The organism is Leptospira neocaledonica, assembly GCF_002812205.1.
GTDB classification, from domain to species: domain Bacteria; phylum Spirochaetota; class Leptospiria; order Leptospirales; family Leptospiraceae; genus Leptospira_B; species Leptospira_B neocaledonica.
Genome location: NZ_NPEA01000005.1, coordinates 1 through 452,736 on the forward strand (window position 1 = coordinate 1; position 452,736 = coordinate 452,736).

Below are 452,736 nucleotides of genomic sequence, written 5' to 3' on the forward strand. Positions count from 1 at the left end.
TTATAACGTTTGTAGAAGATATTCTACACTTAAAGCCGAAGAGAAATCTTCGGCTTTTTTATTTGCTGGGGAAGGAGGGGACTAATTTATATTAATAGAGAGCGCTCAAGACGATCTTTTCTATATCTCCAATCAGGGAGGAGGTCATCCAACATTTTATAAAATCTAAAATCATGTTTGGGAAACTTCAAATGACAAAATTCATGTACGATCACATAATCAATGCAGCTAAGAGGAGTTTTAATTAGTTCGGTATTTAATAGGATAATTCCATCTGAACTACAACTTCCCCAGCGTTTTTGCATTTTTCGAAATTTTAACAATGGAGTTTTAACTTTATACTTTTTTAGCAAGGCTGAAAGAAGTTCGAATCTTTGGGTCATAAGAATTTTTCCCTGCTGATTATACCAGGTATTAAGTATCTTTTCTACTAACTCAGGTTTTTCTGGAAATTTACTGGTCACCACGAATTGGTTTCGCGTTAACTTCACGTTTGATTCTGGTCCTTGTTGCAATTTTAGAATATGTTGCTTTCCTAGATAGAAATGAGTTTCTCCTCCGATATATCGACGAGCAGGTTGTCTTGGTAGGAAATTTTCGAAATAATGAATCTGTCTTTGGATCCATATTTTTCGTTTAGATAGTTTCTTTTCAACTTCTGATATTTGAGTCCCTTCCGGGAAACGAGCCACTATATTTAAGTCGGGGTAGACTGTTAGAATCATTTCATTGAGGGAATCGAATTGTACTCTGATTTTAAATGAATCAGATCCATAGGAAAGATTATAAACCAATTAAGCTCTCCTTGTTTTTGCTATATCGATAATCTCATTCATAATTTCATCGAGATCTGCAAACGTTAGATTCAAATGCCAGTTCTTCTTAAATTCGAAAAGAATATCTTCCATTTCGCCGATCATTCTCTTCTGGATATCTGGATCGTTTTTCCAGTTTACGACACGGTTTTTTTCAATTACAGATTCAACTTTTAAAGCCAAGGAAGCAATTTCAAAATCCTCGACATTCTGTGTGTCAGAAAGGGATGAGAGAGATCCCTTAATGGTTCCATAGTATGCTTTTGTGATTTCATTATTTCGAATCTGTTCGGGAATATCGTCTCCTGTGCGATTGAGAACATTTTCCTGGATCTTCGTGACCTTCTTTAAATATTCAATAGCGTCTAATCGTTTTTGTCTGTAAGCATCAATGGCGTCTTGAAGCATCTTCGAGAATTTTTTATAAAAAGCGGGATCCTCTCCCATTTTTTCCCGAATGGTTCTTGCTGTTCTATGCGCGATTGTATCTGCCTTGGCCGCGTCCGAATCTAGGAGATCTAATTCCTGTTGAAACGCTTTGGTATTGAATATATTTACAAGAGGTGTAATTTTTTCAACTTCGCCAGCACCTACATGCGTATCCAATAGTTTTTGTATCCTAGGTTCGTATTCGGAAAAATCGACAATCTCGGCATATCTTCTCCGAACTGAAATTCTTAGTTTTGCGAAGAAACGTAGATTTTCTCGATAGAGATTTAGTTTTTCCTTATTGGTTTCCTCTAAAAACCTCTCATTTGAAAGTGCAATACTTAAAGTTCGTGCATAAGCAGAAAGACGTTCAAAAAAAGTATTTCTAAGTTTTTCATCCCGAAGGAGATCTTCGAATTCTTCCTCGTCTTTTTTATTCTTAATTCCTTTAAACGTTTCCCATAGAGTCGAATGAATTTGAGGGAGATATTTTATTTCTTCCTGCATATCGGTAAGAATATGTTTTAAATCCTCACTATCAAAATCCGGAAGTTTTGAATAAAGATCCAAGGCATGATTCAAATTTTCCAATATGCCACGATAATCGATGATAATTCCGAAATCTTTTCCCTCATTTAGACGATTCACCCTTGCGATTGCTTGTAATAGGGTGTGCTCTTGTAATCTTCGCGTTAAATATAATACGGTATTTCTGGGAGCATCGAAGCCGGTAAGAAGTTTATCGACAACAATGATAATTTCAGGCTCGTCGGATTCTTTGAATGCATTGATTATAATGCGATTGTATTCCTTTTCCGAACCGTATTTTTGCATCATTCTTTTCCAAAAATTTTGAACTGTAGGATGATCTTCTTCAGATTCAATATCTCCTTCTTTCTCTTCTGGAGAAGAAATTAGAACTTCGGAGGAAACCATCCCAAACTCGTCTAAATATTTTTTGTAAAGTAATGCGGTTGCTTTGTCTTGCGCGACGAGCTGTCCCTTGGGGCCAGCTTCTTTATTTTGGAAATTTTTTTGAAAATGTTCGCTAATATCCCAAGCGATTGCTTTTACTTTTTGAGTTGCTTTGTTTAATTGTTCAGTGGTAGAAAATTTTTGTTTTAGGTCCCTGGCTTGGTCTTCGGATAAATTACTAGTAATTCGTTCGAACCAGGCATCGATTCCTTCGGAATCGACTTTTTGTTCCACATGTCTACCTTCATAAAGAAGAGGCACTACCGCTTTGTCGATTACCGCTTGATCAATCGTGTAGGTATCGATTAAACCTCCAAACTTGAGAATCGTATTTTTTTCCTTACGCATTACCGGAGTTCCGGTAAATGCAAGAAAGCAAGCATTTGGCAAAGTTTTTTTCATTTTTGCATGCCTGCTTCCATACTGTCCTCGATGCCCTTCGTCGACTAATACAAAAATATCACGATCATTATTCTGGAAATTATTGGAAAATGAAGCATCAAATTTATCAATAATAGTGGAGATGACTCGTTGGCGACTTTCTGTAACGAGCTCGCCCAAATGTTTTCCTGTCTTTGCCTTCTCCACGTCTTTTCCGCAGGCATGGAATGTCTTTGCGATTTGGTCGTCTAAGTCAATTCTATCTGTGACAATAATGATCTTATAATCTTTAATTTCTTTTAGAAGAGAAATCGCCTTTGCCAGTAATACCATAGTTAAAGACTTCCCGCTTCCTTGTGTATGCCAAACAACTCCTCCGTTTCGAATTCCATCTGAATCGAATGTTTGAATTCGTTTCGAAATCTTTTTCACACAAAAATACTGCTGGTATCGCGCGATTTTTTTCTCTCCTTTATCGAAAAGAATGAATTGGTAGATAAGTTCCAATAATCGTCCCGGCCTGCAGAGAGAATAAAGCGTTCTATCTTGAACCGTCACCTTTCTGGAAACCGTTCCACCCGAATTGGAAGATTTAGCTTTTAGAATTCCTTTATTGGAGGATTGAATTTGTGTTAACTCTTTATCCGAGATCGGAATTTTGACTAGTCTTTCCAGTTCAAATTCAATTTTTGGATCGGTCTCTTTCCAAACGGCCCAGAATTTTCGTTCTGTTCCGACTGTTGCGTATTGCGCCTCGTTTTTGGAAAGAGCAAGTAGAAGTTGGGAATAATAGTAGAGTTTAGGGATCTCATCCTCTTGCTGGTAAAGTCGTTGTTGTACGATCGCTTCTTTGATCGGGTCCTTAATATTAGGAGATTTGCATTCGATTACTACAAAAGGAATACCATTTACGAATAGAACAATATCCGGTCGCCTCGTATCGTGCGAACTTGTTTTTTCAATTGAGAATTCTTCGGAAACATGAAAGATATTTTTTTCAGGATATTCCCAGTCGATATAACGAAAGGAATGGCTTTTGGTATCTCCATCAATTGCTTGTGTGAGACTTTTGCCTAAGCAAAGTAGGTCATAGATCTTCTCATTCGTACGAATCAAGCCGTCAAATAGAACATCTTTAAGAGCTGCTACTGCACTTAGTATATTACCCTCAGAAAATGGTATACTTAGCCCTTGGTTCTGGATTTGATTATTTTCCCTTAGCCAAGGAATCAGAACACCTTCCAACAAAACTTGGGAGCGTTTTCCTCCACGTAGTTGATTGGCTTCCTCTGGGGGAAGATAGGTCCAACCCATGGCTTCCAACAGTTGAAGGGCAGGAGCTTGCGAAAGGGAATCTTCGTCAAAGTTGGGAGTTTGCTGTTCTTCGCTCATTTCTTTTTTGCCTTCGGTTTAGGAGAGTCGACTTGGACACGGATCTGACCAGTGAGTAGTTTTTGGAGAAGCCCCTTCTTTTGGGTTTGGAGGAGAGAGAGTTTTTCTATTAAAATTGAGATTTCTAAATTTAGTGTATCTAGGACACTAACGATTTTCGTTTGCTCATTAATATTCGTTGGGATAGCAACAATAGTTTTTAGAAACCATCGAAGATTAAATGTCATTTTTTCAATCGTGACACCATAGCTGGAAATCAAAGCTGCGTGATAGATATATTTGGTCTTTGAAAGATAATCAAAATAATGTATATTAAATTTGTTTTGATCTTTTGTATTCAGCACAATATATGATCCGGAAATATACATCGATTCAAATTTTTTTGTGACCATTCCTAATGCTCCATGCACAACTTGCATTTTTGAGATTAAAAAATCATTTTCCTGTAATGTATATAGGTCTTTGACTAATATTTTGGACCCTAATAAGGTTTCTCTATGAATTAAACCATTAGAATTCCTTTTAACGCTAACCAGCGGATAAAACTTTCGATTATCGAATTCAATAGGTCTTTCAATTTTAATAAGAAGATCTTTTAATTTAGTAAATTTCCAACCATCGGGTAACTCTCCTTTCTTTGCAATTTTCCCAAACTCCGGAAATCTCATTTCTCCCGCCAGAAGCTTTTGCATTAGGCCTTTTTTTAGTTTTTTCTTTGCTTCGATGAGGCTTTTCGTTTGTTCGATGGCTTTGTCCCAGGCAGAAAGGATTTCTGCGATTTTCTTTTGCTCAGGGAGTGGAGGGAGGGGGACTGGGATAGAGGCAAAATCTTTATAGTACAGCCTTAATCTATCACTAGTAATTCCATAAGAATAGGAGGTGATTAAGTATTGATAATGAGAACTTTTAAATAGATGAAAATAATAATTTGAGAATGCTTCCTTTGTTGGTTTTAATACAACGTATGCGGGGCTTACCATTCCCTTTTCAATCGCTAAAGCGATTGCCCCTTGCCAGGCTCTCATCATATTATACGCGATGTCACCTAGTTCTACCTTAAGGTTTTTATCATATGGTAGATCAGGTTGCATTTTTCGATCCAAGTCATCTCTTCGGACAAAGCCATCTCGCATTGTTAAAGAAAGCATTGAAAGATTCGGAGAGCCTTTAATTCGGGAATTTTTAAATATGGATCCAGCTTTTTCGATTTTCCAATCTTTGGGAATCAGGCCAATTGAGGTACGTATGTATTTTACTCTTTTGTTCATTTTTTTAAATATCACTTGCAGTGTTATTTGAACTAACAGCTTTTTCTAAACGTTCCAATGCCAGTTCAATCCCATCTGTCTTTAACTCTTTTAGTAGGAATTTACGAATTGGCTTTGTTTCCTGTGCGATTTCCTTTTCTAAGAGTGAGTTTAATTCTTTCAAAAAGGAATGTTCTTTAATCAATGCATTGCAATATGGGTTCTCATATCTCCATTTAAAGGCTAAATCCAAATCGGCGAGATTGGCATTTTCCAGTTGTAATATTGTTTTCAAAAACGCTTCAGGGTTGATTGCCGAAAAAATGGGGCTCAGGTAAAATCCATTGTCCGAATCGTATCTACTGACTTTACGATTGAACTCTTTGATATTTATAAGCATTAGCTTCAGAAGCTCTTCTCCCGATTTCGGGTAAGATCGTTCGATTGCAATGTTCACCTTCTCTCGGAAATACGAAAAAACTTCCTCAAATTCAGAAATTGTTGTCGAGTATCCAAAACCATCATAACCGTCTCGTGATAAGGAAGGGAGAAGGGAACTTGAGAGCGCTCCTAAATCAAGTAGATAATCAATATATGCCTTTGATTGAGTAACAATTTCCATTTTGGATAAGAGCGGGAGCAGCTCAAACTCTATGAGTATTAAAAGTAAGCTGGAATAGTGAAGAACAACTCCCGGTTCCTTCTCAGATTTATCGTTCCAGACCTTAAGCACTATTTCTTTTTGCTGTGCATATTCCTCGTCTGATAAATTCCTGAAATGCATTAGTTTTTTCCACGAAGGGGTATTCTGATCGTAAAAGTATGGAGTTTCTAAGAGATCGGCATTAATTTCAGCTATGTTTAACGTTCCTTTCTCAAACCATTGGAGCCACTTTTCGAATTCTAAGATAAGTGAGTATGGAGTTATTTTGGGATATTTCTTCAAAATATCATAAGGGCTATTTGAAACTTTTTGGTTGTTTTCTTTTTGTCCATTCCCTCGTTCTTTTTGTGAATGGCTCCAATATTCACGCTTCCAATCATTTAATTGGTTAATGGAAATTGATCCTGCCAAAATCTCAAATGAGAAAGTAAAGAAAATCGTAAGTAGATCTTTTAATAGTTCGTTTGATTTCTTTACATCCATATTTAGGTTTAACCAAAATAAATGCCAATCCATCAACGTATGTTTAACAATCCTCAGATTTTCTTTATTAGAAATTCTATAGATTTTAATGATACTGTTTCGATTCTCTCTTATGAACTCCAAAGGAAAATCATTTCGTCCGCTATGGATTTCTTGAATTATTGGATCAAAAGCAGATTCGATATCATCTTGGATGGAAAATGACTTTCCAATTACTTTTTCCTTAATGAGAAGATATTTTGATTTATAATGAACCTGATCCTTTTCCGCGTTTTGTATTTCTGCCTTAGCGGATTGGTCTATTTCTTTTTCATTGGCAATGCACAGGACTTTCAATTTTTCGTGTTCGACAAATCTATTTAAATATCCGAGCAACTCCTCCGGAGAGATTGTGCATCTTTCCAAGTCATCAAAAACTAGAATTTTAGAACCTATCTTTTTGAAGAATGACTTTAAGCTAAGTGCAGAAGAGTCAATGCCACCTTCTACAGATCCTTTATCTCCTGCATCCCATTTTATTCCATATTTCAATCCCGCAAGGACGGTTCCTTCCAATATCTTTACTCCTTTGGATGATAGAGCCGGATGTAAGAGGGCAAATATCCTATCGTCAATGGCATTTGTAGAGCCGATTCCATTTAAGCTAATGTATAAAAAGGGATTCTTTTTTCCTAGATTAAACTCCTTAGCAATTCTCTCTTTATGATCTGCTATATACTTTTTAATAAAATAAGTCTTTCCACTCCCCCAAGCGCCATCCAAAAGAATCGCAAAGCCTGGTTCCTGGAGAGAAAGGTAATACTTTAGATAATCCACTATATGTTGGTTAGGTGACATCTTTTCCTACCTCCCACTTTTCCAACCACTTTTCCAAATCGGACATTCTCTCCAATTTGGGGGCATGCCCATTTGTCCGATTGGAATTGTTGGAAAGGAATTTAATAATTCTTTAAACCGATTTGGCCAATTGCTCTGCGGAGCAATGATGTTGATACAATATTTAATAACTGTAAGTATTCCAAAAATCTTATCATTTCTGATTTGAATTGGTATTTTCCAGCGTAGATCTTTTTTGGGAATTTGAGGTTTGTCTCCGAATTGCCGATTCCAAGCCCTTCCATGGTGGGCACAAATATTTCGGACTCCATTGAGAGACCGGATCCAGGAAATCAAAATGGATGGATCCAGGGACAAATCATCTGCAATCGGTTTGCGTATAGAGGGATGAATGCCACGCAAGAAGGTAAGTATATTTCCAAAGCTGAATAGTTCGGCCACCATCCACAAAGGAGGGAGGTTGTGAGAACTTCCGTATTTCTTGTTAAAGTGATCTATAAACTTCTCGCTGCTCCGATCGACCTCTTTTTGAATCTTCGCGAGTAGGGTACTGTGTTCATTATTATTAGAAAATCCAGGGAAATTTTTTGCATCTATATATCCGAATGGACCGTGATGTTTGGTGAATTCGTAGACTAAACGAGAACGTAAGAATACTTCTATCCTCTCGATTCCATCTAATAGATGGAATCTCAATCTACGATCGAAAGCATAGCGAGTCCAAATCTCGGAAAATTGAGTATCCGGTTTGAATTCATCCTGCGGATAATTGCGGTAGGGAAACCAATAACCGCTGAGGCGATAGTATGAGACTTGAGTTAGTTTTTGGATAAGTTCCGAGCGATCTGCGATTAATCCTCTTTTTAGAAGTTGGTCCGCTTGTTGCTCATAGGTGAGATGAGGCTTGGCGTATTTCACCGTAGCCCCCGAAAAAAGGAAAACCCGCCACAAGTGTGCATGCTGAGCAGAGGCATGGCGGGTCTGCCACTTATAGCATCGGCTCGTAGGAGATTCAAGTCAAGGGAAATTCTCTCCGGCTTTATGCGTTTTTGATTAAATTCGCAAAAAACAGAACGCTCGTTCCGCTTTTTAAAGAGGCTTTTATGGGAAAAAGTCTGTAGAGAGATATTTCTTGCCATCTCTTCACCCCAGCCGTAGCTCCTTTAAATAGCCATCTAATTCCTTTTGGGTCTTAGCAAGTTCAGCCTCTAAGGATTTAATTTCTTTTTGCACCGCTGGAATATTAATTTCTTCTTCTTCTTCAAAGGTATCCACATAGCGAGGGATATTTAGATTAAACTCCGCTTCTTGGATTTCGCTGAGTGTGGCTCGGTGGGAATACTTCTCGATCTCATCAAAGGATTTAAATGTCTTTACGATCTTTTGGATATCTTGATCTCTGAGTCGATTTTGTTTTTTACCATCTTCGAATTCTCGGCTTGCATCTATAAATAAGATATGTTTATCTCGAGTCGTCCTGGCCTCTCTCCAGTGTTTTCGTGCTTTATTAAATATTAATATAGCAGCGGGTATTCCAGTTCCAAAAAAAAGTTGAGATGGTAATCCAATAACGGCTTCTAAGATATTCTCTTCTATAAATTTAGTTCGGATGGTTCCTTCCGATCCGCCTCTAAATAGAACTCCATGAGGAACAATGACTCCTACCTTTCCTTCTCCAACTAAAGCCGTTTCTACCATATGACTGATAAATGCATAATCACCTCTGCTTTTCGGGGGAATCCCTCTCCAGAATCTTCGATGTTTATCTTTTTCCGCATTTTCATGTCCCCATTTTTCTAAACTGAAAGGTGGGTTTGCAACTACGATATTAAAATGCATGAGGTTATCTTTTTCGATTAATCTTGGATTGTCGATAGTGTCGCCCCATTCAATTCGAGCACCGTCCATTCCGTGTAAGAACATATTCATTCGCCCAAGGGACCAAGTGGATCCGTTTGATTCTTGCCCGAATAGAGCGTAATCTTCTGATCCTACTTCATGAGCTACCTTGATGAGGAGAGAGCCTGATCCGCATGCGGGGTCGCAAATTTTATCACCTGGTTTGGGTTGGACTAGCTTTGCAAGTAGTGTAGAAACTTCCGGTGGACTATAAAATTCCCCGGCTTTCTTTCCGGCATCGGAGGCAAATTTACCGATCAAGTACTCATACACGTCTCCGATCACATCTCTGTTTCCGATCCGAGAGGGACGCATGTCTAGTTTTTCGTTACTGAAATCTTTTAAGAGATTTTGTAGTCTTTTATTGCGATCTTTTGTTTGTCCAAGAGCTGCTTCGCTGTTGAAGTCTATATTCCGAAAAACATTCTCTAATTTTTGCTTATTGGCTTCTTCGATATTATGTAAAGCTTGATTAATGAGCTCGCCGATATTTGATGCATCTCTCTGTCCATATAGAAAATCAAAATCGGATTCTGGAGGAACGATAAAGCGTTCCCGGGAGAGTGCTCTTTCGACTCTTTCTTTGTCATTTGAATATTTCTTTGCATGTGCTTCTTTTTTATCTTTCCAAAGATCAGTCAGATATTTGATAAAAAGCATTGTAAGAATATAATTTTTGTATTCGGATGGATCGATTGCACCTCGAAAGGAATCACAGGCCTTCCAGACTATATCATTGATTTCTTTTTGCGAAACGGTAGATTTCATATTTTGTTTATTTACCTTTGGCAGCCTTAATGCAGCTTTCCTCTACAAGTTTTCTTTTTAATTTGCTAATCCGTTCGATTAGATTCATTTCCATTGTATATAAGTTTTGTATCTTCGCTATTTGGGATTGAATCGAAGAATCTGGAATTGGAATTTTCAACTCGGATAGGGCAGCGACAGAGACAAAGGGGATCGTAGATCCAGAAGTATTTTTCTTAAAATATTCTTGTGATAATTCAGAGTTAAGATACCAATTCAAATATTTTCCTAATATCCTATGTGGAGTTAAGATATAGAAAGAATTTCCTGCTATTGTATTCTTCTCCACGGAGTGAATTAGGTACGATCTATTATATTGTCCCTTTGCTACGAAGAGTATATTGCCTTCGCTGATAACATATTTATCTGGCTTTTCGTTCTCTGATGGCGTGAAGCGCAATTGTGGATCCTGGATTAAAAAGCCATCTTTATCAAAATCGCGGACTTGCGCTAAACGATATGAACCTCCGGGGTCTTCCGAAATTCTTGTGCGAATCTGATACCCTACCTGGATTTTTGCTACATCAGATATTTTTTCGATCGAAACGGGATTTTTCACAGTAGGTTAATTATAGTAATAAAAATATGCTTGTCAATTAAAATTTTTTGGGTTATTTTTCCTACTGTATTGAAAGTTTGGGGTTAATAGTTGCCTTGCGATTTGCTTGAATATTAAGAAACGTACGAGTATGTAAAGTGCGTGCCCTTTAGCAAGCTTCCGGCGTAGTTGGATCTAACTTAAGGACTCCAATTCCAAAGGCTTTGCTAAGTCTGGCTAATTCATCCATCAGGTCTGGATCTTCTTCAAAATTTACTGCTACTAAATAACCTTCGTTCGCCCAAGAAGAATTGGAGACGGCTTGAAAATACGCCTCTCTTAAATTTCCGAAATGCAGGTTTACTTTCATTTCAAAAGAATATAGTGTGCAATCGGACGCACCCATTAGTTTCTGCAATATTAATGTTTCAGGCTCATATTCCTCGAAAGCGAATCGAACACCAACTATGTCGGGGTGCAACCATCGGTTCGCGCCTCTTTTTGCTTTCAATGAAACTTCGTGATAGATCGTTTTGACATATGCTTTAAAATGAGAATTAGAATATATGAATCGAGCCAAGTTCGGGTGTAATTCTCTTTCTTTCTGTGGTGTGTTATCATCTTCTAAATAAATGGATTGCAGTTTGAATGATTGATCAACGAACACTTCTCCCCATTCCGTTAGTGCAAATCTGGCCGGTCTTTTACTCACTTGTTTGAGAATAGTTTTAGGATTATTCTTAATATCCACGTAGATTGAAGAAGATAAGGAATTTAATGGGGTCTTTCCGAGAGAGTTAGTTTTTAATTTTTTCTTTTTGGCAAAGTCCCAAATTTCAGTTACCGTCATTGGTTCTCTGGTTTCGCTAAGCGCTTTTTCGGCAAGTTCCAGGAAGGATAATGAATCCGACATATTCTAAAATTTTCTGTATATACAAAAATTGTAAAGTATTTCTGTCCCTGCGTTAGGGATACGCAGGACGCGTAGCGGACCCCGAGCCGAAGGCGGTTCATTTGGTGTGCCCTTGATCACGCCTCCGGCTATCTCGGGCTCGCTTACTCCCTATGGGTCGTTCGCGAAGTCCAAAGTCCGTAGTAGCCCGACCACACCAGATCAGAAAAAGTTTTTTAGAAATATGGAAAGTGTGTGGGAACGCCCTGAGTATCGCCTTCGAGGGAATTAAGTTACAAACCGAACATAGTACAGTCGAATCGAATAGTTTTCTACCTTATAAACTGCCTTGCTTTTATTTGCAGATCGATCAGAACTTGATCGCAAAGGTGCTATGATGGAAGCTATACAAAAAGATTCAAAGTTAGAATTAAAAAAATCTTCCCTTTGGGGGGAATTAAGAAAAGCGCTTACGGGAACGGAAGCGGATTATACACAAATTTCGCTCGGTAAGGCTGTTTTTTTACTTTCTGTTCCGATGGTTTTAGAATTGGTCATGGAGTCTGCATTTGCAGTCGTTGACATTTATTTTGTGGGATCTTTAGGTCCTTCTGCCGTTGCAGCTGTCGGACTTACGGAAACATATTTGTTTCTTCTTTATTCTCTCGCGATTGGAATGTCTACTGCAGTGACCGCGATCATTGCTAGAAGGATAGGAGAAGGGGATAAGGAACAAGCCGGGATTGCCGCAGTTCAATCCGTTTTTCTTTCCATTCTAGTTTCGTTACCTTTTGCCATCTTCGGAGTTTGGTTTGCGAAAGATCTTCTTTTGCTCATGGGAGGAGATCCTTGGGTTGTCGAGCATGGATCTCGTTACACTCAATGGATCTTTGGCGGAAATATCGTAATCATGCTTTTGTTCGGACTCAATGCGGTTTTTAGAGGCGCAGGAGACGCAGCGATTGCGATGAGAGTATTATGGATTTCTAATGGTCTTAATATGATCCTGGATCCGATCTTTATTTTCGGTTTTGGTCCAGTCCCGGCTATGGGTATTGAAGGTGCCGCCATTGCTACAAATATCGGAAGAGGAATAGGCGTTGTTTTTCAAATTTATTTACTTCTAAAAGGTGGAAATCATATTCGAGTGCTTCGTTCCCAAATTAGCGTACACTGGAAAATTATCTCGGACATAGTTCGTACTTCCATTGGTGGAATCGGGCAAACTATTATTGGGATGACTTCTTGGATCTTTCTTGTAAGGATTATTTCCGAATTTGGAAGTGAGGCTGTAGCTGGAGCAACGATCGCCCTTCGGATCATGATGTTTACTCTGATGCCTTCTTGGGGTATGTCGAATGCTGTAGCGACTTTAGTTGGTCAAAATTTAGGAGCGGGGAGACCTGATCGTGCGGAACAGTCCGTTTGGATTGTTGGAGTATGGAATATGATCTTTCTCGTCGGGGTTTCCATCTGCTATTTTATTTTCAGAGAATCTCTTATGTCGATCTTTACTGATGACGCCAAAGTTATCTCTATCGGTTCTGAATGGTTGGGAATTGTATCGTATTCTTACTTTGTTTATGCCTGGTGGATGGTCAGTGTTCAGGCCTTTAACGGTGCAGGTGATACTACCACTCCTACTTTAATCAATCTGGTCTTTTTTTGGGTATTTCAAATTCCTTTTGCTTATGTTTTGGCGAAGGTTCTTTTCTACGGATACTCCGGAGTATTTTGGGCAAGTATGATCACAGAAACTTCTGTCGGATTGTTTACTCTTTGGTTATTCAGAAAAGGTGGATGGAAGACTTCGAAGGTTTGAATTCAAAACACTTCTACATTCTTTAGTGCAGTGAGGCGGTAGCGGAAGAATTGGCTGCCGATACCGTCTGAGCTGTAGAAACAGTCACATTTACAACTCCAACGATCTGTCCGGCATAAAGCCCGGGGAAATTGGAGAACATATTATTAGATGCAAGTTTAGCGATTACCCGTCCTTTTCCTGCAACCGTTCCTGTAACATTTATAGTTGAAGAAATAAATCCTTCTGCATCCTCTCCACATCCGTCCCCGCCAAACTCTGTAGCACCCAAGCTTAAAAGGACTCCGTCGGAGTTTAGTAATACGCTTAAATTTGAGCCTAAAGAGCCACAACCTAAAGGATTCGCCATTCTGACCGTAAAACTATCACCACCCCCTCGGGAGAATGTTAAACTAGCAACCGGGAACTCTATCCAACTGACAGATTCAATATTTAATGGGGGTAGGTCACCTGATCCTAATAATGCGAGCATAGGAGATAGATCTGTCTCGTCGCCTTTTGCCTTTTTTTCGTATGAATCGAAAAGCAAGTAAGTCCCACATTGGACTTGTAAGAATATAAGTAAAATATAGAAGAAGATAGATGCACGTTTCACTTTTATTTTCCAGAATAGGCCATAGCTTAACATTTTCGACTATTTGGTGCAAGGTGGATTTTTAAATTCAATAAAACTTATGTATAATTTTGAAAACGAGGTAGTTCTATTTCTGCAAGAAATTTCCTATGTTTGGGCCGCTTTATTGTTCTTGATTGAAAATCTTCTGATCTTCGCTTGTTCGGTATATATTGGAAATCTCCTGGCTATACGTTACGCTCATCGCCGTATTGTTCCGGTCCCTCCCAAAGTCGAATCCAAGGAGATCTTATTAGCGATCTCTACTATACTTCTTAATACTATTGTTACATTGATCGGACTTTGGCTTTGGAGAACAGGTTCTATTCGTTTCAGGAGCGACATCGGGATTTTAGCGTTATTCGATATTTTGATTCTTCTTTTGGTCATGGATATGGGCATGTACGCATTGCATAGGATCGCTCATATTCGGTTTATATATCGGTTTGCTCATAGAACTCATCATCGGTATGATAAACCTCGACCTTTGACTCTCTTTGTTTTAAATCCTATTGAAGCTCTTGGTTTCGGGGCACTTTGGCTATTGGTGATCTGTATTTACGATTTCTCTTGGGTGGGGATGAGTATTTACCTCGGATTGAACGTTGTATTCGGTGCAATCGGTCATCTAGGCGTAGAGCCTTTATCTGAGAGATGGCTTCGTTCTAATTTGTTTAATACTCTAACTACTAACACTTTCCATGCAATACATCACCAGAATGAGGATTATAATTTCGGATTTTATACTTCGATTTGGGATCGAATGTTTGGCACTCTTTATCCGGGGAACTCGCGTAACCAGGAGTAGACTGGTACGCGAGATCTAAGTTAGATTTTCATTATATGAGTTCCAATAAGGGGGAACTCCTCAAGACATTCTTAATATCCATGAGCTGTCATAACTTTCTCAAATTTTTCTAAAAGTTTGTGATCGTCTTGGTCGTTCGGATGGAAGCCTGGAATATAATATTCTAATATATAAAAAATCACCGCCCAAGCAAATCCAGGAATACCGAAGAAGAAGCGAAGATCTCTTACGATTTGGCTCGGATTTGGAATCCCGAAATAGAATAACGCTCTGATCGTGCCAACTATCGCTAAAAGACCGAGCAGTTGGACAGAAATTGTCATCCCAAGAATCCGAGTGAAATATCCACCACCGGAAGCTTTATACACGTCATACGCTACTGCCTTATGCTCTAATTCTTCCAATGCATGCCATTCGATCACCTTCCAACTTGTAGGATCGATCCAAGCAACACGTTGTTCGGGTAGAGAAAGTAAAAATCTTCCGAGAGTAGCGGTAAAATGTTCTGCAGCTGCAGTGATTGCAAGAGCGAGTCTTTTGCCCCAAATAGGAAAAAGTTTTAAGATGTTTTTTTCTAATATATCGAAGAACAGCCAGCAAAACATTTTTTCGTGGTTTCGAAAATCTAAGCCGATCTCTACGAATCTTTCGTTCATTTTATCATGAACATTTCCGTGGACCGCTTCTTGTCCTGCGAACGCTATGATCTCTTTTTTTAAAGCTGGATCAACGTCTTCACTGAATGCTTTTACGGAGCGAATGAAGAAACGTTCTCCTTCAGGAAATAGCACACTTAAGCTGGAAAGGAATGCCGTAAAGAATGGGATCTTTTTTCCGAAACCTCTTTCTTTGGCTATGTCTTCCAAAGGAAATTTCGGTTTACGTATCTTCGGCTGGACTCTTGTAGATGTCGCTTGGCCCATAATATTCTCCTAATATAAAATCGGTCTGGATTTTCGATTTTTCTTTCTCCATCCTTTGGATTTTCACCGCTCATTAGAGAATATAAAAAAGATATTATATATTGATTCGGACTTTCTATCCATTCCTTGAGTTTTGTCCGCTCTCATGGGAATAGTTATCTTTTAGATCAGTGTAACGATTGCTACAAAATCCGGTCAATCCCAATCCTGGAAAAATAGGCGGGTAAAATTGAATTTAGGCCGCGAAATATGACAAACGCTGCTCGGGACCTGCACCCCTTAAGATCTGATAGAAGCCGCTTCTATTTTTACTTTTCCGATTTTTTCTAACCATTGGGGAAAATTCAGAAGGCCAGGATATTCCTTTCGTAAAGAATCTAAATCCACTTTAGGATAACCTTCTCGATTGATCCACTCTGTCAAAAGACCTAAAATTTTATTATGAGAATAAACTGTTTCGAGAGGGATACGCATATATTCTATTCTTCTATCCAAAAACATAGAAAGTATATCTACTATTTGTAATGGAGTTAGGCTATCTCCTACGAGATCAATAGTTCTTCCCGAATATTTTTCCGGATTCTCGAAAGCTAAACCAGCAAAAACTCCTATATCTTCCACGGAGATCATATGGATTCTACTATCCGGGGAGACCGTCTCATACAAAAGTCCTCCCGGTATACCGGAACGGGAATGGATCAAGTTTTCCATAAAACCTGTTGGCCTTAGGATTGTGAAAGGTATGCCTAAGCTATGTATATATTTTTCGATCTCCCATTTATGGGTCCGAAAGTCGGATTGTCTTTCGGATCCAATTACGGAAGAATATACTAAATGAGAAACCTTTCCTTTTTTAGCTGAATCGGCGACTAACTTACCAATTTTGACTTCGTTTGCGTCTGTAAATTCATTCGGTTCCCATTCCGGTGGTTGAACACTGAATACTCCGTATACGTCCTGCATTGCAGAGTCTAAAGAAGAAGGATCTTCCATATTACCTTGGAAAATTTCAGCTCCAAGCTTCTGTAACTTTAAGGCATTATCGGAAGAAGGGTTTCTGGTGATGGCTCTCACCTTCCAACGGTTTTTGAGCAGGTATTTTGCAGTTTCCCCACCTTGTTGTCCGGTTGCCCCTAACACCAATATGATTTTATCTTTCGGGTTCATTTATGTATTCTCCAATATAGAACGGCACGGTATCGTTCCATTAATCCGGAATTGATTTTTCTGTGTCAAATTATTTATAAATAAGGCTTTTGGTTAGTTTCGCAGAAGATTTCTTGACCCGACAGAATGAAATAAGATCTTAAGGCCGATCTGGATAGAAAATAGTCGGAAAGGAATATGGCCAAGAAGGTCCGGCAAATCAGAACGGGACGCCCTCCCAAGGAAGTGTCAGCTAGTATATCCGATAGGATATTGGATACTGCATTGGGACTTTTTACAACTCAAGGATTTACCGCCACTTCTATGGAACAGGTGGCCTTGGCTTGTGGTTCAGGCAAACATACAATCTATAGACGATTCGAATCCAAATCGGATCTGTTCTTTGCAGTGATGGAATTCCAAAGGAGAAAATTTTTCGATTTACTCGTTCGGATCGATTGTAAGAAGGAAAGTCCTTTGGAATCTTTAAAAGAATCTTGTAGAAGATTATTAGAGTTAATTGTTTCGGATGAGATTTCGGATTTTTATAGGATGACCATTTCGGAAGTAGAACATATACCTGGAATAGCATCTAACTTACAATGCGAAAAAAGTCCTTCTTTTCTGAAGGTTCTTGATCTTGTAGTTCTGGCACAAAGATCCAAAGAGTTGGATCCGGTCGATCCGAAATTTTTGACTGCTCAACTACTTCATATCATGACAGGATATCCTTTAAACGAAGTTCTTTTAGGAAGTAAAGAGTTCGGCTCCCAATCTAAACGTTCTAAATATTTCGGGAAGGCCTGGATCCTATTTATCAAGGGAGCAGGTGGACCTAAAAGGAAGAAGGTCCGCAAAAAAGGAAATTAGACTTTCAGTTACTATTTTTGCCTGAAACGAATGAGATACAATTCACTGATTCAAATCTAAAAAAATTTCACTTTTTTTAAACTTCGTTTTAAATATGACAAGTTTTGTCATATTTAATCTGTAATATTAGTTCTATACGGATCAAAAATTTTTCCCTTACTTTTAAGATCCAAAAAGGAGTTATTCATGAGCCTTAAAAAATATTCCGGAAGTTGTCATTGTGGTGCAGTCCGTTACGAAGCGGATATCGATTTGAGTGCCGGCACTGGTAGATGTAATTGTTCTTTTTGCAGAAAAGTTCGAAACTGGTCCATTATCGTTAAGCCTGAATCTTTTCGCTTATTGAGCGGAGAAGATAATCTTAGTTTTTACGAATTTAATACGAAAAGTAGCAAGCATCATTTTTGTAAGAACTGTGGGGTAAGAACCTTCTCGAAGGGATATATCGAAGAAATCGGTGGCTCCTTCGTAAGCATTTCTATTTCGACGTTAGATACTGCCGATCTAAATGATTTAATAGAAGCGCCTGTATGGTATGCGGATGGTTTGAATAATAATTGGCATAATCAACCTGCCGAAATCAGACATTTGTAATTTTCGTCAAAGGCGGCCCCACCCCTTCGGAGTGACCCATAGGGAACGAGAAGACGACCGCTTTTGCGAGTCGGTGACGAAAGTCAAACGAGTCGGAATCTAAATTGATACGATAGACTTGCTCGAACGAAAATTTGAAAAGGCGGCCCCACCCCTTCGGAGTGACCCATAGGGAACGAGAAGACGACTGCTTTTGCGAGTCGGTGACGAAAGTCAAACGAGTCGGAATCTAAATTGATACGATAGACTTGCTCGAACGAAAATTTGAAAAGGCGGCCCCACCCCTTCGGAGTGACCCATAGGGAACGAGAAGACGACTGCTTTTGCGAGTCGGTGACGAAAGTCAAACGAGTCGGAATCTAAATTGATACGATAGACTTGCTCGAACGAAAATTTGAAAAGGCGGCCCCACCCTTATTTTTGGGTGGTGGAGGTGGGTTGGTGGGAGAGCTCGGACATCTATATCACAGAAATCTAATTCTTTCAACTGGAATTCTCGATATGTTTTGTAGGAATTCCAACATGATTATCCACTTAGAAATTGCTTGCATTCGATACAATCTTCTAACGGTCCCTTTCTAGTTTGCGATCTGCAGCCACAACGACTCTTCACGGTCGTTAACTCGCTACCTATAGGTCGCTTGCGTTAGGGATACGTAAGGCGCGAAGCGGACCTCGCAGAGGTCCGAAGCGGGACGCGAAGCCTGGAGTAGCCCGACCCGCGAGTTTCCTAAATGGGGCCCGTTGCTGGAGTTACTACTCGCGGGGAACGCCCTGAATGCCTATATATGTTGGAATTCCTACAGTCAATTTTAGATGAAATCTTGGACCCTTGGAAAACTTTGGCTTATATAGAGCGCACTTAAAAATGATCAAAATTTCTAATCTTCATAAATCTTATACTTCCAACTTATTATTCGATGATCTAAATCTGAGTTTGAATCGGGGTGAAAAACTGGGTCTTGTCGGAAGGAACGGTCACGGTAAGTCCACTTTGTTTCAGATGATTTTGGGAAATGTTGAGCCTGATTCCGGTTCGATCACCGTGCCAAAGGGTTATAAAATCGGGCATTTGCAGCAGCATCTGAAATTTACTAAACCGACTGTGTTGGAAGAATGTGCGCTCGGTCTTCCTGAGGGTGAAGAATACGAGACTTGGCAGGTCGAAAAAGTTTTGTCCGGTCTGGGTTTTTCGGAAGCGGATTTGGAAAGAAGTCCTGAGGAATTTTCCGGAGGTTACCAGATTCGAATGAATCTGGCGAAACTTCTTGTATCTGGTCCCGACTTACTCATGTTAGATGAGCCGAACAACTATTTAGATATCGTTACAATTCGTTGGTTAGAAGAATTTTTGCGAGAGTGGGAAGGCGAGATCATTTTGGTCACTCACGATAGAAGTTTTATGGATAGTGTGGTGACTCATACTGCTGCGATCCATCGTACGAAAGCGATCAAAGTCCAAGGTGATACGGATAAACTTTATAATCAGATCAATCAGGCTGAAGAAATTTACGAAAGGACTCGTTTGAACGAAGCGAAAAAAAGAAAACAAGAAGAGATCTTTATCGCTCGTTTTAAGGCGAAGGCGAGTTTTGCGAGTCGTGCTCAATCCAGGGTGAAAAAACTGGAAAAGCAAGGTGAGATGAAGGCGTTAGAAGAAATCGAAAGTCTGGAATTATATTTTAACGCTGCACCTTTCGCTGCGAGTCAAATGTTATCTGCGGAAAATATTTCGTTCTCTTATTCTGGGCAGGAGCCTTATTTGATTTCCGATTTTTCTTTGAGTGTAGGAAAGAGAGATCGGATTTGTATTATCGGTAAAAATGGTAAGGGTAAGTCCACTCTTCTAAAACTTCTTGCCGGAGAACTCCAACCAAGTTCCGGAAGGATACAAAAACATCCTGCATTGAAGGAAGGTTATTTCGGTCAGACGAATAAATTGAATCTGAACGAGAACGCAACTGTCACTGAAGAAATTATGAGTGCGGATAAATCATGCACCGAATGGCTCGCGAGAACTATTGCCGGCGGATTGATGTTCTCCGACGATATGTCTTTGAAAAAAATCAAGGTCCTTTCGGGTGGTGAAAAGAGTAGAGTGATGCTTGGAAAAATTCTCGTAACTCCTTGCCATCTTCTGTTTCTGGATGAGCCGACCAACCACTTGGATATGCAATCTTGCGACGCATTGATCGAGGCTATTGACGAGTTCGAAGGTTCCGTCATCATGGTTACTCACAACGAAATGCACCTTAGGGCTGTTGCCACTAAGCTGATTGTTTTTGATAATGATACTATTAGAATTTTCGACGGCTCTTATGAAGACTTCCTCAAAGACGTTGGTTGGTCTGACGAAGATTATTAAAGAAAAGTAATTTTCCTTTTCATAATTTATTTGGGCGGTCCTCCCGCTTCGCGGGAGTCGTGCTGCTACGGTTTCGCGCATTCGCGCTCATCCGGGCGATGCCCGGACTAAAGACCTTCGCATCACTACCGCGGCATTTCTGGATGTGAATCCCGAGTAAAATCGGTGTTTTGTTGGAGGTCCTACATGGGCAAGAAGGCGGCCCCCTCCCTGGTTCGGGTGGTGGAGGAGGGCCCGTGGGAGAACCGATTGCCTTTTATCACGGTTCCGCATTTCTCTCAATTACTATTTTCTTGAATATTTTGTTGGAATTCCTACAAAATATTGGATGAATATTCATTTACGAATCAGATCTTTCTAGCTCTCGCCAATCTATTCTATATAAGTCACCCTTTTCTGACCAGCCAGGCGCTTAAAATTAATAAGACTAAGCCAACTACCTTTTGGGCCGAAATCGGTTTTTCAGGAAATCCTAATGCACCCCATTTTTCTAATAAGATGGAAGTAACTACTTGGCCGAGCAAGAACAAGGCGATCCAACTTGTGGCTCCTAACTTAGGCGCAAATACTAAAGAAGAAGTGACTACTATGGCACCCAAGAATCCGCCTATCCAAATCCACCATGGTTGTTCTTTAATTGTTTCCAGTAAGAATGAAGTGGATTTCATTTCTCCTAAGGCAAAAGTTATGATTCCCAATGCGACCGTCCCCACAAAAAAAGAAATTGTGGAAGCGAGCCATGGACTTTCTATATTTTTTCCTAATATAGAATTGATGCCAGGTTGTATAGACATAGCAAGCCCGGAAAGAAGTGCAAAGATTACAGGCAAAAATAGATTCATACGTTCATCTTGGATCGCCCGCATTTTTTTACGAGTCGTTTGGGAATCTAAAACGAAAGAATTTTGAAATATGAAGGGTATCTAACGAAACGAAGTTAACGTTTCTATTTTTTCAACGTCTTAGGACGAGAAACTTTGAATTCTGCTTTTGCTTTTGTTTCTCCGTTCACGAGGATTTCCAATTTATGGATTCCGGGAGAATGTGTCCTGGTAGTCATCTGCTGAAATGATTGTTTTCTTTCATAAACTTTCGTTTCTTTGGGAGAAAATTTCCTTTCTTCTATCTGAAATACTTTTATAGAAAATTTTCCGGAAGGTTTTAGATAATGGATCTTAGATTCTAATCTGAATAGCGTAGGCTCTTTTGCTTCAGATTTCATTTCGAATCGATAGATTAGATGTTTTCCGATCTCTATAATTTTAGGTTGGAGTTCCAACTTTGAAATTTGAACAGATTCACTTTTAGAAAATCCAAAGATTGAAAGAATATCCGAGTTACCTTGTTTTAATAGACCCCTAAGCGCATGTTTTAATAAAAGATCCGTATTTTCAGATTTACCCATCCATTTTTTTGCAATCGAAATCACTAGGTCCGGGTGGTCTTTTGAAATGTCATTTAGATGATTTGCCACACTTCTACGGACCACTTCGTCAGGATCGTTTTTCAAGTTTTCTAATATGGGGAGGGATTTTTCGGGATCTTTTTTTAATCCGGTGATTCCCTTTCCCCAAGGTAATCTTGGCCGGGAACCTTCACTTGCTAATCTTCTGGTCCCTGGATGCGAATGTTTGGACCATTCTAACATTTTTTTCCAAGTGATATCGGGATATCGAATCAGAAACTCTCGGATAGAAAATTCACAAGAGATAATTTGAGTGATCCTTTCCATACAATATAAAGATTCTCCCGGATAATCGATTCCCGAGATCTCAACAGTTTCTCCCAAAAAGATAATATAAAACCTCTGGGTGCCTGAGAATTTTTTCTCCAGGGCTTTCGAAATTTTTAATAAAGAAGGGACTGCTTTCGGAAACGGTTTTGGGAGAGAATTGGAAAGAACTTCTGCAATTCTTTTGATTCTTTGTTTGAGTTCCAATTTTTTCCAATCTTTACGTTTTATCTCTTGGACCCAATCTTCCGGTCGTTTATGAGATAATATTGTGGAGAATTGGGACCCTATCTCAAAGAGAGCCTTGTCGTCATAAAAATTCTTAAGCGCTTCCGCCATAAACTTAGTTATGATTCGTTTTAAGATTCAGGTAGTATTTTTCGATATTTGGTTTAGAAAAGTCTTGATGATTGCAAAAATATTTCGTAAGGATACTTGCGTCGGTTTCTTTTATGAAATGGCAAAATGATTTCCAGGAATCTATATTTTATAAATTTGTTACACGTACGTGAATATCGCATTAACTAGACTGAAACATCTTCATATTTCGGATTCTCAATTTTCATCTCCGGAAAAGGTGATAGAAACTTTAGGTGCTATCCAAGGTCAGGACTATTCCGCCTCTAAATGGGCGATTGGGCTCAGGGCTCCCGGTTTAAAGGAAAAAGATATCGAGTCCGCATTTTTGGAGAAAAAGATCATTAGGTCTTGGCCCTTGAGAGGAACATTACATGTGGTTTCCGCCAAAGATATTTATTGGTTATTGGACTTATTGGGTCCTCCTACCGTTTCGAAATACGCAGCTCATTATAAAAAAATAGAATTAGATCCTAAAGTATTAAAAAAATGTTATTCAATTCTTTCTAAAAATCTTTCGAACCAAAATTTTCTTACTAGGAAAGAAATATCTTCTGTCTTAGAAAAATCCGGAATCATTACAAATACTACCAGATTATCTCATATTCTACAAAGAGCTGGTTTGGAAGGTTTACTCTGCTTTGGTCCAAGGCGGGATAAGAATTTCACATATGCCTTGATCGAAGAATGGATCCCTAATATCAAAAGAGTAAAAAAACCAAGGGAAGAAGCTCTCAATAAGATCGCCGAAATGTATTTTGATACTCGGGCTCCGGCTACTCTGGCCGATTTTGTTTGGTGGTCCGGTTTGAATATGAAGGACGCAAAGGTTGCTATCGAAAGTCTCGAACATAAATTAACAAACTTCCAAAAGAATGATCAGATCTATTATATTCCTAAAAAAATGGAATTAGTGGACAAGGACTCCGATATATTATTTCTTCTTCCAGCATTTGATGAGTTTTTGCTGGCCTATACGGATCGTAAAGATTGTATGGATCCTCCTCCTAAAAGACTTTTGACACCTGCGGACGATTTATTTCGGCCAACGTTGGTTATAAACGGTTGGGTTAGCGGAATTTGGCAGAGAGAATTGAAAAAGGAAGATGTTATCCTCAAGGTGAACCCTTATAAAACTCTGAATACAAATTATAAAAAGAAACTTAAAAAAGCGGCAGAAGAGTATGCTATATTTCTCGGGAAAAATCTGATTTTGGAAGTTTAATTTATTCTGAAAACTCTATTAGTAATTTATGAATTAGATCGTAATTTTTCCAAGGCAAAAAATGTCCTTCCTTCGGAAGAAGAAAAGTTTTTGTTTCTGTAGAAAAATTTTCCCGGATGAATTTCGGATTATCTGGATCAACTAACCCATCCTCTTCGCCTTGTACTATAATTGTTTTGGCTTTGATCTTTTTCCATTCCGGAATTAAACTTTTCAGCTGTTCTCTTAATGGCAACATTTCGGAATTACTGTGGGTCCATTCTTCCGGTAAAATCCAATATCCGATCCAAGTGTCCGCAATTTTGTTATACCATTTTATTTCTTCCTTCTCCGGATCCATAGCGGCGGCTAATAGAAACAGATATTGGAATTTCTCAGGGGACAAGGAGGCCATTCTGGCAGCGACCGGACCTCCATAAGAATGTCCTAATATAGAGATTGGCCTTTTCCGTTTTTGTACTTCGGGGAGTTTTGATAGAGTTCTTAAAATTTTTTCCGCTTGAGCGTTTACATCTGAAATTGCTCGCGGAGATTTTCCAAAACCTGGGCGGTCTATCCCAAGCATACAATAGATTTTTAATAATTCGGGATCTTTTAAATACCGGAGGTAATTTTGCCAACTGCCTGGGGAGCCGTGGATGAAGATAAGAATTTTATCCTTTTCGGGCCTGCATCCTGTGCTGATCCAATGTACAGCACCTTCTTCTTTTTCATTTTGGATAAAATACTCCTGATAGAATATGTCGGATTCTTTGAGTTTCTGGAACGCTTTATTTTCTTCCATATTCATTTCTTCATAACTACTGCAGTAGGAAGAAAGTAAGAATATAAGAAGTAGTTTCGACTTTTTCATAATCAGATTCGAGAGGTATTAAACGATAATTCGCCCGATCTCTAAATTGTTACGATAAATCGTATCACTATACGAAAATTTTAATGAGCAGAAAAATCCCGAAATTTGTTCCGAACACTATGTAAAAAAATAACGGAGGGGAAGGTTCCATTTGTTTGTCTATCGCCTTGTTCAGGCTGGTCTTAATAATTTCTTCTAGGACGGAAATATCTTGGGTTCCCTTTTGTTCATAAACCGCGGCTACTTCTTCCGCAAATTCCGCGATTCGGATTTTCTTTAAGAAGGTTTGTAGAATAAAACGAAGGACCTTGGGCCAGTTTTCCTTCTCCTGTAAAAACGTTGGCAGATCTTTAAGTTTAGAAGAGATGAACTTGCCCCAGTTATCTATCTTTTCGGATCCGACCTTCTTTTTGATCATTTCAGAAAGTGTTTTAGAGATATTATCCGTGAACCAGGCCTTGTTTTCCGAAACCAGACTACCTAATTCTCTTCCTAAAAGATGTTTTTTGATCCCGAGAAAATAAAGAAAGGGGAAGATAAAAGCAAATGTTATGACCAGAAGAACGATCGGCCATAATTCGAGAACTATTACGATTAATGCAAGTATTGCTCCTATTCCCCCGGCTCTTGCGATAGGCAATGGCCCCAGGTTGGATGCAACACTTTTCATTTCAGGAAAACAAAATGCTAATAGAAAAAGGTTAAAAATAAACCCGAGAAAAAGTGCTATTGAAGAAAGCAGAAATATTTTTGCGGAACTTTTGACTGCTGTTTTTACGAATGTTCCAATCTCTTCTTTCATTAATATTTCTCCGAGTAAACGTATTTCTTATTAATAACGGATCATGTCCGTTCTTTTTGAACGTATTCGGAATAGAATCAAGAAAAAAAGAAGAAGGTTCTAAGTTTCCGGAATAAATCCTCTTCTCATCGTATTTTCAGTGATGCTAATCGGCTCTAAAAATTGTTTTAGATAATCCGGGCCGCCAGCTTTTGCTCCGACTCCTGAGAGTTTATACCCTCCGAAAGGTTGTCTATCCACTACGGCTCCAGTGATTCCTCTGTTAATGTATAGATTCCCGACTTCGAATTTTTCTTTTGCATATTGTATGTTCTTAGGATTTCTGGAGAAAATTCCGCCGGTGAGAGCATAGTCCACGTTATTCGCTATTTTAATGGCCTCTTCAAAATTTTTGGCTTTGAATAAGGTAACATAAGGACCAAAAAATTCCGTTTGTCCTAGAGGAGAGGTCGAATCCTCACTTTCGAAAATAATAGGCTCTACGAAATGACCCGTATACTTTTGGCCTTCTTCTATTTTGAGTTTACTTATAATTTTAGAAGAGAACTGAGAAGCTATATTATCCAATCTCGTTTTGGACTCGGAATCTATTACTGGTCCAACTTTTACGGAAGGGTCTTCAGGGAGTCCTGGTTTTAAGGACTGTAATGAGTCTATAAATCTGCTTTTAAACGTATCGTACTTTGATTCCAAAAGTATAATTCGTGAAAGTGCACTACATTTTTGTCCTTGGAATCCGAATGCAGATTGTATGGATGCGATCACCGCCTCGTCCAAGTCTGCATCCTCATCCACGATCATCGCATTTTTACCTCCCATTTCGGCGACTACCTTTTTTACAAATTTCAAATCCTGGGAGGCAGCTTCTCGGATCATTCCTAAACCTACAGCTCTAGAACCGGTAAAATTGATCGTATGTATTTCAGAATGTTTAACTAAGTAGGCTCCGATTTCTTCTCCTTTTCCGGGTAAAAAGTGAAGAACAGAAGAAGGAATACCTGCCTCTATTAATATATTAAAAAGTTTGAATGCAATCGTGGAAGATTGTTCTGCAGGTTTCATGATCACCGGATTTCCGGCAACCAATGGAGCCACTGTCATTCCGCATAGGATCGCCAACGGGAAATTCCAGGGTGCGACTACTAAGGTGACACCTCTTGGTATGTATGTGTAAACATTTTCCTCACCTAAAAGATCTCTTTTTCTGGGTTGGAAAATATCCTCCGCTTCTTTTGCATAAAATTCGCAGAAATCGATTGCTTCTGCAATTTCGGCATCTATATCTTTGATCCCTTTTCCCACTTCTAAAGAAATTAATGCAGTGAGTTCCGCTTTTTGTGATCTTAGAATGTCGGCCGCTTTTTTCAAGAAACCGATTCGTATTTCGGGCTTTGTGTTTTTCCACGTTTCAAAAGATTTGATGGAAGTTTTGGCAGCTTCTTCCGCATCTGCAATAGAAGCGTAATGTATATCCGCAATCTTTTCATTGATGTTCGCCGGGTTTAAAGCTGGAACTATTAAAGAGGTCTTTTTTGATTTTCCGGAGATGATTGGAAATACTTGTATCGGAAATTCTTTTCGGATAGAGATGAATCCTTTATTTAAGATGAATCTTTCTTCTTCTTTAGAAAAATCTCTTAGGGTTTCATTTTGAAAATTGGAATTATGGTGAAAGTTCATTTTTATTTCGTATTCTCCAAATACAATAATCGTTCCCTATCTTTGCTGTTTGCATTGATGTTTTTCAGAAAGCCCTCGTTAGTAGAATTTTCCAATAATCTTCTTACCAAATAAGCCATACCGGGGATTACTTCTCCAATGGGAGAGTATTCCCTTACTGAAATTCCTAAACTGCGTATTGCCTGCTTGTAGGAATTCCCCATTCCGTATAACATCTGCACTTCGAAAAATTTTTCCGGGACGGAATATTCTGCCGCTCTAACGAATGCAGAGGAAAGGCTTCTTATATTATGAGAACCGAATGCAGGTCGAATATGAGGATAGGACCTTAATAAGAGTGCCGAGCATTCTTCGTAATTTTTGTCCGTATCTGATTTTTTGAGAAAGACCGGAGGTTCCCAACCTTTTTGAGCGGATTGGGTCATCTCATATTCCCAGTAGGCGCCTTTTACTAAGCGTACAGTTAGAGGGTATTTTCGTTTTTTAGAATATTCTATGACTTTGGATAGATCTGCTTGAGAGGCTTTCAGATAAGCTTGGATAACGATCCCAAAATGAGGATAGTTTTCGAATTCAGGCTCTCGAAAGATCCGAAAGGCAGTGTCCATTATGATATCCTTGGTCTCATACTGTTCCATATCCAAATTGATGAAAATATTTTTGGAAACTGCGGAACTAAGGATCGGCCTTAACTTATCCATTAAATGAGTTACAGAAGATTCATGTGCAAGCGGATCTAATTGTGAATAAAGGGAGGAACATTTTACGGAAACGTTTCCAGTCGGCTCGTTCGGGAATTGGGAGCTTCGTATTTCGGAAAGTTCTTTGTCCTTAGAAACTTCTTCTAATAAAAGTAAATACTCCGAGATATATCGTTCTGCTTCTTTTTCTGAAAGTACAGCTTCTCCCAATATATCTATTGTGGAGCAGATGCCATTTTTGTATCTATCTATGATCTTTTTGCGGTCGGAACCGTATGTCCTTCCTAAGATAAAAAATTTTGCAGTGAGCTTGATTCCGATCTTAGCGCCTAATGCAACGAATACTGAGCTAAGTCTATTGGACAGAAGTAAGGAAAGAAATAATAAAATCCATTTTGGGATTTCAGTAGGAGTTTCAATAAAATAGATCCGGATATAACGAGAGATAGATGAAAGTGAACTAAGGCTTGGAAAAAGATCTGCGAATCTAAACGCTTGCAGTTTTAAAAGAGGGCGATTTTCCAAAAATAAAAGGCTTTTGGAAAATAGTCTGTATGTACTAAAAAATCCGTCCTCAAAGGAATCACTTAAACGAAATAATTCCTTTCCTTTTTCCAGAATCCTATTCTGAAGATCCAAGGGAGAGAGAATTGTTTTGGGTCCGCTTTCTTCTGTCGCCTTCATTCCGTTTTGTTCTTACCCTAAAAGTCGGCATTGAACCTTCTTCTTTGGATTTTTGCCATGCGAACCTTTTTAAAAAGCTTTTGCATCCATTATTCCCAAATCAAATATTACGAGTTGGAAAAAAGGATGGCCTTTTGAGACGAAAATCAGTCAAAGTTCGGTAGGCCCACCCGATGAATAATCTATCACATTTTACCACAAACTTTTATAAAGAGCTTCCGGAGATTTCCCAATTTTCAGAAGTTACGGACAGTAAACATTATAGGAAAGTTCCGGATGATTGGATCGTAATCGTCACCGATATCGTAAAATCCACGGAAGCTATTTTAGAAGGTAGATATAAAGATGTAAATATGGCCGGGGGACTGACCTTGATGGGGATCACGAATCTTCTCAAGGACATGGAGTTCCCATTCTTCTTTGGAGGAGATGGTGTGACCATCTTGCTTCCGGGTTCCCGCACAAATGAGATCCGTGATATTCTTGCGGATACAAGAGAATTTATAAGAGATTATTTTAAAATGGACCTTCGTGTCGGATTCGTGCCCGTTTCCGATATTTATGAAGCAGGTTATAGTTTGACTATGGCCAAACTTAGGATTTCTAAACATTATACTCAGGCGGTTTTGGGCGGGACCGGTGTGGCTTATGCGGAGATTAAGATTAAGGAACCGCATTCCAAGTATTTAACAGATAATTCTTATATTCCGAACATTCGTGCAGATTTTTCAGGTTTTACCTGCAGATGGAAAGATATCCAAAGTCCGAAAGGAGAGATGGTCGCGCTCATCGTTAAGATCAATTCGGATTCAGATTCGGAAGCTGCAAGAACCCTTTCCGGTCTATTATCTTTGATCGACTCTTTATACGGCTCTGAAAGAGAATATCATCCTTTGAGAGAAGAAAATCTGATTATAGAACATTCTTCTTCCGTTTTGAATAAGGAAGCGATCGCTTCTTCCAAAGGAAATAGTATATTAAAAAAACTATATCTTTGGAAAATTAAATTCGAAACTTACGGGGCAGAGCTTGCGATCCGCTGGAATCTTCCTTTAAGAGCATTTCATTATAAACTGAATAAATTGAAGAACTACCAGATTATCTCTTCCGATTTTAGAAAATTCGACGGAACTTTCAAAATGGTATTTGCAACGGACACTGCGGATAGAAAAAAATTAGAGTCGAGTTTATCAGAAGCGGAGAAGTCCGGTAAATTACATTTCGGAATTCATATCTCAGATAGAGCCTTGATGACTTGTTTATTACATGCGGGAACGGAAAGAGAAGTTCATTTTATAGACGGGGCAGGCGGAGGTTATGCGTTGGCCGCCACAGTACTAAAGAAAAAATTGCAGACAGTCGGAGTATAATTTAAGGACAGCTATAACCGGAAGATTGGGTTGCAGTATTGGAAGAAGTTTTTATTAATCCGACCATACTGACTAATGTAGATGAAAGATTCAAAGAATACGTTCCGAATGCATCGGCGCTATTGTCCCAATCTCTACCTATTGTTATAGAATAAGGGCCTGCGCTTGGAATGGAAACCGCAACAGTATCTCCTATATTGTAGGCGTTACATTCTCTATCCGTTGTGAGTCCATTTATTAGATTGGTCCCATTTAAGGTGGATCCGGAATATACCGCAAGGCGTAAAGCGGAGTCACCCGTAACAGAGCTTACTGAGATAGTCACCGTATCCGCCTGGTTGAAATTCAAACTGTATACATTTTGGCAGTCGACTGAAAGTGCACAGTGCCAAGAGCCAGATTCGGTTTCGTCGGACTTTGGAGTAGAAAGATCAATATATGTAGAAAAGCTAAGATCTAGGGCCGCACCCGAAATTGTCTTAGATGCGTCCAATGAGATCGGGGTTGCCTTATCACAGGAAGTGATTATGAAAAATATGACAAAAGAAATATAAATCCGAGAGACCATCGCTTTTCTCCGTAACCTACATTAACAAGTAAGTTAGAAATAAATTTCTATTAAATCAAAAAAATCGAACTCGGTAAATAGTTTTTCTTATCAGGAATGATTCTAAATCATCCGGCTGCGGTTGCTAAACCAAACCGGATGCTAATGAGTTTATTCTCTTTCTAACCAATAGTAGAATGCAGGTAGTAGGACAAGGGTAAGAATTGTGGAAGAAAAAATTCCGCCGATCACTACTGTCGCGAGAGGTTTTTGGACTTCCGCTCCTAGGCCTGTCCCAAATGCCATGGGAATAAATCCAAAAGAAGCGACTAATGCAGTCATGACAACAGGACGTATACGACTGACTGCACCTTCTAATACTGCTTCTCTAACGCTGAGTTTACTTTCTGCTCGAATCCTATCAATTGTGAATAATTTTACGAGTCCATTCAAAACTGCAATTCCGGAAAGTGCGATACATCCTACGAATGCGGATACACTGAGATCCATTCCCCTTAAGAATAGGAACCAGATCCCTCCCGTTAAAGCGAACGGAACACAGAAGAATACCAGCAGAGCTTGTTTGATTGATCTAAGTCCTAAATAGAGAACGGTAAAGATCATGAATAATGTTGCCGGCACTATTACGGAAAGTTTTTCTTTTGCTTGGGAAAGATTTTCTATCTGGCCTCCCCAGAAAATGGAATATCCATTAGGGATTTGTAATTTAGAAACCTGGGAGATTGCCTCTTTATAGAACCCTTCTAAGTCCCTTCCTCTTAGGTTTACCGAAACCGCTACGAATCGTCTGGATTTGTTTCTGGAGATGGTCATGACCTTCTCTCTTTTTTGGATGGATGCTAAAAGACGGATTGGCACAGTACCTCCGTCTTCCGTTCCTACGTTTATATCTCCTATTTCAGATTCTCTATTTCGAAATTCTTCGGAGAGTCGGATCTTGATAGGGAATCTGACTTCTTCTTCATAAAACCCTCCTAATTCAAATCCGCTCATTGAACTTTCAAGAACAGAATTAAATAAAGGCAGGGAGATATTATAATACTTAAGTTTTGTACTATCTGGGATCACATCGATTACATTCGATTTTCTTAATGCCATGATCGGATCTAATTCTACTTCTGCTGCACCTGGGATCTTTTCTAATGTGTTTTTTAATTCTTCCTGAAGTTGGAGTAATATATTCAGATCTTTTCCTAAGATCCTTACGCTTATATCGGCTCTACTCCCTTCCAATAATTCGTTAAATCTGGCTTCTAAAGGTTGGCTTAAGGTTAGTTCTGATTCCGGGAATTTTTCTTTTACGGATGTTTCTATCTTATCCAAAAATTTTTCCCAGGTTTTCTTTTCCAAAAGATCCGGAAGGATATCCTTTTTTAGAATGATGAATGTATCCGCATTGAATGGTCCCATTGGATCGTTTGCAACCGAACTTGTTCCGATCCTCGAAAATACACTTTCTACTTCCGGCATTTGTCCTAAGAAGATTTCCAATTCTTTCTGTTCCTTCAAACTTTCTTCCAAGCCTGTGTTCCCATTTCGGACAATGACCAACATTAGATCTCCCTCGGTTAACTTGGGAAGAAATACTGTCCCCATTCTAAAGTAGATGAGTAAAGTTACGGAAAAGAATATTAAAGAATATAGGATGATCTTACGAGGTTGATCTAAGATCTTAGGTAATTTTTCAGCATACCAATTTACGATCTTACTATCTTTTTTCTTGTTATGTGTTCCTAAGGTTTTGGGAGATAGGAAAAAGTATAAAAGGGGAGGGAGAAGGAAAACTGCTAAGAATAAACTAAACCCTAACGCGAGGAGCACAGTCTCTGCCATAGGTCGGAACATCCGTCCCGGGATTCCATCTAACGTTAGAATCGGAACATATACTAGCATGATTACTAAGATCCCGAAGGAAACCGGCTTAAGTACTTCCAAAGAAGAATCCAAGATGACTTTTCGTTTTTCCTCGTTGTTCTTAAATTTTCCAGTCTCGAATTTAGAGAGAACGTTTTCCGTAATTACTATGGAAGCATCTACTAATAATCCGAAGTCGATCGCACCCAAACTCATTAAGTTGGCAGAAATCCCGAAAAATCTCATACAAACTGAGGCAAGTAACATGGACCCGGGAATGATCAATGCTACGATCAGAGAGGCTCTAAGATTGAATAATATTAGAAAAAGTGTAAGTATGACTAATATTGCGCCTTCCCCTAGGTTTTTTAGGACCGTTTTGATAGTGGACTGTATTAAGAAAGATCTTTCTAATAAGATTCTAACTCTTACATTATCCGGCAGACTCAGATTCGAAACCGCTTTATGGAGATCTTCGTTTACTTTATAACTGTTTTCTCCCTTTAACATTAATGCAGTGCCAAGTACGATCTCTTTTCCGTTAGAGCTAGCACCGCCTAGTCTTGGAGTTCCATGTTCGTTTACATCTGCTATATCCGAAACTTTTACCGATGCCCCTGTGAGAGTTCTTCGAACGGAAATAGCGGAGATCTCGTTTAGATTTCTTTTAAGCCCATAAGCTCGTACGATTGAAATTTTTCCGGAGTTCTCTATAAATCCTCCACCGAAACTTTCTCCAATGGTGGAGATATCTCGAATGATCTGATCTATAGATAGTCCCCAGCGTTTCATTCGATTTGGATCCACGTCTATATGGATTTCTTTCTCATAACCTCCATTGGAATCCACTTCCACGATCCCGGGGACCATTGCTTTAATCTGAGGCCGAACTACGTAATCTTGAACTGTTCTTAAAAACAGAAGTTTCTTTTCTTCTGGAAGTTTGTCCAATTCGGAATCCGGAACGGCTTCTACGGAATAGAAAAAAATTTCTCCAAGACCTGTGGTATTCGGAACGATTGTAGGAGCTGCACCTGGAGGAAGTTTTTCCTTAGCACTGGAAATCCTCTCTGCTACCATAGCTCTCGCCTGATAGATGTCCGTGGTTTCCTTAAATATCAGAGATATATTAGATAAACCGAATTTAGAAACGGAGCGAACGTCTATAAGATTCGGTAATCCTAAAAGTTCTGTTTCTAAAGGAAAAGTTATCACCTTCTCCACTTGTTCCGGATCGAGTGAACCGGTATCCGTCGTGACGATTACCTGCACATTTGTGATATCCGGAACAGCATCTATCGGTACTTCGTTTAAAGTGTAAAATGAGAATATTAATAAAAACGAAACCAATCCTACGGATAAGAATGGGTTATTTAGGCTGGTATTCAAAAGTCTGGCTAGCATTGCCCATTACTCCTAAAATGTCTTTTTCGTTAGTGATATAAAGTAGATTCAGAAGACTTTCCAAATGTGAAATTTGGGCGTCTAAGACCGCGTGATGTGTTTCATGAAGCTGGTTTTCCAATTCCAGATAACTGATAAGTTGTATTCTTCCTCGCTTGAACTCCATATCTGCAAAGTTCAGATCCCTATCGATCCGATCCAATTGAGTTAAATCGTAAAGTTTAAGATTGACCTTGGATTGTTCGTATTCCAAAAAAGATTGGTTAAAAGAAGTTTGTATTAAATTTTCTTGATACACTAACCTGTCTTGCTTGGATCTCATATTGGTTTCAGCAGAGGCGACTTTATTTTGGAATTGGTCCCAAACCGGGATCCTGAATTTTAATCCAAAATCGTAAAATCTGTTGGCAACCCCCGACTTATCCTCTCCGATTTGGCTAGTGATGGAATAATCGGGATATTTTTCTAAGTTTGCTAATCTAAGTTCCGTTCTGGCCTTGTCCAATTCTCCTTTGGCCGCGAGTATTGAGGGGTTTTGTGATACTGCTTTTTTTTCAAGATCCTTACGATCGAATTTCACCCCGGATCGGAAATAGGGGATTTTTAGATTCGGGATGAATTCTTGTCGGAGATACAAGTTTAAAGATTCGTAATCTTTTGCGGCTCCCAGCTCTAAATCATTAAAATGTTTTCTCAGAGCTAAAATTTTGGTTTCTATGATGAATAAATCCGTTTTCGCCTGAGGAGTAAAGAATGGCCTGGCCTTTATATAACTTTCTATCAAGGAAAGTCTTTTAAGTCTTTCTTTTACGTGATTCTTTTTGTCCGCCGCAACTAAGTAACGATACGCAAATTTGATCGAACTGAGCCGAATGGAATTATAAGCTTCAATTTGTTGGACTTCCTTGATCTTGGAATCATTATCCACTAAAAGTTGTTTGAGTTCCTTTCTTCCCGGAAAATAGACTGGCTGCTCTATCTGAACTGCATATTCAGCTCCCGATTCATCGGCTGCCTTTCTTTGACCGTAATCAATGTAAACGGAAGGGTTTTGAGTCCTACCTTCCTGCCTTCTTTTATAAAAAAGGCTTTCCAAGTCGGAATGGATTGCGGTGAGCAAAGGCGAATTTTTCTCCGCAATTGCCATGATTGAATTTAAGTCTAATTCCTTTCCGGTATCATTCTCCGATGCCTGGGCAGGAAGAAATAATATCCAATAAAAAGATAAAAATACGAATATATATGAAAAACGCACAATAACCTCACATTATAAAAACAGAAAATTATAATGTGAGATCTAAATTAGAATTCTGATAAAAGAAAGATGAGTAAGTGTTTCCGAGCCGGAAAGTTTTTGGAATTCGATTTGGAAAGGGGAGAAGGAGTTGATCCGAACTAGGTCCTCTATACCTATTCTGAAATGTTCGAAAACTTGTACAGGAACGGAAAGAGTGGAGCGGGAATCATCTATTTCCTTTTTGATAGAAACAAGATCCCAATCGCATACGGGCCCACTATCTCGGTTTTGATCCTGATGGCAGGGAGAAGATTCGGAGCTTCCCGCTTCAATTTCGCAAAAAGGTCCGCAATTAAATGCAGGCACGAGAATAGAAAGTAATGCGCAGGCCACCAGAACTTTCAAGGATCTCGATTTCATTCTTCCAGAGTAACAGTTGGCCTGGGAATGTAAATTGAAAAATATAAGAGCAGACTCCGGCCTGCCCCTTTGATTTTTCTCAAGGAACGGCGGTTTTAGCGAGAACGAACCTTCTTCTTCTTAGCTGCCACTTTACGTTTAGTTGTTGTTTTCTTAACAAGTCGTCTAACCGATTTTTTGCGGGCCGCCTTTTTCTTAGCAACTGCCTTCTTGGAAGAAGATGTTTTAGATTTTGTGACCTTCTTCCTTGCGATAGTTTTCTTTTTGGGGATGGTCTTTTTCTTTAAAGAAGAAGCCTTATTTGCTTCTGCCAAAGATTTTCTAAACCAGAATACAAGGTCTTCGTCGTCTTCTAAAACTTCTTCCGGAACTTCCCAATAGGAAACTCGGACTATTTTTCCGTCTTTGCCGGCGTAAGTGAAAGGGCCCATTCCCGAGGATTCATACTCCGCCTGGTTGGATTGTCCCACTCGAAAATACAATCGGTCCTTGATGATCATTGCAAAAATTTGAGATCCGGAATAAACCCCGAAACCTCCGAACATATTTTTGTAAGATAGGGGGCCGCAGACTTTTAATCTATCTTGGACATGTGTAAGAAAAGAACTCATAGGCAGGGGATTGTCTCTCAATACAATAAATTGACAAGAACAAATCCTATTATAGAAGGTTTAGGATAGAAAATCAGATAATATTTATAATACTGCTTTTAGCCTATCTAATACTTGCTCGTTCTTTTCTAATTTTCCGAAAGAAAGGACTTGGGTAGGGCAATTTACCACGCAAGCTGAACATCTGACACATTGGACGCTGTCCATGGGTCTGCCCTTGTTGGCATAGTTCATCACATCGATTCCTTGGTGGCAAACAGAAGTGCAAATATTACAAGAGATACATCTTTTTTTCTCCGAGAAGATTCGGAACTTGCTGAACTTAGCGTAGATATGCATAAGTGCAGAGAGTGGGCAGAACATTCTGCACCAGATCCTACCGGAGAACATGAAATAAGCCCCGACACCTACAACTCCGCCAAGACCCAAGTCTACAATCAAATCATAATATAGTTTAACTGAATCTGCGCCGAATTCTAAGGGCCAGAAGAATTGTCCGGAACTTCCGATGAGTTTTGCGATTGTAAGAATTGCAGCTATGAGCAAAATCCATTGACCTGAATGCTCCAGCTTATAAGCCAATTTTCCATGAGGCATTCTGTTTCTGTATTCATCGCCCAAGGTTTCCGCCAAACCTCCGCAAGAACAGATCCATCCGCAATAAGCTCCTTTTCCGAATTTATAAACTAGATACGGAATAAGGCCGAAGCTCATTAGAAATCCGTAAATGAGCCAGAATGTGGTAATCCCTCCGTCGTAGAGAACTCCCATATTTAACGGCCATGCCAGAATAAATCCGTATGCTTTCCAATAGGCTCCGTCTGGAAAAACCTGTGTGAGTAAAAACCCATTAGAAGGCCCTAATAATCCTTGGTCTCCCAAGAAAGGAAGAATGATTTCCGGCAATAGAAAGAGTGGGAATATCTGAATTAAGATCAGTGTGATTGTTTGTAATTTTATATATTGTGTCGGCCTGATCTGTATTCTTCTGATCCCGAAAAATAAAATGGTCGTAGAATATAGAACAGTATAATGGAAGCTGGGATATTTTCCGAATAGATAAAATCCCAGATACTTGGCACTTAGATACACAGCTGAAAAGTAAAGTGCCGCCGAAAGTAAATAAAGATTTTTGAATGTTCTCCACCTCCAAGCGGAAAATATTTCTTTGGAGAATAAAAATCTGATAGAAGAAAGTGCAAATATGATCCCCGAGCCTAAGGCTACCCATGAATACCAATAGGAGGCATAAAAAGACGCTTTTCCGAAATATAAAAATAATGCGAAGGAGAATAGTGAAACAAAACCGAGGAGTTCTTTGGAATTGAACGAGTTTCTGATCTTGATTCCTAATTTTTTCAAAAAAGAGATCGGAGCTTCTGAGCCAATCAACACCAAAGATGAATCTATTTTTTCAGTTCTTGATTTAGATCCTTGTTTCAGGCGAACTTGTTTGGATTCGAATTTTTCTAGAGTAGAATTCGGTAAAAATTGGATCTTATTTTCTTGGACTGCTTTTTGAAATTTGACTTTATTCTCTTCTTTCGGCCTGGAAATTTCGGATTCTCTATATGATAGAGTAACGGAAGAAGAAATATCCACTAATGATAGTGCCGCTTCGACCGCGCTATCTCCACCGCCCACCACCAATATGTTTTGTCCTTGGAATTCTTGTGGATCAATTAATCTATGGAATACGTTTTCTTGCTCTTCCCCTGTAATTCCTAAACGTCTACTATCTCCGGATTTTCCGATAGCAAGTAGAACATAAGATGAATTGAATTTTTTGCCGGACTCTGTATGGACCTCGAATCCAAGATCGGATCCTTTTGAAGGAAGAATAGATTCTACCTTTTCCCCGTTTAAGATAGGAAGTTTATTTTTTTTTAATACTTTTTCCAAGGATCCCAGAAGATCTTCCTTGGTTGTATCTTTGATCTGGATAGGAGAATCAACTTCCAGTTCCGAAGGTTCTGCAAAGATAGGTTTTCCTTTTGGATAACTTGTGATTGTATGAAAGGGTTGGTTTGCTTCTAAGATAAGAAAGTCCAGGTCATTCTTCTTGGCTTCGATCCCTGCTGCGATTCCCGAAGGCCCGGCACCTATGATTAAAACGTCTAGATTGTTTTTTAATTTCTTTTTAGGTTTATGAAGAATATTACGGATCGCAGAAACACCGCTCTGCACCGAATATTTTAAAAGAGGAATTCCTGTTAGATCTCCCGAAATATAGATGCCGGGTATCGAACTTTCGAATTCAGAATTTGTTTCCGGATATTTTTCGGCCTCACCTTGAGGAGCGTTATTGTTCAACCAATCGAAATATTTAGGGACAATGGATAATAGGCCTTTCATAACTCTTACAGATGTTTAGAAATCGGCTTGCCTCTTCCGATCTAAAAAGAAAACTCCTTTCGGGTGGATTTTTTGCAAAAATTCGATACAAAAAACCGGCTTTTCTTTTTTATCACTGCAGCTTTCGGCTTTATCGGGTTTTGTATCTCTTTAGGTAGAGTTGCAGTCGATCCAAAGCTTGCTGATTTCTTTTATAACTCTGATTCTCTTTTCTTTTCTATAATTTACCAGGAACTTTTTCTAAAACCCGGAGCAAACTTATTAAATTCTCTGAATGGTTTCGGTTGGACTCCTGCCTTATATTTTTTCCCCGATTTGGTGCAGTATTTTGCACTTAGAACCATTTTTTTAGCAACGGAGAACGGTGGCTGGGAACTGACCCATTTATCTTATTCCGCAGTCCAATGGATCTTTCTTTTGTTCGGGATCTTATTCCTTTTACGGAAGTTAGAGAAAGAAAAAATTTCTTATGAAAAATCGAGCTTGGTCTTAACTTTCGGCTTTTTGATCGGAATTATATTAATTTTATTTAAACAAGACCTATTCGTATTTTTGCCAGGATTCCATGGTGGGAATCTTGCAATTCTATGTTGGGCTTGGGGATTTTTTTACCAATGGGAAGGCTCGAATTCTAAAAAGAATTTTATTCTGGTTTTGGGAACAGTATTCCTATTTTCTTTAAGCGATCTACTTTTTATTCCTTATTTTTTATTTCCAGCCTTGGGTTTGCATTTTTACGATTGGTTGATTCGAGAAAGATCCATCCATAAGATCAGGAAGATCGTATATATCTATTTCCCTGTATTTTTAGGGATTGTATTTTCGAGGGTCGTTTTTCAAGTTTTACGCAAGAGCAGTTTTGTATTTTTTCCCGGGACCGCAGCGCCTAAAAAGATAGGAGAAACAATCTCTACATGGAAATGGGAAAGTTTCTTTTATTCTTTTGCTTATTTGTGCAAAGAGAATTGGATTTATATTCTTCTGATCATTTCGCTCTTTTGTATCGTTCAATTTTTATCTAAAAAAGGAGATGGAGTAAATTTAAATAAGCAAGTCTATCTATTCCTAATTCTCGGGATTTTGGTTCCTTTCATTTTTCTAATATATGGATTTGTTTTTGGGTTAACGGGAAAGGTAGGTATTCAGGGAATTGATCGATATTTCGGAGAAATTCTTTTGGGATTTTTAGGAATTGGAGCAGTTTGTATTTTAAGAATTTCAGATATTCCGATTGTGAAATTCGGGCTTGGGATTGTATTTTTTCTCGGGATACTTTTCGGGATCTATTCTTCTTATTCTAAGGGTTTAGGGCTGACCTATTATCCGGAAAAGGTTGCCTGCTTGGATGAGCTTGCGGAGAAGAACCACTGGAAAAGAGGGGTTGCCAGTTTTTGGTATGTGAGACCTATGAGAGTTTTTTCTAAAAAAGGTTTGGAGCCCGATGATTATCTTTACGATCTGATGTTATTCTATTGGCAGAATAATTTAAATTGGTTCGAAAGAGAAAATCCACCTTATACTTTTGCAATTATAGACGGTGTCGATGAAAAGATTGTAAGAAAAAAAATGGGAGAACCACTTTCGATTTCTTATTGCGATAAGATACCTATCTATACATTTGCAAGTCCGGAAAAGAGTCTGGAATTCGTGAAAGAAAATCGAGGCAAGATCGATTTGTGGAAATTCTCCACTTCCAGATATTAAAATTTTTGGATATCGTCTATCCTTGTCCAGTTGTAGAGATCAAAACGGCAAAAGGATATTTGCCGATGATCTCGTGAATTATATCAAGATTTTCTAATTTAAAATGTTCCGGCGTATACATTATTTACCGGGATCTATCCTAAGGATCTGTCCTGCTCCAAAGTCCGCAATATAAACGGAACCTCTTGCGTCTTTTCCGAAGCTGGAAATTAGAACTGGCCATTTTCCGAGAGAGTAGGCTTCTTTTACTGAGCTTCCGTCTTTAGGAAGGTCGATCGCCCAAATCCTTCCGGATACAAAGTCTCCGAAAACATATTTGCCTTGCAGGTCTGAAATGCGGTCGTTGGTAACCACATAACCTCCAGTGATGGAACTTCCGTCTTCTCTTCCATATTCGTAGACCGGATCGGTTAACCCTTTTTTATCGCAGTCCGCTTTAGGCTCGAAACAATGAGTAGCTTCCATCTTGTTCCAGCCGTAATTTTTTCCTGCTTCTACTATATCAACTTCTTCGAATAGATCTTGCCCCACGTCAGCAATGATCAGTCTACCGGAAGGATCGAATGAATATCTCCATGGGTTTCTAAAACCGTAAGCAAATGTTTCAGGCTTGAAGGAAGGATCCTTTAAGAAAGGATTATCCTTCGGAACGGAATATTCTTTGCCCGGATCTTTCGAATTTACATCTATCCTAAGAACGGAGCCTAAAAATGTAGAAGGATTTTGCCCGTTACCTTTAGGATCTCCCATCCATCCACCGTCTCCCCACGCGATATATAATTTACCGTCTTTTCCGAACGCTAATTGTCCTGCGTTATGATTTCCATAAGGTTGTTTGACTTCCATCAAGATTCTTTCTTTGGAAAGTTTTGCTTTTTTAGGGTCCTTAGGAAGATCTATGGCCCATTCAGAAACTCTGCTGGTCTCTCCATTTTTTTTCGCAACATAGTTCAGATAAAGAAGCGGTTTTTCAGGAAACTCGGGATGGAGCACCACGCCCAGGAGTCCTTGTTCTGAATCTGTGGAAATTCCATCAAGTTTTAATAATATACCTGAACTTCCGTCTTTCGGATCCAGCCATTTTAAGGCTCCGGTTTTTTCTGCCACCAAGAAGATATCGGGGCCTGGGATCATAAGTAAGTCCACAGGCTGTTCAAAACCTTTTCCGATCGTGGTAAGACTGATCTTGATCTTCTTTCTTTTTTCGTCGTTTTGATTGAAGACTGCGGCCAAGCCTGATTCTTTTCCTTCCGCTTTATATTTTGCCATATCATCCACATTAGCCACCAACAGACGTCGTATATCGTCGCAGGAGATAGAACAGAATATTAGGGAAATTGTTAGAATTAGAAAGGATCTATAGGAGAAGAGTTTCATGATCCGAATTCTCGTCTCGAATCAGTTTAGATCCAGCTTTTTTCAGGAGGTAAAAGTAAGAAGATTGGAGCGTATCGGGATCGAACCGATGACCTTCTGAATGCAAATCAGATGCTCTCCCAGCTGAGCTAACGCCCCTTTTATCAGGGATGAGTGGAATGAAACCGGTTTGGAAGTTTGCCGGAAGTCCGACAATCCACTCTTTCTAAACCGTTTTTACCTGGGCCTGATAAGACTTGAACTTATGACCCCGCGCTTATCAAGCGCGTGCTCTAACCAACTGAGCTACAGGCCCGGTAAGAGACATGATTTTTATTCGAGATTCTCTGGCAAGGGATTTTTAGAATAACCGACAGGTTTTGCATTTACGGATTTCAAGATTCACCTAGGTTTGTCGCGTGAGATTCGGAAAAATAACCTTCTTCGCCCTCCTAATCTCTTCCTTTTTTTCTTACTGTGATCTTGTTGGATCGGGCTCGGAACATTCTTCTGCGAAGAATGGAACTTTAGACTTAAGCAAACATTCTTTCGAAGATGGCAAGATCGTTCCGTTGGACGGAGAATGGGAATTTTATTGGGAAGAGTGGATCTCTCCGAATGACTTCTCAGATCCAAAATTCAAATCTAAAAAAAAGTTCGTAACTGTTCCCTCCGTTTGGAAGGAAAGTTTTTCTAAAGATCCTGAGGCTGTAGGGCACGGCTATGCTACTTATAGACTTAAGGTAAAGTTGGGAAAAAGAAAACAGGCTTTAGCTCTTAAGATCCCGGACCAGGGAACTGCTTATATACTTTATGCAAACGGGAAGAAGATCGCAAGTGTAGGCTCTCTCGGAAAATCCGAATCGGAATCAAAAGCAAAATACGAGTTAAAAATTTCCTTAGTTCCGGATTCTGAAAATCTGGAGTTGGTATTTTATGTTTCCAATTTCCAAAATAGATGGGGAGGGGTCTGGAATTCCATTCAGTTGGGAGAATTGGAAAGTGTTTTGAAAGATGTCCGTAAACGAAGGGACTTAGAATGGGCCTTGGTCTTGATCGCGGCCACGATGTCTTTTTATAACGTATTTTTTTATTTCTTTAGAAGGAATGAATCCGCTCACTTATTATTTGCATTTCATGCTTTTCTAATAATGGTCCGCTCATTGACAATCGGTGATTCCAGGCTTGCTTACGAGTTATTGCAGGGAATTTCCTGGGAGCTTCCGAACCGCTTGGAATATATTAGTGTATATATTTCTGGTCCTACCTTGTATGCATTCTTGTATAGATATTGTAAGACTGATTTTTGGAGAAGGTTCGGCCGATACTTCGTTATTCCTTATTATTTGGCCAGCTTTATCGTATTATTTTTCCCGAATGCTTATTATACTCTTACACTTCTGCCAGTAGCTTTATATTTACCTTTGGTTACAATGCCTGTTTGGCTGGTCTTGCTTGCAGTCGGATTAAAAAGGGGAATAGAAGGTGGGCTTAGTCTATTCTCGGGCTATGTAGTGATTAGCTTATGTACTTTGAATGATATTGGTCTATTTTTGGGACTGTGGAATGGTATCTATCTCATTCAATATGGAGAAGTTGCACTGATACTCGGTTATTCCATTTTGATCTCCAAAATTTTCTCTGAAGCATTCCGACGTTCCGATACCTTGGGGACTAAAATGAAGTCATTGGTACTCTCCACAAGAGAAATCATGCAATCATATTCTTATGATAAAGCAGCAGATACTGCCTTAAAGATGTTACATGAAAACGGAAAAGAGCAAACAATCATTTCGAATAATGGAAGAACAATCGCTGTAGAACAAACAGTCTATGTATATTTAGAAGAACCGAATTCTTCTATATGGAAAAGATACTGTATATCTTCCTTAGGAGATTTGGAAACTGTTGAAGTATATAAGTATGATGTGCAGGATCTAATAGGTCTGGATCCTTCTTCCCTTACTGGTCCAATTATCAAAAATGATAGGCTGGTCGTTTCCGTTCAAGATGAGCAACTCTATAAATTAATCTTTGACCTTCCTTCTGAAGGATATTCCGACGATTCTCAGATGGATTGGGTAAGAGGGGTTGCGGATGCACTTGCATTTTCCGTTCGTAATATCGCAAGACAGGATAGAGAGAAACTTGCAATCATTGGAGAACTTTCTGCAGAAATCGTTCATGACCTAGGGCATCCGATAGCTATGATTCGTCAGAATCTAAAAAATTTGAGATCCAAAAAAGGTACATCCAAAACAAATCTTCTTTTTCAAGCGGAGAAGGAAGTGGATGCACTCACCAACCTGACCTTAGATATATTAGATTTTTCTAAAAATAGAATCATCTTGGACCTCCAGACTTTGGAAATAAAAGCCTACTTTAAGGAAATTTTCGAGGACCTGGAAACCTTCTTCCAATCCACTAAGATGAAATTAGCCTTTAAGATAAATGCGAAGGGAAGTATTCGTCTGGATCCGCTTCGTATTCGTAGATTGATCTTTAATCTTGCAAAAAACGCTGCAGAAGCCACTGATGAGAAGGGAATTTTTTCTATTCGGATCGAAAGAGAAGAGGATATTGTTTATCTGATCTTTGAAGACAATGGGCAAGGTTTTAGTAAGGATATGGAAAGATACATTTTCGATTCAGGATTCGGAAGTAAAAAACCTTACGGAACGGGCCTTGGGCTTTCTATCATTCGTAAAATTGTATTCGCTCATGGAGGAGAAATACTTGTTTCTTCCGAAGAGGGTAAGGGAACCAGGTTTACTATTTTGCTTCGTTCTTAATTTGGATCCAAGGATTTAAGCTGGACTAAAATTCTGGTTAATTCTACCATATTATCCACTTCTAACTTTTTGAAGATGGATGCTCTATGAGCTTCGACTGTTCTTACGCTCAGTTTTAATTCTTCAGCGATTTCCCTGTTTAATTTTCCTTTGGATAAGAAGTTTAGGATCTGGCTTTCTCTTTTGGTAAGTTTTTTTACTATTTCAGCCACCTCCCTAATATGTTTTTCATCATAGCTAAAGTTTGCGATTTCCCCGGGGAATACTTTCCCTCTATTTAATACTTTTTTAATGGAAGCCATGATGGATTCCATAGAATCACTTTTTAAAATATAACCGTCGGCGCCTGCGGAGATTGCATCTTGTAGATAAGACCAATCTCTATGCATTGTTAGAAATACGATCTTCATTTCCGGAAATTTTTTACGGATAGAATCCAGCTCTTTGATCCCGTTTTCGTCCTGGAGAGAAACATCACAGATAAGTAGATCGGGCCCGGCGAAGCCCATCATTTTGGTACCTTCTTTTATGGAAGAAGCGGAGCCGCAATATTCATAATCCCCTGAAGCCTTGATCTCGGATTCCAATCCGGAACGAACAATAGGATGATCGTCTATTAAAAATATTTTAGGACGGGTTCGGACGGACATTTTCTCGGATTTTATAGAATATGGCGCCAATGGCAATCCTTAAAATTTTCTGAACCCGCGGAAATATTATAAAAGCTTGAAGAACTTCTTTTCAGTTGTCCTCGAATATTGCATCTGCTTCATTATAGGATCCGTTTCCAGGAACCGTACAGGTGAATTCAGCATAACTAGTAGTGAACCCGGGGCCTCCTCCCGGAGGTGAGATATAATAATTTCTAGTAGTTATTCCGTCGTCTGAAGGATAAGTGCATCTTCCCGTGCGTGTCATACTCGCTGAATTTAAACCATTACAGTCTTGAGTAGGTCCTACATAGGTAATCCCACCACCCAGTTTTTCATAACATAAAGCGGAGCTGGTCCAGTTTAAAACGGAAGTTGCCTGGATCTGACCGTTTGCGATATTCGGTCTATAGATTGCAGGTATTGTGCCGCCGGTATATCGAACTTCTATAATATACGTTCCACTAGCGAGATTTGTTTTTTTGAACTGTGCTCCTAATTTTTCATTTTCCACTATCGTAGTTTTGGAGCCTGTGGGGTTGCTATAATAGTATAAATTCAAATTTGCTCCTAAATATCCGAATATATTAAAAAGAACATCACCGGTGCTTCCTAATGTGATTTTTAGATAACTATTTTGGTCGGAAGCGCTCACAAGTCTGCCGTAACTGTTAGGTGCTCCTAAGGTGATATCAATAATCGGTCTGTATCTTACCGTTTTTGCAAGAAATGGATTTCCATTTTTGGTGATCACCATTGGAAGAGTAGTGTTCTCGGTGATCCCTGAGACAGTGGGCATAATAAATTCTAAACTTCCATCTCCTGGAAGATTAAGCCCGGTGGCAGATTCTCCGCCGATCGTAACAGTATAATCTCCGGCTACTCCGATAAAATTAGTAGCAGTAACGGCATTGTCCGAGCCTGGAAAACCTTTTTCAAATACGATGTCTGCGACCGGAAGGCTATTGAGTACGACCAAATACATTAATGGGTCAGTACTGCTATTGTCTTTTTTGCAACCTGCGAATCCTACTGTGTAGAATAAAAGAATATAGATCCAAGCTTTTCGATTACGGTACATGAGTTCCTGACTTTTTTTAGGAAAATTATGACCCGTAAGTAAATAGATTTCTATTCGTGGGAATACTAGGTTGGATTTGTTTTTTAAGTAGAAGCCGAAGGGGAGAAGGCACGGAATCGGTTTTCTTCAATAGAATTTTGAAGCTTATCGAATATGATTGTCTTTCCGGATTCTCCTTGAAAAGTAAAATTCGGATGAAACATCTTATCATTGTCGCTGGGCCAAACGGTTCGGGAAAAACAACGTTCGCGTTGGAACATCAAGAAGTGTATGGTTATACTTTTTTAAATGCTGATGAATTGGAAAAAGGTTTAGAAAATCGAGGAACTACAAGCGGTCATCTGGAAGCGGGTAGGTTATTTTTTAAAGCCATCGAGAGAGAATTAAAATTGGGAAATAGTCTAATTATCGAATCTACTCTTTCTGGTAATTATTTAAAGGGGACTATTCGAAAATTTTCAAGGAGTAAAAGGAATTTCTGGGGTATGTATCGTTCTCTGACAGATACATGGGCGGCGTATTTCAATGCAGAAGAGAACTCGGAATGTTTTGCGCTTGGCGGAAAACATAGTTATGATATACTTAACTCAGAATTACTTTCTATCTTTCTCCAGGATATTGATGAAGATGAGTAAATTAAAAAAGAAAGCCTACCAAGAAGAAGCCGAAGAGTTTACTCGGATTTTTGAAAGTGCTATACAAAAGGCACAGGCAGAAAATCGTAAATTTGGTCTTCCTGACGTTTTCTCCAAGAATGGTGAAGTTTACTTTCGCTTACCTGACGGAAAAATTGTATATGAAAGGCCGAAACCTGCAAATTCAATGCGTCTGGCGGTTGAGAGAATACTTCATCTCTTAAAATAAAATCAAAAAGCCTAATATAACTTAAGCTTCTCCTTCCTATTACCCTTACTTATTCCGCTTAAAACTGATTCCCTTATTTCCAAGTACAGTTAACCAGAAGTCCGAATCTCTGATGATAAAATGGTATACTAGAAAAGTGACAGCGTATACTGCAAATATATGAATAGAAAACTTGATCCAGATGGAAAGACCAGTGCTCACCACTAAAAAACCGATTCCAAGAGAAATTGGATGGTGGATGAGATATACGGGCAAACTGGATTCTCTTAAATATGAATTGAGCTTTCCTGTTTTGTTAAAGAATAACTGAAAAAGTCGAATAAAGAATGCGATCCAGATCCAACCGCCTAAACATTTTAGAAAAATATGAAGTATTCTCATTCCAAATCCGGTATATCCGAAATAAGACCAATATGGATCTATCGTGCTGACCCAGTAGAATAATCCAAAAAATGCAAAGGATAAAAATCCAAGTAAAAGTATCTCGAATTGATTCGTTTTTCCTTTTAAGATTGTACTTTCTCTTCCGATCAAAAAACTACCGAATAAGAAAAAACTGAAATCATATATAAACTGCACCGGCTCAATATTCAGGTATTTTTCATCCTTTAGGAAAAAGTAATTAATCGCGCAGGTCCAGATCGTGCACCAAATTCCCGCGATCAGTAATGTTTCCCATTTTACGCTCGGTCTTTTTTCTGGTTCTTCTTCTCCGTATCTGGAAGTAGGAAGTATAAAAGTCCCGATTCTATGAATTACAGGACGTATTCCTAAATATAAAAATGTGTATAATGCTAAATATAATATGAACCAAAGGTGAGAAGGCGCCGGATTCTTAAGCAGGAATTCTTCCCATAAAAACCGGAAATAATTTCCTTGGTAACCTTCTTGCAATGCGTTTACATAATACTGCATTGGCGCGAACAATATGATTCCTGGAATCAACGGAAGAATGATCCGTAGGGCTCTTAACTTTAAAAATTCCTTTAATGTTTTGGAAAGATAGATCCTTTCCGTAAAATATCCGGAGAGTACAAAAAACATAGGCATTCTAAAAAGATGCACCCATTCTCCGAATACATCGAATGCAATAGACCTATCATTATTTCTTAATGGATATATGATGATTGCGGCATATACGATCGCCACATGAAATGCTAGTCCTAATAATAGCGCAAAGGATCTGAGATTGTCTAAATAATCCAGCCTGCTTTGTTTGGCTGGAGAGCTTTGTTCAGCCAAGAATCACTGGTCCAATGTATATTTAAAAAACGTTTCCCGTATCATTATATGGCTGGGATCGTTTTTAGGTTGTTCGATCAACTTGTCTTTTACCAAAAGATTGATCGCGGATACTAGATCCGTATGTTCCAATCCGACTCTTAAAATGGCCCATTTCATAAATGCGGTTAAATGCACCTTGTATTGTCCGTCTTCTTGTTCTCCCCTCGTTTGCGCGAAAGTGATCAATGCAGAAGTTACAATATTCTTTCTATCTCCTTTTAAAAGGCTAGCTATGGTTTGGTTGGTCTCTCTCAATCTGGAAGAAAGCATTTTTACCATTTTTAATGAGAAAGAAGGGTTGGTCTGAATTAGGTTATAGAACACGCTCTCGGTGATTGCGAATAATAATACGTCGGTTTTTGCGATGGCTCTTGCACTTCTTGGTTTGCGATCCACCAGTGCCATCTCACCGAACATATCCCCTTCTTTCAGTTCTATAAGAAGTTTGAATGCTTCTTTTACTTTTTTATGAATCCCTACTTTTCCGGAAAGGATTAGATACATTTGATCGGCAGGTTCGTTCTCATCGAAAATAACGGCGGATTCCTTAAAGCGGAGGCCGTGTTTATTTACCATATCTTCAGAGATCTTCATGCCAAAACGGACTGGAAAAGTTTTAGTCCTCATGTACGATATCGGCGATTGGTTGGGAGCCGCAATCAATTATTCTGGTAAGAAGGCGGGAACCTCAGAATTTTACGTTGACTGCCCGACCTTCGTAAGTAGCGTCTCATTCGTTTTCCCTAAGGAGGGAATCGTGAACACGAAAAAAATCCTCCTGCTCTCTGCAGCGTTTATTATCATTTTCATAATAGGTTTTGCACTCAAACCTTCTCCTATCCAACCCATCGCCTACCAACCTCCTATCGATACCGGTTTGATTGGTGGCTTCCAAGAAAACAAAGCTTTGGAATCCGCAGAACTAATCGCACTCGGAAAGATACACGGTCCCGAAGATATAGAACCGGACGACGAAGGTAATATCTACTCCGCGAGTGAAGACGGTAAAGTGTATCTTATCTCCAAAGACGGAGAAATAAAGGCGCACGCATTCACAGGAGGACGACCTCTTGGAATGAAATTATTAGGAGACGGTTCCATTATAGTCGCGGATGCAATCAAAGGTTTATTAAAGATCGGCAAAGATGGAAAAGTAGAAGTGTTGAGTACAGAATCGGAAGGTGTTCCTTTTAAATTCACTGACGATTTGGATGTTGCTAAAGACGGAACGATTTATTTTTCGGATGCGAGCGATAAATACGGTTCCGCAGAATATCTGTATGATCTAATGGAGTCTGTTCCTCATGGTCGTTTGTTAAAATACGATCCTCATACTAAAAAGACCACAACCTTAATGAAGGATCTTTTCTTCCCGAATGGAGTGGCTCTTTCTAAAAACGAGGATTTTCTAGTATTAAACGAAACTTATAAATATAGGATCCATAGATATTGGATCAAAGGGCCTAAAGCCGGAACAAGCGAGATTTGGGCAGAGAACCTTCCTGGTTTTCCGGACAATATTTCATCGGATAGAAAAGGTCACTTCTATCTAGCGTTATTCACCGTTCGTAATAATATGGTGGATAAAATTTTACATCCTCGGCCGTGGACAAAATCTCTTGTGGCAAAACTCCCTAAATTCCTTTGGCCTAAGCCTCAACCGTACGGATTTGCAGTCATTCTGGACGAGAACGGAGTGGTAGAAGCAAGTTTCCAGGAACCGAAAGGAAAACACTTAAAAGAGATCACCTCTGTAAAAAGAAAAGGGGAGTATATCTATTTGGGAAGTCTTCATAACGACAGGATCGGCAAATTCAAACTGCCTCCTGAATTAATAAAAGAATAAATAAGGAAAATTGAATATATCATGGATTTATCCATACCAAAGGAAGTCGAAGAAATCAGGGCGAAAGCCAAGGCATTCGTAGAAGAAGTTGCCATTCCCGCCGAAGATCATTACGATTATGATCATGGTAGAATGCCCGAACCTATCGTTCAAAAATTAAGAGAAGAAGCTAAAAAAAGGGGATTATGGACCGCTCATCTTCCTAAATCGGAAGGGGGTTTGGGCCTAGATCTGGTTGGCACCGCACTTGTATTTAGTGAATTAGGACGTTCTCCTGTTGCTCCTTATCTTTGTAATTGCGACGCTCCAGACGAGGGAAATATGCACCTTCTTCACTTAGCTGCTAACGCAGAACAAAAGAAGAAGTTCTATCATCCCCTAGTGGAAGGAAAGATCCGCTCCGGATTCGCAATGACCGAACCTCCACCGGGTGCGGGCTCCGATCCTACCACTCTTTCGACTAACGCGGAGAAGGATGGAGATCATTACATTCTGAACGGTCATAAATGGTACTGCACCGGAGCGAATGGAGCTTCTTTCCTGATCGTGATGTCCAAGGTAAACGATAGTTTTCGACGCACTTCAATGTTTCTAGTGCCGACTGATTCTCCCGGATACACGATGGTACAGGAAATAGGAGTTTTAGGTTCACATGGTCCGGGAGGACATTGTGAGTTAAAATTTGAAAATGTAAAAGTGCATGAGTCCCAAGTATTAGGAAAAATTGGAGAAGGTTTTAGACTTTCCCAAGAAAGATTGGGACCTGCAAGGCTCACACATTGTATGAGATGGATCGGTCTTGCCAGAAGATCCATGGAGATCGCAAGAGAATACGCGATCAAAAGAGAATTGTTTGGTGGAAAATTATCCGATCACCAAGGGATTCAATGGATGTTCGCAGAATCCGCTTTGGAAATAGAATCAGGTTTTTTACTTACATTAAAGGCAGCAGACATTCTTCGCAAAAAAGGGGACGCAAGGCAAGCCGTGTCTTTGGCAAAATGGCAAGTGAGTGAGACATTGAACAAATGTATAGACAGGGCTATACAAATTTGCGGATCTCACGGTTTTAGTCGTTATCTTAAATTAGAATTATTTTATAGAGATGCGAGAGCCGCGAGGATCGCTGACGGTCCTACCGAAACCCATAAGATGGTGATCGGTAGGAATCTAATATCCGGAAAGGAGAACTTTTGATCGTGAAAGATTCCGAATTGAAGGAAAGGCTGGAATCATATTTAGGAAAAAGGCTTCAAGGAACAGTAGAAATCGCTAATATGGTTTCTCTTTCGGGAGGAGCCTGCCAAGAAAATTTTTCCGCAGACATCAAGGTGAATGGTGGGCCTGAATCGGGCCAATACCAAACAGTTTATCGAACAGACAAGGGGGCTGCTTTACTTGCTTCCTTGTCTAGGATAGATGAATTCAAGGTTTGTAGAATGGCATTTGAAGCAGGTGTCAAAACTCCTGAACCGTTTTGGTTGGAGTCCGATCAATCCGTCACAGGCAATCCATTCTATTTTATGAAAAGGATCCAGGGTAAGGCTACGGGAAGGTTCGTAGTAAAAGATCCAAGTTTAAATAAGGTCCGTAAGCAGATCACCCAAGAGCTTGCAGAAAATCTTGCGAGAATCCATTCAGTAACTCCTGAAAAATGTAAGGACGAAAAACTAAAAGAGGTTTTGAATCTTGGACAATATGTGAGCGGCAAAACAGTAGCCCAAGGTTCTGTCCAAGCTTTACGTTCTCAATTGGAATCCATGGATGGTGCTTATCCGGCTATGGAAATCATATTAAATTGGTTAGAGAAAAAAGCTCCAGAAAGTGATGCGGTCGTTCTGATCCACGGAGATTTTAGAACAGGGAACTTCATGGTGAATTCGGAAGGTCTGCAAGGAATTGTAGATTGGGAATTTGCACATTGGGGAGATCGACACGAAGATCTGACTTGGTTATGTATGAGAGATTGGAGATTCGGAAAACTGAATAAAGAAGCAGGCGGCTTTGCAGATCGTTCCGAATTTTACGAAATTTATGAGAAGGCAGCAGGCGTAAAACTAGATCCTACCAAGATCAGATACTGGGAAGTGATGGGGAATCTTCGTTGGGCAATCGGTTGTATCGGCCAAGCGGAGCGCCATCTTTCCGGAAAAGATAAAGGAATAGAGCTTGCGTCTATAGGAAGAAGGGCTTGTGAAATGGAATACGAGGCCATGAGACTCATTGAAGAGTCTATAAAATAAGGAAATCATTATGCAAGATAAACCAAGCGCCACGGAATTATTGGAAGCAATCCAGGATTTTCTAATGAAGGAAGTCCTGCCCGAGTTTAGGGATAAGGACCTTCTCGCATATAAAACATTAGTAAGTTGGAATATGCTTGGAGTGATCTCCAGAGAGATCCGTTCGGGAGAAGAATCCCTAGATAAGGAACTCACCAGACTGTCGTCTTTATTAGGTAAAAAATCCGAGTTCCCTAAGACCTGGAATGAAAAGAAAAATTTAACTTCTTCTTGGAATGAAGAACTAAGGGATATTATCCGAAAGGAAAAAAAGTCTTTGGAAGATACGGAATACTGGAAACATATAAAAGAATCCGTAATCGAAAAAGTTGAGATCGTAAATCCAAGATTCACCACGGAATCCTAAATATGTCCGTAATATATCTGATTCGCCACGGACAGGCGAACTCTACCGGAGAAGATTACGATCTATTGACCGAAAGAGGGAAAGAACAAGCCTTTGCCCTCGGTAAATATATGGCTTCTAATGGGGATTTTCCGGATAAGATCGTCTCCGGGACAATGAGAAGGCATATGGAAACCGCCGAATTTTTTATGAAAGGGATCTATTCTGTTCGTTCCGAACTAGAAACCGGATCCGATTTCCATTCTTTCGATCCAAATTGGAATGAGTTTCCTTCCGAATTATGGAAAAAATATGCAGAACATCTTTCGGGGACTAGGCCCGAATTCCAAAGATCCCTATTACAATTTTCTAAAGTTAGGTTGAAAGGTGGAGTTCGATCCGCTGCCTTATTTTTTAAACTCACAGAGGAGATTTTATCCGTTTGGAGAAAGGGTGATTTTACTCCGGAGGGAATTGAAACTTTTGCAAACTTTCAGTCTAGAGTGGATTTGGCCTGTGATACGTATTTCCAACCAAGCGATGCGGAAAGACGTTTTATTTTCACTTCAGGCACTCCTATTTCTTTAACTTTAAAAAAAATGCTCAGACAGGATGAAGACGTTTTTACTTGGATGCCTTGGATCTGGAATAGTTCTGTAAGTATATTCCGTTGGGTGAGAGGTAGATACATTCCTGTGAGTTTGAATTTCCTTCCTCATATCCCGGATAAAAGTTCTAGAACATTGTATTGAATAGAAGCTTGTTCTAATACCGAGAGCCTAGTTGTAACTTGCTTGTAAGAAGTCCAACAGCGGTGATAACATAAGCTCGGTGACTTTTGGAAATAAAAAAGTGTGGACTTCGATCTTCTAAGGTGTAGGATTCTGCCCCGCTGATCCGCATGAGTTCCTTGGTTTCCACACTAGAAATTCGTTCCTCAAAGGATAGAAATCTTGGATTTCTATCCATAACTTTAGGATCTGTATTCGTTCTAATACTATTTGTTCTCATATATTTCACGGATGAAACGGAATTATTACGGATTTACGATAATATACATTGGACTTCGTCTATCGCGATCGCTACGATCACTGCTTGGTTCGGTTATAAATCTTCGGAAGGAGAAACTAAAAGATTTAGGTTCTGGTTTTTTTTGGGACTTTTATCTTATTTTTTGGGCCAGGTGGTTTGGGATATCCAAGCTATCTCCAAGTTTTATAGTTTTCCGGCGCCTAGCGATCTATTCTATCCCTGGTTAGGACCATTTTTTGCCCTAGGGTTTGCTCGATTCTTAAAAGATAGAGTTCCGCCTAATAGAATGAAGGTGGCTGTAATGGACGCCTTAGGACTTGCGATCGCAGTCCTTGCAGTCACCCTAGTATTATATCTTTCTAAAAAAGAAGATAGGCCTTGGTTCCAGTTATTGACCTTATCCGTCTATCCGGTATTCACACTTTCCGCAGCATGCATCGGTATCTTGATGAAACCTTCCTTACGTTTAAAGGCAGATTTTTCTTTTTTATGTTTGATAATCGGGCTCGCTGGGATGGGGATTAGTTGGTTACAATGGAATTCTATTTTTCTTCTTGTTGTTCCGAAAGATGGAACATTAACGAATGCAGGATTTTCCGCAAGTCTCTTACTTTTAGGATATGGAACTTTGACATGGGCTCCAAGTTCTACGGGAGAAATTGAAAGAGAATCTGCAACAGAAAGTGGACTCCTAAGAATTCTTCCTTTATTAGAAGTGATTGTTTGTTCTGCAGCGATTGTTCTTTCCTTAACACTTCCCGGTTTGCCTGAAATTATTCGATTAGTGATTTGGTTTTCTGCCGGAGTCATGGTGGTGATTGCAAGCCTTCGACAAAGTTTGCTCGTGGCGGATTTGGCAACCGCAGAGCTTGTGATCCGAAACGCAAATAAGGAATTAGAGGTCACGGTAGCCGAGAGAACAGAAGAATTAAGATCCACTAATACATATTTAGTGACTGCAAATGATAAACTTAGAACTGCTATGGATGAACTCAAAAAAACCCAAGAGAATCTTGTTCGTTCCGAAAAGATGGCGGTCTTAGGAAGATTGATGGCAGGAATCGCCCATGAGTTAAATACTCCGTTAGGTGCAATCCGTTCTTCCACCGAAGGTATCCGTTCTATCTTAAGCGAACCTTGGGAAAAACTTTTAAAAGATTATTCCAGTTTTAATAGGGAAGAAAGAGAATTTTGGGGAATCCTATTCAAAAAAGGAGGTGCAGTCAATTCAGACTTCGATTCCAAGGAAGAAAGATCTAAAAGGAAAAGATCCGAAGTCATTCTGAAAGATTTAGGAATAGAAAATTCTTTAGTGATGGCGGATGCCTTGACCGATCTCGGAATATCTCCCGATCAGATCTCAGAACTTGCGGAGAAGATACCAAAAGGGGAAAGGGGATGGATGATTGTAAGCAATGCATCTGCTCTTTCCAGCATTTCAAGGTCCAGTCAACTGATCTTGGATGCTTCTATCAAAGCCTCTAGAGTGATCCAAGCATTAAAAAGTTATGCGTCTGGAGAAGGGGATTGGAAGCCTCACTTAGAGTCAGTTTCTCCTAAGGAACAGATTGAGAACATTATCACATTATATTATTCTAAAATGAAAAACAAGGTGCTTGTGGATATCAATATACCTGAATCCGCAAGGGTATTAGGAGATCCGGAAAGGTTGTATTTGATCTGGACTAATTTGATCACAAATGCATTACATGCTATGAATTATTCCGGCAGGATCTTCGTAGATGCGGAACGAAAGGATGATTTTTGGGAAATTTCCGTCCAGGATACCGGAAGCGGAGTCCCCGCAGAGATTAAAGACAGGATTTTCGATCCTTTCTTCACTACTAAATCTCCTGGAGAAGGGACCGGACTTGGTCTAGATATTTGCAAAAATGTGGCAGAAGAACACGGGGGAGCCATCCGATTTGTTAGTTCGGAGGAAGGTACAACATTCTACGTTACTCTCCCTGCTGCGCCATAATTATTAGGTTGATATGAAAAATCGGCCGTACAGAGTTGTGCGAGCTTTCGAAATTTTTTCCAGATCGCTTTATGAACGGACCGAAGAGCGAAAACGTATATCGAGACCTATTCGAACAATCTCCTATCGGACTCATGATCTTTGATAGGCAGGGTAAAATTATAGAAGCAAACGATTCTTCTTTGCGTTTCTTAAGAGCAGGCAAAGATAAGATCATTGGACTTTCTTATTCCAATCTAAAAGATGCAACTGTCTCTGCATTGATCGGCAAAGGTTTTCAAGGAGAAGCTTCCGATTACGAAGGACCTTATAATACTACGATCAGTGAAATACAGTTACAGGTCCGAATCAGAGTGAATCCACTTTTTGATGACTCGGGTGTTTTCGGTGTTTCTTTGATCTTCGAAGATCTGACGGAGAGAAAAAAGACAGAAGAGAAATTGGCCGTAACACTTTCTGATATTCGCGCCACTCAAGAAGCATTAGAAGAACACGAAGTCAAATTTAAGACACTATTCGAATCTGCGGGAGAAGCGATCTTTCTCATGGACGATCGGGTCTTCTTGGAATGTAATCCAAAAACGGAGGAGATGTTCGGTTGTAAGAGAGAAGATATTATTGGAGCTTCTCCTGTAGATTTTTCTCCTGAGACACAACCGGATGGTCTTCCTTCTTCTCAAAAAGCGTTTCAGAAAATTCAATCTGCTTTAATGGGTAAACCCCAAACTTTTGATTGGTTGCATTGTAGAAAAGATAGAACCAATTTTGATGCAGAGGTGACTTTAACTTCCGTTACTCTGAACGGAAAAGCCTTATTACAAGCCATTGTAAGGGATATTTCGGAAAGAAAAAAATCCGAAGAAGAAATCCGAAAACTGAACGAAGATTTGGAACAAAAAGTAGTTCTTAGAACGGAAGAGTTAAAGGCAACAAATACTTATTTAGAAAATACGAATAGAGATTTGCTTTTAGCATTAGAGGAGTTGAAATCAACTCAGGCACAACTAGTCCAATCCGAAAAGATGGCGGTGCTTGGACAATTGATCGCAGGGATCGCTCACGAGGTGAATACTCCTCTAGGCGCGATCATTTCTTCCAATGAAGGAATCCAAAGTGTGTTTCGCCAAAATTGGGAGAGATTGCTTTGCGAATTTGCCGAATTGGACACCCATGAAAGAGAGTCCTGGAAGAAAATTTTCACAAAAGGAAGTATTTTCCCGGACTTCTATGATTCTTCCGAAGAAAGAAAAAACAGAAAAATCATCCGAGAAACATTACAAAATCTTGGATTTCCTTCTTCCGATTTTTTGTCAGAGAACCTTGCCGAATTAGGAATAAGAGTAGAAGATATTCCGGATCTAGTCCAAAATATTCACAAAGAAAAATTTCCTATATTAGTCGCAAATGCATATAATCTCTCCGGAATTTTAAGATATAGTAATGTTGTCAGAGAGGCCGCTTCTAAGGCCGCCAGAGTGATACGTGCCTTAAAAACCTATGTATACCAGGATCACACAGGAATCAGTCTGATCGATATTCGAGAACAGATGGATCTGGTATTAACTCTATATTATAATAAGGTAAAACAAGGTGTGGAGATCCGTAGAAATTTCGCGGAGAATTCGCTCGTAAAAGGACAAGCGGATCAATTGACCCAGGTTTGGGCAAATCTGATCAATAATGCATTCCAGGCTATTTCCTATCAGGGCAGATTAGATTTGAAATCTTATATCGAAGAGGATTTTCTGATCGTTTCCGTCACGGACGATGGTCCCGGGATCCCGAAAGAAATCCAGGATAGGATTTTCGAGCCGTTTTTTACAACAAAAGAGAAGGGAGAAGGAAGCGGTTTAGGATTGGATATCTGCAAAAAAATTGTGGAAAGGCACCAAGGAAAAATAGATTTCGATTCCGTTCCGGGAAGGACCACATTCAGGGTTCATCTACCTTTGGCCGAAAAAGTTCTAATTTAGACGGATTCCTAATCCGAAACTTTTTATTTCTATCCGCTCAAAGATTGATTTACTCCCGAAAGAAAACATATATAGGTTCCGGAATGAAAAATATTTTGGTTCGAGTATTTAGTTTCGGTTTTTTGGTTTGGTTGGTTCCTTTCGTAGTCGCGATGGGCTTCTTCTCCCCGGAAAGAAAACTTCTGGTGGATATGTTTACCTTCAAGACCGTGATGCTTCTCGTCGGAACTGCAACAGGTTCTTATCTGCTATTTCTTCTTTCTAAAAGAGTTCCAAGGCCAGCGTTTAAAACTTTCCTATCTATAGGTGCAATTTGGCTCGTCGAGAACTGGATTTTGGATTTTGTGATCCTTCTTCCTTTAAGCGGAATGAGTCTGAGTGATTATTTCTTACAGATAGGTCTTCGTTACGTGCAGATCTTATTCGTATCTGCTGCGATCGGTGCTTCTGTAGACAAACACGCTTGAATATTAAAAAAGCCGCTCTCTATGGAGATGCGGCTTTTACTACTTTAAGATTTTTTGGGGACTTCACTTCCTTTGATGAATGCTGGCCTTGCTCCCAGTTTTTCTTCCCAAGCTTTGAGTTTTGGATAATCGTCCAAGGATAGATCGATATAAGTTCTTCCTTTTACCCAAGGCCAGGTAGCGATGTCTGCAATACTCAATTCATTACCTGCAAGGTATTCCGATTCTTTCAAACGTCTTTCTAAAACGGAATATAAACGTTTTGTTTCATCCACATATCGATTCATTGCGTATGGAATTTTTTCAGGAGCAAATTTCACGAAATGGTTTGCCTGGCCTTGCATAGGACCGACTCCACCCATTTGGAACATGAGCCATTGGATCGCGATTGATCTTTCTTTTGGATCTTTAGACAAAAATTTTCCATATTTTTCTGCGAGATAGATCAGAATGGCTCCCGATTCGAAAACAGGAAAGTCGCCGTTATCCTTGTCTACGATAGCAGGGATTCTGCCGTTCGGATTGATTTTTAGATACCATTCTTCTTTTTGTTCTAATTTGCTAAAGTCGATTGGATGTACTGTATAAGGGATTCCTAATTCTTCCAGCATAATAGAAGCTTTTTTCCCGTTAGGCGTCCCTGCGGTATATAATTCGATCAAATGATTCTCCTTTGATTCGGCCGGAAAAATCCGGATATGACTTGGATTATAGTCGTTAGGCTTCTGAGAGCCGCATTGTCGACTATGGTTTTTAGACTCTCAGTGGAATACTTTTGGAACAAATCCTTTTTATTTTTGCAAAGAACTCCGGTGATTATGCGAAAAATACGGAATGTATGATATGTCCGGACAGAAGGAGTTTGCTCAAAATTCCCAGATCGTATGCGATATTTCTCCAAGGTTGTTTATGAAGAAAATAAAAAATCGCATGCAGAATGCGGGAAACTATAAATATTCCTGAATATATAATAGTTCCCTCATGCCAACTATAAGTATGGATGTATCCGATCAGTAAGAATAAGAAAATCGGAATGTTCTCCAAATCGTTCCGGAAAACTCCGTTTGCAGTGGCGACTATCGTATGATCATCCGTTGCCGGAAATGAATTGGTGAAAAATTCAGCGTCTTCTTTCCAACGAAATGTTTTGGTTTTGATCCGGACCAAACCCTGAACGATGGAAGTGGAAAGTAATTTTAAGAACAGAAGTACTGAAACGATCGCAAAGACCTGCCAAGAAGATTCCATTCTACACTCCTGAGTGCAAAGATTGACGGAGCATAGGATCGTACTTGAATCAGATTAATGCGAGCAAAAAATAATCTTACTCGGATTTCAGTTTCTCTTTTTTGAGTCGTTTCCTGATTTCTTTTCCTCGTTTTTGGTTCTCTTCTAAAACTTTCAGAATTGTATCCACAGGAAATGCGGTGCCTTGAAACATTCTGGAAAAGACTCGGTCAGGCATATCGTACCAGCGAGCTTTTGAGGAAAGTAGAAGTTCGCCTGTCTTTTTTAGGTGTACCGTTCCTTTCGTGTACAATCTTCTGCGTCTGACCATAGTGACCCAACAACGGACTTCTATTTCTTCTCCCAAGGGACAGGCCTTATAATAACGCATATACAACTGATCGGTCATCACAAAATGACCTAAATGAAAACATAAAACTCCTTGTGCCTCATCCAATAGAGTGGCAAGGGCTCCTCCATGAGCATAACCTGGAGCGCCTTCAAAATCTTTTTCTATAGTCCAATCGAAACGGACTTCTCCGCTTGGTTCATGAAAAGGAAAGCTGGCATGTAAGCCTCTTTTATTTTCCGGTCCGCAACCGAAACAATTCTTATGATGCCAATCTTGTCCATTCTGGCTGGCTTTGATATGTTTATAAATGTCTTCCGCAGTCATCTGTATGTATTATCTTTTATCTACCATGGAAAAATCTTAAAGCACCCGAACAAGGACGAAATTCGAGATCGGACTATAACGAACAGCGTATTTGTTTTGCTCCCGAACGGATAAATAAGAAGGCCTAAATTCTTCTTCAAATCCCTTGACCGATTCTTGCCCATTTATAATCTCACTTACGTCGAGGAGAACACGATGAAGGCCGCAGTATTAGAATCCGGAAAAAGAAATTTGATCATCAAAGAGGTTCCTATCCCGGATATCGGTCCAGGCCAAGTGAAGGTAAGGATCAAAGCTTGTGGCATTTGCGGTTCGGATCTACATTTAGTATTACATGGAACCTTAAAGTGTAAACATTATCCTCAGATTCCCGGACATGAAGCGTCCGGATTAGTGGAAGAAGTGGGAGAAAATGTCACTCGTATCAAAAAAGGAGATCGAGTAGTCATCGCTGCGGGAACAAGCTGCGGTATATGTTCTCATTGTCTCGCAGGAAGAGAAAATCTTTGCAAAGAGATCGGGGTATTCGGTTTCGATAGAGAAGGTAGTTTCGCGGAATATAATATAGTAGAAGAGCGTTATCTATACCCTTTACCTGATTCTGTTCCTTTCGAGCAAGGTGCAATCTTAGCTGACGCAGTTTCCACACCTTATAATGCGATCAAGTTCCGAGGTAAAATACAAGACGGGGACACTGTCGCAGTCTTTGGATGTGGCGGACTCGGTATTCATGGAGTGGTGATCGCGAGAGCATTAACCAAAGGTAAAGTGATCGCTTTGGATGTGGACAGGGGAGCTCTTGAAAACGCCGCCGCTTATGGCGCAGACGAAATCGTAAATTTGAGAGAAGTAAAAAATCCGGGTAAAACCTTAAAGGAAATTTCCAAAGGAGGGGTGGACCTTCTCGCGGATTTTTCCGGAAGAATGACAAATATCGAAGAGTCTCTTCGCGCCATGAATCCTGGAGGAAGAATGGTGCTTGTAGGGATAGGAAGAGATCCTTTAAAGTTTTCCATCCCATTCTCCATTATTGAAAAACAGATCACGGTTGCGGGTTCTTATGGTTCGGACAGAAGGGCCATTCCTGAATTGATAGATCTTTATGTGCAGGGAAAATTGAATCTTAGTAGATCGATTACTGACGTGAGAAAATTAGAGGATATCAACGAAAGTCTTCAAGATCTGGAGGACAGAAAAGGAAATCCGATCCGATTTGTGATCTCTCCTTAATGATTCCAAAGACGAACTTTGCTTGCTATCGTATCCGCTTCTTAAATCCTAACAGATAGATAGCTGATGTTCAAAGAATATTTACAATACGTACTTTCCAGAGGACAGATCCGATTCATAGTACTCGTTAGATCCGTTTTATTTTTATTAGTTTTTAGTGCAATTCCTGCAATGCAAGCCGGGGGTGCGGTTGCGTTGGGTGGAGTCTTGATTATCCTGGGCTTACTTGGAACGTACGTAGTGAACGGATTTGTGATTCGATCCGGAATGGACCCGGAAAAGCCTGTGGAATTTTCCAAATACTTTATATTCTTACTTACATTAGCTTTGTTCTTGATCCTTTTCTTTTTGATCGTAGCTCGATTTATAGAACCTTTTTTAGGAACACAATTACAAGAATTCTTAAAAAAGCAAAGCACTGACCCGAGCACTCCGCTGCCTTCTGAATTCGTTCGATTTTATCTGATATTTGCATTTGTATTAGGGTTGATTCTACATTTGGTCCTGCCTGTACTTTTTGCCAGACTTAGTTTGATCCAAGGATTGAAGGAATTACCCAACAGTATCAAACGTTCCGACTATATCGTAGCTGCTTGGACACCGTTCGTGATCATGTTTGTTCCGGATCTTTTGATTTCTCTTATTTCCAATTCGGAAGAAATGATGGTTTCCGTTTTTGGACAAGTTTTGTTGATCGTGATCTTCTTCTTTATGCTTACCTCGGATATTTTTTTACAATATCCGACTTATTATTTGGTTCGCACAGAGAAGAAGCCTGCCGAAGGTGCGGAGAACGTTTAAGCTTTTAAGAAGCTCATAGTATCTCTTAAACTTTTTGCGATATTCAAAAGTCCCGTTGCACTACCTGCGATCTCTTCCGAGTTCGCAGCACTATTCTGAACAGTAACGGAGATATTCGAAACAGCGTTTGCAGTCTCCGAAATCGCCACCTTTTGTTCTTTGACTGAGGTTCGGATCTCTTCCGATTTAGAGTCCACTTCGTTTACAGCCGTGATGATCGTTGCCTTCTTCTCCTGTTGGACTTTCATTGTGGATACTATATTGTCCGAAGAAAATTTTATAAACGAGAGACCTTCCAGAAGTTCTGCATAAACTTTCACACAACTATCCACAAAGTTTTTGCCTGATTCAATTTCCTGGTTGCTAGTGCGGATCAGGCTTTCGATCGTTTTGGTGCTTTGGTCCGTTTGTTCCGCTAATCTTGTGATCTCTGTTGCGACTACCGCGAATCCTTTTCCGTGTTCTCCTGCTCTTGCCGCCTCTATGGCTGCGTTTAATGCGAGAAGGTTTACTTTTTCGGAAATCTCTTGGATGATCGCCGTGATTGATCTCATTTCGCCAGAACTAGATTCAATTTTTATCATACTTTCGGAAAGGCTACCCATCGTCTTTTTGCCTGCTTCCGTTTTAGTATACATATCCGAAATTTTTCCTAAAGAGTCGGAAACCGAATCTCCAACCTTAGTGATTAATGTGTCTAACTCTTTCATTTCTCCGGAAAAAGAAAGAATAAGTTTGTACTGACCTTCTGCATTCGTAGTAACTTGTTCCATACCTGCGGAGATCTCTTCTACGGAAGCAGAGATCTCTTCCACAGAAGCTGATTCGCTTTGTGCATTTTCAGAAAGATATTCACTGGATTTAGAAAGTTGTTCCGCAGCGACCAAGATGGATTCCGAAAAAGTAAGGATAGAAGAAAGCATCTCCTTTACTTTACTCTGAAAATTCCGAAACACTAAGGATAGAAGGTAAAGTTCGTCTAGATTTAAACTGTCTTCTTCCACTTCTATAGGGCTACTAAAATCTGCATCCCGAATAGAAACTCTGACCCGATTCAGACCTTTTACGAGTCGAATAGAGAAATTTATGGAAGCATAAAGAATATAAGCGAGAGTAAGTGCGGAAAGTGAGAGAAAAATCGTAAGGCTAAATGTGTACTCAGTTTCCGCTCTTTGGTAGATTCTTTCGGAGATAAGAAGCTGGACCGAGATTAACTTTTCTATATTTCCCGCTACAGGATCAATTTTGGAATACATCGTATGGTCGGCAAAATTTCCTAATCCGTCTTTATCTTTTGCAACCATCAAGGCTCTTGCTTCTTCTACACTTTTGTCCGCATCTTCAAAGAGAGGTTTTAGTTTATCAATAAGAACAGTTTCTTCGTCTACCAAATGGGTCGCAAGATACGAATTCCATTCCGACTTGATCTCCTTCATGGCCCGGTCTAGGTTTTCGATCCCTTCTTCGTAAGTGAATGCTCCGCTTCTCACTTTGTGGACACAATCCACGATGGAAATCGCATAATGATCCGAGATCGTTTTTAATTGTTTTAATGGAATTAATCTATCGTTACGGATGGTTTCTATATCGTTGATCCTAGAAGCTGAATTAATGAGAGAAAGAGCCAGAATAATTAAAAAAGGAATTAATACAGAAGAGAACAGGATCGCAAGTTTAGATTTTAAGCTTAGTCGTAAATACCATTTCATGAAAACACTCCGGGCGGGGAGTATATCACAGAATAGAACATTAATCGAGCAAATTAGAACGCTTCTTACAATTAAATGAGAAGACTGAATTTCAGACGGAAGAATTTATTTCCTAGGGGATAGTCCCTTTTTCTTTCTCTAGACAAAATCGATTTGAGTATACGAAATAGAATTTACTGTTGTGAAACAACTGTTAGTTATCTGATTTACCCGGACTTGAATCGTTGTAGCGATTGCTATAGACTTGACAGTATCTGATTAATGGCTAATGTCGGAGATCGAGCCCCTGGCTTTATATAATACAAACGTTATAAAAAGGGAGAGGCGGTAATGAGCCTTTTGAGACAAAGAATAGAAAGAGAAAAAAAATCCGGGAAACTACTACTCCATTCACTGATCCTTATATTTGCGATCAGCGGATCCGTACTATCCTTATCCGCAGCGTTTTCCTTAAAACAAATACCTGACTCTATCGGTCCGGATGGAAGAAATATCTCCAGACAGTTCTTCCAATTTTTGAAAACCGCAATCATCAAGAACAAATACGACGGAAGAGCGGAAGGTTTTCATAAATATTTAGATCGTTCCTTGGAAAGATTCGAATTAAAAAATCTGTTTAATTCTGAATACATGAACAAGGATGAAAATGGACAACATTATGTTACCTATCGTGGAAGATTTGCGAACGATGGATATAAGGTAAGTCTAGAAACTATACGAATGAAGGATGTTCCTATTCCTAGTTTCGGGGATTTTACTGCTGAGTTTGCATTAAAACATAATCCGAATCCTACTTATGGTGGGAATTCCTACTCCGGGAATTTGGACGTTCTCACTCATCTTGGACCATTCACTCATAAACATGGATTGAGTGCGATGGATTCAGGATTACATTTTTTAGATGCAAATAATCTGAAATCTATCAATGCACCTGAGACTACTTCTTTCAAAAAAATTAAGGACCCGGATGCAAGAAAGGCAATCAACGATTTTACGGAATCGTTCCCCGCACTTGCAAAGTTCATGGGTTATTATTTCGGTTTGGATTCTTTGTTGAAGGTCCAACAAGACGGCAAACTTCCAGGAGTGACCGCTTTCACGTTTGAAGGAAATATAGAACAAACCCTGATGAGAGATTATCCGGATCTAGGCGATTATCTGGACGATATTAAATATTTGGGTTTTATTAAATTAAGAATTACGAATGTTTCCGGAAGATCCCTGGCGGAATTTGCGATCGAATCCAAAACTAGAGAAATCCGTTTTAAGTTTTTTACTCTGAACGGCAAGGTGATCCCTTACGATACAAAAGGGAATTTTTATCCTCAGGAAGCGTTCACACTTAGTTCTCTTTCTGAATTTCCTTTCGTAGTAAAAGCAAGTTTAGAAGCAAACCTTTACGGTTTGGTTCTCGAGAACAACGACGTTCAATTGCTTGGTAGATTCTCTAATACCGCAACTTCCGGGATTTTGAACTTAAAAATTACTAAGATAGAAGAATTCGATGTAAGTGGTGCTTTCGGATATTTTGCTCCTTCTTGGGCCATCAATATATTCATTCCGGGAAATCTTCAGTCCATTATTTATGAGTTCACTGAAACTTTAGTAAAGGCGAATAACGGAAAAGGGACCAGCATCGTATTGAGATGGGACAGAGATTCTGCCAGAACCACGATGAAGACTCATATCGAAACGGAGTTTTTAGATAATTTTTTCATCAGATTCGGGTTGAAAATTTGGAATCATAAGGTCCTTCCGGATGAAGACGCCAAGGATGATATAAGAGCGGTACTTTCTAAAACGATTGACCTATTGTTGAAAGGGATTTAACACTTTCGGGTCGGACCTCGATCCGAAAGGGAGAATCATGCAAACAAATCAAGCCATGTCGATCGGTACTCGTGTCGTCCAAGTCTGTCTGTTTTTAGCCTCCGCCATTGCAATTTTTGGCGGAAGTTTACAGATGTATTTAGGAGAACCTACAGTCAGCGCTAGGTTGGATAATATACATAGGTTCATGGCGGGGATCTATTTATCTATGGGATTGATTTGTTTTTGGGCCGCTTATACTATTCGTATCCAAAGAAACTTGGTCTATTTGATCGCTTTGGGAATTTTTATAGCAGCGCTCGGAAGGGTGTATTCCATTTCAATTGTTGGATTGCCTGAACCTCCCGAACTTTGGATAGGCTATCTAACCCCGGAGATATTACTTCCTATTATTCTTGTGATTGCTCAATCTAAACGAAAGGAAATCCAATAAAACTAAACTTTCTTAAATGCTCGCGTGTATCTTCATGCGAGCTTGATCTTCTTGCCCTAATGTAATTTCCAAACATTCTCTTTAGCCGTGTGACCCTTAAGTCCATCAGCCATATCTTTACTCATAAGATTATCTATGGTAAAAGTATTTTTATAATGTAAATTTACTTCTTCCTTTGAGATAGAGAAAGGAGGGCCGGCGAGTTTTGTTTGATCATATTCGTATGTGATTAGAAGTTGCGGCGCATTATTCGTGATCCGAACTAAATGTGCCGAATAGAGAAGTCTAGTTTCTTGGGGAAGTGCGACTAAGGCTGCTCTATCATAAACCCCATCCACAGGACCTAGAATATCTTTAGATAAATCGAATATATCTCCCACAAAAATATCTATACTTTCTGCACTATATCGATTGAGTTTTCCAATAGGAGAAATTTTAGGCTCAACTCCTAATTCTTGAAATAATTGTTGGATTGCCAGCTCTGCAAGTTCTGCACCGGCGATTTTATATCCATTAGAAAGAAGCCAAGCTATGTCCAAAGTTTTTCCACATAATGGAATAAAGATGCGGCTATCTTTTGCCAAAGAAAGTTCTTTGAAATATTCGAGTAGGAGAGGGTTTGTTTCTCGTTCGTGGAAGGCTATATTATTATCTTTCCATTTACTTAACCAAAAGTCTTTTTCCATAACCGATCCCTCTAATCCGAACTCTGTAAATTTGTAGGAGCTCCAACTCACTGTATTAGTTTTGAAACGTTTGGCAACACTTTAGAAGAGAGAGTTGGATTGGTGAAACGATTGCCGGTGGGCGGATGCAGTGGTTGTCAAGTGAGATAGAGTTACTGCGCGGCGCGGGCGGATGGGCGAATTAACGCATAAGCCTGACAATTTGGGTGGATGTGCGAGTTTGCGCCCATGCGCGTGGATGCTGCCGCCTCTCCGAACTTTCGCCCATGCACTCAAATCCAAATGCATCTCCGAACTTTCGCAAAACCGCCGTAACATTCAAACAAATCAAAACTATCTATAACAACTTCTAATATCTCATGCCGCCCGTACTCACATTCATTTCTCTTTCCATAACAACTTCTTCCCTTCTCCTTTTATAAAATAACCATTATTTTATTCTAAACTTCCCTTGGATTTTATTCTTTTTTCCGCCAAACAATGGCTATAGGTCCTTCTCATTATTAAACGAATTATAAAAATAAAATGGAATTTTCCTTGCAAGGGATCTATTTTTGGGTCATTTAAATTGCGATGGAAATTTTTGTTTGGAAAGGTGATATTACATCCATTCAGGCCGATGTGGTAGTAAATGCTGCCAATTCTTCCCTATCGGGAGGAGGCGGAGTGGATGGAGCCATTCATAGAGTGGGTGGACCGAAGATCATGGAAGAATGTAGGATATTGAAGATCAAAAAATATCCGAACGGCCTTCCTACTGGTCAATGTGTTCTTACTTCTGGAGGGCAACTCCCTGCCAAGTATGTGATCCATGCGGTGGGCCCAGTTTGGAAAGGCGGAGATTATCAGGAGGCTTCTTTATTAGAAGCTTGTTATAGGAATATTCTGAAATTGTCTTCGGACCGTGCATTCGAGTCGATTGCTCTTCCAAGTATTAGCACAGGGATCTATGCGTATCCAAAAGAATTGGCAGCTCCAATAGCGATCAGAACTATCTTGGATCATAAGGACCAATTTCCCAGAAAGTTGATCTTTGTTTGTTTTGATCAGGAAACTAAAGATCTATATGAGGAAATTCTAAATCAATCCGGGGTTAATTTTAAAGAAGGGATTTCTTCCCTCTAATATTTTACAGGCCTATGCCTGCTGCTCCTCCGCAGGTAGTATACATGTCTTGCTTTGGACTTGTGGAGTAGGATTCGTCGGAGGTTGCCTTTCCAAAATTTTCATTAATCGTGCTATCGAATAGATTCGTATTCACACAGGATCCGGAAGAATCATTACATTGGACGTTTGCTGGAGGACTTGCTCCATTTGCTAAAGTGTTTAACCAAGTGGAAAATTTGACTCCACCACTTTTTAAAGAATACATGTCATTATATGTGGTGATAGTATGAATATCTCCCGGACCTATATAGTATCTATAATTGGTCATGGAACTTGCATCCTTCATTTTAGAAACTGCCTGCTGGGACCAATCACAAGTTGTATAATCTTTAGAACTGGAAGAATTTCCGTCGGGCACTGAACTTCCGTCGCTATCTCCATAAATGATAGAATATGATTTTCCCGCTTGGTACGGATCCGGAGTGGTTGCAGTTGAATAGGCAATAGAAGAATTATTAATCTTATTGATCTGCCCCATCACATGGTAAAAAAATCTTTGGTTTCCATCGAATAATGCCGTGTATTGTCCTAGCACATCCAATGGATATTCAGCGGCGACCTTTTTGAAAAAGTCGTTAATAGAAGGAGAACCGGTAGTCGTATAATTTGCGGTGATCCCATTTACCCAAATAGGAAGATTGGAATTAGAAAAACTAGTCCCGCTTCCGATCCCATTTGTTTCTACTCCCCAAGAACTTTCGAGCAATGGGAAAAAGGCAGGGCCAATTGTATAAGTTCCAGTCGGTACCACCGCATTGGAAGCGTCGGATAACATTCTTACTTTTGCACCTGAATCTATTGTGGTTACAGTTTCTCGAATAATCGGATAATTTAATATAGCTCCGTATCCGCCCGCACTTTGGCCAGTCACAAAAACTCTGTCCAGTTGAGAGTAAGAATTTTGGACAAATTTAAGAACGGAAATTACATTATCATAACCGTGGTGTTTGATCGTTCCGCTCGCATACGTTTTGTCCTTACTTCCTACGTGTAGATCTCCCGAACAATATGGTACAAATATAATATCATAATCTTTGAATGGATTCTCGGCTACAGTCTGGTCTATAACTCCTTTGAATAAAAGATCTAATGCAAAATCCGGCACCGTATTCAACTGGTTAAAATAAGTGACTGTATTACTTCCAAAACAGTTTGCATTATCCCAACAAGCTCCTCCTCCCATAAAATTGATCAGAAGTTTTTTATTATTCGCAGCCACTGTCTTTCTGAAAAAATAGAAGTTCACATTTCCTTCCGTACCGCTACATTTCGGATCAAATATTGCAGTATATGTGTAAGGTGTGCCTCCGTGATCCACCTGGGTGGTGAATGTCCCAGGCTCCGGAGTGATCCTGGTAAATGGGCTTGTGACCAAATCTACAATGAGTGTGGTAGTAAGAAGTTCCTGACTATCGTCTTTATCTTTGGTGCAGTATATTTGAGAAAATATTAGGAAGATCGTTAACAGTCGGATTGTCATAAAAGCCTAATACCGCCCCGTCAGACGGGCGATATCGACAATACTTTATCCCTAGTTTGTAGAATGTCAAGGACCGAAGCAGGTCTCATACAGATCTTTATCAGCGTCGAATGAGTCCTGGGAAGTGGCTCTTCCTAGGCTATCGTTCAATGAATTTGACCCGAAATTTTTATCCGTGCAAGGATGATCGCTCGTCCCGTCAGAACAATTCACCTTTGTTGGAGTTCCTACATTCGATACGATGGATTTTAGCCAGGTATTAAAGTTCACTCCGTTACTAACAAGTCCATACATTGTATCGCTTGTAGTGATTGTATGAATATCTCCTGGAGCTCTATAATAATAATAGTTAGGACCTGTTGTACCGATCATGGAATTATTTGCGTTGATCGCCCAGTTACAATTGGAAGGAGTATTAAGACCATTCTTCGGAAGATCCGCTACATCTCGAGCATCTCCCGGCCCGAAATAAGAACTGGAATCCGAATAAGAAGGATTGTTTGATTTTATAATCCCCATCACATTAAAGAACCATCTTTGGGTAGAATCGAATGCAGCAGTGTACTGTCCAACCACATCGTCTGGATATGCGGCGGTGATTTTACTCAGATAATCTTTGATAGACGGAGTTCCATTCAGATAATCGGAACCTACTACCCAGTCTGGAATATTCGGAGAGCTTCCCCATTGGGTGCCTAATATATCCGAGAAAAATCCGTCGATTACCGCACCGTTGGAAGCGTCCGCCACCAAACTCATTTTGTTAATGTTTGGAAATCTTGCACTTTCGGAGAATACTTGGCGAATATGAGGATAATTTAATATTGCTCCATATCCCCCGGCGCTTTGTCCTGCAACCACAACATCCGTAACCTGAGTATAGTTTGTTTGGACGTATTTCAAAACTGAAAGAACATTATCATGTCCTCTATGGCTATAGACGGAAGGATCCGAGGACACATAAGGATCGTCATAGGCCACATCATTCGAGCCTATATGAAGATCTCCAGTACAATACGGAATAAAAAGAACATCATAATCTTTTAATGGATTGGAGGAATTTCCCGCATCCAAAATTCCTTGGAAAGCCACCTTGATGAAAAGATCCGGTACATCATTTAAGAAATTGAAGAATGTCGTGGTATTTTTTCCGAAGCAGTTATAATTACTCCAACAAGCTCCTCCTCCCATAAAGTTGATCAGCAATTTTTTATTATTAGCCGAGGTCGTTTTTCGGAAGAAATAAAATTTAGTGTTTCCGGAATTTCCGAAACATTTCGGGGAATACGACCTACCGGATCCTGTTTGGTAGCTGGCATTTGTGTTCGGGATTAGGATGGTATCGGCATCGGGTGGGGTGATCCTTTCGTAAGGATTGTAAAGAACTTCGCCTAAGACTGCTCCTGTGAGAGCTTTCGTATTGTCCGGTTCGTCTTTTTTACATCCGAAAAAAAGTATTGGAATCAAAAAAAGAAGAGATAGGTTCTTAGCCTGCATTCGTATTATCCCCGTTCTAACAAAACAGTCGAAATGTTTATATATTTCCCATTTAGACTGACGCATATCCCCAAACATTCAAGTTCTTTTCATTGTCGAAGAAAAAGAAAGATTTGAGTACTAGGAGCGAACCCAGAAACTGGAATCGGTCCGATTATTTTTAAAACCGAAGGTGAAACGTGGATCTTTTTGATGATATGGGTGATGTTGAAGGAAGTATCGTACCGGTAGATTCCATTCTTCCTCCCGAATTATTTCTGGTGCCGATCAAGACCAGGCCTGTATTTCCCGGGATCATCACTCCTCTGATCGTTCCGGGGGGCAAATTTGCAAAGGCCGTGGACGAGGCTTTAAAAGGTAATTCTTTCATCGGACTTGTTCTTCTTAAGGATGAGGAGAATGAAAAGAAAACGGAAGAGAATATTTACGATTTCGGTGTGGTGGCCAAAATATTGAAGAAGGTGAATCTTCCTGATGGTGCCGTAAATATTCTGATCAATACTGTCCGCAGATTTAAGGTGGAATCATTTTCTTCCGTAGAACCTTTGATGATCGCAAAAGTGAGCTATCCGGAAGAAGAACCCGGTGCTTCTAAAAATACGATCAAAGCAATGATGAGAACTCTTCTTATTATGACCAGGGAACTTGCTCAGAATAATCCTCTCTTTACGGAAGAGATGAAGCTTACCATGCTGAATGTGAACGAGCCAGGTAAGATGGCGGACTTTGTATGCAGTATTTTGAATATTGAAAAAGAAGATTATCAATCCGTAATAGAATCTGTGAATCTAAAGGATAGGATTGAAAAAGTTCTACTCTACCTGAAAAAGGAAATCGATCTTGTTAGTCTCCAAAGAGAAATTCAGGAGAATATCCAGGATAAAATTGATAAACAACAAAGACAGTTTTTCTTAAGAGAACAGTTGAAAGCCATTCAGGCTGAACTCGGCCAGAAAGAAGGAAAGTACGAGAAGAAGTACGAAAAATTCTTAGAAAGACTGAAAGGTATTCCTGCCGATCCGGAAGTGATAGAAGAAGTAGAAAGAGAGATGGATAAGTTTTTCTATACGGATCAGAATACTGCGGATTATAATGTAGTCCGAAACTATTTGGATATTATGGAAAGTCTTCCTTGGGAAGCCGCTCCTTCAAGGGAAATTGATTTAGATAAAGCTAGAAAGACCTTAGATAAAGATCATTATAAACTGGATGATGTGAAAGAAAGGATTCTGGAATTTTTGGCAGTGAAGAAGTTGAAGCCGACAGAAAAAGGTTCTATTCTTCTTTTGGTAGGACCCCCTGGAGTTGGAAAAACTTCTATCGCAAAGTCTATCGCAGAAGCCATGGGCAGAAAATTTTTTAGATTTTCCGTGGGTGGGATGAGAGACGAAGCGGAGATCAAAGGACATCGCAGGACTTATATCGGTGCAATGCCTGGTAAGATCATCACTGCATTAAGAATTACTAAAGAAAAAGATTCTGTGATTCTATTGGATGAAATAGACAAGCTTGGACTCGGAATGCAGGGAGACCCTGCAGCCGCTCTTCTAGAAGTTTTGGATCCGGAGCAGAATAAAACATTCAGAGATCATTATCTGGATCTTCCATTTGATCTTTCTTCCGTATTCTTTATTGCGACAGCGAACACATTAGATTCTATTAGTAGGATCCTTTTGGATCGTATGGAAGTGATCAATCTTTCGGGTTATATCACGGATGAGAAGGTTCAGATCTTTAATAAACATCTCTGGAAAAAGGTCCTGGAGAAAAACGGGATAGAACCTTACGGAATACAAATAGATAAAAAAGCGGTCGTTACTCTTATCGACCATTATTCCAGAGAATCCGGCGTAAGAGGTTTGGAGAAACAATCGGATAAATTGGCTAGGAAGCTTGCGCTTCAAATCGTAAAGGGTGAATCTTATCCAAAACATATCCAACCAAAGGATGTGGAAAAATTTTTAGGAGTTCCTAAATACACGGATGATAGGATGACTAAGCCTACAGTTCCAGGAACCGCTTTGGGACTTGCTTGGACTTCTGTAGGAGGAGCAACATTACTTATAGAGGCGGTATTTGTAAAAGGAAAAGGAGGAATACTTCTTACCGGAATGATCGGAAAATCCATGGAAGAATCCTCCAGTATAGCTCTTAGTTATATTAAAAATTTCTTAGGTAGTGAGGAATTGTTCACCGAAAAAACGATCCATCTTCATGTTCCGGATGGTGCTACTCCAAAAGACGGACCAAGTGCAGGGATTACGATGGCAACCGCTATTCTTTCCTTGGTATTGGATAAAAGGATCAAACTTGGATTCGGTATGACTGGAGAATTAACTCTGACCGGAGAAGTATTAGCTATCGGCGGTTTAAGAGAAAAGATTGTAGCTGCCAAAAGAATTGGCGTTTATAAGATCATTTTTCCTTCGGACAATAGGCCTCAGTTAGACGAAATACCTGACTATGTAAAGAAAGGAATGGAATTCTTTCCTGTTTCTAAATTCGAAGAAGTTGCTAAAATACTATTCGAGCCAAAGGTAATAGACGGAGTTTTAAAATCTAAAACAGAACAGGTTGCAATTGCGAAGAAGACTAAACCTTCTCCAAAAAAGAAGGTAGCACCTCGCAAGAAGAAGTAAATCTTCAATATTTCGCCCCGAGATAGCGGTCCTTAAGCAGATCAAAATAATTTGCTTTTTAGGACCCGTTTCCGACCCTGTTCGGAGGAGACCATAATGGGCGTACCTTTCATAGATATTAAAAGATTCGAGCCGGGATTACTAGATGCTTGGGAAGATAAAGTAAAAACTCTCAGCAAGAACGCCTCCTTTATCGGAGGAGAAGAAGTCGCATTATTAGAAAAAAATCTGGCAACAACTGCTGGGACCAAATATTCAATCGCATGCGCGAACGGAACAGACGCACTTCAGTTAGCACTAAGAGCCTTAGGAGTCGGGAAAGGAGATAAGGTATTAGTTCCTGATTCTACCTTCTGGGCAACGTTTGAATCAGTAGTGAACGTAGGAGCTGATCCTGCAACGGTAGATACAAATCCAGATGATTTACAAATGGATTTCGAAGAATTCAAAAAAGCACTCGAAGAAGTAAAACCAAAGGCTGCGATCATAGTTCACCTTTACGGTTGGGGAAGCTCTAAGTTAGAAGAATACCGTAAACTTTGTAAAGAAAAGGGAGTTTTCTTATTAGAAGACGGAGCCCAATCCTTCGGAGTTTTGTATAAGGGCAAGCCGATCTACCAAGACGCATTGATCACCACTACTTCTTTTTATCCAGCAAAAGTTTTAGGCGGGGCAGGAGATGGTGGGGCAGTCTTCACAAACGACGAAGAGCTTGCAAATAAAGTCAGAATGCTTGGAAATCACGGAAGGACTTCTCATTACGGTTATGGAGATGTGGGTTGGAATTCCAGAATGGATACCTTACAAGCTGCATTCTTAAATTTGAATATTCCTTATTTAGATGCAAGGATTGCTTCTCGCAGAAAAGCAGCTGAAAAATATTACCAAGTTCTTCCAGGTTTAGGAGTGAATGTAATCCATCCTCCAAAAGACTTTCAAGAAAATGGATATTGTAATGTAACTCTTTTTGATCCTGCAGAAAGACCAAAAATCCAAGAAGTTTTAAAAACAAAAGGGATCGGTTCTGCGGTTATTTATCCTGGAGCTATGAGTGATCAACCGGGAGCAAAACCGTATATCGTAGGTAAATTCGGAAAAGAACATAGAACCGGAAAGATCTGTGATTCTATATTAAATTTTCCTTTATTTCCGTACATGACTGATTCCGAACTGGAAGAAGTTTTTGCCGCGATTAAAGAATATAAAAAATAAAATTTTTAAAAAAGTCTGAAAATTATAAGAGCCGCTGATTCAGCGGCTTTTTTATTTCTCGCCAAAATCCGTAAAAAATCAGTATTATTCCGAAAGAAATTAGATTGCCACTGTCTAAGATTTAAGTTTAGAATGATTCTAAAATGAGTAAACTAAAAAGGAGATAAGTATGAAACCAAATATAGGAATCCCGGAGAAGGATAGGGAAGCCATTAATCAAGGCCTGCAAAAACTTCTAGCAGATACGTACTTTTTATATTTAAAAACTCATAACTACCATTGGAACGTTACCGGACCTTTATTTAATACATTACATTTGATGTTCATGACCCAATACACTGAACTTTGGAATGCTTTGGATTTGGTGGCAGAAAGAATTCGTTCTCTCGGTTATCCGGCGCCCGGAACCTACAAAGCATTTTCTTCTTTAACTTCTTTGAAAGAAGAAGATGGAGTTCCTAAAGCAGAAGATATGCTTAAAAATCTTGTGGATGGACATGAAGCAGTGATCCGAACTGCAAGAGCGATCCTTCCTTCTGCAGACTCGGGAGGGGACGAGGTGACAACGGACCTTCTTACCCAAAGATTGGAGATCCACGAAAAAACTGCTTGGATGCTTAGAAGTATGCTGGAGTAGAATCTTAGTATATTCTGAAAATAGAATATTTCGGGGAATATTCCCCGAAATAAAAACCCGGAGAGATCGATCTGGTATTCGATCTTTCTCCCCGGGTCGTAGAGAGTTTAGAGAGTGAGGATATACTCCACTAGATCATCTACCTCAGCTGCAGAGGCAGAACACCATGGGTGAGGAGCTGCAGGCATTCCGATAGGTTGGGAAGTTCCCAACTCTTGAACACCGTATTCTCTTCTCATCTTCTGGTAATCCCAATAGTACCAATCCGGATCCCAAGGAACTGTTACGAAATATTTATGTCTTTCGATGAATCTGTTTCTTTTTGTTCCGGCATCATTATTAGGAGATTTGAATGCTCTAAACACATCTGACTTTCTGTTTTGAGGAGGATAAGGTTCCGGATGATCCGGTCCGCCTAAGGCAGGAGACACAGGTGCATGTAAAGTGTAATACTGGTTATATAGAGCGGATCCTTCCGTGCATCGAGCAGGATTGACCAGATCTTCTAAGTTACGAACGTGACCGTCGCTCAATAAACCTCTATGTTGTACCCAATACATATCTCTTAAGAAAGTAGCGCGAACAGATTGTATTGCCTTTTGATAAATGGTTGGCGCGAAAAATCTTCCCACTTCGTTTATCTTAAACATCTTCTCGTTAGAGTTTAAGCCCACTTTATCATTATGACAAGATCCACAATCTCTTTGGAAGGTTGCCTTTCCTCTTGCGACTGCAGCAGTAATACCAGGTTGGTTTTCCCATCCAGCTTGGACGAAAGCACCTTCTCCGGAATCTGCGCCTGCTTGAGCGATTAGTTTACCTTTGGATTTTAGCCAACGATATATTCCCACTTGTCTGAGAGCTTTATCGTTTCCGTCCAACTTAGTCATATAAGCGGTAAGAGCTTGTAGTTCTTTCGCATACATTGCACCGGTAGCACCATCAGGTTCTTCCGAATGGATATAAGAACCTTCGAATCCAACATAGGATTCTGTATGAGAAAGAGATCTTCTGACTCCCATATAGTTGGTAACGTTTGGAATTGCGATTGGAGAGAACTCATAATCGTTATCTGTTTCGCTACCTTCTCCTTTGATGCGGATCAAAGAATGTTCTCCAGCTCCTTGAGGCATAACGTAGATCAACATTGTTTTATCTACGTCTTTGGAAGAAGAATCGAAACTTGGTCCCGGTTCATTCTCCTTAATTCCTTTAAAATCTCCTAATAGAGACCATTTCATAGACCACTTAGGGTTAGGAAGTCCAGGGATTACTTTAGTCACAGTGTTGCCTGGAGAAGCTTCATAAGTGATTTTGTATCCATGGCAAGAAGCGCAGTTGAATCCAATCCATTCTCCTTTTCCGGTATATGGATGAGAAGCTTCCGCATATCTATAACCTGCCCAACCGCTGCTCTTAGTATTTCCTTTGAACAATTGGTCTCCACCTAAGTATCCAGGAATTGGAGTAGGTTGAGGATAACGATCGAAGTATACATTATCGATCGCCACAGAAGGAACTTGGCCTGATACTGTTTGGTAAGCTCCGAACAGGAGAAGTGGATCCGCAGTGTACCCAGTAACAGGATCTTTTGCTTGGTATGCGAAAATTTTCTTCCAATCTAAATTTCTGATCGCGTGAGCTACACCGATATTGAAATCATAAGACCAGAAAATTTTCTCACCAAGTGCGATGATGGAAGAGAATCCAGGGTTGTTCACATTTACTTGTAAAGGTGTAGTACCTTTCGCATCGCTTAAGATAGAAACAACATCGCATTTATGTTTGAAGTCTTCGTCAGTAACTCTTCGAGTTTGCGCATCAATCACGTTATGTGGCTGTCCCGGATGAAGTAGAGAATCGTTATATCCGACCCTTTTTTGGATCTGAATGATTAGAGGCCCTGAGGTTGTGTGTTCTGGAACCTTGAACTGGATCTGAGTATCCGTCCAAGCAAGAATATACTTGCTCCAGCTATCCAAAGGTTCGTCCACTTCGAAGTTTACCTGTTTGGTGATGTCCAGTCTCTGCTCGAACATTCTTAGATCGGTTTCCAAAATTCTGGTATTACCGATCATAATTTTAGAAAAGTCGATTTCTGGTCCGGCTCCGAAACCTGTTCCTTTAAGTGTGATGGTTTGGCCAGGGCTGAAAGTAGGAGTAGGGTACGCCGGCCCATCCGTTACTGTTTGCCATACAAGATTTCCATTCACCAACACTGATTGTAATACCGGCTCCGGGAAAGAAGATGCGGACACTGCGCGAATTCCTTCTCGGATCGGATCAAATTTACATACTTCTTCCTGGTTGGGGAATTCCGTAAAAATTCCTACGGGGCAACCCGCAGCTAACACAGCCATCCCTAACAAGGCGTACCGCAAATAACGTTTTGCGGCACGTATTCTTTGCATTTCCATTTTTCCGCTCCTTAGTCCGGAATTGTTCAATACCGGATCAAGTTCTGGCGGAGAAGAATACTCCATAATAAAAATCGGGTCGTCCGAGCCACGGAATTCGAACGTTCGAGTTTCATTATTCGAACAGTTGTGCAAAAATCAAAACTTATAAAATAAGTAAAATATAAGAATAGAGTGAATTAGATTTCTGAAAAAGACGGAGAATGTAAGTGTTCGAAATAAAAATTTTTCACTTATTTTATTGGATCTCAAATCGTTCTGAGATTTGTTTCGAATGAGAACACTTGACAAGCCTTGGTATTTTCTTAATATACCGCCTATGTTAAATCCCGAAGTGGTAACTCCTCTATTCTACTTCGGAAGTGGCCTTTCCTTTTTATTGGTGGTCCAAAAGTTAATTCCGCCTATAAAACGCAGAGAAGATAGGATTGGAGCCCTTCTGTTTCTTTCGTTGGGGATCATACTATTCACAGTTGCGAATGTGGTCTTGGAAATTGATAGGACTTATCCGCATGCAATCTTCTTATTACTCACTTCTTTTTCGGCTATCGGGCCCTTATCTTTGCTATATACACATTCTTTGATATACCCGAATCAAACTTTGTACCGAGACATTCGTCTTCATTTTCTTGTGCCTGGTCTTTTTTTATTAGGAGAGATATTTTTTTTCGGAAGGCCTTGGGACTCCATCATTTCCGATCTGGGAGACTTTAGAAATATCAGATATAAACATTATCTTTCCTGGGGATTTTTCATAACAACCGCACTTACGACTGCCTATTTCGGATTTAGATACAGAATGTTATTAACCGTGATCTCTATTCCGGAGTTGAAGTCTCAGATAAGATTCATCTTTATTCTGGCGACCATTACGGTTTTTGCAATGTATTCCTTGGTTTTCGGATTTATGTTCGGCCTGGATGTTTTGTTCAGGGTCGGCGGACTTCTTGTGACTGGGATTGTGACTCTTCTATTCTTGGCGCCCTCTAGGTATCCGGACTTTTTTGCTCCTTTGACTAGAGAAGTAAGAAAAAAGAAGTATGAAAAATCGCTTCTGATCGGTTTGGATCTGAATTTGTTGGAGCTCAGGATCCAAGAATTGATGAGAGAAGATAAATTGTATCGGGATCCGGAGCTGACCCTTCATTCTCTGTCGGAAGATCTGGGAATTAAACCGTATCAGTTGACAGAATTTTTGAATGAACATCTGCAAACCGGATTTCATAATTATATCAACGGTTTTAGAATAGAAGAAGCGGTCAAACTTCTGGAAGAAAAACTGGATCAGGACATTCTTTCTATCTGTTATTTTGTAGGATTTAATTCTAAATCTTCTTTTAACGATGCATTTCGAAAGGTAACAGGAAAAACTCCTACACAACTTCGTCAGAAGAAGTCAGATGTTCCTGAAAAACAAAAAATGCATACTGCCCGTACAGGGGTTCCTCCTTTAGGAAAAGGACTGGGTGGTATGGTGGAACTTGGTGATTCAGATCGAATATCTGTAAAAAATCGCCCGATCAAGGCTGAAAATCGGTAAAGAGAAGTATCCATTCTTCTCCATTTCTATCGTACCAATCTTTTTCCGGATAATAGGTCCCGCCTAAGGTCTCTATTATTTTTTTCATATATGGTTCGCCTGGATCGAAGTCCTGGGCATCCAAAAAGATGGATCCTCCCCATTTTTTCTTAGCCTGAGTATGGGAGAATACACCTTTCAAGGATTCTATCCTTTCATTATTCAAAGGAATTTGGTATTTTTGGCAAAGCTCATAAACAAGTTTAGAAACCGCGGTGATCTGAGCAGGATTTGCAAGTAACATCTCTGTATCCTTACCGACGATCTCAATTTGGAAACAATTCCGATTTGTACCTGTGGCGGCCGCAGCCATATGCAGGGGAGAATCCAGCAGTTGATAAATTTTTCCGTCTTTATCTGCAAGGAACGTGGCCGCTAAATTCCGTTTTTCTAATACTCTTAGAGTTCCTTCGTAATCGTTGATTGCGGTAAAATGTAATACGACACAATCTGCAGTGATTGCACCTCTGTAATTGTATTTGAGTCTTTTTTCTTCCGGAAGAAGTCCTTCTGCCGTTTTTTCGATATTCTCCAGGTCTGCTTTGGGAGTAGGAGTTACACCTCTTCCTTTATCGTAACTAGGTTCTTTGATCTCTCCATTTTGTCCTACAAACGGTTTTTCTTTCCGGAGCACCCATTCCCCATATCTATCTTTCCATTCCATTTCGGAAAAATAGGAACCTTTGAGTTCTTCCAAAAGCGCCTTTAGAACATTTTCATTTCCGCAATCACTTCCGTTTAAGAAGCCGCCGAATTTCTTTTTGGCCTGACTATGTGTGAATATTCCGGAGCGCGAGCCCACATCGAAGTTTGTAACCGGTATCCCGAATTCTTGAGAGGTTTTGGCGATCGTATAGAGCAAAGATTTTTTCTGAGCAGGACGTTTGAGTATATCTTCCTTATCTCCTTCCCAAGAGATATGGATCATACTTGTATCTGTCTTTGGCGCAGCCTTGAGGAGAGAAGTCCCGGGATCTTCTACCCCGTAAATTTTGCCTTTTTTATCTACGATATAATGTACTAACCATCCAGAATTTGCACTTTTTGTAATATAGTCTTCTGTGGAAAGTCCTTTGGTATGATGGAGTAATATTCCGCTCACTTTTGTTTTTTTGCGAAGAACAGAAAGGGAAGCTGTACTTTTATCCTTAGGTAATAATTGAGAGAGCGGATGGATAGGAGATGCGAACTCGGTGATAGAAAAGTTTGTTTCCGGAAGGGAAGTACAAGTAGATATGATGCAGGCAATAGGTATTAGAAGAACGGTTTTCAACATCCTCTCTCCGTTAGTTTTTCTTTTAATAGAGAAAGGTCCGATCTGACTCTTTCTAAAATGGATTTTGCCCTAGTATGTTTGTTTAGAAGATCCTTATATTCTGGAACCGCTCTGTTTTTTTCGTCTCCAAAGTCCGGTTCTAAAGGAAGTGTTTCCAGATCTCTGAGTGCAGCTTCCGCATCCGTTCTGATCTTGGTCCAATTTGAGGTAAAAGAAGAATAGATTTCTTTAGGAAGTTTATCCTTGGAGACCTTGATACGTTCTTCCATTTGCGGAAGATCTATCTTTAGGAATTCGCTTAACGCCTGGGAGTCTTGGACCAGTTCTTCTAAAATTCCGCTTAAATGTTTTTCTAGAGCCTGTCTTTGGGTATGTATTGCCTTTTTGGCCCTTCTGAAAATCCGAAGCATTGCTAAGGCAGAAAGTATCAGAACCGATAGAAAAACCCAAAAGGAGAATTTGGAAATGACCCATCGGAATCCAGGAGAATCGAACCATTCCTGTAAATAAAAGGCGGAAAAGCCTAAGGCCAATAGGATCAAAAAAAATACGAGAGCAAGAATTCGCCTCATCTCTTTCTCATTTAGGAAAAGGTTTTCTTTCTGTCAAGGTCAAGATGGACCTTCGTGGAGCCGAAACTAAATAGTGATGGATGCTTCTGCGAATCGTTTCCCTTCTCCTTCCCGCAAATCCGACCCCCCTAAAGTCGTGAACCTTGGTTTTTATCGGATCAAAAAAACTCTTAGGGAAGAAGGTTTTGAAGTAGTGGAAAAAGCAGACGGTAAGATCACTCTTGTGCTGAGAGTGAAGGATTAAGGCGCAGATTCTTCTAACGTAGGTAATTCATCCGAAAACTCTTTTGGCTCCGGCTTTTTAGGGAACAACGTATCTCCGCAGCTTTTTCTAAGCAGAGAATCTATTTTGGTTTTTTCTGGCGAGTGGGGAAGGATTCGAAGATAGATCCTGTAATTGCGGACTGCTCCAGGACAATAACCATTCTTTAAATACAAACTTCCCAATAATCTTCTGGCACCTGGATGAGCTGGTTCATGCTCTATGATCTTTGTAGCGAGCCTCATAGACTTATCAGGATTTGTTTTTGCATTCTTCTTGGATTCGTCCCAGGTTTTGATCAGTTCTTCTTCGTATAAATAATAGAGTTGGTTGTTTCCCATTTCTAATACTCTGAACACGATTGCATCTTGAGTTCCACTCTTGCACGCTCCGAACCAGATATCTTCTCCACTATCCGTCATTTTGTTTCCGCGGACTTTGACGAGATCGCTTCCATCCAAACATCCCGCCATCTCATATATATCTCTCATAGCAGCCGGTGAAACTGCGAGTAATACTCTGAGTTGATTTGCATAAGAAGCGATATCATCTTCCGGCATTGCGTCTTCCGGATTGATCACATTGGGGGAATCGTTGAATATTCGTAGCTTGATGGAAGATTCTAGGACCCAATCGGGTAGATCTAAACTTTTTATAAATGCATCTTTAGGTTTCCAAAAAGATCGGATGGTCTCACAGGAAGAAAGGGCGAAAACCTGGACTCCCAACAGGATCAGGAATATGCAGAATTTGGATTTAGAAGCTTCTTTTCCGGTTGCCACTCAGGGTAACTTGTGTTTTCTCGATATAAGAAGCAACCAGGAAACAGATGCCTCAAGAATTGAAAGCCAAGCTGGACGGAAAGGGACAAAAACATTGTATCGTTGTCTCCCGTTTTAACGAATTCATAGTCGAAAGCCTTTTGAAAGGTTCTATAGACGGACTCCATGCAACTGGAGTAGAAGATAAAGATATCACCGTGGTCCGGATCCCGGGAGCTTACGAACTTCCGATCGTGGTTTCCAAAGCCGCTCAAAGTAAAAAATACGATTCTATCATTTGTCTCGGAGCAGTGATCCGAGGCGCTACCGCTCATTTTGATTTTGTCGCCGGAGAATCTGCAAAAGTAGGATCTATCGGAGTGCAACATTCCGTGCCTGTGATTTTCGGAGTTTTGACTACTGATACAATCGAGCAAGCCATCGAAAGAGCCGGTACCAAGGCAGGTAATAAGGGCTACGAGGCGGCTCTGACTGCGGTGGAAATGACAAATCTACTGAAACTTCTCTAATCTATGTCTTCTTCCAGAAGGAAGTCCAGAGAGATCGCATTAATGGCATTATACCAGTTAGAACTGGTGGATCCCGCCTTATCGGAGGTCCTAAAGTTCCGTTGGTATGACAAAAAGATAGAAACGGAAGAAAGGGATTTTGCCGTTTCTATCATAAATGGTGTTGTGAAAAACGCGGAATCAATCGATACTCTCATCAAGAAATACTCGAGGAATTGGGATTTTGCTAGAATTTCCCCGGTGAACAAATGTATTCTACGTTTGTCCATTTATGGGATATTGCATTCCAAGGAAATTCCGCCAAGGGTCACCATCGACGAAGCCGTCGAGTTGACTAAGGAATTTGAAAGCGAGAATTCGGTCCCTTTTATAAACGGGATCTTGGATTCCATCCTTCAGTACGAGACGAACCGACATGGAAAACCCGATCCGCAAGAACCGAATCTTCCTGGAGACGGAAGAACCTAAACCTTCCTACTATTACGGGGACGAGCCGGAAGAGTTTCGTCCTAAGCGTCATTATAATCCGACTGCATTTGCTTGGGGAGCCTTAGCTGCCTCCCTTCTTCTTTTGATTGCTCTTGCGATTTGGTATTCCTTTTTCAGAGAAGGTAAACCTGGTTTTGGTACAAATACGGTCGCTGACGGCAAATCACCGATTATGCCGAAAGGAAGTCTGGCAAAAGAATTACAAAGGCCTTATCTTCCTGATGGTACGAGTAATCCTCTACTGACCAAATGTATAAACTTATACAAACAGAATCATGCTAAACCAGCATTCGATTATTGTACTGAATTTTTAACAGGCCCGGTGACAGACCAGGAGAAGTCCCTGGCTTTAACTGTTCTCGGAGTGATTTATGACGAAGACGGAAGATATCCACAGGCGATTGATTCCTTGCAAAAGGCGATCGCTGCTGACGGAAGAAATGTATACGCTTATTATAATCTAACTTTAGCATATGCTCATAGCGGTCAACATTCCGCCGCTAGAAATACTGCTTTAAAAGCAAGAGAGATTGCGCCTAACGATCCGAGGATCGCTCTCATGGCGGGAAATCTTTTTAATGAGATTAATGATCCTGATGCAGCGATAGATGCGTATAAACAGGGACTTTCTTCTTCTCCGGATGATCCTTATCTAACATATAACCTTGCATTAAGTTATTTTAAAAAAGGAGAAATCCCACAAGCAGAAGAACATTTCAAACTTGTGGTGATGAGGGCACGTGGCGGAAAACTCGCCGCTCTTTCCAGTTCTTATTTGGGAAATATTTCCTATAATAGGGGAGATTATGTTTCGGCAGAACATTATTTTAGAGAAGCGGCAACTCTTACCCCGAATGATGCAAAGGCATTGTATAATCTTTCTATCGTTTTGAAGAAGAACGGTAAATTAGAAGAATCCGTAAAATATCTGGAACTTGCCAATCAAGCAGGTTCAAACGATCCTGAATTATTCCGTTCCATCGCAGAAGGTTTCGAACAATTGAACCAGGGAGAGCAATCCATCAATGCTCTCCAAAAAGGCCTAAAGTATAATCCGAATAATTTGGATCTATTATTCCAACTAGCGGAAACATATTATAATAGAGGTGACCTTCTCGCCGCGGAAGAAACTTACAGAAGGATCGTGGACTCCACTCCAGGCGATAGTTTTACCGAAACTGCATTATTAAATTTAGGCGTAGTCTTGGATCAAATGGAAAGATATGGAGAAGCGATAACCTATCTAAATCGGGTCCTGGATCTAAATCCTAAAAATGCAAAAGCTTACTATAATTTAGGTCTTGTTTATAAACACACAGGTAACGGCACCCAAGCAATCGAAAATTTCCGTAAGTCATCTTATTTAGATCCGGATGATATCAAGCCTAAGGAAGCCTTAGGGGATTATTATTTGGAAAACAAATTTTATAGAGAAGCTATAGAAGAATACTCAATACTCTTCAAACAGAAAGAAGACTACTATAAGGTCGCCTTAAAACTTGCAGAAGCATATATGGGCACAGGAGAATCTTCCAGCGCTGAAAAAATCCTACTACAAGTGTTGAATAGATCCAGAAATTCAAACGAGATCAAACAAGCTCATAAAAAATTGGCACTTCTTTATAATAAATCAAAAGACCCGGATATGAAAAATAGAGCAAAGGACGAAGCTTATCGTTCCGCTCATATGGATCCGGAAGATTATGAAGGTCGCTTAGTCCTTTCTAAAATTTTACTGGATTCCAATTCTGTTTTGGATCGAGAAAAAGCGATAGAGGAATTAACAGCTATCGTAAAGTCGGAAATAAAACCAAAGACGGCATCCACTGCTTATAATTATCTGGGCGTCGCATTTTATAAGAACGGAGAATATAAAAAGGCAGTCCGTTCCTTCCAAAATGCAATAGACTTAGATCCGTCCAATACGGAAGCTTACGATAATAAGCGGGCCGCGACGGCCGCATTGGAGGATTCCTCCAAGAGGGACGGTCTTTTCTGAAAAGAATTCCATTCTTTTGTCTGGTTCTATTCTTCACTGTATATTTCGGCGGAAATATTTTTGCCGAAGAACAAAAGGATCCATTTAAGGAATCCGTTCTTTCCAAAGGAAGATCTCAAGCCAGAGCAATTTCCGAAATCAAGTCCAAGAATCGTTTGGATCTGCTTAAAGAACTTCCCAAAATTATTTCAGAACCTGATGCGAGAGAAGATAGCATTTTCGCCTCCTTGGCGCTTTTTTCCGAGTTAGAGGACTTGGATTCTCTTGCTCCAACGTGGGCAAATGAACTCGACACTGTTTTTAAAACTACTCGAAGCACGGATATCCAGACCAGGATCCTAGAACTTGCAGACCGAAAAAAAGAAAAACGACTTATCTATGCAGTGATCGCAGGTCTTATTCATACGGATTTTGAAGTAAGACAATCTTCTTATAGATATGTGCAAGGGATCAAAGATGACCGTGCAATGCCTCATGTTTTGGATCTTGCGGTTTCTAATAATCCTGTATATAGAGAATATTTTTTAGAGTCGGCAATATGGATCAAAGACGAAAGGGTTCAAAATTTAATTAACAAATTCGCGACAGACGATATTCCTGCACTTCGTAGGAGATTTTTTACAGTATTAAATAAGAATAATATACCTGATAATCGCGGAAATATTCCGCGTATGGCTGCTTCTGACCCGGATGAGGATGTTCGCCTTCATGGTTTAGAGATCCTGAAAAACAGGAAAAGCAGGCAGTATATTTCTCTTTTTTATAAGGGGATTACTGAACCGAATCCGGATCTGAGAAAGATCTGCACCGAGGCATTGTTTTATCTGAGCGATAAACAAGGTGCTAAATCGGTTTCAGAACAACTTGCAAAAGAAACTGTTCCCGGACTTAAGGCCAGATTGATCGATCTACTTTTGGATCTTGGAGCCCACGGAGGTGGACAGGGATTATTAACCGTTTTGGACATGGATAAGGATCCGGGGCTTCGATCTCGCGCTGCGGAAGTGATGGGGAAACTAGGATTTAATCCTGGAACTAACGAACTCAAACGTATCTTTGAAAAAGAAAAAGTAAACGAAGTCAAACTATCTCTCTTGAAAGCTTTGGGAGAGTTGAAGGACAAAACTTCAGTTCCGGCATTGATTTCATTTGCCTCCAATAATAAAAAAGAATATCTTCCTCTTCGCTTACAAGCCGTCGACACTGTTCGGATCATTGGGGACCCTGAATGTTTGCCTGCTTTATTTGATGCTTATGTAATAGAAAAAACTCCTGAAGTAAAATCCGAAATGGAAAAAGCGGTCAGAGAGATCATTTCTATTAAGGTCTCTAAATAAGAGTCACGAAGATTAATTGAGACATAGAATTTTATCACACAGAGGCACAAAGCCGCGGAGTCTTTAAAAAATGCGAGCTGCACTTTTTTTCTTTCTTATTTTATTCACAGCCTCCTGTAAAACCACTTTAGAGCGTAAATATTTGCCTGAGAGTTCCTGGGATAAGAAAGAGGGAAGAGCAGAACATCCGGAACGAGAGAGAGTTGCTTACGATGTTCGCGCTTGGGAAGTTCGGGGTGAAATTTTAAAAAAAATATTAGAAGACCCTAATAATAATACCACCGCATCTAAATCTAAAGAGAGTATTTTGGAACCGGATCTTGGTTGGGATCCGAAAGGGAAACGTGTGTTTTTGGTAGATATACGTTCCAATACAATATATCGTCCTGTAGACATTTTGGGAGAGATTGGGATCCGTTTAGGAGAGTGTGAAGGAAAGGATAAGATAGAATTTCCTTATACATATTATTTTTTCCCGGTAGAAAAGGGTGGAGGAAGGGACGGCAAAAATCAGATCACAAAATACAAATTCGAAAATTCGAAACCTTCTTCATCCGCTACAAAATTGAAATCTAAAAATTCATATGAAGAAGAAACCAAAAAGGTTTTGGCAGCGTTTCCGGAATCTTGTTTTCAAAAAGGTCCGAATCCGTTAGAGGTCCAGATCTTGGGATATGAACTTTTCACTTTTAGATTTTTGTTTGAATATTAAAGTCGGATGTTGGAATTCCAACGTATGATGGAGTTCGCCCCCACCCTGCATTGGGATCGGGGGGAGTGGCCCGTGGGAGAGCACATTCCGCACTACCATATTTTCCTAAAACTTACAATAAAATTTCCTACCAGTAATCCTTGTTGGAATTCCAACATTGCCGGCCAAATCAAATATACTGTTTCAGATATTCTTTTCCTTTTAAATGGCTCGGATATAAAATAGGAAATTCTACACCCGTACGTTTGCGCTTTCTTCGATAAGCCTTGCTAGAATCAGTGTAAACTTCGTATTCCGATTCAACTCTAAATAGAAGTTTTTCCCAAAATAGAAAATGATTATCTATGAATTCTTGTCTTACATCTTTCGCTCTGGAAGTTAGAGGACATTTGGTTTGGAATTCTTGCATGAATACTAATCCCACCAAAACTCCTCTTGTGTCCAAATAAGGTTCTAATGGAAAAGTCCTGCAACTAATGGAGCGGTTTTCTCTTTCGCAATGAGCCACTCCCTTGCATTCACAAAATGTAATTTTCCTATGATCGTATACTGCGAAATCTTTTTTTTCTTCCCGAGTCATCGGAACATATGCTTTCCATAGATCCGTTCTTTTAGATAACATTTCATATTCCGCTTTATATAAAGCCGGCAATGCATTGTCCGCTTGGCAGCACACAGGGATTCCTCCGTTGGAAGGAGCGCACAAACTTCCACAGTTGTATTCTGTGACTTCTTCTTGAAGAAGTGTATAATAATATTGTATTTCGTCTTCCGTTAAGGCTTTAGGGTCCGAGGTCCGAGACTTCTTCATTCTGCTCTACTTCTCTTTTTTTCTCTCTTAGTGTGATTACTCTTTCCAGATAGAATATTCGGAATAGCGTGTATGCCGTCCCCATAAACGTGCAGGAAAATAAGAGTCCCCATCTACGATAGAAAAGGTCGGCGCTTGTAGAGAGCCAGCCGTTTTTCTGAAATACTACAAAAACGAGAGAAGAAAGTACCAATGTAGAAAAACAGCCCAGTATAAAATATACCGTAGCTCTGAAGATCCAGAGTTTATCTTCCCTTTCGTATTTTAACATTAGGAATTGTTTGTATAACCTCTCGTATTCCTTAGGAGTGGAAATTTTTTGGAGCTCGAAATATCTTTCGAATTCCTCCGGAACTCCTTCGGGGTCGGGAAGTACCAATTCATAATCTAAGGACGAATCGTAACGTTTTCGTCTGGCAGGATCTGATAGATGATAATAAGCCTCTGCGCCTTCTCTTAATTCTATATCCTTCCAAGGGACCCAGGAATGTTCTTTTAGATCTTGTACATATCGATGAAAGGCCTCTTCCACTGCTTGTGGAGAAGCGTCCCTGGAAATGCCGAATAATACATAATAGTCTGCTTTACGGCTGAGTCCTGTTCCCGATCGGTTCATTTGATTCGTCTTAAGAGAATTCAGATTATGATCCGATCCCGGCAGGAAAGGAAACTTTTTTTTAAGGTTTCGAGCGGGTTGACAGGCTCTTTACTTTTCCAAAACTGGACCTATGAGCGTTCTAGAAGTAGAAAAAAAGGCCGGTAAGGTTTATATAGAGACCTATGGCTGCCAGATGAACGAATACGATTCGGGTATCGTGTCCAGTTTGATGCAGGGCGCTCAGTTCGAGACGGTTTCGGACCCGGAACTTTCTGACGTTATCTTCTTAAATACATGTGCGATCCGTGAAAATGCACATGCAAAAATTTACGGTAGGCTCCAAAGTCTTGGATATCTAAAAAAAAGAAATCCTGACCTGGTTATTGGAGTCCTTGGTTGTATGGCCCAAAACTTGGGGGACGATCTATTTCACCAGGAATTACCTTTGGACTTAGTGGTTGGTCCTGATAATTATAGAACCCTTCCTGAACTGATTCAAACCATTCGCTCGGATAAACAGCCTGTTTCTTTAACCCGTCTTTCTAAGATTGAAACTTACGATGAGATCGAGCCTAGAGTTGTAAACGGTATCCAAGCATTCGTCACCATCATGAGAGGTTGCAATAATTTTTGCACATTCTGCGTGGTTCCTTATACAAGAGGAAGGGAGAGGAGTAGAGATCCTCATTCTATCGTAAGAGAAACTCGAGATCTTGTTGCCCAAGGTGTAAAACAACTCACTTTGCTCGGGCAGAATGTAAATTCTTATAAGGCAGAAGGTTTCGATTTTGCAGGACTTGTTCGCCTTCTATTAGAAGAAACTGATATAGAAAGAATTCGTTTTACTTCTCCTCACCCTAAGGATTTTCCGATGCATCTTTTGGAACTTATGGCGGAGAATCCAAGATTCTGTCCGAATATTCATCTTCCACTGCAGTCCGGGAATACGGATGTATTGGAGAATATGAAAAGAACTTATTCCAAAGAGGAATTTTTGGAAGTAGTGGGTCAGATTAAAACAGTCGTCCCGAATGTTGGACTTACAACGGATATTATTGTAGGTTTTCCCGGAGAAACAGAAGAACAATTCGAAGATACATTGGACATGGTCCGCAAAGTTGGCTTCGATATGGCATTCATGTTTAAGTATTCCGAGAGAGAAGGTACCATCGCTCAAAAAAGATATCCGGATGATGTACCTGAAGAAGTAAAAGGAGAGCGTCTCACTAAGTTAGTGGATCTTCAAACTTCGATTTCTCTCGAGCAGAATAAATTGAGGATCGGAAAAACTTTCCCGATCTTAGTAGAAGGCGCTTCTAAAAAATCTTCTAAAGAAGCTTGTGGTCGTACTCCTTGCGGAAGAATGACTGTTTTCAAATTACCGGAGAATGTTCATGTCGATTCGTTGATCGGAAAAACTGTCTCGGTAAAGATTAATTTTGCTACTAGTGCCACTCTTAAAGGAGAGGTGATAGAGTGAAAAAGATCTCCCGTGCTTCGGGAGGCGATTCCTCTCCTAAGAAAAAAAAGTCCGCCGTACATCGGACTGATACTACAGGATTCGGAACGGAAGCTGCCGGAAAAGTAGCCGAGGGAAAAGATCTACGTTCCGTAAGGGTTCATAGTGTTGCGGACCTTCCCCCCGGTTTTTTTGTTCATACGGATCGAGAGAAGTTCTGGAGATGGCTTCCTATCTTGGACCGCTATATTCTTTCTGAAATTTTTCCTTCTTTCCTAGTAGCACTTTTATTTTTCACAAGCATTTATATGGCCATCGCACTCAAAAGTATGATCGGGCTTTTTGTGGGGAAGGGTGTGGATCCTTTCCGCCTTCTAGATTATTTCGGTTATCTATTGGGGAATATTCTTCCTACAACTGCACCTCTTGCTTGTTTGATGAGTGGTGTTATGGCAGCAGGAAGGCTTTCAGGTGATTCAGAGATTACTGCAATACGTTCTGCAGGAATAGGATTCTCTCGGATCTATGTGGTGTTTGTAGGGTTCGGTATATTCCTCGCTGCTCTCGTTGCGTACTTGTGCTTTTATCTTTCTCCAATCAATACCCGAAAAATGACAGAGTTCAATAAATGGGTTTTGGCTTATAACCCTCTTCTTGCATTAACCCCTGGACAGTTTGCCGGAGATCAGGTGCAGAATGCAGGCTCCGAAAAAGCGATCGCAATGTATACGGAAGGTGTGAACGCAAAAACGGGAGAACTTTCCGGAGTTCAGATCCGTGAATGGACTGTATTTATTCCACAAAACCAGGATCCGTTTCTTCTGGCTGTGGGTGCCGCTAATCGTCCAGTTCAATTAGGCGAATCTTATATTACACAAATCATATCTGCTAAAAAAGGAACCTTGGTAGAAAAAAAAGGACCTGACGGCGAGTTTGAAAAATCAATCCGATTGAAAGATGCTTGGATCTTAGAATGGGATAAAGCTAAACAGCAGTTCTCAGTCGGAGATCTTCGAAAAGGGGAAATGGATTATAATATTCCAAAAACCGAAGAGAAAAAAAGTTTAGTCATCAATGTGGATCCTGGTTCCTTCACTCTTTGGACCTTGATCGATATCAGAAATAATATTAAAGCAGGAAGATTAGAGAGGATCCCTGGGCTTGAAATTTTACAAGAGATGGGAATTCCTTCAGACGGAACCGAGAATTTAAAAGATAGAGTGTTGCGGCTACAAATTGAATTGCCGAATATCATGAGTGATCCTAAACTCTCGGATGCTCAAAAGTCTCAGAGTGTTACAATTGTTCTCCAATTGACTACTTTATTAAAAGAGGCTAAAAAAAGAGTCTCTCAGTTTGATGTTGAGATCCAGAGAAGATTTGCGATACCTGTTTCCTGCATTATTTTTTCCTTAGTATCCTTACCTTTAGGTCTCGTAGTAAAACGTTCCGGAAAGGGGATGAGTTTTACAATGGCGGTGGTTTTGATCATTGTATATTGGGCTCTTTTCACATTCGGATCGAATATTTCCGAAAATTCTAAGTTCCCGGTTTGGTTAGGACCATGGAGTGGAAATATAGCAATTGCGATCATCGGTTCGGTCGTTATGTTAAAACGAACCGATATGCGTTTTCCGCCCGCTGTAGTAAATTTCTTTCAAATCCTAGCTAAGTTCTTTTCCCCCGTTGCCCGCGTTTTTGCCCGGATAGAAGGACCCCTTTCTTTCCTAAAAACAAAATTGACAGAGGGACTCAAAAAATTATCCTTATGGAGAAATCGAGAAAATCGATACTGATTTCCGTTTTTTAGAAGGACGGGATCGGCTTTCGACGTCTTATTTATGGCGTCGAGTAAGGGGGAGAGTCGGCTTTGAAAACCGCGAATATTTGGCACATAACTTCCGGAGCTGAATTCCCCATACATATATGGAAACATCCGAGAATCAATATCGAACTGCGTAAGGTCCAGTTAAAGGACTACAGATCGATTGAATTGGATGCCCAGGATATTAACGTATTCTATGTGAATACTAATCTGAAAGAATGGACAGAAATTAAGGAAGATTTCCTAAAACGTTTTGAACTTCATCCATTTGTTGCACTTACTATTATCTCCTCCCCCGAAGCAGAAGAAATTTACAATAAACTTTCTCCTAAAGGTAAAACCGAGGTTTTAGAAAATCCGGTTCAGCCCAGATCCTTAAGGATCATCTTGGACAGAGTAATCCAAACGGAATTTTTCAAGATGGTGGCTAACGAGATCGGGAATAGTTGTCTAGCAAATGTAGGATTTTTCGAAGGAGTTTTCGAACTCGCTAACAAAGAATACAAAGATGCACATAAGGCGAATGCCGCTCTTCATGCGATCCTTGAGTTCGAAGCAAAAATCAAGAAGAACAACGAAGACATTAATAAAGCGATCGAAAGAGTGAACGAACTTAAGAACCAAGAGCTTCTTACGCTTCACGAAAGATTGAAAGTTTCCGAAATCATAGATAATCTCAAGACTATGGAATTAAAACACGCTCTCGAGCTGAAAAAAGCCACCGAAAGAGCCTTGGAATATTCTAGCATAGAAGAGATCGAAATGAAAAATATCCTCGAGGCTCATACCAAATTGTTCGAATATACTGAGCAAGAAATCAAGGAGCTGGTTGAGGAAAACAAACGCCTTAGAAAAGAATTAGGGCTTCCTGAAAATAATTAGAACAGAGTGTTGGAACTCCTACGTGGGTTAGAGTCCGCCCCCACCCTGCATTGGGAGGGGGGAGTGGCCCGTGGGAAAGCAAATCTGTCCCTACCACATTTTCCCAAAACTTACAACCGAATTTTCTTTCACTAACTCTTGTTGGAGTTCCAACAAATATATGTGTACGGGAATTCCGACGTACACGGACCTTCTTACATCAAACTGAGAACTTTCACTAAAGGTGACGCGGCTTCTATTCTGTTATTCTCTCGCAAACAATTCTAAAACTTTTTTGAATTCGTAAGAGCTCCTACCATATGCTTTTTCCGCATATAAGATTCCGTGTTTCTTTCTTCGGTCTTTATAATAATCCATACCTTCAGGATGGCCGGACTTCTTCGCAGAAAGATAAAGCCGTTCATAACAGTGAGAAAGAATACGATGGGGTTCGGCCTCGTCGTTAAACTTAGGATCCAAGGAGATATACTTTTCTAAAAACTCCGCTGATTGGTTGAAGTTTTTCAAAGCGTATTGATGTTTAATAAATTCCCGATAAACTCCAGCTTGTAGTTCTAAAAAAGATTCAGATTTTCTAATATTTGGATTTGCGATCTTGTCCAGATTTTTCATTGCGAGAGAAAGATTTTTAATCGAGTCCAATCTTGCCCTTGTCAGTTCTCTATTCCAAACTCTTTCCGCGTTTTCTAACCTGGTTTTTCTTTGCCAAGGGAATCTTTCCGAATCTAGAACCTTGCCTTCTTCTTTTTCTCTTTTGGATTTGATACTATCTGAAACTTTTCTGAAGCCGTCCATTGCGGCCGAGAAATACTCTTCCGTTTTTTCTAAGGCTTGTTTTGAATTACCTTCTGAGAAATCTCCTAAGAAGTCTATATCCTTAAATTCGTTAGGATCATCACTCCAGGGACCTTCTTTTGCAGATTCAGGGATTAAGATCTCCAATTTTTTAGGGCGATCATGTGGATCTTCTTGGGAAAATAAATGGGAAGAAGTGGCAATCAGGGTAAATAAGAACAAAGATCTTAAGCGTGAAAGCTTACCGAGTTTCATTTAAAACTAAGATCGGGAAACTGCTGCGGGAGATAAACCATAAAAATGGTTTCATTCGGAAAGCCTTCCGATGAATTTGATTTAGGAGCAGAATATGCAAAGCCCCGAAGTCCCGAAAACGAAACGTATCGTGCTTATTGCACACGATAATAAGAAAGAAGATTTAGTGGAATGGGTGCAGCTTCATAAAGAGATACTTTCCAAACATCATCTGTATGCAACTGGGACTACTGGAAAAATCGTCCATGAAAGAACGGATTTACCGGTTCATAGATTTTTATCCGGACCACTTGGTGGGGATCAGCAGATCGGTGCAAAGATCGTGGACGGAGAGATAGATGTAGTGATCTTCTTCTGGGATCCATTGACAGCTCAACCTCATGATCCGGATGTTAAGGCTCTTTTAAGGATTGCAGTACTTTATAATATTCCAATTGCGAATAATAGAAGGTCCGCTGATTATTTAATCTCCTCTGATCTTCTCGCCAGCTCTTATAAAAAAACCACAATTGATTATAGCACTGGGCTTCCGATTTATTGAGTTTATTTCCCTTCTTCCGTAAACGCTGCCCTATACGCCTCCGGAGGGCAGGTCAGATAACTACAGGAATAGGAATTAGAAGAAGTTTGAGTCCAAGTGCCTAATTCCACCAATTCATCACAAGAAATCTTATAAGAATTCGATTTTCCTTTACCGGTAGGAATGCCTGCACAAGAAAAAACTGGAATCTGTTTATAACAGGAACAATTCCCTTCAAAAGCCCTTGTGTCGGAACAATATACACAATCGGATCTCTGATTTCTGTTCAAGGCTGCAGAAATCAAAGATTGATTTTGATAATCTTCCTTCTCTTTTTCTGTCTGTGGATCGGAGGAGCAAGAAACAAGTAGCAATATTGCAAAAACATAAAGTATGAAGCATTTAAAATTCATAAAAATTCCTCATTCGGAAATTAAAGTAAATGGGATTGTCGTTTTGAAAGTGATATTGGTGCCGGGATTCAAGGCGTATTCTTTATAACGACTTAGGTGATTCACGTATTCTTTATCAAAAATGTTAAGAATAGCTATATCGAAGGTTGCCGATTCGGTTCCGTTCGTTAAAGCGGGAATTTCTCCGCCGAAACCAAGGTCGTATAAATTATAACCTTGGGTTGGAGTTTCCAATTTATCTACCTTATACTGGGACTGAACAAAAGTGCCGTTCACTGAAAAATAAGGTTTAGAAATTCCAAAAAGTTTATCTGTAGTAAATCTAAGACCTAAACGAGCACGGTTAGGAGTCATCCTCGGAAGATACTTATTTCTAATATCAGAATATACTGAATTAGGATCAGTGCTTCCAGGGTTCAGAAGAATTTCCGGAGGAATGTTCTTTTGGATAGTGGCACTTAGAATATCTATACCACCTGTGAATACCAACCAAGAAGTTGCCTGAGCTTGGAAGCTGAATTCTCCACCTTCTAACTTCGCCGCATCTTGTCTGTATCTATAGACAGGCAAGCCCGAGTCGGAATCGATAGCCCCCGCGCTTACGGAATAAATATAATTATCTATTTTATTTCTAAAAACACTAAGCTCTGCTTGAAACTTATCATTAGCAAAACGAACGGACGCATCGTAGTTTAAAGAAGTTTCCGGCCTTAAACTATCTTTACCGATCTCAAATCTACCGCTTCCTTCATGGACTCCGTTGGCAAATAGCTCGAAAGGAGTCGGTGCTCTAAAACCTCTGCCCGCATTTAGAGCCAAAGAAAAATCTTTCGCAAATCTCCAAACAGTTCCTAAAGTTCCAGTGCTTGCGGAAAAGTTTCGCGTCTGTTCCAAATTTCCCAGGTCTGCATTTGCCCTGATATCCATACTTCTTTTATCAGTTCGAGCTCCTGCAGAAAAACTGAAGTTTCCCAATTTCCATTCTTCAAATAGGAAAATTCCGATATTGCTTAAACCATAGCCTGGGATCAAAGGTTCAGTTCCGATAGTGTTACTTCGTTGTTGCATGCCGGAAATACCAACAGTTCCTTTCAAGCCTTTCCATTCTTTGTGATGCATTTTTGCATCAGCTGTAGTAGTATCTAAGGAAAGATTTAAGCCCTGCTTATAATCATATTTATTCACTTGGTAAACAGAAGTGGCCTTAGTGAAAGAATCGACTGAAGGATCTAACAAGGTATCCTTGATGGGCATGTATTTATTTTTATCTTCAATTTCTCGACGATTGTTTCTCTGGTACGCCGCATCTAATTCCACATTCACAAAAGGAAGAATGAAGAACGCATGCATGTGGGTCTTCTGGTGAAGTACTGTTTGGTATGCAGTTGCACCTGGGGACTCATTCGGGTTATCGTACAGGTCCTGTTCTTGGTATCTCTGGAAGGAATCGACATAAAAATTTCCCCAAGAACCATCCGTTCCTAAAGAAGCATTTACGTTTCTTTCATGAAAACCTGTATTAGGAAGAGTCCCATTCGGAGTGGTGATCCTGCCTGCCTTTCTGGTATCTGTTTGCACTCTATAGCCGAAATTGGTTTCTTTATGATAACCAAATAACGAAATCGCGCCGGCATCCTGTTTATTATTAGAAAAACTATTTGTAGAAATCGTTCCACCCAAAAGAGGAGCGCCATCCTTTGCGGTAGGAGCCTTCGACCGAATCACGTTAATCACACCGCCTAAAGCATCCGAACCATAAAGAACCGATCCAGGACCTCTCACAATTTCCATCTTATCAACGTTAAACGCATCTAGATCGACTGTATGATCATCTCCGAACTGCTGTTCTTCTTGTCTTACTCCATCTGTCATAACCAAAACTCTTTGGCCGGTTAAGCCTCGGATCACCGGTTTAGAAGTACCTGCACCGGTAGTTAAGGTGGCAGTTCCTGGAGTATTTTCCAGAGCGGACATGACGTTCTGCCCTCTCAGTCTTTGTAATTGTCGGCCTTCCAGAACTGTAGTAGGCTGTGGAGTGGATAAAAAATCGGAAGCGACAGTCTTAGCAGTGACATTGATTGCCACACCTTCTAAAAGTGAAGGTTTTAGAACAATATCCAAAACCTTGTCTAAATCTTTTACCTCGAATCTTTCCGTTTTTAATTCATAGTTCGGAGATGAAATAACTAATGTGTAATTCCCCGGAGAAATATGCTGAAACTCGAAGCCGCCATCTTTCCCGGATCTAGAAACGAACTTGTTCTCCGTAAGAAATAGTTTAGCGCCTGAAATAGGACGCCCTTCTGAATCTTTAACAGTCCCCCTTACGTTTACATCTAGGGAAAAAACATCCGAGAATGGCAAAAATAGGCCAATAAAAACGGGTAATAATTTAAATTTATATAAAATACTTTTCATTCTTCCTAAACTCCAGACCTCTTTAGGTCGGGTTCTTCATATACAAAATAAAAGCCAAAGCGGTCCGAGAAGAAGGATCGCCTAAAACAGTAAATGTAGGTAGATTAGGAGAACTGAGGAGGGGCTCGTCCTCTCAAGGTTCCGGGTCGCGAACCTTGGAAAGGAATAAAATCAAAAATTATAAATTCATTATGTTCTAAAACAGGTCGCTCAAGTCTTATACCTTGAACGAAGTTTGCACCCGAATTAATTTGAGTGTGGATACAAACAAAACATGATTCCGAAGAAATTTTTACAGAATGTTTAGAGAATATTCCCTTTTCGGATATATCAATATGAGAGTGGGCGCTAGTCAGTAAAAGTCCGCCGCAAAACGCGACCAAAGTAAAGAAGGACCTAAGCCCGCTTTTACGCCTTTTTACGAACAAACCCATTATTTCAATAATGATAAATCGTTATTAATAAGCAAGCGATTTTTGCCGCCTCCTTGCAAAGCAAGGACCGGGCTGCTGCGGGCTCGTGCATTCGCCCTCGTCCCTCGCGAACGATCCAGAGAAAGTGAGCAAAGGTCTAAATTTAATTCGCGCGGGACTAACGCCCTTCGCATCCCTGGCGGATTCTAAATGAAGGGTTTCACGATTGTACAAGGCCTTTGTTGAGGTAGGGGAGTCCCCGCCCTCTTTGGGTGGGGGCCGGTGCGGTGGTACCCCGCTACGTAGAGACGAGATACGCAATATCACAGATAATACTAAATACAAGAATTATTATTCGATGACTTTGTAGGAGCTCCTACATGTTTTTCTAATATAACTTTACTTGAAGGAAATCGTGTTTTCATATATTACGGATTTAGCTTTCCCACAAGCCCACCCCCCACCCAAACTCAGGGTGGGGGCCCTTTTACTCTCCCACAGATTACAGTCCTGTAATTACAGCCGATCTGCCTTGCTGTAATTTTATGCCTAGCTTGAAATTCGTTTTTCATGATATTTTCAAGGAGGAATTCAAACAAAAAATGGTTCGCATACCAAGGAGGAATACAAGTAATCCTGTCTTCTAAAATCGAAGATTGTGTGCCGGCTGAGATAAAAACATGTTCATGTTTAAATTTCGAAAACGGCCCAGATTCTTGGATATCAACAAAACGTTTTCCTGGATCTAATTCAGTATGCAGGGCAACCCAATGGAAAGAAATTCCTGGAAAAATAGTTACTTTTACGACTGCTTTTGAGCCGGGTTCCAAGGATGAGGGCGGGGAAATAATATTCGCTTTTTTGGAAGAACCTACCAAAGAGGAAAAACCGTCTGGCCCGGCATGAAATTCGAATAATTCGGAAGCCTTGCAATCGAATTCGGAACGGCAAATAAATATCAAGAAGGTCCCTATAATATTAAAAAATTGAAATATACTTAGTTAGAAGGGGGATTATCCGTCTTTTTCCAGTAAGCTTTATTTCCTACTGCAATATTTCTTAAGACAGCATCTTGGTTTTTGGGAACTACTTTCGCTGTATAAAGATCCGCTTCTGTTACTGTACCTTCTCCAAGTAGAGTCGCCGAGTTAAAGAAGTAAACAGTTGTCCCTTTTTTGAGCCCATCTATAATCCCTGCATTTACTATAAGTGAATCTTCTTTTACTCTATGAACCCTTCCACTCGCAGGAATTAAGGCCAAGATCTTATCTCTTGCTCTTAGAGTGGCTTCTGCAAGAGCATCTCTACCTTTAGCATAGATCCTAAATTTACCTAAAATTTTCTCTTCCTTATGGTCTCTAAGACTCCACTCAATGCGTAAATTGTCGTCTTGGAAGGAAATTTTTCCGCTAACTACGAAACGAACATTTTCTCCCTTGGAGTTCTTGATAGAAGAATAATTTTTTTCCGTTTTATGTACGGCTCCGGAATAAGGTTCCGATTCTATACTTTCGGATTTTCTGATATTGTCTAGATCAATATTACGGATTCGTGGATCGGAATTTAAGAAATGGCGAAGAACTTTTCCTGCTAAAGCGGGAAGGTCCGTATGTTTCGCGAAAAAGTCTTCTCCGTCCGGATCGAATACTAAGACCTCAGGAGGTGTTCGGCCGTAATCTTCTTGGATTCCAAACTCTCCGATCTTAACTAGACCTTCTCGATAACTTAAAGAAGTTTTAAAACCTTCTAAGTTATTCTCCACAGAATAACCGTATTTTTTATTGTCTGGGAACTTATCTCTTAAAAGTAGAAGCAGATTGAAGTAGCTCGGGAAAAGTCCTCTTCTTTTATATTCTTCTAATGTTAATACTAAGATTTCAGGGCGGTTTGGAAGAAGTTCCTTCGCTCGGATCAGGTGATACCAGGCTAAATCATATAAGAATGCATTTTTATTAGCCCGGTATCTTTGGAGTCTATATTCCCCTAAGGTTCTTCTTAATGAATTTCCTTCCGGTAGGTTTTCTAATGCATACAATTCCGAGCGGTTTCTTGCGATCGGATCTAAATCATCCAGGGAGATCAATTTTTCTAAATCGGTTTTGGCTTCTTTGGAAGCGGGATCTTTTTTTAGTCTCGAATAAGAACGTAAATATAGATACTCTGTGGAATTCGGAAATAAAGCTAATAACCGATTTAGATATTCTTCAGCTTCTTGGTATCTTCCGAAATAGATCCTGGTTTTTGCTAAAAGTTTGAGTGCTTCTTCTTCGTTAGGATGTAGGGAAACGGATCTTTCGAATTTTTCAGCGGCTTCTGCGATTTTAGAATCACGTTTACCTCCTTGGGATTTTTCTGCCCAGATTAATAAAAATTTTCCGGATTCTAAGAAGACGGTCGGGTCGTCGGAGGCTTCTGCCTCTAATTGGTTCCTAAGAGATGCAGCTTTTGTAAAGTTACCATCGAATGCTTCTACCTTCGCCTCTAAGGTTTTTACTTCTTTATTCTTAGGAATTCTAGAGTAAGCGGAGTGAAATTCAAAACTTGCTTTTTGAGTTTTGCCGGAAGCAAGCTGTACTTCGATATAGATTGGAAATAGTTCTGAGTCGTATTTATCTTCTTCCAAAAACGGTTTTAAGATCAAAAATGCTTCTTCATAACGCCCAAATTTTGCGAGTGTAATCGCTTTTTCACGGACTGCCTTTTTGTTTTTGGGTTCTAACTCGAGGACTTTATCTAGGGATTGTAATGCTTCCTTTTCTTTATGAAGTTTTAATGCTGCATCTGCTAGCCCCAATCTGGAGCGAACGGAAAGCGGATTTAAATTTACAGCTTCTCGAAAGGAATCATAAGCTGCAGGGTAATTTCTGGAGGCTAACGCACCTTCTCCTTCTTTGATCCAATCTATAGTTTGTTTGGATGAAAGAGAGGCGGATAGAGAGAAAATAAAAAGAAATGCAAAATTCCTGAAAAGAAATTTTAAGTTCAGAGCTGTTTTTGAAACTTTAGATCCGAATATCATGGTGTAAAAAATCCGGTCTCCGCTTTTCCATTAGAATTTCTGAAAATAGCCTCTACGACCACGGGGACATAGACATCCATTCCATCTGGATTAATTCTGCTTTTGAAAGATAGAAGATACCTTCTATCTTTTTTGGAATCTATCCAGCTTCTTAGATTCTTCTCCGTTCCTCCGGAAGGGATAGTTAAAAACTTTCCCCCCGTTTTTTCCGCGATTTCTTTATATACGGAAACCGATTCTCCGTTTTCTCCTAAGCATAAGAAGTAGATCGGAATATCGTGAGATACGGCGAAACGGATGATTTTTGTCGGAGAAAATTGAGTGAATGCTGCTTTGGAATCTTTTCCAGAAACGATCGCGATAATTGCCCTTGGACCTAAGCTATCCAACAAATCTGTAATCCCTTTTTGAAGAGACTTTCCAATTTGGGATTCTTCTTCCGGGGAAAAGGAGCGTAACGCTTTTAAGATATCATACATACTCTTTCCGAAAGGGTAGGCGGTTTGAGTATCTCTTCCGGAACGTAAAAGTTGGATCTTATCTTCTGTTCTAATCTCAGATAGAAACGGACGAATTGCCTTTTCGATAGTCGCGTATGAATCCGATACGATCTGGGAATTTTCGGCAATAATGGAAACGCTTACTCTATTATTATATTTTTTCATATCGGTCAATCCGATCAAAGGAGAAAGATTGTCCATCTCATAGATACGAAAAGAATCGCGAGGGATTGCTTTAACGGGAACCCCATGCCTATCCTTTGCATGAAGAACTAAGGAAATATCCGGATAATCTGAACTGATAGTCCTTTCTACGATCAGATCCAAATTAGAAGAAAGTTGCCCTTTAGGAGAAAAGGATTCGATTCTATGTCTGTTAAAATCTGCAACAAACATGGAGCCGGTATAATCGAAAGCTACTGAGAATGCTTGGTCGAAATTTCGAACCGTATTTTTTGAATCTTTAAAATTGTCGAAACCTGACCATGTTTTAGAAATAGAATCGTAAATAAAAAGACCGGCGGTTTCGTCTGCGACTACTACTTTGTTATCTTTGATCGAAAGATTTCTAGGTCTTTTGAAAGAAGGATTATTTATCTCTTTCAAAAAGTTTCCCTCGTGATCAAAAACAACGAGCCTCTTGTTTCCTCGATCTGCTACGAAAATTTCGCCACGATTGTTTACTTTAATCCCTGCAGGTTGTTTTAGGATTCCGACTCCGATTTCTTGGAGAGGTTCTCCAGTTCTAGAAAGTTTTTGGACTCTATTATTTCCCATATCCGAAACATAAAGGAATCCTTCTTTCGTAAAATAAAGCCCTGCCGGCCCGTGAAAATTGCCGGGATCTTTTCCGGTAGAGCCGAAACGATTTACGTAAGTGCCTCTGGTATCGAACTCGTAAATTTTATCTCCTGCATAATCTGCAACGAAGATAGATTTGCCTCGAATGCTTATACCAACCGGTCCTTCCAAGTTTCTTCCAAATGAGCCTTTGAAATTTTCGATTGGGAAACCATTGGCGTCGAATTTAACCACATTGGCTGTATCGAAACTTACTACGTAAAGATATCCTTCTTCGTCGACTGCTAGGTCGGCCGGATTTCTGAAGCGAAACCTTCTCAGATCATCTCCGAAAATAGATTTATAATATTCTAAATTATCTTTTCTATTCCCACCGCCTAGTCTGTATCTTAATGCGTCTAAACGATTCTTACTGATCAGGTCGAGTTTATTAGAAGATTCTAATTGTTCCAATTCGGAAAGACTTTCCTGCCAGTCTCCGCTAAGATAATATGCTTCCGAAAGAAAGAATTTAGGATGAACAAAATCTGGTTTGATGGAAAGCGCTCGAATGAAATTCTCTCTGGCCGCAGCGAATTCTCCCTTATTATAATAGGCGAGACCTCGCTTAAAGAATGTCTTGGCTTCTTTTTCTTTTAGCCCGAAATTAGGAAGGGGTTCGGACCATCCGGATTGCGTGAGAATTCCTAAGAGTAGAACTAAAATGAAAAGTTTTGTCTGCGTACGTCTCCCCATTCTAATCCTCTCAGTCGATAGAACAGCTTAAGAGACATAATTTCAACCTATTTTTCGGCAGTTCAATATGGGTTTTATCGTTCTAGCAAGCGATTTAAGGCAATGGTTTTGTTGGAGCTCCTACAGGTTTGATGGAAATAAATCAGTTTGTCAAAACCTGGGTTTTGTGAAAATGTCCGTTTTTCTCCACCGCTTCGCTCCGGCCCCCACCCAAATCGGGCGGGGCCCGATTTGGACGTATGTAGGAGTTCCCACATATCGAGACCCCTAGGGAATGAAATACCCGAAGGGTAGTCGAGCTTCGCGAGGAGCCGTCCTGAAAATTAACCGAGTCTTCTTTTGACTGAAAATCTTTCTTTTAGATTGGAAGAGGGGGAGTTACCAGTGGGAGAGAGCCAGGCGTTTTTCCAATTGGAATGCCATTCGGACCATTCGTTTCGGACGGATTGGTTTTGTTGGAGTTCCTCTTCCACCTCTCTCATCAGGCGGTCCAGTAGGATCACGTAGTTTCTGAATCGCAGGGCCAGGTCGGTATTTGAGGAAAGTTCCTGCATGGTTTTCATATCGGCCCAAGTGAGTGCGAAGTAGCATTTTTTTGTCGGAAATTTTGATCGGAAATAAAAAGAAATATAGGTCGTTAACCGGCAAGGACGGCGATATGTGCTTCCACACTTTCGGCCAAGGCATCCAGGTCATACCCTCCTTCTAAGAAGGAAACGGTTTTGGCACCGATCTGTTTTGTTGCGGACAATACTAATCTTGTGAATTCTGCGAATGCGTTTGTGCTTAGATTCATACCTGCTAATGGATCTCTTTTATGTCCGTCGAAACCGGCGGAGATCAATACATACTCTGGTTGAAATTCCAAGATGGAAGGGGCCACTACTTCCTGGAAATAATGCAGATATTCTTTATCTCCTGAGCCCATAGCTAACGGGATGTTTAATGTATAGTTTTGTCCTTTTCCTTCTCCTCTTTCATGGACTGAGCCTGTTCCAGGATAATAAGGATATTGGTGAAGCGAGGTGAAGAATACTTTGTCCGAATCGTAAAATATTTCCTGTGTTCCGTTTCCGTGATGCACATCCCAATCCAGTATATAAACTTTTTCTACTCCTTGTGTAAGTAAATAACCTGCAGTGATCGCTATATTATTCAATAAACAAAACCCCATGGATCTTCCCGTTTCCGCGTGATGTCCTGGTGGTCTGACAAGTGCGATTCCTGATTCTATTTCATTAGATCTGATCTTATTCACCAGGTCTACTCCGCTTCCTGCTGCCAAGAGTGCCGCATCAAAACTGGATTCGGAATATGGTGTGTCTCCATCGAAACTTCCTTTTTTACCTTGGATGACTGAAAATCTTTCTCTATGTCTGTGATTATGTACGGATTCGATTAGTTCTAAAGGTAGCTTGTTCGGTTTGATCCAATTCAAGTCCTTAAAATAAGAAGTCTTATGAAGTCGATTGAGTATGGATTCCAATCTTTGAGGGGACTCTGGGTGGAATGTCCCGGTGTCATGCAATAAGAATGTATCGTCATAGGCGTAGCCGAGTTTCATTTTCTTCTCCCGTTTTTTGTTGGAAGTCCTACAAAGAGGACAAGTACCGAGGTCTCCGGTTCGATACTATAATATAGATCCGGAGTAAATTTGTGCGCAAACCGTTTTCACTTTTTCCAATCTTAGTTCTTACCGCTTTTCCGGTCTGTGCAGAGTTCACTATCCCTTATCCTGATAATTCGAAAAGGAAAGAAACTCCTGTTTTAGAATCCACTACGGATATTAAAACCAAACCCCAATCTATTTCCAAAGAAAAGGAGAAGAAAGGTGAGATACGACTTTCTTCCAGAAACACTCCGGTGGAAAGCGAAAAGGAAGCTCCGAAAGAGAAACTTAAAAAGTTTTTTGCAAGATCTACGAACAAGGGTGCTTATGCGGATCGCCCTAAATTCTATCGTGGACTTTATGTGAATAATTCTTTGGTTTCGGATAAGTCCCGCAAGAATGAATGGGAGTCCTTATTAAAGGATGCATCCGACTATGGAGTAAATGTTTTAGTGATTGATCTTCAACCTAAAACTCCTTCTCCGGAAGAGATCTCTCGTATTAAAGAATTGGGTTTTTATCCGGTGGGAAGGCTCGTAAATTTCGACGGTGGACTTAAGACTAAATATCCTAGTCCGGAAAGGCTGAATTCTATTTTGGGATACGTGAGAAAGGCCTGCCTTTCAGGATTTCCGGAAGTACAATTAGATTATATACGTTATGCGGATGTTACCGATATCGATCTTTCTTTGAAGGAAAAATATAATAATATCAACGAGATTGTAAATCGCATACGAGGAGAAGCCAACCAATGTGAGAAACTTCCATATTTGGGTGCGGATATTTTTGGTAGGATTCCTTTTAACCGCGACGATCAGATCGGGCAGAAGGTAGAAAACTTCGCTCAACTTGTGGACGTAATCTATCCTATGTTATATCCTTCTCATTTTTACGGCCAACCTGCTCGTATTGCGAATCCCTACCAAACCGTTTATGATGGTTTGAAGAATACTAGAAAAAGATCCTTATCTACTACAAAAGTAGTCGGATGGATCCAGGGTTTTGGAATGAGTCTTGGTCCTTCCGGCAAGTCTTTGAAGGATTATATTAAAGCCCAAATCGAAGCAAGCGTGGACAGCGATAGTGACGGTTTTGTGGTCTGGAATATTGTTGGAAAATACGGAGATACTTTCCGAGCGATTGAGGAAAGTATCCAGAATGGAAAGTTGAAGATAGAGGATTAAGATTTGAATCTCGATGTTGGAATTCCAACACGAATTTTGCGTAAAAAATCGGTTGTAATAATTAGGAATTTATGATATAGCGAGGTAGTGCTCCCACGGGCCACTCCCCCCGACCCAAAAATTAGGGTGGGGGAGTCTTCTGCCATGTTGGAGTTCCAACATCACGCTTTAAGAGCAGAAACTCGGTCCTAAAGTCCAAGATCTTTTTCTAATATTAGAAGATCCTTATCTCCTGGGACAGTCTTAGGCCTATGTAGTTTATATGCCTGAATAGACTCGATGGCTTTCGTTCTCAGAAAATTCGCTTCTTCGCTGATCGTTGTGGACTTTGCTCCACCGGAAAGTTCCATATATCTCTTTCCGTATAAGAGAGAAGTCAATCTATGAAGTCTGTAGTCAGTAATGTTATCCAGGCTTGCTTCTTTTAAAAGTTTTTGAGCGATTTCCCAGGATTTTTCTTGGCGATTTCTGAGCTTAGGCTCTTCTTCCGGTGTGACACTTCCTTTTGGTCTTTTTCCGGACGAGTAAGAAATATATAATTTATAATAAGTTTCCGCACTTCGGATTAAAAGTTCATAATCCGTTTTTGAAAGTCGAAATCCTTCTCTCGCAACTTCTTGCGCTCTTTCTAATTCCTCCGGAACGGAACTATTTTTTGGAAAGCTGGGAGCCTGGTCCGCTTTGCAGTTTAAAAAAGAAACGTATTCTCTTGAAAATCGGATCAGGTCTTGGTCGGAATCGAATCTAGATCTTTTTTTCCAAGCCGAAGAAAACTCCGCTCCTGCACTCATTGGAAGAATGCCGGAACATACCGGTTCTTTAGAATCCATTCCGGCTTCGCTCAAATATAACATTCCTAATCTGTAATGTGGTACGGGGGACATCGGATCTAAACGAATTGCCTTTCGGAAGGATTGGATTGCTTCCGGGATTTCATCTCTTGTAAAATGATAATCCCCGGTTTTACGTTCTACTAATGCAGGTCCGCTGAGTTCGGAGGAGACCGGATAGGCTACGGTTAGGACCTTCTCCTTTGCCATTCCTAAATATCCGACACCTCTTAATTGTTTTCCGGTAAATGCGGTCTGAAAGATGGATTTAACTTCTATTTGCCCCACGATACTTCCGTCTTTAAACGTTACATGGTCGAAATCTTTTTCGATTAAATAGAGTATCTGTCCAGGACGGATGCCCGGATCATAATGCACTTTTACTGTGACTATATCCGGTCTGGTATCATATCCTAATTCGAAACTTTTGTATTTCCCTTCATATTCGATCGGTTTAACTTTATCGAACATAATGGTCTCCCCGACTAAGACCATTTTTTCTTTTCTAGGCATTCCGTCTTTTCCAGAGTTTTTAGGCATTCCAACATCTCGGAATGCGTATACGAATTCTTTGGAGGAGATCGAAGAAGAAAAAGCGCAGAGCAATAGTACGATTATAGGTCGGGTTAGGGCCATAGTTTTATTTTCGGCCGGATTGGAGTATGGCAATAGAAATTTTAAGCTCTGGGGCGACTCCTCGCGAGGCTCGGACCGCGCTGCTACGACTTCGCGCATTCGCGCTCATCCCGGCAAAGCCAGGACTAAAGGTCTCCGCATCGCTGTCGCGGTTCGTTAGGCCAAGATCTTGCTAAAGTCCTGGATTACCTGATAACTGTGTTCCGCCTGAGGGTGGTTTCCTGGACGAGAAAGTAAAATGGGTCGAACTCCCGCTTCGGATGCCGCATCCGCTTCTTCTTTTATATCCGTGAAGAATACGATGGACCTCGGGGACAAAGAAAGTTTTTCAGCTATCTTCGTATAACTTGAGGATTCTTTTTTCCCACCTATTGCAGTATCGAAATAACCTTCGAAATATACAGTTAGGTCTCCTGCCTCGCAATATTTATAGATCAGTACCTGCGCTTCTACACTTCCTGAAGAATATACTGCGGCACGTTTGCCCGATTTTCTGATTCTTTCTAAAAAAGGAGGGACGTCTGAGAATATCGTACTTTTCAATTCTCCGGATTCGTATCCTTTCTTCCAGATCCTACCTTGGATCTCTTTCAAAATTCCTAATTTACGATCTTTGGATACTAGGTATTTGCAAAATTTAGTAAGTGATTCAGGGGAATCGGAAACTTCTTCCGTATATTCGCTTTCGTTTTTGGATGCGAGGATGAGCTCCTCGGCGAAACTTTTTTCCGCCGAGGTTTCAGAGAAGAATGGTTTAAAGTTTTGGACCGAGTAAGGGAATAAAACCTTATGCACGAATTCTATCGGCGTAGTTGTCCCTTCTATATCAAATAAATATAACTCGGCGTTTTGTTCTTCCAATTAAGCTGTCCTTTTAATCCTGTTAGCTTCGGCAGCCAGTTCTTCATGCATCTTTTGTTCATCTTGTTTGAAATTTTTCAGGATATAAAGCCAAGCCAGTCCGCAAGGTATCCAGAAAAGGATCGCGATCGTGAATGCTTGTGTCCTGTCCGGCAATATTGTGAGAATCAATGCTGCCATTGCAGGCCCCAATCCGTTTCCAAGATTATCCGTCAGATTGTATAATGCGAACATAGAAGATCTGCTTTTGGGAGGATTGACGTTCATGATCAATGCTCTTACGTTCGGTCCTGTTACAGAAATAATAATACCTGTAAGTATATTAATAAAAATGAATGCAGAACTTCCTGCCACACTCCCTGCATGCAATAAATAAACGGTAGGAAGGATTCCGATCAAGATCATACTTCCGCAAAAAATAGGTAATAATGTCTTGTTCGTATCGTATATTTTTTGGCCGACAATCCCGCCGAAAAAGGTTCCGATAAAGATCCCAACTGCAGCAAAGATTACCATGGCTGAGGCTGAATCTTTCGGCATTCCATATTGGAATTCGTAATAATCGTTCAAGAATACGAAAAATACCCCCCAAGGCACGCACCCCGGGATCCCTTGAAGGAAAATACCAATATTACTCTTGGTTGCGAAAATCGTGCGAATATCTTTCCATGTTAAACGAACGGACTCTGAATTAACATCCGTGGAGATATTTGTCAGTTCCTTTTCCTTTCCACCTCTAACCGGTTCCTTACAGAATAATCCATAAACAAGCATGAATAGGAAAGAAGGGGCGGCCATATAGATAAAACTCTCTCTCCAGCCGTTGATCGGGTCTGCAGTGCCTAAAGTACCTCCGACCATTTGTCCGAGTCCAACTCCGAGTCCCATAGAAAGAGAAAGATAACCTGCTGCGGTAGATCTAGACTTGTCCGAGAAATAGTCTCCAACGAGTGAGAATAGAAGTGGGAAACTTCCCCCCAAACCGAAACCGGTCAGAGTTCTAAGAATTAGGAATTCGTCGTAGGTTCTCGCGAATCCGGAAAGAAGGCAAGGGATCTCCCCCAATAATACTGTTCCGATGACCAAAGGTTTTCTAGGAAATCTTTGCGTAAGATATCCCATATAAACCGAAACCAATCCTCCTAGAACGAAAAAACAAATCGGGATCAATCCTCCCAATTTCCAATCGATCTCTCTTTGGTCGGTGATCCCGAAAGAGCCTGCTATATTTCTGAGGTTCGGAGCGATCAGGTTTTGGTCCGCGAATAGAAAGAAAGCCATTCCCATGATCATCCAAAAGGCGAGGATCGCGTTTCCTCCATGGCTAGCGAGTTCGCCTAATCCGAAATATCGAAGCAGGCTTTTTTCCGAGGTCGGTTGAGACATCCAATTCTCTCCACTGTGTTTATGTTTCAAATGCATGTCGGCTTCTACAAGAAGCACGTAAAGCGACAGATTGGTGAGGGGAAAAGGAATCGGCAACGAAAATGTGAAAGTCTTCGAGCTTTGAAGGAAAGAAGGGTCCGATTTTCGTCCTAGAACATCCTCTTTCTTCCGTTTTGGAATAATTACTTGACCCGACGTTTACTTGTCTATAGCTTCGGTCCGACTACGAGGGATGCCGCCCCTAACCTAGATGGAGCCAAACAGCATGGCCTACCAACATAAAGAATTCTTCTTTCAATCTTCCAGAGACAATACCAAATTATACGCCCAGGCATGGACCAAATCCGGAGCTAATCGTGTAATCGTTTTTTGTCATGGATTCGGAGAACATAGCGGTAGGTATTCTAACCTCATCCAATATTTTAAAGAAAGTGACGTCAGCTTTTACGGTCTGGATCTAAGAGGTCACGGTAAATCGGAAGGCAAAAGAGGTCATGCTTCCGGTTTCGAATCCTTTGTGGATGATCTGGCGGATTTTGTTCAAGAGGTTCGTAAAAGAGAACAGAAGGATAAAATCCTACTTTTAGGTCATTCTATGGGAGGAGTAGTAGTCATCCGCTACGCCTTAGAAGGGATTAACCAGGATTATATCTATGGAGTTGTGGCCTGTTCTTCTGCATTAAAAATTCCTACTACTGCATTCCAAAGATTCCAGATCTCCGTAGCCGGTTTCTTACGTAAGATATCACCTTCCACTACTTTGGACGCAAACCTAGATACAAGTTTGGTTAGCCGGGATCTGGAAGTAGTCCAGGCATATATCGATGATCCTTTGGTTCACGGTAAAATTTCATTCTCCATGGGGTACGAATTATTCCAACAAGGGGGGATTGCGAATAGAAAGGCAGGGATTTTAAGAACTCCTATTTTGATCCTGCACGGTCTGGCGGATGGGATCGCTGATCCGGCGGGAAGTTTGGAGTTTTATAATCATTTGGTTTATAAGAATAAAAGAATGAAGACCTATAAGGGCTTTTACCACGAACTTATGAACGAACCGGCTGGAGAAAGAGATAAGGTGTTAAAGGATATCAAAGAATTTATGGATTCGTTGGTTCCAGAAAGGGCAAAATCCTCTGCCAAAAAGCCGAGCGTTAAGAGAGCCGCAAAATCTAAACCTTCTCCTAAAAAGAAAGTAGCAGCAAAGAAGAAGTAAGTCGTTACTGAAATCTTAAGATAGTAAAATTGATCGGATAAATCGGATGTTGGAGTTCCAACATCCGGTATACAAATCGATTGAAAGGTTTGGCGGAAAAGCCCGGGCCCTTCTTCTATTCTTTCCTAAGTCTGTAAGTGATCGTAAAAGAAAGGAAGAATAAGAAAGAAAGTATTCCAATCACCCCGTAGATCGTTTTTTCGGTAGAAACGAATATGCTCCCATTATTGATCTCTCGTTCCTGGTTCGCGGTTTCGTTGATTGGTTCTCCTCCGATTACGGATAAAGTGATCTCATACTGAGGTCCCGCATAACTGACTATATTCGAATTCACATCCGGGGGAGCGTCTACAGAAACAGGGCGTGTTCCCTTCTGCCCAATAAAGGAAACCTGCATGTCTTTAGGTTTGGAGAAGATCACTTTCTCTCCTTCTTGGTTCTCGAATAATAATCGATCCTTGAATTGGGTCGGAGATAGATTGGTAGAAGGAATCACATAACTCACAAATAACTGAGAAGTCCCCGGAAGGATCGCTCTATCAATCACCCATCCGTTTTTTCCCTTAGTCAACTGGATCGGGATGGCCATCTTATTCGTACTCTGGGTCAATTGAGCACTAATATCTAACGCTTCTTCAGGAACATAAACTTCTAATGGATCGTTCGGGTTCTGGAAACTTTTAGGGGGAATGGTATTATTGGTAAGAATAGATACTTTAGAAATAACTAATGCATCTTTTTCTCTCACTACTTGGAGGAGAGATTTGGTTTTGACTACGGACCGATCCAGAGTTTTATCATAAACTGTTACCTCTTGTGGTCGGGACCTCATCATAGGTACCGGAGGAATCATCTTATTATAATTTACTCCATTATAAGTCACCTGCAGCAGAATAGGAAGTCCATCCGGCGCATTGATCTTAGGAAGTTTAAAACTTCCTCTTACTGGACCCTGGTCAGGAAGAGGTAAGGGCATCATCTGTCTTTCCAAGGCGAATAGACGAATACCTTCCGCGGAGCCCGGTCCGCCTGTGCTTCCGTTTTTGAGGACTATCTGTAGCTCTAGTTCCTCCCCAAACAAGGGAGATAGGCTAAAACATATAAAAAGAGAAAAGAATAGGATTAGAAATTTATTCTGCATGGGACCGATTCCAATGTTTCTTATCCCCTGAAAAAGGGAAAGTCTTTCCGTTCTGATTCTTGTATCCGAAAACTCTAAAATTGTGGACGAATGTGGGGAATTTCGTTAGAAAGGATGCCCAAGAATAGATATAAATAGAAAGAGGCCATCTTGAAATTATTCAAAAGAATCCTTCTGGTTTTACTAAGTGTTTTTGCTTTATTACTTCTGTTAATTTATTTTTCAACATTCCATCCATCCGACTTGGAATCGGTACAAGTAAAATGTGAAGAAGGTGCTCCAAGCCTAGAATCATCAGGACCGATCAAGGTATTGTCTTGGAACATACAGTATTTCGCGGGAAGGAACAGAGTATTTTGGTATGATGTTCCGGATGAAACAGGGCCCGACACCGGACCTTCCAGAGAAGAGATAGAATCCACTCTCAAAAAAGTAGCGAGTGTGATCTTAGAAAGAAATCCTGATTTTGTTCTATTCCAAGAAGTAGACGACGGAGCCAAAAAAACATACTCTGAAAATCAATCGGAAAGAATTCTACCTTTGCTCTCAGATCGATATCCTTGCCAAACAGAAGCGTTTTATTGGAAGGCTGGTTTTGTCCCTCATCCAAAGGTAATGGGTTCTGTCGGAATGAAGCTAACTATATTCAGTAAATATAAAATTCTTTCCGCTTCTCGTCATCAACTTCCTACTCCTCCTGCGGATCCTATCACCAGACAATTACAACTAAAACGTGCGATTTTAGAAGCTTCCGTAGAAGTAAAAGATAAAAAACCTTTGGTACTTTTAAATACACATTTGGATGCCTTCTCTATGGGAACGGATACGATGCAAAGGCAAGTGGCTTTTATCGAGAATGTATTGGATCAATTGGATTCTGAAAAATCGGAATGGGTCTTAGCTGGAGATTTTAATCTTCTTCCGCCTGGTTTCTCCAGAAAACAATTACATCCTAACGGAGCTTATTATTATAGCGACGATGAGGAAATTTTTCCCTTATTCAAAAAATGGAATTCGACTGCGACTTTAGAGGAATTGAACGGGCCCAATCGTGAAAAATTTTACACTCATGTTCCTAACGATCCTCAGATCGCCAAACCTGATCGGACTATTGATTATATGTTCTATTCAAAGGGCTTAACTAAGAAAGAATATATAGTATTAAAACAAGGTGAGGCCCTAGAATCCAGCGATCATCTTCCTTTAGAGGGAACCTTCTCCATGGAATCTCGTTAATCTAACCTGACAAATCCTTGCTCTTTTCTTAAAGGGCAAGAATTTGGAAAAAACGAAAGATAGGGCATTATGAGACCGTTTAAAATTCTGGGAGTACAGCAGATCGCAGTCGGCGGAGAAAGTAAGGAGAAGCTCAAAAAGTTTTGGGTGGACACTCTCGGATTGCAAAACATCGGTTCTTTTAGAAGTGAAAAAGAGAACGTAGATGAGGATATCCTACAGATGGGCAAAGGACCTTACGCTGTAGAAGTGGATATCATGGAACCTGTGGATCCAAATAAGAGTCCGCGAGTGAATGATCCTAAATTGAATCATATCGGACTTTGGGTAGATGATATTCATAAGGCAGTGGAATGGTTGACTGCACAAGGAGTTCGTTTTACGCCAGGCGGCATCCGCAAAGGAGCGGGAGGTCATGAAGTGACTTTTATCCATCCTAAAGGAAATGAAGAGTTTCCACTTTCTGCAGAAGGAGTGCTTGTGGAATTAGTCCAGGCTCCTAAAGAAGTGATCGAAGCCTTAGGTTAACGATCAAAAAAAGGATCTCTTCGGAGATCCTTTTTACTATATTAGAATTATTTAACGCCTTGTAAGAAGTAAGTGTGCATCGGGCCTTTTCCTTTTACCTCGATCACATTCCTATCTTCGAAATTATATTTATCTTTTAGAGCAAGGTATACGGACTCGGAAACATGGATTCTTCCTGTGGCCCCATGGGATTCCATCCTCGAAGCGGTGTTGACCGAATCGCCCCAGAGATCATACACGAATTTGTTTTTTCCGATCACTCCAGCTACCACTTCTCCGGTATGAAGACCGATACGAACATTAAATTCGAATTCAAGTTCAGGTTTTAATTCATCCAGGCGATGTAACATATCCAGAGCAGCTTGGGCCGCCTTATGTGCGTGGTCTTCCGTAGGAACCGGAATACCACCCGCGAGCATATAACAATCGCCTATTGTTTTAATTTTTTCTAATTTATATTTGTCGGCGATCACATCAAATTCGGTAAAAATACGATTTAGGATCTCTACAAGTCTTGTAGGAGTTTGGATCTTAGTAGTGAGTTTGGAAAATCCGACTATATCAGCAAAAAGTACGGTAGAAGAAGGGAAATAATCTGCGATAACACCTTCTCCTCCTTTTAAACGATCCGCAATACTTCTGGGTAGAATATTTAAAAGTAAGTTTTCGGATTTCTGTCTTTCTTCTTCTATACTCTTGTTTAGAACTTCGATCTTTTCCAAAGAATCTTTTAATTCTTTGTTTCTTTTGGAAAGAGTCCTGTATGCGTCTGCGTTATCCACGCCGATTGCTACATAGTTTGCCAAAGTCCTGAGAATATTCAGCTGGTTCGGTTGGAATGCATTTTTAGAATAACTGTGAACGGTAAGTATTCCGATCAGACGCTCTTCTACCTTAAGCGGGAAGTATAATGCGGATTGAGAGTTCTCTCCGAAATGTTTTCTGATATCCGATAGATAATTCGGAAAATCTTTTTCGATATCCAGAGTGATTAGTTCTTTTTGTTGTTTTACGCAATAGGAAGAAGGGTTGTCCTCTTCAAGGGAATCTACCGAAGGTGCCGGCACATATCTTCCGTCTATTACGCAAAACTTATATTTAATCTCTTTTTTTTCTTCGTCATAAATACCGAAAGCGAGAACATCCATGGGGACGATGGATTTAGTATTCTCATAAACGGATTGTATGATAATTTTAGGCTCGAGGGAAGAAGTGATGATCCTTCCGATTTCCGTTACAAGTTTGAGGTCCATATAAGCGGCCTCTAACATTATATTAGAATCGGTTAATGCTTCCTGGGTTTTGAGAAGTCTATGCTGAGTGGAATCCCCGATCTTCATGATCTTGGAAGATTGTTTGAGAAGGGACTCGTAGGATCCAACAATCGTTTTTAATTTTTGTTTAGGATCCTCTTTGGTATTTGAATCTTCTAAAAAAGACTGAGCGTCCGAGAGAAGTTTAAATTCCTGCTCGAAAAAAGTATTCTGCTCTTTTGAATTCGAAGTTTCGTTCTTTTCCACTTACACTTAATTCCGCACGAATGAGATCTTATTTATAAGATTTCATTTTGAAAGGCAGGGACAAATCGGAAGAGAATTCCTCTCCTGTTTCCTGCATGTCTTCGTCGTCTTCTTTATAAAGCCACTCGACTTCTACCTTTCCGCCTTTGTCATGATATTTCTGGAGATTGTCCAAAATATCCATGATCACTTTGGAAGAGCTGGTATTAAAATAATCCATTTGAAAACGGAACTGGATTTGTTTGCTTGCAGTCTGGATTGCAGCTAACCAATCGAAGACCGGTTTGTAAAACGCCATTGCGTTTTCCGGATAAGATTCTCCGATGATTTCCGCGAGCCCCTTGTCCGATTCTAAGATGATTTCCGGTGAAGTTTTAGTCTGTTGTATATGTAAGGATTCCATGATTAGTTTTCCTTCGTAAAGAATGCGGAGATTGTAAAAAAGGATAGTTTGCCATCCAATTTATCGAAACGAAACACCAGAGGTCCGTCTGACTTCCTGGCAATATCGATTAATCCCACACCTGCTCCTTTGCTATCTTCCGGCCTCTCCGATCTAAGTTGCTGTTGGTAGAAGGACTTTAATTCGTCCTTACTCATGGAGTTGATTTTTTGGATCCTTTCGGTCAAAAATTCGATCTTCTCGTTTAGTACCAAATTTCCCGAAGCAACATGGTAGCCAACCGAATTTTCCCTAACTATGAGGATCCCTACGCCTGCATCTTTCTGCTCTTCGTTAATTTTTCGCTCGGCAGAGTAGTGCAGCATATTTTGCGCTAGTTCAATAAATACCGCGAAAATTTTCTTAATTTTAGATTCCGTACTCAAAGAGGTCCGGATCATAGATCCCAATTCGGTCAGAACTTCTTGGGATAGTCTGCCCTTAAAGGATACAAGCAGATTGTATTCGCTGGTTTCCTGATAAGTCTTAAATAGATTTACGACTTCATTTTCCATCATCAGCATCTTCCTTTTTCAGAAACATCTCCTTATCTTCCCCCCAATATTACACCGACTAGTGTTATGTCGTCCCGTTGAGCCTCTCCAGCTTGGTGGGCTAACAGGAAGGATTCTAAACGCTCTTTTTGTTCTTCGCAGGAAAGATGTTCTATCCCGCTTAGGAAGTTTAGTAACCCTTTGGTACCAATTTTTTGTCGGTCCGGATTTGGCTGGTCCATAAAGCCGTCCGTGGTTAAGTAAACACTCGTACGTATTCCTTTTTCCAAGGGAATGGAGTGTGTAGTAAATTTTCGCGTTTCTTCTTTTTGCCTTCCGCCGATCGAGAATCTATCACCTTTAATTTCGGTCAAGACTCCGCCTTTTCCAATAAAAATAGGCCTTTTTGCTCCCGCAAAGTATAAATTGTTTCCTTCAATCTTTAATAGACAAAGATCCATTCCGTCTCTGGAATTCGTTTGGTCCATATCCTGTTTGAGTGCCTGCCTGACTTTTTTATGCAAATGTTCTAAAATAGAACCTGGATCGGTAATACCAATTTCGTTTACGATCTGATTGAGCAAAGTATTTCCAATCATGGACATAAGTGCTCCCGGAACTCCGTGACCGGTACAATCGACGGATGCGATATATATTGTATCTTCCTGTTTTGAAAACCAGTAAAAATCACCGGATACTATATCTTTCGGACGGAATACCACAAAATAATCGGAAAGCGCATTTCCTAATACTTCGGAAGAAGGTAAAATCGCCTGCTGGATATTCAAAGAATATGTAATACTATCCGTAATATGCTGATTCTTTAATGCCAGATCGTCGTTGGCCTGAGCTAATTCTTTGGTTCTTTCTGCGACTTTGCTTTCCAAATTCGCGTAAAGTAATGCGTTATCGATGGAAATAGCAGCCTGGGAAGATAGAATTGAAATAGTTTGTAACCTGTCCGATGTGAATGCCGCCTCGGAAAGATTATTCTCTAAATATAATATACCGATCAATTCCCCCTGTTTAATGATTGGAGAACATAGAACGGATTTTGTTTTCCTTTCTCTAATATACGGATCCTTATTGAACTTCTCATCTGCGAAGGCGTTCCTGAGCACCAGATCTTCTTTGGTTCTCTCCACATAGTAGATAACGCTGATCGGTATATTTTTACTTTCTTGGATCGGAATTCCCTGGAGCACTCGGATCTCGTCGTCGGTCGTACTGCCTTCCGCTTCTACGAAAAGTTTTCCGTCCCTTCTTAGGATCATAACACCTTTTTCTGCACCTACGTTCTCAATGGAGATTTGCATTAAAGTATCCAATAAGGACTCTAGTTTGATTTCTCCTGAGATTGCGGTGGAACTTTTTAGAATGGACTGGAAGTCCAGGGTTTGACCTGAATATACTTCCGTTGCGGAAGCAGTCCTTGTGCTTAAGGTTCCGATCGTGCGGGTAGTGCGGAAAGTATCCCTTCCTTTTTCTCGAATGAATTCCGGGAATTTGGCTTTGAGAAGTTCCTGCTTTTTAATCGCTCCCCATCTTCCGTATTTTTGATAAGCTTCTGCGATATACTGGGATCCGATCTTAGCGCTTCCTTTGGAGAACCAGAATTTGGATGCGAGTTCCGCTGCTAAGGCCTCGTCGTTATAATATTCGTTTTTGCCTGCAAGTTGTACGGCTTGCTCATATGTTTTGGCCGCTTTCCAGTTTTTATATTCTAGTCTTGCAAGTTCGGCTTCTACCAGAAGATATTTATGTTCAAAATTTTCCGGAGCATTTTCGGAAAGAAGTTTAAGTTTTTCTTGGTTCTTCTTGATTCTCTCTAAGAATTTTGCTTTTTGTTCTTGGGTAGAAAGTTTGTAATTTGCAGCCATCGCGAGAGAATATAGATATCCATGTTCTTCGACAGCTATTTGGCCGGAAATGAATCCGAGCATACTTTCGGATTCTTCTAATTCTTTTAATGCACTTTCCGCTTCTCCATAGCTGAGAAGTGTTCTTGCCTTCATAATTTTGAACAGACAAACGGGAAAAGGACTTTGGTGAGAATTACATAACTCGATGTAATCATTCTCACTCATATCTTCGATGGAGAATTCCAGATGAGAAGAAGTTTTTCCTCTTAGGTTAGAAACTACCAGCGCTGAAGCGAGAACAGTATCGATTGCTAAATTGTTTTTTACCTTACGAGTGAATTTGAGAAGACCATCTATTTTAGGTTTTACTAATTCTAAATTTTTAGATTGAAGGACCACATTCACTGCGTCGTTCATTGCGCAGTAACCGCCATGTAGGAATTCCCCTGATTCTAAACTGGCCTGGATTCCTCTATGATTGATCTCTTCCGAATATTTTAAATGCCTTACGAAAGGAGTGGTATAGTTTGCGAGAATATTCGCAGCCTTAGTGATCCCGCTCGGATTTTTGTATTTTTCACTCACCTTAATTGCAAGTTCTGCGAATTCGTAACCTCTTCTATATTGTTGGAATCCTGAAGTGAGAAGGATTGCATACATAGAATATCCATACGGATCGGAAAGGTTTCCATACTTCAAGAATAGGTTTACCATCTTCAAGGAAACGATCGGGAATAAGGACAATGCAAAATTGTAAACGGTTGGAATGGCGCTGATCAAAAGATTTACCGCCATGATTTGTTCCTGCTTTTGGATCAGTGGGAGGTCCAACAAGGAGTCTACAGTTTTTTCTTCGAGGGCCTTGTTTACGATCTCTATCTCTTCTCCGGTTACTTTTTCATGATCTTTTTCAGGAATATCCACACCCAAAGGTTGTAACGCCTTAATGATCATAGGAAGAGCGAGGTCGAATTTTCCAAGAGCGGAATATTGAATGATAAGCAGATTACAAGCATCTGCTTTTTCAATCGGAGATCTTGCATATTTTAAAAGTGTATCTATTGTCTTCTGAGAATCCTCAAAGTTTCCGGTAAGATACTGTGTTTCGCCTAACTCTCTAAAGATAGAATAACAAAGTTCGTATTTTGCGTTCCAAAGAGCATCATCTCCTTGGGAAGCCTCCGGAAGAAGAAAGAGTAATTCTCTAGCCTTTGCGATATAAGAGAGTGCGGGTTTGTATGCTGTGGAATTTTTGGCCTTCTTCCCTGCGATCAGATCTAGTTGAGCTAGTTTTAGTTTTTCTGCAGATTCCGTGATGAGACCGGAGCCGATGTTCATATGATTTGCAATATCGAAAATATTGTCTTCGATTTGCTTGGAATCCGCTCCTTCTATCAGGAATCTTCCCAGTTGTAAACGGATCTTCTTTTTTTTCTCTTCTTCTATGATTTCGTAAGCAGCCTGTTGGACTCTATCGTGCTGGAATCGGAAGGTTACTGTTTTTGCAGTCTGGTAATTTTTTTCCTTATTCGCTTCCGTCTCTTCGAAAGATTCTGCAAGTCGATAGTTTTCTCCGATTGGAACAATCAATTCTTCTGCGATGGTCTCCTGCAAAGAGCCGAGTGCTGTTTTGTAATCGGTTTCTAAGATACGGGTCAAAAGTGCTAAATCGAAACTACTTCCGATACATGCAGCCAATTCCATGGTTTCTTGGATCTTAGGAGAAAGTTTTCGGATCCTATTTACTAAAAGTTCAACTACGTTATCCGAAATCTTAGTGTTTCGGATTTTAGCGATATCCCATTTCCAGATACCTTCTCCCGGTTTTCCGGAGCCCTGATCAAAATAGACGGAGTCCTCTTTCGCGAGTTGTTTTAGAAGTTCCCCTATAAAGAATGGGTTTCCGCCGGTTTTGGAATGAATGATCTCCGCCAGTTCTACGGTTTTCTCATCCGAAATATAAAGGCTGTCGGATAATAATTGTCTTACGTCTTTTAATGCCAGGGGTTGGAGAACGATCTTATAAGGATCCAGTCCTTCTTTTTCCAATGTATCCAATAATACTTGGAATGGGTGGGAAGAATCTACTTCGTTGTCTCTGTAAGCCAATATGATGAAAAGGTAATTTACGGTTACGTCTTCCATCAGGTTTTTGAGAAGTTCTAAGGACGCAGTATCGGCCCATTGCATATCATCCAGGAAGATCGCAAGGGGATGTTCAGGGCTCGCAAAAACCTTGATGAAGTTTTGGAATACTATATAAAAACGGTTTGCATTCTCTTGTGGGCCGAGTTCCGGAACAAGATCCTGTTTGCCTATAATGATCTCTAATTCAGGGATCACGTCTGTGACCACTTTTCCGTTGGCACCAACAGCCTTTTTGATCTTACTCTTCCAAGCCTCGATTCTTTCCGGAGATTCGGTTAGGATCAATTCCACCAAACTGGAAAATACTTGGATAATAGCGGAGAAGGGTAGGTTTCGATTGTATTGGTCGAACTTTCCTGAGATAAAATAACCTTTAGATTCGGTAAGAGGTTTATTGATCTCCTTCACAAGTGAGGATTTTCCCACACCGGAATAACCTCCGATCAAAACCATTCTGGATCTTCCGTTTGTAGCTACGGATTTGAATTCTTCCAAAAGTGTTTTGATATACTCGTCCCTTCCGTAAAGTTTTTGAGGGATTTTGAATTCTGTGGAAAAATCCGTTTGGGCCAGAGGGAAAGAAGGGAAGTCCGTCTTTTCTTTCCAGAGGGCGTATGCCTTTTCTAAGTCTCCTTGAAGTCCTCTTGCTGTCTGGTATCTGTCCTCTGCGTTTTTTGCCAGAAGTTTCATTATGATTTCTGAAAGAACTGTAGGAATCTCCGATCTTGCTTCTTTCGGAGAAGTGGGGATCTTAGCTAAATGAGCATGTACTAATTGTAAAAGGTCGTCCCCATCGAACGGAAGTTTTCCTAAAAGCATCTCATAGTAAGTGATTCCAAGAGAATAAAAATCACTTCTGTAATCCACGGAACGATTCATTCTTCCGGTTTGCTCAGGAGAAACGTAATGGATGGAACCTTCTAAAATATTCGGTGCTGACCAGGAAGTTTCTTCTTTATTCAATTTGGTGGAAATCCCGAAGTCTATGATTCGGATCTGTTTTTCGTCCTTATTGAATATAATGTTTTCTGGTTTTAAGTCTTTGTGTATGATTTTTTTAGAATGTATTTCGCTTAGTCTTTCTGCGAGCTGGATGGAGATCGGAAAAAAGTCCGAGAGTGTCATCGGCTTTTTGGAGATAAAATCCTTTAAAGAACCTCCAGGAACGAAATCCATAAAAAGTGCGAACCCATCTTGGAGTTTTTCGAACTTAATAGGTTTAACAAAATAACCGGAGGAAAGTAAATTTAAGATCTCGAATTCGTTCCTAAGATTGACTACCGAAGGATGTAATTCGTCCAAGACCGGAAGAAATTTGATGATAACGGACTTACTGTCCTCTTTACGAACAGCTTTATAAACTTCGGACGCAGATTCGGCATTTAGTCTTTCTTTTAGTTCGAACCCTGTTACGATCATCCTTCTACTTCACCTTTATTTTTATAGTCCGTTCCGAAAACCAAGGCCATCGATAAAAATCTGGTCTCGGGCTTCAAGAGCCCGAACCTTTCGGGACAGACTCTTCTGTTATATTCTAAATATCGAATTTTCAGAGGCGATACAAAAGTCCGCCCCAATAAAATCCGGCTCCTACCGCAGGAGAAAGGATTAAATCGCCTTTTTTGACGATTCCTTTATAATAATATTCGGATAATGCGATTGGTATGGATGCTGCAGAAGTGTTTCCTACCCTTTCGAAATTCAAAAGTATTTTTTCCTTAGGGAATTTTGTCCTTTTGAGAACATCCTGCACCACTACGTCTGTTCCTGGATGAGGGATTACCCAATCTATGTCTTCTAACGCTACATCATTCTTTTTTAATAGATCATCCATAGAAGAAAGTGTGAGATCCGCGGCGTTGGTCACAAGTTCGGGATAACTTTTTACGTAAAAATTCGGCCCGGGTCCGGTCTCGATGATATTGGAAAGATCTCCATTATCCTTTAAGAAGGAATCTATAATACCGACTTCTTTGTTTCCGGTGTATTCTAAGAGAACTCCCGCTGCTGCATCGCCTGCAGTAAATTCTCCATAGCCGCTCATTCTTGTTCTGACAGAAAATCTTTCGCTACCGATTACAAGTGCGCTCTTAAATTTACCGCTGCTTAAGAAAGCGGATGCCATCTGCACTCCGTGAACAAAACCGGTACAAGCAGTACAAATATCGAATGCTAATGAGTTGGAAGTTCCCGCAAGTTTGGAAGCTTGGGGGGCTAAATCCGGGAGATAAAGTCTGTCCGTCCAATTTGCCAGGATGAATAAGTCTACATCCTCCGCCTTTTTTCCTGCGTCTTTCAGGATCATTCTGGAGGTTTCAGCAGCCATGAACTGAGCGGTTTCTTTTTCGTTTGCCCTTCTTCTTTCCGTTACACCTATATTGCCGATGACTGCTTTTTCGGCAGGATGCATTTCAGGATATTTTAATCTAGGCCGAATTTCATCGTTCGTGACGATTCTTTCGGGGAGATAATGCCCAATCCCGGTTATCGCCACCCCGTTTGAAACGAGATTTTTAGAATTCGCCATGGATCAATACTCCTTTGGTCCATAATAAATTTCCAGTCATAATTCCAATCTTTTGCTTCATCTTTATCATACTTAAGGCAAACGGGTATACACCATAAACTGTTCCGTATAAATTCTTTCCGGATCTAGTTCTCTAAGAACAGTCAATTCATCGGAATTGATTGCCGGTTCTTGTTTAATGGGAAGGTCTTCGTCAGGAGGAAGCCAAAGTGTGTATCTTAGAACAGCTTCTTCCGGTTCCATCTCGTCGTCGGATGCGGGAGCAAGCCAAGAACTCAATTCGAATGGATGGTCCGAAAAAGAAGCCCTTTGGAATCTACCAAATTGGCATACAGTTTCTACCACTCTTTCTCCAGGAGAAGTGATATGTTTTACTTTTCTCACGAGACGAAAACGGTTTGCCTTTGCTACTACGATCGTATCAGCGGTGGAGACTATATCGTTTGCTCCTCCAGATCCGACTAAGAAGTTTCCTTTTCCATCCAAGACCGAATTAATATTTCCGAACCAATCTACTTCTGCGGCGCCGATCACCCCTAAACAGTCGTCAGGTACTATTGTCCCTAATATACTTACTATATCCGACAACATAGAACAATGCTGAGTGTGAAGTTGGCTAAAAAGAAAAACATCACCTACAAACGGTTTCATTCCGTAAAACCCGAGTTCGGCAACGATATTGATATGAATACCTTCTTTTTCTAGGAGTTTGGCCGCTGTCCAGGCGGCCATATGTGCGGCTCCGATTCCTGCGAGAATCGTCTTATATCCCTTTGTCTTGACCTTCTCTATGATAGCTCTTGCGGCAAGAATAATCATCTGCTCCGAATCATTTACCGTCTTCGGATTTTCGGGAGAAGAAAGAGAATGTTCCGGAGGAGTCATTTTTAAACGTCTTAGTCTGACTTCTCCAATCATTTCCAGATATTCTTCATGACCTCCGGATAACATTACATTTTCTTTATACCATCTTTCGGCCTTAGCGGGAATGCCTGCCGCCTTATTCGCCTCCATTTGGAATTCGTAATCATCCAGATAAGATTCTACACCTTCGAATGCGGGAATTTCAGGAAAACCTTGTACTCTTAAGGATTGAGGATGGGCTCCGAATCTTGCAGGAGCGATCCCCAAAACTTTGGTGCTCGGTATAAGTACTAGTTCAGGAGGAACTGTTCCTCTTGGTACGATCTTCTCTACGGTAGCGATTACACCTTTAGTTGCTGCAAGTGCACCCCAGGCTCCTTCTCCACCCGGTTGAGAAAGTACTATGTTTCCATCTTCGTCGGCGACTACTCCATGGACCAATGTGATCTCAGGACATAGTGGAAGAAGTACCACTATATCTTTTTCTTTTGTTCCTCTGATTTCGGAAGCTAAATGAGGGCTTGCCGCTTCTCCATAAGGATTTCCTTCGGTAGGCTTATGATATAAGAATGCTGTCTTTCCTAATTTGTCCGTAATCAGGTCAGATCCTACCAAAGAATTTGAAACAAAACCCGGGAGTTTCATAGCTCCCGCCATCAGTCTTTGTACCAGGGTGAGGAGGGACCAAAGTTCCAACTCGAAAGGTTTTCCTCTCATTAGGTCCTTATACAAACTGTTGGGACTTGGTTTAGGATAATTATCTCCGGCAAAACCTGTGATCATCTTTTTTACGATGCCGGAAAGAGCGAGACAATGAGCGCTAGAGTGAATACCGGCAACACTTATAGTGAATTCCGGATTTGTTCCTTCGAAAACTCTGGAGAGAGAATAGATAAGTGCATTCGGCCTAGACATGGTAGTGGCCAAATGTAAGTACATGCCAGGCTTAACAAATTCCCGTACGAGAGAGTCGGGATCAGAAAGAATCTTAGTAGTCTTATGTTTCGATTCTTGTGGCATTCGTTTATTTTGTAAAAAAGCCCGGACAAAAAGCTTGTTCACCAAAGATTAAATTTTTGACGGAAAAAAGGCCGAATTCATACGAAATCCATATGAAAATACTGCCAAATCGTAAGCTTAAATCGAATGATATTTCGTAAAGAAAGACTAACATCGTTTAATGCGAGTGTTTACTAAGTAGGAGGGATTAGGCCTCTCTTTTTTGCCAGACTCAAGTATAAAAAATTTCAGATCTTCCTAGCATTCTATCTGGTACGAGGGATCCGGGCTTTAAGATCGGATTTCCAGGCTCCGATACTAAGATGGAACCCTTCGAGAAAGAGAAGCTGAAATGTCGGAAGCCCCAAAAGAGTCTTTTATCTTTAAGACAGAACTTATTGTTCGCAGATCCGATACCAGGAGTGCCACTGTTGTAGGTGGACTTTTCGTTTCTCACCTAACATACGAAACTTTTATTCCTTTAGTGAACGAAGTATTCGATACATTCTTAGAATCTTACTCTTGGTCTAAGGCAAACATTGCTGGGGCCAATATCATCATCCCCAAAATGGAAGTGGAATATAAGTCCGAAGCAAAAGCAGGGGACGTTTTGGAATTTTCCGCCGGAGTTTTTAATTTAGGGAAGAAGTCCTGCGAATTGTATATCTCCGCTTCCCAAAAAGTTTCCAAAGAAGAAGTGGGAATTGCGAAAATTTCCCTAGTCTTTTACGATTATGTTTCTAAAAAAACCTTGGAGATCCCGTCCGCATTCCGGGAAAAATTCGAAGTATGAATTCCAAGGTCCAAACTTCTCAGGTAGAAGCCGAGTTTCCCTCGGAATATTATTTTTCGACGGAAATACCGATTCGTAAGATCGATCTAAGTTTGGATATACATGTTTCTTTTGCAAGTGTCCTCGACCTTGTGATGGAGGCTCATCTTCAATTTTTCCAATACCTAGGCTATTCAGTCACTGATATACATGGAAACAGTATCATATTTGCAAATGCTTCCATACAATACCAGGGCGAATTATTATATAAAGATAAAGTGATTATTGATGTTTCCTTGGATAATTTCGGGGAAAAATCTTTCGATCTCTACTTCAGACTTTCTAAAAGAAATCGGGCGGAGAAGATATCCGTAGTAAAGATCAGAGTTTTATTCTTTGATTATAAACTTAGAAAAGTTGTCCCGGTTCCTTCCGAATTCAAAAAGAAATTCGATACCGGAAAGTATATTAAGATGCAAAGTCCCGAGATCGGAAAGGAGATCTCAAGTGCAGTGGGGCCGGATGGATTCGTATTTGGATTTCGCAAACTGGAAGTTTGGAATCTTGCACATGTGTTCCTTCTTCATTTATACGAACTTTGTGAGACTTGGAAAGGTAAGGTAGAGCCGAGCCTTTTAGAACATATCAGATCTATTTCTTCCTTATTGCCTGTACGAATTGCAGGAGCCTGGGGAACTAGAATCCGTGCAGAAAAAGTAAAAAATATCTTAAGAGCGAAAGTACATTTAGAAGAGCTGAGATATCTTCTGATCTTAGTCGCTGATCTAGGAAAAGTAGATCCTTCCCAAGAGTTGGAAGACCTTCAGACAATCAATTCTCATCTCAAAAAATATCTGAACAAAGTTAGAACCGGAGAAACTAGAAAGATCCGATGAAAGATAAGGTCGCATTAGTCACAGGCGGAAACGCTGGGATCGGAAAAGCAATCGTTTTGGAATTCGTTTCCAGAGGTGCAAAGGTTTTATTCTGCGGAAGAAGAGAAGAAGAAGGAAAAAAAACAGAAGAAGAAATTTCCAAACTGGGTGGAAAGGTGAAATTTTTTCGATGTGACGTGTCCGATGATTCTCAAGTAAAAGAATTGGTACAAAAAGCGGAGTCCGAATTCGGAAGCCTAGATTATGCAGTGAATAACGCTGCTGTAGGCGGACTCGCGACCGATCTGCACCAATATCCTGAAAAAGTTTGGGATAAAGTAATTGCAGTGGATCTAAAAGGTACCTGGCTTTGTATGAAACACGAAATAGAACTCCTATTAAAAAAAGGAGGAGGTTCTATCGTAAACGTATCTTCTATCGCGGGACTCGTTGGCGCCGATTGGAAAGTGGCTCCTTATTCGGCGGCAAAACATGGAGTAGTTGGGCTCACAAAATCAGCAGCATTAGAATATGCGGAAAAAAAGATCAGAGTGAACGCAGTTTGTCCCGGATTTATCAGAACAGAAATGTTAGAAGGCCTTTTTCATTCTTCTTCCGATCCAAAAGAAGCAGAGAGAAAAATTACCAGATTACATCCGGTCAATCGACTTTCTGAGCCGAGCGAAGTAGCTAAGGCGGTAGTTTGGTTATGTTCCGACGAAGCTTCTTTTATTACCGGCGTGGCGCTTCCGGTGGATGGTGGCTATACTGCTAAATAAAAACGTAATATTTTTTCTTGTAGGAAAGTTTGGATGAGTCAAAATTGCGTAATTCCGTTTCGAAAATGGTAAGCGGTTTTTTCCGGTCAAAAAAATATGAAACTCCGGTATTATGCAATCACGGACAAGGGAAACTTTCGTTCACATAACGAGGATTCTTTTTTTGCAGTAGATAGTTTGGTATGCGGCCAAACTCACGGGGAATCTGAAACAGTCCGTACGTTAGACACCGAGGAATCTTCCGGATTATTCGCCTTAGCAGACGGTCTTGGCGGACATGAGGCAGGGGAGATTGCAAGTAGAGTAGCATTAGAAAAACTTGCGTGGATGGAAAAAGCAATCCGTCCTATCGAAGAATTGCCCTCTTCCGGTTGGAAAAACCTGATCCGAAAAATTAATAACGAAGTAAATGCCTACGGAGAATCCATAGGGAAACCCAAGATGGGCACCACTTTAGTCGGTTGTCTTTTAGGAAAAAGAAAGTCCTGGATCTTTAATGTTGGAGATAGCCGCCTTTACCATTTTACAAAGAATGGGCTTAGTAAAGTAACGGTAGATCATAATATTGGAGAAGAATTAGGTTCCAGTTACGGCAGAAATCTTTTAACCAGTTGTATTGGCGGCGGAACTAAAAGTATAGAAGTGGATACCTTCGATTATTCCGGCAAATTATCACCTGGAGATTTTATACTAATTTGCACGGACGGTCTCACTGAAGTTTTAAACATAGACCAAATAGAAAAGATCCTAAGAGAACATGAAGACCTGAGAGAAACCTGCAGGATCCTTTCCGAAGAAGCTAATCTAAGACTAACCAGGGACAATCATACGATTGTAATCATCAGGATCGACGCAGTTTAAAGCCCTGAAGAATAAGCTCCTTCTAGCAGAAATCGGGCGGTCAATCGGAAGAATAAATCCCCGTTGTCCGCCTCCTCTAATTGGTATACCAAGGGCATATCCGATTTTCTTGCGATTTCAAAAAATCCTAAACCTGCACCCTTACTTTTTTCAGGCCTGTCGGAACGGATCTGTTCGTTATACTTTTGTTTCAGTTCTTCTTGGGAGAGTTTTTTAACTTCTTCTATTTTACCTTTTAAGTATGTAGCTTGCTCTTGAGTGATTGCATTTCCGCAATTGAGTTCCCAGTTATGAGCCTTTCTTCTTAAAACTAAAATACCAATCCCACTTTTTTCGTCTCTTTCGATGGAATAATGTGCAACGTTCTGCGCCATTTCCACGAACACAGTGAGGATCCGATTTTTCTTCTTTTCTTCTTCTAACTTTTCTTTTAGAAGATCATTTAAAGAAGAAATGGTAGTCTCTGAAAAAGGCCCTTTATAAAGAAGAGCCACTCCGGTCCTTTTAAGAACATTATATTGTTTTGATAATTGCATATACCCCTCAAAACTCCGGAGCCGCCAAACTTACGAATGAAGATTGGCTTCCGATCGCAAACGCCATGGAAATTGCATATCTGATTTTCGCTTTTCTCGCTCCTTCTGCAACATGATCATGATCGCATTCAGGATCCGGGTTTTCCAGATTGATGGTAGGACATAGAGTCTGGTTTTTTAACATAAGAGAAGTTGCTGCAACATTGATAATTCCCGCTGCTCCGAATGTATGACCAAATATAGGTTTGATCGAACCTACAGGTGCCCAATGGAATTTGGGACGACCCTCATATAAATGACCGATCGCACGACTCTCGGCCAAATCGTTATTATGCGTTGCAGTTCCATGTCCACAGAAATAATCGATATCTCCTAAACGGAGTCCGCTGATCTTCATTAAATGTCTAAGACCGGTAGTGGCTTTTTTTCCAGTTAAGTCCATTCTCATTGCATGATCTGCTTCATTATAACTATAAGTTCCTAAAACTTCCGAATAGATCTTAGCGCCTCTTTGAATTGCCCTGTCTAATCTTTCCATTACAAGAACGACCGCACCTTCTCCTAATAAAAATCCGTCTCTGTTCTTATCATATGGACGGATCCCTTTTTTGGGATTATCTTTTTCTAAAGACATGACCCGACTCATCGGATCGGAATACATCATCATCAAAGGTTGTAGAAGAGGAAATTCATGGCCACCGGCATACATCACTTCGGCTCTACCCTTACGGATAGCTTGGTAACATAAACTGATTGCGTGATGGCCGCCGACACAAGCAGCAGATACAGTGGTTACAAAACCTTGGATATTCGCGTTAATCGCAGTTAAGTTTGTCGGATTAGAAGCCATAGAAGTGAGAACGGAATACCGGTCAAACACGTTAGCGTCCTTTTCTTCTAGATATTTTCTCCAAGCAAAATCCCACCAAGCCATAGATGCTCTGGAAGAAGAATCTATAAAGCCGACTTTACTAGGATGCAGATCTCCTTTGGTGATACCTGCATCCTTATTGGCTTCTTCCATTGCCGCCATTAATGCGAGAGTTTCCGTATTATAATTTTTGGAATATTTATCGCTCAGATCAGGTAGATGTTTTTTCCAATCGAAAGTATTCATCTCTCCGGCGACCTTGATCGGGAAGTCCTCTGTAGGAAAACGAGTGATAAAATCCAATTGGGATCTTCCTTCCGAAAGATTTGTCCAAAAGTCCTGTACAGAAAAAGTGTTCGGAAGAATGACTCCGATGCCGGTGATGACTACCCGGGAGTTTTTTCCATTTTTAGATTTATCCATAGAATAGCGGGTTTAGAAATTACCTAGGTGGATTAGATTTGGAAATAAAAAAATCATTCCGAAACGTATAGGACGCAAAAAAGGGAGAAAATTCTCATAAAACCGTCAATACATTCACGATATTACGGAAATACGGCTAATAAGGTCCTAATCTGCCGGTTGTGAAGAATATTTTCGAAATTCGTAAAATAATGGAAAAAGGATTTTCGAACAAAGCCAGGTAACTAATTTGTTGGAAATTTATTTTGGGGTACCCAATGAAACTGATTAGAGTTTTAATATTATTTCTTTCCGGAATTGTCCTTATGATTTCTTGTTCGAAATCTCCTGAAGACAAAATTATGGAATTAGCTCCTCGATTCCAGAAAGCTCTTTGTTCTAAAATGATTGAATGTAGTAAGGACGATATTGCAAAGATACCGCCCCAGTATAGAGCTACTCTTCCTGCCTTTATGCAATCAGAGGAAGGATGTGTTACTTATTTTAAGGAAAACTTCGATAAGGCGAGAGAGCAAAGAAAATCCCAAAAACGAGAATTGACTGCAGAAACCGTCGCTTCTTTCGAAGCTTGTATAGCTGGATTGGAGACTACTACTTGCGAACCTTTTAAAGCACGAGGCGGCCAGAAATTGGGAGTGCCAGGTTGCGAAAATCTGGAAAAGATTTCAAAACCGGAATCCCCGTAAAATTTTCTAGTTTTTATTCTTCGGCCGATTGTTGAATCAGTATCGGGACAAAAGTCCCGAGCAGGTCAGATACATGAACTCCGAAGAATTAAAAAAAATCCAAACTCCTTTAAAGGACAAATACCGCGAAGCTCCAGACTCCGCGGTTTATACATTAAAAGCAAAAGGTAAATTAGGCGAAGGGATCTCTTGTAAGGTAGAGACAGGTAGAGCATTGGCAGATGCGGGACTTCATCCTGCAACTGGAGGAAACGGAATGTTTGCTTGTTCCGGGGATCTTCTTTTAGAAGCATTAGTTGCATGCGCAGGTGTTACGTTAGGTGCGGTTGCGGCTTCTATCGGAATAAATATCAAAGAAGGTTTTGTAAGAGCAGAAGGGGATTTGGATTTTAGAGGAACTTTAGGAGTTTCTAAAGAGACTCCAGTAGGGTTCAAAGATATCCGATTATTTTTTGATTTGAATTCGGATGCAGATGAGGAAAAAATCCAGACCTTGTTAAAACTTACGGAAAGATATTGTGTAGTTTACCAAACGATTGTTTCCGGTACTAAGATCGATACAAAGATCGTAAACAGTTCAGTTCTTGGCTGATGTCTTATTTCGCTTTTTCTTTTTCAGTAAAAGACCAATACACATAAAGTATAGCTGTCAAGATCCCGAGTGCGACCATCTGCCCAAGATGAACGGTGGTTGCATATACTAAACCTTCTGAACTTTCTCTTCCTAATAATACGAATCCGGATGTGATAGACGCATGATAAACTCCTGCTCCTGATGGGGCAGAAGGTACCATCACTCCTACGGCTCCGCAGAACATGATAAATACGGTTTCTAAAGGACTTAAATGGATCCCTACTAAATATTGTAGAAGAGTGTAATGGATTGCGTATCCTAAAAGCCAGGTGGCGGCTGTTAAAATTCCGTAACTAGAAACATTACGAAAAGTTAAAAAACTTCCCAGTTCTGAGATTTGTGGGGCAAGTTTTTCCGAAAAGAATTCCTTCTTTCCAATTTTGGAAAATAAAAATTCTCCGAATGAGATGAGTTGCGCATGAAATAAACGAACGACTATAAGTGCAGAGAAGATCCCAAAAATTCCCAAGAGCGGAAATAGTATTTTGGTTTCAGATCCGCTAACTCCTAAAATAAAAAGAGCTCCGAGCCCTGCGCAAAATATAAAGGAGAAGTCCAAAACTTTTTCCAAGAATATCCCGCTGACCAAACTTCCATAACCGATGTTTTCTCCTTTTTTGCAGAGATAGAGCCGGAAAATATCTCCTCCTCTTGCCGGAAGGAACTGATTGGCTCCCACTCCAATGTAAGCGGAAAGAAGTGCAGTTCTAAACGGAACTTTTTTACCGAGCAGTAAATACCATCTCCAGGAGAATAGATATAATCCCCAAAGAATAGCTAGGAAGAATGGAACTAAGAAAATAGGTTTCCATCTTTCTAAAATAGAAGTAAAACCGGAAAGGTCCAGGTTCCAAAATAGAAAGCCAAGAGATAAGACGCTGATCCCGAATCCGAGTAATAATTTTTTCAAAATAGATCCTCGTTACAGATCAGCCCGGAGGCCATTTCATTTGTCTTCCGCCAAGTATATGGAAATGAAGATGAAATACTGTTTGGCCGCCGAGTACGCCCATATTATTCACAATTCTGAACCCGTCTTTATTGAGTCCGAGAGATCTTGCGATCTCAGTAGCTCTGTATAAAATTTCTCCGAGAAGTGCCTTGTCCTCTGCTCCGGTTTTGTCTATATCTACTATATGTTTTTTAGGAATGACCAGGAAATGAGTCGGTGCCTGAGGGGAAATATCATGAAAAGCTAATAGATTCTCATCTTCGAAAATGATCTTGGATGGGATCTCTTTATTAATAATTTTACAAAATATGCATGAATCTGTCATGTTTTATTATCCAAACATAAACTTGCCGCTCCCAGTGCACCGGTGACCGATTTTCCAGGAAGGATCTTTACGTATTCTTTGAATATGGGAAATATGATTTCTCTCACCCTGTTTTCAAGTCGTTTTCCGAAAAAGGAATAGGACTTAGCTATCCCTCCGGATAATACGATATGCTCAGGATTGAGAAGATGGATCAGATTACGAATGAGTTGCGCTAAACTTTCTATTCCTTCTTCCAGGATCTCGTTTGCTTCCTTATGATGTTTAGAAGCCAAATCGAAAAGAGTTTCTATATCCGAAAGTTTGGAGCCTGTCTTTTCTAAAAATCTGGAAGAGAATCCGCTCGCGCTGAAATAAGCTTCCGCGCAACCTCTTTGTCCGCAACCGCAAAGTGCTCCCCCCGGATGGATCGTGGTATGTCCCACTTCCATTGAATTTCCAAGATATCCATCGAATAATTTACCTTGGAAAACCCATCCTCCACCTAGTCCTGTTCCTAGGGTAAGGACGATCAGATTGGAAGAAGTTTTACCTTCTCCGAACCAATACTCTCCGAGGGCTGCGCAGTTCGCATCGTTATCGTAATAGACGGGAACGTTAAACTTCTGCTTTAAGAAATCGACTAATGGAACATTTTTTAATAAGGGAAGATTTGCAGAAGAGATCAATATTCCATTTTCTTTATCTATCGGTCCGGGACTTCCAAGTCCGATACCATTTACCGGATCTTTGGAACCTGAGACAAGTTCAGAGATCTGTTCTTCTAAAGAAGATAAAAAAAGTTTAGAATCCATTTCCGGTCCGGTCTTTCGATCGGATTGAGAAATGATTTCGCCGAAGCGATTTGTAAGACAGGCTTTGATACTTTGGGCGCCGATATCCACGCCTATAATAGAACTCATTTAACGACTCTAGTAAAACTTCCTTCTCTCATTTCATAGATCGTCTTAGCATCGAATGCCAGATTCATATCGTGGGTCACGAGTAAGATGGTGAGTCCTCTTGAATTAAAATCGGAGAGAAGTTTACGTACTAATTCACTATTTTCTGGATCCAAGTCGCCGGATGGTTCGTCCGCGAGAAGTATTTCTGGTTCATTGATGAGTGCTCTTGCGATCGCAGTCATCTGGATCTGACCACCGGAAAGACTACTTGGAAGTTGGTTGCGTATCGTATGAAGGTGCAAACTGGAAATGAGAAATTCACATTTTTCTCTGTATTCCTGTTCCTCAAATTTGCCTACCAGTAAAGCAGGCAAAAGAATATTCTCTTCTACACTTAGATGAGAAACCAATTCAGAAAATTGGAAGATTAGTCCTATGTTTTTCGCCCTGAATCTAGCAAGTTCCCCTTTGGTTATAGAGGAAAGTTTTAACGTGTCAAAGTAGATCTCTCCGGAGCTACTGGACAACATGCCGGTGATCATAGACAAAAGTGTGGTTTTTCCGGAGCCGGATGGTCCAACGATCGCGACATAGTCGGATTGGTTGATATCAAATGAGATTCCGTTCACTGCCTTAGTGGAACCATAGTGTCTGGAGAGATTATTAATCCTAAGGATCATTTTCCCCTCCTGATTGATCTGTAAGGATCAACTAAGGTGTACAAATAAGCGGCCAGAGCACTAATTCCTCCGATTAGGATACCTTCTGAGCCCAAACTTGCGATATAGTCGAGAGGAGAGACCAATTCGGACTTTCCGATAGGGATAAAAATGCTTAAAATTAAAGAGATTAAGAACCCGATTCCGTGGATAATCCAGAGTTCCACGGTTTGTAGGAGCACGACCCCCTGTCGGTTTCCGCCTACAGCCATCATAATTCCGTTATCCCCGGAACGAGTCATGACTCGAACAATGCTCATAAAAATTAAAGCAAGGCTACAAAGAGATAAAACCAGGTACGGAGAATTCAGAAATAGATCGATACTAGAAATGTCCGTGGGTCTTTTTTCCGTACGAAGGGAGAAAAATCCGAATAAAAATCCGTAGGCAAAAAACGTCGAGAATACGACGTGCAATACACTGGTGATCCAGTCCCGGAGGAAGAGGGAAAATGCAAACCTCAGGTAAGTGATTCTTCCCATCGGGAGCAGGATATTGAAAACGTTTGATTTTATCCAACATTTATTTAGTTAATAGCAGAAATTCCGAAAAATGATCTTTGTAATTCTCGTAGCAGCTGGAATCATCCTGATCGTCGCGGCAGGTTCGTTTCTCATTCAATCCAAAAAGGATTCGTTTGAGAAAGCACTGGCTTTAGCGGCTATGGGAAATTACGTCGACTCTCGGATTCTCATTCGAGACATTCTAGATTCAAATCCATCTAATACCAGGGCTCATTTTATCATGGCGAAAATTTACGCTATGGAAGGCGACTATACGAATGAGGCAAAACATCTAGACAAAATCAAAAAGATCGGGAACTTCGATAAGGAAATTTCGGAAGTAGCGGTTTCCAATCGGATCGCTGATATATATTACCAACAAGATCTTTATGAAGAAGCTGTGTTTCACTATTCGGATACTCTCTCCGTAGACCCGGATAATCTAGAGGCTTGTATTCGGATTGGTTTTATGGCGATCGGCCAAAAAGAATTCGGCATCGCGGATAAGTTTCTATCGCGGATACCGGATGAAAAAATTAAAATGCCTGCCTTACTATTAGGAAAAGGTGTAGTCGCAGGGATCCTAAGAAAGGGAGATCCCAGAACGTATTTCCAAAAAGCATTCGAAGAAGATCCGACTTCTTCCGTAGGCGGATTTTTATATGCGGTCTCTCTATCGAGAGCCGGGGAACATGACGAAGCAATTCGTGTAGCTAATTCTGTGGTAGATGTTGTCACAGATGAGTATGTTCGTTACACATTATTCCAATTTATCATGCTGGAATTCATACTGAAAGAGAATTGGAACGAAGCATTAAAACACGCCAGACTTTGTATGGAGATCGCAAGAAATAACGGATGGAAACAGGAAATGATAGATTCTGATTTCCATTTCTCTTTGATCGCCGTCAAGATGGGAAGATTAGAAGACGCTAGCGAATATCTGATCGAAGCAGAATCCGAAAGAGTAGATGACGACCGGATTATAGAACTCGCAAATTATAAATACCAAGTAGAAACCAAAAGATTGGAACTCGGAAAAGTTTCTAAAAGTGGGTTTAGTCCCGACCAAGAACTTGGAAAATTATTCACGGAGCTATTTCCGGTAGAACGTTATTATGAAATTTCAGGTTTAAAATCTTCCAAGTCTTTCCATATCAAAGGGATCATAGACGAAGAAGGAAATAAGATCGTAATCGACGTAAATAAGATCGGGATCAGCGCCATGGATCATTATAGATCCTTAAAGGGCGTGGATTTTAAAAACCTTTGTGTGAAAGTAGTTCTTGCGTTAAATTATACGGTGAGTAGAGAGATCCCGAATAAAGAAGGGGACGGGGTTAATTTCCAAGGTCTGAATAAAACGGATAAGGAAACTAGGGCGCTTTTCAAATTCAGAAAATGGAAGGACGCCAAAATTTCGGATATATTCTTAAGAGACACATTGGGCCAGGTAAAGGATCTGGGACTGGACAAGGCATTTATCGTGGGAGATGCGGATTTTACAGAAGGTGCTCGCAGATTTTTGGCGGATAATCCGTCCAGACTCTCCGTACTTTACGGAAGAGATTTAGAAGAACTTTTAAAAAAGGCGCTGAAATCCCAAGGCTAAAAGGGAACCTTCAGTTTTATTAGGGGTCCCAATCATGTTCCATTTATCTTTCTACGGATCCGTTTTGTTCAGAGGACTATTACTTCTACTATTATTACAAATTTCTTGCGTTACGAGAGGAGAATCTTCTCTTTCTGCTAAGCGAAGTCCTGAAACCCCTCCTACTGTTACTCAAGGAAAAGTTTTTTTAGCGGGACATACCGGAGAACATTCCAAGGATACAGAAGAGATCCTGAAATTAGTACAACGTCTCGTTTCAGGAACGATCGCAAGAGATCTGAATTTTTTACCTGAGTTAGTATCCAAGAAAGACGGGATCTATCTGGACATAAAAGGGAATTGGACCAGAGAACAACTCATCCAAGAGCTTTCTTCCGCAGATAATTATTTTCGCATATACTTCTTCGATCGAGAGTTATTAGAAAAACAGAAAAACTCGAAAGAAGTGAGAACAGTCCGGGATTTGTTACTTTCTTCCGGAGGGATCGAGGTCGATTTTTATTACGAGAGCAAGAGCGCTTGCGAGTTAAAACTCAAATTTAAAGAGAACCAGAAACTAGAAAGGGAACTGATCAATCCGTATTTCATAAAGCAAGACGGAAAATGGTACTTATTTCGGCTTTTCTAAAATGAAACCTTCTAAAAAGGCAAACGGACTTGCGGTACCAGGGCTTGATATTGAAATAGTCATAAGGAAAGAGGATGCAAGACTTCCAATCGGGACACGAACAAGATCTACTCGATAAAACTTCCTATAATAAAAATAGAAGTTGGATCCTTCTTTCTATTTTTGCAGCTTCCGCATTCTTATTCCCTTTCGGGACACTTGTTTTTCCGGAGACGATTCCTTTCGAAACTACTACTGAAGATAAAAAAGGAAATACGGTAAACAAGACCAATCAAAATACCACTCCCGTAACTAGTGCTTCTTCGAGTGTTAGTCCTATATCCGGCAAGGTAATCGACTGGGATGTGGATCGTTTGACCGAATATGCGGTCTCTAATAACCCACTGTATTTATCTGAAAAACAAAATATGGGGATCGAAAGAGGACGGGTAATCACCGCTTCCTTATATCGAAATCCAGTCATTCAATTCCAACAACAGTTCATCGGAGGAACTCCGAATTCCCAAGGGGGAAGTCCGGAAACCGCACCCGGAATGTTCCAAGAAGTGGACGTGTATGGAGTTGTACCTCTTAGAACTAGGGTAGCAAAAAAATCATTCGAAGCTGCCATCCAAGATTTTCGGAATTTCGATCGTATCTTCCGGATGAGACTTCGCCAAAATTATTGGGCATTCGTATTTCTCACACTTCTTGTAGATACCAATAAAGAATTCTACGAAAACTATAGCGATCTTTTGGAACTCACTAAGTTTAGAGTGCAGAAGGGGGACATTTCTCCTTTGGAATTCGAACGTCTGGAGTTGGAAAGGATACAGGTAGAAAAGTTCTACCGTGACGCGATCGTACGCAGACAATCCATCGAAAAAGATCTGCGTATTCTCACAGGTTTATCTGAAGAAGAAGGTGTATTCGCATTCAATGTGGACTCCATGAAATTCAGACCCTTGGAAGAAATGGGACTTCACCTAAAAGAGGATTTTCCTTCTATAGAACGCCCTGACGTTACTGCCTTGGAACAAAGGCTCCAAGAGAAGAAGATGAACATAGAACTGCAAAGAAGGGAGTCCTTCGGCTGGTTGCAGTTAGGTGGAGAATGGAGGGTCAAAGGTGGAGAAAATTATGGAGGCGTATTCGCTACCATCCCAATTCCTTTGAACGATAGAGGCCAAGGAAAAGTATATTCTGCAAAAGAAGAATATAGAAAATTTGAATTGGCTCTGGATGCAAAAAAAAGAGAAGTAATCGCCGAGATAGAAGCCGCTAAAAAAGAACTATTAGCAAGAGAAGAACTCTTAACCAAATACGAAAGGATCAACCTTCTCCAAAAGAATAAACAATTGGAAGAGAAGTCCAGAATTGCATACGTCCGCGGCGCCTCCGATCAAGTTACCTTCCTCCAAGCAGAAAAAAACTACCTCACCATCCTCCGAGAATATTACGATTTACTATATTTATATTTTAACGCGGTAGAAAACTATAAGGCCGCAACCGGAAAAATTGCGGAAATTTCTTCTGCAAACAAGGCGAAGGGAGAATGACAATGAAACTATTATTCCAAAAATATAAAGTTCTGATCGTTTTAGCCTTGGGAATCACGATCGTATTTTTCGGGTTCAAATACTTCTCCAAAAAGAAGCCCGAAAAAAAGATCAATGAAGAGAATAAAAACGTATTCACAGTTCCGGAAGACGTATTAAGAAGACACCCTCTCACTTACGTCGGTTTAAAAGAAGTCTCTCAATTCGAAGAACTTGCATTGCCTGGTAGGATCACCTACGATCCGGAAAGTATGGCAAAGGTAGGTTCTCAAGTAGAAGCCAGGATCAAAAAAGTTTTGGTCAAGGAAGGAGATCGAGTTAGCCAAGGGTCTCCATTGGCCATTCTTTCATCCATCCAATTGGGAGAAGTAGAAGCAGCTTATGTCAAAGCAAGAGCTTCCCTGGATGCATTGAAAATGCAAGCGGATCGTGCTAAGGAACTTTTCGAGATGAAAGTTACTTCTGCCAAAGAATACGAGTTCGCTACCATGCAATACAAAACTGCTAGAACGGAAGTAGAAACCACTCGTATCAAGTTGGACAATTATGGTCTGACTCCTTCCGAAATAGAAGGAATTGAAAGAGGGATCTATGTTTCTTCTAACCTGATCCTCAGGAGCCCTATCAACGGAGAAGTCACTGAAAGAAAAGCGATTCTTGGGCAACAGGTGACTCGTAACGAAGAACTATTCACGATCGCTAACTTAAGCCATCTTTGGGTCCTACTTGATGTATATGAAAAAGATTTGGGCGGAGTGAGAGAAGGTGCGCAGGCTACCATCTTTCCTTTAGGTGATGAACGTAGTGATATTCAGATCCAAGGAAAAGTGGGTTATGTAGGAACGGTTTTGGATAACGTGAAACGTACTGCAAAACTTAGGATCATGGTTTCCAACAAGGGAAACAGATTAAAGCCGGGTCAAACTGTTACAGCAAAAGTTGCCGGTCTAGTTGTGAGTACTGGAGGAGGAAAACGTAAGATGATCCCTCTAGAAGCAGTCCACGAGATAGAAGGAAAATCCTTCGTATTTGTTCCTCATGGAGAAGGTAGTTTTGAAGCGGTAAGCGTGGTAGTAGGGGACACGATAGAAGATGATATCATCATTTTAGGCGGACTTCCCGACGGCTCAGAAGTTGTGTCCAAAGGTTCTTTCGTTTTAAAAAGTGAATTCCTTAAGTTTTAATATTTTCTAATATTCTAACCGGATATTTTTTCAGGATCTCATCTGAAGTAGCAAATTCCCAACCGTTTATCATCGCATGGGAAAGAAGTAATCGATCAAAAGGATCTCTGTGTATATTTGGCAGTCTAGTTAAGAAAAAGATTGCCTCGTCTTGTAAAATCGATTTTTCCAAACCGGATTGAATACATGCATTCACTAAAAAATATCCGGGCATTTCAGGTAGAGGTAATTTACCTAAATCGTATTTAATCTGGATTTCCCATAGGGAAACTTGGTGGAATAGAAATCTGATGTCTTCTTCCTTGCAGAGTTCTTTAATGATCGGGGGAAGTTTTGGATCTTCTAACAAAAACCAGAGAATGATCTGAGTATCTAATAGGATGGTTCGCAAGTTTTATTCCCCGTAAAAATCGGATTCGAATTCTACAAGAGGGGAATTAAAATCATCCGGGACGGTGAATTTACCGGCCAAGAGCCCAGGTTTGAGTTTTTTTGCCTTGGGCATAGAGATGGGTACGAGTTCCACCATAGGACGGTTCCGTTCGGATATAACGACTCTTTCGCCAGAACTAGCGGCTTTTAAATAACGCCCCAAATGGGCCTTTGCCTCACTAAGATTGATCTTTTTCATAAAATAGTCTATATTTAGACTACTATTAGTCTTTAAATGGTTCAATTGTTTTTCAGTCATTTAATCCTCCAATGTAGATGTTTTATTTAAAAATCATAGCACCAAAAAAGTACTTGCGCAACATTTATTCACTAATAACTTGTTAAGCATGAAAGATCTAACGGAAAAGCAACTCGCAGTTCTACATTTTATTACCAATGTGATCAAAGAAAGAGGCTTTCCTCCGACGATCCGAGAGATTGGAGATGAGTTCGGTATTACGGCAAAGGGTGCTTACGATCACCTAAAAGCCATAGAGAAAAAAGGATACCTCAAGACCTCCAAAAACCAATCCAGAGCCATAGAGCTTACCCGCCAAAGCCCATTCGAAAGTTTACCAGTTCCCACCCCAAGCATTCCTCTCTTAGGTAGAGTGGCCGCTGGATTACCCATCCTAGCCGAAGAAAATATAGAAGCGTATATCCCAGTTCCGGAAGAAATGGCCTCAAAAGGAATTACCTTCGCTCTAAAAGTGCAGGGAGATTCCATGATAGAAGCTGGGATCAACGATGGAGACGTAGCGATTATCCAAAAAAAGGATATAGCTCGAAATGGAGAGATCGTTGTTGCATTGATCGAAGACGAAGCCACTTTAAAAGTCTATTTTAAAGAAGCGGATCATATTCGTCTGGAAGCTAGAAATCCAAAATACAAACCGATCCGTAGTAAAAAAGTAACCATTGTAGGAAAGCTGATCGGTCTTTACCGTACCTATTGATCAACGTCTCGGATTTCGGAGTTGACACTAACCCTTGAGAGAGGAAAGATTTTGAAAGAGTGAACTATCTTTCCTTTTTCCGCTTAATTGCAGCCTTATTCCTTTTACTTCTATTATTCGATTGTGCCTCTCGCAAAAAAGAGATCGGAGACAGGGACTTAAAACTTGTCCTTGAGTATCTGACCGAGGCCCGCCTTGCGGAAAGATTGAATTACGCTTCCGAACAAACTATTCGAAAGGATTCCGAAATTTTGGAAGCAGCCTGCGAAAGATACCAACTAGATAAGGATTCCGTAATGGAACAAATTCGAATCAAATACCCGAAGACCTACTTCGCATTGGTCGGCAAAAATGAAGAATAAAGAAAGATTCGCCTGGGCCGGTTTGGTTCTAATCCTATTTACTACACTCGTATTTCGTCCAGTCCACGCAAAAGCTGTTTCAGAAACTGCCGAAAAATACCTGCAATTATTCCATGAAGTTTTCGGGCTCATGCAAAACGGTTATGTAGAAACCGTAGACGAAGAAAAAGTATTCTTAGGTGCGATCAAAGGAATGTTGGGGTCTTTAGGAGATCCTCATTCTTCTTTCTTGGAAGAAGAAGAATACAGACAAATGCGGGAAGAAACTCGCGGATCCTTTGGCGGAGTCGGAATGGAAGTGGCTTATACCGACGGGGCTATAGTAGTTGTTTCTCCTATCGAAGATACTCCTGCGATGAAAGCAGGTATCTTACCTCAAGATAGGATCATAGAGATAGACGGAAAAAGTACCGCAAATTTGGGCTATGTAGAAGGGATCAAATTAATGCGTGGAAAGCCTGGAAGTTCCGTAAGCATTAAGGTAGAAAGAAAAAATATCAAGGAACCTCTGCAATTCACTTTAGTCCGGGAAAACATCAAGATACGTTATGTTCGTTCCTTCTTCTTTGAAAAAGAAAAGGTAGGTTATCTCCGTTTGAATCAGTTCATGGGAGAAAACACATTAGAAGAATTTAAAAAACATCTGAAATTACTCGCGGATAAAAAATCAGAAGGACTAATCGTCGATTTGAGGATGAATCCAGGCGGCTTATTACCTTTATCAGTTGCATTATCAGATATTTTTCTTCCGGAAGGATTGGATATAGTTTCCGTTAGAGGAAGAGGTGGAGAACTCGCGGATGTTTCCAAATCCACAGGCAAGGGAGATAAATATACCACAATACCTTTGGTTGTTTTGATCAATGAAGGTTCCGCTTCCGCTTCCGAAATTTTTGCAGGAGCCATCCAGGATCACAAACGAGGAAAGATCTTAGGAGTCACTTCTTTTGGGAAGGGTTCCGTGCAGATTGTTTATCCACTTTCTTTCGGAATGGCTGTAAAACTTACGGTTCAAAAATATTATACTCCTTCCGGTAAATCACTTCATGGAAAAGGAATCCAGCCAGACGTGATAGTGAAAGGAATAGAGCCGAACGAAGATGATCGTTTTTATCTCAGAAAGATGAGTGAGAAAAAACTATTAGATCAACTTGCTTCCAAATATCCTGAATATAATGAACAGAATTTTTTAAATTTCGAAAAAGCACTTAAAGAACAAGGGATCAAACTTAGTTCGGATGTCGCCAGAGCAGTTTATAAAAATAAAACTCAGGCGGAAAAAGACAGAACTATGACCGATTTGGAATTGGATCCTCAATTGAAAAAAGCAGTGGATCTACTTTCTTCCAAATCTTAAAATTATGATAGGTCTTGGAATAGAGACTAGCTGTGACGAAACCAGCCTAGGAATTGTAAAAGATGGGAAAGAATTACTTTCCCTCAAAATTTTTAGCCAGATAGACCTGCACAAACCTTTTAGGGGGATTGTTCCCGAGATTGCTTCCCGTGCTCATCTGGAAAAGATCAATCCCTTACTTTCGGAAGTTTTAGAAGAATCTAAAATCGGACTTTCCGATCTTGACTATGTGGCTGTGACCAGATCTCCAGGTTTAACAGGTTCTCTTATGATTGGCGCACAATTAGCCAGGTCCATCCATGCGGTGTATGGAACACCTATCGTTCCGCTTTGTCATTTGCAGGCACATTTTGCCGTATTACATTTAGAAGATGTGGAACCTGTATTTCCTGTATTGGGTTTACTTCTTTCCGGTGGAAACTCCGCAATTTATAAGATTCCTCATTTTGGTACAATGGAAGTGGTGGGAGATACGATGGACGATGCCTTAGGAGAGGCATTCGATAAGGTGGCCGGTTTACTATCGTTGCCTTATCCCGGCGGACCTCCTATTGAAAAAGAAGCTTCCAAGTATACTCCAGGGCCAAAGGAAAAAGATCTTTTGCCTCCTTTGCTTAGGAACTTGGAGCAGGACCGCGTTGCATTTTCTTTTTCGGGTTTAAAAACTGCAGTTTCTCATTTGGTCGCAAAACAACCGGGACTTTCTACTCAGGCGGTATGTTATCATTTCCAAAAGACCGCATTCGAGCTTGTGGAAAGAAATCTAAAACGTGCGGTTTCTATTACAGGGATCAAAAGGGTCGTTGCAGGAGGAGGGGTCTTGGCGAATTCTACACTTCGTAACAGATTATCCCAATTCGCGGAAAAAAATTCCCTGGAATTTTTTTCTCCCCAAAAAAAGATCTACTGCACGGATAACGGCGCGATGGTCGCCGCCCTCGGTTATTATCTATTTAAACAGGGATATTCTAAGAGTTTGGACTTTACCGTAAGTCCGGTAAGGCAGGAGACCTATATATGAATCGCAGGCTACATTGGATTCCAAATATGATCACTCTCGGAAACTTGAGTATGGGATTCGTTTCCATATTGATCGCTTCCGAGGCAACGGGTAACGGACCTCAATCCTATATACTCTCCGGATTTTTTATCTTACTCGCAGCAATCTGCGACGGACTGGATGGAATGGTGGCAAGAGCCCTGGATGCAACTAGCGAACTCGGTGCTGACCTGGACAGTCTTGCGGATCTTACTGCATTCGGTATCGCACCTGGATTCCTTTTTTATAATATGGTTTTGAGCGAATACAAGATAGACGTATTCGGAAAAGAGGATCTTTTTCCGATCGGAATGTTGATCGCTGCGATCTTCCCTGCTTGCGCGGCATATAGGTTAGCAAGATTTAATGTGGCTCATGATCCTTCTTCTTTTACAGGGTTACCTTCTCCTATCGCAGGGATTACCATCGGCTTTCTTCCTATCTTTTTAGGAAAGGATCATACTCTTCCGCATTGGTTGGGAATTCCTCTCTTTGTTTTGATCGCTTTTTTAATGGTTTCTAATATTCGTTATGGAAAACCTCAGGTGGCGATTCGTTCCAAGCTAAGTCCGTTACGTGCCGGTTTGATGCTTAGCGCCGCTTTGATCGCTTTGTTCTTCGTAGGATTTGCTCGTTGGCCTTGGCTTGTTTATGGACTGATCTGTCTTTATATCTTCTCCGGGATTTTGACTTTCCTCATCCATATTCTACAAGAGCTGAGAGTTAAACTGGACTGAAAGGAACATTTCTATTTTTTGGCTTAGCCTAAATGGAATCACTTTTCATAACTGATGCTCACTTCTCTTTTAAAAAAGATTGGACGATACTAAAAAAATCCAAGAGAATAAATGAAGTATGGATCAGGAAAAGCTAATTAAAAGGATCACCTTCGATCCTAAAATTTTAGGTGGAAAGCCAATTGTTCGAGGTCGTAGATTAGCCGTTGAACATATCCTTGGAATGCTTGCAGCCGGGGATACACCTGAACAGATTCTACAAGGTTATCCTTGGCTAGAATTGGACGATATACAGGCTTGCCTTGTTTACGCGCATCGAATAGTTTCCCATGAGAGAATAGAAAATATTCCTACTGACTCAAGTCAAGTGGCGTGAAAGTCTTATTGGACACCTGCGTATGGGGAGGAGTATTAAAAGAATTACTCTCGTCTGGAATCGATGTGATTTGGATCGGCGAGTTCCATTCCGATCCAGGTGATGAAGAAATCCTCAAGTTTGCATTTGAACAGAAAAGAATCTTAATAACCTTAGATAAAGACTTCGGAGAATTGGCGGTTGTCCGAAAAATCCCACATCATGGAATTGTTCGTTTGGTGAATCTTTCGACAAGCGAGCAAGTGAGAATTACCAAATACATATTAGGTTTGCATGAAAAAGAATTATTTTCTGGTGCTATCATTACTGCATCGGCAAACAAGCTAAGATTACGATTGCCGGACTTTTCATAAAGATAGCTTCCGACAATCTATACAGTCTTTCAATCGAAGACCGGAATATATACCTGAAATCTCATACTCAAACCGTCTCCTTTACCTTCTTTCTCTCTTGTATGGCGAATATGAATTGAAAAATAAGGATGAAAGATACGTAAGAAAGAATAAAAAGATTTATCAGTTACTACTAAACCTGTTTCTTCCGGAGTGATTGATTCTTCTGCGAATGCTGGATATAAATTTTTTTCTTCCGCATAGATAAGACTCGAGTAAATCTTCCAATTTTTACCTAAGGAGATTTGTAGACCTGCTTCTGTGAGTTTATCTCCGTTCTTTCTCCACTCCTGCCCGAGCTCCCACCTCCAAAATTTTTTCTGATAAGCTATGTATAAACCTTTTCCAAAAACCCAAGAAGAATGATCCGAAAAATGATAGGCTCTGGCTTGAGCTAAAATTGCAAACCATGGAAATTCTAAAATTTCCATCCTGCCCAAAACGGACTCCGCAGAGTAGATTTCTTTTCCATCGTAAGAATATCGACTAGATTCTGCGAATTGTAACCTTCTATAAGGCCCTGGTTCCCAAACAAATCTGAATAATTCCGCTTTTTCTTCCAGATCTGTTCTTTCCGAAAGCTGGAATAATTGTCCTGCTCTTCCTCTAAACCCCGAGGCAAAAATTCTTTTGTCCTTCTCTTTATCCGACCAAGAAGCGGATACAATTCCCTGAGCATCCGCCTTAGTCCCGAAAATTTCAGTCCTAAACCAGTATGGCCTTTTTTCGGATTTTCTTTCTTCGGAGGAGGGAAATTCAAAAAGTACAAATCCTTCTTTCGTTTGGGGAGAATACGCAAGTTCCAGATAATTTTTGTAGGGTTTGAAGAAGAATCCAGGTCGTTTATCCGCAGAGTTCTCTGCATAATAAGTTCCTAATATACTTTCTCCGAATTTTAGCCCTAAAAATCCGGTCCTAACGGTTGGCTGTTCCAAAAACCAGAAGGAGGAAAAATCGAATTTTTCTCTTAAAAAGAAAAAATGATTTAAGGGTCTAAATCGATTTCCATAAGAAAGATAAATATTCTTATTCTCGAATAGATAAGAACCTAAATAGATATCTCCTCTTTTTTCCAAAAATACTTTATGTTTAGCGCATTCTCCTTCCGGAAAGACCAAAACTAAATTTTTTAGACAAACTTCTCCGCGGAGCCATACAGTCTCTTGTCTCTTTGTATAATACCTGGAATCATATCCTGAAAAAGAAACTCCTGTAGAAAAAGGAGAAGGAATATTTTCCGCAGAAAGAATATTCGAAAAAAGGAATAGTATCAGAAGAGATTTTTTCATTTAAAAATCCCTTTTGGTGGAGATCAGTTTTTTAATTTTTCTTCTTTTAGGTTCCGGCAGCGAATCTAAATAGGTTTCAAATTTTTTGGCAGGACCTTTGGAAAGAGACGATATGGAAATAGATTCCTGTAAGGAAAATCCAAGTCTCAAAATCTCTTCCGTTTCGAGAGAAGGAAATATATTGGTTCTTTCGACGGGTATCTGGACCGGAGCTGTGGATTTGTGACCTTCTTCTTTTTTTAAAAATGGAGAATATCCAAGATCGATGAGTCCGATCGGATCGTTTTCCGATTCGAATCCTTCTATCTGTCCTAAAAATCCATCCCAGTTCCAATAGGCTCCGACGGAAATCCTATCTTCAAAATCTAAAGTGTTGTTTTTAATCCTCTCGAAACCTAAACCGATCCTGAATTCAGAATCGTTAGAAGAGTTAAGTAAGATCCCTAAAGAATTTTCTTCCTGGCTCTTTCTTCCGAAAAGATCCCAGCTAAGCTTGGAACCGTAGATCCCAAGAGAAGTAAAATAAGAAGAAGGTTCCGAACCTTCTCTCCCGAATCTAAATCGAAAACCTAAATTGTGACTTAGTTCTATTTGATAACCTAAGGTAATTGTTTCGAAAAATTTTCCTTCTTTGTTCCGACCGGTGCGAACATAGGAGAGTCTGTACTCTTCTTTCGAACCGAATGAGTATGGGAGCTGGAGAGAAATTCCGGAGAGTGGAACTTCTCCTTTTTCATATATTCCAAAAAAGGATATTTCTCCTCCGTTCCACCAAGGACGAAACCAGACCTCTGCGGGTATGTTTTGATCGGATCCAAAAACAAAAGCGCTGGGGAGAAGAAGGATTACTAAATGTAGGAACCTCATTCCCGAGACGGGTCCAACTTTAGAAGGGTTGAGTGCGATTTTTAAGGGTTTGGGCTAATTTTTTCTAAAATGAAACCCAGTTGAACTCAGGATTTGTCCGGGCCAGGGGTAGAATGGATCTTGTGAGTGAGAAAGTGTCGGGCAGATATCCGGAAATTTCTCTAAAAAAATACGGTAAACGCTTGACGGTAGCTATAAATACGTTTAGTATATTAATAACCGTTTAGTAGATTATTGGTGTAAAAATTTCAATTTATGTCGTCTAACTAGGCGAGGGAGAGAAAGTTATGATGATTCGATCTCTACAAGATTCAGGTGCTTACGAGAGAAACCGTAAAGGTCTCGCTGGAGCGGGGTTCGATTGGAGGGAAAAAGTTCGTTCTTCTGAACCGAACTCTAAGACCTTCGCGGATTATTTGGAAGAATCTTTCCAAGGGGACTTGGTCCAGGATGGAAATTGGTTCTCTGAAACACTTTCCGAGCTAAGCAAGAAGAACCTGAGAAAAATTTAAACTTGGCTGAGCGTTGGGGCTCGGGCCTGGATCCTAGATCCCGTATCTTTCACGATGCGGAAGGTCTAGAAGACTGGGAACTGATTGCCGTTCTTTTGGGTAAAGGGAGCAGGGGACTTCCTATCGAAGATCTCAGCCGAGATATCCTAAAAAATTCCAGAGGTTTGGGAGGACTTCTCTCATCCAATATTCCTAGAAATTTTCGTATTAACGGTTTGGGTAGGGCAAAGATCTCTACCTTACTAGCTGCTTTAGAGCTTGCCAAAAGACTTAAATACAAATCGATCCGAATGAGGGGCTATAACCCGACTACACTTTCTTCTTATCTACAGGGTTTATTCTCCCCATTAAAAAGAGAATGTTTTGTCCTAGCGACTATCTCTCCCGCGGGAGATCTTTTAAGAGTGGAGATCGTTTCCAAAGGAAGTTTGGAAGAAGTAGGAGTCCTTCCCAGGGATTTGGTCCGGATTGTACTGAATGACGAGGCTTCTCAAGCGATCCTAGCTCATAATCATCCTGGCATGATCTGTTATCCCAGCCAAGAAGATTGGGAGGTCTATTTCCACTTAAAGGATCTACTGGGCAATTTGGACGTAGAGCTCTTGGACCATTGGATTTTTGGAATTGACGGGATCTTTTCCTGCAAACAATCTACTCGACTAGAAGAGAACTGATCTATTTCTCCTCTTAAATTCCAATCTTAGGTTATAGAGTGACCTCTTTCGTTTTTTTGCGTAATCTCAGAATTTTATCCGTTCTTGTCAGACGGGATTATGCATTGCAGTACGCAGGTTCCGCATTGGGCCTGACGTGGATGTTTCTACAAAACGTAAGTCTTATCCTTATCTATACCGTCGTATTCTATTTTATAGGTATTAGATCCCAGGGTGAAAATTCCATAGAATATTTTTCTAATGTACTCAGCGGACTTTTGTTTTGGATACCTCTCCAGGAATATCTGATCAGAGGAACCGGAATTCTAACGGACAATAGGCAATTGATTAAAAGATCTCCTCTTGGCCCTGAAATTTTCCTTTGGATTCCTTTTGTGCAGTTTTTATTGCATTGGGCAGTGACTTCTATCCCGATCTTTATCTTTTTGGGTTGGGCAGGCAAGCTTGGGATCTGGAGTTTACCTCTATCTTTTCTGTCCATGTTTTGCACCGGATTATTTTTAGCCTGCCTTCAAAGTTATCTAGCAAGAGTGAATATTATTCTAAGAGATATTTCTCCTTTGGTAAGGCTATTGACCCAATTTTTATTTTGGGGATTACCAATTCTTTATGAGTCCAAAGGTATTTTAGGAAAATTGAATGTGTTTAATCCGTTCTTCTTCCCTTTGGAAATTTTTAGATCCGCATTGCTTGCTGGATATGAATCGAAGGCTGGGATTTTGGACTTTCTTCCTTTTATAGGAATTTTTCTCGGGATTTTTCTATTAAGCCGTACTAAACTAAATCAAATAGTGTTGGATCACCTTTGATCAGGATAGAGAATATTTCCAAGACCTACCAAGGTTATAGTAAACCTTGGAATAGACTCTTAAGCGCTGCGACCTTCGGTTATTTCGGCTTGGATGTAAAATACAAGGCATTAGATGGGATTTCTTTTTCCGCGGAGAAGGGAGAAGTGATCGGTATCATCGGTCGCAATGGCGCGGGAAAATCCACGTTACTCAAATTATTGACCGGAGTTTCCAAAGTGGATTCCGGAAAATTAGAGAAGAAGGGGACTATTCGTTCTATCTTAGAATTGGGTGTCGGTTTTAATCCTGAACTTTCCGGAGAGGAAAACTTATATTATAACGGTTTGGTTTGGGGATTGGATCCTGAGGAACTTATCCGATCCTCCGAAGAAATTTTTCGTTTTTCCGGTTTGTCTGAATTTCGCAAAAGCCCTTTAAAAAATTATTCTTCCGGAATGACTATGAGATTGGGATTTGCACTCGCGACTGCAAAACGCCCGGATATCTTGATTGTTGACGAGGCTTTGGCTGTAGGTGACGCAAGCTTTCAGCAAAAAAGTTTAAATAGATTCCGCAAGTTTTCGGAAGAAGGAACTCTAACTTTGATCGTTAGCCATGATCTTGAACTTTTAAAATCTGTCTGCACTCGACTTCTTGTTTTAGAAAAAGGGAAATTGGTATTCGACGGAGATCCGATAGACGGTTTTAGAGAATATATGCAGATCATTGCATCTTCTTCTTTGGAAGGAAACACAAAGATCCTAGATAAGGATTCTCTGGTCGAGTCTTTGGATGTGGAGATCCAATACGCAGGTAAATCTAATCCTTCTATTCTGCCTGTGGGCGCCGAGATATTATTGAGAGTGGTCGCGTCATTTCGCTCTTCTCTGGAAGATCTTACCGTCGGTTTTCATATTGATGATCATCGAGGGATCCGTGTTTTCGGAACGAATACATTTCATATAGGCGGGCGCCAAAAAGATCTAAAGCAGAAGGAACCCGTTCGGATTGATTTTCGTTTTCCGATGAATCTTTCTCCGGGCAAATACTCATTGGGGATCGCATTACATTCAGGTGAAAGTCATGCGGAAGGTTCCTATCTTTGGAAGGATGGGGTTCTGCAATTCGAGTTGGAAAGATTAGATGTTCCAAAGTTTGAAGGGGCGGCTTGGATCCCGGTCAAAGTAGAGGCGAAAAAAGGGGATTTCTCGGGATAAATTCCTTCCCAGCCTTCCCTTTGAAAGGATTCTGGTTTCCGTATGAAAGTTTGCGTAATTGGAAGCGGCTATGTGGGCCTTGTGGCCGGAGCTTGCTTTGCGGAATATGGAAATCATGTGATCTGCGTGGATAAGGACTCTAAAAAAATAGAGGACTTGAAAAAAGGAATCATACCTATTTACGAACCTGGTTTGTCAGAATTGGTTTTGAATAACCATAAAGAGAACCGACTGGGTTTCAGTACTTCTATCCAAGAAGGAGTAGAAGGCTCAGAAATCATTTTTATCGCGGTTGGAACTCCAACATCCGAAGACGGATCCGCGGATTTGAGTGCAGTATTCGCGGTGGCGGAACAAATCGGAAAATCCATCAACGGTTATAAGGTAATCGTGGATAAATCCACCGTTCCTGTAGGAACTGCGGCTAAAGTAAGGGAAATTATTTCCAAAAACACCAAACATGAATTCGACGTGGTCTCCAATCCTGAGTTCTTAAAGGAAGGCGCTGCAATCGATGACTTCATGAGGCCTGAAAGAGTTGTGATCGGTGCTGATAGCGAAAGAGCCGGAGAGCTTGTTGCACAACTTTACGCCCCATTCGTATTGAATGGAAATCCTATTATCAAAATGGGAACCGTTTCTGCAGAGCTAACTAAATACGCATGTAACGCATTCTTAGCAACCAAGATCTCCTTTGCAAACGAGATCGCAAACTTATGCGAAACTGTGGGTGCAGATTACGAAGACGTAAGAAAAGGAATGGGAACCGATTCCAGGATCGGACGCCAATTTTTATATGCCGGAATCGGTTACGGTGGTTCTTGTTTTCCTAAAGACGTTCGTGCATTGATCCGCACTTCTGAAAATTTTTCCTCTTCTTTGAGAATTATAAGAGAAGTGGAAAGAGTGAATGAGGATCAGAAGGTCCGTTTATTCACAAAGATAGAGGACTTCTTCGGGAAAGGTCAGATCAAAGGAAAAACTTTTGCAGTTTGGGGACTTGCATTCAAGCCGGGCACAGACGATATGAGAGAAGCTCCCTCCATTCCTTTATTATTAAAATTGCATGAAGAAGGCGCTAAGATCAAGGCATTCGATCCTGTTGCAAAAGAAACTTCAGAATACTATTTTAAAGATAAGATAGATTATGCGAAAGACGCGTATGACGCGTTGGAAGGTGCGGATGCACTCCTTCTTCTTACAGAATGGAGAGAATTCAGAGAACCTGATTTTTCCAGAATTAAAAAATTAATGAAAGGTCATGTGATCTTTGACGGTAGAAATCAATATCGTCCGGACCATATGAAAAAAGAAGGATTCAAATACTTCTCGATAGGTAAAAAAGCAGTTTAAAGTCCGTTTAATAAGTCCTGGATCTCTTTCTTTTCCTCCGGATCGGAGCTGAGTTCCAGGGCTTTTTTTAGATCTTCTTTCGCTTCCGTTTTTTTTCCGAGAGAAGAATACGCTCCCCCTCTATAATACAACACAGCTTTGGAATGTCCCGTAGGGAATTTATCCAAATACAGAGAAAACGTTTTGATCGCTTTTTCCCAGTTTTTCAATTCCGAAAAGCTGAGCCCTAAATTGAACAGGGCCTTATGTTTGTTCTCGGGCATTCTGGGATCTTCGGATGCAAAGGATTTATAAAAATAGTCTGCTGCCTTTTTGTATTCTTTGGCTTCGAAATAATATTCTCCCGCTTTTAATAGGAGGAGATTGTTTTCAGGATCTTTTTCCAATTCGGCAAGAAGGTTAACTTCTTTGTCTCGTTTTGAATAAGCCGACCTTAAAGTTTTGATCACCATTTTATGATCAGGCATTCCTGCGATCTTTTCAGTAAGGCTTCCGTTCTTGTCCAAAAACAAAAGTGTGGGATAGCCTGTAACTCCGTACTTTTTCTTTAAGTTCGGAAATTTGTCCCCATCCAGAGAAAGAAGTACGAACTTGGACATTTCTTTTCGAACTTCTTTTTTAGGATAAATTTCCTTTTTGAGGGTTTTACAATAACCGCACCAGTCCGCGTATACATCTATAAAGATGGGCCGTCCTTCCGTCTTTGCCTTATTAAAAGCGGTCTCGACGGAAGTCTCCCAAACCTCGGCGGTCATCTCCGAGGCGAATACCAGGGTGATCAATAGTAGGATGGAACGGATTTTTGAAAAAGGGAGCATTGGTCTCATCTCTTCGACCTTTTTTTCTCCGTTTCGTTTTTAAGGAAACGCAGAAATACGGAATTTTTTGTTTACCGTCAAGAACAGGTCCGGATATTCGAAGTATCTCCGGTGGTAACGATGGACTTCCTGCTTCAGTTAGAGCAAATCCTTAAAAAAAGAAAAGAAGAACTTCCCGAAAAATCCTACACTGCGGACCTCTTCCGAGGTGGCGTGGACCGTATCCTTAAAAAAGTAGGGGAAGAAGCTGGAGAAGTGATTATCGCAGCAAAAAACGCGGACAAAAAAGAACTCACTCATGAATCCGCGGATTTACTCTTTCATTTACAGGTTCTTCTTGTGGAAAGAGGGCTTTCTCTTTCCGACATAGTGGAAGAACTTAAAAAAAGACATTCTTAATCGATCTTTAAACCTGTAGTTTTGTCCCGCATTCAGGACAGAATTTCGCTCCGAAAATTTCTATTTTAAATCCACAGTTATGACAGAACTTTCCGCCAAGTTGAGGTTTGGCGGAGTTTTCCGTTTTGGTAGATACGAGCGTGGCAGCTCCCTGGCTGATCCTTTTGTCCTGCTCTTCTAATTCTTTTACTAGGCCCGAGGAGATGGATTTGAATTCAATCTCGGTCAATTTTCCGGTATCGAATTCTATTTTGAGGTCTTTCAGGTTATCCAGAAGAACGTCCCTTCTATCAAATAACTCGGAACTTTTAGGATCTGTTTCGTACGGGATATGTTTTGCGAACATACTCACGTAAACGAACGGAGCCGCGACTATCGCGACTAAAACTATATAAAAGAAAATTAATAAGAAATCCATTATTTCTGTTTCTCCTTTATTTCGGAGATGTATTTATCGAATGAGGAATGATTTTCCGATTCTGTTGCGATCGCCGCCTTAGGAGCTGTTCTTCTTTTTAGATACAAATAGATCAGAAGTATTCCGAATGCAGCAGCGGCTGCGATACTAAAATCGATCCAAGAGGAATCGGGTTTTGCCAGGATATCCGGACCAAAACCCATGATGACTCCTTGTGCCATTCCCTGGTTTCCGGTTTCGATAAACTTTGCAATGATCGGATCAGAAACCACATCTTGGCCGAAACCATGGATCATTTTATCCACGATCACATCTGCGGATTCTCCTGCTCTGATCCTATTTTCTATGAACAGTTTCAGTTTTGCGGAAACTGTACAATTATTAAAGGAACAACTTTTAATCGCGATAGAAGGGATACAAATACATCGGATTCTTTCCGTCACATTATGGAATGTGCGTATCTGTTCTTGATCTGTCAGATTCGTAAAAGTAGAATCAGCATGCGAAGCGCCGTTCCAAAGCAGAAATCCGAAGAGTAAAATTAGAATTTTCTTATATGATTCAAAAGTGATCAAACGTTTCATTTTTTATCTTCTCCTATCGGCAATAGGATCAATAATCCGGATAAGAAGAACATCAAGGATCCTGCCCAAATAAATTTTACCATAGGATTGATCCAGACTTCTAAATTTGCTACGATCTGGTTCGGGAATTTCAGATATTTTGCAGCCTTAATCGCAGGGTCTCTTGTAAAGAAGAAGTCCAAGAACATCCCGGGCAGATCCGGATTTTCATCCGAAAGATCCGCATGTTCTATCGCTCCTAATTGGATATAAAGATCCTCTTTAGGGGTAGAAGAGATAGAAGGTTCACTGGTGGGAATATGTGTCTCGAAGTCGCCGCTTAAATGGGAGATTTGCGGATAGTATCTTCTCTCGGTCACCATGGTATCAAAATCTTTCAGCTGTCTTTTGACTTCGAATGTTGCCTCATGAGAAACGATTACGTTCCTATGATTGACTCCGGCTTCCGGATCTCCGTTTATAATCGGTTTGATTTTAAGAGTGGTCGCACCAATCGTATAATCCCCTAAGATTGCAGTATCATCGCTTGTATAGATGAGTTCATTCGTAGGAGAAAATCTCAGGAAATAGAAAAACTTAACGGAAGTGTTTTGTTTGAATGCGTTTCCGGCAAGGCCTATAAATAATATCACCATAGACAAGTGGACCAGATAGCCGCCGTATCTTCTTTTATTCTTAAGAAGCATTCTGAATCCGGCCTGGATATAATTTTCTCCTTGGATAGCGGCCCTTCTCGCCTTGATACCATTATGATATTCTTGTGCGATTCCGGCTATCGTGAATATTCCGAGTCCTACCGTAACGACGCTGTAAACCTCTCCCAGAACATCACCTAAGCTATAATCACTGATAGAAAAATTGCTTCTATAATATAGGATATAGATTCCCGCCCCAACGAAGCCTGCGATCAGAGGTTTTAATAATGTAGTAAAAAATATTTGGTCAGCACCTTTTCTCCATGCGAGTAATGGTGCGGCTCCCATGAGTAGGATCAGAAGGATTCCCGCTGGAACTCCCCAGGAGTTAAACCAAGGCGCCTTATATTCCACTCCGGATAATAAAGGAGAGAATACTCCGAGCAGAATGGATAGTGTCGCGATCACCAAAAGGAAATTATTGAGTAAGAAACTTCCTTCTTTGGAAGTGATTGCTTCTAAATTTCTTTCCGGTTTCAGTTTGTCTTTTCTATATATTAAAATTCCAAGATAGAATAGAAAGCTTACACCGATAAATACTATAAATGGAGTTCCGATACTGGATTTGGAGAAAGAGTGAGGTCCTTCTAAAACTCCGCTTCGAGTGATCCAAGTTCCGAGTAGGCAAAAATGGAATGCTAGGATGATCAGAAGCATATTCCAAAATTTTAACATTCCTCTTCTTTCTTGGATGATCATGGAATGCAGGAACGCAGTTGATAAGAGCCAAGGCATCAAACTTGCGTTTTCAACAGGGTCCCAGGCCCAATAACCACCCCAGCCTAATTCTTCGTAAGCCCATTTAGAACCTAAGAGTATTCCTGTTCCTAAGAAAAACCAGGAGAAGATACTCCATCTTCTTACAAACCTAAACCAATTCTCAGATAATTGTCCTGTGATCAGTGCGGAAGAAGCGATTGCGAATGGAATCGCGAAGCTTACATAACCTATATATAAGATTGGAGGATGGATGATCATCGCCCAATGTTGTAATAGAGGATTTAATCCTCTACCTGCAACTGCAGCTGGTTGGAATTCACGGAATGGTTGTGCATCCGGAAAGAAGATCGCCAAAAAGGAAAAAAAACATGTGATCACCGCTAAGGATAAATGCATTACCGGGATTCTTTCGTTTAAAAGATCTTTTGTTTGCCAAAGAACTATGAATGTGAATCCGGAGAGCAACAAATTCCAGAAGAGAAGTGAACCGGAAGATCCGGACCAAACGGAAGTGATCTTATAAAATAAAGGAAGATGTTCGCTGGAATGCATCGCAACATAATAGTTGGATAGATCCGTTCTCATGAGTTGGACAACCAACACAATAAAGGCCAGAAGAATGACGGCAAAATTGGCCATCAAAGTATAACGGCCTAATTCTAATGCTCTGGAATCGTTTTTAAAAATTCCGTAACTGGTTTGGATGATGGAAAATAATAGGATGGAGAAGGAGGATATGAGACAAACTGCGCCTAAATCGTTCATTGTTCTACTTTCTTAAAAATTTGGGACATTGGACTAAACTTGGAAACGAAATAGATCGATGATCTTTTCGTTATGAAAATATAATATTAATATTCTTTATCTTCTCCTTCTCCCTTATAACCTGCTTCGTATTTGGAAGCACATTTTGCTTCTACCTTATCGGCGACTATGACTCCGTTTTTCCAAACCCCGTCCACTCTGGCTCTTGTGCCTTCTTTAAATGCGTCCGGTAATAATGTAGCTCCTGTAAAAAAAACAGGCACTTCTTTTTCGTTTAGTTGGAGAACAAACTTGGCAGTTTTTCCTTCTCTGACTACCGAACCTAATTTTACGAATCCTCTTACTCTTAAAAGATCGTCCGGTTCGTATTTAGTAGGATTTGCCGCTAAATCGGATGCATCCAATAGAGTATAAGAAGTTTCTTTAGAAGAGAAGAATGCGATTGTTCCTAAGGAAATTGCGATAATACTCGCAAGCACGGTAAATTTCACGTTCATATATATGTTTAATTCCAGTCCTTAGACCAAGGATATCGGATACGGAGGGGAAGAAAAGTGGAAATACTCTCTCTAAACCCGTAAACGAATAGCCCGATCCTCTCTTTCCAAGCAATACTTGTGTTCTCCAAACTTTGGGAAGAAGGTATAAAATCGTCTATGGTCAATATTTTGACCCTGGACCTATAGTCAGTTGGCCAAGGATGGATCTTGATACCGGTGTTTGCAAATACCAGCAAGGATCTTTCCATATGAAATGCAGAAGTGATCAGGATTGCGGACTTCCATTTGTTTTTACGAAAAAGTTCTGCCGTTTTCTCCGCATTCTCCTTGGTGTTTCTACTTTCATTCTCCAAAAAAACAGCCTTTCCCGGAATGCCTAAGGATTGGAAAAATTGGAGAGCGAAGTCGGATTCTTTCCGAGTTTGAAAAAATAAATTCCCGGAACCTCCGGTGAAAACGATACGAGGAGCTTTCCTTTTTTGGAATAATAATACAGCGTCGGTCATCCGTTCCGCGGCGGAAGTCAACTGCACCTGTTGTTCGTATAAGGCGAGATTATCGACAGCTCCGCCTAAAACTAAAATTGCATCCGAGTTCTCCAAAGTTTCTAAACGAACGGGGGGATGTTTTTCTTCCAGGCCTCTGACCAACCATTGGGAAAAACTATCTGTGGAAGCCACCCAGATAATGAATGTAGGAACTAAAACCCAAACCTTCTGTTTGAATTTCGGAAGCCTAAACGCGAAAAATACCAACAGAAGTAGGGACGCAGGTAAGGGAAATAAGAAGGCCCCCGCAAGTTTGGAGGCCGCAAAAAAGATCGTATCCATTTTTATTCTAGGAGCTTTCCGCCTACAGCCCAATTTTCTCTGGAGACTTCGTCGATCACGATATACGTGGATTCAGGAGGTCTTGCTGCTACTTTTGCAAGTGTTTCGGAGAATTCTTTCGATATCTGCTGTTTTTGCTCTTTAGTGAGAGGCCCTGCGACTTTTAGATTGATATAAGGCATAAATCCCTGGTTTAAAATGGTTTTAAGGTGGCTCAATGGTTTATTTCGAACGGGTATTACGCAACGGATTTTTTTCTAAAAATGGCAGGTTCGTTCAAGCCGTAACCCGGGTTTTGGGTATATACTGGATCTGAAATTGTGAGGAGTTTTATCCATGAAATTCGCTAAGGAAATGGCCTTCTATTCAGCGTACCACCAAGAAAAAAGAAACGTGTGGATCCACGTGTTAGGAGTTCCTACCATCACCTTCACCTTATTTTTGGTGCTTAATAGATTAGAGTTAATTAATGTTTTTGGTTATACAGTAACCGCTGCTACAGTATTCGGGATCGTAGTGCTTGCTTACTACTTTACTTTAGATTTCATTTTCGCTGCAGCAACCACTGTAGTTTTCGGCTCCCTGATGTTTTTAGCTCAATACATTACACTATCGTTAACCGCTACCACTGCATGGAGCATCTTCGCAGTTGCTCAATTAGTAGGTTGGGGAGCTCAATTCTACGGACATTTTATTTTTGAAAAAAGCCGTCCCGCATTGTTCGATAACCTATTCCAAGCTGTAGTATCTGCTCCAATCTTCGTAATTGCAGATGTGTTCTTCGAATTAGGACTTAGAAAAGATGTGCAAGAGGCAGTTCGTAAGGAATTGGCTGCACAAGGCAAACTCAAAGACTTCAGCACTGCTCATTAACATTCTCTCTTGCTCCGGCAAACGCCCGCGATCTAGCGGGCGCTTTTCTTTTTTAAATATTCCTTAACTTAAACACAAAAATGAACTACAACATTCGTGTTGGCGCCTAAAAATTTAGAAGGTTGCACACCGAACATTCTTTTAAAAGTCCGACTCAAATGTGCTTGGTCCGCAAAACCTGCTGCATGGGAAGCTTCGGTAAGATTCCCGCCTTCTTTCAAAAGTTTTGCCGCTTCATGTAATCTCAACCAAAGTTGGTATTGTCTTACAGGTAAACCCATCTGCAATTTGAAAACATGCATAAATCTAGTTTCTGAAAATCCCGCTTCTTTTGCGAGCTCCGGAACGGAGATAGAACCGGGAAGCGCGGATTTCATTCTAAGAGTAGCGGATAAAACTCTTGGATCCAAAGAAACTCTGGAAGGTTTTTCGGTTCCTACACAGGCAAGAATATCTTCGAAAAGTTCTTTAGCAGTTTGGCAATTTACCTTTTCATGAAATAGATTTTTACATCTGGAAAGAACAGGCTCTAGATTTTCAAAAGGGATCTCGGAAATTCCCTTTCTTCCGAACCTGGCAGCAACGGAAGCATAGTCGATACCATAAGGATCAATTTGTAAAACGATCATATCCGAATTTTCCGCGGAAAGAGTATGATACGTATTGGGAGCCAATACAACTGCTTGGAACTCTAAAACGTTACCCGATTCCTCGATCACTTTGAACTTAGAAGTTAAAGAGATTAGAATGGAAACTGCATAGTGAGAGTGAGGATCTGTGGTCAGTCCTTTCTGGGCCAGGAATACTCTGGCTCCGAAATAAAATAAGGTTCCGATCTGAGAGTCTTCCATTTCCCCAATACCGGATTATAATTTTTGAATGATTCTTTCCAGGGTTTTTTCAGGACGTTCAAACGGAAAAAAATGGGAAATATCATCCCATAACTCTAAGCTCGAGTTCGGATTTCCAGCTATAATCCTTTTGGCAGCAGAAGGAGAGCATACTTCGTATTTTCTAGGGATGGTGATATGAGTTTCTGTCTTGATCCCTCGATATTGTAATAGGCTTATAAAACTGACTGAGTTGAAAATTTTGGCTTCTAATTCAGGAGGACAACATAAGGCCCATTTTTCTCCTTCTTTTTTAAAACAAGAATTCAAATAATCTTCGAAAACTTCATCAGACCAATTCAAAAATGTAGGAGTTTTTCTGAATGCTTTTTTGACGAGAGTTAGGTCTTTAAATTCTCTTCTTCTTTTTATCGCACCTTTTGCTAGGGGAGTATCGAATGCCAATGCAAGAAGAAGATACACAATATTTAAGATCACAGGATCCATCGCGAAAATTTTTCGAAACAGATCAGGTCTTTGATAAGAAGAAAGAAGAAGACTTGCTCCTCCTAGAGAATGCCCTATTCCCACAACATTCTTCAAACCTTCCGTTTCGATCAGAGTTAAAATTTGGTCACGAAAGAAAAACCAGTCTTTCCAATCCATATTCGCTTCTGATTCACCGTGACCACAAAAATCCAAAGCAAGGACTCTATGAGTTTCAGAAAGTTTTTTGATGAAGAAGGAATAACAACCTGCGGAAAATCCATTAGCATGAGCGATTAATATCGGATCCAAGGATTTGTTACCGGAATCTATATAAGAAAGTTTGATTCCACGGAAGTTAAATGTTTTTCTATCCATTCAAGATTTGCCCTTGCTATTTCTTTCCCTTTACTTTCGATGGACAGGAATTCGGAGTTTCGACCGATTCCCAAAAGAGGGATAATACACTCTTCCTAAGGGGAGATTACAAGAAAACAATAATCGAATTCTTGAGAGAGATAGATGAAATTAACGGTGATAATCATTTTCGTAGTCGCATTATTCTTCAATGCCTTCGCAAACATTTTGATCAAGGCAAGTTCTTTAGGAGATAAAACAAGTACGGCTTCCGGAATAGAAGGATTGATCAAATCATTTCTACACCCTGTGTTCTTTGCGGGACTTGTTTCTTTTGGGATCGCGTTATTAGGTTATAGATGGGTATTAGGCAACGGATTAAAATTATCCTTAGCTTATCCTCTATTCACATCTGCAGGATTTATCATAGTGCTCGTAGCTTCCGCGATATTTTTTAAGGAAGAACTGAACTGGACCCAATGGACTGGCATAGGTTTGATACTCGCCGGCGTATGGCTGACCTCTGCGGAAATGTTTGTCTAAGTCATAAAGTTATTAAATACTAATCCGAAGAGAGTAGTGATCTTAAGCTTCAATTACAACCGAGATCATTACTCCTGGAGTCTAATTACAGGAGGATAGTCGCTTCGCTCCTAAAGCCCGGGAGCCGGACTATAAGCTAAAAATTCAAACCGATCCAAGCTTAAAGTTTTTTAACTTTATAGGATGGTATGAGTTTTATGAAGACCGCCTTATCCATATCTCTACTACTTCTAATTTGTTGTTCTAGTTTCGAAACCTCTACATATACCCAGCAGACAGGCCATACAAACGGCCCGATCGGATACTATGAAGGAGATCCGCTTCCACCTAAAACCGCCTTCTTAACATTTGACGACGGACCTTCCGACTGGACTTCCGATGTATTGGACGTACTTAAAAAGGAAAATGTAAAAGCCACATTTTTTGTATGCGGTGCTTGGTTGCCTAAGGCTAACAGAATAGGAAATAGTTTCCGAAAATACAAAACAGTCTTAATCCGAATGAAAGAAGAAGGTCATACGATCGGAAATCACACACTCGGCCACCAAAACTTCGCTAGTATGTCTCCGAAAAGAATAGAAAGCCAATTGGACGAAAATCAAAAATTATACCAGAATGAATTGGGAGAATATTCTGGAAAACTAATATGGATCCGTCCTCCTTTCGGCTCTCCTTATATCAGGACTAAAAATGAATTGATAAAGAAAAGAGTTAGTTCTGCGCTCCAAGGAAAAGGTCTCGTATTCATGTGGACCAAAGAATTTGATTCCACAGATTCTAAAGAATGGGTCAAAGGAGAATGGTATGAGAAAGGGCCAAGGATAGATATTGATAACGAGAAGTTTAGAAAGAAAATGGATCGGATCTATAACTCCTTGGTATCCAAAACGGAAGGACAAGGAATAGTGATCTTATTTCATGATACACATCCTACGACCAAGGAAGTTTTACCTTTCGTCATTGAAAAATTAAAAGCGGAAGGATATACTTTCGCCACAGCGGAAGATTATACCAGATGGCGTTGGGGGAAAACCAGCGAAGAGCTAAGTGAAGAAGACTCAGATTGAACGGCGTTTTTTAAAAACAAAAAACACTTTTCTTCCCACATTCTGGATCTAAACAGGTCCAAAGTTTTTAGTCCGCCGCGGGCTTCAGAAGCGTAGCGACTATATTCAAGGAATTATAAAAATGAACAAAGGTCCACTTTCGGGAGTTAAGGTAGTAGATTTAAGTCTATTGCTACCGGGCCCTTTATGCTCTATGTATTTGGGTGATATGGGTGCCGAGATCGTCAAAATAGAAAATCCGAGAGCAATGGATGCAACGAGGGTAATGTTCAAAAAAGAAAACGGTGCACCTTCCTTATATTTAATGTTGAATAGAAATAAAAAAGCGATCACGCTCAATCTTAAGAGAGAAAAATCCAAAGAGATCCTATTCAAACTATTAGAAGATGCTGATATATTGCTGGAAGGATTTCGTCCTGATGGGCTTTCCAAAATGGGACTCGGTTACGAGGACCTAAAAGAAAAATTTCCAAGGTTGATCTATTGTGGGATCTACGGTTACGGAGATTCCGGGGCTTACAAAGATTTTGCAGGACATGATTTGAATTATCTTTCTCTTTCCGGCGTATTGGACCAGACGGGAAAAAATCCGCAGGCTCCGGGTTTTCAATTGGCAGATATAGGCGGGGGAACGTTAACCGCTCTATCATCCATATTGGCAGCATTATACTATAGAGAAAAAACAGGTCGAGGACAAAAGATCGCAATCTCCATGATGGAAGCCTCTCTCCAGTTTATTTCCTTGTATGGAGGGATCTATTCTGCAACAGGGAAAAATCCTGAGGGCGGAAACGAATTATTATCCGGTAAACTTCCTAACTATTCCACTTATAAAACCAAAGAGGGGAGGTGGGTGGCATTAGGTGCTCTCGAGGAAATGTTTTTTAAAACGTTCTTAAGGCAATCCGGGCTGGATATACATCTGGAAAAAGTTCCAATTGCTGAGACACATTTTGCAGAATGGAAAAAGATCCTGACTGAATACTTCTCCTCTAAGACCCTGACAGACTTAGAGCCTATATTCCAAAATCCTGATTCTTGCCTTACTCCTGTAAAAACCCTAGATGAGGTTTCCAAAGATCCGGTAATGAGGGAGAAGGGAATGATTTTGGATCGCACTCACAAACAATACGGAGATTATATTCAATTTGGTTCTCCTTTTCCATTTTCGGAAAGTAAGGTGACTTATCGTACAGACCCTCCTGATCATGGAGAACATAACCAAGAAATCTTAAAGTCTTTGGGTTATACCGAAACCGAAATAGAAGAATTAAAAAAAGATAAAGTAATTTAATTAAAAGACACCAGAATTCTGAAAATTATTTTAAATGTATAAGGGCTATCTCTCATGAAAATCCAACGAATTATTTTTTCATTTATCTCTATCGGGATCCTAAGCGCTTGTGCGGTTACTTCCAACCGCTCCAGTTTGGTGAATAAAGGAATTCCAGTGGCTATCCAAGATATAAATTCTTCTGACAAAGGGCCTATCAATCTTAAAAAAATTGTCGCTGCGGATTGGGTAGCAGAACGCGGGGGATTAATCAATTTAAAGGATCCAAAGGCAGTTGCCGCGAGTTTACAATCCGGGCAGGAGCCGATCCAAATTTATTTTTATGTATTAGATCATCCTAAGTTCGGCAGATATGTAATAGATACCGGACTTGGCGATATATTTCGCAAAGATAAAAAAGAATGGCCCGTTTCAGGCATAGTTGCTTCTCAAATGAATCTAGGTGAGTTAAAAATTCATATTACGATTAAGGAATGGTTACAAAAAGAACCCAATAAGGTAGAAGGTATCTTTCTTACTCATTTACATCTAGATCATATTTTGGGGACTCAAGATTTTCCACTTGGAACTTCGGTGTATACCGGACAGAACGAACCGGGAGATTCTCGTTTTCTGCACCTTTTTGTGCAAGGAAGTACGGATACGTTACTCGGACGTGAGACTAATCTTTCCGAATTAAACTTTTCCGGAAAAGAAAGTGCTCCAATTAGATTTTTAGATTTTTTCGGCGATCAATCTTTTTATATAATTTCCGTTCCTGGACATACAGAGGGTAGTATTGCATTTTTAATAAAATCCACGAGCGGGGCCCAACTAATTACAGGGGATACTTGTCATACTAGCTGGGGTTGGCTTAATAACGTGACTCCAGGAGATTTTACTAAGGATTTGGAAAGGAACAAACAAAGTCTAAATTTGTTGCAGGCTATAGCGGCTAAGTTTCCGAAAATTCAGATTCATCCGGGACACCAAAGTATTTCTAGTCCTGCTAAATAGATTTTTTACTTACTATATTTGAGGCGAGTTGGAAACACATTGAGGCAAAACAAATTTTGCTTCTAAGTAACCTAACGCCACCAGATAAATCCCTTCAAGCAATAATACAACGGTTCCGATATGTGTGGCTTCTTCTTTTAATCTCCAAGCTTGGGCTAAACACTGTAAACCCCAAAGAGAATTTGCCATAATTAATATGAAAACAAATACACGATGAAGATTTTCCTTTCTGAAGAGTAATAAAAGAATTCCAGAATAGGAACCGTATATCAAATTCACAAAACCTTCGATGCAAGTAAAACTTTCCTGCCAGCCGGTCAAGTTTGAAATAATGGAAGAGAAAAGAAGGATGAATGCTCCTGCGATTAACGCTCCAGCCGAATCGAGCGTAAGAATAAATCGAGCTTCTTTCATTTATAAAATAGTAATAGAACAAACATTAAAACTTGGATTGTAATTAGAGAAGATATAGATTCAAAAATCCATAATTTGAGATGTTTGCCTTTCCAGATCACATCAATCGAGCTGGATGTGAATATAAATCCGAACCATAAAATAAAAGCAATGGATTGGCCATGAGCTTTATTTTGTAAGCTCATATATTGTAGAATTAAGGAAAGAGAAAAAGCGGTCGCCAGGAAAACGCAGAAGTTCAGAAAGATCCGGATCCCAAGGTTTTTTTTCTCTTCTTGCGTAGGTAAATTCAGAAATTTTGAAAGGCCGAAATAAAGAGGGCCGCTAAAAAGAAATGCGCAAATAAATCCGGCGATTCCTGAAACAATAGGGGCTATAATACTTTCAGTCATAAAGTTTCTCCTGACAAACCATCTGAGGCGAATATTCATTCACTTTGGCTTTCTAAAGTAAACAAATTTCTGAATCTAATTTCCGTTGTAGGAATTCCTACAAAGAGTTAGAGGAATTTTTTTCTCGCCTGGTGGAGGAAAATGTGCTAAGGCGAACTACGCGTGTACCACCGCACCGGCCCCCCTTCACAGCGACAATAGGAGCGAGAAGACGACCGTGTTTAACGAGTCGATGACCGAAAGAATTGAGGTCAAACGAGACTAAAATGAAGATGAACGCGATGCGATTAAATCGAAAGCCTCGTTGTGTACCACCGCACCGGCCCCCACCCTAAGTAGGGTGGGGCACACTTTTCCAACACGCCTACTAATTATGTATCAACTATAAAAATGTAGTAACTATAACTTTATGCTTGATACAAATCCTATATCCCGAGAAATTGACACTGACTTCAATTATAGGAGTGATCCAAATGGGATTACGTGAAGTAAAGAAGGCCAAAACTCGAAAGCTCATCTCGGATATTGCTCGGGATCTCTTTATTGAAAAAGGATACGATACTGTTACAATCGTTGAAATAGCCGAAAAAGCAGAAGTCGCCGTTACTACACTTTTCAATTATTTTCCAACTAAAGAGTCTCTCATTTTTGACCTTGAGGATGAAATCGATTCCGATATTTTAACGGCGATCCGTGATCGAAAGAAAGGGCAATCCATTCTAGATGCTCTTCATCAGTATTTTTTCTCGAGCAAACTATTTAATCCCCCCGATAAAAAGACATTCTCTGGATTTGGAAAGCTTATCAGATCTTCGCCTGAACTTACTTCTTATTTGCGCGGGCTATGGGCGCGTTACGAAAATACCTTGGCTAAAGAAATTCAGAATGATTCCGGTTCGAATAAAATCGAAGCGGAATGTGTCTCGAAATTGATCTTAGAAGGAGTAAGTTTCGCGTGTAACTCGCCTTCCCCCAAGGAAGCCTTAAATCTCACGTTTAAAGTTTTGAAGAACGGGTGGAATAAATGAAAGAAGCAACTTATGATGTTATCATTTCAGGTGCGGGCCCGGTCGGACTTTTCCTTGCCTGTGAATTGGCTCTGGCTAAATGCCGAGTTCTAATATTAGAAAAAACAGATAATCCTTACTCACCGTTAAAACAACTTCCTTTCGGAATACGAGGCCTCTCTGCTCCTACAATCGAAGCTCTTTATCGCCGTGGATTGTTAAGTGAACTGGAGATTCATAAACGTCTAAAAAATCCGCACACAACTGCAGTGCAACAAGGCCCACGTCGCCAGGTCGGACATTTTGCGGGTATTCCATTTCATGAAGGTGATATTGACATTTCGCAGTGGAAACATCGTTTACCAAGTTCCACCGAAACCAACTTGATAACCGAAATGGAAGAGATCGAAACTGTTCTGACTCGTCGCGCAGAAGTTTTGGGTGTAGAAATTAAGCGCGGGCTTGCGTTGACCTCCCTTCATCAAACTGAAGATGGAGTCACTGTTCAATCGGATGAACAATCTTTTCATAGCCTATGGTTAGTTGGTTGTGATGGAGCTCGTAGTATTGTCCGTAAGGCAGGAGGTTTTGAATTCGCAGGTACTGAACCAGAATTTACTGGCTATTCTACAAAGGTTGATATCGTTGATCCGGAGAAACTTAAACCAGGGCGTAACCTGACAAAAGAAGGTATGTATTTACAATCTCAGCCTGGCTTCATCGTGATTCAGGATTTTGATGGAGGGGCATTTCATAATTCGGAAAAGCCGATTACTTTGGAACATGTGCAAGAAGTTCTTCGTCGTATCTCGGATGCGGAGGTTACAATCAGTGCTCTTCATTTTGCAACTACTTGGACGGATCGAGCAAGACAAGCAACGAGTTATCGAAATGGAAGGATACTTTTGGCCGGAGATGCAGCGCATATTCATTCTCCATTGGGAGGCCAGGGACTGAATCTCGGATTGGGTGATGCAATGAACTTGGGTTGGAAACTTGCCGCAACTATCCATGGCAAAGCTCCAAACGGTTTGTTGGACAGTTACCATACGGAGAGATATCCGATTGGTGCCCAGGTTTTGGATTGGTCGCGTGCTCAGGTAATGATCATGAAACCAAACCCAGAATCTCGCGCATTGAACTCGATTATTCGCGATTTAATGGATACTCAAGATACTGCCACCTACATGGCAGGAAGGGTATGGGGTATTTTCACACATTATGATCTAGGCGGAACAAATCCTTTAGTCGGTTATAGTGTTCCGAATTTTGAGTTTGAAGATGGTAGAAAAATTGGTGAGTTTATGATAGATGGCCAAGGGATACTTCTTGATTTTGATACGAATCCTTCCCTTAAAACTTTGGCAAATGAGTACGGAAATCGAATAAAATACGTTTCTGGCCGGGCGAAAGAACAATTAGGCTTGAGAAGTGCATTGATTAGGCCTGATGGAATTATTGCTTGGGCTTCCGAGGGTGAACCTGATTTACAATCTGCCAGACAAGAGGCTTCTCTATGGTTTACTCAATTAATTTCCTGAAATTATATGAGAAAATTATTAACAGAACGAACGTTCTGTTTTTTATATGCTTTCCGATCGCCAAAATCTAGGAAAATATCGAGAATTCCAGGAATTCTGTCCCATTAGGGCTAAAATGAACGTTTAATCAGCCATGTTTTTCTTGATTGAATCGACCCTGGCGAAAAATTAGGACTAGAAACTCTCGCAAGAAGGGAAAAGATGTATCAGGAACTGACTGAGCAACAAATCGAGATTAGGGACACGATCCGCAGCTTCGTTAAGAAGGAGATCACCCATGAAGTTGCAATCCACTGGGACGAAGAAAACAAACATCCAGAAGAACTTATCAATAGAATGAGAACTGAGTTAGGAGTCAATGGACTCACTATCCCCGAAGAATACGGTGGGTGGGGACTTGGTTCCGTAGAGCAGTGTTTAGTAACTGAAGAGCTTTCCAGAGGATGCCTCGGAATCAGTCTTTGTTTCGGTTATACTGGTTTGGGAATCCTTCCAATCATGAAAGGTGCAAGCCACGAACAAAAGAAAAAATGGCTCCAACCGGTTATCGACGGAGAATACGGAGTTTCTTTCTGTCTTTCCGAGCCTGGTGCAGGTTCCGACGTTCCAGGAATGAGCACTACTGCAGTTAAAAAAGGCGACAAATGGGTCATCAACGGAACCAAACAATGGATCACCGGTGGTGGAAGCGCTGGAGCGTATACCGTTTTTGCTTATACAGATAAAGGCCGCGGAACTCGTGGAGTTTCCTGCTTCTACGTAAAACGTGATACCCCAGGTTTGATCGTTGGTAAAAAAGAAGATAAACTAGGAATTCGCGCATCCGATACTCGTCAGATCATCTTCGAAGATTGTGCAGTTGAAGAAGCTACCATGATCGGAAAAGAAAATCTTGGATTCATCTACGCTTTACAAACTCTGAATGCTTCTCGTCCATACGTTGCAGCAATGGGAGTGGGTGTTGCTCAAGCAGCTTTAGATCACGCTTCTAAATATGCTCGTCAAAGAGAGCAGTTCGGATCGAAAATTTCCAGCTTCCAAGCTGTTCAGCACATGCTTGCTGATATGTCTATCGGTGTAGAAACTGCACGTCAGATCTGCTATCTTTCTGCTCGTATGTCCGATGCTGAGGATCCTCGCCTTCCGAAATACTCCGCAATCGCGAAAGCTTATTGCTCCGAGACTGCGATGAAAGCGGCTACTGACGCGGTTCAAATCTTCGGTGGATACGGATACACTAAAGAATATCCGGTAGAAAAACTGATGAGAGATGCAAAAATCCTTTGTATCTTCGAAGGAACTACTCAGATCCAAAAGAACGAGATCGCAGCTTATGTGATCCGTGAAGCAGCTTCTGCTAAATAATTAGAATTTTCTAAATTAGAAAATTTTTCTAAAGGCGTCGGTTTCCCCGGCGCCTTTTTTATTTTTTAAACCTGAAAGTTATGATCTAGGAGTTCCTACAAAATTCGGGCGGCTCCTTCGGACCGGGCTGCTGCAGGTTCGCGCATTCGCGCTCATCCGGGTAAGCCCGGACTTCGCCTTTCGCATCCCTGCCGCGGGGATGAGTGAATCTTTTGGGGAACGATCTCGGAATACAAATTTATTTTGTAGGAATTCCAACAAAGAGGATCGCACAAAATGGTTTGTCAAAAGGGAGATTTTGAGGTAAGCGAGTGTGTGCTCTCCCACGAGCCACTCCCCCCAATCCCAATGCAGGGTGGGGGCGAGTTTCCACGGATGTAGGAACTCCTACATCCCAAATCTCTAATCTTTTTTTCTCTTCGCTCTGATCCTGCTTAAGGAGACGGGTGTGATCCCTAAATAAGAAGCGATATGGTATTGAGGGATAAGGTCTTCTATATCCGGTCTGGATTCTAAAAGTAGATCGTATCTTTCTTCTGCGTTTAACGCCAAGAGTTCATATTCTCTTCTCGCTTTTTTTAAGAATAAATTTTCTGCGAAAATTCGACCCAATCTTTCCCAGGCGATATCCTGAGAGAAAAGTTTTCGGAACTCTGAAAACTTTGCGACTGCGAGTTCACAATCTGTGATTGCTCTGATATTACAGGTAGAAGGTTGTTCGGTGAGTAGATCAAAATAAGATCCGGTAAAGTCTCCCGGGAAATTAAAACTTTTGATGTATTCGTTTCCTTGGTCAGTGAGATAATATTCTCTCAAGACTCCGGAGAATACGAAGGCAAATTCCGTGGGCCTGGCCCCCTGTTTGATCAGAAAATCTCCGTATTCTAATTTGCGAATCGTATACAGTTGTTCGGACTTTTTCCAAACTTCTTTTGGGATAGAAGAAACCCGGTTCACGGCTTGGTAAATTTTTTCCCAATCGAGATTTTTTTGATCCATACAATTCCCGTTAACGGATTTCTTTTAAGAAAGTCCGCAAACGGAAATTTTACAAATCAATTATTGAGGAAATTCAAAAACAGTTATATGGAATCCAAAAAGGGAAGGGCGACTTTTAGGAATTCCTTAGGGTTTTCAGCAAAAGGCACATGCCCTGTTTTTAAATATGCGAGTTTAGAACCTTTTACTTTTTCATGAAGTCTTAGGGCAAGTTTTGGATCTATGACCGGATCATATTCTCCCCATACGATTAATGTAGGAGCTTGGATCTGGGAAACTTTTTCTCTTAGATCATGTCTTTCGTCTAAAAAACTTTTCCATATGGAGGCGTTCACTTCTTGAGCACCTTCTACGTTTTCTCTTTCTTTGATCCTGCTAAGGATGGATTCGGTGTATTTATTTCTGATCTTTATATAATGATTTGGGAAGAAGTTCCATACGAGCCCGGTAAACCATACCTTGGATTTTAATCCCGCAAAACTTTTAGTGATCCAGTCTGGATCGTTTAATCCTCCAGAGTCTACGATCACTAACCCTTTTACCAGTTCGGGCTTCTTCAAGGCAAGGTTCATGGAAGCAAATCCTCCTAAAGAGTTGCCTATAAAGATCCCGCCTTCCGGAGCCAATTGTTGGACCAAGTCTGGTAATATTTCGGCATATTCAACTGCAGAAGCAGAAGTTGCCGGTTGTGGATTCTCAGATAATCCGTGCCCCGGCCAATCCAGGGAGATCACTTTATATTTTTCTGATAAACTCGGTAGAATGGATTCGAAATCGTTATGGTCATGTCCCGCCGAATGGAGTAAAAAAATCGCCTTTCCCTTTCCTTCTATCCAATAGGCAATCCTTCCTAATTTAGAAGTATAATATCCGCTGGGTAATTTTTGGGGTGCGGTTTTATTTTCTAAAACTGTTTCCATCTTTTCTCCTCCACTACATTGAATGAATAACAAACCGAATAATAGGCTTGTCGTTAATATTCGTTTCATACTAGGATCTTCTCCTAAAGAAGAACTCAAGTCAAGAAAGGAGAAACGGATCTACAGATAAACGGATTATCCTATGTTAATCGATTTTCACCGTACTATGGCCCATTTAACTAATTTGGCCACCGGGTTTAACCATTTGGCGACCTTCTTGCGATACGTATGAGGGAATAATAGAAAGTTTTCCAAAGGATAGATCAGGCCTTCTTCGATAAGCTTTTGTTTGTTCTGCATTGATTTTAATTTATCCGGATTGAGGACCGAATAAATTTTAGAGATCCCGTCTTCGTCTATGAGGAAACTTTGCAAATAAGCCGGTTCGTCTTTGTAATAGCCGATCAATGTTTCCGATCCGTTTACGATTCCAAAATAAAAATCCAGAGTGTATTTGAGCTTATTATTCCCTGTCCGGATAAAGAAATGAGAAGCCCTTTCTTTTCCAATGATCGGAATCCTCGCAGCGTTTACTTTTCCTCCTCCATCAGACCAAAGAACGATCTCTTCTTTCAAAAAAGGAACCAGCAGTTCTGGTTTTCCTTTGGAGGAAGCGAGTAAAAAATCACGGAAGATCTTTTTTCTTTTTTCAGAAGGAGCATCATACTTTTTGCGATCCGATTTGAGAGATTCTTTAGCCCGTTTTAGGATCTGCCTACAATTCTCCTGGTTTTTCCCGACAATTTTGGAAATGGAATCGTAATCCATCTCGAAACTTTCTCTGAGTAAGAATACCGCTCTTTCGATTGGATTCAGTTTTTCTAATAAATGCAAGAACGCGAGATCCAATGTTTCTGGATCCGGTTCTTCTTCCATAGGCTCCGGAGCCAGTGGCTCCGGTAACCAAGGACCGATATAGGTCTCTCTTTTTCTTTTTGCTTTTCTTAAAGAATCCAGGGAGAGTCTGGCAGCAACAGTGGATAAGAATGCTTTGGGGGATCTGATCTTTTCTTCCTTGGATTTTTCCCATCTTAGAAAAGTTTCCTGTACTATATCCTCTGCCTCTACCACACTCCCTGTCATCTTATAGGCGATCCCGAAGACCAAACCTTTGTTTTCTATAAATTGATCTAGTCTTTCTTGGGTGCTCATTTTTCTGCCGTTGCTAATCTTTCGTTTTGTTTAACTAAAGTTTTTTCTTTAGGCTGAGGGATCGCATAAAAATCGAAATATTTTTCGGCCTTAAAGGAGAAGACTGTAAATTTACAAATCAGCTCTTTCACGAAGGCTCCCAATCTCCCGGTCCAAATTTTTTCCTTAGGACTATCATCGTAGTTTAGGAGTTGGAATAGTCCTTCTTTTCTACCTAAGCTCACACAACGTCCTACGTACGCTAATCGGAAAGGTTTTTGCCCTATTTCCGATTTTTTTCCTAGTAGGCTGGAGATTCTTTCTCCTAAATAAATTCCCATAGGAAGAGCTGTAGCACAGGCCATTCTCAAATAGGTATATTCTTCTCCTGGAATTTTTACACCATCTCCTGCGCCCAAAATATTAGAATATTCAGGAACTTGCATATGTTCGTTCAAGTATACCTGGCCGATCTTATTGGATTCTAATCCCGAATTTTTCCCCAAATCGGATGCTATGAGCCCCGCGGAGATTACACAATAATCGTGAGGGACTTGGATTCCATTAGAAGTTTTGATCTTATCTTCCAGTAAATATTCTCCTCTTTCTCCTTCAATCAGATCAACTTTTAGATTTTTCAGGACTTCTTTCATATAGAGAACAGCGTTTGAAGAGAAATTTTTGCCTATCTTATCCGAATCCAAAAGTGTTATTTTTGCGAATGGATAATTTTCTGCGAGCTCTGTTGCTACTTCTATCCCGGAAAGTCCTCCACCTAATACTGTGATTTTTGCATCAGGATGGTTGGCTAATTCCTTTCGCAAACGTTCTGAATCCTGGAAACTTGCCACAGAGAAATAATTGACCCCTTTTGTACTTGGATCACCTGCTCTCATTCCTGCTGTATATCCCAAGTAATCGTATCCGAAATAAGTTCCGTCATTTAAGAGCACTTTGTTTTCGTTCGGAAATATTTTTTCGACTCTTTGGATAATAAGATTAACCTTAGGATTTAATAAATTTCGGATCTGGAAATCTTTTCCTTTAGTCCCTGCGATGACTTGGTGATTTCTGATTTTTTCCCTAAAGATTGGTTCAGCAGTGATCAGAGTTATTTCTGCCTCTGAATTTTTGCGGGACAATCTGTTTGCCGCTGCTATCCCTGCGTAACCTCCGCCTACGATCAATACCTTCTTCTTTGACATACTTGCCTCCGGTTCTACAAGCAAGACGAGTTTGGATCATTTCTTGTGACAGTGTTTTGGATTTTCTTTGAGAAGAGGTCTCAGGTGACTTTTGGAACTGTTTCGATTAGGAGATTGACAGAGGTATTCTTGTCCACATCCTGGATAAGGAATTATGAAGCGTATTTTTTTCCTGATCCTTTCCTTGGTTTCGATCTTAGGATTGATTACGTGTAAGGAAAAAAAGCCCATCCCTGAACTGGAAGGATTTGTTGTTAAAAGTGTAATCCATCCGAGTAACAACCCGTTCAACCAAGAAAAGGTGGAGCTGGGTAAAACTTTATATTTTGATTCCAGACTTTCTTTCAACCAAGACGTAAGTTGTGCGAGCTGTCATAATACTGCCTCTCCGTCCGAAGGTTTTCCTCGTACTAAGATCCATAATCCTGCTCCTTCTCTTACGAATGTGGCATTGTATAAAGATGTGTTTAAGGATCCGGAAGCAAAAGAGTTAGAAGATCTCGTAAAAGAAAAAGTACATTCTAAGTTATTATTCCAAAATGAAACAAAGTTAGTGCAAAGGATCTCTTCTATCCAAGGATATAAGGAACTTTTCGAAAAGGCTTATGGAGATCCTGAAATTTCAGGAGAAAGGATTGTTTTAGCACTTTCTACCTTCCAAAGAACGATTGTGAGTAAAAATTCTAATTTCGATAAATTTGTGATGGGAGAGGAAACTGCCTTAACTCCTGCCCAGATCAGAGGTTGGGATGTTTTCCAGAACAAGGCAAAATGTATCCAATGTCACCAAGGTCCTAATTTCTCCGATTCTGAATTGCATACTACAGGTCTTGCAGGGATCAAAAATAAAGTTAGAACTCCTACATTAAGAGACGTTACCAAAAAGAAAACGTTCATGCATAATGGGATTTTCGGATCGATCGAAGATACTGTGAACCATTTTGCAGAAGGTGGGCATTCCAAAGCGGTACACGATCCAATGTTAAGACCTGCGGAACTGTCTGATCAGGACAAAAAGGATTTGATCGAATTCTTGAAAGCATTAGAAGGAGAACCCATCCAATGGGAAATCCCTTCTATTCCAAAAGCTTAATAGATTCTAATTAATTATTGGAAGGAGTAGCTTGTCGCGCTCGTTCTACTTCGTTTTTGATGATCGTGTCTACGATCTCATCCACATTTACTCCGAACTTTTCGAAAACTGAGTTTCTTGCCAGTTCGTAACGGATGATGTCCACGTTAAAGTTAATCCTTGCTTGGGCAACTTGTAGCTCTGCCTGGATCAAACCATCCAGAGCGGATTTCACTAGTACTGCGGTAAATCTTCCCTGATTGAAACGCGCTTGGACCCCTTTGTAGAACTTCTCAGCTTCTTCTTTTCGAGTGTTTGCGGTTTCCAGAAGTTCCTGTCCTGCAACGATTGCATAATATCTATTGTCTAATTCTTCTTTAATCAGAGTTCTTAATTCGGTTTCTTGTTTTGCCAAGATATCCAATTTGAGTTTTGCGTCTCTAATATCCGTTTGGATCCCTGTGTCGAATAAAGGATAAGAAAGCGCGAAATTTAAAGTTTTCTCAGGATATTTAAAAGACATCATCCCAGTATCAGGATTCACATAGTTCGTCTGAGGATTTAAGAAAGTCTGGCCTCTTGTGGAATAACTTCCTGTAATCTTTAAAGAAGGCATATCTTCCGCGTTTTTAATCTTCAGTTCTAATTCTGCGATCTGTCTTTGGCGGATCAAATTTTTCAGATCGATTCTATGATCCAATGCGTATTGATAATCTTTAGCAGGATTGATATCGTTCGGAACTTTTTCTTGAAGATCAGTAATCCCGGAAATTTTAGAACTTGGATCCACATTTAAAACTCGGATCAAATTTCTTTCCGCTTCGGATCTAGCAAGTCTTGCTCTTTCTAAACTATTCTCAGTTTGAGTGAGAGCACTATTCCATTGATTCACTTCGAATCCTTCGGAAAGTCCAAGATTCCGTTTTCTAACAGTAAGATCCCTGATATTCTTGGTATTCTTTTCCAATCTATCAAAAGTTTCTACCTGAGAATCGTAAACACTCAAGCTCCAATAATCTACCAGGGTTTTTACTACGAGCTGTGCGAGAATATTGACTAGCTCGTCCCTACGAATGACTGCGTTTTGTTGTAAGACCTTCTGTTTTTCTTTCTCAGTTTGGCCGAAAGAATACTTTAAAAGTTCCTGACCAAGAGTTACAGTCAAAGCATCCGTGTATTGAGGAGGGGCAGCTAAATAAGAACCTACCGCACCTAATCTGGCCGCGGCCGCCTGAGTCTCGAATGCGTCCGCGTCGAATCTCGTATGGCTGAGTTCTAAACTAAAATAGGTCAGAGTTTGGAAGTTTTTTTGGATCCCTACGTTTATCCGATCGTTTGAGATCTTTGTTCCTGAGAGAACGTTATTATTATTCAGAGGAAGATTAGTTTTTGTTTTCGAAAAACCGCCGACCAGCGTCCATGCATATTGAGATAGATTTTTTAACTCGGCAGTATCCGCTTTTACGAATTCCATCCCAGCGTTTCTTACTGTGATATTATTCGCTAGGACATAATTGACCGCTTCTTTCAAACTAAGTTTAAGAATTCTAGGCTTATTTTGAAGGGATGGGTCTAACTCTTGAGCGAATAGGGAAGCCGGAAAACCGAAAGCTCCGACAAGCAAGAGTCGCAGATAAAATTTCCTTAACGAAGGAATCTTTGCAGGCCTAAGCATATGTCGTTGGTCTTCCTACGGAGCATGGTTTTTGGTTCGGAAGAATTTGCCAAATCGAAAAATCTAAAGTAAAAGTCTAGACAGCTTAAAATCGATGAAAACCCCAGATAAAAAATTGAACCGACTCGCGTCTGAAAAAAGTCCTTATCTACTCCAACATTCTACCAATCCGGTGGATTGGTTTCCTTGGACGGAAGAAGCCTTTGCAAAGGCAAAATCCGAGAATAAACTGATCTTCTTATCCATAGGTTATGCTACCTGTCATTGGTGCCATGTAATGGAGAAGGAATCGTTTGAGAACGAAACGACCGCTGGCGTTTTAAATGCAGATTACGTTTCCATTAAGGTGGATCGGGAAGAAAGACCTGACGTGGATCGGATCTATATGGACGCGTTACATGCCATGGGACAGCAGGGTGGTTGGCCATTGAATATGTTTCTAACACCTGAAGGTAAGCCGATTACAGGTGGGACTTATTTTCCTCCGATTCCTAAATACGGTAGAAAAAGTTTCACAGAAGTTTTGGGAATTTTAACCGGCCTATGGAAGGAGAAAAAAGAAGAATTACTCGAGGCTTCCGAAGATCTGACCAAACACTTAAAAGAATCCGAAGAGGCGAGAGCGCTTTCGGGCGTTTCCGAAATTTCTTCTCCGGGACCGGAAGTGTTCGAGAACGGATTTTTATTATACGATCGATTTTACGATCCCGATTATGCAGGTTTTAAATCCAATTCCGTAAATAAATTTCCGCCAAGCATGGGACTCAGTTTTCTATTACGTTATCATAAATCTACCGGCGAACCCAAAGCTCTTGAAATGGTAGAAGAGACCCTAACCGCAATGAAGAAGGGCGGGATCTATGATCAAATTGGTGGAGGACTTTGCAGATATTCCACGGACCATCATTGGTTGGTTCCCCATTTCGAGAAGATGTTGTACGATAATTCTCTTTTTCTGGAGGCATTGGTAGAATGTTACCAAGCGGTTGGAGAAGATAAATACAAGGATTATGCATACGACGTGATCGAATATCTTCATCGCGATATGAGATTGCCCGGTGGTGGGATCGCAAGCGCAGAAGACGCGGATTCAGAAGGAGAAGAAGGACTCTTTTACATTTGGACAAAAGAAGAAGTAAGAGAAGTCTGCGGACAAGATTCTTCTCTAATAGATGAATTTTGGAATATTACTGAAAAAGGAAATTTCGAAGAGAAAAATATTCTTCACGAATCTTTTCGAATGAATTTTTCCAGACTACATGGTTTGGAACCTTCCGAGTTAGATGAGATCGTTTTACGGAACAGAAAAAAACTTTTAGAAAGACGTTCCCAAAGGATCAGGCCGCTCCGAGATGATAAGATCTTATTTTCTTGGAATTGTCTGTATATCAAGGCATTGACAAAGGCTGCAATTGCATTTGGGGACGGGGATCTATTAAGAGAAGCAGAAGAAACCTATAAATTCCTGGAAAAAAACCTGATCCGAGAAGATGGAAGATTGCTCAGAAGGTTTAGAGAAGGGGAGGCCAGGTTCCTAGCATATAGCACGGATTATGCGGAATTCGTACTTGCTTCTTTATATCTATTCCAAGCCGGAAAAGGATTTAGATATCTTGAGAATGCGATCCGATATACAGAAGAAGCGATCCGACTTTTCAGAAGTCCTTCCGGTGCATTTTTTGATTCTGGAATAGACGGCGAAACATTGCTTAGAAGGACGGTGGACGGATATGACGGAGTGGAACCTTCTGCCAATAGTTCCTTTGCGACAGCATTTGTTTTACTTTCAAAGTTAGGAGTGGACTCGGAAAAATATCTGCAATATGCAGATTCTATCTTCTCTTATTTCAAACCTGAATTGGAAACATATCCGATGAATTATCCATACATGCTTTCCGCATTGTGGCTCAGAAAATCACCTGGAAGAGAACTTGCAGTAGTCTATTCCTCCCAAGAAGAATTATTACCCATTTGGAAAGGTGTAGGTTCCTTATTCTTGCCGGAAACAGTACTTGTATGGGCTAATGATAAGGAAGCGGAAGAAAATGGAGAAAAATTCCTGCTTCTAAAAAACAGGAATTCTGGAGGAGGGGTGAAAGCTTATGTCTGCGTAGGTTTTCACTGCGAACTTCCTGTATCAGACTGGACTAACTTAAGGGCAAAATTGGTAGAAGATTAAGAGAGTTCTATTCTCTCTGCATCTCTCCAGAGTCTGTCTAGATTATAATATTCTCTTTTTTCGGGGGTCATGATATGGACTATGAATTCGCCGTAGTCCAACAAGGTCCATCCGGAAGAAGCAGATGTGCCTGTTTTATCAGTTTCCTTATGAGGTAATTTAAAACTTTTTAATGCTTTTTTGATCTCTCTTGCGACTGCATTTGCTTGCACAGCGGAGTTCACAGTACAAATCAAAAAGAAGCTTAGATATGAATGTACAGATTCCAGATTTAGAATCGCGATCTCTTCGCATTTTTTATCCTGCATGATCTTATGGATAGTTTTCAGGATTTCCATCGTGTGTTCCGGGTTATTTTTGGGAGAAGGACTCATATTTATTTTTTAGGCTCTATATCGGATCCAAGAAGAACTGTAGAATCCAGTCCTAGATCCTTTCTTAATACATGATACACTTTTGTTTTTTCCAATATGGAGGAAATTTTATCGGCGACTGCTGTATTCCCGGAACGATCCAAGATAATCGTTTTTTTAATATCTTTGGTCCAGGCATTATCCACGGAAAGAACTTTGATCCTTTTATCAGCTAAAGTAGTTCTTACATCTTTTGCAAGGCCGGGAACATCTGTCCCGTTCAACACTTCCGTTCTAGCATATTCGCCATCAGTGAAAATTTCGGCAGATACATCTTTATGAAATTTTCGGACGGCAACCGTGGCTCTCGCAAGATCTGCGGTCAAGAATAGACGTTTTGTTTTAGGGTCTAAAGCTGGTTCTCCGGGAAGTTCAGTGATCCCGAATGCAAGTCTATGTGATGTCGCAAATTTTAAGAGAGTATAAAAATCTTCTTTGGAAAAATCAGAATCTATCAGACTGAAAACCATCTCAGACCAAAATGAATTCAGTAATTCTTTGTTTTCGTATAAAGTTTCATATAAGGATAGAACCGCACTTTCCTGCCTGCTGATCCGATCCAAATAGTCCAAGGTTTCCTTCTTATCCATATAAGAAACGTAATCATACGCATCTTCCCCTGAATAAGAATACATACCCGGCTCTCTAATATAAGAAGGAGAAAGTCTATTGGTTCTGTTATCAGTGTATAAATTCACTCCACCTAAGATATCCACGATCTTAATAAAGGAAGAAGCGTTTATCTTTACTGTATAGTTCGGCTTTGCTCCTAAAATATCTTGGACAGCATCTTTTACAACCGAGGGTGCTTTGGCTTTAATCTGTTCTAAACTATCTTCGGGATCCTCGAATGTAGTGATCGGATGAAAGAAGAATAAGCCTACTCTTTCTTGGGAAGGAAAGATGGTGGCTAAAAATCCGAACTCATATATATCGTCATTTCCTACTGCATGGAAAAGAATATGAATCGGTTTGCCTGAACTGATCTTTTCGTCCAAGCCTGTCCTTCTAAAATTACGAAAGAGAAAAAATAATAATGCCAAAAACAGAAAGCCTGCGGCAATCCATAATGGGAAAAGATTAAAAGGTCGAATCGGTTTGTTAGGACTCAAATCAAAGCCTCGGATTCCATTCAGAAAGAAAAAATAACCCTGTCAATTGGTTAATTTTCCCAAGGCGAAATGATACATAGAGATTGTTCTTTTATGGATTTCTCTTTTATGATCCAAAAGGTCCTGCATCGTATGGATTGCCTTATTCAAGACGGCAAAGTATAAATTTTCCTTTGCCTTGTTTCTCCATTCCGAATAATCCTTTTGCCTTTCTGCAAACTCGGAGCCTAAAAAGTCGGCTGCGTATAATATGCAGTCCAAAAGACTTAAGTCCTCTCCGCCTAATGTATGGTGTTTTACTGCATCTAAGACCGATCTTGTTCTTAAACCGTATTCCGTTTCTAAATAATATGCTGCAGATCTGGAATGCCAGGCGGCTTCCGGAAGTTTAGGAGACTCTGAATCTTTCAGTTTTGCAAAAAGTTCCAAATGGAATTCTTTGGTTTTTTGTTTGGTGATATCATGAACCACACCGGCTAAATACGCTTCTTTTGTTTCGTTGGGAGAATGAATGCCTGCTAGTTCTTCTGCAATCTCGGCCACCCGAATGCTATGCTCCCAACGAGTTTGAGTGATTTCCTTTGGAACAATATCAGTAAAATATTTTATCTGTTCTGAAGTAGTATTTGGGATCATTGTATATAAATAAGAGTCAGTCTTCAAAAGAATAAGATCTATTTTTAAGTATGATATCCCATACTTTATCAGACAAGGCAATCGGTTTCCTATTTTCCAAAATACGTTTGGGAAGTTCCTCTCTTAGATTTATGGAAGCCGCTTCTACGATCCGATTTTGTAAAAATACGATCTTATCTTTAAATTTCTGCAAGTTTTGATTTTGTGGAGTGGATTCTGAGAATCTTCGAAACACCAAGAGAGAATGGACCTTATCCAAAATATTCTCCCAGTTTTTCCATTTATGGAATTCGGAATAATTGTCCTCTCCGATCAAAAGGGAAAGTTTTGCTCCCGGGGTTACTTTCAGAAGTTCTAAAATAGTTTCTTCGGTATAACTTGGGGTTTCTCTTTTGATTTCCCAGTCCCAAACTTTTGTATTTGGAAAATTTTGGAATTGAGCCTGAACAAGATCTAAGATTAGTTCAGGAGAAGTTTTTTTATTCTGTTTCCAGGGAGACGTATGGTTTGGAATGATCAGAAGTTCTTTTGCATTCGGAAAATTTTCCCAAAAACTGGCAGCTACTTCCGCATGGCCTAGGTGAGGAGGGTCGAAACTCCCGCCAAAAACTCCGACCAAATTGGAAGAGTTCATAGGGATAGAAGGTCCCTTATCCTCGGACCTGTCCTTCTCCTTCCGCATACGTAGTAGTTGTTGTAAGATGTACAAGACCCATCGGACCTCTTACATGCAATTTACCTGTTGAAATTCCAACTTCTGCACCTAATCCGAATTCTCCTCCATCATGAAAACGAGTGGAGATATTCACAAAAATTGCAGCGGAATCCAAGGACCGACTAAAAAAATTCGCAGCACTTACATCCTCTGTTACGATTGCTTCCGTATGACCTGAGCTAGTTGCCTCTATAAATTCGATCGCCTCTTCTATCTTATCCACAGTTTTGACGGAAAATCTTAGATCTAAAAATTCTTCTAAGTAATCTTCTTCTTTAACAGGTTGGCCTTGAGGAAAAATTGCAAGAGATCTTGGATCCAAAAGAAGTTGTACACCTTTTGATGCAAGTCCTTCTAATAATTCTTTAATATAAGGATATTCGGAATGTATAATTAAGTTTTCTGCAGCATTACAAACTCCAGGTCTTTGCACCTTGGAATTTATTGCGATCGGTAAAACTTTTTTAGGATCTGCTGATTTATCTATATAAAGATTCACCACTCCCTTATCATGTTTCACTACAGGGATAAGAGAATTTTCAGAAACAAAACGGATCAAACCTTCTCCGCCTCTAGGAACTACTATATCAATATAAGAAGTTTGTTTTAGGAAAGGGATCATATATTCTCTTTCCGTTTTATCTACGAAGGTGACAGCATTTGGAGGCAGACCTTCTTCCTTTAAACAATCTTGGAAAATTTTTGCGAGGATCGTGTTTGAGTGGATTGCTTCAGAACCACCTCTCAAGATACATGCATTCCCGGATTTGAAAGATAGAGCGCCCACATCAATAGTAACATTTGGTCTGGATTCGTATATCACCATGACCACACCCAAAGGAACTCTTTTTGTATTGAGTCTGATTCCATTCGGAAGGGTAGTTCCTCTTACGGTTTCTCCCACAGGATCGGGAAGTGCCTTAATTTCTAAAACTGCGTTAGACAAACTTCGGATCCTTTTTTCATCCAGAGTCAATCTGTCCAAAAGTGCGGAAGATAAACCTTTCGATTTTCCCGCCTCTAAATCCTTTGCATTCTCTTTTAAAATTTCGGATTTTCTGGATATCAAAGCAGAGGCAAGCTTCTCCAGAACCTTATTCTTTTGGGACGTATGGATGGATCTAATTTGTCTATAAGCATCTTTTGCGGATTTACAAAGTTCGTCCACGTAGATGGATTCTGCGGATCTTTGGATCATTCCTGACCTCCGTTACGTTTGGCTCGGAGAATGGATTTAATTTCCTCCTCCGTAAAGTTTTTCTTCTTGCCGCTCGAGACAACCAATGTCCCGAGTGTATTCGTTTCTATAAACTCACGCACGCAATTTTTACGATTTCCGTCTATGATCCCACAAGGAATTCCCGCCTCGCTGGAAATAGAAGCTGCCTTAAGTTTGGTATACATTCCACCGGTGCCCGGGCCGCTTGGGCCTCCCGCTTGGGAAAGTTCCGATTTTCCTACTTCTTCCAAGAAAGGCAGAAGTTTTCCATCTTTTAAAAAACCTTCCACACCTGTGAGTATGATTAGAAGATCTGCTTCTACGATTAGACTTACGATAGCGGAAAGTACGTCGTTATCTCCGAATTTTACTTCTTCCGTGGCGACCGAATCGTTCTCGTTTACGATCGGTAGAATACCCCAATCCAAAAGTTGTCCGAAAGTATTTTTGAGATTTTTAAATCCTTCCGGATTCTCCATGTCCAGAACACCGAAAAGTATCTGGGCGATCGGAAGATTTACCTTAGAAAAAAAACTATCGTATAAGTTCACCAGGCGGTTTTGGCCCATGGCTGCCAGAGCTTGCTTTTCCGGAAGAGATTCTCCGGCTTGTGCCGGGTTCGAAAGTGAGGATAAAAGTTTTCTTCCTCTTGCGATTGCTCCGGAGGAAACCAGGATTACTTGTTTTCCAAGATCCCTTAGATGTCGTATGTCCGAAACCAAGCTGAAAAGGAAATCATTCACTTCTTCTTCCGAGCCTGAAAGTCTTGCGGAACCTATCTTAATTACTATTTTATTGGATGTTTTAATTCTCTCGTTCAGATCATTTCGATTCATCTGAATTTTCCCGGTGTTCTTCTTCGTTAAAATGTAATTCTTCCAATTCTTTTTGGAAGAAAGTGGAATCCATTACGGAAAGTAATTCTTCTAAATTGATTTCTTCTTGTGCGGAGATCGGGATCACCCTTCCTAAAGAAGAAACAGACTTGAGTAATTCTTCCGTAAAACTCTGGTCTTCCCAGATATCTATTTTATTTAAAACGATCAAATGCGGTCGGTTTAGAAGTTCCGGGTTATAAGATCTTAATTCTGACTGAAGCATCCTGAAATCCTCTTGGATGTCCAATGCAGCTGCATCAAAAACGTATAATATACCTTTTACTCTTTCTATATGCCTTAAGAAGGAAAGCCCTAGGCCTATTCCTTTACTTGCACCTTCTACAATCCCTGGAATATCCGCTAAAGTATAACGGTAGATATCTCCTTTTCTTTTAACCACACCTAGGTTAGGAGAAAGGGTAGTGAACGCATATCCTGCGATTTTAGGGTGAGCTTCTGTAATTTTAGAAAGTAGAGTAGACTTACCTGCATTAGGAAGTCCTACAATTCCAACATCCGCCAAAAGTTTTAGACTAAAGCGTAGATGTTTATATTCTCCATCTTCCCCAGGTTGAGAAAATTTAGGAGTTTGGTGAGTTGAAGATTTGAAATGGGTATTCCCTTTTCCTCCTCGCCCCCCTTTGACAACTTGGAATTCCCCGTCGTCCTTTACGAAATCGTAAAGTAGTTCTCCACTTTCCTCGTCAAAGACTTGGGTTCCGAGTGGAACAAAAAGGATTAGATCTTCTCCTTTTTTTCCGGATCTTTCGTTACCTTCTCCAGGAAATCCGTCTTGGGCTCTAAATCTTCTTTTAGTAAGATAACGATCTAAGGTAACCATGGAAAGGTTAGCGCGTATAATTATATTACCGCCAATTCCTCCGTCACCACCATCAGGTCCTCCGAATTCCACATACTTTTCTCTTCTGAAATGCATGGATCCGGCTCCACCATGTCCGGCGGTAACTTCGATCAGTACTTCATCTAAAAACTTTTCCATGTGAACCTAAGGCCTAAAAATAAAAAAAGAAAGGCTCGAGGAAAAAATCCCCGGAAGGCCTTTCTTTTTCCACGCACTAAATCTGAGATCTAATGCTTATTTCGGGTAAACGGAAACTTGAACTTTAGTTTTGGAAACTTGTTCAAATTTAACGTGACCTTCGACAAGAGAGTAAAGTGTATGATCTTTACCTACACCTACGTTTTTTCCGGCGTTTAGTCTGGTTCCTCTTTGACGAACAAGAATATTGCCCGCTAAAACCAACTCTCCACCAAAACGTTTTACACCAAGACGTTTGGATTGGGAATCGCGTCCGTTTTTGGATGAACCGCCACCTTTCTTATGTGCCATGTTTATTCTCCTATGAGTTCAATTTCTGAAGGATATTGTTCCTTCAAGTTGACTAGTCCACTTGCGACAAGATTGAAACTCGTATGAACAATTGGATCAGTCTTTTTTCCGGAGACGATCTTGAAGTCCAAGAGTCCGTCTCCTATTACCGCTTCTTCTGCCAAACCTTCCTTGCTTAAATGCAGGTAAAGAGTTTGGATAAGTACTCCGACAGCGGCGCAGAGAAGATTTTGTCCTTTGGATCCGTGCATCTTGGAAGCATGCCCGGAAGATTCCAAACCTAGGATTTCTTCTCCTTTTCGGAGTATCTTAATCCGGATCAAACTGCCGAAAGAGAAACTACCTTAACTTTTTGCAGTTGTTGTCTATGTCCCCAGGTTCTCTGAGAGTTTTTACGTTTTTTGTAAACGTAACCTCTTACTTTTTCTCCCTTTACGTCTTCCAATACTTTCAGGGAGACTTTAGCGGATTTAAGTTCCGGAGATCCGATATGAACTTTATTATTTTCAGCAAATAGTAGAACCTTAGCGTCGAAGGTATCACCAGCATTTTTACCGGTTTTTTCAGTCAGGAATTCAAGATCCTGAGTGACTTTGAATTGTCGGTTGCCGACAGAGATGATCGCGAACATGATTACTGGCCTAGTTTTCTCGAGTTTTGACCAGTTTTGACTGGTCCGAGCCGGTGTCAAGGGTTTTGGGGAGCTATTCTGCGGATCTTTCCGTCAAGAGGCCTTTCCAGAAAAGTGATTCCATTCTACTTTTTTGCACGCAGTTTTTCTGATCCAGACACGTGAATTTTAGGAGGTTGTCCTTGACCAACCGATATGCTTACTCCTATACTCGGAACATGTTCGCTCATACTCTGGAAGATACTCCACGTTATCATAAATTACGAGTGGACCTTGAATCCTATAAGAACCTCCAAGACGACGGTTTTCGTTATGATATGGTAGAAGGTGTTCTTTACGTGGCGCCTTCTCCTTTCTATAAACACAATTCCGTCCAAGGAGATTTTATCTTCTCTCTTCGGACCTTTCTTCAAAACGATCCATTAGTCAAAATTATCTCCGATGTGGATGTTTTTTTCCCGACGGAGGAGATGTTTTGCGACCGGATATTTCCCTTCTTCTTCCGGATAATTCTGCAGACACTCGGAAATGGATCGAAGGTACCCCGGATCTGATCGCCGAAGTTTTATCTTTTTCCACAAAAGCCGCCTATCTAGGTCGAAAAGCAGACCGTTATTTGAAATTGGGCGTAAAGGAATACTGGATAATAGACCCTGATTCTCTTAAGGTGGAAATTTGGGAAAACAAAGTAGATAAATGGATATTGTATTCTGACGGGAAAAGCAGATTATTCCCTGGGTTCCAGTTTAGGCTCGGTTCCTAAATTTTAAAACCGATAGCCCTATCCTTTGGACAGGCTCTTATAATTTTTACATATTAGTTTTCTAAAATATCCCAAGAAGAAGCTCGAAGTATTTTTAACCTGAATAAATTAGAATTCGGGTTTTAAATCTTGCTTAGATTGCTGGGAATCCGATCTAATAGTCTATACTATTATGAGATATCTTATCGCTAAGAAAAAAGATTTGGGAGACGGTTTTTTTGTAAGAAGGGTACTTCCACAAATCGAAGCCAGATCTGTTGGGCCTTTTGTTTTTTTGGACCATATGGGTCCTCTTCCCATCAAGACTGGGGCTGAAATTGTAGTCCGTCCTCATCCTCATATAGGTCTTGCAACTGTCACTTACCTGTATGACGGAGTGATCACCCATCGAGATAGTATCGGAAAGGTAGAAGATATCCGTCCTTTCGAAGTGAACTGGATGACTGCAGGTTCCGGAATCGTACATAGTGAAAGATCCAAACTAGATCCTGAATATAATATTTTAGAAGGAATCCAAACCTGGGTGGCACTTCCCAAAGAATTCGAAGAGACTTCTCCCGAGTTCTTCCATCATGAAAGAGAAGAATTGCCAACAGTCAGCGGCGGAGGTTGGGAACTCAGACTGATCGCTGGTTCCTTCATGGGAGAAGTTTCTCCGGTCAAAGTATATTCTCCTTTATTCTATGCGGACCTGGAGGTAGAGGCTGGAGCAGAAGTAGAACTACAAGTCTCACCGGAACAAGAAGCGGGTATCTATGTCGCTAGAGGTAAAGCTGACGCAGAAGGAAAGATCATTACTATAGGGGACATGGCAATCTATCCGAAAGGTGGGGCAGTAAAATTCAGAGCAGAAGAAACTTCCAGGATCGTACTCTTAGGCGGGACCCCACTTTCTACTCCAAGGCATATGTATTGGAACTTTGTATCCAGTTCTTTAGAAAGAATCGAACAAGCAAAAGTAGACTGGAAAGAAGATCGATTTGCTCATGTGCCCGGCGAGACGGAAAGGATTCCATTGCCTGAGCATTAGATCGTCAGGATCGTTTAAAACTGGCTATTAATAGCGATCTAATAGGTTCTTTTTCATCTCTTTGAAAAGAATTTCCTAAAATTCCACCTTGTCACCCTGGCCACTGCGTAAATTTTGGTCATAGCATGGAAATCCGCAATATCGCCATTATCGCACACGTTGACCACGGTAAAACAACCCTTCTAGACGGCATTTTACGCCAAACCGGCGCAGTTACTGCCAAGGAAGATGGGGAAAGAATCATGGATAGTAATGATCTCGAAAAAGAAAAAGGGATCACTATTAAAGCCAAAAATACTGCAGTTATTTATAAAGGAACTCGCATCAACGTAGTGGATACTCCAGGTCACGCGGATTTCGGAGGAGAGGTGGAGAGGGTTCTTTCCACAGCGGATTCCTGCCTTCTTCTTGTAGACGCGTTCGACGGACCCATGCCTCAAACTAGATTCGTATTAGGTAAGTCCTTACAATTAGGACATAGACCTATCCTAGTCATCAATAAGATTGATAGAGATGGAGCTCGTCCTGATGCAGTCGTAGACATGGTTTTCGATTTGTTCAGCGATTTAGGTGCAACCAATGAACAATTGGATTTTCCGATTGTATACGCATCTGCAAAACAAGGTTGGGCAGTCAGTAAATTGGAAGATGCTCCAAGCACTAATTTAGATGCACTATTAGATACAGTGCTTTCACATGTTCCTCCAGTAAAAGCGAATATAGACGCTGCGTTACAATTCCAAGTTACTTCCCTGGATTATAACGATTACGTGGGCCGTATTGCGATCGGTAAGATCTATAACGGAAGACTACAAAGAGGGATGAACGTAGTCCAACTTTCTCCCAAAACAAACGGAAGAGACGAGACCCAAATTTTAAAAGTCACTAAATTATATAACTTTGAAGGTCTGAAACGTAACGAGATAGAAGAGGCGGAAGCCGGAGACATCGTTGCGATTGCGGGACTACCGGATGTATTCATCGGAGACACTGTTTGTGAACCTGGAAAGCCTGCAGCAATGCCCGCTATCGAGGTAGAAGAACCTACTGTATCCATGTATTTTATGGTAAACAATTCTCCTTTTGCGAGCAAGGAGGGGAAATTCGTAACTACCAGAAATATCCGTGAACGTTTGGACAGAGAATTAGAAACAAACGTAGCAATGCGTTTGGAAGAAACCGAAGACAAAGACCGCTTCAAGGTTTTAGGCCGAGGAGAATTACATCTTTCGGTACTCATTGAAACCATGAGAAGAGAAGGTTTTGAACTACAAGTTTCCCGTCCTGAAGTAATCATCAAAAAGGGAGAAAACGGAGAAAAACTGGAGCCTTACGAGTATCTCGTAATGGATCTACCTGACCAATTCACAGGAAGTATTATCTCCGAGTTGAACCGTAGAAAGGGAGAGCTCCAATTGATGGACGCTCATCCGTCCGGAATGACAAGAGTAGAATTCGTAATTCCTACCAGAGGTATCATCGGTTTCAGAGGGTATTTTGTAACGGAAACCAAAGGAGAAGGAGTGGCATCCAGCCGTTTCCTTAGATTCGATCTTTATAAGGGAGAAATCCCAGGTAGAAAGAACGGAGCATTGATCTCTATGGACTCCGGAGAAACTACAGGTTACGCTCTTTGGAAAATCCAGGAAAGAGGGGAACTTCTTATCGATCCTCAAACCCCAGTGTATCCAGGAATGATTATTGGGATCCACTCCAGAGATAATGATCTGGAAGTGAACCCGGTAAAAGAGAAAAAACTGACGAACGTAAGATCCTCCGGAGCAGATGAAGCGATCCGTTTAATTCCACCTCGCAAATTCAGCTTAGAGCAGAATATCGAATTCTTGGACGACGATGAACTTTTGGAAGTAACTCCTCAAAGTCTACGTCTTCGTAAAAAACACTTAGATGCAAACATGAGAAAACGTGCTGCCAAATAATCAGTTTCTGAAAAGTTATTTAAAGAAGAAGGCTCGCTTAGGCGGGCCTTTTTTTGTCCTTCCTACTGTATCGATCGTTACAATAAATTAGCTACACCAAATGTAGTAAAACATATTATAATTTCAGAATATTCCCTTTCTTTATTTTTAATTGAACGATCGGTTTAAGATCATTTTTTCTTTTACACTTATAATTCTCTTATTTTCTCAATTGACAATTTAACACTGTTCTATAATTCCCTTTGTGGGCCGGAGACACAGAAGAGGTGGACAAAGGTTCAAATAGCAAACGTTCGAAATTAAAAAACTAAATCGATTGTTTGTTATATATAAAGAACTCCTTCCTAAAGAGGCAAAGCCCAGGGAAGTGAGATCCGTAGAGAGAATAGTTTAAAAGAAGAGGGTTAAGGAGAATGTTAAAAAGAGCAAAGTTAATGGTAGCTGGGGTTCTATTCCTAGCAGCGGGAGCAGTGAGCGCGTCTGGTGGAGGTTCTTCAAGTAAACCTTTAGCAGGAGCTTATCCGATCGTAATGACTCATGGAATTTTCGGTTGGGGTAAATCTACTGGTATTGTTGATTATTGGGGCGGAAACGCAGCTTATCTTCAATCTCAAGGGGCCACTGTTCTCACTCCTACTGTGACCGCTACAAACTCTTCTGCAGCAAGAGCTGCTCAGTTGAAAACAGCGATCCAAACTGCAATGGCAGCTAATAATTATACCGGAAAAGTCCATATCCTCGGACATTCCCAAGGTGGATTGGACGCTCGTTATCTTGTATCAAATCTTAGTTTTGCAAGTAAAGTCGCAACTCTTACCACAATCAACACTCCTCACAAAGGAAGTCCGGTTGCAAGCGTGATAGAAGCTGTGATCCCTAGTTGGGCTCTCCCTTACGTAGGAACTGTGGTAAATACTTTGGTAGGCGTTGTTTACGGCCAATCTAGCCAAAACGCTGTTGCCGCATTAAAACTTCTAACTGTGAGCGGAGCTACTTCTTTTAACGCAAGTGTTCCGAATGCTTCCGGAGTTAAGTATTTCTCTTACGGATCATACATGATCGGGAATGATCTTATCCAACACCCTGCAATGGGACTTCTTGCACCTATTTGTTCCATCGGAGCACCTTTCTACGGAATGAGTGTATGGAATGACGGTGTGGTTCCTGATGATTCTCAAAGATGGGGAACCTGGAAAGGTGGTCCTTCTTACGGAATTCTTACTACAGGTGTAGACCACTTAGAAGCAACCAACGCATTATACCTTGGACAGGCTTGGTATGATACTAACGGTTATTTCTTAAAAATGGCTTCTAACGCAAAAAGTAATCAATAAGAAGCCAGTTTCGATCTCGTAAAATAGGATGCGCCTCCGTTCGGAGGCGTTTTTTTTTATCCTCAAATAGTAAGTATACTTATTAAATTACTTGCATGATATGTGCGCTTAGTATATAGATGTCCATATAGTAAGCACACTTACTATATGGAGGAATACAATGTGGAAGTACGAGTATAATACAACAGTAAAAGGAATAGATGCAGAATCCCTTTGGAAAGCGAGGGCCGATGTTGCGAACTGGCCTACATGGGATTCGGACATTGAATGGACTAAGATAGAAGGAGAAGTTTCAGTAGGTAAGGAATTTGTCCTAAAACCTAAGGGAGGATTTGTCTGTAAGGTTCTGATCACTGAATCTGAAAAACCCTTTGTATTTGGAGACGTGACCTATCTGACTGGGGCAAAAATGAAATTTTTACATTCTTTTAAACCGAGCCAAGAAGGAACGGAGATAAAAGTGGAGCTTAGTATTTCGGGTCCTCTAGGCTTTCTTTGGAAAAAAATCATTGGCGAAGAACAGGCTAAGGGGATGGAAAAAGAAATCAGCAGGTTTGCCGAATTAGTCAGGGAAGAAGTAAGATGAGTAGATACTGGATAGTAGTCGCTTCCAAGGAACATTCTATCATCGGAATGTCCGAAGGAATTGTCCAAGCCTGTCACGGTAAAAAAGCTCCTTTGGCTAAAATGAAAAAAGGGGATTGGGTCTTAGTGTATTCTTCTAAAGAAAACTTTGGGGCCAAAACTCCTTATCGAAAATTCACTTCGATCGGGCGCATTGAAGATGATTCGGTCTATTCTTTCCAAATGAGCCCGGATTTTTGTCCGTTTCGCAGAAACGTTACATACTATCAGGCAGAAGAAACTGATATTTTACCCTTGGTGCCATCTTTGGATTTTATCCGAAATAAAAAGTCCTGGGGTTTTCCGTTTCGTTTCGGATTTTTGGAAATCGGGCCGAAAGATTTCGAACTGATTTCGGAAAGGATGGGTATAAGTGTCGAAGGAAAAAATATTCAGATACGATAAGTCCGACGATAGTCCTGGATTTTTGTTATGGCAAGTCACGAATCTTTGGCAAAGGGAGATCCGGAAGGTTTTGGAACCTTTGGATCTTACCCATGCTCAGTTCGTTCTTCTGGCGGTGACTCATTGGTTGGAACTCCATGAAGAAGAGACTACACAAATCAAAATTGCAGATAGGGCAAAAACGGATCCGATGACCACTTCTACCGTGCTTAGAACTTTAGAATCCAAAAAGTTAGTCAAACGTATCTCTCATGAGACTGATACCCGGGCAAAATTAGTAAAGAGTACTCAAGAAGGCCAAAAGATATTAAAGCAAGCAGTCAAAGTGGTGGAAGATTTTGATGAGAACTTCTTCTCCATTTTGGGAGGGAAAAGAAAGGATATGGTCTCCGGTTTGCAGATACTTTCCCGAAAATGATCCGGAAAAGTATCTTAAGAGCCTATCCGAAAAGGGCTCTTGAAGAAGGTTTGTTAGACTTATTCTTTTGTCTTAAGTTTTTCAAGCTCCCGGATCAGCTCCTCTTTGGAAACGTTTGGGTCCTGTTTTAGTCTTCGGATCAGTTCGTCCGTACTCTCTTTTTGAGAGATTGTTTTGCTATCTACAACCCCATCTAAAATTAGAGAGGAGAAGTTTTGGATCTCTGGAGGCGCAATTCCGGGTTTGGTCTTGTTTAATTCTACAACCGCAACGTGTTCGAAAACTTCCTGAACCTGACCTGGAAATTCAGCGATCTTGATAGGAGTTCCTACAGATAAAGGATCTGTGGTTGAAAATAATGCGAAGAAGTTTTGCCTCCCTTCGGTTTGGGGAAATGCTTCGGCATCCAAAGGAAATAATATTACTCCAGCTACCTCGTTATCTATGGTCTTTTTGAATTTTCCTAGATTGATGGAGACTCTTCCCAAGAGAGGATTACCTATTCTTCTGTAAACATCTCCGTTTGAAAATACGATGGCGTTTTTATCCTGAGAAAGTTCAGCGGATCTTCCGGTTCCTTCTCCTAATAATTTCGCGAATTCTCTTACCTTTACAAATGGACCGAAAGAACGAACCTCCCAGCTTTTAGGATCGTCGGAATTTTTGCCGTGGTATTTGCGATGGAATTCTCTGCCGATGGTTTCGAAAAATAAAAGTTCTCTATCACTGGTTTGTACTTTTCCGGATTTAACTTTTAATTCTTCCCTGTTTTCACTAATGCTAAATTGGAGTCTGGTTAAGATTTCGTTGGAGAATTCCATTTCTCCTTTTGCGGTACGTCGGATCCAAAGAGTTTGTATTTTGATTTTTCCGTTTTTGAACCATTCTTTCGATTTTTCGTTCACATAAAATCCTGCCAGTTCCGGCATTGCCTGTGTGGGCTTACCTCTTAAACTATCTCCGCAGTTCCCGATAATAGCGAACATGGTTAAAAGAAATACATTTATTTTGAAACGGTTTCGAAACATTTGAATTACGTTAGTTTTCTATCGAAAAGGGTAAAGAAAAAAAAGAAATCCATATTATCTTGACAAAGTCGTCGTTTTAATAGATCACTGAGCGAGAAAAACAATGGACTCTGAGCCGACAGCTTTTCGCCTTCAATATTTATTTTCCGTAATTTTCTGTATCTTCTTAGTTTCTTGCTCGTCCGCAGATATGCCAACAGCCCAAAAAGGGATCTTGGATTTAACCCGTTGGGATTACAGGTCCAACCCTACCATCAATCTGCAGGGAGATTGGTCTTTTTTTCCGAATACATTCGATCCGGATCTTAATTCCGAAAAGTCTACTGAATTCCGTAAGATCCCGGGAGTTTGGCCTGGTACAGGTTATGCACTTCTCAAGTTAAAAATACTTCTCCCGGAAAAGCATGGGCGTTTAGCAATCTATTCCAAACATCAAGCGACCGCTTTCGAAATTTTGGTAAACGGTGTGTCTGCCGGTAGTTCAGGAAAACCGGGAACTTCTTTCGAAACCAGTAATCCGGATAATCGGCCTGTTTATTATGAATGGGACGAGTCCACTAAGGAAGTGGATATTAGTTTCAAAATTTCTAATTTTCATCATAGGTTGACTGGACTTTGGTTTGATATCCGTTTTGGAGATGCTACGTCTCTTTATAAAGAAACTTTAATACTTAGAGATTGGGATCTTTTTTTATCCGGTCTTTTTTTCATGTCCACTATCTACCATCTTGGTATTTTCTTTCTTAGGAGACAGGACCGTACTCCTCTTGTATTTGCTTTATTCTGCTTTTGTTTATTCCTTCGTTTGTTTGTGACTGAGGAAAAATTGATCCAATTCTATTTTCCTTGGGTGGGATACACTCTTTCCATGAATTTGGAATATCTTACCATGTATGCCGCCTTACCTTTAGGACTTCATTTTCTAAGGCATTCCTTTCCGGCTTATTTCCCCCAAAGATGGATGTTATTATTTTATCTGATCGCCTTTACATTTTCCTTAAGTACACTTTTTCCTTTTCCAATGGCTTCCAGACCTGTTCCTTATTATCAGATGGTCTTTTTGGGAGGCGTAGCATTTGCGATTATAGTACTTTTTAGAGCGATCATCCATGGAGAGCAATATTCTATTCCGATCGGATTTGCTATCTGTGCATTGATATTGGCCGGGATTTTCGATATGCTCGCCGCGAGACAGATCATATTCGCAAGATTTATTATTCCTATTGGATTGTTTGTCGCCATTCTTACCCAGACATTCATTCTTTCTTCCAGATATAGAGATCTGTATAGAGAAAAGGAAAAATTATCGGATCGCCTGCAACGTTTGAACGAGACTTACAGTAGATTTGTGCCTATCAGCTTTTTAGAATTTTTGGGAAAAGGGAAGCTGGAGGATATGAGACCGGGGGATCAGATCAAAAAGGAAATGACCATCCTATTTGCGGATATCAGGTCCTTTACCGAGATTTCGGAAAGTCTGGATTCTAAGGAAAGTTTTGAATTATTAAATTCTTATATTTCAGAGATGGAACCCCTCATTCAATCCAATCATGGTTTCGTAGATAAATATTTCGGGGACGCGATTATGGCCCTTTTCCCTGAAAGTTCTGATGATGCTGTAAATGCTGCCATCTCCATGCAAAATCGTATTTTAGATTATAACCAAAGAAGAATGGACCAAGGAAATCGTGCGATCGGAGTTGGGATCGGGATCCATACAGGTTCTTTGATGATGGGTTTGGTGGGTTCGGGAGATCGTATGGAAAGTACAGTGATCTCCGATGCGGTTCATCTGGCTTCTAAATTGGAAACTTTGAATAAATATTACGGTTCTAATATATTGATCAGTGAAGATACTTATTCTAAATTAAAATCTTCGGACAAGTTCTTACTTCGTAAATTGGATAAACTCAAATTTAGAGGGAAGGAAGATCATAGAGCAATCTATGAACTGGGAGATCATTTGAGCAAAACCGAAAAAGAAGCATTCCTGCTGTCGAAAAGTAATTTTGAAAGGGGAGTGGAACTTTTCCATTTCGGAAAATATTTGGACTCAGGAGAATCTTTCAGAGAAGCTCTTAGGATCTATTCCGGAGACAGGGCTGCGAACTTATATTTAAAACGTTGTATGGAACAAATTTATTCTTCCACTGTAAAAGTGCAGCCCGGTCCGGACCTAGCTTAATATTAGATTATTCTCCATTTAAGAATAGAGTTTCTTCGATATCTTCCCCAGAATCTTCGGAAGCCGAATCTAAGGACTTGCGAACCTTGGCACCTAGTTTGCGAATATTCTCCGCTCTTCCTAGTAGATTTCCTCGTCCTGACTTTAATTTTCCTAGAACTGCATCATAATTTTCTCTAGATTTGTCTATGGATCTTCCAAGGGTTTCAAGAGCATTAACTATCTCTACGATCTTGTCGTACATCTTCCCGGATTCTTCTGCAATCTGTTCCGAGTTTTTGTTTTGTTTTTCCTTTCTCCAAAGATTGGCCACCATCTTTAAGGAAACCATTAGAGTAGAAGGAGTGACTATCAGTATATTCTTTGCATAAGCATCTTCTAAAAATTTAGGATCTGTTCGAACAGCCTCGTAATAAGAAGGTTCCACAGGAAGGAACATCAGCACAAAATCCAGAGATTCTATTCCATACAGAGACTGATAATTTTTCTTATATAATCCCGAGACATGTTCGTACAAACTTTTGAGATGTCTTTGGAGTGCAGCCTTTTTTATATCTTCCGTTTCTGCAGAAGCGTATTCCACATAAGCTGTTAAGGAAACCTTAGAGTCTATAACGATCGATTTTCCGGAAGGAAGTTTGACAACTATGTCCGGCCTTAATCTTCCGTCTTCAGTTTGTACGGATTCTTGCGCTGTGTATTCTCTTCCTTTGACTAGGCCGCTATTTTGAAGGATATTTTCGAGTATTCCTTCTCCCCAATCTCCTTGTGTCTTAGAATTTCCTTTCAGAGCGGAGGCCAGATTTTTGGCGTCTTCTGAAAGTGTTTTATTCATTTCTAATAGATTATTGATTTGAGCCTTTAAGTTTGCTGTATCATCCTTATGCTCTTTATGAGAAAGTTCTACTTTGACTCCGAACTTTTCTATTTCTTCCTTAAAAGGACGAAGTAGGTCAGTCATCTTTTCATGGGTTTGCTGGTTGAACTTTTGGGAATTGTCCAGTAGAGCTTGGTTAGCTGCATGTTTGAACTTTTCGTCCAACTTGGACATGAGTTCTTCGAATTCTCTCTTTTGGTTCTCTAATCTTTCTTTCAAAAGATCAGATTCCTTTTTCATGGCTTGGTAATAGCCGATCGCTTTTTCCGTTTTTTCGGAATTCTCTTTGAACTCTTTTTCTAACTGAAGGATCCTTTCTTTGGATCTTTGTTCAGAGGTGAGAAGTCCCGCTCTTTCTAATTTTAACTTTTCGTGTTCATTCGGATTGATCCCAGACTCTTTGGAATAGAGTGCTTTTGCCAAGAAGAATGCCAAGCCAAAGCCGATGAGAAGACCGGTGAGTAATACGATTGCAAATTCCATTTTGACTCCTTTTTGGAATTCGGTACAATTCAGGATACCTTATTTCCAGGATAGAATTTCCATTTTATGGGGACCCCGGACAAATCCGGAGCCCTTTGTGAAAATTTAAGAAATTAACGGTTTGCTTTTTTGCGAGAAGGGCCGCCGGAGCCTGAGCTTTTTCTTCCACCACCGCCTCCGCCACGATGTTGATTTGAGTTTCGGTTTTTATCCTTATGATCCCGTTTTCCTTTCTGTTTGGATTTTCCACCAAAACGTCTGTCGTTACGGTCATTGCGAGAAGAACCTTCTTTTTCTCGGAAACCTCTTTGGTCTTGGTCGAAGCGGGCTCCTGAGTCAAATTTTTCTGACTTCTCAGCAAGAGCTAATTTGAATAGAGCTGCTGCTAAACGTTCCGCAGGAATTCCTTCTGAAGTGAGTTTTTTGACAAGTTTGGAATATTCGGAAACATCTCCTTCTTCCGCAACTTCTTTAACTATGTGAGAATATTCTAAAAATTTCTTTTCAGTGAGTTCTGTTATATCAGGGATTTTTCCGAGTTCCATTTCGAATTCGTGGTCTTCTCTGATCTTGCGTAAGGTTCTGAAGTCTTTATTGGAAACAAAACTGAGCGCAAGGCCTTTTCTTCCAGCTCTTCCAGTTCTACCGATACGGTGCACATAGTCTTCGGAATCTCTCGGGATATCGTAATTGACTACAGCTTCTACATCACTTACGTCAATTCCTCTTCCAGCTACATCTGTTGCCACTAGAACTGTAACAAGCCCAGAACGAAATCCGGACATCACCTTGTTCCTTTGATTTTGGGAAAGGTCTCCGTGTAACCCTTCTGAGAAAACTCCCTTGGATTTTAAGAATTCCACAGTTTCGTCCACTCTGACTTTAGTATTACAAAATACTAATGAAGCTTTTGGGGTATGAAATTCCAATAGACGAATTAATGCCTCATGTTTGAGGCCTTCTCTCATTTCAAAATAGATCTGGTGGATCTTAGGTCTGTCCGCTTTTCCTCCGGTTACGTCCACGATCTTAGGGGAATTTTGGAACTTTTTAGTGATTCCCATTACCTTTGCGGAAAGAGTTGCCGAGAATAAAATGGTCTGTCTTTCTTCCGGAACCTTTGCGAGGATGATTTCCATATCCTCTAAAAATCCCATATCTAACATTTCGTCTGCTTCGTCCAGGATCACCATTTTGATTCCGCTTAGGATCAAGGTCTTTCTGTCCATATGATCCATGGTTCTTCCTGGAGTCCCAACGATCACTTGTGGTTTTCTTTTTAATGCCTTGAATTGTTTGGTGATATCATCTCCACCATAGATTGCAGCTACTTCGAAATCTTCTTTATATTTTCCTAATTTTCTATATTCTTCTGCAACTTGGACCACCAATTCTCTGGTAGGACAGAGTACTAATACTTGTGGAGACTGTTCTCCTTCTTCCAATATTTCTAAACTTGGAATTGCGAATGCAGCAGTTTTACCTGTTCCAGTGCGGGAATGACCGATTACGTCTCTTCCTGAAAGAATGAGCGGAATAGCTTCGGATTGAATGGGAGAAGGTTCGGTAAATCCTAGATCGGATACTGCGTTTAAGACGTCCTCGGATAGTCCGAGTTCATGGAATGTTTTTTTGGGTTTCAAAGATTGGCTCCTGGGATATTCGCATAAATTTTTACGGTATCCCTACGATTATGCCTGTCTGGCTAAGAGCTTGGATCTTTATAGAATGGTCCTATTTAAACATAAAGGAAAGATTTAGGCTCAGGTATCGTTTCTTCCATGAATTCAAACACGACTCTCCGGTATAGCATTAAAGGTCTTTTATTCCTTTCCCGCTTTCATATATTTCAGTCTTAACTTCTCTGGGAACTTTTCGATCGCATATCTAAGCATGGTCCTGGGCATCTTATGCGCATGTTTATCCAGAAAGTCGGTCTCAGTTTTGAGGTCTCTATTTCCAACTTCTCTTAGCATCCAGCCGACTGCTTTATGAATGAGATCCTCTTTATCAGTTAATAGGTTTTCAGAGATCTTTAAGGTATCTTTAAAATCTCTTTTGCGGATAAAAGCATAAGTGGAGATGATCGCGACCCTTCTTTCCCATAAATTATTCGACTTAACAAGTTTATATAGAATGTCTCTTTTCTTATCTAAAAGATAATCTCCGATCATTTCTCTGGAACTTAAATCTACGATGTCCCAATTGTTTACGTATTTTAAGTTTTTTAGATAGAATAGATGCAGCTGTTCTCTTTCCTCTTCAGGAGTTTTTTGGAACTTCTCGCATAGTATAAAAAATCCGAGGAGCCTTTCTTCATGATAGTTTGATTTTACTATCTTTTGTAGTTCTGGTAACGGAAGTCCCTTGAATGATTTGGAAATTTTTCGTAAAGATGGGACTTTAACTCCTAAGAATAGATCACCTTCTCCATATTCCCCCTTCCCCGTTTTGAAAAATCGGGAAAGTATCTCTACAGATTTCGGGTCGGCGATACTTCGGACCTCGCGGATCACATCTTCTGCTTTGGAATTTTCTCCCCCTAATAATTTCTTTTTTGTGGGCGTTTTAGATTTGGGCATGGGACAAAATTTTCTTTTAATAGAAGGGTAGGGCAAGCATTATAGAAGGATAAATGTCATGTTCCAAAATCAGGTTTTTGGGCTTGCCAGTTAGAAGGTCCAACAAATCCTAATTTATAGGAAACATCCGCTCTCGTATGAAACATAAGCCTCTTCATAATATTTACAGTAAGGATATTCTCAGAAAGAAGTTAGAAGCAGAAGAATTCCAACGTACTACTATTTCCTTTTATAAGTATGTGATTTTAAATGATCCGAACCTTCTCCGCAACGAACTATATAGAGAATGGGAATCTTTGGGAGTGCTCGGAAGAATCTATATCGCAAGAGAAGGGATTAACGCCCAATTATCGGTGCCCGAATTTAATTTTCAAAAATTTAGAGACTGTATAGACGCAAGAAAAGAATTCAAAAATGTCCCTTTCAAGGTGGCTGTGGAACAAAAGTCTTATTCATTCTTAAAATTGGATATACGAGTTCGCAATAAGATCGTAGCAGACGGTCTGGCAGATGATACTTTCGACGTAACTAATGTGGGGACACATTTAACTGCGGAAGAATTTAATAAGAAGTTAGAATCTTCCGAGACTATCGTAGTGGATGTTCGTAATCATTACGAATCCGAAATAGGGCATTTCGAGGGGGCGTTACTTCCGCAAGCAGATACGTTTAGAGAAGAATTACCTATGATCATAGATCTTCTCCAAGATAAAAAGAATAAGGAAATTGTAATGTATTGCACTGGAGGTATCCGATGTGAAAAGGCTTCCGCTTATCTAAAACATCATGGATTCCAAAATGTGTATCAGTTGCACGGAGGAATTATCTCTTACGCTTCCGAAATTAAGGAGAAGGGACTGGACTCCAAGTTTAAGGGAAAAAATTTCGTGTTCGACGCAAGACTCCAGGAAACCGTGGGAGAGGAAATTTTAAGTGAATGCCATCAATGCGATCAGAAATCCGCTAGGCATATCAATTGTGAAAATCCTGCTTGTCATATTCTTTTCATCCAATGTGAATCTTGCGCAGAAAAATTTGATAATTGTTGCTCGGTAGAATGCCAAAAGATTGCCGCTTTGCCTGTGGAAGAACAGAAAAAATTAAGAAAAGGTAAAGCAGCTTCCAACCAACATTTTTCTAAGTCCAAGATCAGGCCTAAGGTTTTCGAACTTTACAAAGGAAAATAATCCGGATTTTATTTTCAATTCTCAGTAAAAAATGAATTTTCTTGTAATTATATTTATTACAAGTAGTCTAAAAGAAAAGTAGGAATTATGCAGAAGTTACCGGTATTTTTCGTAGGCCATGGAAGTCCAATGAACGCTCTCGGACCGAACCCGTTAGCCGATACATGGGCGGAATCCACGAAAAATTTTCCGGAACCTAAAGCGATCCTTAGTATTTCGGCCCATTGGTTTACTCGAGGAACCTATGTAACCGCAAACCAATTGCCTCCTACCATTCATGATTTTTATGGATTCCCTCAGGAATTATTCGATGTGCAATATCCCGCGCCTGGAGATCCAAAACTTGCGGAAGAACTTTCCAAATCTAAAAATGCACAAGTGATCCAAGACGATTCCTGGGGATTAGATCATGGTACCTGGAGTGTTCTTAGGAATATGTATCCGAAGGCAAATATTCCTGTAGTTCAATTAAGTTTAGATGCTACCAAGCCGGGAGAATGGCATTACGAATTCGCAAAGTCTTTATCTAAGCTAAGAGAAAACGGCGTGCTGGTCTTAGGAAGTGGAGACATGGTGCATAATTTACGTCTTTATGATTGGAAAAACCAAGACAATGCACATGACTGGGCATTGGATGCAAATGAAACGTTCAAGGACCTGATCCAAAAGAGAGATTGGAAGAGCCTTGCAAATTACCAGAAATTAGGAACCGCAGTGCAGATGGCTATTCCAACTCCGGAACATTATTTTCCTATGCTATATGCTTTGGCGCTGGCCGAGGAAAAGGAAGAGATTCGTTTTTATAATGATATCATCCAGAGTTCGGTTTCTCTGACTAGTATGAAGATCAGTTAGGTAGTTTTTTCTCTTCCCCAGATAGAGGCTAGGAAAAGCCCGCTAATCAAATGCCATACCCCCCACCAAGCAGCGATAAGCGCCATGGATCCTATCCCTTGGAAGAATGTAAAAATTAAGATGAGACCAAGACCTGAGTTTTGGAGTCCTGTTTCTAAGGAGATCGTTTTTCTTTCCTTGTGAGCAAGACCTGCGATCCAAGAAACAAGATATCCTACTACTAATGCGGAACCATTATGGATTAGCACAAGCCAAAACAAAACGGCTCCGAACTCCACAAAGGATCTCCAGTTTCCTACAAACGCGATCAGTATAAAAACACCTAGTAAAACTGTAGATCCAATTCTCATCGGCTTTTTTAAAGAGGAAGCAACCTTAGGCAGGAAACGATTTGTAAGAGCTCCTAAGATCAAAGGTAAAACTAATATTAGAAAAATAGAAAGAAATACATCTACCGGATTTAAGCTGATCTCTTTTAATCTGTCAGCCGCAGGAGTATATAATTTTCCCCAGAAAAAAAAGTTAAATGGGGTGAAGAACCAGGCTAAAACAGTGGTAGTCGCCGTGAGAGAAATGGAAAGAGGAACATTTCCTTTGGCGAGAAGGCTGATAAAATTGGACATATTCCCGCCTGGACAAGCGGCTACTAAGATCATTCCAAGAGCTAGACCTGGATGAGGTTTTAAAATATAAAGTAATCCAACTGTTAGCGCTGGCAATAATACCAATTGGGAAAATAGACCTACAATCGCCGCCTTAGGTTGTTTTCTTAAGTTCGTAAAATCAGCAATGGTCAACTCCAAAGAGACCCCATACATGATGAGTCCCAAACATATATTCAGGACGAAAAGTCCCCCCGGACTGAAATTCAATCTGACTAAATCGTAATCTTGCATGTATTTCCCTAAAGCGGGACGAACACCCGCTGCCGTTTAATATTTTAGGATTTTTTAAATTATATTTTAGTCCGTCCAGGTGACTAAAATTTCCCTTGGGCCGGAGAATGGTAATCTTCCGTGGGAAACCGAATAATTGTCTATCAAAAGTACATCTCCTTTTTGCCAGGAGAATATAGATAGATGTTTCCAGAAGGTCTGGCTGACCTTACCGATCTCTGAAACGCTGATCTCGGAATCGTCTCCGAAGATCACATTCGTATCCTGGTCCTTTGGTTCCACGAGCTTCTTCTTTAAGAATGTGAGAACGTACAGAACTCCTGCAAGGATTAGGCTTCGGAAAGATCCTTGCTGTTTTAGAATTTTTGCATATTCTAATCTGGCTGCATCTTGGTGGAATACCTGGCTATGGTTATGCCAAGCCTTTGTTTTAGCGACAGGATGTTTTCTGACAGCAACCTGCTTGTTTGTGAGTTTTAATCCGTCTTCAGGCAACCATTCTACTTGGAATCTTTGTTGGGCTGCGATCTTTTCTACCTGTTTTTTTTCTTTGGTAGAGAACATCTCGTCCCAACGTTTTGTTTTCCAAAGATTATAACGGGAAGCGTTTGGACCGTCGTACTTACGGATGTATTTAACTCCCTTCGTTTCAAACTTTTTTAATAGATCAGGATCCAGGTCCTCGTATATTTTCCTAAGGTCTGCGATCGGGGTTTCTCCATGTTCTTTGGGAGCTACTGCGCAGAAAAACATCAGTTTACGGGGAGGTTTATCCAAAAAGCTCATCTCCGCATGTTGCATAATAGGATAATGAGGAGGAAGTTCACTTGCAGTATGAACAAACTGAGTAACTTTGTTTCTGGGAGAAGTTCCCAGATAGTCGGTCTTGAGATTTTTATCCAAGCTAAGAGCAACGTCTTCAAATTCTTGAGCGGAAGAAATTTGAAAACCTCTGAATAAGATGGCTCCGTATTCCAATAGATCCGCCTCGACAGATTTTTTATTTTTAGAAACCCATGCCGGTAAAAATCCCTGCTCCAAAGCATTCGTATCTCCCGGACCATAAATTCTGGGAAGTTCCTTTCCAGGGAAAAAAGACCTTTCTACCCGGCCTATACCTTTCGGCTTAGTTTTGTTAGCGGAAACTTTCTTAATTGGGGATTTGCCAGATCGGGAAATTGTATTTGTTTTCATGTAAGCTCTCCCGTTAGAGAATGAAAACTTTTATAAAACTACAGAATGGAATGGCAAGCCTTTTCATTTCCGTCTTGATTCGGTGGCTTCTTCTAAAATACGTATACCATGATTATTGAGCCGGAGAAAGAAGATAAATATAAAGAAGGTCCGGGTTTTTCCAGGCTGGTATACGGATGTTGGCGATTACATATGGACCAAAAGGGGGTGAATACTGATCGTATTTTAGAAAAGATAGAAGTTTGCCTGGAATCCGGAATAGATACATTCGATCATGCGGATCTTTACGGAGAATATGGAAACGAAGAAAAATTTGGTACAGTATTAAAGATCAGGCCGGATCTAAAGGAAAAGATCAAAATTATAACGAAGGCCGGGATACAATATCCAGGTCCAAATCGTCCGGGAATTTCTGTAAAACATTACGATACTTCCGCAAAATATCTGACCAGTTCGGCTGAAAATTCATTAAAAAAATTGAATATAGAAAGGATAAACCTGCTTCTTATTCATAGACCTGATCCTCTTATGGATGCAGATGAAATAGCAAAATCATTTTGTTCCTTGAAAGAAAGTGGTAAAGTTTTACATTTCGGAGTTTCTAATTTTACTCCTTCCCAATTTTCCCTTTTGCAATCCAGATTGGATTTTCCTTTAGTGACGAACCAAGTGGAGTTCCATCCATTTCATACAGATCCTCTTATGAATGGAGTATTCGATCAGGCCCAGGAATTGAGAATTAAGCCGATGATCTGGTCTCCAACTGCGGGTGGTCGTGTTTTCCAACCTAAAACGGAACAAGAAATTGTTTTATATAAAACATTAGAAGGCCTCGCAAAGAAGATGGATACAACTCTGGATGCAGTATTATTCTCTTGGTATCTCTTCCATCCTGCACAATTGGTCCCAGTTTTGGGGACGAATGAACCGAATCGAATTAAATCCGCTACAAAAGCATTTCAAATCCGGTTAGAAAGAGAAGAGTGGTTTCAGATTTTAGAAGCAGGAACGGGTAAAAGAGTCCCATAATATAAAAAAATGACCATATAAGAAATTTCTAATTAGAATATAATACTTATATTTATACTGCTCGTTCGATATCAAAAAACGGAGAACCCAAAATGAAAATCGAACAAAGCAAAAAGGGAATCCCCCTTTTGATAGGAATCTTATGGTTCCTATTCAATTGCAACGGGGAGAAGGTCATAAACACGGAAAGTTTCCTGGGATTGATCCAGAAAACGGACCGGACGAAAATTGACACAAATTATTCGGACCTTGCAGTTATCGATACTGTAAACGGAACCGGAACATTTTCCTTACTCACTTATAATGTGGCCGGACTACTGGAACCATTTTCTAGTTCGAATCCAAGTGAAAATACACCCTACATGGGGCCATTAATGACCCCATTCGATCTGATCCAAGTCCAGGAAGATTTTAATTACCATGCAAGTTTGTATGCGAATGATGTGCATCCTTATAGATCCGCTACAAGTGGAGGAATGGGAATAGGTGACGGTCTAAATACATTATCCTATTTTCCATTTTCAGATTTCCAGAGGGTGGATTGGGATGCCTGCAACGGAACGGATTGTTTAACTCCAAAAGGATTTACTCTAGCAAGGCATAAGGTGGCACCCGGAGTATTTTTGGACGTATATAATTTACATACGAACGCAAGCACGGAAGAAGCGGATTTGGCTGCAAGAAGATCCAATATATTGCAAATATTGAATTTTATAGAATCTAATTCTGCCGGGAATGCAGTGATCGTGATGGGAGATACGAATACAAGATATACTAGATCTGGGGATAATATCCGAGAATTTATAAATCACGGATTTACGGACGTTTGGATCCAATTGATTCGAGGAGGATCTTATCCTACGCAGGGTGCAGATGCTTTGATGGATTGTGAGGGGCATAGAACAAGCACAGGTTGCGAGGTAGTGGATAAAATATTCTATCGCGGAAATTCGTATATTTCTTTATCACCTAGTTCTTATCTGATAGAAGATGCAAGATTTGTTCATCCTGTGACGGGAGTTCCTCTCTCTGATCATTATGCAGTTTCTTCTACATTCAATTATTCTCTTTTGCAGAATTTATTGTATAGCGATGCATTCGGCGGGCCTCATGGGACTGCGTTCAACGATGTAAATTCTCTAACTTCTTCTCCATCTGCTTCTAAAATTAGTTTAAGATCCGGATCCAGAGTGGATGCAGTTTCTTTACAATTAACGAATGGAACTGTCTTAAGTCATGGAGGGACAGGTGGAAGTTTACAAACTTTGAGCCTGGGAACGGGGGAATATTTAGACCAAGTAAAACTTTGTAGTGGCGTAAAAAGTGGTCATACTCGGATTTTTTATGCACAATTTCGCACAAGCCTAGCGAGATTCCTTACAGGAGGATCTACAACTTCCAGTTGTGTCACATATTCCGCACCTAATGGTTGGGGGATTATAGGATTTCATGGAAGAAGCGGGGATGAAATAGACAAATTAGGTGTGATCTTTGCTCCGGTTCCCTAAATGATCCGAAAAGTATTTCAACCAAACAGTCGATAAAAACGAAAGAATAAAAAGTGATTCATTTGTTTCTAATAGAAAGTTTCCTAAATATGTCCGAGGTTCGATGCGGGACGTATAGGATTTTTAGGAGAAATGAATGTTTCGCTTTCTAACTTCAATCTTAATCGTATCTTTTCTTTTCGTCTGCAAGGCCGAAAATTCCCAAAAACAATCCGAAGATCTTTCAGACTTACGTTCTAGATCCGCGTCGGCTCCAATGCCTTCTGCAGACGAACAACCGATGCAAGAGGCTGAGAAAAAATTGGCCGGCAAGGCGGGTGAAAGGGAAGAAGCAACACCGGAAGATCAGATCAAAACCTTTGCAACTCCTAAGATCGGAAACCTAAAGATAGGTAGGCTTTTAGAATATAAGGTAGATCTAAATTTTCAGACCAAAGATTTTATCGCGGCTCGAAAATTCTTATTAGAACTTTCCGGTAAGTATGGATTCGTGCAGAGTGAAAGTCTTCAGAACTGGGGAGGAGATACCGAACCGAGTATGACTGCCATCATCCACGTAAAATCTTCCGATCTATATCAGGTTTTGATGGAACTGGAGAAGATAGGCACACTCACTTCTGAAAATATCCAAGTAGAAGATCATACTGAAAATTATACATTAGAACAGATCCATTCCAGAAGGGAGAAGATCCGGGTCGCAAGAAGAACAGAACTTGGTGCAAGATCCACTCCTAAAAATGCGGCAGAAATTGAAGAATTATTAGGACAATCCGAAGATTCCGCAGACTCCGCAGAATTCGAAAAATGGAAAATTCTAGATAGAGTGACCTGGGCAAAGATCAGCATCCATATGTACGGTCCTAAAAAGCCGAAAGCAGTAGAAGTTCCTAGTTTCGGAGATGCCTTTATCGATCTGGCAAGTCTTGGTCTAAAACTAATACTTTCTTTGATCTATATTATTCCTCTAGCTTTGATTGCTGCGGGAATTTTCTACCTGATTAAATATGTGAAGAATCGTCTAAAATAAGAGAAGGGGCCTTGGGCCCCATCCAAATTATTTTGTTTCCGGGGGAGCCGTGGTTTTTAGCCTAGAAGAAAACAGCTTGGGGAAAAGGATGCCTACTCTGGAAGAAGCTCAAAAAGAAATTATCGCCGAGTTCTCGGAGGCGGCAGACTGGGAAGAAAGATACCAGATGCTGATCGAGATCGGGGACGAGCTTCCTGTTTTGGCTCCCGAATTAAAAACGGAAGATAGATTGGTCCCAGGTTGCCAGTCTAGGGTTTGGGTTGTTCCGGAAGAAAAAGAAGGCAAACTATTCATTCAGGCAGACAGTGATTCCGCGATCACAAAAGGAATGATCGCTTTATTATTACGGGTTTTTTCAGGAAGAACAAAAGAAGAGATCAAGTTAGCATCCCTGGAGTTCTTAAAAGAGATCGGTTTAGATAAACATCTTTCCATGAGCCGCAGAAATGGTCTCTACTCCATGGTAAATAAAATTAGAAGTTTCTAATATTTCTAACTTATATAAGGTTCGTTTGATATTTCGTTCGGATTTTTCTTTCCAGCAGGGAAGTATTTACTCAATTCTTCAGTTAGCTCTCTAATTCCCGTGAGTATTGCTTCCTTAGGAACATTTGATCTAAAACCTTCTCCTATTTTTGAAGAAATCAAATTTAAGTTTTCCTGTCCTATCTTTTTGTAGATTCCACGATCTGCCAGCGTTACAATCTTCTTTTCGGAAAGAAGAATATAGATCAGTATTCCGGTATTTTCTTCTGTATCCCAAACTTTTAAGAAAGAAAACATTTCTAAGGCTCTATCTCTCGCGGTTTTTCCTGAGAATATTTGAAAGAGTGGAATTTTTGTTTCGATCGCTACCTTTAATTCTCCTCTATGCGTTTTTTCAGAATCTGCGACCGCAGATGTGATTTCTCTTAGGTCTTTCGAACTAAAATATTTTCTTAATAAAGTAAAACCTGATAAAGGTCCGTTTCCTATCCTAAATAGGTCCAGGAAACCGGCAAAAATATTGCGTATTAGTCTTTCGGTTACAGAAGGATTTTTGCTCATAAGAATCACCAATCCGAAGAGGATCCTCCTCCGCTGAAATCTCCACCACCGCCGCTGAAAGAGTCACTGGAAGAAGATGAGGAACTCCAACCGGAATCGCTGGAACTATAGGAACTCCAAGAACTCCCGGACCATCCTCCTCCGCCTGAGTTTGGATTTTTGGCCGCAATGTATATGATACAAAGTAGTATGAAGAAGATCACCAAAAGTGGAAGCATTACTTCTAAAGAAAAACCTAATAATCCTCCCACCCAGTATCCTGCATATGTAGCAACTCCCGCCTGGAGTAAACTGAATAATTTTTTAAATATGAATCCTACTGCGATCCCTATAGCGACTAATGCACCTATATAAAGTCCGAAATTATCGTCTTCTGTTTCGGAACTTGACTCGTAACTTGTGGAGCTTGGTTCCGGTAGAGGTTCTCCATCTATTAACCCTAGAATTTTATCGATCCCTTGGTCAATCCCCTCGTAATATTTACCTTCTTTGAATAATGGTCTTACGTATTCCAATTGTATTCTTTTGCTCGTTATATCGGGGATGGCGCCTTCTAATCCTCTACCTATCTCGAAACGCATCTTGCGATCGTCTTTTGCGACTAAGAAAATGACACCGTCAGCTATGGTCTTTCTTCCTATTTTCCAATCTTCCGCTAAACGGATGGAATATTGTTCTATGGTCTCTTCTCCCGTTGTTGGGATAATGACCAAGACCACCTGGCTTCCTTTACGTTTTTCGAAGTCTTTTAGTTTATTTTCCAAATTGGAAACTTCTTCTTCGTTTAATGTGGAAGTTAGATCCGTGACCCTATGCGCCAATTTGGGAATAGGAATTTGGTCCGCGAAAATCCCGGAACAGAGAAATAAAATAGGAAGAAAGAGCAGTCTTCTCATCTGAGATCCAGTTCTTAGAATTGAACTTGTGGAGGTTTAGAAATTTCTTTTTCGTTCTCTACGCTGAAATTCGGTTTTACGTCGTAGCCGAAAATTTTAGCGGTGATTACATTTGGAAATGTCCTGACTGTGATATTATACTCTTGGACTGAGGTGATATAGCGGTTTCTTGCAACAGCAATTCTGTTCTCGGTACCTTCTAACTGAGCTTGTAATCCTATAAAACTTTTGTCTGATTTTAGATCGGGATATTTTTCTACCACCACCATCAATCTAGAAAGTGCAGAGGTCATTTGTCCTTGTGCTTGATTGAATTTGGCAAATAGTTCAGGATTATTTAATATTTCAGGTGTGGCCTGAACGGAACCTACGCTGGCCCTTGCCCTCGTTACTTCGATCAGAACTTCTTTTTCTTGAGCAGCATAACCTTTCACTGTATTAACCAGATTGGGGATCAGGTCCGCTCTTCTTTGGTACATATTGATTACTTCTGACCAGGCAGCTTTTACCTGTTCGTCTTGGACTTGGATCGTATTATAGCCGCATGAATTTGTAAAAAATAGAGTCAGACCGGTAAAACCGATCAGAAAACTTTTACGGATCCGAAAAAAATCGCCTTGGGACATTCGCACCTCCGACCTGCGGAATTCTGTAAGGAAAACGTCCCTTGGCAATCGGTTTTTTCTGACAACATTCTGTTTTATGCCGCCTCTTTTGGGAAATTTTCGTGTTTTTCCAGGGCTCTTTTACGGATTTCCTCAATGAGTTTGTCTGCGAGCATTTCAGCTAGTGCAGATATTTTTTCTTGGTTGATCGAGTTCCTATGTTCGGTTTTCATTGGCGCCTCCTTGTGGTCCGAATATAAAGATACACGGACCCCCGGACAAATTGGGTGGGCAGAAAATAAAAAAACCGGGAAAATTCCCCGACTGCCTCAACCGATAAATAGAAAAATGGCAAGGGCCGCCTGGTACGAATGGAATTGGATTATAAGACCCGACTCGAGGAAATCGAGAAGGTAGACGGTTATTTTCGTAGGTCCCCCGAAGGGATCTGGTCCTACGAGTTGGATTCTCCTTTAGACACCACTCTTCCCATTGAGGAACAGTGCAGGTTGATCTATGAGAATGCAAGACTCACTCATTGCAACGATACCATGGCAAGAATCTATGGATATCATAACGCGGATGAGATCAAAGGTGTTCTTTTAAAGGACATTGTCAGACTAACGAATAAGATGAATATGTTCGGTGTCGCCGAATTTGTACGTTCCGGTTATAAGACCCACGATACCGAATCCGAAGAGCTGGATCGAAAAGGAAAACGTAAATATTTTCTAAACACTGCTTTAGGCGTGGTGGAGAAGGGATTTTTACTTCGAGCCTGGGGAGTGTTGAAGGACGTAACTTCAATTCGTGCCGCCGAATCCAGGCTCAAAAGAACGATCGCATTAGAGAGTTTACTCACTCAACTCTCTAGATATTTTTTAAGTGTAGAACCTGGAAACACAACAGATGCAGTAAACCATGCTTTGGGTGAACTTGGAAAATTCTGCGGAGCGGACAGGGCATTTTTATTTTTATACACTCATGCTGGTCTGACAATTTCTAACACGAATGAATGGTGCGCAGATGGAATCGAGCATAGGATCCACCTACTACAAAATCTTCCTATAGAAACTTTTCCTAAATCAGATTACGATACAATTAGTAATAAGGGTCATATCGTTTATGATTCTTTGGATAATGTTCCTTCTACCCATGTTTCCTTAAGAAATCTTTTAGAAAGAAGAGGGACTCGTTCTTTAGTTGTGGTAGGCCTTTCCTCTCGTGACGAAGAGCTTGGCTTTATCGGATTCGATTCTGTTAAAGGTCAAAAACTTTGGACGGAAGAAGATATTTATATTCTGAGACTAGTGGGTGATCTAATCGTTCTGGCATTCGATAGACAAAAAAGAGAATCCGATCTGAACGATTTTTATGAAAGAATGAATCACGATTTGGAATTGGCGCGTCTCACCCAAAGGTCTTTGGTCTCCAGGGAATTTCCTAGTTCACCTTTTTATAAAATGGATAGTTATTTCCGTCCTTTCGAAAAAGTGGGAGGAGATATCATAACGTATATCCAACATGAGAATGGTGTATTGGATATTTTGTTCGGAGATGTTTCCGGTCATGGGATTTCCTCCGCAATGGTTTCAGGAATGGCAGTACTTTCTTTTAGGCATCATGCAAAGGCTGGCCTTTCTCCTGCGGAAGGTATCCAGCAATTTGTGAAAGATCTAAAACCTATGGTGGTGGAGCATCATATCGCTGCAGTCTGGGCCAGATTTTTTCCTTTGGAGAAAAAGTTGGTCTACTCTTATGCGGGCCATCCTCCTATCGTATTGTTTAGGGGAGAGGAGAAGATGGAATTGAAGGGGATGAATCTTCCTCTTCTGATATTTGATTCTATAGAATATTTTAATGAATCCATTAAATTGCAAAAAGATGATAGAATCGTATTCTACTCCGATGGGATGTACGAAGTATTTAATGCGGAAGGTAGAATATTAGATCTTCCAGGTTTTCAGGATATTCTGCTCCAACACAGAGATCTTGGAAATTTAGATGAATATTTAGACCAGGTTGTCTCAGAAGTATTCCAATTTTCGGAAGGTGTCTTCGGAGACGATATGGCAATGCTTGTGATCGATATTAAAGGATAAACTTTAATATGTTGGAACTCCTACGTGGGTTGAAGTGCGCCCCCGCCCTGTTCTTGGGTGGGGGGAGTGGCTCGTGGGAGAGAAGCGACTTTCCCTATATCAGAAAATCCTAAAATTGGCCAGTAGATTTTTTTGATCCGGCTCTGTGGGAACTGCCATAATTCACAGGATCTTTACAGGTCAAAATCAGATGGACTCCTCTGGCTTTTGTGATTTTGCAGCTTCGTTTGAATCTTCTCGAACTATTCTAAAACCTTTTTCTTTCTTCCTAACAAAAATACTCCGGAAAGAACGATAACGGTCCCGACTAGGTTTTCCCATGTGATGATCTCTCCTAAAAGGATTGCCGCTAAAAATAAAGTAAATACTGGACCCACACTTCCTGCGATCGATGCTTTATTGGATCCTATTCTTTGTATTCCTGCGGTAGTTAAGAATGCCGGCAACACCGTTGTCAAAAATCCTAAAGCAAATCCATAGCCATAAACCTGCCAAGGTTGATGCATTAGGATTTCATAATTTTTTGTGGAAAAAAAATGAATGAGTACGAAAACACCAGACCAGATCATCAAAAGTGCTGTGAATTTTCGAGAGCCCAATTTCGGGATCATCTGGCCGCTTCCTATCAGATAGACCGCATAGGCTAAGGCAGATAAAAATACTAGAGTTCCTCCGATCCATGCGGATTTTCCTTGGGCTTCTGCATCAGGCAAAAATGCCAGTAAGATGCCTGAGTATGTGAGGGCTACGGAGTAGATCTCGATTTTGTGAACCTTCTTCTTTAAAAAAACAAAACCCAAAAGAAGAACAAGTGCCGGGAATGTGAACAGAACCAGTCTTTCCATAGAGGCGGATAAGTATTCTAATCCCCAAAAATCAAAAAAACTGGCCATATAATAGCCGATAAAAGCGAGTAAAACCACGATTTCATAATCTTTTCTAGAGATCGGGTTCCCTGATTTTTCAGAAGTTTCTTGGTAAAGAACGAATGCGAAGAATGGAATGGCAAAAATCATCCTGAGCGCTAAAACGGTGACCGAGTCTATTCCAAATTTATAAACTAATTTTACGATCACTCCTTTGGAAGAGAATAATATTGTTCCTGCTAGAGCGTATAGATAACCCAATGTCTCTTCACTGAATCTTAAAGATGAATGTTCTCTAGGTTTCTCGGAAGTTTGGCTCATTCTTCCAGGTTTTTATATGCCCGATTTGATTAAAGTAGGAATTCCTAAACTCGGAAAACAAACCTAACGTCCCAAAAAGAAATAATTCAATTCCCTTCTGGAAGTGATAAACCCTCCTCCAGAATACGTCGCTGGGAAAAAAGAATCTCCTGCAATTTCGGACGTTGTCTTTAGATCTCGGATCTGACCGTAACATTCCGAAAGATAGAATGCATGTCCACACCCTAATAAATGATATCCTTCGTGAACTATAGTATTGGAGGCCCCGCCCACGAGTAAATGTCCAAGAGAAGCAGTATGAGCTAAAACAAATCCTCTGGTTCCTGTAGGACTGTCCACTGCTCCTAAAACTTCAAAAGTGGGGATGAAGAATAAAGCTAAAATATAAGAAGCGAATTCATATGCGATGTCGGAAAGTCTAACTCCTGCCAAAGCCAAAATCCGATCACAACCGTCGGGCAATTCCGCTTTATAAAGTTCTTCCATGATCGCTTTGCCTGTCCAGCCAGGCCTTTTCCAATCTTTTACTTGGGAAACTTTCGCTTGGAGATTGTATAGAATCAATTCTTCATTCCAAGAATTGAATAGATAGTCCATTCTTTCCGTTGAAACGTTTTCGTCCTTCCATACGCATACTCTGATCGTTTTCATTTTTCCGTATTCGTAGGTCTCCCGCACAGAGGATCTGTGAAATCCCACAGTGGTGCAGGAGGTTAATAAGATAAGAAGAAGGAAACGAATATGTCGCATGTTTGCAATTCTTTAGAACCTTAAAAAAACTCCTTGGAAAAGCAAGGACTTTCGTTCGATACTAATAGAGGAAGCTTGTGTCCACGCAGTCAAAGTTTTAAGCCATGAATTCTATAAAACCAAAGACTAAAAAACAATTGAAGAAGGCCCCTTCTAATAATAGATCCTCTTCTCCTTTGTTCCTACTTTTGGTGGGAATTCCATTTTGCTTCTTTTTGATAAGCGCAATGCTTGGGAGCGTGTTAAAGATAGATCGGGTTAGCTCGGAGTCAGCATTTGAGAATAGATTAAATCCGATCGAAAAGGCTTGGAGAGGCCTGAAATTGAAAGTATATGCGTATGAATACGGCTCTAATTATCGGAATAAGATCCCAGAGAACGAGGGCCGTGCCTTAGGTTTAATACGTGAATCCATTCTAGAATCCACTCTTCCTAGATATCTTTTTCTATTCCTGGCAATCGCCGTACCATTTTACTTTTTCGTAAGGTTGTTTAAGGACAAACCCCAGAAGAAGGCTTTATGGCCCGTGGCTATAACTGCGGATCCGAAGATTAGAAAAACTTCTACACTTTCCCCAAAAAAAATCATAAAGAATTAAAATAGATTTGATTACGTTATTATAGCATTTTGAACATGTCGTATGCTTCCAAGTAGACGATATTCGAATTTTTGCAAAATGATTACCCTAATTGGTGTAATCGTATTACTTCTCCAAAACTGTACTTTAGATAAAAGGATAGAATTCACAGGAGAAGATAAACTAGGCCTAGAATCAGGAAGTAAACCTTGCGAAGAACTAGTACATTATAATCGTTGGTTCGCTTTTTACGGTCTCTGGCGTATCCCTGGTTCGAGGGATATTGAGATAGAAAAGAAAGAAGGCAAGGTCTACTTCGCAGAGCATTCAGTGAATGGTTGGCAAGCGACGCTGAACGTGCTTACGGGTTTTTTCACTACTGTAGTATTTTATAAAGTTACGGTTACCGAATGCGATCTTGGTACAAGATTCGTTCATAGAGACCAATACGAAAAATTCTTTGAGGAAGAGAGGACAAAGGCTCATACTGAGTTCTTCTCCAAAACCGAAAGAGAATTGGAAGATGCTCTACGTAAGTATTTAGATAAGACAAGTCCGGCGGAACATGCAGGTAAAAATTATAGCATGATCATCCTGAGAACCGGTAAAACAACCGAAGCCAGAGTAGTGGGCCAAGATGTAGATTCCCTCAAACTGGAAACCGAGGATTCGAATGGCCAAAAGCACGAGTTTACTCTTTTGAAAAAGGAAGTGTATAAGGTAATTTTTGCCACTAAGATTATCAAGGTAAAGGACGCTCCTTCAACTAAAGAACCTGGAAAAGAGACAGGAAAAGAAAAACACTAATCTTCATGCGCATCCCTCCTTTGGGGGATGCGACTTCTGATTTTCAGTCAATAAATTTACTTATTATAAAAATCCTACTTGTGTATAGGTAGGATTTTCGCTTATCATACGGATGAAGGGAATTTTCCGATGTCACCTTATCGTTTTTTAGCCAATTCTGTATTTTATAAATTTGTAATATTTATCTTTGCGATTTCGGTTTTGGATTGTGGTTTGGCCTTAGGTTATCAATCTGAAGAGGCGGCCAAGGCGTCCCAGGAGAATAATAACGATCCTATTTTGGCTGCGTTAGGACTTAGTTTTGGAGGCAGCGGTTTAATAAATTTTTCTATCGGCAGCAGCCAGATCATTTCTACTTCTGGTAGCGTTAACTATACTATTACCGTTCCTAAATGGCCTACTTCGGATTCCGGCCAAATTGATTTAATTATCGAATGGGTTTCTGAAGATGTGGCTTGTTTAGATCCGTCTCCGGGTACATTTAGTTTTGTAAGTGATCAGCAGTATCCTAGAGTTTCTTCCACTATTACATTCTCCTGCGGAAAAACCGGAAGTGGGAAAATTTTACATACGGTAACTTCTGCCCCGGAATCTGCGACTTCTTTGGTCGGGACATCACTTGGCGATATATCTGTGACTATTACACCTTAACCAAGTCTGAAAAAATTCCAAAGAGAATTTGACTTAGGATTTACTTAACCACTCCGAAACAAACTGCCATCATATCTCCCTGGTCGAACTTTTTAACCGCCCAGTCTGCTACCTTTTTGGAAGTTTTATAAAAGATCCCAGATCCTTTTTTAGCCGTGAGCCCACTTCCATAGGAGATATGTCCCAATGGTATATAACCTAATTCATTTCCTAAAGAAATAATACCAGACAAACTATAATAATAAAGATGTTCCGGAACGTTTAGATATCTCCATTTAGGTCCCAGGTATTTTGCAAGAACTCCATATCTGCAAGTAGAAAGGATCATTCTTCCACCCGGTTTTAAATGTTTTAGGATTTTCTGAAGTGTTTCTTTTGGATGATGCAGATGTTCTATACTCGCCCAAAGAGTAACAAGATCGAATTTTTCTGTTCCTTCTAAATCCCAAGTTAGAAAATCTTTTTGCTCCACATCTAAACCTAGGCTTTCTTTTGCAAAACGTACAGGTCCGCTTGCTATATCCAATCCTTTGGTCTTCCAATTTCTACTCTTTAGATAATCTAAAAAATAACCTGCTGCACAACCCACATCTAAAGCGGACTTTTCCGAACCTAATAATCTTTCCCAATCGAAGAAACCTAAATCTTTCAGATTCAGATTGAATACTCTTGCGATTTCTTTTTTGGTTTCTTCGGAATAATAATTATCGTAACCTCTGTCAGTCCTTTGAGTGAAGTAGGAATCTTCATAATACTTGGAAACTTCTTCTAGGCTCGGTTGAGGGTTGACCTGAACTAATTTACAATTATCGCATTCTACTATTTGGAAGATCTCTCCTTTGGGACTTGCCTTGGAGAAGAGTGGGGTGAATTTGGAATTAGAACATGTATTGCAAGGAATAGATTGCATACTATAAGGATCGGCGATATAAAGAGTTTTCCGACATAAAATGGAGACTTTAGTTCAATTTTAAAGCTTGCTTTTTCGATTAATTCGTTGTTAAACGTATGAATGCGAACTTCTCTTTGCCTAAGAAATAAATTAATAACGAGCATTATCTTTCTTATGCTCATTGTCCATAACGTAAGTTGTGGGCTTGTGCTTACAGGAACGGATGTAGGTAAAGAATTCTTGGGTCTTTCGGAGGAAGATAAAAAAGATCCGGAAAAACAAGCTGCGGCTTTGCTTTCCTTAGTAGGCGGAGGCAATTCATTACTCGTTTTTACTCCGATCGCATTGACAGTAACAGCGGGGGCAACTGCAACATACCAGGTAAGTCTTAGATCGGTTCCTTCTGATTGGACGAGTAATGATGTGACAGTAGGCTTTGATATAGACGTATCTTCCTGTCCTTCTGGTACTTTTCCAAATTTTTGGCCTTTTACTTTTAGTCCTCCGTATAGTCCGGTAAACAATTTGAATTTTAGCACCACCAATTCCGGATCTTGTATTGTACGTTATTCAGTGAGCGGCGAAGTGACTTCGCAGGCTTCCGGTCTAACTGTAGGTGCTGATGCAGGATTTCTCCCATTATTGATCCAGATAAATAATGTCGTTGTAGGTAACTAAGGGACTTTATCTTAGAAAAACCGCTTTGCCAGGGATAGGGTTTCTAAAATCCTTCCCCTATGTATAGAATACTTGCATTGTCCTTTCTTTTGGGACTCTCTCTTTTATTTTCCCAATGTCAGCCGATTGATTCCGTAGAACCGGAAACTTTGAAGATCAAAGCGGTCGGAGATTTGGTCATGGGAACCAATTATCCGGAGAATAAACTTCCTGCTGATCCTAAGAACACTTTGTTCTCTCAGGTGGAACCGAGTTTGAGAGGAGCAGATATACTATTCGCAAATTTTGAAAGCACTCTAACTGATTATCCGCATTGTGCTAAGAATATAAATCGCCCTCTTATCTTTGCTTTCAGGACTCCTCCATCATATGCAAAAATCCTAAAGGATGTTGGATTCGATATAGTTTCTATCGCCAATAACCATAGTTTGGATTTTCACCAGCAAGGTTTCGAAGACACCGCTAAAAATCTTTCCGAAGCAGGAGTTAGATTTACCGGAAAAAAAGGCGCGATTACTTATATGAATGTAAAAGGAATTTCCGTGGCTTGGATCGGATTCAGTCATATGGAAAGTGCACATAACTATGTAAATCAGATCGAAGAAGGTGTAGCTCTCGTAAAAGAGGCCAAGAAAAAAGCACAATTGGTTTTTATCTCCGTTCATGGAGGAGCAGAAGGTGGACCTGCGTTGCACGTAAAAAATGAGCAGGAAAGGTTTTACGGAGAATATAGAGGAAACCTGGTCGCACTTTCTCATGCATTGATTGATGCGGGCGCAGACTTATTTATAGGTCATGGTCCTCATTTGCCTAGGGCATTCGAATTATATAAAGGAAAACTGATCGCTTATTCTTTAGGGAACTTTTTAGGATATAGAGTTTTTTCCACGAAAGGATACGGAGGTTACTCTTTGGTGTTGGAAGCTGATTTGGACAAACAAGGGAATTTTATCAAGGGTAAGATCCATCCATTGCAGTTAAGCCAGAATGGAATTCCTGCTCCGGATCCGGATGCAAAAACTACGGAGCTGATCCAATCTTTGACTAAATCGGATTTCCCGAGCAAAGGACCTAAGTTCCAGTCTGATGGAAGTTTTCATCCTTAATCTTAAGCCTCTTCTGTAGGACCTCCAACAAATTCACCCCATATTTTTATTGTAAAATTTACGATTTTATGATATAGGGGAGTGACTTCTCCCACTAACCCACCTCCTCCACCCAAGATCGGGGTGGGGGCCGGTTTCGAATCTACGTAGGAGCTCCAACATAGATTCAAGAAGACATTCTTAAAATAAAACAGGCCGATGTAGGAAATCCCACACCGGCCTGTTGCTTAATAAAACCTTAATGTGAATTACTGGGTCTTACCAGCCGGTTCTAATGCTCCAGCAGGGGCTTTGAAGTTAATCTCATAAATATCATAATGAGAATCTCTCCAGCCTGTTACATAAGCCACAGAAACTCCCAAGAAATATCTAAGTCCGAATTTGAGAGTGTTTGTAGCGAAGGTTGCGATTTCTTCGTCGGTCACAGAGAAAGAATGAACTTTATTTCTGGTTTCATCCAGATACAATCCTTCCCAGGTTCCCACCATGGTTCCCTTATATTCTAAACTTAGAATACGGCCGGTAACGGAAAAATTTCTTTTTCCTCCTGTTTTCGTTTTGCTTACGATTTTATCAGGAAGGCCTTTCGGAAGCGACCTCTCTTGTAGTTGAGCTCCAACGACTTCGTAATCGGAAGACAATGCTACAGGTTCGAATCTGTGGATTCTATATTGGACTAAAATTTCTTGGTTTAAATTTTTGCTTAAGAAGTTCACAACATCCGCGTTTTCAGGACGAACGCTGAATTCTATCTTTTGTTTAGTAGGAGTATAACATTCGTCCTTCAGCTCATCGCAGGTTTCGGAATCGGTTATAGTATAAACTTCTAAAAGACCTTCATAGGATTCGAAAATGACCCCTCTGCTTTCAAATTGGATCAATTTTGCAACCGTCCAACCTTCGGAATACGTTCCGGCCGCGGATAAGGATGAGGTAGTTAAAAGAAAGATTCCTAATAAAAGAAATCTTAAGGATGGAATTCGTTTCATTCGAGTTCGGTGCTCCCTGTTATGTAGGTAGACCCGAAGGGATTTCCCTTTGGGTCACGAATTCGTGAATCCTTTCCGGTTTTTATCTTACATCAAGAAAATATTTCTTTCTATTCTTGAAAAATCCTCCTGTAGGAACTCCTACAGGACGGGTCTTCGTTACTCTGCGTCTTTGCGCCTCTGCGTGAAAAAAATCTAAGGGAAGAGGCGATATGTCAACGCGAGTCTTTCACTTACAAAATCCGCCAGGGATGTGAAGGGCGCGAAGCGTCGTAAGCGTAAGCGAAGGACGAGGACGAATGTCCGAGCCCGGAGCAGCCCGGTCTTGCGTAAGCAAGAGGCGGCCAAACCTTTTTCAGATTGCCCCTCCGACTTGGGTTGGGAACCTGGTCTTGCAAGTAGATCTGAAAAGGGAATCCGGTGAAAATCCGGAGCTGTACCCGCAGCTGTAAACGCCAAAATGGTCTGACAAAACCACTGTCGAAAGACGGGAAGGGTCCGAACCGGGCGTGAGTCAGAAAACCTATCAGAGCTGCTTTCAATACTTTGGCTTTCGGGAGTTAAGGCCTCATGAACAAAAGACCCAAACGATTCGGTAAGATCCTTCATCTAGGGCTCTTTTTAGTTTCCGTCCAAATATTTTCCCAAGAGAACCAAAAGACGGAAACTTCCGCTGTAAAAGTGGTGGGAAAGACCAGCTCAAACTCGCAACCTGAAAATTTCAGAAAGAACCCAACTGGTTTCCAGACTTCCATCGATCTGGACCAATACAATGCACGTTATACGAACCTTCCGGACGTTTTAGAAAGAGAAGCTGGTGTCAGGATCAGAAGATACGGAGGATTAGGTTCTTATTCTACTCTTTCACTTCGAGGAACGAATCCGAATCAAACCAGGATCTTTATAGACGGAGTTCCTTTTAATAATGCCCAAGGAGGAGAAGTAAACCTCGCGGATCTTCCCTTCGACAATCTACAAAGTATAGAAGTTTATAGAAGTGGTGCACCTGTAGGATTTTCTGGATCCGCAATCGGAGGAAGTGTAAATTTAGTTACTAGAACCGGAGGAGGCCCCCCTAAAACTCGTGTTAATATAGGCGCGGGAAGTTTTAATACCGGGAAGAGTAGCGTAACGCATACCGGGACTTATGGCGGGATCGGGACGAGCGTATTCTTATTGGGAGAAAAATCGGACCAAAATTTTTCCTATTTAAATAATCATGGGACCTTACTCGTCAATCCATTGGATGATACGATTGATAGAAGAAGGAATGCTCAGTACGAAAGAACTTCCGGCATGATTGGACTCAGCGGAGACATTGGTGCTACCAAAATCAAATTTTGGAATGATCTAAATTATAGATTTCATGGAATTCCTGGACCTGCAAGTAACCAAACCCAACAAGTTCATCGCAGATATCTCAGAAATACTTCTTCTCTAGGAACGGATACAAAAGGTTTGTTCGACGGGTTATTGAGGTTGGAAACTAGGGCTTTCACTTCGTTTACAAATGACGATCTATTCGATCCTAAATCGGAATTCTCCAAGGGGACACCTAATTCTACGGCTTTTATGGGACAGTCAGGATTCCAGATCACTCCTACACTCTATTTATTAGAATATTATCAAATTTTAAAATTTCATGCGGGGATAGAAAGGGAAACATTCGAAAGATCCAGAAGTACACCTCAAAATATAGATCTAAAATACGAGCCTGGAAAGACTAGGACTTACACTACTTTTCAGGTGGAGGACGAGTTCCGATTTTTTGATGGTAAATTAGTTTTGACTCCGGGAGTTTCTTGGGATTCTTACAGAGATAAATTCCAATCTGACGAGCCTTGGTACAGAAAACAGGATCCATTTGCTTCTGCCACTAAAACTACTGAATTTTCGAATCCTAAGACGGGACTTCTCTGGAGGTTTTGGGAAAAAGAAAATTATTCTTTAGAATTCAAATCTAATATCGCTAGACAATATAGGATTCCTAGTTTTTTGGAACTTTTCGGCGAAGTCGGAACAATCATCGCGAACGATTCTCTCAAGCCTGAAAGAAGTGAAAACGCGGATGCTGGTATTACCGGAAAATATAAAAACGGAGAATTTAAATCGAATATTACGATTTCTTACTTTAGGAAAAGGATCAAGGATATGATTCTTTTTATTCCGAATTCACAGTTCACCTTGAGACCGGAGAATGTGGACTCTGCGAGGATTGATGGAGCCGAAGTCTCTCATAAGACCGAATACAAGGGTTGGAAATTTTTATTAGACTATACATACCAAGAAGCGATCAATACTTCTCCTGCACCTTATCTGAACGGAAAATATCTTCCTCTTAGACCGAAACATGAAATTTCAGGAACCGTCGCTTACAGAGGGAAATTCTGGGAGCTTGGTTTCGAAGGTGTATATGTAGGGGCGGTCTTCAAAGACAGGACAAATGAGTATGTGAATTACCAGCCTGCTCGACAGATTTGGAATGCATATCTCACACTCGTACTGTATTCTTCTCCGGAAGAAGAAGATCCTGCAAAAAAAGGGGAAAAAACTCCCAAAGAACTGCTCTTAAGTATAGATCTTAGGAATATGGGAGATAAAAGAGTGGAGGATATTGTAGGCTATCCTCTTCCGGGAAGAAATTGGTTTATCACCTTAAGCGGGAGGTTTTAGTGAGATATAGATTTCCCTCTATTCTTCCGGCTTTGTTTATCTTCTTTTACTTCTGCGGAGATATAGAAAGGCCTCCTTTATATACTTTATTCTTAACTCCTAATCTTCCGAATAATATCGGAGTTGTTACTACAGACTTTGCAAGTGGGGGAAGGTTTAAGGTATTAAATCCGGAACTTCTACTTTCCTATCCTGGGCTGACGCCTATCCATTCGGATGCAGTGGCCAGATTCGGGAACGATAAAGTATATATTCTAAATCGTTTAAATAGGGATAGTATCCAAGTTTTAGATCCGAATTTCGGGTTCCAAACGGTGGCCGAATGGTCCATGGGCTCCGGGACCAATCCGGCGGATATTGCGATTGTCGGGCAGAACAAAGCCTATGTATCACTTTATGGTTCTAGAATATTAAGGATTATTCATCCTTTAACGGGAGCAAACCTAGGCCAGATCGATTTGGGCGGTTATTCCGAGCCGAGTGCGATTCCGGACAATCTTCCCGAAATGTCCGGAATGCAGATGGTGGGCACGAGTCTTTTTGTAGTATTACAAAGATTGGATCGAAATGACCCGAGCGGATATTTTCCTCCTGGTCCTTGGGGTTCGCTACTTCTAGAAATAGATACTGTAACGGATTCTATTATTTCCACTTATACATTTCCTGTTCCGAATCCGGTGGGCAAGCCCCAGATGCTGGATCTCTTCGGAGAAACACATATTGTCTTTGCCGCCGCGAATAGAATGGGTTTTTTGAGCCAGATTGACGGTGGAGTCGTGGCATTTCGACTTTCTACTCGGACTTTCCGGTCTGGCTTTTTATTTCCGGAAACTGCGGCCGGCGGAGATATACTCGGAGTGCAGATCAAAAACGAACAATTGGGTTATGCAAGCGTTCTGGATGCTTCCTTTAATAAAACATTACAAGTATTTAATCCAAGCACGGGGAAGAAATTGGCGAGTTTACTTTTTATTCCTTCTTCTTATGATGCGAGCCTGACCACAATCTTGCTTGGGGATGACGAGATTCTTTACGTTTCTAATACCCAATTCACTCAACCGGGCGTGAGTATGTTTGACACAAGAGATAATCGGCTTCTCACTCCGGCTCCGATCTCCGTGGACCTCCAACCTTTCGATTTAATTCAACTCAAAGAATAATTCCATTAGAATTCTTGACCAGCGGTCGAAACCGGATTGACAAAGTACTAAAAGAATGGATGATCCTTCGTTGTTTTTCGGAGGCATATTCCTTGAGTTCCGATATGTTCCAAATGATCGCCGCCGGTCATAAAGCCCAAGTTATCTATTCTCTGAGAGAAAATCCGGACCTAGCCTCCAAACAAAATCCGGAAGGGATCACTCCTGTACTATTTGCCCTCTATTACGGAAAAGAAGAGATCGTAAATTCTTACCTTACCTTAGGAATTCCACTCAATCTATTCGAAGCGGCGGCTTTAGGAGACGAAGAACGTGTCAAAGAACTTGTAAATTCCAATTCGAGTCTCGTTCATTCTTATAGTCCGGACGGCTGGACACCTTTACATTTGGCATCTCATTTCGGTAGGCTTTCTATCATTCAGTATTTATTGGAGAAGGGTGCGGACATCCAAGCTAAATCCAAAAGTAAATTATCGATCGGCAATACTGCATTACATTCTGCGGTCGCTTCATGGAGAGCAGATGCTGTTGCATTACTTTTAGAATATGGTGCTGATCCTAATTTTACGCAAGATGGGGGATTTTCTCCACTTCATATCGCCGCTTCCAGACAAGGAAACGAGCAGATCGTTTCATTACTTTTGAAGAAGGGAGCAAATCCCGATCTCAAAACCGAAGACGGGAAAACCGCCAGAGAGATTGCAGCGGAGAGAGGAGTCGCTTTTAGCGCATAGATTTTTTTTGCTGTTTGTGGTATTCTGCAACTCATAACTCTTGTGATTTTTTAAATATTATAATTTTCTAATTTTCTGAAGTACCAAGAATAAAATTGTGATTTGTATGCCTAAAAATAGATAGATCCAGGTCCAGCGGTTCTCTTTGGTGTGTTCTTTCCTTTCTGTTTCCAATTCGGTTTTTAGTTTTTCAATTTCTAAGCGGAGAAGGTCGACACTAAGGATTAAGTTTTCCATACTTTTATTGGAAACATTTGAATCGAAAAAAGAACCTTTATATTGTATTGGTGATTTTTTATGTAGGATTGGAGAATTTTCCAATTCTGTAAGTTCCGTTCGAATACTTTCATTCAAAGGCCATTTTTTATAAGCTTTTTCTAAATATTCTTTTGCCTTTTGGAAATTTCCTTTTTTTCTTTCTTCTTTGCCCATTCCGATCCAGGCCTGAGTTAGCAAAAATTCGGCCTTTGAGTTGGAAGGATCCGATCCCAAAATAGAATTCGCTAAAGATTCAGCTTCTTCGAATTGTTTAGATTCTAATAATATGTTTCCTTCCTGGATCCATTTGTTTTCCGTTAGATCCTCTTCTGAATATAAGAACAAAGGAACGATGAATAGAATACAAAGAACGAATATTCTAAAAATTGAAGGTCTCCACAACACGGTTCTCATCTATCGATCCGAATGGCTTTATGCGCGTATCTTCTTCTTGGCATAGGTAATGTATGGGTTGTCCATGCAGAACCCAATGGATTTCCCGAATCCAAGGAATACACAGTATCTTCCGGAATATTAATAGAAGAAGCCCCGCCGAAGGAAAAAATTTTACGAGTTTCGTAAGAAAGCTGAACTGCAGGAAAATAAAGAGAGACAGGAAGACTTGGACCTAAAGAAAAGGAAGATGAGCCCAATTGGTAAAACTCAGTTCGATTTGTAGGAATAATGAAAGTCGCAGGTTGAAATACATTTCCTGAACCGGTCGAACCTCCTATCACGGCAAAATATACACCATCCGCAGGAAAAGGATCTTGGGAAGAAGGTAAAATACAAACTCCTCCAGCACCATGTTTGGATTCTCCTAAGCTAGGCTCGCTAAAAGAAGTAGTAGTATTGGCAGAAGCAGCAAAACCATCCGTGCTAGAGTTTGCACTTCCTGTATTATAAGTCCTGCCACCCGTATAAAAAATAACTCCATTGATCGCGCAACCGGACATATCCACTCTATTGAATATCGTAGAGGCAGATGAAAAAGAGACCCATTGTCCGTTTACCCCAAGTTCCGGATAGAACTTTAGAATTGTATTAAATACGGGGCCGTTTGTCATATCCGTCGAATTAGAACCGGATAAAATATAGATCTCGTCTCCTATAGAACCTGCTACTGCACCAATAGAACCGGAAGGCAAAGAAACCTTTGTCTCCCATAGATCCGCATAGGGATCATATACTTCTACCTTAGAGGAGGAAATATAAGTTCCGGAAATATTCTCCATACCGCCGATCACATATATTTTGTTTTTATGATGTACTATGGATGCGAAGATCCTAGGACTCGGAACAATAGTAATGGAAGAATACCATATATCCGTGACGGGATCGAATAGATCCACTTCTTTCGTCGGAAGTCCGTCATTGCCGATACCACCTAAGATCCAAATTCCTCTTGTCTTAGGCGGATCGTTCGAGACCCACGTTGTAAATTCTACAATACTACCTTCTTCTATCTTTTGAGAGCCACAGGTTAAAATCACTTTATATGAAGTATTGGGAATCAGATGTTTCCATTCTGAAAAATGAGTTTTAGAGGGAAGGGCACTCGGGATTATACCATCGCTTGTGAACATGGTTCCTTTAGAAATTTTCGAACAATTCCATGAAAGTATTGCGGAATTCGGACCTAATTTTGCTACAAATGCAAATTCTGCTCTTGCGGATTCTTCTCCTAAAATTTCAGACAAGCCGGAGCCTGTGCAAAAACAAAAAGGAAGGTATAGAAAAAGAATTATAAAAATGGAATACATTCTTTTCATATGGCAAATCCCCATGAGAACCGGAAGCCGGATCTGCAAAAGCTGGAACCTTCTTCTATACTACATTGAGAACGAATTCCTATCCGTATAGAAGATCTGGATTCCGTCTGCCAATTCCAGCCGAATTCAAAGATAAGGTCCGGATTGATCGTTGAAATTTTCTCTTCATCTCCGGAACGAGTTAAATTGCTGAACCCGGTTCCCAGCAACCAATACGGAGAGGAATTCCCATAATATTTTCCAAGATAAACGGACTGACTCCATACGTTTAGATTTCCGTTTTTTCCTTTCCCAGCAGATATTTCCGAAGTAACCCCATAGAACCAAAATTTGGAGCTTGCATCTCTTTCTACAAAGGCACCTCCACCGTATGTGATAGGGAATGCCTGTCCCCATGTACCCCAGGAATAATAGCCGGAGCCGAAAAATCCTATTCTCCATTCTTTTAGTTTAGAAGTTTCTAATAAATATTGTTCTGGGATGATAGGCGGTTCCGAAGGTAATTCATCGAAATTCTGAGAGAGAATTTTACTTTTATCCAGCTCGGCAAAGCCCAGTTCCGTTTTCAGGATGAGTTTGTTTTCTTTTTTTTCTACCAAGATACCTTTTAGTTGAGTTCCATCAGTTAGTTTGAATTCAGAATAACGATAGGAAGAATCCGGTCCCTTCTTCCTGGGATCGATTCGTTGGAGTTCCGATCTCGGGATCTTGTATTTTTTCTCCTTCCAGGCAAGAAGAATGTATTCTGGTTCCTCCGAAACTTCCTCCGCAATGAATGCATCCCCATTCTTGAACAAAATTTCGAAAGCAAAAAGATAAGAAGGCAGGAAGAAAATTCCGCAAAGGACAAGAGTTAATTTTTTAGACATAAAATACATTTCAGATGAAGGCTTCTAAAAAAAGATCGTCCTTATTTGGATGGGATGTGACTTCTTCGAGTAAAAAGAAAGAAAATTATTTTGAATTCCCATAAAATATCCCAATTTAGTATATTTTAAATATTGTATGTTCCTTTAGTAATCACTTCTTTTTGTCCTGAATTCAAGAATTCGTGCGGAATATTGATTCCAAATTCAGAAATGAACAATTTACATGAATCCCAATTCAGGATATTTGAAAAAAGGATGTGGATATTGTGTTTTTAATATCCTAAATTGGGATATTTGTGTTTGACATTGAAAATTTTAAACGCGTTAGTGCTCTCAGATATAAAAATCACCTGTAGGTGAACCGCTCACAGCTCGGCTAATTCCGATCCGGAACAAAACTCCGGAAATATAAAAAAGGATTTGGCAAGCTTAATGTTTAGGACCGGAAGATATTATGTAATTCTTATACTCTGTAGTGCGACTCTACTCTTGGCCTGGAATCCCTTGCGCCCGATCTATTCTTTCTTTTCCACATTCTTTGGATTAGAGACTGAGATACCTCTTCCATTTCCAGAGGTTAGTATAAACTCTTATGGTAAACCGGGCTTTTCGCTTTCTATCCAGGTTCCTCCGGGAGCTGGAGATGTGATTCCTGCGATCAGCCTCCAATATTCTGGCGCCGGCTCTGGGATTTTAGGAAAGGGGTGGTCTTTGATTGGGTTCCCTCAGATTTCTAAAAATCCAAATTTGGGTGTTCACTACACTTCCTCCGACGGGTATACTTCTTCGCAATTCGGTGAGATGATTTCCGATTCCAACGGTGGCTTTAGATTTAAATTCGAAAGTTTTTCTAAAACAGAGTTCGATGGCTCGTCATGGAAAATTCGAGATAAAAGCGGGATCATCAGTGAATATGGCAAAAACTTTCCTAGCGGAGCCAATTCTAGATTGGATTCAGATGGAACGCCTATCGTTTTCTATTTGGATAAGGTCAGAGATCGGTTTGGGAACGGTTACGATATACTATACGATTCTGAAAATTTGCAATCTGCAGATGTTTTGCCTAAAGAGATCGTATATGCCAGAGGAAATGCTCGGATACTTTTTATCTACGAAGATCGTTCCGAAAGATTCGGAGAGAAAATTTTCTCACTGACTAAATCTCTTTCTCGGAAGAAAAGATTAGAAAAAATCGAAGTATATGCAAAGGATTCGTCAGGTTCGGAGAACATAAGTGAAATTTACGAGTTCGATTATGATATCGTAGAAGGGGAGACATTTCTTTCTTCTTTTCATCGCCAAAATTATAAACCGATCGTATTTTCTTATTCCAGCAGATCGAATCAGGCTGATTACGTAAAATCCTCCGGAAAAACATTCCAAAATTCTTATAGAGCCTCCGATCCGAGCGTAAAAACGGCTTGTGATTCCACTGCTGCACTTTGTGCCTGTACTGCAGATTGGGGTTGTATTGTGGCTAGTAACTATACTGCACCTTCTCTTTGCCAAATCGGAATACAGAATTATCAGGATATTTGTACCAACGGTGTGGAAATGTCTTTTGCAGTCCCTGCGGATCTAGATGGGGATGGAAGTCCGGAAATGGTTCGCGTTTTGGGGACTATGGACAGCCAAAGATTTTCAGTTTCTAAACTGAATTCTTGGGATACGGAAAACTTAGATCCTATTTCAGTGAGTGGAGAATCCAAAGGAAATCCAATCGGAGTCACCACAGAAGGAAGAATATTTCCAGGTGATTTTAATGGAGATGGAAAGACCGATTTTCTGGTCCTAAAGTCGAACGGTGCCAAAGGGATTGTATATTATGGTCCAGATCTGGACTCTGTAGAATATTCTGAACTGATTGCAGAAAACTTACAACAAACTAAACCGTTTCATTTTTTAGCGGATGTAAATGGCGACGGTAAGACCGATATTTTACAGGCTAAAACCTCCACCAAAATCCAAATCTATCTTTCTACAGGTTCAGGTTTCCAAAAATCACAATTATTGAATATTACGGATCCTGGAAATTCTTTTCAGTTATTTGCAGACATGGATAGAAATGGGATCCCTGATTTACTTAGGATCAGCGGAACTTCCGATCCAAAGTTGATCTTAACATTTTACGATTTTAAGAATGGGAACCTGATCGAATTAGAAGAAACTGAAATTTCTAGAACTTCGTTCGGTAACGATGGCGACCAATTCATTTCGGATCTGAATGGAGATGGATATCCGGATTTTGCATTTTTTTCCGGAGCTACAAGCCAAGGGACCATTCACTATTATCCGTTCGATGGAAGAAAGTTTAGAACGAACGGAGGTAGTGCTTACCAAACGGTAGACGTGAATGGTGCGTATGCGTCTAAACAAAAACAGAGTTCTTCTACTTCTAACCAACCGTATGTGGAAATTGATCTTACGGGAGATGGGATCAAAGATCGAGTTACTTATAATTATTCCGATCTTACAAATCCGTATTTTACGGTAGAGGTTTACGATACTTCTAAGTCCGATTATCTTCCCGGTTTTCCTTTGTATTGGAATCAAGATTTGGCCCAAGATTTAAACGGAGACGGGGTTCCGGATATTCTCCGAGCAAACGTTAGTAGTACTGAAGAGCCTGATAACGAAGATGCAGATTCTTTGCCCCAAGCTATAATTGTTCGGAATTTTTCGGTTAATATTACCAATATCACATATTATGAAATTTCTATAGATTTAAAAAATTATCTTCCTGCTGCAAATCCGTCCGGAAGTTCTTCGGATAATGCTTATTTCAATTGGAGAAATAGAAAAGAGTTCATCGATCTAAATGGAGATGGGAGAGCAGACTTTCTAAGGTATGATTCTTCCGAATCCAAATTGATCGTTTCTTATTCCAAAACTGGCTCGGATGGGAATCTGTTTTATTCTGCAGATGGAGACGAGTCTTGGGTGACGGGAGGTTACCTTCTTCCCTTGGATATTAACGGAGATGGTAAACCTGAACTTTTAGGACTGAATGGAGATAAAAAACCTCTTCAGTATTCTGTGGCTTCTAGCATTCCATTTGTGAATACAATAGGTTATCGCCAGTTCCCTTATGAATCCAATTTAGAATTACATCTTTTGAGATTTCGTCCCGAGGTTCCTGCTGGACTTTTGACTAAAATAGAAAATGGCTCTTATGTTTCCGAAGGGAATATTGCTATTCAACTGGAATACTCCCTTTCTAAAAATCATCCAACAGTAAACGGACTGGGGTTATATGATCCGAGTCATCCTGAAATTCTTCCCTTAGTAATTCCTGATTTTCTCACCGTTAAACTTTCTCAAAAGGTTGGGGCTACGGTCTTAGCAGAAAATTCATACAAGTATTTTTTCTCCAGATTTTATAGAGATGGGTTTAGAAATTCAGGATATATAGGGTTTCAGAAGGTTGAAGAGAAGAATACGGTTTCGAACTCCATTACGGAAACAAAATACGATGTTCCATTTTTAGAAGCCGTTGGAATTCCTACAAGTCAGACAAAATTTAGGAATGAGATTAAAATTTCTGAATCTTATAAAAACTTCCAAAAATCTTTATCCTCTAACGGAGGGATACAGGTTCAGGAAACAAATAGTCTGGAGAATGTGTATCGTTCGGGTCAGTTATTCCAATCTTCTACAGTAACGAAAACTTATGATACTTACGGCAATATCGCAAGTAAGGATACTAGCATTAATGGGACCACTGCCAGCGAAAAAGTTTCTTATCTGAATGATTGGAACGAAGGTGTTTTAGGGAAACCGATTGATATCCAAGTTCTAAAGAATGGAGAGATTATCTCTCACAGAAAAATAGAATATTCTAATTTTCAAGTCTCTGCAGTAAAAGAGGAGATGAGTCCAGGCGTTTGGAAGACTGAGGCCATCCAAGCTTACGACTCTTATGGAAATCCAAATCTAGTAAAAGAGTCTAACGGCAATTTGATCGCCGTGGAATACGATTCTATCGTGAATAAATTCCCTCTCAAAATGACCAATGGATTGGGGGCGGTTACTTTAAAAACCTATAATTTTGCAACTGGTTTGGAATTATCCAGCACAGACGAAAACGGGGGAATTTCCAGAACGGAATACGATTCTCAAGGGAGAGCGATAAAAAGTTATCTGCCCGGGGAGAGTGATTGGTCCGAAAAAATTGAATATGAAAACTCCGGAGATCTAGAGAATCAGCTTGTCCGAAAAATCTTTCGCCGAAGTAATGGTGAGACTTGGCAGGAAGATTTGAGTAATAATATTACCAAGATCTCGAAAAGAAGAAGTAGCCTCGTAAACGGTTATGTTCTGGTTGAGGAGACTCGCAGGAACCTGGAGGGGCAAATCATCAGGAAGATTGATCCGTATCTGGAAGGGTCGAATCCTTTCTCCTGGACTGATTTTACTTATGACTCCGAAGGGAATCAGACAAAAAGCGAAAGAAATGATGGAACCGTAATTGAATCTGAAACTGAGGGTTTGGTCTCCAAAACCAGGGAACTTCTTAATGGAAATCTAATTAAAGAAACCGTTGAGGAGAAGAATGCCCTGGGCCAGGTGATTTCTTCCACCCAGCAAGGGAAGACAACGCGGTATTCTTATGACGCTGCAGGAAGAATTTCGGAAATTATAGATCCGGAAAACGGGACTACGTTCATCGAGACTGACTTTGCGGGACGAAAGACCAAGGTTGCACATCCGGATTCAGGTAGGATAGAATATGAATACGATCCTATCTCTGGAAAATTATCCAAACAAAAATACCAAAACGGTTCCAGCATCCAATATTCCTACGATAGCTTGGGCAGAATTTCTCAAGTCATAGGAAATTCTCCGGGAACTGGGGCAGTAAATTACACATACGAATATGATGATCCTGAAAAAGAAAATGGGATCGGAAGATTAACCAAGGTTACGGATTCACTTGGGACGACCGAATTCGGATACGATCTAAGAGGGAACCAGAACTTAATCATTAAAAAACTCGCAGAAGAAGACTTAGAATTTGTAATTCGCAAAAAATACAATCTTCAAAATCAAATAGAGGAGACTATCTATCCGGATGGAAGTATCGCAAAAAACTTATATTCCGAAGCGGGCTTTCTTTCCGGGATAACTTTAACTCCGGGAGATGGAAGCGGCTCTGATTTCCCTATCGTTCAATATAAAGGACCGATCCTAGAGGAAGGAGAATTTAAGATCCAAAGACAGCTGGGAAATGGCGTACGAACCGATATATATTATGATTTATTAAATCGTAGGCCTAAAAGATTTGTCACTGTTAAAGACGCCGAAATTTACCAAAGTGTAGAATACAATTACGATCAGTTCGGAAATTATCTTTCTATATTGGATAAAAAGAACCCAGTAAGATCTCAAAACTTTCAATACGATTCGGTCAATAGATTAGTATCAGCTTCCGGAGTTTATGGAACGGAAGAATATAGATATTCCGACTCTGGAAAATTGCTCCAAAAAGGGAGCTTATTCTACTCCTATGAAAACCCTTCGCATAAGAATGCAGTGACCAAGGTAACGGGGCAAAATCAATCTTACCAATATTCTTATGATAGTTCCGGAAATATCATTTCTAAGAATCGAGAAGGTTTTCGTTACGATCCATTTCAAAAATTAAAGGAAATCGACACCGAAGACCAAGATAGTATTCGATTTGATTATGATTTTTCAGGAACAAGAATACGAAAAACAAAATCCAGTGATTCCAGTAAGACAATCAGCCTGGGTGGATTATACGAAGTTTCCATTTCTCCAGGAAAATCTCCGCAGCATACATTATACTTCCGAGGAAATTCGGGAGATTTGGTCGCTCAATGGACCAGAACGGATGCAGTACTTGCAAGTTATCAGATCGATAGCATTTCTTCTCGAATATCCGGAATAGAAACTGCTTGGAACACTTTCGCTTGGACAGCAAAAGATAATTCGATCCGTGGGATTAAATATTTATTCTTAGTGCCTGGAACTAATTTAGGATTTTTATATATAACAATCTTACTAGGTTTAGGATTCGGACTCATTTCCCTTAGAGAAGGAATTTGGAGATCTGTCTTAAAATTTACTTCTCCAATACTGATTATTTCTTTTTCCAACTGTTCCGTTTTGATGCCGAACGGTAATGGAAATCCACCTTGGTTGGTTCCCCCTCAATTCGATTCAAATACTCCGAATGTGGATAGTCCTTACGAACCTGGAGGGCCAGGTTCCGGTGTTGGACTTCCGGTAGGGGGGTTTTTATTTCTTCATCCGGATCATTTGGGTTCCATCACTATGGCCACAGATGGTAATGGAAATAGGATTGCAGGTGGTGACCAAGGTGGAGCATCACATATTTCTTATAAACCGTATGGGGAAATCCAAAGAAACGATTCCTCTGGGCCTGATGTGTTCCGCTATAAATACAACGGACAAGAAGAAGATAAGGAAACAGGTCTCTATTATTTCAAAGCTAGATATTATGATCCGGTCATCGGAAGATTTTTGCAGGCAGACTCGGTCATGGATATCTCTCGGCCGATGGGAATGGATCTGTACATGTATACGGAAGGAAATCCGGTCAAATATACTGACCCGACCGGAAACAGCATTTTGAGTAGTTTCCTAGAAAGGAACGGGCTCGGATTTTTGAACTTTAATCTTTCGTTAAGTACCTTCTTTCAGAATGCATTTTATGTGAGTTCTCAAAGATGGAATGATGCCGGATGGGGAATTGCTATGGCAATTAATCCTGTTGCCGTGATCGGAACCGCCTTAGGAATAGGAGCAGTTGCTTCCGTGGTGGCAACTGCGGTAGTTTTCACAGGGATAGGACTTGCGATCGGAGCAGGGATACTCGCACTCGGAGCGGTGACCGTAGCTGCTGCAACTGCAGTTACATTGGCCGCTACAGTCGCGGTTGTAGCGGCGGCTGTCGGCCTTGCGGTCGGTGCTCTCGCTGTTGGATTGGCAGCATCTGCGGCCGGAGCCGCACTTCTTATTACTTTGGGTGCATTAGCAATTGTATCAACGTTAGTAATTGCGGCCGTTGCTGTGGCAGTTGGAACCGCTCTACTTGTAAGTGCCCTCATACCGATTCTCGTTTATACCGGGTTAGGAGTTGGATTAGCACTTGTAGGCGCTACGTTATCTCCCATTACTCTTCAGGCTTATATAGCGGGTGGGCTTTCCAAATCAAGTTTCAATAATATACATTGGGATGAGAGGAATGCGAGGACAGCAGCTTGTTATGCTGCAATAGGTCAAGCTGGCGCTATGGTAGGAGGATTTGTGTTAACACAGATGCCTTGGTTGGCCCCAGGAGTGACTGGGGTAGGTGCGTCAGCAGGAGTTCAAACTTATATCGTATCGGCGATAGAATATTTTGGCTATATTGGGATTGCTCATAGTATTGCAGTCGGCGATTGGGCTAGCACGGGAGCGAGTTTACTAGGTTTAAGTTTCGTTCCGGGAGCTGGACTTGCTTATAGTGCTGGAAATTATATGCATTCATCTTGCGGGGGAACATTATAGATGAATTTAACCCGATTCCTTCTTTTTTCATTAATTTCTCTTTCGGTGGTTTGTTCTTGTGCCGGTAGTATTCCCGGTCGTGGAATTTATTATTGGCAGCGAACTATAAATAATTTTCAGAACACATATATTAAATTTGAATTTTCGAATTTGAGGAATGAAAAGAGATCGAAGGGGGGAGATATAGAAATATATTCCTTTTTCGCATTCTTCGATGATGTAAGCCCTTTTTTCTTAACCCCCGGAAGTATTCATCCAGAATCAGATTATTGGGAAGGATACTATAGTGGTATAGAAAGTTTGCCATTTGATCTTAAGAGAAACATTCGTTTTGTTTTTGTGGAAGGATGTGAATATAGAATGCCTACAACTTCAGGCAGGGTAAAATATCTATTTTCATTCAATACATCAGGGTATGCCGGAAAGTTACGAACCGAAATAGATCTTCCTCCGAATCATTCTATTCGTTTAAGTTTTAAGGAAAAAGGAATTCCTTATCCGGACGCAACAACAATAGGCGAAAGGCTGGCAAATGATAGAAGCCGTTATGATTGGTATGAAATTATCTCAACAATAGAACCTACTCCGAATTTAGACCCGATTAAGCCCTGTGAAATCAAAAAAGGATGATCTAAAATCAGGGAAAGCCGTATGGGTACGTGCGTAAGAATTTTATGAATCGGTTTCTCACAATTTTGAGTTTTTGCATTCTCTCAGGATGTATTAATTTGGCCGGGTTAGGTGAATATAGAAAAGGCTGGGTTCCGAAAGAATTTCATCAAAATTATCTAAAGTTCGAAATCAGAAATTTTAAAGATAGAAAGAATTATGAACCAGATCGTTTTTTCTACAAGGTGAATCAATATAGATTCATTTTGAAATGGTTGGATCCGGATGTTTACTTTCCGTATACCGAAAAGGATCGAATTCCTCGCACTATCAATCCTCCTGAAAATTATTATATACATAAGAAGGATCTTCTTAAGCGAAATTGGGTTCGGCAAATAATGGAAGGAGACCGCAGGGATTACTTCGCCTACGATTGTGAGTATTGGATGCCACTTTTGCCGGGTAAAAAACAATATAGATTTTTTATAAATGACGAAATGGATCGCAGAAGAGAAGGCTTAGAACCTGAATTTGATCTTCCAGAAGGTTATTCGGTTCGAATGAAAGTGGTCCCCGCAATGCGAACTTTGGCGTCAGATCCGACACGGATACCGATCGGAGAACCTTCCAAAGATGCAGAACTTATTAGAAAAGGTTTCGAAATTGAATTCACAATAGAGAAAAACCGTCCTGGCGAACAAGAGCCAGTATGCAATCTTGGGATTGAATCTTAGTTTTATAAAAACAAAAAACTTAAATTAACAAAGGCAAATGAAAACAATGAAACAGATCTACATTACGTTATTGATTGCACTTTCTATTACGAATTGTGTTGCGATCGATACATTAGGGTTAACTGATACTTACAAAGGAGACGAGGCCAAGAAAAAATTATTAGATGCGGCAAAAATAGGAGATTATTTAACTGCGAATTCTTACTTTACTGATCAAGGTTATACAGGATCTCAATTGAGTTCTTTAGTAGCTACGCAGGTTTTAACTGCATCCTTTATTGATGAGGCGGTTTTTAATCTAGATGAATCCAAATATTATAAAAAGAAGGATGTAGATAATTGTGCACAAGTGATCCAGTTCTCAGGAGTCGCTTTGGATTACGATTCTTTTACAGTATATTTAACCAATAGAACTTGTCGTTTGATTCCGAATGATCCTCTTCTTGATAAGAATATAGGTAAGAGTTCTAATAGCGGTCACTGAAATAAGAGCGTTATCCCCCGAGTAACTCCCTATCTTCTTGGATAACCTTTGACACATTGGTTATCCCTCCTTGAAAAAGAAGGCCTAAATAATCGGATAATTTTCTAAGATTATAACCATCTTCTTTTGCGAGTAGGACCATCGCTTCGAAGCCGGCTGCCACCATCATTACGGAAGTGATTCTGATTGGATGAGCGGGAAAACCTCCTAGCCCTACCATTCTTTCCAAGTCACTGTCCAATTCTTCCAAGATATAGGTCATCGAACCTCCTTGAAATAAATACCCCCGTATAATGTCCCTGTTTCTGGTCAATAGATCCAAATGAATTCTATCTTGCATCATCACTTGGAAAACCGCAAAGTATGCGTCGCTTAAAAAAGCCAGAGGAGTTTCCGCTTTTGCTCTTGCCTCTCTGATCCCTTTTCGGATCCCTTCAGCTAATTCGTCTGCAATGTCCTGCATTACGGATTCTTTATCTTTATAATAATTGTAGAATGTGCCTTGTGCCAGACCACTTTCTCGGATAATTTCCCTGGTGGAACATGCTTCGAATCCGATTGTAGCGAAAACTCTGCGAGCCGCGTTTAAGATCGCATTCCTATTTTTTGTTTTATTGTCCTGTCTTCTGGACCCGGATGGTGCTAGTTTCATTTGTGATAACGAATAGATTTTAGTTTATGAATTTTTTTTAATACTGTTTTGGCTGCATAGTATCCGCACATTCCGTGAACTCCTCCTCCTGGAGGTGTGGATCCGGAACAAATGTAAATATGAGGATCGGGTGTGGTATATGGATTTAGTTTTGCGATCGGTCTGAAAAATGCCTGAGGAAGGTCTGCTGCTCCTCCAGTGATCGCTCCTCCTATATAGTTTAAATTATAGGAGTAAAAGTCTTTTGTATTCATCGAATGTCTGGCTAATATTCTGTCTTTGAATCCGGGTGCGAATCTTTCGATCTGGTTTTCTAAAATTTCAGCCATATCCTTTGTGGAGCCCGAAGGTACATGGCAATATGCATAACCTGTATGTTTTCCTTTAGGAGCTCGGGTCGAATCGAATTGGCTTTGTTGGACTACTAACATATAGGGGCGGTCTGGATGTTTTCCTGACCATACTTCCGATTCTGCCTTTGCGATTTCGGAAAGTTTTCCGCCTACATGAACGGTGGAAGCTTGCAAACAACTTGGATCTTTCCAGGGTATGGGTCCGTCCAATGCCCAGTCCATCTTGAAAACTCCGGGTCCGTAATTATAGGAAGAGATCCTTCGTATATAAGAAGAAGATAATGTATTTCCTGCAACCGATCCAAGTTGATCGGGACTCGTATCAAAAAGGATGGCCTTCGTTTTTGGAAGTTGCGAAAGATTTGTTATCTTATAGTTGGTTTGGATTTTGACTCCGAGACCCTTAAGATAAGATTCCAGAGATTTTGCGATCATCGCGGATCCACCTTCTACGACCGGCCAAGACCGAACATGTCCCGTAAGGGAGAATAAAAGACCGAGTGCCCCGCTTAAAAGTTTTTCCAACGGAAAAATAGAATGCCCTGCGCAGCCTGCGAATAATGCCTTAGCCCTTTCTTCTTTAAACCAAGAATTTGCGATCGATTTTGCAGATCGTAGACCTAATAATCCGAATCTTGCTAATAAGAATGGATGTTTTGGAATCCCAAGGGGAGCTAACGCGTCAGACAAAAGTCCTTCCGGATTTTTTAGAAAAGGAGAGATGAGTTTTATATAAGACTTTTTATCTGCACCCAAATTCTCCGCGGTTTCCTCCAAAGACAATTTTAGAAGTACCGCAGATTCTCCATCCAAAGGATGTGCCACAGAAGCTTCCGGTTCTATCCATTTGAGTCCGTGTTTTTCCAAAGGAAGTGTTTTGAGATAGGGAGATAAAATGCCCATAGGATGGGCGGCGGAACAAACATCATGGTGAAAACCCGGTAAGGTTAATTCTTTTGTTCTTAATCCGCCGCCGATTGTATCCGAAGCTTCCAATATTAAAACGGAAAGTCCGGAACCAGCCAGGACGGAGGCTGCTGCCAATCCGTTCGGGCCGGATCCTATGATACAAATATCATATTCTTCGGAGCTGAAATCCATTATTTAGTCGGCCAAGGTTGGAGTTCCTTCAAATCGGCAACTTCTATCTTTCCATCTTCTATTAATCCTTTTTCCGCGTCGTGGATCCTGTAATTAATAGTAGATTTTCCTAATGGTTGTCCTTCTATAAAGATACAGCGTAATTCTTCGTCCTTGAATCCACACTGTGCTTGTACGGATCTAAGTAGTTGTTCGCTATGCAAGTGACCTTCTCCGAAGTTCCAGCCTACTACCATTCCTGCGATCAGTTCACCTTCTACCCATTCGTACTTTTCAAAATTTTTAACGGCTTTTGGTACTAACTTTTGGAATGCCTTTCCGTGTAAGTGCATGAGTCTAAAGGCCATTACCTTACTCACTAAACCTACGGATACTTTTCTTTCGTAGAACATATCTAATTGGTCGTACAACCATCCAGAAGTTTTGGTGAGCTTCTCTAATTTTTTATAACTATCTTCTTTGAACATCCATACGCTTACCGCCCAGTTTCCTGCGTAATATCTCATTGCGAGTAAGAAGGAAATCCAATCAGGTCTGATATTTCCGATCAATGGAAGAGCCAAAGAGAAAACGAATAAGAAAGCCGCAACAGGTGCAGAATCTAATTGAAAAGGAGTGATGGTTGGATTCGCTCCGAATAAGAAGAAGGCTGAGTAAACCACTAAGAAGTTCCATTCTATCGGAACTCCCATTGGGAAGTTACTGGTGATATAACTATGTAGGAATACCATCATCCCGAGTCCTAAGTATAGGACCGTCTGAGAACCAGTCATGATTGCTGTAAATAAAACGATCGGAGTTCCCATTTCCAGAACGATTCCCATATTCGCTTTTGCAATTGCGGTGGAAGAAGGACGAAGATCATCCGGATAATTTTTATACATCGCCTTTCTAAACCATGCGAACGGTGTGAAAGGACTATTGCTTGCCATCACACAAACTACACTTGGAAAGTGAGAATTAAGTTTGGAGAATCCTGCAAATAACCAGATGGAAAGTTGGACTATCATTGCGCCTGCAATCCAGTTCTGCGCGAATGCAAATACTACGATGGTGACCCAATAATGTTCCGCTCTTGCAGCGAGAAAAACAGTTTTATCTAATATACCTGCAATGACTAAACCAATGATGATTGGTAAAAATTGTTCGAATCCTGGAGCAGGGTGGATCAAACATAAAACGGAATAAACTAGAACCGAAGCGTAAGCTACGATTTCTAAAATTCCTCTGGTTCTTCCCCCGATGATTGGAGCTCCTTCGAATAAAGGCATTTTTGTAGTCTTAGGTCTTAAAAAATATAAGAACCCGCCTACAGGAGGGAAGTATCTTCCGGTTAAGGGACCGCTTCCGCAACCGAGGCCCAATACTTCGAAGAGTAAACTCCATACGATCGCTTTTTGAAAAGCTACCGGAACAAACCACCAAGAGATGGTATCCCAGGCCCCGAGTCCAGGACTGAAAGAGCAGAAATATATCCAACCTGCAATATACAATGCGATCTTTAAAACGTATACGATATAAGCTCCGAGGGGGGAGCCGTAACCTTGGACTGCCCAGGCCTGGCAGGACAAACGGGCCCTGTCTGCGAACGACATTTTTGCCCAGGCCAAGGCATCATAGGGGGGAGCTTTAGGAAGGAACATCTTTCTCTCCGTATTCTATATTTAGAGGGAGTGATATACAGGAGTCGAAAGAAATGTCAAGAAAAAATGACTAATTGGTCACATTTAGAATGTGTTTTATCGTGAATTCTTCTTGGATCCCGCAGTTTTCTAAAAACGACTCATCATGCGAAACGATCACAACCCCCGCCTTGAATTCGCTGATCAGTGATTCCAGAAATTCTATATTCCCCAAATCCAGGTTATTTGTGGGTTCATCCAAAAGTAGAAGTTCCGCTTTTTCCGTGCTTAATAGTCCTCTTGCCAATGCCGCTCTCAAACGTTCTCCACCGCTAAGCGTATGTACTTTTTGGAAAACATTGTCCTTGAAAAATAAAAATTTAGCCAGTCCATTCCTGATCTCGCTTTCATCTAAGTTGGAAACGTCTCTTATATTTTCAAAGACACTCTTAGAATCCTCCAATTGGTTACATCTTTGGTCTATATATAAGGTATTCAATTTCCCTAATGTAATAGATCCTCTTGTTTCAAAATTGGACCCTAATAGAGCTTGTAATAAGGTGGATTTTCCGGATCCATTTGGACCTTTAATTACTATCCTAACATTTCCTTTCCAAGAGAAGTTTAAATTTTCCTGATAGATCCATTCCTGAAAACGCACATTAAAATCTTTTGCCTCTGCGATTAGTTTTTGAGAAGGTATTTCTTTTCCGGAAAGATCCGCATACATGACAGGATCAATTTTTAATCGATCCATTACATTATAAACTTCTTGGATCTTGTCATTTGCTTTTTCTAAGCTGGAATAGTTTAATTTTCCAGAAGTGGTTTGTGCATTTCTTTTACGAGCTCCTAATAAAATTTTAGGTGTACCACCTTTGGACGCTGATTTTGTACCTTTGCGATTTTTTCTTTCTTGTCTATCGATCTGTTCTATTCTTTCCGCCTGGGCAATATCTCTTTCTCTTCTTGCTTTTTCCAAGGCAGCCTCAGAATTTTTTCGTTCTCTTTCCTTTGTCTCTTCATACGAATTCCATCCACCTCCGTACTTGTTCAAACCAAGATTGGATAATTCTAAGATTGTTTCGCAGAGTTTTAGACATTCTCGATCATGAGATATAAGTAGAAGCCCATACTTGTAATCTTGTAGAAATCGGATCAAAACTTTTTTTGCTTCCCCGTCCAGATCGTTTGTAGGTTCATCCAGTATTAAAAATTGGTCTTCCAGTTTTTCTGCGAGCCGGACCCTCATCCATTGCCCTCCGCTCAATTGATTGCAAAAATGTTTTCGATCAATTCCTGCTAAAAGTTTTTCACCAAGGAGTGACCAGGAATAGTTTTGTAAATATTCCTCCACAGTGATTTGTTCCGGTTTTTCTCTTTGAGGTAGATGGGATACTGTAGAATTTCTGGAAATTTTTCCTTTGCTAGTTTCGATCTCTCCTGAGATCAATTTGGCAAGGTAAGACTTTCCGATTCCGTTTGGACCCACAAGAGCGATACGTTCTTGCCCTAAAGAAAAATTAAAATTTTGAAATAGAATACGTCCGTCCGAAAATTCGAAAGAGACGTCCTTTGCGACGATACTTGATTGCATAACAAACCCTTTGCGCAGCTTAAGGCGCAGATTATAGAAAATTGATTGGGGTGGGTTTGTTTAAGATGCCATAAGACTCCGGTTGCCCAGAGAATTATTAGACTAATTGAAATGTTTCAAAATTGCAAGGGAAATTATAATTCTGCTTATCGAGTTTCTGACTATATGATTTCCCGACCTTTGCGCGGTATTAATTGAACGAACGACGAAATTCCACTGGAGTAAGTTTTGTCTTACTTTTGAATAGTTTACTGAAGGATTGAGAATGTTCGAAACCGAGCTCATAAGCAATTGCGGTTATCGGCAAATCGGTAGTAGACAATCTTTCTTTTGCCTGTTCAATCAATTTATCGTGTATATGCTGCTGAGTACTTTGACCGGTTAATACGTTTAGTAGTCCGCTTAGATATTTCGGAGAAACATTCAATAGATCCGCTACATATTGGACCGAAGGTAAACCTTTTTGTCTCAAGTCTCCTTCTCTAAAATATTCGACCAAAATTTCTTCTAAACGATCCAAGAGTTTATGATTCGTGATCTTTCTTGTGATAAACTGACGATGATAAAATCTCTCCGCATAATTGAGTAGAGTGGTAATATGAGAAATAATGATATCCTGGCTAAATTTGTCGATATTGGAATGATATTCTTGCCGAATATTACTTACAATATCGTTCAATACGATCTCCTCTTTTTCCGACAAGAATAAGGCCTCGTTCACCGAGTAATCAAAATATTCGTATTTCCGAATATTCTTCGCCAATGTTGAATTCCAGATGAAGTCCGGATGGACTAGTAAGATCCATCCGGAATGTTCCGGTTTTCTGTCGTTACCGATCTCGATCCTAAAAACTTGACCGGGAGCCATAAAGAATAAGATTCCATCGTCAAAATCATATTCCTGCTGCCCGTATTTCATTTTTACAGCAGAGTTCCTTTTCAGAGAAATGGAATAAAAATCGAGAGTCCAACTTGTAAGATTAAAATCCGAAGAATGTATAATAGATCCATAATCAACTACGCTAATCAGAGGATGTTCGGGTTTTGGTAAACCTCTCAACTGATGAAATTCACTAATGGTCTTAATTCTATACGGTTTTTGAATGTCTTTCACGTTGAGCCTACTTCATTTGCTCATAAGCCGAAGCAAAATTTTTAGCAAAGTCTTTTAATTTGGTCTTTTCCAATATTGGCCGATTTCGGAAATAGTCCTCATATAATACTCCTCCTCTTCTGGAAGCATTCATTTCCATAAAACCTTTTGCTGTTTTTGGATTCATCCCGGCTGCAATCATTCCATTCAATGCTTCTTCATCGGAGATTACCAACCATTTCAGATCCGGCTTTCCAATCGTTTCTCCCAAAATTTTTGCGATTTCGTTAGGCGAAACTTCATCACTTGCGATATATCGAATACTTCTTCCTTCGAACGGTTTTTCGATTTCTTCTGCAATTACATCCGCAATATCCGAAGGAGAAACCCAGGGTTCTATTTCATCTCCTCCATAATTGGATATGATCGCTCCTCTCGTCTTTATCGTTTGAATAAATGCAAACATATTATAATAAAATCCCACTGGCCGCATAAACTTAATCGAAACATTGCTTGGTAATTTTTGTAGAATATTTTCCGCTTCATGATGAAAGGCGAGTATCCCGTTATTCGAATTTGTATGTGCTCCTATGCTACTCAAATGAATCACTCGTTTAATTCCAGATTGTTCGATAGCTACTTTATAACTATTTGCAATCCGACGAATTGTTTCCATTATATCCAGGTTATGATCGAAAAAGCTCTCGTAACCGATTGCTTCCATGGCATAGACTATATCCGCGCCTTGAAAGGTTTGCGATAAAAATTCTTTATCTTCCATTTTGCCGATGGAAGGAATAGCGCCTATCGCTTCAATTTCCTTTATCCGCTCCGGATTACTACTGATGACAGTAACTGAGTGGCCTTTTTGAATCAATTTTTTGGTAAGCGGTTTACTTATATGTCCGAGTGAACCGGTAATAATAATCTTCATAGGTATTCTCCTGAATTAGAGATGCTTGTATAAGCGGTATTTCCTATTCAGATCGATTTAAGATATGAGAAGTTCTTTTCTTAGAGATTATTCGTGTAGCCGAACTTCAGGCGAATGTAGCCGTTTTGCATGTTACAAATGTCTTGACATTGCTAAAAATATATATTCTAGTATATATATGAATCGAGCCAAAATATTCAAAAATGGAGACAGCCAGGCTGTTCGTCTTCCGAAAGAATATAGATTTAAAGGTAAAGAAGTCTATATCCATAAGGAAGGAGAAATCGTAATATTGACTCCTATACAGGATGCTGTAGACAGATTTTGGAATACTCTAAATGAATTTTCCAGCGACTTCAAAATAGAAAGGGATCAGCCTAAGGATTATGATAGGCGTGATCCAATATGAATAAGTATCTTTTAGATACAAACATTTGTATTTATATCATAAATCAAAGACCCGATTCAGTTTATAAGAAATTTAAGAAGGTAGCTTTAGAGAATATCTATATCTCTTCTATTACGGAATTTGAATTATATTTTGGCGTTGAAAAAAGTCTTCATAAAGAAAAGAATAGGAGAGCATTGGCTGATTTTATTGGATATTTGAATATATTACCATTCGATAGCAATTCATCAGCAATCGCTGCTAAAATGCGTTTCAGCTTAGAGAAATCAGGGAAGCCGATAGGGCCTTTTGATCTATTAATAGCATCTCAAGCTATTTCTAACGATCACATCCTTGTGACTAATAATGAAAAAGAATTCAAAAGGATTAAAGAGTTAAAACTAGACAATTGGTTATAAAGTGCACCTACCGCAGCGACCCATAGGGAGCGAGGTAACGACCCGAAGGAGTCTGTGATCGAGTATAACGAGATCAAACGAGTGGGACGACTGACTTATAAGATAAACTTTAATCGAACGAAAAGTTTTATATCAAGAGTGTAAAGACCGGGACTCGCCGTTACGCAGTTGTCCATCCTGGCCAACTAAGCTCCACGGCGTCTTTTGCACTCGCATCGCCATCCTTGGCTCGCGGCGCATTTGCGACGCTCTCTACGGATCGCTGCAAATTGCTTTCGTGCAAAAGCTTCGAGTCCTTGCACCTACCGGGACTCGAACCCGGACCCCAGGCTCCGGAGGCCTGTACTCTATCCGTTGAGCTATAGGTGCGTATGTTGGTGAGTTTTTGTGACTTGCCCAAGCAGTCAATCTGATTCCTTTACTTAAGATTTTACACAAATGTCAGGAACGTTTCGGAGGTTTTTAGCTTACATTTTACCGCTCTTGTTCAACTTGCCTATAGACGGTTGCGCATGTTTTCCCTTCGCCATTTTTTTCTAGTCTGTATCTTAATCCCTGTTTCGATTTTTTCAGAAGGGGAGAAGGTTGCAATCGACCTGAACGAATCCAAACGTCTTTCCAAACAAGAGTTGGAAGAAAAGAGAAACGGTTGGTATGCAACTGGTCTTCCTGTTTTTTCGGAAGATCCTGTGAGAGGACAGGGTTACGGAGCCAGAGGATTTTTATATCAGAACGGAAATCGTAAGGACCCTTATTTCGAATTTCAACCTTACAAATATAGATTTGGTGCGCAAGCGTACAAAACTACTAAAGGTGCAGACTACTACGAATTTACTTTTGATAGTCCTTTTCTTTTCGATACTGCGTATAGATTAAAGACTAGCATTTCTTATAGTACGAATAAGAATTCTCAGTATTTCGGGATCGGCACTGACACATTACGCGAAATTCAATATAGGGACAGGAACCAGCCTACTGGTGAACTGAAAAATGGAGGAAGTTTTTCCGATCTTGAGGATGCACTTTCCTATCGCAGACCTTCTTCTCCCGGATCCGTTTATCCGTACGAAAGTAATGTTTTATATAATACGTATGAATTTCGTTCTTCTACTGCTACATTCTCCGTAGATAAAACTTTTTGGGGAGCTTTTCGTTGGATTATCGCTCCTGAGTTTTCTCAGAATGTGATCCGCACTTACGATTATCCTAACGGAAGAATTGCAACCAATGGAGATTATTATTCAGTTGCAAGAGATCCGGCTACCGGCTGGGGTTCTACTTATCCGAACGGAACTTCTAAACTTACCCAAGACTACCAAGCTGGTTTGATTAATGGATATCATGGTGGAAATGTAAATTATATCCATGTTGGTCTTGCTTATGATACTAGAGACTTTGAACCGGATCCTGATTCAGGCGTTCTATTAGAAATGAATTATTCTTCTTCTGCGAAACGTGCCGGTTCTGATTTCGAATTTGAGAAATTTTTTACACAAGGGAAATTTTTCTATATGCCTTTCCCGAAATTATTCGAAGAACTTGTGGTCGCAGGAAGAGCAGGGCTTCATTATTCGAAAGGAGAAGTTCCTTTTTCAGAGTATCGTTATATGTGGTCCATTGATGGTCCGATCAACGGATTGGGTGGTCTTCAAACTCTTAGAGGTTATCGACAAGAAAGGTTTATTGCGCCTATGATCGGTTTCGGAAATTTAGAAATCCGTTGGAGATTTGGTACATTCAAATTTTGGGACCAGTTAGTTACATTGAGCCTAGTTCCATTTTATGATTTCGGAAGAGTGTGGAATGGATATCATGATATTAGCACCCAAGGTTATAAATTTTCTTACGGAACCGGTTTAAGAATTATCTGGAACCAGGCAACGGTCATACTCATCGATTATGCCAAGTCCAGAGAAGATTCCCAACTTTTTATAGATATAGGCCAAATCTTTTAGAGCCAAATTCAAAAATACTTCAAGCAATCGTTTCATATGATTTTTAGAGATGGGGTCTAAGAATTTGAGAATATAGAATTTTGCTGTTCAGGATTGGTATCTTCGAAACACTTGAGTTCGGTCGGACCAAAAATACAAATCGGCCTTAGAACAATCAAATAGAGTAAAAGATGAAGATCAAATCACTTGTCGGACTAATTTCAATTCTGTCCCTGTTCCCATTTGCACTTTCTTCCTTCTCCGCAGAAGAAGAAACAAGACTGATCGAAAAGGCATTGGTAGAGAGTTTATCCACCCAAGAACAAAAAGAGGCGTTCAAAAAATACCTGGCCAATCTTTCTAAGAAGAAAAGAGATGAAGCGACCCATTTGAGAGAACTTGCTTCTTCCGAACCGAAACATCATTCTTCCGGGGCTCGCAAGAAGAAGTTGGTAGAACTCGCTGCTCAATTGGACAGAGAAGCTTCTATCCATGAAGAAACCTTAAAAACTCTACAACAATCTTTGGTTCAATAAGGGATTTTTTCGGTTATCAGTTTTACTAATTCTTCCGTAGAAAGTTTCGCATCCAGACGGACGGTATTTTCCGGAAGAATTTCTTCATACGCTTTTTTGATCTTAGTCAAAGCGCTGATTGTTTCGAATCTATCTTTTGTAGTATCTCTTCCTTTTAATCTCGCCAAAGCCTCTTCCGGTTCAATTTCCAGATAAAAAACTTTTTCGGGTTCGGGAAATCCTCTGTCTAAATTTTTTTTCAGGATCTCTTTCGCAGAAAAAAATTCCCCAGACTGATACGCAGCCGTGGAATACATATACCGATCTAATAACACGATTTTTTTTTGGGAGAGGGAAGGTAGAATATTCCTTTGAAGTGAAACTTCTCTATCTTCTAAAAATGCTTCGATTTGTTTTTCAGGAGAAAGTTCTATTTCTCCGCTTAAAAATTTTCTAAGATAGAGCCCGGATTCGTATCTTGTTGGTTCCGCAAAACAAATTGCTGGAACATGTTTGGAGTTTAGAAGGTCTAAGACCCGGACGGAGAGGGTACTTTTGCCACTTCCGTCTAAACCTTCAAAAACGTAAAATCCTGGTATTTGTGCCATGCCTTTTGAATCGGAAAGCCACTTGACATGAGTGGTTTTGCTTCGAATGCTGAAAGCTCATCTACCGGAATCCCATTCCCGAGGGCAGGAATCCATGAAAAAAAACGACAGATTCAAAAATTTCCTGGTGATAGGCATATCCGTAATGGCCGGAGTGATCCTTTCTCCGATCTTATATTGCGGAACAGGAAATGATAGCGCTTTATTTTTAAACGCAAAATCAGACAGAGAACCAAGCGCATCTGCGAAAGCAGCAGTCTCTATCCAAAAAGCATTCGAAGAAGTATACGAAAATGTTTCTCCAAGCGTAGTGTTGATCGCCACCGAAGGAACCGTCAACGTTCCTCAATACAACGATCCGTTTCAGGAATTTTTTTACGGGCCGCAAGGTAGAGTAAGAAATCAAAAAAGGAAAGTGAGCGGATTAGGTTCCGGTTTTATCCTGAACAAAGAAGGATATATTCTCACTAATGATCACGTAGTTCGTAATTTCGATAAATTTAAAGTAGTTTTCAAAAATGTAAAAGAACCTGTTTCCGCTAAGTTGATCGGAACGGATCCGATGATAGACGTTGCGCTTTTAAAGGTAGAAGCAAACCAAGATCTACAACCGATCGAGATCGGAGATTCTTCAGCAGTAAAAGTAGGAGACTGGGCGATTGCGATCGGCGCTCCATTCGGATTGGAACAATCCATGACAGTGGGAGTGATCTCCAAAGTAGGAAGAGGCGGTATCGATAATTCAGGAGTTCATTATATCCAGACGGATGCTGCGATCAACCAAGGAAATTCAGGAGGACCACTTCTGGATATTAACGGAAGAGTGGTGGGCATTAACCGTATGATCGTTTCCCCAAGTGGTGGTTCTATCGGTTTAGGTTTTGCCATCCCGATCAACGAAGCTAAGTCGATCGTAGAAGAATTAAAATCAGGTGGAAAAGTCAAACGTGCTCGATTGGGAGTCGCGTTAGACGATCTTACTGAAGAGACTGCAAAAGAACTTAAACTTTCGGGACCGGAAGGCGCATTCGTTCGCCAAGTGCAAAATGGAAGTGCCGCCGCAGAAGCTGGCATCGATGTTGAAGACGTGATTCTGGAGATCGACGGAGCCAAAATCAAAAACGCGAATGATGTGGTTTCTAAGATCAGGGCTTCTAAAGTCGGCCAACGTGTTTCAGTAGTCGTATTCAGAAAAGGCCAGATCCTGAAAATTTCAGTTAAGCTGGCGGAGTGAATAAAACTTTTGGCAGGACATACCTTAAATCCGGAGGATAAATTTGACGATGAGATATCTCTTCGTCCCTCCCTATTCTCCGAGTTTATAGGACAAAAAGAGATCCTGTCCAATCTAGGCGTTTTCGTAGAAGCCGCCAAAAAAAGAGGGCAGGCCCTGGATCATGTACTTCTATCCGGGCCCCCTGGTCTAGGTAAGACCACACTTGCAGGCATCATTTCCCAAGAACTTGGTACAAGGATCGTAGTTACATCTGCTCCCGTTTTGACAAGAGGAGCAGATCTTGCAAAATTACTCACGGATCTAGAAGAGAGAGATATATTATTTATAGATGAAATCCATTCTTTAGGTCGTAAGGTAGAAGAAATTTTATATCCTGCGATGGAAAATTTCATGATCGATCTTCTTGTGGGCGAAGGGATCACTGCTCAGACCATCCAGATCAAATTAAAACCTTTCACTTTGATCGGTGCTACTACTCGAAGCGGACTTATCTCGGATCCTCTTAAAAGTAGATTCGGTATCCATTTCCGTTTGGAATATTATGACGATGCCGAAATGAAAGATATTGTTCTCCGATCCTCTAAGATCCTAGGTTACGAGATAGAAGAGAGCGCAGCCTTTGAGATAGGAAGAAGGTCCCGAAAAACTCCTAGGATTGCAAACCATCTTCTCAAAAGAGTGAGAGACTTTGCCGAGGTAAAAGGCGAAAGAAAGATCCGTATCCCTGCCTGCGAAGAGGCATTTTCCCGTCTGGGAATAGACGAGTTGGGCTTAGATAGAATGGATCGCCAGATCCTGGAATGTATGATCGATCGATACAAGGGTGGTCCTGTCGGCTTGAAGCCAATCGCCGCAGTAATCGGAGAGGAAGAAAGGACTCTGGAAGACCATTATGAATCCTATATGGTAAGAGTTGGCTTGATCAATAGAACCTCTTCCGGCAGAGTAGCCACAGAGAAGGCTTATAAGTTGATGGACAGAGTTCCTCCGGCTTTCGGCAAAAGAATAGAAGAAGATGCGGCTCCCGGCCTTTTTTAAAAGTGAAATAGACAAGACTGGAGATTTAGAAGAAGACGATCGTCGCCTTCTATTCGCCGCGTTTTTCGTATTTGCATTCGCGTCTTTTTTAGTAGCTCATTTATTCACACGCAATATTCTATTTAAGATCTTGGGAGAAGACCCTCTTGTTCAGGTAAAAGAAAGAGCGGAGAGGGAAAAACTTTACGAAGTACTCTTAGAGCAGGAGTTCGTAGACAAAAGGATCAAGGACGAATACAAAGCATTATCCAATGTGGAGTCCGCAGGTTCGGGTGGGATCACTAAAAAAGAAGGATTTCATACGATGTCTCCCTTTCGCGAATTCGTGATGGGAAATATTTTCCGAAATCCTTCCAAGGCAAGTCCTCAAAATTCCCAAAAGAAAACGGAAGAGGAAAAAGTATACGAGGTCGCTATCTTAAAACAAGACCCTGTTGAATTTACTAACCCCAACGAACAAACCCCGGAGCAAACACCGGCTACGGGAAGAATGACCAAAATCCCATTCAATTACCGTTTCCAACAAGATATGCTTTTTCGTTGGGACGGAAGTTCTTCCATGAGCGTTCCTACTAAGAAGTTGGTAGGTTACGAATATTTCAAAAGGATGCTTCGCCAAATCGAACAAAGTTTTTCTCCTCCCGGCGGAGGAAACTACGGTTATCGTGACGGAGCGGGAAGAGTAATCCGACAGGCGATAGAACCGGGAGAAGTAAAGGTCCAATTTATGCTAAATGATGCTGGCCAAGTCATTGATACTAAGCTTATTTCTTCGCAAGGACAAGCTCTTGTGGATCAATCCTGTGTGGATGCATTACGAGGACAAAACTTCGGAAAAGTCCCTGAAGAGGTAAAAGCACAAGGGATGATCTACGGAATTACGTTTATTTTCCCTCGTTTTTATTAATAATAAATTTATAATATTTCACACGAATCGAAAAGATCAAACTGCACTCAGTTTCAGATTTAATTCCATTCTTAAAATTTCAAATTTTTCATTCGGAAGAATTCCCTTGGAATCAACAGACAATTCGGGACGTATGGAACTTACAAAGTACATATCCACTTCTCCCTTTCCTTTTGCCTGGATTTTACCTCTATGCTCGCATACAAAAAAATCTTTTACCACTTCGTAGGTGGAGCCTGAGATATTTAAATGTCCGGGTTTTCCTGAAGATTCCATTCTACTTGCAAGATTGACTGCGTCTCCCCAAACATCATAGGCGAATTTATTGGAACCGATCACTCCTGATGTCACAGGGCCTGTATGAACTCCCACTCTTAATTCCCAGAACGGGAGTCCCATTTGTGATTTTGCATTTGCGATTTTATGCATAAATCTTAGAAATTCCAAACCTGCCAAACAATTGTCTACCGCATGCGTAAAATTAATATTTGGAATTCCTCCGGCACACATATAAGAATCGCCGATAGTCTTCAGTTTTTCTAAACCTAAACGAGAAACGACCGAATCGAATTCTGAAAAACAATTGTGCAAATCTTCTACTAGATCTTTGGGCAACATATCTTCTGCAATTTTAGTAAATCCAACAAAGTCTGTGAATAGAATACTTGCAGATTCGTAATATACGGGGGTGACTGATCCTTTGGATTTTAATTCTTCCGCAACAGGTTTAGGAAGAATATTCAATAATAATAAATCTGTGCGGTCTCTTTCTTCCGCGAGTTCTTTTGTTCTTTCTACTACCTTTTTCTCCAAATTGACGGATAATTCTTCGCTGGTATTGAAAGCAGTTGCTATCCTTCTGCCCAATAAAGCTGCATCTGCAAACGTCAATAAGAATAGGCCCGCAGGGGTTAGATATCCGGGTCCAATATGGAATTGGTAAAAAATAAAATCATTCAGAACGGCTGCATAGAATATTCCTAACCCCAATAACATCAGTTTTGCGCCCTGTAAGCCTTTGAATATAGCTATGGCAACCATGATCATACCATATATTCCTCCGAATACGATCAATGCTTGGTAATAAGGGAGAGTATAACTGAAAAGCGCAGGAGGAAGTACTATAATGGAAAGGCATGGTGGAACGGATAACGTTAAAATGACAATCATGGATGTCTTTCTGAACTGGGCAGGATATAAAGTCCTCATGAACATAGCCATGAAGGGAACTCCTAAATAAAAGGAGAGATATTCTACTCTGATAAAAATATTCCAAGGAACATTTCTGAACACTTCTCCTATAAATCTTTCTCCACTGGTAAGTACTCTGGAGGTGATAGCAAGACAGGTAAGAGAGAACCAAAAAATCTCCATTTCTTTTTTGCGAAATAGGAACAGGCCCATATGATACAAGCCCATGATGAGTAGGGCTCCTGCCAAAAATGCGCTAGTCATCCTGTTCCTGTCTCTAGCGGCAAAAATTTTGGAAGACTCGCCAAGTAAGATCGGCATTTGGAAACCGCCATTCCGATGATAGTGATTTGAAATATACATCACTAGATCCACTTGTTTGGCATGAGGAACGGAACTGGTTTGTGCAAGATACTCTGGACTTTCTTCTTCAGGAGAAGGTCCGGGATGCCCATTATAAGCGACTAACTTGCCATTCCAATATAAGGAATATGCGGATCCTTGGCCATCATCGATTCGTATCGCAAGGTCAGGAGCGGTTTCAGGAAGATATACTCTTAGATGATAGGTAATATACCCTATGGCAGGTAACGGCTCTCCGTTTAAAATATGGCCGTTCCATACTCCCGGAATAGGAATGAATCCGCTCGGATCAGAAACAAGATCGTCTTGGAAATTTTTGGGTGGAATGAGTTCCTTCCAGTAATATCGCCAGTCTCCATTTAATTCTACTGTTCCATCATTTGTAAAATCCCAGGTACTAAGATCTAAGGTTCCATTTTCTGCCTTAGGCCTTTCTTTCCCTTTTGCTTGGACACAAGAGAAGAAGAATAGAAAACAAATAAGAATCCCTAAAATGAAAAAACGAGTTGGACGGCCTGAATCACTCATATGCGTAGATCAATAAGGGAGAAAAAAGCAGTTCCAGCGAGCATTTTTTGCGATTCGGTCGGTCCTTCTGGAATTATTTGATAGGGAAATACTTATATCGCTCATTCGAGTAGGTTGGAAAATTTTGGGCATACATTCTTCCAAAATTTAAGCGGAATGCGGATTCTCCCTGAGTTTTCATAAAAAACTGGACATTAGTGACTGGTCATATTATGATTCGAGAGTATGCAACTTTCCGCAGCAGAATTCAAAACCAAATGCCTTAGCTTAATGGACAGAGTCCAAGAAACCCAGGAAGAAGTGATCATCACCAAACATGGAAAACCAGTGGCCAAGTTAGTGACCATTAAAGATAGCACTGCCGCGCGTCTATTCGGCTATCTAAAAGGACGGATCCAGGAGAATGAAGATATTGTTCATAGTTTGGGATTACGTTGGGACGCGGATCTGAAATAGATGATCGTTCTGGATACTCACGCTTGGATTTGGCTCATGGAAGGAGATCCAAGAATGGAAAAAGAACCCATTCTTAAAAAATTATATAAGCATATCCCTCATCGAGGAATATTCGTCTCCGAAATATCCGGTTGGGAAGTCGGGATGCTCGTTGCTAAAAAAAGAATCCAAATCTCAGGAACCTTGAATCGATGGCTACAAGACGCATATAATGCTCCAGGGATCCAACCGCATCGTTTAACTCCGGAAGTAATTGTAGAAAGTGTAAATTTGCCCGACACCTTTCACGGAGATCCGGCGGATAGAATGATCGTAGCGACTGCAAGAGTTTTGAATGCAGATCTTGTTACTAAAGATAAGGAGATCATTAAATACGGTAAAAAGGGGAACCTAAAGGTAATCTCTTTATAGTCTACCGCATGGGCTTCAGGAGCGAAGCGACTATAGTCCTCTTCAAAATTTAAATATTCAAAAAGTATCGATTTAGGGCTTCAGGAGCGAAGCGACTATAGCCCGCTTCAAAACAGATCTTTGATTGCCTTCCAGAGTTTTACGTATTCTTTTTTTCTTTCGTCTTTATCTTTCAATTTTAACAAAGTTTTTTGGAACCCGTTGGTGCCTGTGATCTTAACTCTGTTCTCATTCAGGACTTCTACTTCATAAAAGACTTCGTCCACTTTATAGGAAAAATTCAAGGTGCTTGTGGACTTCATCGGATATTCTTTCTCTTCTAAGATCGCCTTAGAATTTCTAAAATCCAAATATACACACTGTGTATTTTTGAGCATAGGCTCGCAAAATTTTCCCGCAGGAGGAGGCACAGGTTTTACCCCACATCCTAAAAAAGCTAAAAGTATAAGTGAGAAGAAATATTTCATTTTTTAATCCTCTACGGGTAGTTTCGTTTTCAAGGTTTGGTTTTTGGACAGTATCTCTTTTGCAAGAAGTAGAACTTCTTCCTTTCTGTCCCCCGAATTCGGATAATATTCTTCTAATAATACGATCGCTTTTGGTGAAAGGTTTTGGTAATAAAATATCCTTGCTTCTAAAATTTTAGAACTTCCTGTCAGAAAGTCTTCGTTTATGTTTTTTACTCTTCTTAAATAATTTAAGGAAGATACATATTGCCCTGCTCTGAATTCGGACAATGCAATTAGAAAATCGGATTCTCTTGCGGAAAGTAAAAGTGAGCCCGAGATATCTTGCTGAGAAAGTATCTTTTTCAAGAACTCCGTGTTTCCGGAAAGTGCACTTCCTACCAAACAGGTCCAAGCGTAACCTGATTTTAATTCAGGACTTAATTTTTCGGGTTCTATAGAGATCAGAAGTTTGTTCAATGCGGAGCGGCTAAGCTTTTGCCGGATAGATTCTCCGAATGCGATCAGATAACGATTGTCCGTTGATTCTAAAAATTCAGGATCGATTGCCTGTGCCCTAAGCGCCTGTCTATATGAATCTTCTACAAGAGGAAGATAAGAACTATCCTGTTCTAAAAATTCCTGGAAACCGGTGTAAGCAATTTTGGAAAGAGTGACTGAGTCGAATCTAAAACCTAATAGTAAGAATTCGTAATATCCCGAAAGGGCCGAATAATGGTAGGAGATTCCTTCTTTTGGATTAGATATTACAAAATCTTTTGCAGTAGATTTGAATTCTTTAATCTCTCCTTCTTTAGGCTCACCTTTTACGATCCCTTCTTGGAGTAGTTTTCTCTCTTTCTCGAGAAGTAAACGTCTATCTCCTGCGAACAGGTTTTTGATATCTTGTCTGAAAAAAAACGCGATCCCCGCCAAACCTAGGAGGATCAAAAAGAACACTAAAGGTTTGTAATTCGCTTTTTTTCTGTAACTTCTGTGGTTGGCTTGGTAGAGCATGTATAAAGTCAGGTTCTAAAAAAAGCCCGGACCTTTCACTTATTTTTTGGGGTTGGAATTCCTACTCTAGCTTGACTCTCGGACCCCTCCTGGATTCCGTGTAAATATGCCTTATAATTATGATTTTGACGAGGATTACGAAACAGACGGCGACGAGGACTACCTCGATGAGGACGCCGTAACTTTTGTATGTGAGGATTGTGATCATCGTTGGGAAGATGATGCAGACGGATCTTTTGACGGCCCAGAAAATCATATCTGCTCCATGTGCGGCTCTTCAAACGTAATCGAACTCTAATCTTTTTGCGGTCCGGCTTTTTCCAAAAAGTAACGTTTCGGACCGCTTCCATCATTCTTATCGTAATCTTTTTATTATCAAATTCAATCCACTCGGTGGATTTCGACCAGGTCTATGAATATTATAAAAAAGGAAATTACGACACCTTAGTAAAGGTCTCCAGATCAGGTCTTAGATCCGGAGAATTGGATTATAAGATCCTTTTATTATACGTTGCTTCCGAATCCAGCTTGGAAGAGATAGATAAAACACTTTTAAGTATTTATTCCAGATCCAAGGAACAACCTTCTATCTTTTATAATTCCGTTTTTTTATTTTTAGAACGTGCATTGGTTTTAGAATCCTATGAATCGGGGGCTCGCTGGGGTAAAATTTTCCTAAATAAGGGAGAGTCTTCCGTTCGGTACTCCGAAGGTGTTTACACATATGCATGTATATTGTATTCTTCACAGGAATACGAGGCGGCGAATACCGTTTTGGCAAAACTTAAATCTGTACCTACCGATTCTAAATTAGGGAAACGGATCCGGATTTTAGAAATGAATCTGGAAAAGAGAAAAGAGGAAAAATGAAACCGGGAAAAAAATCAAAAGGTCTTCGGATCCAAACCGGGGAATTGAAGGGGAAATTGATCCCTTCTCCAGTTAGCCCTGAGGGTAAGAGTAATTTTACTCCTGCGATCATTAAAAAATCATTATTTGATATTATCGAATCCTTACAGCTGCAAGGCCGTTTGAATATGGAGGATTCTGCATTTGTGGATTTATTTGCCGGTTCGGGACAGATGGGGATCGAATCCTTGAGTAGAGGTTTTGCAAGAGCGGTGTTTTTGGAACTTGCATGGGACAGATTCGAAAGCCTAAAAGGTGTTTTAGATAAATTAGGAAAACCTCATTTAGTTATGCGCAAAGACGCCTTTAGATTCTATTCAGGTTTCGATATTCCTGAAAAAACAAAAGTGTATTTTATGGATCCTCCTTACTCTTTCTGGGAGAAAAAAACGGAAAAATTGAAAAACGTAGTAGAGGAGATTGCTCAAAACGAACCTGGTGTGGCTGCCATTATCGTCCAGTCTCCACTTCCTTTGGATTGGGAAAATTTTACTCCTCGTTCCTTCGGCAGGAATACTTTAAATGTCCGAGTTCTGGTCTAAATTTAAAAATTTTATCCGATCCGAATTTAACTCCGGGAACCCTTGGATCCATTCAGGGGTTTTCGTATTTGTTCTGACTCTTCTATGTCTTCTCACGAATACTTCTCTTCATGTAATGGGAGTAGATATCAGCGAATTTATTTCTCTTTTTTATGGGCTTATCCCTTTGTTACTGAGAGACTTAAGCGGAGTATTCGCTTCCTCTTATGCGTTTTTTGTAGGAGTTGCGATCTTATTTTTAGGTCCAGATTTTTCGAGATGGAAGACTGGGGAGAAGATTGAGATATATAAAATTTATCTAATTTTAGTCTCCGTTTTATTTCTTCTATTTTGTGGATCCGTTTCCGAATATCCACAGGTATACGGAGAATTTTTCTATTATAGGCATTCTTGGGCACTAGGATTCCTATATTTTATTACGGATCATTTTTCGCCCTTCTTCTTTAAATCAGCTTTATTTTTGTTTTTAGCTATCCAAGTTATTCGAAATGGATTGTATTTCTGGCAATCCGAGTCTTATGAATCTTTACTTAGATATGCGGTTTTTATAATATTATTTTATTCTTTTCATATTTTAGGGTCTGCTTGGGGTATTTTGAGTGCTTCCGCTTTTTATTCCTTTGATATTCTAATTTCTCGCTCTAAAAAAGATCTTATCTTTGTTGCAATTGTGATCTTAGGTTTTGGATTTTCTTTTTTTACCAGACCTCAGAGGGAAAACGTTATATCTAAAGAAGCCTTGGAACATTCTTCTAACACGAATGTACTTATCATTTCTGCGGATAGTATTCGTCAGGATCAATTAGGTTTTGTAAAAGGGGAGAAGAATATAACCCCGAATATAGACCGTCTTTCTTCCGAATCTCTTGTGTTTTTAGATCATCATTCTACGATTCCCAGGACATTTCCTTCTTGGGCGGATTTTCTAAGCGGTAAATATTCTTTCGAACATGGAATCCAAGACATGTTCCCGGATAAAGAAGATCGTTCCAAATTAGGAAATACAGTCGCTACACTTCCAGGTATTTTAAGAAAATCTCATAGAACATATGTGGTCTCTTCTTTTGCGGGGGATATTTTTCCTAGGGCAAACTGGGGATTCCAAAATGTGTATGCTCCGAATTTTAGCGCGGAGACATTAACCCAGCAGAGAACGATAGAGTCTCAGGTTTTCTTTCTTCCTGTTTTGACAGGGACATTTTTTGGAGGGGGGGAATATCTCTCTTCTATCCGATCTCTTCCGAGTCTGGGGGATGATTCTCGGATCTTGCCTGATTTATTCTCGGTGTTTGATAAAAAGGATCGCCCATTTTTTGCGCTGTACTTTTCTTCCGTAACTCATTTTCCTTATAGTCCGCCGTATCCATTTTATAAGAATACGGATCCCCACTATTACGGGCCTTCTAAATATTTTCGTTTTGTAGATCCGAGTAATTCTGAAAAGCCTGATAAAAAAGAACAAGAACAGATTCGTTCTATCTATTCTGCTTCCTTGACTGCTTTTGATTTTTCCGTCGGGAAAATTTTAGAAGAGTTAAAAAGAAGAAGTTTATACGACGATACACTTATCATTCTTACCTCAGATCACGGTGAATCCTTGTTTGAAGAGGATCATAGTCACGGTCATGGGGAACATTTGAGAGGAGAAGGTGTCACTAAGATTCCGCTCATTATCAAATTACCAAAATCTTTCGAACGAAAGGAAATCCGGAGTTTTAAAGGGATCACAAGCTCCTTGGATGTATTTCCTACAATTCTTTCCGTTTTAGGAGCTTCTTCCGAAAAGTTTTCTTTGCACGGAAAGGATCTGACCAGGCTTCCGAAGGAAGACAATTGGAGAGAGGATCGTTCTGTGTATTCCGAGACAGGGATTTGGTTTTCGGATCGGGGAGATCATTTCTTCCAAAAGGATAGGATTCGTTATCCGAATATTTTGGAGTTACATACGATCGATCCGAATGACGGGAATAGTGTGACTGTTTCCGATTCGTATGCAAAAGAGACGGTTCTTTTTTCCAAACATAGAATGCTCCAAACCAGGACCAAAAAGCTGATCTATATTCCGAGTCCAAATGGTGTTTTGTATACCTGCTATGACAGGATTTCCGACCCATGGAATACGAAACCTCTCCCAGCTTCTCTTTGCGGAGATTTACAGCGTAAGTTGGATCTCCTACTGGTCGGTTCCGGAAAATGGAGAAAGGCGGGAGACTATTTCCTCCCAAAATCTGAACTTTGATCGGAATGCTTTTTTCTTTCTGTCTCGGAAAGACTTGAAGTACAGGCCAGAATAAAAATCCTGGAAATAATATGCCCAAAAGGGAAGATCTCCGCTCCGTTCTGATCCTGGGATCCGGGCCGATCGTTATCGGCCAAGCTTGTGAATTCGACTATTCAGGCACCCAGGCCGCCAAAGCCCTCCGAGAAAAAGGAATCCGGGTAATCCTTCTAAATTCCAATCCTGCCACTATCATGACTGATCCTGATCTGGCGGATGCCACGTATGTGGAACCTCTGACTGTTGCAGTCGTCCAAAAAATTTTGGAAAAGGAAAAGCCGGATGCGATCCTACCTACTGTAGGAGGTCAAACAGCATTAAACCTTGCATTGGCCTGCCATAATGCGGGAATATTAGAAAAATATAATGTAGAGCTTATCGGCGCCAAAATAGACGCGATCAAAAAGGCGGAAGATAGAGAACTTTTTAAAAAAGCAATGGAGAAGATCGGGGTTAAAGTTCCTCGCTCCGGGCTCGTAACGAATCTGAAAGAAGCGGCAGAGGTCAAGGCTCAGATCGGACTTCCTCTCATTGTAAGACCTGCATTCACTCTGGGGGGAACCGGAGGAGGGATCGCTTACGACGAAGAAACTTTCGACGAAGTTGTAGGCAAAGGTCTCAAGGCTTCTCCAATTAGCCAGGTATTATTAGAACAATCCGTTTTAGGTTGGAAAGAATTCGAGTTAGAGGTCATGAGAGACCTCGCGGATAACGTGGTAATCATTTGTTCCATCGAGAATATAGATCCTATGGGAGTTCATACTGGGGATTCCATCACAGTTGCTCCCCAACAGACACTTTCCGATAAGGAATACCAAAACTTAAGAGATATGTCCATCAGTATCATCCGAGAGATCGGGGTCGAAACCGGTGGATCCAATATCCAATTCGCAGTAAATCCGGCAGACGGGGACGTGATTGTTATCGAAATGAATCCTCGCGTTTCCAGATCTTCGGCGCTTGCTTCCAAGGCGACCGGATTCCCGATCGCAAAGATTGCTGCGTTACTCTCCATTGGATATTCTCTGGACGAGATCAAAAACGATATTACAAGAGTTACACCTGCTTCTTTCGAACCATCTATAGACTATGTGGTGACCAAGATCCCAAGGTTTGCTTTCGAAAAGTTCCCAGGGACCGATGATACACTCGGAGTCCAGATGAAAGCCGTGGGAGAAGCCATGGCAATTGGAAGAACTTTTAAGGAAAGTTTCCAAAAGGCGATGCGTTCCTTAGAGATCGATCGTTTCGGTTTCGGTTCCGATGGAAATTTTGCTGAGTTAGTCGAATTTCATACACTATCTATTCCTCAGAGAAAAGAGAGGATAGATTCATTCTTACGCAGACCGAATGATAAGCGTATCTTCTATGTTAAAAAAGCATTGGAAGAAGGTTATAGTGTAGAACAGATCCACAACCTTTCTAAGATAGATCCTTGGTTCTTATACCAATTCGAAGATCTACAAAATTTAGAAAAAGAATTCGTACAAAAAGGGAATTCTGTTTTAGGAAAACTAAAAAAAGCAGGATTTGCTAATAGGCAGTTAGCCTTCCTTGCTAAAAAAGCGGAGATAGAAAAGGTACTCTCTTCTTCTCAGACTCCTGATAAAAAAAAGGCGGAAATAGGTTCTATTCTCAAAAAAGAAGAAAAGAACCTGGAAGCAATATTAGAATCTTCTAAAATAGAACCTATCTATAAGAGGATCGATACCTGCGCCGGAGAATTCGAAGCTTATACGCCGTATTTTTATTCTTCTTATGACGAAGAGGATGAGACAAACGTAACCTCTAAGAAATCCGTAATCATTCTAGGTGGCGGACCGAACCGAATCGGACAAGGAATAGAGTTCGATTATTGTTGCTGTCACGCGTCCTTCGCTCTACAAGATCTGGGAGTGGAATCCATCATGGTGAATTCCAACCCGGAAACTGTTTCTACGGACTACGACACTTCCGACAGATTATATTTTGAACCTCTTACCTTAGAGGATGTAATACAGATTTATAAAAAGGAAAAACCGGATGGAGTGATTATCCAATTCGGTGGACAAACCCCTCTCAAACTTGCAAAAGATCTGGAAAGTAGGGGAGTTCCAATTTTAGGAACAAGCCCGGATTCCATAGACAGAGCGGAAGATAGAAAACGTTTCGCAGAAGTATTAGAAAAACTGAAATTGATCTCTCCTAAGAACGGAATAGCTACTTCTATGGAAGAGGCTAGGAAAATCGCAAATAATATCACTTATCCTGTGCTTGTTCGCCCTAGTTACGTATTGGGCGGAAGAGCTATGCTTATCATCAGCGAAGAAAAAGAGCTGGATAAGTATATGGAGAAGGCAGAGGAAATTTCAGAAGACAGACCGCTTCTTATAGATTCCTTCTTAGAAGATGCGGTAGAAGTGGATGTGGATGCACTTTGCGACGGCAAAGATGTGTTTATCGCTGGGATCATGGAGCATATTGAAGAAGCAGGGATCCATTCCGGAGATTCTGCCTGTATTCTTCCTCCTCAATCCTTGTCCAAAAAAGTATTAGATGATATCAGAAATGCTACAAGAGCACTTGCATTGGAATTGCAGGTCAAGGGACTTATCAATATCCAATATGCAGTTAAGGAAGAAGTTGTATATGTGATCGAGGTAAACCCTCGTGCTTCCAGAACGGTTCCTTTTGTGTCCAAGGCTCTTGGCCACCCTATTGTAAAATACGCTACCCGTATCATGATGGGTGAGACCTTAAAACAATTACCACTTCCAAAAGAAATGGTGTTCCCTACCGTAAACGTGAAGGAAGCAGTATTACCTTTTAATAAATTTCCCGGAGTGGATACAATCCTCGGGCCGGAAATGAGATCCACAGGCGAGGTAATGGGAATTGCAGACACTGCCGGAGAGGCATTCTTAAAATCTCAATACATGGCCGGAGAAGAACTTCCTTCTAAGGGTACGGTATTCGTTTCTGTAAATGATAAGGACAAAAAAGATCTACTGAAGTATATCAAGGATCTTTCTGATCTAGGATTCATTTTGATCGCCACCGAAGGAACCCATAAGTTCTTATCCGAAAATGGAATACTTTCCTCCAAGATCAATAAGGTATACGATAACCAGTTCCCGACTGCATTAGATTATATCCGAGAGAACAAGATCCATCTTATACTGAACACGCCACTTAGTAGAGTGACTAGAGACGATAGTTTTGCAATCCGCCAAGCAGCGATCCGTTACAAGATCCCATGTTTGACTACTGCGAGTGCTGCTAAGGCTTTAATCAAAGGAATGATGGAGATGACTGATAAAGGTTTCACCATCCGTTCTTTGCAAGAGATCCATAGTTCCAAGTAAGATACGAGTTTTGGCGACTTCTCGCTTGGCGAGAACCGCGCTCTCCGCTCAATCAGCGAAGCACCATAATGATTCTTTAATATAGTGCCTTATACTTTTACGATGGTGCATCGCCGGATTTCCGCTATGATCGCTGTCGCTTGTAGTCAGAATGTCTTCTGATGGATTCGTATTCTTATTCTGCTATTTTTCATATACAGTCATTTTTATCAATAATGAGTCTCAAAATCAATTTGACAATTTTCTAAAGAAAAAGAACCTGATGGGAAAGAGGACATCTATGGAAGAATACTGCCGCCCGATTCGGATTTCAGAAAGGAATTACTTTATCGTGGATTTATGCGCAAATTGCGGACATGTACACCTACATTTTGAGAATGGCTCCTTAAAAATGGATCTTCATAAGTTGGAAGATTTGTACAAAACCGTCCAGGACGCTCACGCTTGGATCCTAGAAGAACTCGCCGGCTATAATTGAGAAATCATTCCAGCCGAGATCTCGACTTATCTAAATTTTCCTAAAACTCTACTTCTTCCCCTAAGTCCGGGCTTCTAAAAGGCCGGACTTTTTATGTTTTTCTGAAGTTCAATTCCTTCCATTTCAAAAAAATAAGAATTTCTGTCATTTTGACCATTTGTTTAGAATAATTCTAATTTTTTTCGGTTTCCAATTATTTTGAATTGATCTAGATTTAGAATAATTCTAAATCTAGATCCGAGGTAGAAATATGAAAACAAAGATTATCTACGGACTTTTGTTCCTAGGAGTTATCTTCTCTCATTCCTTGTCAGCTGAAACTCTGACCCGAGAGAATGGGGCACCGGTAGGTGATAACCAGAACTCTCAAACTGCTGGAGAAACGGGACCGGTGCTTCTTCAAGATTCTCATTTGATCGAGAAATTGGCTCGTTTTGATCGGGAAAGAATTCCGGAAAGAGTGGTGCATGCCAGAGGAACCGGCGCTTACGGAACTTTTATTAGTTATGGAGACCAGAGCGAACTGACCAAAGCAGCGTTATTTTCCAAAAAAGGAAAACAGACTAAGGTATTTGTACGTTTTTCTTCAGTGGTTCATCCTAGCGGATCGCCGGAAACATTAAGAGATCCTAGAGGATTTGCGACCAAGTTTTATACGGACCAAGGTAACTGGGATCTAGTAGGGAATAATCTTCCTGTGTTCTTCATTCGGGACGCCATGAAATTTCCGGACATGGTACATTCTCTCAAACCTTCTCCAGTAACGAATTTACAGGATCCGAATCGGTTCTTCGACTTTTTCGCTCATGTTCCAGAAAGTACGAATATGCTGACTTATTTATATTCCGATTTGGGAACTCCTGCCACGTATCGAGAGATGGACGGAAACGGAGTACACGCTTTCAAATTCGTAAATTCTTCAGGTAAAGTTTCGTACGTTAAATTCCATTGGAAAAGCCAACAAGGGATCAAGACCTTAAATTCGGAAGAATCTGCCAAGATACAGTCTCAAGACTTCAATCATATGACAAAAGACTTATATGATTCCATCACAAAAGGAAACAACCCTTCTTGGGAATTGGAAGCTCAGATTTTGGAGCCGGAGATATTAAACGATTTTGAATTTAATCCTTTGGATGCTACCAAAGAATGGATCCGAATTCCGAATCTGAAAACGGTAATATTAGGAAAAATGACCTTGAATCAAGTTCCGGAGAATTTTTTCGAACACACGGAACAATCAGGATTTGCTCCTTCGAATTTGGTTCCTGGGATCGAACCTTCGGAAGATAGACTTTTGCAAGGAAGATTATTTTCTTATGCGGATACCCAGAGATATAGATTAGGTGTGAATGGTATCCAACTTCCGGTCAATCGACCTATTAATATAGTTTCTTCTCATGGTCAAGACGGAGCCTTAAAATATTCGGAAGGTAAGGGAAATATCAACTACCAGCCGAATTCTTATCAGGGTGGTCAATCTAGATCGGGAGGAAAGTATTCGGAAGATCAGGATTATAAATTCTCCAATTTTAAGCTGAGTGGCACGACCCAGCAGACGATGGTCCGAAAAACTTTAAACTTCAAACAAGCAGGAGAACTGTATAGAAGTTATAGCGAGAAAGAAAAGTCGGCGCTGATCCGTAACTTTGCAGGCGATCTAAAATCCGTCCAAAATCCCAAAATTAAAACTAAGATAGTCGCTCATACGTATGCTGCGGACCCGGAATATGGTGAAAGACTGGCGAAAGAAGTGGGAGTCGAGTTGAAAGAAGTCAAAAAGATCTCAAGCGAACTATAATAATATTTTTCGAATAGAAGATGCGGCCCCTAAAAAGGCCGCAAGGAAGAGTGGATCATGAAGTTATTTTCTTTTTTTATAATATACTTCGTATGCGGTTTCTGTTATTTTTTATTGGCGGAGGAAGAAGGTTATAAGCCAGTCCGAGACGGAAATTCTGCTTTTTACGATTCTGCAAAAATCGGGGATATTGTAGGCCTTGGAAAATTTTTGGATTCAGGGATCGATATTGAATCCAAGGACTCCAAGGGATATACTGCTCTAATCTATGCTGCATACTACGGTCAGGAAGAAGCAGTGGAGTTCCTACTTTCAAAAGGAGCGGATCCATGCTCCAAGGACAATCGTGGAAATACGGCTTTAATGGGTGCCGTTTTTAAGGGCCATCTCGGTATCGTAAAAAAACTCTTCCAATCAAAATGTGTCGTGGACCAAAAGAATTTTTCTGGCCAGACCGCTTTAATGTATGCGGCTCTTTTTGGAAGAACGGAAATTTTTAAGGCATTATTGCAATATGGTGCTGATCCGGATCTAAAGGATGATCTTGGATACGATTCCTTCTACCTAGCGGAAACTCAGGGAAATACCGAAATTTTGGACCTTCTTATGGTAGGAACACCTGCACCAAAAGCACAATAAACTAAGGGAGAACGGATAAGGCTGGAATAAAGCGACATAATCCAATAAAGGAAGAAGATAATCTTATAATTATATCAAGGAATCCACAGATATTTCGATCCTTATACTGCAAGGGGCAAACTATGCAGATCAGAACGGAAGGACCAGGCAGAGAAGAAGGATATTCGCTTTCGGCGGAGCCAAAGGTATCTAATGTTTCTGAAAAAGCTTCCGCCCCTTCGGTGAGTTTTATGGACCTGATGAAGTCTATCCAACTCCGCTCTCAAAAGGTTTTGGAAGAAGGACAAAAGTCCGAAATCAAAGAAGAAAAACCTTCCGAAATGGAAGAATCTAAAGAGCCTGAATTATTCGTAAGATCCGAAGAGGATGAAGTAGAAGAGACCGATTCGGAAGAAGAAGACAATGAAAAATTAGTTCGTCTTTCTGAGAAGAAGGTCCAGAAAGCAGAGTTAGAAGAAACCGATTCCGAGTTAGAAGCGGAGACCGACTCTGAATTCTTGGCCGAAGAATTAGATTCTCCTTTTATCACACAGATGAGTGTGTTCTTGGCAGGACTTGAAGCCAAAAAAGAAAAAGAAGTCTCTGCGGCTGCAAACCAGGAAGAATCCGTATCATTCAAAAAGATCCAAAAACATGTAAAAGAAGAAGCTCCTAAGGCTGAACAAAAAGAAGAAGCAGGAAATGTTTCCGTTCTGAAATTGAGTCAGTCGGAAGAAAAACGTTCTATTAAAGAATCCAAAAAAACTCCTGAAAAAGAAAGTCTGGATGAAGGTTTAAAAAGTTTGGAAGAAGCTCGTAAATTTTCCAAACCAGCCAATGAAGAAAAAATACTTACAGTATTAAAAGATTCTCATAAAGAAAATTTTATTCCCGAATCCGAGAACTGGAAGATCACCAGAGAGAAAAAACAAGAAACTCTTTCTATGGTTTCCAAAAACCAGGCGGCGAAAGCCGCTCAGGTGGAAGAAGCTTCCAAATCGGATACTTCCGGTAAAGGATCTCAAAATCAGGACTTCTCCCAAAGAAACGGGAATGAGACCACATTCACTTTATTAAAAGCGGGTCTCGGGATCGCAGAAAAGAACCCAGAAGTTTCCGGACAAAATTCTAAACCTTCTAAAACAAATCCTGGATCTTCAATGGATCGTGCTCAAATGAAGGAAAATTTTCAGAGGTTAGTTCAATCAGCAAAATTGAATATAGTTGAGAATGGAAAATCGGAAGCCACTCTTAGATTGAATCCGAGAGAATTAGGAAGAGTTTCCTTACGTATTACTGTGGAAGATGATAAAGTCCAAGGTAAAATTTTAGTAGAATCGGATCAGGTTCGAAAATTATTCGCCGGAGATTTGGAGCAACTTCGCAAAGATTTTAAAGAACAAGGATTAGATCTACAATCCTTAATAGTGGAATCCGAGGATTCTTTACGCATGAGTTGGGATGGACAGGACTCTTCTCGATTCTTCGACCAAGAAGGTTTTGGTTTCGAAACTTCAGATTTTTCGAATTCTTCCGATTTGGAAGAAGTTTCGGAAATGGACTCTATAGAAAATTCGGAATTCGCCGAAAAGAATACTGATAAACGCTTAAACATCTTGGTTTAAGGAGAGGATCATGCCTGAAGCAAACGCGGTTTCTAACGAAGCTACACGTAGCCGTTATCTCGAAGGAGACAGAAGTTACGATTTAAGGAAGCATTTTGATAAATTGGAGAAGGAAGAAAAAAGCGGTCTCCAAGGGATCGAGATCCGTTCTACCGCGAAAGCATTAGGAAAAGATGATTTTCTAAAACTGTTGATCACTCAGCTTTCTTCTCAAGATCCTACGAACCCGGTTAAAGACCAAGACTTTATCGCACAAATGGCTCAGTTCTCTTCCTTAGAGCAGATGAATAATATCTCCCAAGGGATCGGCAAGATGACTAATCGCCAAAGTTTCTCCCTTGTAGGAAAGATCGTTTCCGGTCCTGATTTTGTGACCGGAGAGAATGTGGTGGGAACCGCAGGAGCATTGTTCTTCGACGGAGAAGGAAAATCCTTTGTTAGAGTAAACGGTAGAACAGTAGAGATTGATGCGATTACTTTAATCACTGATCCTGCGATCATCAACCAGCAAGAAGGGCAAACTGGAACACCTGCTCCGAAATCTGCAGGGCCTAATGGTGGCTTAGGATCTTCCTCTAATGCAGCTGTTGGACCTTCTACAGCTCAACCGCAACAATTTCCAGATACATTACAAAATCAGAATGATTCTAGTTTTGAAGAAACAAGTTCCGGAGCTCCAGGTTGGAGTTTTCCAGGAAAACCGAACGACAGTAATTATTAATTAAATAGAAAATTTCGAGGTATAAGCGCCATGATGAGATCCCTTTATTCAGGAGTTTCCGGTTTAAAAAACCACCAAGTGCGGATGGACGTGATCGGTAACAATATTTCCAACGTGAACACCCACGGTTTTAAAACGGAACGTGTTACTTTCCAGGACATGATCTCCCAGGAGTTGAGAGGAGCTTCCGAGCCTAAGGAAAACATTGGTGGGGTGAACCCTCAACAAGTTGGTCTCGGAGCATTGATCGCTGCAATCGATAAGATCATGACCCAAGGTGCTTTACAAACAACCGGTAAGAATACGGACGTTGCGATTTCCGGAGAAGGTTTCTTTATCGTGAAAGATGGGGACAAACAATTCTATACCAGAGCCGGTGCCTTTAACTTAGACAAGAATGGCTATTATGTAAACCCTGCAAACGGTTTGAAAGTCCAAGGTTGGAATTCTCGCTTAGATGAGAAAGGGAATAAATATATAAACTCTTCCGCTTCGATCGAAGATATTATCATTCCGGTATATTCTAAAGAACCTGCAAGAGCTACTTCCAAAGTGGATTTCAGATCCAACTTGAATTCTTCCGTGCAAGCAGTTCCGCCTGACGCTACTCCAGAAGAGATCACCGCTATGATCAACGATCCGGACCCTAAGGCAAGAAGGGGACATGTAACTACTATCAAAGTTTTTGATGACCAAGGTGCTGAAAGAGAATTTAAAATGGAATTCTATAAAGTTCGCGAAAACACTTGGAAGGCCAGAACGTCTTTAACTGACGCCACTCAACTTTCGGTGGATGTTGCTGCTACAGGTGGACAGAACACTCAAATGCCTGGACTTACCGAGCTTGAGTTCGGATTCACTCCTGACGGTAAGATCGTTTATGTTTCCGACGGAACAGATGTGATGAACACCGGAAAATTGAATGCAAAAGTTTCCTTTAAACTTCCTGGCAATCCTCAGACCCAAAGTTTTGATTTATCTTTAGGTGAAGCTGGAATGGTAGACGGAATCACTCAGTTCTCTTCCGACTTTACTACTAAAGCTGTAAAACAAGACGGATATACCATGGGATATTTGGAGTCCTTCTCCATTGATAATTCCGGAACAGTAACAGGTGTTTATTCCAACGGGATCAAACAACCATTAGCAAGAATTGCAACAGCAGTTTTCAATAACCCTGCCGGTTTGGATAAAGCTGGAGATACAATGTTCGCATTCTCCAATAACTCAGGAGAACCATTGATCGGCGAGGCCGGTATCGCAGGTAGAGGAAAGATCAACGCTGGTCTATTAGAAATGTCGAATGTGGATCTTTCCGATCAGTTTACTGATATGATCGTAACTCAGAGAGGTTTCCAGGCAAACTCCAGAACGATCACGACCACAGACCAAATGTTACAGGAAGTCCTGGGTCTCAAACGTTAATCGTTAACTTAGATCTCCTATTCATTTTGTTTGCGCCCTTAGGATTTTTTCCTTTGGGCGTTTTTCTTTTGTGAGCCGTATAAGAGTATATTTCCGATTGCAGTATCTATTTCTTCTACTTAGTTTGTTTTTTTAGCTTATACCAGAGAATAACGCAGTGAGAGAAAAAAAGAAAAAAGTCGGAACAAAAAACAAATCCGAAGCAAAGAATAATAGGTTTGGATCTATATTTTCATCTAACCAGGAATTGTTCCGGGATTGGGATCCGGTAGAAACTTCTTCTTTTACAGGACTTTTCGAATATAAATCTATAAGCTCTGGCACAGTTTTAATTGCCTCAGAAAAATCTTCTGCTTGGTTTTATTTTCTTTTAGAAGGCAAATGTGAGGAATTTACTAAGGCTTCCTCCGGAGAAGAGCTAATGGTCCGAAGCCTGGGGCCTGGTTCTCATTTTGGAGAAGCAGGATTTTTCCATTGGAAAGAAGGTAAGTTTGGAGTAAGAACTGAAACTGACTCCAAACTTTTAAGGATTAGTACTAAGAACTGGCATAAATGGGAAATTGAACATCCAGAAACTTCTAAACGTTGGAAGGAAAGATTAGAGACCAAAAGATTTTTTAGGATGGCTTCTTATGAACCAAGTCATAAGGAACTTCTCGGATTTATTTCTAATCTAGAATTATTATTTCATATAGATCGAAGAAAAATAGGGGAACTGACTCCTTATTTGAGATGGTTGTATGTTCCAGGCGGAGAAAGATTGATGCTCCAGGGAGAACCTGGAAATTCACTTTTTATAATATTGTCCGGAAGATTTAGATACAGTGTTTCTGATGACCAAGGAAATATTACTGGCGAAGGAGAATTTGCAAAGGGAGATATCATTGGTGAGATGTCTTTGCTCACAGGTGAGCCTCGTTCTGCTTCAGTGTATGCAGTACGTTCCTCTCAGGTAATACAAATTTCTAGAAATGGATTCCGGAAATTTATCTCTGAATCGCCAGAGGCTTTATTTCATGTGACAGAAACAATCGCCAGAAGATTGGGACAAAAAAACAAAGAATCTTCTCGCTTTGGTCGAAAAGTTCATACGATTGCATTAGTTCCTGTCACAGAAGGTTTTCCTCTTAAACATTTTTCAAGTGAACTTTCCAAATCCTTAAAATCGTTCGGTTCTGCACTCCCGGTAAACGAGGAAAAACTTTCTAAGTTTTTAAAAGACAGAAAGACACTTCAAAAAAACGGAATGCGATTTGGAATTCCAGATATTCTATCTTGGTTTGCTGGACTGGAGAAGGAATACGATAACGTTGTATTCGAAGTGGGACCTTCTGGAGATCCACTTTGGACGGAAGCGAGTCTTAGGCAGGCAGATCGTATCCTTCTTCTCGCCGAAACTGGAAGACCAATATTAAAAAATTCTTATTCTTGGAATTTGATCCAAGGAGAAAGTTTGGGAGAAACCACGAAAGAATCTGTAATTTATTTGGAAGATTCTTATAGTCGTTGGGAAGAATTGGAAAATACTCTTCATGAATTGCCAGGCCAAAAACTTATCTTGAGAAAGAATAGAGCCGGAGAATTTGATCGCATCGCAAGAAGATTAGAAAGTAGATCCGTTGGAGTTGCTCTTTCAGGCGGAGGAGCAAAAGGTTTTGCACATTTAGGGTTACTCAGATCTTTAACAGAAGCGGGAATACCAATTGATCTGATCGGAGGAACTAGCTCAGGCTCTATCATGGCCGGATTATTTGCGATGGGATATGGATTTGACGAATCTCTCCGATTGATCAAAGAAGTTTGGATAGAAGCAAAACTTACGAGGGATTATACTCTTCCGTTCGTTTCTATTTTGAGAGGAGCAAGATATTCCAGAGCTATCAAAGAATTTTTCGGGAATAGAAAAATAGAAACTCTATTGATCCCCTTTTTAGCTGTGGCATGCGATCTTACAAATTCAAAACCGAAAGTATTCGAAGAAGGAGAAGTTTGGAAAGCAATCAGAGCCAGTACTTCTATCCCTGGGATTTTTCCTCCGTTTTATACTGACGGCTCCTTGTATGTGGATGGAGGACTTTGGGATAATCTTCCTGGTACTTTGGTGAGAAGAAAGGGAGCTGATGTTTTAGTCTCCGTTGATTTAGGAGCAGGGTCTCAGCCAAATAAGGATCAGACTTACGGATTACTCGTTGAGTCAAGATTCCCTGGAGAAGGGCCTTCTGCCTTAAAACTTTTGGGAAATCAGTTTATGAAAAAGGAAGATAGATATTCCTTCCCTCATATAGGTGAGTTATTTATGAGATCCATGCTATTATCCAGTCGAAATAATCTTCTTAAAACAAAAGAAAATTCTGATATATTCGTCGAATTACCAGTGAGAGATTTTTCTACATTCGATTGGGATGAATACAAAAGATTATATGAAATAGGATACGAGCATTCTCAAAAATTCGTAAAGGATTGGTCCAAGATCATTAAAGATAAAGTATATTCCGAAAGAAAGACGAATTAAGCCAAACGGCCGTTTTTCGAAGGATGTCCAAGGCGAAAACTTGAAAAAAACTCCTTTTCACGATTTTAAAAGATGCTTAGGATGGGATAATCAGGATGGAATCCAAGTTTAAGCAATATATCGTAACGGATTCCGCAACTCTTGCCGGAAGACTTTCGATCCTCCGCACCAAGATCCAGGCAGAATTGATCGATCTAAACGATTTTTTCGAGTCTGCAGAGATCAGGGATACTCCACAATTTGTTAATACTCTCTTTTATATTTCCTCCAAAGCATTAGAATCAGAGCATATTAAGATCAGAGAACAGCTAAAGAATAATCCCCTGATCTTGGCCAGGTTCATCTTGAATGCGGACCTAGGTTATGAAGGTTATAAAAATACCGAAATCGAAGACGATCTGATTTTTGGAATATTGCCCGAGATCACAACTGATCTTCATCTTTCTAAAACGTTCGCAAACGGTTTTTTACATCTGCATATGATTACGGATCAGTTTGATCTTTTACATAAGATTAATACTGCAAAATACGAGATCAATCGTTTGACTAGGATCGGTATCAGTTTAGCGAACGAAAAAGATTTTGATAAACTTTTAAGAGAAATTTTATATAGTGCGAGAGAGATCTGTAATGCGGACTCCGGTTCTTTGTATCTGGTGGAACAAGACGATATCGGATTTGTTCGAAATTTACGTTTTAAAATTTCAGCATTGAGTATAGATACAGAAGAGTTTATTCTTCCTATTAATAAGTCCAGTATCGCAGGTTATGTTGCAGAAACCGGTAAAGTCCTAAATATTCAGGACGTATATGATCTGCCGGAGAACGCAGAATTTTCCTTCAATCGTAACTTCGATATATTATCAAATTACCATACAAAGTCTATGCTCGTTGTTCCTATGAAAGGTCATAGGGGGGATGTGGTGGGCGTTCTTCAGCTCATCAATCGCAAACGAAATTTTAATCAAAAATTAACTGTGGAACAAATGAAAGGGGAAGAGATCCAACCTTTCGACGATTATTCCGCTCAATTGGTGTTAGGAGTTGCAGGACAAGCTGCAGTCGCTATCCAAAACAATTATTTATTAAGAGAGATCGAAACATTATTCGAAGGCTTTGTGACTGCGTCAGTAAATGCGATTGAAGCGAGGGACCCAACCACAAGCGGTCACTCTTTTCGAGTCGCGCTATTGACTGTAGGACTTGCAGAAACCTTAGATCGGGCGGATTCCGGAAAATATAAAGACACAAAATTTTCTAAAGAACAGATTAAAGAAATCAGATATGCTTCCTTACTTCACGATTTCGGAAAAGTTGGAGTAAGAGAAAAGGTTTTGGTCAAGGCCAAAAAATTAGAAGATCTGGAGATCGGTCTGATCGATTGGAGATTTCGATATTTAAAGAAAGATTTCGAATCCAAATTGAACTTAAGAAAAGTAGAATATTTGAAGAAACATGGACCTACAGGATATTCCGATTTCGAAAAAGCGATAGAGTTTGAGTTTAATGAAGAATGTAAAAGACTCACCTCCATGTTCCAGATCATCAGCCAGAGTAATGAACCTTCTATCTTGGAAGAAGCAAATTCTCAGTTTTTAGAAGAGATTGCTAAAATGCAATACATCACTACAGAAGGAGAGAATCTGGATCTGATCTCTGCTTACGAGTTTGGGTTTTTAACCATCAAAAAAGGTTCTTTGGATTTCGAAGAAAGAAAGGAAATCGAATCCCATGTGGAGCATACATTCCAATTTTTGAGTAAGATCCCTTGGACAAATGATCTAAAAATGGTGCCAACCATAGCCCATGCTCACCACGAAAAATTAAATGGAACAGGATATCCAAGAGGACTTTCCGGTGAAGATATCCCGGTCCAATCTAGGATCATGACCATCTCAGATATATTCGATGCGCTGACCGACCAGGATCGACCATATAAAAAAGCGGTTCCTGTAGATAGAGCCTTGGACATTTTAGAAATGGAAGCCAAAGAAAATCATTTGGATGGGGATCTATTAAAAGTATTCGTGGAATCCAAGGTTTGGGAGAAACTAAACCACCAAGGACATATTAAATAAATCTAAGGTTCCTCTCTGGTCCAATCGGAGACAAGTTTCAAGAAATGTTCTCCTCTTTCCTCAAAGTTCTTATATAGATCAAAACTTGCACAAGCAGGCGAAAACACTACCGACGTAACTCTTGCTATTCCGGAGCGCACTGCGTTTTTGATCTGCGCAAAACCTTCTTCCAAATTATCTGCTAAGATTAAATGAGAGCCCAAGATAGGGGATATTACCGGGGCCCAGGTTTCCCTTGCTTCTCCGATCAATAAAACCCAACCGATACCAGAAGCCAAAAATTCTTTTAAAGGTTCCAAAGGTTCCGCTTTGGGTCTTCCTCCTAAAATCAAGAAGGTGGCTTTTTTGTCCTTCCAAGTGCTTAAACCAGCAAGCATACTATGAAGGTTCGTAGATTTTGAATCGTTGATAAAAGAAATACCCGCCGCTTTACCTGCATACTGGAAACGATGAGGGAGACCTTTAAAAGTCCCGATCAGTCCTTGAATATTTTCCGGTTTCGCACCGATCGCTTCTGCGGCTAAGATAGAAGCAGCCAGGTTATCTAAATTATGGCCTCCAGGAAGAGGAAAATTTTTGGCATCGTAAATGGCTTTTGCAGTTTTGATCGTTCTCTCTTCTTCCGAGATGATTGCGTCGTTTCCCGCTTCTCTACCGAAGATTGAAATTTTGCAAGACCATCCTAATTTTTGGATCCTTTCTTTAAAAAGTTTGGAGCTAGTCACTAGAGTATGGCGTGGATTAGAATGGTCCACAATCCTAGTCTTGGCTTCGAAATAATTGTCCAAACTTTTATGTCTTTCCAGGTGATCTGAGGCAAGATTTAATATTATAGATACATTAAGTTCTAATGGACCGGAATCTTCCAATTGATAGCTAGAAAGTTCCAGGACGGAAAGTGGAACCGGTTTTAGGCAAAAATCGCTGAACGCTAAACCGATATTACCTCCTGCAGTAGCTCCTGGAAAATCGGAAGAAACCAAATGAGTAGTGAGGGAAGTGGTGGTGGACTTTCCATCCGTACCGGTCACTCCGATCAATTTTCCGGAATAGAATGCTCTTGCCAATTCCACCTCGGAAACAACTGGGATTGCGAGAGAGTGTGCCTGTAAAATTACTGGATGGGTAGGAGAAATTCCCGGACTTTTTACGATGAGAGCGATTGGAAGAAGGTCCGCTAAAATTACATCTTCGCCTACGAATGTTACATTCAAATCTGGAAGAGCTTCCGAATTACAAAGAACAGCATTCGCTTGTCTCTCTTTCAAAAGTCGGAGAGCCGCCATTCCGGAAACTCCCCCGCCGAGAACCAGGACTCTTTGACCTAATAGGGAGGTAGGAAAATTCTTCATCGTGGGGAACTTGGTTGACAGGCTATTTTTCGCACCGAGAATTGTCTCTAATTTATCGCTAGGGTAGGTTCCTTTGCTCGATCACAAGGTACAGGATGGAGTTCTTATAGTTTACCTCAAGGGACGTTTGGACGTTTCTATCGCAAACGAGGTGGAAGAAAATCTGAACGATCTAATCGATAACCAAGGACATACCAGGGTTATTTTGAACATGCAAGATGTGGACTATATGTCTTCGTCCGGATTTAGAGCATGTATTTCCACACTCAGAAAATTGAACGCAAAAGAAGGCGGTCTCAAAATCTGCGGGATCAAACCAGCGGTGAAAAGAATTTTCGATGTGATCGAACTTACCTCTCTATTTGATATCCGAGAAACGGAAGACGAGGCACTTCGAACTTTTCGCGCATAACCGATGATGGCATTACATCGGGTTCTCCAAGAAATCGTAGAAAATAAAAAAAGGGAAATTGAAACGATTCCCGAATATAGTCCTTCCCCATATGCGGGGACCGGATTATGGCAATCTCTACGTTCTCGCAAATTTTCAATCATTTCGGAATGTAAAAAAATGAGCCCTTCTTCCGGAATCATCCGGCAAGAATACGATGCAGTCTCCATTGCAAAAACCTATTCTGAATGCGGAGCAACTGCGATCTCCGTACTCACAGACAAAAAATATTTTGGCGGATCCCTTGAAGATCTAAAGAATGTTTCTTCTCAGGTGAATATACCTATATTAAGAAAAGATTTTATACTAGATGCAAAGCAGGTGGCAGAAGCAAGGGAATTTGGAGCAGCTGCAATTCTACTTATAGTTCGTATACTTACACCTGAAAAACTTGCTGAACTCATCAAAGAAGCAAAAAAATATAATATGGATGTTCTCACAGAGATCCATACGGAAGAAGAAGCGACTATTGCTGCCAAGGCAGGTGCAAATATAGTCGGTATCAATACTCGAGACTTGGATGATTTTTCAATCCATCAGGAACTGGTTCCTAAGGTAGCATCCAAACTTTCTCCCAATATTGTGAAAGTAGGAGAGTCTGGGGTGAAGAGTAAGGCTGACCTGGATGAGTTCCGTTCCCATGTAGATGCGGCGCTGATCGGTACTTACTTCATGGAAAAGTCTGATATCCGCAAAGCCTGGCTGGAATTATTCTAGAATCTTTGAAGTTATTGAGTCCATTCTAAAAATTCCAAACGACTTCCCAATTAGATAGGATCTAATCCAAGAATTTCGAAAGTAATGCTGGAACTCCAACGTGTGATAAAGGGCGCCCCCACCCTGGTTTGGGTGGGGAGGCGGGCCTTGTGGGAGAACGAGATTTTCCTCTATCAGAAGATTCTAAAATAAGCAATGAGAAATCTTCGGCGGCAGTTTGTGGGAACTGGAGTAATTCACGGGATCTTTACACCTTGGATTAGAATTGACCTTTCGATTTTTTAGGCCTTTCGCAGGATCTAAAACGGCTTCTAAAAAATTTGTGGACTAAGCGATTTAATGCTCATTTTGTAAAACGTACGTTTTGTGAAGGAACCAACGGACTTTTAGGTTGGAAAAAAGATATTGCCTACCGAATTGTGTGGAATGTAAAATGCCCTTTCGTCTTTTTTAAGGCCAGTTGGGAGGTTTTTTCATGGCGTTTGAAGATTCAGGGGAAAGTTCGAGCATATTCGGATCCATCGGTGATTCGTTCAAAGGAATGTTGGCAGGGGTAGTACTCTTTCCACTTTCATTATATTTGATATTTCAAGTAGAAACTTGCGAGCAAGCAAGTGCCGCTCTCAAAGGTGCGTTACCTGCTGCCCAAGCAAAACCGGGAATTGCTTCATATATTACCGGTAAATTGAGCGCTGATACACTTGGAGGAGAATTCGTAAAACCTGGAAAATATATTTCCTATTCTCAATCTTCCGAAGTATATGCTTGGGAAGAAACCAGCAAAGAAGACTCTAAAACCAAAAAGACGGTCTACGATTGTGAATTGGATTGGATCTCTTCTCCCAAAAATCCTAGAAATTTCAAAGATCCTGCATGTAAGTCCAAACCTTTCTACCAGGCGACTGTGGATGATAAGAGTTCTGTTGCTTCTGACGCGAAAGTGAAAGCCGAAGATGGTAAAACATATAGCGTGAATTTGACCAAAGTAGACCTAACTTCTGCAGTACCTTCTGTAAGTCCTGGATCAGGAGAATTGTCGAAAGGAATTGCCGAAGGAGATTATATCTATTTATCGCAAAAATGCGCGAGCGACCAAACCGAAGGTTGTGAAAGAATCAGCGTATCTTTAGTCCCGGTTCCGGAAGAAAATATGACTTTCGTAGGGGCTGTGAGCGGAGGCTCCATCGGAGAGTTTACTAGCGAAGAAGGTAATAAATTTCTGAATGCCTCCGTAGGCGATTTCCAAACCACTATGAAGGACATCCAAAGTGATGATAATACGGCAAAATGGCTGATGAGACTTGGTTGTTTCATTGCAATGTGGGTGAGTTTTAACCTTCTTGCGGGACCATTACTTTCTCTCTTAAGTTTTGTTCCTTTTGTGGGAGAATTGGGGAAGGCAGCTCTTTCCATAGTGTTTGGAGTCGTGGCTTTCGTGATTACTGCTGTTACCATTCTTCTTGTGAAGTTCTGGTATATCTGGCTGATATTAGGATTGGCAGCAATTGGTTACGCTATCTACAAAAGGAAAGCGGCAACAGCTTAGTTCCATATCCAAAATGTAATAAAGAAAAGGCCGAGAGTTTTCTCGGCCTTTTTTATTTTTAGCGGCTTCTGAAATTACCTTCTGTCAATAAAAACTTTCCAAAAAGTAAACGTGCGTTTATTCGAAACCTTGATTAAATCATGCTTTAGAACATGATTTTAAGTGAAATTAGGAGAAAATAAGAGACGTATAAGACAGTTAAAAATAACGTACGTTATCCTAAAAACTACCAATTATAGTGAAAAAAGTCCTTGTCTATACCGTTATAGTATGTACAAGTATAGCGATCGATACACGATTAGAACAGTTGATATAAAAAAAGATTGAAGATTTTTTAGACTTACGGTATAAATAGAAGCCGTTCTGGTTCCGAAAAATAACAACTGTTCAAAAAAGCGAACACGGACCCAGAGAGGTTTAAGGGATGAAAATGCGGCCAATAGGGGAATTTACAGGGGCGAATATTAGCCTCCTGGATTTTAAGAAAAATATAATTTTCATTTCTCTTATATTGTTATTATCCGGTGCCTGCTCTCATGCCGGAACTGATAAGAACGGAATTTCCCAATTTTCAGACAACACCGACGATTACAAAGGTGTTTCTTTATTCAGTTTTTTGAATCCTTATCCCGTGGTGAAGAGCTTTTTCACCAATATGGACCCAGTTGGCTTTAATGAAGCCTTAGGGGATGCACTCTCCCAAGCTCCAAGAACGGATAATTTAGGCACAATTCGCGCCTTAGAATCCGCTATGTTGCAGAGTCGGACTGCCGTTCAAACTCTTTCTTTGGGTCTTGCAGACATGATCGAAAAGATGCAAACTTCGAATCCTGCGGCATATTCTTCTATCCAGCCCGTTTTTGAAAAGATCCGTCATTATAAAAAACCTGTAGTTCGTAATTTGATGCCGCTTGGCGCGAACCAACTTCTGATCGAGTACAATACTAAAACTGCAAATCAAGTCGCTACTTCTATTCACGATACTGCAGATCTTTTGGTAGATCCGGATACTGTAGATACTCTTCATGATATAGAAGATTTTCTTTATAAAGGATTACGTAAAAATACTACGTTCCGCACAGGAGTCGAGAGTCTGTTGGGTGGCTTTTTTGCTCCTTCTCTGCTTACAGATCGCACCTTAAAAGAAGGTTTTATCTCTCTTATTTACGATTTCGGCGAGATGATGTATAAGGCTGCCGGGTTTGAGGACCAAATGACTCCTCAAACCTCATTTAAGAATTTTATAATAAACTCAGAAAACTTTTTCACTGCAAATACTACATCTCCTGTAGAGCTCAGCGCCAACGAATATTCTACGAATGCTGCTTACAATTCTCCGGGTGGTATTTTGAAACCTGCTGAATTGAGAACAATGCTGCGTGACCTTTTCGTAACGATTAAGGGGTTAATTTTTGCTCAGGGGGATGTAACTGTAAACGTTCTGAAAGAGACCGCTAAAAATGCTTACTTGCTGGATTTTATGCGGAATTCTTCCGGTTCCAGCCAAACATTTAAGGATCTTCTGCAATTAGATGGTGATGGAAGAAATCGCCAAACGGATGTGGAAAGCCGTCCTCTTTCTTCTTTGGAAACCCTCTTCATAGTTCTGACTCTTGCTGATAATTATGGTTATAGATGGAATCCGGCTCAAACCACTCATAATGCTTTAACCGACGCGGCTCCCTTCACGACTGGAGGTGAGCTAACCCTAGGTGATGCAATGTTCAGTATGGGATCCGTGATCGGTTCCGGTGATTCATTCAATTTTAAGAATATTACCGAATTAAGTCGCACTAGTTCCAAGGTATTTAGGGATGGTTCGGTATATAAAATAGGTTTTAATACTAGAGTTCTTTCCATTTTAGAGGCTGTTTCTCGTGGAGAAACTCAACAAATTACGGATCCTGCTGCCGAAGCTACATTTGATAAATTATACAATAAGACTGTTCCATGGATGCTGGATTGGATTGTTAAGGTTACCTTAGAAGGTTACGGTCCTTATTATAGCCAAACAGATAGTGGGGGACAGCCGATTGCTCCTAACGGCGATCCGTTACAATATCAACCTAGTTGGAATACTTCCAAATACTATGTTCAAATCGATCCAGGTACAGGTGGAGAAAGACGTATTTATCTTGGAGGAGTGGATCAAACTGCTGCTTCTGCCGTATTAACCAATAAAGGATTCTATTCAATTACTGAAACTGCTCCGGCGCCCATTCCTGTGGCAAGTGCAGAAGAAGCATTTTACAAAAATCTACAATGGCTTCTATACGAAAAAAGATTCGTAGCAGTTCTTCCTGTGAGAGCTAAGTTAGCCGCAACAGTTACTTACCAAGAGGCATTATTCATCACCGCGATCGGAAACGGGATCATGGGAATGATGAACCTGAGCCCTAATTGTGGTCCTTTAAAAGATGATTGTACAAACTTTAATGGGTTTTGGCAGAAAAAAGGAACCCCTATCAAGTCCTTTGACTCTGGAACCCAAGCCGGACCTTGGGTAGTTCAGGATACGAATTTTCAAGATCTATCTAATGAACCAGGAGATTCGGTTTTCTTAGTAGAAGGTTGGGGATATGGTTTAGCAGGGAATGAAGGTTTCCAAGTGACTGCGGTATATTCCGCATTATTCCCTCTTTTGATTCCGGATCCAACCACTGTATATGGTATGATCCCTCCTGTAGTATCTCAAAATGCAGGTGTGATCAAACAACTTGGTTTCTTAGGAACTACGGATACTCCTGCTTCTCAAGTAAACACGAACTGGAATAAAAGAAATCGTCTGACTCCCTTTATCGTGGCGTTGGCGAAAGCTTTAGGTGACGATGCAAAAAGCGACGCGAATCCGTTACATCCAAGAAACCCATACAAATTATTTACCGGTCTCGCTGAAATTTTCTCCCGTCCGTACGTTTATTATGGTCCGGACCAAACTTATGGACCTAACGGTGTATACGACTCCAATGTAAGTCCAATCCAAGGAACTGGAATTTCTTCTCCGGGACCTTCTTTTATTCAAATTAGAACTGTAGGAATTGCCTCAGGTTTGCGAAATCCGAAAGCTACTCCTGTAGAATACAAAGCTTCTAAGAATTACAGAACTTTATTAAGCGTTTTGATAGAAGGAACTTCTACACCTACAAGCACAGACCGAAATCGTATGACGGATGGTCCTCTAGATCTATTAAGTAAAACTGATATTCTTTCCGGATTGATCAAGTTTACTACGAATCTAGGAGATCCTGCGAAATCGGATGCAAGAGACAAAGTGATGGATGGTCTATCCGGGATTTTGAATCAAACAAAACTTTGGTCAGATTGTGGTGGAGAAGCGAATTTCCAAACAAATTGTCCGAACCAGTTTGCAATCGACGAAGGAATTGATTGGTTAGTCTTCCGAATCGCGGATAAATACGACGATCGCCCACGTAATGATCTGTATGATCCTGCTTGGGTGAAAATAGATGATCTGGTAAGAAGAATTCGGGATTACGTTTCCAGATCTTCCGGTTGGTCTTTAGTGAAGTCCTTGGATTTCTTATTGGATCTCTTGTTGGATATCCAACTCACTGCAGGTGAGATTTCGAATACTTTGGATCTTATTTCTTCTCTCTTCTATGTGGGGGATGACATTGATCCGAATAATACTGCTCTAGACACAAGGACTTATACTCTTTCCGATATTTTGACAACAAGTCTTCCTCCTGTTCTGGATTCTATGGCTCCATATGGAAGGAACCTGTATGCTACAGGTTACCAATTAGGTAAACCTGGAAGTTTCTTCAGTTTCTTGGAGAAGAATGCAAGCATGTCTTCTACTTACAGTGTAGAAGAACTATTCGAAAATACTAAAGTACTTCTGAGATCCGATATGATCCAAACTTCTCTTATGGATAACAGGGCGTTTCTGTATTCCGCAGGAACTCTGATTGGATTATTCGGAGATATTTATGAAAGAGGTCGTCGTTTCTCCGGGGCCGATGCCTTCTTCTATGATAATTGGAATGATGGACAGCCCACTTCGACATACTGGGACGATCTGAATGCGATATTCTCACTTAGATGAAAAATAGATATATAACGGGACTACCGACACAAATGAAGATGCAAACATTCAAGGGATTTTTACTTATCGGTTTCGCTCTATTCTTCGTATCCGTTGGATGCGGACAAGAAAAGCAAGGAAGCCTATCCGATTCTATCTTTGCAAGTCTCGGGATCGCTTCCGATTCAGGAGGAAGTCTTCCTCCGAGTGCGGCCTTAACTCCTTACAAGGATACTGATGAGCCGGCAACTCTTCCTGTGGATTTTGGGACTGCGGGACCCCAGGCATTATTAAATCTTTCTTCTACCGACCAAGTAGACCGTTATAAAAGTTTGGAGATCGTTTTCTCTGAGCCTATGACACAATCTACTGTGAATGGTGATTTTGTTCTAAAGGAAAAAACTGGGACATTACTGCCTGGTCCTGCTGCGGAAAAGGGCGGGTCCTTTTATTGGAAATCTGGTGGTAGATTGATTTTTGACCCATACAAAGAACTAAAGCCGAATACTACTTATCAATTGAATCTGACCGGCGCATCCAAAGGTTTAGAAGGTGGAAACCTCCAGGCTTATACTGTAGAATTTACTACCGAGCCTGATTATCTAATCAGTGCTACGTTAAACGGAACAGCAGTTGGTCCTGCGAATTCTTCCAAGGACCTGACTTATACGGACGCTGCTCCCGGAACGATTGCGATGAATTTGAACGCGAGTTTTACTTCTCCGATTAGTGGTGCGAATTCTATCCAGTCCATCAAATTGAAACATTTAAGTTCTACTGCGGAGCATGTGATCTGTGCCGCTCCTCCTTGCGATATGACTGCCGCTCTTGCTTCTTCTTTGAATTTGAATACTTTTTCAGGAGCTAAAGCTGGATTAAAACCTTTCCAAGGTGGAAATGCGTATATCTTCGAGATTACTACTACAAGCGGTAAGGTCTTTCGAAGATCTTTCGGATTCAATTATGGAAAGGTAAATACCACTCCGTATGCTTTGATCACAAATGGCGCTGCTGTGATTGTAGACGAGACTCAGGCATTAAAACTGTTCGGCCAAATTTTAGAAAGATTTGCTAAAAACGATTATAAGATTACTAATAAATCTTTTTCAGATTTTTCGAATAATCCTAAGAGTACTGCGAAAAGAACGAGCTATTGTATAGATTATCATTCGGAGATTAACTTTATCCGTAGCTTCGGGGATTCAACCGATCCCGACAACGGAGACGGATATTGTGGAGCATCTGGCGCAAATCCTGGAGCGTTCGTAGGTAACGGATGTTTCTTGGGTTGTTCCGACTTCGATATGGACGTTTACATCACAGGAGTCAATATCCCTGCTATGACGGGAACTGATCCTACGATCACAGCTGGTTTAAGTGTTCCTGCAAATAATAACCTGAAAGTGAACATTAACGGTCGTAAGGCGATCATCAATCTTGCCATCATTGCAAGGAACCGTAGTTCGATCGGTTTAGGACTTGTTGGTTCCGGTAGTAAATTCTATTTCACCACGATAGCGGAAGTGAATTTGAATGAAACTGCAAACCCTCGTGCCGCAGTTGCAAACACGAATACTATAGTGGACACGAATGGAGAATTCAATATAGCAATTAAAACTCCTTTGACTATAGCTGCTCTTCCTGCAAACACCACCTCTGACAATTTTTATACAAAAGAATGGTCCGATCATTTAAGAGTTAAAAATAATGCTGGGACTTTAGACTCGGTCGACTATGTGGATTCCACTTCCTGGGCAGCGGACCTTCTATCCTCCGTAACTGCATCTATCGCGAACGATATGGTTCCTGCTTTAAAACCTGCTATCACCCAATCCATGTTAAAAGACGTGATCCAGAAGGTTGCGCCTAACGCGTTAAATGCAGTTGTAACTTCTTTGGCAAATCCTGGTTTGGATGTAGTATTGCCTGATTATCTTCCTACTCCTCTCCAAAGTTTCCCTCTTTCTTTAAAGTTGAAATTCCAAACGGATGTGGTTCCTACCGTATCCGGAGCAAATAAGGGACTTGTGGGTTCTGCTTCCGTTGCTTTGGTAGCCAAAACTCCATTAATTAATACGGATCCAAATTATCACGGACACCAATTGGCTTCCGGTTTTGTGAGCACTCGCCCTGTTCCTAATGCGGATGCTCTCACTAAAACTTTCCCATTTTCAAAAAGTTCTACGAATCCTGGGCTTCTTCTGACGCTGACCGCAGACACTGTTACCCAGGCCGCATATAGTCTCTGGCAAAACGGTGCCTTAAATTTAAGAATCAATAAACCTTTTATAGATTCCATCACTGCATATGCAGGTTCCGATCCTCTTTTTCAGCTAACCCAAGAATTAGTGAAGGTGGGGACTCTTCTGAATATTTTGGCACCGGGTAGATCTACTTTAGTAGGTTTGAATCCGAGTGATTCTACTAAACTTATTCAAAACGTAAAATCTACTGACGACGTGGATATCGATGTGTATGCGATTCATGCTCCTAATGGGGAATTTAAGTTTGGCGGCGCGAATTCTATACCGGCACTCGTAGTAAACTTTACTGATTTGGAATTAAGGATTTATGGAAGAAGGCCGAATGGGACCCAAATAGGATATCCAACCTTGAGTTCGATTACTTGTTCTTCTGCGGCAGCGGACAATGCTGCAAATAGTTGTCGTTATCTTCTAAACACCGTACGCGTAAGTATCAAAGGGGATGGGTCTTTCAATTTTATTCCTTTTGATAACCCGGATCCAACTGGAAAACCTCAGTATAATAATTTGAACGCTATGAGTCTTGTGATCAAAAAGGATGAGACTAGCATGGCTTATACTCTGGATATTCTGGAAGGAAATTCAGTGAATCCATTTGGATTGGATCCTAAAGGAATTTTCCAAGTGGTGGATCCACTGATCCGTTCCTTGATCATTCCTTTGGTGAATAACGTATTACGCCAAGTGCCTTTGCCTAAGTCACTGAACGTTTCCGCGATTACGAATTTTTCTTCGGGCGCGGTATGTAATCTTCAGTCTACCACGGACAAATTGAAACTGATCACGATTCCGATCCCGAATACCGAACCTTATCCGTATCTATTCGGTGGTCTTCAGTTCCAAGGAGCTGCAGCTACGAATCCTGGATCGGTAGTGAATTGTCCTTAAGAAAGTATGAATAGGAATAAAAGAGGATAAATATAAAAAGATAATATTATAAAAATAGAATAAATCCTGAACCAAGAGTTTTCTCCAAAATTGAAAATAAACTCTTAAGGGCGGTCGGTTTTTCGAAAGAAGAAGGTCCGCTCGAGGTTGGATAGGCACTGACGAGTGCCGATTCCTGCCGAACGTGAATGAAATCATGCGATTGAAGACTGGAGAAAAAAGATGGTTACCGGATTGGGTGAAAGAGAAAGAATTTTTATTAAACGGACGGTTGTTATAACTTGTCTGGCGGTCCTTCCTATGCTCTCGGGTTGTAAGGAATCCGAAAAGAGTGGGGGAGTACTCGATTCATTCTTTAGTTCTATAGGAATCCCCGTAGATGGAGGCGGCTCCGTTCCTAGGACCGTCAATAATATCAATTATACTGAGACAGATACCCCAGCTACATTGCCTGTGGATTTTGGTACTACAGGTCCCCAGGCTGCATTAAACCTTGCCTCATTTGATCAAGTGGATCGATACAAAAGTTTGGAGATTGTTTTTTCCGAACCGATGGATCGAAACACTGTATTTACCAGTTTCACCTTAAGAGAAAAAACGGGGCCTTCCAGTTTTGCTCCTTTACCAGGCCCGAGCTCTCCAGCTGCTGAAAGTAAAGGAGGAGTCTTTTATTGGAAATCAGGAGGAAGGCTGATTTTCGATCCGTATCGAGAACTCAAATCCAATACCACATATCAATTGTCTTTAACCTCCGATGCTAAGGGAATAGAAGGCGGAACATTAACCGCTTATACCGCAGAGTTCACTACAGAACCCGATTATTACGTAACTATGAGTCTAAACGGAAAATCCGTGGGACCTGGAAATTCCGTTAACGACCTCACGTTTGCAGATGCACTTCCTGGAACTTTATCGATGAACTTGACTGCAAGTTTTACGAATCCGGTTGCAGGTACGAATTATATTAAATCCATCAAACTGAAACATATGGGTTCTTCGGTTACTTATGATATTTGTAATTCTCCGAGTGTTCCTTGTGATATGACGAATGCTCTTGCTTCTTCTTTGAATCTGAACGGTCTTGTAGATGGATTAAAACCTTTTCAAGGTGGAAACTCCTACGTATTCGAGATCACTAATTCTGCAGGTAAGGTATTCCAAAGAAGTTTCGGTTTTAATTACGGAAAGGTAAATTCGAATCCTTATAATATTCTCACTAAAGGTGCAGCAGCGGTTTTGGACGAGGCCCAAACATTAAGATTATTCGGTGGAGTGTTGGAGCGTTTTGCGAGAGGAGATTTTAGGATCAAGGACCCTTCAGACAATGTAATCAAAACTTTCGCAAACTTTTCGAATGCGCCTACTTCCGGTACAAAACGATCCGGATATTGTATGAATTACGACTCTTTCAATTTTATTAGAAGTTATGGAGATGCGAGCGATTATACTTCTGCCACTTTCCAAGACGGATATTGCGGACCGAATGGAACGGGAAATAATCAAGGAGCCTTTACCGGATACGGATGTCCTCCTTTGAGCGATTGTATGAATTTCGATGTGGATGTATATATCACAAGCGTGAATATTCCTACAACCGTTAGTGCAAGTACTACTAAAGACTGTAATAATTTAGATATTACGAATGCGACTGAGAACATAAAAGCATGTTTGAAAGTAAACGGAAATGGAGATCTGGGAGTAACCTTGAGAGGGAAGGCGGCAACAATTGGGCTTATCGTAGTCGCTCGGAACCAAGGAGATATCGGAGGTTTTCTTTGCGGACTCGCCGGTTCTTGTGCGGGAACATTATTTTCTTTTAGTATGACTTCAGATCTAAACTATAATATAACCGTAAAACCGGTTCGTACTGCAAAAGCACGCACAAATTCCAGTGTGGATAGTAACGGTAATTTTGTGATCCAGATCAAAACTCCGTTCTCTCCTACGGATCCAGACACAGGAAATTTTTACGTTTCAGAATGGGCTGTGAATCTTACGACTCATGATATAGTGCAGAGAAGTTCAGGCTCTTGGTTGGCGAACCTGATTACTTCTATCGGCACTGATCTAGCTAATAGTATGGTTGCTGCTCTTGCCCCTAAGATCACTCAAGCTATGTTAGGCGATGTGATTCAAGGTGTGGCTCCTAAGGCATTGAACTCCGTGGTTCAATCTTTAAAAACTCCAGGTTTGGATATCACTCTTCCAAATTATTTACCTGCTCCTCTTGCAAATTTTCCTTTAAGTCTTCAATTACAAGTGGAACCGGACGCTGTTGTTAGAATGAGCGGGTCCAATAAAGCAGTAGTCGCTTCTGCGGATCTAGGCTTAGTCACTCCTGCCGGAAGTAGGCTTGCCAATACGAGTCCGAATTACCATGGCCAAGGTGGAGCTATAGGTTTCGTGAGTACTCGTCCTGTACCTGCAACCCAGGCTTTAACAGGAGAGTATGCTTTTAATAATAGTGCTGCAAACCCAGGGTTACTTCTCACCTTAACCGCCGATACAGTTACACAAGCAGCTTTCAGTCTTTGGCAGAATGGCGCCTTAAATTTAAGGATCAATCGTCAATTCATAGATACGATTGTTGCTTATGCGGGAGATGATCCTTTATTCCAATTGACCCAAGAGTTGGTGAAAGTAGGAACCTTGATGAATGTACTTTCTCCGGGAAGACCGCTGAATGGACTGAACCCAAGTGATCCTACGAAGCTCATTCGAAGTGTAAATTCTACGGATGACGTGGATATAGATGTCTATTCAATCCATGCTCCGAACGGTGAATTCAAATGGGTGGGGACTGCCGCTCAGAAACCTACATTGGTAGTTAACTTTACGGATTTGGAATTAAGAATTTTCGGAAGAAGACCGAACGGGACTAATATTGGGACGGATGCGTCTCCAGTAATTTGTAGCAGTGCGGTTGCGGATACTGCTGCAAACAGTTGTCGTTACCTTTTAAATAAGGCACGAGTCAGTATCAAGGCGGATGGTGTCTTCGACTTCGTTCCTTTTGTGAATCCTACCGGAAACACTACTTACGATAAATTGAATGCATTAAAACTAGTATTAAACAAAGACGTGGGTAAAATGTCTTATACTCTGGACATTTTAGAAGGTAATACTTTCAATCCATTCGGTTTGGATCCGAAGGGGATTTTCCAAGTGGTGGATCCATTGATCCGTTCTTTGATTGTTCCTTTGGTGAATAATGTGTTAAGACAAGTGCCTTTGCCAAGGACATTGACGATCAGCTCGTTATACCATCCTACGAATAATACAACCTGTAATATAAAGGCGGACACTGATAATCTCATGTTGAAAACTTTTAATGTGACCCCGGGTTCTGAACCTTATCCGTATCTATTCGGTGCATTGCAGTTTCAGGGAGCTGCTGCTTCGAATCCAGCTTCTACGGTAGTTTGTCCTTAGGATAAAAAAAGAGGCTCGGATCTCCGAGCCTCTTATACATTCCAAAATTTTGAAATAGGATTTACATTTTTCCTCCGCCGTATGTCTCATCGCTTGGAACGGAATCTTCCGGAGTCCAACCTTGAGGTGTATGGCAGGATAAACAGTTTTTTAAGGAAATATTCTTTTTCATCAGATCTTTGAAAGGGGGAAGAGATTTAAATTTTACGATAATCCCTTCGTAAGAACTTCTTTTTGGTTCTGCTCCATCCCCAGGATAATAACCGCCGTTTCCTTTTTCCTGCATGGTTCCGTCTTTAGGATCACCTGTCCCGTTCATCAAAACTTTACCTTCGCAAGTACAGAAAGAAGAATCCTTGGACTTATGATCATGGAAAGCGGAGAATGCAGTTCCTCTCACGCCCGCCGTTGTAGTAGGAGTGGTGACTTCGAATTTTTTACCTTTTAGGTTTACAAGTTGGAACCAGGCAAATCCGCTTTGCACTTCCAGTTTGCCGTCCTTGGATTCGTTGTATAGACTGGAAATTTTCAGTTTTGTATTCGGCAGGACTTTAAACTCAGAACCCTTATAGAGTAGAGTGGTTTTAGAAGCATTCCCCGTGGAAACTATATCTCCTTCAGAGACCAAGTCTCCTTGTTTTAAAATGTTCCAACTTCCCTTGCCGCCTTTTTGCAACTGTACTTTTCCGATCAGGAAAGAAACTCTCGCGTCCTTCTCCTTGTTTTCTTGGCTCACTAAAACCAAGGAACCGATGGAAAGCACGAGGCTTAAGATCATCCAAACTCTCAGTTTCATAAACTTCTCCTTAAAATTCGATAGTAGTCCAAAGAGTTAACTCCTTGGTCAGGCGGCCGTAAGATACGATCCCATTATTTGCACCGCCTTGGAATTGTTGTAAATACTCCGCTTTGGTCCTTTCATTTCCGGACCCGTCCACATAGGATTGTTCTCTATCTCCGTCCTTGTCTCTGTTTCTGGATTCGGTATATCCTATAGAAACACGTAAGGAATCCGTAATATTCCATTCTGCGAATACGGAACCTCTTCTGAACGAAGAACGAACAGAATAACCGGAAGAATTTACCAAAGGTCCTACGGTATTGGTTTGTAAATTCCAATAATCCGATTCGGGACTTCCTGGCATGACCTGGTTAATCTGAGTTCGGTTTGCGGAAAGTACTCCATCTCTACCGCTTCCTCCTTCTAATCTACCCACGATCCTAAAATCTCCCCATCCTAAAGACAACCAGGCGTAAGCAGCAGTACCAGTGGAATCCAAACCTGGAGTCACAGCTCCGAAAGGTTTGGAAATGTCCCGGACTTCTCCGCCTTTTTGTTTTCTGAACACATATCCAAGTCCGAAGTTAAGAATTTTTTTACGATCAAAATTAGCTTCTACAGCATAAGAGTCACTTTCTAAGGAACGAACATCTTTTCTGAGGGTGGTAGAAGGATTATTATCCGACGCAAGACATGCTGTTCCTTCTCTACAATCGGAAGTGGCAGCTCCGGTTAAATTAGCCGATCTATAAAAGAAATGCAGGCCGATCCGATTCTCATCTCCAATTTTAGGTTCGTAAGAAACTCTGGAAGAAAGATCAAAACCTGAGGAGTCGGTATTTTGAGTTTGTCTGTAACCTTCTCCATTAGAAAGAATAACCTGAGCGGATAGAGTATCCCATTTTCCAGTTCCACCTAACCCGATATCGGCGGGAGCAGGCGCAAATCCTAAACTTTCTAGAGGTCCTTTGTCCACATATCTCCATCTCCAATAATTTTTCCATTGGGTGTATGTATGTGGAAGTTCCTGCATTCCGAAGGTAAGTGAATACTCTCCTAGTCCTGTTTCCCAGGTTTTGCGGATAAGAGCCCTTCTGATTCCTAAAATATACGGATTAGATTTTACTCCTCCGTCCATTCTTGTGTCGGCGCTTACTTGAGCAGAACGTAATAATTCTCCCCATAGTTCCAAGCTGACCCCAGTTTCCTTAAATTCTTTATTAATAGTTAAAAGAGTCCAAGGGGTGGAGAAGCCAGGTTCTTCGTTAGGATATGTATTAGTAAGTCCGGATCCTCCATCTCTCATTCTTTGGTTATAAGAAGGGGAGAGGATACCGCCTATCTTCAAACCGTAAAAACCGTCCGGTTCGTCCTTCTTAGTGGTAACGATTTCCTCTGCGGATAAATGTACGGATCCCATAATAAAGCAGGCAGCGGTGATTAGTTTTCGAATAGATGTCCGTTTCAAAGAGGTCCCCCTCGATTACTTGCCGACAAAAGTCGTAAAGAAAAAATTTCGTTTAGATAATCCTATCCTTACTCTCTTGTCTACCAGACTTTCTATTTAACCATCGGGTCGATCCGATTTCTGTAGTTTTCATTCGATTGGAATAAACGATACTTTCCCTGGAATAAGATTGTAAAAAGGGAATCGACGGGTTAAAAGAATACAGGATCAGTGGAGTCGGAAACGGAAAAAAGTTTTCGACCATCTATTCTATGCGCACTTTTAAGATATTATTCTGGCTAACCATCAACACCGTGATCGGCACGATGAATTCGCTGTTAGTCGCACATAATTCCAAGGCTCCTTTTTGGAAGGTATTCTTGGCCACCCAAGTAACTACACATTGTGTATGTTCCATTGTGGAGTTTTCGGTAGAATTTCTAAACCGAATGAACAAAGGAGCATTTTTTACGGGTGCTTTTTTGGTAGTCGCTTCGGCAATCGCTTCCGTTTTGGGAGTCGCGTCAGGCGGAATCATCCATGTATTATTATTAGCAGGAGAAGGTGTGGAAAGACCTCATGGAGGATCTTATAATATTCTTCTCAGCAGTTTAATTTTGGCGTTATTCATCTCCTTTTTGGAAAAATCCATGCAGATCCTGATCGAAAGAAGGAAGAAGATGGAAAGCGAATTGAAAGATATCCAGTACAGGACCTTTCAGAACAGGATGGACCCGCATTATCTATTTAATACACTGAATACCATCCATTCCTTACTCGTTACAGATCCACAAAAAGCAGATAACGCTCTTATTCTTCTTTCTGAAACCTATAGATTTTTATCCGATCGGATCTTCGAAAAAACCATACCTTTTTCGGAAGAATGGGATTTCACGGTAAACTATCTGGAACTGCAAAGGATACGTTTTTCGGATTCCTTGACGATCAAGATCAAAAAAGTGGGAGACTTTTCTAGACTTAGGATACCTCCTCTCACCTTACAACCATTAGTCGAAAATAGTTTTAAACACGGATTAGAAAATCGTTCCGAGGCGGGGAGATTGGAGATTAGCGCCACAGAAAGTTTTGGAAGAATAAAAATAGAGATCAAAAATAACGGGGACGATAAACAAGAACACCATTTATTGCCGGAATACAAAAAATCAGAATTTTCTCGCACCTTAAATAATATAAAATCCAGGTTAGAGTATAATTTCGGAGAAGCGGAACTTAAATTAGAAAAAGATAAATTTGGAATCACCACATTAAAATTGGAATTCGCATCAAGATGAATAGCGTGCTATATAAGGTTTTAGTGATAGAGGATGAGGTTCCGGCCAGGGACCTTCTCCGTAAATTTTTGGAAAGTTGGCCTCAATTCGAAGTGGGTGGGATCGCGAGAACGGGCTCTCAGGCAATCGATCTTCTCAAAAAAGAAAAATTTGATCTGGTTTTTCTGGACATTAATCTCCCCGAAAAAACGGGATTACAGGTTTTAGAAGAGATAGGGGAAAATCTTCCCGTATTGGTATTCACTACTGCTTATAGAGAACATACCCTTAAAGCATTCGAGGTGGGGGCCTGCGATTATCTTTTAAAACCCTATACAAAGGAAAGATTTTCAGCATGTATGGAAAGGGCACTTCATCATTTGCAGTTAAAGTCCATTTCCAGCTCCAGAGCAAATGGAGAGCCGGATCCAGTATTCGTTTTTCGTGATGGAGGTTTGATTCACAGAGTTTTGTATGCAGATCTCTACTATCTCACAGCTAATGGAAAACGTTCCGTTCTTCATACGAAGGACGGAGATTATGAAACCGCTAAACTACTCGGCGATCTAGAAAAAGAATTACCTAAGACAGATTTTTTGCGTATCCATAGAAAACATATGGTGAATCGTAATCTTGTCTCTGCAGCGAAATCCCAAGCGGGTGGTGCATATACAATTTATCTGAAAGACGAAGACGAGACAAATCTTCCGGTCGGAAGAGAATTTGTGGATGGAGTGAAGAACCTCTTCGGGAAATAAGAGGGCGGCTCCTCGCGAACGACCCATAGGGAGCGAGCGAGTCCTCGATAACCGGAGGCGTTTATCGAGGACACACCAAGTAGTCGGCTTCGCTCGGACCGGGCTACTGCGGGCTCGGGCATTCGCCCTCGTCACTTCGTGACAAGCCCTGCGTATCCCTGCCGCGGGAAAAAATTTCTGAGTTCTTCCAGCGCCTCGTTGTAAGCCAAAAAAATCGGAACGCCCGCTGAAAAACGGATTCACTTTCGCGTGAGAAAGGTTGGAACTCCTACACTGATTTTAAGATCGCCCCCACCCGAACTCGGGAGGGGGGAGTGGCCCGTGGGAGAGCGCTTTCACGCAATATCACAAAATCCTTCCTTCGTCAACGAAATCCTCGTATTCAAATCCAGGTTGGAATTCCAACAAATCTATCTCAGTGCTTCACCAAGGAATTTCTTTTTTATCTCTCAGGAAAATTCCAGAAGGACCGTTTTTGTCCAACTGAGCTGCCCAAACAATCGTCTCTGCACCATGTTCAACGGAACGAGTCGCTGCCTTGCCTCCCATATCTGTTCTCACCCAACCAGGGCAAACGGAATTTGTTTTGATATCCTTGCCGGAAGATTCGGAATGAAGAATTCGAGTGAGAGCATTCAGAGCAGTTTTAGAAATACGATAGGCGGAATAGCCGGAACTCATATCATAAAGTTGGCCCATTCCTGAGCTTACGTTTACGATCCTTCCGTAACCGTTCTTTTTCATTAGCCTTAAGATCTTTTGGGAAAGAAGAAAAGGTCCGATTAAATTCGTATCTAAGGTTCCTTGCAACATGTCTAGAGTGGTGCTCTCGATAGAACCGCTATCCAGATACACTCCTGCATTATTCACAAGAATATCGATCTTAGGATATTTAGAGAGAATTTCTTCTAGGAACATATCGATGGAATCTGGATCGGAAACATCCAGAGCAAAGGCCTCTGCAGAACCGCCTTCTTTTTGAATATAAGATACAGTTTTTTCGGAGTCTTCTTTTTTACGGGAAGCGCAGATGATGTGGATCCCTGATTTAGAAAGTTGTTTGGAAACTTCTTCGCCTATACCTCGACTCGCGCCGGTGACGATTGCAATTTTTTTGTCCATAAGACTTGGACTATTCTTTAAACCAATTTTTATATTTAAAATACAAAATCATACTACCTGGGATGGTAAGCATGGTAGCTAAAGAGGCGCTCAGGACTAGTTTGCTCTCGTAGGGAAGTTCGGTAAAATTCATCCCGAAAAAACCGGTCAAGAAGGTGAGCGGCATAAAGATCATAGAAACCAGAGTGAGTCGTTTGATAATATCGTTCGTCTTCTGGGAAAGAATGGAAAAGTAGGCATCCATGGAGTTTCCGATCAGATCCCTGTCCATATCTATGGTTTCTACAAGCCTACTCAAATGATCATACACGTCCCTAAAATAGAAACGAACCCTTTCCGAAAGGAATTTGTCTTCATGTCTCATGATCAGGTTCAGAACTTCTCTTTGGGGAGAAAGAACCCTTCTCATTCGGACCAGATTCCTTTTTACATATAAAATATTCGTTATAAAGTCTGGCTCTATCTCGCTTGTAAGTATCTGGTTTTCTATGTCAGTGATCTGTTCAGAGATCTGGTCTAAGATCGGAAAATTGGAATCTACCAAAAGATCGAATAACAGATACAGAACATGATCCGTTCCCTTAGAAGCAAAATTCTGTTCCGTAAGAGTTCGGTTCCAAAGGGAATCTATCAAAGGTTCCTTATGTTCATGAACTGAAACGATAAACTTACGATTAAAAAATACATGTGTTTCCGTAGCGGAAAAAGACTGTTCTCCTTCCGATCTAAAACTATGAAGAACGATAAAAGCATGGTCCTCATAATCTTCGAACTTAGGCCTTTGGTTCCTGTTCACACAATCTTCTATTGCTAGATCGTGGAAACCGCAGTTTTTAGATAAAAAGATCAGATCTTCCGGACTCGGATTTTCTACATCGATCCAGACCTTTTCTTTGTTTAGGGTTTTTTTAAGGGAGAAGTTCCTAAAAAAAGAAGCATCCGTTTTATGAAGGATCGCTTTAGGAGAGGGATTTTTTTGTTTGGGAGTGGGGAAGGAAAGAAATCGTATCATCTTGTAACTCTAATACGATTCTTTCCAAACCTTTGGAGTTTAGGTATTCTCCAGCGCGTATACAATATATGCACGGAAGTCTTCCAAAGTGAATTCTCTTTTATTGGTCAAATGATTGATCATATAGCCAATGATGGCCGAGGTAAGATTTTTCACTTCGAATTCTGTATAATTCGGCTTTAAAGCCAGGATGATCTTTTTTGAATTTTCGTAAAAGATCAGGTTCACCAAATGAATATTGCGTTTTTTTAATCTATGGATCTTTGGTTGGAGCATAAGACTCCAATACAGACGAAGATATTCTTCATTCTCCTTTACCAATTTGATAATTTGACCGCCTAAAAATTGGATCAGCTCTGCTCTATTTTCCGTAGAATTCAATTTTTCAGGAAGATATTTTTTTAAGATCGTATCGTGAGACTCGATAATCCCTTCTAAGATGGATTCTTTAGATTCGAAATAACGATAGGCAAGACCCAAAGACAGACCGGCTCTCTGGGCAATTTGCCTCATAGTGGAGCCGTGATACCCTTGTTCTGAAAATAATTTGAGGGAAGTTCTTAGGATTAGGTCTCTTGTATCTTTGGCCATTGTTTACCGAATGGAATAGAGAACCTTTCTGGATCCGATCCTTTCCCGATTGGTTTCCATTCTATTCTTATAACCGTAAGCCTTCTCAGGTTTTAAAAGAGAAAATAAATCGTACAATTCGATCTCGAATTGGAGCATAACTTCTGCTACTTCTTCCGGAAATTTTTCCAAAGATTTCATTGCATCTACACAAACATGTCTGGAGTTAATCTTGTCCGGACGGATTTCTTCAGCAATCTTTCTGAAATTTTGTTTTGTGATCGTTCCACCCACAGAAGTTTTTTTGCCTCTGTCTTTGGAAATAGCAATGATGGTGCGTGTGACTTTCATCACTTCTTTATCATCTGGGATCATGCCCATAGACGCGGAAAGATCCGATCTTGCAGCAGTCACTTGATCTAAGTCATCGAATGCGCTCGAGTCTGCGATCTCTAATAAATTTTTATAACCTGTGATCGTCTCCAGGTTGATCGCCTTAGTGACCTTGGAAAAAGTCACGGGGCTTAGCATACTTTTAAGAGTAGAAATAAAATTTTTGAGAGCGTAAGAAGATTCTATCATCGGGGCGGAAATTCCTTCGATTTCTTCTTTTACAAGCATACGGATATCGGTCCTTGCTTCTGGTCCGCCGATCTTAACAGTGACCGGAACTAAATCTTTGGCCACGATATGAAGCGCTCGGATTTCATCAGAATCCATATCTTCCGTTTCCGTGCCCCCTTTCAATCCTACGATAGGATAGCTCTGTTTCAGGGAAATCAGGTGGCGGCGAAGTTCGATAATTTTGCGGTCTATCTGCTCTTTCACATTCCTAGTATCGTCTGTTTCTAAAAAAGAGTAAGGATTTTTGAAAATTTTAACCTTTTGGAGGGGTCTTTTAGATACCGTTTTCTGTAATAAGAAATTTTTATGAGATATAAATTATTACTATTATTTGGGATTTGTTCCGTTTTTTCCCATTGTTCCAAAGTGGTTATTGAAAAGATCCAGGGCGAAAAAAAGGAAAAAGATAATCCTGTAGTAAGTTACTTCTTTTGTGTTGCCCAAACCAATGCTTGTATTGAGTCGGATGGAGAAGATTGTTTTGTTGTCAGAGATAATCCTCACTATTTCGACGCGGGTGGAGGCGGAGTGGAGAAATTCTGTCTAGATAAGATAGCAGAAATCATTCTCGTTACTGAAACTGGTGGTATGTAACAATTTTCCTCCATGGACCCTGTATTCTCCCATACGAATCTGAAGGGGAAATGGGTTTTCAGTCTTCCGAATTGACGGGAAATACCGATCCTGTATCAATAGGCCTATGAGCCAGCCGAAGGGCAGTACCTTTTTGAAAAAACTTCCTACTTGGATCCAGGAAATATTTGGAGAAGAATCCGTAGATTCCACTCTCTCCTTCTTTTTTATCGTTTTATTAGTTTTAGCTTTTAAATCCTCGGTATTGGATGCGAACAATATTCCCTCGGGATCCATGCTCCCAACTCTTAAGATAGGGGATTTTCTGTTCGTAAATAAGATGAGATATTCTCTTCGACTTCCCTTTACGGACATCGAGCTCAAAAGATACGATGATCCTAAAAGAGGAGATATCGTAACCTTCATCCCTCCTGATGGAGCCGTTTCACCTGAGGAGAAGGAAGGCTGGTTTCCCAAAAGATTCGTAAAAAGAGTGATCGGTCTTCCAGGAGACAGGATCCGAATCGTAAAGGTCCTACATGAGAGAGATGGATTTCCTACAGTCTATGGCAAAATAGAATACATGGAAAAAGGAAGTACCAACTTCTCCGCTTACGATTTTAAGGATGAAGAAAAGAGAAATTTATTCGATGACCTGGATGACGATGCAGCAGTCCAATATTATCTATTTAAAGAACAGAAACCCGGCTTCGAACATTATGTGATCGAAGGGAATACTCGTCCTTATACGCACGAGTTCAAAGATGCGGAATGTTTCCAAGTCACAGGTTGTGTAATTCCGGATGATCATTATATGATGATGGGAGACAATCGCACAAATTCTTCCGACTCCAGATTCTGGGGATTTGTTCCTCGGGACAATATACTCGGAAAAGCGGCGCTCATCTACTTCTCCATCAACTGGAAGGATCATGTGTGCGCATACAAAAGTGCAGAAGATCTTGGAATGAATGGCGACTCTGCACAAAAATACGATCCGGAAGAATTTAGATCCAAATGTGGAGATATCGGTTCTAATATGAACTGGTTCAAGAGCACTATATTCTATAGAATTCCTAGAATGCAGGTCCGTTGGTATCGTATCGGAACCGTATTAGAATAAATATGAGCGAACCGGATCAAAAACCTCCCGAAAAGAAGGATACTTCCCCTTGGCAGCTTGCAAGTGTCGGGACAGAGTTCGCTTTTATTATCATAGCTTCCGTTTTTATAGGAAGGTATCTGGATGGACGTTTCGGTTGGTCTCCTTTTGGGATCTTATTCGGGGCAATATTCGGATTCGGCTACGGGATTTATTATCTTCTCATGAGAGTTTCCCAATTCGACAAAAAGGACTAAACTCGGTCTTTTGGGAATGAAGGACTCTGATGGTTTATTACAACCTAAAAAGTATTATTTAGGTTTTGTTCTACTTCTTATAATCTTCGGATTATGGTACAGGTTCTACGAGGTTCCCGACCCGGGCTTTTGGAAGGGAATTGTAATATCTCTTTTAGTATCGTTGCTTCTTTATAATTTTAGATTTTATCTACTTTGGAAACATTCCAAAGAAGGTTTTTCGATCCAATTTGGAACGACTGTTCTGTCTTTTTTTATTCATTTAGCCGTTTTAGTACTGTTTATCTGGAGAGGCGAACGTGAAGGTTTTGTGATCGGTTTTTTTATTGCCCATTTCGCCAACCTTTTAATATTGGTATTCGCAAGGTGACCCCTTAAAACGCCTTAAAGAACGTTTTAAAGGTACTTTGCGGGAAATAGAACCCTGGGATGGTGCTCCCAAAACTCTTCCTTCCTGTCGTATACGAGAGGATCCTTTACAAGTATGTTGAAACAAATCTTAGCAACCGCATTATTATTGTTCTCACTTCCATTATTTGCCTCCGAGGGCGAAGCTTCCAAACCTTTCGATCTGAACGAGGTGCTGGTTCACCACTTGATGGATCATGCTGAGTTTCCTTTCAATGTTGGCGGAACCAAAGTTTACGAAGGCCATGAAGGTTTTGATCCTCATGCAGAAAACATTTTTGTAGATCATTCTACCGGACATAGATTCCATTTTGTGGGAGGAATTGATCTACATATCACTCGTCGTGTTACGATGATGTGGATTGTCTCCCTACTTCTTCTCATCGTATTTATTCCTGCCGCTCGGCTGATCGCAAAAAATCCTTTAAAGATACAAAGTAGATTCGCGAACGCTGTAGAGGCTTTCATAAGCTTCCTAAAAAAGGATGTGGTGGACGCAAATACGGACGGTCACGGACATTCTTATTATCATTATATTTTTACATTATTCTTCTTCATCCTATTCTGTAACTTGATGGGACTTATTCCTCCTGTAGGAGAGGTGATCCAACTCGGGATAGAATCTGTTAACGCAGGAGAAGAAGTTCCGGCATCCGCGCATGCGGACTCAGGTCATCATGAACCTATCTGGATCGCAAAAGTTTGGAACGGTATTACCGTAACGGGTGATGTTTCGGTTACTGTTACTCTCGCACTCATCACTTTACTTTTGATCTACGGAACTGGATTTATTTACCAAGGACCGAAGTTCATTATCCATTCGGTTCCGAATGGAGTTCCTGCACCTCTATATCTACTGATGTGGCCGTTGGAGTTCATTATTTCTCCACTTGCTAAAGCATTCGCACTCACTGTGCGTCTTTTAGCGAACATGACAGCAGGACACGTAATCATCTTAGCGTTACTCGGATTTATTTTCCAATTCCAATCTTGGGGAGTGGCGCCGATCTCGGTTTTCGGAGCGACTGCGATCTATTTCTTAGAATTGTTCGTGGCCTTCTTACAGGCTTACGTTTTCGCTCTTCTAACCTCGCTCTTCGTGGGCTCGAGTATGCATAGGCACTAATTTTAATTATAAGCGTTTTGATTTCAAATAGGAGAATATAGTACAATGGAATTCGGACTAGGATACATCGGAGTAGGAATCGCAGCTGGACTCGCTATTTTAGGCGCAGGACTCGGAATCGGAAGAATCGGTGGCTCTGCTGCTGAAGGAATCAGCCGTCAACCTGATGCAGCTGGAAAAATCCAAACTGCGATGATCATCTCTGCAGCCCTTATCGAAGGTGCGGCTCTGTTCGCAATCGTTATTGCGTTCCTCGCAGGTGGAACTTTGAATACAGCAGTTACCAAAGCATCTGCTGCTAAAACTGAAGTTTCTGCACCGGCTGAAGGTAAATAATCTTGTTTCTCTTGGCAGCTGACAGGGGATTAGGCGCACTATTAGACGTTAATCCGGGTCTGATCATTTGGACCCTGATTACCTTCACGATAGTCGTCATTATCCTTAAAGTTTTCGCTTGGGATGTGATCCTCAAAGCTCTGGATGAAAGAGCTGAGACCATCCAAAACGATATTCGTAAGGCTGCTGACGTACGTTCCGAGGCGGAAGCTCTGCTGAAAGATTATGAAACAAGAATCGCACAAGCAAAAGACCAAGCTAACGGAATCGTAGCGGAAGCCAAATCGGACGCTACTAACCTGAAAAACAAACTATTGGATGATGCTTCGAAAGAAGTGAAGGCTCTTAAAGATACTGCACTGAAAGATATCGAACTCGCAAAATCCAAAGCATTGGCAGAACTCCAAGGACAGATCGTAGACATGACCGTTCAAGTCGCAGGATTGGTTCTGGAGAAACAGTTAAAAGCGGACGACTATAAGTCCTTTATCGAGAACGAGTTAGGCAAGATCAAGAAACTGAGCGCGTAACAAATGAGCTATTCTGCGATCCCAAAAACATACGCGGCCGCATTTGCGGACGCTAGTTCTTCTCCGGAAGAAGCCGAACAGGAATTGGATTCTATCGTAAGTATTTTTCAGATAGAGCCACAGTTCCGCGATTTTTTCGATACCCCTTCCGTTAAAAAGGAAGATAAGGAAGCTGTTCTATTAAAGACCTTCCAGGGCAAAATTTCGGAAATCACTCTGAATTTTTTACAGGTGCTTCTTCGTAGGGGAAGATTTTCATTTCTTTCCGAGATTCACGAAGCCTTAAAAGAAGAACTGGATCGTAAAGCAGGAAGAGTTCGCGCGAAAGTCAGAAGTTATCCGTTATTGGATGAGGCTTCTCTCGCCAAATTACGTGAAGTATTAAAAGAAAAATTCAAATCGGAATTCATCTTGGAATCAAGTGAAGATCCGAGCCTTCTCGGAGGTTTCGTGGTCAGATTCCAAGACTTGGCGATCGATTCTTCCATGAAAAGCCAACTTAAGAAAGTAAGGCAAACCTTGCTGGACAGCAAATTACCGGTCGGAGTGGTGTATGAAAATTAAAACAGACGAAATTACGTCGGTCCTCAAACAGGAAATTTTAAATTATAAAAAAGATCTGGGTGTCGAAGAAGTCGGAACTGTTCTGGAAGTAGGGGACGGTATCGCTCGAGTTTTTGGCCTTAGAAACGTGATGGCCGGAGAACTTGTAGAATTCCAAAACGGAGTTCGCGGTCAGGCATTCAACTTAGAAGACAATTCTGTGGGTGTGATCATCTACGGAGATTATAAGAACATCAAAGAAGGTTTCTCCGTTAAGAGAACCAGCAAAATTTTGGAAGTTCCAGTTGGTCCTGAATTGCTTGGACGTGTGGTGAACCCACTCGGAGAGCCTGTTGACGGTAAAGGCCCAATCAATGCAAAACATACCCGCGCGGTAGAGAGTCCTGCTCCTGGTATTTCTAAAAGACAACCGGTGGAAGAGCCTCTTCAGACCGGTATCAAAAGTATCGACGCAATGATCCCGATAGGCCGTGGACAAAGGGAGTTGATCATCGGAGACCGTGGAACTGGTAAAACTTCCATCGCTCTGGATACGATCATCAACCAAAAAGGTTCCGGAGTTATCTGCGTTTACGTAGCGATCGGACAAAAAGCTTCCACTGTAGCGACTATCGTGGAAAAACTAAAAGCGGTTGGAGCTCTCGATTACACTATCGTGGTTTCCGCAACTGCTGCTGATCCTGCTCCTCTGCAATATATCGCTCCTTATTCTGGATGTTCTTTCGCGGAATACTTCATGTATAACGAGAAAAAAGCTACCTTAGTTGTTTATGATGACTTATCAAAACAAGCGGTTGCTTATCGCCAAATGTGTCTTCTTCTTCGTAGACCTCCGGGCCGCGAAGCTTATCCTGGAGACGTATTCTATCTTCACTCTCGCTTATTAGAAAGAGCCGCCAAATTGGACGAAAAATACGGAGCAGGTTCCTTAACTGCGCTTCCTATCATCGAAACCCAAGAAGGTGAGGTTTCCGCTTATATTCCGACTAACGTGATTTCCATCACTGACGGTCAGATTTACTTGCAATCCAACTTATTCGCATCTGGGGTTCGTCCTGCAGTGGATGTGGGTATCTCCGTATCTCGTGTAGGATCTGCCGCTCAGATCAAAGCGATGAAACAAGTTGCAGGAAAAATGAAACTGGAATTAGCTCAGTTCAGAGAGTTAGAAGCATTCGCTCAGCTCGGAACCGACTTAGATCCGGTAACTCAAGCTCAGTTGGACAGAGGATATCGTATCGTTGAGATGTTGAAACAACCTGTTTCCAGCCCTTATCCTGTAGAAGAGCAAGTAGTCGAAATTTTCGCGGTAACCAGAGGACATATGGACAAGGTTCCAGTTCCTAAGGTTAGAGAGTTCGGAGCACATCTATTGAATGTTCTTCGCACCCAACAACCTGAAGTGTTGAACGCAATCCGCACTGAAAAGAAAATTTCGGACGAAGGAAAACTGGGAGAGGTAATCGCCTCTATCGCAGCCGACTTTGTTAGGAACCTGAAGTAAGCGGAGAAAAATCTTGGCTACACCCAGGGAAATAAAGAAACGGATCAGCTCCGTTAAGAACACTCGGAAGATCACTCGAACTATGGAAATGGTCGCTACGGCTAAATCCAAAAAGTTGAGTGATCGGGTGAATGCGTCTCATCCATTCTCTAATAAAATTAAGGAATTGGTAGGGGCGCTCGCATCCCTGGCTTCCGTAGTAAAAAGTCCTTATTTAAGAAAACCGAATACGATCCGTTCGATCGCTCTTCTTGTGATCACTGCGAACAGAGGTCTTTGCGGAGGATATAACTCCAAGACGATCCGTTTGGCGAAAACTCGCATCCAAGAGCTGAAAGATCAGGGCGTAAACGTTCGACTTTTTGTCGTAGGTAAGAAGGGAATTTCCTATTTCCAATTCGCAAAAGAGAAAATAGAAAAATCCTATACTCATATCGACGACAAGTCCGGTTACAAGGAAGCGGAAGAGTTTGCAGACTTCTTCTTGGATCTATTTGCAAGAGAAGAAGTGGATGCAGTGGAAATTATCTCCACAGTTTATCATTCTTCTGCAAACCAAGAGCCTGATATTACTAAGGTTCTTCCGTTCGAAGCGCAAGGAGAAGCTAATATTGGTTCCAATGTTCTATACGAGCCGAGCCCGGCAGATATTCTGGAATCACTTCTTCCTTTAGTTGTAAAAACTGCATTTTTAAAAGCGATCTTGGAAGCGAATTGTTCCGAGCAGATCGCAAAGCGCGTGGCCATGAAATCCGCAACGGACGCGGCCTCCGAGATGATCAAACTTCTGACCCGCGGTTACAACCGTATCCGTCAGGCGAAGATCACTCAGGAGATCTCGGAGATCGTAGCGGGTGCGGACTCGCTAAACTAGTTCTGGTATTGGAGTACTTGGATGAGCAAAGGTAAAGTAAAACAAATCATCGGATCCGTTTTGGATATCGAATTCGAGTCCGGACATCTGCCCGAAATTTTTAACGCGCTTGAAATCGACGCGATTGTAGAAGGCAAAAAGGAAAAAATTATCGCCGAAGTGCAACAGCATATCGGTGGTAGCGCAGTAAGAGCGATCGCTCTTTCTTCCACTGACGGACTTGTTAGAGGACAGGAAGTTTCCGATACCGGGGCTCCTATCTCCGTTCCGGTTGGGGACGTGACCCTCGGAAGAATTTTTAACGTTCTCGGAGAGCCGGTTGATGAAGGCGCTCCGATCCAAGTGAAAGAACGTAAGCCTATTCATAGAGCCGCTCCTGGTTACGAGGATCTTTCTCCTAAAACGGAAGTATTCGAAACAGGAATCAAGGTTATCGACCTTCTCGCTCCTTATATCAAAGGTGGAAAGACCGGACTCTTCGGAGGAGCCGGAGTAGGTAAGACAGTTCTTATCCAAGAGTTGATCAATAATATCGCGAAACAACACGGTGGATTTTCCGTATTCGCGGGTGTTGGTGAAAGAACCAGAGAAGGAAACGACCTCTGGAGAGAGATGAAAGAATCCGGAGTTATCAACAAGACTGTACTTTGTTATGGTCAGATGAACGAGCCTCCTGGTGCTCGTCTTCGTGTTGCTCTTTCTGCTCTTACAATGGCGGAACATTTCCGCGATTCTATTGGAACAGACGTATTACTCTTCGTAGACAACATCTTCCGTTTCTCCCAAGCGGGATCGGAAGTGTCCGCTCTACTTGGACGTATGCCTTCTGCGGTAGGATATCAGCCGACTCTTTCTACAGAAATGGGTGCTCTTCAAGAGCGTATTACTTCCACTCGTAAAGGATCTATTACTTCTGTTCAGGCGATTTACGTTCCTGCGGACGACTTGACTGACCCTGCTCCTGCAAACGCGTTTGCTCACTTGGATGCAACTACGGTTCTTTCTCGTGCGATCTCTGATAAAGGGATTTATCCTGCGGTTGACCCACTTGACTCTACTTCCCGCGTAATGAACGCAGAAGTTCTGGGGGCGGAACACTACGGTGTTGCTCGTGAGGTGCAAAGGATTCTTCAGCGTTATAAAGATCTTCAAGATATTATCGCGATCCTTGGTATGGACGAACTTTCCGAAGACGATAAGGTTCTAGTAGCACGTGCAAGAAAGATCGAGAAATTCCTTTCTCAGCCTTTCCACGTAGCGGAAGTATTCACAGGATCTCCTGGAAAATACGTAAAACTTTCCGACACAGTTCGTTCTTTCAAAGAACTGATTGCCGGAAATTGTGACCACCTTCCAGAACAAGCCTTCTACATGGTAGGAACCATAGAAGACGCGATCGAGAAGTCCAAAAACCTGAGAGCATAATCGATGGCAGCCAAGCTAGACGTATCGGTAATCTCTCCAGAAAAACTACTCTTCCACGGCGATGCGGACAGCATCGTCGTACCTGGAAGCGAAGGGTTTTTCGGAGTGTATCCGGGCCATACCGCTCTTGTCTCCCTGCTCGGGATCGGCGTGTTGGAAGTCCGACAAGGATCTAAAACCAAAATCGCCGCAATCGAAGGCGGGTTTTTCGAAGTAAGAGACAATAAAGTTACAATTTTGACGGACCACGGTAGCTTGAAAGAAGATATCGACCTGGCCGCCGCCCAAAAAGCCCTAGAAGAAGCGGAAGCTCTTCCTGCCTCCACCGAGAAAAATACTCTCGTCTTAAAAGCAAAAACCCGAATTTTAGCGGCTTCCCGCTAATATTTAGGGGTTCCAAATTCCGAAAATTATTAAGGGACACTTCTATCGGTTACGGCCGAAGAAGTTCCCAGTGTAAGAGAAAAGGTCTTCTAATATAAGGGGATTGTCTCGGAATATTTTCGGATTGTATTTCCTACAAGTTAGGAGATCCTCCGAATTAGAGAGACGGATTTTTAGCATACTGTAGGAAGCATGGCGGACGATTTTACGATAGACGAGGGAGAGGGGTTTCCAGCCGGAAATGGAGAGGATTTTGATCCGAGTGAAATGAGCTTGGACGAAATAGATTCTCTCTTGGCGAGTGACGGCGACTCCTCCGATTTTAATTTCGATTCCGTTCCGGGAGATTCTCCTGATAGTGAAGGCTTCGAGGAATTACTCGCTTCTTCCGGAGATGATTATCCGGACGATATTCCTAGTTTCGAACCGGAAGAAACGGATTTTGGTTCCGACCTAAGCCAACTAGACGAGTCCGTACATCTGGACGAAGACTTCGATTTCGAACTCACTGATCCTATGATCGATGCTGAGATCGATAGACTTCTGGATATCGACGATGATTTGAATTCTCCCCCGACATCATCTTCTGCCGCCCCTTCTTGGAGAGATTCTGCTCCTTCCGTTTCTTCTCCTGCTCCCGAAAATCATGAGGAAGCATTCGGAGACTTAGGCTCCTTGGATTTGGGAGATTTCTCTCAGCCTGGAGATATTCCTTCTTCCGCATTCCATTCAGACGACCAGCCATTCGATTGGGGGGGAGAATCTTCCGACCAAGACGAGGTAGTGGGACTCTCCGATGGGGACCTGGATGATGAGACACCGATCTCACTTTCAGACGACGAATTACATAATATTGATATAGGTTCCAATCTTGCTGACTTCACCATGGACGAGGAAGAAGTTTCCGCACCGGAAGATTCGGGTTCTAAAACATACGATGACGAATTGATCTCAGATGACGAAGGTCCGATTTCTCTCTCCGAACATGAGTTAGACGATATCATGGCCGAGGATTTCAGTCCGAACCTGGAAGAAGAAGGATTCGGAGATCTAGGCGGGGACGATATTTCTACTCCTTCTTCAGAATTAACCGAAGATATTAATTTCGAGGGTGAAGAAGAGAAGGACATCGCACTTTCGACGGATGAATTGGATCATCTTTTAGAAGGTGATGATGCTTCTTTTGAAAATAAAAGTTCATTCGAAGAATTGGGAGATTTTGGAGATCTGGATCTGGGCTCCGTTTCCGAAGAACATACTTCTTCTGGAGTAGATATCGAGGAAGAAGCTAACGAACCGATCGCACTCTCGGACGATGAGTTAGGTAATTTATTATCCTCGGGAGACGAGGACGAAATCGAAAGTATCCAACTGGACGATCTGGATTCTGTAGGAGCTCCTACAGCAGAATCTGAGTTTGGAATGGAAGAAGCGGATTCTTCTTCCGAATTGGATCTAAGCGATTTTAATTTTGATTCCGAACCGGAAGAAACCAAGGACGAATTCGGAGGAGAAGATGAATCCATTTCTCTTCCTGTGTCCGATTTTGATAATTTCGGAATGAGCGAAGAAGAAAATCCTCTGGATACCGGACTGGATCTGGGAGATTTCGAAGACAGCACTAAGTCGGAAGAAAAAACATTCGAAGAATCTTTAGGAGACTTCACTTCCGCAAGCGACGAAGATATTTTAGGAACTTCGGATTCGAATGCGCTTGATTTTTCAACTGAAGAAACTTCTGAAGAAGATTTCTTCTCCGAACCAGTAGACGCAGATGAACCGATTGCACTTTCAGACGACGAACTAGGAAATTTATTATCTTCCGGAACGGAAGAGGAAGAAGAGCATACTGGAGCTTCCTTAGATCTTTCCGCCGACTTGGACGATAACGAACCGATTGCACTTTCAGATGATGAACTTGGGAACTTACTCTCTGGCGAAGAAGAAACAGTTTCCACATTGGATTCGGAAGAAAACGAACCGATTGCACTTTCAGACGACGAACTGGGAGACCTATTATCTTCAGGAGAAGAAGAAACTTCCGACGCGGATATATTTGCAGGAGCTCCACCTGAAGAACATGACGACGCGGCCCCAATAGAATTCGGAGATTTCAGCTTAGATACGGAAGCCGATGAACCGATCGCGCTTTCCGAAGATGAACTGGGACATTTATTGGAAGAAGATCCCGAAGTTGAAGCTGTTTCTTCCGATCTGATGGAAGATTCAGACGAGCCGATCGCACTTCCGATTAATGAGTTAGACGATATAGGAACTCCTGATGTATCTTCCGATTATGATATAGATTGGGACGGACCCGTTGCCGATCTGAACGATCTTGGAACCGCGGATGAGAATGCAGTGGCTGCACCTTCCGATTGGGATCTGGGAGAAGAAGCCGACGAGCCGATCACTTTATCCAACGACGAATTAGGAAACTTGCTCTCGGATGAAACTCCGCAAGAAGTAGATTCCGAAGACTTAGATTCATTATTATCTTCTCCACCTGAAGCGAATGACTTAAACGCGTTAGGTTCCTTTGATGACGATATCCAAATTTCAGGTTTGGATTTTGCGGGAAATATAGGCGGAGAAATTGTTCCGACTATAGAAAGACTAGCTCCTGAACCGGAACTAAACTTTATTTTAGACGAGTATGCGGATGAGAATGAACTTTCTCCTCTGGAAGAAATTCGCCAAGCAGGAGCTGCGACGGACGAGCCTGAGTCCGGTGAAACTACTCCTACTCAAGACGAGATGAAACGTATCCTTCTCTATCTGGATGAATTATTAGGAAATCTTCCGGATGAAATGATCCGTGACTTCTCTCGTTCCGATTATTTCGAACTTTATAAGAAATTAATGAAACAAATCGGCGTTTGACGATGGGTTTGCTGGACAAGGTCACTCGTCTTATCCGTTCCGGAAATTTGGAATCCGGAGCCAAAACTTCTTCGGTTACAGTTTCCGGGGAAGAAAGACCTTCTCTATTAAAAAAGTCTATGGCTTTACGTGCGAAAGGGCTTTTGGAAAAAGCGATGGATTTTGGCGGTAGAAAAGAGAAAGCTACTTCTGCTTACGAAGATCCGACCAGCTTTGAACCGGCAACCGTTTCCACTTCTTCCGAAGATGATTTTAGTTTTGATTCTCCTTCTGCGGATTTTGGAGATATAGATTTTGGCGCGGACTCTTCGAGCGAACTTTTCGCAGGAGACAATTCGGATGCGGAAGTTTCTTTTCCAGATTCTGCTTTCGGCGAAGAAAGTTTTGGAGGAGAAGAAGCCAATAGTGATTTCGATCTATCCTCCATGGATTTCGGTTCTTCTGAGGAAGAGGGGACAGATTTTGAAGTAGATCCTGATCTCGGATTAGGATTGGAAGATTCTGATTTGGGTGCAGATTTCGGAGAACTTCCGGAGGAAACTCCAAGCAAAGGGTTATTGTCCAAAGCGGAAGAAGCAAAAGAAGAAGAGAAATTTCCACCGGGACTTTCAAAGCCAGATGCTATTAAAGACCCATTCGATGATTGGGTTAAGGATGCAGAGAATCAAGCGAGCCAAGAAGCTGGGCGTCCTTTCAATAAAGAACAGAGTGATACTGAAAATGCTCAGTTCTTATTCGATGACGATTCCGACTATTCAACGTTACCAATCGATTTGCAGATTGCTTCCCGTAAAAAATTAGAGAACTATTTATCCGCATTCGAAATTTCTAAAGAGATTTCCGCTTCCAAAGACTTTACCAACTTTTTCGAGAATTTAAGCTTTTCCATCCAAGGGCAGATCGGAGCCGAATCTATCGTAGTATTTTCTTCCACAAATGGGGAATACGATGTGTTGAGAGTTGTTGAGGCTCAGGGGATCGGAGCCGACCCTGATTGGGTATTAGAAGTGGGTGATGAATGTTATCAGGCTGCATTAAAAACTCCTTCCGTGGTTTATGCAAAAGAAGTTTTGAAACATTCTCCTCCAAAAAAAGAAAAAGAAATTCTGGAAAAAACTGAAGCCGAGATGCTTGTTCCGATTCGTAGTTACGATGAATTTTATGGAATTATAATATTAAGCAAAACCATAGAAGGTGAAGATTATACAATCGAAGACCTCGAGTTTCTTAAGATTGTAGGAGAAATGGCTGGATCCGTTTTGAGAAGGATCATGGACCTGGAAGCCCTCCACCAAGAGAACGATCGTCTGAACCAAGTGGTCAAAAGTAATGAAAGAATACTCGCAACTGCAAGAGACCTGGCCGGAGTCCGTGATATGGACGAGGCTTATGACTATCTTGTAGAAGTATTAAAAAAAGAACTTGGACTTAGACGTTGGAGTTTCTTGCTCTTAGACAGAACCACTAGAAAAGAATATAAAGTATTTGGAACAAACCTCCTGACTCCTGACACTTCCGGAAAATTTAGATTAGGATTAGATTCTAATTTGGTTGGGATTGTGGCTAACGTCCCGGGCGTATTTCGAATCGCAAATTTTAGAAAGAATCCTGAACTTCTATCACAATTGTCAAATGACGAGATCGGACTCATGCGCGATTTCGACATTCTTCCATTTTTAAACCTGAACTGGCTTGTGGGAATGTTATTCATTCACGAAACAGAAAGGCCTTGGACGGACACAGATAGAGAGACTGCAGTTGGAATTTCTGAAATTGCCTCCCCCGTACTTTCCAATTTATTAATGTTGGAAGAAAGAGATGCAGTATTCCGGGATCCGTTCAGTCCTGTAGAATCTAGGATAGATGAGGCAATCTCAAGAGCTTCCAAGATAGGGACTCCTTTTAGTCTTACGGTTTTCAAAGTTCAAAACGCCACCAGAATGGTCCGCATGAAGGGCGCAGGATTCTTTGCGCATTACTGCGAAGAGCTTAGGGCATCCATCCAAGAAAATTTGGGAGAAACGGACTACTGCTACAGAGTTGGCCAAGGGAAATACGTCGTCGTTCTGGATGGAAAAGACAGAGAAGAAACCCAGATCGTAGTTCGTAAGATCCGCAATAGAATTGTAGAATTAGATAGAAAGAATAAAGACTTCCAGACTTCTACAGCCAACCAAACTCTTTGTTATCCTGCAGATACCAGAGAGAAAGAAAGAATGTTGGAACTGATCGAAGAGTCCTGATTCAAGTTTTGAAATCTCTACTGTAGGAATTCCTACATTGGTTTGGGGATCGCCCCCACCCAGCTTCGGGAGGGGGGAGTGGCCCGTGGGAGAGCGCTTACACGCCTATCACAAATTCGCCGATCCGTCAATAAACTCCTTTTCCTTCCACTTTTGTTGGAATTCCTACATCGACAATTTTTTCAAAATTGCCGTCGTTAATCCCATATTCGCACTTTCTTTGAATTTCTATTTCCTCGTAAATTTCATCTTAAAGAGTGAGAAACCTATTTTCAAAATCCATTATTTAAACATTGACTTAATTAAATAATAATTTAAATAATGGATTCATGAATGCTTTTGCTGCCCTTGCAGATGATACTAGAATGGAAATCGTGAGATTGGTGGCCAAAAACGGCGAACTTACCTCAACCGAAATAGGACAGAATTTTAAGATAAGCCCTCCGGCTATCTCGCATCACCTAAAAGTATTAAAGAGCTCCAAAGTTCTTAATATGAAGAAGGAAGCCCAAAAGCGTATCTATAGTCTTAACGGAACAAGCATCAATGAAATGCAAGATTGGTTATTGGATATAGTCGATCTATGGAATAAACATCTGGATAAATTGGACAGATACGTATCAAAGATCAAAAAGGAGAGAGCTCGTGATAAAAAATAACGTGGAAACAACTATTGAAGGTAACAAAGTTCTTTATAAAAGATACTTTGATGTATCGAGAGAACTTCTTTTTGAAGTATGGTCTATGCCGGAACATCTTGCCGAATGGTGGGGACCAGACGGATTTACGTTAACTACTAAGCGTATGGATTTTACGAACGGCGGATTTTGGGAGTTTATCATGCATGGGCCGGATGGGCATGATTATAAAAACAAGATCCAATTCACCAATATCAAAGAACCTCATTATATTTATTATAAACATTTAGGTGATGGAGAAGGTGACTCGGACGTTCATTTCGAATCAAAAATTATATTCGAAGAATCGGGCGAAGGTACAAGCCTAATAATGGAACAAATCTTCCCAAGCAAGGAAGAACTCGAGAGAGTGAATGAAAAATATGGAGCGATAGAAGGCGCCAAACAACATATCGGCAACCTCGGTAAGTATTTGGAAAAATTCAAATAGCCGTCGTCCACGATGCTCTTTATGAAAGGAGGCTTATCATGAAACAAAAATACATCATACAACTAACATTCTTAATAAGTTTCGCGCTCATACTTGGATGTGCGACTTCAAATTCGAGTAACGGTTCGTTCAATGGCGAAACTTCCGGGCAAGACACTTTTATTATCAGTCGTTCCTTTGACACGAATGCAAAAACAATGTTTGAAATGTGGGTTAACCCAGATCAATTTTCGAAATGGTTGGGCCCTGCCGGCGCTTCCATGACCTTCATTAATGTTGGAGTAAAAGAAGGTGGAACTTCTCAATGGTCGATGACCACTTCCGATGGAGTTACAAAATATGGAAAATTACATTATAAAAAGATAAATCCTCATAACCTTTTGATCTATACTCAGAATTTTTGTGACAAGGATGGAAACTTGTCCAAGCCGCCTTTTGCTTCTACTTATCCCGATATACTTTTGACTACTGTAAATTTCGTGGAAGAAGGTAGAAAGAAAACAAAAGTAACAGTGAAATGGGAAGTATTCGGGGAGGCATCTGAAACGGAACGCCAAACCTTTAGAGGATTAAAATCCGTCATGACAGTGGGCTGGACTGGCTCTTTTGATAAATTAGATTCTTTGCTAAATTTGAAAAAGTAAAGCGAGTTGAAGGTAAACCTTGTAGGAGTTCCTACATTGGCTTGAGGATCGCCCCCACCCAGCTTCGGGAGGGGGGAGTGGCTCGTGGGAGAGCGCTTACACTCCTATCACAAATTCCTTCCTTAGTCAATGAAATCCACGACCAAAATTCATGTAGGAGTTCCCACATACGAAGAACTTCTTCGCTTAAAAATTACTTCTTCTTAGTCGAATCCACTAAATCATAGAACTTCTGAAACAAATACCTGCTATCGTTCGGACCAGGGGAACTTTCCGGATGGTATTGAACCGATAGAAGAGGGTAACCTGATTTCAAAATACCTTCTACAGTATCATCATTTAGATTAATAAAAGAGATTGGTTCTTTCTCGGAAGATTCTGCCACAACAGCAAAGCCGTGATTCTGGGAAGTGATCTCCACTTTGCCGGTTTCCAAACTTTTGACAGGTTGGTTTCCGCCTCTATGGCCGAATTTCATTTTTTCGGTTTTCTTACCTAAGGTTAGACCGATGATCTGATGCCCTAAGCAGATTCCGAAAAGAGGATAATTATTTTCTAATATAGCTTTTGTGGAATCGATTGCATAAGTGCAAGCTGCCGGATCTCCTGGGCCGTTGGAAAGGAAAAAAGCATCTACACCATCTTTCATAATTTCAGAAGCAGGAGTTTGGGCAGGGTAAACGGAAACTGCAAAGCCAGCCGCGTCCAAGAGTCGAAGAATATTTGTCTTCACGCCATAATCATAAACAGCGAGTTTATATTTTTTCCCGACGCCTGATCCAAATTCGTATTTTTTATCTGTGGTAACAACCTTCGCGAGGTCTGCATCTGCGATCCCCGGAAACTTCTTCACTTGCGCTAAAAAAGAATCGGAGTATTCGTTTGCTACGAAAATTCCGCCGTTCGGTGCCCCATTCGTGCGAATGAAACGAGTTAACTTTCTCGTATCGAGTCCTTGGATTCCAGGAATTTTATAATCTTTTAAAAATTGAGATAATGTCTTTTGGGCTTTGAAGTTGGAAGGACGATCCACATATTCTTTTACGATCATTCCTGCAGCTTGGATCTTTCCGGATTCCATGTTTTCCGGATGGATCCCATAGTTCCCGATCATCGGATAAGTGAGAGTTACGATTTGGTTGGCGTAGGAAGGATCGGTGAGGATTTCCTGGTAACCCGCCATGGAAGTATTAAAGACGATTTCCCCGACGGACTGGGTTTCGTAGCCGAAGGATTCGCCTTCGTATACGTCCCCGTTTTCTAAAACCAAGAACGCTTTCATTAAGGACAGGCTTTCGCACCGAAGGCAAGGGTCAAGTGGAATCACCTTGAATTTTGTAGGAACTCCAACAAGTCTGGAAGGGGAAAAATTTGGGCGGCTCCTCGCTTTGCTCGGACCAGGCTGCTACGGGCTACGCGTTCGCTTCGGTCCTTCGGACTTCCCCTTCGCATCCTTTCCGCGGTGAACCAGAACCTCTGTGTTCTCCGTGAGAACCAAAAAGAAGAGGTTTCACGAAAAGCCACAAAGATAAGAAGTTATTAGATATCGAACTGGGGAATCTTCTCGCCTTCGCGACTTCGCGTGAGAAAAAAGCGGCAGCGATGCGCGAAATCGAAGCAGCGCGACCCGAGCGAAGCGAGTGGGGCCTCCCCGCAAAATTCGATTACCAAAAAATTTTTAAATGTAGGAGCTCCTACATTGGTTTGGGGATCGCCCCCACCCAGCTTCGGGAGGGGGGAGTGGCCCGTGGGAGAGCGCTTACACGCCTACCACAAAATCCCCACTTCGTCAACGAAATCCCTCATGTAGGAGTTCCTACAGTATCTGTCTTATATCTTTACCCAAAATGAATATCTTTTTTCCTAAGATATTCATTTTGAACACGCTTGCGAAAAAAACCGCGTATCGACGGAATGGAAGCAGGGGTAGCTGTGTCAGTTCAAAATCAATCAGTCAAATTTATCTTACCGGATGGAAGCTCCAAAGAAGCATCCGCCGGCTCCTCATATAAGGATTTTATAGAATCCCAACTTCCGTTCTTAAAGAACAAGGCGTTAGCAGTCCGTTTGAATGGGACAGACGTTTTGGATCTGAGCAGGACTATTGATTCCACAACTACCCCAAACACCACACCTAAGTTGGAAGTTTTGACCTTCCAAGACAAAGAAGGCTGGGAAACCTTCCAACATTCTGCGGCTCACTTGCTCGGAATGGCGGTCCAGAATTTATACAAAGATGCAAAATTAACCGTAGGTCCTGTCATCGAAAACGGACCGGGATTTTTCTATTACGATATCGATTTCACTGAAACAGTGATCACTCCGGAAGATTTTCCGAAAATTGAAGCGGAGATGAAAAAGATCGTGGATTCAGACTTCGAAGTTTTTCGCAAGGTCTGGGACAAAAAAGAAGCAATCTCCGTTTTTGAAAAAATGGGAGAGAACTACAAGATTGAGATCGTGGGTCAGATCTCGGACGAAAAGGTTTCCATCTATGGAATGGGAGAATGGTTCGACCTTTGTAGAGGACCTCATATTCCTCGCTCCGGATTTTTGAAAGCGTTCAAACTCACTGCACTTTCCGGTGCTTATTGGAAAGCGGACAAAAACAATCGTATGCTAACCCGAATTTACGGGATTGCATTTCCGAGTAAGAAGGAATTGGACGAGTATGTTTTCCAATTGGAAGAGGCCAAAAAAAGGGACCACAGAAAGATCGGAAAAGAAATGGATCTATTCTCCTTCCAACCGGAAGCACCTGGATTTCCATTTTGGCATCCGAAGGGAACCACTCTATGGAACGCGTTAGCTGATTATATTCGTAAAGAATGTGCCCGACGCGGATACCAAGAGATCAAAACTCCCGCTGTACTTTCCTCGGAGTTATGGAGAAGGAGCGGTCATTGGGAAAACTTCAACGAGAACATGTATTTTGTCGCGATCGACGAAGAAGAATTCGCGATAAAACCGATGAACTGTCCTGGCTGTAGTTTGATTTACAAACACCATCTTCATTCTTATAAGGAACTTCCTCTTAGATTCGCCGAATTAGGAAGTGTACATCGTCATGAATTGCATGGAGTTCTTCACGGACTATTCCGAGTCAGAGCCTTCACCCAAGATGATGCACATATCTATGCTCCTTTAGATTATCTGGAAACAGAAGTATTGGATATCATAGACTTCACTTTTAATGTGTATAAGAAGTTCGGATTCCAAGAATTTAAAACGTATATCGCCACTCGTCCGGAAAAATCCCAAGGTAAGGACGAAGATTGGGAATTCGCAACCAACGCTCTTCAGCAAGCATTGGAAAAGAGAAATATTCCATTCTCCATCAAAGAAGGAGAAGGTGCATTCTACGGACCTAAGATAGAATTTAATATCAAGGATTCTATCGGCAGGATGTGGCAATGTGGAACCGTGCAGATAGACTTCTCCATGCCGGATCGTTTCGAGTTGGATTATACAGATTCGGACGGAGCCAAAAAAAGACCGGTCATGATCCACAGAGCCATCTACGGTTCTTTGGAAAGATTTATCGGGATCCTAATAGAACATTTTGAAGGAAAGTTCCCACTTTGGATCTCTCCGAACCAAATACGTGTTTTAACCGTAACCGAAAATGTGCAGGATTACGGATCCGAGATCCTGAAAAATCTAATCGATTTAGGTTTTAGAGCAGAAGCTGATTTCCGTAACGAGAAGATCGGTGCCAAGATTCGTGATTCTATCCTAAAAAAGGCAAATTATCTTCTGGTATTGGGCCAAAAGGAGAAGGATTCTGGAACGGTTGCAGTGCGTAAGCGTGGAAGCGAAGAAACGATTTCTATGTCGTATTCCGAATTCTATTCTTTACTCGAAAAGGAAGTCTCGGAAGGACTTTGAACTAAATTCTACTTGATGTACTTGGCCGTCTGCGGAGAAAATCGCTTGAAACCCAGCCTATTGGCCAAAAAATTGGAAAAAACCGGAGATTGAATGCAGAAGAGGCCTCAACCGAAAAACACCGATAAGATATTTAATCATAGAATTAATGAAAAAATTACCGGGGTATCCCAGGTAAGATTGGTGACGGACGACGGTGTAGTGATCGTTTCTTTTGACGAGGCTCTGCGGCGTGCAAAGGAAGAAAACTTGGACCTGGTAGAAGTATCTGGAGACCAAGAAATCCATGTATGCAAGATCATCGACTACGGTAAGTACAAGTTCGAATTACTTAAAAAAAGTAAGGAAGCGAAGAAAAAACAACACGTAATCAACGTGAAAGAAGTGAAGATCCGTCCACGGATCGAGCAACATGATTACGAGATTAAAAAACGCCACGCGGTGGAGTTCCTTCAAAAAGGGGACAAAGTAAAGGTCAGTCTTCGCTTTCGCGGTCGTGAGATGATGCATTCCGAGCTTGGAATGAACGTTGTCAACAGAATGGTAGAAGATCTGAAATCCGTAGGTACTCCGGAAAGAGAACCAGTGTTAGACGGACGTCAGATCGTTGTAGTTATTTCGCCTCTTTCCGCGAAGTAAGAGAAAGAGTTAGAGTCAGGAGTTATCGAGGTAAGGAAATGCCTAAGCTTAAAACAAATAGAGCCGCAGCAAAACGGTTCAAGTTTTCCAAAAATAATAAAATAAAACGGAAGAGTATGAACACCCGTCACATTCTTACCAAAAAAGGACCTAAAAGACGTCGTCGTCTTAGAGGAATGACCTTGGTAGTGGATGCGGATTGGAAAGCAATCGTTAGACTCATGCCTTACGGAGTTCGATAATGCCACGCGCAACAAACGGAACCATACACAAGAATCGTCGTAAAAAAATCCTAAAAACCGCAAAAGGTTTTAGAGGAGCGAGATCCAAACTTTACAGAACCGCAAAATCCGCGGTAATGAAAGCGGGTCAGTGGGCGTATAGAGACAGAAGAGCAAAAAAACGTGATTTCCGCAAACTTTGGATTATCCGTATTAATGCTGCTGCTCGCGAAGCTGGACTTTCTTATTCTCAATTCATGTATGGATTGAAAAAAGCCAATATTTCTTTGGATAGAAAAGCCCTGGCAGAACTTGCATTTAACGACAAAGAAACTTTCAACGCTCTGGTTGAAAAAATCAAGGTAGCGGCGTAATCAATATTCGCCCTTAGGAAGGTCCGGTTTTTCGGATCTTCCCGCCTGAAAAAGCCCGTAATTCTACGGGCTTTCTTTGTTTTTAGAAAAAAAGGTTTTTCTCTTTTTGAGAATGATGAAAAATGGGATGGATTTTGCCAATAGGGCAGGTCGAAAATATTTAGGCGGAATTTCGCTCTAAGTGTAATTTTACAAAATAAACCACTCCAATAGAGGAGAATGAGGTTCGCACTATGTTAACTATGGAGACAATTGAGGAGCTCGAGAGCAAAGTCCTAAAAGCACTCGAACTCATTAGCGACCTTCGGGCGGAAAACGGTCGCCTGGAAACAGAAAACGAATCTCTTCGCGCGGAAAACGACCAGATGAAACTGGCGATGGAAGAGAAAGAAAAAGAACTTTCTTCTCTCCGCGAACAACTCCAAAAAGCAAACGCAGAACTGGAAGGAATTAAAGAAAGAGAACGTGCGCTCGAAGCTAAGATCAATCAGCTTCTGGGACGTTTGGATGGTTTGCCTGCATCCGGTAGCGGATCTTCTTCCTCTTCTTCACCTAAGCCTAGTTCTACTAGCTCATTTGCAACTGGTGCAGTTGCTGGAGCGGCGGCGGCTTCTGCAGCTCCTTCCGTAGTTAGAGATTCTTCCGACGAGGACTTTAACGAAGACGATGAGATCATTCTTTTGGATGATGAGGACGATGATATTTCCGTTCTGACCGAATCTTCCGATTCTTCCGGAGGAGATGATGAGATCATCATCACTGACGAACCTATCGACGACTTCAGTCCTGTTTCTGCTGACGATGACGATATCATTATCGAAGACGATGATGATGCGATCAGTGTATTCGATGCGGACGAGGACGACGACTTCCTAGTCATCGAAGACGATCCTAAGTAATTTTTATGAGTGAGAGAGTCAAAGCTCGTATACAGGGCGACGACTATACCATAGTAGGCGATACCGATCCGGAGTATATCCATAGGCTCGCCGAACTGGTAGACCGAAAGATCCGAGAGTTACAATTGGGAATGCCTAACGCACCTAAATTGAAACTCGCTGTACTCGCTGCTTTAAATTTTGCAGACGAATTGGAACAATCTAAAAACCAGACAGGCGAATCAGGACCTTCTTCTCCCGAGGCGGAAGAAAAGACGAAAAAATTGATCACTCTTTTGGAAGAAGGTTTGATCGGAGATCTTTGATTTGGTTTCTAAATCGGAAGCCAGAAAAAAAATAAAATCTCTTCTCTTAGGAGTTTCTTCTAGGAAAGAAAAAGAAGAAAGTATCCGCGCTAATCTTCTGGAATTTCTGAGACATAGCTCAAGCTCTTCCAATTTAAAAATCATTTCCTACGTTGCGGATGATTATGAAATTTCTCCTTTTCTACCGTTAGGCCCTTCTTTGCAGATAGGAAGTTTCGTTTTAGACATATTTTTTCCAAAAGTAACAAATTCAGGACTGGAATTTAAGTCAGGTTCCGGATTTTCCAAAGGTGCTTTCGGTATTTTGGAACCGAACGGAGAAGGATTGCTTAAACCGGAAGATGCGGATTGGATCTTAGTTCCTGCTTTGGGTTGGAATGGGGAGGGGGCGAGGCTCGGAAGGGGGAAGGGTTTTTACGATCGTTCTCTAAAGGATATAGTTTCCGAAAAAATGATTGGCCTTTCTTTTGAGGACCTATACCCTTGCGATTTTTCCGCGGAACCCCATGATCTAAAAGCAGGTACCGTGATTACGGAGAAAAAAAACCATTGCTTTCCCGGGAAAATGGGAGAAAAATCAGTCGGATAATTTGATGAGGAGTTTCTTTTTCAGGGGGCTCCGTGTCGACAATGTACTAAGCCGGAAACTTGGGCCCAAGGTTTCCGTTTTGAAAGAGTAAGTGGCGGAGAACCGGTGAAAACCATAGATAAAAATAACCACGCGGAACAAAACCAAGAAGAGAAAGAATTGGAATCTCTCCAGGAATTTCTTACATTCGAAGTGGATAAGGAAATTTTCGGGATCGATATTCTTTATATCCACGAGATCCTAAAGCCGGTACCTATCACAAGAATTCCTAACGTGGAAGGTTTTATACTGGGAGTGATCAACTTAAGAGGTGAGATCATTCCGATCATGGATCTAAAGGAACTTTTTGGATTAGGTTTTTGTGATATTCTTCCTTCTACTCGGATCATAGTGGTTGTTACCGGAGAAAAACGGGCAGGGCTTCTCGTCGACTCAGTGAAACAAGTGGTTAAGATCCGCAAAGATAAGGTCAGTCAAGCAGACGAAGACCTGAGCGTAAATTATAGTGAACTCATAGAATCTGTCAGCCAGTTCGAAGAATCTCTAATCCTGAACTTGAATCTTTCCAAGGTCATGGATTATGCGGCGGAGGAAGCGTAAATGGCAGGAGTACTTGGCGAATACACAGAACTCTTTTTGGAAGAATCCGAAGATCAGATAGAAGAATTAAATGCAAATCTTCTAAAACTGGAAAAGGACCAATCTGATCCTCAGACCATCAACGATATTTTTCGGGCGGCTCACTCTTTAAAAAGTTCCGCTGCTTTCGTTGGACTGTATAATCTTTCCGATCTTGCTCACAAAATGGAGAATCTTCTCCAGAGTATCCGGGATGGAAAACTTGCAGTCAATCTCTCCCTGGTAAATCTACTCTTCCAATGTTTTGATCTTATCAAGAACGTGATCGTGAATGTTTCTGCCGGTAAAAAGGTAGATACTCCTTATACGGACATGATCCAAAGACTCGAAGCTTACGAAAAAAATCCGGATGTTGCTGCAGCTTCAAGTGTTTCCGGAAAATCTGTTTCGGGGTCTGCTACTCCAGTTGCTAAACATGAAGAACTTCCTGGGAATGGGATTGATCTGGATGCAGACGATCAAAAAGAAATAGAAGAAATCCTTCGAAACGGTTCCGGAAAACCTTGGCTCTTAAAAGTGGGACTCAAAAAAGATTCTCCGATGAAGGGTTTACGTTATACTCTTATTGTCCAAAATCTAAAAAACTTGGGCCATGTATTTCGTACCAAACCAAGCGGAGAAGAATTGGAGAATGGAACAGAGGCTCCATATCTTTCTATCCTGATCGTAAGTTCCGAATCCCAAGAAGAACTTACCAAGGCTGCTAACGTAGACATGGTGGAAAACCTGATGATCCAAGAATTTAAACTCAGCGGTTATTCGGATTCAGGAGCTTCTTCTTCCTATCAACTCGATGAAGAAGAGAGAAGTAGCGAAGCAAAAATTACTTTAAAAAGTATTAAAGTATCTTCCGACAAATTGGATCAACTCATGAATAATGTGGGCGAGCTTGTGATCACAAACTCAGGCTTCCAGAAAATTTATGACGATCTTCTCCGCACATTCGGGGACGATCAGTTGTTCAATGAACTTAAAGGTCGTATCGATCTTATCAATCGTATCTCCAAAGAACTCCAATCCGGTATCATGAATATCCGGATGGTTCCCATTTCCACAGTCTTCCGTCGTTTCTCTCGTTTAGTTAGAGATCTTTCTTTAGAAACCGGAAAATCGGTGGATCTGGTCTTGAACGGAGAGTCCACCGAGTTGGACAAAAAAGTGATCGATGCTTTAGGGGAGCCGCTTTTACACCTGATCCGAAACTCTGTGGATCACGGGATTGAATCTCCTGAAGATAGAAAAAGGTTAGGCAAACCGGAAACTGGAACCGTCGAGTTGAACGCTTACCAAGGCGGTAGCAATATTATGGTAGAGATCCGTGACGATGGTCGCGGATTGGATCTAGAAAAGATCCGCAAAAAAGCAATAGAGAAGGGACTCGTTTCCGAAACAGACGCAGCTGCTTTAGAAGAAAGTGATATTTATCAATTCATCTTTGCTCCTGGTTTCTCCACTGCAGATAAGATCACCGATATCTCCGGTCGCGGTGTTGGAATGAATGTGGTAAACAGCCTCATCCAAGAATTCAAAGGTAAGATCCTCATCCAATCTCAGAAAGGATCCGGAACTTCTTTTGTTCTATCCTTCCCTCAAGCACTCGCGATCATTCCTTCTATCCTCATCGTAATGGAAGAAGAAGTATACGCTTTCCCACTTTCAGAAGTGAACGAAACTATCAAGGTAAACAACGAACAGATCACTACTCTGGAAGGAAATGAGATCATCAATTTGAGAGGAGAGGTTCTTCCTATCTACAGATTGAATCGTATCTTGGGTCTTCAGGACAAAACTGACAGAGAAGAATTCCCAGTTGTTATCGTTCAATATAAAGGCCGCAAATTAGGCTTCATGGTGGACGAACTAGTTGGAAAACACGAAACAGTTATCAAATCCTTAGAGAAAAATTTCAAAAATATCAAAGGACTTACTGGGGCTTCCATCATGGGAGATGGAACTATTATTATGGTTCTAGATATTCCTGGACTTGTGGAATTTGCCGCCGAGTTGGAAGAGAATGCAAGATATGTGAATTATCATCTGGAAACGATGAAACGTATCAGCACCATCCGCACAATCGAAACGGAAGAAGAGAAATATATCCAAAAAACTTCTAACCCAACTAATGTTTATAATCATAAACTTCATGAGATCACTACTCGGGAAAGAGAACGTCGTAAGAAGAGCGAACGTAAAAAAGCGGACGAGTCCAAAAAGGTAATCGTAGCAAAAGAAGAACTCGAAAGAGAAGTTTCTTCTACTCCGATTAAGACCACTATGGAGATCCGACCTTCCGAAGACAAATTGATCACTTCTACCGATAGTCCTTCTGAACTTTCTTCCAATACCGCGGTTCTGGAAAGACCTGCCGCCAAAAAAGAAGGAATGGAAGAAGCCTACAGATCTCATATCAATGAATTGATCTCCGATTCTCCAGTTTCCGACGAAGAAAGAAAAAGAGCGGATCATATTATAGAAGGTTTCTTAGAGCAGAAAAAACAGAGAATGATGTCTGTTTCTCACTCTAAAGAATTCACAGGAAACTTGAGCAAGGAACAGATCAAGAAGATTGAATCTGTGGTTAATACTGGTATGATGAATGCCGGTATGGTGCTTTCTCAGATCCTGAATAGGAACGTGGATCTGTTTATTCCTGAAATTATCATGAATGACAAGGAAGGTCTGGCTTCTGAGATCCGTTTCTCTGACGATAAATTCTACGGAATGAAAGTCAGAATGACTGGCGATTTGAACGGGAACATGCTTATGATGTTCTCCAGAGAGAATGCCAAAAATTTAGCTAGAGAACTTTTGGATACTACTGCAAGCGGAGATACTTTGGACGATGATACTAAAAGTGTTCTGTCCGAGATCGCAAACATAGTTTGTGCCTCCGTTTTGAACTCCATTTCCAATAAGGCGAAAGTGGGTGTGATGCCGGATGTCCCTGAACTTGTGGAAGGAACCTTCCTGGAAGTTCTGGATGTTGTTAAACCGGAAAGAACTAAGTTCTTAAGTATGCTCACTGAATTTAATCATGAGGGAAACAACCTGTTAGGAGTACTTTTATTCCTTCCGGACTTCGACGAACTCATGAGTTTGCTTCCGAAATTTTAAACACTAGGATTTTGTCGTGGTAGGAACTCCCGCGGACGGGTCGATTCGGGTCGTGATCATAGACGACTCTCTTTTGGTGCGAAATATTATTTCGGATCAGATTAAAAAAGAGAGTAGGATCCAAGTTATAGCCACCGGTAAAACCGGAGTGGATTGTATCGAACTCGCAACAAAACTTAGACCGGATATCGTCATTTTAGATGTAGAGATGCCTGTAATGGACGGGCTCTCCGCATTACAAGAACTTCAGAAACGAAAATTGGGTATTCCGGTAATGATGCTCTCCGTTTTAACTCAACATGGAGCAGAAGCAACTTTCAAGGCTTTAGAATATGGAGCCATTGATTTCGTTCCGAAACCTTCTTCTAGTAATCAATTCAATCCGGAAGAAATCGGTACAGTCCTTAGAAATAGAATACTCGCTTATTTTGAAAGTTTGAGACCAAGTCATGCGGGCCTTGATCCGAAAAAACTCGTAGATGCGGTCAAAAGTAAAATTTTCAAAGATGAAAAAAAAACAGTCGAGGCTGTTTGTATCGGGACATCTACCGGCGGTCCAAAAGCATTACAGACCGTTTTTTCTGATTTTCCGGAGAATTTTCATCTACCAATTTTCGTCGTACAACATATGCCTGTGGGTTTTACGAAAGCCTTTGCTTCTCGTTTAAACGATCACTCCAAAATCAATGTAAAGGAAGCCGAAGACGGAGAAGAAGTTCGTCCCGGAACAGGTTACGTGGCTCCGGGTGATGCACATTTGAAGATCGAATCTAAGGCCGGACGTAAATGGATTGCCTTAGGTAGGGAAGCACTGGTAAATGGACACAGGCCCTCAGTCGAAGTTTTATTCGACAGCGCAATCCGGGAATACGGGAGCGCCTTAGTCGGTGTGATTATGACCGGCATGGGAAAAGATGGAGCGGCGGCGACTCTCAGAATGAGAGAGACTGGAGCTTCTACTGTTGCCCAAGACGAGGACAGCTCCGTGATCTTCGGAATGAATCGCCAAGCCATCGAAATGGGTGGGGTTCAATTCGTAGAACCTGTAAGCGCAATAACATCAAGGATACTTTCCATTCTTAAAGAAAGGGGAAACTAATTATGGCCAGAATTCTCGTAGTAGACGATGCAAAATTCATGAGGACCATGGTGAAGGACGCACTCGTCGCCGGAGGGCATGAGATCGTCGGCGAGGCCGAAAACGGAAACATCGCTGTTGATCAGTACAAAGCGATCAAGCCGGACCTAGTCACCATGGATATCACCATGAGAGAAAAAGACGGGATCGAAGCAGCCCAGGAAATTTTCAAATTGGATCCGAAAGCGCGTATCATCATGGTAACCGCTCTTGGTCAGGAAGAACTTCTTGCGAAAGCAATCAAGATGGGAGTGAAGGATTTTGTAGTAAAACCTTTCTCACCAGAAAGATTGCAACAGGCGGCAGAAAAAGCACTGAATTCCTAAAAAGATGGAAAGAGAAAACGCCACACAATCCTTCGTAGTTCAATGGAATAATTCCGAAGGTGGTATTACGGAGGGACCTTTAAGTCTTCTCTGGTCTCTTATAGAAAGTTATAAGGTGGATATATTTGAAGTATCCCTTTCTCAAATCACCCAAGACTTTCTAAACTTCATTAAGATTTCTGCAAGTATTCATATAGACATGGGAGCGGAATACGCTCTTATGGCCGCTAATTTAGTTTATCTCAAATCCAAAGCTTTATTACCCGATCCAGGTTTCGAGGAAGAAGATTATGATCCTCCTCTTCCCCCTGAGCTCGTCGAAAAACTTTTAGAACATAAAAAATTCCAATTAACCGCCCAGAAAATGGGGGATGTGGACAAGGTCCAGGCTGGAGTATTCTCCAGAGAAACCAATCAGGTTATAGACGAGTCCGAATCCTGGCTGGATCTAAGCCTTTTAGACCTAATTTCCGCATTTAATGAGATCTTGGAAAAACGGGAAGACGAAGCTGAGATTCCCGCTTTACTTACCGCGCCCCACCGGTATTCTGTCGAAGAAAAGATGGGTACCATTTCCGAACTGCTCGTCGAACGTTCGGATATCTCCTTTGAAGAATTGTTTTCTACGGTTAGACCTGAGAAAGCCGAGATAGTAGCCGTCTTTCTGGCAATGTTGGAGCTCTGCAAACAGAGAATTGTATCCATCCGCCAGCATAAAACTTTCGGCGAAATCCGTATATTCTTGGTGGGAGAACCGTGGAACGCGACAAAGCCGGCTTAAAAGGACTGATAGAAGCGCTGCTTTTCCTTTCCGGGGAGCCGCTTAAACTAGCCAGTATCGCAAAATCCATAGACTGTGAAAAACAGGAAGCTCGTGATATTTTGGATGAGCTGATTTTGGATTACCAAGAGAAGGACGGAGGTTTCGTTCTTAGAGAGATTGCTGGCTCTTATCAATTTTCTACGAACGAAAAATATTCTGAAATTTTAGCAAGGCTCTTCAAAGAGAAGAAGAGAGAACAATTATCCCGTTCCAGTTTGGATACTTTGGCGATTATCGCATATAAACAACCGATCACATTATCCGAAATTGATGATATACGTGGAGTATCTTCTAGAGCGATGGTGACTTCTCTTATTTCTAAAAAACTGGTAAAACCTGTAGGTAATAAAGAAGTCCCCGGACGACCGGCGTTGTATGGAACCACTAAGGAATTTTTGATACATTTCGGATTAAATAAACTGACCGATTTACCTGCTCCTGTGGAAGTGAAGGAATTAAAATTCGAAAACCTGGATGATTTAATAGAGAATGGCCAAGAATGACGACAAACTGAGAGAGTTCAGGAACAAGATCGATTCCCTGGACAAAGAAATCGTAAAGGCTATCCAGGCCAGGGCGGAGATTGCCTCCGAGATCGGCGAGATCAAACGAGAGAATAACGAACCTATCTATCGCCCTGATAGAGAGAAGGACGTTTACGAAAAAATCCTTGGACTGAATGGTGGACCACTTCCGGACAAGGTATTGATCGCAATTTATAGAGAGATCATGTCCGGCTCCTTCTCAGTGGAGAAAGGTTTAAAAATCGGTTATCTAGGACCGGAAGGATCTTTTTCTCACCAAGCAGTTCGTGCTAGATTCGGAACTTCTGTCGAAGCCACAGAGTTTCCTTCTATTCCGGAAGTATTCCGTGCTGTAGAAACCGACAAGGCGGATTACGGAGTGGTTCCTGTGGAAAATTCTTCCGAAGGACTTGTGAACTCTACTCTGGATCAGTTTTTAGTTTCAGATCTAAATATTTATTCGGAAATTTATCTTAAGATCCATTTGAATCTTTTAGGATTCGAACATGATCTTTCTAAGATCAAAACTTTATACGGCATCAAGATCGCAAATTCACAATGTAGAAATTGGATCGCTGCAAATCTTCCTCATGTAGAAGTTTCGGAAACTCCTTCTACATCTAGAGCCGCAAGTATTGTTGCGGAGAAGAAGGAGGCCTGCGCTGCAGTGGCTTCTTCCATCGCTGCTGAAATTTACGGCCTAGATCTGGTCCGAGAATCCATCGAAGATATGTCGGACAATACCACCAGATTTTTGATCATAGGTAAAAACCAATGTCCTCCCACTGGGAGTGATAAAACTTCCGTTGTGTTTTCCATCCCGGATAAACCCGGATCTTTGTACAATGTGCTAAAACCGATCTTTGATAAAGGGATCAATATGACCAAGGTGGAGTCCAGGCCTACTCGTAGGACTTCTTGGGAGTATAACTTCTTCATAGATTTTTTAGGTCATAAAACGGATCCTAAGATCGAAGAGGTCTTAAACGTATTAAAAGAAAATACAATCTATCTCAGGATTTTGGGGTCTTATCCGATCTCTCCACCTAACCCGTGAAAACCGAATTTTCTAGAATCCTGATTTACGGCCTGGGAATGATGGGTGCCTCCCTCTCTTTGGCCTTACGTAAAAAGAACTCTTCCGCAGAGATTGTGGGAGTGGTAGGATCTACTTCCAGTAAGGAGAAGGGGATCCGTCTTAAATCAGCTGATCAAATTTTCACATCCGAAGAATTTTCAAAATTTCCCAACTGGGAATCCTATGATCTGATCGTTTTCGGAGTTCCTGTCAATACGACGGTTGAAGTGATCTCTAAACTTCCTTCGGGATTTAAAGGTCTTTTGACTGATATGGGTTCCACTAAACAAGAGATCGTTCATGCAGTGGAGTCAGTTCTTACTGGAGAACATAGATATATTTCTTCTCATCCAATGTGCGGTTCTGAAGAATCAGGTTTAGAATTCGGGAATGCGGATCTTTATGAAAATCGACTTTGTATTTTGACGAGACCTAAAGGTGCAACTGACGAAGCATATTCGGAGATAGAAAAATTTTGGAAATTTTTAGGAATGTCTACTACTGAAATTCCTGCAAAAGACCACGATAAAATTTTGTCTTATGTATCTCATGTTCCTCATTTGATTGCTTCTCTTATGACGAATTGGGTCTGGGAAAACGGGTGTGTGAGAGAATTTACCCAAAATTCTCCTTTGCCTTTGACAGGCGGAGGATTTAGGGATATGACAAGAATTGCGGGTTCTAATCCTAAAATGTGGTCACCGATTTTTTCTTCCAACCAAGAAGAGATCTATAAGGCGCTTTCGGACTATAAGGATCGATTGGATAAACTTCTTTCGGAGTTAAATCCAGAAAAGCCGCTCGACCTAAAACATTGGGAGTCCTTCATGGAAAAATCTCATATCGATAGGGATGCAATTTTAAAGAAACAAAATGATTCCAAGAATCCTTAGTTCAACCGGAAGAGAAATTACAGTTCCGGGAGACAAATCTCTTTCTCATAGAAGCGTATTATTCTCCGTATTATCCAAAGGGACATCTCATGTTTCCGGGTTTTTGGAAGCGGAAGATCCTTTGAACACGATGAAAGCTTTCACTCAGCTTGGATTGAAAGTGGAGAAAATTTCCAAGGGAGAATATGTTTTTACAAGCCCTGGCAAAAACTCTCTCCAATCTCCTAAATCCGTTTTGGATTTTGGGAACGCAGGAACCGGAATCAGATTATCCGCAGGTTTACTCTGTGGGATCTCAGGTGTTAAGGCCACTTTAACTGGAGATCATTCTCTCCAAAAAAGGCCGATGTCGCGTATTATAAAACCTTTAAATTCCATGGGAGCATCCATTTCTGGAAAGGAAGATAAGGCTCCTCTGGAGATCCTAGGAAAAAAATTAGCGGATTTTCATTATAAAAGTCCGATTGCTTCCGCCCAGGTAAAATCCTGTCTGATGTTGGCTGCAATGGCTTCCGAAACTTCTTTGGAATATGAAGAGGATATTCTTTCTAGGGACCATACTGAAAATATGTTCCGGTTTTTGGGAAATAAATTGACTTATCTTTCTCCCACTCATTTTAAAATGGAACCTCCTTATACTTTCGAGGCAAAGGAGTTCAAGGTGCCTGGAGATATTTCTTCCGCAGCATTCTTTTTGGTACTCGGAGTTTTATTAAAAGAAGGTTCCGTTCTCGTGAAAAATGTGGGATTAAATCCTTCTCGTATCGGGATTCTTCACGCGCTCGAAGCGATGGGTGCAAAAATTCTAGTCCATAATCAAAGGATAGAATGTGGAGAACCTGTGGGAGATCTGGAAGCCGTATCTTCTAATTTACGTTTTTCTGAAATTAAGGAAGAATGGATTCCTTCTCTTATTGATGAGATTCCGATTTTGACGATAGCGGGTCTTTTTGCAAAAGGTGGATTTATTATCCGTCATGCGGAAGAACTTCGTGCAAAAGAATCGGATCGAATTTCCGCAATGGTAGAAAATCTCAGGAACTTGGGGATTACAGTGCACGAATATCCGGACGGATATGAGATCCCTGAAATTGGTTCGAGTGTATATTCTTCGGAACTTTCTTCTTGGCTATCCGGGAACGCGGTGAATATTTTTACTAAGATGGATCATAGGATCGCAATGAGTTTTATGATCGTCCAAGCGGTAAGCGGTTTGAAAGTCCATCTGGATGAAACTTCTTGGATAGAAACTTCTTTTCCCGGATTCGAATCTTTGTTGGAAGGTTTTGTGCAATGACGGAAAACGTGATCGCATTAGATGGCCCTGCGGGAACAGGCAAGAGCACGGTAGCTCGAGAACTTTCTAAAAAACTGGGATTTGAATATTTGGATTCCGGAGCATTCTACCGTGCATTAACACTTCATATTTATAAAATTTATAAATCCAAAAATTCTTCGATCTCCTTTGCGGATTGGTTATCCGGCAAGGAGTTCCTTCCATTAACCGTAGGTGTAGAAATTTTCTGCGAATTTTCAGAAGCAGGTGAGAATCATATTTTCTTAAACGGAGAAGATGTTTCTGTAGAGATCAGAACTCCTGAAATTACAAGAGAGATCAAATACATCGCCGACAAAGCTGTATTTAGAGAATTTGTAAATTCTCAATTGAGAAAACTTTCTCTGACCCATCGGCTGGTAATGGACGGTAGAGACATAGGTACCCATGTATTTCCGGACGCTCGTTACAAATTCTTTTTGACGGCATCTTCTAGAGTTCGGGCCGAAAGAAGATATAATCAATTATTAGAGCAAGGTATTCGTTCGGATTTGGAAGAAATCGAAAAGGAAATCGTTATCCGTGACAAATCCGATACGGAAAGAGAAATCGCCCCCCTCCGGAAAGCTGAGGACGCAATCCTCATTGACACAGATAACCTGCCAAAAAATAGTGTAATTAGTAAGATCCTTGGGTGCCTAGAGCCTGGCATTTATAACGATTCGCACTAATCCCAAACAACACCGAGTAATTCAATCCGTATGAGTAGCCAACAAGACAAGTCCACTTTTGCTGAAGTTTTCAAACAGTGGGAAGAAAAGAAAAACGACGAAGCTGAAATCCGCAAAGACCAAGTGGTCGAAGGTAAAGTCGTATCCGTAGACAACGATAACGTCTATGTGGCAATCGAAGGATTGAAACAAGAGGGAAGAATCCCTCGCTCCGAGTTCGATGAAAAACCTGAAATCGGGGCTTTAGTTACTGCACTTGTAAAAAGAAAAGAGTCCACAGACTCTGGATGTATCCTTTCCAAAAAAGAAGCCGACCAAAGAAAAGGTTGGGAAGTTGTTAAAGACGCTTTCAAAAATAATTACCAAGTCAGCGGACGTTTGGTAAATGAGATAAAAGGAAAAGGTTATATCGTTAACGTAGAAGGTTCCGAACTTTTTCTACCTGCGTCTCAACTTAGTTATAAATTCTCCGATGGAGAAAATTACAAAGGTGTGGAACTCGATTTTAAAGTGATCGAGATCAATGAGCGCACCCGCTCCGGAGTTGTTTCCCGTAAAAAACTTCTAGATGAAGTAAATAACGAGAAATGGGACGCACTTGCTGAAAAAATTAAAGTAGGGGACAAGGTTAAAGCAACCGTTTCCAAAATTGCAAGTTTCGGAGTTTTCTGTGATCTGGAAGGAGTTGTAGGACTTCTCAGACAAAGAGATATCTCTTATAAAAAATTCGCACCATTCAAACAATACTTCACCATTGGCCAAGAGATCGAACTTCAAGTCCTGGAAATGGAAAAGGAAAACAATAAACTCGCTCTGGGACTTAAACAGTTATACGAAGATCCTTGGGTTTGGGCAAAACGTTCCTTGGAAAAAGAAATGGTGATCAGAGGAACTGTAACTTCTCTTACCAATTTCGGAGCATTCGTAGAATTAAAAGAAGGTTTGGAAGGTTTAATCCATACTTCCGAATTGACCTGGGCTAAAAAACCTCCTCATCCAAAAGAACTTTTGAAAAAAGGACAAGAAGTAGAAGCACTTATCCTAGATATCGATTTCGAAAGCAGAAGACTTTCTCTAGGACTAAAACAACTTCAACCGAATCCTTGGGACGCTTTAGGCCCTGAAGTTAGAGTAGGCAATGTCCTAACCGGAAAAGTAACCGGTATCACTAAATACGGCGCATTCGTAGAAGTGGAAAATGGGATTGAAGGTCTGATTCACATCAGCGATATCACTTGGGATGAAAAACAAAAGAACCCAACTTCTTTACTGAAAAAAGGAGAAGAGGTTAAATACATTATCCTCGATATCAACTTTGATGCACAAAGAATCTCTTGCGGATTAAAACAACTGCAAGAACACCCTTACGAAGCATTAAGAAATCGTTATCCTATCGGTTCTGTAGTCCAAGGAAAGATCAAAAGTATCGTGGACTTCGGTATGTTCGTAGAAATCGAACCTGGTTTCGAAGGACTTGTTCACATCTCCGAGATCCCTGGTGGAAAAGACACCAATTTGGCTGAGTCTTACAAACCTGGCGATATCGTAAAATGTGCAGTCGTTAAGATCGATTCCAAAAACAAAAAAATCTCTCTGTCTATCAAGGATTTCGACAAGGCCTTAGAAAGAGAAGAGATGGCGAAGTATTTGAAAACTTCCGACACTCCTTCCAGAGAAAGTTTAGGCAGCTTTATCAATTCTTCCTTAAAATAAGGACGACTCTCGGAGTTTTGGATGAAACGATTCGAACCTAAAACCGGTGCCTCTATTCAGGATATAGATCCGTATCCGGGCGTTACAGGAGCAGAAAGATTTTTTGCGATTTTATTCTCCAAGATCGGAGAAAATAAAAAGCAGGTTTTATTCGGGATCGGTGTTTTGTTCGTAACCGTACTAACTGTTGTTAGTTGGAACGAATACAGAGCAGAACAATTCCGCAAAGGAACTCTTGCCATCGAAAAAGTGGAGAAGGAGCTTGCTCTTTCTCCGATGACAGAGATCACCGATAAGATCAAAAAATACGAAAGTATTGCTTCTTCCTATAGTTCCCCTTCTTTAGATATCAGACTTTCCAAAACTTTGGGAGATCTATACGCTAAAAATGGAGAATACCAAAAAGCGGCAGAGAAGTTAGAATATGCAGGTAAAAAAATAGACGAACTTCCTGAAGTGAAGGCCTACTATTTTTATATCGCTGGAAACTACAGAGAAAGTGCAAACCAACTCGCGGAAGCTGAATCAGATTACGGAGTTTCCGTTTCTCTTTTAAGCAGTCGTAAGAATGTTTCTGGATTCTATGCCTGGAGCTTATACCAGGCAGGTCGTTTGAAATTAGAAAACGGCAAAAAAGCAGAAGCAGTCGATCTACTTAAAAAAGTTTTAGACCAAGATATCGCTTCTCCTTCCGAAGAATTTAAATCGGTTAGAGAACTCGCTACTTATCTTCTATTAAAAAGCAGCCAGGGAAACTAATGCTCACTTTGGCCCTTCCGAAAGGACGGCTAGCCGAGGAGAGCATTGAACTCATGCTCGAAAGGGGATGGCTTTCTGGCCGTCCCGATCCTGATTCCAAAGAACTTATCTATAACGACCAAAAAGGGAAGGTCCGGATCTTACTTGTACGTTCCCAGGATGTGGCGACTTACGTGGAACAGAATTCTGCGGATGCCGGTATTGTGGGATGGGACGTATTATTGGAAGGAGGTTACGACCTTCTTCTTCCCTTGGATTTAGGAATCGGAAAGTGCAGACTTTCTGTGGCAGGGCCAAAAGGCTGGAGTCTCAGTTCCGGTGAAAGAAAAGTCCGTGTAGCGACAAAATATCCGAATATCGCAAAAGAATTCTTTCTAAAAAAGGGAATTAACTGCGAGGTGATCAAACTTTACGGAAGTATTGAGCTCGCTCCTTTGGTGGGGTTATCGGATTGTATCGTGGATTTAGTGTCCACAGGCGGAACTCTCAGAGCCAATAATCTGGAAGAGATCGAAGTTATTATGGAATCCACGGCGAGATTGGTGTTCAACCGCTCCGCCTTATACACCAAACGAGCCGAAACGGGTGAATTCTTGGATTCTTTTACTTCTGTTTGAAAAACAGTTGAGAAATCGGCTCATAAAAAAAACATAGTCGTAAATCGACCTTATCTATAGAGAAAAACAATGGCAGTTCCTAAGAGACGAAAATCTAAATCAAAAGTGAGGATGAAACGGGCCCATCATGCGATCGGCAAACCGAATCTAGTTCCTTGCCCGAACTGTAATTCCTTCAGACCTCCTCATAGAATCTGCCCTGTTTGCGGTTTTTACAAAGACCGTGTAGTGGTAGAACCGAAAGTCAGGAAGACTAGCGAAGAGAACTAATCAATATGTGGGTCGCCGTCGATGCAATGAGCGGCGACTACGGTCCTGACCGGATCGTAGAAGGTGCCGTTAACGCGGTAAATCAAGACGGCAGAAACGTCATACTCGTTGGTAAAGAAGAAGATATCAGCGAGACCCTCCTTAAATACGAATACGATACAAATAAGATCAGAATTGTTCACGCTAGCGAAGTAATCGGCATGAATGATTCTCCATCTATTGCAGTGCGTGCAATGGAAGATTCTTCCGTTGTGCAAGCAGCTCAATTGGTTGCAGATAAAACCTGTGTTGGAATGTTCTCTCCCGGAAATACGGGCGCTACTATGGCGGCTGCGTTATTATATCTGGGCAGAATTCCTGGAGTGCTTAGACCCCCGATTGCTGCTCCGATCCCGAGAGAGAAAGGAGCTCCTACACTTCTTCTGGATGCAGGTGCAAATGTGGATTGTAAGCCGGAGTATTTGGCTCAGTTCGCGATCATGGGAGAGATCTATTCCAGACTTATTTTCAATACTCACAAACCGAAGGTCGGGATCTTGTCCAACGGAGAAGAGGATAAGAAGGGAAACTCGATCACGTTAAAGGCATTTGAATATATTAAAAAACTACCGATCGACTTCGTAGGAAATGTAGAAGGTAGAGATCTTTATGGTGGTGGAAGGGACGTTGACGTTGTAGTATGCGACGGCTTCGTCGGGAATATAGTTCTGAAAGCAACCGAAGGTCTTTCCAAATCCATATTCAGCGTCTTAAGAGAAAGTATCGCTCAGTCCAGTCTAGCCCAAACCGGGGCCCTTCTTCTCAAACCTACATTTACAGCGATTAAGAAAAGATTGGATTACGCGGAATATGGCGGAGCACTTCTTCTTGGAGTAGACGGAACCTGTTTAATTGGCCATGGTTCTTCCAATGCGCATGCAGTCCGAAACGCAATCCGAGTAGTGGTAGAATGTGCCGAAAGAGATGTGAACCAGCGCATCAAAGAAGATATCGAAAAGGCAAAGTTTTAACTTCGCTTTCTTTCACAACCCCAGGGTGAACGCTACACCCAGAATCACTTGACCCCCCAGGCCCGGAAAATACGCTAACCGCAGAATCTGGTAAGGAAAAAACCAATGATCGATTTGAAAGGCAAAAACGCCATTATAACCGGGGCTGCCCGCGGAATCGGTAAAGCAACCGCTCTTAAACTCGCGCAAGCAGGCGCAAACGTTGTCATTGCCGACTTAAACGAAGAGGCAAGTAAAGCTACTGCGGATGAGATAGCAAAAGTAACAGGTGTCAAAGCAATCGGAGTTTCTGTAAACGTAGCAAATGCAGAATCTGCGCAAGCGGGTATCCAAGCTGTAGTGGATAATTTCGGTTCAATAGAAATTCTAGTGAATAATGCCGGTATCACTAAAGATACTCTGATGCTTAGAATGAAACAGGAACAATGGGATGCTGTAATTGCAGTGAACCTAACTGGAACTTTCAATTGTATTCAGTCTGCCATAAAATTTATGGCAAAAAATCCGAACGGTGGATCCATCATCAACCTTTCCTCTATCGCTGGAGTGAATGGAAATATCGGACAAACCAACTATTCCGCTTCTAAAGCGGGTGTGATTGGCTTAACCAAAGCAGTCGCTCTGGAAATGGCTGGTCGTAAAATCCGTTGTAACGCGATCGCTCCGGGATTTATCGCAACTGAAATGACAGATGCGATCCCAGAAAAGATCCGTACTGCAATGGTTGCTGCAATTCCTTTAAAAAGAGCAGGTCAGCCGGACGATATCGCGAACACTATCGCTTTTCTAGCTTCCGATATATCCTCTTTTATTACAGGACAAGTAATTGAAGTGAACGGTGGGGGATTCCTTCCAGGAGTCCAAGCCTAAATATTCGGATTTTAATCCGGATCAATCAGGCAGAAAGCCCGGAATTTTCCGGGCTTTTGTTTTTTTGTAGAACCAACAAAACAACCACTCTTAGAAAGGTTCTCATTATATTCTATAAATGATAACTCCGAACGGCGTTCGAATGAATGATCGAGAACTGTCTCAATATCGAATATTAGAAATGTGACTTTTTGATTATTTGAATATGAGGACTGGGCCTGAATTTTCGATACTTTGAGTCGATCGAATTCGTAAGTTATAGAACAGCTTCTTTGAAAAAATATGAAAAAGAAACTTGGATAATATTCTGTTTTTTTCCCGTTTCCAATCCGTTAACGCTTGCCAAAACATTTGAGAAAAAAATGTTTAAAAATCGGTGGATGAATTCATCCCCGATTCTAAACCTAACTAAAACTTACATACCATTTCGATGGTACGGAGGAAACAAATGGCAGATTTCGAAAAGATTAAGTCTATTATCGTTGAGCAACTTGGAGTGGATGAGTCCGAAGTGACTCCTGAAGCACACTTCATTGATGACCTCGGTGCAGACTCTCTTGACACAGTTGAACTCGTTATGGCTCTTGAAGAAGAGTTTGGCGTTGAAATTTCCGATGAGGATGCTGAAAAGATCCAAACCGTCGGAGACGTAATTAAGTTCATCGACACTCTAAAGTCCTAATTGACTGGACCTCCGGGTTCTTTTACGGGAACTCGGAAGTCTTTCCTTCCTTTTATCAAAATCCTTTGATAAAAAAAAAACACATTCAGAATCAAAACAAATCTGATCCTAAGATTAGAAAGGATCCTTCTCTACTTGCGTCCGAGCTTGGTTTAAGATTTAATAAACCTTCTTATTTAGAAATCGCATTCATACATAGTTCTTATCGTAACGAAAATCCTGAATACAAAGAAGACAACGAAAGACTAGAGTTCTTAGGAGATTCAGTTCTCGGACTGGTTGTCGCAAAATATTTATATAGAACAAATCCTTCCGCAAGTGAAGGTGAACTTTCTAGAAAAAAAGCGACCCTGGTTTCTACGGCAATGTTAAACGGGCTTAGTGAAAAATTGGGGTTAACTTCTTACGTTCTATTGGGAAAGGGAGAAGGTCAGGGAAACGCTCAGAAAAAACTCGGAGCTAATTTGTTCGAGTCCTTGGTCGGTGCTGTTTATTTGGACCAAGGAATGGAAGCTGCGGAGAAGTTTATACTCGAACATCTTATAGATTACATTAAAAATTCCGATAAAGTAAAAGAGGCCACGGATTATAAATCCATCCTCCAGGAAATTTGCCAAAAAAAATTCAAACTTCTACCTTCTTACAGATTACTTAAAGAGGTTGGGCCGGATCACGAAAAAACCTTTTTCGTTAGCGTATCCATCCGAGATAAATATTCTGCGGAAGGTAAAGGAAAGAATAAAAAGTTCGCGGAACAAGACGCTGCGAAAGAGTTGCTAAAGGCCTTAAAAATCAAGGTTTAATGAAATCTAATATGGAATTCTTTTTTAAAAAGAAAGGTTTAAGGGTCAGAGTGGCCGCTTTGATTCGAAATCGTAAGGGAGATATCCTTCTTTTGCAGCAGAAAAAGAAGGATGCCTACTACTGGTTATTGCCCGGTGGTGGGATAGAATTCGGAGAAAGCGCGGAAGACGCGTTAAAAAGAGAACTGAAAGAAGAACTTTCTCTCGATATCACCAGCGCTAATTTTTTATTTGTGAACGAGTCCATAGATCCTAAGGGGAATCGTCATCTTCTCCAGTTGGTATTCTTAGCTACCGTTAAAAAACAGGATCCGGCAGTGAACTTGAAAGAGAAAGCGATCACAGGATTCGGCTATTTTCCTTTGGGAGCAGTTTTAGAAATGGATATAAGACCGGATATTAAGGACTTTCTTTCTTCCGGAAAATACAAACCGGCTCCTTTTATACGAAGCCAATGGGTATATGATAAATGAATCCTATCCGGGAAGTACAGATCAAAGCATTTTCAAAAGAATATAAGGTACAGATCCATTCGGACTTCAGAGGTTTGGGTGAAACGATCAAAAAATTTTATCCGATTTCTTCCATATTTATACTCACGGAAAGAAAACTTTCAGGATTGTTTTCCAAGTTTTACGAATCTGAACTTTCCTGTCCTGGAATTCCATACCATGAAATTTACATAAAGGGCGGGGAGAAAAATAAACACATCCTTCGCACCGCAGAAGTTTATAATAAACTAATAGAATTGGGAGCGGATCGTAAAAGTTTGATCATCGCTCTGGGCGGTGGAGTGGTAGGCGACTTCGCAGGATTTATAGCATCTACATTCCAAAGAGGGATCCGTTTTGCACAAGTTCCTACGACCTTACTTGCTTCCGTAGATTCTTCCGTTGGTGGAAAAGTAGCGGTAAATGCCGACCTTGGAAAAAACATGATCGGCTCCTTCTACCAACCTGAGTTCGTATATTTACCATTGATTGCATTATCCACTTTGCCCAAAAGAGAATGGAGATGTGGAATGGCAGAGATCGTAAAACACGGTCTTTTATCCGGCGGAGAATATCTGGAGAAGGTCCGTTCGAACGATAAATCCGTCTACGATCATACTTCTCCAGAACTTTTGGAATTAATCGTAGGTTCTATTTTATATAAATCTAATGTAGTGTCTCAAGATGAAAGAGAGGCAGGTTTACGAAAAGTTTTGAACTTGGGGCATACCACCGCTCACGCGATAGAGTCGCTCACAAATTATAGAAGATATTCCCATGGAGAGGCTGTTTCTATAGGACTATTGACTGCGATCATTCTTTCCGCAGAAAAACAAGGTCTGGATCCTTCTTGGATAGAAAGTCTAAGAAAGATATTAAAGGCATATGACCTTCCATATCACGACAAAAGTAAATCTACTCAGGTAGCAAAACATACTCTTCATGATAAGAAGAATGTGGGGAACTCGGTTCGATTTGTCCTTCTTCAGTCTCCAGGAAATCCGATTTGGGATATTCCGATCGAACTGGAAGAGATTGCTTCTGCGTTCCGAAAACAAAAGAAAATGGATTAGGAGACGCAGAGTTTGAAAGAGAGACAGAGTTATTCTCACACAAAGGCACTAAGTCACAGAGAGTTTCTTAAAAGATTTTCATATTAAACTATAAAGAAAGCTAAACTTGGACGCCTTCTAATTCGATAGTTTCCTACCTCTGAGACTCCGCGTCTCTGTGTGCCAAAAATCTTTGCTCCTCTTCTAAACTCTGCGTCTTTACTTCCAAAAACACCTTGATTTCGTCATAGTAATACCTAGTGTAGGTTGTCCCGGTTATGGAAGAAATTCTCCGACTTATAAATCCGATTTCCCTTTTGAACTCTAAAGAAAGGTCTATCACGGAAGAGTTCATTTTGGTCGCGTATTTTATCCTCACCTTAGTAATCGTTTATAAAACTTTCGTTTTGATCTTCGATAGGCTCAGTCCTCCTGCGGACAATTCCGTAAGGTATAATCGTAGGAGAGTGACTCGGATCTTGTTCGTAGTCGTGGGAGCAGTGTCCCTTCTTCCCGTAATTTTTTCCGGGCTTTCTTATCTCCCTACTGTGATGGGGCTTGCTGGAGCAGGTATCGTAATTTCCCTAAAAGATATTACTTTGAATTATGTGGGATGGTTATTGATCCACGGCAGTAACGGTTTTGAAGTAGGGGACAGAATAGAGATCGAAGGCATTAAGGGAGATGTGGTTAATATTGGGATCAATCGTTTTACTTTGATGGAACTGAGTCCCGATCCTAAATCGGAACAATCTACAAATCGTTTGGTGCATCTTCCCAATCACACGATCATTCTTCATAAAGTATATGTAGTAAAAGAAAAAATGGGATTTGTGTGGGATGAATTTAGGATCAAGATTCCTCATAGTTCGGATTGGGAAGCCGCGGAAAAAATTTTGAACGGGATCCTAAAAAACAGCTCTATCATTGACCAACATAAGATAGATTATTCTGTTAGAGAACTTTCCAAAAATTATCTTGTTAGACTCGGAAAGACAACTCCGATCGTATATATGAATGTAGAGGAAGGAGGGGTATTATTCTCTCTTCGGTATCTCACTCATATCAAAGAAAAAAGAAATCAAAAAGCAAGGATCTCTCGAGAGGTTTTAAAAGAGTTCGGCGATTCGGGGATCCAATTATTATAATTGTCCGGAAAGTCCTAAAATGGTATATATGGGAAAGGTAGGTGAAGCTTGAGACAATATATTTCCTTCGTGTGGACAACCCAGGCTAAAGCTGCCCTATATATTATCTTTTTCTTGTGTTTGTTTGTTGGGGAGGTGCTTTCGGAGGAGGTTTCCAAACCGGAATATGAAAAAGCAGACAAGCTGATCGAAAATCAGGATTATAAATCTGCATTAAAGATCCTACTCGAATACGAAAAGAAAAAGCCGGATGATGACGTTTTACTTTTTAAAATCGGTTTCAGTTATTTCCGCCTGGAAGAAGATCAAAAAGCGTTATTATATTTTGAAAAAGCGATCAGAACTAATCCGAAGGTAGCGAAATATTATGATTATTACGGAGCCACTTTTTATTTTTCCGGAAAAATCGACGAGGCAGAAAAACAATTCTTAAAATGTGTAGAATTGGATCCGAAAAACCCAATGGCAACGGGTATGCTCGGTGCTATATATGCCGAAAAAGGGCAATTATCCAAGGCAAAGGATTATTTTTTAAAGGCCTTGGAAATCGACCCTGAAGATCTGAGGGCTAATTATAGTCTTGCAGGTATTTACTTTAGCGAAGGAGATTTGGTCAAGTCTCAGAAATATTTCGAGATCTGTTATAAGTTAGATCCCGAAAATTACGCTACCGTTAGCTATTTAATAGAAAACTTATATAGACAGGAGAAATTCGAAGAAGCGGAAAAATATAAGAGACGCCTACTTCAGATCAGGAATTCTTCCAAAGATCCTCGTATCACTAATCTTAAATATTTTCGTTTCGATACATTTCCGATCAAAGAGTTTGTGATCGTTGCTCAAGAAAGTTTTTCTAAAACCGGCGATCTGTATTATTATTATGTTTTTTCAGTTTTCGATAAAAGTGGAAAACATCTAAAAAATATTAATTTAGAATCCTCGGCAATACTAAAGGAAAACGGGCTGAAATATATTATAGGAATGGATCTTATTGAGGACGGAAATTCCAAACATTCCACCTCGAATATTGCATATCCCGAATTACCTACTTATTTCGAATTAAAATCAGTTTTAACTGAAATATTGGAAGGTAAGGTAAAATTTCCGTATAGTTCTTCTGCCAGTCCTAAATGAGTTAAGAGCGAGCTATTAAAAGTATATTCGATATTAAAGAATTATCGTATTTTATAAATTTGTAAAAAGTCTACGGACTTGGCTTCTCCTCCAGGCGCTCCGGAAAGAATGACCACTATATCTCCGGGAGTAAGCATCCCGTCTTCGGGAAGTCTAGTTTCCATAAAACGGATCATATCGAAAAAAGTTTCCATGAATGGCATAACATAAGGCTGTACACCTCGATACAATTTCATCTTTCTTGCTGTAGCTAAATAAGGAGTAAAAGAAAGGATAGGGACCTTGGGTCTCATCTCCGAAGTGATGAGTGCTGAATATCCGCTTCTTGTAAAATTCACAATTGCTTTTGCGTTGATGCTATGTGCGATTTCTCTTGCGGCGGAACCTAAGGCAGCTCTTTCTATTTCTAATTCGGATTTTTTTAAGTTCCAATGGATCTCATAAATACGATCCAAGTTTTCGGTTTCTCTCAGGATCTTTGCCATCATTTCGGCAGATTCCACAGGGTATTTTCCGCTCGCAGATTCGCCGGATAACATGACTGCATCCGTTCCATCCATGACCGCATTTGCAACATCGCTTGCTTCTGCTCTAGTCGGTCTCGGGTTATCGACCATAGATTCTAACATTTGAGTGGCGGTGATTACCGGTTTCCCTGCGCGATTCGCTTTATAGATGAGTTCTTTTTGTAAAACTGGGACTCTTTCCGTTTCTACTTCTACTCCAAGGTCTCCTCTCGCGATCATAATCCCGTCTGCAGCTTCTAAAATTTCATCTATATTACGGATTGCTTCAGGTCTTTCTATTTTGGCAATGAGTCCTGTTTGGGTTCCTCTCATCATTTCCCTGGCTAGTTCCAAGTCTGAGGCCCTTCTTACAAAACTTAATGCGACGTAATCCACTCCTAAATTGAGTGCAAACTTCAGATCGAGTAGATCTTTTTCGGAAAGTGCAGGTGCAGAGATAGGAGTTCCGGGCAAATTAATTCCTTTGTTGCTTTTTAGAATTCCTCCTATTATAACTTTCAAAACGGCTTCTTTGCTTGATTTGGATTCGACTTCTAGTACGAGTTTACCGTCATCTACTAATAGTTTGTCTCCCGAACGAAGATCTTCTATCATGGCAGGGTAGGTAGTGCCGACCGCCTCGGAATCTCCTAAGTATTCCGCGTCGGGTAAAAGTCTGATCTTGTTTCCCTTTTCTAATTCGATTTGGGGAACCCGGAGTTTTCCGGTTCTGATTTTTGGTCCCTGCAGATCCGCCATGATGCCGAGAGGAACGCCGGACTCGGATTCGCATTTTCGCAAAGTTTCAAAAACTTTTTTGTGAACTTCGTGAGTGCCGTGAGAGAAATTCATTCTCGCGATGTCCATTCCGGCTCGGAGAAGTGCGGTGATAGTATTTTCATCTGAGGAAGAAGGACCAATGGTACAGACCATTTTGGTTTTTTTTTCCGGGCTAAACATGAATGGGAACCTCCGAAAATTTGGACGTATTTAAGAATGCTATTTCGTTCTTTACGGGGCGAAACGGAAGGGTAAGCTTGGGAAAAAAAAGGCACACCCAATTGCGCCAACTGTTAGAACGGCTCGCCCTAGTTTATCATCCGGAATACAATATGGACCTGGGTCCCCACGTATTCCCCGCACGTAAATACGCAATGATATACAATCAAGTCAAGGAAGATCCTAAACTTTCTTCTTTGCCTGCCCTCCAACCGGCCCCGGTCGGAGAGGAAGAATTAAGCCTAGTCCATACTCCAGAATTCATTTCCGATTTTATGAATTTGAGATATACGGATCGGACCATGTATTCAGAACTTCCTCTCAACCAAACCATGGTCAGAAGTTTTTGCCTAGGAGTGGGAGGGACCATTCTCGCAACCGAGATGACCGAAAATTATAAATATGTGTATCATATTGGCGGCGGATTCCATCATAGTATGCCGGACCGAGCAGAAGGTTTCTGCTATCTGAACGACGCTGCCATCGCGACGAAACTTTATCTGCAAAAATATCCGGAACGAAAGGTTTTATTTATAGATCTGGATCTTCACCAAGGAAACGGGAACGCCAGAATTTTCCAAGGAGATCCTTCCGTTTGGACTTTTTCTATGCACCAAGAAGAGTTATATCCTAAAAAAGAGAAGTCCAATTTGGATATACCTTTGGACAACGGAACGGGCGATAAAATGTATCTTTCTTGTTTGGGGGAAGGTTTGGAAAAGATCCGAAAAGAATTTAAACCGGATCTGATCTATTATTTTGCGGGCGCAGATCCTTTCGAGGATGATTCTCTCGGGGATTTGAAACTTACTTTCGATGGGTTGAAGGCAAGGGATAAAATGGTAAAAACTTTCGCGGATTCTTTGGATATTCCTGTGGTAATCATGCCCGCAGGAGGTTATGCCAGGAATTTCCACGATACTGTACGTATTCATTTTAATACGATCAGGGTTTTCGCCTCCTTAATTTAATTACATGAGTATATTTTCCGGTTCAGATAAATCCACTTCGGGGCAGAGTTATATCGACCCTGAAGCATTAGGCCTCATAGACGTAAACAGGGAATTCAAAACACATCTAGGGATAGAAGATACACTATTCAATCGATTCTCTAGTAAAGAAGTGCACGAACTTTTGGAACAATCCGGAATGTTCGAAATGTTGCAATTTAGGGGATTCCAAAAAACTAAATTAGAGATCCATGGAATTTCCGAAGTGGATAATCGGATCTATATCAAGACCGAAGAAAACGAAATTTTAGTCCATATGCGTTTGAAATTCTCCGACTTTCTTTTCAAAAAGATAGGAGAATCCTTTCCGATGATCTATATCGATTGGCTTTTAAGCCAAAACGTAAGGCTCGGAAAATTGGGAGAAAAGAAAAAATTATTCGAAGGCCAGGAATATCCCGGCCTGAATATTATGAACGAGATCACTTCTTTTATCCGTTTACTTTCCGGAAAAATTGGAGCAGCGGGCGCTTTTAATATTCCCGAATATTTTCATGACGCGGTCCTATTTCATAAAAATTTCAGATATTTAGCTCCAGAAAAAGAAGGAGAATTTCGGGCACTACTCAGATGTTTTAAAAAAGAAAATCTGAGATCTCTTTCTGGAGCCATTCACTCCGGAAAAATTTTAGATCGCCAGACCTCTGCAGTATACTCCTGGAGTTACGGAGAAATGGTCTCCGCAACCAATCCGTATCTCGAAAAATCCTTGTTTGACGAACAGTATGATTCTATCGTTGCCAGAATTTCCGAGACCAGGGAATTTTCTAGGATCGATTAGATGACATCAATTACGATTAAGCCTGAAATTCTGATCATAGACGACGATCGGGACGTAGGAGAGGCCTTGGAAATTCTTCTCTCCAAATTAGGTTATAATTCTACTTTTTTCGATTCAGTGGAGAAGGGTAAGGAATATTTCGAAAAAGAATCCAACCCGATCGTCTTTTTGGACATCCATATGCCGAAAACCAGCGGGTTGGACGTCCTACCTTATTTCAAAAATTTGAATCCTGCGACCCAAGTCATTATGATGACTGGCGAAAGGGATATCAATAATGTGGTGACTTCTCTTACCTATAAGGCTTCCGATTTTCTTTTAAAACCATTCTCTCTCCAGACAGTACGTATCGCAGTCCAAAGAGCATTGGATTATTATACTTTACTAAAGGAGAAGGAAGCGAGAGACGAAAATATCCTCCGAGATCTGAGACTTGCCTCTAAGATCCAAAAAAAGATCCTTTCGGTCCCGGTAATTTCTCCTTTAGAAGTGATAGTGGACAATACTCCGGCGTCTTTCGTGAGTGGGGATTTTTACGTTCTTTCTAAAATAGAGAACAAGGTAATGGTCCTACTCGGAGATATCGAAGATCATGGAGTGACTTCCGGACTTATCGGGCTTCTCATGACAAGCATTGCAAGAGAGGTGTATAAAGAAGACCAGAACCCTTCTAATGTTCTGAAAAGAATGAACCTGGAACTTGCTCAAGAGATAGGAACTCATAGTTTGACTGCTGCGGTTGCCGTGATCGATCTGGAAAAAAAGACGATCTGTTATGCAAGGGGAGGTCATCCTTTCCCGGTTTTATACCAGGCAGCCGGACAAAAACTTTTGAATGAAAAATCGGGCCAGTTACTTGGGATTATGGACAATCTGGAATTCGAATCTCATGAGATCTCTTATGAGACTGGGGATGTTTTGTTCTTATACAGCGACGGATTATTAAATAGTCTATCCAGTCCACTATTCAAAGAGCTGGAAGATGTCCGCAAAAAAGATTTAGGGATAGAAGAATACCAAGAAGCGATCCGAACTTTTAGTAAGGTAAGTTTGCCTACTAGAGAATTTCGAGACGATTCCAGTTATCTATTATTAAGGCTCTAATTTTCTTTCGGGTGCTCCGGTTTGGCATTCGGAAAAGTTCCTTTTCGAATATTAAAAAATAGTAATTCAGGTAAGGAGAAGAGTGCAGACTGCAATCCATCTTTGGCTCTTTTACCTTTGTCGAATGGACTGGTAAATATTCCCAAGGTGAAATTTCCAATTCCCCAACCTAAATTTACGATCCCATAAACAGGGCGGAGTAGGATTGTATCATCCGTAAAAAATACGAACGAAGAATCATCCGGATTTGGTTGATAGATGCTGGAGCTGAAAACATTAGATTCTTTTAGATAAGTTTTCCATTTAGGATTCGATTTGTATAATTTTTCCAAAGCGAATTTTCGATGAGAAAGTTCCAAGGTTTCTTCTTTTATATTCCATTTTTCGGTTATGGAATCGTAAGCAATAAATGGAATAAATGTGAGAGAAGAATGAGGATCGATTCTTTTTCCCAGAACGGTCTCATATTCTTTTTGATTCAGGATAAACTCTAAAGAATCAAAAATTTCAGAAGTGCAGTTCTTGGTAATCAGTTTGAAAGTATAAAAATGTTTTAGGTTCTCATAATATGTTTCTTCTTCCTTTTCGGAAAGAAGTAATCTTTTGGATATGAACTCTTGCTCCGGGGTTGGAAAAGAAAATACAAAATTGCCGGAAAGATCGGGAGAAAGTTTATCAAAAGTATTTCGGATAGAAATACCTCTGCTCAAACCGGTTCTTAATTCCCAGTCCCTGTTTTCTAAGTCTTCCCAAATGAGATAATTTTCTTCGTTTAGATTTTCGGTTTTTAGTCTTTCTTCTCTGAATGTTTTAGATGCTTCTAATAATAATGTAGAACTTGCCTCGACACCCTTCTTGTCTTTGGACCAGGTGGTGGGAGTGATCTGGGAAACGGATTCTGGAAAGGTAACTAAAAAATAAAGTCTTCCTTCTTCTATACTCTTTTCTAAAACTAAATATCTTGCTAGATTCACTAAAACACTGTGTCCCCAGTTTGAATTTTCTTCTTTTATCAATTCGATTATGGAAAGTTTGATAGAGTCTCGTAGTGAGATTAGTTTTGATCTTTCTTCTTCGTTCAAAAATTTACCGGAAGATAGAAAAATCGTCTCGGAATCCAAAGAATATCCTGAATCTAAGATCTCTAACACGGAAAGTTTTTCTAGTCTGGGTAAAAACCAGGAAGAAATTCCTTCTTTATAAAATGGATAGATTCCGTTTTGCACAGGAGGAGCCTCGGAGAAGATTGCGAATTTTCCACCTGAGAATGCGGAATTTAATTCTGCTTTGATCTGGGTCCTCAATTTCCCAAGCCAACCTTTGCCGAGGGTGGAGTTTAGTTCTTCTCTTAGGGAAACTGTAGATTTGGATCCTTCTTCTTTTTTAAAATAACCAAAAGTCCTGATTCTGATATTTTTTTCAGGTTGTTGTAATTCTTTTAAAAATTGTACATCTGCACGGATAGATTCTAAATTTTTAAGATGTTTGAATTGTATGAGAGCTAATTTTTCGAAACCAGTTCTGATTTTATCCAGATCCTTTTCCGAGATCCCGACACGTGCGATCTTACTTGTTCGATTGGAATAAGTATTATAAGAATAGGAAAATCTTTCATAAGATTCCCGGACGACTCTGAATATTTCGTCTGGATAATATTGGAAATGGATGACCGTATCATCAAATCTAAGTGCGGAATGTCCTCCGCTTGATTGACCAATATTTGCATCCACATAGATGAAATCCAGATAGGTTTCTTGAGAATAGATGGTAGAGTAAGGAAGAAATAAAAAAAGAAGAAGAAGTAAGCGACCTTTTAGAAAAGGCCGCTTATATACACTTGATCTCAAATTAGAGGGAAAGATAGCCTCTTTCCAAAGCTTTTACGATCTCAGGTTTAGAATTTACGTTTGCTGCAAAATGTTTAAAACCTTCCGAATCCACTCCTGCTTTTTTGAGTCCTCTTCCGATGGAAACATAAGTGCTGTTTGAATTTTTCCAATTAGTCACTCCGTTTTTAGAAGCGAGTTCTGCCAGATCCGATTCGAATTCTAAAGAACGAGTGGATCCTGTTTGTAAATAGAAAGCGGTTAGGTTTTCCACATCTCTATAAAATCCTTTCTTTTCTGCTGCTTCGTCTTTGGAAGAAGAGGAAACAGAAGAAACTACGGAGACAATAGCATTGGAAAGACTTTGTAGTGAGTCCGAAGATTTAGAAATGGAATTTGATATAGTATCTAAAAAACAATTTTGGGAGAGTAGGATCCCGAATATTAGAAAACCTATTCCCAGAATTTTGTGAAAAAATTTCATCTATGTACCTCGCCTTTGATCTTCCGAATTTTGGAAGAAAGTTTCTGACACGTTCGTGTCTATTCTCACCCTGATTTAAGCAAGAGTCAACTTAGTTTTCCAGAATGTAAGACCACCGTGGACCAAGGTTCCATTTCAATTTTGAGAATTTTTTTACGGGAATCTATTTCCAAGGAGTCCGGCTTTTTTCCTGTCCAATAATCTATGGAATTCTTTTTGTCCCAAGGGAAGAATAAGGAGAGCGAGATCTCTTTCTTTTCGTCGCTTGGATTCCAAATCCCTAAATAACCGGAAGGATTGTAGAGAGCGCTCGGGAAAAATTCAGTCCCAAGTCCCACTGGTAGAGGAGTTTTACTTCTACATTTGGATTGGAGCGCTAAACTTTTTTGTAATAATTCCAAACGATCTTCGTTCACCAAAGAAAGATCGTCGGAAACGAATAACATTCCTCCGGAAACGGACATGATACTTGCCATAATCTTTGTTTGGGCTTCCGTCATGCTGTTTTTCTTTTTTCGAACTAGAAGACAATCCGGATCATTCAGCCAAAGTGTTCTGTGCATAGAGGCTCTGGTAATATCGTTGATCAACGCTCTTTCCGTACAGAGTCCGTTTCTATCTTTTACTAAGATCCTGGATTTTTCTCTGTACCAAAAAGGTGCCACATCGCAGGAAATTCTCATTGCATCAAATAATCCGATAGAAGGAAGCATGGGAGCTCCGCAACCTAAGATGAAGATATCTTTTCCGACAACTTTTCGGATGAACTTAATTGCATCCGCATAACGAGTATGAGGTGATACGCTTCGATCATAAGTCCAACCGGGTAATAATGCGGAATATAAAAAATCCAATTTTAAGTATTTGTATCCGTACTCTTTTACGATGGTTTTGAAAACTGTGGCTAAAAATTCTTTAGAAGCAGGGTGGGTAACATCCAAACTATAAGTATAATCCACTCCCCAGTTCGGATTCCAAAGCGCAGGGACTGGATTTCCGTCTCTGTCTTTCAAAACTGCTTCCGGGAATTTTTGGAAAAATTTGGATTTTTTACGCACTAAGAAAGGAGCAAGCCAGATCCCAGGCATTAATTTTTCGGAACGGATCGCTTCTGCCAGAAGTCCCATTCCACCCGGAAAACGATCGTTTGTTTCCAACCAATCTCCTATTTCTGCTTGGTAACCGTCATCTATTTGAAAAACTTTTAAGCCTAAGTTTTTGGATCTGAGTTCTTTTAGATTTTGGAGAATAATTTTCTCCGAAATTTTGGTATAATAATGATACCAAGAACACCAACCTGTTGGAACCTGCGTTTCGGGAAGTTTGACCTTTAGATTTTTTGCAAGTTCTGCAAAAAAGTTTTTTATAAAAATCGCTTCGTCGCCTGTGAATTTGGAGACACGGATCTGAGTAAGAGGAAGTTTGTTCCCCTTAAAATCTTCGAAGCGGTGAAAATCATACACCACTCGAATATCTCCGTCAAAAAAATGTTCAACAGTCTTTTTGGAAGAAGGTGAAGTAAGAATTTTGAACTTAACTCCTTCTTCTCCTTTAGAGACTGCGCCTGCAAAAAATTTGGAGTCTTCGTTTTTAGGCAGAAGGATAACGTAGGCTTCTGAGATCCAGTTACCTTCTTCTCCAGCATGTTCCGAATAGATATTTTCTTGGGAGAATTGTAAAAATCCTAACTTGGGAGAAATATCCGAGTCTTGTAAATTTTCGGAAGCGGAGAGACTCCAGGATTGGTATCCATGTCGGAAGATCCTTCCTTCTTTGATTCCATGAGAAGGAAGTTCCCATTCCAGGGTCAAAAGTTCTAAACCTGCAGGAGGCCTTCTTTCTGCTATCCATTCTAAAACGGGAGCGTAAGTGGATTTCCCCTGAGATTTGACTAATTTAAAGGAAAACTTATAATTCCCGCAATCGCTCTTGGTCTCGGCTTTTCCCACCGGGAACTCAAACTGAGATTTTTGTTCTTCTTCATAGATACGGGTTCGCAAAACTGCTTTCATTCTGGGACGATGGTTTACTGATTCGAAAGATAGAAAAGGAAAAAAACCGGCGGAGGGGCCGGACTTTTCTTGCGGACCTGAGATCCGGTTCGATTATTTTGGCTTTATGGCATCTAACCGCGCGAACAATAAACCCGATCTGTTTCCGGGGGATCTTTCCGAAGAAAGACTGAAGGAATATTTAGAAGACGATCATTTGGCAGTAGATTGTGAAATGATGGGTTTAAATCCCAGAAGAGATCGTCTTTGCGTGGTCCAGATCTGTGATTCCAAAAATCGCGTGAGCCTGGTTCAAATTTTACCGAACCAAACAGAGGCACCTCGGCTTAAAAAATTATTCGAAAATCCTGATATTATCAAGGTATTCCATTTTGCCAGGATGGATACTCTGTTCTTAAGATACAGACTTGGGATTTTGACCAAAGGGATTTTCTGTACAAAGATCGGATCTAAACTTGCACGCACTTATACGGATAGACATGGTCTGAAAGATATTATTAGAGAATTTTTCGACGAGACTTTGGACAAAAAGAATCAATCTTCCGATTGGGGTGCCCAAACTCTTACTAAGGATCAGATTGATTATGCATCGGGAGATGTTTTGTTTCTAATTTCTCTCTCCCAAAAACTCACTCAGATACTCATCAGAGAAGGAAGATATGAACTCGCCCAAGAGGCGTTCCACTGTCTTCCGGTATTCAATCAGATCGATTGGCTTCAAATGGAGAATTTATTCGAACATTGAAAAAGAAAATTTCCAAAACCTTTCTTTGCCAATCCTGCGGACAGGAATTTTCCCGTTGGGCAGGTAAATGTGAATCCTGCGGTAAATGGAATACGATCGTAGAAGAATCGGGAGGGGATCGTTTTTCTTCTTCTCCCAGTTATAAAAAATCGGCGGTTTATAAGGAACCCGTTCCTATAGATTCGATTCCTTCCGACGATACAAAACGTCTGAGTTCGGGGCTTGCCGAATTGGATTTGGTTTTAGGCGGGGGACTCGTTCCTGGAAGTTTGATTTTGGTAGGTGGAGAACCTGGGGTAGGTAAGTCCACTCTCATCTTAGAGATTAGCAGAAGTATGATCTCTCAAGGTAAAAAGATTTTATATATATCCGGTGAGGAGTCTGCGGCACAAGTCGGACTCAGGGCCGCAAGGATGAATGTTCTATCAGAGAACCTTCTTCTTTCCTCCGAAACGTACGCGGAGAATATTTCCGCAATGGTCGAGGATGTTTCTCCTGATCTGGTATTCGTGGATTCAATCCAAACGCTTACAAGAGAAGCACTTCCGAACCAAGCGGGAACAGTCACACAACTACGAGAATGTACACAGGTGCTTTTGGAAACCGCAAAGCGGACCGGAATTCCAATCCTAATGACAGGTCATATCACTAAAGATGGTGCGATCGCAGGTCCTAAGGTATTGGAACATTTAGTCGATACGGTACTATATTTCGAAGGGGACAAACTGAATTATTTCAGACTTCTTCGTGCCGTAAAAAACAGATTCGGCGCGGTAGGAGACCTTGCAGTTTTCGAAATGTTGGAATCCGGACTCAAAGAAGTAAAAGACAGACAAAGAGTATTTATCAGTTCACTTACGGAAGGAAAAAGTGGATCGGTCATAAGTTCGGTATTAGAAGGAAGCCGCGCTCTGAGTGTAGAAGTCCAAGCCTTGGTGAGTAGAACCAATTATTCCCAGGCAAGAAGAATGGCAGAAGGTCCCGACACCCGAAGACTCATTCTGCTTGCTGCGGTCATCGAAAAATACTTAGGTCATACATTATCAGAATGTGATATATTTGGAAACTTGGCGGGTGGACTACAAGTCGACGAACCTGCACTCGATCTTGCAATCTGTGCTTCTATACTTTCCAGTTATACGGAAAGACCGGTCCAGCCCGGATTTGCTGTCATTGGAGAAGTAGGACTTTCCGGAGAAGTTCGTTCTGTCGGGCAGGTCTCCCTTCGTTTAAAAGAATTAAAAGGTGTAGGCATCGAAACAGTGTTTCTTCCCAAAGGAAATCTGGCCGAACTCGAAAAAATTCCCGGAATGGAAATTGTAGGAATTAGCGCTCTAAGAGAATTAGAAGGTTTGTTTAAGTGAAAACCCGGATAATAGGCAATCCGTCTGTGCGCGTTTCGTATATTATAAAATTATTATATATAATTCTTTTAACTGCGCTCCCGGCACTCGCCTCGCCTACATTCGCCCAAGATGTGGATCCGCTACTTCGCCAGCCTTGGTTTGGAGATCAGGAAAAAAAGGAAGAACTACTTTTTAACAGACTACAAACTGCGTTTCGTTTAAGCGCTCATTATGTTTGGAAAACGGATTCAAGATCCCGAAATTATCGTTTTTACAAAGACGGAAGAGTGGAGATGATACTGGATCGGAATTATAAGGAAGTATTTCCGAACCGACAAGAATTGGATCTACATTATAGCGAAGCAGAAAGTTTACAAAAACATGCAAATCCTTATTCTGCAATTCGACTCTTAAAAGGTTCCATGTACTGTTATCGATTGAGATACGGAAAATTGGTACCGGAAGGTTATGAAAGAACCGCAAAACTTTTGGGAAAATTTTTGGACCAATATTCTCATAAAGAAAAGGAACTACAGAGATTTACCGATCCATTCGGTTGTTGGACACCGGAAGTTTTAAAGATCAGAAGTTCTGACTTTGCCTATTCATTGGATCTTCCTCCGGAATTAACTTATCTATTTCCGGATGAGGATAGAGAGTTTTCTGGAGAAGATTCGGATTATCTTTGGCAGGTGCATAGATTCTACCAAAACTTTCCTGTGGAAGGAGGACCTTCTACTTGGGAAAAAGAATATAGAAAGAGTAGTGAAGGGATCTTATTTTTTCGACCGGATCGGATCGTATTCACGATAGGCACTACACTTCATTTTCATCCTTCTATATTTAACGCACAAAATTACTATCTTATATGGGATTCACTTCGAGGGATCAACACAAGGACGATGAGAGAATGGAATTATCTTCGCAAAAAAGAAGGAGACCTATATAGAACAAGTTTCGATTTTGTAGGAGAAGACGGACGTAAGAGCCAGATTATCGTTTTGGAAAAATTTTATTTAAGAGGAACCAGGGGGATACTATTCTCTTTGGCTTATCCTAGCAAATTAGAAGCCCTGGGCACCAAAATCTGGAGTGGATTTTCTTCCTCTATCGTCGTAGAATAGGAGGAAATGTTTGCCTTAGTCAAAAACTGGGAAAACCAAAAACCTAAAAAGCCGGAACCTCCTTGGAGATTATTGGGTTTGGGCCTTCTGTTCGTAAATGGAATGGCCGCACTCTTCCTGCCGATCGGCCTTTTCGGGACCTTGATCTCTACGATCGCCTGCCTCGGTTTCTTATTTCTTCCTCTGTTTTTTATAACCTTAAGGCTGACCAAGTTTTACGGAAATAGTATATTCTTTGCCTTGTTCCTTGGTTTTATCTCTGCACCTGTTTCCGCTCTATATTTAAGTCATGCATTCGGTTTTTTTCTAGGACTAAAATCCCCGGAACAAACCATCTTCCAAAAAGATAGTGGTGTTTCTAATTCTCATATTTATAGATTTACCGATTCCAAGTTTTTATACAAATACCAGATAACTAAGACCACTCCAGGTTCTATTAAGAAAACATTGTATTTTCATGTGGCACCTTGGGTTTCTTCCGATTGGAAAGAAGGGGATGAGGTCCTAACCTGGGCGGTTTGCCCCCAATTTTCCGAAAAAGTATGTGATTGGGACAAACAAAACACTCGAGTAGGGCAGTCTTTATCCCATTCGAATATAGCTGGATTGAACTCGTATTATACGGAAGCAATCCAGGAAGCCTGCAAAAAATTCGGATTCGATCCACCCAAAAACCCCCGGATCCTATTGCCGATCTCCAATCCGGAAGAAGTTTTGTTCAATATGGGAGTCCTGGGGCTTGCGGGCCTTCTCGCCCTGAACTATATATGGATCATTGGGATCCTTGTTTGGAATAAGAAACGCGGAGTTTAGGAGACACTGAGTCTTTGGCACACAGAGACACTAAGTCACAGAGAGATTTTTAAGTTTGTAGGAATTTCCAACAAAACCAAACCTCCGCGGCTCTGCGCCTCTGTGTGAAATAACCCCTGTGTCTCTTAAAATCTCTATGCTCTCTGTGCGAAAAAAAGAAAAGCCGGAAAATTATGTCTCTTAAGAAAGGCCTGGTATGAGAGGAGTTCCTTCACCTGGGGGAGTCTTTTCGGTCTCGTGGTCCGTTTTTTTCGATTTTTTCTTCTGAATGGCAAAAAACTTTTTACTTGGCTAATTTTGGAACTTAGGCTACCGATATTTATACACAGAGACGGGAAGGAGAAATCTATTTGGACCCCGAAATCCTAACGGAGAAGGTCGCAACCCAGAACAAAAAGTTTCTGGTAGATCTAAAACGGAACGAGAACGGATACTATTTAAAAGTTTCCGAATGGTCCAATAGTAAAAAATCTTCCATATTCATTCCGGCAGAAGGTGTCGGAAAGATGATTGAGGTATTGCGTAAATTCCAAGACCTGATACAGGATGGAGATATTACGGACATCCCTCCCTCTCGGAATTAGATTGGATTGCACTAAATCTTTAGGAGATGTTCTCATGGGGAAAAAGACGTACTTATTAGCTAGCGTTCTCTTTTTCTTGGCGATTACCGGAACTTCCGGTCAGCAGCCTGCGGGAGGGAACCAAGGCGGCCAAGGCGGCCAAGCACCGGATCCCCTCGAGAAAATTATACTCGAAAACTTCGAGGAGTCCGAAGACTGGAGAGCTAAGTCTACTACTCCCCTGGGAGAGACTAAAACTCTTAAGATGGTTCAAAGAGGTCTGATCCGAGACGTATTCGATGAGAATACTGTACCGGATAATGGTGGAGACCAATTAGAAAAGAATCATATCCTCGGAATCAAAACGTATTATACCGATAGAGGATTCGATCGTGTAGAAGTTTTCCCTCCTCACGAATATATCGTAAAAGGAAAAGCTCGCCAGGTTTCTATTTGGGCTCTGGGAAGAAAATTCCGTCACACTCTGTTCGTTAAACTGAGAGACTATAGAGGAAAAACCCATAATATCAGAATGGGCCGCTTGGATTATTTCGGTTGGAGAAAATTAACTGCAACCGTTCCGGGATTCGTTCCTCAAAGTACCAGATTTGCATTATTGGATAAGAACCTAAGATTCGTTTCCATTTTCGTGACCTCGGATGTTCATGAAGTGGGAGGAAGCTTCTACTTTTATGTGGATGATTTGGAAGTTCGTGCCGATAAATCTGATACAAAGTATCCTGGTTCTGAAATTAAGGACAATTGGTGATCTTTCGGTAGGACATGTATGAAAAACCTCAGCAAAAAAATTAAAATCACCGCGGCACTAACAGTAGGTATTTCTTCCATCCTTCTACTTGGGACCGTGAGCGCACAATTTATCAAAAAGAAAAAAGGTGGGATCGAATCTCCTACCGGTATCGACGTAAGTGGAATGGAGCTACGCTCCATCACTGTAGAATCCTGGGATAATCCTCCGGGTTCTGCTCCTTTCGGTTGGGAAGTTACTACCGATAAGGACACCTTAGTTCCTCAAGGACAACAGGGCCAGTACCAGCCTACCGCTTCCAACGCGCAAGCATTGAGAGAAGTTAAACTGCTACCTGGAAAACCTGGAGACATTAAGAACGTAGACGCTGGAACCGGAAAAGTTCTGGGTATCAAGTTTGCATTCACTTTCCCGGGCGATAACTCTGTTAGTATCCGTCCTCCTCGCACTCCTGAATACGAGATCGTTCGTAAGATGGCTTACTTGGACGCGAACAACAAGAGAAAAGAATTCAAGATCTATGGTGTTGAATTCCCAGGGATCGTAAAAGCGGTTTCTGTTTGGGTTTGCGGTCGTGGTAACGAGTATAACTTAGAAGGTTGGTTAGAAGATTGGAAAGGTGATTCTCATATCTTCCAATTCGGAGACCTGGACTTTATCGGTTGGAGACCTCTAACTTTTGAAATTCCTCCGGGAGTTCCACAAGACGTAAACTCTTTCCCACAAGTAAAGACACTTGTATTCAAACAATTTAAAATTCGTTCTCGTAACGATACGAGCGGAGAAACCGTATATCTCTTCTTTGATGAGCTAAGAGTTCTTTCCGACGTATTCGAAGTTCACTTCGACGGAGCTTCTATCGACTTCGATGCGGATGATTGCCGCTCTAAACGTAAGTTGGATAAGATGTTAAAAGTGAAAGCAGAGAAAGAATGTGAAGGTGGTGGAAACGGCAAGTAAGCCTTTCTCACAATCCGACTCTAATGAAACGCGGGAAATCTCCCGCGTTTTTTATTTTTAGTGACAGAGACACAAAGTTTTTTTCACACAGAGACACAGAGCCACGGAGGGGTCTGAGTATCTTAAAAAATTCTCTCTTTGCCTTAGTGTCTCTGTGCGCCATAAACTCTATGCCTCTATATTCTTCGTGCCTCCGTACGTGAAAATAAAAGCCAAAATGACTCCCTGAGTGATAAGTAAAAGCACTCTGAGCCTCGTTCCCTCAAATTCTAGTTTACGTATAAGCCTAAGCTGCTATAATTGATCTGAAAGGGCTCTTAAGAGACAAAAAAACCGCCCATCCGAACCTATTTTTGAATGCCGACCCCGTCGGCGGAGTAATTCCTATGTCTAACGAAACTGCGACAACCGCGGAAACTAAGCCTGCCAGCGAACTGGACAAGCTGACTTCTCTTTTTAACGAGGAGATTTATGTACGCTCGGACGCAAATTCCATTCCAGCATCTAAATTTAAAATTTACGACGATCTTATAGAATCCTTTCAATCATCCGGTCTTTTAGATTCAGCCAAAACAAAATTGGAAGAACATCTTGCGGATCATCCTGAAAGTATTTCTGCAAGATACATGCTTGGATTACTCGGACTCCAAAAAGGAAGTATAGACGCAGCTGCTTACTTCAAAACCCTACTGGATTCTTTCAAACAAGCCAGCAAATGGGTCATCATAGAACATATCACTGACAATATCTTAAAATTCGGAGAGGACCGTTACGCTCTTCGATTCAAAGCAGAAGCTCTTGAAAAACTAAAGAAGAATAAAGAGCTCAAGCCTATCCTGGAAAAACTTGCAAAACAAGATCGCAAGAACCCGGAGATCGCTAAAAAATACGCATTAGCAATTCTTGATGAAAACAAGGAAAAAGCGGTCGCTTACCTGAAACAAGCGATAGAAACTTTTGCAAAGACCAAAGAATACGTACAGTTCGAAGAGATCTGGCCGATTTTCGTAACGAATAGTTACGACGATATCCAGTTCGTAGAAAAGATAGAACGTATCCTTTTAGGTCATCGTGAAAAGACCCGTCTTGCTGGTTATCTTTATCCTTTAGTTGAACCATTCAAAATTACCGAAGATTGGGATAGAGTGATCTATCTTTTGAAAAAGATCCTGGATCATGAACCTGTTTCCAACAAAGCAAGAAACGAACTGATCAGAGTTTATAAACTGAAATATGCCAACCACAGCTTGTTGGAAGATTTCTTAAAAATGTCCGAGTTAGGAAATAATAGAAAACCCGTTAAGGTTTGTATTTCCAACTTCGAAAGAAACATCGTATTCGATACCGGTAACTACGTTCTTCATAGGAACTGGGGAGTAGGTAAAATCGTTTCTATTTCGCCTAACGGGGATTCTATCTTTGTGGATTTCAAAGATAAGAAGAATCATAAACTTTCCATACAAATGGCGATCACCAGTTTGAAACCTCTAAAAGGAGATCATATCTGGGTAAGATTCTATGAAGACAAGGCATCTGTTGTTTCTCTATTCGAGACTGATGTTCCAGGGTTCTTTAAAGAATTATTAACTTCTTTCGAAAACCATATGTTGGTTGCTGAAATGAAGGCTGAGATCGCAGGAAAATTTATTCCTGCAGTTGATTGGTCTAAATGGTGGAACAAAGCTAAGAATGTTATCAAAAAAGAAGATAACCTAGGTTTTAATCCTAAGAAAAAAGACGAACTTTGGTATAGAGAAAAACCGATCACTTACGCAGAAGAATTGACCGAAAAATTCAACGCGAATTCCGATCCTGCCAAACGTTTGGACATCGCGATCGAAGCTCTTCGAAACAAAGAAGAAGCAGAATCTGCGATCGATACTTTCGCTCATCATTATTTCGAAGAAGAACAAACCCACGATTCTTTCCGCAAGATTGTAGCTTATCTGTATCTGGACGAGGTCGCTTCTACTATGGAAGGAGATGACGGAAGTCCTTACGATTTCCAAAGATACCAAAAGCTGGATGATGTTTCCAAGATCGTTAAGTCTCTGAAAAGAGAAGAGGTCCTGGAATATTCTTCTAAGATTAGTAACTTGGATATCAAAAAGTCTTTCGTAGACTTAGTTAAAAAATCCCATTCCGATTGGGTCAATATTCTGGTCGGTCTACTCTTCGAAGTTCCGGTTAAGAATAATAAATACGTTGTTTCCGTTCTGGAAGCTGACGGAAAGTTCGCTGAACTGAATTTATTCATCGAAACCTCATCCAGCCGAGCTAAAGAGAACCCGGAAGTATTCCTCTGGGTGGCAAAATCAATTCTTCTCAAAACTTGGGAAGAAGACTGGATGAACGTTTCTAGACAGGATCTGATCCTGAGAGTTCTTCGTTTATTAAAACCTCTAAACAAAATTGAGGAAAAAGGAACTAAGCTTAAGAACACCTGCCAAGAAATCCTTTTCGGGAATGATGCAGCTGTAATCAGCGAAGCAATCCAAAACGGAGATTCTGAGTATATTCGCAAAGTTTACGCTCTTTATAGAGAAGTTCCTTATATCGAAGAGACTGAAAAAGACAAATTGATGACTTTGATCCGTGCTCTGAAACCTGATTTGATCTGGGAAGAAGAGGATGATGATGAAGAGGAAGAAGACGTTCTGGCAAGAATTCCAGAAAACGCAGTTCTTGTTACTCGTCGCGCTCTGAATGCAAAAAAAGCAGAGTTTGATCATTTGGTCAACGTAGAGATGCCTGAAAACTCCAGAGATATTGGGGAAGCTCAGGAAAGAGGGGACTTACGAGAAAATGCGGAATACAAGGCCGCTATGGAAAAACAGGTCCAACTCCAGGCTCAGATCAAAAAACTGGAAGCGGAACTGAAAGCAGCTATCGTTCTGGATCTTTCCAACGTAAAAACGGATCGTATCAATATCGGAACCACCGTAAAACTCAAAAACGAGTCCAGCGGAGAAGACCAAACTTATTCTATCTTGGGAGCTTGGGATGCGGATACGGAAAGAAATATTATTTCTTACCAGTCACCGCTTGCTAAGTCACTCTTGGGTAAAAAAGTAGGGGATAATGCTTCTTTAAACCTTGGTGGAGCAGAAACCAAGTTTAAGGTTCTGCAGATCAGCAGATACTCTCTCCAAAACCAAGATTAAGAAAGAAAAACTTTCGAGTTTTGTTAGAAGGGCCCCGCGAATTTCGCGGGGTTTTTTATTTTATTTCAATATCAGAAATAAGTGCCCCAGTAATTTGGCCATCGTTTAGGATATGATTGGCAGTGGCCTGAATTTCATCTCTTAGGTCTATTTGAGAAGGAATACTTTGAAAATCTTCCGAAGATTTGGACGCAACAACCATATTTACTAAGGAGCGGATCTGGGGCGATCTATCTGCTAATTCTTTTTCTAGTTTAGGTTGGTTTGGTTCATAAGAAAAGGCCAACTTGAATTTTATAGATTTTGAATCTTTGGAGTTGATCCTAAAAGAGTCTTTAAACTTATAATACGCCTGATTTTTTAAATCCGGATTTAAATCTTGTTTGTATTGATTGGAAGCGATAAAACTCGCCAAATAATAAGCACCTGTTAACAGAATATTGCGTCCACCAATTAGTAATAAAAGAACAATACCTACGATAAGAAATACTAATCTCAATTTTCGATTCATAAAAACCCCTCTGCGACTCCGTGACTCTGTGTGGAAAACCTTTGTGACTCTCCCAAACTCTGAATCTCTAAACCTAAAACCGTACTAAATCGGTAAACCAATCCGAAGAATTACCGGCTCTGTCTTTGATCCGGATTTGTAGTAGCATATACTTTTTCCAAGCTGCGAAAGTTTTTGGGAATTTGACAATCAACATCTTACGGTCAGCATCGAACTCACTTGGATAAACTTCTCCTTCCAGTAAAACTTCTGCGCCGCCTGCATAACCTGAGCCTGTGTCGGAAACGGAATATAATCTTTCTTCGACTCCTTCTTCTTCCTGGCCCTTGATCCTTCTATGTCTTGTGATTAAGTATGGATAATTGACTGCTGGTTTTGCGTCATCGGTAAGAATTGCTAAAGCTCCAAGTTTGGTGAGTAAACCAACTGAGCCTTTTTGTTTTAAAGCGGACCATTTTTTAGAAGCTTTATCATAGATATAGATCCCATCTTTTTTGCCAAGAGCAGCGCCTCTCCAGGTCAGTTCCGCTTCTCCCACCCAGGAAAGGTCAGAAGATTCCAATTCGTAAATTGAAGTCTTGGATTTGAGTCCTTCTGGAAGTTTTAGATCTTCTTCCAATTTTTCTATTTTTTTGAAAATCAAAGACCCCTGGCCGTAAGTTGTTTTTGCAGGAGTTTTGATCTTTAAAACTCCATCTGTGGAAGTGAATTCAGTTTTTGTAATAGAAGTTTTTTTGGAATTTACGGATCCCACTTCTATTTCTAAAGGAAGAATGGAATGATTTCCGGCATGATCGGACGCCTTGAGAATCAGTTTAACCGTGCTACCTGTTTCAAAATTTCTAAGATCTATGCTTGGTCCTTTTGCCGGGAATAGATTGTAAACATAAACGGGAGGATTTAAAGAAGAACGATTCGAATCGAATATATCATGATGGATTCTTGCCTCTTCGTAAGTCATTCCCCTAAAAGATCTTTCGTATAGAGGAGCCTCGTCCTTGTAGATGCCTGCAAAGAATAAATTGTTTTTGTTTCGAGAAGTCATTAGGTCGTAGGCACCTAATCTAAAACGAACTCCGCCGGCAAGATTTAGTTTTTGGTTTCCTGGAAGTGAAAATTTACCTTCTCCCTTTTTTTCCAAAGTTAATCTGGCCTGGACCCCGTCTTCCGTATCCACATATAAGAGCAAAAGTTCCGGAGAATATCTGTCTTTTCCTCTCAAAGGTAAATAGGGAAGAGGATTTAAGGTTCCATTAGGTAAATGTAATTCAAAATGTAAATGACTGACTCCTGTACCCGATTCTCCTAGCCTTGCAATATTTTCTCCTTTGGGAAGAAGATAGGAGCCTGGAGAAAGTTTGACCTGAAATTCTCCACCACTGAGTAATGCTAACGCTTCTCGGAGGAGGTCCAAGTCTTTTCTGACTCCTTTGAAGTCCAGTAGGTGAGCAAACTTTGCCTTTAAATTGGAACCGGAAGATTTTAAGATAATATTGGAGCCGTATCCTTTTGTGGATTGGCCTATCGATTCTACATATCCTTGAAAAGGTGAAATGGCTGCGATCCCATTCGTATGAAATGTCTTAAAATCGCAGCCCATATGAAGATGATGTACTCTATATTCCGCATAGGAACCTGAGATGGGAGTTTCCATTTCCATAGGAAAACCCAAGTTCCCCAGGTCCGCTAAAACCTCAGGTGTGAGATCGTCCCAAATATTTTTTTGAACTGTCGGATTTGTTTTTAGATTGGGAGAAACAGCAGAAACTTTGGAACCGGTCTCACCTGCTTTAGCTTCTTCCCCGGCTAGGAATACTAAAAGAAATAGGAGTCCGAATCGAAGCGGGATTTGCTGAAAAAGTTCCAGGAAATTTTTTCCCATTTGCGAATTCAGATCCGGTTCCTTTAAATTGTAAAGCCTGAAATCTGAGAAATTTTCTTGCCGCCTCGTACTTGGAGAAAAGCCTGATGTTATGAGGCTCTTAGCTCCGATTTTTCTGGTACTTTGCCTAAGTAATTGCACCTATCTTACTCGGGAGCCCGGCAATCCTCCTAAAATTGATGGGATCCCAATCCCGGATTCCAAACGTACCGTGTATGTGCAGAATTTTCGGAATAATTCCTATGGGATTGGAATGCATACCGCTCTCTCCGACCTAGTCAAACAAGAGATCAATTATCGAGGCAGATTTATCCAAACCAGGGAAAAGTCTCAAGCTGCATATCGTATCTATGGAGAGATCAGTCATTACCAACAGGTAGGAGCTCTTTTGGACCAAGGTGGGCAACAGCTGAGTAAAGAGATGTTTGTGGTCTGCAAAGTGGAACTTCAAAAAGCGGGTGGAGAAAAAATTCCATTAGAAAGAACGGAGATCCCTGCTCGGATTATTTACTCAGACCAAGTTGGTTTTCTGGAAACAGAGGGTCAGGCCCAGACCAGATTACTCAAAATTCTTGCGGTCCGTATTGCAGAAGAAATGGAAAGAGCCTGGTATTATTCTATCTCGGGCAAAATAGAAGGTGAGGAAGAGTAAGTATTTCATTTCCTAAAAATGAAATTCCACTTGATAATTCTCATAACCGGATCTTAAATTGTGGAAAAAGAATGTGAACATCCCAGATTCCTTGATCCGAAAGGAAAGTTCTGCATCAGTTCCATATCTTTCTCCTGAAAAATGAACAAAGACCGAGAAACAGAAATTCTGAAAACCGTAGACGATTCCATCCGTATGGAGATGAAAACTTTTTCTGATTACTTACAGAAGAAGGGCCTAAAAATCACCAACCAAAGGATGTTAGTCGCAGAACGTATTTTCTCCCTGCATAATCACTTTACTGCGGAAAGTCTCTTGGAAGAATTCAAGGACCAGCGAGATAAAATTTCCAAGGCTACCATTTACAGAATACTTTCCATTATGGTAGAAGCGAAGTTATTGCAAGAGCATAATTTCGGCCAAGATTATAAGTACTACGAACATATTATAGGTCATACTCATCACGATCATATCATCTGTGGAGACTGCGGCAGGATTGTAGAATTCATCGACGAAAGGATCGAGCAATTGCAAGAGCAAGCTGCTGCAAACAACGGATTTAAGATCACAGGTCATAGCCTAAATATTTACGGCTCTTGTTTGGATCCGAATTGTCCGAACAAAAAATGATCTTTAGATCCAGGGCTTCAGATCCAAATTCTTTCGCTCGCACCGGAACCTTATCGCTCAACGGAATAGAAATTCCAACTCCAGTATTCATGCCTGTGGGCACAAGAGGTGCTATAAAGTCTCTGGACTCTGACGATATAGATGAGTTAGGTTATGAACTGATCTTAGGAAATACCTATCATCTCTATCTTCGCCCAGGTACCGAGGTTCTGGAGAAGTTCGGTGGGCTCAAAAACTTTGTTTCATACAAAAAAGCTCTACTCACTGACAGCGGTGGTTTCCAAGTTTTCAGTCTGAATTCTCTCGTAAAATTCAAGCGAGAAGGAGTCGAATTCCGTTCTCATATCGACGGTAGTCCTCATTTTTTCACTCCTGAGAAAGTGATCGATATCCAGAGAGCGATCGGCTCCGACATTATGATGGTTTTGGATGATTGTCCTCCTGGAGACGGAACCGTTTCTCGGATCAAAGATGCTCTTGATCGGACTCATCGTTGGGCAGAAGAAGCTGTGAATTATTGGGAGAAAGACAAACGTAATCAATTTCTTTTCGGAATTTTCCAAGGTGGGACCAATTTGGATCTGAGATTGGAGAGTTTGGAGAAGATTCGCTCACTTCCGTTCTCTGGAATTGCGATCGGTGGTCTTTCCGTAGGCGAACCCAGACCGGATTTTATCAGAACTATGGAAGGAATTTCCTCCTACACCGACAGGAATAGGCCATTATATCTGATGGGAGTAGGAACTGTTCCGGATATTTTGGAAGGAGTTCGAAACGGAGTCGACATGTTTGACTGTGTTCTTCCCACCCGCAATGCTAGAAACGGCCAAGTATTCACTTCTCAAGGAAAAGTGAATCTCAGAAATGAAAAATGGAAGTTCTCCGATGCGCCGATGGACCCGGAATGCGAATGTAAAGTGTGCAAAAGATACAGTATTGGGTATATTCGACACCTACATCACGTGAAAGAGCTAAGCGCGTTTTCCTTGAGCACGTACCATAATCTCTATTTTATGAAAAAGTTCATGAAGGAACTCAGACATTCTATCGAAGTTGGAAATTTCAGTGAGTTTTTCGTTAAATGGAAAAATTTGTACGAAAGAGCGGAAATTTCTCGTTGACTATATAGAGAATGACCCCCCTATTGTAGGATGGTTCAAACAGATAAAGAAAGGAGTTGCTGATTTTTTATGGAAATCACCAGAAGGGAAAGCGGTAACATCGTAATTCTGGACATCAATGGGGAGATAGATTTATATAATGCCCCTGAGATTAAGGATGTGATCGCAAAGCTCATCGAAGAGCAGAAATACTACACGATTATCAATCTGGAAAAGGTCTCTTATATCGACTCATCCGGAATCGGTGCTTTGATTTCCAGCCTCTCTAACTTAAAAAAATACCAGGGTGGACTTAAAATTATCAACGTTGCGGGTTCCGTACGAAAGGTATTCGAATTAACTAAATTAACGTCATTCTTCGAGATCTTTGATAACGAAGCTGATGCCGTCGCTGCCTTCAAATAAGTAAGGCACTTTTTTAAACGATTCCTCTGGCTGGTGCAAAACAAATGAAAACTTTTCGAGTTATATCGGTTCCATCATTGGTACTGGGAGTTTTAGGATTCCTAGTAGCCTGTGGTTCGGAACTACCTGTAAAAGAATTGGCGGAAGCAAAAACCGCTATCACTCGCGCTAAAGACGCAGGCGCAGAAAGATACGCTTCCGGAGAATTCGAGGAAGCTCGCAAAAGTCTTTTGACTGCTCATGAAAAAGCTTCCAACGAAGACTTAGGCGAGACCAAAAAAAGCGCCGAATACGCAAAAAGCAAAGCGTATGATGCATTAGAAAAATCTTATCCTCAATTGACCGAGGAGTCTAAGACTGCAGCTAATACCGCTATCAATGAGGCGGATGAGGCTTATGCTTCTCAACTTGCGGCAGAACCTTATAATAATGCAGTAGAACTGAAGAAAGAAGGGGACACTTTAAGAGACAATGCGGATCGCACTTTAGAATCCTATCCTAAGGAATCTGGCGACGACGCAAAACTTAAAACCCGTCTGGCTGCTTTCGATCAGTACGAGCAAAGTAATAAAAAATATCTGGAGTCCAAAAAGGCGGCAACTGACGCCAAGTCTTTGGCTCTTTCTCAAAAACAGCAGCTAATCGATTCTCTTGCAGATATCGAAAAAAACCTGGATGATGCGGACAGATATGCCGGCGGTGGGGATCCTGAAGTAGCTCAGACAAGAGAACGTTTGAATGCTGCTAAGGCTAAGATCGACGAAGGAAAGATCAAAGAAGGTTATTCCGAAGTTGACGATATCCGTAAAAAATCGGCAGAACTTGTAGCAAAAAACATTCAGTCTTATGCACTTAAGAAAAAGGCAGAAGCAAAGGATTCTATCGGAAAAGCTAAGGATAAATTGGCTACGATAGACCAATCCAAACTGAAATCCAGCAAGGATCTCCAAACTTCTTACCAAAGAGCTGATGAGAACCTGAAAGCAGCGGATGAATCTTTAGCTTCCGCAGAAGAGTTATATTCTTCCGAAAAATACGAAGATTCTATCGGTAGAGCCGAAGAAGCGATCAGACTTTCTCGCATTGTAGTAGATCAGTCTGATGATATCGCAGAAAGATTACGCACTGGATCTTCCGTTGTAGGTCGCAAAGGTGATGGAGGAGATTCTACTTCTTCTACCAGAAAAGGAGAAGATACATCTACAACTTCTTCTTCCGGAGAACTTCCTGAAGGTTGGAAAAAATACGTAGTTCGTAAGAAAATTCCTGCAGATTGCCTCTGGAGAATTTCCGCTTACAAACAACATTACGGTACTTCTAAACTTTGGAAACGTATCTATGAAGCGAACCGCAGCAAGATCAAAAATGCGAACTTGATCTATCCAAAACAAGTATTGCTAATTCCACCTGCTAAAGGGTCGACTAAGTTTGATCCTAAAAAAGCTCCTAAGAAGCAGACTGGAAGTGATAAAGTAGAAGCATCTACACCAGAAGAGAAGAAGGAGGAGACTACAACTCCTCCGCCAGCTTCTACTTCTGAGTCCGAACCGGAAGAAGAAGAGCCTTCAACTCCGGCACCTTCTACAGAAAATGAGCAACCTTCTGATTCTGGTGAGCAAGAAAGCGACGAAGAAGCTCGTTAAGACGGTCTAACATTTTAGCAACTCATACATGCAAGGCTCGGAATTTTCCGGGCCTTTCTTTTTTGTAGATATTGAAATTTTCGAATTCCGCTTGATCCTCATTTATAATTCGAAACTGTTTTACTTAGCGGTGAATTCCAAGTGAAGAGGGCTTATACTAAGCCTATATCAGAGACGAATGAGGCGGATTATTTCCCCCTGGCTAAAATGGCATGGGACGAGGATTGTCCTGACCAAGATATAACGTCTGTTTCCTTATTCTCTCCGGATCAAAAAGCGATCGCTTACTTGAACGCAAGGGAAGAAGGTATTCTCTGCGGTAGTGGTGTTTCTTCCGTTCTTTCTAAACTTTCCAACGGAGATTTGCAGTTTCATTTCTTCTTTAAAGACGGAGAAAAATTCGTCAAAGGAGACAAGATTGCAGAGATCCGAGGCAGCCTTCTCTCCATGTTGCGTGTAGAAAGAATCCTTCTAAACTTCTTACAATATCTTTCCGGTATTTCTACTTCGACTAGAAAGATCGTAGATCAGTATGGGTCTAAGGGTATAATGATCTTGGATACAAGAAAGACACTTCCTGGATACAGAAAACTTGCGAAGTATGCTGTGTATTGCGGGGGAGGTTCTAATCATAGATTGGATCTTTCTGAGATGGCGATGATCAAAGACAATCATTTGGCTTTATTCGGATCCGCAAAAATTCCCGTGGGAAAAATCAGATCCAATTTTCCAGGAAGAATGGTGGAATTGGAAATAGATTCCTTGGATCAATTGGAAGACGCACTCGAAGCGGAACCAGATGTTTTAATGTTAGATAATTTTAATATACCTGATACACGCGAAGCTTTCCATAGGGCAAAAGAAAAAAATCCTAAAATTCTGATCGAATGTTCCGGAGGGATCACTCCTGAAAAATTGGAAGCATTGTCCGAATTTCCCGGGGTAGGAGTGAGTATGGGATACCTGACTCATACTACCAGATTTTTGGATCTTGGTTTGGATATAAGGACCTAAAAGAACATGGGATTTATTAAGGCTCCTGCCACCAAAGAAATGTTACTCGAAGGGGTTCGAGAAACCATGGGCCCCGAGGCCTTGGAAATGATCGAAAAGGCTTATAAGGTTTCGGATGATTCTCACCAGGGTCAGTTTCGCCTTTCGGGGGAACCTTATATAGTTCACCCTCTTCAGGTAGGTTTTATTTTATACGAGTTGGGTCTGGATGAGAAGGTAATCTCTGCGGGAATCCTTCATGACGTGATCGAAGACACAAAATACACAAGAGAAGATATGGTCCGTGATTTCGGAACGGAGATCACTCAGCTTGTGGAAGGTGTGACTAAAATTTCCCAGATCAAAAGTCAGTCCAAAGAAACGGAAGCCGCGGAGAATATCCGCAAGATTATCATTGCAACCATTCAGGATATTCGGGTCATTCTGATCAAACTTGCGGACAAGACCCATAATATGAGGACTCTTTCTTTCCAACCTCCTGAAAAGCAGAGAAGGATCGCAAACGAAACTCTTTCTTTATACGCACCTATTGCCGGAAGATTAGGTATCTATTCCGTAAAATCGGAACTAGAAGATCTCGCATTCCAAGTTATTTTTCCGGAAGAATACCAGGACATTAAAAAAAGGATCAGCGCCAAAAAGTCCGAAAGAGAAGATTATATAGAAAAATTACAGCTGATCCTGAAACAAAGGCTCGCTGAGATTCAGATCAACGCGAATGTAGAAGGAAGGGCAAAACATTTTTTCTCCATCTATCGCAAGATGAAAACGAAAGAAAAAACCTTCGATGAAATTTTCGATCTAAGAGCTATTCGTATCGTTACGGACGAGATTAAAGATTGTTACGGAGTATTAGGAATTGTGCATACACTTTGGTCTCCCGTTCCCGGAAGATTTAAGGATTATATTGCGACTCCTAAGACGAATATGTATCAATCGCTTCATACCACAGTGATCGGTCCTGACGGAAAACCTTTGGAAGTTCAGATCCGTACTGCAGAGATGAATGCCATCGCAGAATTCGGAATCGCAGCTCACTGGGTGTACAAAGAAGGTAAGACTCATGCCAATGAAAGACATCTAACCGTCAAGTGGTTGGAAGTCCTACAAACTTGGCAGGATTCTTCTTTGGATCCTAAAGAATTTTTAGAAGAATTAAAATACGATCTTCATGAGGACGAAGTATTCGTTTTCACTCCTAAGGGAGAAATTATACAACTTCCTAAAGGTGCGACTGTTCTAGATTTCGCATTTAGGATTCATACCGATGTAGGTTTACATTGTAAGGGAGCCAAGATCAACGGTAGAATGATCCCTCTTCGTACGGAATTACGTAGTGGGGATCAAGTAGAAGTTGTCGTGGACAAAAGATCTAAACCTTCTCCCATCTGGCTTCGTATCGTTAAAACTCCTTCTGCCAGACAAAAGTTACGCGCTTATTTCAGAAAACTCAGAGAAGAGACCAGCAAGGATCTGGAGCAAGGTGCAGAGAGTGCAGCAGAACTGACTTTGAATGCGGAAGTATTAGAAGAACTTAAACGTAAACCTTCCGAAAAAGTTTCTAAACAGACTCAGGCCCAAGGTCAAGTTGCCGGTGGAAAAATTTTGGTTGCGGGACTCCGAGATATTCCTGTCCGTCTTTCAGGTTGTTGTTCTCCTCTCCCTGGGGACCAGATCATTGGTTTCGTAACTCGAGGGAGAGGTGTTTCTGTTCACAAAAAGAATTGTAGTGTTGCATTAAAACAAAGAGAAGAAGAGCAACTCAGACAGATCACGGTGGATTGGGACTATGGACAGACGGAACCGGTACCAGTTCGAGTGGAAGTGAAGGCAAAGGATCGTCAGGGGATTTACTTGGAGATGGTAAAAAGTATTTCCGGAACCCAGACAAATATCCTGGAGGCTGGAGCTTCCACAGTACAAAAGGATACTTTGATGGCACGATTCATGATAGAAGTGGAACATTTGGACCAATTGAAGGAGATCCTAGGCAATTTAAAACGGATCCCGGATGTTGTCTTTGCTCATAGGGTTAAATAAAAATTAGCTGTAAGGCTCGTCCTCTTATCTTTTCATCAAAAATTTTACATTTAAGTTTGCCTGAAATCGGGTTTTCCCGGAAGCTTTCGAACACGAACATTCCTAAGAGGTGTGCTTTGAACGTTGCCCTAAGAAATTCCAAATTCCTAAAAATTTGCTATTTTACACTTTTATTATCCGTAATCACGTTCGCATCGAACGGCTGTAAAGAGAAAGAAGAAGTCCAGATTTCCGTAGCGACTGAAGATCTTCCTTGGGAAGGGGATCCGAATAGTATTCCGGAAGCATTGAGAAAACCAAACCCTTCTGCTTCTCCTAATGCTAAAAGGGGAGGGATCTTCAGGATCTATAGCCACCAATATCCGAAATCCTTGAACTGGTATTTGGAAAACTTTTCCACCACTGCGGAAATTTTCACTCAGATGTTCGAGCCACTTTTGGAAAGACATCCTATCACATTGGAGCCTCTTCCTAAACTTGCTTCTTCTTGGAAAATTTCCTCCGATAAGAAAACTTTTACATTCAACCTGGATAAAAACGCCAAATGGAGTGATGGAAAACCGATAACCGCTAAAGACGTCTTATTCACTTATGAAATCATCATGAATAAGAAGAATAATACAGCTCTTCATAGGATTGATCTTTCCCGCTTCGAAGCTCCGAAGTTAGTCAATGAATACGAAGTGGAATTTACTCAAAAAGAAATTCACTGGAAGAACTTTGAATTTATTGCTTATGACTTCTTTATTCTTCCGGAACATTATTATAATGGAAAGGATTTTAATAAGGAAAATTTCGAGTTTCCTGTGATTTCCGGGCCTTACGAATTACAATCCGCTAAAAAAGGGATCTACGTGAAAATGAAACGTAGGAACGATTATTGGATGAGGGCCTATCCTTTCTATCGAGGATCTGACAACTTCGATACTCTTATTTTTAAAGTATTTAACGACGACGCGGTCGCATTCCAAGCATTCAAAAAAGGTGATATAGACCTATATCCCGTATATAAGGCAGCTACCTGGGTTCAAGATACAACCGGAGAACCTTTCGATAAAAATTATATCGTTAAACAAAAGATCTATAATGATAAAAAGTCGGGCTTCCAGGGCTGGGCGTTCAATATGAGAAGAAAACCTTTCGACGATGTTCGTATCAGAAAGGCAATCGCTCATTTAGTGAACCGAAAACTTATGGTGGATAAACTTGCATTCGGAGAATACCAACTCACTGATTCCTATTACGGTTCCGTATGGGAAGAAGGACAGTTGCCAAATCCTGCGATAGACTATGATCCCGAAGCTGCCAAAAAATTATTTGCTGATGCAGGATGGAAACCGAATGCAAAAGGATTCTTGGAAAAAGACGGACAACAGTTTGTGATCCATATCCTGGAAAGAGATAGAAGTGTAGAAAAATATTTTACTCTATTCATGGAAAGAGTAAAAGAACTGGGAATCCAAGTTACGATAGAAAGTACCGATCTTGCCAATTGGTCTGAAAGAATGGATAAGTACGATTTTGACGTTACCTGGGCCGCTTGGGGAGCAGGTAGTTCTTTCCCTGATCCTGAACATCATTGGGATTCTAAATATGCAAACGAGAATGGACAAAACAATTATAACGGTTTTAAAAATCCGGAAGTGGACAAACTTATAGAGCAGCAAAAAACTGAATTCGATATCAAAAAGAGAACGGAAATCTTGAAGAAAATAGATAAGATCTTAACCAAAGAGGTTCCATACGTTCTTCTTTGGGGAATTAAATCCACAAGAGTTCTTTACTGGAATAGATTCGGAACTCCCGAAAATCCTCTTTCTAGATATTCGGGAGAGGGCGCTGCCAAGTCTTTATGGTGGATCGACGAAGAGAAAGATAAGGCATTGGAAAATTCTAAGAAGAATAAAACCGCTCTTCCTACTTACAAAAGAGACTTGTACTACCTTTCCAAATAAGGTTTGGGATTTTAATGGCGAAAAAGGGAAGATTCAGCGAATTCGGAGAGGCAATCCGGAATTTTTGGAACTCTCCCGGAATTCCTAGCTTTATCGAGATTCTTGAAAAGGGCCTGGATAAGGAATTATTCTTCGATCCGGACAGGGCGGATTCTCAGATCCCAAAAGAGGATCTGCCCATCGACTTCCGTCTTAGGCAATCCGGTTTTGCCCGAAAATTTTACGAAAAACTTTTTCCTGTATCTCATGTGTTTCGCATAACGCATAGATATGGTCGAGAGTTTTTAGATAATTTTATGCCTCTCGCCGCAGAGAACTATATAGGAAGAGGCTCTTATAAATTCGTATACACACTTCCTTGGAACCAAGTAGTTAAAATCGGGAAATCCAAACTACCTTCTGATCCTATTTTCGGTTCTTTGTATAAAGAGGTGCAGAATAACCTGGAACGTTATCTGAAAACCGAAGAGATCGGTCTCATGCATCATTTGCAAAAATCAGCATGGGGAGAATCCAAAAGAGACGAGATCCGTTTTAAATTCGCTCGTTTAGGATTAGAAAGATTACACTATTGGAAATTAAAAAGTCTGATTCCTGATCTTGTACTTCCCACTCGATTTTTTATGGGTTTGCGGTTTAGGAGAAGTCCTTTCGGCGTTCCTGTGGTCACTCTTACTCCCTGCGATAATCAAAATTTATTACCTGGAAAACATTTAAAAGAATTCATTCGATTGAACGAGAAGGTGAGGCAGAACCCGATCCAAGACGCACTTTTTCCTAAATGGAAATTGAACTTTGACACTCATAGATTCGGGATCATCAGCAAATCCAAACTCAAAAAGATCGCCTTGGATTTTCATAGAGTAATAGAAGTAACCCGTTATCTTGCGAACGAAGAAAAATTGATCTTTGATATCCATTCCGAAAATATTATTATCACTATTCCCGACTTCGAATTGAAAATTTTCGATTACCATGTTTTTGATGAACATCTATATGAGCCAAGCAAGGAGAATCCTTCTCCGGAAGTTGATCATATCAATCTAATTAAGGAATTCGTGAGTTCTTTTGAATTAGGTTAGTGGGGAGGAGGGGCCGCACAGAGATCTCCGAGTCTCGCAGGAACTCCTGAAGTCCGTTTTCCTATTTGTTCTCCGTGAGTCTTGTGGGAAAACATCTTGTTAATGAGAAATTTAAAATCTCTATTTGATTTTCTTTTTAGAGGACTTGGAGAGATCGATTAGGGCTTTTAACCTGAGTCTGAATATTTCCTGGCATTCTTTAAGAACCGCCTTTCCTTCCTCCGTTTCGATTTCTCCTGCAAAACGAACGATCGTACCCATTGTATGGCTAAGAAAGAGCGCGAAAGGTTTTAGATCGTTTTCTTTTAATCCGGGTAAACAACGTAATGCAGTCTTTATTATCAGTTCTGCATTTCTATATGTATCTAAAATATCTTCCGAAACTAATTCTGGGACGGCTCTTGCGCCTGCCCAAAGATTTGCGAGTGCCGTGTCTTTTTGGAAGAATTCCGCGAATTGTATGAGTGCGTTTTCTCCGGCCGATTCCAATTCTTCCGCATTATTGACCTGATCTAAAAGGGATTTGGTTCCGGCGTAAATTCTGTCGTAATAATCTCTCATAATCGTGAGTAAGAGAGAGTTTTTCCCGGGAAAGTATTGGTATAAGGATCCTATCTGTATCCCTGCAGATTGAGCGATTTCTCTCATACTTACCGCATCTATCCCTCTTTCTCCGATCAATTCTTTTGCAGTTCTTAGGATCAAATCTACTCTTTCTTTACTTCGGGATTGTACCGGGGTGCGCTGGCCCTGCTTCATAGGAGATACAGTTATATTTCCTCTTCTTCTCGGACTACTTTTTTCTTTTACGGCTGATTTTTGTTTGACTTATTTCCAAAAAATGAGCATTGATCATAAATAAAAAGAGCAATGTTCATTTTTTTGGAAGAGGATATATGAAAGAACAGACTACAATTTCTAATTCAAACGAGGCTCGTGATTATTCGGGCCACTACTGTATAGTGGGAGCCGGCCCTGCAGGATTGTCTATGGCAAGATCTTTAAAGTCGAAGGGGATTCCTTTTCATGTAATCGAAAGATATAAGGATGTAGGAGGAATTTGGGATATAGAAAATCCGGGATCTCCTATGTATAAGAGCGCCCATTTTATCTCCTCTAAATATCTTTCCAATTATGCGGACTATCCAATGCCTGAAGAATATCCTGATTATCCTTCTAACCGTCAGATACTTGCATATCATAGAACGTTTGCCAGGGAATATGATCTATATCGTCATATAAAATTCAATTCGTCTGTCCAGTCCATCCAACAGAAAGGATCCAAATGGTTGGTAACACTTGAGAACGGAGAGTCTGGACTTTATGAAGGAGTTATTTGTGCCAGCGGAATAACTTGGTCTCCGAACATTCCAAAGTTACAAGGTATCGAAACGTTCCGCGGAGAAGTGATACATAGCGTTAAGTATAAGGATATTTCTTCCTTTCGTGGAAAGAGAGTCCTTGTTGTAGGCGCAGGTAACTCAGGATGCGATATTGCTTGCGACGCAGGGGTTGCGGCAGAACAAGCATTCATCAGTGTGAGAAGAGGTTATTATTTTATTCCAAAACATATTTTCGGTATGCCTGCAGATGTATTTGGAGACGGGGCACATTGGATTCCGAATTGGTTTTCCCAATGGGTTTTCGGTATTATATTAAAATTTTTAGTAGGAGATTTGACTAAGATCGGTCTCCAAGCTCCCGACCATAAAATTTTCGAAACTCATCCGATCATCAATGACCAACTTCTGCATAATCTTCGCCATGGAGATGTGATTGCGAAGGGAGACGTTTCTAGATTAAACGGGGAATTTGTGGAATTTAAGGATGGTTCCAAAGAAAGAATCGATTTGGTCGTGCTTGCTACCGGATATCATTGGGCAATTCCCTATATGGAGGAAAAATATTTCGAATGGAAAAACGGGCGCCCGGAACTTTATCTTACTCTTTTTAACCGTAATTATGAAAATCTTTACGCTCTAGGTTATATGGAAACCGACGGAGGAGCGTATAAGATGTTTGATGAGATGGCTAATTTAATTTCTTCTTATATAGATGCGAAACGAAACGGAGATCCTTCCGCAAAAAAATTCGGATCTCTAATTTGGAATGATAGACCTTTGTTAAACGGAGGAATCCATTATCTGAATACTGGACGGCATTCCGTCTACGTGAACCAGGTCGCGTATAAGAAATATCGATCTAAAATCCAACGTAAAATGGGATGGCCGGAGCTGAAATCTGGACAATTCGATATTTTGAAGACAGATGATAATTCTAATGCCGCATCTACAGAGCTTGCAAGGGCAGTTAGATGAGTTCCGGGACAAAAGAACTTTCTGGATCTAAAATCGCTTTGATTACAGGTGCGGGAGGTGGGATCGGAGAAGCAATCGCATTACGTTTAGATAAAGCCGGATATCGTTTGATCCTTTGTGACATTCAGGAAGAAAAGATGAAGTCGATTGCAAGTCGGCTTTCTAAAACTCCAGAATTGATCGCCTGCGATTTAACAAAGTCGGAAGAGTTGGAAGCGATGGTTTCTGTCGTTAAATCTAAATTTCCAAATCTAGAAGTTTTAGTAAATAACGCAGGGTATGCGAAGGAAGGTCCCTTTCTGGAACAAAATACTCTGGAAATAGATCGTCATGCCGGCATCAATTTACTCGGTCCGATTAGATTAATACGCGCCATTGTTCCTATGATGCTGGAAAGAGGAAGAGGATCGGTAGCAAATATAGTATCGATAGGAGGGATCATCTCTCTCGCAGATTCAGCACTATATTCTGCTACTAAGTTCGGGCTCCGAGGTTTTTTAACTGCAATTCATGAAGAGTTGAAAGGTAGTTGTGTTAAAATTTCCGGCATCTATCCCGCCGCTGTGGATACTCCGATGCTCATGCATGAGGCTATGAACGGAGGGACCGTTTTGAATTGGTTGAATGCAGTAAAATCTCCGGATGATGTTGCGAAGGCGGTTCTTAAGGGGATCCAAACCGGTAAACTAGAGATCTATGTTCCTTATAGTGACGGGCTTACTTCTAGATTGGCTGCTGTGTTTCCTTGGTTAGTCGGCTCACTTTCACCCATATTAAAATGGTTTGGAGAAAAGGGGCGTCGTAAATGGCTCCGTAAAAAAGGAATTGATCCTGATAGGAAGGCATAAAGTTAAGAGAGGTTCTACGAAATTCTCTTACAAAGGCGCAGGAGGCCGGATAGATTGGGCTTGTAGGAACTCCAACATCGCCCTTTTTCCTTCTTGTTTTCCTTAAGGCTCGGTTTGCCCAGTGCGAACCAAAAACGTTTTACGGATCGGCACCCGATAAAAATCCTATCAATGGGGGTATTTCCCCAAGGAAACTGGAATGATTGATCGGTATTCGAATCCGGAGATTTCTAAAATTTGGGAGTTGGAGAACAAATTCGATATTTGGAAAGAAATCGAAATATTGGCCACTGAAGCCCGGATGAAAAAAGGGGAGGTCCCTAAAGAAGACTTCGAAGAGATCCGTTCCAAAGCAAGATTCAAAGTGGACGAAATCCTGGAGATTGAATCCAAGGTCCACCACGATGTAATCGCATTCTTAACTAATATGAATTCTTATATCGGGCCTGCAGGTCGCCATGTACATTACGGCCTCACTTCTTCCGATATCGGTGACACCGCACTTTGTGTGCAGATGGTCCAAGCAATGGATCTGATTCTGAAAAAAACGGACCAACTTATCGAGGCGATCAAGGAGAAGGCAATCCAATACAGAGACCTTCCTTGTATTGGTAGATCTCACGGGATCCATGCGGAACCGATGACTCTCGGTCTAAAGTTTGCATTATTTTACGAAGAAATGAAAAGAAACAGGGCGCGTATGGCCCTGGCGAAAGAAGAAATAGCTGTAGGAAAATTATCGGGTGCAGTCGGAACTTATTCCAATATAGAGCCTGATATCGAAGAATACGTCTGTGAGAAGTTGGGGCTCAAGCCTGATCCGATCGCGACCCAAGTTGTTTCTCGAGATAGACATGCGGCTTATATGTCCGCGTTAGGCGTAACTGCAGCGAGCTTGGATCGTTTTGCGACCGAAGTTCGTCTTCTTCAAAAAACGGAAGGCAGAGAAATTGAAGAACCTTTTTCTCCGGGACAAAAGGGATCTTCTGCAATGCCTCATAAAAGAAATCCCGTGATCTGTGAGAGGATCTCCGGTATTTCTAGAGTGATCCGTTCCAATGTTTCTACCGCTTTACAAAATGTGGCCTTATGGCATGAAAGAGATATTTCTCATTCTTCTGCAGAAAGGATAGTTGTTCCGGATTCTACGATTGCTCTTGAGTATATTCTGGATAAAATGTTATTCGTAGTAAAAAATCTACATGTGTATCCAGATGCGATCGAAAGAACATTAGGAACCACAAGAGGTTTGATCTTCTCTCAAAAAGTACTTCTTCATTTGATCGAAAAAGGCGGGATTACTCGAGAAGATGCTTATGCAATTGTACAAGGTCATGCGATGGCTGTTTGGGCGGATATTTCCCAAAACCTGAAGACAAGACTTGCAGAAGACCCTAAGGTGCAGAAGGTACTTAAGCCCGGAGATCTGGATTCTATCTTCCAAATTTCACCTTACTTGGATAAGGTGGGACTGATCTACAAAAGACTCGGTTTGGAGTAATGCCTAAGTTCGCGATATTCGGGCTGGGATATACCGGCTTACGTATTCTACGTACATTACAAAAAGAAAATGTTGTTTTAGGAGTTTCTAGGGAAACAAAAGTAGAAGGTTCCATTTTGCTGGACCTGTCCGATACCGTTTCCTTGGAAAATTTCCTCAAAGAATACGAGGGTTCGAAGTTTGATGCAAGCCTCATCACATTCCCCGCTCAGAAACTCGAGAATAGAGAGCAAGTTTTCGACACTATATTTTCCATTTCCAAAACTGTTTGGATGTTCGGATCAACTAGCATTTACCAGAGAATTACTTCTGATATCACTGAAAAAACACCTTTAGATCCGGAACATGATCGTTACAAAACAGAGTTACAATTTTTGGAGAAGGGCGGTAAGATCCTCCGACTTTCAGGGATCTATGGACCGGGAAGAAATCCGGCAAATTGGGCGAGAAAAGGTTCGGTCAAAAAGACAAAACGTCAACTAAATCTGATCCATGCGGACGATATTTCGGAAGTGGTACGTTTACTTCTATCTTATCCTGGAAATGATCTGCCTTCCGAGTTAATTTTATCCGATGGGCAATGGCATACCTGGTTGGAGATCTTCCGATTCTTAGAAGATCATGGTAAGATTCAGGTTGTTCCCGAAGAAAAGATGGATAGAGAAGACAGTTTTATCGACAGCAGCTTGATTCGGAAATTTCTTCCTGGTTTACAAACAAAGGACTTTTGGGGAGAATTGGAAAAACTGGAAGAACTCATTTGATCTCACAGATCACGGACATATTACATTTATTCTGTCTTTCGAATTTAATCTTTATCATCGGGCTTCTCGGGTGGAGATACTTTTATGATCTGAGGATACGTATCGCGGGAGGTTTTTCATTCGGGATTGTATGTTATATTCTCCTATCCTTGGATCCTGATCTTAAGATCCCTTACGCTGTTCGTACGTTTCTATTCGCAGGCTTGATCAGTTTACCTTTTTTCTTTTGGATGATCAGCCTTGCTATCTTCGAGGATCATTTCGAGGTCAAATATTGGCATTGGTTTTTACTTATCTGCAAGGTCGGGGTTTCAGCTTGGTCTGTCTATCCAGTATTAGATCTGATCAATATGAGAGGACCTATCGTTTCGGAAACTGTTCTTGCTCATATCATCATTCCGACTCTTCTATCTTTGGGCTTTGTTGTAGCTGCCATTATCCGGATCTATTCAGGTAGAAAGGATGACTTGATTGAGACAAGAAGAAGGTTACGTGAAGTTCATATTCTGATGACCGGAAGTGTAATCACCTTTAATATGTTCTCTCACTTGATCTTAAGAGGACGGGTATTATCCGAAATTTTGGATTTAGCAAATGTGATTTTCGCTTGGGGCCTTATACTTGCATTCATGTATTTGGTCTTCGAATTGAAAGAAGGTTTGGTAGATCCAAGGCCTGAAGAAATTGAGGATACAGAGGAAAAAGCGGTATATGCAGATCCCGCTTTGAAGAAAAAATTAGTCTCTGCGTTTGAAGAAACAAAACTATATCGAAAAGAAGGACTGACAATCGGGCAGCTGGCAGAAGATTTAGAAGTGCAGGAATATAAACTCAGAAGGCTGATCAATCAGGCCATGGGTTTTCGGAATTTTCCGGATTTCCTAAATCGTTACAGAATCCAAGAAGCCTGTGAGATCCTTTTAGATTCCGGAAAAGATGAGGTTCCTATTATCAGGGTGGCTATGGATCTAGGCTACCAATCCTTGGGACCCTTTAATCGTGCATTTAAAGAACTGACTGGAGTTACTCCAACCGAATTCCGCCGTAACCGTGGTAGGGACGAATCTTTAAAAAGTACTGCAGATTTCGAAATCAGCTAGAGGTTTTTTAAAATCGGATAGGCTGATTGTTGTCCTATCGTGTAAACTGTGTATACACGGAGAGAATGGGATGAACGAAATCGTGGATCAATTAGGTTATACCGCTTATTATTTTTTGACCTTAGGCATGTTATGGTTCCGCTATATTTTAATGGCGGGGATCGCCTATGTTTTTATTTGGGTGATCTATAAAGAAAGGCTTAAACATAAAATCATCCAGAATAAACTTCCGGAAAAAGATAAAATTTCTCACGAACTAAAATATTCGGCAATCTCTCTCGCGATCTTTGCTGCTTCCGGAATTCTGGTCGTTTTAATGAAGAATGCCGGCTGGACTTTTATCTACGATAAGGTTGAGGATTACGGGGTTCCGTATCTTCTATTCAGCATCGTTGCCTTGATATTTTTGCACGATACCTACTTTTATTGGACCCATCGTTTGATGCATCATCCTCTTCTTTTTAAAAGAATGCATCTAGTCCATCATAAGTCTACGAACCCTTCTCCATGGGCAGCGTTTTCATTTCATCCGTACGAAGCTGTGGTAGAAGCTGGTATCGTTCCATTGGTAATCCTTTTCTTACCGGTGCATACGACTGCTCTTATTGTTTTTTTCTTTTACAGTAATTTTTTAAATGTGTTGGGGCATCTTTCTTTCGAACTTTTTCCGAAATGGTTTATGGAAAATAAAATATTAAGACTTCATAATTCTACTACTCATCATAATATGCACCATAAATATTTTAACTGTAATTACAGTTTGTACTTTAATATTTGGGATAGGCTTATGGGAACTAATCACGAGAAGTATTTTGATACTTTTAGGGAAGTTGCGAACCGAGAACCTGAGCCTATAGGAGATGTTAGGACTCCAACATCGGTGGTAACTTCAGGAGTTTAGAAATATCGAGCGCGAATGTGCCGAGTATGTTGGAATTCCAACATAGAGAGTTACAAAATTTGGTTGTTGAGATCTTAATTCTGTGATATGCGGAAAGGGCTCTCCCACGAGCCACTCCCCCCACCCAAAGTTTAGGGCGGGGCGCCCTTAACCCATGTAGGAATTCCTACAGACGAATTTCCAAATCTCTAATAAGAAGCTGGGAACCGTATCCTTGTAACAGTTCCTTGCTCGGAAGAAAGATCCATCACCGAGCCCTTTAGCTGTTTTGTCAAAAGATCCACAAGTTCTAAACCCATGGAATCCTCTGATTTAGAGCTCGAAGATTTCCCTTTTCCATTATCTGTAACGTCCAAATGGATCCAATTTTCATCTTTGTAAAAAGAGATTTTGATGATCTTTTCTTCGGAACGTTTTTTAAAAGAAAATGCATGTTTTAGAACGTTAGTTACTAATTCATTCAGGATCAAACCGATCGGGATCGCAGAATTTTGTTTGATCGGAAGAGATTCACAATTTAGGAAAATTTGAATCTCTTCTTTTTTATGACCGAAAGATTTGAGAAGGCTGTCTACAAGCCGGCTTACAAACTCCGGGAAAAATTCGTCGCTGATCCTATGTTTTCCATACAAGGATTCGTGCACATATGCCATAGATAAAATTCTATTTTGGGATTCGGTCAAAACCTGGGTTGGATTACTTACTTCTACTTCTCCTTGCTCAAGCTGGATCGAAAGTAAACTGGATAGAACTTGCAGATAGTTTTTAACCCTATGGTGCACTTCTTTGAGTAGAATATCTTTTTCCTGGAGAGCATTCGCCATAATTTCTTCCGCAAGTTTAACTTGAGTGAAGTCTGTGATAAAACCTTCGAGCGCGATCAATTCTCCATTATCGCCTTTGACCGCTGAACCTTGTTCGAACGCCCAGCGCATTTCCCCACTTCTCTGATAGATTCGATAGAGAAGTCGATACGGAACATTCTTGCCAATTGCTTCCGTAACTTCATGAAATACTCTTTCAGTGTCTTCCGGATGCATGATCTCTCCATAAGTAATTGTACGGTTAGAGACGAAGTCGGATGGAGAGTAACCTGTAAGTTCGAAACAACCTTCGCTAATAAACTCCATGGTCCAATCGTGATCGTATGCACAGCGATATGCGATGCCTGGAAGATTTCGTATCAAAGTGGAAAGTTGTCTTTCACTTTCTTTTAATGCGGTTTCCGTTTTTTTATAGTAGGTAATATCAGTGCACATAGCAAGCGCACCTTCATAATTTCCTTGCGAGTCGAAGACTGGATTTGTAGACATCAATAACCAGACTGCTTCTCCATCGGGTCGTTTGAAAAAGAAATCATGAACTTCTGCTTGTCCTTGTTTTCTTTCTTCCAGTCTTCTATTTACAAGATCAGTATTATCCATTGCTATAAAATCAAATAAACTTTTACCTATCAGTTCTTTTTCGCTCATTCCTAAAAATTCGGCCATTTTAGAATTTACGAATTTAGTTTTGGCATCCTTATCAATCAGCCAAATCCCTTCTAAGGTTGTATCTACTATCTTCTTATAATTTCCTTCCGTTTTGAAAAGAGCCGCTTTTGTTTCTTCAAAGAATACGAGTAGTATTACGATTGCGGAGGCGAATCTAAAAAGACCTGCGATAAAAAAACCTATAAAGCCGAATTCAGGATGAAATCGAAGAAACGGATAATTAAGTACATGAATTCCCCAGATAATAAAGATCCAACCTGCGATCATCTTTCCTAAACTTGGGATTAAATTTTTAGTTCTTAGAAAAATGATCCCCGTATAAATTTGGGATCCGCCAATCAATATATAAATGGGCCAGATCATATAAGCGTCTTTGATCTTCTCTAAGTCTAAAAACAAAGCCCATAGGCCAGTTAACGAAAATAAGACCTGAAAAGGTCTGGAGAATGATTTATTTAAAAAATATAAACATCCTAAGAATTGGAAAAGTGCTCTAATGAAGTCAATGGAGAAGGTGGGAAAATATTTGTAAGAGTCCGCGCCTCCTACATTCATGATATTTCCAATGTATCCTAAAAGATGAAATGCCCAGCAGATGGACCAGGCAAGCAATGCTTTCTGTCCTTCTTTTTTATATAAATATAAATAGATAAAAAATAGAAAAAAGGCGGAAGGCGTAGCCGCGATAATGGTGGGTAATAACCATGGATGAGTCACGATGCCTTGAGCCGTTTACCGAAAACGGGTTTCGGTTTAGTCCGATTATTTTCTAATAAGACGAAATTCTTTGAAACAATAATCTCCGTTTGGATGTTTAATTTCTTTGATAGGATCCAGGGTAATACCTAAACTTTCCGCTCTGGTAAGAACCTTAGGAGGTAATTCGCAAGAAGGTCCTACATACACAGCTTTGTCAAACTCGTCCCAAGATTTCCATTTATATTTGCTATCGTTGCGATATTTCCCTTTTTCGACCGTTTTTTGTCTGAATAAAAGATCGAATTCTGAGGCGAGAATTCTTCCGGGTGTTTGGAAGTTCTCCTCATCGTGAAATGTATTAAATGCGACGTATTTCCCTTGAGGATCTATCTCTTTCGCAAATTCTCTCGCCGGTTCGAATGCCTCCGTGTCGAAACCTTTTAAACAAAATTGGTTTTTGGAAAGATACGTTTGGCTGAATAGTCCACCTTCTCTCACAAATAGGCTAGAAGCCCATAGAAAGAAGAATAGAAAAATTCCGGAGAAGAGTAATATTCTACTTTTTTCAGAAATTTGAACCAATCTGAAAGACCAGAGACTTAAGATCGTAAGTAATGCAGGCAAAGGATAGAATACATGTCTAAGTTGTTTGTTACCGGTGGTCGCATCTATAACAATATATTGTAAGAATACGATTACAGTGATTGCGAATAACGGATCTTTTAGAAATTTCGGCCAACTGATATTCTGCAACTTAGAAAGTAGAAAATCTATTTTTCCTTCGGACTTTGTTTGCGGAGAAGCAGTTTTTTCTTTTCTGTTTTGATAGAGCCAGTATCCGATTGCTCCTAAGGAGAATAAGAAGAAGGTCCTAAAAATCCAAGGCTCGCTGAACACATGGCTCGCCGGAAATTTATCCTCCGGAGATTCGAATAAACTTAAGATAAAACTACGAACGAATTTGTTCACGATCATTTGAGCGTTTACTAAACTCATTACCCTGTCTAGGTTCGTGAATAACCAAATGAAACAAGGAAGGATCGCATACAGATAGAGTATTTTGATAGAAGGAGGAGAAATTTCCCCTAAATCCTTTCTGTTCCTATATAAGAAATAATTGAAATCCAAAAAAAGAAGAACAGTCAGGAAATATAATACTTTTTTAAAAGACCTTTGGTCCAGATTCCAATCTGTCACTACTCTTAAGACAGGCAATGAAAGCACAAGAAGGACAACTACGATCAGAAATAAAAGCCTGATCCCTTTATAATGGACCTTTACAGAGAATCGAATGAACCCGATCCATTCCGGAAATCTGGAAAGTAACTCGAACAAAAAGATGGAAATGAATAATAAAAGTCCGTAAGGATACTTGGTAAAGAATAGAAGGATCAAAACTACAGAGACCAAGGCGGCTATCTTGGAGCCTGCAGGTAAACTTTCTCCCGGCTTCAGGTCTTTTACAGAATCATAAAGTTTGTATAATCCCCAATACACCCAAAGAAGAATAAACATTCCTTGGGTTTCCAACATAGAAGAAAGACTATAAGCAGGAGTTTCAGAAGTATGAAGGCTCAAAGCCAATACAAAAATAGAGACCAAACTCGCGAAAAGAAAAGATCCTGAAATCCTGGAAACGATATAGATGATAGAAGGAAAACAAAGAGCATAAAATGCCAAGCCAAGAAAGGAATCCTTCCAAGTGATGGGCCATTCTCCTGGACTTGCCAAAAGTATAAGAGAGAATATTGGACGTAACGGTGGCCAGGTCGCTGCCTCTAAAAAGGGAAGTGTTGCCCTCCAGATCTTGCCGTCTCTATAGTCCTGGAACTGGTCATATACAGCATTTAGTCGGATATTCTCGTCCCAGGTCAGAAGGTCTGTGATCGGACAGATCTCTAAGAATGCCTGCCAGTTCTTGGAGATCATAACTCCGGTGGCAACCAAGGCAAGGACGCCGAATAAGATTCCTAATATTCTATCCCAGGTACGGTTCATTTTTTACTTTTTGGTCTTACCGAGTAGATCTTTTCGATCACATAGAGAGGACGGTTCTTGGATTGATCGTTTACTCTGCTTAAATATTCACCTATCATACCTAATGCGATAAGCTGGATCCCGCCTAATACCAGAACAACGATCATGACCGAGGTCCAGCCTTGGATGGTATTATCAGTAAACAGTTTTAAATAAAGAATATAAACCGTGTACAATGCACCGAAAAACGCGGAAGCAAATCCTAAATAAGAGGAAAATTTGAGCGGAGCAGAAGAGAAGGAAGTGATCCCGTCCAATGCAAACTTTAACATTTTGCTGACGGAAAACTTGGTTTCTCCGTCAAAACGTTCGTCGCGATCATATTCCAAACCTGTTTGTTTGAAACCGATCCAAGCGATGAGTCCTCGGATATAACGATGTTGTTCTCTCATGGATACTAGAACATCAGTCACCCTTCTGCTCATGATCCTGAAATCTCCGGTATCGATCGGGATATCGAATCGAGTGATTTTTTTTAGAATCCTATAAAATACGTGAGCTGTGATGAGCTTGAAAAAAGACTCACCCTCTCTTTTCTTTCTTCTCGCATAAACGACATCGTAACCTTCCGACATTTTTGCGTAGAGATCGGCGACGAACTCCGGGGGATCTTGTAAGTCTCCGTCCATAACGGCGACAGTTTCACCTCTTGCAGTATCGATCCCTGCAGTAATCGCCAATTGGTGTCCGTAATTTCTGGATAAGTTCAGAAGAAAAAAACCTGGCTCTCTTTCGCAGAATTTTTTTAATACATCGAAGGTCCCGTCTCTTGAACCGTCGTTTACAAAAAGAATTTCTGCATCTTCTTTTCCGAAGCGTTGTTTTTCTTTTAAGATACTGAGTAGGCCCCGGAGTCTTTTCACGAGTTCGGGGATGGTTTTTTCCTCGTTATAAACGGGAATGACTAGGGATAAAAGAGGGGGCTTAGCGGGCATTGCTGACCTTGGTACGATGTTTGTATTCGGCCAAAATGTCGACAATATTTCCTGTAATTTCTGTCAGAGTCAAAACCTAGTTTCTCTTTGATTTTTGGGAGCTTTCGAGGGATTCGACAGGCCAATTCTGCAAAAAAGGGCTTTACAAGGAGGCCGGAATGCAGATCTTATATAAGCACAAAAATCCAAGAAAGGGTTATGAAAATCAAAGTCACCACTAAAAACGACGTTCACATCATCAAGATCGAAGGCCCGATTAAAGCGGGTAATGAATTCGAACTTGGTCAAAAAATCGAGGAGTATATCTCGAAAGGTGACGTTCCAAAGTTTATCATCGACCTGAAAAAAGTTCCTTTCATCAACTCAGCCGGTTTGGGGATGTTTCTTAACATCTACAAGCATATCGACGGCTTGAAGGGTCGCATGGTATTTACCAATTTGAATAATGATATCGAAAATTTAATGGAGATTACAAAGTTAGCTAGCATTTTCGAGATCTACAAAACGCTGGAAGAGGCTATCGAATCCTTCGAGTACTAGCCTAAACATTTCGGTTGGCTTCCGAGTTTCTACAGTATTTGAAAAAGAAAAAGCTCCGCCTTGGGATCATTGCGGGGATTTTTCTCTTCTATCATCTCCTTTTCAACTCAATCACAGGACAGATTCTATTCGATAAAATTGCCTCATCCGTTTTTGCGGGGAAGTTCGAGGCGAATGTCCGAAGTTTTTCTCCCATCTACGGATTCAGGTTCACTGACCTAAAATTATATCCCACAACCGACTGGGACGAGAAGCCTGTAATGACCGCTAAAGAACTCGGGATCTCTTATAATCTTCCTCTTATTATCTTAGGAAGATTAAAAATTTCCAAAATTTCCATCCACGGATTGGAGTTGGACCTCCAACAAAGAGGAAACCTTTGGAATATCTCCTCCGTTTTTCCTCCTAGCGAAAAGGAAGAAATACCTGTGGAAAAAAGTGAACCTCTTACTGAGATCCGCACCTATTTTCCAGTGAGTGCATTCTTAGAATTGGACCTAAAAGACATCAATGTTCGAGTGAATTCAGAAAACGGTTCCAAGTCTTACTCTGCAGGGTTGGAAGGATTAGAACTTGGATTTCTTTTGGATACGAATCGTTTTACTCGGATCCCATTCGATCTGAAAATTTTGGATCTTATAGACGAGTTCCAAGTGAAATTGAATCCGGAGAATCAGATAAAACTTAGATTTCAAGATTCTTCCGGAGGACTAGACCATCCATTTAGATGTACATGGATTTGGGAAAGGGAAGAAGGTTCTAAATCAGGATTTCATTCCAAGCTCGACCTCGGCTCAGAAAAAATACCGATACGAATTGCTAATAGGGTCAGTGCTCCTTTCGGCTTTTCATTAAAATACGATATAGATGTTTCTCCTGAGAAGAAGGAACTCCTACTTAAAAATTTAGAATGGAAAGTGGGAGAAGATACCTGGTTAGAAGGAAGTGGAAAAATTTCCGACTTCGCTTCGGATTCAGGAAAAGTGAATCTTGCCATCCAAAAATCCAGGATAAGGCTCGCACCTTTATCAGATTTTTTGCATAGTCTTGGGTTTGATTTTTTTTCCATGAGTGGAGAGGCAAGTCTTGCTCCGATCTTGGCGGAAGGCAGTTGGGACAATCTAAGAGTTCTAGGAGAAGTTAGAGGAAACGGATTAGATTTCAGGATCGGTAAAAAAAGACATTCTGTTCCCATGTTCAATTTGGATTGGGATGTTCGGATCGATCCACAAAATGAAAAAGATTCCGGACCCAAGGTCCCACTTCCTTGGATGAGATCTTTTACATTCAAAAATTTAAAAGTAATATATAATGAAATTCTGTTGGAAGGAAATCTGAATTATTCTCAGGCCGAAGGCCCGAATTTAAATCTGAAATTGGATAATTTTGGGCTCGGGGATTATCTAAAAGGTTATTCCGGAAAATTCTCCGCTGAACTTTCAGCCCTAGGAAAAGATTTTTCTCAACTGGATGCCGGCTTAAAATTAAAAGCCAAAGGTTTTAGATTCCCGATGGATAGGGGTAGCTCCGGAAATATCTATCTGGAGGGAGGCCTAAAAGCTATATTCAATTTTCCTAAAAAAGCCTGGGGGCTGGAGGAAATTTTAGTATCCAATCTAGGCCTACGGGCCTTCTCCGCTGAAGGAGATTCCGCGGCAAAATTGGAAACAGGTGGAAGGATCGGACTTGGAGAACCTTTCGTCTTGGATCTGAAAAAAGCGAGATTGGATTTGGACTTAGAACAGCTCGTCCCACTTCTTCCTTTGTCTCTACGAGAAACATTAATCCCAGTCAGAAACCAAGTAGGTAAGAAGATAGGACTAGACGGAGACTTTTATTATTCACTAGGGAATCACGGACAAAATATCCAAGGAAGTCTTGGAGTAGACTTGCCTGGAATGAATCTCCGAGACGGAAAACTTTCTTTAGATCTAAAGATGATCGGAAGTCCAAGTTCTAAAATTAAAATAGATAAACTCGAGTTAAGTGCATTCTCCCAAAAATTACGTTTGGGGATGAATGGAGAATTAAACAAAGCCGGCAAGAACGGACCTTCGCCTTCTATGGGAGAGTTTGTTCCGAATTTAAAAGGAGAATTTAAACTTTTATCTCCTAAAGAAAGTGGGTTGGTTAAGGGATTGTTTTTCCAGGGGGAGGCTTCGATCGGGTTTAATTGGTATGGAAGTATTATTCAGGGAAATTTAATATCTAAAAATTCTAATGTACTTCTGCAAAGTGGGGTCTGCCCCGGTTACGATTGTAAACTATATCGGATCGATGGATGGAATGCAAATGTTCCTTTTACCCATGATCTCTCCGTAAAAGAGACCAAAAATCTGATCGAGGGTAACAAAAGAAAGTTCGTAATGAATTACGGCCGCACCCCGGCTCCCAATTTTACGATCCGACAGATCATAGGAAATCATCCTTCTTTAAAAGGAACACCTTTCGAATACAGTAGACCTAAAGCGGATTCTCCAGGTCTTTCTGCTAACCTGGAATATTCGGAAAATTATTTACGAATGGATTATCTCAAAGTATATACTCTGGACGGAGAAATTTGGGGTAAGGATATGATCGTTAACGTGGGCTCCGGCGACCCTGAGAAAATGGAATATTCGGTTTCCTTGAGAGTTAAGGATATAGATCTAAAACAATTGCTCCCGGCAAAAACTCAGGCCAAGATAGATGATGGAAAAGTGAAAGCGGATCTCAATCTTTGGGGAAGGAATCTGGGAGATCCCGTGCCCAACTTAAATTTATTTTTTAGTATCTATCAGATCGGGAACGATTTCGGAAAAAGTGCGATCAATATTTTTGCACCTTCCAATATACTCACTGATTTTATCTACGGAAGTTATGCAGTGGATAAGATAGAATTGGAATTGTCAAAAGGTTTGGTATACGCGGTTATCTTATTCAAACGTTCCATTTTAGGAACGATCATCCAGTTGGAAAATAACCAGGTATCCCAGCAAAGAATGCCTTTGGCAAACTTTCTCAAACGTGCCCAAAACGAGATCGAAACTTTTAATCAGTAAAACTTATGAAGAATATTCCAAAATCCATTATTATTCTTTTTGCAATCTTTCCCTTATTCGTGTATTGCCCGATCAAGGCTCCACCCATCACGTTCACTCAAACTCAAACTGCTGCAGAAAAGCAAATGTTAGGAGAGGATCGAAATCTAGAAAAAGACGGATGGCTCATCGCATCTATCAAAACTTCTTCTTCCGGTTCCGAAATCTGGGAAAGGGATCTGATCAAAGAAGAATTCGGGAATGCCAGTGATAACCAATTTTATATGGCACTTCGTATTCTAGCATATTTAGCAAGAGAGTTAAGAGAATATAGAAGTCTCGGAGTATTGGCAGAAGGGCTGGACGGAAAAGTCAGATGGAATCCTAAGATCAGAGAAGCAGGCGTGGATAAGATTTCCCAAGATCCAAAACAAAAATCTCGTATAGATGATATTGTTAAACTAACGAATGAAAATAGAGAGATCGTAATTAAGGAAAAGCTAAAGAAGGCGTTTGGCGATCCGAATCGCAACTTGGCTGAAAAAGAAAAAGTTTCGATCAAGGAAAGTATCCAAACCACCTGGCTTCGTTCAGTAGATATAGGAGAATATTACGAGGCTTCCGTCGGGAATTGGAAAAAGAAGGAATAAGGAAAATGAAACGGAGTATTTTCCTTTTACCATTTTTCTTCTTTTATTGCACCGCTTTTAAATCCTTAGAAAGGGTGAGGCCGATTGAATTTGATTATGGCCCTATTTCTAAAAACTATTTCAATCCGGAAAATGATAAACCGTTTCCTTTGACCGTACAAAGGGGAAATAACTTATATAATTCCACCACCGAGGATGGAAGATATCTTTTTTATACGACGGGACAAAAAGGAAACTATGATATTTGGTTTAGAGATCTTAAGAGTTCTATTGTGGTCCCTGTTACGGAACATCCTTCTTCTGAATACAAACCTGCGATCAGTCCGGACGGTAAAAAGTTGGCATTCGTATCGGAACAATATGACACAGCAGGAGACATCGTACTTTTGGAAATCGAGCCTGAGGTTTGGGCTAAAAAGATCCTAGAGGGAAAAAGGTTCTTAAGTGACGACTTTGAGTTTATCACAAATCCGGAATATTCTGATATTTCTAAGTCGGATAAATTTTCGGACTCCGATCCTATTTGGGGAAAGGATAGTAGAGTATTATTATTTTCTTCAGATAGGTTGACCCCGGGAACTCCGAATTTGATCTTATGGGATACAGAAGGAAAAGAGAAGCCGATCTTACTCACCCAATCCGGAGCGGTAAATCCATATTGGTCCCAAGATGGAAAGTCGATCGTATATCTTTCTTATGCCGATTCCAGAGAGGGTGAGATCTATTCCTTGGATCTTTCCACTAGAAAAACTAAAAGACTGACTAACGATTCTTATTTAGATTTCTCTCCCAGCCTGTCATCCGACGGAAGATATCTGTTCTATACATCCATTCGTTCCGATTCGGATGGAAACCGAAAATTAGACGAGAGAGATAATAGTCTGATCATTCGATTGGATCTTTCTGATATGAAAGAAAGAAGACTGACCTCTGGAAATTTTTCCTTATTCGATACGAGGTATTCTTCCTTTAATGGAGGAAGTATTCTATTCACTGCAGCCTATTACGGAACTTTGAATATTTACTTTCTTCCTTTGAGCGGATCTATTCCTAAGGCTTCCAATATTTCTGCACAATTTGAGCTCGCAAAAGAATACGGTAAAAAACAATCAATAGATGATTATCTATTGGCTTTGGATTCCTTGGAATTATATTATAAGGAAGATTCACTTTATCCTATTTTTCGGGCCAAAGTCCTAAACGAAAAATATTTACTCCATAAAAAGTCGGGCAAAACCTCTGAGATCAAAAAGGAGATGGGAGCTTCTCGTTTGGATCCTAAATGGGGCTTCGCATATGTATTCTATTTAGAATCAGAGAACAAGGGGATCTCGGAGATAAAAGAATATTTTTCTAATATTCGAGCTCAAGCGGATGCCCAGGTAGCGGGAGCGATCTTAGAAGAGATTGGAAATTTAGAAGAAAGATCCGGCAAAATAGAAGCAGCACTGAATTCAAAACAAGAGTTGGCTGCTCGATTTCCAGCTTATTATAATATTCACGAAATATTAAGAAATATAGGCTCACTACAACTTAAAGAAGCAAAAAAGAAGGACTGGACCATTCCTTCTACACTTCTGCAGGCAGCAAATGAGGCCGAAGCTCAGACAACGGAGCTTAGGAATTTATACGGACTTTTTGAAGAGCAGATCTTGGCGGGAAAATCCGACTCTGAAAAGATATCTCTCTCTGAGAAGATAGAATCTTCCAATAAGATCAAAGAACGTTCTTCTGTATTGTATAGATTTTTGATATATACTAAGGCAGCGGGGATTTCCGGGCAGGGAGGGTTTGCCGAGAGTAATTCTTTGCTGGAACCTTTATTGAAAGATATCACTCCTAAAGATCCGCTTTTTCTGAAAATCCATTTATTAAGATCTTCTAATTTTAAGGGTTTAGGAAGTGTACGTTATTCTTTGGAATCTCTACGCACATTTTTGGAGAATTACGATCATGATTCCGGGGTAGAGATCTCCGACAAAGAGATGGAAAGGTTCTTTATTTATTTTGAAAACCTAGCTCGGAACTATGAGAACAGATCTGATTTTTTCCAAGCTTCTCTCCATTATTTTTATAATACCGAGAATATGTTTCTGGCTAAAAGTAAAAGCCTCTTTCAGGACACCGTTTATAAGGACTATGCCATCTATTACCAGAAACTGATGGTAGATACTTCTTTCAAATTGGCGAGATCCGTGAGTGAAAAAAACGCCTCCAGTATTTTAGGAAATTTGAATCCTCTCGAATTTGATCCGTTGGATAAAAAAGACGGGCTTGTATATATAGACCAATATTTCGAGAAGGAAAAGATTTTGCCTAGAGCTAGAGCTTTTTTGGATCTTGCGACATTATACGGATACGCGTATTATCTTATCAATCGTTCAGTAATCCGAGAAACCTATTATTATAATTCCGGAACAATGGATCGGATTAAAAAAGAGGCGGCTCTTAGGGATTATAAACAGGCAGAATACGAACTTAGATGGATCATATTTGCAGAACCTACCTATCATGATGCCTACCAGCTTTTAGGCTGGTTATACCAATATGTGGACATTATGAAATCCAGAAAACCGAGTGATAAGGAGCCGGCGGATGAGGATAAATATAGGGATGAATATTCTAAATATTTTCCTGAAAAGAATTTTGAAGAGAATATAGAACTATATAGTCAGATTTTGGAATTACTCGGAGAAAATTTCCAAAACAAAAAAGCTCTTTCCGATCTGAGATTGAATTTAGGTAATAATTATTTTTTACTCAAGAACTATCCTAAGGCGGATGAACAATATTCGTTAGTAGAATCCTATTCTAATTATATAATATCGAAAGCACAATTCGAAGACTACAGGCAAAAGGCAGTCTTCTTATTTAACTCTGCGCGCGCCTCCATGTATATGTCCAAGTATGGAGATGCTGTCCGAAAATTAAAAAACGCCTCGGACATTTATTCTAAAAACGAATTTCTTCAATTATATTCCGGGACGGATTACGCAAAAAACCTACAAAGTTATAGAGAGAAACTAACGTTACTTAGGACTTTGACGGGTCTGTCTCACATGGAATTGGGGGAGTATGCACAAGCTCTTCCGTATCTGTCGGAAGCATTGGAATTAAACGAACCGTCTCGTTTGGTGGACCCGATCAATATCAGAAATGCATTGGCGATTTCTTATCAAAAATTAGGTTATATTTCCAAGTCGGAAGAAAATTTAAAAGAAGCGGAGAAGGAGGCGTATTCCCGCAAAACTCTTTGGCTGCCTAAAAAGGTGAGCCCTAAATTTTGGGAATCCGTCTGGGATTCCATGTGGGATTTCGTTTTTGAAACCGTACTCCCTGACTCAGTTCGTATTTCCGGTTCTGGTAGATTTCCGGAGGCTATCCCTCCCGTATTCCAACCGTTATTATCTTCAGGGATACGAGTAAATAATCTTATCTTAGAACAAAACTATCGTTTGGCTGCGGAAGAAACGGACAAACGATTGGAATATGTAAATAGGAAGGGTTTAAGTAAAACATTAGCAGGACAATTGATCGAGTCCCAATCTTATGCCGACCTTGGATTTTTTCAGTATAAAAGAAATGAATTCGAAAAAGCTAAACTAGCATTTTTAGAAGAGAATGAGTTTCTGAAAGACTCGACAAATCTTTCCGGAAGATCTATAGGCAGTTTTAAAAGATATTTATATTCCTTGTTCGCTTCTATAGAAGCCTCGGCTAAAAAAGATAGAAACGAATACTCTGAAGAATTAAATAACGCTCTGAAAGAACTGGACAGTTTCAAAAGAGAATCCATGGAAAACTGCCTATCTTCCTGGCCAGAAGACCTGTTAGAGGGAAATTACGTATGTTCAGAGGCGTTTTATAAACAATATTACGATTTTGATATATTAAAGGCAACAGTGCTTTATTATTCCGGAGAGGAGGATTTTAAAAAAGGAGAATGGTCGGAAGGTTTTGAAAAATTGGGAATTTCGTCCTCATTACTTGAAACTCCTTCCGGATTGCCAAAAGAGATCGTAGGACTCTCCAAAGACCCATTCCCAAGAAAAGAAAGGGTATTGCATTTTTTAAGCAGAGCCAGTGTTTTTTATAGACTGGGAGATTTAGAAAAAGCGGAAGAATGTTTAAAATCTGCGGAAGAAATGGCCAATGTATTTTATTTCGGCGCTGAACTCATACAAACTTGGGTTTTGCAGGCAAGACTAGATTTAATGTCTAAAAGGCCGGATCAGGCAAAAATAAAATTATCCAAGGCGGAAGAACTTCTTAGAAAACAATTCCATTTGATTTCTGATAATAAAAGTTTTCTGCTAAGAGACTTGTATGAGACTAAAATCAGAGCAGAGCTCGATTCAGGAAATACGAATGTTGCATTTAATGATTGGGCCAGACTTCAGAGGTTATTAAATTTTCGTAATTTTCAAAAAGGAAATTGGGAGTTTAGAGAAGCCCGAGCGGAATATGTAAAATTCGAGTCCGATTGGAAAAATTATAGAAATACTTATTTTAAATATCAAATCGCTTTGGAGACCAGGGGGGATATCAAAAAAGAAGAACTCACACTTGCACAAGCTGCTTCTCAAGTTTCCAAATCTTTGGAAGTTTTAAGATCCAAATTTCCTCAAAAGGCAAGTTTCTTGGACCCTTTTGGCGCAGTTGGAGAGGCGACTTTAAAACAGAATGAAACTGAAATTCGTTTATTAGAATCCAGAGGAGCAGTATTTGCTCGGATTAAAAATACTTCTTCTTTAAAATTTCTCAAATTCGAGAGCGAATCTAAGACGGAGAGTTGGATCAAATCCAATTTCGAAAATTCTGGTCGAAATCTTGTTTTGGACCCTGGAAACACTTCCGTAGGTGAGACATTACATTCTCAGGTTTCCGGGATTAGTTTTAAACTTTTTTCTTCCGCTTCAAGCGGAGAAGATAGAACTCCGAAAGTAATTTCTTCTTTTTCTCCGATTAACGGCTGGAATTATAGAAAGGTAAATTCTGATTCTTGGACGGATATATTAGAAGATACTGATATTATTGTGAGCCCTTTTCCTGAGATTAAAGGAGATTCGACTTTTGGAGAAAGAAAGAAAGATACTTTAGAGCTCAGAGAGATTTTTTCCAGAGAACATAGATTAGGTGCAATAATATTTACGTATTCTGAGAAGCCGAGCTGGCAACAAATCTTAAAGGTATATACGGGACTCGCTGGTTCTGGAGTAAATCTAATGTATGTATGCCCTGGAGAATCTTGCGTAGAGGAATCTCTGGAAGAAATTTTTACAGGAAAAGTATCTAATACCCCCATTCGTTTTGGAAGACCTTTCGAAAAAGCCGGAAATAAAAATATAGAGGCTGAAAAACTTTTCGCTAAGTCCAGGAAGAATGAAAGAATTTCAGACTCTTCGGAAGTGTTTTCTGATCTACATAGAGCTCGTTCTTATGCAGAACCGAATTCTAATTTAGCCCTGAAAATTGAATCGGATTTGTTAAGAGCGTACCAAAGATTAAAACCAAATTTTTCTTTGAGTAAAATTTTCGCCTTACGTTATGAAAATCGTGATCTGAATTCTCAGAAAGAATTGGGGTTGAACCTCTGTGTGTCGAGATTGCTGGAAACCGAGTATAAGGATTGTGACGAAATTTCTTTGCCGGAAGCTAAGAATGAAATTTTAAATGGAATATTTGCATTAAAAGAAGGGAAATATCCAGGTAATTCTATCAGTTCTAATATATCTGCAGACAGGTATGATCCATTTTTATTTAGATTAAAACTTTCTAATTTAGCTTTGGAAGCATATTATCCTGATCTAGCTTCTTCTCAACTGGGGTTAGCAAGACAATTTATCTCTTCAGGATCGGATCTGGAGACTTGGAAAAAAATGGAGACTCGGATTCGAAAAGAAAAAGCTCTTTTGGAAGAAGATGAAGATTGGTCTGAAGACACAAATCAAATCGAATTGGATCCCCAGGATAGAAATTATCCAAGGCATTTAGCATTTTTAGAAAACCGTAAAAAACTCGGGCATCGGATTTCTCCTCTTTCTTTGTATTCGGAGATTCATAGCTCTTCTAAGATATTATTCCAGACATTAGATGCGGAATCCAGATCATCCGTGTTGGATCTACTGCGTTATTCGCTTCCGGAAGAAACCGGAAAGGAGATGGAGGAATTTTTGAATTCTTTCGTGGACCTGGAGAAACTTAAGAAAAATTTTCCAAGACAAGCAAGAATCGCACTAGAATTCGGGAAAGCTTATCTTTCCCGGGGGGACTACGATAAAGCAAAGTATTGGATCTCCAGATCAAAAGGAGTCTCCGACGATTTTTATTCTTCAGAGATAGAATTTATTAATTCTAAAATTGCCTATTTGGAAAGTAGAAAGCCAAATGAAATACCCGAATCCGGTTTTTCTGAATATCTATTCGAATATAAAAATGCCGCTTCTAAAAAGTCTTCCGAGTTTGTAGATTTAGCGAATCGTTTTGTTAAACATAGAAAAAAGAAAAAGTTTAGTCCGGCAGAAAGAAGAGAGCTTAACGATTTTATAACATATTTGCAGACACTTTCTTTTCAACAAAACGATTCCGAGACATTCTTTGATTTAGGATTGATCAAGGACAAAATTTCGGCAGTTCGTTCCGCTTTGTATGGACGTCCCGTTTTTTATTCTGATCTTCCTAATTTTAATAAGGTCTCCTTTTTATTGGAAGAAAAGATCCCGGAGAACCAGGAGTTTTTAGCTTTGATGGATCTGGGGTTAAAAACTTTCTATATCAAATTTACGAAAGGTAAATCTAAAGGTGATCTTGCTTTCAAGGATAATCGTAAGGTAAGAGCTTCTATCTATAAATACAATGAAGAAGCTGATAAGGGCGGAGCTGAAGTTTTATTGAGGGAGGCTTTGGAAACAGAGATTCGTCAGAATATTCGTCCCTCTAAAAATAAGACCACGTATTTGTATCTTTCTTCTTATCATTTTTTAGCTCCAATTTTGCCTAAGTCGGAAGAGGAGATCTATTATGTTGCAGATCCGGAAACCTTACTTAAAAATCCGATCCATAAAGAGAAGGATGAATTCTGGGATGGGTTCGGGATTATCACTAAGGATGATCCGAATTCTCCGGATTGGTATTCTCAATTGGCAAAACTAGAGAACTTGGAACTTTCTCCTAAGGGGAATCCTGGAATTACTCCTTTTCATGTGATTCGAGTTCCTTTGGTAGAAGATAAAGAGAAAGGTATCTTGTTTGGAAATCGATTGGTTGCTGAAGTGGAGCCAGGCACTTTACAAGGTGTTTGGATATTAGCTTCTTCTTTTTTGGAAGGTTTTGGGAATGCTTCTTTGAGTTTAAGAGATTCGTTATATTATTTGGGAAAATTCTGGAAGGGACCGGGGATAGTAAATCTTGGATTTCAAACAGATACTCATAATTCAAAATTCTTAAAGGAGATTACTTCTAGAAAAGAAGATTCTAAAACTTCTCTTCGAAATCGTTTTTTGAAAACCATGGATACTATGAGAGAAGTGTATCCGGTTGATAAATATTGGAACGGATATCGATTGTTTACTACTTCTTTTATTTCGAAGGAGTAGGGATTACCTGCAAGGGATCGAGCCGGGGTCATAAAAATCGCGAATGCGGTTTTTTGACCGGAGGTGAGAGCCCGACCTGAGCGTAAGCGAGGGATGCGGCCATCATTCCTTGTTGGAGGTCCAACACTGGGATTGAGATCGCCCCCGCCCAGCTTCGGGTGGGGGGAGTGGCTTGTGGGAGAGCGCTTACGCGTATATCACAAAATTCGCATCTTTACAACTAAATTTCGCAGTATAATCTTGTTGGAGGTCCAACATTTATTCTCGCGAAAAATCATTTCTCTTCCAGCAATACCTTTCGCTCTTCGATTGTTTTCTCTTTTAGTTTCCTCATCTCTTCGTGAAATTTAGAAAAATCTTTTCCAACTTCCAGAAACCTTTTTCTAAAATACGGAGTCCCCGAATTGTATCGAAGCATCCCGATGAAGTCTTCGTTATTCCAGTCTCTTTCCGAAAGTTTTTTGGAATTGATCTTGGCCCATTTCGTTTGGAGAATTTTTTTGCGGAAGTCGCCGATGATCTCCGTTTTTTTCTTTAGTAATAGATCTTCTGTGCCGCCTTCTGAGTATGCGGCCTTAAGTAAATTTGCAGTTTCTATAATTAGATTTTTATAAAGTTTAGTTTCTTCTTCCGATTTTTTTCTTTCCGCAAGCAATTTCGGACCGCCGATTTTCAGGACATACTCGTCCGAGCCTTCGTCTTCTACAAAACTCGCATAACTTTCGTTAAATAAAGAGTCTCCTGGAAAATAGACTGTCGCATGTGCCATTTCGTGAATGACTATGGAGGCTAGATCACCAGGATCTTCGTAAAGTTGGGATGAGAATAACGGATCTTCGAACCATCCCAATGTAGAATATCCGGCTGTGATCCGTATTCTTGTATCGAAACCTTGTTTTTTCAGGGATTGTTCTTCTTCTTTCGCTTTCTCTAATGAAAAGTATCCTTTGTATGGAACCGTGCCCGCGATCGGGAACCACCAAGTATAGGATTCGAATCGTAATGGATGGCAAGCACTTACATGCCAACCGATTGCAGGTCGATCCAGTTGCACAAAACTTTTAAATCCACCTTCAGGTGAAAGTGCTAATTCTTGGATGCCGAATTCTCTGATCTTCTCCACCTCTTTCAATTTTGATTTGGTGGTCTCCGGTATTTCAGGATCGGCTAAAACTTCGGAGATCGCTTTTCTTTGCAGTAGGATCTTTGCCTGTTCTTTTCCCAGATGATATAGATAAGGAATACATCCTTGGCCGGAAAAGAATAGAAAAAACAAAACGGGTATTCCGGAAAAGAATCCGAGTCGACGATTCTTTCCGTTAGGTAGAAGGTGGGTTGAGTCTGATTGCATGAATATTAGCCTTCCTAAAATCGTTTGGATCAATATCGGACTTTTGGTTTTATTCCTATTCGTCCTCATTCTTCCGGGAGAAGGAGGTTTGTCCTCCTTTTTCCGTGGTGGAAAACCTCTCGGTTATTCCGACCAAAGAGCCGGGATCCAATTGCAGAATGCTTTTCGAAATGTTTATAATTCTGCAAAGGATTCTGTAGTTTCCATTCGGACTAAAAAAACGGAAGCGATTACAAGTCCGTACCAATATTTTGATTACCGGACTGAAAAACTTTCCTCTTTCGGAAGCGGATTTCTGATCCATGAAAAAGGATATGTTGTCACAAATTTTCACGTTATCTTAGATGCGGAAAGTATAGAAGTAATCGCTTCCGATGGTAGTGTTTTTCCGGCTAAATTTGTAGGAAGCCATGAAAGAGCGGATATTGCTCTTCTGAAAATTAAAGAAGGAAGCGGACTTAAGCCTGTTTCTTTTGGTGATTCTGACAAAATTGAAGTAGGGGATTGGGCGATTGCAATCGGCTCTCCTTTCGGTTTGGAAAGATCTTTTTCAGTGGGTGTGGTTTCCGCAAAATATAGGGAAGATCTGGATGAAACCGGTCAAACCCATATCCAAACAGATAGTATGATCAATCCAGGTTCCAGTGGTGGCCCACTTCTCAATATTTATGGAGAAGTGATCGGGATCAATCGTCTGATCCGAAGTGACTCTGGTAGGAACACCGGCATCGGTTTTGCGATCCCGATGAACTATGCCAAAAAGATCATCCAGCTGATCGAAGAGAATAAAGGACGGATTATCCGTCCTGCCACCCTGGGAGTGATGGCGACTGTCCCGCTTCCGGATCATAGAAAGGCTCTCGGAATTCCTGCGGATTGGAATGGGGTCTTAGTATATGATATGGATTCAGGTTCTTCCGCAGAAAGTTCCGGTTTAAAACGATATGACTTCATTATGGAAGCAAACGGAGTCCAGGTCAAAAATATTAATGATCTGAGGGAACAGGTCGGAATAGTAGGATTAGGCGGCAGGTTAAAACTTAGGATCTACAGGGAAAAATCCCTGCAAGAACTGACCGTTAGATTGATACAGAAATAATTTTTCTAAAATCATAAGGCTAGACATGAGAAGAAATATCGTTCACAGCGGTGCTGATGCTCTCATTTACGAGATCCGTCAGATCGTAGGAGTCGCTAAAAAGTTAGAAGCTCTCGGAGTTCCGATTACTTACGAGAATATCGGAGACCCCATCCAAAAAGGAGAGAAGGTCGCCCCATGGATGAAAAAAATCGTTTCGGATCTGATCCTCGAAGATAAGTCATGGGCCTATACGGCTACCCAAGGATTTGAGAAGACCAGAAATTTTTTAGCAGATAAAGTGAACGAAAGAGGTGGAGCCCAAATTACCGCCGACGATATTTTATTTTTTAACGGACTTGGTGACGCAGTCGCTAAAATTTTCGGCTTCCTAAGAAGAGAAGCTCGAGTCATTGGGCCAAGTCCTGCATACTCTACACTTTCTTCTGCGGAAGCGGCTCATTCTGGTTATGAGCATATGACTTATAATTTAAATCCGGAACAGGGTTGGATGCCTGATCTGGAAGATATAGAGAATAAGGTCAAATACAACGATTCTATCGCGGGGATACTTCTTATCAATCCGGATAATCCTACCGGCGCAGTGTATGATAAAAACGTAATGCGGGAAATCGTAAAAATCGCGGAAAAATACGATGTAATGCTTATCTGCGACGAGACTTACGCTCATGTGAATTATTCCGAAACGGGGACCATTCATCTTTCAGAAGTAATCGGAAATAAGGTGCCTGGAATGGCTCTACGTTCCGTATCCAAAGAATTTCCTTGGCCTGGTGGAAGATGTGGTTGGTTGGAGATATTCAATAAGGATAAAGATCCTGTTTTTGCACGTTATGCAAAATCTCTCTTGGATGCTAAGATGCTGGAAGTATGTTCTACCACTCTTCCTCAGATGGCAATTCCAGAAGTATATTCACATCCTCAGTTTCTTCCCCACTTAAAGGAAAGAAATGAGAAGTTTAAGAAGAAGGCAAAACTTGCCACCGATTCCTTTAAAGGACTCAAAGGTGTTACCGTAGTAGAACCGAAGGGTGCTTTTTATCTCACTGTTGCATTTGATAAGGGAATACTCGGAGATAAGATGACTCTTCCTATCTCTAATCCAAAGGCGGAAGAATTTATCCGCCCTCTTCTCGGGAATTGTGCTCCGGATCGTAGATTTGTTTATTATCTTCTGGCTTCTACAGGGATTTGTGTGGTTCCACTTTCTTCTTTCTGTACGGATAGAGACGGTTTCAGGGTCACTCTTTTGGAAGAAGATGAGGAAAAATTCCGTTGGATCTATAATACTTTGAGAAAGAGTATAGAGGATTATACTACTTCCGTTTAGGATATGATAAACAATAAAGAAAGAGTTCCTAAGATCGGGGTAATGGATTCCGGAATGGGAGGACTTTCCGTTCTAAGGGAACTCTTGGATCTTCCGTATTCTGCGAATTTTCTTTATTATGGAGATCTTGCGCATGCTCCTTATGGGGAGAAGAAGACCTCCGAAGTTTTTGAACTAACTCATAATGTGTGTAATGTCTTCTTAAAAGAAGAAGTGGATGCGATCCTTCTCGCATGTAATACCGCAACTTCCGCTTCCGCTTCCAAACTTAGGGAAGAATTATCCGTACCTGTATTCGGTATGGAGCCTGCGATCAAACCTGCCCTTCTCGCACATCCGGGCGAAAAAATTGCGTTACTCGCCACTTCTGTTACTCATAGGGAAGAAAAATTGCAGGAATTAAAATCGGAATTAGGTGCATCCGAAAGAGTAATTCACCTAAATTGTGATGGTCTTGCAACGCTCGTGGATCATGGAAAATGGGAAGAAGCCAAACTTCTTCTTAAAAACATATTAAAAATCCCGCAAGGACAAGGAATTCGTGCTCTTGTGTTGGGATGCACACATTACGTATTCCTGAAAAACGAAATCAAGGACCTATATCCCGAGGCAATTCTTCATGATGGGAACCAGGGGACTGTCCGCCATTTAGTCAGATCGCTTCATTTGGATGAAAAAGAAGGGCAGCCGAACTACACTCTGTTCTTTTCTTCCGATACAAATCGGGAAAAAGCAGAAGACCTTGCCTCCCTATTATTGCAAAAGGGCTCCGGATCTCATCCCCATAATAAGTAGAAATTTTTTTCCTAAAGAGTATTTTTTTGGTTCCCGGTCTAGACGCTTTGTATTAGCTTTATGAATCCGTATGAACCCTAAATCCCTATCAAAGCTAGTTATTATCTTATTAGTTCCGAGCCTTTTGTTCTTCTGCAAACCTAAAGAAGAAGAAACTACGGATGCAATTGTCTCTTTTCTCGTAGGAAAAGCGACCGCGGAAAAAGCAGGCTCGGTTCTGAAAGCAAACGATCGTATTGTGGAATCTGAAATCGTAAAAACGGACAAAGATGCCACTCTGGATTTAACCACTACTTTAGGGACAGTTCGACTCTTGGGTGGTTCCGAGGCTTCTATCGCAGCCTTAAGAGCCGATCAGAATTATATTAAGATTAACTCAGGCAATATTTTGGTAAAAGTCGCCAAACTGAAAAAGAACGAATCTATCTCCATTGATACTCCTACAGTGGTGGCTGCTGTCAGAGGCACCCAATTCTGGGGCCAAGTAAATCCCGCCAATGAAACGGGAACATTCGCAGTTCGCGAAGGTAGTGTCCAGATCACCAGAAAAGACGATGAGGCCCGAGTTTTGGTAAAAGCGGGAGAAGCTGTGGACTTGGGACCTGGGATCAAGGCATTAAAAGTTCGCCCAGCTGCTGCTGGAGAGCTTTCTGCAATGGAACAAATCGACCAAATGAAATAGCTTTTTTTCTGGGCATTAGACCCGATTCCGGAATTCTGTTCTGGAGCGGGTCCATGCAAGAAGATATTAGTTATAAATCCGCCGGAGTCGATACGGAAGCCGGCCAAGAATTCGTTAAAAAGATCAAACAAAACGTGGAATCCACCCATGGCCCCAGAGTTCTCGGCGGGCTTGGAGGATTTTCAGGCGCCTTCGACGTTTCTTTTCTCAAAAATTATAAAAACCCTATATTGCTCAGCGGTACCGATGGAGTCGGGACTAAGGTAGAACTCGCTCGCCTATTCAATATTCATGATACGATCGGTATCGACCTGGTCGCTATGTGTGTGAATGATATTCTTGTCTCGGGTGGAGAGCCTTTATTCTTTTTAGATTATATTGCCTGCGGTAAATTGATCCCGGAAAGAATGGAAAGAATTGTCGCAGGAATCGTAAAAGGTTGTAAACTTTCCGGAGCGGCACTTCTCGGTGGAGAAACTGCAGAACATCCCGGTACCATGGACCCGGACGAATACGATATAGGCGGATTCGTTGTGGGTGCCGTGGAGAAGGATGACTTAATCGACGGATCCAAGGTCAAAGCCGGCGATATCGTTTTAGGTTTGGAATCTTCCGGACCTCATAGCAACGGATTTTCTCTCATTCGTAAATTGTATTTAGAGGGAGGAAGAAAACTTCCCGCAGATCCGGAGTTAGTCGGCTTCTTAAAAGAATTCGCACTTCGTCCTACAAGGATCTATGTCCAAAGTATACTGAACCTAACAAAGAAAGTTGAAGTGAAAGGAATGGTACATATCACCGGAGGGGGTTTTTATGAAAACATTCCTAGAGTGTTGTCTGATTCCTTAGCGGTGGAGATCCAAAGAGAAAAACTTCCTGAGAATCCGTTCTTTGCTCGAGTTCAAAAAGATTTTCCTTCTTTATCCGAAAAGGAATTGTATTCCACTTTTAATATGGGAATCGGATACATAGTCATTGTTTCTCCAGAGTCTGAATCCGACGCGATCTCTGCCTTGGAAGAAAAAGGAGAACTGGTTCACAAAATCGGAGTAGTTACTTCGAAAAATAAAGAGTCTGTTCTTTTTGTCTGAAATTTTCTGACCGGCATAAATATGGATCGGATCCAATCTTTTTTTAAAAATCCAATTTTTATCTTATCTAAAAAGAATCCGTTTATGCTTTCCAGATGGAGTATTTTATACGTACTCCTCGGATTATTTGCTGGGGTATTCTCCGCGGTATTTTGGAAAGTTTTGGAATTTCTCACCAAACTTTTAGCAGGTTTCCAAGGGCATTATATCATTTTGATCATGACCTTGTCCGGTCTTGGTATCGGCCTTCTTATTTATTTCCTGGGGGAACCGGGAGAAATTTCATTAGTAATCGATAATATTCGTTTTAGGGGAGGGAAACTCGACCCTAAGAATAATCCTTCTATGAGTTTGTCTTCCTTGCTTAGTATTTCTTCGGGCGGAAGCGCAGGTCCAGAAGCACCACTTGTCCAGATTACCGGTTCTTTCGGAAGTTGGTTTGCAGAAAAGATAGGCTTAGAGGGAGAAGAATTGAGATCCATGACAATCGCCGGAATGGCGGCTGGATTTACTTCTTTATTCGGTTCTCCTTTAGGCGGGGCATTATTTGCGTTGGAAATCCTACAACATAGACATGTGGTAGAATATTATGAAGCGTTATTACCTGCCTTTCTTTCAAGTTGTAGCGCCTATTTCGTATTTTTATTTATGACAGATATGGGGATCGGACCTACTTGGGAATTCCCTCAATATGTTCCCGGTGGAATAGAAGATTTTCAATATGCGATCGGTTTCGGAATGGCCGGGGCAGCAGTTGGTTGGATATTTTATGGAATATTCAAAATTACTAAATTTTCTTTTTCTAAAATGGCCCTTCCTATTTTCGTAAAGACTACGATCGGCGGATTATTATTAGGTTGTATCGCATATTACGAACCATTGACTCGATATTTCGGACATGACCAGTTGAATGAGATTGTAGTTACTAAAGGTAACTGGATCTTTTTCGGGACATTGGCCTTATTAAAAATATTGGCAATCAATATCACAGTTTCCAGTGGTTGGAGAGGTGGTATTATCATACCGTTATTCTTCGTTGGAGCAGTAGCCGGTAGATTTTTTATGGACTTCTTCCCATCCGAGAATGAATCCTTTTTGCTTATCTGTCTTATGGCATCCGTAAATGCCTCGGTGACCAAAACACCTATCAGCACCACTATATTACTCACAGGACTAACTGGGGTTTCCAATTTTACTCCTGTATTATTCGCCTCATTGAGCGGATATTTCTTGTCTCCTAAGGCTCCGTTTATCAGTTCTCAGGCGGATTCAGTTTAATTTTTAGATCGGACTATCACATCGATTTTGTCCTGGACGATTTCCGGTAAATCGATAAAAGATAGCCAACTCTATGAGAATTTTTTCCAAAAAGGATCCGTTCTTTCTCATCGCGGCATTCTTATTTTTCGCATATTGTACACCTTCTCCCAAAAAAGCTCTATTAGAGAATGGTGTTATAGATTGGGAAAAATCTCTTAACCAGGGAAAATGTTTTCGAATGACCGGGGACTGGAAGTTTGCCTGGCTGGGTGCTACTCCGGATACAAGCCTTCCCAATGAGCCTGAAAAATTTTCGACAGCTGTAATTCCGGGTAGTTGGACTAAACATGATTGGCCGGGTTCCGACGAGGGAGAATTTCCTAAATACGGAAAAGCATTGTATAGAGTAGATCTGATTTCTTCGGCCCCTGTGGAAAATTTACATCTGGTTTCCTATGACCAAGGAACAAATTATAGGATCTTATTTAACGGAAAAGTAATCAATGAAGTTGGGAAGGTTGGAGATCCTACCGAAGATGGACTAGAGCTAATGACCAGTTATTCCATTCTTCCTGCATGGCAAGGCACCGCTCATCTTGATTTCGAAATTTCCAATTACCAATATAGAAAAGGAGGACTTTGGAAACCTCCCGTTTTGGGAACGGCGGACTGTGTGAGCCGTTATTATATGGATAGAAGGGACTTAGAAGGAATACTCTGCGGAGGTCTTTTTTTCTTAGGACTATTCCATATTTTTGTATCTGTTTTTTATAAAAAAGATTCTTCCGCTTTGATACTCGGGATTTTTTCCATCACAGTAGGCTTAAGATTATACTCCACTGGAGTGAGATTATTCCCTGAACATTTTTTAGTGGGGCCTGAAATATATCTTAGAACAGAATTTATCGCTTGGTTTATGGGAATGCCTTTGGCCCAACATTTCTTGTTGGAAGTATTCCCGGTAAACTTCGGAAGAAAATTTCTGAAATTAGGATATATCTTTGCGGGAATATTTACACTCATCACTTTATTTACGGGACCTGCGATCTATTCATATCTGATCAATCCTTCTTATCTACTTTTCGTATTCAACGGCGCTTGCTCTTTGGTAGTTTTAGCAAAAGCAGTTTCTCTTAGGATGGTGGGCGCTTATATCTATCTTACTAGTTTTATCTTCCTTCTATTCTTCATGGTAAGTGAGATATTATTCCATGCAGAAGTTTTGGATTCTTGGGAGTTGAGCGGGATCGGAGTCGGAATATTTGTGCTCGGAAATTCTCTTTCTTTATCCAGCAAAATGTTAAGCGGATTCAGAGAAAGGGAGAAGGCCCAAGAAATACTGAATACAAATTTGGAAGAGCTGGTCCGGAAAAGAACCAGAGAATTAGAATTTGCAAGAGACGAGGCAGAAGCTGCCAATAAAGCAAAAAGTGAATTTTTGATCAACGTAGATCACGAAGTCCGCACTCCTATGAACGGGATCGTCGGGATCACTCAGATGTTACTGGATTCCGATCTTAAACCGGAACATAAGGAAATGTTGGAGTTATTAAAAAGAAGTGGGGATGCGATGATGGTAATCCTCGGCTCCATGTTGGACGCTTCCAGTTTAGAAAAGGGTACATTATATCTTTTGAATAAACGATTCAGTCTCAAGGCCTCCATCTACGAAGCAGCAATGAGGGTAGAGGATAAGATCCGACGGAAAAACCTGGATTTCAGCGTAACTCTTTCAGACAACCTTCCTGAAACGGTAGAAGGAGACGAAGAAAGATTTAAAACAATGCTCTTAGTCCTTCTGGAAAATGCGGAGAAGTTCACAGTAAAAGGATTCATCAAACTCATCGGAGAAAAAGTCCAGGAAACCAATCTGGAATATAGGCTTAGGTTTAGGGTCCAAGACTCAGGAATAGGAATCCCGGAAGATAAACTCGGTTCTATATTCAATCCATTCCAACAGGTGGATTCAGGAGTTACTAAACCTTTCCAAGGAGCAGGGCTTGGTCTCGCACTCTGTAAGGCTCTTGCCCAGAAAATGGACGGGGATATTTCCGTCCAAAGTGTGCCAGGCACAGGTTCGGAGTTTATTCTGGAAATCGCTCTCTCTAAACCGGAAATCCAATCTTGACATAAGATTTCCACCTTCCAAGCTGGGTCCAAACTATATGGGCAGGATCCAAGAACTCAGTCCGGAACTAATCAACCAAATCGCCGCCGGGGAAGTGATCGAATCTGCTCACTCCGTTTTGAAAGAAATGATGGAGAACTCCGTAGACGCAGGAGCAGACACGATCGAAGTTGAATCCAGAGACGGAGGATTGACCTCCTTACTTCTTTCGGATAACGGATCCGGAATAGTAGAAGAGGATATCCCGCTCGCAATCCAAAGACACGCCACAAGTAAGATCCGTACATTAAAAGACCTTGAATTAGTTTCTTCTTATGGATTCAGGGGGGAAGCATTAGCATCCATTGCCTCCGTTTCCAAACTTACAATCGAAACAGGAACAGGACTTCCCACAGCTTGGAAAGTAAGGGCAGAAAAAGGACAAATCCTTTCCAAAGAAGCCATCCCTGGTTTTCAAGGAACAAAGATCCTGGTAGAGGATCTATTCTATAATACTCCTGTTAGAAGAAAATTTTTAAAATCGGTCCGCTCCGAAGATAAGAAGATACGCGATAAGGTAACCGTCCAGGCACTCGCCCGAGAAGATATCCGTTTTAGATTTGTCCAAGATCATAAAGAAGTCTACAGACTTCCTCCCAAGAGTAAAAAAGAAAGGATCATCGATCTATTTGGAGAAAATTTCAGAGACCATTTGTTGGAGGTCCAACTGGAAAGAAAGGGTTGGAAAGCGAATGGTTTTATCAGCGATCCTGATTTTTATAAATCCAATCGTACAGGCCAATTCATATTCGTGAATGGAAGACCTGTAGAAATCAAATACTCCTCTCATCTATTAAAAAAATGTTATGATGAACTTCTTCCTCCTAACGCTCACCCATACTGCTTTTTATTTTTTGAAGTAGATCCTGAATCCATAGACGTAAACGTTCATCCCGCTAAAAAAGAGATCCGCTTTCTGGACGAAGAAGGATTTAATACATTCTTCTTGCAGCTGATCCAAAAAGAACTCAGATCCAGCACTCCTGTCAGTTTTTTAGAATTGAAAAACAGACTTTTAAGACCCGAACCCAAGAAGATGGAATCTACATTGTATTCCTTTTCTTCTCCTTCTGCCGGAACGGAGCAGCAACTTTTAGGAGGAGCGCTTTATGAAGAAGTAAAACATTCTCCTTCTTTTCCAGTAGAAGCAGTAGGTCCAGGTTCCAGGTTAGACGATCTGACCGATATTCCGATCAAACATTCAGAATTCATTCCTAAAAAACATTTCGGATTATTATTCGAAACATTCATCTTAGCGGAAGGAGAAGACGGTTTTTATATCATAGACCAACATACCGCTCATGAAAGGATCCGTTACGAAGAAGTATTAAGGAAACTGAAAAAGAAAAATTATGGGATCCAGCCTCTTCTCACTCCAATTCGTATTCCTGTTTCCAAACAAGAAGCGGAAGATATCAAAGATAGACTTGGAGAATACCAAGAAGTAGGTTTAAAACTAGACTCACTCGGAGAAGATACTATGGTCCTCCGAGAAGTTCCTGGTTACTTTCTGCCCGGACATGAAAAAGAGATCGTTCTGGATTTTTTAAATCGAACCGGAGGTAAGGAAGTTCCTGAGCCTGAGTTATACGACCTTATGGCAAAATGCGTGGCTTGTAGATCCGCCGTTAAAAAAGGGGACCAACTTTCGGACCATCTAATCGCAGAAATGCTCAATCGTTTGAGTTATTGCGAGAATCCATCCCGTTGTCCTCATGGAAGACCCACCTTGGTCAAATTAACCAGAGAAGATCTGGAAAGAATGTTTCATCGTAGGTAAAATTTGAAAACCGAATCCCAGGAACTCAAAAATTCCACGGAGAATGTAATCTCCTCCTTGGTTCGACAAACTTTGATCGCAAGTGTGATCCTATTGCTGATCGTCTTAGTGCTCGCAAGATTTTTTAACGAACGAGTCACTCAGATTGCAGGAATCTTTTTAGATTACACTGGAGTATGGGGAGTAGGTCTTTCTATATTCGTTGCTGATTCAGTGCATGTGTTCTTTCCTCCGGATACGTTTTTGATCCTGGCAGTAGCTGCAAATATGCCGGATTTCTGGGTAATCTTCTTCGCATCTTTTGGGTCTTTACTTGCAGGAGGATGTTCTTATTCCCAAGGAAGATTCCTTCTTCCTAAGTTAAAAGTATTCTCCAGGTTCATTCGGAATCATGAGGAAAAGTTAGAAGTATACGTAAAAAGATTCGGATTCTGGGCAGTGGTGCTTGCAGCACTGACTCCATTGCCTTATTCCTGGACTTCGGTAGCCGCAGGTGCAATGAGGATGAGGGTCGGACTTTTTTTTACTGCCGCACTTTTTAGGATCCCTCGTTTTATTCTTTATTACTATCTAATAAAGGGCGGCTGGATCGGGATCTAAACATTCGGATTGACGCATATAAGAACCCAAGGTACAAAAGTTTAGATGAAGGACGATTCTCCCAGACTCATTCCTAAAACCAGAAAGGAATTGATCTTAGAAAATTTAGATTGGTTCGGTTTGCCTATTCGTATTTCCGAATTGGTGGAGAATGTATTGGATGGAAAGATCAGAGAACAATCCCTAGTATGCTGTCATAGCGCCTGCGATGTATGCAACTCTACCATTCGTTCCTGCATACGTAAGGTCCAAAGAGAATTGGAAGAAGAACTTGGGCAGTCTATTTGAAAGAGCACCTCTTCCTCATAAGATCAGGCCTAGTTCCTTTGCTCAGGTCATAGGACAGGAAAAGGCAAAGCTTCAATTACAAAAATATAAAGAACCTGTAAGCATTCTATTATACGGACCTCCGGGAACGGGAAAATCCACCATCGCCAGGATCTTAGGTGGAAGCTGGAAATTACCTTTTGTGGAATACAATGCTGTCACCACGGGCGTTGCGGACATTAAAAAACTATTAGAAAGATCCGAAAAAGAAGGAAGTATATTACTCTTTCTGGACGAGATCCATAGATTCAGTTCTTCCCAACAAGATAGTTTATTAAAAGGAGTGGAGACCGGAGGGATCGTGCTCATCGGGGCCACTACCGAAAATCCATCTTTCAGAATTACAAGACCCTTATTATCCAGATGCCAAGTGCTTAAACTGGAGCCGTTAGGCGAGAATGATCTTTTGGAAATACTTTCCAGAGGGATAGAATCCTTAGATCCAAAACCGAATATTACAAAAGAAGCAAGTTCTCTGTTAGTCCGTTATTCGGGAGGGGATGCACGAAAACTTCTTTCTAATTTAGAGGGACTCGTCCTTTCCAGAGATTCCGGAACTCAGATTGAGGCTTCGGATATAGAGACATTTTTAGAAAGTAGAGTGATCGAATACGACCAAAGTGGGGAGAGTCATTATGATGTGATCTCCGCATTTATCAAGTCAGTGAGGGGAAGTGATCCTGATGCCGCATTATTCTATTTAGCGATGATGTTAGAAGGGGGAGAAGATCCACTCTTCATTGCAAGGCGACTCATTATTCTTGCTTCGGAAGATATTGGAAATGCTTCCGTCCATGGTTTACCTTTAGCAGTAGCCGGACTTCATGCCTTAGAAACAATAGGTATGCCTGAAGGAAGGATCATTTTAGGACAGGTTACTACATTCTTAGCCTCTTGTCCCAAATCAAACGCATCCTATTTGGGAATAGGTTCTGCACTTTCTTTTGTGAAAGAAAGGGGGCCCAGTTTAAAGATCCCTAATAGACTCCGAAACGCTCCCACCACCACGCATAAAAAAGAAGGAGCGAGTCAGGGGTATAAATATCCTCATGATTTCGGCGGCTTTACTCCATTCTCTTATTTTCCAGATGATCTATCCGATAATCCTCCCCAATTCTATAGGCCTACCAAAAACGGAATGGAGGGAAAGATCAGAGAACATCTTGCTTCCATTTGGAAAAAAATTTCCGGCAAAAATTACGAGTAAATGTCCATTTATTTGATTCTCGCACAAAGCCGCAAGAGGAGATGATATTGATTGTAGGAGGTCCTACGTGAGATGAAGATCACCCCCGCCCTGCATTGGGATTGGGGGGAGTGGCCCGTGGGAGACCACATTTCACGTATCACAAAATCCCGCCTCCGTCAACCGAATACTATTTTCAAAATCCGTGTAGGAATTCCAACATCGCAAGTCCTCAGTGCCTTTGTATTTCTTTGTAAAAAACTTCATAAATTTATTGCGTAGTTAAATGGCTACGATTATATTTGTAGTTAAGTGACTACATAATGAATCTAAGAAGAGACGTATTTCAGGCGATAGCCGATCCGAGTAGAAGGGCGATACTTCTGCTGGTTGCCTCCCAGGCAATGACAGCAGGAGCAATCGCCTCCAATTTTGATACGGCCAGGCCTACTGTTTCCAAACATTTACAGATACTCACAGAGTGCGAATTATTAAAACAGGAACAAAACGGCAGGGAAATTTATTATCAATTGAATCCGAATAAGATGAAAGAAATTGCCGACTTTATTGAACCGTTCCGCAAAATGTGGGATGATCGCTTCAATAAGCTGGAATCCGTAATGAAAAAATATAAATCAAGAAAATAGAATATGGAAAGAAAAACCAAAATTGATGCAGAAGACGGCAAGCAAGAATTGCTGATCACCAGGGAATTCGATCTTCCTTTGGAATTACTTTTTAAAGCACATGTAGAGCCGGAGATTGTTTCCGAATGGATGGGAACAAAAGTGCTAAAACTGGAAGGCAAAAAGCATGGAAGTTGGCAGTTTGAAACCACCGATCCTCACGGAAACAAACACGGATTTAACGGTGTTATCCATGAATTTGTTCCGGACCAAAAGATCACCCGTACTTTTGAAATGGAAAATTCCCCTTTTCCGGTTCAGCTTGAGTTCTTAGAATTCGAATCATTAGGAGAAGAAAAAAGCAAACTAACTATGCATATAGTTTTTAAATCTATAACGCTTAGAGACCAAATGCTCAAGCTACCGTTTGCTCAGGGAATTAATATGGCCCATAATAGATTACAAGAAATTGCAAATAAACTAAAATAGGATATTCGACATGAAAAATAAGATTATATATTGGATTGCTACCGCATGGCTTTCTTTAGGCATGGTCTCGACAGGGATTGTACAGTTGATGCAAATGAAAGAAGAGGCAGATATGTTTGCACATTTAGGCTATCCCGCTTATTTAATGATCATATTAGGTGTTTGGAAATTATTAGGAGTGATCTCCGTCCTTGTTCCTAAATATCCTTTGATAAAAGAATGGGCCTATGCCGGATTTTTCTTTACTATGTCCGGAGCCGTGTTCTCTCATTTTGCAGCCGGAGATGGCGCAAAAGAATATTTCGGACCCGTATTATTGTTAGCGCTTACGGCAGTATCCTGGTATTTCAGACCGGCCGATAGAAAGATCGTTTCTGTGTGAGTAAATTTATATGAATCCAAAAGTTGATTTCTTTTTTAAAAAAGCCAAAACATGGCAAAAAGAATATGAGAAATTAAGAAGTATCGTTCTAGATTGTGGGCTAACTGAAGAGTTAAAATGGGGACAACCTTGTTATACATCTAAAGAAAATAATATAGTTTTGATACATGGATTTAAAGAATACTGTGCGCTTTTGTTTTTCAAAGGCGCTTTATTAAAGGATCCAAAAGGAATTTTGGTACAACAGACTAAGAATGTACAATCTGCTCGACAGATTCGGTTCACCGATCTAAAGGAAATTGATAAACTTAAAACTTCTTTAAAATCTTATATCAAAAATGCAATCGAAGTGGAAAAGTCCGGTCTGAAAGTGAATTTTAAAAAGACCAAAGAGTTCGATATGCCGGAAGAATTCTTAAACAAGTTAGAGGAGTCTCCGGAATTAAAAACTGCATTTGACTCGTTGACCCCTGGCAGGCAAAGAGGGTACCTTCTTCATTTTTCTTCTGCCAAACAATCTAAAACCAGAGAGGCGAGGATAGAAAAATATATACCTCATATTCTGAAGGGTAAGGGATTAGATGATTAAGAAGAAGGTATCGGCTAAGAAGGCGCCAAATAAAACTGCGATCAAGAAATCAGCTAAGATTAGTAAGGTTGCAGCAAAAAAGTCCTCTCTTAAACGGAATTCCGGAAAGTCAAAAGGGCCTGTGCTGCTCTCTGGCGGAAATCCTCAGATCGGGAAAGGATACGGAGACGGGCCAGTCCAAGAATATATCTCTGCCATGCCCGGTTGGAAAAAGGATATTGGTCGCAAGATCGACGAACTCATAGTTCAAGTGGTGCCTCATGTGAATAAGGCGGTAAAATGGAATTCTCCTCTGTACGGGATAGAAGGCCAGGGTTGGTTTTTAGGCGTACATGTATTTGCAAAATACGTTAAGCTAGCATTCTTCAATGGTGCTTCTTTAAAACCGTTGCCTCCAGGTGTGTCTAAGGTCCCAGGAAATCGTTACTTAGATATCAGGGAAGAGGACAAAATCGACGAGGTCCAACTTTCTTCCTGGGTCAAACAGGCCAGCGAATTGCCAGGCGAGAAAATGTGAGACCAATCGATTAGGCAAAGATCCATTCTTTTGTTCAATAAAGCGCACGAAATATCTGCAATAACATATTAAATCCTTTTCATTCCTAGCCCAGGATTTCGAATGTTTTTAACTTCGGGAGGAAGATATGGCAAATACTGTGTTTGAAAGTAAGGCTTCTTGGGCAGGTGGATTGAAATTAAATCTACAATCCAGGGATCATAAATGGGTGGTGGACGAACCTGAAATTTTAGGCGGGACGGACCAAGGGCCGAATCCAGTTGAACTCGTTTTGGGTGGACTTGCAAGTTGTGTGGGAGTTTTGGTTTCTCTCTATGCCCCTGCACATAAAGTAGAATTGAAGGATTTCCAAGTATTCGTAGAAGGAGATCTAGATCTGGATGGGTTCCAAGAACTTGCACCTGTGCGTCCTGGATTTTCTCAGATTCGCTATAGAGTAGATATCCAATCCGATTCTCCTAAAGAACATGTAGATTCATTACTAGCTCATATAGAAAGGATCTGCCCTGTGAAGGATACATTATCCGGAGTAGGAGTCTTTTCCCAAAAATCAAACTCTTCTGTAGCAGCATGATCTCAGTATAGGTTCCTTTTCGAAACTTCCACTTAGGATTTTCGGAAAGGAGTTCCTACCTCCGCTTTAAAAGAAATATATTTCTGTAATATTCTAGTCATCCGCTTGTTGTAGATAAGGAGTAAGCTACAAGAACTAGAAATTTTTGACATAATACGGTAAGGAAATCGCTGTTTCGAGACGAAACTAAATAAGGAAAACGCGGGTCTTACCAACCAAGACGAAAAAAGGAGGTTTCGATGTTTCAATCCGAAAGAGAAAAAAACGAGAAAAGCCAATTCCAATCCGCAGGGCCGATCCAAGTCAGAAAGGAGTTTGCACGGTCAGAAGCTGTAAATTTCTCCTCTAAAAAGGCAGAAAGTAGAAACGAAAAAGTGGTCCGACTGAGACCAGACTTATACGAAAAATAGATCGGTAACCTTTTATAGTCCGCACAAAGACTTAAGTTATCGATCAAAACCAAACCGCGGGCTTCAGGAGCAAAGCGACTATAAAAGTTCCGAAAGCCTTTCTAATACACGGTCATTCTGTTCCGGCCTTCCTATCGTAATTCTCAAGGCATTCAATCCGTAACTTTTCAGATTTCTTAATATGATCCCTTCCTTCAACAATGTATCGAAGGTTTGAGTGGAATCTAATTTTGCTTGGTCCAGTTTGATCGTGATAAAGTTTGCATACGACTCGAAGTAAAAGAGTCCTTTCTTCTTAGCGAAGTTTTCATAACGGACCATTTCTTTTAAGTTTTCTTTCAGATAATTTTCAACGAATTCTCTGTCGCTTAATGCTGTTGCTGCTGCCAGCTGGGAAAGCTGAGACACATTGAACGGAGGTCTTAATTTATAGAATGCACGGATCATTTCTTCCGAAGCGATGCCATATCCTATTCTCATGCCACCTAATCCGTAAATTTTAGAAAACGTATTTGTATACAATACATTCGGGAATTTTGAAATTACATCCGCTGCCTGGACCTCTTTTCTGAGATCTCTGGTTTTTCCGAATTCCATATAGGCTGCATCCAAAACAACCATGGTATCGGAAGAAATTTTTTGGAGAAAAGTATATAGATCTGACTTATCCAAAGCATCCCCGATAGGATTACATGGAGTGCAGATGAATATGATCTTAGGAGAGTGTTTTTTATAAAGATCCAGAAACTGGTTTAAATCGTGGAGTTCCGAACTTGTTTGGATGGTCTCAGCACCACATTGTCCGGCGTATATGGAATACATGGAGAATGTTTTGCCGTTCTGGAGGATCTTATCTCCTGGGTTTAAAACCGATCTGGTTGCAAAATCGAATATCTGGTCGCTGCCATTCCCTTGTATTACGTTTTTTGCATCTACCCCGTGAGTTTTTGCAAGTGCGTCCTTTAATGCCTTATAGGAATCGTCCGGGTATAATGGCATCTTGTATACAGCTTCTTTAATGACCTCCGAGACTTTGGGAGATACACCGTAGGGATTTTCATTGGAGGCAAGTTTGAGAACCTTTTCCGGAGAAATTCCGTATTCGCGTACGACTAGTTCTATCGGTTTGCCGGCCTCGTAAGCCGGGATCTTGTCTAAAGCAGGCTGGAATCGCATCTAATTCCAGAAAAAAACGAAGTCAGGATTCTTCCAATCGTTTTTGTTCTACTAACCTTTGGTAAAGTCCTTGGAAGTCTTTGAAAAATAAGGATTCGTCGAGCGCGTATTCCATCACCATTCTTTTGGTTTCTTCCAAACCGAGTAAAGCTCTATCGGAGGCAAGCATTCTCACTCCACCATCTAAAAGTAGGTCCCTAAAATAATGATTATTGAATATATTCGGAGTCTCTGTGAATGACCCCTTGGAATGCCAGCCCAAAGTATGAACACCCAAGAGTAAGACGGTATCTCTTGAGGAAAATTTCATCATAGAAAAATAATCCAGGGAATCTTTAACATTCGGACTGTCGACAGGCATGAGCATTCTTCCTTCCGGATAATTAGAATCCTTTCTTCCAGGAAGAATATGCACCTGAGGTCCTCCTGCTTTTTGGAGAGCAAGTGCGCCTGAAAGGGCTATCATATCCGCTACAGAAGGAACGTTGGCTCTTCCTTCTTTTTCCATTTCTTCCTTTAAATGGATAATTGCTTCTATTTGTTTTTTAACCCCTCGATTAAACTCGTCATTCAGAATACTTGGGAAACGGATAGAACCTTCGAGTCCTAACCATTCTCCATCCGCGGAGAAGATAGAAGCTGCATGAAACACCATACGAAGCCAAGCTCCAGCTTCTGTAGGATCAATCTTATCCCAAATTCTGTATCCGGTCTCTTGCCATACACTTCCTTCACAACTATCTTTGGTTCCTAATACTTCGTGGACTCTATAATTTCCTGTTTTACCTTTCAGTTTCGTTTCGAAACTTCTTCCCTTCTGGATTCTATCCTTTACGGATTCGTAAACCTTTTGGGAAATTAAAATTTTAGCATCTGCCTTCTTTGTGGTAGTTTCTATTCTACTCGCCGAGTTGACAGTATCACCGATTGCAGTGAATGACATGCTCAAAGGATGCCCTAACTTTCCTAAGATTGCAGTTCCGTAATTGATCCCGATACCGATCTCGAACTCGGAACCTAAATGATTTTGAAGATACGTATTCAAACTTTCCAATTCGGATCTCATCTCCAATGCGGAACGGATCGCATTTAAATTTGCTCGAACAGGATCCGGATCTTCTAATCCGAAGATTGCCATAAGTCCATCACCGATATATTTATCAATGATCCCGCCGTATTTTAAGACCTTGTCTCCCATTCTATAAAAATAACGGTTCAGAATATGGATCACATCATAAGGTAAATGATTTTCTGAGAAGCCGGTGAAACCTCGAATATCACTGAATAAAATCGCGACCGGTTTTTCTATCCCTGAGATCAGATCGGAGAATGTGGAAGCAAGAGCCATATCAGCATCGTCTATGACCAATCTTCGAAGCACAACGTCACCTGTGGTTTTTGTTTGGCAGGCAAGTCTTACGTTATCCGGGAAACCCTTCTTTTGAGCGAGTGCGGTCTCTTTTTCATTTCGGGGAAGAAGATGTTCATCCCCGTCTTGTATCAATACCCTACATGTAGAACAACGTGCGTTACCTCCACATGCGTGTATATGAGGGATACCTGCGTCCAGAGAAATTTGCAATAATGGCTTGTTTAATTCGGAAGGTTCGAGGAATACTTCCTTGTCGTTTTCGAAAATTATTTTTATCATATTTGGTGATCGAATCCGGTGATCAATATTAGATCTTAATCTTTGTTCATTTTTATTTTTAGATGAAAAATACTAGAAGACTAATACTCAGACCTCACTATACATTCATCAGGAATAAAAATATTCTTTGGACTGGGCCGGAAATTCTTTTTTTCCACGTCTAATCCCAAGTTGTCCGAGTATCCAATCGTGAAAAACAAAGAAAACGGATCATCAGATGAATCGCCCAAAAGATCGGTGATTTTATGCGTCGACGACGAGCTGATCATTCTGAGAGGATTGAAGGAACAACTTAAGTCGGCCTTCGGAAAAAGTTACCAAATAGAAGCCGCTGACAGTGCAGAACTTGCCCTCCAAATAGTCGAAGAATGTAATCAGGCGGGAATTCATATACCGGTAATATTAAGCGACCAGGTTATGCCGGGAATCAGAGGGGACGAGTTCCTGATCCGGATCCAAGAAACAAATCCGAATACGAGAAAGATCATGCTCACGGGGCAGGCAAGTGCGGAGTCCGTGGGAAATGCTTTGAACAAGGCAAACTTATATAGATATCTTTCTAAACCCTGGGACTCGAACGATCTTCTCATGACTGTAAAAGAAGCGGTTCGTTCTTATGAGTCGGACATTTCTCTTTTTGAACTGAACAAAAAATTAGAAGAAGCACTCCTCTATAATCGAGATTCTGGGCTTCCCAATTTGGAATCCTTGAGAAGAAGATTGGATCTCGCAGCGGAAGAAAAGGAAGATTCTCTTCTCGCTTTGATACGTATCGAATCTACTTCCTTAACTACGAGGGATTTCGGAGTTTCTCTCTATAAGGATTTAATGAAGAAGTTCCTGGACTCCATGAAATCCATCCTTGGAAACTATGGGGAAATTTTCCATGTATACGAAGACGAAGTTGCCATACTTTCCAAGGTATCGGAAGAGGAGTTCCTACCACATCTGATCGCATTCAGGATCCTTCTTAGATCCGATTATTTTACCGCGTCCGGAATATCTTTCCGGATCAATGCAACCATCGCCACTGCGAGTGGAAAAAAAGAACTGTATTATAAGGCAAGATTAGCACTCGTCAAGGCAAGCCAAGAGCCTGAATTCGACTCGGAATCAGGGATTTATAGCTATTCCGAGAAGATGGACGATCAGGATCTATATAAGATCAATATGGATCTGGGAAAAAGACTGAACCAGGCAATCCACTCAGGCAATGTAGTGCCATATTTCCAAGGGATTATGGACAACCAAACCGGTAAGGTGGAAAAGTTCGAATGCCTTGCTCGAATCGTAGAAGATGGAAAAGTTTATGCTCCGGCAAGCTTTCTCTATCTGGCAAAGTCCACTGGGCTTTTGAGAAGAATTAGTCCGATCCTTTTTGAAAAGGCTCTTAAGAAATTTTCGGATTCTCCGTATTCATTCTCTATCAATCTATCTGAAACGGAATTAGAGAGTCCAAGCTTTCCGAAATGGGCCCTGTCTAGAATGGAACATTATGGAATTAATCCGTCCAGAGTGACTTTCGAAATTTTAGAGACTGCAAGTTTTCACGGAAATCCGGAACGTCTGAAAGTGATTGCAGAACTGAAAGAGTTGGGGGCAAAAATTGCAATCGACGATTTTGGGGTAGAGCATTCCAATTTTTCGAGATTGTTGGAAATCCAACCTGATTTTATCAAGATAGATGGAAAATTTATCCAATCCTTGGAAAGAAATCGCACTGCATTCATTTTGACTTCTGCCATCACGGAACTTGCTCACAGGATTGGAGCGAAAGTAGTTGCTGAATTCGTTTCTACTCCGGAAGAACTGAAAGTTGTACGATCTCTGGGCATAGAATATTCGCAAGGGTACTTAATTATGCAGCCTTCTCCCGACATAACCCCGGTTTCGATAAAAATTATTGAATAGGTACTTTGGTCTATTTTTTTCCAGGTGACCTTCTGACTCATTCTTTCGGAGAGAAAGTCGAAAATGAGTTGCAATCATAATTTATAGAGTAAGTATCCTTGTTTTGCTCCGGATTTTGAGCCGGGGTTTTTACGTTTTTGTTCGTCTAATTTATACGTTGGTACCGGGGGAGCGGTGGAGAAAGCGATTCTTTTTGTTGATGATGAAGCGCTCATTTTGATGAGTATGAAATCCCAAGTCAAAAGACATCTGGGTGATACTTATCGTTATGAGACAGCTCTAGATGCGTCCGAAGCGATGCAGATCATTGAAGAATTGGTAACGGAAGGAGTAAAAATCCTGATCGTAATTTCCGACTGGCTGATGCCCAATATCAAGGGAGACGAATTTTTGCGGATCGTTCACCAAAGATACCCTGAGATCCAAAAGATCATTATCACAGGTCATGCAGACATCGCTTCCGTCGAAGCCTTAAAAAAAGAGATCAATTTATACAGTTACTTGAAAAAGCCTTGGGACGAAAAAGAATTAGTAACCACTATCACCTCAGCCCTTAAATAAATAGGGGGGCATAATGAGCCTTCGAACGCGCTTCTCTCTTTATTGCGCTATTGTTCTATTTGCATTCTCGGTTCTACTAACTCTGTTAGTGGCCGTCGCCGCCTATTACGATTCCAAAGTTTCTTCCCAAGAAGCTGCTTTTGCAAAGGCAGAAGGCGCTTCCTTCGAAGTGCGTAAAATTTTTTCAGAAGCAATTTCTAAAGTGGGAGAAGCGAAAACTCGTTGGGAACTTACTTATCCTTCTCGCCCTTCCGTTGAAAAAGATCTAGTGGATCTATTTCAGAATGATAAAAGGTTTTTAGGAGCGGGAGCCGTTTTCGAACCCAATCTTTTTGATGGAAGGGACACTTCTTTTATAGGACGCAAGGGTTCCAATTCTAACGGTAGATTTGTCCCGTACTTTCACAGAAGTATTAAAAATCCTGACGAGATCAGTCTGGAAGAAAGCCTGTATTATGATAATACGGACGAAAGCGGGAACTATTATCAGATCCCAAAAGCCACGTTAAGCGATTTTGTCGGAGAACCTTATTTTTATCCGTTAGAAGGAGTGAATATTTTTATGATCTCCTTGATCCGACCTATTATCAGGCAAGGAAGATTTATAGGGATCGTTGGCTTGGATCTGAAACTTTCGGATCTGGAAGAAGAATTGTTTTCAAAAAGGCCGTTCGGTCACGGACATTTGGCATTGATCTCTCCGGGCGGAAAATATGCGGTTCATGGTGCCAAAGGAATTTTACAAGGAAAGAATGCAGGTCTTCCTGAGGTAAGAGATTCTATTCAAAAATCATTATCTTCCGGACAACCTTTTGCGTATTTAGTGGAAGGTGGGAACTCCTACATATTCCCTTTTAGCATGGGAACTTATGGAAAGAACTGGGCAATCGAAGTGTATGTTCCCGATTCAGTTCTTTGGAATGATCTAGGCCCGATCATTTTAAGATGTTTGCTTATTACATTCGCACTTTTGCCGGTTTGTTTATACTTTCTGGATAGATTCTTTTGCAAGTATGTCTCGGAAGGTTTGTCCGCTGCTACTACCTTTGCGGATTCCTTAGGTGCGGGGAATTATTCCGCTCAGATACCTACAAGGAAATTCCAAGACGAGCTCCATCATCTTTTTATCACGCTGGAGAATATGAAGGAGAAGTTACTGGCCGCGATAGATCAGCAGATCCGGTCCGAAAAAATCTTAAGAGAATCAGCGGAGATCTATTCACGTAATGAAATCATCCGTCTCCAAAAAGAAGAGTTAGAAGAGGCATTGGGAGAACTAAAAACCGCTCAAGAGACCTTATTAAGAAATGAAAGGTTGGCGGCTATTGGTAGGATATCGGGTGCCGTCAGTCATCAGATCAATAACCCATTAGGTGCGATCGGAGCTTCTCGAGAGAATATTTCCTTTTATGTAAAAAGAATTACCGCGCTTCTTCCTTTTCTTTTCGAATATTTGAGCCAAGCAACCGGCGCGGAAAGAGAATTTTTTAATATCACCTTGGGAAGAATATTAGAAAATCATAAAGAACAGATCGGTAAGAAATTCAGGGAGACCAGACATTCTATTGAAGATTTTTTACGACAGGAAAAGATAGAGAATGCAGGTGATAAGGCTGCCGTTGTAGCCGAGTTGGGATTTGAGGATTGTCCGGATTTTATTCTTCGATTATGTAGAAATTCCGAATGGGACCGTATTTCTGAATTTTTAATGGCTGTTCGTGGATTGGAGATCTCGGAAGAAGTAATTCATAGATCCACTGATAGAATGTACAAAATTGTATCCGCCTTGGAAACTTATTCAGGGATCGCGAAAGAAGATAAAGAAAGATGGGTTAAGGTCTCCGACACAATGGAAGTTGTGCTCGGAGTTTATGAAGGAGCAGGCGGCAACAGAGTTACCGTTGAAAGAAATTATATCTCTGAAGCAACTATGAGATGTATTCCGGAAGATTTAGTGAGACTTTGGACCCAAATCGTGGATAATGCATACCAGGCAATGTCCGGAGAAGGAACACTTAAAGTAAGTATCTATGATGCAGAGTCCAAGGTTGTCTGCGAAGTAGAGGATAGCGGTTCCGGTATTCCTAAGAGTATCAGAGAAAAAGTGGGAGAAGTTTTATCTTCCGGAAAATCAGAAGGAGAAGGTGCAGGGATCGGGCTCGCAGTTGCTGCTTCCATTTCTAAAAAATACGGAGGCAGTTGGGATTGGGAAAGTGAACCTGGCTGTACTATCTTTCGCTTTTCCTTTCCTAAATCAGAATAAAATATAGTTTTTCGGGCTTTTACTATGAGTATCAGATATAGAATTTCACTCTACTTGGCGATTGTGCTTTTGACCGGTTCTTTCGTTCTGGCAGGTATCAATTCATTTTCCTCTTATTTCAGTTTAAAGTCCCAAGTGGACTCAGGGTCTACCATGGCCGGTAAACGTTATGAGTATGAAATTTCAAATTTTTTAAATTCCGTTCTGGGATCTTTGAGGGGTTTTCAATTTATGTTGGAAACTTCTCATCCTAGTCGGGAAGAAATGATTGGTTCACTCAAAAAGTTAGCCGAAACAGACAATCATTTTTTCGGGACCTGGGTTTTATATGAGCCCAACGCTTTCGACGGGCAGGATGCAAGATATAAAAATACTCCTTACCATGATGCTACAGGTAGATTTATTCCATATTGGAATAGGGCAACAGGAGAACTAAAAATCACATTCGCAGAATCATATGATGTGGATGATACGATCAGCTTTTATTATCGTATTCCTAAAAAGACCCAGAAAGATTTTATCTCGGATCCTTATGTGTATTCCGTAAGCGGAAAAGATGTGCTAATGGTTTCTATGGTAAAACCAATCCTACGAAATGGAAAATTTGTGGGAACTGTCGGAACAGATATCGCCATGGAAAACCTACAGGAACTACTTGGCCCGATCCGACCGTTTAGGGGAGAAGGTTATCTGGCATTAGTCTCACCTGACGGGCTCTATGCCGCAAACGGAGGAAATCCTTCTTTAGTGGGAAAGGCAATTCCAGAAGAAAGTATCCGAGCCCAAGTAAAAGAGCTAAGCCTAAAGGGCGAAGATTTTCAGATCAAGGGTTCAGGTCATACTAGGTATTTTTTCCCATTTTTATTAGGAAATTATGATAAACCTTGGGCAGTAGAAGTATCGATCCCAGATTCAATTTTTTGGTCTGATATGAGAGGAGTGATCCTCCAGACGATATTATCTTCTCTTGTGATCATGGTGGTGATTCTAATCATTCTGAATTTGATCTTCAATAGACTGATCACTAGTGGTCTATTAGAAGCAATCGGTTTTTCGGAGAAGATTGCAGATGGAGATTTAACTTCTCATATAGAAATCGCAAGGGAAGATGAGATAGGTAAGTTGTTAAAGTCCATGGATATGATGAAAGTGAACCTTTCAAAGATTATCTTGGATATTAAAACTTCTTCTACAAAATTAAATAGCACTTCTGATCAAATGGCTGAATCCAGTCGTAATTTCTCGGATGTGGCCCAAGCCCAGGCTTCTGCAGCTGAAGAATCTTCTGCAGCAGTAGAAGAACTTGCAGCATCCGCAGAGAATGTTCGTAGATCGATGGAAAAAGCGATTGAGAACATGAAGGAAATTGACACTAACGTAGTTCTTCTTCGTGAACAGATCGGGACCATTAATAACGAGATGCAGACATTATCTCAGGTAGCAAGTGAATCCCAAGAACGTGCAGTGACAGGTGAGAATGCGATGGGTGCTACCAATCAGGCCATGGATGAGATCGGAGAAAGTGCGAGTCGTATCAACGAAATTTTATCAATCATCACTGAAATATCAGAAAAGACAAATCTTCTGGCATTGAACGCAGCAATAGAAGCAGCGAGAGCGGGTGAGGCAGGTAAAGGATTTGCAGTAGTTGCTGAAGAGATCGGTAAACTTGCGTCACAAACTTCTTCTTCTGTGCAAGAGATTGGAGAGCTTGTAGATTCTACGAATAATGCGGTTCATAATGGGAATACGAAAGTTAAAGAGGCGAGTGATATACTTCGTAAATTAAGAACCTCAGTTGATTCTTTCGGACTATCTGCGAAGAAGGTATTGGAATCCGTAAAAACTCAGGAGAAGAATACACAAGATATCCATCAATCTGCGAATTTCCTAATGAGTTTCAGTTTACAGATAGAAGAAGCAGTCCAGGAACAAAAACGTGCAACGGATGAGATTACGAAGACGATCGTAAGTATTTCAGAAGGAACTCAAGAGGTTGCTTCCGGAGCGGATGATCTGACTTCTTATTCAAGTGAAATGCATGGGCAATCGGAAGGTCTTCTCAAATCCGTAGATAAGTTTAAACTTTAACTTCTAAAAAAGGAAGAAGGATCCGGAACATTGTAAATCCGGGTCTTGTTTCTACTTCTATTTTTCCGTCGTGTTTTTCCACGATCTTTTTCACAATATCCAGTCCTAATCCGCTTCCTTCTCCCGGAAGTTTTGTGGTAAAGAAAGGTTGGAAAATTTTATCAATAATACTTTCAGAAATACCCGGCCCATTATCAATGATCTCAACGCAAACAAAGTCTATCTTTTGGTAGACCTTGATCTTGATCGCTCCTCTAAACTCCATTGCTTGTAGGGAATTGTAGATCAAGTTTGTCCATACGTGGATTAGATCATCAGGAAAACATAATATTTTCGGAATACTTTCGTATTCTTTGGAGATCTGAATCCCTTTTTTGAGCTGGTTCTGATAAATTGTAAGAACCGTTTCTATATTTTCCGTGATAGAAGCCGGAATTTTTTCGGAAGTTGTATCGAAATGTGAGAAGTTCTTTAAGGCGTATAAGATCTTAGAAACACGATCCACAGCGATCTGTATTGTGTTCGTATTGGAAAAGAAGAACGCTTCCAATGTGGAATATTCCAATAATACATTCGCTCTTTCACATGCCAAAAATGGGAGTGCGATTTTAGGTAGTTCCCTGAATCCCATATCGGTCAGAGAATCCGCGATCGCATATGGAGAAGGAATATTCAATTCTTGTAATTGAACTACTATCTTCTTTTTGGCGTTTCTTTCTTCCATCCCTGCCAATTGATCTTTCGGTTGTCTCACTAAGCTTAAGAACTGTCGGAAGGATTCAACTTGTTCCGAAGTCATTCCGGTCAGCACGTTTTGTACATCAGGTAAGATTGTTTGGAAACGGATCAGACATTCTTGTAAGTTTTGGTTGGAAGCCTGCACTGCTCCGATCGGATTATTGATCTCATGAGCGACGCCTGCTATAAGTTGTCCAAGAGCTGCCATTTTTTCGGATTGGATCAGTTGGGCCTGGGCTTTTTTAAGATTTTCTAATGTTTCCTGGAGTTCATTTTTTTGCATCTCTATCAGTCTGTTTCTGACCGAGATCTCATCATTGATCACCTTTAATTCTTCCACTTCTTGGATGGCAGAAGTGTCCAAAAGGCTAATAGCAGCTACATAGGATTCTCTTTCCGTATAAAAATGTACACTTCCTATAGCGGAAAATATCTGACCATTCCAACGTACAGCTCTCAATTCCAAATTTTCGGAACTTTCGAAGGAACGTATCCTGGCATGTAGTGTTGCCCAGGAATCCGGGGTGAATAAGGATACCGGAGAAACAGAGTGAAGATTTTTTTGATTAAATCCGAATACTCTTAGGAAAGCAGGATTGGTATCTAAGATACCTTCTGTTCTTGGGTCTAAAAATATGATAGCTTCGTTTGCAAATCTGTAGAAGGTTTGGAACCTTGCCTCGCTTGCTTTTAATTTTTCTTCCGACTTTTTTCTATCAGTGATATCTGCAATAATCCCTGCCATTCTTCCCGGAATTTTTTTAGAGTTTCGATAGACTTGGCCTTTAACTTCCAGCCAATGAATGGTCCCGTCCGGATGAAAAAATCTATATTCCAGATTGATTACATTCTCTTTTCCTGAAAAACTATTTCTTATAGATTTCCGAATTAAACTTTGATCGTCCGGATGAACAAGATCCATAAATACGGAAGTATCATTTTCAAAGTCCTGGAGATCTATTCCGAAGATGGACGCGGTATCCGATGACCAATGCGCCGTCCTGTCCTTTAGGTTCCAGCTCCAAGTTCCCATTTTAGATGCGTTCAATGCGAGTCTGAGTCTTTCCTCGCTCAGTTTTAGAGCCTTTTCGGCCAACAGAGGTTCAGTAATATCTAATATTAGAAAAACTAAATTTTTGATCTTTCCGGAAGCGTCTTTTATAGGGGCTCCGTTGATGGAGAGGAATTTTTTGTTTCCACGCTCATCCTCGATTGCATGTCGGATATCGTAGACAGGTTGTCCGGAGGTAAGCACCCGTATGAACGGTTGATCGTTTGTGGTCCATTCGCCTCCATCTATAGAGGTCGCCTTCCATTCAGGCGCGTTGTATTTTCTTTCTTGGATCTGATCCAGGGTTAATCCTAATACTCTTTCTGCAGAAGGGTTCGCATATAAAATTTCTCCTTCCGGGTTTAATACAGTGATTGCTGCTACGGATGTTCTCATGATCTCCGAAAGAAGATCTCTTTCTGCGATGAGTTCGCTATGTTTTCTCTTTCTTTCTATTGCGTTGGAAAGTGTCTCTCCGATCGATTTTAAGTTTGCAATCTCGAATTCTTCCAGCTTCAGACCCGTTTCGTTCAACGGAATTTCGCTATTCATCCCTAAGGCACCGACTACTTTTCCTTCTAAGGTAAGCGGAACGGCGATTAAGAACTGGATTTGCAAATATTGCAATTTGCTCTTTATATCTGATTCGGGGAAATCATCCTGGCTGAGTAGGAATATTTTTCCGTCTAAGATCTTCCTTGTAAGAAAATTATTCGGATCTACGGGACTTTCCGGAGGCCAACTAGGGCTTTGATTGTCAGCTTTCGGATCGATGAATTCATACACCAGAGTCCTGGTTAGTTTTTCCATATCATATAAAACTAAATTCCCTCTGGACATTTTGAAAGTTTGTACGATTTTTCCGACCGCATTGGCGATAGCTTCTTCTATTTCCAAGATAGGTTGGTTGATAAGTTCAGTAGAAATGGAAGAAGTTAGACGCTCTATACTCCTTTTATATTCTTCTTCTTTTTTTCTTTTGATTTCATCGCTGATATCTTGGATTGTCCCCAAAAGTTTAAGTACTTTTCCTTCTGAATCTTTGATGAAGTCTGTTCTGTTTAAGAGGAATTTTTCTTTTCCGGAAGGTGTGATGGATCTATATTCTATTTCCGCGGAGACCCCTTCTATTACTGATCTTTTAAAATGTTCTTCTACTCTTGCTCTGTCATCCGAATGCATATAGTCGAACGTAGGTACAAGCATTCGATCGTTTGTTTCTAATATTTGGTATAATCCTTCGGAAGCGGTCATTTTTCCGGAAGGTATATCGTATTCCCAGCTTCCCACTTTTGCTGTCTTTTGGGCTCTATCTAAGAAAAGTTTCGTTTCTCTTAATTCATCTTCTATTTGTTTCTGTTCCGAAATATCTATATGGATACCGATCATTCGGACCGGATTTCCTTCCGGATCTCTCTCTGCTATTTTTCCCCTAGTTAAGATCCATTTATAAGAACCGTCTTTACATTTTAATCTGAATGCTGTGGAATAGGTAGGCAATTCTCCCTTAGCATAACTTTGCCATGCGGAATTTGTTTTATCCCTGTCTTCAGGATGTAAACTTTCGTTCCAAAATTCATAAGTGGGAATTATTTCCCCGAGATGGTAACCAAGCATTTTAAGCCAGTTCTCATCTACATGATGTTCGTTTGTTGCAATATTATAATCCCATATACCTAGGTTTGCACCTTGGACTGCGAGATCCAATGTCCTTTCCTTTTCTTCTAGGATTTTTTCAGTCTCTTTTTTTTCGGTAATATCAATATGGATACCGAGTGCTCGGACAGGTGTGCCGTCCTTATCTTTCTCCCAAACTTTCCCTCTGGATCTGATCCATTTCCAAGATCCGTCTTTGCATAACATTCGGAAGTCTGTCTCGAATAATTCCGATCGACCTTCCATATGTTCTTTGAGTCCGTCTATGATAAGAGGGCGATCATCCGGATGGATCCTAGATCTCCAAAACTCGCTTGAAGTTTCGAATTCTTCCATAGTGAATCCGAGGATCTCCGCACATTTTTCGTTCGGGATAATGATGCCGTTCGGAATATTCCAATCCCAAAATCCTAAATCGGCACTCTTAATAACAAGATCTAATTGTTCTTCTCTGTTCTTGAGCAGTATTTCTGCCGCGAGTTCTTTTCTGAGGTCGATTATATTCCCGCGGACCAGATTGGTAGAGCCAGGAATTTTAACTAAATGTATTTCGCAGGGAATGACTCTCTTTTGTTTATCACAATGGTCCCATCTGAATACCGGAGTTTCACCCTGCAGTGCGAGTGTTATTTTTTCATAGGCGGATGCTCTGGAAGTTTTTCCGTCTGGTTGAAATTCTGGAGAAATTTCTGCAGGACCCAATTTTAAAAATTCTTCTCTAGTATAACCAAAAAGAATTTCGGCAGTTGAATTGACTACTTCGAAGATGCCGGTATCTGAGTTCACAATCGTGATTGCAGCAGGTGAAAAATCGATTAACGACCTTAAAAGACGATTGTCAGATTCCGAGTGAGAAAGTTTATCTACTTTTTTCTCTAATTCGGAGATCCGCTGGTTCGCTGCATCTAGCTCCGCCTGGAGATCCTTGCTCTTCTGTTTTGTATTTTTGGGATCCACTCTCTATTTAATAGAAAGTGAAAACCTCACTTTGAAAACAAAAATACTGGAGACCGCGGGTTTTCCATTCAGGCTTTGTTGTGATTGTGTGGAAAGAATGGGGCAAAATTTTCCTCATTTCTACAATGCTTAAAACGTAAACTATTCGAAACATTTCAAACGTTCAGAAATAAATTATCAATATTTCTAATAATAAAATTTTTTGAGTGACGAGTTAGGAGAAATGCATATTTCTTTTCGTCTTCTTATGGATTCTCTTCCTGTAGAAGATCGCTCTATGTACTTGGGAAAAATCGAGAGAGAGTAGGGTGCCCGCCCTAGTTTATATTGGAGACACTATTATGTTCCTTGGAGTTTGGCCGAAACATCCCTTCGCCTATGCGGCAGGATTATTTATTCTTTTCGGTTTTGGAGAATTATTCTCAGCCGATTTCGTTCGTTTAAAGAACGGGCAGATAGTCAGAGGTAAGATCATCTTAGAAGACGATGAAAAAGTACTGGTTGCCGAGGATAACGATTATGTTCGTTTCGTAGATAAGGATAACGTTGCTCAGGTAAGTTATGAAAAAGGAAAGCAGAATGTCGGTACTTCAACTCTAGAAAAAAAAGGGGCTCCACAAAAGGTTTCCGATATTCCCCAAGGCCATGTGGAAACCGGTCCTCCGAATATGTACGGTCCGAGCGGAGGATCCAGTAATGGAAATGGAGGAGATACTTCTATAGAAGTGATACATGAGGTGGTCACGGACTTTATTTGGCGGGGACTTAGTTTCTCCGGAGAGATCGCGAACCGCAGGGATAACGAGAGTTATAGAGCAATGACCTTCGTTCCTTCTTACCAACCTACCGTAACTTTTAATACTCCGTTAAAAGGTTTCCAAGTACAGTTCTGGGGAAACTTTCAATTAACGGAACGTAATGATAGGGATAATGACGGAAGATTTCAAATGTATCCTGGAGGGGCTGGGCCCGGCTATGCTGGACAAGGGTCTTCCGGTTCTTTGAGTCCATTTTCTGCTCCTTCTCCGGACACGTTAAACTCTGCTTGTCCATATGATACTCAAGCTAACTTTATGGCGGGGAATCCGACAACAGGTTCCACTTGTGGCGGAGATGTTCCCGGTTTTAAGAAAGAACAGAACGGTATGAAACGTTCGGATGGATTGTTCTACGCATTCTATTATAATTTCGAAAAGACCAGTTGGGGAACTTTTACTGCAGGGATCTGGTTCTATAATACTTTTCAGAAGAGTGCCGCTTATACCTCTCCTGCATTAGGAGGATTTAATTCTTCTGCTGCTCAAGGAGTTGCCGGAGCGAATAACCCTTCTACACAGATCACTCGTTTGGCTTGGCAGGAATACTTCTTCTTTTGGAAATTACCTTTCTTGCAATATGTGAATCCTACAATTTCCTTTTATACTCAATTCTCTCAGGAGAATGCAGGCTTGATGGCGGGAAAAAACTATCTATCTTTAACGATGGGTCATGAGTTTTTTGAAGGGAGTTTTTTCCGGATACTTCCTCAGGTTAATATAGGTTACGCGATGAGTAATAATATTGTGGATAACAGATACGGGATCCAAGATATCACTTCCACACTCACTTTCTTTTTCGGAAAGTTTTTCTTTAAGGCAGCGGACGTATATAGACCTAATTTATATATGTATGATACAGATAATTATTATGGAGCGACTGGCGGTTACGTAAATACCAGTAGTAAAGACGGTAAGATCGTAGATCCTGGAAAGGTGAACGGTCCTGCGAATCAATTGGTGCTGGATTTTATCAATTCTTCCACTTCTATACCTGACCAGTTGAGACAATCCGTAAGAGAGTCTTATCTTCTGCAGAAAATTCCTTCTCACTTGGTTTGGTTTAGCGTAGGGTTTAGTCAGAACTTCTAAGTATATAAGGAAATTATAAAATGAGCATTCGATTCAGGATTTCACTTTACCTTTCGGTGGTTTTACTTTCCGGGTCGATCATTTTAACCGTGATCAACTCGGTCGGATCGTATTTTAGCCTGAAATACCAGGTAGAAGACGGATCCAGAATGGCCGGAGAAAGATTTGCATATGAGGTGAAGGACTTTCTGGATTCAGCGTTGGGTTCTCTTAGGGGGACCCAATTTTTATTAGAATCTTCTAGACCAGCTAGGGAAGAAGTAGTGGCGGCACTTTGGAAATTGGTAGAGGCCAACCAGTATTATTTCGGAACTTGGGTAGTATTCGAACCGAACGGCTTCGACGGTCCTGATGCACGATATAAAAATAAACCTCCCTACCACGATGGAACCGGAAGATTTGTACCTTATATCAACAAATCAAAAGGTGCTGTTATCGCCGAGCCGGTAATATATTACGAAAATATGGATGAGTCCGGAGCATTTTATACCGTTCCTAAAAAGACACTTCATGATTATGTTGCGGATCCTTTCTCTTATCCTGTAGGAGGAAAGGACGTACTTATGGTTTCCATTGTGAAACCTGTTTTTAGAGGGGGAAGTTTTTCTGGAGTAGTAGGCATAGACCTCGCCATGGAAAACTTACAGGAACTTTTAGGACCGATCAAACCGTTTAGGGGAGAAGGTTATCTTACTCTTATTTCTCCAAATGGAACCTATGCTGCAAATGGAAAGGATCCTTCTTTAGTTGGTAAAAAAAATCCGGACCAAGAATGGTTGAAACAAATTGTAGAAGGAATTGCAAAAGGAAAACCTTTTTCTCTGCATGGCGGCGGAGAAGGTCACCATTTTTTCCCATTTTTATTAGGAAATTATGATAAACCTTGGGCAGTAGAAGTATCGATCCCAGATTCAATTTTTTGGTCTGATATGAGAGGAGTAATCCTCCAGACGATATTATCTTCTCTTGTGATCATGGTGGTGATTCTAATCATTCTGAACTTGATCTTCAATAGACTGATCACTAGTGGTCTATTAGAAGCAATCGGTTTTTCGGAGAAGATTGCAGATGGAGATTTAACTTCTCATATAGAAATCGCAAGGGAAGATGAGATAGGTAAGTTGTTAAAGTCCATGGATATGATGAAAGTGAACCTTTCAAAAATTATCCTGGATATTAAAACTTCTTCTACAAAACTAAATAGTACTTCTGATCAAATGGCTGAATCCAGTCGTAATTTCTCGGATGTGGCCCAAGCCCAGGCTTCTGCAGCTGAAGAATCTTCTGCAGCAGTAGAAGAACTTGCAGCATCCGCAGAGAATGTTCGTAGATCGATGGAAAAAGCGATTGAGAACATGAAGGAAATTGACACTAACGTAGTTCTTCTTCGTGAACAGATCGGGACCATTAATAACGAGATGCAGACATTATCTCAGGTAGCAAGTGAATCCCAAGAACGTGCAGTGACAGGTGAGAATGCGATGGGTGCTACCAATCAGGCCATGGATGAGATCGGAGAAAGTGCGAGTCGTATCAACGAAATTTTATCAATCATCACTGAAATATCAGAAAAGACAAATCTTCTGGCATTGAACGCAGCAATAGAAGCAGCGAGAGCGGGTGAGGCAGGTAAAGGATTTGCAGTAGTTGCTGAAGAGATCGGTAAACTTGCGTCACAAACTTCTTCTTCTGTGCAAGAGATTGGAGAGCTTGTAGATTCTACGAATAATGCGGTTCATAACGGGAATACAAAAGTTAAAGAAGCGAGTGATATACTTCGTAAATTAAGAACCTCAGTTGATTCTTTCGGACTATCTGCGAAGAAGGTATTGGAATCCGTAAAAACTCAGGAGAAGAATACACAAGATATCCATCAATCTGCGAATTTCCTAATGAGTTTCAGTTTACAGATAGAAGAAGCAGTCCAGGAACAAAAACGTGCAACGGATGAGATTACGAAGACGATCGTAAGTATTTCAGAAGGAACTCAAGAGGTTGCTTCCGGAGCGGATGATCTGACTTCTTATTCAAGTGAAATGCATGGGCAATCGGAAGGTCTTCTCAAATCCGTAGATAAGTTTAAACTTTAAGACACAGAGCTTTCAAAAGTCTCTGAGTTTTATCACACAGAGACGCAAAGGCGCAAAGTTTTGAATTTGTTGGAATTCCAACACGGCGGCTTCTTTGCGAATTCAGCGTTGTCTGTATGAAATAAATTACTGAGAAAGAATTCTCTCTATGATTTTTCTTTGGGATTGAAGAGAATCATTTCGGATTCCGTTTTCCATTTTGAAAATCGGTTTATTATTTTTTAATATTTCCAATTCCCAGGGTTTCTTTTCTAAAACCACATGCACATAGGAGACAAAAGAATCCGCAAAGAAATCGTCTGCATTTGTAGCAGAGTATAATGTAGGGAGAGGAGTTTGAGAAAGGATTGGATAAATTTTCTCCCAATTATCTTCTAAAGGAAGAGATTCGGAATAAAAATGGATCTGAGGTCGTATTGTAAAAACAGAATCATCCAAATAGCTGACCTTTTCCGATTTCCAAACTCCTTGATAAAACTCGAAATTTGCAAAGGATCTTTTAGAAGAAAAAAAGCTTGGACCTATCTTTTCCGTTTCGGAAATAATATGACCGAACTCATGCAATAATATATAACGAAGTGCATTTGCCTTCGTATTTTGTTTTTCCTCTTCTATTCGGATACGTATCTTTGTATTTCCTTTTTGGAATGTAGAATTTTCCTTATAACTGATCCAATCGTTCGCATTCCTGTTTAATGTATTTGCGTCTAAGATCACGAATCCGCCAACTGATTTGCCATCTTTTCGTATGATCCCGCTGACCGCGGAGCCTCCCAAATTTTCACAGACATAAATACGAAACAGTTTCTTCTTGAGAAGAGTTGCAACAGTCCCTGTTTGGGAATTAAGGGCATCTAACAGAGTCGTTTTGAATATGTTTAGGTCTTTCATCGGTGAAGGTGATTCGGTAAAACCATCTACTCGATTCAATTCTTTCACATAATTTAAGGCATGTTTATCCAAGTTAAAAATCTTAGAAGCCCAGTCTTCCGACTCCAACCCGACATAGTTTTCCATTTTTGAGAGAGGAGAGGAAGACAGAACATCTGCATAAGGATTTGGATCTCCTGCTTCTTCTTTACAGGAGTAGAAGATTTCAAAAATAAGAATGAATACGACAAACAATCGACACATTTCAGTCTTTAGCTTGGATTTCTTTTCGGAAAACATGCGGCTTTGAATGTGCAAAACTTGAGCTAGAACGAAAAGTATTTTTCTTTGCATCGCAAAAAATCGGAAAGAGAAGAATAGGGTTATTGATTTGCTTTTCATAGGCCCTTTGTAAGATTTGTGCCTGTCTCTCATGAAGACCGGTGTCCTTTTTTATAACACTTGTAGATTTCCCCGCAATTATGCTCGGACTTCTTTCTTGTTATGTATAGTCATATTGTTTCTTTATGGAGTCTCGATCTTTTCGGATGTGACCAATCCTTGGGAACTTCCTATAGACGAGAGGATCTTGAATCGCAAGGATGTGAGTCATATCGTTTTAGAGACAAGACCTGGCGGATTTCGCGTAACTTTACTGATTAACGAAAGATTTCCGTATAATTATAAATCAAAATCATCCGCTTTCTATTATTCTAATATTAAGGATTCTAAAGAAGGTTTGGAATTGGCGGAAAAATTAGACCGATATCTTAAGTCCGGCTTCAATATGAAGATCAGATTTAACGGATCGGAAATTTACGAATTTATATTAGATGAATCTATCCAATAAAAAAGCTAGCGGAATACTTAACCCTTGGTCTTTCCTGGAAACCGAGTTCAATTACAGGGAAGTAAGCGCCTGGAAAGACTTCGTCCGTATCGATCAGTCATTCATTCGACTTGCATTTTTCCTCCACTTCCTCGTCTATTTTTTAGTCTTGATTCCGGAAATACGGAATTCCCCACATGGAACCATCTATTTCGGGCTGATACTAAGTTTAAACATTCTCAGTTTGGTTCTTTCTTTCCAAAGAAAGTATCTTCCTGCAGTCATTCATGGTACAAATTTTAGCATTATTTTTTTAGTGATGCTGATCTTAAACGAATCTTTTTATACCTTCGATGATCTCCATAGTTTACAACTTTATAATAATTACTTCCTGCTCGTCGGATTTTTGGTTTTATTCCAGATGTTCCGACTTAAGGTGAAAGGTTGTTTCCTAACTGCCACCTATTCCATTGTATTACATCTTGGGTTTATTTATTTTAAACTAAAGGATGGTCCTCTTCCCGGATTCCCTTTGGTTCTATTCGTTCCAGACGTGGTCTATTTGATCTTAAGTCTGATTGGAACTACGATTGTAGTAATTGTCAGAAGGTTAGTTCGTATTTCCTCCGAACTGGATTCCGAGTATAGATTCTTGCAGCACGAACTTCAGATCGCGAGAAAAGTGCAGGAGACCTTATTTCCAGAAGATATTAGTATAAAGGGTTTTAGATACGAGGTATTTAGATCCACTCCCAATGAGATCGGCGGGGATTTTTACGATTTTATACAATTAAGGGAAGGAAACACAGGAGTTTTCTTAACCGATATTGCAGGCCACGGAATCGCTTCCGCGTTAGTCGCATCATTTATTAAAATTATGGTCGCGACGATGCCTTATCGTCTAAAGTTACATCCAGTTCGACTATTGGAATATTTAGACGAGACACTTCTAAGACAGTTCAAATCTCATCATGCTTCTGCGGTTTATATATTTTTCGATTTTATTTCCAGAGAGATCCATTTTGCGAATGGAGGACATCCTTATCTAATGCATTCCCAAAACGGAAATGACTTTAGGGAAATCGAAACTACTGGAAGTATATTAGGTTTTGGGATCAAAAGACCGATTGCGGAACTGGTTTCATTACCGATTGCATCCGGAGAAAGGTTGTTTTTATATACTGACGGATTGATAGAGAATAGAAATCCAACAGGAAAACAGCTTGGAAGTGAAGGCCTAATTGAAATCCTGAACAGAAATAAGTCTTTTACCGATTTAAAACAGTTTAAGGAAGCCGTCCAAATCGAATTGTCCGCATTTTTTGGAGACGCTGAATTCGAAGACGACACACTTTTCCTGATCATCGAGATGGAGTAAATATTATGAGCGAATCACTGATCCATTTACAAAAAGAAGGCAAACTGGCGATTTTAGAGATCAACCGTCCTTCTGCGTTAAACGCATTAAACGAAGAACTATTAAACGAATTAACTAGCGAGATCACTAATCTAGAAAAAGATCCGGCTATTCGCGTGGTGATCATCACCGGCCAAGGAAAAGCATTCGTGGCAGGAGCAGATATTGCCAAGATGAAAGAGCTGAATGTGGGTGGAGCTGAGAAGTTCGCAGCCTTAGGACAAAGCACTTTTGACCGGATCCAAAAGAGTAGATTGGTATCGATCGCAGCAGTGAACGGTTTTGCTTTGGGCGGAGGACTTGAACTTGCACTTTCTTGCGATATCCGTATCGGTTCTGAAAAAGCAAAATTAGGACTTCCAGAAGTTTCTCTCGGCTTAATACCCGGATTCGGTGGAACCCAAAGACTCGCAAGACTGATCGGCTACGGAAGAGCTGCCGAGCTTATTTTCACTGGAGACATGATAGGCGCAGAAGAAGCCTACCGAATTGGAATATTAAATAAACTTGTTAAAGATGGAGAAGACCTAATCTCCACTGCAAAGGCGACTGCCGAATCCATTCTAAAAAAAGGACCTATCGCAGTTTCCACAGCAAAATCAGTAATCCTGAACGGATTAGATATGCAATTATCCAAAGGACAAGAACTGGAGAAAAAAGAATTCTCCAATTTATTCTCCGGAAAAGAATCCAAGGAAGGAATGGGAGCCTTCTTAGAAAAACGTCCTCCTAATTTTTAAGGATTCATGAAAACTTTCAGATTTTTCATACTTTCTATTCTGTTCTGTCTTCCGATGGCGGGTTGGGGAGAATACAATTCTCCTCTGTATTTAGAAAAAACAACCATCTATATAGGTGATCATCCTCTTCTTGTAGAAGTGGCAAATACTGATGAATCTAGGCAGAGAGGATTGATGTTTCGCAAAAAGTTAGGAGAGAATGAAGGAATGATCTTCATTTTTCCCAATGAGGAATACCTATCTTTTTGGATGAAGAATACTTTAATTCCTTTAAGCATCGGCTATTTTTCGAAAGATAAGATGTTAGTTGATGTTTATGAGATGGCTCCGAACCAAACGCAAGTTTTGTATCATTCTACTCGAAAGGTACTGTATGCAGTCGAAGCAAATCCCCGTTGGTTTGCGAAACGTGGACTTGGAAAAAATTCTGTTTTAAAGATTGAGAATAGATTTATTGGAAAATGACCCGCCCTTAAACAGAGCGGATCTTTTGCAGCCTGGTCCGAATAGACCGGGCTTTTTTGTATTAAAGAGACTCTGCGGCTCTCAATTGTAGATCTTGCAAGCTTTGAGCTTCAACTACTTTAGAAGATTTTAATTTACCTTGTTCAGTAAGTTTTAAGATCACTTGGGATCCTACGGATTGAGAAGTAACTTCGATTTCGGAAAGTTGTCCTTCTCTCTCTACGAAAAATTTTCCAGGTTGAGAGCGGAAAGCAGTCAGAGTTTCTGATTTTCCTTCTTTAGAAACGGCAGTCAGATCCAATCTGGAACCGAATTCAGTATAAACCAAAGTAAGTTTTTCTCCGTCTTGCTCGAAAGATTTTGCGTATCTTCCTTCTTTATCGTACTCGTTTAGTCCTACAGGGTTACTTCCGGACCAGAACTCGATAAGGTTGAAAAGAAGAAAGTCGATAAATCCACCGATTGCCATTAAAAATCCGAAAGGAATATAAAATAGAACCGTTTTTACGATCTTTGCAAGAAGGCCACCGCCGACATTGATTCCGTCGTTAGCATTGTAAAAAACTCTTACAAGTGCGAATTTTCCGAAACAGTTCGCCAAGGAACCGAAGCTAGCTCCTACCAGTACCAAGGTCAGGATAATTTTTTTTAAAACGTTTTTCACCATTGAAAACGGAACTCCTTTATGTGAATGGAATGCGAAACTACGATTAAAGTATAGAAAAAATCTTGCAAGAGATTTACATTCTATCTTCCGTTTTGTAGGACAAAATCTTGACTAAAAAATCAATGCCTAAACTGATCCAATAAAGGGAAGAGAATCCCTTGACCTAGTTCCAGTCTCGGTATTTCTGGACCGAAAGACGGTTAATAATCATAAAGCCGTTCTAGGGGCGCTTGCCCGCTGACAGGGAACCTACGTGATCTTTCCCACACTGGAATTTTTTCTTTTTTTCGCCTTCGTATTTGTAACACATTGGTATATTTTACCGGCGCTTATTCCGGAGCCCAAATTACGCAAATCACTCATCCATATCTTCCTGCTCATCATGAGTTATATCTTTTATATGAGCTGGAACTGGAAATTTGGGGGTTTGATCTTATTATCCACCGTAATCGATTTCTTTTTAGCGGATCAGATCTTCGAATCCAAGAACCAAGGATTCCGCAAAAAGATGATCGTCATCAGCTTGGTGCTGAACCTTGTATTCATTTTAGGATTTTTTAAATATTACGGATTCTTAAGCGAGAACCTGAACGCACTTCTGCATACTTTAGGCTTCCAAAGTTTATTTCCCGTTCTTAAAATAGTTCTTCCTGTAGGGATTTCATTTTATACATTCCAAAGTTTGAGTTATACGATAGATGTATATAGGGGAGCGATTCCCTCCGAAAAAAATTTCATAAGATTTGCGTTATTCGTTTCCTTCTTCCCTCAGTTGGTGGCCGGGCCTATCGTTACTGCCAAAAGTTTTTTACCTCAACTACAAACAGAGAAGAAGATAGAAGATATCCCTTTTAGGAAAGCGATCCGTTATTTTCTAATGGGATATTTTAAGAAGGTCGTGTTATCGGATAATATATCTCCGATCGCAGATCTGATCTTTAAAAATCCGGATGCGTATTCTACGGAAGCACTTTGGTTAGGAGCATTTCTTTTCTGGGTGCAGGTATATTGTGATTTCAGCGGTTATACAGATATGGCGTATTCCGCGGCACTTCTTCTTGGTTATGAGCTGCCTGAAAACTTTAGAATGCCTTATATTTCTCAGTCGGTCACGGAGCATTGGAGAAGATGGCATATCACTCTTTCCACATGGCTTAGAGACTATGTGTATATCTCATTAGGTGGAAATCGTGTAGGGCTTTTCCGTCATAGATTCAATGTTTGGTTCACAATGTTCGTGGGGGGAATTTGGCATGGAGCCAATTGGACCTTTCTCATCTGGGGCTCCATCCAAGGTGGATTTCTATTAATAGAATCTGTATTAAAAGAATGGAAAGCGAAATGGTTCCCGAGTTTCACAATTTCAGATTCTTGGGATAAGTGGCTAACTCCTGTTAGAGTTTTATATGCAAGCACGGTGGCGGTCACCTTCGGAGTCATCTTCCGATCCGCAAATATAGAATCCGCTCTGAAAATGATCCACGGAATGTATGTCTACCAAAGCGGAGAGCTTAGACCTTATATGTTAAAGCAAGGGATCCCTGCGATACTTTGTGTGATCATCGGACATTATATCGGTTGGCTTCTTTACGAAAAAGGAAAGGAGATCAAGATCCCTGCTTGGCTGGAATTTTCTCTTTATCCATTGATCGCATTTTGTTTTGCGATCTTAAGTCCCGATGGAGAGATTCCTTTTATCTACTTCGACTTCTGAAAAAAGTAAAACGCTGGACACTTGTCGAATTCGTTTCTACTTTGAACCCTTATCGATGAGTGAGCCCGGCCAAAAACCTAGGAGTCCCAGATTTTATCCCAGAGATTTCGACGAGTACATCGTGCAGGTGGATTCAGGACTCATCACGTTAGAAGGTAAACTCGGAAATATTTCCGAATCCGGTATCTGCATTTTAATGAGCGGAGAAGATCTACCTGGCTCTGTTCCAATCGAAGGTTCAGTCATCGAAAGAAGAACCGGTAAACGTCTTGAATTTTTAGGGGACGTGGTTTGGAAAATCCCAAAACAGGTGGATGCCAAAAGAAAGTTCTTATACGGGATACGTTTTAGAGATCCTTTAGAACTGACAGAGTCTCTTATACTTATCAATCTTTCCTTAGAAGGTTAAAATCCTAAAACCGCATACGGTTGCGCGAACTTCCTTACGTCATATTTTTATTGCAAAGGCCAGGGAAGAGCCTACCTATGTCGTAAAGGCTTCTAATGATCGAAACCGATAATCCTCATCGCAAACAAACCGTACGAGAAAAAGAAATCCAGCTTCTAAAACGGATCAAAGAAGGGGATGACAAGGCATATATAGAGCTTACCGGCCCTTATAGGGAGAGATTATACAGAAAAGCTGTCTCTATGGTAAAAGATGGGGATGACGCAGAGGATATCGTCCAAGATGCCCTGATCTCAGGATACCGCTCTATACGCAATTTTAGGGCAGAATCCGGGGTTTATACCTGGCTATACCGTATCGTGGTCAATAAATCCAAGGACCTTCTGGCTAAAAGAAAGAGGGCCAGGGAAAATTCCATGGACGATTCGGAGTTCCAGGTCACTGACGATCGTATCAGCTTCGAAAAAAAAGTAGAACTTTCCGACGAGAGTAACTATCTAATCAACAAAATCAACGAACTCGAGGATATATACAAAGAAGTCATCGAGCTCCGGTATTTCGAGGAAATGTCCTATTCACAAATAGCAGAGATCCTCGGAACTAATATCGGAACAGTCAAAAGCCGGCTCTTTAAGGCAAAGGAATTTTTGAAACATCTGATTATGAAAGATGGAAAGAGCGAAGGCTTTTTTAGGTAGTAAGGTATGGAAAAACAAACAAGTAAACAACAGAGCACGAAATTCGGCTTCTCGACGATTTTTCAAAAGGAAGATCCGGATCATGTTAAATTAGAAAATTCTTTGGTTCGAGCAGTCTCCGAACTACGAACGGAACAGATGAAGGATATCAGCCTCTCCAAGGACTTCAATCTTAGATTAGAAAATCTACTCAAAGATGTCCGTTTCGATGAAGAAACTTCTTGGTCCAAGTTTTCCCGCAGTTTTGTCTGGAATCGTTCCTTCCAATACTCTCTCAGTGCAGCTCTTGCAATCCTAGTTCTCGCAGTCACAGTCGGTCGCTTCTCTTCTTCTAACGAAACAAGTTTGGCAGAAAGGTCCGGAACTCTTACAGTAGGCGAAGACCGCGAATTCGTGGATCTTCCTTCTTCTGCAAGAGTCGATGTGGATCTGAATTCACGTCATCTTCTGGAAATTTCCAAAAATCCCCAAGCTTCTAAAACTTTAGGTTCTTTAGAGCAATACTTTATTGAAAAGGGTGATTATAGAACTGCTCAAGAAATCCGCCACGTTTTGGAATCAGCTACCAAATAATTTTAACTAACTCTATAAGTTGCGGTCTTTAGTTCTTCGAATAAGACCGCAACAAGCTCGCCGGCTTTCATTTCCCTGATTAACTCTATTCCTTGTCCTGACCAAAGAGATAAGAAGTCGGACTTTCCAAGTTCTGCAGATCTTTTTCGGATATCTCTTGTAAAAGCATTTTGAGCGGGGAAGGGTAGAATTTGCCGGGTCTCCATTTCTTTCATAAATCTATTTTCTAAACCTCTGGCGATCCTACCGGAAAATACACGAGTGGTTTTTGTTTTACGATTTTTAGAAACTAAGGCTTCTCTATAAGGTTTAGAAGTTCCCGCTTCTTCACATAATAAAAATGCTGTGCCTAATTGTGCTGCACTTGCTCCTAAAGCAAGAACCGCTACAATTCCCGCTCCGTCCATGATACCTCCTGCAGCAATCACTGGGATCTTCAAATTGTGAACTAAACTTCTTACGAGAGGAAATAATCCGATCCCAGGATCTTCTTCAGTAGAAGAGAAAATACCTCTGTGTCCGCCGGCTTCTATTCCTTGCGCCACAAGCCAATCTATGCCACTCTCTTGGGCTTGGAGCCCTTCTTCTAATGTTGTGGCTGTTCCGCAGGTAATGATCCGATTCTTTCTACATTCTTGAATATAATCAGAAGATAGAAGCCCGAAAGTAAAACTGAACACTTCCGGTTTTTGGCTTAACATCGCTTCGAATTGTAGATCAAAATCCAAAGCATAAGGGGGATCAATTTTAGGTGTAGGAACTCCTAACTCTTCTCTATACTTTTTTGTGGCTTCAATTGCCAGATTGATTTGATCAGCACTGAGTTCTGGAGTTTTCGCAGGCACAAAAAGATTCACTGCAATTGGTTTGGAAGTTAGGCTTCTCGTTTTTTGGATGATCTGAACGATCTGTTCCGGTGCCTCGTAAGCGAGTCCCAGAGATCCAAGTCCACCCGCATTAGAAACTGCAGAAATCAATTCAGGAGTAGAAGGGCCACCTGCCAATGGAGAAAGAATGAGAGGGCCTTTTAAGCCCAGTGCTTTTAGAATAGGATTTTCGAGAGCCAAAATATTCTCCCTCTGCACTTTGCAGATCTCTATTAGACCTTCAGTCTTTTATGATATAAGTTCGGATCTAAAGAATCCAGGATACGTTTTGCTTCTTGGGCGACTTCTCCATAAAGGATCGAGGTTCTGGAATCGAGTAAAGCACAGCAGAGTTGGATCATTCTACACTTTACCTTAAATTCAGTTCCACCTTTACGTAGTCCCAAAGAGTCACGAAGTCTAAATAATTCGGAACGATATGCTTCCAATTCCTTATCGCTCATTTTACGGATCTCTTTGAACACTCCTCTTTCGAGAAGTAGGACAGGTAATGCCTCTTTCAGTTCACCTTCTTCCTTAAATTCTTCCTTTAAGATCTGTATAGCTGAGAAGATAGGCTCTGAACGAACAGATTCCAGTCGAACGGCACTAGGCTCTTTTAAAAAAGCTTCTCTATATAATAGGAGTCCCTGAGAATGTTGTCCGCTTAAGTAAGTACATTCCGCTCTGAAAAATAATAACTCAGGAGAAAATCTTTCCAAACCAGAAGAATCTCGAAGGACTTCGGAAGCAAGATCAGTATCTTCTGCGAGTAATAATCGATAAGCAAGTTCTGCGATGAGTCCTGGAGAAAGAGATTGGATACCTTCCTTTCTAAGTGCGATCCGTACCTGGTCTGTGGTTTCTTGCAGAATAGAACTCATTGCAGAATGATAGGAGAGTTCTTTTGGAAAGGATTTACTTTTATAAATGGAATCGAAGTCTTTCAGGAATTCTAATAGAAGTCCCGTTCTTTCTCTTCCTTCTTTTGTGAGATGGATCCGATCAATTCTATGATCCCAAAAAGAAGAAATATAAAACCCCGAGGCAAACTCGGGGTTTTCGGGATCTTCTTCCAATAGGGAATCGAATAAGTTTCGGGAGAGTTCGAACTCTCCTTCGGATAAATGTTTTATCGCTTCTTCGTACTTCCTGTCTTGGTCCATCAATGAGCGGCTTTTTTGTCGTGGTGTTTGCTTACTTGTTTTACGATCTTATCTTCTAAACCGTCTATGCAGGAATAAATATCTTTATCTTCGTGTTGTGCATTAAACTTACTTCCATCTGCAGCTAAATTCAAATTAGCGCTAATCAACCCATGCACCTGTTCGAATGAAATTTCCATCGAAACTAACTTTTGTATATATTTAGAGACTCGTTCTAACTTTTTTCCGGCATAATCTTCTGCCGTTCCGGAATGATCTAGATTTTTCCAATTAAAAACGATTTTCATGTAAAGCCTCCGAAATTTTTATATATGGCTTCTCAAAGTTTTATCATAGCACGAATGCGGATCAGAAAAAACTAAAGAAACGTATTTTTGGACGGGGAAAGAAAGGGAGTCATCCCAACCCAGGAATTCCTGTAAGATTAGGATGGAAAAAATCAGAGTCAAATCAAAAAAAGCGCCCGCCCCGAAAGGGGCGGACCAGGGAAGTTAGAACTAGAGATGGGATGATTTCCTAGAGTTTCTTAGTCCTTGTTTAGAGTCAGGCTTGGCTGTTTCGCAAAAGCCAGGCTACATGCTTCCTGGTATTTTTTAAGACCTTCTTCCTCTGCGTGAAGAGCGGAATCAAGGTCACCAATCTTTTGGTATACATGGATAACTTCTTTAATGTTCTCTAAAGCTTGGCAGGATTTGCCGAGACGGAATTCGGAGATTGATTTCAGATAAAGAACCAGAGCGTATCCGGAGCTTTCCTTATCGCCGATTTTTGTTCTCACAGCTAAGGACTGATCGTAAAAAGCGATTGCACCTTCGTAGTCCCTGGTTTTTTGTTTTAGGCTACCAAGGGCAGTAAGCTTATTTGCTAGCTGGGCTTCTGTTTCCGGTGCGTAGTTCTTGAGCGAACTTTCGATCACATTGGTTTCAGGTTCTGCATAAATTGCAGTGGAGATGCTTAAAATTAAGGCAATTTTAATTAATTTGTTCATCTTTTTATCTCCCAGCCGGGGCTTTGTATAATATAGTGCAAAGGCCGTGCCAAGTTTCTGGAATCTCTCCGATTTTTTATTTCTAAAGCCTGAAAATTTTCCGGAAACATGGGCCTACTATAGCCCTTTGGTTTCTGGCTGTATATGGGGAGGGGTGTAAGGAGTTCCTTCCAGCTTGTTAGGAAGTTATTAAGAGCCCCTGAGGCCGAGAAGCCCCAGAAGTTTTTTCACGCAGAGGCGCTAAGACGCGGAGTTATTAGCCAATAATTTCTTCCAATTCCGGATCTGCTGATTTTTTAGCCTGTTCGAATGGGTATTTGAGATTGGTTAGGCTTGCGATCTCATGCATACAATCATGCAGGAAATCTTCCGGGTCCATATCCGCAGTTAAATATCTAAGTTTTCCTGCACGGACTATGAAGCTCGTTCTACGCAAAAAGCCTCTAGGTTTATATTCCAGTCCCAGGCATAGAACTGGCAGCGGTTCTTCCGGCTTTCCGACTATGAATCTGAATCCGCCGGGGCGGCCTTTTCCCATTTTATAAGGAATGGTGGTCTGTTCCGGAAAGATCACGAGCATATTGCCTTCATTGAGTACCTTCTTAGCGAATAGCAGATCGTTTTTACTTTTTCTGGGTTCCTTTCTGTTGAGAGGAATTCCTCCACAGCGAAGAAAAAAATCAAAGAACATAGGAGAAGCAAGAGAATCTTTCATGATCGCCCAGATATCCATTCTTCTATGATATAATGCTTTAGAGAGTCCCAAGGGAATATCGTCGTTTCGTTGGTGTTTGGATAAGACTAGGACCTTTCCGTTTTCAGGTACATTTTCTAATCCATAAACTTCTGCTTTATAGAATAAGGATCCATAAAGTCTTCCGAACCAGCGCAAGGCCTTTCTGGCTCTTTCTGAACTTCCTGGATGGGGCTTTTGTATATTCTTGGATGACATTGTTGAATAAGAGGATAATTCGGGGAGAAGGTTGCAAAATAGCTGAGGTATTTTCTTTACATTTTTGCGACAGGGATCGCAGCGGAAATCCGGCGACGCGACATGTAATGGTGCGTCGCTGATTGGAGCGTAGAGCCCGGTCCGAGCGAAGCGAGTGAGTCGCCCGGAGCCCAAAAAACGAATAGCATTTGCACGGATTTTTTCTAAACTCGTTTTGGAAGGTCTGCCGGATGGTCGCGCTTTCTTTTCTGATCGAGTGGATTATCCCTCATTCGGAGAGTTTGTGAGGAAAGTCCGGACACCATAGAACCGCGGGACCGGGTAATTCCCGGAGTTCGGGATCGTAAGAAACCGGATATGGAAAGTGCAGCAGAAAATATACCGCTAGTTTTCTAGTAAGGGTGAAATGGCGGGGTAAGAGCCCACCGCCGCTTTTGTAAAAAAGCGGGCAATGTAAACCCTCCCGGGTGCAATCTCGAATAGGCGGCCATCGTTGGTTCTGCAGGGCCGCGGGTAGAGAGCAAAGAGTCTTTTCGGCAACTAAAAGACCAAGATAAATGATCATCACTCGCAAGAGTACAAAATCCGGCTTATACGCAGATCTTCCACTGTCATTATATGAATTTTATAAATATGGAATGGTTCACAAGAGAAGCGATCCTGGTTTTAATACTTGGATCTGTTTTCGCTTTTTCTCTTACATATACATTCGAATATTTTATCAAACAAACAGATAAACTTCAGCTTCAAAAGAATACAAAACGTTATTTACGGCTTCCTATCTTTTATAGATTTGCAGGTTTCTTTTTGATTTTACTCGTTCCGATTGTTCTTTTGGGAGATACTTACTTTAATTTTCAGAAGAATGGGATCTTCAGTTTTCCTGATCCAATTTTGTGTTCGGTGTCATTTTTTCTTTTTTTGGTAGGAACCTTACTGATACTCTATTGTAAAAATTATAAGATCATATTGGAGCAGGATTCAATTTTGTCTCGGGGAGTTTTTCGAAAACATAAAAGGATCCTTTGGCGTGATATTAAATCTGTCCAATTCGAAAAGTCTGCCTTTTTCCTTTCGGATAATAAAGAGAAAATAGAAGTAGTGACTCTTTTGTCTGGGTTTGAACTGTTTCTTTCTACTTTAGAAGAATCTGTTTCTTCCGACCTGTATGAAGAAGCGTTTCAAAACTATAAACAGTTTTTAAGAAAGTCCTGATGTGAAATTTTTGATTTTAGAAATTATCGAAAAATATGTGACTGTCTTTAGAAGAAAAGCCATATATTAGAAAATTACATTATTCGAGGTAATAGATTTGGATTGGATATATCATTACATTTCGGTTGAAATCGCGGGAGCTGTCTTCGGGCTTATTATTTATTTGCTCGCGAAACAAACAAAGCCGAGAGAGGTTGAAGGAAAAATTATATTAAGACTTCCGATTATATATTGGTATTTAGCTATTTTTCTTCTTATTTTTTTATTCGGACTATTAGTTCGGGAATATTATCCTCATTTTAAAACAGGTGAGTTTAGTTTGCCATCTGATTTGGCAGTCTTTTATATTTCTTTTCCGATGATGATTGCATCTATAATTCTACTGTTCTATTGCAAGAACCACGAAATCATTATAGATAAAAAATCTATCCAATCTTTTGGTTTGTTTAGGAATAAATCTGAATTATCTTGGAAAGAGATTAATAAGGTAACTTTTAGTCAGTCCGCATTTCGTATCTACGGCCCAAAGGTAAAGATCGAAATTATAACTTATTTAGCTGGATTGGATATATTTTTAGAAATTTTGCAAGAAACAGTTCCAGCAGAAATATCTAAGGAAGCTTTGAAAAAATACGAAAACTCCTGATCGCTCTTGTTAATCTTTGCAACTCCGCGCCTCTTAGCATCAAAGTTCTAAAAAATTTGATCCGCATAGAGAGCACGGAGTTTCTATTATTGTGCTTATGACTTTTCTCAGTGCTCTCTGCTTCCACTTTGTGAGCCTTAAATAAAATTCTTTCCTTTCCAGAATTGATCCCTTCGATTTTTCTAGCACTATGTCTAAACCGGAAAGATACCCATACAGCGTTCAACAAAAAGTGGCTTGGGGAGATATGGATGCCTTTGGTCATGTGAATAATGTGGTCTATGCAAGATATTTCGAAACTGCGAGGGCTTCCTATTTTGATGATATGGGTCTTTGGGAATCTCCACAGAAACCTATGGAAGGTGGACCGGTTCTCACTCATATAGAAATGGATTATAGAAAGCAGGTCCGTTTTCCGGAAACGATTGATATTTCCGTAAAATTGGAATCCGTTAAGAATAGATCTTTTTCTATCGTTTGTTCTATGTGGAATCAGACTGGGGAATGCGTGTTGACTGGAAAAGCGGAATTGTTATGGTTTAATTTTTCTACCGGAAAACCCGCGGCGATTCCAGATGTCTATAAGGAACAATTCTTCCAACAAAACAAATGAAACGCCGGCAATCACAAGCGTAAAAGAATTTTTATCAGAAGAATCATTGTCGCGATTTCGTTTCGCGATGTCTCTTTTTCTTTTTTTCGCGGGATTCGGTTTGTTGTTAGGTGATCCTGCTTCGGAAGGTCTCTCCGATCCAAGATGGATGAGAGTCTCTCATGTTACATTAATTTGTATCTCCTTATTCTTAAGTTTTAAATTCGAAAATTTTAAAAAATACTGCGAATCTGTATTGCTCTTTCATTTCGCGGTGATGAGTATCCATTCATTTTATCTTTTGTATGTGAACGGTTTATATCTGGGTTATCTATTCGGATTGATCCTAGTAGTATTCAGTACGGGTGTTTCAATCAATAACCGTAGAGTATTGATACCGGTCCTTCTTCTGTTTATAGCGATCGCGTTCTTTGTGGGAATTCATGTAAAAGATCCTAAGATAGATGTAGGAATGTATTATTTTGGTCTTATATCTTCCGGAGTTTTGTCGGTTCTTGTAATCGGTTTTAGAATGAAAACATTCGAAACCTTGTTAGAAGCAGATGTACAAATGGAAAAATTCCAGGTCAATATCGAAGAAGAATTGTCCATCGCTCAGAAAACACAAAAAAGCCTTGTGGATTTGGAATTTCCAGAAGCAGGGAGTTTTAGGATCCATTCTTATTTTAAACCTTTGGAAAGTGTGGGCGGAGATTTGATCAAAACGAATCTAGGCAAAGAAGGGGAGCTTGACTTTTTCTTTGCAGATGCTGCAGGTCATGGAGTTTCCGCAGCAATGGTTTCCGCTATGGCGGTAATGGCTTTTAAGACGACGGCTCCTGTTGCAGAAAGTCCTTCCAAGGGTCTGACTTTGATCCACGAGTCTTTAATGACTATGATCGGCGGATTTTTTATCACCGCTGTTTATATGAGATTGGATCGAATGAAAAAAAGTCTGACCTATTCTTATGCGGGACATCATCCTGCGGTTCTAATTAAGTCTGACGGTTCGGTCCAAGAATTGGCCGGAAAAGGAACCGTGTTACTTGCACTTCCAAAATTATTCAACCGAGATTACGAAATTTTATTAGAACCCGGAGACAGGGTGATATTATTTTCTGATGGAATGTTTGAGTTTTATACTGAAGAAAAAGAATTTTTCGGTTATGAAGCGTTCATAGATCTGATCCGAGATTATACATCTCTTTCCGGAAGAGTATTTTTGGATTCTTTGGGAGAAGCGGTTCTTGGACTACATTCTTCTCCGCCTAAAGACGATATGACTATGCTATATTTGGAAGTTCTTTAAATTAAAAAACATCTTGCTCTTCTTACGGGAAGAGTTAGTATCACTGCCCATGTGTGATACTTTTGTAGCCACTCCAGATTCCACCTCTTCTGGAAAAATGATCTTCGGAAAAAATTCAGATAGAGAGCCGAATGAGCCCCAATGTCTTGTAAGATATCCAGAAAGAATTTCTAAGGAAAGCCAACAAAGACTTACATTTATAGATGTTCCAAGTTCCAAAAGATCCAGAGAAGTTTTGATCTCTCGTCCTCTTCATATCTGGGGAGCTGAGATGGGAGCAAATTCAAAAGGTGTTGTGATCGGGAACGAGGCAGTATTCACAAAACTTAAGATAGATAAGAAGAATGATGGTCTTACAGGGATGGATCTTTTACGTCTCGGGTTAGAACGTTCCGATACTGCCGCGGAAGCAAGAGATCTGATCATAGAATATTTAGAAAGATTCGGTCAAGATGCATGCGGAGGATATTCAAATCGGAATTTCTTCTATCATAATAGTTTTATAATCGCTGATCCTAAAGAAGCTTATGTTTTGGAGACTGCAGATAGATATTGGGCTTGGAAAAAGATCAAAGGTTTTTATACAATTTCTAACGGCCTGACCCTGGGATCCGATTATGACGGCCTACATTCTCATACGATCGATTTTGCGAGAGCAAAAGGATGGCTGAAAAAGGGACAAACGTTCTCCTTTCGGGAAACATTCTCAGATTCCCTTTTTACTAGTTTCAGTAAATGTAAAGTTCGAAGAGAGATCGTTTCTAATGGGGGAAAATTTTTCGGTCCAAAGCTTGGTGTACAACAAGCGATGCAGATCCTGAGATTAGAAGGTAAGGAAAAAGGAAGTGTTCCACTTTCTATCAGCCAAGGAGGTTTTCCTTCTAAGAGTATCGGATATTCTCCGACTCGATCCGGAATGGGTTCAGTTTGCCTTCATGCAGGAGGTCCTTTCTCTCCGAACCAAACTACTTCTTCTTTTGTAGCAGAACTAGATACGAATCCTATATATTCTCAATTTTGGGCGACAGGTTGTTCTATTCCTTCTTTGTCCGTTTTTATTCCGTTTTCTATTCCCGGAAAAACATTCTTAGAAGGAGATATTGTACAACCTGGAACCAGTCCGGATTCTTCTCTCTGGTGGAATCATGAAATTTTATACAGACTTTGTTTAAAAAATTATGATAAAGCGACTTCGATCTTTAGTGCGGAATTAAAGGAGAAACAGGAGAAATATATTCAAAAAGTGGAATCTACTCTTAACCTCGGCAGGAATCTGTCTCTGGATCCGATCACTAAAGAAGCTGCGGAAGAAGTGGATAAAATATATCGAAAATGGAGAAATCAAGTCTTGGAACTTGCAGTAAACGGAAATATTCTTCCGAACTTCTGGTCTTCTCCACTTTATAATTTAAGCTGGGCTATCTGGAACCGTAAAGCAAGGATCAATTCCAGAGTTCTTAAGGGGACTGATTTGCCTTACGAACCCGCATATTTATAAACTCTACAAGCAGAGAGAATGCCATAGAGAAATAAATATATCCTTTTGGAATATGGAAATGTAAACCGTCTGCGAATAACATCACTCCGATCATGATCAAAAAGGAAAGAGCCAAAATTTTCATGGTAGGATGTTCGTTGATAAAATCGCTCACCTTACCTGAGAAGATCAGCATAATCACAAGTGAAATAACAACTGCAAGAACCATGACCATTAGGTCTCCAGAAAGTCCTACTGCAGTGATGATTGAATCCACAGAAAAAATAATGTCTAAAATAATGATCTGTGCGATCACATTCAAAAAAGAAGGAGAAGATCCTGTGTCTAGATCCGTTTCACCTTCTTCCATTTTATGATGGATCTCACTTGTACTTTTCGCTATTAGGAAAAGTCCTCCGCCCAACATGATTAGGTCTCGTCCAGTTACCGTAAAATTTCCTACTTGGAAAAGTCCGTTCGTGAGGCTCGCAAGCCAACTTACCGTAAATAACAATCCGATCCGAAAACCTAAGGCAGCTAAAAGCCCTATTGTGCGGCCGCTGGCTTGTTGTTCCTTGGGAAGTTTACCAACGACTATGGAAAGAAATACAATATTATCAATCCCTAGAACGATTTCCATTGCTGTGAGGGTCAGAAGAGAGATAAGAACGTCTACAAGATGCAAATCCATTGTAGAAAGAAATTCGTCTAAGGACTAGAAAAGCAATCGATTTCCTTTCCGGTATCGTAGAAGATTTGATAGAGAGATGAAATTCTTACCGAAAGAAATTTTGGAATCCCAGGTCGAAGGAAGAAATTTAACCGGCCCAAGTTTTGGAGATAATCTTCCTCAAAAACCTAGTTTGGTCGTTTTTCTGCGTCATCTTGGTTGTATATTTTGCAGAGAAACAGTGGAAGATCTTCGTGTCTTCAGTTCCTCGATGGCTGCATTTCCGCCGATTTTATTCGTATATCCTGATTCAGTAAGAGATGGAGAAGAATTTTTTTCCAGATTCTGGCCGGAAGCAAAAGCGATCTCGAATCCGAATGCTTCTTTTTATGAACAGATCCAAGTGCAAGAAGGTAACTTAATCGAATTAGCAGGCCCTGAAGTATGGGTCAGTGCGGTCCGAGCACTTGCAAAAGGAAATTTTTATGGAGTCCAAGGAAGACATCTACTCAGAATGCCTGGTGTGTTTTTAGTTTTGAAGGATAGGATTCTCTGGACCCATTCGTATCGCCATATAGGAGATGAACCCGACTGGAGCAAAATACCTGGTTGTACTCCTTTGCCTACCGATGAGTACGATCCAGGGATTTTGCCCGCGTAATTGTCTGGGAACCTTTTTTTCTACATTCTAGGCCCGCCTCCAGGTGGAGGAGATGGAAGTGCTGCCTTACATGCAGGGGATAATTTACTTTCGTTTTCTCTCATACACTTCATATGCGCAGGTCCACGTTCTACGTTCTTGCAATATTTTTCATCGTCAGCAGCGCAGGCCGATCTGAATTTTTCAAAACGAGAGATCATTTCGTTTACATGATTTTTGCAGGTCTCTGATAATTTGGAAATATAATCTCTCAGACAACGATCCGTTTCTGGACCCGGCCTTGAATCTTTGCAATAGGTTTGTCTTTCCGTTTTGCAAGGATCTTCTCCCGGAGGCCCTCCACTTGGTTGTGCAAATATTGCTCCTGTTAATACGAGTGCTAATGCAGAATGTAAGATCAGTTTTTTCATAATTTTGGTCCTCTTGCGGGAGGTTTTTCGTTCCTTATATTTGTTTTCTATTGCGACCTATGTTGTTATGATTTAGTTTCATTTTACATTTTTCATCCTTAAGTGACATTGTTATCCGAATAAAGCTAATTTTTATTTTGTAAAAAACTTTCCTCATTCTTTTTCCGGGAACGTTCTTCTTCGAGCGGGTTTAACTAGATGCAAAAAATATCTAAATCATTCTTTCGTTCCTAGACGAGAGAATATGGAGTTTGTATTGAAAAGAAAAGATTTTCTGAAAAGTATATTCGTATCCGGAGCCGTCTTTACAGGCCTTGCAAGTTCTTGTTCTCAAAACAAAAACGATTCTCCGTTGGATTTAGGGTTATTACAAGGAGTTATAGATTCTTCTTCTTGTAACGCTGCTGATGTTTCTAATTCTTCCGTATGTGCATTAATTCCAAAAGAAACGGAAGGTCCATATCCTTTGGATCTGAGTTCTAATTCTTCTTATTTTCGCCAAGATATCACTGAGGGAAAAACAGGAATCCCTCTGAGTCTTGTTTTAACGATTCAAAATATAAACGATAATTGTAATCCGATTACAAATGCAAGAGTGGATGTTTGGCATTGTGATAAAGACGGATATTATTCCGGATACAGTGAGTCAGGATATTTGGGTAACAAGAACTATGTAGGACAAACATTCTGCAGAGGGATACAACTTACGGACAGTTCAGGAATCGCAAATTTTACTACGATCTATCCAGGCTGGTATTCGGGACGGGTAACTCATATCCATTTTCAAGTATATTTGAATAACGGACTTGTGGCGACTTCTCAAATCGCTTTTCCGGAAGATATTACAAAAACCGTATATAATACTTCTCTATATTCTGCTCATGGGCAAAATACTTCTGTGCCTGGGAATTGTTATGATAATATTTTTAATAATTCTACTTCGGATCTAAGTTTGGAATTATGCACGATCACAGAGGACTCTTCTACGGGAGGGTATATCGCAAGCCTTACGGTAGGGATCGCTAACTAAAAAAATCTAAAAAAGTTCGTCTTAGGCCCCAATTCGGCTTCTAAGACGAACGGTTCGAATTTTATATTTGTAGAAGATCGAATCTGTCATGATCGAAATCCGATCATGGAAAAAAACTCCGAAAAAGACAAAAAACTTATCTCTTCCGTTGAATTTTATTTTAGAGAAGGGGACTCCGAAAATTTTCTAAAAGAAGCATGGATCTGGGCCTGGGCACTTGCAAAAGGAAGATATAATTTAGACGAAGATTCATGTTCTGAAATTGTTCTTAAATTGGTTTTGGATGCAGAAGAAATACTACATCTCTTCAAAGAAAGAGGATATTCCAATTTTCCCGCGTTTTTTACAACATATACAAAAAACTTAATAGCTAACCAGAGAAGAAAGGAAATACGACTTCACAGAAGTGAAATTCTATCGGATGGATTCGAAAGATTTTATGATCCCAGATCCGAATTTACGAAAGAAATATTAAACCAAACTAGGGAACTACCTACCTTAATCCAAAGTCTTCTTTCCGAAATGGATCCAATTGTTTCTCTTATCTTAAAATTAAAACATAGGATCCCTTTAAATTTGAAGGAATGCAGATTATTCCATTCGAAACTGAGAAAGAAAAAATTAAAACTCAGAGACTATTATGTAAGGGATGTGGAAGAAGAACAGAGATCTTGGATTAGAAAAAAAGAACTGAATGAAAAACTTTCTAGGCTCTACCAAAACATGCAGATTCACCATTTCGAAAATTTGGAAAGATGGAAAAATTCCAGAAAACAAATACTCGAGGTCTGTGGGGCCGTAACGGAAGAAAAAAGTTTCAAAAAGATAGGTTGGTATTTAAGTTTAAGCGAACATACCGTCAGAAAAGCGTATTACTTCGCGATTTCAGAATTAAAAAGAAAAGAAAATCTAAAAAAGATACGATTCGCAGAAGCTGCCTAAGCGGTCAGCTTTTACCTTCATCCGGTTTGATTGTAGGGAGTAAAAATTTTCTTAAAAGTTTAGATTTGTTTCTAAGCCCGGAAATTTCTGCGATCATATTCGCAACCAATCTTTGCCCGGCTTCCATACCCTTTGTAACAGAACGATTCAGAAGTTTGGAACTCGTTGTAACCATGCTTAGTTCCGATTCATCCGGCGAAATTACCCTGATCTTTACTCCCTTAGGAGGGGAGTGGATAATATGAACAGCTCGATTGTACATAGTATGATGCACCTTGGTGATCATATGAGAAAGTTTTTTGTTAGAAGGATAAGAAAGCCAACCTTGGAATCCTGGGATCGGATCTGAAAATTCGTCCTCAGGACTATTTAAGACAACCGTAATATCCTTATAACCTGCTTGGATAACGGATTCGACTGGGATTGGGTCGGAGATTCCTCCATCCCCATAATATTGCCCACCCAATTTCCATTTTCCTCGAGTGGCGATCGGCAAAGAAGTCGCCGCTTTTAACAAATTCAAAACATTGGAAGCTGTTGCTTTCACATATTCTGCTCTCGCTTTTGCAAGATTCGTGACCACCACATAGAAAGGAGAAGTCTCCTTCTTCTCCAGATATTCGGAAGGAAGTCTATACTTAGTTCCGAATAAATAATCTATTAGATATTCTTGATCTAGAAAAGTTTTGCCTCGGAAAGGATTTAATAGAGAGATCAATTGGCTACCGGTGAGTTCTTTTCTCCAAATGTCCAAGATCCTCAAGCCGTCGGTATGATCCGTTTCATAGCCAGTAGTATAGTAAGCGGCCGCACAAGAGCCGGAAGAAACTCCTAAAATTAGATCGAAGTATGTAGAAGGCACCGCTTGGTTGATCGCATACAAAGCCCCACCTGCAAAGGAACCTTTCATTCCTCCACCTGCGACAACTAATGCCCTTGCGTCTTTTTTGGCTTTTGGTAGACCAAGGATCATTCCGGACTGCTCCGAATCTCCGGGAGAAAAATACGAACTCATCTAAAGATAAAATTTTCAACCCTTCTGCATTTGCAAGAAACTTGAAATTCCGGATCTCAAATTCGATTTCCTTTTTCCTCCTAAATCGAAACTTTTTTGCAACCATGTTGGAGGGTTGGGCGGTTCCTCGCGTCGATCGGACCAGGCTACTACGGGTTCGCGCATTCGCGCTCATCCTGGCTTCGCCAGGACTAAAGCCCTTCGTATCCTTACCGCGACGAAACAGAGTTAAATTTGAAATGGAACGGGACATCCGAATTTACGAGAACTAATCTCTCTGCGGAAATCTAATGAGGAATTGGATTATCGTCCTATTCGATTATAAATCCGGAAATGGAATAGATTCCACGACACGGAGGATTATTTACTCCTACCCATGCGGGAGTTCCTTCAATAATTACGGAACCGGAAAATGTATTAGCGGAAAAATCCATAAAGATTGTCGCATCATCCAAAATGATTTGATCGTTTGATAATTTATGACCTGGAATTACTATTTTTAATGGATTACAAATGGAATCAGTTGAATCGCAATATCCGATTGCGGTGTAAGGATTCCATTGAAAGGAATAATCCGTCCAAGTAAACGTAGCGTCCTGATTATCTTTAAAGTAGATACTTGTGGAAACTCCAACAGGACAAGACGTAGAAGTGTCGTTTGGATCTGCATTCGTTACGAAGTCGAGAAATACTCCGTAATATCCGGAAATATGAAACGTATCTGTCATACCATCAACGGTTCCTACAATGGTTCCGTTCAGAGGATCTTCACTATCTGTTATATGTAAAGATCCGTCCCCTCCGATCGTAAATGGAAGATTTGTTTGCCAATTCGTCTGCATGGTCATATCGGAACCGTTTCCATCTTTGTCTATGTAGTAGGTCGTATATCCGGAGATTACCACGTTATCTTCGGGATTGGCATGAGGATGTATGATGTGAATTTTATCTCCACTATTTGGCGCTGCTAAGAATAGAGGAATATTTCCGGGGTCATTCGAACAATTCGTATGAAAGACAAACAAGATGGCAATTATATAAATTAGGATTTTATAACGCGAATAACGCATGGTTTGGATATAAGGGAGATGATTTTTTGAGACAAGTTGTTTTTTAGTAAATTGTAATTTTTATTTCTTAGGATGTATCTGGTTTCGGATATAAGTCCTTATTTTATCTTTATTCCGTTTGATAGAGTAGTGATAATCGGATAAGTCAAAAAAAGATTTCTCGTAAAGTTGAAATTAATGCCTAAAACTTGAGAGCTTATCTGGTTTATTTCTGAAAACTTTCGAAAAAATTTCTCCTAAAATGATCCAAAATTCGAATCAATTTTTACAAAAGTTATTTGACCGGTTGGGTGACGTAATTAATATGGTCTTTACGCCTGAAGGAGTTCGCCCGGGAGGGA

General features: G+C 40.6%; 405 protein-coding genes, 3 tRNA genes, 1 other RNA gene and 1 riboswitch. Of the genes, 249 read left to right on the forward strand and 160 right to left on the reverse strand.

The window, feature by feature from the left end; translation table 11 throughout:
- Positions 1 to 86: 86 nt before the first annotated feature.
- The 8 genes from CH365_RS09200 to CH365_RS09235 all read right to left on the reverse strand — a co-directional run bounded on the left by CH365_RS09200 (position 87) and on the right by CH365_RS09235 (position 11,380).
- On the reverse strand, positions 87 to 725 hold the full coding sequence (locus CH365_RS09200; protein ID WP_100768648.1) for a M48 family metallopeptidase: 639 nt from the start codon (positions 723 to 725) through the stop codon (positions 87 to 89).
- A gap of 69 nt (positions 726 to 794) precedes the next feature.
- Entirely contained in the window at positions 795 to 3,992 is a 3,198-nt protein-coding gene (locus CH365_RS09205) for a type I restriction endonuclease subunit R (RefSeq protein WP_100768302.1), read from the reverse strand.
- Positions 3,989 to 5,260 (reverse strand): restriction endonuclease subunit S, encoded by a 1,272-nt coding sequence (locus CH365_RS09210; protein ID WP_125226306.1) that lies wholly within the window; start codon positions 5,258 to 5,260, stop codon positions 3,989 to 3,991. The genes CH365_RS09205 and CH365_RS09210 overlap by 4 nt, the downstream gene beginning before the upstream one ends.
- A 4-nt stretch (positions 5,261 to 5,264) precedes the next feature.
- The gene (locus CH365_RS09215) at positions 5,265 to 7,223 is read right to left on the reverse strand and encodes a P-loop NTPase fold protein (RefSeq protein ID WP_100768304.1); all 1,959 of its coding nucleotides are present in this window, start codon (positions 7,221 to 7,223) and stop codon (positions 5,265 to 5,267) included.
- Positions 7,224 to 7,229: 6 nt separating this feature from the next.
- Complete coding sequence (locus tag CH365_RS09220; protein ID WP_100768305.1) at positions 7,230 to 8,141, reverse strand: Abi family protein; 912 nt, start codon at positions 8,139 to 8,141, stop codon at positions 7,230 to 7,232.
- 225 nt (positions 8,142 to 8,366) lie between these two features.
- Positions 8,367 to 9,890, reverse strand: a complete 1,524-nt coding sequence (locus CH365_RS09225) for a type I restriction-modification system subunit M (RefSeq protein WP_100768306.1) — start codon at positions 9,888 to 9,890, stop codon at positions 8,367 to 8,369.
- Between the two features lie 7 nt (positions 9,891 to 9,897).
- Positions 9,898 to 10,488 carry a restriction endonuclease subunit S gene (locus CH365_RS09230; RefSeq protein WP_244283095.1) on the reverse strand — a complete coding sequence of 197 codons (591 nt, stop codon included), beginning with the start codon at positions 10,486 to 10,488 and terminating at the stop codon, positions 9,898 to 9,900.
- A gap of 148 nt (positions 10,489 to 10,636) precedes the next feature.
- Positions 10,637 to 11,380 carry an HTH domain-containing protein gene (locus CH365_RS09235; protein ID WP_100768307.1) on the reverse strand — a complete coding sequence of 248 codons (744 nt, stop codon included), beginning with the start codon at positions 11,378 to 11,380 and terminating at the stop codon, positions 10,637 to 10,639.
- A gap of 376 nt (positions 11,381 to 11,756) precedes the next feature.
- Between CH365_RS09235 and CH365_RS09240 the strand changes: the two genes are divergently transcribed.
- Positions 11,757 to 13,181: an MATE family efflux transporter gene (locus tag CH365_RS09240; protein WP_100768650.1), complete on the forward strand. Its 1,425-nt coding sequence runs from the start codon at positions 11,757 to 11,759 to the stop codon at positions 13,179 to 13,181.
- 22 nt (positions 13,182 to 13,203) lie between these two features.
- Here the strand turns inward: CH365_RS09240 and CH365_RS09245 are convergent, their stop codons facing one another.
- A complete protein-coding gene (locus CH365_RS09245) occupies positions 13,204 to 13,776 on the reverse strand; it encodes a hypothetical protein (protein ID WP_125226307.1) in 573 nt (190 codons plus the stop codon).
- A gap of 79 nt (positions 13,777 to 13,855) precedes the next feature.
- Here CH365_RS09245 and CH365_RS09250 point away from each other — a divergent pair, with 79 nt between their 5' ends.
- A complete protein-coding gene (locus CH365_RS09250) occupies positions 13,856 to 14,602 on the forward strand; it encodes a sterol desaturase family protein (protein WP_100768309.1) in 747 nt (248 codons plus the stop codon).
- 71 nt (positions 14,603 to 14,673) lie between these two features.
- On the opposite strand, the gene CH365_RS09255 is transcribed toward CH365_RS09250, so the two are convergent.
- Both CH365_RS09255 and CH365_RS09260 read right to left on the reverse strand, forming a co-directional pair.
- Positions 14,674 to 15,525 (reverse strand): metal-dependent hydrolase, encoded by an 852-nt coding sequence (locus CH365_RS09255; RefSeq protein WP_100768310.1) that lies wholly within the window; start codon positions 15,523 to 15,525, stop codon positions 14,674 to 14,676.
- Between the two features lie 279 nt (positions 15,526 to 15,804).
- Entirely contained in the window at positions 15,805 to 16,692 is an 888-nt protein-coding gene (locus tag CH365_RS09260; protein ID WP_100768311.1) for an NmrA/HSCARG family protein, read from the reverse strand.
- A 177-nt stretch (positions 16,693 to 16,869) separates the two neighbouring features.
- Here CH365_RS09260 and CH365_RS09265 point away from each other — a divergent pair, with 177 nt between their 5' ends.
- The 3 genes from CH365_RS09265 (at position 16,870) to CH365_RS09280 (ending at position 20,500) form a co-directional block, all read left to right on the forward strand.
- The gene (locus tag CH365_RS09265; RefSeq protein ID WP_100768312.1) at positions 16,870 to 17,541 is read left to right on the forward strand and encodes a TetR/AcrR family transcriptional regulator; all 672 of its coding nucleotides are present in this window, start codon (positions 16,870 to 16,872) and stop codon (positions 17,539 to 17,541) included.
- A gap of 186 nt (positions 17,542 to 17,727) precedes the next feature.
- On the forward strand, positions 17,728 to 18,135 hold the full coding sequence (locus CH365_RS09270) for a GFA family protein (protein WP_100768313.1): 408 nt from the start codon (positions 17,728 to 17,730) through the stop codon (positions 18,133 to 18,135).
- 868 nt (positions 18,136 to 19,003) lie between these two features.
- Complete coding sequence (locus CH365_RS09280; RefSeq protein ID WP_100768315.1) at positions 19,004 to 20,500, forward strand: ABC-F family ATP-binding cassette domain-containing protein; 1,497 nt, start codon at positions 19,004 to 19,006, stop codon at positions 20,498 to 20,500.
- A 386-nt stretch (positions 20,501 to 20,886) separates the two neighbouring features.
- Here CH365_RS09280 and CH365_RS09285 read toward each other — a convergent pair whose 3' ends face one another.
- Positions 20,887 to 21,342: a DMT family transporter gene (locus tag CH365_RS09285; protein ID WP_100768651.1), complete on the reverse strand. Its 456-nt coding sequence runs from the start codon at positions 21,340 to 21,342 to the stop codon at positions 20,887 to 20,889.
- 104 nt (positions 21,343 to 21,446) lie between these two features.
- Entirely contained in the window at positions 21,447 to 22,571 is a 1,125-nt protein-coding gene (locus tag CH365_RS09290; RefSeq protein WP_100768316.1) for a DNA alkylation repair protein, read from the reverse strand.
- 169 nt (positions 22,572 to 22,740) lie between these two features.
- Between CH365_RS09290 and CH365_RS09295 the strand changes: the two genes are divergently transcribed.
- The gene (locus CH365_RS09295) at positions 22,741 to 23,814 is read left to right on the forward strand and encodes a winged helix DNA-binding domain-containing protein (protein WP_100768317.1); all 1,074 of its coding nucleotides are present in this window, start codon (positions 22,741 to 22,743) and stop codon (positions 23,812 to 23,814) included.
- 1 nt (position 23,815) lies between these two features.
- Here CH365_RS09295 and CH365_RS09300 read toward each other — a convergent pair whose 3' ends face one another.
- The 4 genes from CH365_RS09300 to CH365_RS09315 form a co-directional block, all read right to left on the reverse strand.
- A complete protein-coding gene (locus tag CH365_RS09300) occupies positions 23,816 to 24,667 on the reverse strand; it encodes an alpha/beta fold hydrolase (RefSeq protein ID WP_100768318.1) in 852 nt (283 codons plus the stop codon).
- Positions 24,668 to 24,734: 67 nt separating this feature from the next.
- Complete coding sequence (locus CH365_RS09305) at positions 24,735 to 25,469, reverse strand: hypothetical protein (RefSeq protein WP_100768319.1); 735 nt, start codon at positions 25,467 to 25,469, stop codon at positions 24,735 to 24,737.
- Positions 25,470 to 25,568: 99 nt separating this feature from the next.
- Entirely contained in the window at positions 25,569 to 27,149 is a 1,581-nt protein-coding gene (locus CH365_RS09310) for an aldehyde dehydrogenase family protein (protein ID WP_100768320.1), read from the reverse strand.
- A 2-nt stretch (positions 27,150 to 27,151) separates the two neighbouring features.
- Positions 27,152 to 28,534 carry a proline dehydrogenase family protein gene (locus CH365_RS09315; protein WP_100768321.1) on the reverse strand — a complete coding sequence of 461 codons (1,383 nt, stop codon included), beginning with the start codon at positions 28,532 to 28,534 and terminating at the stop codon, positions 27,152 to 27,154.
- Positions 28,535 to 28,707: 173 nt separating this feature from the next.
- Between CH365_RS09315 and CH365_RS09320 the strand changes: the two genes are divergently transcribed.
- Entirely contained in the window at positions 28,708 to 29,904 is a 1,197-nt protein-coding gene (locus tag CH365_RS09320; RefSeq protein ID WP_100768322.1) for a DUF3095 domain-containing protein, read from the forward strand.
- 1 nt (position 29,905) lies between these two features.
- Here the strand turns inward: CH365_RS09320 and CH365_RS09325 are convergent, their stop codons facing one another.
- From CH365_RS09325 to CH365_RS09350, 6 genes are all read right to left on the reverse strand, one after another.
- Positions 29,906 to 30,472, reverse strand: coding sequence for a hypothetical protein (locus CH365_RS09325; protein ID WP_244283096.1), 567 nt, complete (start codon positions 30,470 to 30,472; stop codon positions 29,906 to 29,908).
- A 150-nt stretch (positions 30,473 to 30,622) separates the two neighbouring features.
- The gene (locus CH365_RS09330) at positions 30,623 to 33,730 is read right to left on the reverse strand and encodes an efflux RND transporter permease subunit (RefSeq protein WP_100768323.1); all 3,108 of its coding nucleotides are present in this window, start codon (positions 33,728 to 33,730) and stop codon (positions 30,623 to 30,625) included.
- Positions 33,696 to 34,985 carry a TolC family protein gene (locus tag CH365_RS09335; protein ID WP_100768324.1) on the reverse strand — a complete coding sequence of 430 codons (1,290 nt, stop codon included), beginning with the start codon at positions 34,983 to 34,985 and terminating at the stop codon, positions 33,696 to 33,698. Before CH365_RS09335 ends, CH365_RS09330 begins: the two co-directional genes overlap by 35 nt.
- Before the next feature lie 42 nt (positions 34,986 to 35,027).
- A complete protein-coding gene (locus CH365_RS09340; RefSeq protein WP_208861192.1) occupies positions 35,028 to 35,387 on the reverse strand; it encodes a hypothetical protein in 360 nt (119 codons plus the stop codon).
- Between the two features lie 95 nt (positions 35,388 to 35,482).
- Entirely contained in the window at positions 35,483 to 35,998 is a 516-nt protein-coding gene (locus CH365_RS09345) for a TfoX/Sxy family protein (RefSeq protein ID WP_100768325.1), read from the reverse strand.
- Positions 35,999 to 36,082: 84 nt separating this feature from the next.
- Positions 36,083 to 38,353 carry an NAD(P)-binding domain-containing protein gene (locus CH365_RS09350; protein ID WP_100768326.1) on the reverse strand — a complete coding sequence of 757 codons (2,271 nt, stop codon included), beginning with the start codon at positions 38,351 to 38,353 and terminating at the stop codon, positions 36,083 to 36,085.
- Positions 38,354 to 38,416: 63 nt separating this feature from the next.
- Between CH365_RS09350 and CH365_RS09355 the strand changes: the two genes are divergently transcribed.
- Positions 38,417 to 40,057, forward strand: coding sequence for a hypothetical protein (locus CH365_RS09355; RefSeq protein WP_100768327.1), 1,641 nt, complete (start codon positions 38,417 to 38,419; stop codon positions 40,055 to 40,057).
- A 16-nt stretch (positions 40,058 to 40,073) separates the two neighbouring features.
- Here the strand turns inward: CH365_RS09355 and CH365_RS09360 are convergent, their stop codons facing one another.
- The 4 genes from CH365_RS09360 to CH365_RS09375 all read right to left on the reverse strand — a co-directional run bounded on the left by CH365_RS09360 (position 40,074) and on the right by CH365_RS09375 (position 41,729).
- Entirely contained in the window at positions 40,074 to 40,178 is a 105-nt protein-coding gene (locus tag CH365_RS09360; protein ID WP_244283097.1) for an FMN-binding negative transcriptional regulator, read from the reverse strand.
- Positions 40,178 to 41,434, reverse strand: coding sequence for a PQQ-dependent sugar dehydrogenase (locus CH365_RS09365; protein ID WP_100768328.1), 1,257 nt, complete (start codon positions 41,432 to 41,434; stop codon positions 40,178 to 40,180). The genes CH365_RS09360 and CH365_RS09365 overlap by 1 nt, the downstream gene beginning before the upstream one ends.
- A gap of 65 nt (positions 41,435 to 41,499) precedes the next feature.
- A tRNA-Ala gene (locus CH365_RS09370) sits at positions 41,500 to 41,572 on the reverse strand.
- 83 nt (positions 41,573 to 41,655) lie between these two features.
- Positions 41,656 to 41,729: transfer RNA gene (locus tag CH365_RS09375), tRNA-Ile, on the reverse strand.
- A gap of 103 nt (positions 41,730 to 41,832) precedes the next feature.
- On the opposite strand from CH365_RS09375, the gene CH365_RS09380 reads away from it, so the two are divergent.
- A complete protein-coding gene (locus CH365_RS09380) occupies positions 41,833 to 44,205 on the forward strand; it encodes a sensor histidine kinase (RefSeq protein ID WP_100768329.1) in 2,373 nt (790 codons plus the stop codon).
- Here CH365_RS09380 and CH365_RS09385 read toward each other — a convergent pair.
- Both CH365_RS09385 and CH365_RS09390 read right to left on the reverse strand, forming a co-directional pair.
- Positions 44,202 to 44,855 carry a response regulator gene (locus CH365_RS09385; RefSeq protein ID WP_100768330.1) on the reverse strand — a complete coding sequence of 218 codons (654 nt, stop codon included), beginning with the start codon at positions 44,853 to 44,855 and terminating at the stop codon, positions 44,202 to 44,204. The two genes, CH365_RS09380 and CH365_RS09385, sit on opposite strands and share 4 nt — an antisense overlap.
- 91 nt (positions 44,856 to 44,946) lie before the next feature.
- Entirely contained in the window at positions 44,947 to 45,936 is a 990-nt protein-coding gene (locus CH365_RS09390; protein ID WP_100768331.1) for a hypothetical protein, read from the reverse strand.
- Between the two features lie 176 nt (positions 45,937 to 46,112).
- Between CH365_RS09390 and CH365_RS09395 the strand changes: the two genes are divergently transcribed.
- Both CH365_RS09395 and CH365_RS09400 read left to right on the forward strand, forming a co-directional pair.
- Positions 46,113 to 46,571, forward strand: coding sequence for an AAA family ATPase (locus CH365_RS09395; protein ID WP_125226308.1), 459 nt, complete (start codon positions 46,113 to 46,115; stop codon positions 46,569 to 46,571).
- The gene (locus CH365_RS09400; RefSeq protein ID WP_125226309.1) at positions 46,564 to 46,800 is read left to right on the forward strand and encodes a hypothetical protein; all 237 of its coding nucleotides are present in this window, start codon (positions 46,564 to 46,566) and stop codon (positions 46,798 to 46,800) included. Before CH365_RS09395 ends, CH365_RS09400 begins: the two co-directional genes overlap by 8 nt.
- A 45-nt stretch (positions 46,801 to 46,845) precedes the next feature.
- Here the strand turns inward: CH365_RS09400 and CH365_RS09405 are convergent, their stop codons facing one another.
- A complete protein-coding gene (locus CH365_RS09405) occupies positions 46,846 to 48,042 on the reverse strand; it encodes an acyltransferase family protein (protein WP_100768334.1) in 1,197 nt (398 codons plus the stop codon).
- Between the two features lie 3 nt (positions 48,043 to 48,045).
- Positions 48,046 to 48,678: a Crp/Fnr family transcriptional regulator gene (locus CH365_RS09410; RefSeq protein ID WP_100768654.1), complete on the reverse strand. Its 633-nt coding sequence runs from the start codon at positions 48,676 to 48,678 to the stop codon at positions 48,046 to 48,048.
- 31 nt (positions 48,679 to 48,709) lie between these two features.
- Here CH365_RS09410 and CH365_RS09415 point away from each other — a divergent pair, with 31 nt between their 5' ends.
- From CH365_RS09415 to CH365_RS09450, 8 genes are all read left to right on the forward strand, one after another.
- Positions 48,710 to 49,930, forward strand: a complete 1,221-nt coding sequence (locus CH365_RS09415; RefSeq protein WP_100768335.1) for an SMP-30/gluconolactonase/LRE family protein — start codon at positions 48,710 to 48,712, stop codon at positions 49,928 to 49,930.
- A gap of 21 nt (positions 49,931 to 49,951) precedes the next feature.
- Positions 49,952 to 51,127, forward strand: a complete 1,176-nt coding sequence (locus tag CH365_RS09420) for an acyl-CoA dehydrogenase family protein (RefSeq protein ID WP_100768336.1) — start codon at positions 49,952 to 49,954, stop codon at positions 51,125 to 51,127.
- Positions 51,128 to 51,129: 2 nt separating this feature from the next.
- A complete protein-coding gene (locus tag CH365_RS09425) occupies positions 51,130 to 52,173 on the forward strand; it encodes a phosphotransferase family protein (protein ID WP_100768655.1) in 1,044 nt (347 codons plus the stop codon).
- A gap of 10 nt (positions 52,174 to 52,183) precedes the next feature.
- Entirely contained in the window at positions 52,184 to 52,579 is a 396-nt protein-coding gene (locus tag CH365_RS09430; protein ID WP_100768337.1) for a DUF6285 domain-containing protein, read from the forward strand.
- Positions 52,580 to 52,581: 2 nt separating this feature from the next.
- Complete coding sequence (locus tag CH365_RS09435; protein WP_100768338.1) at positions 52,582 to 53,310, forward strand: histidine phosphatase family protein; 729 nt, start codon at positions 52,582 to 52,584, stop codon at positions 53,308 to 53,310.
- A 149-nt stretch (positions 53,311 to 53,459) separates the two neighbouring features.
- Positions 53,460 to 55,571 carry an ATP-binding protein gene (locus tag CH365_RS09440; RefSeq protein ID WP_100768339.1) on the forward strand — a complete coding sequence of 704 codons (2,112 nt, stop codon included), beginning with the start codon at positions 53,460 to 53,462 and terminating at the stop codon, positions 55,569 to 55,571.
- 71 nt (positions 55,572 to 55,642) lie between these two features.
- Complete coding sequence (locus CH365_RS09445) at positions 55,643 to 57,544, forward strand: sensor histidine kinase (RefSeq protein ID WP_100768340.1); 1,902 nt, start codon at positions 55,643 to 55,645, stop codon at positions 57,542 to 57,544.
- 83 nt (positions 57,545 to 57,627) lie between these two features.
- Positions 57,628 to 58,011 carry a hypothetical protein gene (locus tag CH365_RS09450; RefSeq protein ID WP_100768656.1) on the forward strand — a complete coding sequence of 128 codons (384 nt, stop codon included), beginning with the start codon at positions 57,628 to 57,630 and terminating at the stop codon, positions 58,009 to 58,011.
- A 44-nt stretch (positions 58,012 to 58,055) separates the two neighbouring features.
- Here CH365_RS09450 and CH365_RS09455 read toward each other — a convergent pair whose 3' ends face one another.
- The 3 genes from CH365_RS09455 to CH365_RS09465 all read right to left on the reverse strand — a co-directional run bounded on the left by CH365_RS09455 (position 58,056) and on the right by CH365_RS09465 (position 59,914).
- Positions 58,056 to 58,673: a glutathione S-transferase family protein gene (locus CH365_RS09455; RefSeq protein ID WP_100768341.1), complete on the reverse strand. Its 618-nt coding sequence runs from the start codon at positions 58,671 to 58,673 to the stop codon at positions 58,056 to 58,058.
- Between the two features lie 154 nt (positions 58,674 to 58,827).
- Positions 58,828 to 59,259 carry an MAPEG family protein gene (locus tag CH365_RS09460; RefSeq protein WP_100768342.1) on the reverse strand — a complete coding sequence of 144 codons (432 nt, stop codon included), beginning with the start codon at positions 59,257 to 59,259 and terminating at the stop codon, positions 58,828 to 58,830.
- Between the two features lie 76 nt (positions 59,260 to 59,335).
- The gene (locus CH365_RS09465; RefSeq protein ID WP_100768343.1) at positions 59,336 to 59,914 is read right to left on the reverse strand and encodes a PaaI family thioesterase; all 579 of its coding nucleotides are present in this window, start codon (positions 59,912 to 59,914) and stop codon (positions 59,336 to 59,338) included.
- A 195-nt stretch (positions 59,915 to 60,109) separates the two neighbouring features.
- Here CH365_RS09465 and CH365_RS09470 point away from each other — a divergent pair, with 195 nt between their 5' ends.
- Together CH365_RS09470 and CH365_RS09475 are read left to right on the forward strand one after the other, a co-directional pair.
- Positions 60,110 to 61,144, forward strand: a complete 1,035-nt coding sequence (locus tag CH365_RS09470) for a zinc-binding dehydrogenase (protein WP_100768344.1) — start codon at positions 60,110 to 60,112, stop codon at positions 61,142 to 61,144.
- Positions 61,145 to 61,210: 66 nt separating this feature from the next.
- Complete coding sequence (locus CH365_RS09475; protein ID WP_100768345.1) at positions 61,211 to 61,945, forward strand: hypothetical protein; 735 nt, start codon at positions 61,211 to 61,213, stop codon at positions 61,943 to 61,945.
- Here CH365_RS09475 and CH365_RS09480 read toward each other — a convergent pair.
- Entirely contained in the window at positions 61,942 to 63,654 is a 1,713-nt protein-coding gene (locus CH365_RS09480) for a methyl-accepting chemotaxis protein (protein ID WP_100768346.1), read from the reverse strand. The genes CH365_RS09475 and CH365_RS09480 overlap by 4 nt on opposite strands.
- A gap of 330 nt (positions 63,655 to 63,984) precedes the next feature.
- Here CH365_RS09480 and CH365_RS09485 point away from each other — a divergent pair, with 330 nt between their 5' ends.
- Together CH365_RS09485 and CH365_RS09490 are read left to right on the forward strand one after the other, a co-directional pair.
- Entirely contained in the window at positions 63,985 to 65,484 is a 1,500-nt protein-coding gene (locus tag CH365_RS09485; RefSeq protein WP_100768347.1) for a hypothetical protein, read from the forward strand.
- Positions 65,485 to 65,521: 37 nt separating this feature from the next.
- Positions 65,522 to 65,917, forward strand: coding sequence for a DUF4345 domain-containing protein (locus CH365_RS09490; RefSeq protein WP_100768348.1), 396 nt, complete (start codon positions 65,522 to 65,524; stop codon positions 65,915 to 65,917).
- A 56-nt stretch (positions 65,918 to 65,973) separates the two neighbouring features.
- Here CH365_RS09490 and tmpT read toward each other — a convergent pair whose 3' ends face one another.
- Positions 65,974 to 66,603, reverse strand: coding sequence for a thiopurine S-methyltransferase (gene tmpT / locus CH365_RS09495; protein WP_100768349.1), 630 nt, complete (start codon positions 66,601 to 66,603; stop codon positions 65,974 to 65,976).
- Positions 66,604 to 67,176: 573 nt separating this feature from the next.
- On the opposite strand from tmpT, the gene CH365_RS09500 reads away from it, so the two are divergent.
- Positions 67,177 to 67,728, forward strand: a complete 552-nt coding sequence (locus tag CH365_RS09500; RefSeq protein WP_244283098.1) for an O-acetyl-ADP-ribose deacetylase — start codon at positions 67,177 to 67,179, stop codon at positions 67,726 to 67,728.
- A gap of 4 nt (positions 67,729 to 67,732) precedes the next feature.
- On the opposite strand, the gene CH365_RS09505 is transcribed toward CH365_RS09500, so the two are convergent.
- Together CH365_RS09505 and CH365_RS09510 are read right to left on the reverse strand one after the other, a co-directional pair.
- Positions 67,733 to 69,250, reverse strand: coding sequence for a pectin acetylesterase-family hydrolase (locus tag CH365_RS09505; protein WP_100768351.1), 1,518 nt, complete (start codon positions 69,248 to 69,250; stop codon positions 67,733 to 67,735).
- Between the two features lie 66 nt (positions 69,251 to 69,316).
- Positions 69,317 to 70,747, reverse strand: a complete 1,431-nt coding sequence (locus CH365_RS09510; protein WP_100768352.1) for a pectin acetylesterase-family hydrolase — start codon at positions 70,745 to 70,747, stop codon at positions 69,317 to 69,319.
- A gap of 197 nt (positions 70,748 to 70,944) precedes the next feature.
- On the opposite strand from CH365_RS09510, the gene lon reads away from it, so the two are divergent.
- The 3 genes from lon (at position 70,945) to CH365_RS09525 (ending at position 75,235) form a co-directional block, all read left to right on the forward strand.
- The gene (lon, locus tag CH365_RS09515) at positions 70,945 to 73,386 is read left to right on the forward strand and encodes an endopeptidase La (protein ID WP_100768657.1); all 2,442 of its coding nucleotides are present in this window, start codon (positions 70,945 to 70,947) and stop codon (positions 73,384 to 73,386) included.
- A 96-nt stretch (positions 73,387 to 73,482) separates the two neighbouring features.
- A complete protein-coding gene (locus CH365_RS09520; protein WP_100768353.1) occupies positions 73,483 to 74,598 on the forward strand; it encodes a DegT/DnrJ/EryC1/StrS aminotransferase family protein in 1,116 nt (371 codons plus the stop codon).
- 169 nt (positions 74,599 to 74,767) lie between these two features.
- Positions 74,768 to 75,235: a Dps family protein gene (locus CH365_RS09525; protein WP_020771404.1), complete on the forward strand. Its 468-nt coding sequence runs from the start codon at positions 74,768 to 74,770 to the stop codon at positions 75,233 to 75,235.
- Between the two features lie 107 nt (positions 75,236 to 75,342).
- Here CH365_RS09525 and CH365_RS09530 read toward each other — a convergent pair whose 3' ends face one another.
- Complete coding sequence (locus CH365_RS09530) at positions 75,343 to 77,646, reverse strand: hypothetical protein (RefSeq protein ID WP_100768658.1); 2,304 nt, start codon at positions 77,644 to 77,646, stop codon at positions 75,343 to 75,345.
- A 280-nt stretch (positions 77,647 to 77,926) separates the two neighbouring features.
- Here CH365_RS09530 and CH365_RS09535 point away from each other — a divergent pair, with 280 nt between their 5' ends.
- Positions 77,927 to 79,192: a helix-turn-helix domain-containing protein gene (locus CH365_RS09535; protein WP_244283099.1), complete on the forward strand. Its 1,266-nt coding sequence runs from the start codon at positions 77,927 to 77,929 to the stop codon at positions 79,190 to 79,192.
- On the opposite strand, the gene CH365_RS09540 is transcribed toward CH365_RS09535, so the two are convergent.
- Positions 79,173 to 80,507: a peptidoglycan recognition protein family protein gene (locus CH365_RS09540; protein WP_100768354.1), complete on the reverse strand. Its 1,335-nt coding sequence runs from the start codon at positions 80,505 to 80,507 to the stop codon at positions 79,173 to 79,175. The genes CH365_RS09535 and CH365_RS09540 overlap by 20 nt on opposite strands.
- Positions 80,501 to 81,079 (reverse strand): hypothetical protein, encoded by a 579-nt coding sequence (locus tag CH365_RS09545; protein WP_100768355.1) that lies wholly within the window; start codon positions 81,077 to 81,079, stop codon positions 80,501 to 80,503. The genes CH365_RS09540 and CH365_RS09545 overlap by 7 nt, the downstream gene beginning before the upstream one ends.
- Positions 81,080 to 81,152: 73 nt before the next feature.
- Here CH365_RS09545 and CH365_RS19990 point away from each other — a divergent pair, with 73 nt between their 5' ends.
- A complete protein-coding gene (locus tag CH365_RS19990; RefSeq protein ID WP_165782590.1) occupies positions 81,153 to 81,323 on the forward strand; it encodes a hypothetical protein in 171 nt (56 codons plus the stop codon).
- Here CH365_RS19990 and CH365_RS09550 read toward each other — a convergent pair.
- Positions 81,320 to 82,123, reverse strand: a complete 804-nt coding sequence (locus tag CH365_RS09550; RefSeq protein ID WP_100768356.1) for a tetratricopeptide repeat protein — start codon at positions 82,121 to 82,123, stop codon at positions 81,320 to 81,322. The genes CH365_RS19990 and CH365_RS09550 overlap by 4 nt on opposite strands.
- Before the next feature lie 47 nt (positions 82,124 to 82,170).
- On the opposite strand from CH365_RS09550, the gene ribH reads away from it, so the two are divergent.
- The 5 genes from ribH to CH365_RS09575 all read left to right on the forward strand — a co-directional run bounded on the left by ribH (position 82,171) and on the right by CH365_RS09575 (position 87,169).
- Positions 82,171 to 82,632, forward strand: coding sequence for a 6,7-dimethyl-8-ribityllumazine synthase (gene ribH / locus CH365_RS09555; RefSeq protein ID WP_100723158.1), 462 nt, complete (start codon positions 82,171 to 82,173; stop codon positions 82,630 to 82,632).
- Positions 82,633 to 82,635: 3 nt separating this feature from the next.
- Complete coding sequence (gene nusB / locus CH365_RS09560; protein WP_100768357.1) at positions 82,636 to 83,100, forward strand: transcription antitermination factor NusB; 465 nt, start codon at positions 82,636 to 82,638, stop codon at positions 83,098 to 83,100.
- Positions 83,048 to 85,120: a tetratricopeptide repeat protein gene (locus tag CH365_RS09565; RefSeq protein ID WP_165782591.1), complete on the forward strand. Its 2,073-nt coding sequence runs from the start codon at positions 83,048 to 83,050 to the stop codon at positions 85,118 to 85,120. The genes nusB and CH365_RS09565 overlap by 53 nt, the downstream gene beginning before the upstream one ends.
- 56 nt (positions 85,121 to 85,176) lie before the next feature.
- Positions 85,177 to 86,457 (forward strand): HEAT repeat domain-containing protein, encoded by a 1,281-nt coding sequence (locus CH365_RS09570; protein ID WP_208861201.1) that lies wholly within the window; start codon positions 85,177 to 85,179, stop codon positions 86,455 to 86,457.
- 70 nt (positions 86,458 to 86,527) lie between these two features.
- The gene (locus tag CH365_RS09575) at positions 86,528 to 87,169 is read left to right on the forward strand and encodes a hypothetical protein (RefSeq protein WP_100768359.1); all 642 of its coding nucleotides are present in this window, start codon (positions 86,528 to 86,530) and stop codon (positions 87,167 to 87,169) included.
- Positions 87,170 to 87,338: 169 nt separating this feature from the next.
- Here CH365_RS09575 and CH365_RS09580 read toward each other — a convergent pair whose 3' ends face one another.
- Both CH365_RS09580 and CH365_RS09585 read right to left on the reverse strand, forming a co-directional pair.
- Positions 87,339 to 87,980 carry a hypothetical protein gene (locus tag CH365_RS09580; protein ID WP_100768360.1) on the reverse strand — a complete coding sequence of 214 codons (642 nt, stop codon included), beginning with the start codon at positions 87,978 to 87,980 and terminating at the stop codon, positions 87,339 to 87,341.
- Positions 87,952 to 88,596: a J domain-containing protein gene (locus CH365_RS09585; protein WP_100768361.1), complete on the reverse strand. Its 645-nt coding sequence runs from the start codon at positions 88,594 to 88,596 to the stop codon at positions 87,952 to 87,954. The genes CH365_RS09580 and CH365_RS09585 overlap by 29 nt, the downstream gene beginning before the upstream one ends.
- A 112-nt stretch (positions 88,597 to 88,708) precedes the next feature.
- Between CH365_RS09585 and miaB the strand changes: the two genes are divergently transcribed.
- The 3 genes from miaB (at position 88,709) to CH365_RS09600 (ending at position 92,744) form a co-directional block, all read left to right on the forward strand.
- Positions 88,709 to 90,058 carry a tRNA (N6-isopentenyl adenosine(37)-C2)-methylthiotransferase MiaB gene (gene miaB / locus CH365_RS09590; RefSeq protein ID WP_100768362.1) on the forward strand — a complete coding sequence of 450 codons (1,350 nt, stop codon included), beginning with the start codon at positions 88,709 to 88,711 and terminating at the stop codon, positions 90,056 to 90,058.
- On the forward strand, positions 90,055 to 91,833 hold the full coding sequence (locus tag CH365_RS09595; RefSeq protein ID WP_100768363.1) for an LptF/LptG family permease: 1,779 nt from the start codon (positions 90,055 to 90,057) through the stop codon (positions 91,831 to 91,833). Before miaB ends, CH365_RS09595 begins: the two co-directional genes overlap by 4 nt.
- A 74-nt stretch (positions 91,834 to 91,907) precedes the next feature.
- Positions 91,908 to 92,744, forward strand: a complete 837-nt coding sequence (locus tag CH365_RS09600) for a hypothetical protein (RefSeq protein ID WP_100768364.1) — start codon at positions 91,908 to 91,910, stop codon at positions 92,742 to 92,744.
- Positions 92,745 to 92,987: 243 nt separating this feature from the next.
- Here the strand turns inward: CH365_RS09600 and CH365_RS09605 are convergent, their stop codons facing one another.
- A complete protein-coding gene (locus tag CH365_RS09605) occupies positions 92,988 to 93,794 on the reverse strand; it encodes an FcpA-related putative periplasmic flagellar protein (RefSeq protein ID WP_100768365.1) in 807 nt (268 codons plus the stop codon).
- Between the two features lie 94 nt (positions 93,795 to 93,888).
- Here CH365_RS09605 and CH365_RS09610 point away from each other — a divergent pair, with 94 nt between their 5' ends.
- Entirely contained in the window at positions 93,889 to 94,335 is a 447-nt protein-coding gene (locus tag CH365_RS09610) for a methylglyoxal synthase (RefSeq protein WP_100768366.1), read from the forward strand.
- Positions 94,336 to 94,337: 2 nt separating this feature from the next.
- Here CH365_RS09610 and CH365_RS09615 read toward each other — a convergent pair whose 3' ends face one another.
- The 7 genes from CH365_RS09615 to CH365_RS09650 all read right to left on the reverse strand — a co-directional run bounded on the left by CH365_RS09615 (position 94,338) and on the right by CH365_RS09650 (position 104,177).
- Positions 94,338 to 94,727, reverse strand: a complete 390-nt coding sequence (locus tag CH365_RS09615; protein ID WP_100768367.1) for a hypothetical protein — start codon at positions 94,725 to 94,727, stop codon at positions 94,338 to 94,340.
- A gap of 9 nt (positions 94,728 to 94,736) precedes the next feature.
- Positions 94,737 to 97,145: a TonB-dependent receptor gene (locus CH365_RS09620; protein WP_100768368.1), complete on the reverse strand. Its 2,409-nt coding sequence runs from the start codon at positions 97,143 to 97,145 to the stop codon at positions 94,737 to 94,739.
- Positions 97,146 to 98,028: 883 nt separating this feature from the next.
- Positions 98,029 to 98,520 carry an SRPBCC family protein gene (locus tag CH365_RS09630; RefSeq protein WP_100768370.1) on the reverse strand — a complete coding sequence of 164 codons (492 nt, stop codon included), beginning with the start codon at positions 98,518 to 98,520 and terminating at the stop codon, positions 98,029 to 98,031.
- A gap of 35 nt (positions 98,521 to 98,555) precedes the next feature.
- Positions 98,556 to 100,577, reverse strand: coding sequence for a tetratricopeptide repeat protein (locus CH365_RS09635; RefSeq protein WP_100768371.1), 2,022 nt, complete (start codon positions 100,575 to 100,577; stop codon positions 98,556 to 98,558).
- Positions 100,574 to 102,613, reverse strand: coding sequence for a tetratricopeptide repeat protein (locus CH365_RS09640; RefSeq protein WP_100768372.1), 2,040 nt, complete (start codon positions 102,611 to 102,613; stop codon positions 100,574 to 100,576). Before CH365_RS09640 ends, CH365_RS09635 begins: the two co-directional genes overlap by 4 nt.
- Before the next feature lie 323 nt (positions 102,614 to 102,936).
- Positions 102,937 to 103,167: a hypothetical protein gene (locus CH365_RS09645; RefSeq protein ID WP_207766685.1), complete on the reverse strand. Its 231-nt coding sequence runs from the start codon at positions 103,165 to 103,167 to the stop codon at positions 102,937 to 102,939.
- 83 nt (positions 103,168 to 103,250) lie between these two features.
- A complete protein-coding gene (locus CH365_RS09650; protein ID WP_100768373.1) occupies positions 103,251 to 104,177 on the reverse strand; it encodes a histone deacetylase family protein in 927 nt (308 codons plus the stop codon).
- Positions 104,178 to 104,269: 92 nt separating this feature from the next.
- Here CH365_RS09650 and CH365_RS09655 point away from each other — a divergent pair, with 92 nt between their 5' ends.
- Entirely contained in the window at positions 104,270 to 105,406 is a 1,137-nt protein-coding gene (locus CH365_RS09655; protein ID WP_100768374.1) for a putative glycoside hydrolase, read from the forward strand.
- Positions 105,407 to 105,594: 188 nt separating this feature from the next.
- Here the strand turns inward: CH365_RS09655 and CH365_RS09660 are convergent, their stop codons facing one another.
- The 3 genes from CH365_RS09660 to CH365_RS09670 all read right to left on the reverse strand — a co-directional run bounded on the left by CH365_RS09660 (position 105,595) and on the right by CH365_RS09670 (position 109,119).
- Entirely contained in the window at positions 105,595 to 106,872 is a 1,278-nt protein-coding gene (locus CH365_RS09660; RefSeq protein ID WP_100768661.1) for a tetratricopeptide repeat protein, read from the reverse strand.
- Between the two features lie 156 nt (positions 106,873 to 107,028).
- Positions 107,029 to 107,733 carry an acireductone synthase gene (mtnC, locus tag CH365_RS09665; protein WP_100768375.1) on the reverse strand — a complete coding sequence of 235 codons (705 nt, stop codon included), beginning with the start codon at positions 107,731 to 107,733 and terminating at the stop codon, positions 107,029 to 107,031.
- Complete coding sequence (locus CH365_RS09670) at positions 107,734 to 109,119, reverse strand: MFS transporter (protein ID WP_100768376.1); 1,386 nt, start codon at positions 109,117 to 109,119, stop codon at positions 107,734 to 107,736.
- 265 nt (positions 109,120 to 109,384) lie between these two features.
- Between CH365_RS09670 and CH365_RS09675 the strand changes: the two genes are divergently transcribed.
- Positions 109,385 to 110,335, forward strand: coding sequence for an alpha/beta hydrolase (locus CH365_RS09675; protein ID WP_100768377.1), 951 nt, complete (start codon positions 109,385 to 109,387; stop codon positions 110,333 to 110,335).
- Between the two features lie 115 nt (positions 110,336 to 110,450).
- Here the strand turns inward: CH365_RS09675 and CH365_RS09680 are convergent, their stop codons facing one another.
- Positions 110,451 to 111,476, reverse strand: a complete 1,026-nt coding sequence (locus tag CH365_RS09680; protein WP_208861193.1) for a hypothetical protein — start codon at positions 111,474 to 111,476, stop codon at positions 110,451 to 110,453.
- A gap of 150 nt (positions 111,477 to 111,626) precedes the next feature.
- On the opposite strand from CH365_RS09680, the gene CH365_RS09685 reads away from it, so the two are divergent.
- Both CH365_RS09685 and CH365_RS09690 read left to right on the forward strand, forming a co-directional pair.
- The gene (locus tag CH365_RS09685) at positions 111,627 to 112,712 is read left to right on the forward strand and encodes an endonuclease/exonuclease/phosphatase family protein (RefSeq protein ID WP_100768378.1); all 1,086 of its coding nucleotides are present in this window, start codon (positions 111,627 to 111,629) and stop codon (positions 112,710 to 112,712) included.
- A 69-nt stretch (positions 112,713 to 112,781) separates the two neighbouring features.
- Positions 112,782 to 113,240 (forward strand): VOC family protein, encoded by a 459-nt coding sequence (locus CH365_RS09690; protein WP_100768379.1) that lies wholly within the window; start codon positions 112,782 to 112,784, stop codon positions 113,238 to 113,240.
- Positions 113,241 to 113,287: 47 nt separating this feature from the next.
- Here the strand turns inward: CH365_RS09690 and CH365_RS09695 are convergent, their stop codons facing one another.
- The 6 genes from CH365_RS09695 to CH365_RS09720 form a co-directional block, all read right to left on the reverse strand.
- Positions 113,288 to 114,760, reverse strand: coding sequence for an adenylate/guanylate cyclase domain-containing protein (locus tag CH365_RS09695; protein WP_100768380.1), 1,473 nt, complete (start codon positions 114,758 to 114,760; stop codon positions 113,288 to 113,290).
- A 28-nt stretch (positions 114,761 to 114,788) separates the two neighbouring features.
- On the reverse strand, positions 114,789 to 115,163 hold the full coding sequence (locus CH365_RS09700; RefSeq protein ID WP_100768381.1) for a DUF1987 domain-containing protein: 375 nt from the start codon (positions 115,161 to 115,163) through the stop codon (positions 114,789 to 114,791).
- A 2-nt stretch (positions 115,164 to 115,165) separates the two neighbouring features.
- Positions 115,166 to 115,720: a SiaB family protein kinase gene (locus tag CH365_RS09705; RefSeq protein WP_100768663.1), complete on the reverse strand. Its 555-nt coding sequence runs from the start codon at positions 115,718 to 115,720 to the stop codon at positions 115,166 to 115,168.
- A 29-nt stretch (positions 115,721 to 115,749) separates the two neighbouring features.
- Positions 115,750 to 121,125 (reverse strand): protein kinase domain-containing protein, encoded by a 5,376-nt coding sequence (locus tag CH365_RS09710; RefSeq protein WP_100768382.1) that lies wholly within the window; start codon positions 121,123 to 121,125, stop codon positions 115,750 to 115,752.
- A gap of 130 nt (positions 121,126 to 121,255) precedes the next feature.
- Entirely contained in the window at positions 121,256 to 122,233 is a 978-nt protein-coding gene (locus tag CH365_RS09715; RefSeq protein ID WP_100768383.1) for a ketoacyl-ACP synthase III, read from the reverse strand.
- Positions 122,234 to 122,305: 72 nt separating this feature from the next.
- Complete coding sequence (locus tag CH365_RS09720; protein WP_100768384.1) at positions 122,306 to 124,117, reverse strand: CoA-transferase; 1,812 nt, start codon at positions 124,115 to 124,117, stop codon at positions 122,306 to 122,308.
- Positions 124,118 to 124,448: 331 nt separating this feature from the next.
- On the opposite strand from CH365_RS09720, the gene CH365_RS09725 reads away from it, so the two are divergent.
- The 4 genes from CH365_RS09725 to CH365_RS09740 all read left to right on the forward strand — a co-directional run bounded on the left by CH365_RS09725 (position 124,449) and on the right by CH365_RS09740 (position 127,383).
- Complete coding sequence (locus CH365_RS09725; RefSeq protein WP_100768385.1) at positions 124,449 to 124,889, forward strand: acyl-CoA thioesterase; 441 nt, start codon at positions 124,449 to 124,451, stop codon at positions 124,887 to 124,889.
- On the forward strand, positions 124,886 to 125,764 hold the full coding sequence (locus tag CH365_RS09730) for a four helix bundle protein (RefSeq protein WP_100768386.1): 879 nt from the start codon (positions 124,886 to 124,888) through the stop codon (positions 125,762 to 125,764). The genes CH365_RS09725 and CH365_RS09730 overlap by 4 nt, the downstream gene beginning before the upstream one ends.
- Complete coding sequence (locus tag CH365_RS09735) at positions 125,761 to 126,522, forward strand: glucose 1-dehydrogenase (protein ID WP_100768387.1); 762 nt, start codon at positions 125,761 to 125,763, stop codon at positions 126,520 to 126,522. The genes CH365_RS09730 and CH365_RS09735 overlap by 4 nt, the downstream gene beginning before the upstream one ends.
- A gap of 96 nt (positions 126,523 to 126,618) precedes the next feature.
- Complete coding sequence (locus CH365_RS09740; protein ID WP_100768388.1) at positions 126,619 to 127,383, forward strand: PP2C family protein-serine/threonine phosphatase; 765 nt, start codon at positions 126,619 to 126,621, stop codon at positions 127,381 to 127,383.
- Here the strand turns inward: CH365_RS09740 and CH365_RS09745 are convergent.
- The gene (locus tag CH365_RS09745; RefSeq protein ID WP_100768389.1) at positions 127,380 to 127,919 is read right to left on the reverse strand and encodes a SiaB family protein kinase; all 540 of its coding nucleotides are present in this window, start codon (positions 127,917 to 127,919) and stop codon (positions 127,380 to 127,382) included. The two genes, CH365_RS09740 and CH365_RS09745, sit on opposite strands and share 4 nt — an antisense overlap.
- Before the next feature lie 7 nt (positions 127,920 to 127,926).
- Positions 127,927 to 129,213 (reverse strand): beta-ketoacyl-[acyl-carrier-protein] synthase family protein, encoded by a 1,287-nt coding sequence (locus tag CH365_RS09750; protein WP_100768390.1) that lies wholly within the window; start codon positions 129,211 to 129,213, stop codon positions 127,927 to 127,929.
- A 257-nt stretch (positions 129,214 to 129,470) separates the two neighbouring features.
- Here CH365_RS09750 and CH365_RS09755 point away from each other — a divergent pair, with 257 nt between their 5' ends.
- Positions 129,471 to 129,899 (forward strand): LA_2478/LA_2722/LA_4182 family protein, encoded by a 429-nt coding sequence (locus CH365_RS09755; RefSeq protein ID WP_100768391.1) that lies wholly within the window; start codon positions 129,471 to 129,473, stop codon positions 129,897 to 129,899.
- A 73-nt stretch (positions 129,900 to 129,972) separates the two neighbouring features.
- Positions 129,973 to 130,491 carry an OsmC family protein gene (locus tag CH365_RS09760; protein WP_100768392.1) on the forward strand — a complete coding sequence of 173 codons (519 nt, stop codon included), beginning with the start codon at positions 129,973 to 129,975 and terminating at the stop codon, positions 130,489 to 130,491.
- Between the two features lie 4 nt (positions 130,492 to 130,495).
- Here the strand turns inward: CH365_RS09760 and CH365_RS09765 are convergent, their stop codons facing one another.
- From CH365_RS09765 to CH365_RS09785, 5 genes are read right to left on the reverse strand one after another with little or no spacing between them, the layout of a single operon-like run.
- A complete protein-coding gene (locus CH365_RS09765; RefSeq protein ID WP_100768393.1) occupies positions 130,496 to 131,443 on the reverse strand; it encodes a lysylphosphatidylglycerol synthase transmembrane domain-containing protein in 948 nt (315 codons plus the stop codon).
- A gap of 19 nt (positions 131,444 to 131,462) precedes the next feature.
- Complete coding sequence (locus CH365_RS09770; RefSeq protein WP_100768394.1) at positions 131,463 to 131,810, reverse strand: histidine triad nucleotide-binding protein; 348 nt, start codon at positions 131,808 to 131,810, stop codon at positions 131,463 to 131,465.
- Entirely contained in the window at positions 131,807 to 132,712 is a 906-nt protein-coding gene (locus tag CH365_RS09775; RefSeq protein WP_100768395.1) for an ROK family protein, read from the reverse strand. The genes CH365_RS09770 and CH365_RS09775 overlap by 4 nt, the downstream gene beginning before the upstream one ends.
- Positions 132,709 to 133,374, reverse strand: a complete 666-nt coding sequence (locus CH365_RS09780) for an ABC transporter ATP-binding protein (RefSeq protein WP_100768396.1) — start codon at positions 133,372 to 133,374, stop codon at positions 132,709 to 132,711. Before CH365_RS09780 ends, CH365_RS09775 begins: the two co-directional genes overlap by 4 nt.
- Complete coding sequence (locus CH365_RS09785) at positions 133,371 to 133,829, reverse strand: ABC transporter permease (RefSeq protein WP_100768664.1); 459 nt, start codon at positions 133,827 to 133,829, stop codon at positions 133,371 to 133,373. The genes CH365_RS09780 and CH365_RS09785 overlap by 4 nt, the downstream gene beginning before the upstream one ends.
- Before the next feature lie 136 nt (positions 133,830 to 133,965).
- On the opposite strand from CH365_RS09785, the gene CH365_RS09790 reads away from it, so the two are divergent.
- The 4 genes from CH365_RS09790 (at position 133,966) to CH365_RS09805 (ending at position 138,878) form a co-directional block, all read left to right on the forward strand.
- Positions 133,966 to 135,528: a tetratricopeptide repeat protein gene (locus tag CH365_RS09790; protein WP_100768397.1), complete on the forward strand. Its 1,563-nt coding sequence runs from the start codon at positions 133,966 to 133,968 to the stop codon at positions 135,526 to 135,528.
- 34 nt (positions 135,529 to 135,562) lie between these two features.
- The gene (locus CH365_RS09795; RefSeq protein WP_100768398.1) at positions 135,563 to 136,156 is read left to right on the forward strand and encodes a hypothetical protein; all 594 of its coding nucleotides are present in this window, start codon (positions 135,563 to 135,565) and stop codon (positions 136,154 to 136,156) included.
- Positions 136,157 to 136,230: 74 nt separating this feature from the next.
- Positions 136,231 to 137,694: a TolC family protein gene (locus tag CH365_RS09800; protein WP_100768399.1), complete on the forward strand. Its 1,464-nt coding sequence runs from the start codon at positions 136,231 to 136,233 to the stop codon at positions 137,692 to 137,694.
- Between the two features lie 2 nt (positions 137,695 to 137,696).
- On the forward strand, positions 137,697 to 138,878 hold the full coding sequence (locus tag CH365_RS09805; protein ID WP_100768665.1) for an efflux RND transporter periplasmic adaptor subunit: 1,182 nt from the start codon (positions 137,697 to 137,699) through the stop codon (positions 138,876 to 138,878).
- Here the strand turns inward: CH365_RS09805 and CH365_RS09810 are convergent.
- Positions 138,868 to 139,269 (reverse strand): type II toxin-antitoxin system VapC family toxin, encoded by a 402-nt coding sequence (locus tag CH365_RS09810; protein ID WP_100768400.1) that lies wholly within the window; start codon positions 139,267 to 139,269, stop codon positions 138,868 to 138,870. The two genes, CH365_RS09805 and CH365_RS09810, sit on opposite strands and share 11 nt — an antisense overlap.
- 3 nt (positions 139,270 to 139,272) lie before the next feature.
- Entirely contained in the window at positions 139,273 to 139,569 is a 297-nt protein-coding gene (locus tag CH365_RS09815) for a type II toxin-antitoxin system Phd/YefM family antitoxin (RefSeq protein WP_100768401.1), read from the reverse strand.
- 88 nt (positions 139,570 to 139,657) lie between these two features.
- Between CH365_RS09815 and lexA the strand changes: the two genes are divergently transcribed.
- The 7 genes from lexA (at position 139,658) to CH365_RS09850 (ending at position 144,490) form a co-directional block, all read left to right on the forward strand.
- The gene (gene lexA / locus CH365_RS09820; protein ID WP_020771443.1) at positions 139,658 to 140,266 is read left to right on the forward strand and encodes a transcriptional repressor LexA; all 609 of its coding nucleotides are present in this window, start codon (positions 139,658 to 139,660) and stop codon (positions 140,264 to 140,266) included.
- A gap of 59 nt (positions 140,267 to 140,325) precedes the next feature.
- Positions 140,326 to 140,628 (forward strand): LA_1448 family UV-C exposure upregulated protein, encoded by a 303-nt coding sequence (locus CH365_RS09825; protein WP_100768402.1) that lies wholly within the window; start codon positions 140,326 to 140,328, stop codon positions 140,626 to 140,628.
- Positions 140,618 to 141,985 carry a S41 family peptidase gene (locus CH365_RS09830; RefSeq protein WP_100768403.1) on the forward strand — a complete coding sequence of 456 codons (1,368 nt, stop codon included), beginning with the start codon at positions 140,618 to 140,620 and terminating at the stop codon, positions 141,983 to 141,985. The genes CH365_RS09825 and CH365_RS09830 overlap by 11 nt, the downstream gene beginning before the upstream one ends.
- A 4-nt stretch (positions 141,986 to 141,989) precedes the next feature.
- Positions 141,990 to 143,006: a tRNA (adenosine(37)-N6)-threonylcarbamoyltransferase complex transferase subunit TsaD gene (tsaD, locus tag CH365_RS09835; protein ID WP_100768404.1), complete on the forward strand. Its 1,017-nt coding sequence runs from the start codon at positions 141,990 to 141,992 to the stop codon at positions 143,004 to 143,006.
- Positions 143,003 to 143,761, forward strand: a complete 759-nt coding sequence (gene pssA / locus CH365_RS09840) for a CDP-diacylglycerol--serine O-phosphatidyltransferase (protein ID WP_100768405.1) — start codon at positions 143,003 to 143,005, stop codon at positions 143,759 to 143,761. Before tsaD ends, pssA begins: the two co-directional genes overlap by 4 nt.
- Before the next feature lie 118 nt (positions 143,762 to 143,879).
- Positions 143,880 to 144,137 (forward strand): DUF433 domain-containing protein, encoded by a 258-nt coding sequence (locus CH365_RS09845; RefSeq protein WP_100768406.1) that lies wholly within the window; start codon positions 143,880 to 143,882, stop codon positions 144,135 to 144,137.
- 8 nt (positions 144,138 to 144,145) lie between these two features.
- Complete coding sequence (locus CH365_RS09850; protein ID WP_244283100.1) at positions 144,146 to 144,490, forward strand: DUF5615 family PIN-like protein; 345 nt, start codon at positions 144,146 to 144,148, stop codon at positions 144,488 to 144,490.
- Between the two features lie 29 nt (positions 144,491 to 144,519).
- Here the strand turns inward: CH365_RS09850 and CH365_RS09855 are convergent, their stop codons facing one another.
- On the reverse strand, positions 144,520 to 145,818 hold the full coding sequence (locus tag CH365_RS09855; RefSeq protein WP_100768408.1) for a hypothetical protein: 1,299 nt from the start codon (positions 145,816 to 145,818) through the stop codon (positions 144,520 to 144,522).
- Entirely contained in the window at positions 145,819 to 146,685 is an 867-nt protein-coding gene (locus tag CH365_RS09860; RefSeq protein ID WP_100768409.1) for a hypothetical protein, read from the reverse strand.
- A 287-nt stretch (positions 146,686 to 146,972) separates the two neighbouring features.
- Here CH365_RS09860 and CH365_RS09865 point away from each other — a divergent pair, with 287 nt between their 5' ends.
- Genes CH365_RS09865 through CH365_RS09885 form a run of 5 tightly spaced genes read left to right on the forward strand, consistent with a single transcriptional unit; the run spans position 146,973 to position 151,232 of the window.
- Positions 146,973 to 147,197, forward strand: a complete 225-nt coding sequence (locus CH365_RS09865) for an LIC12298 family protein (protein ID WP_010515858.1) — start codon at positions 146,973 to 146,975, stop codon at positions 147,195 to 147,197.
- Positions 147,198 to 147,199: 2 nt separating this feature from the next.
- Positions 147,200 to 147,871: a JAB domain-containing protein gene (locus tag CH365_RS09870; RefSeq protein WP_100768410.1), complete on the forward strand. Its 672-nt coding sequence runs from the start codon at positions 147,200 to 147,202 to the stop codon at positions 147,869 to 147,871.
- Positions 147,872 to 147,909: 38 nt separating this feature from the next.
- On the forward strand, positions 147,910 to 148,680 hold the full coding sequence (locus CH365_RS09875) for an ABC transporter permease (protein WP_100768411.1): 771 nt from the start codon (positions 147,910 to 147,912) through the stop codon (positions 148,678 to 148,680).
- Complete coding sequence (locus CH365_RS09880; protein ID WP_100768412.1) at positions 148,677 to 149,879, forward strand: ABC transporter ATP-binding protein; 1,203 nt, start codon at positions 148,677 to 148,679, stop codon at positions 149,877 to 149,879. The genes CH365_RS09875 and CH365_RS09880 overlap by 4 nt, the downstream gene beginning before the upstream one ends.
- A gap of 42 nt (positions 149,880 to 149,921) precedes the next feature.
- Positions 149,922 to 151,232, forward strand: coding sequence for a UDP-glucose dehydrogenase family protein (locus tag CH365_RS09885; RefSeq protein ID WP_100768413.1), 1,311 nt, complete (start codon positions 149,922 to 149,924; stop codon positions 151,230 to 151,232).
- Here the strand turns inward: CH365_RS09885 and CH365_RS09890 are convergent.
- Entirely contained in the window at positions 151,229 to 152,050 is an 822-nt protein-coding gene (locus tag CH365_RS09890; protein ID WP_100768414.1) for a tetratricopeptide repeat protein, read from the reverse strand. The genes CH365_RS09885 and CH365_RS09890 overlap by 4 nt on opposite strands.
- A gap of 120 nt (positions 152,051 to 152,170) precedes the next feature.
- On the opposite strand from CH365_RS09890, the gene hisE reads away from it, so the two are divergent.
- Positions 152,171 to 152,449 carry a phosphoribosyl-ATP diphosphatase gene (gene hisE / locus CH365_RS09895; RefSeq protein WP_008593771.1) on the forward strand — a complete coding sequence of 93 codons (279 nt, stop codon included), beginning with the start codon at positions 152,171 to 152,173 and terminating at the stop codon, positions 152,447 to 152,449.
- Between the two features lie 7 nt (positions 152,450 to 152,456).
- On the opposite strand, the gene CH365_RS09900 is transcribed toward hisE, so the two are convergent.
- The 6 genes from CH365_RS09900 to CH365_RS09925 all read right to left on the reverse strand — a co-directional run bounded on the left by CH365_RS09900 (position 152,457) and on the right by CH365_RS09925 (position 157,143).
- On the reverse strand, positions 152,457 to 152,867 hold the full coding sequence (locus CH365_RS09900; protein ID WP_100768415.1) for a zinc ribbon domain-containing protein: 411 nt from the start codon (positions 152,865 to 152,867) through the stop codon (positions 152,457 to 152,459).
- Entirely contained in the window at positions 152,867 to 153,451 is a 585-nt protein-coding gene (locus tag CH365_RS09905) for a cytochrome c-type biogenesis protein CcmH (RefSeq protein WP_100768416.1), read from the reverse strand. Before CH365_RS09905 ends, CH365_RS09900 begins: the two co-directional genes overlap by 1 nt.
- The gene (locus tag CH365_RS09910) at positions 153,448 to 155,631 is read right to left on the reverse strand and encodes a heme lyase CcmF/NrfE family subunit (RefSeq protein WP_100768417.1); all 2,184 of its coding nucleotides are present in this window, start codon (positions 155,629 to 155,631) and stop codon (positions 153,448 to 153,450) included. Before CH365_RS09910 ends, CH365_RS09905 begins: the two co-directional genes overlap by 4 nt.
- An 86-nt stretch (positions 155,632 to 155,717) precedes the next feature.
- Positions 155,718 to 156,128, reverse strand: coding sequence for a cytochrome c maturation protein CcmE domain-containing protein (locus CH365_RS09915; protein ID WP_100768418.1), 411 nt, complete (start codon positions 156,126 to 156,128; stop codon positions 155,718 to 155,720).
- A gap of 8 nt (positions 156,129 to 156,136) precedes the next feature.
- Entirely contained in the window at positions 156,137 to 156,961 is an 825-nt protein-coding gene (locus tag CH365_RS09920) for a YdcF family protein (RefSeq protein WP_100768419.1), read from the reverse strand.
- A gap of 2 nt (positions 156,962 to 156,963) precedes the next feature.
- Positions 156,964 to 157,143: a tautomerase family protein gene (locus CH365_RS09925; RefSeq protein ID WP_100710374.1), complete on the reverse strand. Its 180-nt coding sequence runs from the start codon at positions 157,141 to 157,143 to the stop codon at positions 156,964 to 156,966.
- A gap of 154 nt (positions 157,144 to 157,297) precedes the next feature.
- On the opposite strand from CH365_RS09925, the gene CH365_RS09930 reads away from it, so the two are divergent.
- A complete protein-coding gene (locus CH365_RS09930) occupies positions 157,298 to 157,834 on the forward strand; it encodes an Mpo1 family 2-hydroxy fatty acid dioxygenase (protein ID WP_100768420.1) in 537 nt (178 codons plus the stop codon).
- Positions 157,835 to 157,902: 68 nt separating this feature from the next.
- Here CH365_RS09930 and CH365_RS09935 read toward each other — a convergent pair whose 3' ends face one another.
- Together CH365_RS09935 and CH365_RS09940 are read right to left on the reverse strand one after the other, a co-directional pair.
- On the reverse strand, positions 157,903 to 158,685 hold the full coding sequence (locus CH365_RS09935) for a helix-turn-helix domain-containing protein (protein ID WP_100768421.1): 783 nt from the start codon (positions 158,683 to 158,685) through the stop codon (positions 157,903 to 157,905).
- A gap of 15 nt (positions 158,686 to 158,700) precedes the next feature.
- The gene (locus CH365_RS09940; protein ID WP_100768422.1) at positions 158,701 to 159,528 is read right to left on the reverse strand and encodes an alpha/beta fold hydrolase; all 828 of its coding nucleotides are present in this window, start codon (positions 159,526 to 159,528) and stop codon (positions 158,701 to 158,703) included.
- 144 nt (positions 159,529 to 159,672) lie between these two features.
- On the opposite strand from CH365_RS09940, the gene CH365_RS09945 reads away from it, so the two are divergent.
- The 4 genes from CH365_RS09945 (at position 159,673) to CH365_RS09960 (ending at position 163,407) form a co-directional block, all read left to right on the forward strand.
- On the forward strand, positions 159,673 to 160,050 hold the full coding sequence (locus CH365_RS09945) for an SMR family transporter (protein ID WP_100768423.1): 378 nt from the start codon (positions 159,673 to 159,675) through the stop codon (positions 160,048 to 160,050).
- A gap of 197 nt (positions 160,051 to 160,247) precedes the next feature.
- On the forward strand, positions 160,248 to 161,117 hold the full coding sequence (locus CH365_RS09950) for a polysaccharide deacetylase family protein (RefSeq protein WP_100768424.1): 870 nt from the start codon (positions 160,248 to 160,250) through the stop codon (positions 161,115 to 161,117).
- A 121-nt stretch (positions 161,118 to 161,238) separates the two neighbouring features.
- On the forward strand, positions 161,239 to 162,411 hold the full coding sequence (locus tag CH365_RS09955) for a CaiB/BaiF CoA transferase family protein (protein ID WP_100768425.1): 1,173 nt from the start codon (positions 161,239 to 161,241) through the stop codon (positions 162,409 to 162,411).
- Between the two features lie 54 nt (positions 162,412 to 162,465).
- Complete coding sequence (locus tag CH365_RS09960; protein ID WP_100768426.1) at positions 162,466 to 163,407, forward strand: MBL fold metallo-hydrolase; 942 nt, start codon at positions 162,466 to 162,468, stop codon at positions 163,405 to 163,407.
- Between the two features lie 12 nt (positions 163,408 to 163,419).
- Here CH365_RS09960 and CH365_RS09965 read toward each other — a convergent pair whose 3' ends face one another.
- Positions 163,420 to 163,821, reverse strand: coding sequence for a hypothetical protein (locus CH365_RS09965; RefSeq protein WP_100768427.1), 402 nt, complete (start codon positions 163,819 to 163,821; stop codon positions 163,420 to 163,422).
- On the reverse strand, positions 163,818 to 164,213 hold the full coding sequence (locus tag CH365_RS09970; RefSeq protein WP_100768428.1) for a DUF1761 family protein: 396 nt from the start codon (positions 164,211 to 164,213) through the stop codon (positions 163,818 to 163,820). The genes CH365_RS09965 and CH365_RS09970 overlap by 4 nt, the downstream gene beginning before the upstream one ends.
- A gap of 473 nt (positions 164,214 to 164,686) precedes the next feature.
- Between CH365_RS09970 and CH365_RS09975 the strand changes: the two genes are divergently transcribed.
- The 3 genes from CH365_RS09975 to CH365_RS09985 all read left to right on the forward strand — a co-directional run bounded on the left by CH365_RS09975 (position 164,687) and on the right by CH365_RS09985 (position 168,126).
- On the forward strand, positions 164,687 to 165,241 hold the full coding sequence (locus tag CH365_RS09975; protein ID WP_100768429.1) for a TetR/AcrR family transcriptional regulator: 555 nt from the start codon (positions 164,687 to 164,689) through the stop codon (positions 165,239 to 165,241).
- Complete coding sequence (locus tag CH365_RS09980) at positions 165,238 to 166,761, forward strand: FAD-dependent monooxygenase (protein ID WP_100768430.1); 1,524 nt, start codon at positions 165,238 to 165,240, stop codon at positions 166,759 to 166,761. Before CH365_RS09975 ends, CH365_RS09980 begins: the two co-directional genes overlap by 4 nt.
- 201 nt (positions 166,762 to 166,962) lie before the next feature.
- Positions 166,963 to 168,126 (forward strand): acyl-CoA dehydrogenase family protein, encoded by a 1,164-nt coding sequence (locus CH365_RS09985; RefSeq protein WP_100768431.1) that lies wholly within the window; start codon positions 166,963 to 166,965, stop codon positions 168,124 to 168,126.
- 402 nt (positions 168,127 to 168,528) lie between these two features.
- On the opposite strand, the gene CH365_RS09990 is transcribed toward CH365_RS09985, so the two are convergent.
- The 4 genes from CH365_RS09990 to CH365_RS10005 form a co-directional block, all read right to left on the reverse strand.
- Positions 168,529 to 169,125, reverse strand: coding sequence for a Crp/Fnr family transcriptional regulator (locus tag CH365_RS09990; RefSeq protein WP_100768432.1), 597 nt, complete (start codon positions 169,123 to 169,125; stop codon positions 168,529 to 168,531).
- An 83-nt stretch (positions 169,126 to 169,208) separates the two neighbouring features.
- Positions 169,209 to 170,045, reverse strand: a complete 837-nt coding sequence (locus CH365_RS09995; protein ID WP_100768666.1) for an alpha/beta fold hydrolase — start codon at positions 170,043 to 170,045, stop codon at positions 169,209 to 169,211.
- A gap of 156 nt (positions 170,046 to 170,201) precedes the next feature.
- The gene (gene sigJ / locus CH365_RS10000) at positions 170,202 to 171,197 is read right to left on the reverse strand and encodes an RNA polymerase sigma factor SigJ (protein ID WP_100768433.1); all 996 of its coding nucleotides are present in this window, start codon (positions 171,195 to 171,197) and stop codon (positions 170,202 to 170,204) included.
- Positions 171,194 to 172,381, reverse strand: coding sequence for an NAD(P)/FAD-dependent oxidoreductase (locus CH365_RS10005; protein ID WP_100768434.1), 1,188 nt, complete (start codon positions 172,379 to 172,381; stop codon positions 171,194 to 171,196). Before CH365_RS10005 ends, sigJ begins: the two co-directional genes overlap by 4 nt.
- 154 nt (positions 172,382 to 172,535) lie before the next feature.
- Between CH365_RS10005 and CH365_RS10010 the strand changes: the two genes are divergently transcribed.
- Positions 172,536 to 173,474 carry a cytochrome-c peroxidase gene (locus CH365_RS10010; protein ID WP_100768435.1) on the forward strand — a complete coding sequence of 313 codons (939 nt, stop codon included), beginning with the start codon at positions 172,536 to 172,538 and terminating at the stop codon, positions 173,472 to 173,474.
- Between the two features lie 10 nt (positions 173,475 to 173,484).
- On the opposite strand, the gene CH365_RS10015 is transcribed toward CH365_RS10010, so the two are convergent.
- Complete coding sequence (locus CH365_RS10015; protein ID WP_100768436.1) at positions 173,485 to 175,128, reverse strand: TolC family protein; 1,644 nt, start codon at positions 175,126 to 175,128, stop codon at positions 173,485 to 173,487.
- A gap of 94 nt (positions 175,129 to 175,222) precedes the next feature.
- On the opposite strand from CH365_RS10015, the gene CH365_RS10020 reads away from it, so the two are divergent.
- Positions 175,223 to 177,307 (forward strand): thioredoxin domain-containing protein, encoded by a 2,085-nt coding sequence (locus tag CH365_RS10020; protein ID WP_100768437.1) that lies wholly within the window; start codon positions 175,223 to 175,225, stop codon positions 177,305 to 177,307.
- Here CH365_RS10020 and rsfS read toward each other — a convergent pair.
- The 10 genes from rsfS to rplU all read right to left on the reverse strand — a co-directional run bounded on the left by rsfS (position 177,304) and on the right by rplU (position 184,262).
- Positions 177,304 to 177,681 carry a ribosome silencing factor gene (rsfS, locus tag CH365_RS10025; protein WP_100768438.1) on the reverse strand — a complete coding sequence of 126 codons (378 nt, stop codon included), beginning with the start codon at positions 177,679 to 177,681 and terminating at the stop codon, positions 177,304 to 177,306. The two genes, CH365_RS10020 and rsfS, sit on opposite strands and share 4 nt — an antisense overlap.
- A 2-nt stretch (positions 177,682 to 177,683) precedes the next feature.
- The gene (locus tag CH365_RS10030) at positions 177,684 to 178,832 is read right to left on the reverse strand and encodes an LCP family protein (RefSeq protein ID WP_100768439.1); all 1,149 of its coding nucleotides are present in this window, start codon (positions 178,830 to 178,832) and stop codon (positions 177,684 to 177,686) included.
- A gap of 42 nt (positions 178,833 to 178,874) precedes the next feature.
- A complete protein-coding gene (gene yqeK / locus CH365_RS10035) occupies positions 178,875 to 179,468 on the reverse strand; it encodes a bis(5'-nucleosyl)-tetraphosphatase (symmetrical) YqeK (RefSeq protein WP_100768440.1) in 594 nt (197 codons plus the stop codon).
- A 16-nt stretch (positions 179,469 to 179,484) separates the two neighbouring features.
- Complete coding sequence (locus tag CH365_RS10040) at positions 179,485 to 180,102, reverse strand: nicotinate-nicotinamide nucleotide adenylyltransferase (RefSeq protein ID WP_100768667.1); 618 nt, start codon at positions 180,100 to 180,102, stop codon at positions 179,485 to 179,487.
- Positions 180,103 to 180,118: 16 nt separating this feature from the next.
- The gene (locus tag CH365_RS10045; RefSeq protein ID WP_100768441.1) at positions 180,119 to 181,381 is read right to left on the reverse strand and encodes a glutamate-5-semialdehyde dehydrogenase; all 1,263 of its coding nucleotides are present in this window, start codon (positions 181,379 to 181,381) and stop codon (positions 180,119 to 180,121) included.
- The gene (gene proB / locus CH365_RS10050) at positions 181,378 to 182,244 is read right to left on the reverse strand and encodes a glutamate 5-kinase (protein WP_208861202.1); all 867 of its coding nucleotides are present in this window, start codon (positions 182,242 to 182,244) and stop codon (positions 181,378 to 181,380) included. Before proB ends, CH365_RS10045 begins: the two co-directional genes overlap by 4 nt.
- Positions 182,225 to 183,280 (reverse strand): GTPase ObgE, encoded by a 1,056-nt coding sequence (obgE, locus tag CH365_RS10055; RefSeq protein ID WP_100768443.1) that lies wholly within the window; start codon positions 183,278 to 183,280, stop codon positions 182,225 to 182,227. The genes proB and obgE overlap by 20 nt, the downstream gene beginning before the upstream one ends.
- Positions 183,281 to 183,376: 96 nt before the next feature.
- A complete protein-coding gene (gene rpmA, locus CH365_RS10060) occupies positions 183,377 to 183,631 on the reverse strand; it encodes a 50S ribosomal protein L27 (RefSeq protein WP_020771288.1) in 255 nt (84 codons plus the stop codon).
- 2 nt (positions 183,632 to 183,633) lie between these two features.
- Complete coding sequence (locus CH365_RS10065) at positions 183,634 to 183,954, reverse strand: ribosomal-processing cysteine protease Prp (RefSeq protein ID WP_100768444.1); 321 nt, start codon at positions 183,952 to 183,954, stop codon at positions 183,634 to 183,636.
- Positions 183,951 to 184,262: a 50S ribosomal protein L21 gene (gene rplU / locus CH365_RS10070; RefSeq protein ID WP_008593635.1), complete on the reverse strand. Its 312-nt coding sequence runs from the start codon at positions 184,260 to 184,262 to the stop codon at positions 183,951 to 183,953. The genes CH365_RS10065 and rplU overlap by 4 nt, the downstream gene beginning before the upstream one ends.
- Before the next feature lie 421 nt (positions 184,263 to 184,683).
- On the opposite strand from rplU, the gene CH365_RS10075 reads away from it, so the two are divergent.
- From CH365_RS10075 to CH365_RS10105, 7 genes are all read left to right on the forward strand, one after another.
- Positions 184,684 to 185,025, forward strand: coding sequence for a Uma2 family endonuclease (locus CH365_RS10075; protein WP_100768445.1), 342 nt, complete (start codon positions 184,684 to 184,686; stop codon positions 185,023 to 185,025).
- A gap of 172 nt (positions 185,026 to 185,197) precedes the next feature.
- Positions 185,198 to 186,055 carry a pirin family protein gene (locus CH365_RS10080; protein WP_100768446.1) on the forward strand — a complete coding sequence of 286 codons (858 nt, stop codon included), beginning with the start codon at positions 185,198 to 185,200 and terminating at the stop codon, positions 186,053 to 186,055.
- A 125-nt stretch (positions 186,056 to 186,180) separates the two neighbouring features.
- Positions 186,181 to 187,995 carry a translational GTPase TypA gene (gene typA, locus CH365_RS10085; RefSeq protein WP_100768447.1) on the forward strand — a complete coding sequence of 605 codons (1,815 nt, stop codon included), beginning with the start codon at positions 186,181 to 186,183 and terminating at the stop codon, positions 187,993 to 187,995.
- A gap of 413 nt (positions 187,996 to 188,408) precedes the next feature.
- Positions 188,409 to 189,329: an esterase/lipase family protein gene (locus CH365_RS10090; protein ID WP_100768448.1), complete on the forward strand. Its 921-nt coding sequence runs from the start codon at positions 188,409 to 188,411 to the stop codon at positions 189,327 to 189,329.
- Positions 189,330 to 189,489: 160 nt separating this feature from the next.
- A complete protein-coding gene (locus CH365_RS10095) occupies positions 189,490 to 189,915 on the forward strand; it encodes an SRPBCC family protein (RefSeq protein ID WP_100768449.1) in 426 nt (141 codons plus the stop codon).
- Entirely contained in the window at positions 189,912 to 190,358 is a 447-nt protein-coding gene (locus CH365_RS10100) for an EVE domain-containing protein (RefSeq protein WP_100768450.1), read from the forward strand. Before CH365_RS10095 ends, CH365_RS10100 begins: the two co-directional genes overlap by 4 nt.
- Positions 190,327 to 190,776, forward strand: coding sequence for a MarR family winged helix-turn-helix transcriptional regulator (locus tag CH365_RS10105; RefSeq protein ID WP_100768451.1), 450 nt, complete (start codon positions 190,327 to 190,329; stop codon positions 190,774 to 190,776). The genes CH365_RS10100 and CH365_RS10105 overlap by 32 nt, the downstream gene beginning before the upstream one ends.
- A 59-nt stretch (positions 190,777 to 190,835) precedes the next feature.
- On the opposite strand, the gene CH365_RS10110 is transcribed toward CH365_RS10105, so the two are convergent.
- The gene (locus tag CH365_RS10110; RefSeq protein WP_100768452.1) at positions 190,836 to 191,804 is read right to left on the reverse strand and encodes an LIC12353 family lipoprotein; all 969 of its coding nucleotides are present in this window, start codon (positions 191,802 to 191,804) and stop codon (positions 190,836 to 190,838) included.
- Positions 191,805 to 191,994: 190 nt separating this feature from the next.
- Between CH365_RS10110 and CH365_RS10115 the strand changes: the two genes are divergently transcribed.
- Positions 191,995 to 193,989 (forward strand): adenylate/guanylate cyclase domain-containing protein, encoded by a 1,995-nt coding sequence (locus CH365_RS10115; protein ID WP_244283105.1) that lies wholly within the window; start codon positions 191,995 to 191,997, stop codon positions 193,987 to 193,989.
- Between the two features lie 7 nt (positions 193,990 to 193,996).
- Here CH365_RS10115 and CH365_RS10120 read toward each other — a convergent pair whose 3' ends face one another.
- From CH365_RS10120 to CH365_RS10135, 3 genes are all read right to left on the reverse strand, one after another.
- Positions 193,997 to 195,349, reverse strand: a complete 1,353-nt coding sequence (locus tag CH365_RS10120; protein ID WP_100768454.1) for a DNA recombination protein RmuC — start codon at positions 195,347 to 195,349, stop codon at positions 193,997 to 193,999.
- 113 nt (positions 195,350 to 195,462) lie between these two features.
- Positions 195,463 to 196,992 carry a DEAD/DEAH box helicase gene (locus CH365_RS10125; protein ID WP_100768455.1) on the reverse strand — a complete coding sequence of 510 codons (1,530 nt, stop codon included), beginning with the start codon at positions 196,990 to 196,992 and terminating at the stop codon, positions 195,463 to 195,465.
- Between the two features lie 180 nt (positions 196,993 to 197,172).
- Complete coding sequence (locus CH365_RS10135) at positions 197,173 to 197,931, reverse strand: DNA alkylation repair protein (protein WP_100768457.1); 759 nt, start codon at positions 197,929 to 197,931, stop codon at positions 197,173 to 197,175.
- Between the two features lie 137 nt (positions 197,932 to 198,068).
- On the opposite strand from CH365_RS10135, the gene trhO reads away from it, so the two are divergent.
- Complete coding sequence (gene trhO, locus CH365_RS10140) at positions 198,069 to 199,118, forward strand: oxygen-dependent tRNA uridine(34) hydroxylase TrhO (protein ID WP_100768458.1); 1,050 nt, start codon at positions 198,069 to 198,071, stop codon at positions 199,116 to 199,118.
- Positions 199,119 to 199,205: 87 nt separating this feature from the next.
- On the forward strand, positions 199,206 to 199,973 hold the full coding sequence (ygiD, locus tag CH365_RS10145) for a 4,5-DOPA-extradiol-dioxygenase (protein ID WP_100768459.1): 768 nt from the start codon (positions 199,206 to 199,208) through the stop codon (positions 199,971 to 199,973).
- On the opposite strand, the gene CH365_RS10150 is transcribed toward ygiD, so the two are convergent.
- Entirely contained in the window at positions 199,970 to 200,869 is a 900-nt protein-coding gene (locus CH365_RS10150; protein WP_100768460.1) for a bile acid:sodium symporter family protein, read from the reverse strand. The genes ygiD and CH365_RS10150 overlap by 4 nt on opposite strands.
- A 66-nt stretch (positions 200,870 to 200,935) precedes the next feature.
- Complete coding sequence (locus CH365_RS10155) at positions 200,936 to 202,063, reverse strand: TauD/TfdA family dioxygenase (protein WP_100768461.1); 1,128 nt, start codon at positions 202,061 to 202,063, stop codon at positions 200,936 to 200,938.
- Between the two features lie 108 nt (positions 202,064 to 202,171).
- Between CH365_RS10155 and CH365_RS10160 the strand changes: the two genes are divergently transcribed.
- The 4 genes from CH365_RS10160 (at position 202,172) to CH365_RS10175 (ending at position 206,114) form a co-directional block, all read left to right on the forward strand.
- Positions 202,172 to 203,092: an aldo/keto reductase gene (locus tag CH365_RS10160; protein ID WP_100768462.1), complete on the forward strand. Its 921-nt coding sequence runs from the start codon at positions 202,172 to 202,174 to the stop codon at positions 203,090 to 203,092.
- A 92-nt stretch (positions 203,093 to 203,184) separates the two neighbouring features.
- Positions 203,185 to 204,600, forward strand: a complete 1,416-nt coding sequence (locus CH365_RS10165; RefSeq protein ID WP_100768463.1) for a jacalin-like lectin — start codon at positions 203,185 to 203,187, stop codon at positions 204,598 to 204,600.
- Between the two features lie 136 nt (positions 204,601 to 204,736).
- Entirely contained in the window at positions 204,737 to 205,627 is an 891-nt protein-coding gene (locus CH365_RS10170; protein ID WP_100768464.1) for a DUF4349 domain-containing protein, read from the forward strand.
- An 88-nt stretch (positions 205,628 to 205,715) separates the two neighbouring features.
- Positions 205,716 to 206,114 (forward strand): SufE family protein, encoded by a 399-nt coding sequence (locus tag CH365_RS10175; protein WP_100768668.1) that lies wholly within the window; start codon positions 205,716 to 205,718, stop codon positions 206,112 to 206,114.
- 5 nt (positions 206,115 to 206,119) lie between these two features.
- Here the strand turns inward: CH365_RS10175 and CH365_RS10180 are convergent, their stop codons facing one another.
- The 4 genes from CH365_RS10180 to CH365_RS19995 form a co-directional block, all read right to left on the reverse strand.
- Entirely contained in the window at positions 206,120 to 206,674 is a 555-nt protein-coding gene (locus tag CH365_RS10180) for a TPM domain-containing protein (RefSeq protein ID WP_100768465.1), read from the reverse strand.
- Between the two features lie 5 nt (positions 206,675 to 206,679).
- The gene (locus tag CH365_RS10185; protein ID WP_100768466.1) at positions 206,680 to 207,570 is read right to left on the reverse strand and encodes a TPM domain-containing protein; all 891 of its coding nucleotides are present in this window, start codon (positions 207,568 to 207,570) and stop codon (positions 206,680 to 206,682) included.
- A gap of 14 nt (positions 207,571 to 207,584) precedes the next feature.
- Positions 207,585 to 208,196: a LemA family protein gene (locus tag CH365_RS10190; protein ID WP_100768467.1), complete on the reverse strand. Its 612-nt coding sequence runs from the start codon at positions 208,194 to 208,196 to the stop codon at positions 207,585 to 207,587.
- Between the two features lie 74 nt (positions 208,197 to 208,270).
- A complete protein-coding gene (locus CH365_RS19995; RefSeq protein WP_008594787.1) occupies positions 208,271 to 208,408 on the reverse strand; it encodes a hypothetical protein in 138 nt (45 codons plus the stop codon).
- 138 nt (positions 208,409 to 208,546) lie between these two features.
- Between CH365_RS19995 and CH365_RS10195 the strand changes: the two genes are divergently transcribed.
- Positions 208,547 to 210,277, forward strand: a complete 1,731-nt coding sequence (locus CH365_RS10195) for a GAF domain-containing SpoIIE family protein phosphatase (protein ID WP_100768468.1) — start codon at positions 208,547 to 208,549, stop codon at positions 210,275 to 210,277.
- Between the two features lie 242 nt (positions 210,278 to 210,519).
- Here the strand turns inward: CH365_RS10195 and CH365_RS10200 are convergent, their stop codons facing one another.
- Both CH365_RS10200 and CH365_RS10205 read right to left on the reverse strand, forming a co-directional pair.
- Complete coding sequence (locus CH365_RS10200; protein WP_100768469.1) at positions 210,520 to 211,464, reverse strand: DMT family transporter; 945 nt, start codon at positions 211,462 to 211,464, stop codon at positions 210,520 to 210,522.
- 63 nt (positions 211,465 to 211,527) lie between these two features.
- A complete protein-coding gene (locus CH365_RS10205; RefSeq protein ID WP_244283108.1) occupies positions 211,528 to 212,115 on the reverse strand; it encodes a hypothetical protein in 588 nt (195 codons plus the stop codon).
- Positions 212,116 to 212,318: 203 nt separating this feature from the next.
- Here CH365_RS10205 and CH365_RS10210 point away from each other — a divergent pair, with 203 nt between their 5' ends.
- The 3 genes from CH365_RS10210 (at position 212,319) to CH365_RS10220 (ending at position 214,250) form a co-directional block, all read left to right on the forward strand.
- Positions 212,319 to 212,813: a hypothetical protein gene (locus CH365_RS10210; RefSeq protein WP_100768471.1), complete on the forward strand. Its 495-nt coding sequence runs from the start codon at positions 212,319 to 212,321 to the stop codon at positions 212,811 to 212,813.
- Positions 212,814 to 212,891: 78 nt separating this feature from the next.
- The gene (locus CH365_RS10215; RefSeq protein ID WP_425268547.1) at positions 212,892 to 213,599 is read left to right on the forward strand and encodes an LIC_13076 family protein; all 708 of its coding nucleotides are present in this window, start codon (positions 212,892 to 212,894) and stop codon (positions 213,597 to 213,599) included.
- A 129-nt stretch (positions 213,600 to 213,728) separates the two neighbouring features.
- Positions 213,729 to 214,250, forward strand: coding sequence for a hypothetical protein (locus CH365_RS10220; protein WP_100768473.1), 522 nt, complete (start codon positions 213,729 to 213,731; stop codon positions 214,248 to 214,250).
- Between the two features lie 40 nt (positions 214,251 to 214,290).
- On the opposite strand, the gene CH365_RS10225 is transcribed toward CH365_RS10220, so the two are convergent.
- Positions 214,291 to 215,160 (reverse strand): class I SAM-dependent methyltransferase, encoded by an 870-nt coding sequence (locus tag CH365_RS10225; RefSeq protein WP_100768474.1) that lies wholly within the window; start codon positions 215,158 to 215,160, stop codon positions 214,291 to 214,293.
- Between the two features lie 156 nt (positions 215,161 to 215,316).
- Between CH365_RS10225 and CH365_RS10230 the strand changes: the two genes are divergently transcribed.
- A complete protein-coding gene (locus CH365_RS10230) occupies positions 215,317 to 215,820 on the forward strand; it encodes a hypothetical protein (protein WP_100768475.1) in 504 nt (167 codons plus the stop codon).
- Positions 215,821 to 215,879: 59 nt separating this feature from the next.
- Positions 215,880 to 216,926: a CapA family protein gene (locus CH365_RS10235; RefSeq protein ID WP_165782593.1), complete on the forward strand. Its 1,047-nt coding sequence runs from the start codon at positions 215,880 to 215,882 to the stop codon at positions 216,924 to 216,926.
- A gap of 248 nt (positions 216,927 to 217,174) precedes the next feature.
- Here the strand turns inward: CH365_RS10235 and lsa26 are convergent, their stop codons facing one another.
- Complete coding sequence (gene lsa26 / locus CH365_RS10240) at positions 217,175 to 217,915, reverse strand: surface adhesion protein Lsa26 (protein ID WP_100768476.1); 741 nt, start codon at positions 217,913 to 217,915, stop codon at positions 217,175 to 217,177.
- 375 nt (positions 217,916 to 218,290) lie between these two features.
- Positions 218,291 to 218,460, forward strand: a riboswitch (cobalamin riboswitch).
- A gap of 25 nt (positions 218,461 to 218,485) precedes the next feature.
- Between lsa26 and CH365_RS10245 the strand changes: the two genes are divergently transcribed.
- The 3 genes from CH365_RS10245 to CH365_RS10255 are packed head-to-tail and all read left to right on the forward strand — an operon-like array spanning position 218,486 to position 222,482.
- Positions 218,486 to 220,588 (forward strand): TonB-dependent receptor plug domain-containing protein, encoded by a 2,103-nt coding sequence (locus CH365_RS10245; RefSeq protein ID WP_100768477.1) that lies wholly within the window; start codon positions 218,486 to 218,488, stop codon positions 220,586 to 220,588.
- A complete protein-coding gene (locus CH365_RS10250) occupies positions 220,588 to 221,748 on the forward strand; it encodes a YncE family protein (RefSeq protein WP_100768478.1) in 1,161 nt (386 codons plus the stop codon). The genes CH365_RS10245 and CH365_RS10250 overlap by 1 nt, the downstream gene beginning before the upstream one ends.
- A gap of 59 nt (positions 221,749 to 221,807) precedes the next feature.
- Positions 221,808 to 222,482 (forward strand): ankyrin repeat domain-containing protein, encoded by a 675-nt coding sequence (locus CH365_RS10255; RefSeq protein WP_208861195.1) that lies wholly within the window; start codon positions 221,808 to 221,810, stop codon positions 222,480 to 222,482.
- A 57-nt stretch (positions 222,483 to 222,539) separates the two neighbouring features.
- On the opposite strand, the gene CH365_RS10260 is transcribed toward CH365_RS10255, so the two are convergent.
- Genes CH365_RS10260 through CH365_RS10270 form a run of 3 tightly spaced genes read right to left on the reverse strand, consistent with a single transcriptional unit; the run spans position 222,540 to position 225,381 of the window.
- The gene (locus CH365_RS10260; protein ID WP_100768479.1) at positions 222,540 to 223,154 is read right to left on the reverse strand and encodes a tetratricopeptide repeat protein; all 615 of its coding nucleotides are present in this window, start codon (positions 223,152 to 223,154) and stop codon (positions 222,540 to 222,542) included.
- On the reverse strand, positions 223,151 to 224,512 hold the full coding sequence (locus CH365_RS10265) for a Kelch repeat-containing protein (RefSeq protein ID WP_100768480.1): 1,362 nt from the start codon (positions 224,510 to 224,512) through the stop codon (positions 223,151 to 223,153). The genes CH365_RS10260 and CH365_RS10265 overlap by 4 nt, the downstream gene beginning before the upstream one ends.
- Positions 224,509 to 225,381 (reverse strand): LA_3334 family protein, encoded by an 873-nt coding sequence (locus tag CH365_RS10270; RefSeq protein WP_100768481.1) that lies wholly within the window; start codon positions 225,379 to 225,381, stop codon positions 224,509 to 224,511. The genes CH365_RS10265 and CH365_RS10270 overlap by 4 nt, the downstream gene beginning before the upstream one ends.
- A 420-nt stretch (positions 225,382 to 225,801) precedes the next feature.
- Here CH365_RS10270 and CH365_RS10275 point away from each other — a divergent pair, with 420 nt between their 5' ends.
- The 4 genes from CH365_RS10275 to CH365_RS10290 all read left to right on the forward strand — a co-directional run bounded on the left by CH365_RS10275 (position 225,802) and on the right by CH365_RS10290 (position 234,744).
- Positions 225,802 to 232,917 (forward strand): RHS repeat-associated core domain-containing protein, encoded by a 7,116-nt coding sequence (locus tag CH365_RS10275; RefSeq protein WP_244283113.1) that lies wholly within the window; start codon positions 225,802 to 225,804, stop codon positions 232,915 to 232,917.
- Positions 232,918 to 233,067: 150 nt separating this feature from the next.
- Complete coding sequence (locus CH365_RS10280; protein ID WP_125226310.1) at positions 233,068 to 233,547, forward strand: hypothetical protein; 480 nt, start codon at positions 233,068 to 233,070, stop codon at positions 233,545 to 233,547.
- Positions 233,548 to 233,591: 44 nt separating this feature from the next.
- Entirely contained in the window at positions 233,592 to 234,260 is a 669-nt protein-coding gene (locus CH365_RS10285) for a hypothetical protein (RefSeq protein WP_100768483.1), read from the forward strand.
- A 46-nt stretch (positions 234,261 to 234,306) separates the two neighbouring features.
- Positions 234,307 to 234,744, forward strand: coding sequence for a TIGR04452 family lipoprotein (locus CH365_RS10290; protein ID WP_244283115.1), 438 nt, complete (start codon positions 234,307 to 234,309; stop codon positions 234,742 to 234,744).
- Between the two features lie 10 nt (positions 234,745 to 234,754).
- Here CH365_RS10290 and CH365_RS10295 read toward each other — a convergent pair whose 3' ends face one another.
- From CH365_RS10295 to CH365_RS10320, 6 genes are all read right to left on the reverse strand, one after another.
- Positions 234,755 to 235,396 carry a TetR/AcrR family transcriptional regulator gene (locus CH365_RS10295; RefSeq protein WP_100768485.1) on the reverse strand — a complete coding sequence of 214 codons (642 nt, stop codon included), beginning with the start codon at positions 235,394 to 235,396 and terminating at the stop codon, positions 234,755 to 234,757.
- On the reverse strand, positions 235,393 to 236,850 hold the full coding sequence (locus tag CH365_RS10300; protein WP_100768486.1) for a phytoene desaturase family protein: 1,458 nt from the start codon (positions 236,848 to 236,850) through the stop codon (positions 235,393 to 235,395). Before CH365_RS10300 ends, CH365_RS10295 begins: the two co-directional genes overlap by 4 nt.
- Positions 236,850 to 238,493, reverse strand: coding sequence for a DUF3556 domain-containing protein (locus tag CH365_RS10305; RefSeq protein WP_100768487.1), 1,644 nt, complete (start codon positions 238,491 to 238,493; stop codon positions 236,850 to 236,852). The genes CH365_RS10300 and CH365_RS10305 overlap by 1 nt, the downstream gene beginning before the upstream one ends.
- A 70-nt stretch (positions 238,494 to 238,563) precedes the next feature.
- Positions 238,564 to 240,069: an ATP-binding cassette domain-containing protein gene (locus CH365_RS10310; RefSeq protein WP_100768488.1), complete on the reverse strand. Its 1,506-nt coding sequence runs from the start codon at positions 240,067 to 240,069 to the stop codon at positions 238,564 to 238,566.
- 190 nt (positions 240,070 to 240,259) lie between these two features.
- Positions 240,260 to 240,988 carry a helix-turn-helix domain-containing protein gene (locus CH365_RS10315; RefSeq protein ID WP_244283116.1) on the reverse strand — a complete coding sequence of 243 codons (729 nt, stop codon included), beginning with the start codon at positions 240,986 to 240,988 and terminating at the stop codon, positions 240,260 to 240,262.
- Between the two features lie 202 nt (positions 240,989 to 241,190).
- Positions 241,191 to 242,096, reverse strand: a complete 906-nt coding sequence (locus tag CH365_RS10320) for an SDR family oxidoreductase (protein ID WP_100768489.1) — start codon at positions 242,094 to 242,096, stop codon at positions 241,191 to 241,193.
- A 178-nt stretch (positions 242,097 to 242,274) separates the two neighbouring features.
- Between CH365_RS10320 and vapB the strand changes: the two genes are divergently transcribed.
- Positions 242,275 to 242,505 (forward strand): type II toxin-antitoxin system antitoxin VapB, encoded by a 231-nt coding sequence (gene vapB, locus CH365_RS10325; protein ID WP_100768490.1) that lies wholly within the window; start codon positions 242,275 to 242,277, stop codon positions 242,503 to 242,505.
- A complete protein-coding gene (vapC, locus tag CH365_RS10330; RefSeq protein WP_100768491.1) occupies positions 242,502 to 242,903 on the forward strand; it encodes a type II toxin-antitoxin system tRNA(fMet)-specific endonuclease VapC in 402 nt (133 codons plus the stop codon). The genes vapB and vapC overlap by 4 nt, the downstream gene beginning before the upstream one ends.
- A gap of 297 nt (positions 242,904 to 243,200) precedes the next feature.
- On the opposite strand, the gene CH365_RS10335 is transcribed toward vapC, so the two are convergent.
- A tRNA-Arg gene (locus CH365_RS10335) sits at positions 243,201 to 243,272 on the reverse strand.
- A gap of 143 nt (positions 243,273 to 243,415) precedes the next feature.
- Between CH365_RS10335 and omp85 the strand changes: the two genes are divergently transcribed.
- Together omp85 and CH365_RS10345 are read left to right on the forward strand one after the other, a co-directional pair.
- Positions 243,416 to 244,858, forward strand: a complete 1,443-nt coding sequence (gene omp85 / locus CH365_RS10340; protein WP_100768492.1) for an Omp85 family outer membrane protein — start codon at positions 243,416 to 243,418, stop codon at positions 244,856 to 244,858.
- Between the two features lie 170 nt (positions 244,859 to 245,028).
- Positions 245,029 to 245,373 (forward strand): LIC10421/LIC12816 family protein, encoded by a 345-nt coding sequence (locus CH365_RS10345; protein WP_100768493.1) that lies wholly within the window; start codon positions 245,029 to 245,031, stop codon positions 245,371 to 245,373.
- On the opposite strand, the gene tmk is transcribed toward CH365_RS10345, so the two are convergent.
- A complete protein-coding gene (gene tmk, locus CH365_RS10350; RefSeq protein WP_100768494.1) occupies positions 245,367 to 245,960 on the reverse strand; it encodes a dTMP kinase in 594 nt (197 codons plus the stop codon). The genes CH365_RS10345 and tmk overlap by 7 nt on opposite strands.
- A 94-nt stretch (positions 245,961 to 246,054) precedes the next feature.
- Between tmk and CH365_RS10355 the strand changes: the two genes are divergently transcribed.
- The 3 genes from CH365_RS10355 to CH365_RS10365 are packed head-to-tail and all read left to right on the forward strand — an operon-like array spanning position 246,055 to position 249,142.
- The gene (locus CH365_RS10355; protein ID WP_165782594.1) at positions 246,055 to 247,194 is read left to right on the forward strand and encodes a trypsin-like peptidase domain-containing protein; all 1,140 of its coding nucleotides are present in this window, start codon (positions 246,055 to 246,057) and stop codon (positions 247,192 to 247,194) included.
- Between the two features lie 9 nt (positions 247,195 to 247,203).
- The gene (gene ruvB, locus CH365_RS10360; protein ID WP_100768496.1) at positions 247,204 to 248,235 is read left to right on the forward strand and encodes a Holliday junction branch migration DNA helicase RuvB; all 1,032 of its coding nucleotides are present in this window, start codon (positions 247,204 to 247,206) and stop codon (positions 248,233 to 248,235) included.
- Between the two features lie 7 nt (positions 248,236 to 248,242).
- Entirely contained in the window at positions 248,243 to 249,142 is a 900-nt protein-coding gene (locus CH365_RS10365; protein ID WP_425268551.1) for an energy transducer TonB family protein, read from the forward strand.
- A gap of 36 nt (positions 249,143 to 249,178) precedes the next feature.
- Here the strand turns inward: CH365_RS10365 and CH365_RS10370 are convergent, their stop codons facing one another.
- The gene (locus CH365_RS10370; protein WP_100768498.1) at positions 249,179 to 251,224 is read right to left on the reverse strand and encodes an adenylate/guanylate cyclase domain-containing protein; all 2,046 of its coding nucleotides are present in this window, start codon (positions 251,222 to 251,224) and stop codon (positions 249,179 to 249,181) included.
- A 225-nt stretch (positions 251,225 to 251,449) separates the two neighbouring features.
- Between CH365_RS10370 and CH365_RS10375 the strand changes: the two genes are divergently transcribed.
- Together CH365_RS10375 and CH365_RS10380 are read left to right on the forward strand one after the other, a co-directional pair.
- Entirely contained in the window at positions 251,450 to 251,680 is a 231-nt protein-coding gene (locus tag CH365_RS10375; protein WP_100768499.1) for a type II toxin-antitoxin system Phd/YefM family antitoxin, read from the forward strand.
- Complete coding sequence (locus tag CH365_RS10380) at positions 251,681 to 252,091, forward strand: type II toxin-antitoxin system VapC family toxin (protein ID WP_100768500.1); 411 nt, start codon at positions 251,681 to 251,683, stop codon at positions 252,089 to 252,091.
- Between the two features lie 107 nt (positions 252,092 to 252,198).
- Here CH365_RS10380 and CH365_RS10385 read toward each other — a convergent pair whose 3' ends face one another.
- Positions 252,199 to 252,558, reverse strand: coding sequence for an LIC12806 family lipoprotein (locus CH365_RS10385; RefSeq protein ID WP_100768501.1), 360 nt, complete (start codon positions 252,556 to 252,558; stop codon positions 252,199 to 252,201).
- A 3-nt stretch (positions 252,559 to 252,561) separates the two neighbouring features.
- The gene (locus CH365_RS10390; protein WP_100768502.1) at positions 252,562 to 253,554 is read right to left on the reverse strand and encodes a hypothetical protein; all 993 of its coding nucleotides are present in this window, start codon (positions 253,552 to 253,554) and stop codon (positions 252,562 to 252,564) included.
- Positions 253,555 to 253,660: 106 nt separating this feature from the next.
- Between CH365_RS10390 and CH365_RS10395 the strand changes: the two genes are divergently transcribed.
- From CH365_RS10395 to CH365_RS10455, 13 genes are all read left to right on the forward strand, one after another.
- A complete protein-coding gene (locus CH365_RS10395) occupies positions 253,661 to 253,852 on the forward strand; it encodes a hypothetical protein (protein ID WP_100768672.1) in 192 nt (63 codons plus the stop codon).
- A gap of 5 nt (positions 253,853 to 253,857) precedes the next feature.
- On the forward strand, positions 253,858 to 254,424 hold the full coding sequence (locus CH365_RS10400) for a hypothetical protein (RefSeq protein WP_425268548.1): 567 nt from the start codon (positions 253,858 to 253,860) through the stop codon (positions 254,422 to 254,424).
- On the forward strand, positions 254,421 to 255,005 hold the full coding sequence (locus CH365_RS10405) for an RsmD family RNA methyltransferase (RefSeq protein ID WP_100768504.1): 585 nt from the start codon (positions 254,421 to 254,423) through the stop codon (positions 255,003 to 255,005). Before CH365_RS10400 ends, CH365_RS10405 begins: the two co-directional genes overlap by 4 nt.
- Positions 254,986 to 257,244 (forward strand): sulfatase family protein, encoded by a 2,259-nt coding sequence (locus CH365_RS10410; protein WP_100768505.1) that lies wholly within the window; start codon positions 254,986 to 254,988, stop codon positions 257,242 to 257,244. Before CH365_RS10405 ends, CH365_RS10410 begins: the two co-directional genes overlap by 20 nt.
- A 71-nt stretch (positions 257,245 to 257,315) precedes the next feature.
- On the forward strand, positions 257,316 to 260,627 hold the full coding sequence (gene carB, locus CH365_RS10415) for a carbamoyl-phosphate synthase large subunit (protein ID WP_100768506.1): 3,312 nt from the start codon (positions 257,316 to 257,318) through the stop codon (positions 260,625 to 260,627).
- Positions 260,628 to 260,907: 280 nt separating this feature from the next.
- Positions 260,908 to 261,105 carry a hypothetical protein gene (locus tag CH365_RS10420; protein ID WP_100723231.1) on the forward strand — a complete coding sequence of 66 codons (198 nt, stop codon included), beginning with the start codon at positions 260,908 to 260,910 and terminating at the stop codon, positions 261,103 to 261,105.
- A gap of 250 nt (positions 261,106 to 261,355) precedes the next feature.
- Complete coding sequence (locus tag CH365_RS10425; RefSeq protein ID WP_100768507.1) at positions 261,356 to 262,906, forward strand: catalase; 1,551 nt, start codon at positions 261,356 to 261,358, stop codon at positions 262,904 to 262,906.
- Positions 262,907 to 262,963: 57 nt separating this feature from the next.
- Positions 262,964 to 263,545: an ankyrin repeat domain-containing protein gene (locus tag CH365_RS10430; protein WP_100768508.1), complete on the forward strand. Its 582-nt coding sequence runs from the start codon at positions 262,964 to 262,966 to the stop codon at positions 263,543 to 263,545.
- Between the two features lie 122 nt (positions 263,546 to 263,667).
- On the forward strand, positions 263,668 to 265,149 hold the full coding sequence (locus tag CH365_RS10435; protein WP_100768509.1) for a flagellar hook-length control protein FliK: 1,482 nt from the start codon (positions 263,668 to 263,670) through the stop codon (positions 265,147 to 265,149).
- A 10-nt stretch (positions 265,150 to 265,159) separates the two neighbouring features.
- The gene (locus CH365_RS10440; RefSeq protein ID WP_100768510.1) at positions 265,160 to 265,870 is read left to right on the forward strand and encodes a flagellar hook capping FlgD N-terminal domain-containing protein; all 711 of its coding nucleotides are present in this window, start codon (positions 265,160 to 265,162) and stop codon (positions 265,868 to 265,870) included.
- A gap of 30 nt (positions 265,871 to 265,900) precedes the next feature.
- Positions 265,901 to 267,295 carry a flagellar hook protein FlgE gene (flgE, locus tag CH365_RS10445; RefSeq protein ID WP_100768511.1) on the forward strand — a complete coding sequence of 465 codons (1,395 nt, stop codon included), beginning with the start codon at positions 265,901 to 265,903 and terminating at the stop codon, positions 267,293 to 267,295.
- 157 nt (positions 267,296 to 267,452) lie between these two features.
- Entirely contained in the window at positions 267,453 to 269,807 is a 2,355-nt protein-coding gene (locus CH365_RS10450) for a patatin-like phospholipase family protein (RefSeq protein WP_100768512.1), read from the forward strand.
- 95 nt (positions 269,808 to 269,902) lie between these two features.
- Positions 269,903 to 271,885, forward strand: coding sequence for an HD domain-containing phosphohydrolase (locus tag CH365_RS10455; protein WP_100768513.1), 1,983 nt, complete (start codon positions 269,903 to 269,905; stop codon positions 271,883 to 271,885).
- 2 nt (positions 271,886 to 271,887) lie between these two features.
- Here CH365_RS10455 and murD read toward each other — a convergent pair whose 3' ends face one another.
- On the reverse strand, positions 271,888 to 273,237 hold the full coding sequence (gene murD / locus CH365_RS10460; protein WP_100768514.1) for a UDP-N-acetylmuramoyl-L-alanine--D-glutamate ligase: 1,350 nt from the start codon (positions 273,235 to 273,237) through the stop codon (positions 271,888 to 271,890).
- Positions 273,238 to 273,310: 73 nt separating this feature from the next.
- Here murD and CH365_RS10465 point away from each other — a divergent pair, with 73 nt between their 5' ends.
- The 6 genes from CH365_RS10465 (at position 273,311) to CH365_RS10490 (ending at position 286,583) form a co-directional block, all read left to right on the forward strand.
- Complete coding sequence (locus CH365_RS10465; protein WP_008596972.1) at positions 273,311 to 273,649, forward strand: STAS domain-containing protein; 339 nt, start codon at positions 273,311 to 273,313, stop codon at positions 273,647 to 273,649.
- A 3-nt stretch (positions 273,650 to 273,652) separates the two neighbouring features.
- The gene (locus CH365_RS10470) at positions 273,653 to 274,405 is read left to right on the forward strand and encodes a beta/alpha barrel domain-containing protein (RefSeq protein ID WP_100768515.1); all 753 of its coding nucleotides are present in this window, start codon (positions 273,653 to 273,655) and stop codon (positions 274,403 to 274,405) included.
- 475 nt (positions 274,406 to 274,880) lie between these two features.
- Positions 274,881 to 275,951, forward strand: a complete 1,071-nt coding sequence (locus CH365_RS10475) for a TMEM43 family protein (RefSeq protein ID WP_100768516.1) — start codon at positions 274,881 to 274,883, stop codon at positions 275,949 to 275,951.
- Positions 275,952 to 276,375: 424 nt separating this feature from the next.
- A complete protein-coding gene (locus tag CH365_RS10480) occupies positions 276,376 to 280,020 on the forward strand; it encodes a hypothetical protein (protein ID WP_208861196.1) in 3,645 nt (1,214 codons plus the stop codon).
- A gap of 32 nt (positions 280,021 to 280,052) precedes the next feature.
- The gene (locus tag CH365_RS10485; RefSeq protein WP_100768518.1) at positions 280,053 to 283,151 is read left to right on the forward strand and encodes an Ig-like domain-containing domain; all 3,099 of its coding nucleotides are present in this window, start codon (positions 280,053 to 280,055) and stop codon (positions 283,149 to 283,151) included.
- A 222-nt stretch (positions 283,152 to 283,373) separates the two neighbouring features.
- On the forward strand, positions 283,374 to 286,583 hold the full coding sequence (locus CH365_RS10490) for an Ig-like domain-containing domain (RefSeq protein WP_100768519.1): 3,210 nt from the start codon (positions 283,374 to 283,376) through the stop codon (positions 286,581 to 286,583).
- Between the two features lie 61 nt (positions 286,584 to 286,644).
- Here CH365_RS10490 and CH365_RS10495 read toward each other — a convergent pair whose 3' ends face one another.
- Complete coding sequence (locus CH365_RS10495; protein WP_100768520.1) at positions 286,645 to 287,379, reverse strand: FecR family protein; 735 nt, start codon at positions 287,377 to 287,379, stop codon at positions 286,645 to 286,647.
- Between the two features lie 10 nt (positions 287,380 to 287,389).
- A complete protein-coding gene (locus tag CH365_RS10500; RefSeq protein WP_100768521.1) occupies positions 287,390 to 288,832 on the reverse strand; it encodes a hypothetical protein in 1,443 nt (480 codons plus the stop codon).
- 305 nt (positions 288,833 to 289,137) lie between these two features.
- Here CH365_RS10500 and CH365_RS10510 point away from each other — a divergent pair, with 305 nt between their 5' ends.
- The gene (locus tag CH365_RS10510; protein ID WP_100768673.1) at positions 289,138 to 290,103 is read left to right on the forward strand and encodes a sensor histidine kinase; all 966 of its coding nucleotides are present in this window, start codon (positions 289,138 to 289,140) and stop codon (positions 290,101 to 290,103) included.
- Positions 290,100 to 290,840, forward strand: coding sequence for a LytR/AlgR family response regulator transcription factor (locus tag CH365_RS10515; protein WP_100768523.1), 741 nt, complete (start codon positions 290,100 to 290,102; stop codon positions 290,838 to 290,840). The genes CH365_RS10510 and CH365_RS10515 overlap by 4 nt, the downstream gene beginning before the upstream one ends.
- Before the next feature lie 423 nt (positions 290,841 to 291,263).
- On the opposite strand, the gene CH365_RS10520 is transcribed toward CH365_RS10515, so the two are convergent.
- The 4 genes from CH365_RS10520 to CH365_RS10535 are packed head-to-tail and all read right to left on the reverse strand — an operon-like array spanning position 291,264 to position 294,372.
- Positions 291,264 to 291,962 carry an SDR family oxidoreductase gene (locus CH365_RS10520; RefSeq protein ID WP_100768524.1) on the reverse strand — a complete coding sequence of 233 codons (699 nt, stop codon included), beginning with the start codon at positions 291,960 to 291,962 and terminating at the stop codon, positions 291,264 to 291,266.
- A gap of 10 nt (positions 291,963 to 291,972) precedes the next feature.
- Complete coding sequence (gene corA / locus CH365_RS10525) at positions 291,973 to 292,974, reverse strand: magnesium/cobalt transporter CorA (RefSeq protein WP_100768525.1); 1,002 nt, start codon at positions 292,972 to 292,974, stop codon at positions 291,973 to 291,975.
- Between the two features lie 39 nt (positions 292,975 to 293,013).
- Positions 293,014 to 293,565, reverse strand: a complete 552-nt coding sequence (locus CH365_RS10530; RefSeq protein ID WP_100768526.1) for a TetR/AcrR family transcriptional regulator — start codon at positions 293,563 to 293,565, stop codon at positions 293,014 to 293,016.
- A gap of 3 nt (positions 293,566 to 293,568) precedes the next feature.
- Positions 293,569 to 294,372 (reverse strand): aldolase/citrate lyase family protein, encoded by an 804-nt coding sequence (locus CH365_RS10535; protein ID WP_100768527.1) that lies wholly within the window; start codon positions 294,370 to 294,372, stop codon positions 293,569 to 293,571.
- 102 nt (positions 294,373 to 294,474) lie between these two features.
- On the opposite strand from CH365_RS10535, the gene CH365_RS10540 reads away from it, so the two are divergent.
- From CH365_RS10540 to CH365_RS10620, 17 genes are all read left to right on the forward strand, one after another.
- Positions 294,475 to 294,762, forward strand: a complete 288-nt coding sequence (locus tag CH365_RS10540; protein ID WP_244283117.1) for a hypothetical protein — start codon at positions 294,475 to 294,477, stop codon at positions 294,760 to 294,762.
- Positions 294,763 to 294,868: 106 nt separating this feature from the next.
- Positions 294,869 to 295,864: a signal peptidase I gene (gene lepB, locus CH365_RS10545; protein WP_244283118.1), complete on the forward strand. Its 996-nt coding sequence runs from the start codon at positions 294,869 to 294,871 to the stop codon at positions 295,862 to 295,864.
- Between the two features lie 2 nt (positions 295,865 to 295,866).
- Positions 295,867 to 296,100 carry an AtpZ/AtpI family protein gene (locus CH365_RS10550; RefSeq protein WP_100768528.1) on the forward strand — a complete coding sequence of 78 codons (234 nt, stop codon included), beginning with the start codon at positions 295,867 to 295,869 and terminating at the stop codon, positions 296,098 to 296,100.
- Positions 296,101 to 296,116: 16 nt separating this feature from the next.
- A complete protein-coding gene (locus tag CH365_RS10555) occupies positions 296,117 to 296,470 on the forward strand; it encodes a hypothetical protein (protein WP_100768529.1) in 354 nt (117 codons plus the stop codon).
- Positions 296,471 to 296,584: 114 nt separating this feature from the next.
- Complete coding sequence (gene atpB, locus CH365_RS10560; protein WP_100768530.1) at positions 296,585 to 297,634, forward strand: F0F1 ATP synthase subunit A; 1,050 nt, start codon at positions 296,585 to 296,587, stop codon at positions 297,632 to 297,634.
- 45 nt (positions 297,635 to 297,679) lie between these two features.
- On the forward strand, positions 297,680 to 297,970 hold the full coding sequence (gene atpE, locus CH365_RS10565; RefSeq protein ID WP_100768531.1) for an ATP synthase F0 subunit C: 291 nt from the start codon (positions 297,680 to 297,682) through the stop codon (positions 297,968 to 297,970).
- Between the two features lie 2 nt (positions 297,971 to 297,972).
- A complete protein-coding gene (locus CH365_RS10570; protein WP_100768532.1) occupies positions 297,973 to 298,500 on the forward strand; it encodes a F0F1 ATP synthase subunit B in 528 nt (175 codons plus the stop codon).
- A gap of 3 nt (positions 298,501 to 298,503) precedes the next feature.
- Positions 298,504 to 299,064: an ATP synthase F1 subunit delta gene (atpH, locus tag CH365_RS10575; protein ID WP_100768533.1), complete on the forward strand. Its 561-nt coding sequence runs from the start codon at positions 298,504 to 298,506 to the stop codon at positions 299,062 to 299,064.
- Complete coding sequence (atpA, locus tag CH365_RS10580; protein ID WP_100768534.1) at positions 299,054 to 300,568, forward strand: F0F1 ATP synthase subunit alpha; 1,515 nt, start codon at positions 299,054 to 299,056, stop codon at positions 300,566 to 300,568. The genes atpH and atpA overlap by 11 nt, the downstream gene beginning before the upstream one ends.
- 13 nt (positions 300,569 to 300,581) lie before the next feature.
- Positions 300,582 to 301,442, forward strand: a complete 861-nt coding sequence (gene atpG, locus CH365_RS10585) for an ATP synthase F1 subunit gamma (protein WP_100768535.1) — start codon at positions 300,582 to 300,584, stop codon at positions 301,440 to 301,442.
- Between the two features lie 21 nt (positions 301,443 to 301,463).
- Positions 301,464 to 302,867: a F0F1 ATP synthase subunit beta gene (gene atpD / locus CH365_RS10590; RefSeq protein WP_100768536.1), complete on the forward strand. Its 1,404-nt coding sequence runs from the start codon at positions 301,464 to 301,466 to the stop codon at positions 302,865 to 302,867.
- Between the two features lie 3 nt (positions 302,868 to 302,870).
- Complete coding sequence (gene atpC / locus CH365_RS10595) at positions 302,871 to 303,251, forward strand: ATP synthase F1 subunit epsilon (protein ID WP_100768537.1); 381 nt, start codon at positions 302,871 to 302,873, stop codon at positions 303,249 to 303,251.
- Positions 303,252 to 303,443: 192 nt separating this feature from the next.
- Complete coding sequence (locus CH365_RS10600) at positions 303,444 to 306,134, forward strand: hypothetical protein (protein ID WP_100768538.1); 2,691 nt, start codon at positions 303,444 to 303,446, stop codon at positions 306,132 to 306,134.
- A 2-nt stretch (positions 306,135 to 306,136) separates the two neighbouring features.
- Positions 306,137 to 308,377, forward strand: a complete 2,241-nt coding sequence (locus tag CH365_RS10605; RefSeq protein WP_100768539.1) for a GAF domain-containing protein — start codon at positions 306,137 to 306,139, stop codon at positions 308,375 to 308,377.
- Between the two features lie 329 nt (positions 308,378 to 308,706).
- A complete protein-coding gene (locus CH365_RS10610) occupies positions 308,707 to 309,036 on the forward strand; it encodes an ArsR/SmtB family transcription factor (protein ID WP_100768540.1) in 330 nt (109 codons plus the stop codon).
- Positions 309,023 to 309,505 (forward strand): SRPBCC family protein, encoded by a 483-nt coding sequence (locus CH365_RS10615; protein WP_100768541.1) that lies wholly within the window; start codon positions 309,023 to 309,025, stop codon positions 309,503 to 309,505. The genes CH365_RS10610 and CH365_RS10615 overlap by 14 nt, the downstream gene beginning before the upstream one ends.
- A gap of 38 nt (positions 309,506 to 309,543) precedes the next feature.
- Positions 309,544 to 310,149 (forward strand): SRPBCC family protein, encoded by a 606-nt coding sequence (locus CH365_RS10620; RefSeq protein ID WP_100768542.1) that lies wholly within the window; start codon positions 309,544 to 309,546, stop codon positions 310,147 to 310,149.
- Between the two features lie 193 nt (positions 310,150 to 310,342).
- On the opposite strand, the gene carA is transcribed toward CH365_RS10620, so the two are convergent.
- Positions 310,343 to 311,431, reverse strand: a complete 1,089-nt coding sequence (carA, locus tag CH365_RS10625) for a glutamine-hydrolyzing carbamoyl-phosphate synthase small subunit (protein WP_100768543.1) — start codon at positions 311,429 to 311,431, stop codon at positions 310,343 to 310,345.
- 632 nt (positions 311,432 to 312,063) lie between these two features.
- Between carA and thrS the strand changes: the two genes are divergently transcribed.
- From thrS to CH365_RS10770, 29 genes are all read left to right on the forward strand, one after another.
- Positions 312,064 to 314,037, forward strand: a complete 1,974-nt coding sequence (thrS, locus tag CH365_RS10630) for a threonine--tRNA ligase (RefSeq protein ID WP_100768544.1) — start codon at positions 312,064 to 312,066, stop codon at positions 314,035 to 314,037.
- Between the two features lie 93 nt (positions 314,038 to 314,130).
- A complete protein-coding gene (gene infC, locus CH365_RS10635; protein WP_100768545.1) occupies positions 314,131 to 314,676 on the forward strand; it encodes a translation initiation factor IF-3 in 546 nt (181 codons plus the stop codon).
- Positions 314,677 to 314,714: 38 nt separating this feature from the next.
- Entirely contained in the window at positions 314,715 to 314,918 is a 204-nt protein-coding gene (gene rpmI, locus CH365_RS10640) for a 50S ribosomal protein L35 (RefSeq protein ID WP_010514334.1), read from the forward strand.
- Positions 314,918 to 315,271 carry a 50S ribosomal protein L20 gene (rplT, locus tag CH365_RS10645; RefSeq protein ID WP_086446212.1) on the forward strand — a complete coding sequence of 118 codons (354 nt, stop codon included), beginning with the start codon at positions 314,918 to 314,920 and terminating at the stop codon, positions 315,269 to 315,271. The genes rpmI and rplT overlap by 1 nt, the downstream gene beginning before the upstream one ends.
- Positions 315,272 to 315,504: 233 nt before the next feature.
- Positions 315,505 to 316,170, forward strand: a complete 666-nt coding sequence (locus tag CH365_RS10650) for a hypothetical protein (protein WP_100768546.1) — start codon at positions 315,505 to 315,507, stop codon at positions 316,168 to 316,170.
- A gap of 5 nt (positions 316,171 to 316,175) precedes the next feature.
- Positions 316,176 to 316,475 carry a cell division protein ZapA gene (locus CH365_RS10655; RefSeq protein ID WP_100768547.1) on the forward strand — a complete coding sequence of 100 codons (300 nt, stop codon included), beginning with the start codon at positions 316,176 to 316,178 and terminating at the stop codon, positions 316,473 to 316,475.
- Between the two features lies 1 nt (position 316,476).
- Positions 316,477 to 317,064 (forward strand): 5-formyltetrahydrofolate cyclo-ligase, encoded by a 588-nt coding sequence (locus CH365_RS10660; protein WP_100768548.1) that lies wholly within the window; start codon positions 316,477 to 316,479, stop codon positions 317,062 to 317,064.
- Between the two features lie 105 nt (positions 317,065 to 317,169).
- On the forward strand, positions 317,170 to 317,664 hold the full coding sequence (locus CH365_RS10665) for a chemotaxis protein CheW (RefSeq protein ID WP_100768549.1): 495 nt from the start codon (positions 317,170 to 317,172) through the stop codon (positions 317,662 to 317,664).
- Positions 317,665 to 320,817, forward strand: a complete 3,153-nt coding sequence (locus CH365_RS10670) for a chemotaxis protein CheW (RefSeq protein ID WP_100768550.1) — start codon at positions 317,665 to 317,667, stop codon at positions 320,815 to 320,817.
- Positions 320,818 to 320,833: 16 nt separating this feature from the next.
- A complete protein-coding gene (locus CH365_RS10675; protein WP_100768551.1) occupies positions 320,834 to 321,916 on the forward strand; it encodes a protein-glutamate methylesterase/protein-glutamine glutaminase in 1,083 nt (360 codons plus the stop codon).
- A gap of 2 nt (positions 321,917 to 321,918) precedes the next feature.
- Positions 321,919 to 322,281, forward strand: a complete 363-nt coding sequence (locus tag CH365_RS10680) for a response regulator (protein WP_008594408.1) — start codon at positions 321,919 to 321,921, stop codon at positions 322,279 to 322,281.
- A 4-nt stretch (positions 322,282 to 322,285) separates the two neighbouring features.
- Positions 322,286 to 323,062, forward strand: a complete 777-nt coding sequence (locus tag CH365_RS10685) for a segregation and condensation protein A (protein WP_100768552.1) — start codon at positions 322,286 to 322,288, stop codon at positions 323,060 to 323,062.
- Positions 323,063 to 323,067: 5 nt separating this feature from the next.
- Positions 323,068 to 323,607, forward strand: a complete 540-nt coding sequence (scpB, locus tag CH365_RS10690; protein ID WP_425268552.1) for an SMC-Scp complex subunit ScpB — start codon at positions 323,068 to 323,070, stop codon at positions 323,605 to 323,607.
- Positions 323,594 to 324,685, forward strand: coding sequence for a prephenate dehydratase (gene pheA / locus CH365_RS10695; protein WP_100768554.1), 1,092 nt, complete (start codon positions 323,594 to 323,596; stop codon positions 324,683 to 324,685). Before scpB ends, pheA begins: the two co-directional genes overlap by 14 nt.
- Complete coding sequence (locus CH365_RS10700) at positions 324,682 to 325,599, forward strand: prephenate dehydrogenase (RefSeq protein WP_100768555.1); 918 nt, start codon at positions 324,682 to 324,684, stop codon at positions 325,597 to 325,599. The genes pheA and CH365_RS10700 overlap by 4 nt, the downstream gene beginning before the upstream one ends.
- On the forward strand, positions 325,580 to 326,896 hold the full coding sequence (gene aroA, locus CH365_RS10705; protein WP_100768556.1) for a 3-phosphoshikimate 1-carboxyvinyltransferase: 1,317 nt from the start codon (positions 325,580 to 325,582) through the stop codon (positions 326,894 to 326,896). Before CH365_RS10700 ends, aroA begins: the two co-directional genes overlap by 20 nt.
- Positions 326,893 to 327,606 carry a (d)CMP kinase gene (gene cmk, locus CH365_RS10710; RefSeq protein ID WP_100768557.1) on the forward strand — a complete coding sequence of 238 codons (714 nt, stop codon included), beginning with the start codon at positions 326,893 to 326,895 and terminating at the stop codon, positions 327,604 to 327,606. The genes aroA and cmk overlap by 4 nt, the downstream gene beginning before the upstream one ends.
- Positions 327,607 to 327,636: 30 nt before the next feature.
- A complete protein-coding gene (locus tag CH365_RS10715) occupies positions 327,637 to 329,319 on the forward strand; it encodes a 30S ribosomal protein S1 (RefSeq protein ID WP_100768558.1) in 1,683 nt (560 codons plus the stop codon).
- A 21-nt stretch (positions 329,320 to 329,340) separates the two neighbouring features.
- Positions 329,341 to 330,078 carry a tetratricopeptide repeat protein gene (locus tag CH365_RS10720; RefSeq protein ID WP_100768559.1) on the forward strand — a complete coding sequence of 246 codons (738 nt, stop codon included), beginning with the start codon at positions 329,341 to 329,343 and terminating at the stop codon, positions 330,076 to 330,078.
- A complete protein-coding gene (gene hisG, locus CH365_RS10725; RefSeq protein WP_100768560.1) occupies positions 330,078 to 330,695 on the forward strand; it encodes an ATP phosphoribosyltransferase in 618 nt (205 codons plus the stop codon). The genes CH365_RS10720 and hisG overlap by 1 nt, the downstream gene beginning before the upstream one ends.
- Positions 330,696 to 330,764: 69 nt before the next feature.
- Positions 330,765 to 330,965, forward strand: a complete 201-nt coding sequence (gene rpmF, locus CH365_RS10730) for a 50S ribosomal protein L32 (RefSeq protein ID WP_008593555.1) — start codon at positions 330,765 to 330,767, stop codon at positions 330,963 to 330,965.
- 5 nt (positions 330,966 to 330,970) lie between these two features.
- Positions 330,971 to 331,975, forward strand: coding sequence for a phosphate acyltransferase PlsX (plsX, locus tag CH365_RS10735; protein ID WP_100768561.1), 1,005 nt, complete (start codon positions 330,971 to 330,973; stop codon positions 331,973 to 331,975).
- Between the two features lie 105 nt (positions 331,976 to 332,080).
- Positions 332,081 to 332,845, forward strand: coding sequence for a 3-oxoacyl-ACP reductase FabG (fabG, locus tag CH365_RS10740; RefSeq protein WP_100768562.1), 765 nt, complete (start codon positions 332,081 to 332,083; stop codon positions 332,843 to 332,845).
- 448 nt (positions 332,846 to 333,293) lie between these two features.
- A complete protein-coding gene (gene acpP / locus CH365_RS10745; RefSeq protein ID WP_008594933.1) occupies positions 333,294 to 333,527 on the forward strand; it encodes an acyl carrier protein in 234 nt (77 codons plus the stop codon).
- Between the two features lie 65 nt (positions 333,528 to 333,592).
- Positions 333,593 to 334,330: a ribonuclease III gene (rnc, locus tag CH365_RS10750; protein WP_425268549.1), complete on the forward strand. Its 738-nt coding sequence runs from the start codon at positions 333,593 to 333,595 to the stop codon at positions 334,328 to 334,330.
- Positions 334,331 to 334,341: 11 nt separating this feature from the next.
- Positions 334,342 to 334,803 carry an NUDIX domain-containing protein gene (locus tag CH365_RS10755; protein ID WP_100768676.1) on the forward strand — a complete coding sequence of 154 codons (462 nt, stop codon included), beginning with the start codon at positions 334,342 to 334,344 and terminating at the stop codon, positions 334,801 to 334,803.
- Positions 334,800 to 335,894, forward strand: a complete 1,095-nt coding sequence (gene aroB / locus CH365_RS10760; protein ID WP_100768563.1) for a 3-dehydroquinate synthase — start codon at positions 334,800 to 334,802, stop codon at positions 335,892 to 335,894. Before CH365_RS10755 ends, aroB begins: the two co-directional genes overlap by 4 nt.
- 257 nt (positions 335,895 to 336,151) lie before the next feature.
- The gene (locus CH365_RS10765) at positions 336,152 to 337,021 is read left to right on the forward strand and encodes a mechanosensitive ion channel family protein (protein ID WP_100768564.1); all 870 of its coding nucleotides are present in this window, start codon (positions 336,152 to 336,154) and stop codon (positions 337,019 to 337,021) included.
- A 135-nt stretch (positions 337,022 to 337,156) separates the two neighbouring features.
- Positions 337,157 to 338,155 carry a tetratricopeptide repeat protein gene (locus tag CH365_RS10770; protein WP_165782595.1) on the forward strand — a complete coding sequence of 333 codons (999 nt, stop codon included), beginning with the start codon at positions 337,157 to 337,159 and terminating at the stop codon, positions 338,153 to 338,155.
- Positions 338,156 to 338,196: 41 nt separating this feature from the next.
- Here CH365_RS10770 and pyk read toward each other — a convergent pair whose 3' ends face one another.
- Positions 338,197 to 339,621 (reverse strand): pyruvate kinase, encoded by a 1,425-nt coding sequence (gene pyk / locus CH365_RS10775; RefSeq protein ID WP_100768566.1) that lies wholly within the window; start codon positions 339,619 to 339,621, stop codon positions 338,197 to 338,199.
- Positions 339,622 to 339,773: 152 nt separating this feature from the next.
- Between pyk and CH365_RS10780 the strand changes: the two genes are divergently transcribed.
- Genes CH365_RS10780 through CH365_RS10790 form a run of 3 tightly spaced genes read left to right on the forward strand, consistent with a single transcriptional unit; the run spans position 339,774 to position 342,555 of the window.
- Positions 339,774 to 340,631, forward strand: a complete 858-nt coding sequence (locus CH365_RS10780) for a histone deacetylase family protein (RefSeq protein ID WP_425268550.1) — start codon at positions 339,774 to 339,776, stop codon at positions 340,629 to 340,631.
- 4 nt (positions 340,632 to 340,635) lie between these two features.
- Entirely contained in the window at positions 340,636 to 341,451 is an 816-nt protein-coding gene (locus CH365_RS10785) for a hypothetical protein (protein WP_100768568.1), read from the forward strand.
- Positions 341,452 to 342,555: a SpoIIE family protein phosphatase gene (locus CH365_RS10790; protein WP_100768569.1), complete on the forward strand. Its 1,104-nt coding sequence runs from the start codon at positions 341,452 to 341,454 to the stop codon at positions 342,553 to 342,555.
- Here CH365_RS10790 and CH365_RS10795 read toward each other — a convergent pair.
- From CH365_RS10795 to CH365_RS10805, 3 genes are all read right to left on the reverse strand, one after another.
- Positions 342,552 to 344,402, reverse strand: coding sequence for a hypothetical protein (locus CH365_RS10795; RefSeq protein ID WP_100768570.1), 1,851 nt, complete (start codon positions 344,400 to 344,402; stop codon positions 342,552 to 342,554). The genes CH365_RS10790 and CH365_RS10795 overlap by 4 nt on opposite strands.
- A gap of 1 nt (position 344,403) precedes the next feature.
- Complete coding sequence (locus tag CH365_RS10800; protein WP_100768571.1) at positions 344,404 to 344,865, reverse strand: putative lipoprotein; 462 nt, start codon at positions 344,863 to 344,865, stop codon at positions 344,404 to 344,406.
- An 86-nt stretch (positions 344,866 to 344,951) separates the two neighbouring features.
- Positions 344,952 to 346,877 (reverse strand): glycoside hydrolase family 36 protein, encoded by a 1,926-nt coding sequence (locus CH365_RS10805; RefSeq protein ID WP_100768572.1) that lies wholly within the window; start codon positions 346,875 to 346,877, stop codon positions 344,952 to 344,954.
- Between the two features lie 106 nt (positions 346,878 to 346,983).
- Here CH365_RS10805 and CH365_RS10810 point away from each other — a divergent pair, with 106 nt between their 5' ends.
- The 8 genes from CH365_RS10810 to greA all read left to right on the forward strand — a co-directional run bounded on the left by CH365_RS10810 (position 346,984) and on the right by greA (position 356,361).
- Positions 346,984 to 347,622, forward strand: a complete 639-nt coding sequence (locus tag CH365_RS10810; protein WP_100768573.1) for a ribonuclease D — start codon at positions 346,984 to 346,986, stop codon at positions 347,620 to 347,622.
- On the forward strand, positions 347,619 to 348,986 hold the full coding sequence (gene radA, locus CH365_RS10815) for a DNA repair protein RadA (protein ID WP_100768574.1): 1,368 nt from the start codon (positions 347,619 to 347,621) through the stop codon (positions 348,984 to 348,986). Before CH365_RS10810 ends, radA begins: the two co-directional genes overlap by 4 nt.
- Before the next feature lie 26 nt (positions 348,987 to 349,012).
- On the forward strand, positions 349,013 to 350,092 hold the full coding sequence (locus tag CH365_RS10820; RefSeq protein WP_244283120.1) for an LIC10775 family protein: 1,080 nt from the start codon (positions 349,013 to 349,015) through the stop codon (positions 350,090 to 350,092).
- A gap of 6 nt (positions 350,093 to 350,098) precedes the next feature.
- Positions 350,099 to 350,905 (forward strand): hypothetical protein, encoded by an 807-nt coding sequence (locus tag CH365_RS10825; RefSeq protein WP_100768576.1) that lies wholly within the window; start codon positions 350,099 to 350,101, stop codon positions 350,903 to 350,905.
- Between the two features lie 350 nt (positions 350,906 to 351,255).
- Entirely contained in the window at positions 351,256 to 351,489 is a 234-nt protein-coding gene (locus CH365_RS10830; protein ID WP_100768577.1) for a DNA-binding protein, read from the forward strand.
- Between the two features lie 34 nt (positions 351,490 to 351,523).
- Complete coding sequence (gene flaA2, locus CH365_RS10835) at positions 351,524 to 352,237, forward strand: flagellar filament outer layer protein FlaA2 (RefSeq protein ID WP_100768677.1); 714 nt, start codon at positions 351,524 to 351,526, stop codon at positions 352,235 to 352,237.
- 18 nt (positions 352,238 to 352,255) lie between these two features.
- The gene (gene flaA1, locus CH365_RS10840; RefSeq protein WP_100768578.1) at positions 352,256 to 353,197 is read left to right on the forward strand and encodes a flagellar filament outer layer protein FlaA1; all 942 of its coding nucleotides are present in this window, start codon (positions 352,256 to 352,258) and stop codon (positions 353,195 to 353,197) included.
- 386 nt (positions 353,198 to 353,583) lie between these two features.
- A complete protein-coding gene (greA, locus tag CH365_RS10845; protein WP_100768579.1) occupies positions 353,584 to 356,361 on the forward strand; it encodes a transcription elongation factor GreA in 2,778 nt (925 codons plus the stop codon).
- A 55-nt stretch (positions 356,362 to 356,416) separates the two neighbouring features.
- On the opposite strand, the gene CH365_RS10850 is transcribed toward greA, so the two are convergent.
- Both CH365_RS10850 and CH365_RS10855 read right to left on the reverse strand, forming a co-directional pair.
- Positions 356,417 to 356,872 carry a flagellar basal body-associated FliL family protein gene (locus CH365_RS10850; RefSeq protein ID WP_100768580.1) on the reverse strand — a complete coding sequence of 152 codons (456 nt, stop codon included), beginning with the start codon at positions 356,870 to 356,872 and terminating at the stop codon, positions 356,417 to 356,419.
- 73 nt (positions 356,873 to 356,945) lie between these two features.
- Positions 356,946 to 358,754, reverse strand: a complete 1,809-nt coding sequence (locus CH365_RS10855) for a M23 family metallopeptidase (protein ID WP_100768581.1) — start codon at positions 358,752 to 358,754, stop codon at positions 356,946 to 356,948.
- 91 nt (positions 358,755 to 358,845) lie between these two features.
- On the opposite strand from CH365_RS10855, the gene lptE reads away from it, so the two are divergent.
- The 9 genes from lptE (at position 358,846) to CH365_RS10900 (ending at position 369,296) form a co-directional block, all read left to right on the forward strand.
- Positions 358,846 to 359,406, forward strand: a complete 561-nt coding sequence (gene lptE, locus CH365_RS10860; RefSeq protein WP_100768582.1) for an LPS assembly lipoprotein LptE — start codon at positions 358,846 to 358,848, stop codon at positions 359,404 to 359,406.
- 141 nt (positions 359,407 to 359,547) lie between these two features.
- A complete protein-coding gene (locus CH365_RS10865) occupies positions 359,548 to 360,036 on the forward strand; it encodes a Fur family transcriptional regulator (RefSeq protein ID WP_100768583.1) in 489 nt (162 codons plus the stop codon).
- A complete protein-coding gene (gene tgt, locus CH365_RS10870) occupies positions 360,033 to 361,157 on the forward strand; it encodes a tRNA guanosine(34) transglycosylase Tgt (RefSeq protein ID WP_165782596.1) in 1,125 nt (374 codons plus the stop codon). Before CH365_RS10865 ends, tgt begins: the two co-directional genes overlap by 4 nt.
- A 69-nt stretch (positions 361,158 to 361,226) precedes the next feature.
- Positions 361,227 to 361,562 (forward strand): STAS domain-containing protein, encoded by a 336-nt coding sequence (locus CH365_RS10875; RefSeq protein WP_008595243.1) that lies wholly within the window; start codon positions 361,227 to 361,229, stop codon positions 361,560 to 361,562.
- 44 nt (positions 361,563 to 361,606) lie between these two features.
- Positions 361,607 to 363,205, forward strand: coding sequence for a lipoprotein LipL71 (locus tag CH365_RS10880; protein WP_100768585.1), 1,599 nt, complete (start codon positions 361,607 to 361,609; stop codon positions 363,203 to 363,205).
- A 141-nt stretch (positions 363,206 to 363,346) separates the two neighbouring features.
- Entirely contained in the window at positions 363,347 to 364,219 is an 873-nt protein-coding gene (gene nadC, locus CH365_RS10885; RefSeq protein ID WP_100768586.1) for a carboxylating nicotinate-nucleotide diphosphorylase, read from the forward strand.
- A gap of 6 nt (positions 364,220 to 364,225) precedes the next feature.
- A complete protein-coding gene (locus tag CH365_RS10890) occupies positions 364,226 to 366,259 on the forward strand; it encodes a RelA/SpoT family protein (RefSeq protein WP_100768587.1) in 2,034 nt (677 codons plus the stop codon).
- A 116-nt stretch (positions 366,260 to 366,375) separates the two neighbouring features.
- The gene (locus tag CH365_RS10895) at positions 366,376 to 368,214 is read left to right on the forward strand and encodes an extracellular solute-binding protein (RefSeq protein WP_100768588.1); all 1,839 of its coding nucleotides are present in this window, start codon (positions 366,376 to 366,378) and stop codon (positions 368,212 to 368,214) included.
- A gap of 14 nt (positions 368,215 to 368,228) precedes the next feature.
- Positions 368,229 to 369,296 (forward strand): hypothetical protein, encoded by a 1,068-nt coding sequence (locus tag CH365_RS10900; RefSeq protein WP_100768589.1) that lies wholly within the window; start codon positions 368,229 to 368,231, stop codon positions 369,294 to 369,296.
- A gap of 120 nt (positions 369,297 to 369,416) precedes the next feature.
- Here the strand turns inward: CH365_RS10900 and CH365_RS10905 are convergent, their stop codons facing one another.
- Positions 369,417 to 370,055, reverse strand: coding sequence for a TetR/AcrR family transcriptional regulator (locus CH365_RS10905; RefSeq protein ID WP_100768590.1), 639 nt, complete (start codon positions 370,053 to 370,055; stop codon positions 369,417 to 369,419).
- Positions 370,056 to 370,192: 137 nt separating this feature from the next.
- Here CH365_RS10905 and CH365_RS10910 point away from each other — a divergent pair, with 137 nt between their 5' ends.
- From CH365_RS10910 to CH365_RS10935, 6 genes are all read left to right on the forward strand, one after another.
- Positions 370,193 to 371,614, forward strand: a complete 1,422-nt coding sequence (locus CH365_RS10910) for a flavin-containing monooxygenase (RefSeq protein WP_100768591.1) — start codon at positions 370,193 to 370,195, stop codon at positions 371,612 to 371,614.
- Positions 371,611 to 372,462 carry an SDR family NAD(P)-dependent oxidoreductase gene (locus CH365_RS10915; protein WP_208861198.1) on the forward strand — a complete coding sequence of 284 codons (852 nt, stop codon included), beginning with the start codon at positions 371,611 to 371,613 and terminating at the stop codon, positions 372,460 to 372,462. The genes CH365_RS10910 and CH365_RS10915 overlap by 4 nt, the downstream gene beginning before the upstream one ends.
- A gap of 199 nt (positions 372,463 to 372,661) precedes the next feature.
- Positions 372,662 to 373,963, forward strand: a complete 1,302-nt coding sequence (gene purB / locus CH365_RS10920) for an adenylosuccinate lyase (RefSeq protein ID WP_100768592.1) — start codon at positions 372,662 to 372,664, stop codon at positions 373,961 to 373,963.
- Positions 373,963 to 374,727, forward strand: coding sequence for a Rossmann-fold NAD(P)-binding domain-containing protein (locus CH365_RS10925; RefSeq protein WP_100768593.1), 765 nt, complete (start codon positions 373,963 to 373,965; stop codon positions 374,725 to 374,727). Before purB ends, CH365_RS10925 begins: the two co-directional genes overlap by 1 nt.
- Positions 374,724 to 375,827 carry a helix-turn-helix domain-containing protein gene (locus CH365_RS10930; RefSeq protein ID WP_100768679.1) on the forward strand — a complete coding sequence of 368 codons (1,104 nt, stop codon included), beginning with the start codon at positions 374,724 to 374,726 and terminating at the stop codon, positions 375,825 to 375,827. The genes CH365_RS10925 and CH365_RS10930 overlap by 4 nt, the downstream gene beginning before the upstream one ends.
- Positions 375,828 to 375,897: 70 nt before the next feature.
- Positions 375,898 to 376,728: a sterol desaturase family protein gene (locus tag CH365_RS10935; RefSeq protein ID WP_100768594.1), complete on the forward strand. Its 831-nt coding sequence runs from the start codon at positions 375,898 to 375,900 to the stop codon at positions 376,726 to 376,728.
- Positions 376,729 to 376,916: 188 nt separating this feature from the next.
- On the opposite strand, the gene CH365_RS10940 is transcribed toward CH365_RS10935, so the two are convergent.
- From CH365_RS10940 to CH365_RS10950, 3 genes are read right to left on the reverse strand one after another with little or no spacing between them, the layout of a single operon-like run.
- Complete coding sequence (locus CH365_RS10940) at positions 376,917 to 378,938, reverse strand: PAS domain S-box protein (protein WP_100768595.1); 2,022 nt, start codon at positions 378,936 to 378,938, stop codon at positions 376,917 to 376,919.
- A gap of 45 nt (positions 378,939 to 378,983) precedes the next feature.
- Complete coding sequence (locus CH365_RS10945) at positions 378,984 to 380,918, reverse strand: hypothetical protein (protein ID WP_100768596.1); 1,935 nt, start codon at positions 380,916 to 380,918, stop codon at positions 378,984 to 378,986.
- A complete protein-coding gene (locus CH365_RS10950) occupies positions 380,915 to 381,892 on the reverse strand; it encodes a glycosyltransferase family 2 protein (RefSeq protein WP_100768597.1) in 978 nt (325 codons plus the stop codon). The genes CH365_RS10945 and CH365_RS10950 overlap by 4 nt, the downstream gene beginning before the upstream one ends.
- Before the next feature lie 198 nt (positions 381,893 to 382,090).
- Between CH365_RS10950 and CH365_RS10955 the strand changes: the two genes are divergently transcribed.
- The 4 genes from CH365_RS10955 to CH365_RS10970 are packed head-to-tail and all read left to right on the forward strand — an operon-like array spanning position 382,091 to position 393,697.
- A complete protein-coding gene (locus tag CH365_RS10955; protein ID WP_008594836.1) occupies positions 382,091 to 382,432 on the forward strand; it encodes an STAS domain-containing protein in 342 nt (113 codons plus the stop codon).
- Between the two features lie 14 nt (positions 382,433 to 382,446).
- A complete protein-coding gene (locus tag CH365_RS10960) occupies positions 382,447 to 385,473 on the forward strand; it encodes an LIC_11026 family protein (protein ID WP_100768598.1) in 3,027 nt (1,008 codons plus the stop codon).
- 5 nt (positions 385,474 to 385,478) lie between these two features.
- Positions 385,479 to 386,102, forward strand: coding sequence for a DUF1318 domain-containing protein (locus CH365_RS10965; protein WP_100768599.1), 624 nt, complete (start codon positions 385,479 to 385,481; stop codon positions 386,100 to 386,102).
- 5 nt (positions 386,103 to 386,107) lie between these two features.
- Positions 386,108 to 393,697 carry a TolB-like translocation protein gene (locus tag CH365_RS10970; RefSeq protein ID WP_100768680.1) on the forward strand — a complete coding sequence of 2,530 codons (7,590 nt, stop codon included), beginning with the start codon at positions 386,108 to 386,110 and terminating at the stop codon, positions 393,695 to 393,697.
- A 274-nt stretch (positions 393,698 to 393,971) separates the two neighbouring features.
- Here CH365_RS10970 and CH365_RS10975 read toward each other — a convergent pair whose 3' ends face one another.
- A complete protein-coding gene (locus CH365_RS10975; protein ID WP_100768600.1) occupies positions 393,972 to 395,048 on the reverse strand; it encodes an aminopeptidase in 1,077 nt (358 codons plus the stop codon).
- Between CH365_RS10975 and CH365_RS10980 the strand changes: the two genes are divergently transcribed.
- The 18 genes from CH365_RS10980 (at position 395,047) to CH365_RS20000 (ending at position 410,952) form a co-directional block, all read left to right on the forward strand.
- Positions 395,047 to 396,147, forward strand: a complete 1,101-nt coding sequence (locus CH365_RS10980) for a S1C family serine protease (protein WP_100768601.1) — start codon at positions 395,047 to 395,049, stop codon at positions 396,145 to 396,147. The two genes, CH365_RS10975 and CH365_RS10980, sit on opposite strands and share 2 nt — an antisense overlap.
- A 25-nt stretch (positions 396,148 to 396,172) precedes the next feature.
- Positions 396,173 to 397,477 carry a pyridoxal phosphate-dependent aminotransferase gene (locus CH365_RS10985; protein WP_100768602.1) on the forward strand — a complete coding sequence of 435 codons (1,305 nt, stop codon included), beginning with the start codon at positions 396,173 to 396,175 and terminating at the stop codon, positions 397,475 to 397,477.
- A 3-nt stretch (positions 397,478 to 397,480) separates the two neighbouring features.
- A complete protein-coding gene (murI, locus tag CH365_RS10990; protein ID WP_100768603.1) occupies positions 397,481 to 398,272 on the forward strand; it encodes a glutamate racemase in 792 nt (263 codons plus the stop codon).
- A 70-nt stretch (positions 398,273 to 398,342) separates the two neighbouring features.
- The gene (lsa19, locus tag CH365_RS10995; protein WP_100768604.1) at positions 398,343 to 398,954 is read left to right on the forward strand and encodes an adhesin Lsa19; all 612 of its coding nucleotides are present in this window, start codon (positions 398,343 to 398,345) and stop codon (positions 398,952 to 398,954) included.
- Between the two features lie 53 nt (positions 398,955 to 399,007).
- A complete protein-coding gene (purM, locus tag CH365_RS11000) occupies positions 399,008 to 400,045 on the forward strand; it encodes a phosphoribosylformylglycinamidine cyclo-ligase (RefSeq protein ID WP_100768605.1) in 1,038 nt (345 codons plus the stop codon).
- A gap of 21 nt (positions 400,046 to 400,066) precedes the next feature.
- Positions 400,067 to 401,323 (forward strand): chloride channel protein, encoded by a 1,257-nt coding sequence (locus tag CH365_RS11005; RefSeq protein ID WP_100768606.1) that lies wholly within the window; start codon positions 400,067 to 400,069, stop codon positions 401,321 to 401,323.
- A gap of 73 nt (positions 401,324 to 401,396) precedes the next feature.
- Positions 401,397 to 403,433, forward strand: a complete 2,037-nt coding sequence (locus CH365_RS11010; protein ID WP_100768607.1) for a sensor histidine kinase — start codon at positions 401,397 to 401,399, stop codon at positions 403,431 to 403,433.
- A gap of 37 nt (positions 403,434 to 403,470) precedes the next feature.
- Positions 403,471 to 405,252: a DNA mismatch repair endonuclease MutL gene (mutL, locus tag CH365_RS11015; RefSeq protein ID WP_100768608.1), complete on the forward strand. Its 1,782-nt coding sequence runs from the start codon at positions 403,471 to 403,473 to the stop codon at positions 405,250 to 405,252.
- A 3-nt stretch (positions 405,253 to 405,255) separates the two neighbouring features.
- Positions 405,256 to 405,852: a YqaA family protein gene (locus CH365_RS11020; RefSeq protein ID WP_100768609.1), complete on the forward strand. Its 597-nt coding sequence runs from the start codon at positions 405,256 to 405,258 to the stop codon at positions 405,850 to 405,852.
- A 45-nt stretch (positions 405,853 to 405,897) separates the two neighbouring features.
- Positions 405,898 to 406,140: a hypothetical protein gene (locus CH365_RS11025; RefSeq protein WP_100768610.1), complete on the forward strand. Its 243-nt coding sequence runs from the start codon at positions 405,898 to 405,900 to the stop codon at positions 406,138 to 406,140.
- On the forward strand, positions 406,124 to 407,386 hold the full coding sequence (locus CH365_RS11030; RefSeq protein ID WP_100768611.1) for a replication-associated recombination protein A: 1,263 nt from the start codon (positions 406,124 to 406,126) through the stop codon (positions 407,384 to 407,386). The genes CH365_RS11025 and CH365_RS11030 overlap by 17 nt, the downstream gene beginning before the upstream one ends.
- A 302-nt stretch (positions 407,387 to 407,688) precedes the next feature.
- A complete protein-coding gene (locus CH365_RS11040; RefSeq protein WP_100768613.1) occupies positions 407,689 to 408,012 on the forward strand; it encodes an ArsR/SmtB family transcription factor in 324 nt (107 codons plus the stop codon).
- Between the two features lie 3 nt (positions 408,013 to 408,015).
- Positions 408,016 to 408,480: an SRPBCC domain-containing protein gene (locus tag CH365_RS11045; RefSeq protein ID WP_100768614.1), complete on the forward strand. Its 465-nt coding sequence runs from the start codon at positions 408,016 to 408,018 to the stop codon at positions 408,478 to 408,480.
- A 10-nt stretch (positions 408,481 to 408,490) separates the two neighbouring features.
- Complete coding sequence (locus tag CH365_RS11050) at positions 408,491 to 408,862, forward strand: DoxX family protein (protein WP_100768615.1); 372 nt, start codon at positions 408,491 to 408,493, stop codon at positions 408,860 to 408,862.
- Positions 408,863 to 408,872: 10 nt separating this feature from the next.
- Positions 408,873 to 409,451 (forward strand): YdeI/OmpD-associated family protein, encoded by a 579-nt coding sequence (locus CH365_RS11055; RefSeq protein WP_100768616.1) that lies wholly within the window; start codon positions 408,873 to 408,875, stop codon positions 409,449 to 409,451.
- The gene (locus CH365_RS11060; RefSeq protein WP_100768617.1) at positions 409,444 to 409,968 is read left to right on the forward strand and encodes a DUF1801 domain-containing protein; all 525 of its coding nucleotides are present in this window, start codon (positions 409,444 to 409,446) and stop codon (positions 409,966 to 409,968) included. Before CH365_RS11055 ends, CH365_RS11060 begins: the two co-directional genes overlap by 8 nt.
- Positions 409,969 to 410,095: 127 nt before the next feature.
- Complete coding sequence (locus CH365_RS11065; protein ID WP_100768618.1) at positions 410,096 to 410,542, forward strand: OsmC family protein; 447 nt, start codon at positions 410,096 to 410,098, stop codon at positions 410,540 to 410,542.
- 239 nt (positions 410,543 to 410,781) lie between these two features.
- Positions 410,782 to 410,952: a hypothetical protein gene (locus CH365_RS20000; RefSeq protein ID WP_165780180.1), complete on the forward strand. Its 171-nt coding sequence runs from the start codon at positions 410,782 to 410,784 to the stop codon at positions 410,950 to 410,952.
- Positions 410,953 to 411,030: 78 nt separating this feature from the next.
- On the opposite strand, the gene hisC is transcribed toward CH365_RS20000, so the two are convergent.
- Both hisC and CH365_RS11075 read right to left on the reverse strand, forming a co-directional pair.
- On the reverse strand, positions 411,031 to 412,128 hold the full coding sequence (gene hisC / locus CH365_RS11070; protein WP_100768619.1) for a histidinol-phosphate transaminase: 1,098 nt from the start codon (positions 412,126 to 412,128) through the stop codon (positions 411,031 to 411,033).
- Between the two features lie 22 nt (positions 412,129 to 412,150).
- Complete coding sequence (locus tag CH365_RS11075) at positions 412,151 to 413,779, reverse strand: peroxidase family protein (protein WP_100768620.1); 1,629 nt, start codon at positions 413,777 to 413,779, stop codon at positions 412,151 to 412,153.
- Between the two features lie 189 nt (positions 413,780 to 413,968).
- Here CH365_RS11075 and CH365_RS11080 point away from each other — a divergent pair, with 189 nt between their 5' ends.
- From CH365_RS11080 to CH365_RS11095, 4 genes are all read left to right on the forward strand, one after another.
- On the forward strand, positions 413,969 to 415,690 hold the full coding sequence (locus CH365_RS11080) for an EAL domain-containing protein (RefSeq protein ID WP_100768681.1): 1,722 nt from the start codon (positions 413,969 to 413,971) through the stop codon (positions 415,688 to 415,690).
- 174 nt (positions 415,691 to 415,864) lie between these two features.
- Positions 415,865 to 416,251 carry a response regulator gene (locus tag CH365_RS11085; RefSeq protein ID WP_008597002.1) on the forward strand — a complete coding sequence of 129 codons (387 nt, stop codon included), beginning with the start codon at positions 415,865 to 415,867 and terminating at the stop codon, positions 416,249 to 416,251.
- A 13-nt stretch (positions 416,252 to 416,264) separates the two neighbouring features.
- A complete protein-coding gene (locus CH365_RS11090) occupies positions 416,265 to 418,514 on the forward strand; it encodes an ATP-binding protein (RefSeq protein WP_100768621.1) in 2,250 nt (749 codons plus the stop codon).
- A 24-nt stretch (positions 418,515 to 418,538) separates the two neighbouring features.
- Positions 418,539 to 420,605, forward strand: coding sequence for a methyl-accepting chemotaxis protein (locus tag CH365_RS11095; RefSeq protein ID WP_100768622.1), 2,067 nt, complete (start codon positions 418,539 to 418,541; stop codon positions 420,603 to 420,605).
- Here the strand turns inward: CH365_RS11095 and CH365_RS11100 are convergent.
- Positions 420,595 to 425,007 carry a PAS domain-containing protein gene (locus CH365_RS11100; protein ID WP_100768623.1) on the reverse strand — a complete coding sequence of 1,471 codons (4,413 nt, stop codon included), beginning with the start codon at positions 425,005 to 425,007 and terminating at the stop codon, positions 420,595 to 420,597. The two genes, CH365_RS11095 and CH365_RS11100, sit on opposite strands and share 11 nt — an antisense overlap.
- Positions 425,008 to 425,348: 341 nt before the next feature.
- Here CH365_RS11100 and CH365_RS11105 point away from each other — a divergent pair, with 341 nt between their 5' ends.
- Both CH365_RS11105 and CH365_RS11110 read left to right on the forward strand, forming a co-directional pair.
- Positions 425,349 to 426,914 carry an LA_0442/LA_0875 N-terminal domain-containing protein gene (locus CH365_RS11105; protein ID WP_244283128.1) on the forward strand — a complete coding sequence of 522 codons (1,566 nt, stop codon included), beginning with the start codon at positions 425,349 to 425,351 and terminating at the stop codon, positions 426,912 to 426,914.
- Positions 426,915 to 426,934: 20 nt separating this feature from the next.
- Positions 426,935 to 429,004: a methyl-accepting chemotaxis protein gene (locus tag CH365_RS11110; RefSeq protein WP_100768624.1), complete on the forward strand. Its 2,070-nt coding sequence runs from the start codon at positions 426,935 to 426,937 to the stop codon at positions 429,002 to 429,004.
- A 126-nt stretch (positions 429,005 to 429,130) separates the two neighbouring features.
- Here CH365_RS11110 and CH365_RS11115 read toward each other — a convergent pair whose 3' ends face one another.
- Positions 429,131 to 430,138 carry a hypothetical protein gene (locus CH365_RS11115; RefSeq protein WP_341865140.1) on the reverse strand — a complete coding sequence of 336 codons (1,008 nt, stop codon included), beginning with the start codon at positions 430,136 to 430,138 and terminating at the stop codon, positions 429,131 to 429,133.
- A 169-nt stretch (positions 430,139 to 430,307) separates the two neighbouring features.
- Here CH365_RS11115 and CH365_RS11120 point away from each other — a divergent pair, with 169 nt between their 5' ends.
- The 4 genes from CH365_RS11120 to CH365_RS11135 are packed head-to-tail and all read left to right on the forward strand — an operon-like array spanning position 430,308 to position 433,325.
- Positions 430,308 to 430,724: a hypothetical protein gene (locus tag CH365_RS11120; protein ID WP_208861199.1), complete on the forward strand. Its 417-nt coding sequence runs from the start codon at positions 430,308 to 430,310 to the stop codon at positions 430,722 to 430,724.
- On the forward strand, positions 430,708 to 432,081 hold the full coding sequence (locus tag CH365_RS11125) for a PP2C family protein-serine/threonine phosphatase (RefSeq protein ID WP_100768627.1): 1,374 nt from the start codon (positions 430,708 to 430,710) through the stop codon (positions 432,079 to 432,081). Before CH365_RS11120 ends, CH365_RS11125 begins: the two co-directional genes overlap by 17 nt.
- A gap of 5 nt (positions 432,082 to 432,086) precedes the next feature.
- Positions 432,087 to 432,860, forward strand: coding sequence for an enoyl-CoA hydratase-related protein (locus tag CH365_RS11130; RefSeq protein ID WP_100768628.1), 774 nt, complete (start codon positions 432,087 to 432,089; stop codon positions 432,858 to 432,860).
- 6 nt (positions 432,861 to 432,866) lie between these two features.
- Entirely contained in the window at positions 432,867 to 433,325 is a 459-nt protein-coding gene (locus CH365_RS11135) for a DUF192 domain-containing protein (RefSeq protein WP_100768629.1), read from the forward strand.
- Positions 433,326 to 433,386: 61 nt separating this feature from the next.
- Here CH365_RS11135 and CH365_RS11140 read toward each other — a convergent pair whose 3' ends face one another.
- Positions 433,387 to 433,992, reverse strand: a complete 606-nt coding sequence (locus CH365_RS11140) for a DUF3332 family protein (RefSeq protein ID WP_100768630.1) — start codon at positions 433,990 to 433,992, stop codon at positions 433,387 to 433,389.
- A 253-nt stretch (positions 433,993 to 434,245) separates the two neighbouring features.
- Between CH365_RS11140 and CH365_RS11145 the strand changes: the two genes are divergently transcribed.
- The 4 genes from CH365_RS11145 to CH365_RS11160 all read left to right on the forward strand — a co-directional run bounded on the left by CH365_RS11145 (position 434,246) and on the right by CH365_RS11160 (position 437,386).
- Positions 434,246 to 435,706 (forward strand): MBOAT family O-acyltransferase, encoded by a 1,461-nt coding sequence (locus CH365_RS11145; RefSeq protein WP_100768631.1) that lies wholly within the window; start codon positions 434,246 to 434,248, stop codon positions 435,704 to 435,706.
- 55 nt (positions 435,707 to 435,761) lie between these two features.
- The gene (locus tag CH365_RS11150) at positions 435,762 to 436,115 is read left to right on the forward strand and encodes a PilZ domain-containing protein (RefSeq protein ID WP_100768632.1); all 354 of its coding nucleotides are present in this window, start codon (positions 435,762 to 435,764) and stop codon (positions 436,113 to 436,115) included.
- Between the two features lie 95 nt (positions 436,116 to 436,210).
- Positions 436,211 to 436,813: an RNA polymerase sigma factor gene (locus tag CH365_RS11155; RefSeq protein ID WP_100710582.1), complete on the forward strand. Its 603-nt coding sequence runs from the start codon at positions 436,211 to 436,213 to the stop codon at positions 436,811 to 436,813.
- Between the two features lie 6 nt (positions 436,814 to 436,819).
- A complete protein-coding gene (locus CH365_RS11160; protein ID WP_100768633.1) occupies positions 436,820 to 437,386 on the forward strand; it encodes an LIMLP_12425 family protein in 567 nt (188 codons plus the stop codon).
- Between the two features lie 2 nt (positions 437,387 to 437,388).
- Here CH365_RS11160 and CH365_RS11165 read toward each other — a convergent pair whose 3' ends face one another.
- The 5 genes from CH365_RS11165 to CH365_RS11185 form a co-directional block, all read right to left on the reverse strand.
- Positions 437,389 to 438,453 carry an NAD(P)H-dependent flavin oxidoreductase gene (locus CH365_RS11165; protein ID WP_208861200.1) on the reverse strand — a complete coding sequence of 355 codons (1,065 nt, stop codon included), beginning with the start codon at positions 438,451 to 438,453 and terminating at the stop codon, positions 437,389 to 437,391.
- 32 nt (positions 438,454 to 438,485) lie between these two features.
- Complete coding sequence (locus tag CH365_RS11170) at positions 438,486 to 439,418, reverse strand: hypothetical protein (RefSeq protein WP_100768634.1); 933 nt, start codon at positions 439,416 to 439,418, stop codon at positions 438,486 to 438,488.
- Positions 439,418 to 439,705 (reverse strand): ribosome hibernation-promoting factor, HPF/YfiA family, encoded by a 288-nt coding sequence (gene hpf, locus CH365_RS11175; RefSeq protein WP_020771476.1) that lies wholly within the window; start codon positions 439,703 to 439,705, stop codon positions 439,418 to 439,420. Before hpf ends, CH365_RS11170 begins: the two co-directional genes overlap by 1 nt.
- A gap of 239 nt (positions 439,706 to 439,944) precedes the next feature.
- A complete protein-coding gene (locus CH365_RS11180) occupies positions 439,945 to 440,406 on the reverse strand; it encodes a tetratricopeptide repeat protein (protein WP_100768635.1) in 462 nt (153 codons plus the stop codon).
- A 256-nt stretch (positions 440,407 to 440,662) separates the two neighbouring features.
- Positions 440,663 to 441,358, reverse strand: coding sequence for a lysophospholipid acyltransferase family protein (locus tag CH365_RS11185; RefSeq protein ID WP_100768684.1), 696 nt, complete (start codon positions 441,356 to 441,358; stop codon positions 440,663 to 440,665).
- A gap of 218 nt (positions 441,359 to 441,576) precedes the next feature.
- On the opposite strand from CH365_RS11185, the gene rnpB reads away from it, so the two are divergent.
- The 6 genes from rnpB to CH365_RS11215 all read left to right on the forward strand — a co-directional run bounded on the left by rnpB (position 441,577) and on the right by CH365_RS11215 (position 446,618).
- An RNA gene (rnpB, locus tag CH365_RS11190) (RNase P RNA component class A) lies at positions 441,577 to 441,967 on the forward strand.
- 24 nt (positions 441,968 to 441,991) lie between these two features.
- The gene (locus CH365_RS11195; protein WP_244283130.1) at positions 441,992 to 442,573 is read left to right on the forward strand and encodes a hypothetical protein; all 582 of its coding nucleotides are present in this window, start codon (positions 441,992 to 441,994) and stop codon (positions 442,571 to 442,573) included.
- 97 nt (positions 442,574 to 442,670) lie between these two features.
- Positions 442,671 to 443,219, forward strand: coding sequence for a hypothetical protein (locus tag CH365_RS11200; protein WP_100768637.1), 549 nt, complete (start codon positions 442,671 to 442,673; stop codon positions 443,217 to 443,219).
- Positions 443,220 to 443,409: 190 nt separating this feature from the next.
- Positions 443,410 to 443,832 carry an acyl-CoA thioesterase gene (locus CH365_RS11205; protein ID WP_100768638.1) on the forward strand — a complete coding sequence of 141 codons (423 nt, stop codon included), beginning with the start codon at positions 443,410 to 443,412 and terminating at the stop codon, positions 443,830 to 443,832.
- A 100-nt stretch (positions 443,833 to 443,932) separates the two neighbouring features.
- Complete coding sequence (locus CH365_RS11210) at positions 443,933 to 445,120, forward strand: PP2C family protein-serine/threonine phosphatase (protein WP_244283131.1); 1,188 nt, start codon at positions 443,933 to 443,935, stop codon at positions 445,118 to 445,120.
- 49 nt (positions 445,121 to 445,169) lie between these two features.
- The gene (locus CH365_RS11215) at positions 445,170 to 446,618 is read left to right on the forward strand and encodes a peptidase C69 family protein (RefSeq protein ID WP_100768640.1); all 1,449 of its coding nucleotides are present in this window, start codon (positions 445,170 to 445,172) and stop codon (positions 446,616 to 446,618) included.
- On the opposite strand, the gene CH365_RS11220 is transcribed toward CH365_RS11215, so the two are convergent.
- Positions 446,578 to 447,288, reverse strand: a complete 711-nt coding sequence (locus CH365_RS11220) for a TerC family protein (RefSeq protein ID WP_100768641.1) — start codon at positions 447,286 to 447,288, stop codon at positions 446,578 to 446,580. The two genes, CH365_RS11215 and CH365_RS11220, sit on opposite strands and share 41 nt — an antisense overlap.
- 76 nt (positions 447,289 to 447,364) lie before the next feature.
- Here CH365_RS11220 and CH365_RS11225 point away from each other — a divergent pair, with 76 nt between their 5' ends.
- Entirely contained in the window at positions 447,365 to 447,928 is a 564-nt protein-coding gene (locus tag CH365_RS11225; RefSeq protein ID WP_100768642.1) for a SelL-related redox protein, read from the forward strand.
- Between the two features lie 20 nt (positions 447,929 to 447,948).
- Here the strand turns inward: CH365_RS11225 and CH365_RS11230 are convergent, their stop codons facing one another.
- Positions 447,949 to 448,338, reverse strand: a complete 390-nt coding sequence (locus CH365_RS11230) for a hypothetical protein (protein WP_100768643.1) — start codon at positions 448,336 to 448,338, stop codon at positions 447,949 to 447,951.
- 256 nt (positions 448,339 to 448,594) lie between these two features.
- Here CH365_RS11230 and CH365_RS11235 point away from each other — a divergent pair, with 256 nt between their 5' ends.
- Both CH365_RS11235 and CH365_RS11240 read left to right on the forward strand, forming a co-directional pair.
- On the forward strand, positions 448,595 to 449,368 hold the full coding sequence (locus CH365_RS11235; RefSeq protein WP_165782598.1) for an intradiol ring-cleavage dioxygenase: 774 nt from the start codon (positions 448,595 to 448,597) through the stop codon (positions 449,366 to 449,368).
- Positions 449,369 to 449,473: 105 nt separating this feature from the next.
- Entirely contained in the window at positions 449,474 to 450,310 is an 837-nt protein-coding gene (locus tag CH365_RS11240) for an RNA polymerase subunit sigma-70 (RefSeq protein WP_100768645.1), read from the forward strand.
- 4 nt (positions 450,311 to 450,314) lie between these two features.
- Here the strand turns inward: CH365_RS11240 and CH365_RS11245 are convergent, their stop codons facing one another.
- Together CH365_RS11245 and CH365_RS11250 are read right to left on the reverse strand one after the other, a co-directional pair.
- Positions 450,315 to 451,325 carry a patatin-like phospholipase family protein gene (locus CH365_RS11245; RefSeq protein ID WP_100768646.1) on the reverse strand — a complete coding sequence of 337 codons (1,011 nt, stop codon included), beginning with the start codon at positions 451,323 to 451,325 and terminating at the stop codon, positions 450,315 to 450,317.
- A gap of 311 nt (positions 451,326 to 451,636) precedes the next feature.
- The gene (locus CH365_RS11250) at positions 451,637 to 452,395 is read right to left on the reverse strand and encodes a hypothetical protein (RefSeq protein WP_125226311.1); all 759 of its coding nucleotides are present in this window, start codon (positions 452,393 to 452,395) and stop codon (positions 451,637 to 451,639) included.
- Between the last annotated feature and the right edge of the window lie 341 nt (positions 452,396 to 452,736).

Excerpts from the sequence above, each read along its gene's own strand:
- CH365_RS09200 (WP_100768648.1), bottom strand. The coding sequence starts at position 725 with ATGATTCTAACAGTCTACCCCGACTTAAATATAGTGGCTCGTTTCCCG.
- CH365_RS09205 (WP_100768302.1), bottom strand. The coding sequence starts at position 3,992 with ATGAGCGAAGAACAGCAAACTCCCAACTTTGACGAAGATTCCCTTTCG.
- CH365_RS09210 (WP_125226306.1), bottom strand. The coding sequence starts at position 5,260 with ATGAACAAAAGAGTAAAATACATACGTACCTCAATTGGCCTGATTCCC.
- CH365_RS09215 (WP_100768304.1), bottom strand. The coding sequence starts at position 7,223 with ATGTCACCTAACCAACATATAGTGGATTATCTAAAGTATTACCTTTCT.
- CH365_RS09225 (WP_100768306.1), bottom strand. The coding sequence starts at position 9,890 with ATGAAATCTACCGTTTCGCAAAAAGAAATCAATGATATAGTCTGGAAG.
- CH365_RS09235 (WP_100768307.1), bottom strand. The coding sequence starts at position 11,380 with ATGTCGGATTCATTATCCTTCCTGGAACTTGCCGAAAAAGCGCTTAGC.
- CH365_RS09240 (WP_100768650.1), top strand. The coding sequence starts at position 11,757 with ATGGAAGCTATACAAAAAGATTCAAAGTTAGAATTAAAAAAATCTTCC.
- CH365_RS09250 (WP_100768309.1), top strand. The coding sequence starts at position 13,856 with ATGTATAATTTTGAAAACGAGGTAGTTCTATTTCTGCAAGAAATTTCC.
- CH365_RS09255 (WP_100768310.1), bottom strand. The coding sequence starts at position 15,525 with ATGGGCCAAGCGACATCTACAAGAGTCCAGCCGAAGATACGTAAACCG.
- CH365_RS09260 (WP_100768311.1), bottom strand. The coding sequence starts at position 16,692 with ATGAACCCGAAAGATAAAATCATATTGGTGTTAGGGGCAACCGGACAA.
- CH365_RS09265 (WP_100768312.1), top strand. The coding sequence starts at position 16,870 with ATGGCCAAGAAGGTCCGGCAAATCAGAACGGGACGCCCTCCCAAGGAA.
- CH365_RS09270 (WP_100768313.1), top strand. The coding sequence starts at position 17,728 with ATGAGCCTTAAAAAATATTCCGGAAGTTGTCATTGTGGTGCAGTCCGT.
- CH365_RS09280 (WP_100768315.1), top strand. The coding sequence starts at position 19,004 with ATGATCAAAATTTCTAATCTTCATAAATCTTATACTTCCAACTTATTA.
- CH365_RS09285 (WP_100768651.1), bottom strand. The coding sequence starts at position 21,342 with ATGAATCTATTTTTGCCTGTAATCTTTGCACTTCTTTCCGGGCTTGCT.
- CH365_RS09290 (WP_100768316.1), bottom strand. The coding sequence starts at position 22,571 with ATGGCGGAAGCGCTTAAGAATTTTTATGACGACAAGGCTCTCTTTGAG.
- CH365_RS09300 (WP_100768318.1), bottom strand. The coding sequence starts at position 24,667 with ATGAAAAAGTCGAAACTACTTCTTATATTCTTACTTTCTTCCTACTGC.
- CH365_RS09305 (WP_100768319.1), bottom strand. The coding sequence starts at position 25,469 with ATGAAAGAAGAGATTGGAACATTCGTAAAAACAGCAGTCAAAAGTTCC.
- CH365_RS09310 (WP_100768320.1), bottom strand. The coding sequence starts at position 27,149 with ATGAACTTTCACCATAATTCCAATTTTCAAAATGAAACCCTAAGAGAT.
- CH365_RS09315 (WP_100768321.1), bottom strand. The coding sequence starts at position 28,534 with ATGAAGGCGACAGAAGAAAGCGGACCCAAAACAATTCTCTCTCCCTTG.
- CH365_RS09320 (WP_100768322.1), top strand. The coding sequence starts at position 28,708 with ATGAATAATCTATCACATTTTACCACAAACTTTTATAAAGAGCTTCCG.
- CH365_RS09325 (WP_244283096.1), bottom strand. The coding sequence starts at position 30,472 with ATGGTCTCTCGGATTTATATTTCTTTTGTCATATTTTTCATAATCACT.
- CH365_RS09330 (WP_100768323.1), bottom strand. The coding sequence starts at position 33,730 with ATGCTAGCCAGACTTTTGAATACCAGCCTAAATAACCCATTCTTATCC.
- CH365_RS09340 (WP_208861192.1), bottom strand. The coding sequence starts at position 35,387 with ATGAAATCGAGATCCTTGAAAGTTCTGGTGGCCTGCGCATTACTTTCT.
- CH365_RS09345 (WP_100768325.1), bottom strand. The coding sequence starts at position 35,998 with ATGAGTTCTTTTCTTACACATGTCCAAGATAGATTAAAAGTCTGCGGC.
- CH365_RS09350 (WP_100768326.1), bottom strand. The coding sequence starts at position 38,353 with ATGAAAGGCCTATTATCCATTGTCCCTAAATATTTCGATTGGTTGAAC.
- CH365_RS09360 (WP_244283097.1), bottom strand. The coding sequence starts at position 40,178 with ATGTATACGCCGGAACATTTTAAATTAGAAAATCTTGATATAATTCAC.
- CH365_RS09365 (WP_100768328.1), bottom strand. The coding sequence starts at position 41,434 with ATGAAACTCTTCTCCTATAGATCCTTTCTAATTCTAACAATTTCCCTA.
- CH365_RS09385 (WP_100768330.1), bottom strand. The coding sequence starts at position 44,855 with ATGTCCGTCCGAACCCGTCCTAAAATATTTTTAATAGACGATCATCCT.
- CH365_RS09390 (WP_100768331.1), bottom strand. The coding sequence starts at position 45,936 with ATGTACCGTAATCGAAAAGCTTGGATCTATATTCTTTTATTCTACACA.
- CH365_RS09400 (WP_125226309.1), top strand. The coding sequence starts at position 46,564 with ATGAGTAAATTAAAAAAGAAAGCCTACCAAGAAGAAGCCGAAGAGTTT.
- CH365_RS09410 (WP_100768654.1), bottom strand. The coding sequence starts at position 48,678 with ATGAAGATCTCTGAAGATATGGTAAATAAACACGGCCTCCGCTTTAAG.
- CH365_RS09415 (WP_100768335.1), top strand. The coding sequence starts at position 48,710 with ATGTACGATATCGGCGATTGGTTGGGAGCCGCAATCAATTATTCTGGT.
- CH365_RS09420 (WP_100768336.1), top strand. The coding sequence starts at position 49,952 with ATGGATTTATCCATACCAAAGGAAGTCGAAGAAATCAGGGCGAAAGCC.
- CH365_RS09430 (WP_100768337.1), top strand. The coding sequence starts at position 52,184 with ATGCAAGATAAACCAAGCGCCACGGAATTATTGGAAGCAATCCAGGAT.
- CH365_RS09435 (WP_100768338.1), top strand. The coding sequence starts at position 52,582 with ATGTCCGTAATATATCTGATTCGCCACGGACAGGCGAACTCTACCGGA.
- CH365_RS09440 (WP_100768339.1), top strand. The coding sequence starts at position 53,460 with ATGAGTTCCTTGGTTTCCACACTAGAAATTCGTTCCTCAAAGGATAGA.
- CH365_RS09445 (WP_100768340.1), top strand. The coding sequence starts at position 55,643 with ATGAACGGACCGAAGAGCGAAAACGTATATCGAGACCTATTCGAACAA.
- CH365_RS09450 (WP_100768656.1), top strand. The coding sequence starts at position 57,628 with ATGAAAAATATTTTGGTTCGAGTATTTAGTTTCGGTTTTTTGGTTTGG.
- CH365_RS09460 (WP_100768342.1), bottom strand. The coding sequence starts at position 59,259 with ATGGAATCTTCTTGGCAGGTCTTTGCGATCGTTTCAGTACTTCTGTTC.
- CH365_RS09465 (WP_100768343.1), bottom strand. The coding sequence starts at position 59,914 with ATGACTGCGGAAGACATTTATAAACATATCAAAGCCAGCCAGAATGGA.
- CH365_RS09470 (WP_100768344.1), top strand. The coding sequence starts at position 60,110 with ATGAAGGCCGCAGTATTAGAATCCGGAAAAAGAAATTTGATCATCAAA.
- CH365_RS09475 (WP_100768345.1), top strand. The coding sequence starts at position 61,211 with ATGTTCAAAGAATATTTACAATACGTACTTTCCAGAGGACAGATCCGA.
- CH365_RS09480 (WP_100768346.1), bottom strand. The coding sequence starts at position 63,654 with ATGAAATGGTATTTACGACTAAGCTTAAAATCTAAACTTGCGATCCTG.
- CH365_RS09485 (WP_100768347.1), top strand. The coding sequence starts at position 63,985 with ATGAGCCTTTTGAGACAAAGAATAGAAAGAGAAAAAAAATCCGGGAAA.
- CH365_RS09490 (WP_100768348.1), top strand. The coding sequence starts at position 65,522 with ATGCAAACAAATCAAGCCATGTCGATCGGTACTCGTGTCGTCCAAGTC.
- tmpT (WP_100768349.1), bottom strand. The coding sequence starts at position 66,603 with ATGGAAAAAGACTTTTGGTTAAGTAAATGGAAAGATAATAATATAGCC.
- CH365_RS09500 (WP_244283098.1), top strand. The coding sequence starts at position 67,177 with ATGGAAATTTTTGTTTGGAAAGGTGATATTACATCCATTCAGGCCGAT.
- CH365_RS09505 (WP_100768351.1), bottom strand. The coding sequence starts at position 69,250 with ATGACAATCCGACTGTTAACGATCTTCCTAATATTTTCTCAAATATAC.
- CH365_RS09510 (WP_100768352.1), bottom strand. The coding sequence starts at position 70,747 with ATGCAGGCTAAGAACCTATCTCTTCTTTTTTTGATTCCAATACTTTTT.
- lon (WP_100768657.1), top strand. The coding sequence starts at position 70,945 with ATGGGTGATGTTGAAGGAAGTATCGTACCGGTAGATTCCATTCTTCCT.
- CH365_RS09520 (WP_100768353.1), top strand. The coding sequence starts at position 73,483 with ATGGGCGTACCTTTCATAGATATTAAAAGATTCGAGCCGGGATTACTA.
- CH365_RS09525 (WP_020771404.1), top strand. The coding sequence starts at position 74,768 with ATGAAACCAAATATAGGAATCCCGGAGAAGGATAGGGAAGCCATTAAT.
- CH365_RS09530 (WP_100768658.1), bottom strand. The coding sequence starts at position 77,646 with ATGCAAAGAATACGTGCCGCAAAACGTTATTTGCGGTACGCCTTGTTA.
- CH365_RS09535 (WP_244283099.1), top strand. The coding sequence starts at position 77,927 with ATGAGAACACTTGACAAGCCTTGGTATTTTCTTAATATACCGCCTATG.
- CH365_RS09540 (WP_100768354.1), bottom strand. The coding sequence starts at position 80,507 with ATGTTGAAAACCGTTCTTCTAATACCTATTGCCTGCATCATATCTACT.
- CH365_RS09545 (WP_100768355.1), bottom strand. The coding sequence starts at position 81,079 with ATGAGGCGAATTCTTGCTCTCGTATTTTTTTTGATCCTATTGGCCTTA.
- ribH (WP_100723158.1), top strand. The coding sequence starts at position 82,171 with ATGCCTCAAGAATTGAAAGCCAAGCTGGACGGAAAGGGACAAAAACAT.
- nusB (WP_100768357.1), top strand. The coding sequence starts at position 82,636 with ATGTCTTCTTCCAGAAGGAAGTCCAGAGAGATCGCATTAATGGCATTA.
- CH365_RS09565 (WP_165782591.1), top strand. The coding sequence starts at position 83,048 with ATGGAAAACCCGATCCGCAAGAACCGAATCTTCCTGGAGACGGAAGAA.
- CH365_RS09575 (WP_100768359.1), top strand. The coding sequence starts at position 86,528 with ATGCGAGCTGCACTTTTTTTCTTTCTTATTTTATTCACAGCCTCCTGT.
- CH365_RS09580 (WP_100768360.1), bottom strand. The coding sequence starts at position 87,980 with ATGAAGAAGTCTCGGACCTCGGACCCTAAAGCCTTAACGGAAGACGAA.
- CH365_RS09585 (WP_100768361.1), bottom strand. The coding sequence starts at position 88,596 with ATGAACCGATCGGGAACAGGACTCAGCCGTAAAGCAGACTATTATGTA.
- miaB (WP_100768362.1), top strand. The coding sequence starts at position 88,709 with ATGAGCGTTCTAGAAGTAGAAAAAAAGGCCGGTAAGGTTTATATAGAG.
- CH365_RS09605 (WP_100768365.1), bottom strand. The coding sequence starts at position 93,794 with ATGAAACTCGGTAAGCTTTCACGCTTAAGATCTTTGTTCTTATTTACC.
- CH365_RS09610 (WP_100768366.1), top strand. The coding sequence starts at position 93,889 with ATGCAAAGCCCCGAAGTCCCGAAAACGAAACGTATCGTGCTTATTGCA.
- CH365_RS09615 (WP_100768367.1), bottom strand. The coding sequence starts at position 94,727 with ATGAATTTTAAATGCTTCATACTTTATGTTTTTGCAATATTGCTACTT.
- CH365_RS09620 (WP_100768368.1), bottom strand. The coding sequence starts at position 97,145 with ATGAAAAGTATTTTATATAAATTTAAATTATTACCCGTTTTTATTGGC.
- CH365_RS09635 (WP_100768371.1), bottom strand. The coding sequence starts at position 100,577 with ATGATATTCGGATCTAAAGTTTCAAAAACAGCTCTGAACTTAAAATTT.
- CH365_RS09640 (WP_100768372.1), bottom strand. The coding sequence starts at position 102,613 with ATGGGGAGACGTACGCAGACAAAACTTTTCATTTTAGTTCTACTCTTA.
- CH365_RS09645 (WP_207766685.1), bottom strand. The coding sequence starts at position 103,167 with ATGCAGGAACTTTCCTCAAATACCGACCTGGCCCTGCGATTCAGAAAC.
- CH365_RS09650 (WP_100768373.1), bottom strand. The coding sequence starts at position 104,177 with ATGAAACTCGGCTACGCCTATGACGATACATTCTTATTGCATGACACC.
- CH365_RS09660 (WP_100768661.1), bottom strand. The coding sequence starts at position 106,872 with ATGGCCCTAACCCGACCTATAATCGTACTATTGCTCTGCGCTTTTTCT.
- CH365_RS09670 (WP_100768376.1), bottom strand. The coding sequence starts at position 109,119 with ATGTCTCAACCGACCTCGGAAAAAAGCCTGCTTCGATATTTCGGATTA.
- CH365_RS09675 (WP_100768377.1), top strand. The coding sequence starts at position 109,385 with ATGGCCTACCAACATAAAGAATTCTTCTTTCAATCTTCCAGAGACAAT.
- CH365_RS09680 (WP_208861193.1), bottom strand. The coding sequence starts at position 111,476 with ATGCAGAATAAATTTCTAATCCTATTCTTTTCTCTTTTTATATGTTTT.
- CH365_RS09690 (WP_100768379.1), top strand. The coding sequence starts at position 112,782 with ATGAGACCGTTTAAAATTCTGGGAGTACAGCAGATCGCAGTCGGCGGA.
- CH365_RS09700 (WP_100768381.1), bottom strand. The coding sequence starts at position 115,163 with ATGGAATCCTTACATATACAACAGACTAAAACTTCACCGGAAATCATC.
- CH365_RS09705 (WP_100768663.1), bottom strand. The coding sequence starts at position 115,720 with ATGATGGAAAATGAAGTCGTAAATCTATTTAAGACTTATCAGGAAACC.
- CH365_RS09710 (WP_100768382.1), bottom strand. The coding sequence starts at position 121,125 with ATGATCGTAACAGGGTTCGAACTAAAAGAAAGACTAAATGCCGAATCT.
- CH365_RS09715 (WP_100768383.1), bottom strand. The coding sequence starts at position 122,233 with ATGGCGAATTCTAAAAATCTCGTTTCAAACGGGGTGGCGATAACCGGG.
- CH365_RS09720 (WP_100768384.1), bottom strand. The coding sequence starts at position 124,117 with ATGCCACAAGAATCGAAACATAAGACTACTAAGATTCTTTCTGATCCC.
- CH365_RS09725 (WP_100768385.1), top strand. The coding sequence starts at position 124,449 with ATGTCGGAAGCCCCAAAAGAGTCTTTTATCTTTAAGACAGAACTTATT.
- CH365_RS09730 (WP_100768386.1), top strand. The coding sequence starts at position 124,886 with ATGAATTCCAAGGTCCAAACTTCTCAGGTAGAAGCCGAGTTTCCCTCG.
- CH365_RS09735 (WP_100768387.1), top strand. The coding sequence starts at position 125,761 with ATGAAAGATAAGGTCGCATTAGTCACAGGCGGAAACGCTGGGATCGGA.
- CH365_RS09740 (WP_100768388.1), top strand. The coding sequence starts at position 126,619 with ATGAAACTCCGGTATTATGCAATCACGGACAAGGGAAACTTTCGTTCA.
- CH365_RS09745 (WP_100768389.1), bottom strand. The coding sequence starts at position 127,919 with ATGCAATTATCAAAACAATATAATGTTCTTAAAAGGACCGGAGTGGCT.
- CH365_RS09750 (WP_100768390.1), bottom strand. The coding sequence starts at position 129,213 with ATGGATAAATCTAAAAATGGAAAAAACTCCCGGGTAGTCATCACCGGC.
- CH365_RS09755 (WP_100768391.1), top strand. The coding sequence starts at position 129,471 with ATGAAACTGATTAGAGTTTTAATATTATTTCTTTCCGGAATTGTCCTT.
- CH365_RS09760 (WP_100768392.1), top strand. The coding sequence starts at position 129,973 with ATGAACTCCGAAGAATTAAAAAAAATCCAAACTCCTTTAAAGGACAAA.
- CH365_RS09770 (WP_100768394.1), bottom strand. The coding sequence starts at position 131,810 with ATGACAGATTCATGCATATTTTGTAAAATTATTAATAAAGAGATCCCA.
- CH365_RS09775 (WP_100768395.1), bottom strand. The coding sequence starts at position 132,712 with ATGAGTTCTATTATAGGCGTGGATATCGGCGCCCAAAGTATCAAAGCC.
- CH365_RS09780 (WP_100768396.1), bottom strand. The coding sequence starts at position 133,374 with ATGATCCTTAGGATTAATAATCTCTCCAGACACTATGGTTCCACTAAG.
- CH365_RS09790 (WP_100768397.1), top strand. The coding sequence starts at position 133,966 with ATGATCTTTGTAATTCTCGTAGCAGCTGGAATCATCCTGATCGTCGCG.
- CH365_RS09795 (WP_100768398.1), top strand. The coding sequence starts at position 135,563 with ATGTTCCATTTATCTTTCTACGGATCCGTTTTGTTCAGAGGACTATTA.
- CH365_RS09800 (WP_100768399.1), top strand. The coding sequence starts at position 136,231 with ATGCAAGACTTCCAATCGGGACACGAACAAGATCTACTCGATAAAACT.
- CH365_RS09805 (WP_100768665.1), top strand. The coding sequence starts at position 137,697 with ATGAAACTATTATTCCAAAAATATAAAGTTCTGATCGTTTTAGCCTTG.
- CH365_RS09815 (WP_100768401.1), bottom strand. The coding sequence starts at position 139,569 with ATGACTGAAAAACAATTGAACCATTTAAAGACTAATAGTAGTCTAAAT.
- lexA (WP_020771443.1), top strand. The coding sequence starts at position 139,658 with ATGAAAGATCTAACGGAAAAGCAACTCGCAGTTCTACATTTTATTACC.
- CH365_RS09830 (WP_100768403.1), top strand. The coding sequence starts at position 140,618 with ATGAAGAATAAAGAAAGATTCGCCTGGGCCGGTTTGGTTCTAATCCTA.
- tsaD (WP_100768404.1), top strand. The coding sequence starts at position 141,990 with ATGATAGGTCTTGGAATAGAGACTAGCTGTGACGAAACCAGCCTAGGA.
- pssA (WP_100768405.1), top strand. The coding sequence starts at position 143,003 with ATGAATCGCAGGCTACATTGGATTCCAAATATGATCACTCTCGGAAAC.
- CH365_RS09845 (WP_100768406.1), top strand. The coding sequence starts at position 143,880 with ATGGATCAGGAAAAGCTAATTAAAAGGATCACCTTCGATCCTAAAATT.
- CH365_RS09855 (WP_100768408.1), bottom strand. The coding sequence starts at position 145,818 with ATGAAAAAATCTCTTCTGATACTATTCCTTTTTTCGAATATTCTTTCT.
- CH365_RS09860 (WP_100768409.1), bottom strand. The coding sequence starts at position 146,685 with ATGAGGTTCCTACATTTAGTAATCCTTCTTCTCCCCAGCGCTTTTGTT.
- CH365_RS09865 (WP_010515858.1), top strand. The coding sequence starts at position 146,973 with ATGATGATTCGATCTCTACAAGATTCAGGTGCTTACGAGAGAAACCGT.
- CH365_RS09885 (WP_100768413.1), top strand. The coding sequence starts at position 149,922 with ATGAAAGTTTGCGTAATTGGAAGCGGCTATGTGGGCCTTGTGGCCGGA.
- CH365_RS09890 (WP_100768414.1), bottom strand. The coding sequence starts at position 152,050 with ATGCTCCCTTTTTCAAAAATCCGTTCCATCCTACTATTGATCACCCTG.
- hisE (WP_008593771.1), top strand. The coding sequence starts at position 152,171 with ATGGACTTCCTGCTTCAGTTAGAGCAAATCCTTAAAAAAAGAAAAGAA.
- CH365_RS09900 (WP_100768415.1), bottom strand. The coding sequence starts at position 152,867 with ATGGATTTCTTATTAATTTTCTTTTATATAGTTTTAGTCGCGATAGTC.
- CH365_RS09905 (WP_100768416.1), bottom strand. The coding sequence starts at position 153,451 with ATGAAACGTTTGATCACTTTTGAATCATATAAGAAAATTCTAATTTTA.
- CH365_RS09910 (WP_100768417.1), bottom strand. The coding sequence starts at position 155,631 with ATGAACGATTTAGGCGCAGTTTGTCTCATATCCTCCTTCTCCATCCTA.
- CH365_RS09915 (WP_100768418.1), bottom strand. The coding sequence starts at position 156,128 with ATGAACGTGAAATTTACCGTGCTTGCGAGTATTATCGCAATTTCCTTA.
- CH365_RS09920 (WP_100768419.1), bottom strand. The coding sequence starts at position 156,961 with ATGGATACGATCTTTTTTGCGGCCTCCAAACTTGCGGGGGCCTTCTTA.
- CH365_RS09925 (WP_100710374.1), bottom strand. The coding sequence starts at position 157,143 with ATGCCTTATATCAATCTAAAAGTCGCAGGGCCTCTCACTAAAGAGCAA.
- CH365_RS09930 (WP_100768420.1), top strand. The coding sequence starts at position 157,298 with ATGAAATTCGCTAAGGAAATGGCCTTCTATTCAGCGTACCACCAAGAA.
- CH365_RS09935 (WP_100768421.1), bottom strand. The coding sequence starts at position 158,685 with ATGGAAGACTCTCAGATCGGAACCTTATTTTATTTCGGAGCCAGAGTA.
- CH365_RS09940 (WP_100768422.1), bottom strand. The coding sequence starts at position 159,528 with ATGGATAGAAAAACATTTAACTTCCGTGGAATCAAACTTTCTTATATA.
- CH365_RS09945 (WP_100768423.1), top strand. The coding sequence starts at position 159,673 with ATGAAATTAACGGTGATAATCATTTTCGTAGTCGCATTATTCTTCAAT.
- CH365_RS09950 (WP_100768424.1), top strand. The coding sequence starts at position 160,248 with ATGAAGACCGCCTTATCCATATCTCTACTACTTCTAATTTGTTGTTCT.
- CH365_RS09955 (WP_100768425.1), top strand. The coding sequence starts at position 161,239 with ATGAACAAAGGTCCACTTTCGGGAGTTAAGGTAGTAGATTTAAGTCTA.
- CH365_RS09960 (WP_100768426.1), top strand. The coding sequence starts at position 162,466 with ATGAAAATCCAACGAATTATTTTTTCATTTATCTCTATCGGGATCCTA.
- CH365_RS09965 (WP_100768427.1), bottom strand. The coding sequence starts at position 163,821 with ATGAAAGAAGCTCGATTTATTCTTACGCTCGATTCGGCTGGAGCGTTA.
- CH365_RS09970 (WP_100768428.1), bottom strand. The coding sequence starts at position 164,213 with ATGACTGAAAGTATTATAGCCCCTATTGTTTCAGGAATCGCCGGATTT.
- CH365_RS09975 (WP_100768429.1), top strand. The coding sequence starts at position 164,687 with ATGGGATTACGTGAAGTAAAGAAGGCCAAAACTCGAAAGCTCATCTCG.
- CH365_RS09980 (WP_100768430.1), top strand. The coding sequence starts at position 165,238 with ATGAAAGAAGCAACTTATGATGTTATCATTTCAGGTGCGGGCCCGGTC.
- CH365_RS09985 (WP_100768431.1), top strand. The coding sequence starts at position 166,963 with ATGTATCAGGAACTGACTGAGCAACAAATCGAGATTAGGGACACGATC.
- CH365_RS09990 (WP_100768432.1), bottom strand. The coding sequence starts at position 169,125 with ATGGATCAAAAAAATCTCGATTGGGAAAAAATTTACCAAGCCGTGAAC.
- CH365_RS09995 (WP_100768666.1), bottom strand. The coding sequence starts at position 170,045 with ATGGAAACAGTTTTAGAAAATAAAACCGCACCCCAAAAATTACCCAGC.
- sigJ (WP_100768433.1), bottom strand. The coding sequence starts at position 171,197 with ATGAGCACCCAAGAAAGACTAGATCAATTTATAGAAAACAAAGGTTTG.
- CH365_RS10005 (WP_100768434.1), bottom strand. The coding sequence starts at position 172,381 with ATGTCAAAGAAGAAGGTATTGATCGTAGGCGGAGGTTACGCAGGGATA.
- CH365_RS10010 (WP_100768435.1), top strand. The coding sequence starts at position 172,536 with ATGAAGCGTATTTTTTTCCTGATCCTTTCCTTGGTTTCGATCTTAGGA.
- CH365_RS10015 (WP_100768436.1), bottom strand. The coding sequence starts at position 175,128 with ATGCTTAGGCCTGCAAAGATTCCTTCGTTAAGGAAATTTTATCTGCGA.
- CH365_RS10020 (WP_100768437.1), top strand. The coding sequence starts at position 175,223 with ATGAAAACCCCAGATAAAAAATTGAACCGACTCGCGTCTGAAAAAAGT.
- rsfS (WP_100768438.1), bottom strand. The coding sequence starts at position 177,681 with ATGAGTCCTTCTCCCAAAAATAACCCGGAACACACGATGGAAATCCTG.
- yqeK (WP_100768440.1), bottom strand. The coding sequence starts at position 179,468 with ATGATCCCAAATACTACTTCAGAACAGATAAAATATTTTACTGATATT.
- CH365_RS10040 (WP_100768667.1), bottom strand. The coding sequence starts at position 180,102 with ATGAACTCTTCCAATTTGGTCGGAGTTTTTGGCGGGAGTTTCGACCCT.
- CH365_RS10045 (WP_100768441.1), bottom strand. The coding sequence starts at position 181,381 with ATGATCCAAAGATCCGCAGAATCCATCTACGTGGACGAACTTTGTAAA.
- obgE (WP_100768443.1), bottom strand. The coding sequence starts at position 183,280 with ATGGAAAAGTTTTTAGATGAAGTACTGATCGAAGTTACCGCCGGACAT.
- rpmA (WP_020771288.1), bottom strand. The coding sequence starts at position 183,631 with ATGGCACATAAGAAAGGTGGCGGTTCATCCAAAAACGGACGCGATTCC.
- rplU (WP_008593635.1), bottom strand. The coding sequence starts at position 184,262 with ATGTTCGCGATCATCTCTGTCGGCAACCGACAATTCAAAGTCACTCAG.
- CH365_RS10080 (WP_100768446.1), top strand. The coding sequence starts at position 185,198 with ATGAGATATCTTATCGCTAAGAAAAAAGATTTGGGAGACGGTTTTTTT.
- typA (WP_100768447.1), top strand. The coding sequence starts at position 186,181 with ATGGAAATCCGCAATATCGCCATTATCGCACACGTTGACCACGGTAAA.
- CH365_RS10090 (WP_100768448.1), top strand. The coding sequence starts at position 188,409 with ATGTTAAAAAGAGCAAAGTTAATGGTAGCTGGGGTTCTATTCCTAGCA.
- CH365_RS10095 (WP_100768449.1), top strand. The coding sequence starts at position 189,490 with ATGTGGAAGTACGAGTATAATACAACAGTAAAAGGAATAGATGCAGAA.
- CH365_RS10100 (WP_100768450.1), top strand. The coding sequence starts at position 189,912 with ATGAGTAGATACTGGATAGTAGTCGCTTCCAAGGAACATTCTATCATC.
- CH365_RS10110 (WP_100768452.1), bottom strand. The coding sequence starts at position 191,804 with ATGTTTCGAAACCGTTTCAAAATAAATGTATTTCTTTTAACCATGTTC.
- CH365_RS10115 (WP_244283105.1), top strand. The coding sequence starts at position 191,995 with ATGCCAACAGCCCAAAAAGGGATCTTGGATTTAACCCGTTGGGATTAC.
- CH365_RS10120 (WP_100768454.1), bottom strand. The coding sequence starts at position 195,349 with ATGGAATTTGCAATCGTATTACTCACCGGTCTTCTCATCGGCTTTGGC.
- CH365_RS10135 (WP_100768457.1), bottom strand. The coding sequence starts at position 197,931 with ATGCCCAAATCTAAAACGCCCACAAAAAAGAAATTATTAGGGGGAGAA.
- trhO (WP_100768458.1), top strand. The coding sequence starts at position 198,069 with ATGAAACATAAGCCTCTTCATAATATTTACAGTAAGGATATTCTCAGA.
- ygiD (WP_100768459.1), top strand. The coding sequence starts at position 199,206 with ATGCAGAAGTTACCGGTATTTTTCGTAGGCCATGGAAGTCCAATGAAC.
- CH365_RS10150 (WP_100768460.1), bottom strand. The coding sequence starts at position 200,869 with ATGCAAGATTACGATTTAGTCAGATTGAATTTCAGTCCGGGGGGACTT.
- CH365_RS10155 (WP_100768461.1), bottom strand. The coding sequence starts at position 202,063 with ATGAAAACAAATACAATTTCCCGATCTGGCAAATCCCCAATTAAGAAA.
- CH365_RS10160 (WP_100768462.1), top strand. The coding sequence starts at position 202,172 with ATGATTATTGAGCCGGAGAAAGAAGATAAATATAAAGAAGGTCCGGGT.
- CH365_RS10165 (WP_100768463.1), top strand. The coding sequence starts at position 203,185 with ATGAAAATCGAACAAAGCAAAAAGGGAATCCCCCTTTTGATAGGAATC.
- CH365_RS10170 (WP_100768464.1), top strand. The coding sequence starts at position 204,737 with ATGTTTCGCTTTCTAACTTCAATCTTAATCGTATCTTTTCTTTTCGTC.
- CH365_RS10175 (WP_100768668.1), top strand. The coding sequence starts at position 205,716 with ATGCCTACTCTGGAAGAAGCTCAAAAAGAAATTATCGCCGAGTTCTCG.
- CH365_RS10180 (WP_100768465.1), bottom strand. The coding sequence starts at position 206,674 with ATGAGCAAAAATCCTTCTGTAACCGAAAGACTAATACGCAATATTTTT.
- CH365_RS10185 (WP_100768466.1), bottom strand. The coding sequence starts at position 207,570 with ATGAGAAGACTGCTCTTTCTTCCTATTTTATTTCTCTGTTCCGGGATT.
- CH365_RS10190 (WP_100768467.1), bottom strand. The coding sequence starts at position 208,196 with ATGTCCCAAGGCGATTTTTTTCGGATCCGTAAAAGTTTTCTGATCGGT.
- CH365_RS19995 (WP_008594787.1), bottom strand. The coding sequence starts at position 208,408 with ATGAAAACCGAACATAGGAACTCGATCAACCAAGAAAAAATATCTGCA.
- CH365_RS10195 (WP_100768468.1), top strand. The coding sequence starts at position 208,547 with ATGGAATTGGATTATAAGACCCGACTCGAGGAAATCGAGAAGGTAGAC.
- CH365_RS10200 (WP_100768469.1), bottom strand. The coding sequence starts at position 211,464 with ATGAGCCAAACTTCCGAGAAACCTAGAGAACATTCATCTTTAAGATTC.
- CH365_RS10205 (WP_244283108.1), bottom strand. The coding sequence starts at position 212,115 with ATGAAAACGATCAGAGTATGCGTATGGAAGGACGAAAACGTTTCAACG.
- CH365_RS10210 (WP_100768471.1), top strand. The coding sequence starts at position 212,319 with ATGAATTCTATAAAACCAAAGACTAAAAAACAATTGAAGAAGGCCCCT.
- CH365_RS10215 (WP_425268547.1), top strand. The coding sequence starts at position 212,892 with ATGATTACCCTAATTGGTGTAATCGTATTACTTCTCCAAAACTGTACT.
- CH365_RS10220 (WP_100768473.1), top strand. The coding sequence starts at position 213,729 with ATGTCACCTTATCGTTTTTTAGCCAATTCTGTATTTTATAAATTTGTA.
- CH365_RS10225 (WP_100768474.1), bottom strand. The coding sequence starts at position 215,160 with ATGCAATCTATTCCTTGCAATACATGTTCTAATTCCAAATTCACCCCA.
- CH365_RS10230 (WP_100768475.1), top strand. The coding sequence starts at position 215,317 with ATGCTCATTGTCCATAACGTAAGTTGTGGGCTTGTGCTTACAGGAACG.
- CH365_RS10235 (WP_165782593.1), top strand. The coding sequence starts at position 215,880 with ATGTATAGAATACTTGCATTGTCCTTTCTTTTGGGACTCTCTCTTTTA.
- lsa26 (WP_100768476.1), bottom strand. The coding sequence starts at position 217,915 with ATGAAACGAATTCCATCCTTAAGATTTCTTTTATTAGGAATCTTTCTT.
- CH365_RS10245 (WP_100768477.1), top strand. The coding sequence starts at position 218,486 with ATGAACAAAAGACCCAAACGATTCGGTAAGATCCTTCATCTAGGGCTC.
- CH365_RS10255 (WP_208861195.1), top strand. The coding sequence starts at position 221,808 with ATGATCCTTCGTTGTTTTTCGGAGGCATATTCCTTGAGTTCCGATATG.
- CH365_RS10260 (WP_100768479.1), bottom strand. The coding sequence starts at position 223,154 with ATGAGAACCGTGTTGTGGAGACCTTCAATTTTTAGAATATTCGTTCTT.
- CH365_RS10265 (WP_100768480.1), bottom strand. The coding sequence starts at position 224,512 with ATGAAAAGAATGTATTCCATTTTTATAATTCTTTTTCTATACCTTCCT.
- CH365_RS10270 (WP_100768481.1), bottom strand. The coding sequence starts at position 225,381 with ATGTCTAAAAAATTAACTCTTGTCCTTTGCGGAATTTTCTTCCTGCCT.
- CH365_RS10285 (WP_100768483.1), top strand. The coding sequence starts at position 233,592 with ATGAATCGGTTTCTCACAATTTTGAGTTTTTGCATTCTCTCAGGATGT.
- CH365_RS10290 (WP_244283115.1), top strand. The coding sequence starts at position 234,307 with ATGAAACAGATCTACATTACGTTATTGATTGCACTTTCTATTACGAAT.
- CH365_RS10295 (WP_100768485.1), bottom strand. The coding sequence starts at position 235,396 with ATGAAACTAGCACCATCCGGGTCCAGAAGACAGGACAATAAAACAAAA.
- CH365_RS10300 (WP_100768486.1), bottom strand. The coding sequence starts at position 236,850 with ATGGATTTCAGCTCCGAAGAATATGATATTTGTATCATAGGATCCGGC.
- CH365_RS10305 (WP_100768487.1), bottom strand. The coding sequence starts at position 238,493 with ATGTTCCTTCCTAAAGCTCCCCCCTATGATGCCTTGGCCTGGGCAAAA.
- CH365_RS10310 (WP_100768488.1), bottom strand. The coding sequence starts at position 240,069 with ATGCAATCAAGTATCGTCGCAAAGGACGTCTCTTTCGAATTTTCGGAC.
- CH365_RS10315 (WP_244283116.1), bottom strand. The coding sequence starts at position 240,988 with ATGAAATACGGGCAGCAGGAATATGATTTTGACGATGGAATCTTATTC.
- CH365_RS10320 (WP_100768489.1), bottom strand. The coding sequence starts at position 242,096 with ATGAAGATTATTATTACCGGTTCACTCGGACATATAAGTAAACCGCTT.
- vapB (WP_100768490.1), top strand. The coding sequence starts at position 242,275 with ATGAATCGAGCCAAAATATTCAAAAATGGAGACAGCCAGGCTGTTCGT.
- vapC (WP_100768491.1), top strand. The coding sequence starts at position 242,502 with ATGAATAAGTATCTTTTAGATACAAACATTTGTATTTATATCATAAAT.
- omp85 (WP_100768492.1), top strand. The coding sequence starts at position 243,416 with ATGTTTTCCCTTCGCCATTTTTTTCTAGTCTGTATCTTAATCCCTGTT.
- CH365_RS10345 (WP_100768493.1), top strand. The coding sequence starts at position 245,029 with ATGAAGATCAAATCACTTGTCGGACTAATTTCAATTCTGTCCCTGTTC.
- tmk (WP_100768494.1), bottom strand. The coding sequence starts at position 245,960 with ATGGCACAAATACCAGGATTTTACGTTTTTGAAGGTTTAGACGGAAGT.
- CH365_RS10355 (WP_165782594.1), top strand. The coding sequence starts at position 246,055 with ATGAAAAAAAACGACAGATTCAAAAATTTCCTGGTGATAGGCATATCC.
- CH365_RS10370 (WP_100768498.1), bottom strand. The coding sequence starts at position 251,224 with ATGAGTGATTCAGGCCGTCCAACTCGTTTTTTCATTTTAGGGATTCTT.
- CH365_RS10375 (WP_100768499.1), top strand. The coding sequence starts at position 251,450 with ATGCAACTTTCCGCAGCAGAATTCAAAACCAAATGCCTTAGCTTAATG.
- CH365_RS10380 (WP_100768500.1), top strand. The coding sequence starts at position 251,681 with ATGATCGTTCTGGATACTCACGCTTGGATTTGGCTCATGGAAGGAGAT.
- CH365_RS10385 (WP_100768501.1), bottom strand. The coding sequence starts at position 252,558 with ATGAAATATTTCTTCTCACTTATACTTTTAGCTTTTTTAGGATGTGGG.
- CH365_RS10390 (WP_100768502.1), bottom strand. The coding sequence starts at position 253,554 with ATGCTCTACCAAGCCAACCACAGAAGTTACAGAAAAAAAGCGAATTAC.
- CH365_RS10395 (WP_100768672.1), top strand. The coding sequence starts at position 253,661 with ATGCCTTATAATTATGATTTTGACGAGGATTACGAAACAGACGGCGAC.
- CH365_RS10405 (WP_100768504.1), top strand. The coding sequence starts at position 254,421 with ATGAAACCGGGAAAAAAATCAAAAGGTCTTCGGATCCAAACCGGGGAA.
- CH365_RS10410 (WP_100768505.1), top strand. The coding sequence starts at position 254,986 with ATGTCCGAGTTCTGGTCTAAATTTAAAAATTTTATCCGATCCGAATTT.
- carB (WP_100768506.1), top strand. The coding sequence starts at position 257,316 with ATGCCCAAAAGGGAAGATCTCCGCTCCGTTCTGATCCTGGGATCCGGG.
- CH365_RS10420 (WP_100723231.1), top strand. The coding sequence starts at position 260,908 with ATGGAAGAATACTGCCGCCCGATTCGGATTTCAGAAAGGAATTACTTT.
- CH365_RS10425 (WP_100768507.1), top strand. The coding sequence starts at position 261,356 with ATGAAAACAAAGATTATCTACGGACTTTTGTTCCTAGGAGTTATCTTC.
- CH365_RS10430 (WP_100768508.1), top strand. The coding sequence starts at position 262,964 with ATGAAGTTATTTTCTTTTTTTATAATATACTTCGTATGCGGTTTCTGT.
- CH365_RS10435 (WP_100768509.1), top strand. The coding sequence starts at position 263,668 with ATGCAGATCAGAACGGAAGGACCAGGCAGAGAAGAAGGATATTCGCTT.
- CH365_RS10440 (WP_100768510.1), top strand. The coding sequence starts at position 265,160 with ATGCCTGAAGCAAACGCGGTTTCTAACGAAGCTACACGTAGCCGTTAT.
- flgE (WP_100768511.1), top strand. The coding sequence starts at position 265,901 with ATGATGAGATCCCTTTATTCAGGAGTTTCCGGTTTAAAAAACCACCAA.
- CH365_RS10455 (WP_100768513.1), top strand. The coding sequence starts at position 269,903 with ATGGAATCCAAGTTTAAGCAATATATCGTAACGGATTCCGCAACTCTT.
- murD (WP_100768514.1), bottom strand. The coding sequence starts at position 273,237 with ATGAAGAATTTTCCTACCTCCCTATTAGGTCAAAGAGTCCTGGTTCTC.
- CH365_RS10470 (WP_100768515.1), top strand. The coding sequence starts at position 273,653 with ATGATGGCATTACATCGGGTTCTCCAAGAAATCGTAGAAAATAAAAAA.
- CH365_RS10475 (WP_100768516.1), top strand. The coding sequence starts at position 274,881 with ATGGCGTTTGAAGATTCAGGGGAAAGTTCGAGCATATTCGGATCCATC.
- CH365_RS10480 (WP_208861196.1), top strand. The coding sequence starts at position 276,376 with ATGAAAATGCGGCCAATAGGGGAATTTACAGGGGCGAATATTAGCCTC.
- CH365_RS10485 (WP_100768518.1), top strand. The coding sequence starts at position 280,053 with ATGAAGATGCAAACATTCAAGGGATTTTTACTTATCGGTTTCGCTCTA.
- CH365_RS10490 (WP_100768519.1), top strand. The coding sequence starts at position 283,374 with ATGGTTACCGGATTGGGTGAAAGAGAAAGAATTTTTATTAAACGGACG.
- CH365_RS10495 (WP_100768520.1), bottom strand. The coding sequence starts at position 287,379 with ATGAAACTGAGAGTTTGGATGATCTTAAGCCTCGTGCTTTCCATCGGT.
- CH365_RS10510 (WP_100768673.1), top strand. The coding sequence starts at position 289,138 with ATGAATTCGCTGTTAGTCGCACATAATTCCAAGGCTCCTTTTTGGAAG.
- CH365_RS10515 (WP_100768523.1), top strand. The coding sequence starts at position 290,100 with ATGAATAGCGTGCTATATAAGGTTTTAGTGATAGAGGATGAGGTTCCG.
- CH365_RS10520 (WP_100768524.1), bottom strand. The coding sequence starts at position 291,962 with ATGGACAAAAAAATTGCAATCGTCACCGGCGCGAGTCGAGGTATAGGC.
- corA (WP_100768525.1), bottom strand. The coding sequence starts at position 292,974 with ATGATACGATTTCTTTCCTTCCCCACTCCCAAACAAAAAAATCCCTCT.
- CH365_RS10530 (WP_100768526.1), bottom strand. The coding sequence starts at position 293,565 with ATGGCCAAAGATACAAGAGACCTAATCCTAAGAACTTCCCTCAAATTA.
- CH365_RS10540 (WP_244283117.1), top strand. The coding sequence starts at position 294,475 with ATGAGATATAAATTATTACTATTATTTGGGATTTGTTCCGTTTTTTCC.
- lepB (WP_244283118.1), top strand. The coding sequence starts at position 294,869 with ATGAGCCAGCCGAAGGGCAGTACCTTTTTGAAAAAACTTCCTACTTGG.
- CH365_RS10550 (WP_100768528.1), top strand. The coding sequence starts at position 295,867 with ATGAGCGAACCGGATCAAAAACCTCCCGAAAAGAAGGATACTTCCCCT.
- CH365_RS10555 (WP_100768529.1), top strand. The coding sequence starts at position 296,117 with ATGAAGGACTCTGATGGTTTATTACAACCTAAAAAGTATTATTTAGGT.
- atpB (WP_100768530.1), top strand. The coding sequence starts at position 296,585 with ATGTTGAAACAAATCTTAGCAACCGCATTATTATTGTTCTCACTTCCA.
- atpE (WP_100768531.1), top strand. The coding sequence starts at position 297,680 with ATGGAATTCGGACTAGGATACATCGGAGTAGGAATCGCAGCTGGACTC.
- atpH (WP_100768533.1), top strand. The coding sequence starts at position 298,504 with ATGAGCTATTCTGCGATCCCAAAAACATACGCGGCCGCATTTGCGGAC.
- atpA (WP_100768534.1), top strand. The coding sequence starts at position 299,054 with ATGAAAATTAAAACAGACGAAATTACGTCGGTCCTCAAACAGGAAATT.
- atpD (WP_100768536.1), top strand. The coding sequence starts at position 301,464 with ATGAGCAAAGGTAAAGTAAAACAAATCATCGGATCCGTTTTGGATATC.
- atpC (WP_100768537.1), top strand. The coding sequence starts at position 302,871 with ATGGCAGCCAAGCTAGACGTATCGGTAATCTCTCCAGAAAAACTACTC.
- CH365_RS10600 (WP_100768538.1), top strand. The coding sequence starts at position 303,444 with ATGGCGGACGATTTTACGATAGACGAGGGAGAGGGGTTTCCAGCCGGA.
- CH365_RS10605 (WP_100768539.1), top strand. The coding sequence starts at position 306,137 with ATGGGTTTGCTGGACAAGGTCACTCGTCTTATCCGTTCCGGAAATTTG.
- CH365_RS10610 (WP_100768540.1), top strand. The coding sequence starts at position 308,707 with ATGAATGCTTTTGCTGCCCTTGCAGATGATACTAGAATGGAAATCGTG.
- CH365_RS10620 (WP_100768542.1), top strand. The coding sequence starts at position 309,544 with ATGAAACAAAAATACATCATACAACTAACATTCTTAATAAGTTTCGCG.
- carA (WP_100768543.1), bottom strand. The coding sequence starts at position 311,431 with ATGAAAGCGTTCTTGGTTTTAGAAAACGGGGACGTATACGAAGGCGAA.
- thrS (WP_100768544.1), top strand. The coding sequence starts at position 312,064 with ATGGAAGCAGGGGTAGCTGTGTCAGTTCAAAATCAATCAGTCAAATTT.
- infC (WP_100768545.1), top strand. The coding sequence starts at position 314,131 with ATGCAGAAGAGGCCTCAACCGAAAAACACCGATAAGATATTTAATCAT.
- rpmI (WP_010514334.1), top strand. The coding sequence starts at position 314,715 with ATGCCTAAGCTTAAAACAAATAGAGCCGCAGCAAAACGGTTCAAGTTT.
- rplT (WP_086446212.1), top strand. The coding sequence starts at position 314,918 with ATGCCACGCGCAACAAACGGAACCATACACAAGAATCGTCGTAAAAAA.
- CH365_RS10650 (WP_100768546.1), top strand. The coding sequence starts at position 315,505 with ATGTTAACTATGGAGACAATTGAGGAGCTCGAGAGCAAAGTCCTAAAA.
- CH365_RS10655 (WP_100768547.1), top strand. The coding sequence starts at position 316,176 with ATGAGTGAGAGAGTCAAAGCTCGTATACAGGGCGACGACTATACCATA.
- CH365_RS10670 (WP_100768550.1), top strand. The coding sequence starts at position 317,665 with ATGGCAGGAGTACTTGGCGAATACACAGAACTCTTTTTGGAAGAATCC.
- CH365_RS10680 (WP_008594408.1), top strand. The coding sequence starts at position 321,919 with ATGGCCAGAATTCTCGTAGTAGACGATGCAAAATTCATGAGGACCATG.
- CH365_RS10685 (WP_100768552.1), top strand. The coding sequence starts at position 322,286 with ATGGAAAGAGAAAACGCCACACAATCCTTCGTAGTTCAATGGAATAAT.
- pheA (WP_100768554.1), top strand. The coding sequence starts at position 323,594 with ATGGCCAAGAATGACGACAAACTGAGAGAGTTCAGGAACAAGATCGAT.
- aroA (WP_100768556.1), top strand. The coding sequence starts at position 325,580 with ATGATTCCAAGAATCCTTAGTTCAACCGGAAGAGAAATTACAGTTCCG.
- cmk (WP_100768557.1), top strand. The coding sequence starts at position 326,893 with ATGACGGAAAACGTGATCGCATTAGATGGCCCTGCGGGAACAGGCAAG.
- CH365_RS10715 (WP_100768558.1), top strand. The coding sequence starts at position 327,637 with ATGAGTAGCCAACAAGACAAGTCCACTTTTGCTGAAGTTTTCAAACAG.
- CH365_RS10720 (WP_100768559.1), top strand. The coding sequence starts at position 329,341 with ATGAAACGATTCGAACCTAAAACCGGTGCCTCTATTCAGGATATAGAT.
- hisG (WP_100768560.1), top strand. The coding sequence starts at position 330,078 with ATGCTCACTTTGGCCCTTCCGAAAGGACGGCTAGCCGAGGAGAGCATT.
- rpmF (WP_008593555.1), top strand. The coding sequence starts at position 330,765 with ATGGCAGTTCCTAAGAGACGAAAATCTAAATCAAAAGTGAGGATGAAA.
- plsX (WP_100768561.1), top strand. The coding sequence starts at position 330,971 with ATGTGGGTCGCCGTCGATGCAATGAGCGGCGACTACGGTCCTGACCGG.
- fabG (WP_100768562.1), top strand. The coding sequence starts at position 332,081 with ATGATCGATTTGAAAGGCAAAAACGCCATTATAACCGGGGCTGCCCGC.
- acpP (WP_008594933.1), top strand. The coding sequence starts at position 333,294 with ATGGCAGATTTCGAAAAGATTAAGTCTATTATCGTTGAGCAACTTGGA.
- CH365_RS10755 (WP_100768676.1), top strand. The coding sequence starts at position 334,342 with ATGGAATTCTTTTTTAAAAAGAAAGGTTTAAGGGTCAGAGTGGCCGCT.
- aroB (WP_100768563.1), top strand. The coding sequence starts at position 334,800 with ATGAATCCTATCCGGGAAGTACAGATCAAAGCATTTTCAAAAGAATAT.
- CH365_RS10765 (WP_100768564.1), top strand. The coding sequence starts at position 336,152 with ATGGAAGAAATTCTCCGACTTATAAATCCGATTTCCCTTTTGAACTCT.
- pyk (WP_100768566.1), bottom strand. The coding sequence starts at position 339,621 with ATGTTTAGCCCGGAAAAAAAAACCAAAATGGTCTGTACCATTGGTCCT.
- CH365_RS10780 (WP_425268550.1), top strand. The coding sequence starts at position 339,774 with ATGGACCTGGGTCCCCACGTATTCCCCGCACGTAAATACGCAATGATA.
- CH365_RS10785 (WP_100768568.1), top strand. The coding sequence starts at position 340,636 with ATGAGTATATTTTCCGGTTCAGATAAATCCACTTCGGGGCAGAGTTAT.
- CH365_RS10790 (WP_100768569.1), top strand. The coding sequence starts at position 341,452 with ATGACATCAATTACGATTAAGCCTGAAATTCTGATCATAGACGACGAT.
- CH365_RS10800 (WP_100768571.1), bottom strand. The coding sequence starts at position 344,865 with ATGAAATTTTTTCACAAAATTCTGGGAATAGGTTTTCTAATATTCGGG.
- CH365_RS10805 (WP_100768572.1), bottom strand. The coding sequence starts at position 346,877 with ATGAAAGCAGTTTTGCGAACCCGTATCTATGAAGAAGAACAAAAATCT.
- CH365_RS10810 (WP_100768573.1), top strand. The coding sequence starts at position 346,984 with ATGGCATCTAACCGCGCGAACAATAAACCCGATCTGTTTCCGGGGGAT.
- CH365_RS10825 (WP_100768576.1), top strand. The coding sequence starts at position 350,099 with ATGTTTGCCTTAGTCAAAAACTGGGAAAACCAAAAACCTAAAAAGCCG.
- flaA2 (WP_100768677.1), top strand. The coding sequence starts at position 351,524 with ATGGGGAAAAAGACGTACTTATTAGCTAGCGTTCTCTTTTTCTTGGCG.
- flaA1 (WP_100768578.1), top strand. The coding sequence starts at position 352,256 with ATGAAAAACCTCAGCAAAAAAATTAAAATCACCGCGGCACTAACAGTA.
- greA (WP_100768579.1), top strand. The coding sequence starts at position 353,584 with ATGTCTAACGAAACTGCGACAACCGCGGAAACTAAGCCTGCCAGCGAA.
- CH365_RS10850 (WP_100768580.1), bottom strand. The coding sequence starts at position 356,872 with ATGAATCGAAAATTGAGATTAGTATTTCTTATCGTAGGTATTGTTCTT.
- CH365_RS10855 (WP_100768581.1), bottom strand. The coding sequence starts at position 358,754 with ATGGGAAAAAATTTCCTGGAACTTTTTCAGCAAATCCCGCTTCGATTC.
- lptE (WP_100768582.1), top strand. The coding sequence starts at position 358,846 with ATGAGGCTCTTAGCTCCGATTTTTCTGGTACTTTGCCTAAGTAATTGC.
- CH365_RS10865 (WP_100768583.1), top strand. The coding sequence starts at position 359,548 with ATGAACAAAGACCGAGAAACAGAAATTCTGAAAACCGTAGACGATTCC.
- tgt (WP_165782596.1), top strand. The coding sequence starts at position 360,033 with ATGATCTTTAGATCCAGGGCTTCAGATCCAAATTCTTTCGCTCGCACC.
- CH365_RS10875 (WP_008595243.1), top strand. The coding sequence starts at position 361,227 with ATGGAAATCACCAGAAGGGAAAGCGGTAACATCGTAATTCTGGACATC.
- CH365_RS10880 (WP_100768585.1), top strand. The coding sequence starts at position 361,607 with ATGAAAACTTTTCGAGTTATATCGGTTCCATCATTGGTACTGGGAGTT.
- CH365_RS10890 (WP_100768587.1), top strand. The coding sequence starts at position 364,226 with ATGGGATTTATTAAGGCTCCTGCCACCAAAGAAATGTTACTCGAAGGG.
- CH365_RS10900 (WP_100768589.1), top strand. The coding sequence starts at position 368,229 with ATGGCGAAAAAGGGAAGATTCAGCGAATTCGGAGAGGCAATCCGGAAT.
- CH365_RS10905 (WP_100768590.1), bottom strand. The coding sequence starts at position 370,055 with ATGAAGCAGGGCCAGCGCACCCCGGTACAATCCCGAAGTAAAGAAAGA.
- CH365_RS10910 (WP_100768591.1), top strand. The coding sequence starts at position 370,193 with ATGAAAGAACAGACTACAATTTCTAATTCAAACGAGGCTCGTGATTAT.
- CH365_RS10915 (WP_208861198.1), top strand. The coding sequence starts at position 371,611 with ATGAGTTCCGGGACAAAAGAACTTTCTGGATCTAAAATCGCTTTGATT.
- purB (WP_100768592.1), top strand. The coding sequence starts at position 372,662 with ATGATTGATCGGTATTCGAATCCGGAGATTTCTAAAATTTGGGAGTTG.
- CH365_RS10925 (WP_100768593.1), top strand. The coding sequence starts at position 373,963 with ATGCCTAAGTTCGCGATATTCGGGCTGGGATATACCGGCTTACGTATT.
- CH365_RS10935 (WP_100768594.1), top strand. The coding sequence starts at position 375,898 with ATGAACGAAATCGTGGATCAATTAGGTTATACCGCTTATTATTTTTTG.
- CH365_RS10945 (WP_100768596.1), bottom strand. The coding sequence starts at position 380,918 with ATGAACCGTACCTGGGATAGAATATTAGGAATCTTATTCGGCGTCCTT.
- CH365_RS10950 (WP_100768597.1), bottom strand. The coding sequence starts at position 381,892 with ATGCCCGCTAAGCCCCCTCTTTTATCCCTAGTCATTCCCGTTTATAAC.
- CH365_RS10955 (WP_008594836.1), top strand. The coding sequence starts at position 382,091 with ATGAAAATCAAAGTCACCACTAAAAACGACGTTCACATCATCAAGATC.
- CH365_RS10965 (WP_100768599.1), top strand. The coding sequence starts at position 385,479 with ATGAAGAATATTCCAAAATCCATTATTATTCTTTTTGCAATCTTTCCC.
- CH365_RS10970 (WP_100768680.1), top strand. The coding sequence starts at position 386,108 with ATGAAACGGAGTATTTTCCTTTTACCATTTTTCTTCTTTTATTGCACC.
- CH365_RS10980 (WP_100768601.1), top strand. The coding sequence starts at position 395,047 with ATGAATATTAGCCTTCCTAAAATCGTTTGGATCAATATCGGACTTTTG.
- CH365_RS10975 (WP_100768600.1), bottom strand. The coding sequence starts at position 395,048 with ATGCAATCAGACTCAACCCACCTTCTACCTAACGGAAAGAATCGTCGA.
- CH365_RS10985 (WP_100768602.1), top strand. The coding sequence starts at position 396,173 with ATGAGAAGAAATATCGTTCACAGCGGTGCTGATGCTCTCATTTACGAG.
- murI (WP_100768603.1), top strand. The coding sequence starts at position 397,481 with ATGATAAACAATAAAGAAAGAGTTCCTAAGATCGGGGTAATGGATTCC.
- lsa19 (WP_100768604.1), top strand. The coding sequence starts at position 398,343 with ATGAACCCTAAATCCCTATCAAAGCTAGTTATTATCTTATTAGTTCCG.
- purM (WP_100768605.1), top strand. The coding sequence starts at position 399,008 with ATGCAAGAAGATATTAGTTATAAATCCGCCGGAGTCGATACGGAAGCC.
- CH365_RS11005 (WP_100768606.1), top strand. The coding sequence starts at position 400,067 with ATGGATCGGATCCAATCTTTTTTTAAAAATCCAATTTTTATCTTATCT.
- CH365_RS11010 (WP_100768607.1), top strand. The coding sequence starts at position 401,397 with ATGAGAATTTTTTCCAAAAAGGATCCGTTCTTTCTCATCGCGGCATTC.
- mutL (WP_100768608.1), top strand. The coding sequence starts at position 403,471 with ATGGGCAGGATCCAAGAACTCAGTCCGGAACTAATCAACCAAATCGCC.
- CH365_RS11025 (WP_100768610.1), top strand. The coding sequence starts at position 405,898 with ATGAAGGACGATTCTCCCAGACTCATTCCTAAAACCAGAAAGGAATTG.
- CH365_RS11040 (WP_100768613.1), top strand. The coding sequence starts at position 407,689 with ATGAATCTAAGAAGAGACGTATTTCAGGCGATAGCCGATCCGAGTAGA.
- CH365_RS11045 (WP_100768614.1), top strand. The coding sequence starts at position 408,016 with ATGGAAAGAAAAACCAAAATTGATGCAGAAGACGGCAAGCAAGAATTG.
- CH365_RS11050 (WP_100768615.1), top strand. The coding sequence starts at position 408,491 with ATGAAAAATAAGATTATATATTGGATTGCTACCGCATGGCTTTCTTTA.
- CH365_RS11055 (WP_100768616.1), top strand. The coding sequence starts at position 408,873 with ATGAATCCAAAAGTTGATTTCTTTTTTAAAAAAGCCAAAACATGGCAA.
- CH365_RS11060 (WP_100768617.1), top strand. The coding sequence starts at position 409,444 with ATGATTAAGAAGAAGGTATCGGCTAAGAAGGCGCCAAATAAAACTGCG.
- CH365_RS11065 (WP_100768618.1), top strand. The coding sequence starts at position 410,096 with ATGGCAAATACTGTGTTTGAAAGTAAGGCTTCTTGGGCAGGTGGATTG.
- CH365_RS20000 (WP_165780180.1), top strand. The coding sequence starts at position 410,782 with ATGTTTCAATCCGAAAGAGAAAAAAACGAGAAAAGCCAATTCCAATCC.
- hisC (WP_100768619.1), bottom strand. The coding sequence starts at position 412,128 with ATGCGATTCCAGCCTGCTTTAGACAAGATCCCGGCTTACGAGGCCGGC.
- CH365_RS11075 (WP_100768620.1), bottom strand. The coding sequence starts at position 413,779 with ATGATAAAAATAATTTTCGAAAACGACAAGGAAGTATTCCTCGAACCT.
- CH365_RS11090 (WP_100768621.1), top strand. The coding sequence starts at position 416,265 with ATGAGCCTTCGAACGCGCTTCTCTCTTTATTGCGCTATTGTTCTATTT.
- CH365_RS11095 (WP_100768622.1), top strand. The coding sequence starts at position 418,539 with ATGAGTATCAGATATAGAATTTCACTCTACTTGGCGATTGTGCTTTTG.
- CH365_RS11105 (WP_244283128.1), top strand. The coding sequence starts at position 425,349 with ATGTTCCTTGGAGTTTGGCCGAAACATCCCTTCGCCTATGCGGCAGGA.
- CH365_RS11110 (WP_100768624.1), top strand. The coding sequence starts at position 426,935 with ATGAGCATTCGATTCAGGATTTCACTTTACCTTTCGGTGGTTTTACTT.
- CH365_RS11115 (WP_341865140.1), bottom strand. The coding sequence starts at position 430,138 with ATGTGTCGATTGTTTGTCGTATTCATTCTTATTTTTGAAATCTTCTAC.
- CH365_RS11120 (WP_208861199.1), top strand. The coding sequence starts at position 430,308 with ATGAAGACCGGTGTCCTTTTTTATAACACTTGTAGATTTCCCCGCAAT.
- CH365_RS11125 (WP_100768627.1), top strand. The coding sequence starts at position 430,708 with ATGAATCTATCCAATAAAAAAGCTAGCGGAATACTTAACCCTTGGTCT.
- CH365_RS11130 (WP_100768628.1), top strand. The coding sequence starts at position 432,087 with ATGAGCGAATCACTGATCCATTTACAAAAAGAAGGCAAACTGGCGATT.
- CH365_RS11135 (WP_100768629.1), top strand. The coding sequence starts at position 432,867 with ATGAAAACTTTCAGATTTTTCATACTTTCTATTCTGTTCTGTCTTCCG.
- CH365_RS11140 (WP_100768630.1), bottom strand. The coding sequence starts at position 433,992 with ATGGTGAAAAACGTTTTAAAAAAAATTATCCTGACCTTGGTACTGGTA.
- CH365_RS11150 (WP_100768632.1), top strand. The coding sequence starts at position 435,762 with ATGAGTGAGCCCGGCCAAAAACCTAGGAGTCCCAGATTTTATCCCAGA.
- CH365_RS11155 (WP_100710582.1), top strand. The coding sequence starts at position 436,211 with ATGATCGAAACCGATAATCCTCATCGCAAACAAACCGTACGAGAAAAA.
- CH365_RS11160 (WP_100768633.1), top strand. The coding sequence starts at position 436,820 with ATGGAAAAACAAACAAGTAAACAACAGAGCACGAAATTCGGCTTCTCG.
- CH365_RS11170 (WP_100768634.1), bottom strand. The coding sequence starts at position 439,418 with ATGGACCAAGACAGGAAGTACGAAGAAGCGATAAAACATTTATCCGAA.
- hpf (WP_020771476.1), bottom strand. The coding sequence starts at position 439,705 with ATGAAAATCGTTTTTAATTGGAAAAATCTAGATCATTCCGGAACGGCA.
- CH365_RS11180 (WP_100768635.1), bottom strand. The coding sequence starts at position 440,406 with ATGAACAAATTAATTAAAATTGCCTTAATTTTAAGCATCTCCACTGCA.
- CH365_RS11185 (WP_100768684.1), bottom strand. The coding sequence starts at position 441,358 with ATGTCATCCAAGAATATACAAAAGCCCCATCCAGGAAGTTCAGAAAGA.
- CH365_RS11195 (WP_244283130.1), top strand. The coding sequence starts at position 441,992 with ATGGAATGGTTCACAAGAGAAGCGATCCTGGTTTTAATACTTGGATCT.
- CH365_RS11205 (WP_100768638.1), top strand. The coding sequence starts at position 443,410 with ATGTCTAAACCGGAAAGATACCCATACAGCGTTCAACAAAAAGTGGCT.
- CH365_RS11215 (WP_100768640.1), top strand. The coding sequence starts at position 445,170 with ATGTGTGATACTTTTGTAGCCACTCCAGATTCCACCTCTTCTGGAAAA.
- CH365_RS11220 (WP_100768641.1), bottom strand. The coding sequence starts at position 447,288 with ATGGATTTGCATCTTGTAGACGTTCTTATCTCTCTTCTGACCCTCACA.
- CH365_RS11225 (WP_100768642.1), top strand. The coding sequence starts at position 447,365 with ATGAAATTCTTACCGAAAGAAATTTTGGAATCCCAGGTCGAAGGAAGA.
- CH365_RS11230 (WP_100768643.1), bottom strand. The coding sequence starts at position 448,338 with ATGAAAAAACTGATCTTACATTCTGCATTAGCACTCGTATTAACAGGA.
- CH365_RS11240 (WP_100768645.1), top strand. The coding sequence starts at position 449,474 with ATGGAAAAAAACTCCGAAAAAGACAAAAAACTTATCTCTTCCGTTGAA.
- CH365_RS11245 (WP_100768646.1), bottom strand. The coding sequence starts at position 451,325 with ATGAGTTCGTATTTTTCTCCCGGAGATTCGGAGCAGTCCGGAATGATC.
- CH365_RS11250 (WP_125226311.1), bottom strand. The coding sequence starts at position 452,395 with ATGCGTTATTCGCGTTATAAAATCCTAATTTATATAATTGCCATCTTG.